The 461,373-nt window shown below is 71.7% G+C and carries 359 protein-coding genes and 13 pseudogenes (2 of these 372 running past the window's edge); 162 read left to right on the top strand and 210 right to left on the bottom strand.

Going from position 1 to position 461,373, the window contains the following annotated elements; all coding sequences use genetic code 11:
• From OG776_RS41630 to OG776_RS41605, 5 genes and pseudogenes are all read right to left on the bottom strand, one after another.
• On the bottom strand, positions 1 to 5,338 hold the 5' end (the start) of the coding sequence (locus OG776_RS41630) for a type I polyketide synthase (RefSeq protein WP_329326298.1). It extends 18,857 nt beyond the left edge of the window; 5,338 of the gene's 24,195 nt are visible here — the first part of the coding sequence; the start codon lies at positions 5,336 to 5,338; its stop codon lies off the left edge, out of view.
• Between the two features lie 220 nt (positions 5,339 to 5,558).
• Positions 5,559 to 6,305 carry a futalosine hydrolase gene (locus tag OG776_RS41625; protein WP_329323606.1) on the bottom strand — a complete coding sequence of 249 codons (747 nt, stop codon included), beginning with the start codon at positions 6,303 to 6,305 and terminating at the stop codon, positions 5,559 to 5,561.
• On the bottom strand, positions 6,302 to 7,369 hold the full coding sequence (locus OG776_RS41620; RefSeq protein WP_148009563.1) for a glucose-1-phosphate thymidylyltransferase: 1,068 nt from the start codon (positions 7,367 to 7,369) through the stop codon (positions 6,302 to 6,304). Before OG776_RS41620 ends, OG776_RS41625 begins: the two co-directional genes overlap by 4 nt.
• A gap of 106 nt (positions 7,370 to 7,475) precedes the next feature.
• Positions 7,476 to 22,627, bottom strand: a pseudogene (locus tag OG776_RS42560) (type I polyketide synthase).
• A 48-nt stretch (positions 22,628 to 22,675) separates the two neighbouring features.
• On the bottom strand, positions 22,676 to 35,221 hold the full coding sequence (locus OG776_RS41605; RefSeq protein ID WP_329318056.1) for a type I polyketide synthase: 12,546 nt from the start codon (positions 35,219 to 35,221) through the stop codon (positions 22,676 to 22,678).
• Positions 35,222 to 35,552: 331 nt separating this feature from the next.
• Between OG776_RS41605 and OG776_RS41600 the strand changes: the two genes are divergently transcribed.
• From OG776_RS41600 to OG776_RS41585, 4 genes are all read left to right on the top strand, one after another.
• Positions 35,553 to 36,944, top strand: a complete 1,392-nt coding sequence (locus OG776_RS41600; RefSeq protein WP_148015043.1) for an NDP-hexose 2,3-dehydratase family protein — start codon at positions 35,553 to 35,555, stop codon at positions 36,942 to 36,944.
• Positions 36,941 to 37,984, top strand: coding sequence for a Gfo/Idh/MocA family protein (locus OG776_RS41595; protein ID WP_261995130.1), 1,044 nt, complete (start codon positions 36,941 to 36,943; stop codon positions 37,982 to 37,984). Before OG776_RS41600 ends, OG776_RS41595 begins: the two co-directional genes overlap by 4 nt.
• Positions 37,985 to 38,188: 204 nt before the next feature.
• A complete protein-coding gene (locus OG776_RS41590; protein ID WP_187286143.1) occupies positions 38,189 to 38,896 on the top strand; it encodes a VC0807 family protein in 708 nt (235 codons plus the stop codon).
• A gap of 1,153 nt (positions 38,897 to 40,049) precedes the next feature.
• On the top strand, positions 40,050 to 42,446 hold the full coding sequence (locus tag OG776_RS41585) for a helix-turn-helix transcriptional regulator (protein WP_329318061.1): 2,397 nt from the start codon (positions 40,050 to 40,052) through the stop codon (positions 42,444 to 42,446).
• A 1,013-nt stretch (positions 42,447 to 43,459) separates the two neighbouring features.
• On the opposite strand, the gene OG776_RS41580 is transcribed toward OG776_RS41585, so the two are convergent.
• Positions 43,460 to 43,636, bottom strand: coding sequence for a hypothetical protein (locus OG776_RS41580; protein ID WP_187286144.1), 177 nt, complete (start codon positions 43,634 to 43,636; stop codon positions 43,460 to 43,462).
• A gap of 167 nt (positions 43,637 to 43,803) precedes the next feature.
• Between OG776_RS41580 and OG776_RS41575 the strand changes: the two genes are divergently transcribed.
• The gene (locus OG776_RS41575) at positions 43,804 to 44,787 is read left to right on the top strand and encodes a hypothetical protein (RefSeq protein WP_148015045.1); all 984 of its coding nucleotides are present in this window, start codon (positions 43,804 to 43,806) and stop codon (positions 44,785 to 44,787) included.
• Between the two features lie 126 nt (positions 44,788 to 44,913).
• Entirely contained in the window at positions 44,914 to 45,915 is a 1,002-nt protein-coding gene (locus OG776_RS41570) for an AfsA-related hotdog domain-containing protein (RefSeq protein ID WP_148015046.1), read from the top strand.
• Here the strand turns inward: OG776_RS41570 and OG776_RS41565 are convergent.
• The 8 genes from OG776_RS41565 to OG776_RS41530 are packed head-to-tail and all read right to left on the bottom strand — an operon-like array spanning position 45,895 to position 56,776.
• Positions 45,895 to 46,755, bottom strand: coding sequence for a 4'-phosphopantetheinyl transferase family protein (locus tag OG776_RS41565; protein ID WP_148015047.1), 861 nt, complete (start codon positions 46,753 to 46,755; stop codon positions 45,895 to 45,897). The genes OG776_RS41570 and OG776_RS41565 overlap by 21 nt on opposite strands.
• Positions 46,752 to 47,009 carry an acyl carrier protein gene (locus tag OG776_RS41560; protein WP_148015048.1) on the bottom strand — a complete coding sequence of 86 codons (258 nt, stop codon included), beginning with the start codon at positions 47,007 to 47,009 and terminating at the stop codon, positions 46,752 to 46,754. Before OG776_RS41560 ends, OG776_RS41565 begins: the two co-directional genes overlap by 4 nt.
• Positions 46,999 to 48,900, bottom strand: a complete 1,902-nt coding sequence (locus tag OG776_RS41555) for an HAD-IIIC family phosphatase (protein ID WP_148015049.1) — start codon at positions 48,898 to 48,900, stop codon at positions 46,999 to 47,001. Before OG776_RS41555 ends, OG776_RS41560 begins: the two co-directional genes overlap by 11 nt.
• Complete coding sequence (locus OG776_RS41550; RefSeq protein WP_148015050.1) at positions 48,897 to 49,958, bottom strand: 3-oxoacyl-[acyl-carrier-protein] synthase III C-terminal domain-containing protein; 1,062 nt, start codon at positions 49,956 to 49,958, stop codon at positions 48,897 to 48,899. The genes OG776_RS41555 and OG776_RS41550 overlap by 4 nt, the downstream gene beginning before the upstream one ends.
• Positions 49,955 to 52,909 (bottom strand): type I polyketide synthase, encoded by a 2,955-nt coding sequence (locus OG776_RS41545; protein ID WP_329318068.1) that lies wholly within the window; start codon positions 52,907 to 52,909, stop codon positions 49,955 to 49,957. The genes OG776_RS41550 and OG776_RS41545 overlap by 4 nt, the downstream gene beginning before the upstream one ends.
• The gene (locus OG776_RS41540) at positions 52,897 to 53,178 is read right to left on the bottom strand and encodes an acyl carrier protein (protein WP_148014244.1); all 282 of its coding nucleotides are present in this window, start codon (positions 53,176 to 53,178) and stop codon (positions 52,897 to 52,899) included. Before OG776_RS41540 ends, OG776_RS41545 begins: the two co-directional genes overlap by 13 nt.
• 35 nt (positions 53,179 to 53,213) lie before the next feature.
• Positions 53,214 to 54,977 carry an acyl-CoA dehydrogenase gene (locus OG776_RS41535; RefSeq protein ID WP_329318070.1) on the bottom strand — a complete coding sequence of 588 codons (1,764 nt, stop codon included), beginning with the start codon at positions 54,975 to 54,977 and terminating at the stop codon, positions 53,214 to 53,216.
• Between the two features lie 2 nt (positions 54,978 to 54,979).
• Positions 54,980 to 56,776 (bottom strand): fatty acyl-AMP ligase, encoded by a 1,797-nt coding sequence (locus tag OG776_RS41530; protein WP_329318072.1) that lies wholly within the window; start codon positions 56,774 to 56,776, stop codon positions 54,980 to 54,982.
• A gap of 283 nt (positions 56,777 to 57,059) precedes the next feature.
• Here OG776_RS41530 and OG776_RS41525 point away from each other — a divergent pair, with 283 nt between their 5' ends.
• The 3 genes from OG776_RS41525 to OG776_RS41515 all read left to right on the top strand — a co-directional run bounded on the left by OG776_RS41525 (position 57,060) and on the right by OG776_RS41515 (position 60,583).
• On the top strand, positions 57,060 to 59,681 hold the full coding sequence (locus OG776_RS41525; protein WP_148014246.1) for an AfsR/SARP family transcriptional regulator: 2,622 nt from the start codon (positions 57,060 to 57,062) through the stop codon (positions 59,679 to 59,681).
• A gap of 93 nt (positions 59,682 to 59,774) precedes the next feature.
• Positions 59,775 to 60,353, top strand: coding sequence for a Uma2 family endonuclease (locus OG776_RS41520; protein ID WP_148014247.1), 579 nt, complete (start codon positions 59,775 to 59,777; stop codon positions 60,351 to 60,353).
• The gene (locus OG776_RS41515) at positions 60,350 to 60,583 is read left to right on the top strand and encodes a helix-turn-helix domain-containing protein (RefSeq protein ID WP_148014248.1); all 234 of its coding nucleotides are present in this window, start codon (positions 60,350 to 60,352) and stop codon (positions 60,581 to 60,583) included. Before OG776_RS41520 ends, OG776_RS41515 begins: the two co-directional genes overlap by 4 nt.
• A gap of 137 nt (positions 60,584 to 60,720) precedes the next feature.
• Here OG776_RS41515 and OG776_RS41510 read toward each other — a convergent pair whose 3' ends face one another.
• The 3 genes from OG776_RS41510 to OG776_RS41500 all read right to left on the bottom strand — a co-directional run bounded on the left by OG776_RS41510 (position 60,721) and on the right by OG776_RS41500 (position 63,506).
• Positions 60,721 to 61,809, bottom strand: coding sequence for an alkene reductase (locus OG776_RS41510; protein WP_148014249.1), 1,089 nt, complete (start codon positions 61,807 to 61,809; stop codon positions 60,721 to 60,723).
• Positions 61,810 to 61,872: 63 nt separating this feature from the next.
• Positions 61,873 to 62,475: an NADPH-dependent F420 reductase gene (locus OG776_RS41505; protein WP_148014250.1), complete on the bottom strand. Its 603-nt coding sequence runs from the start codon at positions 62,473 to 62,475 to the stop codon at positions 61,873 to 61,875.
• A 20-nt stretch (positions 62,476 to 62,495) separates the two neighbouring features.
• Positions 62,496 to 63,506: an alcohol dehydrogenase catalytic domain-containing protein gene (locus OG776_RS41500; protein ID WP_148014251.1), complete on the bottom strand. Its 1,011-nt coding sequence runs from the start codon at positions 63,504 to 63,506 to the stop codon at positions 62,496 to 62,498.
• A 106-nt stretch (positions 63,507 to 63,612) separates the two neighbouring features.
• Here OG776_RS41500 and OG776_RS41495 point away from each other — a divergent pair, with 106 nt between their 5' ends.
• Entirely contained in the window at positions 63,613 to 64,221 is a 609-nt protein-coding gene (locus tag OG776_RS41495) for a TetR/AcrR family transcriptional regulator (protein WP_148014278.1), read from the top strand.
• 750 nt (positions 64,222 to 64,971) lie between these two features.
• On the top strand, positions 64,972 to 65,676 hold the full coding sequence (locus OG776_RS41490; protein WP_148014252.1) for a helix-turn-helix transcriptional regulator: 705 nt from the start codon (positions 64,972 to 64,974) through the stop codon (positions 65,674 to 65,676).
• A 699-nt stretch (positions 65,677 to 66,375) separates the two neighbouring features.
• Here the strand turns inward: OG776_RS41490 and OG776_RS41485 are convergent.
• Positions 66,376 to 69,006, bottom strand: coding sequence for a helix-turn-helix transcriptional regulator (locus OG776_RS41485; protein ID WP_329318079.1), 2,631 nt, complete (start codon positions 69,004 to 69,006; stop codon positions 66,376 to 66,378).
• A gap of 90 nt (positions 69,007 to 69,096) precedes the next feature.
• Between OG776_RS41485 and OG776_RS41480 the strand changes: the two genes are divergently transcribed.
• A complete protein-coding gene (locus OG776_RS41480) occupies positions 69,097 to 70,509 on the top strand; it encodes a methylmalonyl-CoA mutase family protein (RefSeq protein ID WP_443077342.1) in 1,413 nt (470 codons plus the stop codon).
• 486 nt (positions 70,510 to 70,995) lie between these two features.
• Positions 70,996 to 71,781: a hypothetical protein gene (locus OG776_RS41475; protein ID WP_329318081.1), complete on the top strand. Its 786-nt coding sequence runs from the start codon at positions 70,996 to 70,998 to the stop codon at positions 71,779 to 71,781.
• A 135-nt stretch (positions 71,782 to 71,916) separates the two neighbouring features.
• Here the strand turns inward: OG776_RS41475 and OG776_RS41470 are convergent, their stop codons facing one another.
• Complete coding sequence (locus OG776_RS41470; RefSeq protein WP_329323618.1) at positions 71,917 to 72,444, bottom strand: DUF5990 family protein; 528 nt, start codon at positions 72,442 to 72,444, stop codon at positions 71,917 to 71,919.
• Positions 72,445 to 72,696: 252 nt separating this feature from the next.
• Here OG776_RS41470 and OG776_RS41465 point away from each other — a divergent pair, with 252 nt between their 5' ends.
• Positions 72,697 to 73,182, top strand: coding sequence for a hypothetical protein (locus OG776_RS41465; RefSeq protein WP_148014256.1), 486 nt, complete (start codon positions 72,697 to 72,699; stop codon positions 73,180 to 73,182).
• 148 nt (positions 73,183 to 73,330) lie between these two features.
• A complete protein-coding gene (locus OG776_RS41460; protein ID WP_329318083.1) occupies positions 73,331 to 74,155 on the top strand; it encodes a maleylpyruvate isomerase family mycothiol-dependent enzyme in 825 nt (274 codons plus the stop codon).
• 25 nt (positions 74,156 to 74,180) lie between these two features.
• Here the strand turns inward: OG776_RS41460 and OG776_RS41455 are convergent, their stop codons facing one another.
• Together OG776_RS41455 and OG776_RS41450 are read right to left on the bottom strand one after the other, a co-directional pair.
• Positions 74,181 to 74,717, bottom strand: a complete 537-nt coding sequence (locus tag OG776_RS41455) for a hypothetical protein (RefSeq protein WP_329318085.1) — start codon at positions 74,715 to 74,717, stop codon at positions 74,181 to 74,183.
• 355 nt (positions 74,718 to 75,072) lie between these two features.
• Entirely contained in the window at positions 75,073 to 76,515 is a 1,443-nt protein-coding gene (locus OG776_RS41450) for a DHA2 family efflux MFS transporter permease subunit (RefSeq protein ID WP_261995029.1), read from the bottom strand.
• Positions 76,516 to 76,611: 96 nt separating this feature from the next.
• Here OG776_RS41450 and OG776_RS41445 point away from each other — a divergent pair, with 96 nt between their 5' ends.
• Positions 76,612 to 77,352, top strand: coding sequence for a TetR/AcrR family transcriptional regulator (locus OG776_RS41445; protein ID WP_329318088.1), 741 nt, complete (start codon positions 76,612 to 76,614; stop codon positions 77,350 to 77,352).
• A gap of 84 nt (positions 77,353 to 77,436) precedes the next feature.
• On the opposite strand, the gene OG776_RS41440 is transcribed toward OG776_RS41445, so the two are convergent.
• The 5 genes from OG776_RS41440 to OG776_RS41420 form a co-directional block, all read right to left on the bottom strand.
• Complete coding sequence (locus tag OG776_RS41440) at positions 77,437 to 79,326, bottom strand: glycoside hydrolase family 15 protein (RefSeq protein ID WP_443077155.1); 1,890 nt, start codon at positions 79,324 to 79,326, stop codon at positions 77,437 to 77,439.
• 111 nt (positions 79,327 to 79,437) lie between these two features.
• Entirely contained in the window at positions 79,438 to 80,325 is an 888-nt protein-coding gene (locus OG776_RS41435) for a DMT family transporter (protein WP_329323619.1), read from the bottom strand.
• Positions 80,326 to 80,461: 136 nt separating this feature from the next.
• Positions 80,462 to 81,736, bottom strand: a complete 1,275-nt coding sequence (locus OG776_RS41430; RefSeq protein WP_329318090.1) for a serine hydrolase domain-containing protein — start codon at positions 81,734 to 81,736, stop codon at positions 80,462 to 80,464.
• Positions 81,737 to 82,121: 385 nt separating this feature from the next.
• On the bottom strand, positions 82,122 to 83,129 hold the full coding sequence (locus tag OG776_RS41425) for a LysR family transcriptional regulator (RefSeq protein WP_148014629.1): 1,008 nt from the start codon (positions 83,127 to 83,129) through the stop codon (positions 82,122 to 82,124).
• Between the two features lie 87 nt (positions 83,130 to 83,216).
• On the bottom strand, positions 83,217 to 84,344 hold the full coding sequence (locus OG776_RS41420) for an aminotransferase class V-fold PLP-dependent enzyme (RefSeq protein WP_329318094.1): 1,128 nt from the start codon (positions 84,342 to 84,344) through the stop codon (positions 83,217 to 83,219).
• 557 nt (positions 84,345 to 84,901) lie between these two features.
• Here OG776_RS41420 and OG776_RS41415 point away from each other — a divergent pair.
• The gene (locus tag OG776_RS41415; RefSeq protein ID WP_329318097.1) at positions 84,902 to 85,336 is read left to right on the top strand and encodes a hypothetical protein; all 435 of its coding nucleotides are present in this window, start codon (positions 84,902 to 84,904) and stop codon (positions 85,334 to 85,336) included.
• Positions 85,337 to 85,577: 241 nt separating this feature from the next.
• Positions 85,578 to 85,901: an acyl carrier protein gene (locus OG776_RS41410; RefSeq protein WP_329318099.1), complete on the top strand. Its 324-nt coding sequence runs from the start codon at positions 85,578 to 85,580 to the stop codon at positions 85,899 to 85,901.
• Positions 85,902 to 86,075: 174 nt separating this feature from the next.
• Here the strand turns inward: OG776_RS41410 and OG776_RS41405 are convergent, their stop codons facing one another.
• The 7 genes from OG776_RS41405 to OG776_RS41375 form a co-directional block, all read right to left on the bottom strand.
• Positions 86,076 to 86,957 carry an aminoglycoside N(3)-acetyltransferase gene (locus OG776_RS41405; protein WP_329318101.1) on the bottom strand — a complete coding sequence of 294 codons (882 nt, stop codon included), beginning with the start codon at positions 86,955 to 86,957 and terminating at the stop codon, positions 86,076 to 86,078.
• A gap of 144 nt (positions 86,958 to 87,101) precedes the next feature.
• Positions 87,102 to 88,376 carry an MFS transporter gene (locus tag OG776_RS41400; protein ID WP_148014769.1) on the bottom strand — a complete coding sequence of 425 codons (1,275 nt, stop codon included), beginning with the start codon at positions 88,374 to 88,376 and terminating at the stop codon, positions 87,102 to 87,104.
• 135 nt (positions 88,377 to 88,511) lie between these two features.
• Positions 88,512 to 89,051 carry a GNAT family N-acetyltransferase gene (locus OG776_RS41395; RefSeq protein ID WP_329318105.1) on the bottom strand — a complete coding sequence of 180 codons (540 nt, stop codon included), beginning with the start codon at positions 89,049 to 89,051 and terminating at the stop codon, positions 88,512 to 88,514.
• A complete protein-coding gene (locus tag OG776_RS41390; RefSeq protein ID WP_329318107.1) occupies positions 89,048 to 90,049 on the bottom strand; it encodes a JmjC domain-containing protein in 1,002 nt (333 codons plus the stop codon). The genes OG776_RS41395 and OG776_RS41390 overlap by 4 nt, the downstream gene beginning before the upstream one ends.
• Positions 90,046 to 90,891: a JmjC domain-containing protein gene (locus OG776_RS41385; RefSeq protein ID WP_329318109.1), complete on the bottom strand. Its 846-nt coding sequence runs from the start codon at positions 90,889 to 90,891 to the stop codon at positions 90,046 to 90,048. Before OG776_RS41385 ends, OG776_RS41390 begins: the two co-directional genes overlap by 4 nt.
• A 112-nt stretch (positions 90,892 to 91,003) precedes the next feature.
• The gene (locus OG776_RS41380) at positions 91,004 to 91,141 is read right to left on the bottom strand and encodes a hypothetical protein (protein ID WP_187286077.1); all 138 of its coding nucleotides are present in this window, start codon (positions 91,139 to 91,141) and stop codon (positions 91,004 to 91,006) included.
• Between the two features lie 508 nt (positions 91,142 to 91,649).
• On the bottom strand, positions 91,650 to 92,258 hold the full coding sequence (locus OG776_RS41375; RefSeq protein ID WP_329318112.1) for an ATP-binding protein: 609 nt from the start codon (positions 92,256 to 92,258) through the stop codon (positions 91,650 to 91,652).
• A gap of 222 nt (positions 92,259 to 92,480) precedes the next feature.
• Between OG776_RS41375 and OG776_RS41370 the strand changes: the two genes are divergently transcribed.
• From OG776_RS41370 to rfbD, 7 genes are all read left to right on the top strand, one after another.
• Positions 92,481 to 93,077 carry a TetR/AcrR family transcriptional regulator gene (locus OG776_RS41370; protein WP_329318114.1) on the top strand — a complete coding sequence of 199 codons (597 nt, stop codon included), beginning with the start codon at positions 92,481 to 92,483 and terminating at the stop codon, positions 93,075 to 93,077.
• 244 nt (positions 93,078 to 93,321) lie between these two features.
• Positions 93,322 to 98,718, top strand: a complete 5,397-nt coding sequence (locus tag OG776_RS41365; RefSeq protein WP_329318116.1) for a non-ribosomal peptide synthetase — start codon at positions 93,322 to 93,324, stop codon at positions 98,716 to 98,718.
• A gap of 59 nt (positions 98,719 to 98,777) precedes the next feature.
• Positions 98,778 to 99,842, top strand: a complete 1,065-nt coding sequence (gene gntD / locus OG776_RS41360) for a guanitoxin biosynthesis L-enduracididine beta-hydroxylase GntD (RefSeq protein WP_329318118.1) — start codon at positions 98,778 to 98,780, stop codon at positions 99,840 to 99,842.
• 60 nt (positions 99,843 to 99,902) lie between these two features.
• Entirely contained in the window at positions 99,903 to 101,135 is a 1,233-nt protein-coding gene (locus tag OG776_RS41355; RefSeq protein ID WP_329318120.1) for an ATP-grasp domain-containing protein, read from the top strand.
• Complete coding sequence (locus OG776_RS41350) at positions 101,132 to 103,264, top strand: hypothetical protein (protein ID WP_329318122.1); 2,133 nt, start codon at positions 101,132 to 101,134, stop codon at positions 103,262 to 103,264. Before OG776_RS41355 ends, OG776_RS41350 begins: the two co-directional genes overlap by 4 nt.
• 12 nt (positions 103,265 to 103,276) lie before the next feature.
• Positions 103,277 to 104,563 carry an MFS transporter gene (locus tag OG776_RS41345; protein ID WP_148014850.1) on the top strand — a complete coding sequence of 429 codons (1,287 nt, stop codon included), beginning with the start codon at positions 103,277 to 103,279 and terminating at the stop codon, positions 104,561 to 104,563.
• Between the two features lie 116 nt (positions 104,564 to 104,679).
• Complete coding sequence (gene rfbD, locus OG776_RS41340; protein ID WP_329318125.1) at positions 104,680 to 105,570, top strand: dTDP-4-dehydrorhamnose reductase; 891 nt, start codon at positions 104,680 to 104,682, stop codon at positions 105,568 to 105,570.
• Between the two features lie 498 nt (positions 105,571 to 106,068).
• On the opposite strand, the gene OG776_RS41335 is transcribed toward rfbD, so the two are convergent.
• The 3 genes from OG776_RS41335 to OG776_RS41325 are packed head-to-tail and all read right to left on the bottom strand — an operon-like array spanning position 106,069 to position 106,972.
• A complete protein-coding gene (locus OG776_RS41335; protein ID WP_261995108.1) occupies positions 106,069 to 106,602 on the bottom strand; it encodes a hypothetical protein in 534 nt (177 codons plus the stop codon).
• A complete protein-coding gene (locus tag OG776_RS41330; protein ID WP_148014846.1) occupies positions 106,596 to 106,838 on the bottom strand; it encodes a hypothetical protein in 243 nt (80 codons plus the stop codon). Before OG776_RS41330 ends, OG776_RS41335 begins: the two co-directional genes overlap by 7 nt.
• Positions 106,835 to 106,972, bottom strand: coding sequence for a hypothetical protein (locus tag OG776_RS41325; protein WP_187286124.1), 138 nt, complete (start codon positions 106,970 to 106,972; stop codon positions 106,835 to 106,837). The genes OG776_RS41330 and OG776_RS41325 overlap by 4 nt, the downstream gene beginning before the upstream one ends.
• A 198-nt stretch (positions 106,973 to 107,170) precedes the next feature.
• Between OG776_RS41325 and OG776_RS41320 the strand changes: the two genes are divergently transcribed.
• Positions 107,171 to 107,632, top strand: a complete 462-nt coding sequence (locus OG776_RS41320) for a DUF2871 domain-containing protein (protein ID WP_148014847.1) — start codon at positions 107,171 to 107,173, stop codon at positions 107,630 to 107,632.
• A 239-nt stretch (positions 107,633 to 107,871) separates the two neighbouring features.
• Here the strand turns inward: OG776_RS41320 and OG776_RS41315 are convergent, their stop codons facing one another.
• Positions 107,872 to 108,480, bottom strand: a complete 609-nt coding sequence (locus tag OG776_RS41315; protein WP_148014848.1) for a TetR/AcrR family transcriptional regulator — start codon at positions 108,478 to 108,480, stop codon at positions 107,872 to 107,874.
• A 184-nt stretch (positions 108,481 to 108,664) separates the two neighbouring features.
• On the opposite strand from OG776_RS41315, the gene OG776_RS41310 reads away from it, so the two are divergent.
• The gene (locus OG776_RS41310; protein WP_329318129.1) at positions 108,665 to 110,410 is read left to right on the top strand and encodes a hypothetical protein; all 1,746 of its coding nucleotides are present in this window, start codon (positions 108,665 to 108,667) and stop codon (positions 110,408 to 110,410) included.
• A gap of 654 nt (positions 110,411 to 111,064) precedes the next feature.
• On the opposite strand, the gene OG776_RS41305 is transcribed toward OG776_RS41310, so the two are convergent.
• The gene (locus OG776_RS41305) at positions 111,065 to 112,252 is read right to left on the bottom strand and encodes a glycosyltransferase (RefSeq protein WP_148014957.1); all 1,188 of its coding nucleotides are present in this window, start codon (positions 112,250 to 112,252) and stop codon (positions 111,065 to 111,067) included.
• A 264-nt stretch (positions 112,253 to 112,516) separates the two neighbouring features.
• Here OG776_RS41305 and OG776_RS41300 point away from each other — a divergent pair, with 264 nt between their 5' ends.
• Both OG776_RS41300 and OG776_RS41295 read left to right on the top strand, forming a co-directional pair.
• Positions 112,517 to 113,917 (top strand): NDP-hexose 2,3-dehydratase family protein, encoded by a 1,401-nt coding sequence (locus OG776_RS41300; protein ID WP_148014956.1) that lies wholly within the window; start codon positions 112,517 to 112,519, stop codon positions 113,915 to 113,917.
• A gap of 26 nt (positions 113,918 to 113,943) precedes the next feature.
• A complete protein-coding gene (locus OG776_RS41295; RefSeq protein WP_329318132.1) occupies positions 113,944 to 114,909 on the top strand; it encodes a Gfo/Idh/MocA family protein in 966 nt (321 codons plus the stop codon).
• 172 nt (positions 114,910 to 115,081) lie between these two features.
• On the opposite strand, the gene OG776_RS41290 is transcribed toward OG776_RS41295, so the two are convergent.
• On the bottom strand, positions 115,082 to 115,501 hold the full coding sequence (locus OG776_RS41290; protein ID WP_148009551.1) for an ester cyclase: 420 nt from the start codon (positions 115,499 to 115,501) through the stop codon (positions 115,082 to 115,084).
• Between the two features lie 189 nt (positions 115,502 to 115,690).
• Between OG776_RS41290 and OG776_RS41285 the strand changes: the two genes are divergently transcribed.
• Together OG776_RS41285 and rfbB are read left to right on the top strand one after the other, a co-directional pair.
• The gene (locus OG776_RS41285; RefSeq protein ID WP_329323603.1) at positions 115,691 to 116,758 is read left to right on the top strand and encodes a glucose-1-phosphate thymidylyltransferase; all 1,068 of its coding nucleotides are present in this window, start codon (positions 115,691 to 115,693) and stop codon (positions 116,756 to 116,758) included.
• Positions 116,755 to 117,747 carry a dTDP-glucose 4,6-dehydratase gene (gene rfbB / locus OG776_RS41280; protein ID WP_148009549.1) on the top strand — a complete coding sequence of 331 codons (993 nt, stop codon included), beginning with the start codon at positions 116,755 to 116,757 and terminating at the stop codon, positions 117,745 to 117,747. The genes OG776_RS41285 and rfbB overlap by 4 nt, the downstream gene beginning before the upstream one ends.
• 1,109 nt (positions 117,748 to 118,856) lie before the next feature.
• Here the strand turns inward: rfbB and OG776_RS41275 are convergent.
• The 20 genes from OG776_RS41275 to fabD all read right to left on the bottom strand — a co-directional run bounded on the left by OG776_RS41275 (position 118,857) and on the right by fabD (position 141,227).
• Entirely contained in the window at positions 118,857 to 119,483 is a 627-nt protein-coding gene (locus OG776_RS41275; protein ID WP_329318135.1) for a dTDP-4-dehydrorhamnose 3,5-epimerase family protein, read from the bottom strand.
• Positions 119,484 to 119,555: 72 nt separating this feature from the next.
• The gene (locus OG776_RS41270; RefSeq protein WP_148014790.1) at positions 119,556 to 121,058 is read right to left on the bottom strand and encodes a DHA2 family efflux MFS transporter permease subunit; all 1,503 of its coding nucleotides are present in this window, start codon (positions 121,056 to 121,058) and stop codon (positions 119,556 to 119,558) included.
• A gap of 242 nt (positions 121,059 to 121,300) precedes the next feature.
• Positions 121,301 to 121,771 carry an ester cyclase gene (locus OG776_RS41265; RefSeq protein ID WP_148014789.1) on the bottom strand — a complete coding sequence of 157 codons (471 nt, stop codon included), beginning with the start codon at positions 121,769 to 121,771 and terminating at the stop codon, positions 121,301 to 121,303.
• Between the two features lie 133 nt (positions 121,772 to 121,904).
• Positions 121,905 to 122,474, bottom strand: a complete 570-nt coding sequence (locus OG776_RS41260) for a cupin domain-containing protein (RefSeq protein ID WP_329318139.1) — start codon at positions 122,472 to 122,474, stop codon at positions 121,905 to 121,907.
• Between the two features lie 42 nt (positions 122,475 to 122,516).
• Positions 122,517 to 123,995, bottom strand: a complete 1,479-nt coding sequence (locus OG776_RS41255) for an MFS transporter (protein ID WP_329318141.1) — start codon at positions 123,993 to 123,995, stop codon at positions 122,517 to 122,519.
• Between the two features lie 82 nt (positions 123,996 to 124,077).
• Positions 124,078 to 124,986: a TauD/TfdA family dioxygenase gene (locus OG776_RS41250; RefSeq protein WP_329318143.1), complete on the bottom strand. Its 909-nt coding sequence runs from the start codon at positions 124,984 to 124,986 to the stop codon at positions 124,078 to 124,080.
• Complete coding sequence (locus tag OG776_RS41245; RefSeq protein WP_329318145.1) at positions 124,983 to 126,608, bottom strand: AMP-binding protein; 1,626 nt, start codon at positions 126,606 to 126,608, stop codon at positions 124,983 to 124,985. The genes OG776_RS41250 and OG776_RS41245 overlap by 4 nt, the downstream gene beginning before the upstream one ends.
• A complete protein-coding gene (locus OG776_RS41240) occupies positions 126,598 to 127,254 on the bottom strand; it encodes a thermostable hemolysin (protein ID WP_148014878.1) in 657 nt (218 codons plus the stop codon). Before OG776_RS41240 ends, OG776_RS41245 begins: the two co-directional genes overlap by 11 nt.
• Positions 127,255 to 127,297: 43 nt before the next feature.
• Positions 127,298 to 128,494 (bottom strand): phytoene desaturase family protein, encoded by a 1,197-nt coding sequence (locus tag OG776_RS41235; RefSeq protein ID WP_329318148.1) that lies wholly within the window; start codon positions 128,492 to 128,494, stop codon positions 127,298 to 127,300.
• A gap of 31 nt (positions 128,495 to 128,525) precedes the next feature.
• The gene (locus tag OG776_RS41230; protein WP_148014876.1) at positions 128,526 to 129,518 is read right to left on the bottom strand and encodes an aldo/keto reductase; all 993 of its coding nucleotides are present in this window, start codon (positions 129,516 to 129,518) and stop codon (positions 128,526 to 128,528) included.
• 855 nt (positions 129,519 to 130,373) lie between these two features.
• A complete protein-coding gene (locus tag OG776_RS41225; RefSeq protein WP_329318151.1) occupies positions 130,374 to 131,243 on the bottom strand; it encodes an ester cyclase in 870 nt (289 codons plus the stop codon).
• A gap of 68 nt (positions 131,244 to 131,311) precedes the next feature.
• Positions 131,312 to 132,436, bottom strand: coding sequence for a 3-oxoacyl-ACP synthase III family protein (locus OG776_RS41220; RefSeq protein WP_329318153.1), 1,125 nt, complete (start codon positions 132,434 to 132,436; stop codon positions 131,312 to 131,314).
• Positions 132,437 to 132,438: 2 nt separating this feature from the next.
• Positions 132,439 to 134,799, bottom strand: coding sequence for a beta-ketoacyl-[acyl-carrier-protein] synthase family protein (locus OG776_RS41215; RefSeq protein ID WP_148014764.1), 2,361 nt, complete (start codon positions 134,797 to 134,799; stop codon positions 132,439 to 132,441).
• Between the two features lie 314 nt (positions 134,800 to 135,113).
• A complete protein-coding gene (locus tag OG776_RS41210) occupies positions 135,114 to 136,403 on the bottom strand; it encodes a beta-ketoacyl-[acyl-carrier-protein] synthase family protein (RefSeq protein ID WP_329318156.1) in 1,290 nt (429 codons plus the stop codon).
• Positions 136,400 to 136,918, bottom strand: a complete 519-nt coding sequence (locus tag OG776_RS41205; RefSeq protein WP_329318158.1) for a hydroxymyristoyl-ACP dehydratase — start codon at positions 136,916 to 136,918, stop codon at positions 136,400 to 136,402. Before OG776_RS41205 ends, OG776_RS41210 begins: the two co-directional genes overlap by 4 nt.
• Entirely contained in the window at positions 136,915 to 138,192 is a 1,278-nt protein-coding gene (locus OG776_RS41200; protein WP_148015009.1) for a beta-ketoacyl-[acyl-carrier-protein] synthase family protein, read from the bottom strand. Before OG776_RS41200 ends, OG776_RS41205 begins: the two co-directional genes overlap by 4 nt.
• On the bottom strand, positions 138,189 to 138,641 hold the full coding sequence (locus OG776_RS41195; protein WP_148015008.1) for a 3-hydroxylacyl-ACP dehydratase: 453 nt from the start codon (positions 138,639 to 138,641) through the stop codon (positions 138,189 to 138,191). Before OG776_RS41195 ends, OG776_RS41200 begins: the two co-directional genes overlap by 4 nt.
• A gap of 32 nt (positions 138,642 to 138,673) precedes the next feature.
• Complete coding sequence (locus OG776_RS41190) at positions 138,674 to 139,441, bottom strand: SDR family NAD(P)-dependent oxidoreductase (RefSeq protein WP_148015007.1); 768 nt, start codon at positions 139,439 to 139,441, stop codon at positions 138,674 to 138,676.
• Positions 139,442 to 139,608: 167 nt separating this feature from the next.
• Complete coding sequence (locus OG776_RS41185) at positions 139,609 to 140,031, bottom strand: acyl carrier protein (RefSeq protein ID WP_261995124.1); 423 nt, start codon at positions 140,029 to 140,031, stop codon at positions 139,609 to 139,611.
• Between the two features lie 227 nt (positions 140,032 to 140,258).
• On the bottom strand, positions 140,259 to 141,227 hold the full coding sequence (gene fabD / locus OG776_RS41180; protein WP_148014844.1) for an ACP S-malonyltransferase: 969 nt from the start codon (positions 141,225 to 141,227) through the stop codon (positions 140,259 to 140,261).
• Positions 141,228 to 141,543: 316 nt separating this feature from the next.
• Between fabD and OG776_RS41175 the strand changes: the two genes are divergently transcribed.
• The gene (locus OG776_RS41175) at positions 141,544 to 142,122 is read left to right on the top strand and encodes a TetR/AcrR family transcriptional regulator (protein WP_148014843.1); all 579 of its coding nucleotides are present in this window, start codon (positions 141,544 to 141,546) and stop codon (positions 142,120 to 142,122) included.
• Between the two features lie 558 nt (positions 142,123 to 142,680).
• Here the strand turns inward: OG776_RS41175 and OG776_RS41170 are convergent.
• The gene (locus OG776_RS41170; RefSeq protein WP_329318164.1) at positions 142,681 to 143,904 is read right to left on the bottom strand and encodes an FAD-dependent monooxygenase; all 1,224 of its coding nucleotides are present in this window, start codon (positions 143,902 to 143,904) and stop codon (positions 142,681 to 142,683) included.
• A 233-nt stretch (positions 143,905 to 144,137) separates the two neighbouring features.
• On the opposite strand from OG776_RS41170, the gene OG776_RS41165 reads away from it, so the two are divergent.
• The gene (locus OG776_RS41165) at positions 144,138 to 144,611 is read left to right on the top strand and encodes a DUF1772 domain-containing protein (RefSeq protein WP_148014604.1); all 474 of its coding nucleotides are present in this window, start codon (positions 144,138 to 144,140) and stop codon (positions 144,609 to 144,611) included.
• A gap of 122 nt (positions 144,612 to 144,733) precedes the next feature.
• On the opposite strand, the gene OG776_RS41160 is transcribed toward OG776_RS41165, so the two are convergent.
• From OG776_RS41160 to OG776_RS41150, 3 genes are all read right to left on the bottom strand, one after another.
• Positions 144,734 to 144,910: a hypothetical protein gene (locus tag OG776_RS41160; RefSeq protein ID WP_187286092.1), complete on the bottom strand. Its 177-nt coding sequence runs from the start codon at positions 144,908 to 144,910 to the stop codon at positions 144,734 to 144,736.
• Between the two features lie 336 nt (positions 144,911 to 145,246).
• Positions 145,247 to 146,470 (bottom strand): helix-turn-helix domain-containing protein, encoded by a 1,224-nt coding sequence (locus OG776_RS41155; RefSeq protein WP_329318170.1) that lies wholly within the window; start codon positions 146,468 to 146,470, stop codon positions 145,247 to 145,249.
• 557 nt (positions 146,471 to 147,027) lie between these two features.
• The gene (locus OG776_RS41150; protein ID WP_329318171.1) at positions 147,028 to 148,242 is read right to left on the bottom strand and encodes an RNA-guided endonuclease InsQ/TnpB family protein; all 1,215 of its coding nucleotides are present in this window, start codon (positions 148,240 to 148,242) and stop codon (positions 147,028 to 147,030) included.
• Between the two features lie 52 nt (positions 148,243 to 148,294).
• Between OG776_RS41150 and tnpA the strand changes: the two genes are divergently transcribed.
• Complete coding sequence (tnpA, locus tag OG776_RS41145; RefSeq protein ID WP_148009707.1) at positions 148,295 to 148,723, top strand: IS200/IS605 family transposase; 429 nt, start codon at positions 148,295 to 148,297, stop codon at positions 148,721 to 148,723.
• A gap of 102 nt (positions 148,724 to 148,825) precedes the next feature.
• Positions 148,826 to 149,761, top strand: a complete 936-nt coding sequence (locus OG776_RS41140) for a DUF817 domain-containing protein (protein ID WP_329323602.1) — start codon at positions 148,826 to 148,828, stop codon at positions 149,759 to 149,761.
• Here OG776_RS41140 and OG776_RS41135 read toward each other — a convergent pair.
• The 8 genes from OG776_RS41135 to OG776_RS41100 form a co-directional block, all read right to left on the bottom strand.
• Positions 149,716 to 150,447, bottom strand: coding sequence for a response regulator transcription factor (locus tag OG776_RS41135; protein WP_148014528.1), 732 nt, complete (start codon positions 150,445 to 150,447; stop codon positions 149,716 to 149,718). The two genes, OG776_RS41140 and OG776_RS41135, sit on opposite strands and share 46 nt — an antisense overlap.
• 554 nt (positions 150,448 to 151,001) lie before the next feature.
• Positions 151,002 to 152,729: a class I adenylate-forming enzyme family protein gene (locus tag OG776_RS41130; protein WP_329326300.1), complete on the bottom strand. Its 1,728-nt coding sequence runs from the start codon at positions 152,727 to 152,729 to the stop codon at positions 151,002 to 151,004.
• A gap of 60 nt (positions 152,730 to 152,789) precedes the next feature.
• Positions 152,790 to 153,794, bottom strand: a complete 1,005-nt coding sequence (locus tag OG776_RS41125) for a 4'-phosphopantetheinyl transferase family protein (RefSeq protein ID WP_329326626.1) — start codon at positions 153,792 to 153,794, stop codon at positions 152,790 to 152,792.
• Positions 153,791 to 156,256, bottom strand: coding sequence for a beta-ketoacyl synthase N-terminal-like domain-containing protein (locus OG776_RS41120; RefSeq protein WP_329318182.1), 2,466 nt, complete (start codon positions 156,254 to 156,256; stop codon positions 153,791 to 153,793). Before OG776_RS41120 ends, OG776_RS41125 begins: the two co-directional genes overlap by 4 nt.
• A gap of 18 nt (positions 156,257 to 156,274) precedes the next feature.
• Positions 156,275 to 157,021 (bottom strand): acyl carrier protein, encoded by a 747-nt coding sequence (locus tag OG776_RS41115; protein WP_329318185.1) that lies wholly within the window; start codon positions 157,019 to 157,021, stop codon positions 156,275 to 156,277.
• Positions 157,022 to 157,726: 705 nt separating this feature from the next.
• Positions 157,727 to 158,551 (bottom strand): AfsR/SARP family transcriptional regulator, encoded by an 825-nt coding sequence (locus OG776_RS41110; protein WP_329318187.1) that lies wholly within the window; start codon positions 158,549 to 158,551, stop codon positions 157,727 to 157,729.
• 331 nt (positions 158,552 to 158,882) lie between these two features.
• Positions 158,883 to 160,475, bottom strand: a complete 1,593-nt coding sequence (locus tag OG776_RS41105) for an acyl-CoA carboxylase subunit beta (RefSeq protein WP_329323620.1) — start codon at positions 160,473 to 160,475, stop codon at positions 158,883 to 158,885.
• Positions 160,476 to 160,509: 34 nt separating this feature from the next.
• Positions 160,510 to 160,707, bottom strand: coding sequence for an acyl-CoA carboxylase subunit epsilon (locus OG776_RS41100; protein WP_148010623.1), 198 nt, complete (start codon positions 160,705 to 160,707; stop codon positions 160,510 to 160,512).
• Positions 160,708 to 161,431: 724 nt separating this feature from the next.
• Between OG776_RS41100 and OG776_RS41095 the strand changes: the two genes are divergently transcribed.
• Entirely contained in the window at positions 161,432 to 162,253 is an 822-nt protein-coding gene (locus tag OG776_RS41095; RefSeq protein WP_148009709.1) for an AfsR/SARP family transcriptional regulator, read from the top strand.
• A 963-nt stretch (positions 162,254 to 163,216) separates the two neighbouring features.
• On the opposite strand, the gene OG776_RS41090 is transcribed toward OG776_RS41095, so the two are convergent.
• The 8 genes from OG776_RS41090 to OG776_RS41055 form a co-directional block, all read right to left on the bottom strand.
• Positions 163,217 to 165,607 (bottom strand): condensation domain-containing protein, encoded by a 2,391-nt coding sequence (locus tag OG776_RS41090; protein WP_329318191.1) that lies wholly within the window; start codon positions 165,605 to 165,607, stop codon positions 163,217 to 163,219.
• A 414-nt stretch (positions 165,608 to 166,021) separates the two neighbouring features.
• Positions 166,022 to 167,164: a 4'-phosphopantetheinyl transferase family protein gene (locus OG776_RS41085; protein ID WP_329326301.1), complete on the bottom strand. Its 1,143-nt coding sequence runs from the start codon at positions 167,162 to 167,164 to the stop codon at positions 166,022 to 166,024.
• Positions 167,161 to 168,750 carry a hypothetical protein gene (locus tag OG776_RS41080; RefSeq protein ID WP_329318195.1) on the bottom strand — a complete coding sequence of 530 codons (1,590 nt, stop codon included), beginning with the start codon at positions 168,748 to 168,750 and terminating at the stop codon, positions 167,161 to 167,163. Before OG776_RS41080 ends, OG776_RS41085 begins: the two co-directional genes overlap by 4 nt.
• Before the next feature lie 22 nt (positions 168,751 to 168,772).
• Complete coding sequence (locus tag OG776_RS41075; RefSeq protein WP_329318197.1) at positions 168,773 to 169,750, bottom strand: SRPBCC family protein; 978 nt, start codon at positions 169,748 to 169,750, stop codon at positions 168,773 to 168,775.
• A gap of 825 nt (positions 169,751 to 170,575) precedes the next feature.
• Positions 170,576 to 171,448: an AfsR/SARP family transcriptional regulator gene (locus OG776_RS41070; protein ID WP_329318198.1), complete on the bottom strand. Its 873-nt coding sequence runs from the start codon at positions 171,446 to 171,448 to the stop codon at positions 170,576 to 170,578.
• A 1,250-nt stretch (positions 171,449 to 172,698) separates the two neighbouring features.
• Positions 172,699 to 173,454: a helix-turn-helix domain-containing protein gene (locus tag OG776_RS41065; protein ID WP_329318200.1), complete on the bottom strand. Its 756-nt coding sequence runs from the start codon at positions 173,452 to 173,454 to the stop codon at positions 172,699 to 172,701.
• A gap of 706 nt (positions 173,455 to 174,160) precedes the next feature.
• Positions 174,161 to 174,847: a ScbR family autoregulator-binding transcription factor gene (locus tag OG776_RS41060; protein ID WP_329323822.1), complete on the bottom strand. Its 687-nt coding sequence runs from the start codon at positions 174,845 to 174,847 to the stop codon at positions 174,161 to 174,163.
• Between the two features lie 1,288 nt (positions 174,848 to 176,135).
• Positions 176,136 to 177,581, bottom strand: coding sequence for a cytochrome P450 family protein (locus OG776_RS41055; protein WP_329323600.1), 1,446 nt, complete (start codon positions 177,579 to 177,581; stop codon positions 176,136 to 176,138).
• A 2,073-nt stretch (positions 177,582 to 179,654) separates the two neighbouring features.
• Between OG776_RS41055 and OG776_RS41050 the strand changes: the two genes are divergently transcribed.
• The gene (locus OG776_RS41050; RefSeq protein ID WP_329326623.1) at positions 179,655 to 180,623 is read left to right on the top strand and encodes a ScbA/BarX family gamma-butyrolactone biosynthesis protein; all 969 of its coding nucleotides are present in this window, start codon (positions 179,655 to 179,657) and stop codon (positions 180,621 to 180,623) included.
• Between the two features lie 983 nt (positions 180,624 to 181,606).
• Here the strand turns inward: OG776_RS41050 and OG776_RS41045 are convergent.
• The gene (locus tag OG776_RS41045) at positions 181,607 to 181,822 is read right to left on the bottom strand and encodes a DUF6221 family protein (protein ID WP_261995118.1); all 216 of its coding nucleotides are present in this window, start codon (positions 181,820 to 181,822) and stop codon (positions 181,607 to 181,609) included.
• A 1,099-nt stretch (positions 181,823 to 182,921) separates the two neighbouring features.
• On the opposite strand from OG776_RS41045, the gene OG776_RS41035 reads away from it, so the two are divergent.
• Complete coding sequence (locus OG776_RS41035; protein WP_148014927.1) at positions 182,922 to 183,263, top strand: hypothetical protein; 342 nt, start codon at positions 182,922 to 182,924, stop codon at positions 183,261 to 183,263.
• Between the two features lie 278 nt (positions 183,264 to 183,541).
• On the opposite strand, the gene OG776_RS41030 is transcribed toward OG776_RS41035, so the two are convergent.
• From OG776_RS41030 to OG776_RS41015, 4 genes are all read right to left on the bottom strand, one after another.
• A complete protein-coding gene (locus tag OG776_RS41030) occupies positions 183,542 to 184,336 on the bottom strand; it encodes a hypothetical protein (RefSeq protein WP_148014928.1) in 795 nt (264 codons plus the stop codon).
• 516 nt (positions 184,337 to 184,852) lie between these two features.
• Positions 184,853 to 185,296: a pyridoxamine 5'-phosphate oxidase family protein gene (locus OG776_RS41025; RefSeq protein WP_329323598.1), complete on the bottom strand. Its 444-nt coding sequence runs from the start codon at positions 185,294 to 185,296 to the stop codon at positions 184,853 to 184,855.
• Positions 185,271 to 185,744, bottom strand: a complete 474-nt coding sequence (locus OG776_RS41020; RefSeq protein ID WP_148014744.1) for a helix-turn-helix domain-containing protein — start codon at positions 185,742 to 185,744, stop codon at positions 185,271 to 185,273. Before OG776_RS41020 ends, OG776_RS41025 begins: the two co-directional genes overlap by 26 nt.
• A 19-nt stretch (positions 185,745 to 185,763) precedes the next feature.
• A complete protein-coding gene (locus OG776_RS41015) occupies positions 185,764 to 186,834 on the bottom strand; it encodes a zinc-dependent alcohol dehydrogenase family protein (RefSeq protein ID WP_148008253.1) in 1,071 nt (356 codons plus the stop codon).
• Between the two features lie 422 nt (positions 186,835 to 187,256).
• Here OG776_RS41015 and OG776_RS41010 point away from each other — a divergent pair, with 422 nt between their 5' ends.
• Positions 187,257 to 187,841: an Rv1733c family protein gene (locus OG776_RS41010; protein ID WP_148008254.1), complete on the top strand. Its 585-nt coding sequence runs from the start codon at positions 187,257 to 187,259 to the stop codon at positions 187,839 to 187,841.
• A gap of 226 nt (positions 187,842 to 188,067) precedes the next feature.
• Positions 188,068 to 188,265: pseudogene (locus OG776_RS41005) on the top strand (DUF4389 domain-containing protein); the annotation flags it as partial.
• 70 nt (positions 188,266 to 188,335) lie between these two features.
• On the opposite strand, the gene OG776_RS41000 reads toward OG776_RS41005, so the two are convergent.
• From OG776_RS41000 to OG776_RS40985, 4 genes and pseudogenes are all read right to left on the bottom strand, one after another.
• The gene (locus OG776_RS41000) at positions 188,336 to 189,220 is read right to left on the bottom strand and encodes a universal stress protein (RefSeq protein ID WP_148008255.1); all 885 of its coding nucleotides are present in this window, start codon (positions 189,218 to 189,220) and stop codon (positions 188,336 to 188,338) included.
• Between the two features lie 200 nt (positions 189,221 to 189,420).
• Positions 189,421 to 190,239, bottom strand: a complete 819-nt coding sequence (locus OG776_RS40995) for a universal stress protein (RefSeq protein WP_329326621.1) — start codon at positions 190,237 to 190,239, stop codon at positions 189,421 to 189,423.
• Between the two features lie 28 nt (positions 190,240 to 190,267).
• A pseudogene (locus OG776_RS40990) lies at positions 190,268 to 192,255 on the bottom strand (putative PEP-binding protein).
• Positions 192,256 to 192,277: 22 nt separating this feature from the next.
• Positions 192,278 to 193,186: a universal stress protein gene (locus OG776_RS40985; RefSeq protein ID WP_148008256.1), complete on the bottom strand. Its 909-nt coding sequence runs from the start codon at positions 193,184 to 193,186 to the stop codon at positions 192,278 to 192,280.
• Positions 193,187 to 193,487: 301 nt separating this feature from the next.
• On the opposite strand from OG776_RS40985, the gene OG776_RS40980 reads away from it, so the two are divergent.
• The 3 genes from OG776_RS40980 (at position 193,488) to OG776_RS40970 (ending at position 195,479) form a co-directional block, all read left to right on the top strand.
• Positions 193,488 to 193,952, top strand: a complete 465-nt coding sequence (locus tag OG776_RS40980) for a cyclic nucleotide-binding domain-containing protein (protein WP_148008257.1) — start codon at positions 193,488 to 193,490, stop codon at positions 193,950 to 193,952.
• 28 nt (positions 193,953 to 193,980) lie between these two features.
• Positions 193,981 to 194,643, top strand: a complete 663-nt coding sequence (locus tag OG776_RS40975; protein WP_148008258.1) for a CBS domain-containing protein — start codon at positions 193,981 to 193,983, stop codon at positions 194,641 to 194,643.
• A 134-nt stretch (positions 194,644 to 194,777) separates the two neighbouring features.
• Positions 194,778 to 195,479 carry a response regulator gene (locus OG776_RS40970; protein ID WP_148008259.1) on the top strand — a complete coding sequence of 234 codons (702 nt, stop codon included), beginning with the start codon at positions 194,778 to 194,780 and terminating at the stop codon, positions 195,477 to 195,479.
• Positions 195,480 to 195,579: 100 nt separating this feature from the next.
• On the opposite strand, the gene OG776_RS40965 is transcribed toward OG776_RS40970, so the two are convergent.
• From OG776_RS40965 to OG776_RS40950, 4 genes and pseudogenes are all read right to left on the bottom strand, one after another.
• Positions 195,580 to 197,349, bottom strand: coding sequence for a sensor histidine kinase (locus OG776_RS40965; protein ID WP_187285540.1), 1,770 nt, complete (start codon positions 197,347 to 197,349; stop codon positions 195,580 to 195,582).
• Between the two features lie 240 nt (positions 197,350 to 197,589).
• Positions 197,590 to 198,097: pseudogene (locus tag OG776_RS40960) on the bottom strand (flavodoxin domain-containing protein).
• A 28-nt stretch (positions 198,098 to 198,125) separates the two neighbouring features.
• Positions 198,126 to 198,857, bottom strand: coding sequence for a CBS domain-containing protein (locus tag OG776_RS40955; RefSeq protein WP_329323596.1), 732 nt, complete (start codon positions 198,855 to 198,857; stop codon positions 198,126 to 198,128).
• Between the two features lie 12 nt (positions 198,858 to 198,869).
• Entirely contained in the window at positions 198,870 to 201,563 is a 2,694-nt protein-coding gene (locus OG776_RS40950; protein WP_329323595.1) for a bifunctional acetate--CoA ligase family protein/GNAT family N-acetyltransferase, read from the bottom strand.
• 171 nt (positions 201,564 to 201,734) lie between these two features.
• Between OG776_RS40950 and OG776_RS40945 the strand changes: the two genes are divergently transcribed.
• Positions 201,735 to 202,448 (top strand): universal stress protein, encoded by a 714-nt coding sequence (locus tag OG776_RS40945; protein WP_148008262.1) that lies wholly within the window; start codon positions 201,735 to 201,737, stop codon positions 202,446 to 202,448.
• A 15-nt stretch (positions 202,449 to 202,463) separates the two neighbouring features.
• Here OG776_RS40945 and OG776_RS40940 read toward each other — a convergent pair whose 3' ends face one another.
• From OG776_RS40940 to OG776_RS42555, 8 genes and pseudogenes are all read right to left on the bottom strand, one after another.
• On the bottom strand, positions 202,464 to 204,851 hold the full coding sequence (locus tag OG776_RS40940; protein WP_329323594.1) for a glycoside hydrolase family 65 protein: 2,388 nt from the start codon (positions 204,849 to 204,851) through the stop codon (positions 202,464 to 202,466).
• A 2-nt stretch (positions 204,852 to 204,853) separates the two neighbouring features.
• Positions 204,854 to 205,597 carry an HAD family hydrolase gene (locus OG776_RS40935; protein WP_329323593.1) on the bottom strand — a complete coding sequence of 248 codons (744 nt, stop codon included), beginning with the start codon at positions 205,595 to 205,597 and terminating at the stop codon, positions 204,854 to 204,856.
• Positions 205,597 to 206,610 (bottom strand): type I glyceraldehyde-3-phosphate dehydrogenase, encoded by a 1,014-nt coding sequence (gap, locus tag OG776_RS40930; protein WP_329323592.1) that lies wholly within the window; start codon positions 206,608 to 206,610, stop codon positions 205,597 to 205,599. The genes OG776_RS40935 and gap overlap by 1 nt, the downstream gene beginning before the upstream one ends.
• 147 nt (positions 206,611 to 206,757) lie before the next feature.
• A complete protein-coding gene (locus tag OG776_RS40925) occupies positions 206,758 to 207,639 on the bottom strand; it encodes a universal stress protein (RefSeq protein WP_329323591.1) in 882 nt (293 codons plus the stop codon).
• Between the two features lie 5 nt (positions 207,640 to 207,644).
• On the bottom strand, positions 207,645 to 208,667 hold the full coding sequence (locus OG776_RS40920; protein ID WP_148008267.1) for a zinc-dependent alcohol dehydrogenase: 1,023 nt from the start codon (positions 208,665 to 208,667) through the stop codon (positions 207,645 to 207,647).
• 52 nt (positions 208,668 to 208,719) lie between these two features.
• Positions 208,720 to 209,634 carry a universal stress protein gene (locus OG776_RS40915; protein ID WP_148008268.1) on the bottom strand — a complete coding sequence of 305 codons (915 nt, stop codon included), beginning with the start codon at positions 209,632 to 209,634 and terminating at the stop codon, positions 208,720 to 208,722.
• A gap of 168 nt (positions 209,635 to 209,802) precedes the next feature.
• Positions 209,803 to 210,432, bottom strand: a complete 630-nt coding sequence (locus OG776_RS40910) for a DoxX family membrane protein (RefSeq protein ID WP_148008269.1) — start codon at positions 210,430 to 210,432, stop codon at positions 209,803 to 209,805.
• Between the two features lie 598 nt (positions 210,433 to 211,030).
• Positions 211,031 to 212,765: pseudogene (locus tag OG776_RS42555) on the bottom strand (SulP family inorganic anion transporter).
• Between the two features lie 340 nt (positions 212,766 to 213,105).
• Here OG776_RS42555 and OG776_RS40895 point away from each other — a divergent pair.
• The 3 genes from OG776_RS40895 to OG776_RS40885 all read left to right on the top strand — a co-directional run bounded on the left by OG776_RS40895 (position 213,106) and on the right by OG776_RS40885 (position 215,525).
• The gene (locus OG776_RS40895; protein ID WP_148008271.1) at positions 213,106 to 213,378 is read left to right on the top strand and encodes a DUF1876 domain-containing protein; all 273 of its coding nucleotides are present in this window, start codon (positions 213,106 to 213,108) and stop codon (positions 213,376 to 213,378) included.
• Between the two features lie 138 nt (positions 213,379 to 213,516).
• Positions 213,517 to 214,233, top strand: a complete 717-nt coding sequence (locus OG776_RS40890) for a CBS domain-containing protein (RefSeq protein WP_329323588.1) — start codon at positions 213,517 to 213,519, stop codon at positions 214,231 to 214,233.
• A gap of 608 nt (positions 214,234 to 214,841) precedes the next feature.
• Positions 214,842 to 215,525, top strand: coding sequence for a CBS domain-containing protein (locus tag OG776_RS40885; protein ID WP_148007356.1), 684 nt, complete (start codon positions 214,842 to 214,844; stop codon positions 215,523 to 215,525).
• Positions 215,526 to 215,901: 376 nt separating this feature from the next.
• Here the strand turns inward: OG776_RS40885 and OG776_RS40880 are convergent, their stop codons facing one another.
• From OG776_RS40880 to OG776_RS40870, 3 genes are all read right to left on the bottom strand, one after another.
• Positions 215,902 to 216,642, bottom strand: a complete 741-nt coding sequence (locus OG776_RS40880) for a hypothetical protein (RefSeq protein ID WP_148007355.1) — start codon at positions 216,640 to 216,642, stop codon at positions 215,902 to 215,904.
• Between the two features lie 126 nt (positions 216,643 to 216,768).
• Entirely contained in the window at positions 216,769 to 218,193 is a 1,425-nt protein-coding gene (locus tag OG776_RS40875; RefSeq protein ID WP_148007354.1) for a sensor histidine kinase, read from the bottom strand.
• Positions 218,190 to 218,924 (bottom strand): response regulator transcription factor, encoded by a 735-nt coding sequence (locus tag OG776_RS40870; protein WP_148007353.1) that lies wholly within the window; start codon positions 218,922 to 218,924, stop codon positions 218,190 to 218,192. Before OG776_RS40870 ends, OG776_RS40875 begins: the two co-directional genes overlap by 4 nt.
• A gap of 155 nt (positions 218,925 to 219,079) precedes the next feature.
• On the opposite strand from OG776_RS40870, the gene OG776_RS40865 reads away from it, so the two are divergent.
• From OG776_RS40865 to OG776_RS40845, 5 genes and pseudogenes are all read left to right on the top strand, one after another.
• Positions 219,080 to 220,450: a ferredoxin reductase family protein gene (locus OG776_RS40865; RefSeq protein ID WP_329323587.1), complete on the top strand. Its 1,371-nt coding sequence runs from the start codon at positions 219,080 to 219,082 to the stop codon at positions 220,448 to 220,450.
• Between the two features lie 12 nt (positions 220,451 to 220,462).
• Positions 220,463 to 220,909 (top strand): FMN-binding protein, encoded by a 447-nt coding sequence (locus tag OG776_RS40860; RefSeq protein ID WP_148014600.1) that lies wholly within the window; start codon positions 220,463 to 220,465, stop codon positions 220,907 to 220,909.
• 43 nt (positions 220,910 to 220,952) lie between these two features.
• A pseudogene (locus OG776_RS40855) lies at positions 220,953 to 221,678 on the top strand (FAD:protein FMN transferase).
• A gap of 73 nt (positions 221,679 to 221,751) precedes the next feature.
• Complete coding sequence (locus OG776_RS40850) at positions 221,752 to 222,264, top strand: DUF2231 domain-containing protein (protein ID WP_329323585.1); 513 nt, start codon at positions 221,752 to 221,754, stop codon at positions 222,262 to 222,264.
• A 530-nt stretch (positions 222,265 to 222,794) separates the two neighbouring features.
• Positions 222,795 to 223,064 (top strand): hypothetical protein, encoded by a 270-nt coding sequence (locus OG776_RS40845; protein WP_148011131.1) that lies wholly within the window; start codon positions 222,795 to 222,797, stop codon positions 223,062 to 223,064.
• 137 nt (positions 223,065 to 223,201) lie between these two features.
• Here the strand turns inward: OG776_RS40845 and OG776_RS40840 are convergent, their stop codons facing one another.
• Entirely contained in the window at positions 223,202 to 224,212 is a 1,011-nt protein-coding gene (locus OG776_RS40840) for a YdcF family protein (protein ID WP_329323584.1), read from the bottom strand.
• Between the two features lie 515 nt (positions 224,213 to 224,727).
• On the opposite strand from OG776_RS40840, the gene OG776_RS40835 reads away from it, so the two are divergent.
• Positions 224,728 to 226,428: a fibronectin type III domain-containing protein gene (locus tag OG776_RS40835; protein WP_315986917.1), complete on the top strand. Its 1,701-nt coding sequence runs from the start codon at positions 224,728 to 224,730 to the stop codon at positions 226,426 to 226,428.
• A gap of 1,018 nt (positions 226,429 to 227,446) precedes the next feature.
• On the opposite strand, the gene OG776_RS40830 is transcribed toward OG776_RS40835, so the two are convergent.
• Both OG776_RS40830 and OG776_RS40825 read right to left on the bottom strand, forming a co-directional pair.
• Positions 227,447 to 227,860 carry a cytidine deaminase family protein gene (locus OG776_RS40830; RefSeq protein ID WP_148011128.1) on the bottom strand — a complete coding sequence of 138 codons (414 nt, stop codon included), beginning with the start codon at positions 227,858 to 227,860 and terminating at the stop codon, positions 227,447 to 227,449.
• Positions 227,861 to 228,058: 198 nt separating this feature from the next.
• Positions 228,059 to 228,244: a hypothetical protein gene (locus tag OG776_RS40825; RefSeq protein WP_148011127.1), complete on the bottom strand. Its 186-nt coding sequence runs from the start codon at positions 228,242 to 228,244 to the stop codon at positions 228,059 to 228,061.
• Between the two features lie 253 nt (positions 228,245 to 228,497).
• On the opposite strand from OG776_RS40825, the gene OG776_RS40820 reads away from it, so the two are divergent.
• Complete coding sequence (locus tag OG776_RS40820; RefSeq protein WP_148011126.1) at positions 228,498 to 228,908, top strand: hypothetical protein; 411 nt, start codon at positions 228,498 to 228,500, stop codon at positions 228,906 to 228,908.
• Here OG776_RS40820 and OG776_RS40815 read toward each other — a convergent pair.
• The gene (locus OG776_RS40815; RefSeq protein WP_329323582.1) at positions 228,895 to 230,013 is read right to left on the bottom strand and encodes an FAD-dependent oxidoreductase; all 1,119 of its coding nucleotides are present in this window, start codon (positions 230,011 to 230,013) and stop codon (positions 228,895 to 228,897) included. The genes OG776_RS40820 and OG776_RS40815 overlap by 14 nt on opposite strands.
• 957 nt (positions 230,014 to 230,970) lie before the next feature.
• On the opposite strand from OG776_RS40815, the gene OG776_RS40805 reads away from it, so the two are divergent.
• From OG776_RS40805 to OG776_RS40790, 4 genes and pseudogenes are all read left to right on the top strand, one after another.
• Positions 230,971 to 231,876 (top strand): S41 family peptidase, encoded by a 906-nt coding sequence (locus OG776_RS40805; RefSeq protein ID WP_329323581.1) that lies wholly within the window; start codon positions 230,971 to 230,973, stop codon positions 231,874 to 231,876.
• A gap of 549 nt (positions 231,877 to 232,425) precedes the next feature.
• Positions 232,426 to 233,100 carry a phosphate signaling complex protein PhoU gene (gene phoU, locus OG776_RS40800; protein WP_148011123.1) on the top strand — a complete coding sequence of 225 codons (675 nt, stop codon included), beginning with the start codon at positions 232,426 to 232,428 and terminating at the stop codon, positions 233,098 to 233,100.
• 318 nt (positions 233,101 to 233,418) lie between these two features.
• A complete protein-coding gene (locus OG776_RS40795) occupies positions 233,419 to 235,098 on the top strand; it encodes an ISAzo13 family transposase (RefSeq protein WP_187285749.1) in 1,680 nt (559 codons plus the stop codon).
• 105 nt (positions 235,099 to 235,203) lie between these two features.
• Positions 235,204 to 235,347, top strand: a pseudogene (locus OG776_RS40790) (transposase); the annotation flags it as partial.
• Positions 235,348 to 235,656: 309 nt separating this feature from the next.
• Here the strand turns inward: OG776_RS40790 and OG776_RS40785 are convergent.
• Positions 235,657 to 236,064 (bottom strand): hypothetical protein, encoded by a 408-nt coding sequence (locus tag OG776_RS40785; RefSeq protein WP_329323580.1) that lies wholly within the window; start codon positions 236,062 to 236,064, stop codon positions 235,657 to 235,659.
• An 837-nt stretch (positions 236,065 to 236,901) separates the two neighbouring features.
• Here OG776_RS40785 and OG776_RS40780 point away from each other — a divergent pair.
• The gene (locus tag OG776_RS40780) at positions 236,902 to 239,070 is read left to right on the top strand and encodes an ATP-binding SpoIIE family protein phosphatase (RefSeq protein ID WP_329326618.1); all 2,169 of its coding nucleotides are present in this window, start codon (positions 236,902 to 236,904) and stop codon (positions 239,068 to 239,070) included.
• 1,003 nt (positions 239,071 to 240,073) lie between these two features.
• Positions 240,074 to 241,267, top strand: coding sequence for an MFS transporter (locus tag OG776_RS40775; protein ID WP_329323576.1), 1,194 nt, complete (start codon positions 240,074 to 240,076; stop codon positions 241,265 to 241,267).
• A 58-nt stretch (positions 241,268 to 241,325) separates the two neighbouring features.
• On the opposite strand, the gene OG776_RS40770 is transcribed toward OG776_RS40775, so the two are convergent.
• Positions 241,326 to 241,553: a hypothetical protein gene (locus tag OG776_RS40770; protein WP_329323575.1), complete on the bottom strand. Its 228-nt coding sequence runs from the start codon at positions 241,551 to 241,553 to the stop codon at positions 241,326 to 241,328.
• Positions 241,554 to 241,652: 99 nt separating this feature from the next.
• Here OG776_RS40770 and OG776_RS40765 point away from each other — a divergent pair, with 99 nt between their 5' ends.
• On the top strand, positions 241,653 to 242,288 hold the full coding sequence (locus OG776_RS40765) for a DUF7019 family protein (protein ID WP_148011119.1): 636 nt from the start codon (positions 241,653 to 241,655) through the stop codon (positions 242,286 to 242,288).
• Between the two features lie 41 nt (positions 242,289 to 242,329).
• On the top strand, positions 242,330 to 243,034 hold the full coding sequence (locus OG776_RS40760; protein ID WP_329323574.1) for a hypothetical protein: 705 nt from the start codon (positions 242,330 to 242,332) through the stop codon (positions 243,032 to 243,034).
• 54 nt (positions 243,035 to 243,088) lie between these two features.
• On the opposite strand, the gene OG776_RS40755 is transcribed toward OG776_RS40760, so the two are convergent.
• Both OG776_RS40755 and OG776_RS40750 read right to left on the bottom strand, forming a co-directional pair.
• Complete coding sequence (locus tag OG776_RS40755) at positions 243,089 to 244,339, bottom strand: protein kinase domain-containing protein (protein WP_148011117.1); 1,251 nt, start codon at positions 244,337 to 244,339, stop codon at positions 243,089 to 243,091.
• The gene (locus OG776_RS40750; protein ID WP_329323573.1) at positions 244,336 to 247,929 is read right to left on the bottom strand and encodes a WD40 repeat domain-containing serine/threonine protein kinase; all 3,594 of its coding nucleotides are present in this window, start codon (positions 247,927 to 247,929) and stop codon (positions 244,336 to 244,338) included. The genes OG776_RS40755 and OG776_RS40750 overlap by 4 nt, the downstream gene beginning before the upstream one ends.
• Before the next feature lie 885 nt (positions 247,930 to 248,814).
• On the opposite strand from OG776_RS40750, the gene OG776_RS40745 reads away from it, so the two are divergent.
• From OG776_RS40745 to OG776_RS40735, 3 genes and pseudogenes are all read left to right on the top strand, one after another.
• A complete protein-coding gene (locus tag OG776_RS40745) occupies positions 248,815 to 249,732 on the top strand; it encodes an endo-beta-N-acetylglucosaminidase H (RefSeq protein WP_148011115.1) in 918 nt (305 codons plus the stop codon).
• A gap of 637 nt (positions 249,733 to 250,369) precedes the next feature.
• The gene (locus tag OG776_RS40740; RefSeq protein ID WP_329323572.1) at positions 250,370 to 252,310 is read left to right on the top strand and encodes an NPCBM/NEW2 domain-containing protein; all 1,941 of its coding nucleotides are present in this window, start codon (positions 250,370 to 250,372) and stop codon (positions 252,308 to 252,310) included.
• A gap of 70 nt (positions 252,311 to 252,380) precedes the next feature.
• A pseudogene (locus OG776_RS40735) lies at positions 252,381 to 252,578 on the top strand (hypothetical protein); the annotation flags it as partial.
• A 927-nt stretch (positions 252,579 to 253,505) separates the two neighbouring features.
• On the opposite strand, the gene OG776_RS40730 reads toward OG776_RS40735, so the two are convergent.
• Complete coding sequence (locus OG776_RS40730) at positions 253,506 to 254,150, bottom strand: TetR/AcrR family transcriptional regulator (protein WP_148011113.1); 645 nt, start codon at positions 254,148 to 254,150, stop codon at positions 253,506 to 253,508.
• Positions 254,151 to 254,223: 73 nt separating this feature from the next.
• Between OG776_RS40730 and OG776_RS40725 the strand changes: the two genes are divergently transcribed.
• Together OG776_RS40725 and OG776_RS40720 are read left to right on the top strand one after the other, a co-directional pair.
• Positions 254,224 to 254,931 (top strand): hemerythrin domain-containing protein, encoded by a 708-nt coding sequence (locus OG776_RS40725; protein WP_329323571.1) that lies wholly within the window; start codon positions 254,224 to 254,226, stop codon positions 254,929 to 254,931.
• Positions 254,928 to 255,905 carry a hypothetical protein gene (locus OG776_RS40720; protein ID WP_329323570.1) on the top strand — a complete coding sequence of 326 codons (978 nt, stop codon included), beginning with the start codon at positions 254,928 to 254,930 and terminating at the stop codon, positions 255,903 to 255,905. Before OG776_RS40725 ends, OG776_RS40720 begins: the two co-directional genes overlap by 4 nt.
• Before the next feature lie 357 nt (positions 255,906 to 256,262).
• On the opposite strand, the gene OG776_RS40715 is transcribed toward OG776_RS40720, so the two are convergent.
• The 4 genes from OG776_RS40715 to OG776_RS40700 form a co-directional block, all read right to left on the bottom strand.
• Positions 256,263 to 257,465 (bottom strand): WD40 repeat domain-containing protein, encoded by a 1,203-nt coding sequence (locus OG776_RS40715; RefSeq protein WP_329323569.1) that lies wholly within the window; start codon positions 257,463 to 257,465, stop codon positions 256,263 to 256,265.
• Entirely contained in the window at positions 257,462 to 258,022 is a 561-nt protein-coding gene (locus OG776_RS40710; protein WP_329323568.1) for a SigE family RNA polymerase sigma factor, read from the bottom strand. The genes OG776_RS40715 and OG776_RS40710 overlap by 4 nt, the downstream gene beginning before the upstream one ends.
• 638 nt (positions 258,023 to 258,660) lie before the next feature.
• Complete coding sequence (locus tag OG776_RS40705) at positions 258,661 to 261,483, bottom strand: FtsX-like permease family protein (RefSeq protein WP_148011109.1); 2,823 nt, start codon at positions 261,481 to 261,483, stop codon at positions 258,661 to 258,663.
• A gap of 5 nt (positions 261,484 to 261,488) precedes the next feature.
• On the bottom strand, positions 261,489 to 262,193 hold the full coding sequence (locus OG776_RS40700; protein ID WP_329323565.1) for an ABC transporter ATP-binding protein: 705 nt from the start codon (positions 262,191 to 262,193) through the stop codon (positions 261,489 to 261,491).
• Between the two features lie 67 nt (positions 262,194 to 262,260).
• Between OG776_RS40700 and OG776_RS40695 the strand changes: the two genes are divergently transcribed.
• Positions 262,261 to 262,878 (top strand): PadR family transcriptional regulator, encoded by a 618-nt coding sequence (locus tag OG776_RS40695; protein WP_148011107.1) that lies wholly within the window; start codon positions 262,261 to 262,263, stop codon positions 262,876 to 262,878.
• A gap of 160 nt (positions 262,879 to 263,038) precedes the next feature.
• On the opposite strand, the gene OG776_RS40690 is transcribed toward OG776_RS40695, so the two are convergent.
• The 4 genes from OG776_RS40690 to OG776_RS40675 form a co-directional block, all read right to left on the bottom strand.
• Positions 263,039 to 264,499 (bottom strand): GH1 family beta-glucosidase, encoded by a 1,461-nt coding sequence (locus tag OG776_RS40690; protein ID WP_329323564.1) that lies wholly within the window; start codon positions 264,497 to 264,499, stop codon positions 263,039 to 263,041.
• Between the two features lie 86 nt (positions 264,500 to 264,585).
• Positions 264,586 to 265,527 carry a carbohydrate ABC transporter permease gene (locus OG776_RS40685; RefSeq protein ID WP_148011105.1) on the bottom strand — a complete coding sequence of 314 codons (942 nt, stop codon included), beginning with the start codon at positions 265,525 to 265,527 and terminating at the stop codon, positions 264,586 to 264,588.
• A 13-nt stretch (positions 265,528 to 265,540) separates the two neighbouring features.
• Positions 265,541 to 266,539 carry a carbohydrate ABC transporter permease gene (locus OG776_RS40680; protein WP_148011104.1) on the bottom strand — a complete coding sequence of 333 codons (999 nt, stop codon included), beginning with the start codon at positions 266,537 to 266,539 and terminating at the stop codon, positions 265,541 to 265,543.
• Between the two features lie 111 nt (positions 266,540 to 266,650).
• Complete coding sequence (locus tag OG776_RS40675) at positions 266,651 to 267,964, bottom strand: extracellular solute-binding protein (RefSeq protein ID WP_148011103.1); 1,314 nt, start codon at positions 267,962 to 267,964, stop codon at positions 266,651 to 266,653.
• Between the two features lie 289 nt (positions 267,965 to 268,253).
• Here OG776_RS40675 and OG776_RS40670 point away from each other — a divergent pair, with 289 nt between their 5' ends.
• A complete protein-coding gene (locus tag OG776_RS40670; RefSeq protein ID WP_148011102.1) occupies positions 268,254 to 269,270 on the top strand; it encodes a LacI family DNA-binding transcriptional regulator in 1,017 nt (338 codons plus the stop codon).
• 77 nt (positions 269,271 to 269,347) lie between these two features.
• Here the strand turns inward: OG776_RS40670 and OG776_RS40665 are convergent, their stop codons facing one another.
• The 4 genes from OG776_RS40665 to OG776_RS40650 all read right to left on the bottom strand — a co-directional run bounded on the left by OG776_RS40665 (position 269,348) and on the right by OG776_RS40650 (position 273,830).
• Positions 269,348 to 270,553: an ROK family protein gene (locus tag OG776_RS40665; RefSeq protein WP_148011101.1), complete on the bottom strand. Its 1,206-nt coding sequence runs from the start codon at positions 270,551 to 270,553 to the stop codon at positions 269,348 to 269,350.
• A 13-nt stretch (positions 270,554 to 270,566) separates the two neighbouring features.
• Positions 270,567 to 271,847 carry a sugar ABC transporter permease gene (locus OG776_RS40660; protein WP_148011100.1) on the bottom strand — a complete coding sequence of 427 codons (1,281 nt, stop codon included), beginning with the start codon at positions 271,845 to 271,847 and terminating at the stop codon, positions 270,567 to 270,569.
• Positions 271,844 to 272,620 (bottom strand): ATP-binding cassette domain-containing protein, encoded by a 777-nt coding sequence (locus tag OG776_RS40655; RefSeq protein ID WP_148011099.1) that lies wholly within the window; start codon positions 272,618 to 272,620, stop codon positions 271,844 to 271,846. The genes OG776_RS40660 and OG776_RS40655 overlap by 4 nt, the downstream gene beginning before the upstream one ends.
• A 118-nt stretch (positions 272,621 to 272,738) precedes the next feature.
• Entirely contained in the window at positions 272,739 to 273,830 is a 1,092-nt protein-coding gene (locus OG776_RS40650) for a sugar ABC transporter substrate-binding protein (RefSeq protein WP_148011098.1), read from the bottom strand.
• 799 nt (positions 273,831 to 274,629) lie between these two features.
• Between OG776_RS40650 and OG776_RS40645 the strand changes: the two genes are divergently transcribed.
• The 3 genes from OG776_RS40645 (at position 274,630) to OG776_RS40635 (ending at position 277,694) form a co-directional block, all read left to right on the top strand.
• Entirely contained in the window at positions 274,630 to 275,001 is a 372-nt protein-coding gene (locus OG776_RS40645; protein ID WP_148011097.1) for a hypothetical protein, read from the top strand.
• A gap of 267 nt (positions 275,002 to 275,268) precedes the next feature.
• Positions 275,269 to 276,135, top strand: coding sequence for a tetratricopeptide repeat protein (locus OG776_RS40640; protein ID WP_148011096.1), 867 nt, complete (start codon positions 275,269 to 275,271; stop codon positions 276,133 to 276,135).
• A gap of 839 nt (positions 276,136 to 276,974) precedes the next feature.
• On the top strand, positions 276,975 to 277,694 hold the full coding sequence (locus OG776_RS40635) for an SDR family oxidoreductase (RefSeq protein ID WP_329323563.1): 720 nt from the start codon (positions 276,975 to 276,977) through the stop codon (positions 277,692 to 277,694).
• A 94-nt stretch (positions 277,695 to 277,788) separates the two neighbouring features.
• Here the strand turns inward: OG776_RS40635 and OG776_RS40630 are convergent, their stop codons facing one another.
• Positions 277,789 to 278,796, bottom strand: a complete 1,008-nt coding sequence (locus OG776_RS40630) for a helix-turn-helix transcriptional regulator (protein ID WP_329323562.1) — start codon at positions 278,794 to 278,796, stop codon at positions 277,789 to 277,791.
• A 91-nt stretch (positions 278,797 to 278,887) separates the two neighbouring features.
• Here OG776_RS40630 and OG776_RS40625 point away from each other — a divergent pair, with 91 nt between their 5' ends.
• Positions 278,888 to 279,286 carry a VOC family protein gene (locus tag OG776_RS40625; protein WP_148007317.1) on the top strand — a complete coding sequence of 133 codons (399 nt, stop codon included), beginning with the start codon at positions 278,888 to 278,890 and terminating at the stop codon, positions 279,284 to 279,286.
• Between the two features lie 172 nt (positions 279,287 to 279,458).
• Here OG776_RS40625 and OG776_RS40620 read toward each other — a convergent pair whose 3' ends face one another.
• Complete coding sequence (locus OG776_RS40620) at positions 279,459 to 281,696, bottom strand: MMPL family transporter (RefSeq protein ID WP_329326616.1); 2,238 nt, start codon at positions 281,694 to 281,696, stop codon at positions 279,459 to 279,461.
• A gap of 68 nt (positions 281,697 to 281,764) precedes the next feature.
• Here OG776_RS40620 and OG776_RS40615 point away from each other — a divergent pair, with 68 nt between their 5' ends.
• Both OG776_RS40615 and OG776_RS40610 read left to right on the top strand, forming a co-directional pair.
• Positions 281,765 to 283,435 (top strand): ISAzo13 family transposase, encoded by a 1,671-nt coding sequence (locus OG776_RS40615; RefSeq protein WP_329323561.1) that lies wholly within the window; start codon positions 281,765 to 281,767, stop codon positions 283,433 to 283,435.
• A gap of 235 nt (positions 283,436 to 283,670) precedes the next feature.
• Positions 283,671 to 284,462: a TetR/AcrR family transcriptional regulator gene (locus tag OG776_RS40610; protein WP_329323560.1), complete on the top strand. Its 792-nt coding sequence runs from the start codon at positions 283,671 to 283,673 to the stop codon at positions 284,460 to 284,462.
• Between the two features lie 83 nt (positions 284,463 to 284,545).
• Here the strand turns inward: OG776_RS40610 and OG776_RS40605 are convergent, their stop codons facing one another.
• Positions 284,546 to 285,721 (bottom strand): epoxide hydrolase family protein, encoded by a 1,176-nt coding sequence (locus tag OG776_RS40605; RefSeq protein WP_148007320.1) that lies wholly within the window; start codon positions 285,719 to 285,721, stop codon positions 284,546 to 284,548.
• Between the two features lie 293 nt (positions 285,722 to 286,014).
• Here OG776_RS40605 and OG776_RS40600 point away from each other — a divergent pair, with 293 nt between their 5' ends.
• Complete coding sequence (locus OG776_RS40600; RefSeq protein WP_148007321.1) at positions 286,015 to 286,470, top strand: phospholipase; 456 nt, start codon at positions 286,015 to 286,017, stop codon at positions 286,468 to 286,470.
• 167 nt (positions 286,471 to 286,637) lie between these two features.
• Here OG776_RS40600 and OG776_RS40595 read toward each other — a convergent pair whose 3' ends face one another.
• Positions 286,638 to 287,516, bottom strand: coding sequence for a helix-turn-helix domain-containing protein (locus OG776_RS40595; protein WP_329326614.1), 879 nt, complete (start codon positions 287,514 to 287,516; stop codon positions 286,638 to 286,640).
• 105 nt (positions 287,517 to 287,621) lie between these two features.
• On the opposite strand from OG776_RS40595, the gene OG776_RS40590 reads away from it, so the two are divergent.
• Positions 287,622 to 288,626, top strand: a complete 1,005-nt coding sequence (locus OG776_RS40590) for an alpha/beta hydrolase (RefSeq protein WP_443077337.1) — start codon at positions 287,622 to 287,624, stop codon at positions 288,624 to 288,626.
• A gap of 112 nt (positions 288,627 to 288,738) precedes the next feature.
• Here the strand turns inward: OG776_RS40590 and OG776_RS40585 are convergent, their stop codons facing one another.
• Positions 288,739 to 289,584: an MOSC domain-containing protein gene (locus OG776_RS40585; RefSeq protein WP_148007324.1), complete on the bottom strand. Its 846-nt coding sequence runs from the start codon at positions 289,582 to 289,584 to the stop codon at positions 288,739 to 288,741.
• Between the two features lie 215 nt (positions 289,585 to 289,799).
• Entirely contained in the window at positions 289,800 to 290,645 is an 846-nt protein-coding gene (locus tag OG776_RS40580; RefSeq protein ID WP_148007325.1) for an inositol monophosphatase family protein, read from the bottom strand.
• A gap of 153 nt (positions 290,646 to 290,798) precedes the next feature.
• On the opposite strand from OG776_RS40580, the gene OG776_RS40575 reads away from it, so the two are divergent.
• The 4 genes from OG776_RS40575 to OG776_RS40560 all read left to right on the top strand — a co-directional run bounded on the left by OG776_RS40575 (position 290,799) and on the right by OG776_RS40560 (position 293,955).
• Positions 290,799 to 291,335: a 2'-5' RNA ligase family protein gene (locus OG776_RS40575; protein WP_148007326.1), complete on the top strand. Its 537-nt coding sequence runs from the start codon at positions 290,799 to 290,801 to the stop codon at positions 291,333 to 291,335.
• A gap of 177 nt (positions 291,336 to 291,512) precedes the next feature.
• Complete coding sequence (locus OG776_RS40570) at positions 291,513 to 292,019, top strand: DUF6584 family protein (RefSeq protein ID WP_148007327.1); 507 nt, start codon at positions 291,513 to 291,515, stop codon at positions 292,017 to 292,019.
• Between the two features lie 151 nt (positions 292,020 to 292,170).
• Positions 292,171 to 292,896: a class I SAM-dependent methyltransferase gene (locus OG776_RS40565; protein WP_148007328.1), complete on the top strand. Its 726-nt coding sequence runs from the start codon at positions 292,171 to 292,173 to the stop codon at positions 292,894 to 292,896.
• 183 nt (positions 292,897 to 293,079) lie between these two features.
• Positions 293,080 to 293,955: a PhzF family phenazine biosynthesis protein gene (locus OG776_RS40560; protein ID WP_148007329.1), complete on the top strand. Its 876-nt coding sequence runs from the start codon at positions 293,080 to 293,082 to the stop codon at positions 293,953 to 293,955.
• A gap of 125 nt (positions 293,956 to 294,080) precedes the next feature.
• Here the strand turns inward: OG776_RS40560 and OG776_RS40555 are convergent, their stop codons facing one another.
• The 8 genes and pseudogenes from OG776_RS40555 to OG776_RS40525 all read right to left on the bottom strand — a co-directional run.
• Complete coding sequence (locus tag OG776_RS40555) at positions 294,081 to 294,233, bottom strand: hypothetical protein (RefSeq protein ID WP_222723764.1); 153 nt, start codon at positions 294,231 to 294,233, stop codon at positions 294,081 to 294,083.
• Positions 294,234 to 294,375: 142 nt separating this feature from the next.
• A pseudogene (locus OG776_RS42550) lies at positions 294,376 to 294,573 on the bottom strand (CoA transferase); the annotation flags it as partial.
• Positions 294,574 to 294,669: 96 nt separating this feature from the next.
• The gene (locus OG776_RS40550) at positions 294,670 to 295,623 is read right to left on the bottom strand and encodes a 3-hydroxyacyl-CoA dehydrogenase NAD-binding domain-containing protein (RefSeq protein ID WP_148007330.1); all 954 of its coding nucleotides are present in this window, start codon (positions 295,621 to 295,623) and stop codon (positions 294,670 to 294,672) included.
• Between the two features lie 140 nt (positions 295,624 to 295,763).
• Positions 295,764 to 296,498, bottom strand: a complete 735-nt coding sequence (locus tag OG776_RS40545; RefSeq protein ID WP_148007331.1) for an acetoacetate decarboxylase — start codon at positions 296,496 to 296,498, stop codon at positions 295,764 to 295,766.
• 733 nt (positions 296,499 to 297,231) lie between these two features.
• The gene (locus tag OG776_RS40540) at positions 297,232 to 298,029 is read right to left on the bottom strand and encodes a hypothetical protein (RefSeq protein ID WP_329326612.1); all 798 of its coding nucleotides are present in this window, start codon (positions 298,027 to 298,029) and stop codon (positions 297,232 to 297,234) included.
• A 658-nt stretch (positions 298,030 to 298,687) separates the two neighbouring features.
• Positions 298,688 to 298,963 carry a hypothetical protein gene (locus OG776_RS40535; RefSeq protein WP_148007257.1) on the bottom strand — a complete coding sequence of 92 codons (276 nt, stop codon included), beginning with the start codon at positions 298,961 to 298,963 and terminating at the stop codon, positions 298,688 to 298,690.
• Positions 298,964 to 299,292: 329 nt separating this feature from the next.
• Positions 299,293 to 300,039, bottom strand: a complete 747-nt coding sequence (locus OG776_RS40530; RefSeq protein WP_148007258.1) for a phosphotransferase family protein — start codon at positions 300,037 to 300,039, stop codon at positions 299,293 to 299,295.
• A 64-nt stretch (positions 300,040 to 300,103) separates the two neighbouring features.
• Positions 300,104 to 300,325, bottom strand: a pseudogene (locus OG776_RS40525) (RpiB/LacA/LacB family sugar-phosphate isomerase); the annotation flags it as partial.
• 431 nt (positions 300,326 to 300,756) lie between these two features.
• On the opposite strand from OG776_RS40525, the gene OG776_RS40520 reads away from it, so the two are divergent.
• Positions 300,757 to 301,086 carry a histone-like nucleoid-structuring protein Lsr2 gene (locus OG776_RS40520; protein ID WP_148007260.1) on the top strand — a complete coding sequence of 110 codons (330 nt, stop codon included), beginning with the start codon at positions 300,757 to 300,759 and terminating at the stop codon, positions 301,084 to 301,086.
• 132 nt (positions 301,087 to 301,218) lie between these two features.
• Here the strand turns inward: OG776_RS40520 and OG776_RS40515 are convergent, their stop codons facing one another.
• Together OG776_RS40515 and OG776_RS40510 are read right to left on the bottom strand one after the other, a co-directional pair.
• Positions 301,219 to 302,010 (bottom strand): class I SAM-dependent methyltransferase, encoded by a 792-nt coding sequence (locus OG776_RS40515; RefSeq protein WP_148007261.1) that lies wholly within the window; start codon positions 302,008 to 302,010, stop codon positions 301,219 to 301,221.
• 175 nt (positions 302,011 to 302,185) lie between these two features.
• Positions 302,186 to 302,464 (bottom strand): annotated as a pseudogene (locus OG776_RS40510) (GNAT family N-acetyltransferase); the annotation flags it as partial.
• Between the two features lie 858 nt (positions 302,465 to 303,322).
• Between OG776_RS40510 and OG776_RS40505 the strand changes: the two are divergent.
• Positions 303,323 to 304,729 carry an amidase gene (locus tag OG776_RS40505; RefSeq protein ID WP_148007262.1) on the top strand — a complete coding sequence of 469 codons (1,407 nt, stop codon included), beginning with the start codon at positions 303,323 to 303,325 and terminating at the stop codon, positions 304,727 to 304,729.
• Positions 304,730 to 305,411: 682 nt separating this feature from the next.
• Here the strand turns inward: OG776_RS40505 and OG776_RS40500 are convergent.
• Positions 305,412 to 306,649, bottom strand: a protein-coding gene (locus tag OG776_RS40500; protein ID WP_443077368.1) for an IS3 family transposase whose coding sequence is annotated in 2 segments (ribosomal slippage) — positions 305,412 to 306,319 and positions 306,319 to 306,649 — 1,239 coding nt in all. Because the reading frame shifts where the segments join, the coding sequence is not laid out codon by codon here.
• Positions 306,650 to 306,920: 271 nt separating this feature from the next.
• Here OG776_RS40500 and OG776_RS40495 point away from each other — a divergent pair.
• Together OG776_RS40495 and OG776_RS40490 are read left to right on the top strand one after the other, a co-directional pair.
• Complete coding sequence (locus tag OG776_RS40495; RefSeq protein ID WP_329326611.1) at positions 306,921 to 308,288, top strand: HEAT repeat domain-containing protein; 1,368 nt, start codon at positions 306,921 to 306,923, stop codon at positions 308,286 to 308,288.
• Positions 308,289 to 308,544: 256 nt separating this feature from the next.
• Positions 308,545 to 309,372, top strand: coding sequence for an SAM-dependent methyltransferase (locus OG776_RS40490; protein ID WP_329323821.1), 828 nt, complete (start codon positions 308,545 to 308,547; stop codon positions 309,370 to 309,372).
• 444 nt (positions 309,373 to 309,816) lie between these two features.
• Here OG776_RS40490 and OG776_RS40485 read toward each other — a convergent pair whose 3' ends face one another.
• The gene (locus tag OG776_RS40485; protein WP_329323556.1) at positions 309,817 to 310,275 is read right to left on the bottom strand and encodes a helix-turn-helix domain-containing protein; all 459 of its coding nucleotides are present in this window, start codon (positions 310,273 to 310,275) and stop codon (positions 309,817 to 309,819) included.
• Between the two features lie 388 nt (positions 310,276 to 310,663).
• Between OG776_RS40485 and OG776_RS40480 the strand changes: the two genes are divergently transcribed.
• Positions 310,664 to 312,001, top strand: a complete 1,338-nt coding sequence (locus OG776_RS40480; protein WP_329323555.1) for a helix-turn-helix domain-containing protein — start codon at positions 310,664 to 310,666, stop codon at positions 311,999 to 312,001.
• A gap of 83 nt (positions 312,002 to 312,084) precedes the next feature.
• On the opposite strand, the gene OG776_RS40475 is transcribed toward OG776_RS40480, so the two are convergent.
• The gene (locus tag OG776_RS40475) at positions 312,085 to 312,270 is read right to left on the bottom strand and encodes a hypothetical protein (RefSeq protein ID WP_329326609.1); all 186 of its coding nucleotides are present in this window, start codon (positions 312,268 to 312,270) and stop codon (positions 312,085 to 312,087) included.
• Positions 312,271 to 312,592: 322 nt separating this feature from the next.
• Here OG776_RS40475 and OG776_RS40470 point away from each other — a divergent pair, with 322 nt between their 5' ends.
• Positions 312,593 to 313,921, top strand: a complete 1,329-nt coding sequence (locus tag OG776_RS40470; protein WP_148014553.1) for a hypothetical protein — start codon at positions 312,593 to 312,595, stop codon at positions 313,919 to 313,921.
• 186 nt (positions 313,922 to 314,107) lie between these two features.
• Here the strand turns inward: OG776_RS40470 and OG776_RS40465 are convergent, their stop codons facing one another.
• The 4 genes from OG776_RS40465 to OG776_RS40450 are packed head-to-tail and all read right to left on the bottom strand — an operon-like array spanning position 314,108 to position 318,327.
• Positions 314,108 to 315,106 (bottom strand): aldo/keto reductase family protein, encoded by a 999-nt coding sequence (locus OG776_RS40465; RefSeq protein WP_148014552.1) that lies wholly within the window; start codon positions 315,104 to 315,106, stop codon positions 314,108 to 314,110.
• 13 nt (positions 315,107 to 315,119) lie between these two features.
• Positions 315,120 to 315,761 (bottom strand): 2OG-Fe(II) oxygenase, encoded by a 642-nt coding sequence (locus OG776_RS40460; RefSeq protein WP_329323554.1) that lies wholly within the window; start codon positions 315,759 to 315,761, stop codon positions 315,120 to 315,122.
• Positions 315,758 to 317,368 carry an MBL fold metallo-hydrolase gene (locus OG776_RS40455; RefSeq protein WP_329323553.1) on the bottom strand — a complete coding sequence of 537 codons (1,611 nt, stop codon included), beginning with the start codon at positions 317,366 to 317,368 and terminating at the stop codon, positions 315,758 to 315,760. The genes OG776_RS40460 and OG776_RS40455 overlap by 4 nt, the downstream gene beginning before the upstream one ends.
• On the bottom strand, positions 317,365 to 318,327 hold the full coding sequence (locus OG776_RS40450) for a class I SAM-dependent methyltransferase (protein WP_329323552.1): 963 nt from the start codon (positions 318,325 to 318,327) through the stop codon (positions 317,365 to 317,367). Before OG776_RS40450 ends, OG776_RS40455 begins: the two co-directional genes overlap by 4 nt.
• Here OG776_RS40450 and OG776_RS40445 point away from each other — a divergent pair.
• A complete protein-coding gene (locus tag OG776_RS40445; protein ID WP_148014548.1) occupies positions 318,215 to 319,033 on the top strand; it encodes a histidine phosphatase family protein in 819 nt (272 codons plus the stop codon). The two genes, OG776_RS40450 and OG776_RS40445, sit on opposite strands and share 113 nt — an antisense overlap.
• Before the next feature lie 72 nt (positions 319,034 to 319,105).
• On the opposite strand, the gene OG776_RS40440 is transcribed toward OG776_RS40445, so the two are convergent.
• The 12 genes from OG776_RS40440 to OG776_RS40385 all read right to left on the bottom strand — a co-directional run bounded on the left by OG776_RS40440 (position 319,106) and on the right by OG776_RS40385 (position 331,578).
• Complete coding sequence (locus tag OG776_RS40440; protein WP_329323551.1) at positions 319,106 to 320,290, bottom strand: hypothetical protein; 1,185 nt, start codon at positions 320,288 to 320,290, stop codon at positions 319,106 to 319,108.
• Between the two features lie 12 nt (positions 320,291 to 320,302).
• Entirely contained in the window at positions 320,303 to 321,307 is a 1,005-nt protein-coding gene (locus OG776_RS40435; protein WP_329323550.1) for an aKG-HExxH-type peptide beta-hydroxylase, read from the bottom strand.
• A gap of 32 nt (positions 321,308 to 321,339) precedes the next feature.
• Entirely contained in the window at positions 321,340 to 322,317 is a 978-nt protein-coding gene (locus tag OG776_RS40430) for a hypothetical protein (protein ID WP_329323549.1), read from the bottom strand.
• 13 nt (positions 322,318 to 322,330) lie between these two features.
• Positions 322,331 to 323,422, bottom strand: coding sequence for a radical SAM protein (locus OG776_RS40425; protein ID WP_329323820.1), 1,092 nt, complete (start codon positions 323,420 to 323,422; stop codon positions 322,331 to 322,333).
• A 159-nt stretch (positions 323,423 to 323,581) separates the two neighbouring features.
• Positions 323,582 to 324,583, bottom strand: coding sequence for an NAD-dependent epimerase/dehydratase family protein (locus tag OG776_RS40420; RefSeq protein ID WP_329323548.1), 1,002 nt, complete (start codon positions 324,581 to 324,583; stop codon positions 323,582 to 323,584).
• A gap of 166 nt (positions 324,584 to 324,749) precedes the next feature.
• Positions 324,750 to 325,790 (bottom strand): phosphotransferase family protein, encoded by a 1,041-nt coding sequence (locus tag OG776_RS40415; RefSeq protein WP_148011379.1) that lies wholly within the window; start codon positions 325,788 to 325,790, stop codon positions 324,750 to 324,752.
• Positions 325,768 to 326,919, bottom strand: coding sequence for a hypothetical protein (locus OG776_RS40410; protein ID WP_187285773.1), 1,152 nt, complete (start codon positions 326,917 to 326,919; stop codon positions 325,768 to 325,770). The genes OG776_RS40415 and OG776_RS40410 overlap by 23 nt, the downstream gene beginning before the upstream one ends.
• Entirely contained in the window at positions 326,916 to 327,800 is an 885-nt protein-coding gene (locus OG776_RS40405) for a glycosyltransferase family 2 protein (RefSeq protein WP_148011380.1), read from the bottom strand. Before OG776_RS40405 ends, OG776_RS40410 begins: the two co-directional genes overlap by 4 nt.
• On the bottom strand, positions 327,797 to 328,495 hold the full coding sequence (locus tag OG776_RS40400; RefSeq protein ID WP_187285774.1) for an AAA family ATPase: 699 nt from the start codon (positions 328,493 to 328,495) through the stop codon (positions 327,797 to 327,799). Before OG776_RS40400 ends, OG776_RS40405 begins: the two co-directional genes overlap by 4 nt.
• On the bottom strand, positions 328,492 to 329,853 hold the full coding sequence (locus tag OG776_RS40395; protein WP_148011382.1) for a protoporphyrinogen/coproporphyrinogen oxidase: 1,362 nt from the start codon (positions 329,851 to 329,853) through the stop codon (positions 328,492 to 328,494). Before OG776_RS40395 ends, OG776_RS40400 begins: the two co-directional genes overlap by 4 nt.
• 112 nt (positions 329,854 to 329,965) lie before the next feature.
• Positions 329,966 to 330,121, bottom strand: a complete 156-nt coding sequence (locus OG776_RS40390; protein ID WP_159765597.1) for a hypothetical protein — start codon at positions 330,119 to 330,121, stop codon at positions 329,966 to 329,968.
• Positions 330,122 to 330,318: 197 nt separating this feature from the next.
• Positions 330,319 to 331,578, bottom strand: coding sequence for a nucleotide sugar dehydrogenase (locus OG776_RS40385; RefSeq protein WP_148011383.1), 1,260 nt, complete (start codon positions 331,576 to 331,578; stop codon positions 330,319 to 330,321).
• A gap of 257 nt (positions 331,579 to 331,835) precedes the next feature.
• On the opposite strand from OG776_RS40385, the gene OG776_RS40380 reads away from it, so the two are divergent.
• The gene (locus tag OG776_RS40380; RefSeq protein WP_148011384.1) at positions 331,836 to 332,537 is read left to right on the top strand and encodes a hypothetical protein; all 702 of its coding nucleotides are present in this window, start codon (positions 331,836 to 331,838) and stop codon (positions 332,535 to 332,537) included.
• 14 nt (positions 332,538 to 332,551) lie between these two features.
• Here OG776_RS40380 and OG776_RS40375 read toward each other — a convergent pair whose 3' ends face one another.
• The 5 genes from OG776_RS40375 to OG776_RS40355 are packed head-to-tail and all read right to left on the bottom strand — an operon-like array spanning position 332,552 to position 337,146.
• Positions 332,552 to 333,364, bottom strand: a complete 813-nt coding sequence (locus OG776_RS40375) for an ABC transporter permease (RefSeq protein ID WP_148011385.1) — start codon at positions 333,362 to 333,364, stop codon at positions 332,552 to 332,554.
• A complete protein-coding gene (locus OG776_RS40370) occupies positions 333,361 to 334,128 on the bottom strand; it encodes an ABC transporter permease (RefSeq protein ID WP_148011386.1) in 768 nt (255 codons plus the stop codon). Before OG776_RS40370 ends, OG776_RS40375 begins: the two co-directional genes overlap by 4 nt.
• The gene (locus OG776_RS40365) at positions 334,128 to 335,153 is read right to left on the bottom strand and encodes an ABC transporter ATP-binding protein (protein WP_329323547.1); all 1,026 of its coding nucleotides are present in this window, start codon (positions 335,151 to 335,153) and stop codon (positions 334,128 to 334,130) included. Before OG776_RS40365 ends, OG776_RS40370 begins: the two co-directional genes overlap by 1 nt.
• On the bottom strand, positions 335,147 to 335,932 hold the full coding sequence (locus OG776_RS40360) for a hypothetical protein (protein WP_329323546.1): 786 nt from the start codon (positions 335,930 to 335,932) through the stop codon (positions 335,147 to 335,149). The genes OG776_RS40365 and OG776_RS40360 overlap by 7 nt, the downstream gene beginning before the upstream one ends.
• Positions 335,929 to 337,146, bottom strand: a complete 1,218-nt coding sequence (locus OG776_RS40355; protein ID WP_148011388.1) for a M16 family metallopeptidase — start codon at positions 337,144 to 337,146, stop codon at positions 335,929 to 335,931. The genes OG776_RS40360 and OG776_RS40355 overlap by 4 nt, the downstream gene beginning before the upstream one ends.
• A gap of 433 nt (positions 337,147 to 337,579) precedes the next feature.
• Here OG776_RS40355 and OG776_RS40350 point away from each other — a divergent pair, with 433 nt between their 5' ends.
• The 3 genes from OG776_RS40350 (at position 337,580) to OG776_RS40340 (ending at position 340,638) form a co-directional block, all read left to right on the top strand.
• Positions 337,580 to 338,623, top strand: coding sequence for a hypothetical protein (locus tag OG776_RS40350; protein WP_329323545.1), 1,044 nt, complete (start codon positions 337,580 to 337,582; stop codon positions 338,621 to 338,623).
• A 93-nt stretch (positions 338,624 to 338,716) separates the two neighbouring features.
• Positions 338,717 to 339,700, top strand: coding sequence for a JmjC domain-containing protein (locus tag OG776_RS40345; RefSeq protein WP_148011390.1), 984 nt, complete (start codon positions 338,717 to 338,719; stop codon positions 339,698 to 339,700).
• A 494-nt stretch (positions 339,701 to 340,194) separates the two neighbouring features.
• Positions 340,195 to 340,638 carry a hypothetical protein gene (locus OG776_RS40340; RefSeq protein ID WP_148011391.1) on the top strand — a complete coding sequence of 148 codons (444 nt, stop codon included), beginning with the start codon at positions 340,195 to 340,197 and terminating at the stop codon, positions 340,636 to 340,638.
• 167 nt (positions 340,639 to 340,805) lie between these two features.
• Here OG776_RS40340 and OG776_RS40335 read toward each other — a convergent pair whose 3' ends face one another.
• Positions 340,806 to 341,381, bottom strand: coding sequence for a TetR/AcrR family transcriptional regulator (locus OG776_RS40335; protein WP_148011392.1), 576 nt, complete (start codon positions 341,379 to 341,381; stop codon positions 340,806 to 340,808).
• Positions 341,382 to 341,516: 135 nt separating this feature from the next.
• Here OG776_RS40335 and OG776_RS40330 point away from each other — a divergent pair, with 135 nt between their 5' ends.
• Complete coding sequence (locus OG776_RS40330; protein WP_148011393.1) at positions 341,517 to 342,371, top strand: SDR family NAD(P)-dependent oxidoreductase; 855 nt, start codon at positions 341,517 to 341,519, stop codon at positions 342,369 to 342,371.
• 366 nt (positions 342,372 to 342,737) lie between these two features.
• Positions 342,738 to 343,169, top strand: a complete 432-nt coding sequence (locus OG776_RS40325; RefSeq protein WP_148011394.1) for a VOC family protein — start codon at positions 342,738 to 342,740, stop codon at positions 343,167 to 343,169.
• 47 nt (positions 343,170 to 343,216) lie between these two features.
• Here OG776_RS40325 and OG776_RS40320 read toward each other — a convergent pair whose 3' ends face one another.
• Positions 343,217 to 343,849 (bottom strand): class I SAM-dependent methyltransferase, encoded by a 633-nt coding sequence (locus OG776_RS40320; RefSeq protein ID WP_148011395.1) that lies wholly within the window; start codon positions 343,847 to 343,849, stop codon positions 343,217 to 343,219.
• A gap of 265 nt (positions 343,850 to 344,114) precedes the next feature.
• Between OG776_RS40320 and OG776_RS40315 the strand changes: the two genes are divergently transcribed.
• Positions 344,115 to 344,696 carry a helix-turn-helix domain-containing protein gene (locus OG776_RS40315; protein ID WP_261994719.1) on the top strand — a complete coding sequence of 194 codons (582 nt, stop codon included), beginning with the start codon at positions 344,115 to 344,117 and terminating at the stop codon, positions 344,694 to 344,696.
• Between the two features lie 185 nt (positions 344,697 to 344,881).
• On the opposite strand, the gene OG776_RS40310 is transcribed toward OG776_RS40315, so the two are convergent.
• From OG776_RS40310 to OG776_RS40300, 3 genes are all read right to left on the bottom strand, one after another.
• Positions 344,882 to 345,163 carry a hypothetical protein gene (locus OG776_RS40310; protein WP_148011397.1) on the bottom strand — a complete coding sequence of 94 codons (282 nt, stop codon included), beginning with the start codon at positions 345,161 to 345,163 and terminating at the stop codon, positions 344,882 to 344,884.
• A 28-nt stretch (positions 345,164 to 345,191) separates the two neighbouring features.
• Entirely contained in the window at positions 345,192 to 345,695 is a 504-nt protein-coding gene (locus OG776_RS40305; RefSeq protein WP_148011398.1) for a GNAT family N-acetyltransferase, read from the bottom strand.
• Positions 345,696 to 345,851: 156 nt separating this feature from the next.
• Positions 345,852 to 346,490, bottom strand: coding sequence for a TetR/AcrR family transcriptional regulator (locus OG776_RS40300; RefSeq protein WP_187285775.1), 639 nt, complete (start codon positions 346,488 to 346,490; stop codon positions 345,852 to 345,854).
• A gap of 136 nt (positions 346,491 to 346,626) precedes the next feature.
• Here OG776_RS40300 and OG776_RS40295 point away from each other — a divergent pair, with 136 nt between their 5' ends.
• Positions 346,627 to 347,100: a cupin domain-containing protein gene (locus OG776_RS40295; protein ID WP_148011400.1), complete on the top strand. Its 474-nt coding sequence runs from the start codon at positions 346,627 to 346,629 to the stop codon at positions 347,098 to 347,100.
• A gap of 104 nt (positions 347,101 to 347,204) precedes the next feature.
• Positions 347,205 to 347,789 (top strand): GNAT family N-acetyltransferase, encoded by a 585-nt coding sequence (locus OG776_RS40290; protein ID WP_410093243.1) that lies wholly within the window; start codon positions 347,205 to 347,207, stop codon positions 347,787 to 347,789.
• A 53-nt stretch (positions 347,790 to 347,842) separates the two neighbouring features.
• Here OG776_RS40290 and OG776_RS40285 read toward each other — a convergent pair whose 3' ends face one another.
• Positions 347,843 to 348,772 carry a LysR family transcriptional regulator gene (locus OG776_RS40285; protein ID WP_329323544.1) on the bottom strand — a complete coding sequence of 310 codons (930 nt, stop codon included), beginning with the start codon at positions 348,770 to 348,772 and terminating at the stop codon, positions 347,843 to 347,845.
• A 71-nt stretch (positions 348,773 to 348,843) separates the two neighbouring features.
• Here OG776_RS40285 and OG776_RS40280 point away from each other — a divergent pair, with 71 nt between their 5' ends.
• The 4 genes from OG776_RS40280 to OG776_RS40265 all read left to right on the top strand — a co-directional run bounded on the left by OG776_RS40280 (position 348,844) and on the right by OG776_RS40265 (position 352,272).
• Entirely contained in the window at positions 348,844 to 349,731 is an 888-nt protein-coding gene (locus OG776_RS40280) for an SDR family NAD(P)-dependent oxidoreductase (RefSeq protein ID WP_148011402.1), read from the top strand.
• A gap of 61 nt (positions 349,732 to 349,792) precedes the next feature.
• The gene (locus OG776_RS40275; protein WP_148011403.1) at positions 349,793 to 350,728 is read left to right on the top strand and encodes an SDR family NAD(P)-dependent oxidoreductase; all 936 of its coding nucleotides are present in this window, start codon (positions 349,793 to 349,795) and stop codon (positions 350,726 to 350,728) included.
• A gap of 316 nt (positions 350,729 to 351,044) precedes the next feature.
• Positions 351,045 to 351,425: a ribosomal protein L7/L12 gene (locus tag OG776_RS40270; protein WP_148011404.1), complete on the top strand. Its 381-nt coding sequence runs from the start codon at positions 351,045 to 351,047 to the stop codon at positions 351,423 to 351,425.
• 442 nt (positions 351,426 to 351,867) lie between these two features.
• Positions 351,868 to 352,272 carry an FKBP-type peptidyl-prolyl cis-trans isomerase gene (locus tag OG776_RS40265; protein WP_148011405.1) on the top strand — a complete coding sequence of 135 codons (405 nt, stop codon included), beginning with the start codon at positions 351,868 to 351,870 and terminating at the stop codon, positions 352,270 to 352,272.
• 325 nt (positions 352,273 to 352,597) lie between these two features.
• Here OG776_RS40265 and OG776_RS40260 read toward each other — a convergent pair whose 3' ends face one another.
• A complete protein-coding gene (locus OG776_RS40260; RefSeq protein ID WP_187285776.1) occupies positions 352,598 to 353,206 on the bottom strand; it encodes an ABATE domain-containing protein in 609 nt (202 codons plus the stop codon).
• Positions 353,207 to 353,301: 95 nt separating this feature from the next.
• On the opposite strand from OG776_RS40260, the gene OG776_RS40255 reads away from it, so the two are divergent.
• Positions 353,302 to 354,090, top strand: coding sequence for an MBL fold metallo-hydrolase (locus tag OG776_RS40255; RefSeq protein WP_148011420.1), 789 nt, complete (start codon positions 353,302 to 353,304; stop codon positions 354,088 to 354,090).
• 387 nt (positions 354,091 to 354,477) lie between these two features.
• Here OG776_RS40255 and OG776_RS40250 read toward each other — a convergent pair whose 3' ends face one another.
• Positions 354,478 to 354,765 (bottom strand): hypothetical protein, encoded by a 288-nt coding sequence (locus OG776_RS40250; protein ID WP_329323543.1) that lies wholly within the window; start codon positions 354,763 to 354,765, stop codon positions 354,478 to 354,480.
• Positions 354,766 to 354,831: 66 nt separating this feature from the next.
• Positions 354,832 to 355,077: a hypothetical protein gene (locus OG776_RS40245; protein ID WP_148011407.1), complete on the bottom strand. Its 246-nt coding sequence runs from the start codon at positions 355,075 to 355,077 to the stop codon at positions 354,832 to 354,834.
• Positions 355,078 to 355,371: 294 nt separating this feature from the next.
• Between OG776_RS40245 and OG776_RS40240 the strand changes: the two genes are divergently transcribed.
• From OG776_RS40240 to OG776_RS40195, 10 genes are all read left to right on the top strand, one after another.
• Positions 355,372 to 355,917, top strand: a complete 546-nt coding sequence (locus OG776_RS40240) for a hypothetical protein (RefSeq protein ID WP_148011408.1) — start codon at positions 355,372 to 355,374, stop codon at positions 355,915 to 355,917.
• A 471-nt stretch (positions 355,918 to 356,388) separates the two neighbouring features.
• Positions 356,389 to 357,267, top strand: a complete 879-nt coding sequence (locus tag OG776_RS40235; RefSeq protein ID WP_329323542.1) for an AfsA-related hotdog domain-containing protein — start codon at positions 356,389 to 356,391, stop codon at positions 357,265 to 357,267.
• Positions 357,264 to 359,993 (top strand): PEP/pyruvate-binding domain-containing protein, encoded by a 2,730-nt coding sequence (locus OG776_RS40230; protein WP_329323541.1) that lies wholly within the window; start codon positions 357,264 to 357,266, stop codon positions 359,991 to 359,993. The genes OG776_RS40235 and OG776_RS40230 overlap by 4 nt, the downstream gene beginning before the upstream one ends.
• Complete coding sequence (locus OG776_RS40225; protein ID WP_148011865.1) at positions 359,990 to 360,871, top strand: hypothetical protein; 882 nt, start codon at positions 359,990 to 359,992, stop codon at positions 360,869 to 360,871. The genes OG776_RS40230 and OG776_RS40225 overlap by 4 nt, the downstream gene beginning before the upstream one ends.
• A gap of 41 nt (positions 360,872 to 360,912) precedes the next feature.
• A complete protein-coding gene (locus OG776_RS40220) occupies positions 360,913 to 361,542 on the top strand; it encodes a dTMP kinase (protein WP_148011864.1) in 630 nt (209 codons plus the stop codon).
• Positions 361,539 to 362,270: a DUF6182 family protein gene (locus OG776_RS40215; protein WP_148011863.1), complete on the top strand. Its 732-nt coding sequence runs from the start codon at positions 361,539 to 361,541 to the stop codon at positions 362,268 to 362,270. Before OG776_RS40220 ends, OG776_RS40215 begins: the two co-directional genes overlap by 4 nt.
• Complete coding sequence (locus tag OG776_RS40210; RefSeq protein ID WP_148011862.1) at positions 362,210 to 363,100, top strand: hypothetical protein; 891 nt, start codon at positions 362,210 to 362,212, stop codon at positions 363,098 to 363,100. Before OG776_RS40215 ends, OG776_RS40210 begins: the two co-directional genes overlap by 61 nt.
• Positions 363,097 to 364,272, top strand: coding sequence for a cytochrome P450 (locus OG776_RS40205; protein WP_329323540.1), 1,176 nt, complete (start codon positions 363,097 to 363,099; stop codon positions 364,270 to 364,272). Before OG776_RS40210 ends, OG776_RS40205 begins: the two co-directional genes overlap by 4 nt.
• A 35-nt stretch (positions 364,273 to 364,307) precedes the next feature.
• Positions 364,308 to 365,411 carry a hypothetical protein gene (locus tag OG776_RS40200; protein ID WP_148011860.1) on the top strand — a complete coding sequence of 368 codons (1,104 nt, stop codon included), beginning with the start codon at positions 364,308 to 364,310 and terminating at the stop codon, positions 365,409 to 365,411.
• Positions 365,408 to 366,343: an NAD-dependent epimerase/dehydratase family protein gene (locus tag OG776_RS40195; RefSeq protein ID WP_148011859.1), complete on the top strand. Its 936-nt coding sequence runs from the start codon at positions 365,408 to 365,410 to the stop codon at positions 366,341 to 366,343. Before OG776_RS40200 ends, OG776_RS40195 begins: the two co-directional genes overlap by 4 nt.
• A gap of 50 nt (positions 366,344 to 366,393) precedes the next feature.
• On the opposite strand, the gene OG776_RS40190 is transcribed toward OG776_RS40195, so the two are convergent.
• Positions 366,394 to 366,882 (bottom strand): GNAT family N-acetyltransferase, encoded by a 489-nt coding sequence (locus OG776_RS40190; RefSeq protein WP_148011858.1) that lies wholly within the window; start codon positions 366,880 to 366,882, stop codon positions 366,394 to 366,396.
• A 496-nt stretch (positions 366,883 to 367,378) separates the two neighbouring features.
• Between OG776_RS40190 and OG776_RS40185 the strand changes: the two genes are divergently transcribed.
• Positions 367,379 to 368,005: a hypothetical protein gene (locus OG776_RS40185; RefSeq protein ID WP_315986937.1), complete on the top strand. Its 627-nt coding sequence runs from the start codon at positions 367,379 to 367,381 to the stop codon at positions 368,003 to 368,005.
• A gap of 567 nt (positions 368,006 to 368,572) precedes the next feature.
• Here OG776_RS40185 and OG776_RS40180 read toward each other — a convergent pair.
• The 3 genes from OG776_RS40180 to OG776_RS40170 form a co-directional block, all read right to left on the bottom strand.
• Positions 368,573 to 368,953: a hypothetical protein gene (locus OG776_RS40180; protein ID WP_187285827.1), complete on the bottom strand. Its 381-nt coding sequence runs from the start codon at positions 368,951 to 368,953 to the stop codon at positions 368,573 to 368,575.
• Between the two features lie 216 nt (positions 368,954 to 369,169).
• Positions 369,170 to 369,613 (bottom strand): hypothetical protein, encoded by a 444-nt coding sequence (locus OG776_RS40175; RefSeq protein ID WP_148011857.1) that lies wholly within the window; start codon positions 369,611 to 369,613, stop codon positions 369,170 to 369,172.
• A 656-nt stretch (positions 369,614 to 370,269) separates the two neighbouring features.
• On the bottom strand, positions 370,270 to 370,971 hold the full coding sequence (locus OG776_RS40170; RefSeq protein WP_148011856.1) for a class I SAM-dependent DNA methyltransferase: 702 nt from the start codon (positions 370,969 to 370,971) through the stop codon (positions 370,270 to 370,272).
• A gap of 240 nt (positions 370,972 to 371,211) precedes the next feature.
• Here OG776_RS40170 and OG776_RS40165 point away from each other — a divergent pair, with 240 nt between their 5' ends.
• From OG776_RS40165 to OG776_RS40150, 4 genes are all read left to right on the top strand, one after another.
• Positions 371,212 to 371,859, top strand: coding sequence for an RNA polymerase sigma factor (locus OG776_RS40165; RefSeq protein ID WP_148011855.1), 648 nt, complete (start codon positions 371,212 to 371,214; stop codon positions 371,857 to 371,859).
• Between the two features lie 77 nt (positions 371,860 to 371,936).
• Complete coding sequence (locus tag OG776_RS40160) at positions 371,937 to 372,773, top strand: hypothetical protein (protein WP_187285826.1); 837 nt, start codon at positions 371,937 to 371,939, stop codon at positions 372,771 to 372,773.
• Between the two features lie 178 nt (positions 372,774 to 372,951).
• Positions 372,952 to 373,764: a class I SAM-dependent methyltransferase gene (locus OG776_RS40155; RefSeq protein WP_187285833.1), complete on the top strand. Its 813-nt coding sequence runs from the start codon at positions 372,952 to 372,954 to the stop codon at positions 373,762 to 373,764.
• A 183-nt stretch (positions 373,765 to 373,947) separates the two neighbouring features.
• Positions 373,948 to 374,616, top strand: a complete 669-nt coding sequence (locus OG776_RS40150) for a Type 1 glutamine amidotransferase-like domain-containing protein (RefSeq protein WP_148011852.1) — start codon at positions 373,948 to 373,950, stop codon at positions 374,614 to 374,616.
• Positions 374,617 to 374,715: 99 nt separating this feature from the next.
• On the opposite strand, the gene OG776_RS40145 is transcribed toward OG776_RS40150, so the two are convergent.
• Positions 374,716 to 375,072, bottom strand: coding sequence for an STAS domain-containing protein (locus OG776_RS40145; RefSeq protein WP_187285825.1), 357 nt, complete (start codon positions 375,070 to 375,072; stop codon positions 374,716 to 374,718).
• A 225-nt stretch (positions 375,073 to 375,297) separates the two neighbouring features.
• Between OG776_RS40145 and OG776_RS40140 the strand changes: the two genes are divergently transcribed.
• Both OG776_RS40140 and OG776_RS40135 read left to right on the top strand, forming a co-directional pair.
• Entirely contained in the window at positions 375,298 to 375,774 is a 477-nt protein-coding gene (locus OG776_RS40140; protein WP_187285824.1) for a hypothetical protein, read from the top strand.
• Between the two features lie 354 nt (positions 375,775 to 376,128).
• On the top strand, positions 376,129 to 378,246 hold the full coding sequence (locus tag OG776_RS40135; protein ID WP_329323539.1) for a SpoIIE family protein phosphatase: 2,118 nt from the start codon (positions 376,129 to 376,131) through the stop codon (positions 378,244 to 378,246).
• Between the two features lie 161 nt (positions 378,247 to 378,407).
• On the opposite strand, the gene OG776_RS40130 is transcribed toward OG776_RS40135, so the two are convergent.
• Positions 378,408 to 379,865 (bottom strand): hypothetical protein, encoded by a 1,458-nt coding sequence (locus OG776_RS40130; RefSeq protein ID WP_329326608.1) that lies wholly within the window; start codon positions 379,863 to 379,865, stop codon positions 378,408 to 378,410.
• Positions 379,866 to 380,315: 450 nt separating this feature from the next.
• On the opposite strand from OG776_RS40130, the gene OG776_RS40125 reads away from it, so the two are divergent.
• Complete coding sequence (locus OG776_RS40125) at positions 380,316 to 381,230, top strand: ion transporter (protein ID WP_329323536.1); 915 nt, start codon at positions 380,316 to 380,318, stop codon at positions 381,228 to 381,230.
• A gap of 140 nt (positions 381,231 to 381,370) precedes the next feature.
• Here the strand turns inward: OG776_RS40125 and OG776_RS40120 are convergent, their stop codons facing one another.
• The 3 genes from OG776_RS40120 to OG776_RS40110 all read right to left on the bottom strand — a co-directional run bounded on the left by OG776_RS40120 (position 381,371) and on the right by OG776_RS40110 (position 384,896).
• On the bottom strand, positions 381,371 to 382,468 hold the full coding sequence (locus OG776_RS40120) for an NADH:flavin oxidoreductase/NADH oxidase (protein ID WP_329323535.1): 1,098 nt from the start codon (positions 382,466 to 382,468) through the stop codon (positions 381,371 to 381,373).
• A 221-nt stretch (positions 382,469 to 382,689) separates the two neighbouring features.
• A complete protein-coding gene (locus OG776_RS40115) occupies positions 382,690 to 383,196 on the bottom strand; it encodes a peptidase dimerization domain-containing protein (RefSeq protein WP_329323534.1) in 507 nt (168 codons plus the stop codon).
• A gap of 275 nt (positions 383,197 to 383,471) precedes the next feature.
• Complete coding sequence (locus OG776_RS40110; RefSeq protein WP_329323533.1) at positions 383,472 to 384,896, bottom strand: serine/threonine-protein kinase; 1,425 nt, start codon at positions 384,894 to 384,896, stop codon at positions 383,472 to 383,474.
• A 979-nt stretch (positions 384,897 to 385,875) separates the two neighbouring features.
• On the opposite strand from OG776_RS40110, the gene OG776_RS40105 reads away from it, so the two are divergent.
• Positions 385,876 to 386,919, top strand: a complete 1,044-nt coding sequence (locus OG776_RS40105; protein WP_329323532.1) for a helix-turn-helix domain-containing protein — start codon at positions 385,876 to 385,878, stop codon at positions 386,917 to 386,919.
• A 392-nt stretch (positions 386,920 to 387,311) separates the two neighbouring features.
• Positions 387,312 to 387,695 (top strand): annotated as a pseudogene (locus OG776_RS40100) (transposase); the annotation flags it as partial.
• On the opposite strand, the gene OG776_RS40095 reads toward OG776_RS40100, so the two are convergent.
• Complete coding sequence (locus OG776_RS40095; protein WP_329323531.1) at positions 387,658 to 388,113, bottom strand: hypothetical protein; 456 nt, start codon at positions 388,111 to 388,113, stop codon at positions 387,658 to 387,660. The pseudogene OG776_RS40100 and the gene OG776_RS40095 overlap by 38 nt on opposite strands.
• A gap of 224 nt (positions 388,114 to 388,337) precedes the next feature.
• Between OG776_RS40095 and OG776_RS40090 the strand changes: the two genes are divergently transcribed.
• Positions 388,338 to 389,681 carry a HEAT repeat domain-containing protein gene (locus OG776_RS40090; protein WP_329323530.1) on the top strand — a complete coding sequence of 448 codons (1,344 nt, stop codon included), beginning with the start codon at positions 388,338 to 388,340 and terminating at the stop codon, positions 389,679 to 389,681.
• An 89-nt stretch (positions 389,682 to 389,770) separates the two neighbouring features.
• On the opposite strand, the gene OG776_RS40085 is transcribed toward OG776_RS40090, so the two are convergent.
• On the bottom strand, positions 389,771 to 390,211 hold the full coding sequence (locus OG776_RS40085) for a hypothetical protein (RefSeq protein ID WP_329323529.1): 441 nt from the start codon (positions 390,209 to 390,211) through the stop codon (positions 389,771 to 389,773).
• 502 nt (positions 390,212 to 390,713) lie between these two features.
• Here OG776_RS40085 and OG776_RS40080 point away from each other — a divergent pair.
• The 3 genes from OG776_RS40080 (at position 390,714) to OG776_RS40070 (ending at position 393,088) form a co-directional block, all read left to right on the top strand.
• Positions 390,714 to 391,109, top strand: coding sequence for a hypothetical protein (locus tag OG776_RS40080; RefSeq protein WP_329323528.1), 396 nt, complete (start codon positions 390,714 to 390,716; stop codon positions 391,107 to 391,109).
• A 280-nt stretch (positions 391,110 to 391,389) separates the two neighbouring features.
• Positions 391,390 to 392,247: a helix-turn-helix transcriptional regulator gene (locus OG776_RS40075; protein WP_148011849.1), complete on the top strand. Its 858-nt coding sequence runs from the start codon at positions 391,390 to 391,392 to the stop codon at positions 392,245 to 392,247.
• A gap of 85 nt (positions 392,248 to 392,332) precedes the next feature.
• Positions 392,333 to 393,088, top strand: coding sequence for an SDR family oxidoreductase (locus OG776_RS40070; RefSeq protein ID WP_329323527.1), 756 nt, complete (start codon positions 392,333 to 392,335; stop codon positions 393,086 to 393,088).
• Positions 393,089 to 393,221: 133 nt separating this feature from the next.
• On the opposite strand, the gene OG776_RS40065 is transcribed toward OG776_RS40070, so the two are convergent.
• Entirely contained in the window at positions 393,222 to 393,467 is a 246-nt protein-coding gene (locus OG776_RS40065; protein WP_187285822.1) for a hypothetical protein, read from the bottom strand.
• A gap of 215 nt (positions 393,468 to 393,682) precedes the next feature.
• Here OG776_RS40065 and OG776_RS40060 point away from each other — a divergent pair, with 215 nt between their 5' ends.
• The 4 genes from OG776_RS40060 to OG776_RS40045 all read left to right on the top strand — a co-directional run bounded on the left by OG776_RS40060 (position 393,683) and on the right by OG776_RS40045 (position 396,057).
• Positions 393,683 to 394,267: a TetR/AcrR family transcriptional regulator gene (locus OG776_RS40060; RefSeq protein ID WP_329323526.1), complete on the top strand. Its 585-nt coding sequence runs from the start codon at positions 393,683 to 393,685 to the stop codon at positions 394,265 to 394,267.
• A 212-nt stretch (positions 394,268 to 394,479) separates the two neighbouring features.
• Positions 394,480 to 395,112: a hypothetical protein gene (locus tag OG776_RS40055; RefSeq protein ID WP_329323525.1), complete on the top strand. Its 633-nt coding sequence runs from the start codon at positions 394,480 to 394,482 to the stop codon at positions 395,110 to 395,112.
• Positions 395,106 to 395,246: a hypothetical protein gene (locus OG776_RS40050; protein WP_261994799.1), complete on the top strand. Its 141-nt coding sequence runs from the start codon at positions 395,106 to 395,108 to the stop codon at positions 395,244 to 395,246. The genes OG776_RS40055 and OG776_RS40050 overlap by 7 nt, the downstream gene beginning before the upstream one ends.
• Before the next feature lie 52 nt (positions 395,247 to 395,298).
• Complete coding sequence (locus OG776_RS40045; RefSeq protein WP_329323524.1) at positions 395,299 to 396,057, top strand: SDR family NAD(P)-dependent oxidoreductase; 759 nt, start codon at positions 395,299 to 395,301, stop codon at positions 396,055 to 396,057.
• Positions 396,058 to 396,193: 136 nt separating this feature from the next.
• Here OG776_RS40045 and OG776_RS40040 read toward each other — a convergent pair whose 3' ends face one another.
• The gene (locus OG776_RS40040) at positions 396,194 to 396,589 is read right to left on the bottom strand and encodes a hypothetical protein (RefSeq protein WP_148011845.1); all 396 of its coding nucleotides are present in this window, start codon (positions 396,587 to 396,589) and stop codon (positions 396,194 to 396,196) included.
• Between the two features lie 366 nt (positions 396,590 to 396,955).
• On the opposite strand from OG776_RS40040, the gene OG776_RS40035 reads away from it, so the two are divergent.
• Positions 396,956 to 397,816, top strand: coding sequence for an aldo/keto reductase (locus OG776_RS40035; RefSeq protein WP_148011844.1), 861 nt, complete (start codon positions 396,956 to 396,958; stop codon positions 397,814 to 397,816).
• Positions 397,817 to 397,870: 54 nt separating this feature from the next.
• The gene (locus tag OG776_RS40030) at positions 397,871 to 398,803 is read left to right on the top strand and encodes an aldo/keto reductase (RefSeq protein ID WP_148011843.1); all 933 of its coding nucleotides are present in this window, start codon (positions 397,871 to 397,873) and stop codon (positions 398,801 to 398,803) included.
• A 203-nt stretch (positions 398,804 to 399,006) separates the two neighbouring features.
• Here the strand turns inward: OG776_RS40030 and OG776_RS40025 are convergent, their stop codons facing one another.
• Together OG776_RS40025 and OG776_RS40020 are read right to left on the bottom strand one after the other, a co-directional pair.
• Complete coding sequence (locus tag OG776_RS40025) at positions 399,007 to 399,309, bottom strand: antibiotic biosynthesis monooxygenase (protein WP_148011842.1); 303 nt, start codon at positions 399,307 to 399,309, stop codon at positions 399,007 to 399,009.
• Positions 399,310 to 399,436: 127 nt separating this feature from the next.
• Positions 399,437 to 400,330, bottom strand: a complete 894-nt coding sequence (locus OG776_RS40020) for an NmrA family NAD(P)-binding protein (protein ID WP_329323523.1) — start codon at positions 400,328 to 400,330, stop codon at positions 399,437 to 399,439.
• A gap of 101 nt (positions 400,331 to 400,431) precedes the next feature.
• Here OG776_RS40020 and OG776_RS40015 point away from each other — a divergent pair, with 101 nt between their 5' ends.
• Entirely contained in the window at positions 400,432 to 400,869 is a 438-nt protein-coding gene (locus OG776_RS40015) for a MarR family winged helix-turn-helix transcriptional regulator (RefSeq protein ID WP_148011840.1), read from the top strand.
• A gap of 232 nt (positions 400,870 to 401,101) precedes the next feature.
• Here OG776_RS40015 and OG776_RS40010 read toward each other — a convergent pair whose 3' ends face one another.
• Positions 401,102 to 402,991: an RICIN domain-containing protein gene (locus OG776_RS40010; protein ID WP_329323522.1), complete on the bottom strand. Its 1,890-nt coding sequence runs from the start codon at positions 402,989 to 402,991 to the stop codon at positions 401,102 to 401,104.
• A 346-nt stretch (positions 402,992 to 403,337) separates the two neighbouring features.
• Here OG776_RS40010 and OG776_RS40005 point away from each other — a divergent pair, with 346 nt between their 5' ends.
• Positions 403,338 to 403,934, top strand: coding sequence for a TetR/AcrR family transcriptional regulator (locus OG776_RS40005; RefSeq protein WP_329323819.1), 597 nt, complete (start codon positions 403,338 to 403,340; stop codon positions 403,932 to 403,934).
• Positions 403,935 to 404,162: 228 nt separating this feature from the next.
• Here the strand turns inward: OG776_RS40005 and OG776_RS40000 are convergent, their stop codons facing one another.
• Positions 404,163 to 404,843 carry a TetR family transcriptional regulator gene (locus tag OG776_RS40000; protein ID WP_187285821.1) on the bottom strand — a complete coding sequence of 227 codons (681 nt, stop codon included), beginning with the start codon at positions 404,841 to 404,843 and terminating at the stop codon, positions 404,163 to 404,165.
• 118 nt (positions 404,844 to 404,961) lie between these two features.
• Between OG776_RS40000 and OG776_RS39995 the strand changes: the two genes are divergently transcribed.
• Positions 404,962 to 405,954, top strand: a complete 993-nt coding sequence (locus OG776_RS39995) for a quinone oxidoreductase family protein (protein ID WP_329323521.1) — start codon at positions 404,962 to 404,964, stop codon at positions 405,952 to 405,954.
• A gap of 201 nt (positions 405,955 to 406,155) precedes the next feature.
• Complete coding sequence (locus OG776_RS39990) at positions 406,156 to 406,818, top strand: hypothetical protein (RefSeq protein ID WP_329323520.1); 663 nt, start codon at positions 406,156 to 406,158, stop codon at positions 406,816 to 406,818.
• 190 nt (positions 406,819 to 407,008) lie between these two features.
• On the opposite strand, the gene OG776_RS39985 is transcribed toward OG776_RS39990, so the two are convergent.
• A complete protein-coding gene (locus OG776_RS39985; RefSeq protein WP_148011837.1) occupies positions 407,009 to 407,467 on the bottom strand; it encodes an SRPBCC family protein in 459 nt (152 codons plus the stop codon).
• A 49-nt stretch (positions 407,468 to 407,516) separates the two neighbouring features.
• Between OG776_RS39985 and OG776_RS39980 the strand changes: the two genes are divergently transcribed.
• Positions 407,517 to 408,125 (top strand): TetR/AcrR family transcriptional regulator, encoded by a 609-nt coding sequence (locus OG776_RS39980; RefSeq protein WP_261994805.1) that lies wholly within the window; start codon positions 407,517 to 407,519, stop codon positions 408,123 to 408,125.
• A gap of 272 nt (positions 408,126 to 408,397) precedes the next feature.
• Here OG776_RS39980 and OG776_RS39975 read toward each other — a convergent pair whose 3' ends face one another.
• Positions 408,398 to 409,279, bottom strand: a complete 882-nt coding sequence (locus OG776_RS39975) for an alpha/beta fold hydrolase (protein WP_329323518.1) — start codon at positions 409,277 to 409,279, stop codon at positions 408,398 to 408,400.
• 168 nt (positions 409,280 to 409,447) lie between these two features.
• Positions 409,448 to 410,535, bottom strand: a pseudogene (locus tag OG776_RS39970) (hypothetical protein).
• Between the two features lie 174 nt (positions 410,536 to 410,709).
• Between OG776_RS39970 and OG776_RS39965 the strand changes: the two are divergent.
• Entirely contained in the window at positions 410,710 to 411,234 is a 525-nt protein-coding gene (locus OG776_RS39965; protein ID WP_148011835.1) for an ATP-binding protein, read from the top strand.
• 123 nt (positions 411,235 to 411,357) lie between these two features.
• Here OG776_RS39965 and OG776_RS39960 read toward each other — a convergent pair whose 3' ends face one another.
• Positions 411,358 to 412,377 (bottom strand): DUF6215 domain-containing protein, encoded by a 1,020-nt coding sequence (locus OG776_RS39960; protein WP_329323517.1) that lies wholly within the window; start codon positions 412,375 to 412,377, stop codon positions 411,358 to 411,360.
• Between the two features lie 214 nt (positions 412,378 to 412,591).
• On the bottom strand, positions 412,592 to 413,470 hold the full coding sequence (locus OG776_RS39955) for an alpha/beta fold hydrolase (protein ID WP_329323516.1): 879 nt from the start codon (positions 413,468 to 413,470) through the stop codon (positions 412,592 to 412,594).
• Positions 413,471 to 413,581: 111 nt separating this feature from the next.
• On the opposite strand from OG776_RS39955, the gene OG776_RS39950 reads away from it, so the two are divergent.
• On the top strand, positions 413,582 to 415,519 hold the full coding sequence (locus OG776_RS39950) for an AfsR/SARP family transcriptional regulator (protein WP_329323515.1): 1,938 nt from the start codon (positions 413,582 to 413,584) through the stop codon (positions 415,517 to 415,519).
• 348 nt (positions 415,520 to 415,867) lie between these two features.
• Positions 415,868 to 416,587 (top strand): alpha/beta fold hydrolase, encoded by a 720-nt coding sequence (locus OG776_RS39945; RefSeq protein ID WP_329323514.1) that lies wholly within the window; start codon positions 415,868 to 415,870, stop codon positions 416,585 to 416,587.
• 346 nt (positions 416,588 to 416,933) lie between these two features.
• Here the strand turns inward: OG776_RS39945 and OG776_RS39940 are convergent, their stop codons facing one another.
• Complete coding sequence (locus OG776_RS39940) at positions 416,934 to 418,181, bottom strand: copper resistance D family protein (RefSeq protein WP_329323513.1); 1,248 nt, start codon at positions 418,179 to 418,181, stop codon at positions 416,934 to 416,936.
• A gap of 219 nt (positions 418,182 to 418,400) precedes the next feature.
• A complete protein-coding gene (locus OG776_RS39935; RefSeq protein ID WP_329323512.1) occupies positions 418,401 to 419,714 on the bottom strand; it encodes an MFS transporter in 1,314 nt (437 codons plus the stop codon).
• A gap of 269 nt (positions 419,715 to 419,983) precedes the next feature.
• On the opposite strand from OG776_RS39935, the gene OG776_RS39930 reads away from it, so the two are divergent.
• Positions 419,984 to 421,441 carry an MFS transporter gene (locus OG776_RS39930; protein ID WP_329323511.1) on the top strand — a complete coding sequence of 486 codons (1,458 nt, stop codon included), beginning with the start codon at positions 419,984 to 419,986 and terminating at the stop codon, positions 421,439 to 421,441.
• 241 nt (positions 421,442 to 421,682) lie between these two features.
• The gene (locus OG776_RS39925; RefSeq protein WP_329323510.1) at positions 421,683 to 422,450 is read left to right on the top strand and encodes a MerR family transcriptional regulator; all 768 of its coding nucleotides are present in this window, start codon (positions 421,683 to 421,685) and stop codon (positions 422,448 to 422,450) included.
• A gap of 197 nt (positions 422,451 to 422,647) precedes the next feature.
• Here OG776_RS39925 and OG776_RS39920 read toward each other — a convergent pair whose 3' ends face one another.
• Together OG776_RS39920 and OG776_RS39915 are read right to left on the bottom strand one after the other, a co-directional pair.
• Positions 422,648 to 423,226, bottom strand: coding sequence for a hypothetical protein (locus OG776_RS39920; protein WP_329323509.1), 579 nt, complete (start codon positions 423,224 to 423,226; stop codon positions 422,648 to 422,650).
• Positions 423,227 to 423,600: 374 nt separating this feature from the next.
• The gene (locus OG776_RS39915; RefSeq protein WP_329323508.1) at positions 423,601 to 423,834 is read right to left on the bottom strand and encodes a hypothetical protein; all 234 of its coding nucleotides are present in this window, start codon (positions 423,832 to 423,834) and stop codon (positions 423,601 to 423,603) included.
• Between the two features lie 39 nt (positions 423,835 to 423,873).
• Between OG776_RS39915 and OG776_RS39910 the strand changes: the two genes are divergently transcribed.
• Positions 423,874 to 424,215 carry a DUF5713 family protein gene (locus tag OG776_RS39910; RefSeq protein ID WP_148011827.1) on the top strand — a complete coding sequence of 114 codons (342 nt, stop codon included), beginning with the start codon at positions 423,874 to 423,876 and terminating at the stop codon, positions 424,213 to 424,215.
• Between the two features lie 40 nt (positions 424,216 to 424,255).
• Here the strand turns inward: OG776_RS39910 and OG776_RS39905 are convergent, their stop codons facing one another.
• Positions 424,256 to 424,861 (bottom strand): cytochrome b/b6 domain-containing protein, encoded by a 606-nt coding sequence (locus OG776_RS39905; RefSeq protein WP_443077332.1) that lies wholly within the window; start codon positions 424,859 to 424,861, stop codon positions 424,256 to 424,258.
• Between the two features lie 166 nt (positions 424,862 to 425,027).
• Complete coding sequence (locus tag OG776_RS39900; RefSeq protein WP_329323507.1) at positions 425,028 to 425,750, bottom strand: molybdopterin-dependent oxidoreductase; 723 nt, start codon at positions 425,748 to 425,750, stop codon at positions 425,028 to 425,030.
• A 566-nt stretch (positions 425,751 to 426,316) separates the two neighbouring features.
• Between OG776_RS39900 and OG776_RS39895 the strand changes: the two genes are divergently transcribed.
• The 3 genes from OG776_RS39895 to OG776_RS39885 all read left to right on the top strand — a co-directional run bounded on the left by OG776_RS39895 (position 426,317) and on the right by OG776_RS39885 (position 430,938).
• Complete coding sequence (locus tag OG776_RS39895; RefSeq protein WP_443077398.1) at positions 426,317 to 427,279, top strand: 2-hydroxyacid dehydrogenase; 963 nt, start codon at positions 426,317 to 426,319, stop codon at positions 427,277 to 427,279.
• 318 nt (positions 427,280 to 427,597) lie between these two features.
• Positions 427,598 to 428,416: an MBL fold metallo-hydrolase gene (locus OG776_RS39890; protein ID WP_148011824.1), complete on the top strand. Its 819-nt coding sequence runs from the start codon at positions 427,598 to 427,600 to the stop codon at positions 428,414 to 428,416.
• Positions 428,417 to 428,832: 416 nt separating this feature from the next.
• The gene (locus OG776_RS39885; protein WP_329323506.1) at positions 428,833 to 430,938 is read left to right on the top strand and encodes an AfsR/SARP family transcriptional regulator; all 2,106 of its coding nucleotides are present in this window, start codon (positions 428,833 to 428,835) and stop codon (positions 430,936 to 430,938) included.
• Between the two features lie 115 nt (positions 430,939 to 431,053).
• Here the strand turns inward: OG776_RS39885 and OG776_RS39880 are convergent, their stop codons facing one another.
• On the bottom strand, positions 431,054 to 431,575 hold the full coding sequence (locus OG776_RS39880) for a sigma-70 family RNA polymerase sigma factor (protein WP_261994793.1): 522 nt from the start codon (positions 431,573 to 431,575) through the stop codon (positions 431,054 to 431,056).
• Between the two features lie 144 nt (positions 431,576 to 431,719).
• Positions 431,720 to 432,118 carry a 6-pyruvoyl trahydropterin synthase family protein gene (locus tag OG776_RS39875; protein ID WP_329323505.1) on the bottom strand — a complete coding sequence of 133 codons (399 nt, stop codon included), beginning with the start codon at positions 432,116 to 432,118 and terminating at the stop codon, positions 431,720 to 431,722.
• Positions 432,119 to 432,307: 189 nt separating this feature from the next.
• On the opposite strand from OG776_RS39875, the gene OG776_RS39870 reads away from it, so the two are divergent.
• From OG776_RS39870 to OG776_RS39835, 8 genes are all read left to right on the top strand, one after another.
• Positions 432,308 to 432,763 carry a MarR family winged helix-turn-helix transcriptional regulator gene (locus OG776_RS39870; RefSeq protein WP_148011822.1) on the top strand — a complete coding sequence of 152 codons (456 nt, stop codon included), beginning with the start codon at positions 432,308 to 432,310 and terminating at the stop codon, positions 432,761 to 432,763.
• Positions 432,764 to 433,135: 372 nt separating this feature from the next.
• The gene (locus tag OG776_RS39865; RefSeq protein ID WP_187285818.1) at positions 433,136 to 434,056 is read left to right on the top strand and encodes an SGNH/GDSL hydrolase family protein; all 921 of its coding nucleotides are present in this window, start codon (positions 433,136 to 433,138) and stop codon (positions 434,054 to 434,056) included.
• A 244-nt stretch (positions 434,057 to 434,300) separates the two neighbouring features.
• On the top strand, positions 434,301 to 435,275 hold the full coding sequence (locus tag OG776_RS39860; protein WP_329323502.1) for a zinc-dependent alcohol dehydrogenase: 975 nt from the start codon (positions 434,301 to 434,303) through the stop codon (positions 435,273 to 435,275).
• A gap of 340 nt (positions 435,276 to 435,615) precedes the next feature.
• Positions 435,616 to 436,488 carry a Bax inhibitor-1/YccA family protein gene (locus OG776_RS39855; protein ID WP_329323501.1) on the top strand — a complete coding sequence of 291 codons (873 nt, stop codon included), beginning with the start codon at positions 435,616 to 435,618 and terminating at the stop codon, positions 436,486 to 436,488.
• A gap of 474 nt (positions 436,489 to 436,962) precedes the next feature.
• The gene (locus tag OG776_RS39850; RefSeq protein ID WP_187285817.1) at positions 436,963 to 437,130 is read left to right on the top strand and encodes a hypothetical protein; all 168 of its coding nucleotides are present in this window, start codon (positions 436,963 to 436,965) and stop codon (positions 437,128 to 437,130) included.
• A gap of 1,308 nt (positions 437,131 to 438,438) precedes the next feature.
• Entirely contained in the window at positions 438,439 to 439,284 is an 846-nt protein-coding gene (locus OG776_RS39845) for a serine hydrolase (protein WP_329323816.1), read from the top strand.
• A 158-nt stretch (positions 439,285 to 439,442) separates the two neighbouring features.
• Positions 439,443 to 439,991, top strand: a complete 549-nt coding sequence (locus OG776_RS39840) for a GNAT family N-acetyltransferase (RefSeq protein WP_148011819.1) — start codon at positions 439,443 to 439,445, stop codon at positions 439,989 to 439,991.
• A 141-nt stretch (positions 439,992 to 440,132) separates the two neighbouring features.
• On the top strand, positions 440,133 to 440,894 hold the full coding sequence (locus OG776_RS39835; RefSeq protein ID WP_329323499.1) for a hypothetical protein: 762 nt from the start codon (positions 440,133 to 440,135) through the stop codon (positions 440,892 to 440,894).
• A gap of 142 nt (positions 440,895 to 441,036) precedes the next feature.
• Here the strand turns inward: OG776_RS39835 and OG776_RS39830 are convergent, their stop codons facing one another.
• Positions 441,037 to 442,266, bottom strand: a complete 1,230-nt coding sequence (locus OG776_RS39830) for a CaiB/BaiF CoA transferase family protein (protein ID WP_148008458.1) — start codon at positions 442,264 to 442,266, stop codon at positions 441,037 to 441,039.
• Between the two features lie 5 nt (positions 442,267 to 442,271).
• Positions 442,272 to 443,498 carry an acyl-CoA dehydrogenase family protein gene (locus OG776_RS39825; protein ID WP_329323498.1) on the bottom strand — a complete coding sequence of 409 codons (1,227 nt, stop codon included), beginning with the start codon at positions 443,496 to 443,498 and terminating at the stop codon, positions 442,272 to 442,274.
• Between the two features lie 544 nt (positions 443,499 to 444,042).
• Here OG776_RS39825 and OG776_RS39820 point away from each other — a divergent pair.
• Together OG776_RS39820 and OG776_RS39815 are read left to right on the top strand one after the other, a co-directional pair.
• Entirely contained in the window at positions 444,043 to 446,673 is a 2,631-nt protein-coding gene (locus tag OG776_RS39820; RefSeq protein ID WP_261994464.1) for a carboxypeptidase regulatory-like domain-containing protein, read from the top strand.
• A 220-nt stretch (positions 446,674 to 446,893) separates the two neighbouring features.
• A complete protein-coding gene (locus OG776_RS39815; protein ID WP_329323497.1) occupies positions 446,894 to 447,280 on the top strand; it encodes a nuclear transport factor 2 family protein in 387 nt (128 codons plus the stop codon).
• Between the two features lie 71 nt (positions 447,281 to 447,351).
• Here the strand turns inward: OG776_RS39815 and OG776_RS39810 are convergent, their stop codons facing one another.
• Both OG776_RS39810 and OG776_RS39805 read right to left on the bottom strand, forming a co-directional pair.
• Positions 447,352 to 449,880, bottom strand: coding sequence for an MGH1-like glycoside hydrolase domain-containing protein (locus OG776_RS39810; protein ID WP_329323496.1), 2,529 nt, complete (start codon positions 449,878 to 449,880; stop codon positions 447,352 to 447,354).
• A gap of 249 nt (positions 449,881 to 450,129) precedes the next feature.
• On the bottom strand, positions 450,130 to 452,508 hold the full coding sequence (locus tag OG776_RS39805) for a SpoIIE family protein phosphatase (protein WP_148008452.1): 2,379 nt from the start codon (positions 452,506 to 452,508) through the stop codon (positions 450,130 to 450,132).
• 497 nt (positions 452,509 to 453,005) lie between these two features.
• Here OG776_RS39805 and OG776_RS39800 point away from each other — a divergent pair, with 497 nt between their 5' ends.
• The 6 genes from OG776_RS39800 to OG776_RS39775 all read left to right on the top strand — a co-directional run bounded on the left by OG776_RS39800 (position 453,006) and on the right by OG776_RS39775 (position 459,163).
• A complete protein-coding gene (locus OG776_RS39800) occupies positions 453,006 to 453,449 on the top strand; it encodes a VOC family protein (RefSeq protein WP_148008451.1) in 444 nt (147 codons plus the stop codon).
• 796 nt (positions 453,450 to 454,245) lie between these two features.
• A complete protein-coding gene (locus tag OG776_RS39795; protein WP_148008450.1) occupies positions 454,246 to 455,295 on the top strand; it encodes an LLM class flavin-dependent oxidoreductase in 1,050 nt (349 codons plus the stop codon).
• A complete protein-coding gene (locus OG776_RS39790) occupies positions 455,288 to 456,319 on the top strand; it encodes an LLM class flavin-dependent oxidoreductase (RefSeq protein WP_148008449.1) in 1,032 nt (343 codons plus the stop codon). Before OG776_RS39795 ends, OG776_RS39790 begins: the two co-directional genes overlap by 8 nt.
• A 19-nt stretch (positions 456,320 to 456,338) precedes the next feature.
• Entirely contained in the window at positions 456,339 to 457,055 is a 717-nt protein-coding gene (locus tag OG776_RS39785; RefSeq protein WP_148008448.1) for an NADPH-dependent F420 reductase, read from the top strand.
• A gap of 466 nt (positions 457,056 to 457,521) precedes the next feature.
• Positions 457,522 to 458,094, top strand: a complete 573-nt coding sequence (locus tag OG776_RS39780) for a dihydrofolate reductase family protein (RefSeq protein WP_148008447.1) — start codon at positions 457,522 to 457,524, stop codon at positions 458,092 to 458,094.
• Between the two features lie 124 nt (positions 458,095 to 458,218).
• Positions 458,219 to 459,163 (top strand): NAD(P)-dependent oxidoreductase, encoded by a 945-nt coding sequence (locus OG776_RS39775; RefSeq protein WP_329323494.1) that lies wholly within the window; start codon positions 458,219 to 458,221, stop codon positions 459,161 to 459,163.
• Positions 459,164 to 459,170: 7 nt separating this feature from the next.
• Here the strand turns inward: OG776_RS39775 and OG776_RS39770 are convergent, their stop codons facing one another.
• The 3 genes in view from OG776_RS39770 to OG776_RS39760 are tightly spaced (at most 34 nt apart) and all read right to left on the bottom strand, a layout consistent with a single transcriptional unit that may run on beyond the window.
• On the bottom strand, positions 459,171 to 459,413 hold the full coding sequence (locus tag OG776_RS39770; protein WP_148008445.1) for a non-oxidative hydroxyarylic acid decarboxylases subunit D: 243 nt from the start codon (positions 459,411 to 459,413) through the stop codon (positions 459,171 to 459,173).
• Positions 459,414 to 459,447: 34 nt separating this feature from the next.
• Positions 459,448 to 460,872 (bottom strand): non-oxidative hydroxyarylic acid decarboxylases subunit C, encoded by a 1,425-nt coding sequence (locus OG776_RS39765; protein ID WP_148008444.1) that lies wholly within the window; start codon positions 460,870 to 460,872, stop codon positions 459,448 to 459,450.
• Positions 460,873 to 460,904: 32 nt separating this feature from the next.
• Positions 460,905 to 461,373: the 3' portion of a non-oxidative hydroxyarylic acid decarboxylases subunit B gene (locus OG776_RS39760; protein WP_148008443.1), read on the bottom strand. It continues 128 nt past the right edge of the window; 469 of the gene's 597 nt are visible here — the last part of the coding sequence; its start codon lies beyond the right edge, outside the window; it ends in the stop codon at positions 460,905 to 460,907.

Below are 461,373 nucleotides of genomic sequence, written 5' to 3'. Positions count from 1 at the left end.
GCTGTTGGGACGGACCGTTCGGTGCGGTCAGGCCGTTCGAAGCGCCGTCCTGGTTCACCGCCGAACCACGCACCACCGCCAACACCGGGTGGCCGTTCGCGCGGGCGTCCGAGAGCCGTTCCACGAGCAGGACGCCGACGCCCTCACCCCAGCCCGTACCGTCCGCACCCTCCGCGAACGCCTTGCACAGGCCGTCGCCCGCGAGGCCGCCTTGGCGGCTGAACTCGATGAAGGCACCGGGGGTGGACATGACGGTGACGCCGCCGGCCAGCGCGAGGTCGCACTCCCCCGAGCGCAGGGCCTGCGCGGCCAGGTGCAGGGCGACGAGTGAGGAGGAGCAGGCGGTGTCGACGGTGACCGCAGGGCCTTCGAGGCCCAGGACGTAGGAGACCCGGCCGGAGAAGACGCTCGCGGCGTTGCCGGTGCCCACATAGCCGCCGAAGTCGCCGCCCGAGGAGGCGAGCAGGGCCGGGTAGTCCTGGCCGTTCGTCCCGGCGAACACGCCGGTCCGCGAACCGCGCAGGGTACGGGGGTCGATGCCGGCCCGCTCGACGGCCTCCCACGACGTCTCCAGCAGCAGACGCTGCTGCGGATCCATCGCCAGGGCCTCACGCGGCGAGATCCCGAAGAAACCCGCGTCGAACGAACCCACACCCGACAGGAAGCCGCCGCGGTGGGTGTGGCTGGTGTAGGGGCCGTCGGGTGTGTGGAGGGCGTCGAGGTCCCAGCCGCGGTCGCGGGGGAAGTCGACGATGCCGTCGCGTTCCTCGGACAGCAGGTTCCACAGTGTTTCGGGGGAGTCGACTCCGCCGGGGAAGCGGCAGGCCATCGCGACGATCACGACGGGGTCGGCGGACAGGTCGGCCCCGGTCGCGGTGGGGGCGCCCGGTGTCTCCGCGACGGCGCCGCCCAGTTCGCCGTGGAGGAAGTCCGCCAGGGCCGAGGGGGTCGGGTAGTCGAAGACCACCGTGGCGGGCAGCCGTACCCCGCACTCCGCGCCCAGGACGTTGCGCAGTTCCACCGCGATGAGCGAGTCCACGCCCAGTTCGCGGAAGGCACGGTCCGCCGGGACCGCTTCCGGGCCGGAGTGGCCGAGTACGGCGGCCGCGCGGGTGCGGACCGTGTCGAGGAGTTCGGCGCGCCGGGCCGGTGCGGTCAGGCCGGTGAGGCGTTCGCGCAGGGCGGTGGCGGGGGCGGACGGTCCGGCCGTGTGCTTGGGGGCGGCATACAGTTCGGCGAGGAGCGGGCTGGTGCGGACGGCGGTGAAGGCGGGGCCGAACAGGGTCCAGTCGAGGTCGGCGACGAAGGTGACCGGGGCCGGTGCGGCGGCGCAGACGGCGAGGGCGTCGAGTCCGGTGGCCGGGTCCAGGAGGTTGACGCCTCCGCGGCGCTGCCGGTCCTCGGCGGAGGCGTCGGCGGCCATGCCGCCGCCGGCCCAGGGGCCCCAGGCGATGGACGTGGCGGAGAGGCCCTGCGCGCGGCGGCGTTCGGCGAGCGCGTCCAGCATGGCGTTGGCCGCGGCGTAGTTGGCCTGGCCCGCGGAGCCGACGGTGCCGGCGAAGGAGGAGAAGAGGACGAACGCCGAGAGGTCGCGCTCGCGGGTCAGTTCGTCCAGGTGGAGGGCGGCGGCGACCTTGGAGCGTACGACCGTGTCGAACTGCTCGGAAGTAAGCCGGTCGAGGACCCCGTCGTCGAGGACTCCGGCGGTGTGCACGACGGCGTCCACGGGGTGGTCGTCCAGCAGCTGCCGTACGGCGTCACGGTCCGTCATGTCGCAGGCGAGGAGGGAGACTTCGGCGCCCAGGGCGGAGAGTTCGGCCTCCAGTTCGGCGGCACCGGGTGCCTGGGCTCCGCGCCTGCTCGTGAGGACGAGACGGGTGGCGCCGTGTTCGGCGGCCCAGCGGGCCACCCGGGCGCCGAGCGCGCCGGTGCCGCCGGTGACCAGGACCGTACCGGCGGGGGTCCAGGTGGCGGGTTCGTCCAGGGCCGGGGCCGGGACCAGGCGGCGGGCGAGGACGCCCGCGGCGCGGACGGCGACCTGGTCCTCGTCGGCGCCGCCGCCGGAGAGCAGGGCGGCCAGTCGGGAGGCCGCGCGGCGGTCGAGTTCCTGCGGGAGGTCGATGAGACCGCCCCAGCGGTCGGGGTGTTCGAGCGCGGCCACACGGCCCAGTCCCCAGACGGCGGCCTGGTCGAGGCGCGGGGGCGTGTCGCCGCGGCCGGTGGTGACCGCTTCCCGGGTGAGGGTCCACAGGGGGGCGGTGATGTCGGTGTCGCCGAGTGCCTGGACGAGGAGGGTGGTGGCCAGGACGGCGTCCGGTGTTCCGGTGCGCTCGGCCGGGGTGAGGGCCAGGGCCGACACGACGCCGTCGACCGGGGTGCCGTCGGCTGCCGAGGTCAGCAGGCCGGCGAGCGTCGCGCGGTCGGCGTCGGCGGGGCAGGGCACGGTGACGAGGTCGGCGGCGCGTGCGGCCAGGGCCTCGGTGAGGGGGTCGTGCCGGCCGTCGTCGCCGGGGGTGGCCGGGGTGACGAGCAGCCAGCGGCCGGTCAGGCGTGCTTCGGTGGGCAGGCCGGTGACGGGGCGCCAGGTCACCTGGTGGCGGTGGTCGCCTTCGGCGGTGGGCGCGGCGGCGCCGTCGGGCCGGTAGGAGCGTTCGAGCCAGTAGCGGTCGCGGCGGAAGGCGTAGGTGGGCAGGTCGACGTGTCCGGCGCCGGGCAGGAGGGAGGTCCACTCGGGGGTGCGGCCGTGTACGTGGAGGAGGCTGACGGCGGACGTCAGGGTCTCGGCCTCGTCGCGTTCCTTGCGGAGGGTGGGGACGAAGAGCGTGTCCTGGCTGTCGGGCAGGATGGACTGGGCGAGGGCGGTGAGGGTGCCGTCCGGGCCGAGCTCCACGAACCGGGTCACCCCGTTCGCGGCCAGCCAGGAGATCCCGTCGGCGAACCGCACCGCCTCGCGGACGTGCCGCACCCAGTACTCGGGTGACTCCAACTCCCCTGTTCCGGCGACCTGTCCGGTCAGGTTCGACACGACCGCCAGACGCGGCTCTTCGTAGGTCACGCTCTCGGCGACCGCACGGAACTCCACCAGCATCGGCTCCATCAACGGCGAGTGGAAAGCGTGCGAGACCCGCAGCCGCGAGGTGCGGCGGCCCAGCGCGGCGATCTGCTGCGCGACGGCCTCCGCGACCGCCTCGACACCCGAGATCACCACCGACCGCGGGCCGTTCACGGCCGCGACCGACACCCCCTCCGTCAGCAGCGGGAGGACCTCGTCCTCCGCCGCCTCCAGCGCGAACATCGCACCACCGGCCGGGAGTTCCTGCATCAGCCGGCCGCGCGCCGACACCAGACGGCACGCATCCTCCAGGGAGAACACCCCCGCCACGTGCGCGGCCGCCAGCTCACCCACCGAATGGCCGACCAGGAAGTCCGGGCTCATCCCCCACGACTCCACCAACCGGAACAACGCCACCTCGACCGCGAACAGCGCGGGCTGCGTCCAGGCGGTCTGATTCAGGAGATCGGCGTCCTCACCGAACACCACCCCCCGCAGCCCCTCGTCGAGGTGCGCGCACACCGCATCGAAGGCCTCCGCGAACACCGGATACGCGTCGTACAACTCCCGGCCCATACCCAGCCGTTGCGCGCCCTGGCCGGAGAAGAGGAAGGCGAGTTTGCCCTCGCCCTTCGTCGAACCGGTGAGGACGCGGTCGGTGCTGCGGTCCTCGGCGAGGGCGGCGAGGCCGGTGAGCAGGTCGGTGAGGCCGGTGCCCAGGAGCGCGGCGCGTTCGGGGAGTGCGGCGCGGGTGGCGGCGAGGGACCAGGCGAGGTCGTAGGGGTCGGTGTCGGGGTGCTCGGTGAGGTGGGCGCTCAGGCGGGCGGCCTGTTCGCGCAGGGTGTGCGGGTCGCGGGCCGAGAGGACCCAGGGCAGCAGGGGCAGGGCGGCGCGGGCGGGAGGCTCGGTGGCCGGTTCGCCGGCGGGGGCCTGCTCGATGACGGCGTGGGCGTTGGTGCCGGAGACGCCGAAGGCGGAGACGGCGCCGCGGCGGGGCCGGTCGGCGTGCGGCCAGTCGACGGATTCGGCCAGGAGCCTGACGTTGCCGGCGTTCCAGTCGACGTGGGAGGAGGGGTTGTCGACGTGGAGGGTGGGCGGGAGGACGCCGTGGCGGATCGACAGGACCGTCTTGATGACGCCGACGACGCCCGCGGCGGCCTGGGTGTGGCCGATGTTGGACTTCACCGAGCCGAGCCACAGGGGGTGGTCGGCGTCGCGGCCCTGGCCGTAGGTGGCGAGCAGCGCCTGGGCCTCGATGGGGTCGCCGAGCGCGGTGCCGGTGCCGTGGGCCTCGACGGCGTCGATCTCGGTGGCGGGTATGCCCGCGTTGGCGAGGGCGGCGAGGATGACGCGCTGCTGGGAGGGGCCGTTGGGGGCGGTCAGTCCGTTGGAGGCGCCGTCCTGGTTGACGGCGGAGCCGCGGACGACGGCGAGGATCCGGTGGCCGTTGCGGCGGGCGTCCGACAGCCGCTCGACGACGACGACGCCGACGCCCTCGGCCCAGCCGGTGCCGTCCGCGTCCTCGGAGAACGCCTTGCAGCGGCCGTCGGAGGCGAGGCCTCCCTGCTGGCCGAACTCGATGAAGGCGCCGGGGCTCGACATGACGGTGACGCCGCCGACGGCGGCGAGGGAGCACTCGCCGGAGCGCAGGGACTGGGCGGCCAGGTGGAGGGCGACCAGGGAGGAGGAGCAGGCGGTGTCGACGGTGATCGCGGGGCCTTCGAGGCCGAGGGTGTAGGCGACGCGGCCGGAGACGACGGACATGGAGGTGCCGGTCAGCAGGTGGCCGCGGACGTCGTCGGGGACTTCCCGCAGTCCGCTGCTGTAGCCCTGGTCGCTGCATCCGACGAAGACTCCGCAGCGGCTGCCGCGCAGCCCGGCGGGGTCGATGCCCGCGCGTTCGAAGGCCTCCCAGGTCGCTTCCAGGAGCACGCGCTGCTGGGGGTCCATGGCGAGGGCTTCGCGGGGCGAGATGCCGAAGAAGGCGGGGTCGAAGCGGTCGGCGTCGAAGACGAAGCCGCCCTGGCGGCGGGCGCCGCCGGTGGCGTCGGTGTCGAGGTCCCAGCCGCGGTCGGCGGGCCAGTCGGTCACCGCGTCCGTCCCGGACACGAGCAGGTCCCAGAAGTCCTCGGGCGACCGGACACCGCCGGGCAGACGGCAGCTCATGCCGACGATGGCGACGGGTTCGTCGTCCTTGGTCTCCAACTGGCGGAGCTTGAGCCGGGTCTCATGAAGATCGACGGTGAGTCGTTTGAGGTAGTCCCGAAGCCGCGCTTCAGTTGTCATGGACTGCCCCCATGCTGTTGTGGTGAGAAAGGGTCGCGCCTGGTGCGGCTTGGACAGCATGTCCCGGGGGTGGACGGTTTCCGTGGCCCCGGCCGGGTTGTCTGGGGAAACCCTTGGAAATCATCACCGCAGGCCGGGGACGTGGCGGTGGACACGGCGAAGCGGCGGGGCCGGGCGACGTGGTCGCCCGGCCCCGCCGCTTCGCGCCGGCCGTGTCCGCTCAGGTGTACGGGGGTGGGGGGCCCTTCTCCAGGACGGTGCGCAGGGCGGCGAAGGCCTCCTGGAGGGCGGCGAGGGCCTCGCCGATGCGCCAGGCCGCACGGTCGCGGGGGCCGACGGCGTTGGAGACGGTGCGGATCTCCAGTACGGGGATGCCGTGCGCGGCGGCCGCTTCGGCGACGCCGAATCCCTCCATGGCCTCGGCGCCCGCGTCGGGGTGGGCGTGTGCGAGGGCGCGGGCGCGGGCGGCGGTGCCGGTGGCGGTGGAGACGGTCAGGACGGGGGCGTGGGCGGCGCCGAGGGCGCGGGCCGCGGCGGCGGCGAGACGGGGCGGGCAGGTGTGGGTGGTCCTGCCGAAACCGAGGGTGTCGACGGGGAGGAAGCCGTCCGGGGAGTCGGCGCCGAGGTCGGCGGCGACGATGCGGTCGGCGACGACGGCGGCGCCGACCGGTGCGTGGGGGGCGAAGCCTCCGCCGATGCCGGCCGCGACGACGAGGTGGTAGGGCTCGTCGCGCAGGGCCGCCGCGGTGAGGGCGGCGCCGGTGGCGGCCGCGGCGGCGGCCGGCCCGACGCCCCCGGCGAGCAGGTCGGCGCGGAGCGGGCCGGGGGCGGTGCCGTCGCCGGTGCGTCGCAGGACGTGGCCGGGCAGGGCGTGTTCGGCGGGGGGTGCGGCGGGTTCCAGGCCCCGGGCGGCGGCTTCGCGTTCCGCGGTGACGGCGGTCACCACGAGCAGCCGTACGGGGGTCATGACGGGATCTGCACGCGGCCGTGGTCGCCGATCACGAACCGGTGGGCGGCGGGCAGGCGTGGGGCGAGGGTGACTTGGACGTTGCGGCCGATGAGGGAGGCCTCGACGCGGCGGATGCGGTCGAAGGAGGAGTCGCGCAGCACGATGGAGAACTCGATCTCGCTGGCGGTGATGCGGCAGTTCTCGGCGACGGAGGTGGAGGGGCCGATGTAGGAGTCGGTGATGACGCTGCCGGCGCCGATGACGGCGGGGCCGACGATGCGTGAGTTGCGCACCACGGTGCCGGCCTCGATGCGGACGCGTCCGATGATCTCGCTGGCCTCGTCGACGTGACCGTCGATGCGGGTCTCCAGGCGTTCCAGGAGGGTGCGGTTGACCTCCAGCATGTCGTTGACGTTGCCGGTGTCCTTCCAGTACCCGGTGATCACGGTGGAGCGCACGGCGAACCGCTGCTCGACCAGCCAGCGCAGGGCGTCGGTGATCTCCAGTTCGCCGCGCGGGGAGGGGGAGATGGCGCGGACGGCGTCGTGGATGTGGGGGGTGAAGAGGTAGACGCCGGCGACGGCGAGGTCGCTCCTGGGGTGCTTGGGCTTCTCCTCCAGGTCGATGACGTTGCCGCTGTCGTCGATGACGGCGACGCCGAAGGCGGTGGGGTCGGGGACGCGGGTGAGGAGGATCTGCGCGTCGCAGCGGTCCTTGCGGAACTCGTCGACGACGTCGGTGATGCCGTCGAGGACGAAGTTGTCGCCGAGGTACATGACGAAGTCGTCGTCGCCGAGGAAGGGGCGGGCGATGAGGACGGCGTGGGCGAGTCCGAGGGGGTCGCCCTGCGGTATGTAGGTGATGTCCAGGCCGAAGGCGGAGCCGTCGCCGACGGCGGCCTCGATCTCCTCGGCGGTGTTCCCGACGATGATGCCGACTTCGGTGATGCCTGCTTCGGCGATGGCTTCGAGGCCGTAGAAGAGGATCGGTTTGTTGGCGACCGGCACCAGTTGCTTGCTGGACGTGTGGGTGATCGGCCGCAGTCGCGTACCGGATCCCCCCGCGAGCACGAGAGCCTTCACAGTTCCATCCAGGTGACGAGTGGCTGATCGGCCGGTGGTCGCCGGGGCGTCCACGCGGCCGGGTGGGGTGGGGCGGCCGTCCTTGCCGGACGGCCGCCTCCGTGGTTCATGCGCCGCCGAGTTCGGTCTCCAGGAACCGGCGCAGTTCGTCGTCCGACACCTCGTCCGGGTGGCCGGTGCCGGCCGCCTGGTGCGCCGCGGGTGCGGCGGCGTCGAGTTGGGCGAGCAGCCGCTGGAGCCGGCTGCGGAGTCCGTCGTGGAGTTCGTCGTAGGGTCCGGCCTCGGCCAGTACCTGCTGGAACTCTCCTTCCATGTGGTCGAGTCGGGCCAGCACGGAGTCGCCGGTGGCGGGGGCCGTGCCGTTCGCCGCGGGGGCGGGTGCGGGGGCCATCCGGGTCAGCAGGTGCTCGGCGAGTCCCGCGGGGGTGGGGTAGTCGAACAGCAGGGTGGCGGGGAGGCGGACGCCGGTGACGGCGCCGAGCCGGTTGCGCAGTTCGACGGCGGTCAGGGAGTCGAAACCGACCTGCAGGAAGCCCCGTTCGGGGTCGATGGGGTCGGCCGAGTCGTAGCCCAGGACGAGGGCCGCCTGGGCGAGTACCGCCTGCAGCAGGGCGCCGTGGCGCTCGGCGGCGGGCAGGGCCGCGAGGCGTTCTTGCAGACCGTCGGCGCTCTCCGGGGCCCGGGTGTCGGCGGCCGTGCCGCTCGCGCGGGCCGGGCGTGGGGTGCGGGCCCGGACGAGGTCGCGCAGCAGGTGCGGTACGGATCCGTCGGAGGCGCGCAGGGCGGCCGGGTCGAGGGCGGCGGGCGCGAGGAAGACGTCCGGTGCGTCGAGGGCGGTGTCGAGCAGGGCGAGGGCTTCGGCGGTGTCCATGGGCTGGACGCCTCCGCGTCGCACCCGGCGCAGGTCGGCCTCGCCGAGTTTGCCGGTCATGCCGCTGCGTTCGGCCCACAGTCCCCAGGCCAGGGAGAGCGCCGGGTGTCCCTCGGCGGCGCGCCGGGCGGCGAGGGCGTCGAGGAAGGCGTTGGCGGCCGAGTAGTTGCCCTGGCCGACGCCGCCGAAGGTGCCGGCGAGCGAGGAGAACAGGACGAGGGTGACCGGCCGGGCGTGGCGGGTGAGGCCGTCGAGGTGTGCCGCGGCGTCGGCCTTGGCCCGCAGGACGGTGTCCATCCGCTGGGGGGTGAGTGCTTCGACCACGCCGTCGTCGAGGACTCCGGCGGTGTGGACGACGGCGGTCAGCGGGCGGTCGGCGGGGAGGCCGGCCAGGAGTGCGGCGAGGGCGTCGCGGTCGGCGACGTCGCAGGCGGCGACGGTCACCCGGGCGCCGTGGCCGCGCAGTTCCTCGGCGAGTGCGTCCATGCCCTCGGCCTCGGCGCCTCGCCGGCTGGCCAGGACGAGGGAGGTGACGGCGTGGGTGGTGGCGAGGTGGCGGGCGACCTGCCGGGCGAGCACTCCGGACGCCCCGGTGACCAGGACCGTGCCGGACGGGTCGATGCCGGTGAGCGGCCCGGTGCCGGTAGTGGCGCCGGGGTCCGTGAGGTCCTGGGCGCGGGTCAGGCGCGGGGCGAGCGCGATGCCGTCGCGCAGGGCCGTCTCCGCTTCGCCGCCGGCCAGGACCGCGGGCAGCAGGTCCAGGGAGGCGGGGGTGCCGTCGTGGTCGAGGAGGCCGAAGCGGCCCGGGTTCTCGGCCTTGGCGGCGCGGATCAGGCCCCATACGGCGGCCTGCGCCGGGTCGGTGGCCGCGGCGTCGCCGGTGTCGGTCGTCACGGCGTGGCGGGTGGTGAACACCAGCCGTGCCGGGGCGAACGTCTCCTCCCGCAGCCAGGCGCCGGCCAGTTCGAGGGCTCGGTGCGTGGTCTCGCGGACGGCGTCGGCGAGGTCCGGGGCGCCGGTGGTCGTGGGCAGGGCGACCAGGACCGCCGGGGGCAGCGGGGCGCCGGCGGCGATCTCGGCGCGCAGGGCGTCGAGGCTGTCGTGGCGGCTGACCGGGCCGGTGTGGCGGGCGGCCCAGTCGTTCAGGTCGGTGTCGGCGTCGACCAGGGCCGGTGCCGGGGCGGTGCCGGTGTCCGTGCCGGCGGGTGTCCACCGCACCCGGTAGAGGCCGGCGGTCCCGGCGGGCCGGGCCGGGCGGGTGCTGTCGACGGGGCGCAGCACGAGTCCGGTGATGCCGGCGACGGGTGCGCCGGTGGCGTCGGCGACGTGGACGGCGTACTGGTGGTCTCCGCGCGGGGTGAGGCGTACGCGCAGCGCGGCGGGTCCGGCGGCGGTCACCGACACGCCGGTGAAGGTGAACGGGACGACGGTGGGTCCGTCGGCGTCGGCGACGAGTGCCACGGTGTGCAGGGCGGCGTCCAGGAGCGCGGGGTGGACGGTGAAGTCCCCGGCGCGTTCGGGGGCGGTGCCGTCCTGCGGGGCGATCTCCGCGTACACCTCGTCGCCCAGGCGCCAGGCGGCGCGCAGGCCGCGGAAGGCGGGGCCGTAGTGGAAGCCGTTCTCGGCGATGCGGGTGTACAGGCCGGACACGTCGAGGGGTTCGGCGCCGGCGGGCGGCCAGGGGGCGGTGCCGGGGTGCTCGGGCGGGCCGGCCGGTTCGTCGCCGAGGGTGCCTCCGGCGTGCCGGACCCAGGGCAGGTCGGTGTCGCCGCGGGTGTCCAGGGGCCGGGCGTGGACGGTCAGGGCGCGGGTTCCGGAGCCGTCGGAGGGGGCGACGGTGACCTGGAGCTGGAGGGCGCCGGTGCGGGGCAGGACGAGGGGGGTCTCCAGGGTGAGGTCGGTGACCTGGGCTGCTCCGGCCCGTTCGCAGGCCTGCAGGGCGAGTTCGAGGAACGCGGTGCCCGGGAAGAGGACGCTGTCGCCGAGTGCGTGGTCGCGCAGCCAGGGCTGGCGTTCCACGGACACGGTGCCGGTGAGCAGGACGCCGTCCGAGCCGGCCAGCGGTACGGCGATGTCGAGCAGCGGGTGTCCGGCGGCCTCCAGTCCGGTGTGGGCGACGTCGCGGGTGCTGGGGGTGGCCTGGAGCCAGTACCGGCCGCGCTGGAAGGGGTAGGTCGGCAGGTCGACCCGGTGTGCGCCCAGCGGGGCGAGCAGGGTGGACCAGTCGGGTGCGTGGCCGCGGACGTGCAGGCGGGCGAGCGCGGTGGTGAAGGACTCGTTCTCGTCGGTGTCGCGGCGCAGCAGCGGGACGAGGGTGGCGTCGCCGGTGACGCAGTCGCCGGCCAGGGCGGTCAGTACGGCGCCGGGGCCGATCTCGACGTAGGTGGTGATGCCCTGTTCCTCCAGGGTGCGTATGCCGTCGCTGAACCGGACGGCCTCGCGGACCTGGCGTCCCCAGTGGGCGGGGTCGGCGATCTCCTGTGCTCCGTAGGGGGCGCCGGTGACGGCGGAGATCACGGGCAGGTCCGGTGCGCGGTGCGGGAGGTGGGCGGTGAGGGCGGTGAACTCGTCGAGCATGGCGTCCATGCGGGGCGAGTGGAAGGCGTGGCTGACGTTCAGGCGCCGGGTCTTGCGGCCCTGGGCGGCGAGTGCGTCGGCGACGGCGCGCACCGCGTCCTCGTCCCCGGAGACGACGGTGGCCAGGGGGCTGTTGAGGGCGGCGATCGCGGCCCGGCCCTCGTGGCCGGTGAGCAGGTCCCGTACCTCCTGCTCGGATGCCTGTACGGAGATCATGGCGCCGCCCTCCGGGAGGGCCTGCATGAGCCGGCCGCGGGTGGCGACCAGCAGGCAGGCGTCCTCCAGGGTGAGGACTCCGGCGACGTGCGCGGCGGCGATCTCGCCGACGGAGTGGCCGAGTACGGCGTCGGGCCTGAGGCCGGTGCTCTCCACGAGCCGGAACAGGGCGACCTCGACGGCGAACAGGCCTGCCTGGGTGTAGGCGGTCCGGTCGAGGAGTGCGGCCTCGGGGGTACCGGCCGGTGCGAACAGGATGTCGCGCAGGGGGTGTTCGAGGTGGCGGTCCATGTGGGCGCAGACCGCGTCCAGGGCGTCGGCGAAGGCGTCGTGGCGGGCGTAGAGCTCGCGTCCGGTGCCGGGCTGCTGCGCGCCCTGTCCGGAGAAGAGGAACGCCACCTTGCCGGTGCGGGCCCGGTCCACGCTCAGGAGCGGGTGTTCGCGGCCCTCGGCGAGTGCGGTCAGGGCCTCGGTGAAGGACGCCGGATCGTCGGTGACGACCGCGGCGCGGTCCTCGAAGGCGGTCCGTCCGCGGGCCAGGGACAGCGCGATGTCGGCCGGGCGTGCGTCGTGGGGCGGGGCGAGGTGGTCGAGCAGGCGGCGGGCCTGCTCGCGCAGGGCGGCGGTGCCGCGGGCCGACAGCAGCCACGGCACGACGGGCGCCGCGGACGTTGATGTCACCGTCGCCGTCGTGGTGGAGGCCGGTGCGGGTGTGCCGTTCGCCGGGCCGCCGTCGCTGCCGGTGGCTGCGGTGCGGTCGGTGTGGTCGGCGGTGGTCCGGGCGGCCGCGGGGAGGGCCTGGTCGGTGGGCTCGGGTTCCTGGAGGATGACGTGGGCGTTGGTTCCGCTGACGCCGAAGGAGGAGACACCGGCGCGCCGCGGGGCGTCGCCCCGGTCCCAGTCGCGTTCCCGGTCGAGCAGGCGGACCGCGCCCGAGGCCCAGTCGATGTGCGGGGAGGGGGTCTCGGCGTGCAGGGTGCGGGGCAGGATGCCGTGCCGCATCGCCATCACCATCTTGATGATGCCGGCGACACCCGAAGCGGCCTGGGTGTGGCCGATGTTGGACTTCAGCGCGCCGAGCCACAGCGGCCGGTCGGCGGGCCGGTCCTGCCCGTACGCCGCGAGCAGGGCCTGGGCCTCGATGGGGTCGCCGAGTTTGGTGCCGGTGCCGTGCGCCTCGACGGCGTCGACGTCGGCCGGGGTGAGTCCGGCGGAGGCGAGGGCCTGGCGGATGACGCGCTGCTGCGCGGGGCCGTTGGGGGCGGTGAGCCCGTTGGAGGCGCCGTCCTGGTTGACGGCGGTGCCGGCCACGGTCGCGAGGACGGTGTGGCCGTTGCGGCGGGCGTCGGAGAGCCGCTCCAGGAGCAGCAGGCCGACGCCCTCGGCCCAGCCCGCGCCGTCGGCGTCGGCGGAGAAGGCCTTGCAGCGGCCGTCGGGCGACAGGGCGCGCTGCCGGCTGAACTCGATGAAGGTGTCCGGTGTGGAGATCACGGTGACACCGCCGGCGAGGGCGAGGCCGCACTCCCCCGACTTCAGGGCCTGCACGGCGAGGTGCAGGGCCACCAGGGAGGAGGAGCAGGCGGTGTCGACGGTGACCGCCGGGCCTTCCAGGCCGAAGGTGTAGGCGATGCGGCCGGAGGCGACGCTGCTCGCGCTGCCGGTGGCCAGGTAGCCCTCCAGGCCCTCGGGTGCCTGGCGGGCCCGGGTGCCGTAGTCGTTGTAGTTGGAGCCGATGAACACGCCGGTCTGGGTGCCGCGGACGAGTTCGGGGTCGATCCCGGCCCGCTCCAGCGCTTCCCAGGAGGTCTCCAGCAGCAGCCGGTGCTGCGGGTCGACGGCCACCGCCTCACGGGGTGAGATCCCGAAGAAGGCGGGGTCGAACCGGTCGGCGTCGTAGAGGAATCCGCCGTGCCGGGCGTAGGAGTGGCCGGGCTTGTCGGGGTCGGGGTCGTAGAGGTTGTCGACGTCCCAGCCGCGGTTGTCGGGGAACTCGCCGATGGCGTCGGTGCCGTCGGTGACGAGGTTCCACAGTTCCTCGGGCGTGGTGACGCCGCCGGGGAAGCGGCAGCCCATGCCGACAATGACGATCGGGTCGTCGGCCGGTGCCGGGAGCCGGTCCGTCGTGGTGGTGTCCACGGCGGTGCCGTGGTCGTCGGTGAACAGTTCGGTGTCGAGGTGGGCGGCGAGCGCCGCGGCCGAGGGGTGGTCGAAGGCCATGGTGACGGGCAGCCGCAGCCCGGTCGCCTCGGCGAGCCGGTTGCGCAGTTCGACGGCGGTCAGCGAGTCGAAGCCGAGGTCGCGGAAGGCCCGGCCCTCGGGCACGGAGTCGATGTCGGTGTGTCCGAGGACGGCCGCGGCCTGGCGGCGGATCTCGGTGAGGAGCGCGGCGCGCCGCTCGGCGGGGGTGAGGCCGCGCAGCCGGGCCGGCAGCGGCGGGCCGTCCTGTGCGGCGGTGTCCTTCTCGGTGTGTTCGCCGTCGGTGGCGGCGGCGCGGGCCTCGGGGAAGTCGCGCAGTGCGGCGAAGGCGCGGGCGGTGACCAGTTTCCAGTCGACGTCGGCGACGACGAGGAACTCCTCGTCCTGGTCGAGTGCCTGCTGCAGGGCGGACACGGCGAGTTCGGGTTCCATGGGCGGCACGCCGTCGCGGCGCAGTCGCTGGGCGACCTCGTCGCTGACCATGCCGCCGCCGGCCCAGGTGCCCCAGGCCATGGACGTCGCGGGCAGGCCCTCGGCGCGCCGCTGGGCGGCGAACGCGTCGAGGAAGGCGTTGGCGGCGGCGTAGCTGCCCTGCCCGGCGCGTCCGAGGGTGCCGGCCATGGAGGAGAACAGGACGAACGCGGTCAGGTCGAGGTGGCGGGTCGCCTCGTGCAGGGCCAGCGCGGCGTCCACCTTCGGCCGCAGGACGCCGTGGGCGCGCTGCGGGGTGAGGCCGTCGATGACACCGTCGTCGATGATCCCGGCGGTGTGCACGACAGCGGTCAGGGGGCCGCCGCCGGGCAGGTCGTCGATCAGCCGGCGGACGGCGTCACGGTCGGCGACATCGCAGGCGACGACGGTGGCCGGGGTGCCCGACTGGGCGAGTTCGGCGACGAGTTCGGCGGCGCCGGGGGCCTCGGGCCCGTGCCGGCTGACCAGGACCAGGTGTTCCGCGCCGCCGCGGGCCAGCCAGTGGGCGACGTGGCGGCCGAGGCCGCCGGTGCCGCCGGTGACCAGGACGGTGCCGCTGGGCGACCAGGCGGGTCCGGCCGGGCGGGGGCCGTCGCCGGCGCGCACGAGGCGGCGGGCGAACAGGCCGGAGGGGCGCAGGGCGACGTGGTCCTCGTCGAGGGATCCGGACAGGGCGGCGGCGAGCCGCCGGCCGGCCCGGTCGTCCAGGGTCTGCGGCAGGTCGATCAGGCCGCCCCAGCGCTGCGGGTACTCCATGGAGGCGATCCGGCCGAGGCCCCAGGCCATGGCCTGCAGCGGGTGGTCCAGGGTGTCGTTGCGGTGCACGGAGACCGCGCCGCTGGTGGCGCACCACAGGGGTGCGTCGAAGGACGCGTCGCCGAGCGCCTGGACGAGGGTGGTCATCAGGACGAGCCCGGTGGTCAGGGCGCATTCGTCGGCCCAGGGACGTTCGTCGAGGGCCAGCAGGGACAGGATGCCGTGCACGGGGCCGTGGGCCGCCTCCTGCTTCAGCAGGTCGGCGAGCCGGTCGCGTTCGGCCTCCCGGGCTCCGATGACGAGGGTGCGCAGGCCGCCGTCCGCCCGCTCGGCCACCGACGAGGTCACACCGCGTACGAAGTCGCTGTTCTCCTGTCCCTCGGGGACGACGAGGAGCCAGGTGCCGTCGAGGGTGAGGGGCGTGTTCTGTTCGGGCTTGGGCCGCCAGGCGATGCGGTAGCGCCAGCTGTCGAGGGTGGAACGCTCGCGGTGGCCGCGGCGCCAGGAGGACAGGGCGGGCACGACCGCGCCCAGGGACTCCTGGTCCTCGATGCCGAGGGTGCGGGCGAGGCTTTCGACGTCGCCGTCCTCGACCGACGCCCAGAACCCGTCGTCGGCCAGGTCGACCCCGCCGAACATGACGGGGCCGGCGAAGGGTCCGGCCGGCTCGGGCGCGTCCAGCCAGTAGTGCTGGCGCTGGAAGGCGTAGGTGGGCAACTCGACGCGCTGCGGACGCTGTTCGGCGAACGCCTGGGTCCAGTCGACGGTGACGCCGCGTGTCCAGGCCTCGCCGAGGGAGGTGTAGAAGCGGGCGAGTCCGCCCTGACCGCGGCGCAGGGTGCCGGTGACCACGGCCTCGGCACCGGCCGCCTCCACCGTCTCCGCGACGGGAACGGTCAGCACCGGGTGCGGGCTCATCTCCAGGAACGCACCATGACCCGACGCGACCAGCGCCCGCACAGCGGGCTCCAGCTGGACGGTCTGACGCAGGTTCGTGTACCAGTAGTCGGCATCCGTCTGCGCGGACTCGATCCACTCCCCCGTCACCGTCGAGAAGAACGGCACCCCCGGCTCACGCGGAACGACCGGAGCAAGAACCTCCAGGAGTTCGTCCCTGATCCGCTCGACGTGCGCGGAATGCGAGGCGTAATCGACCTCGACCCGACGCACCCGCACCTCCTGCCCGCCCGCCCGCTCGACCAGCTCATACAGGGCGTCCGCGTCGCCGGAGACCACGACCGAGGTCGGGCCGTTGACCGCCGCGACCGAGATACGGCCCTCCCAGGCCGCGATGAACTCCTCGGCCCGCTCCCGCGAGAGCGCGACCGACACCATCCCGCCCTGACCGGCCAGCGCGGTGATCGCACGAGAGCGCAACGCCGCCACCCGCGCACCGTCCTGCAACGACAACGCACCCGCAACGACCGCGGCCGCGATCTCACCCTGCGAATGACCCACCACCGCGGACGGACGCACACCGAACGACTCCCACAACGCCGCCAGCGACACCATCACCGCCCACAGCACGGGCTGCACCACATCCACCCGGTCCAGCCCGGGAGCGCCTTCCGCGCCCCGGACCACATCCATCAACGACCACTCCACCAACCCGTCCAGCGCCGCCGCGCACTCACCGAAGCGAGCCGCGAACACCGTGGAGGAATGCAGGAGTTCCACCGCCATCCCCACCCACTGCGCACCCTGACCCGGGAACACGAAGACGGTGTCGATGTCCTCGCCGACGCGTTGGGTGGTGCCGCGGACGAGGGCGGGGGTCGCCTCGCCGTCGGTGAACGAGGTGAGGGAGGTCAGCAGTTCGGCGCGGTCGGCGCCGACGACGACGACCCGCTCCTCCAGCGCGGCGCGGCCGGTGGCCAGGGAGTGGGCGATGTCGACGGCGGCGGCGTCACCGGCTCCGACGGCGGCCACGAGGCGTTCGGCCTGGGCCTTGAGGGCCTTCTCGGAGCGGGCCGTGACGAGCCACGGGACGACGGGGCCGTCCGTCCGGGGAGCGGGCTCGGTGGCTGCCGCCCCGGGCCGCCCGGACGTGGCCGGTTCGGGCAGGGACGGTTCGAGTCCGGGCCGCTCGGTCGCGGACGGTTCGAGCTCGGGCCGTTCGGGTGCGGGCTGTTCGATGATGATGTGCGCGTTGGTGCCGCTCACGCCGAACGAGGAGATGCCGGCCCGTCGGGGTGGCCGTTCTCCGTCCAGGGCCGGGCCTCGGAGAGGACCTCGACCGCGCCGGCCGACCAGTCCACGAACGACGACACCTCGTCTGCGTGCAGGGATTTGGGCAGCACACCGTGCCGCATCGCCTGCACCATCTTGATGACCCCGGCCATGCCGGAGGCGGCCTGGGTGTGGCCGATGTTGGACTTCACCGAGCCGAGCCACAGCGGCTGGTCGGCGGGCCGGTCCTTGCCGTAGGTGGCCAGCAGCGCCTGGGCCTCGATCGGGTCGCCGAGCTTGGTGCCCGTGCCGTGCGCCTCCACCGCGTCGACGTCGACGGCCGACAGGCCCGCGTTGGCGAGGGCGGCGCGGATGACACGCTGCTGGGAGAGGCCGTTGGGGGCGGTCAGACCGTTGGACGCACCGTCCTGGTTGATCGCCGAGCCACGGACGACCGCGAGGACCTCGTGGCCGTTGCGGCGGGCGTCCGAGAGCCGCTCCAGGAGCACCATGCCGACGCCCTCGGCCATGCCCATGCCGTCGGCCTCGGAGGAGAAGGGCTTGCAGCGGCCGTCCACCGCGAGCCCGCGCTGCCGGCTGAAGCCGACGAGGCCGATGGGCTCGCCCATGACGGCGGCGCCACCGGTGAGCGCGAGGGAGCACTCTCCGGAGCGCAGCGCCTGCAGGGCGAGGTGCAGGGCGACCAGGGCGGAGGAGCAGCCGGTGTCCATGGTGACGGCCGGGCCCTCCAGGCCCAGGGTGTAGGAGATGCGGCCGGAGGCGATGCTGGTGACGGTCCCGGTGATGAGGTGGCCCTCGAGGCCTTCCGGTACCTCGGAGCGTGACCCGTATCCCTGGTGGGAGGCGCCGACGAAGACGCCGGTGGGGCTGCCGTGGAGGCTGTCGGGGGCGATACCGGCCCGCTCCAGTGCCTCCCAGGCGGTCTCCAGCAGGAGGCGCTGCTGCGGGTCCATGGCGGTCGCCTCGCGAGGCGAGATCCCGAAGAACGCGGCGTCGAACTCGGCGGCGTCGTGCAGGAATCCGCCCTCACGGGCGTAGGTCGTACCGGCCCGGTCCGGGTCGGGGTCGTAGAGGTTCTCGACGTCCCAGCCGCGGTCGGTGGGCAGGGTGGACACCGCGTCGGTCTCGTCCAGGACGAGGTTCCACAGTTCGTCGGGGGTGGTGACGCCGCCGGGGAAGCGGCAGCTCATGGAGACGATGGCGATGGGCTCGTCGTCGGGGGCGGCGGCCACGGAGGTGGCGGCGGCCGCCGGCGCGGTGTCCTCGGCGAGGGTGTCGGGGACGAGGTTCGTGCGCAGGAAGCGGACGAGGTCGCGGACGTTGGGGTGGTCGAAGACGATCGTCGCCGGGAGGCCGAGGCCGGTGGCGGCGTTGAGGCGGTTGCGGAGTTCGACCGCGGTGAGGGAGTCGAAGCCCATCTCGCGGAAGGCGCGGGTGACGGCGACCTCGGCGCTGTCCGCGTGGCCGAGGACTCCGGCGACCTCGGTGCGGACCAGTTCGAACAGCACGCGGTCGCGTTCGGATCCGGACATCTGGGCCAGTTCCGCGCGGAGCGTGTCGGCGCGGCTGACCGCGCCGGCGACGACGGCCTCGTCGGCCTTCATCGCCTCGGCGACCTCGGGCACCTCGTGCAGGAGCGGTCGCGGGTGCGCGGCGGTGAAGACCGGGACGAAGCGCTCCCAGTCGATGTCGGCGACGGCGAGGAAGGTGTCGTCGTGGTCGAGTGCCTGTTGCAGTCCCTGGACGGCGAGTTGGGCGTCCATGAAGGGGATGCCGCGCCAACGCAGCTGTTCGCGGACGATGTTGACGGCCATGCCGCCGCCTTCGGGGCTCCAGATGCCCCATGCCAGGGACGTGCCGGTCAGGCCGCGGGCGCGGCGGTGGTCCGCGAGGGCGTCGACGTAGGCGTTGCCGGCGGAGTAGGCGCCGTGGTCGCCGCTGCCCCAGGTGCCCGCGACGGAGGAGTACAGCACGAACGCGTCGAGCCGGTCGTGGTCGAAGACGGCGTCGAGGTTGGCCGCTCCGAGGACCTTGGCGCGCAGGCCTTCGGCGAAGAAGTCGAGGTCCGTCTCGGCGAGCGGTGCCAGCAGGCCGACGCCCGCGGTGTGGACGACGGTGCGGATGGCGGGGCCTTCGGCCTCGACCTGTGCCACGAGCCGGGTCAGTGCCTCGCGGTCGGCGACGTCGCAGGCGGCGATGGTCACGCGGCAGCCGAGGGCGGTGAGTTCGTCGGACAGTTCGCTTGCGCCGGGGGCGTCGAGGCCGTGCCGGCTGGTGAGGACCAGGTGCTCGGCGCCGCTGCGGGCGAGGAGGCGCGCGGCGTGGCCGCCGAGGCCTCCGGTGCCGCCGGTGACCAGGGCGCTGCCGCTGGTGGTCCACGTCCGGGCGGCCCGGCGGCCGGAGAGCGGTGCGCGGACCAGGCGGCGGATGTAGGTGCCGGAGGGACGCAGGGCGATCTGGTCCTCGTCGCCGGCGGCGGCGAGGGTCTCCACGAGTGCCGCTCCGGTGCGCGCGTCGAGTTCGGCGGGCAGGTCGAGGAGGGCGCCCCACAGTTTGGGCTGTTCGAGGGCGGTGACCCGGCCGAGGCCCCAGACGGCTGCCTGGAGCGGGTGTGTCACGGTGTCGCCGGCGATGCCGGTGGTGGCGGACTCGGTGGTCAGCAGCCACAGCCGGGTGTCGGTCCCGGCGTCGAGGAGGCCCTGGAGGAGGGCGACCGACTGGGTGAGGCCGACGGTGGGTCCGGCGTGTCCGGGGGCGGGGCGCTCGTCGAGGGCGAGCAGGGAGACCACGCCGCGTACGGGGGTGGTGGCGTCGGCGGCGACGATGTCGGTGAGCTGTTCGGCGACGGCGGTCCGGTCGAGGTCCGTCTCGTGCATCACCAGGGGGACGGTCGCGGCGCCGGCCTCGACGAGGAGGCGGGTGACGGTCTGGACGATCGCGGCGTCCTGGTGGGTCTCGGGGACGACGACGAGCCAGGTGCCGTCGAGGGCCGGGGCGGGCGTGTCGGATTCGGGCCGGGGCCGCCAGACGATGCGGTAGCGCCAGCTGTCGAGGGTGGAACGGGCCTGCCGCCCCTTGCGCCACGACGACAGAGCCGGCACGACCGACCCCAACGACTCCCGGTCCTCGATCCCGAGCGTACGGGCGAACCCTTCCAGGTCACCGTCCTCGACACTCTTCCAGAACGCCTCGTCCACCGGATCCGCCGCGGCTGACGCCTTCGGCAACTCCAGCCAGAACCGCTGACGCTGGAAAGCGTAGGTCGGCAACTCGACGCGCTGCGGCCGCTGTTCGGCGAACGCCTGGGTCCAGTCGACGGTGACGCCGCGTGTCCAGGCCTCGCCGAGGGAGGTGTAGAAACGGGCCAGACCGCCCTGACCGCGGCGCAGGGTGCCGGTGACCACGGCCTCGCTCCCGGCCGCCTCCACCGTCTCCCCCACCGGAACAGTCAGGACAGGGTGCGGGCTCATCTCCAGGAACGCACCATGACCCGACGCGACCAGCGCCCGCACAGCGGGCTCCAGCTGGACGGTCTGACGCAGGTTCGTGTACCAGTAGTCGGCATCCGTCTGCGCGGACTCGATCCACTCCCCCGTCACCGTCGAGAAGAACGGCACCCCCGGCTCACGCGGAACGACCGGAGCAAGAACCTCCAACAGCTCATCCCTGATCCGCTCGACGTGCGCGGAATGCGAGGCGTAATCGACCTCGACCCGACGCACCCGCACCTCCTGCCCGCCCGCCCGCTCCACGAGCTCATCCAGGGCGTCCGCGTCACCGGAAACCACGACCGAGGTCGGGCCGTTGACCGCCGCGACGGAGATACGGCCCTCCCAGGCGGAGATCAGCTCCTCGGCCCGCTCCCGTGAGAGCGCGACCGACACCATCCCGCCCTGACCGGCCAGCGCGGTGATCGCACGAGAGCGCAACGCCGCCACCCGCGCACCGTCCTGCAGGCTCAACGCACCCGCAACCACCGCCGCGGCGATCTCACCCTGCGAATGACCCACCACCGCGGACGGACGCACACCGAACGACTCCCACAACGCCGCCAGCGACACCATCACCGCCCACAGCACAGGCTGCACCACATCCACCCGGTCCAGCGGACGGCCCTCACGCACCACCTCGAGCAGATCGAAGTCCACGAACTCGCCCAACGCCGCCGCGCACTCACCGAAACGAGCCGCGAACACCGGCGAAGAGTCCAGGAGTTCCACCGCCATCCCCACCCACTGCGCACCCTGACCCGGGAACACGAAGACGGTGTCGATGTCCTCGCCGGGGTTGTCGGCGAGGCCGCGCGCCACGGTGGGGGGCTGTTCGCCGCGTGCGACGGCGCGCAGTGCGGTGAGGAGTTCGGCGCGGTCGGCGCCGACGACGGTGGCGCGTTCCTCCAGCGCGGCGCGGCCGGTGGCCAGGGAGTGGGCGATGTCGACGGCGTCGGTGCCGCCGTTTTCGACGGCGGCCACGAGTCGTTCGGCCTGGGCCTTGAGGGCCTTCTCGGAGCGGGCGGACAGCAGCCAGGGAAGGGCGGTGGGGGTGGTGAGGGGGGCGGGTCCGGCGGTGTCGGTCTCCTCCGGTTCCTCGTCCTGGGGTGCCTGTTCGAGGAGGACGTGGGCGTTGGTGCCGCTGCCGCCGAAGGAGGAGACACCGGCGCGGCGGGGCCGGCCGGTCTCGGGCCAGTCGACCGCCTCCGTCAGGAGTTTCAGCGTCTCGGCGGACCAGTCGACGTGGGAGGTGGGCTCGTCGACGTGCAGGCTCTTGGGGAGGATGCCGCGGCGGAGGGACTCGACCGTCTTGATCACGGCGGCGACGCCGGAGGCGGCCTGGGTGTGGCCGATGTTGGACTTCACCGAGCCGAGCCACAGTGGCTGGTCGGCGGGCCGGTCCTTGCCGTAGGTGGCGAGGAGTGCCTGGGCCTCGATGGGGTCGCCGAGTTTGGTGCCGGTGCCGTGGGCCTCGATGGCGTCGACGTCCTGCGGGGTGAGGTCGGCGTTGGCGAGGGCGGCGCGGATGACGCGCTGCTGGGAGGGGCCGTTGGGGGCGGTGAGGCCGTTGGAGGCGCCGTCCTGGTTGATGGCCGAGCCGCGGACGACGGCGAGGATCTGGTGGCCGTTGCGGCGGGCGTCGGAGAGCCGCTCCAGGAGCAGGACGCCCACGCCCTCGCCCCAGCCCGTGCCGTCGGCGCCTTCCGCGAACGGCTTGCACCGGCCGTCCGTGGCCAGGCCGCGCTGGCGGCTGAACTCCACGAAGTTGCGGGTGGTGGCCATGACGGTGGCGCCGCCGGTGACGGCCATGGAGCACTCGCCGGTGCGCAGGGCCTGCATGGCGAGGTGGAGGGCCACGAGGGACGACGAGCACATGGTGTCCAGGCTGACCGCGGGTCCCTCGAAGCCGAAGCTGTAGGAGAGGCGGCCGGAGAGGACGGCCGCGGAGCCGCCGGTCAGCAGGTGGCCCTCGACGTCGTCGGGGGCGTTGCTGCCGTCGACGGCGTAGCCCTGGTTGCTGGAGCCGATGAAGACGCCGGTGCTGCTGCCGCGCAGGGTGTTGGGGTCGATGCCGGCCCGTTCGAACAGCTCCCAGGTGGTCTCCAGCAGGAGGCGCTGCTGCGGGTCCATGGCCAGGGCCTCGCGCGGGGAGATCCCGAAGAACCCGGCGTCGAACTCGGCGGCGTCGTAGAGGAAGGCGCCCTCACGGACGTAGCTGGTGCCGGTCCGGTCGGGGTCCGGGTCGTAGAGCGCGTCGAGGTCCCAGCCGCGGTCGGTGGGCATGGCGGCGACGGTGTCGGTGCCCTCGCTCACCACCGTCCAGAGGTCCTCCGGGGTGCGGACTCCGCCTGGCAGGCGGCAGGCGGTCGCCACGATGGCAACGGGCTCGTGCTCGCGGGTCTCGAACTCGGCGAGCCTGCGGCGCGTCTGCCGCAGGTCCGTGGTGACCCGCTTGAGGTAGTCGCGGAGCTTGTCCTCGTTGTTGTCCATGGCAAAAAGTCAGCCCTTCGAGAATCGGGAGCCATGACGGGGTTCCGCTCAGGAGATCCCGAGTTCCCTGTCGATCAGGTCGAACATGTCCTCGTCGGAGGCGGCGAGCAGTTCCTCGTCGACCGTCGCCTCTTCCGGCTCTTCGGATGCGGCCCAGGTGTCCAGCAGTGTGCGCAGTGATGCGGTGAGTGCCTGTCGTGCGGCGGGGTCGGACGCCTGCCGGTAGGCGGCTTCGAGCTGTTGCAGACCGGCGGGCAGATCGGTGGCCGGTCCGCTCGCCTCCGGCAGCAGTTCCGCTTCCAGGTGGTCGGCGAGGGCGTTCGGCGTCGGGTGGTCGAAGACGATGGTCGCCGAGAGGCGGGTGCCGAAGACCCCGCTGAGCCGGTTGCGCAGTTCCACCGCGGTCAGGGAGTCGAATCCCATGTCGCGGAAGGCGCGTCCGGGTTTGACGGTGCCGGACGGGCCGTGTCCCAGGACCGCGCCCACGTGGGTACGGATCAGGTCGACGAGCCGGCGTCGGCGTTTGGCCTCGGGCAGCGCGGCCAGTTCGGCCAGCAGGGCGGTGGCCGCGTCGGCTCCGTCGTCCTGGGTGTCGGGGCGTGCGGCGTCGCGTGCGGCGAGGAGTTCGCGTACCTCGGGCACCTCGTCGATGAGCGGCCGGTGTCCGTGGGCGCAGTAGGCGGGCAGGAAGCGGTCCCAGCGAATGTCGGCGACCACGAGGGTGCTCTCCCGGCCGGTGGCCGCCCCGGCCAGGGCGCGGACCGCGAGTTCGGGGGCCATCGCCGGGACGCCGCGGCGCAGCAGTTGCTCCCCGACCTCTTCGTCGACCATGCCGCCGCCCGCCCAGGCTCCCCAGGCGATCGAGGTGGCGGGCAGTCCTCGGGCGCGGCGCTGTTCGGCGAGGGCGTCGAGGTGGGCGTTGGCGGCGGCGTAGGGGGCCTGTCCTCCGTTGCCCCAGACGCCGGCGCCGGAGGAGAACAGGACGAAGGCGTCCAGGGGGTGGCCGCTCAGCAGTTCGTGGAGGTTCTGCGCGCCGAGGACCTTGGCGTGCATCACGGCGACGGCGTCCTCGGGTGCGAGGTCGCCCAGCGGCCGTGCCGTCTCGACCGCGCCCGCCGTGTGGACGACCGCGGTGAGGGGCGCGGTGTCGGGCACCTGGGCGAGCAGGGCGGCGAGTGCCTCGCGGTCGGCGACGTCGCAGGCGGCGACGGTCACGCGGCAGCCGAGGGCGGTGAGTTCGTCGCACAGTTCGCTTGCGCCGGGGGCATCGGGGCCGCGCCGGCTGGTCAGGATGAGGTGTTCGGCGCCGCCCTCGGCCAGGGACCGGGCGACCTGGGAGCCGAGGGCTCCCGTTCCACCGGTGACGAGGACCGTGCCGCGCGGTCGCCAGGTGTCGTCGTCGCGCGCGGACGTGGGGAGCGGTGTGCGGATCATACGGCGGACGCTGACCCCTCCCCCGCGCACCGCGAACTCGGTCTCTCGGCCGCCGTCCTCCCCGGTCTGCGGGGTGAGCAGGGCGAGCGCGAGGTGTACGGCGGACTCCGTGTCACCGGCGGGCAGGTCGACGAGGCCGCCGCAGCGATCGGGGGCGTCGAGGCCGATCACCCGGGCGAGTCCCCATACGGCCGCTTGTGCCGGATCGGGGGCGTGGTCGCCTTCGCCGGTCGAGACCGCGCCGCGGGTGAGGCACCACAGCCGGCCGGGTATCGCGGCGTCGTCGAGGGCCTGGACGAGTGCCATCGATCCGAGCAGTCCGTACGAGACGCCCGGACTGTGGTCGCTCGCACGGGTGTTGACGGCGAGCAGGGACAGGACGCCGTCCGGTGTCACGTCCGCGGGCAGGTCCGCGAGCAGTCGTCCGGCCAGTTCGCCGCGCTGGGCGGAGTCGGGCACGGTCAGCCGGACGGTCCGGGCGCCGGCGGTGTGCAGGGCGTCGAGGGCGGCCGTGACGAGAGTGTCGTCCTGGTGGCTCTCGGGGACGGCGACGAGCCAGGTGCCGTCGAGGGCCGGGGCGGGTGCCCCCGGTGCGGGTGCGGCCTGCGCGGGCCTGGGCCGCCAGGCGATGCGGTAGCGCCAGCTGTCGAGGGTGGAACGCTCGCGGCGGCCGCGGCGCCAGGAGGACAGGGCGGGCACGACCGCGCCCAGCGACTCCTGGTCCTCTATGCCGAGCGTACGGGCGAACCCTTCCAGGTCACCGTCCTCGACACTCTTCCAGAACGCCTCGTCCACCGGATCCGCCGCGGCTGACGCTTTCGGCAACTCCAGCCAGTAGCGGTCGCGTTGGAAGGCGTAGGTGGGCAGTTCGACCCGGCGGGGCGTGTAGGGGGTGAAGGCCGGTGCCCAGTCGACGGCGACGCCGCGTGTCCACGCCTCGCCGAGGGAGGTGTAGAAACGGGCGAGTCCGCCCTGACCGCGGCGCAGAGTACCGGTGACCACGGCCTCGCTCCCGGCCGCCTCCACCGTCTCCCCCACCGGAACAGTCAGCACCGGATGCGGGCTCATCTCCAAGAACGCACCATGACCCGACGCGACCAGCGCCCGGACAGCGGGCTCCAGCTGGACGGTCTGACGCAGGTTCGTGTACCAGTAGTCGGCATCCGTCTGCGCGGACTCGATCCACTCCCCCGTCACCGTCGAGAAGAACGGCACCCCCGGCTCACGCGGAACGACCGGAGCAAGAACCTCCAACAGCTCATCCCTGATCCGCTCGACGTGCGCGGAGTGCGAGGCGTAGTCGACCTCGACCCGACGCACCCGCACCTCCTGCCCGCCCGCCTGCTCCACGAGCTCATCCAGGGCGTCCGCGTCACCGGAAACCACCACCGAGGTCGGCCCGTTGACCGCCGCGACCGAGATACGGCCCTCCCAGGCCGCGATGAACTCCTCGGCCCGCTCCCGCGAGAGCGCGACCGACACCATCCCGCCCTGACCCGCCAGCGCGGTGATCGCACGAGAGCGCAACGCCGCCACCCGCGCACCGTCCTGCAGGCTCAACGCACCCGCAACGACCGCGGCCGCGATCTCACCCTGCGAATGACCCACCACCGCGGACGGACGCACACCGAACGACTCCCACAACGCCGCCAGCGACACCATCACCGCCCACAGCACAGGCTGCACCACATCCACCCGGTCCAGCCCGGGAGCGCCTTCCGCACCCCGGACCACATCCATCAACGACCACTCCACCAACCCGTCCAGCGCCGCCGCGCACTCACCGAAACGAGCCGCGAACACCGGTGAAGAGTCCAGGAGTTCCACGGCCATCCCCACCCACTGCGCACCCTGACCCGGGAACACGAAGACGGCGGACGGCGGTGTGGCGGCGGACCCTGCGGCACCGGAGGCGACGACGTCCTCGCCGATCAGCACCGCCCGGTTCTCGAACATGGAACGGTGGTTGAACAGGGTCCAGGCCACGTCGACGGGGCGTGTGCCCGTCTCGCCCGGGTCGGTGTCGCGCAGATGGGCCAGGAGTCGCTTCGTCTGCTGGTCGAGCGCCTTCTCGGAGCGGGTCGAGACCAGCAGGGGGACGGTCACGCCCGTGGGGTCGGGAAGGTCGGTGGGGGCGGGCTCGGCGGGTACGGGTGCGGGCTGTTCGATGATGACGTGGGCGTTGGTGCCGCTGATGCCGAAGGAGGAGACGCCGGCCCGTCGGGGGTGCTCGTCGCCGGTCCAGGGCCGGGCCTGGGAAAGGACTTCCACCGCGCCGGCGGACCAGTCCACGAACGGTGACACCTCGTCGGCGTGCAGGGACCTGGGCAGCACACCGTGCCGCATCGCCTGCACCATCTTGATGACCCCGGCCACACCCGAAGCCGCCTGACTGTGACCGATGTTGGACTTCACGGAGCCCAGCCACAGCGGCCGGTCCGCGTCCCGGTCCTGCCCGTAGGTGGCCAGCAGCGCCTGCGCCTCGATCGGGTCACCGAGCTTCGTGCCCGTACCGTGCGCCTCGACGACGTCGATGTCCTGGGCGGCGAGGCCCGCGTTGGCCAGGGCCGCCTGGATCACTCGTTGCTGGGAGGGGCCGTTGGGGGCGGTCAGACCGTTGGACGCACCGTCCTGGTTGATCGCCGAGCCGCGGACGACCGCGAGGACCTCGTGGCCGTTGCGGCGGGCGTCGGACAGGCGCTCCAGGAGCAGGACGCCCGCGCCCTCGGACAGGGCGAAGCCGTCCGCCTCGGCGGAGAAGGGCTTGCAGCGACCGTCCGGGGACAGGGCCCGCTGCCTGCTGAAGGCGACGAAGGGGCCGGGCCCGGACATCACGGTGACGGCTCCCGCGAGGGCGAGGGAGCACTCTCCGGAGCGCAGGGACTGGACGGCCATGTGGAGGGCGACCAGGGAGGAGGAGCAGGCGGTGTCGACCGTGACGGCGGGGCCTTCCAGGCCCAGGGTGTAGGCGACGCGGCCGGAGGCGACGCTCGCCGCCGCTCCGGTGGCCAGGTATCCCTCGGCCTCCCCCGCGGCCGCGCGCAGTTGGGCGGCGTACTCCTGGTCGGTCAGGCCCAGGTAGACGCCGGTGCTGCTGCCGCGCAGTGCCCGCGGGTCGATGCCGGCGCGTTCCAGCGTCTCCCAGGTGGTCTCCAGCAGGAGGCGCTGCTGCGGGTCCATCGCGAGGGCTTCACGCGGGGAGATCCCGAAGAATCCGGCGTCGAACTCGGCGGCGTCGTGCAGGAATCCGCTCTCACGGACGTAGCTGGTGCCGCTGCGGTCGGGATCCGGGTCGTAGAGCGCGTCGAGGTCCCAGCCACGGTCCGTGGGGAACCCCGAGATGACGTCGGCCTCCTCACGCACCACTCGCCACAGGTCCTCGGGCGAACGCACCCCGCCGGGATACCGGCACCCCATCGACACGATCGCGATCGGGTCGCCGTCCACCGCGCCCCGCGCCACCGGTGCGGCCGCCTCGGCGGGGTCCTGCCGGGAGCCGAAGGCCTGTGCGTCGATGAGGTCGGCCAGTGCCGAGATGCTGGGGTGGTCGAAGACGACGGTGGTGGGCAGCCGCAGTCCGGTGGTCCGGCCGAGGCGGTTGCGCAGTTCGACGGCGGTGAGCGAGTCGAAGCCGAGGTCCTTGAAGGCGAGTTCGGTGTCGATGTCCTCCGCGCTGTCGTGGCCGAGGACGGTGGCGACCTGTCGGCTGACCAGGTCCAGCAGGGCCGTGCGGCGGCGGGCCGGGTCGAGCGGCGCCAGGTGCTGGAGCGGCGTGGGGTCGGTTCCGGGTGCCGGGTTCTCGTCGTCGGCGGCCTGTGCCTCGGGCAGTTCGGCGAGGAGGTCACTGCGCCGGACCGAGGTGAACACCCCGGCGAAGCGGCGCCAGTCCACGTCGGCGAGCGCGATGAGTGTCTCGTCGTGGTCCAGGGCCTGCTGGAGACCGGTGACGGCGGTGTCCGGATCGATGACGGGCACACCGCGGCGGCGGAGGGTGTCCTGAAGGTTCTCGGCGATCATGCCGCCGCCCGCCCAGGGGCCCCAGGCGACCGAGAGGACGGGCACGCCGTCCGCGCGGCGCTGCTCGGCGCGTGCGTCGAGGATGGCGTTGGCGGCGGCGTAGGCGCCGTGGTCGGCGACGCCCCATGTGCCGGAGATGGAGGAGAAGTAGACGACGGCGTCGAGTGCGGCCGGGTCGAGTGCGGCGTCGAGGTGGTCGGCGCCGAGGACCTTGCCGGACAGGGTCGACACCAGGTCGGTGATCCCCGCGTCGTCGAGGGATCCCAGGGCACTGATGCCCGCGGCGTGCACGACCGTGCGGACGGGCGGTACGTCCTCCTGCTCCAGGTGCCGGACCAGCGCGGTGACGGAGCCGGGGTCGGCCATGTCGCAGGCGACGACGCTGACCGAGGTGCCCTGTTCCTCGAGTTCCCGGCGGACCTCGTCCATGCCCGGTGTGTCGGCGCCGCGGCGTCCGGTCAGGACGAGACGGGCGGCGCCCTGGCCGGCGAGCCAGCGCGCCATACGGACACCGAGGGCGCCGGTGCCGCCCGTGACGAGGACGGTGTCGCTCGGCTTCCAGGACCGGGTGGCGGGTGCCTGGCCGTACGGGGCGCGGATGAGCCGACGGCCGTAGGCCTTGCTGGCGCGGACGGCGATCTGGTCCTCGGTGCCCTGTCCGGCGAGGAGGTGGACGAGCAGCTTCAGGGTGGACTCGTCGGCCGCCTCGGGGAGGTCGATCAGACCGCCCCAGCGCTTGGGGTGTTCGAGGGCGGCGACGCGGCCGAGTCCCCAGACACCTGCCTGTACGGGTGCGGCGGGTGCCCGGTCGTCGGCGGTGGCGACGGCACCGCGGGTGAGGCACCACAGGGGTGCCTGGATCTCCGCGTCGCCGAGCGCCTGCACGAGGGTCAGGCTCACGGCCAGGCCACGGGGTACGGACGCGTGCTCGGGGTGCGGCAGTTCGTCGAGGCCGGTCAGGGAGAGGACGCCGCCGAAGGTACGGTTCTCGGCCTCGGCCCGCAGGCGTTCCGCCAGTCGCTGCCGCTCGGAGTCCGCGGTACCGACGGTCAAAACGCTGACGCCGTCCGTCCGTTCGGTGAGGGCGCCGAGGACGGCCCGGAAGAGCGGGGCGTCGTCGAACGTCTCCGGGACGACGAGCAGCCAACTGCCGTCGGCGTGCGCGCCGGTGGGCGCCTGGATGGACAGCGGCCGCCAGACGATGCGGTAGCGCCAGCTGTCGAGGGTGGAACGCTCGCGGCGGCCGCGGCGCCAGGAGGACAGGGCGGGCACGACCGCGCCCAGCGACTCCTGGTCCTCTATGCCGAGCGTACGGGCGAACCCTTCCAGGTCACCGTCCTCGACACTCTTCCAGAACGCCTCGTCCACCGGATCCGCCGCGGCTGACGCCTTCGGCAACTCCAGCCAGAACCGCTGGCGCTGGAAGGCGTAGGTGGGCAACTCGACGCGCTGCGGACGCTGTTCGGCGAACGCCTGGGCCCAGTCGACGGTGACACCGCGTGTCCAGGCCTCACCGAGGGAGGTGTAGAAACGGGCCAGACCGCCCTGACCGCGGCGCAAAGTACCGGTGACCACGGCCTCGACACCGGCCGCCTCCACCGTCTCCCCCACCGGAACGGTCAGCACCGGGTGCGGGCTCATCTCCAGGAACGCACCATGACCCGACGCGACCAGCGCCCGGACAGCGGGCTCCAGCTGGACGGTCTGACGCAGGTTCGTGTACCAGTAGTCGGCATCCGTCTGCGCGGACTCGATCCACTCCCCCGTCACCGTCGAGAAGAACGGCACCCCCGGCTCACGCGGAACGACCGGAGCAAGAACCTCCAACAGCTCATCCCTGATCCGCTCGACGTGCGCGGAGTGCGAGGCGTAGTCCACCTCGACCCGACGCACCCGCACCTCCTGAACACCGGCCTGCTCCACGAGCTCATCCAGGGCGTCCGCGTCGCCGGAAACCACCACCGAGGTCGGCCCGTTGACCGCCGCGACCGAGATACGGCCCTCCCAGGCCGCGATCAGTTCCTCGGCCCGCTCCCGCGAGAGCGCCACCGACACCATCCCGCCCTCACCCGCCAGCGCGGTGATCGCACGAGAGCGCAACGCCGCCACCCGCGCACCGTCCTGCAGGCTCAACGCACCCGCAACGACCGCGGCCGCGATCTCACCCTGCGAATGACCCACCACCGCGGACGGACGCACACCGAACGACTCCCACAACGCCGCCAGCGACACCATCACCGCCCACAGCACAGGCTGCACCACATCCACCCGGTCCAGCCCGGGAGCGCCTTCCGCGCCCCGGACCACATCCATCAACGACCACTCCACCAACCCGTCCAGCGCCGCCGCGCACTCACCGAAACGAGCCGCGAACACCGGTGAAGAGTCCAGGAGTTCCACCGCCATCCCCACCCACTGCGCACCCTGACCCGGGAACACGAAGACGGCGGACGGCGGTGTGGCGGCGGACCCAGCGGCACCGGAGGCGACGACCTCCTCGCCGATCAGCACCGCCCGGTTCTCGAACACGGAACGGTGATTGAACAGGGTCCAGGCCACATCGACGGGGTGCGCGTCCGTCTCCCGGAGGTGGGAGACAAGGCGCTCGGTCTGGTCGTCGAGCGCCTTCTCAGAGCGGGCCGAGACCAGCAGGGGGACCACGACGTCGGCGGGCTCGGCAGCGGGCTCGGCGGCCGCCGGGCCGGACGCCTCGGACGCGGGCTCGTCGGGGACGGTCGACTCGGACGCGGACGGGTCGGGTTCGGGGCGCCCGGACTCGTGCTGCCCGGGTGCGGGCTGTTCGATGATGACGTGGGCGTTGGTGCCGCTCACGCCGAACGAGGAGACGCCGGCCCGTCGGGGGCGGTCGTCCCCCGCCCAGGGCCGGGCCTCGGAGAGGACCTCGACCGCGCCGGCCGACCAGTCCACGAACGACGACACCTCGTCTGCGTGCAGGGACCTGGGCAGCACACCGTGCCGCATCGCCTGCACCATCTTGATGACCCCGGCCACACCCGAAGCCGCCTGACTGTGACCGATGTTGGACTTCACCGAGCCCAGCCACAGCGGCCGGTCCGCGTCCCGGTCCTGCCCGTAGGTGGCCAGCAGCGCCTGCGCCTCGATCGGGTCACCGAGCTTGGTGCCCGTACCGTGCGCCTCCACCGCGTCGACGTCGACGGCCGACAGGCCCGCGTTGGCGAGGGCGGCGCGGATGACACGCTGCTGGGAGAGGCCGTTGGGGGCGGTCAGACCGTTGGACGCACCGTCCTGGTTGATCGCCGAGCCACGGACGACCGCGAGGACCTCGTGGCCGTTGCGGCGGGCGTCCGAGAGCCGCTCCAGGAGCAGGACCCCCACGCCTTCGGCCCAGGCCGTGCCGTCGGCGCCTTCCGCGAACGGCTTGCAGCGTCCGTCGGCCGCGAGGCCGCGCTGGCGGCTGAACTCCACGAACATGCCCGGGGCGCCCATGACGGTGGCGCCGCCGGCGAAGGCGAGGGAGCACTCTCCGGAGCGCAGGGACTGGACGGCCATGTGGAGGGCGACCAGGGAGGAGGAGCAGGCGGTGTCGACGGTGACGGCGGGGCCTTCGAGGCCCAGGGTGTAGGCGATGCGGCCGGAGGCGACGCTCGCCGTGGTGCCGGTCAGGACGTGGCCCTCGACCGCTTCGAGCGCTTCGTGCAGGCGTGGGCCGTACTCGGGGGCGGTGGCTCCGATGAAGACGCCGGTGGGGGTGGACTGCAGTCGGTGCGGGTCGATGCCGGCGCGCTCCAGTGCCTCCCAGGTGGTCTCCAGCAGGAGGCGCTGCTGCGGGTCCATCGCGAGGGCTTCACGCGGGGAGATCCCGAAGAATCCGGCGTCGAACTCGGCGGCGTCGTGCAGGAATCCGCCTTCGCGGACGTAGCTGGTGCCGCTGCGGTCGGGATCCGGGTCGTAGAGCGCGTCGAGGTCCCAGCCACGGTCCGTGGGGAACCCCGAGATGACGTCGGCCTCCTCACGCACCAGCCGCCACAGGTCCTCGGGCGAGCGCACCCCGCCGGGATACCGGCAGCCGATCGACACGATCGCGATGGGTTCGTCGTTCGCCGCGCCCCGCGCCACGGGCGCGGCCGCCTCGGTCGCGGTGGTGTCGTGTGCGGTGTCGAGGTGGCGGGCGAGGCGGGCGGGGGTGGGGTGTTCGTAGACGACGGTGGCGGGCAGGCGCAGGCCGGCGGCGCGGTTGAGGCGGTCGCACAGTTCGACGACGGTGACCGAGTCGAAGCCGAGGTCCTTGAACGAGCGTGCGGGGTCGATGGCGTCGGCGTCGGTGTGGCCGAGGATGAGGGCCGCGCTCTCCCGGACGAGTCGGAGGCTGTCGCCGGTGCCGGTGCCGGTGGGGGTGGCGGGTGCCGGGGGGCGGTGCGCGGGGGCGGCGGGGACGGTGTGGGGGTGTGCGGGGGTGCCGGGGGTGGTGTCGATCCAGTGGCGGCGGCGCTGGAAGGCGTAGGTGGGCAGGTCGACCGTGCGGGGCCGGTGGGCGGCGAAGGCCGGGGTCCAGTCGACGTCGGCGCCGCGTGTCCAGAGTTCTCCGAGCGAGGTGTAGAAGCGGGTGAGGCCGCCGTCGTTGCGCCGCAGGGTGCCGGTGACGACGGTGTGTTCGGGGTGGGCGGCCGCGGCCTCGGCGGTCTCGCGGACCGGGGTGGTCAGCACGGGGTGCGGGCTGACCTCGACGAAGACGGTGTGTCCGGCGGCGGCCAGGGCCCGTACGGCGGGTTCCAGGAGGACGGGCCGGCGCAGGTTGGCGTACCAGTAGGCGGCGTCGGTGCGGGCGTCGCGCAGCCAGTCGCCGGTGACCGTGGACAGGAAGGGGATCTCGGGCGTGCGGGGGGTGAGCGGGGCGAGGAGGCGCAGGACCTCGTCCTGGACGGCTTCGACGTGCGCGGAGTGGGAGGCGTAGTCGACGTCGATGCGGCGTACGCGTACGCCTTGGTGTTCGGCCTCGGCGGTCAGTTCGTCGAGGGCGGTGGTGTCGCCGGAGACGACGACCGAGGAGGGGCCGTTGACGGCGGCGACGGCGACGCGGCCGTCCCAGGCGGCGATGAGGGTGCGTGCCTGGGGCTCGGGGAGGGCCACGGACATCATGCCGCTGAGGCCTTTGAGCGCGATGAGTGCCTTGCTGCGCTGGGCGACGGCCAGGGCGCCGTCCTCCAGGCTCAGCGCGCCGGCGACGCAGGCGGCGGCGATCTCGCCCTGGGAGTGTCCGACGACCGCCGCAGGTCGTACGCCGTGGGCCTGCCACAGGGCGGCCAGGGACACCATGACGGCCCACAGGACGGGCTGGACGACTTCGACGTCGGAGCGGTCCAGCGAGGGTGCGCTGGGGTCGCCGCGCAGGACGGCGGAGAGTGACCAGTCGACGTGCGGGGCGAGGGCGGCCTCGCACTCGGCGATCCGGTCGGCGAAGGCGGGTGCGGTGGTCATGAGTTCGTCCGCCATGGCGGCCCACTGGCTGCCCTGGCCGGGGAAGACGAAGACGGGCCGGTCGATGTGTCCGCCCGCGGGGCCCGGGGGGATGGCGGCGGTGAGGTGGCGCAGGATGCCGGCGGAGTCGGTGGCGGCGCCGACGGCCCGGTACGCGAGGGGGGTGCGGGTGGTGAGCAGGGACCAGCCGGTGTCGACGGGGTCGGCCTGGGCGGCGGGGTGGGCGGCGAGTCGTGCGGTCTGGGCGTGCAGGGCCTCGGGGCTGCGGGCGGACAGCAGCCAGGGCACCACGGGGGGTTCGGCGCCGGCGGGCCGTGCGGTGTCGGCTGGCCGGGGTGCGGGCGGGGTGGTCGGGGGTGCCTGTTCGAGGACGAGGTGGGCGTTGGTGCCGCCCATGCCGAAGGAGGAGACGCCCGCGCGCAGCGGCCGGCCGGGGTCCGGTGTGGTCCACTCGGTGGTTTCCAGCTGGACGCGCAGGCCGAGTCCGTCGAGGTCGATGGCCGGGTTGGGCGTGGTGTGGTTGAGGCTCGGGACGAGCCGGCCGTGGGCGAGGCAGAGGACCGTCTTGAGCAGTCCCGCGATGCCGGCGGCGCCTTCCAGGTGGCCGATGTTGGTCTTGACGGAGCCGACGGCCAGGGGGGTGCGGCGGTCGGGGTCGGTGCCGATGGCGGCGCCGAGCGCGGCGGCTTCCACGGGGTCGCCGACCCGGGTGCCGGTGCCGTGCAGTTCGACGTAGTCGATGCCGGCCGGGGCGACGCCGGCGCGGGCGCAGGCGCTGCGGATGGCGGCTTCCTGGGCGGCGGCGTCGGGGGTGGTGAGGGTGGCGCCGGTGCCGTCGTTGTTGACGGCTCCGCCGCGGATGACTGCGTGGACGCGGTCGCCGTCGGCCAGGGCCCGGGCGAGGGGCTTGAGGACGACGAAGGCGGCGCCCTCGCCGCGGACGAATCCGTTGGCGCGGGCGTCGAAGGTGTGGCACAGGCCGTCCGGGCTGAGGCCGCCGAACTCGGCGAGGGTCAGGGTGCTGTCGGGGGTGAGGTTGAGGTGGACGCCGCCGGCGAGGGCGAGTTCGCAGTCGCCGGAGCGGAGGCTGTCGCAGGCGAGCTGGACGGCGACGAGGGAGGACGACTGGGCGCTGTCGACGGTGAGGCTGGGGCCGCTGACGCCGAGGGCGTAGGAGAGGCGGCCCGCGATGAGGCCGCGGTTGAGGCCGGTGGCGGTGTGGTGGCCGACGGCTTCGGGGCCCTGCCGGTGGACGAGGGCGGCGTAGTCGGAGACGTCGGCGCCGACGAAGACGCCGGTGGCGTGCGGCAGGCCGGTCACCGGGAGCGCGGCGTGTTCCAGTGCCTCCCAGCCCAGTTCGAGGACGAGCCGGGCCTGCGGGTCCATGGCTTCGGCCTCACGGGGTGAGATGCCGAAGAAGTCCGCGTCGAAGTCGGCGGGGGCGTCGATGAAGCCGCCGCGGTAGGGGATCGTGGTGCCCCGGCCGGTGGTGAAGGCGTCGTCGTGCGGTGCGCCGGTGCGACGGTCCGCGGGGGCGTCGGTGATGGCGCTGCGGCCCTCCGTGAGCAGCCTCCAGTAGGCGTCCGGTCCGTTCGCGCCGGGCAGCCGGCACGCAAGGCCGACCACGGCCACGGGTTCGTGGGCCGAAACGGTGGTCCGGGCGTCCGCGGGTACCGGCTCGTTCATGGATGGCACTCCAAACACCAAGGCGACGGGGTCGGGGCAGCCCTCACGGTTGCACGGTGTCCGGCGCGCTCGACGCTCCTGCCAGGTGCTCTAGGGGAATTCCTAAGCGGTGCCCGGGTGCCCGGGACGTGCCGTTCGCGGGCTCTGGGACCTGTCCCCATAGCGAGGGAGGGAGGGTCCGGGCAAGGGGTCAAGTCTAGGCGTCTGCCCGAACTGCGGACGGCACGCTCAAGGGGCGGCAGCCGACTGCCGCGAGGCCTGTGCCCGGGTGCCGACCGCGTCGTGCGCGCGGGCCGATCGCTGTACCCCTTGAAGGAGAAGAGGCGCATCCATGACCGCGATGAACCTGGTGTTGCCGTCACGTGCCGTGGACCCTCCCCTCGTGTCCCGGCTGGCGGCGTCGGCGGCGGTGGTCGAGGGCGGGGTGATGAGCAATGCGGAGGTGTTCGCCTGGATCGACGAGCGGCAGCGTGCGCAGCAGCAGCATGTCGAGCGGGTGCCGTTCGCGGCTCTGCGCGGCTGGCGTTTCGACCAGCGGACCGGCGATCTGCGTCATGACAGCGGGCGGTTCTTCTCGGTGCTGGGGCTCGCGGTGCGCTCGGACTTCGGGCCGGTGCGGACGTGGTCGCAGCCGATCATCCACCAGCCGGAGATCGGGATCCTGGGCATCGCGCTGCGGGACTTCGACGGCATTCCGCATCTGCTGATGCAGGCGAAGTCGGAGCCGGGCAACGTGAACGGCGTGCAGTTGTCGCCGACCGTGCAGGCGACGAAGAGCAACTACACAGGTGTGCACGGTGGTTCGGCGGTGCCGTACATGGATGTCTTCCGCAGGCCCGGGCCGGGGCAGGTGGTCGCAGACGTCCTGCAGTCGGAGCAGGGGTCGTGGTTCCTGCACAAGCGCAACCGGAACATGGTCGTGGAGGTGGGCCCGGAGGTGGAGGCCGGCGAGGACTTCGCCTGGCTGACGCTGGGTCAGGTCAACCTGCTGCTGGGCCACGACAACCTGGTGAACATGGACGCCCGTACGGTGCTGTCCTGCCTGCCGGACTGGCGTGGCGGCGAGGAGAACCTGGTCGAGGACGCCGGCTGGTCGCTGCACACCGGCCGGGAGGTCCGGACCTGGATCACCCGGCGGCGTGCGGAGCACGAGGTGAGCGCGGCGCCGATCCCGCTGGCGCAGGCGCAGGGCTGGCTGCGGACGCAGCACGCGGTGACGCACTGCAACGGCCTGTACTTCGATGTCGTCGCGGTGGACGTGTCCTCCCGCGGGCGTGAGGTGCCCGCCTGGTCGCAGCCGCTGCTGGAGCCCCGGGGCATGGGGGTGGCGGCGCTGTTCGTGAAGCGGATCGACGGGGTGCTGCACGCCCTGCTGCGGGCCCGTGCCGAACCGGGTTTCCTCGATGTGGTGGAGCTGGGTCCGACCGTGCAGTGCGTGCCGGAGAACTACGAGCATCTGCCCGAGTCGGACCGGCCGCCGTATCTCGCGCAGGCGCTGGCGCGCCGCGACCGTGCCCGTTACGACGTGGTGCTGTCCGAGGAGGGCGGCCGGTTCCGGAACGCGCAGAGCCACTACATGATCATCGAGACGGAGAGCGACTTCCCCGCCGTGTCGGACGAGTTCCGCTGGCTGACGCCTGGTCAGCTGGATGAACTGCTGCGGTACAGCCATCACTTGAACGTGCAGGCGAGGACGCTGGTCGCGGCGCTGAGGTCGCTGTGAGCGGCGGTACGGACCGGCCGCTGCGGCTGGGCGCGCTGGGGACCTCGTCGATCGCGCGCCGTCGCGCGCTGCCGAGCGCGGTGGCCGCGCCGGAGGTGGAACTCGTCGCCGTCGCGGGCCGGTCGGCGCAGAAGACGGCGGTGTTCGCGGAGCAGTTCGGCTGTGCGGCGGAGGCGGATCCCGCGTCGCTGCTGGAGCGTCCGGACGTGGAGGCGGTGTACATCTCCACGCCGACCGCGCTGCACCACACCTGGGCGGCGCGGGCCCTGCGGGCGGGCAAGCACGTGCTGGTCGAGAAGCCGGTCGGGGTCAACGCCCACGAGGCCCGCGAGCTGGCCGACCTGGCGCGGGAGCGCGGGCTGGTCCTGCGTGAGAACTTCATGTTCCTGCACCACCCGCAGCACGACTTCGCCGCGGATCTGGTGCGCCGTGGCCGGCTGGGCCGGCTGAGCGCGATGCACGCGGCCTTCTGCATTCCTCCGCTGCCCGCCGACGACATCCGCTACGTGCCCGACATGGGGGGCGGGGCGCTGCTGGACGTGGGGGTGTATCCGCTGCGCGCCGCCCAACTGCTGCTGGGCAAGGGGCTCCAGGTGGCCGGGGCGGTGCTGCGTACCCGGCCGGACGGGCTGGACCTGTCGGGTCAGGCGCTGCTGGTGTCGCCGTCCGGTGTCCTCGCGGACGTGACGTTCGGTTTCGAGCACGCGTACACGTCGACGTACTCGCTGTGGGGTGACGCGGCGCGTCTGTCGGTGACGCGGGCCTTCACGCCGCCGCCCGCGCACCAGCCGGTGCTCGTGCTGGAGGAGCAGGACCACGAGGAGCGGTTCACGCTGCCGGCCGCCGACCAACTGCACCGCTGTCTCGCGGAGTTCGCGGCGGCGGTCCGGCGGGGCGAGGCGGGCGGCGCGGAGGAGGCCGAGTGGCGCCGGGCCGTGGTGGCGGGCATGGATCTGGTCGACCTGGTGAACAAGGTGGCCGTGCGGGTGCCCGTGGGTGACGGCCGGGAGGACCGGGACAGACCCTCCGGCGGCAGGTGAGCGCCGCTGCCCGGTCCTGACGTCCCGCCGTGCACGACGACCGGAAATCGCCCTCCCCCCGCGCGCACCCGTGGTCCACTGCCGGGCAGACCATCACAGGGGGGAGGGCCCGGAAGCCGACGAGCGTGGCATGCCACCCCGAAGACCGTCCTGCCCAGCCCAATGGCCGGCCCGGAAGCCGGCCGCACCAGAGGAGTGTCCGTCATGGCTCCCCCCACCTCTCCCGGTCCCGCCTACGACAGTCCGCCGCCCCCGCCCGCCGGGGACGCGCCGGAGACCGCCGCGTCCCCCCGGTCCCCGGCCGGGGCGTGGGGCTTCCTCGCGACCGTGGTCTGCGACATCGTCCTGCCGGCCGGCCTCTACTACGTGCTGCGCGACCTGGGCGCCGACGAGATCACCTCGCTGCTGGTGAGCGGATCGGCGCCCGCCCTGCACACGCTGTACCTTGCGGTGCGGCACCGCAAGGTCGACGCCCTCGGTGTCTTCACCCTCACGCTGCTCGCCGTGAGTGCCCTCGCTTCGGTGGCGACCGCCAGTCCGCGCATCGTGCTCGCCCGCAACAGTCTGTTCACGGCGCTGGCCGGGGTGTGGCTGCTGGTCACCCTCTTCACCGCCCGGCCCTTCACGTACCAGGCCCTCAAGGCGCTGCTGCCCGGCCGGACCGAACGGCTGGAGAGCCTGTGGGAGCGGGATGTCGCGTTCCGCCGTGTGTGGCGTGCCGTGACCGTCCTGTGGGGTCTGGGGCTGCTCGTGGACGCCCTGGCGCGCCTGATCATGGCTTACACCCTGCCGGTCGACAGCGTGCCCGCGCTGGACGCGGCCCTGTACGCGGTGACCTGGATCGTGCTCCAGATCGTCACGCAGATCTCGCTGTACCGCTCGGGCACCTTCCGGAAGATCTTCTCGCGCTGATCACCCGGCCGGAGCCGGTCCGAGGCACGACAGACTTAACGGTCGTTTAATTCGGATCTTTCGCGCCACATATGTAACTTCGAGATGATTATTCGGTTACGTGTGATCGGTGTCGGGTTCGCCTGCGGGGCGTCCGGCCGCCGGGCCGGGCGCCCGTCGGGGGCCGTCGGGCACCGGCGCGCGTACGGGCGGCCGCAAACGGGCGCCCGCGGGCGCGGGCGGCATCCGCCCCCCGCCCGGCGTCACCTCCGCAAACCTCCCGCGCCCGGGGCGCGGAGGGTGTCCCGGCCCCCTTCGGGGCCGCCCCTCACGGACCTCACCTCGGTATCCGCTCTCCCGGCCGGCGGCCCGTGCCCGGCGCGGGCCGCCCAGGTGTTCCTGGGCGCCACGCCGTCGAGCAAACTCCCGGCCCGCGGCCCCGCCGCCCGGCGCGGGCACGGCGGCCGGCGCGGGCACGGCGGCCGGGCCGGCGACGGCCGGCCGGTGCCCCGCGCACCGGCCGGGTGCGCCCCCGCGAGCCCCTCCGCGCCGGGCGCGAGGACGGCCGCACCCGTCCGGTCACCTCACGGACGGGAGGAAGGGTGAAGGTGACGTGAAGGTGTCACCGGGGTGCGGTGCGCGCGGTCCGGGCGAGGTTGTGAAGTCGGCGGCCACAGCGGGCCCGTAGGCATAACCCGACCGAATACGGCGCACGCGCCACGGGCCGCCGCCGCTTCTCCCGGCGCACGTCGAATGGGCGAGAACGCGTCCGGCCGCCGACGCCGCGGGCCGGACACGGCCGGTGTTTGGCCCCCGCGGGGGGCCAACGTTGTCACGGGCCTCCGCACGGCCCCCAACGTCCATGTGTGAAAGCCTGGTTCGCGCATATCCGGGGAAGAGCCGCGCAAACTTGAGACGCGCTGGAGACTCGCTCGAAAGACAGTTGAATCCTGCAACGCGAACGTCAATTTGTGACCGCTTTCCTCTCTTCTTGTCACCGCACCGCGCATTCGACCGCTTGGCCACCTGTCAGGGAATTCCCTGACACCGTCCCCGCCCGCACCCAGCCCCACCTGCACTTCCTGCCATGCAGGCACCGGCCAGCAGCAACCCCTGGGAACGGGCCTGACGTTGCGCCAGCCTGCCCCTCAGCCGCAGCGACGAGGGAGGCCCTGTGCCGCACGGGCGGGCCGGTGCGCCCGGGCAGGGTGTCCACGCACATGAACTGGCCCTTCTGACGGAGGAGTTGGATCATGCTCACGGGTCGGCCGGGTTCGTCCGGCTGAGCGGCGAACCATGGGTCGGCAAGACCCGTCTGGCGCTCCGCCTGGCCCGGGCCGCCGCACACCGGGGGTGGGCCGTGGCGTGCGGCCGGGCCGCCAGGGACGGGACCGGACGTCCCTTCCACGCGCTGGTGGACGCGCTCGACGACCAGCTCGCCGCGGCGGACCCCGCCGTCCTGGAACGGCTGGGTCCGGCCCGGCTGCGCGTGCTGGCCCAGGTCTTCCCCGCCCTGGGCGGCTCCGTCCCGCACGGCCCGCCGGAGGCCGATGTCCACGCGGTCGCGCGGGCGTTGCGTGCCGTGCTGGAGGAACTGGCCGGCCGGCGCGGGCTCCTGCTGGTGCTGGACGACGCGCACCGCGCGGGGTGGGAGGTGGCGGAGTTCGCCGAACACCTGCTGCGCCACCCGCCCGACGCACCCGTGCTGACGGTGCTCGTGCACCGCGGCAGCGGGCCGGGCGCCGGACGGCTGGCCTCGCTCGCCCACCCCGACGGCGCGGTGCGCCACATCCCGCTGCGGCCGCTGGCGCGCGAGGCGGCCGCGGCGCTGCTGCCCGAGGGGCTCGCCCCGCTCCACCGGGAGCTGGTCCTGCGGGACGCGGAGGGGGTGCCGGGGCTGCTGCGGGCGCTGTCCGACGGTGAGCCGCCCGACGCCGCGGGAGTCCCCCACAGCAGTCTCGAACTGGCCTGCGGGCCCTCCCCCTTGGCGCCGTCCGCCCCGGCGCTGGACCTGGGCGCGCTGTCCCCGCTCGCCCGGCTGGCCGCGGACGCGGCCGCCGCCGCGGGCGACCCCTTCACCGTGGAGACGGTGGCGCACACGGCGCCGCTGCCCCTCGGCCTGGCCCTGCGCGCGGTGGACGAACTGCACAGCGAGGGCATCCTCGTGCCGGACCCGCGGGCGGGGTGGTCCCGCTTCCGCCGGCCCGCGGCCCGGGCCCTGGTGCACCAGGCCGCGGGGGCCGCGCAGCGGCGCGCGGCCCGGGAGCGGGCGCTCGCCGCACCGGACGCCGGAGACGACACCGGCGGCGCGGTCCTCGCGCTGCTGGAGACCGCCGGGCCGCCCACGGCCGCGCAGGCGGCCCTGCTGGAGAGCTGCGCGCGCACCACGGTGTTCACCCAGCCGGCCCGCGCGGAGCGGGCCGCCCGCCGGGCGGCGGAACGGCCCGGCGCCCCGCCCGGCCCGCATCTGCTGCGCTGCCAGGCCCTGGTGCTGTGCGGGCGGCCGGCCCAGGCGCTGACCGAGTACGCGCGGCTGTGGCCACGGCGGGAGGCCGCCCCGCCTCCCGCCACCACCGAACGCACCGAACGCACCGAACGCACCGAACGCACCGACACCACGGTGTGGACCGAGGCCGCGGTGTGGCGGGCCCGGGCGCTGCGGCTGCTGGGGGCCCGCCCGCAGGCGAGACGGGTGCTGCGCGCGGTGTCCGCCGGTGACCGGGCCGCCGTTCCGGCGGCGCAGGCCGAACTGGCCGCGCTGCTGCTGGAGTCGGGGCGGCCGGCCCGGGGGGCCGCGCTCGGCGCCGCCCGCCGCGCGGTGCGCTGCGCGCCGCAGAGCGACGTGGCCGCGTACAGCCACGCGCTGGCGCTGCTGGCCGCCGCGCACGCGGCGCAGGGGGCGCGGGAGGCGGCTCTGGAGGCGGCCGGGGAGGCCGGACCGCTGCTGTCCGGGCTCGGACCGGAGGAGGCCGCTCCGGTCGTGGAGGCGTGGCGCTGGCTGGGCGAGGCCGTGGCGGACGGCGACGCCCGGCGGGCCCGGCAGTTCTTCCGGCACGGTTTCGACCTCGCCCTGCACCACGGGCAGGGGCATTTGCTCGGCCCCTTCGCGCTGGGGCTGGCACTGGCCTGCCTGCATTCCGGTGAACCGGCCGCCGCCGCCCGGCACGCCCGTTTCGCCGCCGCGGAATTCGACCGGCTCACCGCCTACGATTCCGCGGCCACCGCTCAAGATCTCCTCGAATTCATCGAAAGAGGACCCGAACGCAATCCGGAGAACGATTTCGGAATTCCGCTCAGCACGCGCGAGAAGGAAATCGCGATGCTGATAGGCCCGGGTCTCACGAATAAACAGATCGCGGCCCGCATGAACATCAGCATCAAGACCGTGGAAACTCATCTCGGCCGCATATTCAAGAAGCTCGGGGTGAGATCACGGGCCGAGGTCGTCTTCCGGCTCAGTATTCCGGCGGCCGGGTTTCCGCCACCGGACGAGGAATGCGGGCCCGCCGCGCGGCGGCCGGCCACCGTCCGTTCACCCGCACCCGGAGGGCACCCTCCCGGTTCCGGGTGAACGGACGGTGGCACGGGGGTCCGTCCGCGCGGACGGTTCTGCCGTTGGCCGGTGCCTGAGGCAAAACCGCCGGGAAGCGGACCCGGTACGCCCGCTACGGGCACCTTTGCGGCCACAAAGACCCGGCCGGGGCCGGCGCCCGGACACCGCTCCCGGGGCGAACGCGCAGGTCCGGAGCGGTGTCAGAGGGTCCTTCTCCCCCGACGCCGGGCGGCGCCGGACCCGGCGGGGCCCCGCCGGGCGGGCCGGTGCCGGCCGCGCCGCGCACAAGGCCACCCTGCACGCACCCCGCCGCCCCAGACCGACCGACCGCCCGGTACGGACCTTTCCGCCAGGTCCGCGGGCCGCCGTCATGCACAGGAGCGGGCGCCGCGTCCAGGCCCTTACGGGCAGAGTGTCGGCCACGAAGAGGACGCGCCCCGGGGCCCCGGCCGCCGCGCCCCACGGGCCCGCGGCCGGGTGCGGCAGGCCCCTGATCCGGCCAGGCGCCGCCGGGACCCCGCGGCCCCCTCGCGCCGGGCCCCGCCGGACCGGCGCCGACCGCTGTCCGTGCCACCGAACAGGCCTTACGCCGTCCCGGACCGTATACCCCGGGCCGCACACCCCCGCCGGGCGGCCGCGACGCGCCCGGGCGCCCCGCGGGAGCCCGGCCGTCCGGCGGGAGCGGCCCGGCTCCCCCGGGCCGCGCCGCGAGGAGTCCCGCCACGGCGGCCGCCGCCCGTCATCGCACCCGCTCCCGCGCCGCGCCCCACGGGGCCGGGGCGCGGGGGCGCGCGGGCCGCCGCGGCCGCCCGGGATCCGTCCGCCGGCCCGGCGGACCCCGTACAGCAGGACGGCCCGCCGGTTTCCGCGGCGGGCCGTCCGACCGGTCGGGCCGACCGGCCGGCTGCCGGTTCGACGGGCCGGCTGGTCAGGTCGGGCCCGTCGGGTGGAAACATGAGCAAAGCCCGCTTTGCGGACATGCCGACGGGCGGCCCGGGAAGCACCGGCCCGCCCGCGTCACAGCTGGTCCATCAGCCCCACTGGTCGTCCCCGAGCGGCGCCGCGTGCACGGAATGCGACGAAGGTGTCGACACGGCCACCTGGCCGTGCGCAATCGCGGGAACCGTAATGTTGGCGCCGAGTGCGCCGATGAATCCGGCAGTGGCCAGAAGTCCAGCGGTCGTGATTCGCAGTACAAGCTTGCTCATAGCTACCCCCAAGTTCGACAGTTGGCCGTGCAGCAGCAAGACTCGCCGACCCGGGTTCTCCGCCCAACCCATTCCTGGTGTCGTAAAGTTGCCTGACAAGAAGTTCCGTCGCGCGGGAATGCGAGCCTCCAGTGCCTGAAAGCTCTCTCCCTGCAGGCGCTTTCGCCATGCTGGATGACGCAGAAGCGAAGGCGTACCGCAATGCAGTCCTGCTGGGCCGCTTTGTCCGTGAGGAGATGGCGACCGCCCTCGGCGTCTCCCTGGAAAAGGTGGCACAAGTCGAGGAGCGCCTGACGGCGCTCAGCCTGCTGCGCCCGCTGCCCGGCGAGCCGGACCTGCTGGTCCCGGTGAGCCCCGACACTGCGGTGGCCGACCTCGTGGGGCCGGCCGAGGGCCGCATACGCGACCTGCAGCGGGAGGTCACCGAGATACGTGACCAGATGGGCGCGCTGCGCGCGACCTACTTCGAGAGCCGCCAGCAGCGCAACCAGGCCGAGGCCTTCGACGTGATCAGCGACATCAACGCGCTGCAGGCCGTGCTGGACGAGCAGGGCGAGCGCTGCCGCACCGAGATGCTCAGCGCCCAGCCCGGCGGTGCCCGCCCCTCCAGCCTGCTGGCCAACGCCCGGCCCAGAACCCTGGAACGGCTCAGACGCGGGGTGCAGATACGTCACCTCTACCAGCACACCGCGCGCAGCGACCTGGCCACCGCCTCCTATGTGCGGGCGATCACCGAGCACGGCGCCGAGGTGCGCACCACCGACGAGCTGATCGACCGGATCGTCATCTACGACCGGGAGGTGGCCTTCCTTCCCGAGCAGCACGTGGGCGGCCGGGCCCCCGGGGCGGTGGTGGTGCGCGAGCCGACCCTGGTGGCCTTCATCTGCCGGGTCTACGAGCATCTGTGGTCCGGGGCCACCCAGTTCGTGCCCGGGGCCGAGGACAGCAGCGAGATCACCGACGACCTGAAGCGGTCGATCATCCGGCTCATGGCGCAGGGCTACAAGGACGAGCTGGTGGCCCGCAGGCTGGGCATGTCGGTGCGCACCTGCCGCCGCTACATCTCCCAGATCATGCTGAGCGTCGACGCCAACAGCCGCTTCCAGGCCGGGGTGCACATCGCGCTGACGGGACTGCCCGACCTCCAGTAGACCGGCCGGCACTGCCTGCCAGGCCACAACCTGTCACCGGACGCAAGTGGCCTTACCGCCCCGCTCCCCGGCAGGCTGGTACGACCAGTCACATCGAGCCAGGACACCGCCGAGGAGTGTGAGGCGTTGGAGACTTCCCGGCCCGCGCCGCCGGGGTACGGACACGGCAGCCGCCATCTGGTGCACCGGCCGCAGTGCTTCGGCCCCCAGACGCCCGACAGCCCCGACGACCGGTCGCAGGAGTTCGTCCTGACCGGTGAACTGCCCACCTCGCACCCGCTGTTCAACGACGGGCACGACCGCTTCCACGACCTGCAGGCGGCCATGGCGATGGTCCGCCAGGTCAGCGGCGGGATCGGCCAGGCCCACTTCGGGGTCGCGGCCGACCGGGTGCCGATCTTCTACCGGTTCGGCCTGGAGATGGACGAGGTCAGCGCCTGGCGCCGGCACGCGGGACCCGGCACACTGACGACGACCATGCGGGTGCGGCCGGACAAGGTGATCTCCGGCGTCCCGCGGGCCCTGGAGTTCGACGCGCGCCTGGAGATCGACGGGGTCGCGGCGGGCACCGGGTCGGCCAATCTGCTCTTCCTCGCCCCGATGGCGCACCGCAGCCATCGCGAGCACTCCCGTCACACCGTCCTCGCCACGGCCGGGCAGCAGCATCCCGGGCACGACGACACCACCGACACCACCAGCAGGTCACCGGGGCCCGCTCCCGCGGACGTGGGGCGCGCCAGCGCCGCCAACGTCCTGCTGCGCCCCCCGGTGACCGTCAACGGGCAGCGGCTGTCGGCCGCGGTGCTCGCGCCCGACACCTGGCGGGCCGGCGCGGTCCGCCCGGACCGGGTGACCTCATCCGCGCTGCTGCTCGAAGTGCTGCGCCAGACGGCGCTGTTGACCGCGCACCGGCTGCACGGCCTGGACCCGCGGCACTGTGCGCCCGTGGCCATGCACACGCATTTCCGGGGCCACGCGGAGCCCGATCTGCCGCTGCGGTGCGTGGCGGTGGCGCAGTCGGTCCGGCAGGACGCGCTGGGGCGGCCGCTGGTGGCGATGACGCTCGCCCTGACCCAGGCGGGGAGGGCGGTGACGGAGGCGGCGGTGTCAGTCGTCGAGGATCTGTGACCACTCCTCCTGCTCGGCGTCCAGTGCCTCCTGGATCGCCGCGACGGCCTCGGCGTCGAGCATCGTGGTGATCTCCGTGTCCAGGGTGCGGCCCATGCCGGCATCGTAGACCGCGATGCTCACCACGAACTCGGTGCCGCCGCTGTTGAGGACGAGGGTGCGCAGGGTCCACTCGTCACCCGCTCCGGCCGTGCCGTCGGGCCGGTTCAGCTGCACGGGCCTACTCTGCGGGCCGAAGCCGAACTCGTTGAAGCGGAACTGCATGCCCTGGCCGATCGCCTTGCTGTAGGCCTCCTTGAGCGTCCACAGCCGGACCAGGCTCGGGTTGCGTTCCGGCTCCGGCAGCCTCGACAGCATGCGCTGCTCGTCGGGGGTGCAGATGAGCCGGGCCAGGCCGCGGGCGTAGATGCTGCGGTCGGCGCGTTCCGCGTCCACCCCGATCAGGCCGCTGCTGGTCAGGCCGACCAGCAGCAGGTCGTCGGTGTGGCTGAGGCTGATGTCGATCTGGTCGCAGCCGCGCAGGTAGGGGCGTCCGGTCGGCCCGTAGGCCAGTTCCAGGTCGATCGCCTCGGCCCGCAGGGCGGCCGCGGCGGCGTGTTTGAGCAGCCGCCGTGACGCCGCGTACCGGCTCTGGATGTCCGGGTGTCCGATGTCGCGGTAGCGCGACCAGTCGCGGCCCAGCACCGCGCGCAGGGCGGGGCCGTCCGGTGCCCGCGGCCGCCAGTCGGCGAGCCGGCCGTGGACCACCGCCGTGCCGTAGCGCCGCAGGTCCTCGCGGACCGCCGCCCAGTCGCTGTCCTCGGCTGTCACACCGATCAGGCCCCCGCCGACGGCGTTCATCGGGTGTCCCTCCCCTCGGTGGTGACCAGTGAGTGGATCTCGCGCATGCTACGGGCTTCGAGCAGGCGGCTGACCGGGACGCTGCGGCCCGTCTCGCGTTCCAGGAGCATCAGCAGGCGCAGCAGGTGGACCGAGTCCCAGTCGGGCAGCTGGTCGAAGTCGGCCGCGGCCTGTTCCTCGGTCAGGTCCAGGCCCAGGCCGTCGCGCACCGCTTCGAGGAAGCCGGCGAGGCCGGCCGTGCTGTCACGACTCATCGGCGTCTCCTTCGAAGTCGGCCCGCACACTCAGGTGGCCGGGCGGGGCGGGGATGTCCTTCAGGTCGTGCCGGAACAGTGTCTCCGCGCTGTCGCCGGGGGTGTCGGGCACGAAGCCGAGTGAGGGGTAGAAGCCGCTCGCCCGTCCGTTGCCGCGGGTGGCGCGGTAGCGGGCGCGGACCGCGGGCAGGCCCAGGTCGCGGGCGTGGGCGAGGACCGCGGCCAGGCAGCCGTGTTCGATGTCGCGGGCCAGTACCCGGCAGCTGAGCAGCATGTTGTCGATCGTCAGGCCGTCCGGGGCGCGGCGGGTGAAGATCGCGCCGACCAGGCCGCTGTCGCCGTACCGGTCGCTCACGCGCACCGTCAGCGGGCGGCGGCCCCCGGTGCACAGCTGCTCGGGCGGGAGGCGTTCGCCGGTGAGGTTGAACTGGTTGGTGCGCAGCGAGAGTTGGGACAGCCGCGGTAGTTCGTGGGGGCGGGGCGGGGCGATGCTGACGACGATGCCCAGTTCGCGCAGGTACTCCTCGTGCGAGCCGGTCGCGCCGCGCAGCCGGGCCCGGGCGTCGGCGCCCCGGTACTGGGCGGCCCGGCCGCGGTCCTCGTCGGTCACGTGCGGGGTGTCGAACCAGCCGTCGGCCAGCAGCCGGGTGACGTGCCAGGCCGGTTCGGTGCCCAGCGGGACGACGGGGGTGTCGGGCAGGCGGTGGCGGACCAGGGCGCGTTCGGCGGGGTTGTCGTCGGCGAACACCAGGGCGTCGGTGGCGATGCCCAGCCGGCCGGCGATGGTGCGCAGGGCGGTGTCCTTGGGGTCCCAGCCGGCCTGCACGCTGACGAAGTCCTCGGCGCGCAGGGTCATCTCGGGGTGGTGGGCGAGGACGTCCCGGACCGGGCCTGGGTCGTTCTTGCTGCTGACGGCGAGCAGGACGCCCTGGGCGGCGAGTTGCTTGACGACCCGTTGGAGCGCGGCGTACGGCTCGCCCCGGGGGGTGGGCCCGCAGGTGATGCCGTCCGGTCCGTCCTCGCTCAGCACCCCGTCCCACAGGGTGTGGTCGAGGTCGAGGACCAGGCATTTCTTCGTCATGCCGCGCCGGGCGCGCAGCACGTGCACGGCCTCGCGGGCCAGGGCGGCGAAGAGGGCGGCGCTGAAGGCGCTGCGGGTGTAGAGGGCTAGCCGGGCGTCGGTGGCCGGTCCGGTGGCGGCGATGAGCGGGTCGAGGTCGACGACGGCCAGGGCGGGGTGGTCGCCGGGCAGCCGCAGCAGGCGGGCGTTGAACTCCCGCCACACCGCGCCGAGCAGGGCGCGCTGTCGCTGGTCGATGATCTGGTGGGTGGCGGCGCGGGGCAGCGGGAGGGTGTTGAGGACCAGGGCTCCGGTGCCGTGTGCGGTGTGGGCGTCGGCGACGGCGCGCAGCTGGTCCAGGAGCCGGGCGCAGGCCTGTTCGGCGTCGTCGACGCTCCAGGGCGTCACGAGCTGTTCCAGGACGGCTTCGGGTCCCAGTACACAGATCGTCAGTTCCGGTCTGTGGGAGCGCAGTTCGCTGTGTTCGTCGGTGAGGTCGCGCAGGTAGGCGCCGTGGTCGCCGGTGACGAGGCGGCCGAGCAGGCCGTGCCGGGCGAGTTCGGCCGTCAGCGGGTCGGTGAGCTGGGCGGTGGCGGAGTGCCCGGTGACGGCCACGGTCGGCACGGGGGTGTGCGGATGGTGGGCGAGGACGTCGTCGGGGCTCAGCCGGGTCAGCAGGCTTCCGCAGCGGGTCAGTTCGTCGGCGGTCTGTTCCTCGGTGCGGTCCGCGGCGTCGGTGACGGCGGTCAGCAGGGGGGCGACGTCGGGGTAGGCCGCGGCCAGCCGGCCGGTGCGGTGCAGGGTGCGCAGTTCGTCCAGGGCGGTGGTCATCGGGCGGGCCCTTCTTCCCCGGGGCCGGCGGCGGGCCGTCGCAGTGCCAGCCCCGCCTTGATCCATTTGCTGGACTCGACGACCACGGACAGGGCGCGTTCCCCGGGGGCCAGCCGGTCCATGAGCCGGTCGAGCTGGAGCAGGGGCAGGGCGTTGCCGGTGTTGCCGGTGTCGCGTACGCAGGAGACCTCGCGGCAGCCGGGCGGCAGGCCGAGGCCGGCGACGATCCGGTCGGTCATGTGTCCCGACAGCTGGGGCGGCAGGACGGCGTCGACCTGCTGCGGGGTCCAGCCCGCGGTGCTGAGCAGTTCCCACACGATCTCGCCGGCGAGGGCGGGTACCTCCTCCTCGATGGTCTTGTAGTCCTCGAAGAGCATCTGGCGGTCGGGGTCGGGTTCGGTGATCCCGCGCCAGCCCACGACCTGTCCCGGCGGGCGTCCCTGTCCCGCGAAGCGGTGCAGCAGGCCGTGTACGGCCAGGGCGTCGCCGTGCGGGTGCGTGGTGACGACCGCGGCGGCGGCTCCGTCGCCGAACAGGACGTAGTTGACGAGTTCCTGGCCGGCGAGGGTGGTGGCGTCCCGGCCGGCCTGGAGGAAGCGGGCGGTGACGTCGCCGGAGACGACGAGGCCGGTGCGGTGGCCGCCGGCGAGCAGGGCGCGGGCGACGTCGAGGGCCTGGACGGCGCCCGAGCAGCCGGCCTGGAGCTGGTAGGTGGGCAGGTGGTTGAGGCCGAGCCGGTCGGCGGTCTCGTTGGCGGTGGTGGGCAGCAGGGTGTCGGGGGTGGCGGTGGACAGCACCAGGAAGTCGAGGTCGGCGGCGGCCAGTCCGGCGGCGGCCAGGGCCCGGGCCGCGGACTCGGCGCACAGGTCGCCGAGGGTGTGGGTGATCTTTCCGGTCGCCAGGTCCCAGCCGAAGTGGCGGGTGCCGGTGCCGACGAAGAGGTCGATCCACTCCTCGCTGATCCCGAAGGCGCGGCTCAGTGCCGCGTTGTCGACGGGTTCGGCGGGCAGTGCGCTGCCCGTGCCGGCGATGTGCATGAGTGCGGTGCGCGCTGTCATGGCGTGGCCCCCGTGCTGGTCAGTTCGCGTACGAAGGCGGCGAGGGTGCCCACGGACTTCAGCGCGGGCAGCAGTTGCGGCACGGTGATGTCGGCGCCCCGCGGGAGTTGTTGTTCGATGCGGTTCTTCAACTGCATGATCATCACCGAGTCGAAGCCGAGGTCCTCGTAGAGCCGGGCCTCGGCGTTGACCTGTTCGGGTGCGTAGGCGCCGACCTCGACGACGGCGTCGATGACCGCGCTGAGCGCGGAATCGGGCCGGGTGCCCGGCGGGGTGCCGGGGTCCTCGGGGTGCGGTGGGCGGTCCGGGCCGTGGGCCGCCGGCCGGTGGGTGGTGTCCGGGGCGGTGGGCGGCGGGGCGGGGTGGGCGGTGGTCTGTCCGAAGCGGTGTGCGGCGGAGAAGACGTAGGGGGCGAGGCGTTCGGTGCGGCGGTGGGCGGGCTCGTAGAGGGCGTCCCAGCAGGGTTCGACGCCGCTGAGGTAGAGGCCGCCCACGGTCTCGGCCAGGTCGGTGAAGGTGGCGGCCCGGCCGGGGGCGGGGTGCAGCAGCCGGATGCCGGTGGGCAGGTCGCCCTGCCGGACGAGGTTCAGCAGGTGGGCGGCCGGGCCGAGTTCGACCAGGCAGGTCGGGGCGGCCTCGGTCATCAGGGCGGACAGTGCGTCGGCGAAGCGGACCGGTGTCACGGCCAGGTCCGCCCAGTACGCGGTGTCCGGGATCTCGTCGCGCAGCATCCGGCCGTGGCGGGCCGAGGCCAGGGCGATTCTGGCGGGGCCGGCCGTGACCGGGCCGGCCAGGGCGGCGATCCGGGCCTGCAGGTCGGTGTCCGCGGAGCCCTGGGCGGCGTGCGGGACCGGGAGGCGGCGGGTGTTCAGGCCGCGGGCGGCCAGGTCGGCGGCGGCCTGCCGCAGGACGTCGGCGGTGCCGGAGACGACGGTGTCGTGCGGGCCGTTGACGGCGGCGAGGAACAGGCCGGGGCGGGCGGCGAGGAGGTCGGCGAGTTCCTCCGGGGTGGCGCGCACGCTCAGCATGCCGCCGTCGGGCAGGTCGTGGGCGGCGGTGGCGTGGGCGGCGACCAGGCGTGCGGCGTCCGGCAGGGTGAGCATGCCCGCGGCCACCGCGGCGGCGATTTCGCCGGTGCCGTGGCCGAGGACGGCGTCGGGCACCACGCCCAGCTCGGCCAGGGTCCGGGTGAGGGCGTGGGCGACCGCGAACAGGGCGGGCTGGGCCCAGCGGGCGTGGTGGATCGCGGGGTCGTCGGCGAGGATCAGGTCCCGTACCGAGCCGCCGGTGTGGGGGCGCAGCGCGTCGTCGGCCTCGTCGAGATGGCGCCGGTAGAGGACGGATTCGCGGTAGAGGGCGGCCGTCATGCCGGGCTCCTGGCAGCCCTGTCCGGGGTAGAGGAAGGCGACGGCGGGCGGGCGCAGGGCGCGGTCGGTGACGCGGGCCAGGGTGTGTTCGTCGGCGGCGGCCGCACGGAGGGAGTCGGCGAGTTCGGCCGTGTCGCGGGCGGTGAACACGGCCCGGTAGGGCAGGCCGGTCTTGACCTGGTTGCTGGTCCAGCACACCGAGGCGGCGTCGCCGCGCGGACGGCGGGCGAGCGCTTCGGCCTGGGCGGTGAGGTTGCGGCGCAGGGCCTCGGGGGTGTCGGCGGAGAGGGTGAACGCCCCGGCGGTGGCCGGTCCGCGCACGGCGGTGACGGGGGTGCGGGGTGCGGAGGCCAGGACGGCGTGGGCGTTGGTGCCGCCCATGCCGAAGCTGCTGACGGCGGCGACCACTTCTTCGGCCGGCAGCCGCAAGGGGGCCTTGAGCAGGCTCAGTCCCCGTTCGGCGAGGCGCAGTTGGGGGTTCTCGCGGGTGGCGAAGCGGCTGGCGGGCACGATGCGGTGGTGCAGGGCGAGGGCGGTCTTGATGAGGCCGGCGATGCCGGCGGCTCCTTCGGTGTGCCCGATGTTGCCCTTGACCGAGCCGATCGCGCAGGGTTCGTCGCGGGGCACCGCGTGCACCTCGCCGAGGGCCGCGCACTCGATGATGTCGCCGAGCGAGGTGCCGGTGCCGTGTGCCTCGATGAAGCGGACCTGGTCGGCGTCGACGCCGGCCCTGCGGTAGGCGGCGGCCACCACGGCCTGCTGGGACCAGCGGCTGGGTGCGCTGACGCCGTTGCTGCGGCCGTCCTGGTTGACGGCGGTGCCGCGGATGACGGCGTAGACGCGCTGGTGGTCGTCGAGGGCGTCCTGGAGGCGGCGCAGGACCACCACGCCGACGCCGTCGCTGCGGCCGATGCCGTCGGAGTCGAGGCTGAAGGGCTTGCAGCGTCCGTCGGGCGCCTTGAGTCCCATCTGCTGGTAGACCATGCCCAGTGCGGGGGTGAGCACGATGTTGACGCCGGCGGCGAGCGCGGTGGAGCACTCCCCGGACAGCAGTGAGTTGACGGCGAGGTGCACGGCGACCAGGGACGAGGAGCAGGCGGTGTCGACCGCGAGGCTGGGGCCCTTGAGGTCGAGGTGGTAGGAGATCCGGTTGGCCGTCATGCCCGCGCTGCTGCCGGCGCCCAGTTGCGGGGTGACCCGCGCGTAGTCGCCCATGTGGAGCTGGGCCCACTCGCTGCCCATCACCCCGACGAAGACACCGGCGTCGCTGCCGGCGAGTGCGGACGGGGCGCGGCCGGAGTCCTCCAGGGCCCGCCAGGCGCACTGCAGCAGGAGCCGCTGCTGCGGGTCCATGGCGGCCGCCTCGCGGGGCGCGATGGTGAAGAAGTCGTTGTCGAAGGTGGTGACGGTGTCGACGAAGCCGCCCTGGACGGTGTCGTCGAAGCCGGGGCCGCGGCGGTCCTCGGGCAGCGGGCCGATCGCGTCGCCGCCGCGCATCAGCAGGTCCCAGTAGGCCTCGACGCCGTGGGCGGCGGGAAAGACGCAGTCCAGACCGACCACGGCGACGGCGTTCACCGTTGCCACCGGTCGGGGTCCGCGCCGCGCGCCGTCAGATGGGCCGTCAGGTGGGCGACGGTCGGATGGTCCCAGACGAGCGAGGGTTCGACGACGATGCCGAAGTCGTCCTCGATGTCGCCGCACAGGCTGAGCGCGCACACGGAGTCCATGCCGTACTCGGCCAGGGGCACCGTCGCCTCGATGTTCTCGGGCAGCCGGTCCAGGTAGACCGCCAGGTGCGTGATCAGCCACTCGTGGAGCGGGGCCTCGGTGTGCCACGGCGGGGAGGGAGTCATCCCTGAAGGCTCCTTGTCCTGATACGGGCCCGTGCTCAGCCCGGAATCGGTGTGTTGTGCAGGTCGAAGCCGCGCCGGTCGCCGTAGCGGGCCAGGACCTCCCGGTGGACCCGGGCGGTGCACTCGGCGGGCAGGTCGGAGGCGGGGATGCCCAGCCGCCGGGCGATGCGGTGCAGGGCGGCGGCGGCCCACGCCGGGTCGGCGAGGAAGGGGTCGGGGCCGCCCCGGTTGTGGTGCCACACGCCCAGGACGCAGGCGGCGGCGAGCACCAGCACGTAGCGGTCGGTCAGGGCGAACCAGGCCGGGCCCACCGGGTGGGCGGCGTCGGGGGGCGGCAGCGCCAGGACCCGGCTGCGCAGTTCGTGCAGTTCGGCGCTCATCTGGCCGGCCAGATGGCGCAGCGTGCGCTCGACGGCGGTGGAGCCGGGCACGGACGCGGCGGTGGCCAGCAGGGAGGCGCTGACGCTGTCGCGGCCGCAGGCCAGCGACAGTTGCCCGTAGTCGAAGGGCGGCAGCGGGGCGCCGGGGTGGAACAGGGAGGCGGGTGCCTCGGCGCTGGTGAACCAGGACTTCTCGGCGAGGGATCTGAGCTGCGGGATGATCGTGGCCTGGCAGGCGGCGGTGCCGGCGTGTCCGAGGCTGACCACCGGCACGTCGCGGATGTGTTTCTGGAAGATGCCGACGGTGCCCTCGCGGGTGTAGATCTGCGAGCCGAGCACGGTCGCCAGGTCGTACATGGTGTCGCTGAGCACCTGGGGCAGCAGCAGTTTGACCGCCGCGGAGTAGATGCTGGTCTCGGCGGGCAGCAGGTGCAGCGCCCGGGTGGCGACCACGGCCAGGCAGTCGTAGAGCAGCAGGTTGACGAAGGCCCCGGCGAGGGTGCCGGCGGTGTGCTGGGGGTCGGTGGGGTCGAGTCCGGTGCGGCCGGGCCGCTGGCTGCGGTCGACCAGGACGGCGGTGCGCAGGCCGGTCTCCACCGCCGCGGACACCATGGAGGCCATGAGGGTGCGGCTGACCTGGAAGGAGCGCAGGGCGGTCACCACTCCCCCGCCCAGGGGTCCCAGCAGGCTGTCGTGGGGGACGGCGCAGTCGTCGAGTTCGACCCCGGCGAAGAAGCAGCCGCGCAGGCCCAGGGTGGCGGGGCGGCGGGTGACGCGGTAGCGGTCGGCGGGCAGGGTGTGCGGGTCGAGCAGGAGCACCGAGTGGGCGCCCGTGGTGCCCGGCTGCGGTTCGGTGCGGCAGAACAGCACCAGGGCGTCGGCGCGGTGCAGGTTGTTGATGACCGGTTTGACGCCGGTGACCGACAGGCCGTCGGCGTGCACCTCGGCGCGTACCCCGCTGCGGACGAAGTCGTTGGTGTGGGCGGTCTCGTGCTGGGCGATGGCCGCCTTGGAGCCGGACAGCAGCAGGTCCGCCAGCCAGGTCCGCTGGGCGGCGCTGCCCTGCATCCACACGTCGGACGCGGCCATGAAGGTGGTCATGCCGTAGCCGGCGCCGAGGGCGACGTCGCGGCGGAAGACCGCGCGCATCACCCGCAGCAGGGTCTCGGCGGAGTCGAAGCGGCCGCCCAGTTCGGTCGGCACGAACTCGTGGCTCATGCCGAAGTCGTCGAGCAGCCCCTCGGCGTCGGCGGACAGCGCGGCCCGCCGGTCGGCGTGCAGCAGGGCCCGGTAGCCGACCGGGTTGGCCGGGTCGGCGGGGTCGCCCAGCAGCGCTTCCAGCCGGGCGACACGGGCCGGGGCCCCGCTCGGGGGCAGGCCCTCGTGCAGCGGCGGCTGGGTCAGCAGCGCGGAGGTCACCACTAGCTGCTCCGCACCATGGTGGGGGCGCTCTCGCCGCTGGGCACCTCGGAGGGTGTGATCAGGGCGCGGACGGCCGGGTCGAGGACGTCGTGGAGCGGGGTGATCTCGCCGCGCAGGAACAGGGAGCGCATCAGGGTGCGCTGGATCTTGCCGCTGGTGGTGCGGCGCACGGTGCCGGGGCGTACCAGGACGACGTTGCCGGCGGGGACGTCGAAGTCCTGTCCGACGAGTGTCTGGATGCCGCAGGCCAGTTCCCGCAGGCGGTCGGTGTCCGCCCGGGGAAGGCGTGCCTCGTGGATCACTACGAGCTGCTCCCGGTCCGCTCCGACGGTGAAGACCGCGCCGTGACCGGCCGCGAGGGCGGGGCCGGTCTCCCGGATCGCCCACTCCACGTCCTGAGGGTAGATGTTGCGCCCGTTGAGGATGATGACTTCCTTCAAACGCCCGGTGATGTAGAGCTCGCCGTCGTGGACGGCGCCCAGGTCACCGGTGCGCAGGAAGTCGCCGGGACTGTCCTCGGGGGCGCCTTCCAGTGTGGCGTGGAAGGTCTCGTCGGTCTCCAGGGGCTGGCGCCAGTAGCCCTGGGCGACGCTGTCGCCGCGCAGCCAGATCTCCCCGACGCGTCCGGGGGGCAGTTCCACGCCCGCCAGCGGGTCGACGACCCGCAGGTCGAAGTCGTGGGCCTTGCCCGAGCCGACCAGGGTGCGGGTGGGCGCGCCCTCGGCCGGGGCCCGCAGTTCGTCCTGTTCCAGGGCGGTCGCGTCCACGGTCAGCCGGCGGGCCGGGACGCCCGGCCGGCCGCCGGAGACCACCAGGGTGGTCTCGGCGAGCCCGTAGCCGGGGTAGAGACTCGCGGCGCGCAGGCCGGCGGAGGCGAAGCGGCGGGCGAAGGCGTCCAGGGTCTGCGCGCGGACGGGTTCGGCGCCGCACAGGGCCAGGCGCCAGCTGGACAGGTCGAGTTCGGCGAGGTGGGCGTCGGTGACCCGGCGGGTGCACAGGTCGTAGCAGAAGTTCGGGCCGCCGCTCACGGTCAGACCGTACTCGCCGATCGCGCGCAGCCAGCTGACGGGCCGTTTGATGAAGGAGACCGGGGAGAGCTGGACGCTCAGGGTGCCCAGCCACAGGGGGTGCAGCACATGGGCGATGAGGCCCATGTCGTGGTAGTGCGGCAGCCAGTTGGCGAAGCGGTCGTCGGCGGTGGTGCCCAGCAGGTGCTGCAGCGCCTGCTGGTTGGCCATCAGGTTGCGGTGGCTGACCATGACGCCGCGCGGTTTGCTGGTGGAGCCGGAGGTGTACTGCAGGAAGGCGATGTCGTCGGGGCCGACGCGGGGGGCGCGCCAGGCGTCGGCGGACGTGGTGTCGTCGAGGTCGGTGGCCAGGCAAACCGTTTCTCCTCGGCCGGTCACGGCCAGCCACAAGGAGGTGTCCGCCGCGTGCTCGGAGTCGGTCAGCACCAGCGTGGCCGCGGTGTCCCGCAGGATGCCGGAGACCCGCTGCAGCCGTTCGCCCCGGTCGCCGGGGAGCGGGGCGGGCACGGCGATCGCGCCGGCGTACAGGCAGCCCGTGAACGCGACGAGGAATTCCGGGCCGGGTGGGTACAGGAGCAGCACGGGCCGGCCCTGGGAGCCGAGTTCGTGCAGCCGTACCGCCAGGGCGCGGGCGCGGCGGTCGAGAGTGGAGTAGGTGAGGTGTTCGGCTTCGCTGACGTCCCGCAGGAACACCTGGGCGTCCGCGTCGCCGAGCGCGGCGACCCGTTCCCGCATCAGCTGGGTGAAGGTGGTGAATGCAGCGGTCAACGTCAGCCCCCTCATGGCGCATACGAAGCGGGGCACAGGACGCCCCTCTGCCGCCGAGCAAGCTCATCGTGAGATCACGGGCTAAAGCGCCGCTTGCGATACACCGCCCCCTCACGGAATTCAGGGGTACGCCTGTCCGATTCTGGGGTGTGGCCGACGCCTACATTGGGGCAGCACGGTCTGTCGTCGGAGTTCCGCGGAGCGCGGGGACGACGAGCGGCTCCGGCGCGCGTCGGCCGTCCGGTCCCGCCGGCCCGTGCGACGGGGAGAAGAGGGTGGGAACATGCGTTTTCGGATTCTGGGTCCGCTGGAGATCACCTCGTCCGCGGCGGCCGAACCGGTCCGGCCCCGGGCGGCCAAGATCCGTGCGGTGCTCGCGACGTTGCTGGTCAGGGCGAACGAGATCGTCTCGGTGGACAGTCTCATCGACGAGTTGTGGGGCGAGCACCCGCCGCGCACCGCGACGACCACCCTGCAGGTCTACGTCTCGCAGCTGCGCAAGCTGCTGCACACCGCCGACCCGGAGTACGGGCGGGACGCGCTGGTCACCCGTCCGCCCGGGTACGCGCTGCACCTGGATCCCGCGCAGCTGGATCTGACGGTGTTCGAGGAACTGCACCACAACGGCCAGAAGGCACTGCAGCGCGGCGACCACGCCGCCGCCGCGGACCTGCAGCGCCGCGCGCTGCAGCTGTGGCGTGCCCCGCTGGCCTCCGACACCCCGCACGGCGCGCTGCTGGCGCGGACCGCGGTGCGGCTGGCCGAGGTCCGCGCCGCCGCCCTGGAGCAGCGCATGCGTGCCGAGCTGCGGCTCGGTCACCATCAGCGGCTGATCGGTGAACTCCACTCCGCCGTGGCCGAGATGCCGATGCGCGAGGAGTTCCACATGCTGCTGATGACGGCCCTGTACCGGGCCGGGCGGCAGGCGGAGGCGTTAAGGATCTTCGCGCAGCTGCGCCAGACTCTCGTCGCGGAACTCGCCATCGAACCGGGTCAGCCGCTGCAACTGCTCCACCAGCGGATCCTGTCGGGCGACACGGAACTGCTGCACCCCGCGCCGCTGCCCCGGGCCGCCGAGGAGAGCGCGCCGCAGGACACCGGGCCCGCGACCCCGCCGGAGACCCACCTCGGGCAGGTCCCGCTGCCCGGCCGGACACCGGACCGGCTGCCCCCGCGCGACCCGGTGTTCGTCGGCCGCTCCGACGAACTGGACCGGCTGGGCGCCCTGTTGCGCGACATCCCGGCCGGCGGCTGCGCGGCCGTCGCCGGCGCGGCCGGGGTCGGCAAGACGGCGCTGGCCGTCGCGGCCGGCCACGAGCTGGGCGACCTCTTCCCCGACGGCCGGGTCTTCCTCGAACTGGGCGGTCCGCGCCCGGCCGACCCGGCCGAACTGCTGACCCGCCTGCTGCAGCGGCTCGGGGTGGACAAGCCGCTGCCCGCCGACGTCGCCGGACTGCGCCGCGTCCTGGACCGGCTGACCGCCGACCGGCGGATCCTGCTCATCCTGGACGGCGCCGAATCCCTCGACCGCATACGGGCGTTGCTGCCGGCCACGGCGGGCAGCACCGCGCTGGTCACCTGCCGGCGGGTGCCGGAGGGGGTGACCGACCGGGTGCTGGAACTGGACGTCCTGCCCCAGGACGAGGCCCGCCGGCTGTTCACCGCGGCGGCCGGCCGGCTGATCCCGCAGCACGGCGGCGAGACACCGGTCCGGGAGATCGCCGCACTGTGCGAGGGACTGCCGCTGGCCCTGCGGGCCGCCGCGGCACGGCTGGCCTCCCGCCCCAACTGGGGCCCGGAGATGCTGGCCGCCCGGCTGCGCGGCGAACAGCGGCGGCTGGCCGAACTGAGCGCCGCCGCACCGGGTTTCCACGACCGGCTGCGCTCCTGCTACGAGGAGACGGAACCGGTGCTGCGGCGCGCCTTCCGCCTGCTGGGGCTCGTGCCCGTGGGCCCCTTCGACACCCGCACGGCCGCCGCGGTCCTCGGGGAGGACGTGGCCAAGACCGGTGAGCTGCTGAACGCCCTGGTCGCCGCGCAGCTGCTGCGCCGGGTGGCGGGCGGCCCGGAACACGGCACGCACCACCGGATGCATCCGCTGTGGCGGCTGCTGGCCCTGGAGTGCCTGGCCTCGGAGAGCCCGGCCGCGGAGGCGCGGGCGGCCACCGCCAGACTGGCGAAGGAGTTCACCGGACAGCTGCGCGACGCCGACGGCCGCACCGAGAAGTGCGGGATCCATCCGCTGGAGCTGTTCAGCCGCCGGCAGGACGGACTGGTGGACGTCGTACGACGGTGTCACGCGGCGGGCCTGTGGGCGCAGACGGTGGAACTCGCCGACGCCATGACCGGTTTCCTGGAGGCCCGGGCGGCCTGGGACACCTGGGAGACCTGCCACGCCCTGGCGCTGGAGGCGGCGCGCCACCAGGAGGACCTCGGCGCCGAGGCCCGGCTGCTGCGCTCGCTGGGCGACCTGGCCTGGCAGCGGCGGCAGCTCACCGAAGCCGGCGAGTTCTACGAGCGGGCACTGCTGACGGCCGACGCGGCCGCGGCCGCCACCGAACGCGGCCGGGCCCTGGTCGGCCTGGCCGACCTGCAGCTCGACGCGGGCGGCCTGGAGGAGGCCGCGGCCCTGCTGTCCCCCGCGCTCGACGCGGTGGCCGACGACCCCCGGGGCCGCTACGAGGCCCACCGGGTACTGGGCCTGCTGGCCCTGGAGAACGTCGGGGCGCACGCGGCCGAGGCGCACTTCGCCGACTGCCTGGGCCTTGCGACGACCCTGCGCGACCCGCGCCTGGAGTCCTACGCGCGGCGCTGGCTCGACCGTGTCCAGGGCCAGGGCCACCGCCCCGCCGGCTGGTCGGAGGTACGCCCCGGAGTGTGGCGCCTGGCCCCCTGCGCCAACTGAGCGCACCCGCCACCCCGCACGCGCCGGTCCGGGACGGGACCGGCGGCCTGGAGTCACGCCGTACATGACGATTTCATCATGTACGGTTGATGGATGACGGAACAGAGCATCTACCACCACCTGCGAGAGTTCCGTGAGGCCTTCGACAAGCCCGAGCCACTGGCCTGGCCGGAGATCAGTCACGGCCAGCTGCTCATGATGATGAGTCCCAAGAAGCAGCATCAGCTGGTCGCTCACCGTTTGCGTGTCCAATTGGACCCACAGCTGGACCCGGACCTGGTCCTCATGCTCGAAACCGACATGGAGGACGCCGCACTCGGCATCCTGCGCGTCCCGGACCTTGTCGTGGTCGACGAGGAAGAGGCCACCGCCGACAGCGACGCGATCGATCCCCGCCGCTGCCACCTGGTGATCGAGATCGTCTCCCGTTCCAACCCCAGCAATGACTATGAGGGCAAACTGCGCGACTATCCGGCCATGGGGGTGCCGCACTACCTCATCGTCGACCCTCGGGACGGAAGCGCTGTCCACCACTGGGCGCCCGTGCGGCGGGCCGGCGTGGCCTCCTACGACAACAGGCAGCACTACACGTTCCCGGAGGCGATCACGGTCGGCGCCTGGAAGATCGACACGGCAGTTCTGCCGCGCTACAGCCCGGACACCGGACGATGAGCGACGCCGCGGACCTGGTGCGCTTCTGGCGCCGGCAGCGAAGCATGTCCCAGGCACGCCTGGCCGAGCTCGCCGGCACCGGCCAAGCGGCGATCTCCCGTATCGAATCCGGGCGGGACCAGCCCACTCTGGCGCTGCTGGAGCGCATCGCCTCCGCGCTGGACTGCCGGCTCGGCATCACGTTCACGTCCGACGCGGAAGCCGCGCCGCGGTCGGACCCGGCCGTCTGATCCCTGCCGGTCAGGACCGACGGCCCGGAGTCCACGGTTGACGCATGACGGCACAGAGCGTCCACCGCCGGCTGCGCGAGTTCCGTGAGGCCGGTCCTCATGCCCGGACGTTGCCGCTCACGGAGGTCTTCTTTCGCTCAGTTGGCGGTGAAGGCGGGGTAGTCGGTGTAGCCCTCGGCCTGACCGGCGTAGTAGGTGTCCCGGTCGCTGTCGGCCAGCGGGTGGCCCTGCGCGAAGCGCTCGACCAGGTCGGGGTTGGCGATGAAGGGTTCGGCGAAGGAGACCGCGTTGACGATCCCGTGGTCGAGGATCTCGTTGCCGAGGGCCTGGGTGAAGCCGAGGTTGGCGACGATGTTGCCCTGGTAGTGGGCGCGGTAGCGGGAGAAGAGGGCGACGCGCTCCTCGATGGTGCCGGGGGTGCCCAGGAGGTGCAGGTAGGCCAGGTTGCTGTCGTTGAGCTTCTTGAGCAGCTGGTCGTAGTCGGCGAGTGCCTCCTCGTCCGCGATGAACGTGCCTCCGTTGTCCCAGGTCGGGGACATCTTCACACTGACGCGGTCGCTGCCCCACACGTCACCGACGGCGTCGAGGATGTCGAGGAGGAACTGGGCCCGCTTCTCGCTGCTGCCTCCGTAGGCGTCGGTGCGCTGGTTGAGACGCGGGTTGAGAAACTGCGGGATCAGGTGGGACTGCTGGGCGTGGATTTCCACGCCGTCGAAGCCGGCGCGGCGGGCGTTCTCGGCCGCGCGGCGGTAGTCGGCGACGGTGGCGGCGATCTCGGCGGCGGTGTAGGCGCGCGGGGTGACGGTGTCCTTCGGGCCGGAGGGGGTGAAGGACTTCTCGCCGGGGTTGACGGCCGAGGGTCCGGCGGGCACGCGGCCGCCGAGGTGGTCGGGGTGGGAGGCCGCGCCGAGGTGGCCGAACTGGGAGACGATCCGCCCGCCGGCCTCGTGGACGGCTTCGGTGACCTTCGCCCAGCCGGCGGTCTGCGTGTCGGTGTAGATGCCGGGCACGTGGATCATACCGACCCCGTCGGCGTTGACCCAGGTTCCCTCGGTGACGATCAGGCCGGCGCCGGCGCGCTGCGCGTAGTAGGTCGCGTGCAGGTCTGTGGGTGCCAGCTCGGCGTTCTGGGCTCGGGCGCGGGTCATGGGGGCCATGACGACGCTGTTGGCGAGTTCCAGAGCGCCGAGACGGACGGGCTGCAGCAGGGGCTGGGTGGTGGTCATGAGCAACTTCCTTGAGCTGGGGGGTGGATGAGGAGGAGAGCGAGGAACGGGCGAGGGCCCGGCTCAGTCCTGTTTGAGGGCGTGGAGGCCGGAGAGCGGGCCGCCGAGTTGCATGAGACGTCCGCCCTCGCGCAGGGAGCCGAGGTCCACGGGGGCGAAACCGAAGGCGGCGGTGAGGTCCTTGACGGTGGTCTTGGCGCCGGCGTCGTCACCGGCGAGGAACAGCACCTGGCGTCCGGCCCGGTGGCGCGGGTCGGCGGCGATGTACTGGCCGTAGAGGGTGTTGAACGCCTTGACGACGCGGGCTCCGGGCAGCAGTGAGGCGACGTGTTCGCTGCCGGTCAGCTCGCCCAGGTCGGCGATCTTCATGGGCGGCGGCGGGGAGGCGAACTGGTTGGTGGTGTCGATGACGACGCGCCCGTCGAAGGGTGGCAGGCCGGTTACCGCGTCCGGGATCTGGGGCCAGCCGACCGCGAGCACGACGAGTTCCGCCGCGGCGGCTTCCTCCGTGGTGCCGGCGTGGGCGAGCGGTCCGAGTTCGTCGGCGAGGCCGGCCAGGGAGGCGGGGCCGCGGCTGTTGCTCAGTACGACCTGGTGGCCGTGGGCCACGGCGTGGCGGGCGATGGCCCGGGCGACGGTTCCGGCGCCGAGGGTTCCGATCTTCATGGCGGTGTCCTTCGTGGGGTTCAGGGTGCGGGGCTGGTGAGCAGGACGGTTCCGCTCTTGCCGGGGCGGCGGGCATGGTCGACGGCCTGCGCGAAGTCGGCGAGGTCGTAGCCGGCGGCGACCTCGAAGAGTTCCGGGGCGGTCGCGGCCAGAAGGGCGGCGAAGGCGACGTCCTCGGCCCGTTCCTCGGGCGTGCGGGTGGTCATCCACTGGAGGACGGACGTGCCCCGTACGGTCAGGGCCCGCGGGGTCAGCGCGAGCGACTCCAGCGGCGTGCTGCCGGAACCGAGGCCTCCATAGGCGATCAGTGTTCCGCCGTCGGTGAGCAGTCCGGCCAGCTCACCGGTCAGGGATCCGCCCACCGCGTCCAGTACGACCTGGGCGCCCCGGCCGCCGGTCGCGTCCTTGACCTGAGTGCGCCAGTCCGCGTCTGCCGTGGAGATGGTCGGCAGTCCGGGGAAGCGCTGCCGCAGGGCCTGCGCCCCCGTGGCGCTGCGTACCAGGTTGACCAGCGGGATGCCGTGCCTGAGTGCCGCGGCGCCGACCAGCTTTCCCACCGACGAACCGGCGGCCGTCTGCACCACCGGACCGGCCTGGCCGTGCTGGGCGTCCTCGACCGCCCGCAGCAAGGAGAGCAGGGTCAGCGGGTTGACCAGCATCAAAGCCGCGGTCTCGTCGCCGACGCCCTCGGGAACCGGCACCACGAGATCGGCCGGCGCCGTGACGAGTTCGCTCCACGCGCCCGGCACCGGGAAGAACGCCACCCGCTGACCGGCGCGCAGCTCCCGCACACCGTCGCCGACGGTCTCGATGACGCCCATTCCCTCCAAGCCGGGAATCCGTGGCGTGGCGAACCGCTGCCGCGGCGCGCCCGGAAAGCCCTCCACTCCCGCCAGGTCGCCGGGGTGGACCGGCCGGGACAGCACCCGCACCCGCACCTGCCCGGCCGCGGGCCCCGCCGGGGCCGGCTGCTCGCTCAGGCGCAGTACCTGCCCGGCTCGGCCGTGCCGGTCGTAGGCGATGGCGCGCATGGCGCTCCCCTTCCGCGAAGTATTAATGATGGGCGTCATTAGAACTCTTGCTATGATGATAGACATCCTTAAAAAGGTCAAATCGAGAGCGTGCGAGAGGACGGCCATGCCGCGGATCACCAAGCAGGACAAGGCCCGCAACCGGCAGAACATCCTCGAAGCGGCGAGCCGCATGTTCCGCTCACAGGGCATCGACGCGGTCGGCATCGCCGAGCTGATGAAGGAAGCCGGACTCACCCACGGCGGCTTCTACAACCACTTCGCCTCCAAGAACGACCTGGCCGTGGAGGTGTGCAGCGCCTCCTACGCCATCTCGCTCGGGGTCCTGGCCCAGGCGATCGAGGACGGTCCGGGCCAGGCCGGCTCTCCGCTGGAGCGGGTCGTGGCCGACTATCTGTCCGCCGCGCACCGCGACGACCCGGACGGCGGCTGCCCCTCCGTCTCCCTGGCCACCGACGCCGGACGGCACAGCGAAGCCGTGCAGAGCGCGTACGCCGAAGGCGTCGAGGGATACCTCACCGGCTTCACCTCCGAGCTCCTGCGCGAAGCCGAGGACAAAGGCCACGAGCCCGACCCGGCCGAGGCCCGCCTCAGAGCCATCCGCCTGCTCAGCGAAATGGTCGGCGCGCTGATGCTCGCCCGCGCCGTACACCACGTCGAACCCGAGCTCTCCGACGAAATCCTGCAGACCGGCCGCAGCCACGCCCTCGACTGATACGAATCGGAACCCCCGCGGGACCGGCGGCCGGGGCGTTCGCGACACACGACCCGGTCCCGACAAGCGCGGGAAGCGGCACAATCGGTCTTGAGGTCCGGGTGCCGCCGGGCCGGCGTGCTGCCGGTGTGCCGGCTTCCCCGGCCAGGGCGACGTCCGACGCGGAAGCCGCGCCGCGGTCGGACCCGGCCAGCTGATCCCTGCCGGTCAGGAACGACGGCCTTCCCCGTGACGCGGGCGCGCGCCGCTTCGCGGGACTTCGCGGGACTTCGCGGCCCTTTGATGTTCCCTCTGCTCCGCCCCGCCCGGGGTGACGGCCGGCGACGCACCCCGGGACACGGCGCCCGGCGCCCCGGCCCGCCGAGCGCACGGCCGAGCGCACAGAACCGGCCTCGCGAGCCCTCCTCCGCGGCCTCCGGCGGGCCCCCGCCGGGCTGCCACAGAGATCCCCCATGCCGCACACAACACAGGCGCAAGCGGCCGGTGGTGCAGTAGGACAGGTCACTTCCCGTTCAGGAGGAAACGAAGAGATCCAGCCGATCGAGGAGATCGCGGAGCTCACGGGGATCGCGGCACGACCGCCCGCACGCCGAGGGGATCACGAGCACGTCGGCGGCGGCGCGGACGGGATCCCCACGCCCCAACCGCCGCGCACGGATTCCCGGCGATCGCCCGGCGTTGTGTGAAAGCCGGCCGTGCAACGAGGCATGCGCTGTCCCGCACTTGGATACAGAAAGCCGGTATCTCGTCATGACCACTAGCATCACGGATGTCCAGCTCACCAACGACCGGTCGACCACCTCGCACCCCGCGGCCGGACACCGGTACGCCTACGCCGCCCGTTCGGCGTCCGCGGCCGGCCGGCGCACCTACACCGCCCACCTCAATCCCGAACGGCGCATCGTCGCGGCCGAGCCCGACTTCTCCCGCCGGTTCGGACGTACCTCGGCCGACACCTGCGGCCGCAGCCTGTACGAACTGCTCCACCCGAGCTCCCCGTCCTATCTCGACCGGCACTTCACGCGCCTGTCGGAAGGCCGGTGCAACCGCTTCGACGAGCGGATGATCGGACTCGGTGACTCGGGACGTGTGTTCTCCGCCGGTCTCACCGGAATCGCGGTCCACGACACCACCGGCGGGCTCGCCGGCATCGTTGTCCAAGTACGCCCGGACCAGGAGGGCGCGGCCGCCGAGGAGCCGGCCGTCCACTCCCCCGAGCGGCTGCTGAGCAAGCTGGACGCGCAGGTCCTGGAGGGTGTCGCCGCCGGAGCCTCCACCGTGCAGCTCGCCGCGCGCCTCTACCTCAGCCGGCAGGGCGTCGAGTACCACGTCGGTCTCATGCTGCGGAAGCTCAAGGCTCCCAACCGGGCCGCCCTCGTCGCCCGCGCCCACTCCCTGGGCATGCTGACGGTGGGACACTGGCCGCCGCGTGTGCCGCCGGAGTTCATCAAGTAGCCCGACCGAACAGCCGTAGCGCGACCGAACCGCCTGGTCCAGCCTGCCCCCCCCCATGAGCTGGATGCTCCCGCCGGGTTCCTGGCCGTCACCGGCCAGGAACCCGGGAACATCGCACCCCCGCGGCGGTACCGTGCCGTGCCGGAGGCGGTGGACACGCGGCCACGGTGTGCGGCGGACCGTCGAGGATCTCCTGCCCCAGGATGAGCCCGGTCCGCTCTCCTACGGTGTCCACTCCCCTGTGTCCGTTCCTCCTGTGTCCTCTCCCCCCGTGCCCATGTCCCCGTGTGTCCGCCCCCCATATGTCCGCTCCCGCACGGCCGTTCCGTCCCGCCCCGGGTTCCTCCTCCGGGGTGCGCGGGTGTTCCGCCGCGGGTACCTCGAACTGCGCTTCACCGGAGGCGAGTTCGGGTCGTCGGCGTGCCGCCCGCTGGCCTGTGACCCTGCGGCCATGTGACCCGCGGCCGTGTGGCCGTGTGGCCCGGTGAGTGTGCGGCCCGCGGATGGGTGCCGGTCGGGTGCGCCCCCGCGATGTGTGCCCGGATGCCATGTGTCCGGGAGCCATGTGCCCGGGCAACGTGTCCGCAGGCCGTGTGCCCGGGCAACGTGTCCGCAGGCCGTGTGCCCGGTCGATGTGTGTCCGGCGGGCGGATGCGTGTGCCCGGCGGCCGTGCCGTCACCGGGCCCGTGCGGGCCTCTTCAGTGACCGGCCTGTTCGAACGTCCGGGTGCGCAGGTCCGAGGGCAGGTCCTGGCGGCGGGAGATGCCGAGCTTGCGGTAGACGCAGGTGAGGTGGCGCTCGACCGTGCTGGGGCTGACGAAGAGCTTGACCGCGATCTCCCGGTTGGTGTGCCCCTGGGCGGCGAGGGCGGCCACCCGTTCCTCCGAACCGCTCAGCCGGGCGGCGTCCCGGCTGCGGACGGGACGCTCGGCACGCTCCGGTCCGTCGACGGGCCGTATCCGCTCGCGCAGCGGCACCGCGCCGCAGTCACCCGCCAGTTGCCAGGCCCGCCGGGTGATCGTCCCCGCCCGGGCCCCCTCGCCGTTGAGCCGCAGCGCGCTGCCCAGGTCGGCCAGGGCGCGGGCGAGTTCGAGGCGGTCCCCGTAGTCGCGGAGTTCGTCGACCGCGTTGCCCAGCAGTTCGACACGGCGCCGGGGCTCGGCGGTGGCCGCGCTGAGGCGCAGGGTCACCCCGCGCACCCGCGCCCCGGTGGCCGCGGGCAGGGCGAGCTGGTCGGCGACCAGGGCCTGTGCCTCGCCGAGGCGCCCGAGCAGGAGCAGGGCCTCCGCCGCGTCGGTGCGCCAGGGCAGCAGTTCGGGCTGGTCGGTCGCCCAGCGGCCGGCGGCGCGGCCCGCTTCCAGGAACTCCTCCAGGGCCGCCTGGGGGCGTCCGGTGGCCAGGTGGTGGCGCCCGCGGGCGCGCAGGAAGGCGAGGGCGTGCACGGTGGAGTACGGCTCGCCGGGCAGGGTGGGGTGCAGGTGCAGGGCGGCCGTGGCGTACTCGCCCTGCTCGGTGAGGGCCTGAACCAGCAGGGCGAGCGGGGCGAGGAGGAAGGGGCCGCCGCGGCCGGCGAGGTGTTCGAGGGCGCCTGTCGCCTCCCGCCGGGCACCGGCGAGGTCGCCGAGCCGCAGCAAGGACTCGGCGTGCGCGGTGGCGAAGGCGGCCTGCCAGCCGGGCGCGTTGCGGGCGGAGATCTCCTCGCCGAGCCGGCCGCACCAGGTCACGGCCCGCTGCGGCCGGTGCTGGACCAGGGTGCGCAGGGCCCGCGCCAGGGACTCGTAGGTGGCCGGGGTCAGGGGGGTGTCGCTCAGCAGCCGTTCGGCGGCCGGTACGTCCTCGCGGGCGCCCACGCTCAGCCACAGTGCGGCGGCGCGGGTGACCGGTGCGGTGGGGCGTTCGTGGGTGACCGGGCACTGGGCGTGGGGCCGGCTGGGCACGCTGTCGCGCGGCGGGCGGACGTCCCCGGCCGCCCGGGCCAGGACCTCGTCGGCCTCCTCGATGCGGCCCTGGGCCGCCAGCAGCCGGGCCAGCCATCCCGCGTCGGCGCAGGACAGCTGTCCTGCGCGCAGGGCGGTCTGCGGTTCGTCGAGGAGGTGGTGGGCCGCGGCCGGGTGCAGGCGCCAGGTGTGCGCCGCGAGTTGCAGGGTGATGCGCAGGCGGGTGGGTTCGTCGGGGCAGCCGGAGCGGGCCAGGCGCAGGAAGGTCGGTGCGCCGTCCGGGTCGGCGGGCGAGAAGGGCTCCTGGCGGGCCGCGTCCCGCAGGGCCTGGATCTCCCAGGTGTGCGTGGCGGTGCCGGCGGCGAGTAACTGGCCTGCCACCAGGACGGGTTCGGCCAGGGCGTGGTGCAGGACGCGGGCGGCGTTGCGGTGCATCGACCGGCGTTGTTCGGAGGAGAGCATGCCCAGGACCGCGGACTCGGCCGCGGGGTGGCGCAGCCGGGCGCCGGTGACGAGTCCGGCGGCGTCCAGGGCGTTGCCCGCGCGGGCGGCGGCGTCGGTGCCGAGCCGGGCGAGCCGGGCCGCGCGCTGCGCGTCGGCCTGCGGGCCCAGCACGGCGAGGGCGGCGGCCAGCCGGCGGGCGGCGGGGCCGCAGCGCTGCACGCAGGTCGCGAACGCCTCGGTGAAGGGGCCGCCGGGTTCGGGCTCCGGCCAGCCGGGCCGGCCGGCGGGGGTGTCCGTCTCGGCCAGCAGGGCGCGGATCAGCAGGGGGTTGCCGCCGCTGAGCGCGTGCAGGGAGGTGATGGCGTCGTCGGGTACCGGGGTGCCCCAGAAGCGGGCCAGTTCGGCGGTGCCCGCGGCGTCCAGGCGGCCCAGCGGGATGCGGACGAAGCCCTGGTGGCGCAGGAGTTCGGTGTGCAGGCCGAATCCGTCCGTGCGGTGGTACGGGGACTGGGCGAGCACCGTCAGCAGGGGCGCCTCGTGCAGGGTGTGGGTGAGGCGCAGCAGTTCGGCGAGCGAGGCGCGGTCGGCGTGTTGCAGGTCGTCGACGCACAGGAGGACCGGGCCGTTCGCGCAGGCGGTACGCAGCAGGGCGGCGAAGCCGGCCGCCGTCTCGTCCGGTGCGGGCGGGGTCCGGGGCAGGTCCCCGGTGAGGCAGGCGGCGAGGCGGCGCAGCAGGGCGTGGTCCTCGCGGCGGGCGCCGGGGTCGGCGGCGGCGCGCAGCACGGTGAGTCCGCGGCCGGCGGCGAGGTCGGCGGCGTACTGCAGGAACCGTGTCTTGCCGCAGCCGGGCGCCCCCTCCACCAGCACCAGCTGGGCGGTGCCGTCGCTGCAGGCGCGCAGTGCCTTGTCGAGTCGTGCGCGTTCGTCGTCGCGGTGCAGGAGCATCATGGGCCCGCCCTCCCGGTCGCATTCCCTCCACGTTCCCGCAGTCTAGGAACGCATATGCCCCGCACGAGTCCGGCGCGCGATGGCCAGTGACTGCACGGCAGGAAGTACCGGGATGCCGTCCCTGTCACGCCGTCGGCGGGTTTCGGCAGGTCCTCGCGGTGGCGGGCGCCCTGCCCCGGCTTTAGCCGCTGCCCCCACCATGACGACCCGCGGCGCTCCCGCGGTACGACGGGCCTTTCGGAGGGACGCACATCGATGTTCACCGTCTGCCCCTGGACGACGCAGCGGTCCGCCGGTCTGCGTGGCGCGGGTGAGTCCAACGCCTACTTCCGGCGGCTGGTCGCGCACGGCACGACGGAGCTGTCGGTCGTCTTCGACGTACCCACGCGGCTGGGGCTGGACTCGGACTCCCCGCTCGCGAGCGGGGAGGTCGGCCGGGCGGGCGTGGCGGTCGACTCCCTCGACGACATGCGGGTGCTGTTCACCGGGGTCCCCCTGGAGCGGGTGTCGACGTCGATGGCGGCCGGCGCGCCGGCCGCCGTGCTCCTGCTGCTGTACCAGCTGGTCGCCGAGGAACAGGGCCTGCGCGCCGACCGGTTGACCGGCACACTCCACCACGACGTGGTGACGGAGTACGCCGTGCGGGACCGGCATGTCTTCCCGCCGGAGGCCTCACTGCGGCTGGCCGGGGACCTTTTCGCCTACTGCCGTGCGCAGTTGCCCGGGTGGCACACGCTCTCCGTCTCGGGGCGCGCGCTGGCGGAGGCGGGAGCCACGCCCGCCCAGGAGGTCGCCTTCACTCTCGCCGAGGGTGTCGAGTACGTGCGGACGGCGGTCGCGTACGGGATGGACGTGGACGACTTCGCGCCGCGGCTGTCGTTCCTCTTCGGCGCGCGGGCCACGCTCCTGGAGGAGCTCGCCGTCCTGCGTGCGGCCCGGCGCCTCTGGTCGCGGGTGCTGGGTGAGCGGTTCGGGGCGCGCGGTCCCTCGTCGCGCATGCCGGTGCGCAGGGCCGTGCGGGGTCTGGCCGCGGTGCTCGGCGGCGGACTCGGGTACGGGCCCGCTCCCGGCGTGCGCGCGATCGCGGGCGGCCGGGCCGGGGCGAGGACCGTCGAGGCCGTGGAGGCCGCGGCGCTGGAACTGATGCTGCGGGTGGAGGAGCTGGGCGGTGCGGTCGCCGCCCTCGGCCAGGGCTTCCAGAAGGACGAGATCGAGCGCGTCGCCCACCATGGCCGGCGCCGCCTCGAGGGGGACGGGCCGTACGAGACGGTCCGGCTCGACCCGGTCGCCGAACAGCGGCAGACCGAGCGGCTGGCCAAACTGCGCGCATGGCGGTGCGCGGACCGGGTCGACGACGCGCTCATCGCGGTGCGCAAGGCGGCGGAGGGCGGTGACAACGTCCTGCACCCGATGAAGCGGGCGCTGGCGTGCGGAGCCTCCGTGGGTGAGGTCTGCGACACACTGCGGCAGGTGTGGGGCGCCGGTTTTCAGTCCGCCGTGTGACGGGCGCGGCCGGGACGGTGGTGGGTCGCGGCGGGGACGGTGGTGGGTCGCGGCGGCGGGTGACCTCGGCGGGCCGGTCCACGGGCGGGGTGCCGTTCGGGTGAGTTCCGCTGTTCTCCCCGTTGTCGTGCCCTGTTGTCTGGGACTGTGCCTCCTACGACGTGGCCGATCTCAGCGGCCCCGGAACGGAGGGGAATTGGTGTGTCCGCCTGCCGCACATCGCTGCGGCCGGTATCGGCCATGGTCCGCGCGGGGCTGGTTCCGCGGGGGATGTCTCGTACTGATGAGGGGAATGAGACACCTTCGATGTGGGCCGGTGGTGCCACTCACATGTGGTCGTCCTTGATGTCATGTGGGCCCCGAGCAGGCATCCTTGGAAGGCGGCCGGTGCGTGGGAGCCCGAACACGCACAGGATCATGGCCAGATGATGCAGGTACCATCCGCCCTCAGGACCGATTCAGACATCACGGAAAGAAGGAACTGTCATGGCCCAAGTCCACTCGGAGACCACCGGACTTCAGTCGCAGTACTCGGCCCAGCTCACCGCGGACCTCGAGCGCAACACCAAGGAACAGGAACGTATCAGCGCCGAGGTGACGTCTTTGCAGGAGCTGTTGGAGGCGCTGCGGCGCGACCAGGCCCTGCTGGTCAACCTGCAGCGGACCCTGGGTGACGACGCGCCCGGCGCCGGGGAGAAGGCGGCCGGGCCCGCCGCGGCGGTGCCCTCGGTGCCGCGGCAGACCACCGCCGGGCCCAAGTCCAAGGCCAAGCCCGCCAAGCAGCAGGCCGCACCGGCCAAGGCCGCCCCCGCCAAGGCGGCGTCCACCAAGACCGCCCCGGCCAAGACCGTCTCGGCCAAGGCCACCCCGGTCAAGGACGCCCCGGCCAAGGCGGCTTCGTCCAAGGCGACCCCGGTGAAGGCCGCCTCGTCCAAGGCCACCCCGGCCAAGGCCGCGACACCGAAGGCCGCCGCGAAGGCGCCGGAAGCCGCGGGCAAGCCCACCCTGGTCGAGCTCATCCACGACCACCTGAGCCGGCAGTCCGAGCCGCGGTCCGCCGCGGAGATCACCACCACGCTCTCCGAGTCCCACCCCGAGCGCGGCATCAAGGCCACGGTCGTGCGCACCACGGTGGAGGGGCTGGTCGCCAAGGGCCGCGCCCAGCGCAGCAAGCAGGGCACGTCGGTGTACTACACGGCGGCCGGGACCGGTGCGGTCGACGGCTCCGCGAAGCAGCCCGCCGCGGAGCAGAAGACCCCGGCCACCGACTGACACGAAGGCATGCGCAGCCCTGCCCGCGCGGCCGGTCCGCGCCGGTCGGCATCGTCCTGCCCGCGCCGGGCCCGGACCCGTCGACACCCATGTCATGAGCGGGCCGCTGCCTCCGGTGCCGCCGCGGCGGCGCCGTCACCCGGTCGTGGCGCCCGGGGCCCTCATGTGCCGCTCTTCTTCCGCGGGTTGGGCGGGGCCGGCGGTCCAGGTGATGTGCGGAGGTTCGACACGTGCGCACAAGGGGTGGCCGTGCGCGTCGCTGAGGCCGAGGCGTCCGACGAGGAGGCCTTCGCGCGCGGCGGCCGCGAGCACCTCCGGGGGTACGGCGTCGAGCATCAGCTTGGCGCGGCGGAACATCGTGAAGACGCCCGGCTCGTCGACGGTGCCCCACGACAGGTAGACGAACCGGCGGCCCAGGCGGTCCTGGACGTAGGGGCCTTGGACATGGGTGCCGGCCGGCGAGGCGGTCGCCGTGCACGGCAGGGTCCAGGTCGCGGACGGGGCGTCACCGGGCTGCGGGTCGAGGAGTTCGGCGGGCCGGTCACGGCGTTGCACGGCGACATGGATGTTGCGGTACGCGGGGAACGCGGCGTCTGCGGGTGCCGGGCAGGTGCGGCCCGGCAGGTCGACGGCGTCGATACGGATGTGCATGCCGGCCATCATCCCCGCCGTGGCCGTCGCGGGGTGTCCCGCGGCGCCGTGGCGGGGGCCGGTGCGCGGGGCGAACCGTTCCACGCCTGGTGGTGGTCCGTGCGAGTGGTGGATCTCCCGGTGGGGTCGTAGCGTCGGTGGGAGGAGCCAACCTCCGTGTGGGAAGGCAGTCGGCCGTCGTCCGCCGTCAGGCGGGGCCCCGGCGGACCGGCCGGACCAGTGCGGGGGCCAGTGAATCCAAGGAGAACGCGGCCGGGAGCGGACATGCGAAAACTCACCGTCAGGGCGGCAGTCACGTTCTGTGCCGCGGTATCGCTGGCCACGGTCATGGGAACGGCGGACGCCGCTCCCGTGGCGTCGCCGCGGTCCGCGCACACCGTCGCGCAGGAGTCGGCGCCCCGCCAGGTGCCGACGCGGACTGTCGTCCTCGACTGCTTCTCGCAGCCGCAGGTCGAGCCCGGCGACTTCGTGCTCGCCTGCGGTGACGGCAACAGCCGTCTCACCTCGCTGCAGTGGTCGCGCTGGGGCGCCAACTCCGCGGTGGCCACCGGCATCAACATGGTCAACGACTGCAAGCCGTACTGCGCCGCGGGAACCTTCCGTGACTACCCCGTCACCGTGCGGCTCGACCGCCCGCAAGCCTCGAAGAACAACCCCCAGTCCACGCACTACACCCGGCTGACGCTCCTGTACACCGACACCGAGCCCGCCGGATACGGACAGACGGCCACCTACCCCTTGTCGAACTGACGGCGGCGGTGGCCGCGCCCGGGAGGGGTTGTCGCGGGCCGCTTCACCTGGTCTTCTGTACCCCGGTCGTCCGGCAGGCATCCCGCCCGCCGGACCACCGGGCCGTCCTGTGTCCGGTGTGGGACACGGGATCTGGGGTGGGCGAGGCGTGGAATCGGTGGCCGGGCAGGACGTACGGGGCGCTCTGCCCGAGGGGCTGGAGGCGGCCGTCCGTGAAACCGCCCGGGAGATCGCCGCGCTGCTGAGCCGGGACGCGGACATGGAGCGCGCGGTACCCGGGTCGCGGTGGAGCGTCGGGGAGGCGGCCGCGCATCTGGCACAGGCCAACGAACTGATGGCCCAGCTCGCGGCGGGACAGCCGCGCGCTTACGGGGACGGGACACCGCAGAGCCTGGCCGCGGCCAACGAGCGGGCACTCGCCGCGTTCGGCGAGCGCCGGGCACAGCCGCTGGCCGAGATGATCGAGACACAGGCCGAGGCGTACCTGAAGGCGTGGGACACGGGTGCCGCCGCGCGGGGAACGCTCCTCACTCCGCTGGGCCCGATGACCGCCGACGTGCTGGGCTCCTATCTGCTGACCCACATGCTGGGCCACGGGTACGACCTGGCCCGCGCGCTGGGCCGGCCGCACATGATCGACCGTGCCCGGGTCGGACTGACCGTGCCGTTCCTGCTCACGGCCATGCCGCGGGTGACCGACCCGGCCCGGGCCGCCGGGCTGAGCGCGCGCTACACGATCCGGCTGCGGGGCGGCGGCCGGTTCGGGGTGACGGTGGCCGACGGTGCCGTGCGGGTCGACCCGCGGCCGCCGGCCCGGCCGGACTGCACCATCCTGACCGAACCGGTCACCTTCCTGCTGATGGCGCTCGGCCGGCGGGGCCAGTGGAACGCCCTGGGGCGGGGCGGCATCACCGTCTGGGGCCGCAGGCCCTGGCTCGCGCCCCGCTTCCCCGGCCTGTTCAAGGCGCCCTGACCGCGGCGGGTGCGGCCGGGACGGTCTACCTCGGGCCGGGCGCGCCGGCCGCGGGAGTGGTGACCAGCAGGCCGAGCAGGGTCCCGCGGTGCAGGTCGGCGATCGGGTCCAGGAGGTCCGGGTGCCGCAGCAGGGGTGCCGCCCGGTGGTCGCGGGGGCTGGGCACGGTGAGACGGCGTGCGCTGCCGATGCCGCGGGTGCCGTGGTGGGTGGCGGCCAGGCAGGCCGTCGCGACGGCGGCGAGATCGGCGTCGGCCAGCAGGCAGGCCGCCCAGCTGACGACGGTCTCGTCGACCCAGGTGCGCCAGAGGTGGTCGGCTCCGGCCGGCGGGGGCGCGTCGGCGCCGGTCACGTAGTCCAGGCGGCCCGAACCGCCGGGGCCGAGCAGGCCGAGCAGTTCGGCGTCCAGCGGGGTGGGGTAGCGCAGCGCGGCGGCGATGGTGACCGCGTGCTGCGCCTGGGCCTCGGCCAGGGCATGGTTCAGCGAGCCGGCCGCCGGCGGGAACGCCGACAGCAGCCAGCGCGCGGAGGCGCTGATGACGGGTGAGAGTTCGCTGGGCATGGTGACCGTCCTTCGCAGGTACCCGCCGTGGCCGTGCCCGGCCAGGTCACGGGCGCTCGCGCACCGGAGGAGCAGGCGCGTGGCGGTCAAACGTAAGGGCCGCCGTCGCGACGGCGACAGGACGTGGGTCACAGACCGGGGTGTGAGGTTGCCCGCCGCGCCCCGGGCACGGTCCGGGACGGTCCGCCGCCCGGGGCTGCCCCCTGCCCGGCGCCGAGCGTGACGGTCGCCGCCCGGGGGCTGCCCCCCCGGACCCGGACGCGAGGGGCGCCGCCCGGGGCAGGAGCGGGCGCGCGGAAGCAGGATGGGGCGCCCCGGAGTCAGGGGCGTGGGCGGCCCTGGGTCAGGATGGGGCTCAATGGGCCTGTTGGGCGCGCCTGGGCAGCAGGCCCACCAGCAGCAGTGTCAGGAGGTTCAGGCCCGCGGCGACGGCGAGGACGAGTTCGGCGGCGGCGAGGCAGGAGGACGGGGACGGGTGCCCGGCCCGGGCGAAGAAGACCGTGCCGAGGGCGGCGACGCCGAGGGCGCCGGCGAACTGCTGGACGGCGTTGAGCAGGCCCGCGCCGGTGCCGACCTCCTCGGCGGTGGCGTCGCCGATGATGAAGTCGACCAGCGGGACGAACACCAGGCCGGAGCCGAAACCGGTGCACAGCAGCGCGGGCGCCAGCTTCCAGACGGTGATGCCGGTCCCGAAGCGGTCGAGGGACCAGCACAGGGCCAGCAGGCCCACGACGGCGACGGCCAGCCCCAGGTGCAGGGTCGCGCGTCCCAGCTTCTCGGTGAGCACGGCGCCCGCGAGCAGGACGGCGACGGCCGTGCCGAGGGCCCAGGGGATCAGGGTCAGGCCGGTGTGCAGCGGCGTCCAGTGCAGGCCCTGCTGCAGCAGCAGGTTGATGACGAGGACGAACGCGCTCAGTGACGCGTAGAACCCGGCCACGATCACCAGGCCGACGACGAAGCTGCGCCTGCGGAACAGCGAGGGCGCGATGACAGGGTGGCGGCTGCGCCGCTGGGAGAGAACGAACAGGGCGAGCAGGACGACGGAGGCGGCCGTCATGACGTAGGTCCAGACGGGCCAGCCGAGGTCGCGTCCCTGGATGAGCGGGACGATCAGCAGGGCCGAGGCCGCGGTGAGCAGGCCGACGCCGGTGAGGTCGAGGCGGGCGGTGGGGTCCTCGCCGCCGTGGTGCGGCAGGACCCGCCGGGCGAGGGCGCCGGCCACGACACCGAGCGGCACGTTGATCAGGAAGATGGAGCGCCACTGGCTGCCGAAGAGGTCCAGGTGGAGCAGCCAGCCCGCCAGGACGGGCCCGCCGACCATGGTCAGACCCATCAGCGGGCCGACCGGGGTCAGCGCCCTGCGCAGGTGCTGGGGCGGGAAGACGACCTTCACCAGGGCCAGGCCCTGCGGGATCATCACCGACCCGCACAGGCCCTGCAGGGTGCGGGCGACTATCAGGAAGAGCGGGTCGGGGGCGAGACCGCAGGCCAGTGAGGTCAGGGTGAAGCCGGCCATGCCGAGCAGGAAGAGCCGGCGCCGCCCGAGCAGGTCCCCGAGCCGTCCCGAGGTGACGAGACCGAGCGCGAAGGCGGCGGTGTAGGCGCTCACCACCCACTGGACGGTGACCTGGCCGCCGCCGAGGTCGGCGTGGATGGACGGGCCGGCGAGGCTCGCGATGCTGGAGTCGATCAGATCCATGACGTCGGCCATGACCACGACGGTCAGGACGAGCCACGCGGTCCGCGACGGCGGTGTGCTGGTGGGAGGCGCTTGGGAGGAGCGCTGGTCGATGGACACGAACACCGTTCTACATTAGATCGCCGTTCTGAACAATACGAACACTGTTCGGAGTTGCGTGGAACACTGTTCGCCGATTGTGGTTAGACTGCCCGTATGTCACCGACCCCGGAACAGCGGCGCGCGGCGCGGCACCAGCTCGGCACCGGTTCGAGCGCACCCGCGGCCCGGCGCGGACCGTCCGGCGGGCGCAAGAAGCCGATCACGGTCGACGCCATCATCAGCACCGCGTTCGCCATCGTGGAGGCGGAGGGGTACGACGCCCTGACGATGCGGCGGGTGGCCACCGCGCTGGAGACGGGACCGTCCTCGCTCTACGCCCACGTGGTCAACAAGGAGGACCTGGACGAGCTGCTCATCGGCCGGCTGTGCGCCGAGATCGAGCTGCCCGAGCCGGACCCCGCGCTGTGGCGGCAGCAGCTCACCGATGTCTGCACCCAGCTGCGCGACCAGTACCTGCGCTTCCCGGGCATCTCCCGGGCGGCCATCGCGGCGGCCCCCTCCCATCTGGAGACGCTGCGGGTCGCCGAGGGCATGCTCGCCCTCCTGCTCGCCGGGGGCATCGCCCCGCAGGTCGCGGCCTGGGCGCTCGACTCGCTGTCGCTGTACGTCAACGCCTACAGCCTGGAGGTCTCCCTGGTGAACAGCCGGCTGGGGCGCGGCGACGACGAGTGGGTCGTCAGCCGCGACGAACTGCTGCGCCGGTTCGCCGCCCTGCCGGACGACACCTTCCCGCGGACCAAGCGCTACGCCGCCGAGCTCACCGCCGGGAGCGTGCACGACCGCTTCGACTTCACCATCGGCCTGATGATCGACGGGCTGCCGGGCGCACGCTGAGATCCCGCCCGGCCCGCGCCCCGGCCCAAGGGCGTGGCGGTCGTGGCGGCGGACCGGGAGAGGGCCGGGAGAGGGGACCGGCTGCTAGCCGAGTCTGCGGTCGAGGTTGAAGGCCGCGCTGATCAGGGCGAGGTGGGTGAACGCCTGGGGGAAGTTCCCCTGCTGTTCGCCCGTGTGGCCGATCTCCTCCGCGTACAGGCCGAGGTGGTTGGCGTAGGTGAGCATCTTCTCGAACGCGAGCCGGGCCTCGTCCAGCCGGCCCGCGCGGGTGAGCGCCTCGACGTACCAGAACGAGCAGATCGAGAACGTGCCCTCCTCGCCCTGGAGGCCGTCGGGGCTGGCCTGGGGGTCGTAGCGGTAGACCAGCGAGTCGGACACCAGGTCCTCGCCCAGCGCGTCCAAGGTGGCGAGCCACTTCGGGTCGGTCGGGGAGATGAACTTCGCCAGCGGCATCATCAGCAGCGACGCGTCGAGGATGGAGCTGTTCTCGTACTGGACGAAGGCGTGACGTTCGGCGGACCAGCCGTGGCTCATGATCCGCCGGTAGATCGCGTCCCGCGCCCTGCCCCAGCGCACCATGTCGCTGGGCAGGCCGCGGTGCTGGGCCAGCCGCATCGCCCGTTCGATCGCCACCCAGCACATCAGCCGCGAGTACAGGAACGGTTTGCGTCCGCCGCGGGTCTCCCACACCCCCTCGTCGGGCTGGTCCCAGTGGTCGCACACCCAGTCCACGAGTTCGCAGATGCTGTCCCAGTGCCCGCTGGAGATGGGCTTGCCCCACTTGTCGTAGAGGTAGAACGAGTCGAGCAGTGCCCCGTAGATGTCCAGTTGCAACTGGCCGACGGCGGCGTTGCCGACGCGTACGGGGGCCGATCCGCGGTAGCCCTCCAGGTGGGGCAGTTCACGTTCGGACAGGTCGAGGCGGCCGTCGATGCCGTACATGATCTGCAGGGGGCCCTCGGCCTGGGAGGCCCGCACCGATTCGAGGCCGACGTTCTCGGTGAGGAAGCCCATGAAGGACTCGGCCTCGTCGATGAACCCGAGCCTGAGCAGCGCGTAGACGCAGAACGCGGCGTCGCGGACCCACACGTAGCGGTAGTCCCAGTTGCGTTCGCCGCCGATCTGCTCGGGCAGGCTGGTGGTCGGCGCGGCGATGATGGCGCCGGTCGGGGCGTAGGTGAGCAGTTTCAGGGTCAGGGCGGAGCGGTGCACCATCTCCCGCCAGCGGCCGCGGTAGCGCGACTGGGACAACCAGTGCCGCCAGTAGCGCACGGTCGCGTTGAACTCGCGCTCCGCCTCGGCCACGGCGCAGAACCGGGGGCCCACGTCGCCGCCGATCCGGTCGATGGTGAAGACGGCGGCCTCGCCCTCGTGAAGTTTGAACAGGGACCACACGTCGGGGCCCGCGACCTCGAAGGGCACCGTGGAGGTCAGCGCGAGGTGGAGGGAGGCCGACTCGAAGACCGCCTGGCCGTCGTAGGCGTGCACGGTGTGCGGCACGCTGCCGTACTCGAAGCGGGGGGCGACGCGCGCGCGGAAGGGCAGTGTTCCGCGTACGCACACCACCCGGCGGATCAGCCGGTGCCGGTCGGCCTCGCGCGAGTCGTCGACGACCGGCATGAAGTCCTGGATCTCACCGACCCCGTCCTCCGCGAAGAAGCGGGTGATGAGCACATTGGTGTCGGGGAAGTAGAACTGCTTCGTGCGGGTGGGGACGTCCGCGGCCAGTTCGAAGCACCCGCCGCGGTCCGCGTCGAGGATCGAGGCGAAGACGCTGGGCGCGTCGAAGCGTGCGCAGCAGTACCAGTCGATGGTGCCGTTAGTGCCGACCAGGGCCGCGCTGCGCAGGTCGCCGATCAGGCCGTGTTCGGCGATCGGCAGATAGCGGGGGGTGGGGGTGCCGCGGGGGCCGGGGGCACCGGGACCGCGGCGCGGCCCCTTCGCCGCTCCGGTGTCGGTCGTCGCTTCAGCCACGTCAGCCTCCTCGGGCTGTCGGCCTGGCCACCCCCCTGTGCCCCTCCAGGCTAGCGAGTCCCCGGGGCCGGGGCTTGGGGAGGAAGCGGGACCCCGGGACGGCGGGGCGGATCAGGTCCGGCCGCGGCGGTGGGCCGGAGGTACGGCGACCAGGGTCTGGGCGAGGGGGATGCGGGCCAGCAGGACCGCCCCGTACAGGATCAGGCCGGCCCCGGCGATCTCGGGGACCAGCCACCAGCCGGTGCGGATCTGCTCCGCGTACAGGGTGACGCCCAGGGTGAGGCTGACCAGCGCGTCGCCGAGGGTGAGGGCGGGCTGGGAGGCGACCAGGGGGCCGGACTGGACGGCGTTCTGCAGCAGGAACAGCGCGCAGACCCCGGCGGCGGCGAAGGCGTAGGTCTGCCAGGCGAGGAAGAAGCCGGTGACTCCGCCGGTCTGCCAGGCGTGGGTGGCGTCCTTGATCAGGGCCGCGGTGAGCGCGTAGCCGATGGCCGCGGCGCTGCCGAAGCAGGCCGCGCGGGCCCGTCCGGCGGGCCAGCGCAGCGCGATCCGGACGGCGACCGCCATGACGCCGACGCAGCCGGCGACGGCCATCGCCCAGCCGCCCGCGGAGGGCTGGTCGGTGCCGGGCGAGGGGGCCGCCGCGCCCAGGGCGACGCCCAGCCCGGCGGCGATGCACGCCACCGCCGTCCAGCCGCGCCGGGTCACCCGCCGGCGCAGCACCAGGCCGCCGATCAGCAGGGCGAAGGGAAGCTCCAGGACGAAGATCGGCTGTACGACGGCGAGGGCGCCGTTGACCAGTGCCAGTGCCTGGAAGCAGGCCGCCGCCATGACCGCGGCCATGCCGCCGAGCCAGGCCGGCCGGCGCAGCAGGTCGACGAAGAGCCGGGCGCGGAAGCCTTCGGAGAGGGGGACGTCCTGTGCGGCACGGCGCTGGAGGACGGTGGCGGTCGCGTTGCTGGCGGCGGCCAGCAGGGCGAAGACGACGGAGACCACCATGCCCACCGGCCTGTCCCTCCTCGTCTCCCGTACCCGGGTCCCGGCGCGTGGGCCGGTTCATGCCCATGCTCCCGCGCGGCCCCGGCGCCCGCCCCCCGACCGGCCCGGCCCGGGGTGTCGGACCCGTGGGGCGCCGTCAGCGGGCGGCGGGCTGCGCGGGGAGGTCGAAGACGTGTCCGGGTGAGACGATCTTCGTGACCACTTCGCCGAGGAGGGTGCTGGGCTCGGTGCCGTCGTGGCTGATGTCGGTGTTCACGAGCACGACCAGGGTGGCCTGGGCCGAGGGCAGGTAGACGGTCAGCGACTCGTAGCCCGGCAGGGAGCCGTTGTGGCCGATCCAGCCCTGCACGTCGAAGATGCCCAGGCCGTAGCCGGCGCCCGGGATCGTGGTGGGGGGTGTGGTCAGCCGCTGCTTCTGGAGGGCGGGGCTGATCAGCTCCGTACCGTCGGGCAGGACGCCCGTGGCGACGGTACGGGCCCAGATGTGCAGGTCGTCCAGGTTCGAGATCATCGCGCCGGCCGTCCAGGCCCAGGAGGGGTTCCAGCCGGCGGTCTCCTCGATCTCGCCGCTCGCGGTCTGGTCGGTGTAGCCCTGGGCGTGCGGGGCGGGGAAGGCCGCGTCGGACGGGAAGAACGTGTGGTCCATGCCCGCCGGGGCGAGGACGTTCTCGCGGATGTAGTCCCCGGCGGGCACGCCGGTCGCCTTCTCCAGGACCAGTCCGAGCAGGATGAGGTTGGTGTTGCAGTAGGAGAACTCCCCGCCGGGCGGCGCCAGCGGCGGGTGCCTGAAGGCGTAGCCGAGCAACTCCCGTGGGGTGAAGGATCGTTGGGGGTGGGACAGGAAGGTCCTGAAGAAGTCCGGGTCCTCGGTGTAGTTGAACAGGCCGCTGCGCATCCCGGCGAGCTCCCGCAGGGTGATCCTGTTCCCGCCGGGCACGCCGTCGACGTATCTGCCGATCGGGTCGTCCAGCCCCACCTTGCCCTCGTCGACCAGTTTGAGCAGTGCCGTCACGGTGAAGGTCTTGGTCTCGCTGCCGATCCGCATGTACAGGTCCGGCGCCATCCCGCGCCCGTCGCTGCGGTCGGCGACACCGAACGACCGTACGTAGGTGCCCTGACCGTGCGTCCACAGCCCCACGGTCACCCCGGGTATACCGGCGTCGTCCATGACCTTCCGTACGGTCGCGTCGAGTTGACGGGTCACGGCGGGGGTGAGCGTGCGTACGTCGCCCGTCGCCGGGCCGGACGGTGACGGGGACCCGGGGACCTTCGCGGCGGCAGCGGTCGTGACGGCGGGGCCGGCCGCGTGCGCGGTGGCGGCGGGGGCGCCGCCCGCGGCCGCGGTCATGAGCGCTCCCACCGCCGTGGCGGTGACGGCTCCTCTGCGCAGTCGGGTGCACGAGTGGGTCATGGGCCGGCTCCAGGCGCGTGAGGACCGGGCCCGCGGGCGTCGCGGGCACGGCCGCGGGGCGTCCGGGTCGGGCGGACGCCGTGTACGGGGCGTGTCACGTGTCCGCCCCCGTCGCCCGTGCCGGGGGGGGGCCGGGCGCGAGGCCGCGCGCCGGGCCGCGGGGTCCGCGGCGCTCGCGCGGGACACGGGACCCTGGGCCCCGTCCTCCTCAAGGATAGGAGGGGCGGGATGCCGTCGCCTGTCGGGCGGTGGCATCGACGGCGCGGGCCGCGGACCGGGTCAGGGAGGAGCCGCGGACCGGGCGGGGAAAGGTTTCGAGGACGGGCTCGGAGACTGATCCGACGCTCCGGGCAAGCCCTGGTGGGGGCCGGCCGCGGGGCGGGGCTCAGGTCCGTACGCCGGGTGCGGGTGCCCGCGCGGGTGGTGCGGCGAGGGTGCGGTCGGCGTCGGGGAGCCAGGAGCCCGGCGGCTGTTCGAGCCAGTCCTCGGCCGCGCCGAGTATCCGCGCGGCCTCGGCCAGCGCCCGCACCCCCGGGTGACGAAGACCGCGGCGCCAGACCAGGGAGACGGGCGAAAGAGGCACCGGGTCGGTCAGCGGACGCAGGGCCATCTCCGGCACGTCCGAGAAGTCGACGTTGGCCAGGACCGACCAGCCCCGCTTGCGCATGACCCGCCGGAACTCGGCCTCGCCCTCGATCTTCGGGAAGGGCGGTGCCAGGTCGATGCCGCGGCCCGCGAACAGGGCGCGCGCGTAGTCCGTCCACTCGGTGGTGTCCTCGTTGCCCGCGGCCGCGTACACGGTCTCCCCGGCGAGCGCGGCCAGCGGCACCCGGGGCAGGGCGGCCAGCCGGTGGCCGGGGGGCAGGTGCACCGCCAGCCGGTCGTAGCGGATCAGCCGGTGTTCCAGGCCGGCCCGGACCGCCCTCGGCAGCCCGGCGACACGGCCGAAGGAGACGTCGAGCCGGCCGGCCGCCATCTCGGCCGCCGCCCGCGTCAGGCCGCTGTGGAACCGGGGGACGAACTCCACGCCGGGGGCGGCCTCCCGGGCCGCCGCCAGCACGCGCGGGCCGGTGGCGCCGTGCAGCGCGACGTCGACGATCAGCGGGCGGACGTCCTCCTCGGGCGGGGCATGTTCCAGTTCCCGGCCCAGCTGTTCCTGGGCGGCCAGCACGTGCCGCACGACGGGCAGCAGCCGGTGCCCCTCACGGGTCAGGGCCACATGCCGGGTGTCCCGCTCGAACAGGGCCCTGCCCCACACCCGTTCCAGCTGCCGGATGTCCCGGCTGAGCGCCTGCTGCGCGACGAACAGCCGGGCGGCGGCGCGGGTGAAGTGCAGCTCCTCGGCGACGGCCACGAAGGCACGCAGCAGTCTGGGGTTGATGTCATGACGCACGCCCCCATTCTCACCAACCGGGCCCGGACCCTCACGCGACGGTCCCGCGGCGCGGGCCGCCCCGGTCCCCGCACGGGCGTCGCGGGGTCAGGGCGCGGGGCACAGGGTCAGATGGCGGCGGGCGGCGGGGCGGGGAGCGGCCTTCCCGGCGGGGGTGCCGGTGCGGGCGGCCGGGCGGGGAGCAGCGGGGTGCGGGCGTTCCTCGCGGACGACGGCCCGCAGGGCGTGGCCGAAGCGGGTGATGTCGTCGGGGGTGGTGCCGCGGTGCAGGGACGCGCGCAGGGAGGTGCCCGCGGGGTGGTCCAGGAGCGGGATCTCCTGGGCGACGGTCTTCCACAGGAGGACGCCGCGGGCCGCGAGTTGTCTGCGGACCAGTGCGGCGGGCAGTTCCCGGTGGCGGAAGGCGAGGATGCCGGACTGGACCCGGCCGGGTGTGATCAGTTCGGTGCCGGGGGTCTCCTCGACCGCGGCGCGCAGCGCGGGCAGCAGGCGCAGCCCGCCGGGTCCCGGGGGCCCGGTGAGGGCGGCCGCGTGGTGGGCCAGGGCGGCTTCGAGGCCCGCGACGGCCGCGTTCTGCGGCGGCGGACGGTGGGCGAGGCTCTCCTCGAACGTCTCCCTCAACGAGGCTGCCAGGTAGGCGAATCCGACGTCGTGGGGGCCGCGCAGGAACCTCCAGCCGTCGCCGGTCAGCAGATGGCATCCGATACGGGCGGCGTCCACGGGGAGCTGGCCGGCCGAGTAGGAGGCGTCGACGGCGTACAGGCACCGGTACGGGGCGAGGATCCGCCCCACGGCTTCGACCGGGTTGACGATGCCGCGGCCGGAGGGGACGTGGACGACCGAGACGAGGGCGACGTCGTCGTCGATGTTGCGGGCCATCCAGTCCAGGTCCAGGTCGCCGTCCTCGCGCAGCGGTACGACCTCCAGCCGGCAGCGCGTGCGGTCGCGCAGGGCGTACAGGGCCGTCAGGTTGGCCACCCCCTCGTAGGGGGTCGTCCAGATCCGGTCGCCACGGCCGGGACCCAGGCCGCGGACCAGCGCGTCGAAGGCGGTGGCCGCGTCCGTGACCACGGCGGTGTCGGCCGCCGGGACACCGAGCAGGGCGCCGAGACGGTCGTGGACCGCGGTACGCAGGACGTGTTCGAGGTGTTCCTCGAGTTCGTGCGGTCCATGACGGTCCTCACGGGCCGCGCAGTCGACGACGAGCTCGCGCACGGCGGCCGGCATACGGCCCCAGCCCGCGGTGTCCAGGTGGACCGTCCGGCCACCCGCGCCGCCCGGGCCACCCGCGCCGCCCGGGCCACCCGCGCCGCCCGGGCCGCCCGGGCCGCTCCGGTCGTCCTGTCGGTCCTTCTCATCCTGATCCGTCGATGACGGCGTCGCGTTCATTTCCGGGGCCTCCCCCCGCTGTCGGGGCCATCGGCCGCCAGGGCGCGGGGGCCGCTGTGCACGACCCGTCACGACCAAGCATTGCCAACGTGCTTGGCAATATGTTGCCTAGCGCGAGGGTGCGGTGGCAACACCGGCTCCGGCGACGCTCTAGCGAACGGGCCGCGGAGGCGCCGCCCACCCCCTTCGGAACAGCGCGGATCGGGCTTCGAAGAGGCCCTGTTGACAAACTTTGCCAGGCGTTCGCGCAGATGGTGGGGTGTCTCTCGCGGGTCTCCAGTCCATCTCCAGCGGATGCCGAGCAGATCCCTAGTTCGCGTTGCCAAGCTTCTTGGCAAGAAGTTACCAACACAGATTCGCTTCATTGCCACGGAGGAGCCGTCATGAGGAACATCGCCCGCATCGCCGTCACCACCGCCGCCGTCGCCTCCGCCGTCCTCACCGTCGGCGGTGTCAGCGTCGCCGCGCAGAACGTCGTCCGCCCGCAGCAGTCGGCGGCCACCACGGCCTCCTCCGCCATCGGATGGCCGGCCGCGGCCGACTCCTCCTCCGACGAGAGCAACATCGGCTGGCCGAAGGCCACTTACGCCGGTGTCACCGGCGACATCGGCTGGCCCAAGGCGGCCACCGTCGCGGCCGACGACACCAACATCGGCTGGCCCAAGGCGACCTACGCCGACGCCACCGGCGACATCGGCTGGCCCAAGGCGGCCACCGTCGCGGCCGACAACACCAACATCGGCTGGCCCAAGGCCACCACCCAGATCGACGACACCAACATCGGCTGGCCCAAGGCGGCCGGCAGCGCGGCTGTCTGACGGGCACGGGCGCCGCAGCGGACCACCGGGCCGCCGCGCCCGCCGGGTTCACCCGGCCCACCACCGGATCCACCGAATCTTGAGGCCCCCGCCGGCAGTGCCGTGGCGGGGGCTTCGGTCGTGTGCGGGGCCCGCGCGGCGACCGGCCTGAGCACGCGTCCACGGCGGCTCGAGCGGCGTCCGGCACGGTGCTGCTCGGAGCACCGCTTCACCTCTCCCGTGTCCGGAAGGAAGTCGCCCGATGGCCCACGTACCGTGGAACGCGAAATTCGAGGACGTACTGCGCCAGGGCCTGACGGGGCTCGGCAAGGACAAGGCGCCCGCGGCCGACGTCCCGATGGAGGCCTACGGGCTGGACTCGATGGCACTCATCGGCATCGTCGGCGCACTGGAGTCGGCGTTCCGGGTCAGCCTGGCCGGCCAGGTCGTCATCCCCGTCCACACGCTGACCGCCGGTCAGCTGTGGGGCATCCTCTCGGCCGCGCTGCAGCCGGCCTGGGACGAGAGCCGCCCCTCGGCAGCCGGCCGGCGCACACGCGACCTGGGCCCCTGGGCCGTCGCCTGACCGCTGCCGGACACCGCGGCGTCGACCACCGCGCTCCTCCCCCGCGCACTCCCCGCCGACGTACGACGACGCTCCCGGCAGCGCCCGGGACACCACCTCCGCGAAACCTCCGGCGCCCGGCGCCGCCGCGGGGGCGGCCGCCCCTGAACCACCGCCGGCAAAGGCCCCCGCCGGTCACAGCGCCGTGACGGGGGCCTCCCGTACGCCGGTCATGTTCGGTGCCACACCCCAGGCGCTCAGGTCCCGGTGCCGCTCCAGCCAGCCGCAGGCCAGGTCCACGAGTCCGGCGACCGGGCACAGCAGGGCACGGGCCGCACCGAGAGGACCCTCCCGGACCAGACCGGCGCGGACGGCGCGGTCGCCGATGCGCGCGTAGTCACCCTCGTACATGACGAGTTGGTCGCTGTCCTGCCAGACGGTGGTCCCGTCGTCGCCCGCGCGGGGCACCCGCATGCGGTGGACGCGGCGCCCCGGGTAGGGGGTGAGGTGTTCGGCCAGGTGCAGGACGGTGCACTTGTCCCAGCCCACCCCGATCATCAGGACCTTCGCGGCCGCACCGCCCAGCGCGGTCAGCGGGCTGCGCGCACCCAGGCCGTAGGGCAGCGGGTGGGCGGCGAGCAGGGCGGGGGCGGCCGGGCCGGAGGCGGCCAGCGAGTAGAGCGGGTGCGGGGAGCGGCGGGCGCCGGGCAGGGTCCGTACGAACTCGGGGAAGCGGCCCAGCCGGGGCTGGACGGGGTGCACGTCCGGGTCGAACGGGGGCAGGGACGCCCTGACGCGGGGCCACCACGTGGGCGGCACGGGCCGCTGGACCCAGGTCGCCGGGTCGGTCAGGTAGGTGGTGAAGGCGGGTACGACGAGGGTTCCCGGCGCCCCGACGGCCTCCCGCAGCGCCGACAGCAGGGCGACGGGACCGCCCACCGTCCAGCCCAGGGCGCTCAGGGAGGTGTGGACCATGACGACGTCGCCGCGTCCGACGCCCAGGGCCCGCAGGTCCCGGGCCAGTTCGCGGCCGCTGTAGGGGCCGGGGGTGCGGGCGTCCGCGGCGGGGTGCAGCATCCGTGCCTCCGGTCTCTGCCGTGTCCGCGGTCCGCCGTGTCCGCGGTGCCCGTGACGGCTGGGGTCCGTGTCCCTGCGTCTCTATGGCTCTATGTCTGTATGTCTCTATGTGTCCGTGCCGCTGTGTGTCCGTGTGTCTTGGGGTCAGTTGTGTGTCCGTGTGTCTTGGGGCCGGTCCAGGGCGGGCTGGTCCGCGGCGGGCCGGGGTGACGGCACCTCCGCGGTGGAGGCCGCGGCGGCCGCGCGTACCGCCGGCTGGACGAGGAGGGCCGCGGCGGCGAACAGGACCGCGGCCGCCGCCCAGCCGAGGCCGGAGCCGTGCCCGATGAACGCGGTCAGGACCAGCGGGCCGATGATCGACTGCAGGCCGTGGTGGAGCTGGAAGGCGCCGAGGTACTCGCCGCGCCGGTCCTCGGGGGCCAGGCCGATGCCGATGCCGAAGGACCCGGCCGCGTGCCACAGTTCGGCGCCGGTCATCACCACGAACGCGGCGCACACCAGGAACCCGGCCGTGAGGGCGTCCAGTTGACCGGTGGGGATCAGGAGCAGGCAGGACGCCGCGCCGGCCAGGCCCGCACGGCGGGCGAGGCGGGCGGCGCCGGGCAGGTCGTCGCTGCCCCTGGCCGCCCGGACCTGGAGCAGCACGCACAGCACGGTGTTGAGCCCGATGAGCAGGGGGGTGAGCACGGTGGGCAGACCGGTGCCGACGACGATCCACAGCGGGATGGCCACCGCCAGCACGGAGTCGTGCAGCGACAGCGCCGCGTTGACCGCGACGACCCGCAGGAACGGCTTGTCGCGCAGCGCGGTGAAGCGGCCCGAGGCGGGCGGGGCCGGGCGGGCGGCGGCCGCGGGCAGCCGGTGCACCAGCAGGCCCGCCACCAGGAACGTGACGCCGTTGGCGAGCGGGATGACCTGGAGGGCGCCGCGGGTGCCGACGGCGAGCAGGACCGCGGCGGCGAGCGTGCCCAGGCCCATGCTGGCGTTGCCGACGGAGCGGATCGCGGCGCGCGCGTTCACCCGGTCCTGGCCGGGGACGAGTTCGGCGATCAGGGACATGAAGGAGGGGCCGGTGCCGAACTGCAGGGCGCCCACCGCCACCGCCAGGACGACGAACTGCCAGGCGGTGTGCACGGCGGGCAGCGCGAGGTAGCCGCAGCCCAGCCCGATCAGCAGCCAGGTCAGCAGCGGGCGGGCCCCGGTGCGGTCGGCGACCATGCCGAACAGCACCGAGGCGAGCAGGCCGGTCAGTCCGGCGGCGGACAGCGCCAGCCCGATCTGGGCCGGGCTCAGGCCCGTGACCTGGGTGAGGTAGACCGCGGAGCCGGACATGTACAGGCCCACGCCGATGCCGTCGATGCCGTGCAGGACGGCGAGCTGCCGTGCGGGGCCCTTCAGGCTGGCCGGGAACAGGGGCATGCGCGCTCTCCGTTCGGTCGTACGGCATGACTACGGCTGTGAACTCGGGCTCGGGCCTTGGGGCTTGGGGCCTGGGGCCTGGGGCTTGGTGCTTGGTGCTTGGTGCTTGGGGTTGTCACCGGGTCGGTGTCCGGGTCAGGGGGCGGGCGGGCCGGGGCGCAGGGCGGAGTAGAGGAGTTGGTCGTGCCAGGCGCCGGCGCGCCACTGGGCGCGGCGGATCCGGCCCTCCCGCACGAAGCCGGCCTTCTCCGCGGCGCGTTGCTCGGCGAGGTTGTCGGCGTCGGTGCACACCTGGACGCGTTCGGCCCGGGTGTGGGTGAAGAGGTAGTCGACGAGCAGGCGCTGCGCCTGGGTTCCGATGCCCTGGCCGCGGTGGGCGGCGAACAGGCCGATAGCGATCTCCCAGCAGGCGGAGGTCTCCACGCGTCCCCACGCGCGGCGGAACCACTCGACGCGTCCGGCGAGGGTGTCGTCGACGGTGACGGACAGCATGTTCTCGTCACCGCCGAGCAGGCCTCGCTCGTCGAGCAGTCCCCGCAGCCGCAGGGTGGGCGTGTGCCCGAACCACTGGTAGGGGCCCGGTCCGTCGGGCCCGGCGAACTCCGTGTCGAACCGGTCGAGGTCCGCGGAGGTCACCGGGCGCAGGACGGTCGCCGGGCGCAGCACCGGTCTCATCCGAGGTGCCTGGCCTTGAGCCGTACGGCCTGTTCGAGCACCTGGGTCTCGTCCGCCGCGCCGAGGGTGCGGGTGAGCAGGGCGCGCAGCCGGGTGAGGCGTTCGGCCAGGGACAGTTCGTGGTGGCCGCGGGTGAGGGCCTCGAACTCGGGCAGGCCGAGGAGTTCGGCGAGGAAGACGTCGGCGAGGTCCCGGGGGGTGGGTTCCTCGATGGTGACGGCGATGTGGAGTGAGGTGCCGATGCGGGCGGTGGCGGAGTGCGGGGTGCCGTGCGGCATGTAGAGCACGTCGCCGGGGCGCAGGGTGACCTCCATGCGCCGGTCGTAGGGGATGACGCCGCCGGTGTAGCGGTCGGAGTCGCTGGTGGAGGTCTCGTCGAGTCTGCCCACCACCCAGTCCTTGACGCCGGCGATCTGAAGGACGAGGACGTGGGAGCCGTCCATGTGGGCGGCGATGGCGGTCTTGCCGGGCGGGCTGAGGAAGACGAACGACTCGAGTTCGGCGCGGAATTCGGGTGCCAGGGCCTGTACGAGGGCGCGCAGGCGGGGGTGCCAGTGTTCGGGCTGGCTGAACTTGAAGGTGCCGCCGGCCGCGAAGTCCGCCTTGATCTGGGCGGGGTTGATGTAGCCGGGGACGTGGTGGCCGACGACGGTGCGCGAGCGGGTCATCTCGGAGACGGCGGTGCGCACGCCTTCGTCGAAGGCGGTGAAGTAGGGGCGGATCAGCAGCCCGCAGTCCACCTCCTCCCACATCTCCTGCTCGGTGATCAGGCCGGTCAGGTCGGCCGAGGCGCGGAAGACGGCGGGCTGGGCGGCCCAGTGGTCGCGGAAGAACGCGTCGGTGTCGCCGACCAGGTCCTTCAGGGTGATCCGGGGGGCCGGGACGGCGTCGTCCGATGCGGCCCCGGTGGTCTGCGCGGCCGAAGTGGGCTGTGCGGAGCGGGCGTTGACGGTTCCTGCGGTGTCCGGGGTGGGCCGGCGCTCCTGGGCGGTGGTCATCCCGTCACCTCCCGCATGGCGGTGAGGGCGGCCTGCGCCCAGGTGTCGTCGCCGAGGCGGCGGGTGTGGGCGAGCAGGGCGGTGCGGACACGCTCGGTGCGCTGTTCGAGGGTGGTGGTGTGGAAGCGGTGGGCGAGGTCGGGGTCCGCGTCCAGGAGGTGGCGGCCGAGCGCCTCGAGGAGGTCGTCGGGGGTGGGTTCGGTGAGGGTGAAGGTGAGGTGGAGGGAGTCGCCGTCGCGGGCGACGGCGTCGTGGGGCCAGCCGTGCGGGAGGTAGAGCACGTCACCGGGTTCCAGGACGAAGGTGTGGGTGGGGTGGGCGGTGTCGACGTCGAGGCCGGCGTCCGCGCGGACCTGCTGCGAACCCGCGTACAGCTGCCATTCCTTGCGGCCTTCGAGCTGGAGGGCCACGACGTGGGAGGCGTCTCGGTGCGGGAGCATGCCGCGGCTCTCGGGCGGGGTCCAGAAGACGTAGGAGGCCACCGCGACCGCGGCGGCGGCCTGCAGCTGTTCGACGACGGTGCGGGTGGGGCGGTGCCAGTCGGAGAGCTGGTTGAGCTTGAGGGTGCCGCCGGCCGACATCAGCCGGCGGACCGCCGCGGCGTCGGGGAAGCCGGGGCGCTGGTGCCCGATGACGTCCCGGGAGCGGGTGTAGGCGCTTTCCGGCGGTACGGCTCCGTGGCGCAGCACCGAGAAGTAGGGCCAGCGCAGCAGGCTGGCGTCCAGCTTCTGTTCGATGAAGGCGGAGGAGAGGTGGCCGGCGGGATCGACCGCGCCGCGGAGGATCCTGAATTCCTTGTTCCATGCGTCGGCGAAGATTCCCTCGCCGCGCAGAGTGTCCACGAGCGACGTGTTCAACCCGACCCCCAGGGCTCTGGTTTCTTCGGTGTCCGGGCGCCGGCCGGAGCGCTCGGCTGAGTGCGGGCGTTCCGGCCGGGCGGAGCCGTCTGGCGTGTCAGGCGTTGGAAATCTGGTTCATGATCGTCTTCGGGGAGTCGAAGGCGTCCTCCTCCTCGACGCTGATGTTCGTCTGCGCCAGCTCCTCCGGGTTGTCGGAGTTGTCGATCGCGTTCTTCGTGTCGCGGATACCCATGTCAGCCTCCACAGGCGGCGGGGTTCTCACCGCGGTGGTGCGGTGAGCTGCCCTGGAGCATGCCAGCGGGGCCTCGCGCGGTCCTCGACCACACTCGGGTGCGACGGTCGAGCCCCGCCGGGGCGGACGGGCCGGACCTTGCGGCCCGCCGGCGCGGGCGAGGCGGGTGGAGCGAGGCAGGGCGAAGCGGTGAGGGCGCGTGGGCCGGGGTGCCGGCGAAGGCCGGGAGACGGCGGGTCGGGCACGTCGGACACGCCGCGGGACTACAGGGCCCCGGGACCACAGGACCGCGGGAGCGGGTCGTGGCGCCCCGGCCCGCTGGAGGCACCGTGCCGGGGCCCGCCGCAGAATCGCACGAGAACGGCTGGAGACGGGGCCCGGACCCGGGGGCGCCGCCGAGGCCCGCCCCCGGGGAGCACCCGCCGCACCCGGGCCGGGAGCACCCCGGCGCTCCCTCTCCCCTTGCCCCTGCCCCCTCCCCTGGCCCGCTCCTCGGCCCCCGGGTCGGTCAGGACGTCGGTGCGGGTATCTCGAACCACATGGTCTTGCCGGTGGCCGTGCGGGTGCTGCCCCAGGTCTCGGTGAGCAGGTCGAGCAGTTCCGTGCCGCGCCCGCTCTCCGCGTCGGCGTCGACGAAGCGGCGTACGGGGCCGGTGGACTCGGTGTCCTCGACCTCGCACCGCAGGTGGGAGCCGCGCGCGTACAGGTTGAGCCGCAGCGGGCCGCGGGTGTGGCGCAGGGCGTTGGTGACCAGTTCGCTGACCAGGAGCTCGGTGGTGTCGGCCAGCTCCTCCAGGTCCCACTCGCTCAGCTGGGCGGTCGCCATCCGCCGGGCCCGGCGGACCGAGGTCAGCTCCCGCGACAGGGGCCAGGAGGCGTCCCGGGCGGTGGCCCGGGCGCGCGGCGCGTCGAGCGGCCGCAGGGGCTCCAGGGAGCGCGACCACAGGGCCTGGCTCCGGGCGAGCCATGAGGTGGGCGCGGCCTCCGGCGCCGGATCGACGTCCTGGGCGCGGTCCGTGGCGGCTTTCCGCGCGGGCCCCTCGGTCCGATTCCGGGAGAACCGGGCGAAGAACCCCAGGTACGAGATCGAGGCGAGGTCGACGGCCCAGGCGGCCATGGGAATCAGTCCCTTCCGTACGGCTGGCGGTGATCGCTGCCGGGCGGCCGAGGCCTGTCGACGACCGGGGTGGGCAGCTGCCAGATCCCACATTCACGTAGCGCACGCTACATCCATAAATATACATGTAGCGTGCGCTACGGTAAATACCTGGACATAAGTTGATCAAACGGACGAGCGGGGTGTGTCCGGACCCCGCACGACCGCAGGTGGGAGCCCCTCATGTCACGGCCGCCCGACCCGGCCAAACGACGCGACCTCCTGGACCGGGTCCGCGCCTACATCGTCCGCAACGGCCTGGCCGACCTGTCCCTGCGCCCGCTCGCCCGGGACCTGGGGACCAGCGACCGCATGCTGCTGTACTACTTCGGCAGCAAGGAACGCATGGTCGCCGAGGCACTCGCCGTGTACGAGAGGCGGCCGCTGCTGCGCGCCCACCGGCTGCTCCGCTCCGCCACCTCGCCCCGGGACGCGGCGGGGATGCGCCGCTTCATGGAGGAGACCTGGCGGCAGTTCAGCTCTCCCGAGCTGCGCGCCACGCTCCCCCTCTATCTCGAGATCATGGCCGTCAGCCTGCTCCACCCCGACCGGTACGGGCCGGTCATGCGCAACGCGATGAGCGAGTGGATGCGCCTGCTCACCGCCGCCTTCCGCGATCTGGGCATGACCGAGGCCCGGGCCCGCACGGAGGCCACCCTCCTGCTCGACGCGACCTTCGGCTTGCTCATGGCCCCCCTGACCACCGGCGACTGGGACCGGGCCGGCGCGGCCTTCCACGCCCTCCTCGACCGCCTCGAACCCGGCTGGCGGGACGTCTAGCGGGGGATGCCGGCTCGGGCCCGCCGGACCCGCCCGCCCGGACGTCCCTCCCGCCCCGGCATTCCCGCGCGTCCCGGCGGCCGGCGGCCCCGGCGGCCGTCCCTGACGGCCCCCGGCAGGGGCTCCAGCGGTGCTCCAGCAGTGCGAGACACGCTCTCAAGATCTTGTTGCCAACCTCTTGGCAAGGTTTTGCCAAGGCGGAGCCGTCCGTCCTTCCGAGCCGCTGTCGAAGGAGCGAGCCCGTATGTCACTCTCCGGCCTGATCGAGCAGCACGTCCGTACGCGGCCCGAGGCGACCGCCGTCACCTACCCCTCGGCCGACGGCCGCGGCGTCTCGCTCACCTACCGGGAGCTGAGCGCGGCGGCCAACCGTCTCGCCGCTCATCTGGGGGCGCTGGGGGTCGCTCCCGGGGACCGGGTGGTGACCGCGCTCGGGCCGGGCCCGCACCTGGTGACCGCGTTCCTCGCCGTGGTGCGGGCGGGCGCGGCGTACGTGCCGGTGGACCCGGACCATCCGGAGCTGCGCCGCCGGCTGATCGTGCGGGACAGCGCGGCCCGCGCCGTGCTGACCGAGGGCGGCGGGGCCGGTGGGTACGCGGGGCTGGACGCGGTCGCCGTCGACCTGGACGCGGACGCGGGCCCGATCGCGGCCCGGCCCGCGGACCTGCCGGCCGTGCGGCCGGCGCCCGGGGACGCGGCCTACGTCTGCTACACCTCCGGGACCACCGGCACCCCCAAGGGCGTCGTCGTCCCGCACCGCGCCGTCCTCGACCTGGTGGCCTCCACCGACTACGTGCGTCTGACGCCGGACGACGTGGTCGCCCAGGCCGCCAACCCCGCCTTCGACGCGGTCACCTTCGAGATCTGGTCCACTCTCGCCGCCGGTGCCCGGCTGGTCGGGCTGGCCAAGGCCACCGTCGTCGACCCGGCCCGTTTCGCCGCCGCGGTCCGCGAGCACGAGGTGAGCACCGTCTTCCTGACCACCGCGCTGTTCCACCAGATCGCCCGCGAGCGGCCCGGCGCCTTCGCCCCGCTGCGCACCGTCCTGTTCGGCGGCGAGGCCTGCGACCCGCGCCGGGTGCGGCAGGTCCTGGCGGCCGGCGGGCCGGGGCGGCTGCTGCACGTGTACGGGCCGACCGAGACCACCACGTTCGCCACCTGGCACGAGGTGACCGGCGTCGCGCCGGACGCGCGGACCGTGCCGATCGGGCGGCCGCTGGGTGCCACCGTCGCCGTCGTGGTGAGCGCGGACGGCAGCCCGGCCGCGCCGGGCGGTGTCGGTGAACTCCTGCTGGGCGGGCCGGGCCTGGCCACCGGCTACCTGGACCGGCCCGAGCTGACCGCGCAGCGGTTCGTCGAGGACCGTTTCACCCCCGGCGGCGGACTGCTGTACCGCACGGGCGATCTGGTGCGGCTGCGCGAGGACGGGGCGATGGAGTTCACCGGCCGGGTCGACAACCAGGTCAAGCTGCGCGGTTTCCGTATCGAGCTGGGTGAGATCGAGTCCGTGCTGACCGCGCACCCGGCAGTGTCCGAGGCGGTCGTGTCGGTGCACACCACCGCCGAGCCCGGCGAGGACACCGGGCGCGGCAGGGGCGGCGGGTACGACGGGAGTGCCGGGGGCGGCGGGGGCGGGGAGCGGCGTCTGGTGGCGCATGTGGTGCCGGCCGTGCGGCGGGTGGCGGCACGCGAGAGCGAGCAGCTCACCGAGTGGAAGGAGATCTACGAGACGCTCTACGACGACGCCGGCGAGGCCGCGTACGGGGAGAACTTCGCGGGCTGGAACAGCAGTTACGACGCCCGTCCCATTGCGCTGGAGGAGATGCGGCAGTGGCGGGCGGCGACGGTGGAGCGGGTCCGTGAGCTCGGCGGGCGGCGCGTCCTGGAGATCGGTGTCGGCACCGGTCTGCTGATGGCGCGGCTGGCCGGTGAGCCGGAGTGCGAGGAGTACTGGGCGACCGACTTCTCCGCCTCGGTCATCGAGGCACTGCGGGCGCAGACCGGGGCGGACGAGCGGCTGCGCGGCAAGGTGCGGCTGAGCTGCCGCGGCGCCGACGACCTGGAGGGGCTGCCCGTCGGGTACTTCGACACCGTCGTCGTCAACTCGGTCCTGCAGTACTTCCCCCGGCTGGCGTATCTGCGCACCGTCGTGGAGGGGGTGCTGCCGCTGCTCGCGCCCGGCGGTTCGGTGCTCCTGGGCGATGTGCGCAACCTCGACCTGGCGTCCTGTCTGCAGACCGGGGTCGAACTCGCCACGCGGGCCGGGCGGCCGGAGCCGGCCGACGGCGCGGACGTGTGGCGTGCGGTGGAGCAGCGGGTGGCGCTGGAGACCGAACTGCTGCTCTCCCCGGCCCTGTTCGCGGCGTGGGCGCGTGAACTGCCCGCGGTGCGCGCGGTGGACGTACGGGTCAAGCGCGGCGGTGCGCACAACGAGCTGACCCGCTACCGCTACGAGGCGGTCCTGTCGACCGCCGCCCCGGTGGCGGACCTCTCCGGTGCTCCCCGTCTGGTGTGGGGGCGTGAGGCCGTCTCGGCGGCGGATGTGGAGGCGTGTCTGCGGGCGCGGCGGCCGGCCGCCGTGCGGCTGGCCGGGGTGCCCAACCGGCGGGTGCACGGCGAGTGGGCGGCGATGCGCGCGCTGCGCGAGGGTGCGGCGGGGGCGGCCGGTGCGGCGGCGCTGCTGGCCGACGGCGGCGGCGCGCCCGACCCGGAGGAGCTGTGCGCGGCCGGGGAGCGGGCCGGCTACCGGGCCCTGCCGACCTGGTCGGCCGAGGAGGGCCGGCTCCTGGACGTCGTCTTCGTCGACCCGGGCCAGGTGCCGGCCGGTCCGCTGACCGGTGTGTACGCGGCGCCCGTGGTGGCGGCCGGGGACTGTGCGAACACTCCGACCGCCTTCCGCGGCACCGTCGACACCGAGGTCGTCCTGCGTGCCCATCTGCAGGAGCGGTTGCCGGACTACATGATCCCGTCGGCGCTGATGACGCTGGCGGCGCTGCCGCTGAACGCCAACAGCAAGGTGGACCGGGCCGCGCTGCCGGCGCCCGCGTTCAGTGCCGACCGGCCCGGTACGCCGCCGGGCACCCCGCTGCAGGAGATCGTGCGGGATCTGTTCGCCGAGGTGATCGGGGTGCCGCGGCGCACGGTCCACGCCGACTCCGACTTCTTCCGGATCGGCGGGCATTCGCTGGCCGCGGCCCGGCTGCTGGCCCGGGCGCGGGCGGTGCTGGGTGCCGACCCGGGCAGCCGTGCCCTGTACGAGGCACCCACGCCCGCGCTGTTCGCCGCTCTCGTGGGTGACGGGCCGGCCGACGCCACCGGGCCCGGCCGGGCCGGTGCCGGGGAGGGCTGCGCGGTGCTGCCGCTGCGGCTGCGCGGCGCTTTGAGCGTTCGGGCGCTGGAGGAGGCGCTGGGCGATCTGGGGCGCCGTCACGAGGCGCTGCGCAACAGCCGGCTGGGGTCGGCGGGCACCCGGCTGCGCACGCCGGCCGCCGACGACCATCTGCTGGAGCTCACGCTGCCGGCCGGTCTGGTCGACCTGTGGTCGCACACCCCGCTGGCCGCCGAACTGGCCCTGGCCTACGGGGCGCGGGCCACCGGCGGCGCCCCGCACCGGGACGGCGGCGCGCCGGAGGCGGCTCCGCGGGCGCTGGCCGGTGATCTCGCGCCCACCGTGGTTCCGGGCAGCGGGCCCACTCCGGCCGGCGGGCGGGACGGCGGCCGTCTCGGCCTGGACTGGGACGCGGGCCTGCACGAGCGGCTGGTCCGGCTGGCCGCCGAGCAGGGCGTCACCCTGTTCATGGTGGTGCACGCCGCGCTCGCGGCCCTGCTCGCCCGGCTCGGCGCGGGGGACGTCGTCACCCTGGCCGCGCCGGTACCGGCCCGCGACAGCGCCGCTCTGCGCCGCGCGGTGGGCCCCTACGGGCGGGTGCTGGCCCTGTCGGTGGACACCTCGGGCGACCCGGCCTTCACCGAACTGCTGCGGCGGGTGCGCGCCGCCGACCTCGCCGCCTACCGCGACGGCGGTGCGGCGCTGGCCCGGCCCGGCGGGATCGCGCTGAGTGTCCTGGCGGAGAGCTGCGCCGAGTACGAGGCGGCCGGGCTGACCGTGCAGGCGGTGCCGCCGCAACTCCCCGCGCAGGACGCCGGTCTCGATCTGACCCTGACCGAGCGGCAGACCCCGGCCGGTGCGCCGGCCGGCATCACCGTCAGCGCCGCCTTCGACCACGGCAGTGTCGGGGAGGCGGCCGCCGCCCGTCTGACCGGTCTGCTGACCGCGTTGCTCGAAGCCGCCGCGGACGCTCCCGCCACCGTGCTGAGCAGGCTGCGCACCGCGCCCGGTTCACCGTCCGACGGTGTGCGGCGGTGGGCGGGGCCGGCCCTGGACCTGCCGGAGGCCGGCGTCGCCGACCTGTTCGCCGCCCAGGCCGCCCGTACCCCCGGCGCGCCGGCCCTGGCGGGCATGGACTACGCCGAACTGGACGCCCGTTCCGACCTGCTCGCCCACGCGCTGCTCGCGCACCGGGCCGGCCCCGGCACCGCGGTGGCGACCGCGGTCGCCTCCCCGACCGGCTTCGCGGTCGCCGTCCTCGCCATCGCCAAGACCGGCGCCGCCTGCCTGCCCCTCGACCCGGCCCGCGCCCTGCCCGCCCTCGCCCGGCCGGCCGTCCTGCTCCTCGACGAGGCCGCCGACCGGGCCCTGCCGCCCGTGCCCGGCGCCGCCCGGCTGGTCCGCGACCCGGCCGCGGACCTGCTGCCCGCCACCCCGGCCCGGCCCGTGCGCCCCCCGCACACCGCGCACCCCGCGCACCCGGTGGTGCTGGCCCCCGCCACCCGCGACGCCACCGGCACGGCGGGGGCGGGCGGTCCGGCGGGCGCGCTGGTGGAGATCGGTCCCGAGAGCGTCGTCGCCGCCACTCTCGCCCCGGCCGCCGACGCGGCCTGGCTGACGGCCGGTTACCCGGACGCGGACACCGCGCTCGGCCTGCTCGCGGCCCTGGTCGGCGGCGCCCGTGTCCACCTGCCCGCCGCCCCGCCGGACGGCGCCGCGCCCGACGCCGTCCTGGAGCGGCTGCGCGGCTGCGGAGCGAGCGTGCTGCTCGGCGGTGACGCCGCCACTGCCGCTGCCGCTGCCGCTGCCGACGCCGGGGACCTCGCGCTGAGCGTGCCCGGCGGCTGGCCGGAGGGCCGGCTGCGCGTCGAGCACACCCCCGCCGGACCCCGGCCCGCCCCCGGCCACCGCGCCTACGTCCTGGACGCGCACCTGCGGCCCGCCGGGGACGGCCGCACCGGGAGCCTGTACATCGCGGGCGTCGGGGTCGCCCGCGGCTACACCGGGGACCCCGCGGCCACCGGTGAGCGTTTCCTGCCCGACCCGCTGGCCGGCCCCGGCGCGGGGACCGCCCTGATGTGGCGCACCGGCCGTGCCGCCCGCATCGACGCCGACGGCCGGCTGACCGTCCTCGGCGGGCCGCCCGCCGACGATCCCTTCGCCGACGAGTACGCCACCTTCGTCGTCCTGTCCGACGACCGCGACCGGCACGCCCTGTGGCCGGCCTGCGTGCCCGCTCCCGAGGGCTGGCACGAGACCCACGCCGAGGACCTGTACGAACTGTGCCTGGACCATCTGCAGACCACCCGCTGAACCGGCCCCGCCCCGCAAGCGCCCACCCCACCCGCGCCCGTAGCCGTAAGGGACCCGCCATGACCGTCAACGCCCCCGCCCGTTCCGTCCGTTCCGTCTCCTCCGCCCGCCCGGCCGCCGCCCGCCCGGGGCCCCTGCCCGTCCCGGAGCAGGCCGGCGACCCCCGCCACCACGTGCTCGACCTGACCGCCCGCGAGGCCCGCGCGGCCCACGTGCTGGCCGCGGCCTGCGCCGAGACGTTCAAGGCCGCCGACGACCCCCGGTTCCTCGACGAGGCCCCGGTGATCGCCCACGAGCTGCCGCTCGCGGTGCGCCGCCACCTCAACTCCGCGCGCCGCGACGAGAACACCCACGCCACCCTGGTCCGCGGCCACCTCGTCGACCAGGCGGCCCTGGGCCCCACCCCCCACCACTGGAGCACGGCCGACACCGGGGCGAGCCAGGTCCACGGCTGCCTGCTGGTGCTGTACGCGGCGCTGCTCGGCGACATCACCGGCTGGGCCACCCAGCAGGCCGGCCGGCTGGTGACCGACATCCTGCCCAGCCGGGGCTACGAGCACAGCCTCGTCTCCGCCTCCAGCGCACGGGAACTGGCCTGGCACACCGAGGACGCCTTCTCCCCCCACCGGGCGGACTGGGTCGGCCTGTTCGCGCTGCGCAACCCGGGCCGGGTGCCCACCACCGTCGCGCACATCGACGCGCGCCGGGTGCCCGCCGCGGTGCGCGCGGTGCTGGCCCAGCCGAGGTTCGCCGCCCGGCCCGACACCTCCCACGAGTTCAGCGCCGACACTCCCGCGGCCGAGCCGGTCGCCGTCCTGTCGGGCCACCGCGACCGGCCGGTGCTCCGCATCGACCGGGACTTCTTCACCGCGCTGCCCGGCGACGAGGAGGCCGGACGGGCCCTGGCCTGGCTGGTGGCGCACCTGGACGCCAACCTCACCGACGTGCTGGTGCCCACCGGCGCCGTCTGCTTCCTCGACAACCGCAACGTGGTGCACGGGCGGCGCCCCTTCAGCGCCGGCTTCGACGGGTCCGACCGCTGGCTCAAGCGCGTCAACCTCGTCCGCGACCTGCGGCGCACCCGCCCCGGCCGCCTCGACGGCGCCACCCGGGTCATCGGCTGACGCCCCCGCCCGCACCGCCCCGCCGGCCCGCGACCGTCCGCCCCAACCCAGGAGACCGCCATGCCCAGCACACCCGCCCGCCCCGCCGTCCTGCTCGTCGAGAGCCGCCGGGCCACCTTCACCGACAGCGTCCTCGCCCGCGACGACGTGGACGTCGTCCTGCTGCGCTTCGACTCCGTGCCGCTGGACGAGGACCACCTGCGGCGCACCGCGCACCTGCCCACCTTCACCCTGCGCACCGCCGCTCCCCCGCACGAGGAGGCCGCCCGCTACCTGCGCTGGATGAAGGGCACCCGGGGCCTGCCCCGGCCGCGGTTCTTCTGCAACCCCAACGAGGCCCTGCAGGACCGCGCCCAGCGGTTCGCCGCCCTCGTCGACCTGCCACACCTGACGCCCCGTCAAGTAGCGTGGGTGCGCAACAAGAAGACCATGAAGGACCGCTATGCCGAGCTCGGCATCCCGCACGCCGCCTACCGCGCCGTGGAGAGCCTCGACGACGTCGCCGCGTTCGGCGACACACACGGCTGGCCGGTCGTCCTCAAGCCCGTCGACTCCGACTCCTGCCTGCACACCTACCGGGTGGACTCCCGCGCCGCGCTCGCCGCGATCCCGCCGCTCGACCCCCGACTCGACTGGATGGCCGAGGAGTTCGTCCACGGCCGCGAGTTCCAGCTGTGCGCCGTCGTCGCCCGCGGCCGGGTCGTGGACGCCTACCTGTCGAAGAACCCCCGCCCCATCCTGGAGGTCCTCGACGGCGCGATCAACGCCAACATCACCTACGCGCCCGGCGAACCGCTCCCCGTCGACGCGCGGGCCCTGGCCCAGCGGCTCACCGACGGCCTGGAACTGCCCTTCGGCTATCTGCACGGCGAGTTCTTCCTCACCGACGACGGCTCCTTCCGCATGAGCGAGGTCGCCGCCCGCCTCAGCGGCTGCGAAGTCCCCGTGAACCACTCCCTCGCCTACGGGTTCGACTTCCTGCACGTCATCCTCGACACCTACCTCGACCGCGTCCCGCAACCCGTCTACACCCGCGACCGGGCGGTCGGCGACCTGCTCCTGCCCACCCGGCCCGGCCGCGTGGTCCACATCAGCTCCGAGGAGGAACTGCTGCGGCTGCCCGGTGTCATCGGCGCCCACCTGGACGCCGCTCCCGGCGACGTCCTCGACCCGCCCCGCGCCTCCCACGCCTCCACCGGCTACGTCCATGTCGAGGGCGCCACCGCCGAGCAGGTCGAACAGCGCATGCGGGCCGTCCTCGACCACTTCGAGCTGAAGGTGGACCACCCGTGAACACCGCCCCCGCCCTCACCGCACCGGCCCGCCCCGGCACTTCGGCCCCCGCCGACGCCCCCGCCGGCCCCGGCTCCGGCCCCGCGAACACCCGTACCCTCAGCGGCGGTCGGGCCCCCGCCAACGCCCCCGCCGCCCCCGGACCCGCCCGCTCGGCCGCCCCCGGCGGCACTTCGGACGCCGTGAACACCCCGGCCGCCGCGCACGCCGGGCCCGCGGCCGGGACCGGGCAGGGCCCGCTGTTCGCGGCGTACACCTCGCTCGACGACTACACCCGGGCCGTGGCCCGCGGCCGGGGCCCCCTGCCGGTGTTCACCGGCCCCCGCACCGACCTGCTGGACGGCATCGCCCTGGCCGAGGACGTCTACAGCGGCCTGCGCACCCCCGAGCCCCGCGACACCGGCGTCATGACCGGCGGCCCGCTGCCCGCCGCGCTGAACGCGCTGATCCGCCCGCTGGCCCGGCACTGGGTGAACAGCCCGGACGACCTGCCCGGCACCGGATCGGTGCTGCTGGTCGGCGAGTACGCCCACCTGCGCGCCGACGCCGTGCAGCACGTCCTCGACGCCGCCCACGCCACCGGCCGCCCTCTGTCCCTGCTGACCGGACGCGACCTGCACAGCCTCAGCTGGACGGCGGCCAAGCAGTACGCCCGCGTCGTCCCGCACGCCCCCGTCGGTGTCCTGTCCGAACTCGACACCGCCGCCCCCGCACCGCAGGCCGACGTGTGGCTCGGCGCCGACGACGTCCACCGCCTCGACGTCCAGCAGATCGCGCTCGGCCGCGTGTGGCGGCGGGTCCTCTTCCACGGCAACGGCAAGGACGACCAGCTCAACCTCGGCCGGTTCACCCTGTGCGGAGCCAGCCCCGCCGCGCCCGCGCCCGGCATGCCCGGCCCCCGCTGCGCCTACGGCCTGGGCTGCACCAAACCGCAGGACAAACTCATCCCCGCCCGCGGCATCCGCACCGCCGAACTGGTCCTGGCCAACTGCTTCAGCGGCGCCCTCGCCGGCCACGCGATGTACGACCCGAAGTACCTCATCCTCCTCGACGCGCTCGACGGGCCCGCGCAGACCGTCATCGCCACCCTCACCGCCTGCGACGGACAACGCCCCGAGAACCTGGCCTGGCTCACCGCCGCCGAGGCCGCCGGCAGCGCCGCGCTCGCCATGAACCACCGCCTGCACGACATCAACCCCTACCCGGCGTTCGTCCAGACCGGCCTGCAGTCCTCCGCCCTCGACCCCGCCCGCCCCCACTCCCCCGCCGGCACCGGCACCGCGGCCGGCACCCGCACAGCCACCGCCGCCGACCGTGCCCGGGAGGCAACCCCGGAGGCGCCCGCGGACACCGCCGGAACCGGCACCGAGCCCGGCACGGCCGCCCCCCACCCGCCACTGCACCGGCTCGGCGCCCGCCTCTCGGGCCTGCTCGACAGCGGACTGCTGGGCCCCGACTACCCGCTGCGCCCCCGGCTGCGGGCCCTGGCGGACACCGTGCTGCGCGACGCGGTGCGCACCGTGGCCCGCTCCGCGCCCGACGCCGGCCCGGCCCTGGCCGCGATCGCCGCCGAGACCAAGTCCCTCGACCTCGCGCTGGCCCACCGCTTCGCCAAGCACCACGACGACCCCGCCCTCGCCTTCCCCACCTACTTCGGCGAACGCAGCACCGCCGGGACCCCCCGCGCGCTCGACACCCCGTGCGCCTGCGGCCGGCCGCTGCGCTCCTACCGCCGCCAGGGCCGGGTCCCGGCGATCGCCGACACCGTCCAGACGGTGTGCGCGCGCTGCGGCGACGTCGCCAACGCCCACACCGGCGCCGTCGAACTGCACGTGAAGGCACCCGCCGAGGCGGCCGCCGGCAGCACCTTGCACGTGGTCGTGGAGGCGGTGGCCCCCCGCGACGGCACCCTCAACCTGGGCATCGTGCTGCCGCTCTACCTCGACGCCCGGGTGGGCCCCGTACTGCGCCGCGTCGACGCCGTCGCCGGACGCCGCGCCCACGCCGAGTTCACCCTCGACCTCGCCCCCCAGGCCACCCCGCAGGCCTACTACTTCTGCCCCTTCGCCGTACAGGACCTGGGCATGAGCGTCTCCCGGGTGCACTTCACCGTCCTGCCCCGCCGCTAGGGAGAACCCGCCATGGAACCCGCCACCGCCGCGCCCGGCCACGCCCCGCGTCCGCGCGGTCCGCTCGGCCACCGCCCCTTCCGCCGGCTGGCCGCCGGACGGGCACTGGTGTACTGCGCCAACGCGATGGCCCCCGTCGTCCTGGCCTTCGCCGTCCTGGACACCTCCGGCTCGGCCACCGCGCTGGGCCTGGTCGTCGGAGCCCGCTCGGTGGCCAACGTGGCACTGCTGCCGGCCGGCGGGGTCGTCGCCGACCGCATCCGGCGCACCCTGGTCGTACGGGGCTCCGCGCTGGCCGCGTGCGGGACGCAGACGGCGGTCGCGGTGAGCGTGCTGCTGGGCCTCACCTCCCTTCCGCTGCTGACCGTGCTCAGCGTCCTCAACGGCGCGCTGGCGGCACTGTCGCTGCCCGCCTCCGCCGCGCTGACCCCGCAGACCGTGCCGGCCGGCCTGATCCGCCCGGCGGGTGCGCTGATGCGGATGGGCACCAACCTCGGCATGATCGCGGGAGTGTCGCTGGGCGGCGCGGTCGCCGCCGGGTGGGGAGCCGGCTGGGGACTGGCCTGCAGCGCGGCCGCGTTCGGCGCGGCGGCCTGGTGCTTCCTGGGCGTACGCACCGCGGACCCCGGCACGCCCGCGCCGGGCCGCACCCGCCCGCTGCGGGAACTGCGGGCGGGCTGGCGGGAGTTCACCGCGCGCCGCTGGGTGTGGATCGTGGTGGCACAGTTCATGGTCGTCAACGCCGTGGTCGCGGGCGGTGTGCAGGTGCTGGGACCGGCCGTCGCCGACGCCACGTTCGGGCGCGGTGCGTGGGGCGCGGTGCTGGCCGCGCAGATGGCCGGGGCCCTGCTGGGCGGGGTGTTCGCGGCGCGGTCCCGGGCCCGGCGGATGCTGCTGGTGGGGGTGGCGGCGGTGGCGGTGGAGGCGCTGCCGCTGGTGGTACTGGCCCAGGGCGGCGGGGCGCTGCTGCTGGGCGCGGCGATGTTCGCCAACGGCGTCGCGCTGGAACAGTTCGGGGTGGCCTGGGACGTGTCCCTGCAGGAGAACATCCCCGCCGACCGGCTGGCCCGCGTGTACTCCTACGACGCGCTGGGCTCGTTCGTGGCCCTGCCGGTGGGCGAGATGGCCGCGGGTCCCGTCGCCGCGCACGCCGGGACCGGCGGCGCGCTGCTGGGCGGGGCCGCGCTGGTGGTGTGCGCGACCGCGGCGGCGCTGTGCAGCACCCAGGTGCGCTCGCTGACCGCCGCCCCGCACCGGCCCTCCGCCGCCCGGCCGGCCCAGCCCCTCCCCGCCACCTGAACCACGCCGGCGCCCAGCAGCGTGCCACCGGGCGGTGCGGTGCGGTGTGCCGCCGGGCGGTGCGGTGCGGTGCGGTGTGGTCCGGTGGAGGGTGGTGTGGACGCGAGGAGGGGTGGATGACGCGGTGGCTGGTCACCGGGGGCGGCGGGGCGCTGGGCCGCGAGGTGCGGGCGCGGCTGGCCGGCGGCCGGGTCACCGCGCTCGACCGGGCCCGCCTCGACATCACCGATCCGCGGGCCGTCCGTGCCGCGGTCACCGGCCACGACGTGGTGGTCAACTGCGCCGCCTGGACGGACGTCGACGGCGCCGAGCGGGCCGAGGCCGCCGCGACCGCCGTCAACGGCACGGGCGTACGTCACCTGGCCCTCGCCTGCCGCCGCACCGGCGCCCGGCTGCTGCACGTCTCCAGCGACTACGTGCTGCCCGGAACCGGCACCGAACCCTGTCCCGAGTCGGCCCCGACCGGCCCGGTCAACGCCTACGGCCGCAGCAAACTGGCGGGCGAACGCGCGGTCGCCGAACTCCTTCCGGACACCGGCTACATCGTGCGCACCGCCTGGCTGTACGGCGAACACGGACCGAACTTCGTCTCCACCGTCCTTGCTCTCGCCGCCCGCAGGGACACCGTCGACGTCGTCGACGACCAGTACGGGCAGCCCACCTGGACCCACGACCTGGCCGGGCTGCTGGTCGCGCTCGGCCGCGCGGGCGGGGCCGAGCCGGGCGTCTACCACGCCACCGCCGCCGGCCGCACGACCTGGTACGGCCTGGCCCGGGCCGCGTACGAACTCAGCGGGCTGGATCCCGACCGGGTGCGCCCGACCACGTCGGCGGCCTTCGCCCGTCCGGCGCGCCGCCCCGCGTCCAGCGTTCTGGGCCACGCCCGCCGGGCCGCGGCCGGCCTGCCCGGGCTCCCCCACTGGCGCACGTCGCTCGCCGAGGCACTGCGCCGCCCCGCCTTCACCGCGCTCGTCTCCCGCGACACCGTCCCCCGACCCGTACCGTGAGGAGGCCGCGACCGCGGCCGACCGCCCCGTGTGCCGCGCCGGTGCGACACGGACACCAACGCCCTTTCCAGGAAGCGGTGTTGGGGCAGAGTGGCGAGACACCGGACCGGGCGGGAGACCGACGGCGTGCACACCCGACGTCCGCCGGACGGCCGTCCGACTGTCCGGCCGCGCCGCGCGTCGCGCCTGCGCCGCGCGCGGGTGTCGCCCGCAGGGCCCGCGAAGCCGCGTCGTGGTCCGTGGAAGCTGGTCGGTCTCCCGGGCCGTGGCGGGGCCACGCGGCGGCGCCGGGGCCGACCACCGTACGGACCGCACCGGACCGGTCCGCCACGTGTCGTCAACGCGCTTCCTGCGAGGCCGTGTTGTGTCCCGGTCGGGCGGAGCCGGGCACCGGTCCGGCTCCGACGCGGGCGCCCGTCGCGGTCCCGGGCGGCGGTGTCCGTCGTACCGCCCGCCGCCCGCGGTGTCCCCGCGGCCGTGGGCGGGCCGGGGCGGGTGTCAGGCCGGGCGGGCGGCGGTCCAGGCGGCGAGTTGTTCGGGGGTGACGTCCGGGTCGGCGACCAGGGAGGCCAGTTCGTCGTCGGTGTGGTGGCGGGTGGCCAGTGCCGGGCAGCGGCGGCAGCCGTCGACACCGGCCTGCGCCCACCACTGGCAGCCGGCCCGCAGATGGCAGCGCGGCACCGCACCGCCCGCCGGCGCCGGGTAGGCCGCCACCACCCGTTCCACCAGGGTGCAGTCGCCGCCCCGGCGGTTGGCGCAGCCGGCGACGCAGTGCGAGGCGAACCGCAGGATCCGGCGCGGTTCGATGTCCTCGGGGATCTGGTCGAGCACCGCGGCGGCCGGGACCGCCTCGGCGAGGTAGGTCACCTCTCCGTCGAGGCCGGAACGCACGCCCAGGACCAGCGACTCCGGCGCGTGCGCCGCACCGCTGGGACACCAGCTGACGCGGGGGTCCGTCCCGGCGGGGGCCGGGAGCGCGGGCTGCCGCCCGGCGGCGGCCGCGTCCGGGCGGGCGGGGCCCCGCGTCAGCACGGCAGCACGGCCGGGACGTCGACGCTCAGTCCCCGCGCCGCCGGGGACAACGGCGAGCTCGCGGCGGCCTGTTCCCGGGCCACCGCGCCGGCGATGTCGCGGGCCAGCTGTGCGCGTGAGGTGATGCGCTCCGGGCCGGTGCGCGGCTGCGCGGGTGCCGCGCCCGCGGCGGCCAGGACGAGCCCGGTGGCCGCGACGGCGGCGGCGACGCCCGTGGCGCCGCGGGGGTGCTTCATACCGCCTCCTCCGGGTCGCGCGGCGACGGCGGGGTGACGGGCCCGGGCGTGACCTGGGCGCTCGCCGCGCCCGCGGCGGCCAGGACCAGTCCGGTGACCGCGGCGACGGCCGCGACCGTACGGGAGTGCCTCATGCGGATGCCTCTCGTTCTGCGGGGGACGAACCTCGACGCCCCAGCGTGGCCCGGGACTTCGCAGAGGCCCTCGAGACCCGCTGGAGGCGGGCTCGAACGATCTCCGAAAACGGGCGAAGGGCTCACGCCGGAGTGCTTCAATGGCCCCCGTGAAGGCCTGAATTGACCGGCAATGACCAGCAGGGAGCGAGCACGGGGATGCGGAAGTCGTATTACGCGGCACACGTCTACATGATCCTGGGAGTGATCTCCGGTCTGTACTACCGGGAGTTCACCAAAGCCAAAGACTTCGACGGTGACACCCAGCTGGCGCTCATGCACACCCACCTCCTCGCGCTGGGCATGATGGGGTTCCTCATCGTCCTCGCCCTGGACAAGCAGTTCGGGCTGTCCGGGACGAAACTGTTCACGTACTTCTTCTGGTTCTACAACGCGGGCATCGCGATCACCGTCGCCATGATGTTCGTGCACGGCACCGAGACCGTGCTCGGCGACCACGTGCCCGAGGCGGTCCCGCTCACCGCGGGCCTGGGGCACACCCTGCTCACGGTCGGCCTCATCCTGCTGTTCGTACTGCTCGGCAAGCGGCTGAACGAGCCCGCCGGAGCCGGACCCGCCGAGCCGGAGCAGCAGGCCGAGACGGCCAGGACCCCGGTCTGAACCACCACGCCCCGGCCCGGGAATGCCCCCGAACCGGCAGGCCCCGAACGGGCGCGCTCCTCGACCGGCGTACGGCCGGGCGGGGCTGACGGCGAGCCTGCCCGGCTCCGGGCCCACCAGGCATGCGGGACCGGGGCGCGCGGGGCCGGGGCGCGCCCGCGGTCGGGGCCCGTGGGCGTGTGCCGGTCGCGTCCGTCGGGTCAGGCGTGTCCGTCCCGCCCGCCCGTCCTGTCCGTCCGTCAGGCGGGCTGGGCGGCGGGGCCGAGGAGAACCTCGGTGAGCGCGGCCAGCCGCCGGCCGGTGAGGCCCGGGCGCAGCCGGCCTCCCCCGGTCAGGACGGCCAGACCGTGCCAGGCGCTCCACAGGACCTCGGCCAGCAGATCGCCGTCGCGGCCGGCGGCGACGGGTGCGACGGCGAGGCCGATCTCGGCGAGGACGTCCGCGAGCGGCGCCGGTGCGTCCCCGGTGCCGGGGGTCTCCTCGGGGGTGCCGTCGTCTCCCGGGTCGAGGGTGAGCATGGCCTGGTAGAGGACGGGTCCGCGCGCGGCGAAGTCGACGTAGGCGCGGGCCACCGCGTCCAGGGCGCCGCGCGGGTCCGGCGTGCCCAGGCGGGCGGCGCGCAGCTCGGCCGCGAGTTCGGCGAGACCCTCCAGCGCGACCGCGTGGACGATGGCGTCCTTGTTCTTGAAGTGCTGGTACAGCACGGGCTGGCTGTATTCGATACGGTCCGCGAGACGCCGCGTGGTGACGTAGTCCCAGCCTTCGGCCTCGGCCATCTCGCGGGCCGTGGTGAGGATCAGGCGGTGGCGCTGGGCCTGCTCGCGCAGGCGTCGTTCTCGGAGCGTCATGGCCCGACTTTAGCACTTTCAGCGATAATCGAGCTGTCAGTGATAGGGTTTCTGCCTTTGAAATCGGCGGGGTCGGGGGCGCTCCGTGCGGCGGGGCGGAGTGCCCGCGTGCGGCCGCGTTCGAGCGGCCTTCGAGGCAGGGGCGCCAGCATCGGGGCACGACTGCCCACAGAGAGGGCCACCCATGCTGACGCCGACTCCCCTGGAGGAGCTGCTCGATCTGGCCGCGGACGTCATCGGCGGCGACCGGCGCGTCCTGCCGGCCGGGGCGGCGGGGTCCCCCTTCATCACGCTGGGCGGCGGCCTCGGACAGGCCGTACGGCTGCAGGCGCGCGCCGAGCGGCAGTTGGGCCTGGCCGTGGACCTGGCGCAGCTGCTGGGTCCCGCCCCCCTCGCTGACGTACTGGCCCGGGCGCGGCCCGCCCCGGTGCGGGCCGCGGGCGGCGTGGAGCGGGGAGCGGCCGTACGGGCGCTGCTGCCGGGGCAGTCGGCGGCGCTGGCCGCCGAACGGGAGGCCGGGGCCGGGGCGGTGACCCGGATCCTGAGCGCCGAACTGTCCGGCCCGCTGGACACGGACGCGCTGCGCCGCGCGCTGGCCGCCCTCAGCGCTCGGCACGAGGGCCTGCGGACCGCGTTCGCCGCCACCACGCGCGGGCCCGTGCGGCGGGTGCTCGCCGTCTGCCCCCCGTCGCTGGTCACGCTGGAGGCGGTGGCCGGGGGCCCGGGCGAGGACCTGGTGGCGGCGGCGCACGCGCGGCTGGCCGTGCGGGCCGGGCGGCTGGTCACCCGGCCCGGCCTGCCGCCGCTGGCCTTCGCGCTGACCCCGCTGGCCACCGGTCGCCATCTGCTGTCGTTCGTCCACCACGACGCCGTGGCCGACAGCCGCTCGGCCGCCCTGGTGTGGCAGGAACTGCTCGCCGACTACGACCGCGCCGTGCGCCGCCGCCCGCTGGACCGTGCGCCGCGGCCCGGCCCGGACACACCCGGCCGCGGCGGGGCGGCTCCGGGCGGCCCCGTACGGATGCTGCCGCCCGGAGCCGCCCCGCACCCCGAACACCCCCAGCGCGCCCCGCACCCCGAACACCCCCGACACGCCGAGTCTGCCGACCGCACCGACCACACCGAGTCTGCCGGGCTGCGGCGCGCTGTGGCCGCCGCCCGCGCCGGAATGCCCGGGTCAGCACCGGCGGCCGCCCGCGACGTCCGTGGCGAGCGGCTGCTGCTGGGACTCGGCACGAGGCTGCGGGACGCGGCCGACGCGACGGCCCGGCGGGCCGGCGTGCCGCACAGCACGGTGCTGCTGGCGGCCTGGGCGCTGGCCGTGGGCCGGCGCACGGGCCGTGAACGGCTGCTGGTGGATGCCGAGATGCCGGGCCGGCCCACCGCGGAACTCCTCGGCACCGTCGTGCCGTGCGCGGCGACCGCCCCGGTGGTCTGTGAACTGGAGGGCGGCGTCGACTACTTCCTGCGCGGTGTCGCCTGCGCGTTCAGCGAGGCGCTGCAGTACGCGGATCCGGACGACGGCGCGGCGGTGCGCGGTGCGGCAGCACCCTCGGGCCCTCTCCCTCCCGCCCCGGCGCGGGTGACGTTCGCGGCCCGCGACGAGTTGCTGCCCGCGAGCCTGCGGACGGGCGCCCTGACCGCGCGCTTCCATCACGGACACTCCGGCGCCGTCACCGCGGACGCCGCCCTGACGGTGCTGCGCTGGCACGAACACCCGCTGCTGAGCCTGGAGTTCGCCTCCGCGCGACTCCCCCGGGCACAGGCCGCACAGCTCGCCCGCGCGCTGCGCGCCGCACTGACGGCACTGGTGACCTCGCCCCCGCACACCCCGGTCGACGACCTGGCACTCGCTCCGGCCGACGACCTGCCGAAGAGCCCGGCCGCCCGCGCGGGCACACCCGCCGCCCGCCCTCTCGCCCTGCCCTGACCCACACCCCCGGTCCCCAACTGCGCCGCCCGGCCAGTTGGGTTGCGGGGCCCGGGGCCACCGGGCACGCCGGCCGCCCGCACCGTACGGCGAAAGGACGCCACACGCGGCGGGGGGACGCGCCCTACGGCGACTCCCGGCGACCTCGGCACCTCGGCCCGGCGCCCGCCGTACCACGTCACCGGACACCCGCACCCCCAGCGCCCCCCCAACTCCGCCATCCCGTCACCGGGTTGCGGGCCCGGCGCCGCGGGGTGCTCCGGCCGCCCGCGCGTACCGCGAAAGGACGCGGCGCGCGGCGGAGGACCCGCCGTACGGCGGACGACGGCGGACGACGGCGGACGACGGTGGCCTCGGGGGCACGGCGGCTCGGCGCGTGCCGTGCACGTCGCCGGACACCCGCATCCCCGTCCGGGCGGACGCCGCCGTACGGGCACCCGGGGGCCGGGCGGTGCGGGCCGGCGCCGTACGGCCGGGAGCCGGAGGGCACCGGCGCCGTGCCCCGCGGCGGGCGGGGGGGCATCCGGTGCGCGCGTACCGGGGGAGTGCACGCGCGCACCGGAGCCGTGGACCGGGCGGCCGGCGGATCGGCACCCGGAGGCGGACGGGCCCAACGGGCCCAGGGGTTCGGGCCGTTCGGGCGATCGAGGCGGGTCAGGCGGGCCGGGTGGTGAACTGCGGCAGGCGGGCGGCGGTCTCGGCGGGGTCGGGCATCGCGGCGATCTCGGCGGCGACCTTGCGGGCCGCGTCCCGGTAGCTCTCGTCGCCCAGGATGCGGCGGGCCTGTTCGGTGACCGCGTCGGCCGTCAGATCACCGGCGAAGATCACTTCGCCGGCGCCGGCGTCGCGTACGGCGGTGCCGTTGGCGGGGCCGTCGGCGCCCTGCGGCAGGATCAGCTGGGGCAGGGCGGCCGCCAGCGCGGCGAGTGTGGTGCCCGCGCCGCCGTGCTGGACCACCAGGGCCGCCCGCCGCAGCGCCTCGGGCTGGGCCACCCACTCCACCGCCACCACGCGCTCGGGCAGTTCGCCCAGGTCGGCGACGGCGACCACGGGGCCGGTCGCCACCAGGACCGGCACCTGCAGCGGCAGCAGCCCGTCGATGACCGTGCGCAGCACGTCGACCGAGCCCAGCGCGGTGCCCAGGGTCAGGTAGACGAACGGGCCGTCCGCGTCGCGGATGCCGGCCGGCAGTTCGCCCGGCTCGCCGTAGGCGACGGGGCGCTGCTCGATGCGGGGCAGCGGGGCGGCCAGGAAGCCGGGGTCCTGCAGGCTGGGCGGGCAGATGTCGATGTAGGTGGCGGCCAGTGCCAGCAGCCGGCCGTACGGCACGTCCACGCCCAGGTCGGCGGCGGTGGCCAGCAACTCCTCCTGGATGCGGGCCTCTTCGGCGCCCATCGCCATCACCCCGACGCCGTGCGCGACGGCGGGCACGCCCGCCAGCCGGGCGGCGAAGGCGGCGCCCGGGTTCATCGCCTCGTAGACGACGAGGTCGGGGCGCAGGCCGGTGAGGACGGGGGCGAGGTCGGCGGCCACCCAGCGGGGCAGCACCGAACCGAACACCTTCACATGCAGGTCCGCCAGCACCTCGGGCGGCACGTCCTGGGCGCCCAGGTCGGCGCCCTCGTGCTCCAGGGAGTCACTACCGCGCACTGCTTCCATGAACGCCTCGGGGACCGAGCGGCCCGCCGCCACCGGCTCCAGGCCGGCGGCCCGCAGGGCCGGGTGGAGCTGCTCGCCGGTGGCGAACACCACCTCGTGGCCCGCGGCGCGCGCGGCCTTCGCCAAGGGAAGCAGGGGATACACGTGCCCGAAGTTGCCCGCGCTGGCAAAGAGGATTCTCATACCGCCTCAGCGTAAGGACGCCCACCCCCGTTGTCTACCACTGACAATAATTCTAGCGCTGACAACACCCGAGTCTTGGACGGCAGGTCGGCCCTGGTGGGCGGGCCCGGGGCCCGCTCCCCCGGCCCCGGCGGCGGGGGCGGCTCCAGCCGCCGTGCGGGACGTTTCGAGGCGCCCTCCAGCAACGGCCGATCCCCCTGGCGGATCGTCAGGGGCGGCGGCCCGGCCCCGGTCGCACGGGACACGGCGAAGGAGTCATGTTCGATGACCATCACCCACGCGGTGCCCCCGGGCGCCCTCACCGGCCTCGGGCGGCGCTTCACACTGTCGGCCCAGACCCTGGACAGCCCGGTGACACCCAATCCGGTCTTCCGCGAATGGTTCGCCGAGCAGCGCCGCGCCAACCGCTACGAGGTGCGGCGCATCCCCTTCCGCGAACTGGTCGGCTGGCGCTTCCAGGGCGCCACCGGGAACCTGGTGCACGACAGCGGCCGGTTCTTCTCCGTCGAGGGCCTGCATGTGCGCGCCGAGTGGAACGGGCACGCCGCGTCCTGGTCGCAGCCCATCATCAACCAGCCGGAGATCGGCATCCTGGGCATCGTCGTCAAGGAGTTCGACGGCGTCCTGCACTGCCTGATGCAGGCCAAGATGGAACCCGGCAACATCGAGACCGTCCAGCTGTCCCCCACCGTGCAGGCCACCCGCAGCAACTACACCGGTGTGCACCGCGGCGCCCCCGTCACGCACATCGAGTACTTCGCGCCGCCGCGGACCGCCTCACGGGTGCTGTTCGACTCCCTGCAGTCCGAACAGGGCTCCTGGTTCCTGCGCAAGCGCAACCGGAACATGGTGGTGGAGGCGCTCGGCCCGGTGCCCGCGCACGAGGACTTCGTATGGCTGACGCTCGGTCAGATCCATCAGCTGCTGCACGAGTCGAACGTCGTCAACATGGACGCCCGGACCGTGCTGTCGCTGATCCCGTCCTTCGCCGACGAGGGGCCCCCGCTGCACTCCATGGAACACCTCCTCAACCGCCTCACCGAGATCAAGGCGCACCGGGAGCTGGTGCAGACCAGCATGCCGCTGTCGGCCGTCCGGCGCTGGCGGCGCACCGAGGACGGGATCTCCCACGACAGCGGCCACCACTTCACCGTCATCGCCGCGTCCGTGGCCGCCGCCAACCGCGAGGTCACCCGCTGGACCCAGCCGCTGCTCGCACCGGCCGAACAGGGCCTGTCCGCGTTCCTGGTGCGCCGCATCGGCGGTGTGCCGCACCTGCTGGCGCACGCCCGCTCCGAGGCGGGCGTGCTGGACGTCGCGGAGCTCGGCCCCACCGTGCAGTGCCAGCCGGGCCGCGCGCTGACCCTGCCCGCGCCGAGCCGGCCGCAGTTCCTGGACCTGGTCCTGCGGGCCGCTCCGGGCTCCCTGCTCTACGACACCGTGCAGTCCGAGGAGGGCGGCCGCTTCCACCACGCCGGCAACCGCTACGTCCTGATGGAGGTCGGCGACGACTTCCCCGTCGACGTGCCCGAGGACTTCCTGTGGGTGACCGCCGACCAGATGTCGGCGCTGCTGCGGCACAGCAACTACCTCAACATCGAGGCCCGTACGCTGCTGACCGGACTGCGCGCGGCGTGGGCGCGCGGCGGGACGTACGCCCGGTGAGCGGGCCGGGAGGACCGAGGGGCCCGGTGCTGCGGATCGGCGTGCTGGGCTGCGCGGACATCGCCGGGCGGCGCATGCTGCCCTCGATGGCCCGCCAGCCGCTCGTCGAGGTGACCGCCGTGGCCAGCCGCACCCCCGCCAGGGCGCGCGCGTTCACCGACCGGTTCGGCGGCACGCCGGTGACCGGCTACGCACGGCTGCTGGAACGCGAGGACGTGGACGCGGTGTACCTGCCGCTGCCGCCCGAGCTGCACGCGCAGTGGACGCTGCGGGCGCTGGCGGCCGGCAAGCACGTGCTGTGCGAGAAGCCGTTCGCCCTGCGGTACGCCGACGCGGACAAGGCGGTCTGTCTCGCCCGCGAGCGCGGCCTGCTGCTGATGGAGAGCTTCATGTTCCTGCACCACTCCCAGCACGCCCGGGTCCGCCGGCTCCTCGACGACGGGCTGATCGGCGAACTGCAGCTGTTCGGCTCCGAGTTCGGCATCCCGCTGCGCCGCGAGAGCGACGGCACCCATCGGCGCGCCAGCACCCTGCCCGAGGTCGCCGCCTACCCGCTGCGCGCCGCCCGGCTCTTCCTGGGCCCCGGCCTGCGGGTGGCCGGCGCCCATGTCCGCGCGGCCGGCCCGCACGGACCCGCCCCCGCCGGCGGCGCCCTGCTGACGGCGCCCTCCGGGGCGGCGGCCCAGCTCGCCTACGGCGTCGAGCACGCCTACCGCAGCGGATACGACCTGTGGGGCAGCCGGGGACGGCTGCGCCTGGAACGCGCCTTCAGCACCCCCGACGAGCATGTGCCCGTCCTGCACGTCGAACGCGGCGCCGGCGTCGAGGAGATCCGCCTCGCGCCCGACGCCCACTTCACCAACATCGCGGGCGTCTTCGCCCGCGCCGTCCTCGACGGCGAGGACTTCACCCCGCACACCGAGGCCGTCCTGGACCACGCCCGGCTCGTGGACGAGGTCGAACAGGCCGCCGCCCGCCCGGCAGCCCCCTGACCGCCCCCTCCCCTCCCCCGGCACCCTCCTTGCGGTCCCTTCCTCCGGCCGGCCGCCACCTGACCGGCGGCCGTCACCGCGCGGCGGGGCCGGGGGCAGGAAAGCGGCCCGGCACGCACCGAGTGCGTGCCGGGCCGCCCGCGTCCGCAGGGAACGCCCGCCAGGGATGCGCTCACGCCTCCTGGCCGGCGTGGATGTCGACGCCGAGCTGGCGGAAGAGACCGGCCATGTCCAGCTGGTCCCAGTGCTCGGCCAGCAGCCCGTCCTCGACCCGCCAGAAGTCGATCGACTGGAAGCTGAGCGGACGCCCGGTCGCCTCGACCCCGAAGAACGTGCCCCGGTGGGTGCCGGAGTACTCGAAGCGGCCCGCGATCCGGTCCCCCTCCACGACGAGGTCGTGGGTGACGACCTTCACGTCGGGGAACGCGGCGAAGATCTGCTCCCAGAACGCCGTGTTGGCCTCGATGCCGTCCTCGACGACCGGGTTGTGGTCGATGTGCCCGGGCGCGGTGTGCGCGCTCATGGTGCTCACGTCATGACTGTTGATCATGTCGACGAAGCGCTGGACGAGTTCACGGTGGTTGGCTGCCATGCCTGTGCCTCTCTGGGCTCGCGTCACTGGACGGGCGGGCGAGGACGCCCCCACGGGTCACCCCGGGCACACGCCGCCGGCCGCCGCCCACCGAGGATCCCCATCGCGTCTCGAGCCGCCCTGGAGGCCGCCTGTGGGCCCGGCCCATCCCCGATCCCGGCTCAAGTGCCCGCTCCTAGCGTCACCTTCATGAAGGCTCTCGTACTCTCCGGCGGGGCCGGAACCCGCCTGCGCCCCCTCACCCACACATCCGCCAAGCAGCTGGTGCCCGTGGCCAACAAGCCGGTGCTCTTCTACGGCCTGGAAGCGATCGCGGACGCGGGCATCACCGAGGTCGGGATCATCGTCGGGGACACCGCCGACGAGATCACGCAAGCCGTCGGCGACGGCTCCAAGTTCGGCCTCGCCGTCACCTACATCCCCCAGTCCGCGCCCCTCGGGCTGGCCCACGCCGTCCTCATCGCCCGCGAGTTCCTCGCCGACGACGACTTCGTCATGTACCTCGGCGACAACTTCATCGTGGGCGGCATCTCCGACCTGGTCGACGCCTTCCGCGCGCAGCGGCCCGCCGCCCAGATCCTGCTCACCCAGGTCTCCGACCCGACGCAGTTCGGGGTCGCCGAATTCGGCCCCGACGGACGGATCGTGGGCCTGGAGGAGAAACCGGAGCACCCCAGGAGCGACCTCGCGCTCGTCGGCGTCTACCTGTTCACCGACGCCGTGCACGAGGCCGTCCGCGCCATCAAGCCGTCCTGGCGCGGCGAACTGGAGATCACCCACGCGCTGCAGTGGCTGATCGACCACGACCGCGACGTCCGCTCCACGACGATCTCCGGATACTGGAAGGACACCGGGAACGTCGGCGACATGCTGGAGGTCAACCGGTCCGTCCTGGAACACGCCGAACCCCGCATCGAGGGCGACGTCGACGACACCAGCGAGATCATCGGCCGGGTACGGATCGACGAGGGCGCCCGCGTCACCGGCTCCCGCATCGTGGGCCCCGCCGTCATCGGCACCGGCAGCGTGATCACCGGCTCCTACGTCGGCCCGTTCACCTCCATCGCCCCCGACTGCCGCATCACCGACAGCGAGATCGAGTTCTCCATCGTCCTGGACGGCTCCTCGGTGCACGGCGCCCGCCGCGTGGAGGCCTCCATCATCGGCCGCAACGTGGAGGTGACCCCCGCCCCCCGGATCCCCGCCGCCCACCGCCTCATCCTCGGCGACCACAGCAAGGTGCAGATTTCCTCATGACCACCACACGCATCCTCGTCACCGGCGGCGCGGGGTTCATCGGCTCGCACTACGTGCGCACCCTGCTCGGCCCGGCCGGCCCCGGCGACGTCCACGTCACCGTCCTCGACAAACTCACCTACGCCGGCAACCCCGCCAACCTCGACCCGGTCCGCGGCCACCCCGGCTTCCGCTTCGTCCAGGGCGACATCTGCGACACCCGCCTGGTCGCCGAACTCGTCGCCGGACACGAGCAGATCGTGCACTTCGCCGCCGAGTCCCACGTCGACCGCTCCATCCTCGGCGCCGCCGAGTTCATCACCACCAACGTGCTCGGCACCCAGACCCTCCTGGACGCGGCGCTGCGCCGGCCCGGCGGCCGCGCCCGCTTCCTGCACGTGTCCACCGACGAGGTCTACGGCTCCGTGGCCGAGGGATCCTGGCCGGAGAGCGACCCGCTGCGGCCCAACTCCCCCTACGCCGCCTCCAAGGCCTCCTCCGACCTGGTGGCCCTGTCCTACCACCGCACCCACGGCCTCGACGTACGGGTGACCCGCTGCTCCAACAACTACGGCCACCACCACTTCCCCGAGAAGGTCATCCCGCTGTTCGTCACCAACCTCCTCGACGGACACCGCGTCCCGCTGTACGGGGAAGGACTGAACGTACGGGACTGGCTGCACATCGACGACCACGTCCAGGGCCTGGAACTGGTCCGCACCGGCGGCCGGCCCGGCGAGGTCTACAACATCGGCGGCGGCACCGAACTGAGCAACAAGGAACTGACCACGCTGCTGCTGGATCTGGCCGGAGCGGGCTGGGACAGCGTCGAGCACGTGCCCGACCGGCTCGGCCACGACCTGCGCTACTCGGTGGACTGCGGCAAGATCTCCCGCGAGCTGGGCTACCGGCCCCGCAAGGACTTCACCCAGGGCCTGGCGGAGACCTTCGCCTGGTACCGCGACAACCGTTCCTGGTGGGAACCGCTCAAACACAGGGCCGCCCTGTGACCGCGTGAGCCCCCGGCGGCCCCGCGGCCGCGCACCGACCGGTGCCCCGAAAACCCCTGCGGGTCTTCGGGACACCGGCATGCCTGCGGCGGCGGACCAGGAGCCGGGTTCGGCCCGGGCCTGGGCCGGGTCCGGACCGTCCGGGTCCGGGCCGCCGTGGCGCCGGCGGCCTCCCCCGTCGGGTGAGGCACCCCTGCGACAGCACGCGCCGCACCATGGGCCAAGAGAGCGTGGGGCGGAGCCGGAACACCGGGCCGCCCGAGGGCCAGCCGGGAACGGGCGCGGGTCCTGTCGGGGTCGGGAGAGAGGGCAGCCAGGGCCGGACCAGGGGTTCACCAGGACCGGGTGAGGGGTCCGCCGGACCGGGCAGGAGCCCGCCGGAACGGGCCAGGGCCTGCCGGGACGCCGGGACCAGGGTTGTCTGGCGACGGGCCACCGCGCCCGGGGCCCAACGGCACCCGGACGGTGGGCCGTCGAACCGGGGCCCCGGCTGCGGCCCGCGGCGAGCGCGCATCGGCGTCCCAAGTGCCGGAGCGTGCGTCCGGTGACGAGCCCGGCGGCGCGCCGCGCGGGGCGCGGGGCCCGCTCCCCCGTTGGCGGCGGCCCGCCATCGCCAGGGCCCAACGGACCGCTGTCGGTGAGCCGTTACGGCTGCGACTCGCGGTGAGCGCGCACCTCGGCATCCCGGGCGCCTGGGCGGTGCGTCCGGTGACGAGCCCGGTGGTGCACCGTGCGGGGCCGCGGGGCCCGCTCCCCCGGGTGCCGGGGGTCGGCGCGACGGGCTCGGCCGTGGCCGGGGCGGGGCGGAACGTGGGCCCGCCCCTCCTGCGTTCCCGGGCGCCGTGGTGACGGGCCCGGCCGGCCGTGGACGTGCGGGCGCGGGAAGGAACTCGCCCTCCTGGGCGCCGGGTTCGGGCGCGTGCTGTCCCGCGTGCGCGGGTGCGGCGTTCGCCGTGGGCCGGGGCGCGGTGCCATTCGGTCCGGTGCCGGCGCGCGGTGCCGTTCCGCCCGGTGCCGGCGCGCGGTGCCGTTCCGCCCGGTGCCGGCGCGGGGTGCCGTTCCGCCCGGTGTCGGGGCGGGGTGGCGGCTGCGGGCGTCCCGGGGCGGGGTCAGCGGGTGAGGTGTTGGGGGTGCGGGAGTTGCCAGGAGGGGCCGTAGGAGGTGAGGGCCTCTTCGTAGGTGGGCAGCAGGCCGCGTTCGACGGCCTCGGACAGGCTCGGGGCGGTGGCGTCCTTCTCGGAGCGGATCAGGCCCGTGGTGGTGGGCCAGGGGATGCCGATGGCCGGGTCGAGGGCCTGGATGTCGACCATGGTGCCGGGCACGTACTCCTCGGAGCACAGATAGTTCATGCAGGTGTCGTCGGTCAGGGCGAGGAAGGCGTGGCCGAGGCCGTCGGCGAGGTAGACGCCGATGCCGGAGCCGGCCTCCTGCAGGGTGGTGTCGAACATGCCGAACGTCGGGGAGCCGACGCGCAGGTCGACCACCACGTCCAGGGCGGCGCCGCGGACGCAGGTCACCAGTTTCGCCTGGCCGGGCGGGAGGGTGGTGCCGTGGATGCCGCGCAGCGTGTCACGGTGGGAGACCGAGAAGTTGACCTGGCGGACGGTGAACGGCTGGCCGCTGCTTCCGGTCAGTTCGCCCATGCGCCAGGCCTCGAAGAACCGGCCCCGGTTGTCCGGGAGTTGCGACGGCGTGATCCGGAAGGCGTCGCGGACCTTCATCTCCTCAATGGCCATGCTTCCTCGGTTCGGGTCGACGGAACGGGGTCCGCGGCCGGTGGGGCCCCGGACCCCGGGTGGGTGTGCGGGTCAGTGCAGCGGTGCCGGGGTGTTCTCCCCCGCCGGGGCGTGCTGGTCGGCGGCCGGGGTGTGGTGCCGGCCGGGCGGCGCGGCCGGGGCGGCGGCGGGCGCGGCGGCCGGCCGGCGGGAGGGGGCGAGCAGCATGGAGAAGGTCGCCAGGGCCACCGCGACGGCGCCCACCCACATGGCGGGGACGAGGCCGTCGACGAAGTCGCGCGGGGAGGCGTAGCCGCCGTTGGCGCTGAAGATGGAGGCGAGCAGGGCGACGCCGAGGGCTGCGCCGACCTCGCGGGTGGCGGCGGTGACGCCGGAGGCGATGCCCTGTTCGTGTTCGGCGACCGAGCCCATGGTGAGGTTCATCAGCGGGGCGTAGAACAGGGCCATGCCGGCGCCGCAGATCATCAGGGAGGGCAGCTGGGCGGCGTAGGAGACGTCCGGTTCGAGGACGAAGGCCCAATAGACCATGCCGGCGGTCATCATGGCGAGGCCGAGGGTGACCACGGGTTTGCCGCCGATGCGGTCGGAGACCATGCCGCCGATGGGGGCGACGACCATCGGCATGGCGGTCCAGGCCAGCAGGCGGACGCCGGCCTGCATGGCGGTGTAGCCCTGGATGTTCTGCAGGAACTGGGTCATCAGGAAGATCGCGCCGAACATGCCGACGGACATCAGGGCGCCGGCCAGGTTGATCGCGGTGAAGGCGCGGTTGCGGAACATGCGCATCGGCACCATGGGGTGTTCGGTGTGGTTCTCCCAGGCGACGAAGACGGCCATCACGGCGGTGCCGCCGATGAGGGCGCCCAGGACCTGCGGGGACGTCCAGCCGTCGCCGTGGCCCTTGATGAGGCCCAGCACGATGCCGAACAGGCCGAGGCTGGCCAGGGCGGTGCCGACGGCGTCGAGGCGGGAGTGGGCGATGCGGCTCTCGGCGAGTTTGCGGAAGGACAGCGGGGCCAGGGCGAGGCCGATGGGTACGTTCAGCCAGAAGATCCACTGCCAGGACAGGTGTTCGACGATGGCGCCGCCCACCAGCGGGCCGGCGGCGATGGACAGTCCGTTGACGGCGCCCCAGATGCCCAGGGCCGCGCCGCGTTTCTCGGCGGGCACGGCGGCGGTCAGCAGGGTCACCGACAGCGGCATGATGATGGCGGCGCCGACGCCCTGGACGGCGCGGGCGGCGACGAGTTCGTTGATGCCGGGGGCGAGGGCGGCGGCCGCGGAGGCGGCGGTGAACAGCAGCAGGCCCAGGCTGAAGACCTTGCGGCGGCCGAAGCGGTCGCCGAGGGCGGCGCCGAACATCATCAGGACCGCGAAGGACAGGGTGTAGGCGTTGACCGTCCATTCCAGGTCGGTGAGGCTGCCGCCGAGTTTCTCCCGGATGGTGGGCAGCGCCGTGATGATGACGAGGTTGTCCAGTCCCGCCATGAAGGAGGCGAGGCTGGTGGTGAGGATGGCCCAGAAGACCACCCTCTTGGTTTCACCGCCCGGGGATGGGGGGTTGACGGTGCTCATCGAGCATCCTTTCTGGAGGCTGGTCAGTGCGAGATGCTCCTCGCCGTGACCTGTCCGGCCTGCGCCGGCGCACCCGGCGCCACCGGGCCGGTCCGGCGCCGACGACGCTACGGACGCGTACTCGACTCCTCCTCGAGCGCCGGTGGGCGCGGGCCCCGCGGCGGGCACGGCGGCGCCGCGGGGCCCGCGTACCGGTGTGGGTGCGCGGGCTCCGCGGCGGGGGCGGCCGGGCCGGGGGCCGGTCAGGCGAGCTGGCGCTGGAAGGTGGCGATGTCGAAGTAGAGGGTCTCGTCGACGAGGACGTCGCCGTCGAAGTGGAAGAAGACGGCGACGGGGGCGTCGATGGACTTGCCCCGGTTGGGTATGCCGCGCCAGTCGGCGTGCTGCTTGCCGCGTGCCTGGGCCTCCAGGATCACCGCGGTGGGGGTGTGGTGGACGTGGTGCAGGTCGTGCTCCAGGTCGGGGAAGGCGGCCTTGAGTTCGGCGAAGTAGCCCTTCTTGATGGCTTCTTCACCGATCAGCGGTCCTTCTTCGAAGGCCTGGATGCGGTAGACGCCGCCGCGCGGGAAGGTGGCCAGCACGCCGTCGATGTCCCAGGCGATCTCGGCGACCGTGTGCTGCAGGACGACCGCCTCGCGCTTCTTGCGCAGTTCGGCGTCGGGCTGCGGGAGATCCGCGCCGGGCAGGGTGAATTCGTGTGCTTCGGTGGCCATGACCATTCCTCCACGCATCGGCCTGTTCGGTTGCCGCCGACGCTAGGGCGGCGCGCTCGCTCGGGCCTCGTTTCCGGCTCGAACCGCCTGGTGCGGGGCCTCTTGGTGCGGGGCCTCTTGGTGCGGGGCCGGTTCAGGCGGTGGGCTGGAGGCGGGGGGTGTCCTGGGGCGGGCGGTAGGTGGGGCGGTAGCCGCAGGCCAGGCCGAGCGGGGCGAGGAGCAGGCACAGGCCCATGTCGAGGGGGAAGGGGCGGCCGGTGACGACGCGGTACTCGTCGCGGAAGGCGAGGGCGAGCAGCGGCATCTGCAGGCGGGGGGTGCCGTCGGGGCGCAGCCGGCCTTCGTTGGTCAGTCCCCACAGGGTCTCGAAGACGGTTTCGGTCTGGTAGGCGGGGGTGGTGCGCCAGATGACGCGGGTGGTGTCGGGTCCGGGGTTCCACATGGAGTGGACGGCGCCCGGGGGGATGTGGAAGTCGGCGCCGGGCTCGTACTCGTGGAGGGTGCCGTCGAGTTGGAGGCTCAGGCGGCCGCTTTCCAGGCGCATGTGTTCGGTCTGGCGGGGGTGGTAGTGCTGGGGCGGTTTGATGACGGCGGGCGCGTATTCGACGGCGACCTCGACGTAGGCGCCGCCGGTCTCGGCGGCGGTGGTCAGGAAGGTGAGGGTGTCCTTGCCGAGGCGCAGGGTGTCTCCGGGGCGGGCCATCGGGTGCCTCTTCTCGTCCGGTGAGGGGGGTGGCGGGGTGGGTCAGGCGGTGCGGGTGGTGGGGTGGCGGGGCAGTCCGAAGCAGGCGGTGAGGAGGTTGAGGACGCCGATGCCGGCGGCGATCCAGAAGCCGAGGTGGAGGCCGTCCAGCCAGGCCAGGGCGGGGGTGGTGTGGGCGGTGAGTTCGCTGGTGGTGCGGGTCAGGGCGCTGGTGGCGACGGTGGCGACGCCGAGGGAGGCGCCGACCTGGAAGGCGGCGACCAGGACGCCGGAGGCGATGCCCTGCTGGTGGGGCGGGATGTCGGAGACGCCGTGCACGTTGACGGGGATGCCGCAGCACTGCATGGAGGCGCCCAGGATGAGCAGGGCGGGCAGCAGGTGCAGGAGGTAGTTGCCGTGGGCGGGGGCCTGGGTGAGCAGGAGCAGGCCGAGCAGGGAGCCGGCGGCGCCGGCGAGGTAGACGGGGCGGGGGCCGGCGCGGTGCATGACGCGGGTGGCGGGGGCGGTGACCAGGATGGCGACGATGCCCAGGGGCAGGAACGCGAAGCCGGAGGCGAGGGTGGAGTAGCCGAGGGTGCGTTGCAGGTAGTAGCTGCACAGGAAGAGCACGGAGGCCTGGACGGCGCTGGTCAGGACGCGGCCGAGGCCGGCGGTGGCCAGGGAGCGGGTGGCGAACAGTTGCAGGGGCAGCAGGGGGTCGGCGGCGCGGCGTTCGATGAGGAGGAACGCGGCGAGCAGGGTGAGGGCGGCGGCGGCCGGGGCGAGGACGTAGGGCGGGGAGGCGGCGCCGTGGTCCTGGATGTTGACGATGGCGTAGACGAGGGCGGCCAGGCCCGCGGTGACGGTGGCGGCGCCGGCCAGGTCGGGGCGGGAGCCGCGGACGGCGGTGTCGGGGCGGCCGCGGGAGAGCAGCAGGACGCCGGCGACGGCGACGGCGCCGAAGGGGAGGTTGATGTAGAAGATCCAGCGCCAGCTGAGGCTGTCGGTGATCAGGCCGCCGGCGATGACGCCGAGGGTGCCGCCGAGGCCGGCGAGTGCGGCCCAGACGGCGAGTGCGGTGGTGCGTTCGCGGCCGCGCGGGAAGGTGGTGGTGACCAGGGACATCGCGGCGGGTGAGAGGAAGGCTGCGCCGCAGCCCTGCAGGGCGCGGGCGGCGATGAGCAGGCCGGCGTCGCGGGAGAGGCCGCACAGCAGGGAGGCGGCGGTGAACAGCAGGGCGCCGAGGAGGAAGGTGCGGCGTCTGCCCCAGCGGTCGGCGGTGCGGCCGCCGAGCAGCATGAGGCCGCCGAAGCACAGGATGTAGGAGGTCAGGACCCATTCGATGGCGGTGGGGCCGGCGCCGAGGTCGCTCTGGACGGCGGGCAGGGCGAGGTTCACCACGGTGGTGTCCAGCAGGACCATGAACTGGGCGAGGGCGACGAAGACGAGCAGGCGCCAGCGGCGCGGGTCGGCCGCGGCGGCGTCGGTGTCGGTGTCGGGGGTGCGGTCCTGGGTGCGGGCGGCGGGGTGGTCGGTGGTCATGGCTCCCTCTCGGACGGGTCTGTCTCCCGCCCCGCCCCGGCGCCGCCCCTGGGGGCTGGTGTGCGGGGCGGGGGCGGCCCGGTCAGGCGGCGGGTGCCTCGATGTAGCTGAGGGCGTTGTAGATGGTGCGGTCGGGGTCGGTGATGGCGCGCCGGCCGTGCATGACGCGGGTGTTGTCGATGACGGCGGCGTCGCCGTCCTGCCAGTCGAGGTTCTCGGTGAGGCGGGCGGTGACCTCTTCGACCTCGGCGAGCAGGGGGGCGGGCAGTTCGGTGGTGTCGGCGAAGGTGATGGTGGGCTTCTCGTAGTTGAAGGAGGGGCCCAGGATGCTGTTGGCGAAGGAGGGGCGGGGGCCGAAGACGGTGGGGCCGGCGGCGGGGGTGCGGAAGGAGTAGCGCACGCCGCCGTCGTCCTGGGGGGTGATCTCGGTGCCGGGCAGCTGTCCGGCCAGGGCGAGGAGTTCGCTCACCTGGATCCGGTCGGCGGGCTTGGTGCGGCCCAGCAGGTGGTGGGCCATGGCCCGCCACTGGGGTTCGCCGACGTAGCGGCTGTAGACGATGTCCTGGGCGGCGAAGGCGGTGCGGGCCTGCTCGCTGAGGGCGTCCCAGACGCGGTAGCCGTCGCAGACGGTGGTCTGGGAGCCGGTGGAGGCGGCCTTCTCGCAGAAGAACCAGGCGAGGTGGGAGCGGAAGGGGCTGTTGCCGTTCTCGGTGTGCAGGCCGACCTCGTCGAAGCCCGCGTCGACCTTCTGGGCGACCTCGGAGTAGAAGTCGCGGGCGGGGTCGAGGGTGGTGGAGGTGGAGGTGTTCTGGACCAGGGCGGTGAAGGCGTCCATGTCGGCGCCGAAACCGCGCAGCAGCAGGAACCCGGCCTGGGCGAGGAGGTCGCGCAGTTCCTTGGGGTCGATGGCGTCGAGGCCGCCGGGGCCCGCGGGCTGGACCAGCAGGCCGCTGCCGGTGCCGTAGGGCGTGGTCTGCACAGCCGTACTCATGCCTTCTCCTTGTTCTGGTTGCTCGGGGACGCCGCGGCCGTGGCGGGGGCCGGGCCGAGGACGTGGTGGCGGATGACGTCGCGGCGGGGGCGTCCGGTGACGGTGAAGCAGGTGGCGTAGGCGGGGTCGTCCTCGGACATGAGGTGGACGACGGCGGCGCGTTCGATGCCGGAGAGCCTGCGCCGGCCGAATTCGGTGATGCGGCCGCGGGCGGTGTCGGGGTCGAGGGCGGCGTCGATGACGAACAGGCCGTGCACGTCGTCGAGGCCGTCGGCGATGACGGCGGCCTCGCGGACGAAGCCGAGTTCGCGGTAGCGGGCCTCGACCCATTCGGGGGCGACGTTGCGGCCGCCCGCGGTGATGACGAGGTTCTTCTTGCGTCCGGTGATGCGCAGGTAGCCGTCGTCGTCGATCTCGGCGAGGTCGCCGGTGTGCAGGCGGCCCTGGTCGTCGACGACGACGCTGGAGGGGTCCTCGCGGGTGTAGCCGGCGAACAGGGAGGTGCTGCGGATGAGGAGTTCACCGTCGTCGGCGAGTTCGGCGTGGACGTGGTCCAGGGGGCGGCCGACGGTGCCGAAGCGGACTTCGCCGGGGAAGTTCCAGGACACCACGGAGGAGTTCTCGCTCAGTCCGTAGCCCTCGTGGACGGTCAGTCCGTGGGCGTGCAGGCGCTGGAGGATCTCGGGCGGGACGGGGGCGCCGCCGCAGGCGATGAAGACCGGGCCGTCGTGGCCGAAGATCCGCCGGTGGCGTTCGGTGACGCTCTCGGCGGGCTGCTGGTCGCACACGGCGAGGAAGAGGCCGGCGACGGTGGGCGGGACGACCAGGGCGGTGGGGCGGGCCGCTCGCAGCAGGGTGAGCATGCGCGGTGCGGCGTCGGCGGCGGTGCCGACCAGGGCGGTGCCGGGGGGCAGGAAGGAGACCGAACCGCCTGCCAGGAAGGGCATGTAGAGGCCGGCGACCTGTTCGATGAGCAGGCTGAGGGGGACGATGGACAGGTACCGCTCGAAGATCGCCGGGCGGGTGCGGGTGCGCAGCGAGGTGAGCAGTGCGTCCAGGCCGTGCCGGCGGATCTGTACGCCTTTGGGGGCGGAGGTGGTGCCGGAGGTGTGGATGACCTTGACGACCGCGTCGTGGTCGGGGACGGGCGGGTGCGGGACGGGGGGCCGGGCGAGCAGGGCGGGCAGGTCGAGGGCGGTGGTGGGGCAGCCGGCGGGCAGGACGGGGTCGGGGGTGTCGGTGCTCCAGCGGGCCAGGGCCGCGCTGCCCGCGGTGTCGGTCAGGCACAGGTCGGCGCTCTCCAGGAGGGAGGCGGCCTGCTGGGCGGTGAAGGCGGTGGGTACGGGGATCTCCACGGCGCCGGCGAACAGGGCGGCGAGGTCGGCGACGACCCATTCCGGGGAGTTCTCGGCGAGCAGTCCCACCCGGGCGGGGCGGCCCAGGGTGCGGGCCAGGCCGGTGAGGTCGGCGGCCAGGGCCAGGGCGGTGCGCAGGAGGTCGCGGTAGCTGTGGGTGGTGCCCTCGCCGCCGTCGGCGGCCAGGACGCGCACCATGACGGCGTCGCTGTCGGCCTGCCGCAGCAGTCCGCGGGCCAGGGACAGGGGTGCGGTCTCAGGCGGCACGGGTCAGCACCCCCTGCTGTGCCGGGCGGTTGCTCAGCAGCCGCATGTCGACCGAGGTGAAGCAGTAGCGGCCGATGGCGGCCAGCAGCAGGGTGGACTGTTCGGCGGCCTCGGCGTAGCCGACGACGGGCCGGGTGTCGTAGTAGGTGCCCCAGGAGGCGCGTTCGTCGGCGGGCAGCCGCTCCAGGGAGGCGTCGGCGAGGGGGTGGAAGACGCAGCCGAGGCGCTGCATGAGCGCGGCGAGCCGGCCGGTCATCGTCATGACGGCGTACGGGCGGCCCAGGCAGGCCATGATCAGCGGGATCGCTTTGATGATCTCGGCGCCGGCGGCGGCCCGTACGGAGGCGATGGAGCCGATCTGCAGGACCTGGGAGCGTTTGACGGGGGCGCCGACGGCCTGGGTGATGACGTCTTCGACGGGCGCGTCGAGATAGCGCTCCAGCAGGATGGTCTCTTCCTCGGGGAAGGACAGGCCGGCGCAGGCGAGGACTTCCTCCTGGCCGTCGGCGGCGGTCTCGAAGAAGGCGAGGAAGCCGTCCGGGTCGGGGGTGATGCTGGCCCGGTACTGCTTGGCGAAGACCAGCCGGGCCAGGTCCGCGGCGGTCTGCCAGTCCGGGGTGCCGCGCTCGGACAGGGTGATTCTCATGTGCTGCGCTCCCTAACGGGGTGGGGTGGGACGCGAGGCTCACTCATCGCCCGAGCACCGCGGAGTGGTGCGCGGCCGGCCGGGCGCTGAGGGCGAGTTCCGCGGCCCGCAGGGCGCTGTTGATGGAGGTCTCGGCGAGGATGCCGGGGGCGGCGACGCTGTCGCCGGCCAGGAACACCCCGTCCCCGCGGTCGACGGCGGGCCGGTCGCGCCAGCTGAGGCCGGGCAGGTCGAGGGCGCCGGTGCGGCCCCGGGAGACGCCTTCGCGGCGCCACAGGATGCGCTGCTGCCAGCCGGGGGTGGTCAGGTCGAAGAGTTTCTCCAGCCGGGCCAGCGCGTCGGCCTTCGACTCGCCGGGCCTGATCGGCATCTGTCCCTGGAACAGGGCCTGGCCCTCGGGGGCGAGGGAGGGGTCGTGGTCGGAGTACTGGGAGGTGAAGCCGCCCTCGTCCATGTCGAAGGAGACGTTGCCGTCCTTCTTGGAGTGGGTGACGGCCATGTCGAGCAGGGCGGCGGTGCCGCTGGGCCACTGCAGGGAGTCGTCGCCGAGCAGGCTGCGGGCGGCGGCGAGGGAGGTGGCGACGATGACCGGTCCGCCGGTGGGCAGTTCGGTCAGCCGGGAGCCGGTCTCGATGACGACGCCGCGGGCGCGGGCGACGCGTTCCATGCGGGCGATCAGCGCGCCCCAGCCGCCCATGAAGTAGCGGCTGGGCAGCGGGAAGCGGGGGGTGCCCACGCGCAGCAGGCGTTCCCACACGAAGGCCGCGGAGAGGCGTCCGGGGTCGCCGTCGAAGAGGATCGGGCCGAGGAAGCCGAGGGCTTCGTCGACGGTCTGCTGGGCGAAGCGTTCGCTCGCCCAGTCCTGGAAGGAGCGGTCGACGGGGACGTCGATGCCGCGGTGCATCCAGGTCATCCGCATGTAGCCGCCGGGCAGGGTCATCCGCAGCCGGCCCTGGTGGCGGAAGCGCATCCGGGTCCACTCGTGGAAGGACAGCCGTACGTAGCGGCCGGCCAGTCCGCGCTGCAGCAGCCAGTGCCAGGCGTCGCCGTTGTCGAAGAAGGTGTGCGGCCCGTCGTTGGTGACGTAGGGGCCGGAGGCGGAGCGGGCGCGGCCGCCCGCGTGGGAGTGGGCCTCGTGGACGGTGACGTGGGCGCCCTGTTCGGCGGCGGAGATCGCCGCGGTCAGGCCGGCCAGTCCGCCGCCGATGATCGTGATGTTCGCCATGGTTGTCGCTCTCACTCGTCTTCGAAGGTCCGCGGCCGGTCGGGGTTCAGCCGTCGAGCGTGGCCATGGCGCCGACGGGATAGCGGTCCCCCACCGTGGAGCCGTGGGGGGCGATCTCGTCGAGCGCCCTGAGGTCGTCCGCACTCAGGGTCACGTCGCTCGCGGCGAGGTTCTCCTGCAGGTACGGGACGCGCTTGGTGCCGGGGATGGCGATGACGTCGTCGCCCTGGGCGAGCACCCAGGCCAGGGCGAGCTGCCCGGCGGTGATGCCCTTGGACGCGGCCAGGTGCTGCAGCCGTTCGACGACGTGCAGGTTCTGGTCGAGGTTGCCCTGCTGGAAGCGGGGCGCGATACGGCGGAAGTCGTGTTCGGCCAGCCCGTCGAGGCTGCGGATGCGGCCGGTGAGCAGGCCGCGGCCCAGCGGGCTGTAGCCGACGAAGCCGATGCCCAGTTCGCGGACGGTGGCCAGGACTCCGTTGGCCTCGACGTCGCGGGTGGACAGGGAGTACTCGGTCTGTACGGCGGCCAGCGGGTGCACGGCGTGGGCGCGGCGGATGGTGGCGGCGGACGCCTCGCACACGCCGAGGTGGCGGACCTTGCCGGCCTGGACCAGTTCGGCCAGCGCGCCGACGGACTCCTCGACGGGCACGGCGGGGTCGACGCGGTGCAGGTAGTACAGGTCGAGGTGGTCGGTGCCCAGCCGGCGCAGGGTGCCCTCGACGGCGGTACGGATGTAGTCGGGGCGGTTGTTGAGGCGGCCGGTGATGGTGCCGTCCTCGGTGACCTCGTTGCCGACCTTGGAACAGACGACGACGCCGTCGCGGCGGCCGGCGATGACCCGGGCGACGAACTCCTCGTTGCTGTGCGGGCCGTAGAAGTCGGCGGTGTCGAGGAGGGTGACGCCCAGTTCCAGTGCCCGGTGCGCGGTGCGCAGGGCCTCCTGCTCGTCGGCGGGGCCGTAGGCGAAGGTCATGCCCATGCAGCCGAGTCCCTGTTCGGAGACCGCCGGCCCCTGGCTGCCGAGTGTTCGTTGCCGCATCATCGGTTCCTTCCTGAGCCGTGCGGGCGGGTGCCGTCCCGGGTACGGCCGGTTCCGGCACCACCCGGGAATTAGCAGTGACAGTATTGATGCCCTTGCTAGAGAAGTACTGGGGCCGGGTGGCCTGCGGCCGGCTCACCAGGTCCGGGACTCCTGGAGCCGGGGGCGCCGACTGCCCCCGGCAGGGGGGCTGTTGACCGGCACCGGTTTCCTTGAGCCCCGGGGGCGCCTGCGGGCGTCGGCTCCGCGATCCGGGAAACCGCCCGCCGGGGGCCGGTCTTTATGCGCCGGGGCGCCGACTCCCCTCGGGCGGGGGGCCGTTGACCGGCACCGGTTCCCTTGAGCCCGGGGGGGCGCCTGCGGGCGTCGGCTCCGCGATCCGGGAAACCGCCCGCCGGGGGCCGGTCTCCATGCGCCGGGGGCGCCGACTGCCTCCGGGCCAGGGGCCGTTCAGGTGCACCGGGTCGGGTGCCGCGCCGGTTGCCGGGCGCGCCCCGGACCGCCCTGGCCGTGGCATCCCGGCCGGGACAGGGAGCCGACTCCGCCGAGCCGAGGCCTGTTCACCCCTGCGGGCCCTCGCGCAGGAGTCGATCCCCCGTGGTCCGGGGCCCGTTCACCGGGTTCAGCTCCCGGTCCGGAGGCGTTCGAGGAGAGGTGTCCCTCGGGCGGAGGCCGTTCACCGCATCACTCCCCTGGCCCCCGGGCCCGTCCACCGCGTCACCGGTCGGCCCGGGCGGGGACCGGTCCGGGCGTACCGGCCCCCGAGGTTCGGGCTCCGGCGGCCCGTCCGCCGGGGGCGGGCCGCCGGGGGGGCGGCCGGTTGCCGGTCGGTCGGCTGGGGCCGCCCGTCGGCGGTCAGTCGGCGGTGGTCAGCTCGGTGGTGACGGAGGTCCAGGTGTGGGCCGTGCCGGTGGTGGTGCTGTCGGCGAGGCGGGACCAGGGGTCGGTGCCGAGGATCTCGGTGGCCTGTTCGCGCAGCCACTGGTCGAAGGGGTCGGTGGAGGTGAGCAGGCGGCGGGCGGCGGCCTGCGGGTCGCGGGCTTCGATCTGGTGGACGAGGACGTCGTGGCCGTCGAGCGGGCGCAGGTCGAAGGACTCCTGGAGGATGCCGGCGCGGCGCCGGGAGGTCTCGTAGGCGTGCAGCCGGGGTCCGGCGAGCTCGGTCTGCAGGCGGCGCCAGCCTTCGGCGGCGCCGCCGGTCAGGGTGAGCAGGGTGCAGGCGCCGGTGACGGCGCGGCGGGCGGCGGCGCGGGCCGCGGTGCGGGCGGCGGGGGCCAGCCGGCGCATGCCGAGCACGGCGAGCATGTTGGACTCCACGCCGATGCCCCAGCGTTCGGCGATCAGGCCGTTGTCGAGCAGCCGCCACACCACGACGCCGTTGAACTCGATGACCTGTCCGGTGGGGGCGGCGCCGAGGAAGTCGCCGAGGTGGGTGCCGCGCCAGGTGTTGTGGATGACGACGTGGTCGCCGTGGGCGCTCATGTCCTGGATGGTCACGTGCAGGTCGGGGAAGCCCTCGCGCAGGCCGGCGATGGTGTAGCGGACTCCTTCGAGTCCTTCGGGGGCTCCGGGCAGCGGCTGGTGGTCGACCATGTCGGGGCTGTAGATCTCGTCCACGACCGAGAAGTCGCCCTGGTTGACGAAGGCGTCGAAGACCCGGCGGATGGTCTTCTTGTTGCGCTCCTCCACGCTCTGTGCGGTGCGCACCGTCTCTTGTATCGACACGTTCCATCCTTGTGGTGTCGGCGCCCGCGGGGGGCGGGTCGGGGCGGGCGGGGGCGGGCCGGGGCCCGTCACCGGCCGGGGAAGGGGGCGTCCCAGGTGAGGGTGAGGCCCGCGTACACGTAGCGGCTGGCCTCGATGGCGAGGAGCAGGACGGTGTCGCCGGGGGTGATGCGGCCCTGGCTCCAGCCGGCGTCCAGGGCCAGCGGGACGGCGGCGGAGCCGGTGGCGCCGACGTCGGTGAGGTTCTCCACGATGGTCTTGCTCAGGGTGGTCCGGTCGGCGTCGGACAGTCCGGCGGTGCCGTACTCGCTGGCGAAGTACTCGGCGTTTCCCTCGGGCAGGACGCAGGCGTCGATGTCGTCGAGGGTGAGGCGGGAGCGGTGGAGCATGTCGTGGATGCCCTCGACGAAGACGCGGGGGCCGAAGCGGGCGGTGCCGGGGATGTCGAGGCGGATGTCCATGAGGCGGGGGCGGCGCTGCTGTTCGGCGAGGGGGGCGTCGGTGCCGCCGCCGATGATGTGCATGCCGGGTTTGCGGGTGCCGCCCAGGGAGCGGGTGGCGAAGACGGGGCGCGGGCGGCCGGCGGCGGAGCCTTCCTCGCCGGCGCGCAGCACCATGGCGCCGGCGCCGTCGCCGAAGGTGTAGACGGTCAGGCGGTCGCGCATCCGTACGCGTTCGGGTTCGCGGCCCAGGAAGACGGGGGCCAGCAGCGGGGAGACGGCTTCGGCGCCGATGACCAGGGCGGTGGCGTAGGTGCCGTCGGCGAGCAGGCGGCGGGCGATGTCGAGGGCTTGGACGGCGCCGACGCAGCCGGCCCTGACCTCGATGACGGCGCAGCGTTCCAGGCCGAGTTGTTCCTGGACGTAGGTGGCGGCGACGGGCAGCAGGTAGTCGGGGCTGGCGGTGGAGACGACGATGAGGTCGATCTCGTCGGCGCCGACGCCGGCCCGGTCGAGGGCCTGGCGGGCGGCGGCGGTCGCCATGGCGGAGGTGCTGGTGGTGTGGGCGCCGGTGCGGGGGTCGGTCATCCAGTGCCGGCGCTGGACCTGGATGCCGTCCAGGACGTCGTCGGGCAGCGGTCCGCAGACGCGGGCCAGGGCGTCGTTGTCGAGGGCCTCGCCGGGCAGGTGGGCGCCGGTGGCCAGGACGGACACGTGGCGTTCGGCGGGGGGCGGGGCGGGGGTGTGGGGCATGGTCAGTTCTCCGTTGCGGGACGCAGGACGAGGCTGATGTGGGTGCCGCCGAGGGAGGAGCTGTTGATGAGGACCGGGCCGGCGGTGGTGTGGTGCTGCCAGCCGGTGACGGCGAGGAGGGCGGCGAGCTGGGCGCCCGCGCCGACGGGTTCACCGAGGGTCTGCTTGGGGGTGTGCACGGGGCAGCCGGACGCGGCGGCGAGCCGGCCGGTGGCCCGTGCCTCGGGGGCGTCGGCGCGGGTGAGGCCGGCGGCGTTGGCCCAGATCGCGGTGATGTCGCGGGGGTGGACCCCGGCGTGGCCGAGGGCCGCGTGCATGGCGCGTTCGACGCCGTCGCCGTCCTCGTCCCAGCGTCCGACGCCGGCCGCGTCGCCGGCGGTGCCGTGGCCGGCGAACTCGGCCAGGATGCGGGCGCCGCGGGCACGGGCGCTGGACTCGCGTTCCAGGACCAGGGTGATGCCGGCCTCGGCGAGGGTGTAGCCGGTGTCGGTGAACAGCGGCAGGCCGCGGTAGGCGGTCAGGACGCCCGGGGAGAGGTCCTCGACGGCGGGGCACAGGACGGCGTCGGCGCGGTGCTGCAGCAGCAGGTCGTGGGCGACGGTCAGGGCGGAGGCGCCGGCCGCGTGGCCGGTGGTCACGGTGGAGGTGGGGCCCTTGGCGCCGACGTGCATGGCGACCTGGCCGGCGGCGGCGTTGAAGACGGTGTTGGGGAAGACGGCCGGGCTGCCCTCGGCGGGGCAGCCGTCCAGGACGGGCAGCAGGAAGTCCTCGATGCTGCGCATCGGGCCGAGCCCGGTGCCCAGGACGACGCCGGTGTGTTCGTCGGCGTCCAGTCCCGCGTGGGCGAGGGCGGCGCGGCAGGAGGCGACGGCGAGCTGGGAGAGGCGGTCCATGCGGCGGCGGTCGCGGGCGCCGATGTGGGCGGCGGGGTCGAAGTCGGCGCGGGCGACGTGCAGTCCGTCCTCTTCGCCGCCCAGCCGTGTGCCGCGCTGCCAGGCCTCCCACAGGGCGTCCGGGCCTTCGCCGGCGGCGGTGATGGCGGCGCCGCCGGTGATGACGACCTTCTCCGCGGCGGGCGGGGCCGGTACGGAGAAGCGGCGGCCCGACGGCCAGCCGAAGGCGACGCAGGCGTTGGCGCCGGCGAAGGCGAAGTTGTTGGACAGGGCGGCGTTCATGGCCAGTTCGCGGCCGGTGTCGGGGACGGCGTCGAGTCCGCATTTGGGGTCGGTGCCGGTGAAGTTGGCGGTCGGCGGGGCGGTCTGTTCGACGAGGGCCTGGACGGTGACGATGGCCTCGACCGCGCCGGCCGCGCCGAGCAGGTGGCCGATCATCGACTTGGAGCTGCTGAGCGCGGTCTTGTCGGCGGCCTCGCCGAACGCGGCGCGCACGGCGTTGGACTCGGCGGAGTCGTTCTTGGGGGTACCGGTGCCGTGGCCGTTGATGTAGCCGACGTCCTGCGGGGTGATGCCGGCGGCCTTCAGGGCGCCGCGGATGGCGCGGGCGGCGCCTTCGCCCTCGGGGTGCGGGGCGGTGGCGTGGTAGCCGTCGGCGGACAGGCCGTAGCCCAGGACCTCGGCGAGGATGGGGGCGCCGGCGGCGCGTGCCACGGACTCCTCGGCGAGGACCAGCATGCCGGCGCCCTCGCCGAGGGAGAGGCCGTCGCGGTCCTTGGAGTAGGGGGCGGCGGGCTTGGTGGACAGGGACTGCAGGCTGGTGAAGCCGGCGAAGGCGGTCTCGGTGAAGGCGTCGCTGCCGCCGGCGAGCATCGCGTCCGCGCGGCCGGCGGAGATCGCCTCGGCGGCGTGGGCGATGGCGTGGGCGCCGGAGGCGCAGGCGGTGTTGACGCTCAGTGCGGGGCCCTTGAGGGAAAAGGCGCTGCTGAGTGCCTCGGCGATGGCCTGCGGGGGCACCAGCAGGTAGTGCCGGCCGTCGTCGGGGGGCGCGGTGCCCTCGCGGCTGCGGCGGGCGAGTTTCTCGGCGGTGCGCAGGCCTCCGTTGCAGGAGCCGAAGGCGACGCCCCAGCGTTCGGCGGGCAGCGAGGCGAGGCCGGCGCCGGCCATCGCCTCCTGGGCGGCGGTCAGCGCGAAGTCCATCGCCGGTTCGCGTTCGCGGCCGCCGAAGGAGGCGAGGTAGTCGTAGGCGGGCCGGGAGGGGTTGCGCACCTCGCCGCCGATGGCCGTGCCGTAGCCGTCCATCGGCATGCCGCGTACCGGGCCGATGGCGGAATGCCCGGCCCGGATGCCCTCCCACAGCGCCGTGGCGCCCTCGCCCTGGGCGGTCACGGCGCCGATGCCGCAGACCACCACGGTCCGGGGCCGGGCCGCGGCGTCCGGCCGGGTGTCGTGGTCGTAGACGTCGGTCATGGCCGCACTCCTTTCGGGGATGCCGTGTGGTGCGGGCATTCCAGCTGTTGCGGGTATCGCGGGTGTCACGGGCGTGCCAGGCATGCCCGGCGCGGCGGGTGCGACAGGCACGGCGGGCGGGGCAGGCACGGCGGATGTCGCGGACGGACCGGCCGCACCGGCTGTGCGGGCTGTGTCGGTGGTGTCGGGGGCCGCGGGTGAGGCGGGTGCGGCGGGGGTCCGTGTGGTGTGGGGTGTGCCGGGTGCCGGTGCGGTGTGGGGTGTGGCGGGTGCCGGTGCGGTGCGGGGTGTGGCGGGGGTGTCGGGTTGCCGGGTCACGAGGGCCGTCCCAGGGCGACGGCGACGGCCTGCCCTTCCAGGCCGCGGGCCAGGGCGAGGGCGCTGTCGGGGCGGGTGTGGCGGGGGCTGAGCGGGACGTAGTCGAGGTCGCACTCGGGGGCGGGGCGGTGCAGGTTGAGGGTGGCGGGCACGGTGCCGCTGTCCAGGGCGAGCGCGGCGACGGCCGCGTTGAGTGCGCCGGCGCCGCCGACCAGGTGGCCGGTCTGCGGTTTGACGCTGCTGATCTGGGCGGACTTGGCGGCGGTGCCGAGGGCGTCGTGCAGGGCGACGGTCTCGCTGGCGTCGCCCTGCAGGGTGGCGCAGCCGTGTGCGGCGATGTATCCGCCGTCGGGGAAGGGGCGTTCGGCGTCGCGCAGGGCGCGGCCGATCGCGCGGGCCAGGCCGCGGGCGCGGGGCTGGGGGCTGGGCGGGCGGACGCAGTCGTTGCCGGCGCCGAATCCGGTGACCTCGGCGTAGCAGTGGGCGCCGCGGGCCAGGGCGTGTCCGCGTTCCTCCAGGACGAGGAGGGCGGCGCCCTCGCCGAACACGGAGCCGGAGCGGTCGCGGTCGAAGGGGCGGAAGGCTTCCTGGCCGAGGTCGGTGCGGGTGCTCAGGACGCCGAGGCCGTCCATCTTGGACATCGCCCACCAGCCGGTGGCGTCGTCGTAGCCGCCGGCGAGGACGACGTCGGCCTCGCCGCGGCGTACGGTGCGCATGGCGCGGCCGATGGCCATCGCGCCGGAGTCGGCGGTGCCGGCGAAGTAGGCGTTGGCGCCGCGGATGCCGTACTTCTCGGAGATGTGGAAGGCGGCGGCGGGCTGCAGTCCCTCGACGAAGAACAGCGGGGCGACCACCGAGGAGGCGGTGCGGCCCAGCAGGTGCAGGTCGGGGGTGCCGTCGTCGGCGCGGACGGCCTGGAGCTGGGTGATGAGTTCGTCCATGCGGGGCATTTCCTTGTTGCTGCCGAGGAAGAGCCCGGTGCGCTGTCCCAGGTCGCTCTCGCCGTCCAGGCCCGCGTCGCGCAGGGCGAGGGTGGCGCCGGCCAGGGCCAGCTGGTCGCCGCGGCACAGCATGCGCAGGGTGCGCCGGCCGGCCCACTGGGCGGGGTCGAAGCCGTGGATCTCGGCGCCGATGCCGGTGCGCAGCGGGGCCGGGTCGTAGGCGCGCAGCGGGCCGATGCCGCAGCGGCCCTCCAGCAGGCTGTCCCAGGTCTCGGCGGCGCTCTGGCCGATCGCGGTCATCAGGCCGATGCCGGTGACCATCACGCGGCGGCGCTGCTCGCTCATGCTGTGCCCTCCCGGGTCGTGGTGGCGCCGGCCAGGGTCAGGGCGCGGACGGTGGCGACCACCCGGTCCCCGACCCGGGCGGTGGCCCGGCATTCGGTCTGCCGGGGGCTGTGCCGGCTCACCTCGACGGTGAGGTGCACCTGGTCGCCGGGGCCGACGAAGTGCTTGAAGCGCACCCCGCGCACGGCGGCCAGGTGCCAGGAGCCGGGGCCGGCGGCGGCGCGGGCCAGTGCGGTGAGGCTCTCCAGCAGCAGGACGCCGGGCAGGACGGGGTGGCGGGGGAAGTGGGCGGTGAAGCAGGCCAGGGTGGCGGGCACGTTGCGGACGGCCACGGCCCGTTCGCCCTCCACGAGTTCCAGCAGCCGGTCGAAGGCCGGCACCGCCTGGGCGCCGGCGGCCCGCGCCTGTGCCCGGGTGAGGGCGGCGGCCCGCACGGCAGCGGCGTCGTCGGCGGTGGTCTGCCCGGGGGCCGTGCGCGCGGGGGCGGCGCCGGTCCGGGGGGCGGTGGTGGTCATGTGTCCTCCCGCGGGGCGCCGATGACGAGGCTGGTGTTGCTGCCGCCGAACGCGAACGCGTTGATGAGGGCCGCGTCCACCGGCATCGGGCGGGCGGTGTGCGGTACGTAGTCGAGGTCGAGGCCGCGGTCGGGCTGGTCGAGGTTGACGGTGGGCGGGACCAGGCGGTGGCGGATCGCGCCGAGCGCGGCCAGTACGCCCAGGCCCAGGCTGGCGGAGGTGAGGTGGCCGGCCATCGACTTGGGGGCGCTGACGACCAGGCGGTGGGCGTCGTCGGCGAAGACCTTCTTGATGGCGACGGTCTCGGACTGGTCGTTGCCGTGGGTGCTGGTGCCGTGCGCGACGACGTAGTCGATGCCGCCGGTGCCCACGCCGGACTCGGCCAGTGCGGCCTGCATGGCCTGGATCGCGCCGGAGCCGTCGGGCGGTGAGTCGGTGATGCGCCAGGCGTTGAGGGTGGAGCCGTAGCCGAGGACCTCGCCGAGGACGGGTGCGCCGCGCTCGCGGGCGGCGTCCAGGTCCTCCAGGACCACGGCGACGGCGCCCTCGCCGACCACGAAGCCGGAGCGGTCGGCGTCGAAGGGCCGTGAGGCGTGCTCGGGGTCGTCGTTGTGGCGGTCGGTCAGGGCGCCCAGCAGGCTGAAGCCGAGCAGGTCGAGCCAGGTGGTCAGGGAGTCGTAGCCGCCGGCGACCATCAGCTGGGCGTCGCCCTCCTGGATGGCGCGGAAGGCCTCGCCGATGGCGTGCCCGGAGCCGGAGCAGGCGGTGGAGATGCCGATCATCGGCCCGGTCGCGGACATCATCCGGGCCATGGCGCTCAGCGGCACGTTCTGGTCGTCGGTCAGGGTGACGGCCGGCGGGTGGCACAGGAAGGCGTCGGGGCGGCCGGTGGTGGCGCGCAGGTGGCCGACGTCGAGGAGGGCCTGCAGTTCGGGCCGGCCGACGCTGGCGCCCATGGCGACGCCGCGCTCGTCGAAGGGGTACACGTCCTCGCCGAGTTCGTCGGCGCCCGCGTTGCGCAGCGCCTCCCAGGCGGCCGCGACGCCGAACTGGCCGACGCGGGAAAGGTGTTTGCGTCCCACCCGGGCGGGGATCGCCGTGGCCGCGTCGAAGTCCTTGACCTGGGCGGCGATGCGCACCGGGAAGCCGGAGGCGTCGAAGGTGGTGAGTCTGCCGACGCCGCTGCGGCCGGCGGCCAGTGCCTGCCAGGTGCTCTCGGCGTCGTTGCCGAGCGGGGTGACGGCCCCCACTCCGGTGATGGCTACACGGGTCATCCCACCGGCCCTCCGCCCTGCAGCTGGTGCGCCATGCGCCGGGTGTCGGCGGGGTCGTCGAGGCGTTCGGCGTCGATGAGCGCGCACAGGATGCCGCCGGCGCTCAGGACGTCCTCGCCGTCCGCGGTCACGGTGCCGTCCAGGAGGGCGGCCTCCTCGGTCATCGACTCGATGGTGGCCCGCATGCGCAGCACCTCTCCGGGGCGGACGGCGCGGTGCGCGGTGGCCTCGCCGACGGCGAGGAGCGCGGCACGCAGCCGGTGGTCGGTGGAGAGCATGATCAGCCAGGTCGCCGACTGGCACAGCGCCTCCAGGGCCAGTCCGAAGGGCATGGCCGGTCCGCTCCCGGTGTCCTGCCAGTAGCTCTCGTCGACGGAGGTGACCTTGCGCGCGGTGATGTGCTCCCGCGGCGTGAAGGTCTCGATCCGGTCGATCAGATGGAATCGCATCGTCGTCTCTTCTTCCGTTCCCTCACGGTCCGTCACGGACGGCCGGTGCCCAGCTGGGCGGAGAACCCGCCGTCGACGCTGAGCAGTTCGCCGGTGGTGTAGCCGGAGTCGGGTCCGGCCAGGAACACCGCCGCCGCCGCGACCTGCTCGACGGTGGCGAAACGGCGCAGCGGTATCTGCCGCTTGATGCTGCGGCCGCCGTCGCGCTGCATCACCCCCTCCACCAGGTCGGTCGGGGTGAAGCCGGCCAGGACCGCGTTGACGCGCACGCCGAAGCGGGCGAGCTCGATCGCCGCGCAGCGGGTGAAGGAGTTCAACGCTCCTTTGGAGGCGGAGTAGTTGGCCTGGCCGATCCAGCCGCGTTCGCCCATCGCCGAGGAGATGTTGACGATCGTGGCGTCGCCGTGGGCCATGAACTGCTCCAGGACGGCGTGTGTGCAGTGGTAGGCGCCGCCGAAGTTGACCTTCATGACGTTCAGCCAGGCGTCCGGCGGCGCGTCGTAGATGAGACCGTCGTCGCTGGTGCCCGCGTTGTTGACGAGGATGTCGAGGGAGCCGAGGTGGCGGGTGGCCTCCTGGACCAGGCGGGCGGCCTGCTGCGGGTCGGCGACGTCGGCGCCGACGGCCACGGCCCGGCCGCCGGCGGTCTCGATCTCCTTGACGACCGCGGCGGCGTCCTCCTGCCGGGAGCGGTAGTTGACGGCGACGGCCGCGCCCTGCTCGGCCAGGGCCAGGGCGATGGCCCGGCCGATGCCGCGTGAGGCACCGGTGACCAGGGCGGTGCGGTCCTTCAGCTTCATCTGTCTCTTCCCGTTTCTGCTACGAGGTGGGCGGCGGCGCCGGGGCCCGCGCGGACCGGGGCCGTGTCCCGGCCGGGCGGCCGCCCGGGACGCGACGGGCGGCCGGCCGGGGTGCGGGTGGTGCGCGGGACGCCTTCGGCCCGCGCGCCACCGGCCGGACGGAGCGGTCAGGCGGCGTTCTGCGCCGCGGCCCGCTCGGTCAGCAGGTCGGTGAGGTTCTGCACGGTGAACAGGCCCAGCACGCCCTCGGCGGTCAGCGGCTCGGCGAGCTGGCTGCGGTCGAACTGCGGCAGGACCTTCTCCAGGTGGGTGAGGCCCGTGTCGTTGACGACCTCGTTCTCGTCACCGAACTCCTCGTCGGGGATGCCGCCCTGGAGCAGGGCGGCGATGTCGGCCACGGTGATCTTCACCTTGGTGGCGCGCTCGATGCGGAAGAGGATGTCGAGCAGGTCGATCGACTCGGCGCCGAGCTGCCCGAGCAGGGTGGCCTCGGCAACCGCCTCGGACTCGTCGATGCCCAGGGCGTCGGCGATGGCGGCCTGGACCGCGGAGAAGTAGTCGGTCGAGGTGGGAGTCAGGGTTTCGGACACCGTTGGCTGCCTTTCGGATGGGTCGCTCCGCGGCGCCGGCACCGAAGGCCGGCACCGGAGGGACGGGAACGGGATGAAGAAGAAGGACCGGATGACGACGAAGGACGACAGGGACAGGAGGACGGAAGGGACGGGACGGAGAGGGCCGGGCGGATCGGAGGGGTCGGAAGGGTCGGAGGGGTCGGAAGGGGCGGAGGCCGGGGAGCGGGAGGGAGGCGGGCGGGGTGTCAGGCGGCGGCGCCGGGCGCGGACTCCTGTCCCAGCTCGCGCAGCAGCGCGGCGACACGGCGTGCGTCGTGGGTGCTGCGCACCAGGGAGTGGACGCCGGTGCGGTTGGCGAAGCCGCTCAGCACCCGGCCGGGGCCGACCTCCAGGCAGCCGCCCGTCCCCAGCGCGGCCGCCGCGCCCAGCACGTCCACCCAGCGCACCGGACCGGCCAGCTGACGGCGCAGCAGATCGCGGGCGTGGGCGCCGTCACGCACCCGGGTGCCGGTGACCGAGCTGATCACGGGCAGCCGGGGCGCGGCGAAGGCGACGTGCTCCAGTTCGGCGGCGAACTCGTCCTCGATCGCCCGCATCAGCGAGCAGTGGAAGGGGGCCGACACCTTCAGCGCGACCACCCGTTCGGCGCCCGCCGCCAGCGCCCGGCGGCCGGCCTCCTCGACCGCGGCGTGCTGCCCGGAGACGACCGTCTGGCCCGGCTCGTTGTAGTTGGCGATCTCCACCACGCCCAGCGGGGCGCAGCCGGCGCAGATCTCCTCGATCCGGCCGGGGTCCAGGCCCAGCACGGCCGTCATCGACCCGCCGTCACGGCGCGCGACCCCGGCCATCAGCTCGCCGCGGCGGCGCACCAGGCGCAGCGCGTCGTCGGCGCCCAGCACCCCGGCGGCGACCAGTGCCGTGTACTCGCCCAGGCTGTGCCCGGCGACCACGGCCGGCACGAACCCGGCCTCCTCGCGCAGCACTTCGAGGACCGCGAGGCTGGTGGCGACGATGGCGGGCTGCGCGATCTCGGTCGGGGCGAGCTCCTCCTCCCCCGCCGTGCTGCACAGCGCGGTCAGCGGCAGGCCGGTGGCGTCCTGCGCGCGCGCCAGGACGCGTCCGGCGGTGCGGGGGTGCTCACGCAGCAGATGCCCGGCCATGCCCGCGCGCTGCGAGCCCTGCCCGGGAAACATCGTGAAGAAATTGTCGATCATCCCCGTTCCTGCCTCACTGAGTCGAAGAAGACGCCGGAGAAAGGTCATCGAGCCGTCGGCGACCGGATCTCGATTCTGTGAATCTGGCACGGAGTTCTGGCGCATTCCTCGAATGCGTCTGGACCGGCGGTACCGCGCCGGATTCCCGCCGCCGCATTCCGCACCGGACGGCGCGCCCTTTCCCGCCCGCGATCCGCCGGAAAACCACCCGGAACCCACCCTGAACCCACCCGTATTCCAGCCGCGTTCCACCGCTCCGGGTATTACCCGGGCCGACCCCTTGACCCAGTTAGTGATCAAACACTAACTTGTGGTCATGGTGAGGATGAGCGCAGACGAGCGGCGCGAGAGCGTCATCCGCGCGGCGATGAGCGAGTTCGCCCGGGGCGGGTACGACGGGACCTCCACCGAGGCCGTCGCCCGGCGCGCGGGGGTGTCGCAGCCGTACCTCTTCCGTCTCTTCGCGGGCAAGCGGGCCCTGTTCCTGGCGGCGGCGCGGCGCTGTCTGGCCGACACCGCGCGGCTGTTCGCCGAGGCGACCAAGGGCCTGGCGGGCGAGGAGGCACTGCGCGCGATGGCCGACGCGTACACCCGCGTCATCCTCAAGGAGCCGGAACGGCTGCTGATGCAGATGCAGGTGTACGTCGCGGTCGCGGCCTGCGAGGCGCGGGGGGACGCCGGGTTCGGCGAGGCGGTCCGGGCCGAGTGGCAGCGGCTGTGGGACACCGTCCACCGCCCGCTCGGCGCGGACACCGGCCAGACCACCACGTTCATGGCGTACGGGATGCTGGTCAACGTCCTGGTCTCCCTCGGGTTCCCGCCCGACCACCCGCTCTGGAACGGCCTGTACCCGGCGGTCCGGGCCGGGGCACGCCCGATGGCTCCGCCGGCGTGACAGGCCCCGCGGGGCTCGGCCGGGGTGCCTGCTGCGGGTGGAGGCGGTGGAACGGATGGAGTTGGCGGAGCGTCGACGTCGCTGTCGGCACGGGCGGTTGCGGTGCGGGGGGGCTGTGGTGCGGGGAGTTGCGGTGCGCGCGGTTGCGGTGCGGGTGCGGGTGGGGTGAACCGGCGCCGGACGCGGGTGCCGTGGCCCGGCCTCGGCGCTCCGGCCCGGCGCGGAGGTGAGGCCGGGTCCCGGATCGGGGGCGCTCCTGTGCGAGGTGGGTCCCGAGCCCAGGCGCTGTCCAAGCTCCTTTCCGTGCCGTGGAGTTGGTCTGCGGAGGGGGTGGGCCGGGGCCGGCCGGCGGCGGTGCGCCCGCGGCCGGCGCGGGATGGCGCGCGCCCGGAAGCCGGCCACGGCGTGGGGCCCCGGGGGTGCCGGGGGCGGGCGCACGATGCCGTACGGCCGGTGACTCCCGCCGCGGTGGCAGGGCCGGCAGGGCCCGAGGTCCCGCGCGCGGTGGCGCAACGGCCCCGGACCGGTCCGTGGCGGTGGCGGGGACGGGGGCCGGGGTCAGTCCACGGTGGTGCGGGGGGCGGGGACCGGGCTGCCCGGGCGGGTTTCGCGCGCCCAGCGGGTGCCGTAGGCGACCTGGCCCTTCTCGGCCGCGGCGAAGGCCTTGGTGTTCCAGTTCTTGCGCATGAACGCCTCGCGCGCCCGGATCAGCAGCGGATGCTCCACCGCGCCCATCCGCCCGATCCGCCAGGCGATCCGCTGCAGCGGTGCGGTACGGGCGCGGCGCTCCTGTTCGTAGCGGCGCAGCGCGGCGACCGGGTCGCTGCCGGCGTGCTCGAGGTGCTCGGCGAGCACGAGGGCGTCCTCCAGTGCCTGGCAGGCGCCCTGGCCGATGTTGAAGGTGATGGGGTGCGCGGCGTCCCCGAGGAGGGTGACGCGGCCGCGGCCCCAGCGGCGTTCGGGGCGCCGGCCCTCGACGTCGCCCCGGATGATCCCCTCCTCCGGTGTGGCGGCGAGGATGTCGGCGACCGGTCCGCCCCAGCCGCGGTGCCGGCGCAGCAGCATCTCGCGCACGCCGGGTTCGTCGCGTCCGCCGGCCGGCCCGTTGGCCACGCTCATCCAGTGCACCAGGCCGGGCGCGACGTCGTAGTAGGTGAAGCGGACACCGGGCCCGAACATCGCGTTGAACGTCCCCGGCGGGATGTCGGGGTGCTTCAGGGGCGAGCGGCCGCGCCAGGCGATGTAGCCGCTGTAGCGGTTGTCGGCGGGCCCGAACAGGCAGTCACGGACGGCGCCGTGGATGCCGTCGGCGCCGATGAGCAGGTCGCCCCGCTCGCTGCCGCCGTCCGCGAAGCGCACGGTGACCCCGTCCTCGTCCTGGTCGAAGCCGACCACGTGCGCGCCGGTGCGCACCGGGGAGCCCTGCAGCGCGTCCCGCAGCACACCGTGCAGGACGGAGCGCTCGACGGCGATCGTGGGCGCCCCGTAGCGCTCGACGAAGTCCCCCACCGGCCAGGCGCCCAGCACCTCGCCGCGGTGGGTGCTGAAGTGCGCGACGTGCTGCGCCGGGGCGGTCTCCAGGACCCGGCCGGCCACGCCCAGGAAGTCGAGGGCGAGCACACCGTTGGTCCAGATGTGCAGACCCGCGCCGCCGTCGCGCAGTTCCTCGGCCCGTTCGAAGACCGCGCACTCCACACCGCTGCGCTGCAGCGCGAGGGCCGCGGCCAGGCCGCCGATCCCTCCGCCGGCGATGAGTACGCGACGGGCACGTCCATGGGCCATCTGGGTGTCTCCTCGTAGCGGTGCGGGCGGATGTCCTCGCAAGGCGCGGCACGGCGGACCGCCCCGGCCGGGCCGCCCCACGTCCTCGCCGAATTCCTTGCGGACTAATGGAGTTGTCAACGCTAGCATTCAAAGCACTGAACTTGATAGTGTCGACAGAACATCTAGCGTTGATAAATCCACGGGGCGGCACGGCCCTTGTGGCAACCGGCAGACGGACAAGGGTGGTTGTGATGGAAGCGCTCGTACAAACCCTGGCCGTGGTGGCCACGATGGCCAACGCGGTGGTCTACGGCACCGACGTCTTCTCCGCGATCGTCCAGCGGCCCGCCCTCGCGCACGTCGACGACGCGGTGCTGACCAGCACCATGGGGCAGATCCACCGCTTCGGGGACCGGCGGATGCCCGTCCCGGGCGTCTTCGGCCTGGTCGCCACCGTGGCCACCGCGGTCGCGGCCGGCGTCGACGGCAAGACCGCGCCGGCCGTCGCCGCGGCGGTGGCGGCCCTGGCCCTGGTGGTGTGGCTGGCCGTCTACAACAAGGTCAGCGCGCCGGTGAACAAGGAGCTCACCGGCGCCGCCCTGGACTGCCGCACCGCACCCGACGCGCGGGGCCTGCAGCGCACCTGGGACAGCGTCATCAACGCCCGGGTCGTGCTGCAGGCGGTGGCACTGGGCGCGATGTGCGTGGCGCTCGTGACGTCCTGACCGCACGGGCGGGAGAACGGACGGACAGGGGAGGGGACCCGCCGGCGGGTCCCCTCCCCCACGTCCGCCGCCGTCCGCGCCGCGGGCCGTGAGGTGAAGTGCGGTGCGGGACGGCGGGGTTGCTACTGCAGGGCGATGCTGCCCAGGACGTCCGCCTCCGTGTCCTCGTCCAGACCGTCGGTGACCTCACTGCCGAAGGCGGGGATGAGCTCCGGCTCGGGTCCTGCGGGATTCCTCTTCTTGCTGACCACGATGGTGTCCCTTCGGGCGTGAACGGCCAGTACCGTTCCGAGATTCACGAACCGCCACTCCACCCGTCAAGGCATGTCCCGCCCCGTCCACCGGAATTCGAGGCACCATCGAGAAAAACCCGCGGAACCACGGAATCGCGAAACGGAGGAACGGAAGAACGGAAGAACGGAGAACCGGAGAAGCGGAGAAGCGGGGGAACGGTGATCCGAAATCCGCTCCGCCGCCGGGAGATCCGCCCGGGCCCGCCACCCGGATTCGCCCGCCCCGCCACCCGATCTCCCCCGTCCACGCCACCTCGCGGGCCCGCGGCTTTCCGGCCGCGGCTTGTGGGCGCGGGGCGAACCGGCATCCGGTGGCGGGCACTTGGCGGCCGGCGGGGCCGGTCACACGGGCGGGGCGGCGGGGCGGGCCGGGGCGAGGGCGTCCGCGAGGGTGCGCCAGATCTCCGCCGCGAGGTCGATGTTGGCGTCGGCCTGGGCCTGCTGGGCCAGGGCGCGCAGCCCCTCCACGCCGGAGGCGTCGCCGCCCAGGATCAGCAGTTGCTGGCGCAGGATCTCCAGCCGGACCCGGTCGCGGTAGGTCATCCTCGGCTCGTCGCCGGCCAGGCCGCCCAGCAGGGCGCGGGCGTCGTCGTAGCGGCCGGTGGCGAAGGCCAGGTCGGCTTCGAGGGCGGTCAGGTCCTGGCGCAGGGCGGGGGTGCCGACGAACACGAGGGCGGCCTCGGCCTGTTCGGCGCAGCGCTGGGCCCGGACGGGGTCGGCGGGCAGTTTCTGCAGGTGCAGCCGGCCCGCGGCGAGCCGCAGCCGGAGCCACAGCACCAGGTCCTCCTGGCTGCTGAAGCGTTCCAGGGCCTGGTCGAGACAGTGCTGCGCGCCGGTGTGGTCGCCCTGGCGCACCCGTACGGCGGCGGCCGTCCACATCGCCTCCGCCCACAGCGCGTCGCTGCGCCCCTCGACCAGGGCGGTGAGTTCGTCGGCGTGCACCCGCGCCTCGGGCACCTGTCCGGCCTCCGCCTGGACCGACACCAGGGCCAGCAGCGCGGCGGCGCGGTCCTCGACGCCCAGGTCCTCGCCCAGGGCCAGCCGGTGGGCGTCGACGGCCGCGTCCAGGGCGGGGGTGATCTCGCCGAGCGAACGCAGGCAGCGTGCCAGCCGGGTCAGGCCGCGCACCCGCAGCTCGGCCAGGTCCACCTCGTCGCCGAGCGCGACCAGCCGGTCCAGGTCGGCGCGTTCGGCCGCGTGGTCGCCCTGCAGGCGGGCGGAGCGGGCCAGCAGCCACAGCGCCTGCCAGCGCAGCACCGCGCTCTCGTGGCCCTCGGCGGCCAGTGCCGCGCGCAGCGACTCGATGGCGTCCGCGGAACCGGTGGAGGAGGCCAGGGTCAGCGCGTGGGCCAGTGAGCCGGTGACCGGTTCCTCGAAGTCGGCGGCCTTGAGACCCAGCCGGTCGGCGAGGTAGGCGACGGCCCGGTCGGTGGGCTGGCGCGCCCCGGACTCCAGACGCGAGAGGTAGCCGGTGGACATGCCCTCACCCGCCAGCGCCGTCTGCGACAACCCCTGGGCCGTCCGGAGCTTCTTCAGGCGGTTTCCGAACGCGGGCTGTCGCAGCATGATTCGAATCCCCTGGGGTGAGCGGGCAAGAAAGTTTCGCCGGGAGCCGTCCCGAGCGTAGGGCTGCGGGCAACACGCGGGCAAACCTTTGCCAGGCCCGGGGCGGAAATCTCGTGCGTCCCTCACGCCCGCCTCACGCGTGTCTCGCGTCCGCCTCACGCATCTCTCACGTCCGCCTCACGTGTGTCTCACGCCCGTCTCGTGCGCTTCTCCAGCGTTCCTCCAGCACGGCCGGGCAGGCTCGGCATCATCCGGCCGGCGCACCCCGGCCGGCGCGGAGTCCTTGCGCATGTCAAACGTCCGGGAGTCGACGATGAGGCCATCGGTGTGCGCGCACCGGGCGGCACGGCCGGCCGCCGCGAAACCCGGCGGCCGGGCCCGCACACCGGGCACCGGCCGGCCGGCCGGACCGGCACCCGCCCCCTCCGACGAGGACATCGGCTGGCCCCGGCGCTGTGCCCCGGTCGCCTCCTGACACCGGAAGATCGCAACCATCCGTGGCCCGCGGCGGTCTTCGGGACGTGACTCCTCCCCGGCGTGAACGCCGGGGCTTCTCGCTATGCCGGTTGGGCGTCGCGACGGACCAGCCCGGCCCGTAGAACGTTCAGGGCGCCCACCGTGTCCGCGTGCGCGCTGTGGCCGCACGAGACGCAGTGGAACTTCTCCTGGGTGGGCCGGTTCTCCGCTGAGACGTGCCCGCAGGTGGGGCAGGTCCTGGAGGTGTTGCGGGGATCCACGGCGATCAATTCTCGTCCGGCGCTTTCAGCCTTGGCGTGCAGGATCGTCAGGAACACCCCCCATCCGGCATCCGAGATCGAGCGGTTCAGCCCTGTCTTCGCGGCGGCCCCGTTAGGCAGAAAGCCGCCGGGCCGGCCGGGGTCCGGCTTCGGCGCGGGGGCCTTGACCACGCTGCGGATCTTGAGGTCTTCGTGTGCGATGACGTCGTGCTTGCGGACCAGATCGAGGGCTGTCTTGTGCGCGTGGTCGAGCCGCTGGAGGCGTACCTTGCGGTGAAGTCCGGCGACCTTGTCCACGGCACGCCGGTGGTTGGCGGTGCGCTTGTCCCGGCGAACCCGGGGGAAGCGGGACAGTGCCTGCTGTGCGGCTTCGAGCTTCGCGGCGGCGCGCCGTCCGTGCCGGGGACCGGGCACGAACTCGCCGCCCGAGCCGGCGAGGAAGTTGGCTATGCCCATGTCGATGCCGACCATGCTGCCGGTCGGCGGCAGCGGCTGCGGCTTTGTCTGTTCGGCGGTCAGCACGACGTACCAGCGCCTGCCCTCGCGCTTGACGCTGACGGTCTTGACCGTGCCGGCCACCGGGCGGTGCTGATTGACCTTGATGTGCCCGACGCCCTGGAAACGGACGCGGGTCACAGGGTCGTGCGGGGTGGAGTTCCAGCGGCAGCCGTCGCCGTCCTTGGGGAAGTCCACCGTGTCGAACCAGTTCACCCCGCGAAAGCGCGGATGGCCGGGGGTCTGACCGGACTTGACCCGGCGGAAGAACGCGGCGAACGCCTTCTCCAGACGGCGGAGTGTGGCCTGCTGTGAGCTGAACGACCAGCGGCCCTGCCGCTCCGGGTCGAATGCCCGGATCTCCCTGAGCTGCGCGGACTGCTGCCCGTACGTGATGCTCGTCTTCGAGGCGTGCCGGTAGGCATCGCGGCGTTCCTGCAAGGCCCCGTTGTAGAGGGAGCAGTGGTCCCGCAGCATCTCGCCGAGCGCGGCCTGCTGGCCCACGGTGGGCCGCATGAGGAACTTGTACGCACGGATCATCCGGCCCGCCCCCCTTCGGCTGGGGTTCGCCTGCCCACAATACGCTTGGCGGATGTCGCCGCGCTGGGAACCGAACCCCGATGTCCGCCGGGGAAATCACGTCGTCCACCACCTGCATGCCCACTTGGTGTTCGTCACCAAGTACCGGCGTGAGGTCTTCAACGACGAGATGCTGACGCGCTGCGAGGCGATCATGCGGGACGTCTGCGAGAGCTTCGGCGCGGAGCTGGTCGAATTCAACGGCGAAGGCGATCACACCCACCTGCTGGTGCACTACCCGCCGAAGATCGCCCTGTCCAAGCTGGTCAACAGCCTCAAAGGTGTCAGCTCCCGCTACCTGCGCGCCGAATACACCGGGCGGGTCAACCGCATCGGCATGGGCCCGGTGTTCTGGGCGCCCTCGTACTTCGTGGGGTCATGCGGCGGCGCACCACTGAGCATCGTCAGGGACTACATCGAGAACCAGAAACGGCCTGCCTGACCGCCACCCCGAGACGCAGGGAACTCCGGCGCTGCGCGCCTCCGGGCCGAGGATCGCATTCCCGCCCGGCCTGAAGGCCGGGATTCCCTGCAAAGATCAAGGATGGACAGGATCGGGTACCCCGGCGGGACACTCCTGTGGCAGCCGGCACGGTTCGCGTGGGTGCAGGCGCGCTGCTGCGCGTTCTCCTGCGCGCTGCTGGGCGGTCTGGCGCTCTCGGTGCTGCTCCCGCCGCTGCCGGTGGCACGCTACGACCTGCTGCTGGTCTACGGGATGCTGCTGACCGGCGCGGGTTTCGCACTGGGGTGGGAGACCCCCCGGGAGGTGGCGGTCGTGGCCGTGTGCCATGTCCTGGGACTCGTCTTCGAGCTGGTGAAAGTGCGGACCGGTTCGTGGAGTTACCCCGAACCGGCGCTGACCAAGGTCGCCGGTGTGCCGCTGTACGGGGGATTCATGTACGCCGCGGTGGGCAGTTACGTCTGCCGGTCCTGGCGGCTGCTGGACCTGGCCCTGACCGGCTACCGGGCCCATGTCACCGCCGTCCTGTCCGGCGCCTTGTATCTCAACTTCCTGACCCGTCACTGGCTGCCGGACCTGCGCTGGCCGCTGGGCGCCGTGCTGCTGGCCGCGACCGCCGGGGTACGGGTCCACTTCACCGTCGGCGGGCGCCGCCACCGGATGCCGCTGGCACTGTCGTTCGTCCTGATCGGGTTCTTCCTGTGGCTGGCCGAGAACATCGCCACCTACTTCGGGGCCTGGCGATACCCCTACCAACTCCACGGCTGGGAGCCCGTGTCCGCGTCCAAATGGATCTCCTGGGCCCTGCTGATCAGCGTCACCTTCGTCGTCTGCCGGGCCTGCCGCCCCGCCCGTCCCGGCGATCCCGCGGCCGTGACCCCCCGGTTCCCGGTGCCCGAAGTCCCCTCCCGGGAGCCGGAGTCGGGAACGCGCACCCGCACGCAGACACGCGTACGCACGGGGACGGGGACGGGTCAGGGGGCGGGCGGCCGGGGGCGCAGGCCGGACTCGAAGGCGTAGATGGCCGCGTGGACGCGGTTGCGCAGGCGCAGCTTGTGCAGCATGTTCTGCACGTGGGTCTTGACGGTGTGCTCGGACACCGTCAGGGCCTGGGCTATCTCGCCGTTGGACAGGCCGCGGGCCAGCAGGCCGAGGACCTGGCACTCACGGTCGGTGAGCCGGTCGGGACTGACCGGTGAGATCGGCGGGACGGGCGGCGCGGCAAAGCGGCGTCCGGCCTCCGCCGGGGCCGGACCGTGCACCAGGGTGTAGCCGGCCGCGGCCAGCACCACCGCGGAGGCGAGCTGGCCGGCGGTGGCGGTGGCCGGCAGCCGGCCGGCGCGGTCGGTGCGGTCGGTGGTGGCCGGGCCGCCCAGGACCAGCACCGGCAGCCGGGCGCCGCCGGGGACCGGGACCTCCCAGCCGTCGCCCGCGAACGCGCCGTGGGCGATGAGGACATGCGGCGGCCGGGCGGCCAGCGCGCGGAGCAGGTCCGGCCCCGGTTCGCTCTCGCCGGTGACACGGATACCGGGATGGCCCTCGAGCAGCGCCGTAATGCCGCGCCGGGCGAGCGGGTCGTCACCGACCACGTGCACCCGCACGGCGGCCGGCGCGCCGGGCCGGGGAGCCGGGCCGTGTCCGGCGTGTCCCTCGTGCGCGGGGGCCGGCACGGGGAGCACCCGGAGTGTGGCGTGCCGCTCGTCCATGACGGCCTCCTCGCTGCTGTCCGGGGATGCCCCGCCGGATCCCGGGATGTCCCGCCGGCTCACCGTAGGCGGCGCGCGCCGCCGTGTCCGGCGCGCTCCAGCGGACCGCGACCGGACCGCTACCACGTCTCGCGCCATCCCGGCGCGCCCCCGCCGCCCGGCTGACCCGCCGTCCCGGCGCGCCTCACTGTTTCGGCGCGCCCTGTTGTCCCGGCGTGTCGCCGTCCGGCTGACCCGCTGTCCCGGCGCGTCGCCTCCCTGGCGTCTCGCCGTCCGGCCGCCTCGCTGTCCCGGGGCCCTGTTGTCCCAGGGCGGGCCTCGCTGTCCCGGGGCCTCTGCCGACGGGCCCTGGGCCCTGGGCCCGGGGCCCTGGTGCTGGACCGGCTGTACGCCAACGGAGTTCACCCCGCCGGAATGCTCACCACGGCGGCACACACCCGCAGTTCGGCGAATCACCGCGCCTGACCTGACCTGGCCCGGCGCCGGGTCGGGGGCAGGCCGGGCCGGGTCAGGTCGGGCCGAGGTCAGGTCAGGTCAGGTCAGGTCAGGTCAGGTCAGGCGGCGGCTTCCCCGGCGGCCAGGGCGTGCAGCCGCAGGCGCAGTTCGCGGCGGGCGGGGCGGCCGCCCGGCCGGCGGGGGACGGCGTCCAGTGCCTCCAGGCGGCGGATCTGCTCGCCGGGGCCGAGGCGGGCGTTGGCCTGTTCGGCGACGGAGTCGAGGACGTCGAGGAGTGCGGGGGCGTCGGCGTCGAACTCCTCGCGCAGCACCACTCCGGCCCAGACCAGGGCGCCGCGCGCCGGGTCGGGCCAGTCCGCGACGATGCACTCGGCCACCCGCGGGTCCTGGCCGATGACCCGCTCCACCACGCTGGGCGCGACCAGCGCGTCGTCGCAGGTGAACACCGAGCGGTGGGCGTCCACGAGGTGCAGTCCGCCGTCCGCGTCGAGGTAGCCCGTGTCGCCGGTGGACAGCCAGCCGTCCGTGTCCCGCGGCGCCGGGCCAATCCCCTCCACGGGGCCGGGACTCAGCTGCGGTCCGCGGATCTGCACCTCGCCGGTCGACCACACCGGGGCGGGCCGGGTGCCGCCGGGCAGGACCACCCGGCACTCGGTGCCCGGCAGCGGCACCCCGACCGCGCCGAGACCGGGCCGCGAGCCGGGCGGCTGGTGGTGGGAGAGGGTGAACACCTCGGTCAGGCCGTAGCCCTGCAGTACGGACACCCGCAGGGCGTCGCGCAGCGTACGGGCCCGTTCCGGCGCCAGGACTCCGCCGCTGACATGGATGGCGCCCAGGTGCCGCAGGTGCCGGCCGGGCAGGTCCGCGCCGTGCGCGGCCAGCCGGGGATCGTCCGCCAGCCGGTCCAGCCGGGCGGGCAGCCCGTAGTAGTGGGTGGCCTCCGCCCGCGCGGCCTCCGCCAGCGCCCCGAAGGGGTCCGCGTCCGTGCACAGCACCTGCCGCGCCCCCGCGTGCACGGCCGAGTTGAGGTGCACGGCGTGGTACTGCGGGAGATGGTTGAAGGCGACGGAGGCGGCACCGAGCCGGTGCGCCAGCGCGGTCTGGGCGGCGCCCGCGACCAGGTTGCGGTGGGTCAGCCGTACACCCTTCAGCCGCCCTGCGCCGTCCGGCGCGAACTGCAGGCACGCCACCGCGTCCGCACCCGGCCGCGCCCTGCGCACCGGCCCGCCGGCCGCCTCCCCCGCCACGGCCGCGGACAGCGCCACCACCGCACAGGCCCCCCGGCCGCCGGACACCGCTCCACCGGCCGGCGGCCGCACCGGCACCGGCACCGGCACCGGCACCGGCACCGGCACCGGCAGGCCCGATGCCGAACGGGCGGATCCCAAACGGGCGGACGCGGGGCGGGGGGCGGGGTCCGTGACCACGACGGTGTGCAGCCGGGGCAGCCGGTCCGCGAGCGCGGCCAGCAGCGCGGCCAGCGGGCCGGGTACGAAGGCGATCTCGACCCCGGCCGCCGTGCACACCTCGTGCAGCGCGGCCGGTCCCATCTGCGGGTCGAGCAGGGCCAGCAACTGTCCGCTGCGCACGGTGCCGTAGTACACGGCGGGGAAGACGGCGTCGAGGGTGGTCGCCGCGGCGACGACGGCGTCGGCCCGGCGGACGGTGCGCCGTACGTAGCCGGCGATGCGGTCCGCCTCCCGGTCCAGCGCGGCGAAGGTCACCGCGGCGCCGGCCGTGACCGCGGCCGGGGCGTCGGCGTCACGGTCGGCGGCCCGGCGCAGCAGGTCGTCCAGCGGGCTCTCCAGATACCGGAGGATGGGCACGGTGGCCTCCTGGCTGCCGACAGCGGGAACAGCGGATCGCCTCACGGTAGGTGTGCCGGCTCAAGAGGTCTTCGAAGCCTGCTGGAGATGGTCCCGGTGCTCACACGAGGGCCGCGGCCGGCCGGCCGCCCACCGGCCGGGGCAGCGGGAAGCTGCGGAGTTCCGCGCGGCTCCAGGGAAGCCGTAGCCGAGGTGGAGCACCGGGTCCTGGGCCGCGTCGGCGGGCACCGCGACGGCGGCCAGCACACCGGGCACCGGCTCCAGTTCGACGAACCGCCACGGGCGGGCCGTATCGTCGGCGGGCGGGGTGAAGGCGCGTACGCCGCGCTCGTCGTCCAGCGTGAACACGAACGCGTCGAAGGGCAGTCCGAGGCCGATCCCGCGGGCCTTGGAGTAGGCCTCCTTCAACGTCCACACCCGCAGCGCCCGCCGGTCGCGGTCCGGGCCGGGCGCCGCCCGCTCCACCCACTCCCGCTCCGGGGCGGCGAAGGTGCGCACGATGGTGGTGATGGCCCGCTCGTCCCGGTCCTCCAGGCGTTCCACGTCCACACCGATGCGGTGGCGGCGCACGATGCCCAGCAGGCTGTAGCCGCCCGCGTGGGAGAGGTTGAAGTCCAGCTGGGCCCCGCCGCGCGGCAGTTCACCCGCGGCGGGCCGCAGGAAGGGACGCCCCCGCGCGGAACGCCAGATGACCAGCTCGGCCTCGGCCAGGCCCGCCTCCAGCGCCAGCGCGCGCCGCACCAGGGTGTGCGCGAGCAGGTACTGCCTCCGGTCACGTTCGAACAGGAAACGGCTCGCGGTCCTCTGCTCCTGCGCGTCCAGCCAGTGCGCGGCGAGCAGACCGGCGACCGCCGGGGGCAGGCCGTCGTTGGGACACAGCCACAGCTTGACCGGCTCGTCCCGGCCCGCGTCCGCACCGGCCACCGGCCCCGGAACGGACACCGGAACCCCGGCCGGGACCTGGACGTGGGCCGGGGCCTGGGCGGTTGGGGTCTCGGGCACGACCGCGGACGGCGACCGGGCCGGGGCCGAGGGCGGGAGTGGGGAGGTCAGGGGTGCGGTCACCGCTGCACTCCGTCCGTACCGGCGTCGGACACCACGCGCGCACCCGCGCCGGGCCCCGTCACACCAGGCCCCGCTGCGCCGGGAGCGGACTCCACCGGCCCTTCCTGCGGCCCATGTCGAGACCGCGACCGGGATACCGAGCGGACCGCGGAGTCCGCCCCTGACCGCGATCGGGGCCGCGGACCGGGCCAGGGCCGGGGCGCCGGCCGGGCCCCCGGCCCGGACTCCGCCTCGGGTCCGGACTCCGGCTCCGGCCCAGGCCCTGACTCCAGCTCGGACTCGGACTCGGACTCGGACTCGGACTCTAGCTCGGGCCCGGGTTCGGGCTCGGGCTCCGGCTCGGGCCCGGGTTCGGGCTCGGGTTCGGGCTCGGGCTCCGGCTCGGGTTGCAGCACGGTGGGGGGCAGTTCGATGTCCGCGGGGCCGGGGTGCGCGGGCAGTACGGCGCAGATGTCGGCCCCGGCCAGCCACAGCCGCGTCAGCTGTTCGAGGTGGCCGCCCTGCCACAGGGCGGCCAGGTAGGCGCGGGTCTCCGCGAGCCCGTCGAGCAGCAGCGGCTCGCCCGCGTCGCGCAGGTCGGCACTGTGTACGCCCGCCGGATGGCGGCCCGGCCCGGCGGACTCGGCGAAGGCGGCCAGGTGCGCGGCCAGGCCGGGGACCGTGTGGGCGACCACCGCCAGGCGGCAGCGCAGGGCGGCCCGGCCCAGGCGCAGTTCGTGTGCGACCGCGGCGAGGTCCGCTCCGCCCGGCCCGCCGTGGTGTGCCGTGCCGCTCAGCCACCGCGCCAACCGCGCCGCGGTGTCCGCCAGTTGGCGGGGCGTGGCGGCGGACAGCAGCACCAGTTCCGCGGAGACGGGCCGATGGGCGGACGCGGGCGGCCGCGCCGGTGCGGGAGGACGGTGTGCGCGGGGCGCCTCCTCCACGACCAGCACGGCGTCCGCGGCCGGCGGCGCGGACACACCGACCAGAGCTCTGCGGGGCACCGTGGTGCCGTCGTCGCGGCGGACCTGCTCCCAGACGGCGGGCGCCGTCCGGCCCGGCCCGGGCAACAGCGTGGCATGGCGCACCTGCCCCACGGCACGCGCCAGGGCGACCGCCGCCGCCAGCACCCCCGTCCCGCCCGCCAAGTCCACCGACTCCGCCGGGCTCACCGGTTCTGCCAGGTTCACCGGTTCTGCCAGGTTCACCGGTTCTGCCGGGTCCGCCGCCGTCCGGACGGTCTCCCGCACCGCGATGCCCAGCGCCTGCCACGCGTCTCGGGATGCCGCCGGATCGCCGCCCGCACCACCGGGAACGGCAGGGAGGCCGGGCGGCGCGGCAGACTCCGGGGGCCACGGGTCGCCGTCCGGTCCGTGCGGGGCGGCGGCCGGGACCGGCAGGCCCGCCGCGGCCAGTGCCCGGCCGACCAGCCGGGCATGATGCGCCACGGCTCCGAGTCGGCCCGGGTGACCGGCCGCACCGGCCCGGATCACCGCGTACACACGGTCCCCGGCCGCACGGGCCGCGGCCAGCGGCTTGAGCAGCACGACCACAACTCCCCCGCCTCCCACGCCTTCCCCGCCCGCACCGGCGCCGGCCGGGTCGCGGGGATGGGTGTGGGGCGGGTGGGGTTGCGGACGGGGCGGCAGTTCGACGGCACCGGCCAGCGCCGCCTCGCACTCCCCCGCCCGCAGCCCGGCGAGTGCCAGGTGCAGCGCGGTCAGGAAGGAGGACGCGCCCGTGTCGACGCTCAGACTGGGCCCGCGCAGGTCGAGCAGCCGCGACAGCCGCCCGGCCGCTCCGGCCCCGCCCGGCAGGTGCACGCCCGGGACGGACCCGCCCGGTGTGCCGGCCGGGCCGGCGGCGACGTAGACCCCGATACCGCGCCCCGTGCTGTCGGGCCCGGTCAGCCGGTCGGTCCGTGCCCCGGCGTACCCGGCGCTCTCCAGCAACTGCCACACGCTGCGGGCCAACAGGCGTTCCCGGCCGTCCAGAGGGGCCGCGCCGGCCGCGTCGAGGCCGAACAGGGCGAGCAGTCCCTCGCCGAACTCCCCCGCGCCGTCAGCGAACCGGTCCTCTTCCCACGGCGGCGCGTCCGTACGGGTGTGCTGTCCCAGCGCCTGGCGCCACAACGCGTCCAGGTCCCCCGCCCCCGGGAAGCAGCCCTGCATCCCCACGACGGCGCACGGCTCGACACCCCCGCCGCCACCCGCCCCACCACCGAAGCCGGGACCGGGACCGGGATCGGGAGCGGGACCGGGACCGGGACCAAGGCTGGGGCTGGGGCCGGTCGCGGTGGTGGGGGCGGGTGCGGGGCTGCTGCCCGTCGCGGGCCGCATCCCGTCGCCGGGGCGTACCGCGGGGCCGGGCTGCGCAGGTGTTCCGGCCGCCGCCGGCAGGGGGGTGCCGCCCAGCAGCGCGACGGCGTGCTCGCGCCGCAGGGTGCCTCCTTTGAACCGCGTGAGGATCTCGCGGGTGTCCATCACCGTGTGCCCTTCGTGTCAGGCGGAACGGGCCGCCAGCAGGGCAGCCGCCTCATCGATGCTGAGCACCTCGTCACGCACCGCGTCCAGCAGCGCGTTCAGGTCGATCTCCACGGCCCGGGGCGGCTGCGCGGGGTCCGGCGCCCGGTCCGCCCGCCCGGCCGCGGGAACGGGGGTGTCCGTCACCCGCGCGGTGACGTACGCGGCCATGGCCGCGAGGTCGGGGTGGTCGTAGAGCAGGTCGGTCTGCTCGCTGAGACCGTAGGTGCGGTTGATGCCCGCCAGGAACTCCGCCGCCAGGATGGAGTCCAGGCCCAGCGCGTCGAACGGCGCGCTCACGTCGATGTCCCGCACGGCGCAGTGCAGGATCCCGGCGAGCTGCGTGCGCAGGGTGTCGGTGACCGTGTCCGCACCCGGCACGGACGAGCCCGCGGACACGGGTGCGGACACGGGTGCGGTTGCGGGCGCGGATGCGGATGCCGGTGCGGGTGCGGCGAGTTCGGCCGCGAGGTGCCGGGCCAGTGCCGCCGGGGTGGGGTGCTCGTACAGCGCGGTGGCCGCGATCCGGGTGCCGTAACGCGCGTTGAGCGCCGCGACGAACTCGACGGACAGCATCGAGTCCAGGCCCAGCAGCCGGAAGGAGTCCTGCGCGTCCAGGCGCTGCGGCTCGACGCCCATCATGCCCGCCAGTACCGCGGTCAGCTCGGCGAGCACGTCGGCCGCCGGCGTCGGACAGGCCGTGCGCGGGTCGGGGGCGGAGGTCATGGTGGGCGTCTCCCAGGGGTCGGATCCCGGCTGGCCGTCCTGGCATTGTGGGCGCCGACGCCACCGCGCCACATCCCCGGCCGTGGTGATCCCCGGCCCCGGCGACTGGCTCCCCGGAACCAGCCGGCCCCCGCCCCCTCCGCCCAAAGAATGAGCCGCCGCACCGGCACGACGCCCGCACCCACGCGGTACGCAGGCGCGGACACGGACACGGACACGGATGCGGGCGCGGGCGCGCGGACACGGGCGCAGGCGTGGGCGCGCGGACACGGGCGCAGGCGTGGGCGCGCGGACACGGGCGCAGGCGTGGGCGGGGGCGCTCAAGTGCCGTACGGAGGAGGCGTGTCCGGGCGGTCCACGCATCCGATGCGGGGGCCGCCCGAATGCGGGGGCCGCCCGATGCGGGCAAGCGGGGCGCGGACCGTCCCGTGCGGGCAGGTCCGGTACACCGGCCCCGGCCCGTGCACCACCCGCACGCCGGGCCACCTCATCCGGGCCGCACGACCCAAGCCACGCGTCAGGCCACCGGGCCGCCGGGCCGCGGGGCCGGCGGGCCACCCTGGTCGCCAAGTCGCCAAGTCGCCGGGCCGACGGGCGACTTGCCGGTGCCCGGCGAGTCTCGCCGTCCCCGGGCCGGCCGCCCGCGGCACCGGTGTGCGGGCGGGCGGGACGGTGCGGGGGCGGTGCCGGCGGGCGGTGCGGGTCCTAACGGGCCCGTGCGGGCGCGGGCGGTCCCGCGCCGTCGAACGGCGCGGGTACCGCGGCCGGCTCCGACGCCGCCGTCTGGATGGAGTGCTGCAGCCGCCGCAGCCGTGGCGAGGGCTCCAGGCCCAGGTCGTTGACGAGGGTGGCCCGCAACTGGTGGTAGACGCTGAGCGACTCGCTGCGCCGCCCGGAGCGGTGCAGGGCCAGCATGAACTGCGCGTGCAGGTTCTCGTGGGTACGGTAACGGCTCGTCAGCACCGTGAGTTCGGGCAGCAGTTCACGGTGGCGGCCCAGCCGCAGATCGGCCTCGATGCGCTGGTCCAGCGCGCACAGCCGGCTCTCCTCCAGGCGCCGGATCTCCATCGCCAGCTGCGCCCCGGCCGTCACGTCCGCGAACGCCGGCCCCGTCCACAGCTCCAGCGCCCCGGCCAGGGTGCGGGCCGCCTCCGTGAAGGCCCCCTGGTCCATGGCCCGGTAGCCCTCCCCCGCGAGCCGCTCGAACTCGCGCACGTCACTGCGGCCGCCGCCGGAGACGAGCAGATAGCCGCCCGGCAGGGTCATCAGGACGTCCTTGGCACCGCTGCGGCCGCCTTCGAGCGCCTGCGCGAGGAGTTCGCGCAGCTGCAGCACGTACGTCTGCAGGGTGGTACGGGCGCTGCGCGGCGGGGAGTTGCCCCACAGTTCCTCGACCAGGGCAGCGACGGGCACCACCTGGTCGGCGCGGAGCGCGAGCAGTGCCAGGACCTGCCGCGGTTTCGGCGCCGTGGGGGTGATGGACACCCCGTTCTCCCGCACTGCCAGTGCGCCCAGTACGTCGATGTCCACGCCGTCTCCCCTGCTCGGTGTCCCCTGCCGCACCCCCGATTACAAAACAGCGCATCCGGTCTGTCAATACCCGACCGTTCGTGCGGTTTTTGTGGGGGTGAGGGACGGGCGTCTTCCTGCGGTCCGCGTACCACCGGGGCGGGGCCGCTGCCAGGGCTTCCGGGCAACTCCGTTCCTTTTCCGCTGCGTTGCGTCCTGTTCTCCGGTGCCAGGGGGCGGCGGGGGCGGCACCGGCCGGCGCTCCGCAAAGCAGACCGTCAGGTCTGCTCCTGGTGCGGAGGGCCGGCGGGAAACGGAGCGGGGGTGGCGGTACGGGGGCGGGGCGGGGTGGTCACTGCGGGGGGTTGCCGTGTTTGCGGGAGGGCAGGTCGGCGTGTTTGGCGTGCAGCATGGCCAGCGAGCGGATGAGGACCTCGCGGGTCTCGGCGGGGTCGATGACGTCGTCGACCAGGCCGCGTTCGGCCGCGTAGTAGGGGTGCATGAGTTCGGCCCTGTACTCCTTGACCATGCGGGCGCGCATGGCCTCGGGGTCGGCGGCGTCGGCGATCTGGCGGCGGAAGATGACGTTGGCGGCGCCCTCGGCGCCCATCACGGCGATCTCGTTGGTGGGCCAGGCGTAGGTGAGGTCGGCGCCGATGGACTGGGAGTCCATGACGATGTAGGCGCCGCCGTAGGCCTTGCGCAGGATCAGCGAGATCCTCGGCACCGTCGCGTTGCAGTACGCGTACAGGAGCTTCGCGCCGTGCCGGATGATCCCACCGTGCTCCTGGTCGACGCCGGGCAGGAAGCCGGGCACGTCCAGGAGGGTGAGGATGGGGATGTTGAAGGCGTCGCACATCTGCACGAACCGGGCGGCTTTTTCGGAGGCTTCGATGTCCAGGACGCCGGCGAGGGTCTGCGGCTGGTTGGCGACGATGCCGACGACCTGGCCGTCGAGGCGGGCCAGCGCGCAGATGATGTTGCGGGCCCAGCGTTCGTGGACCTCCAGGTAGTCGCCGTCGTCGACGAGTTCCTCGATGACCTTGGTCATGTCGTAGGGCCGGTTGCCGTCCGCGGGCACCAGGTCCAGGAGGATCTCGCCGCGCCGGCCGGCCGGGTCGTGGGGGGTGGTGTGCGGGGGGTTCTCGCGGTTGTTCTGCGGCAGCATCGACAGGAGGTAGCGGACCTCGGCGAGGCAGGTCTCCTCGTCGTCGTACGCGAAGTGACAGACACCGCTGGTCTCGGCGTGCACGTCGGCGCCGCCCAGCCCGTTCTGGCTGATCTCCTCACCGGTGACGGCCTTGACCACGTCCGGGCCGGTGATGAACATCTGCGAGGTCTCACGGACCATGAACACGAAGTCGGTCAGCGCCGGCGAGTACGCCGCGCCGCCCGCGCACGGGCCGAGCATCACCGAGATCTGCGGGATGACACCCGAGGCCTTCGTGTTGCGCTGGAAGATGCCGCCGTAGCCGGCCAGCGCCGAGACACCCTCCTGGATCCGGGCACCCGCACCGTCGTTGAGGGAGACCAGCGGCGCACCCGCCGCGATGGCCATGTCCATGATCTTGTGGATCTTCGTGGCGTGCGCCTCGCCCAGCGCCCCGCCGAAGATACGGAAGTCGTGCGCGTAGACGAAGACCGTGCGGCCCTCCACCGTGCCCCAGCCGGTGATCACACCGTCCGTGTACGGCTTCTTGGCCTCCAGGCCGAACCCGGTCGCCCGGTGCCGCCGCAACTGCTCGACCTCCTGGAAGCTGTTCTCGTCCAGCAGCAGGGCGATGCGTTCACGGGCGGTCAGTTTGCCCTTGGCGTGCTGGGCGGCGGTCGCCCTCTCGCTGGGGCCCAGCCGGGCCGCCTCACGGATCGCGTGCAGTTCCGCCACGCGTCCGCGGATGTCGGTCGGCCCCGGCTCGGCGGAGGCGGGGGCGGGGGCAGTGGTCATTGCCATGTCAGATCCCTTTCTGGGGCGAGGTCCGTCACTGCCAGCCGCGCGGGCCGCGGTGGGCCCGGGGCCTCCTCCACCAGCGGGAGCCGTTGACCGGCCTGCCCCGGCGGGCGGGTGCGCCGCCCGCGCCGAGCGCGAGCAGCACCACGGTGAGTGCGGCCAGTTCCTCTTCGCCGGCCCGCCCGCGTTCCACGCGCAGGACGGGCTCGTACTGGTCCGGCGTGCCCATACCTCCTCCCTCCTCCTTCTGCACCTTCGGGGACACCATCGGTCACCCCGCTCAAGAACCGCTCTCACTGCGCTCGAAGAGCACTCCACGCCACGGACGGTGACACCACGGCGGCCAGGCACGCGGCACCGGATCCGGTACGGGAGCGGCCCCCTGGGCGAGACGGGACGGTCTCCCGCCCCGGTACCGGGGCGGGAGACCGCCGGCCGCGGACGCGGCACAGGGCGTGCTCCGGGCCGGGTCCGGGTGGGGTGGGGGTGCGGGGCGGGGTGACCGGGGTGAGGTGGGCGGGGGGAAACGCTTCGGCCAGTCGCCGTGCGGGCGGGCGGGGCCGCGGGGGCCGGCGGGGTGGGCCGGCAGAGCGGGCGGCGGGGTGCGCGGGCCGGCACGCGGCGGGGGCGCGGCGGGGCGGGCACGGGGTGTCTTGACGGCGCCCGCGACGGTGATTACGGCTGTCGCCGGCAGCCGCGCGGGCGCGCGGAAATGGACGACGGTAACCGTCTGGAGTGCGGTGACGGCGGAATCAGGAGTTCGATTCGAGCCGTGCTGCAAGCGTCCTCCAGCGCCCCCGGCAGCGTGCGTGGCAGCGGACTTGGAAGTCCGCTCGAGAACGGCTCCAGGAAATCGCTGGGGAGGGACGGCCGCGGCTAGCGTGAGCGGCGGCGCGGATTTCTGGCCACAAAAGGAACGGGACAAGGAGCTCGACGACATACGGAGGAGACCGGTGAGGATTCAGGTTCTGGGTCCGTTGAGTGCCGAGGTCAACGGGGGATCCATCGTTCCGAGCGCGGGCAAGCCGCGACAGATCCTGTCGCTGCTGGCGTTGTATCCCGGACGGGTGATGCCCGTCCCGACCCTCATGGAGGAGATCTGGGCGACGCAGCCCCCGCAGAGCGCACTGACGACCCTGCAGACCTACATCCTGCAACTGCGCCGGCGGCTGGGCACCGCGATGGGTCCCGGCGCGCCGGGCGGCGCCAAGGAGGTACTGGCCACCCGGCACGGCGGTTATCTGCTGCAGATCCCGCCCGACAGCGTCGACGTCCACCAGTACGACCGGCTGACGCGGGAGGGACAGACCGCGTTCGAGCACGGCGACGACGAGGTCTCCGCCGCCCGCTTCCGCGAGGCCCTGGGCCTGTGGCAGGGGCCCGCCCTGGTCGACGTACGGCTGGGCCCGGTCCTGGAGATCGAGGTGGTACGGCTGGAGGAGAGCCGGCTGGTCACCGTGGAACGGCGTATCGACGCCGACCTGCGACTGGGCCGGCACGCCGAACTCATCGCCGAACTCATCGAACTGACCGCCCGTCACCCGCAGCACGAGGGACTGCACTCACAGGCCATGGTGGCGCTCTACCGCTCGGGCCGGCAGGCCTCCGCCCTGGAGGTCTACCGCCGACTGCGGGTCCGGCTGATCGAGGACCTGGGCGTGGAACCCTCCCCCCAGCTGCAGCGGCTGCACCAGGCCGTCCTCACCGTCGACCCCCAGCTGGACGTACTGGCCGGACCGCGCCACAGCTCCACCTACGACCTGTTCACCGCCTGAGCACGTTCCCCCACCGGGCACGGCGGACAGGCCGCCCGGCCACCACCGGCCCGCGAAACCACGGCAGGTGACAGGCCGTCAGGAAATGGGTCCCGGCCCGGGTGCCGTAACAAGCGGCGTCTCCCCGCCCCGGCACACCCCCGGCCCCGGGGCCGGGGGTGTGCCGGGGCGGCTCGCTGTGCGGATCGCGCGCCGCGTCAGCGCCGGGGGCGCCAGGTCGCACAGGCCCCGGAGGACCGGCCCGCACCCGGGCCGGGACGACGCGGGGCCGGCCCTGCGCAGTCCGCCCGGCCCCGGAGCTGAACAGCGGGGCGCGGGAGGGCTGTCCGCTGTCCCGCACCGCCTCCCGGCCCGCCCCGGTCCGGCTCGTCTCCCGCCCTGCCGGCCGGCGGCCGCAGCCCGGCGTGTTCGTCCCCGGTGTGTCCGTCGCCTCTGCGTCCCCGCCCTGCCGGGCGTGGCTCACGTCCGTTCCGGGGCCCCCGTGTTCACCCGCGGCCTCCCCGGCCAGGGCCGGGCCGAAGCCGGGGCGCACGCTGTTCACCCCGCCGCACCCCTCCCTCCCTCTGCGCTGGCTCACCTCCGATCTGCGCTGGCTCACCTCCGAGCCGGAACGGGTCCGCCGGCCACCCCTCCCCCTCCCCCTCCCCTCTCTCCGTCTGGCGCGCCGTCTGGCGCGCCGTGGTCGAAGTCGGCGCCGGGGCCGCCCCGTTCATCCCGCCTCTCCCCCGTGCTCCCCTGCGTGCTTCGTGCTCCGCCGTGCCATGGACCAAGTCGGTTCCCGGGCAGGCCCGTTCGTCTCCTGCCCGGGGGCGGCTCCGGGCCGGTGCCGGGCAGGTGCCGGGCCGCCGCCGCGTTCGTCGCACGGGCGGCCGGGGGCCTGTCGGTGTGCCCGGCCGGACCGCGGCTGCGGGCGGCGGACCCGTGGCGGTGCCGGGCACACCGTGGGTGCGGGCGGGGCGGGGTTCAGGGCGGCGGCGGGGTCAGGACGGAGCGGACGCCGCGGGCGAGGGCGGAGGCGCCGGCGGCGGCGTCACCGATGCCGGTCATGACCACGGCCGGAGCGGGACCGGTGCCGTACGGCAGGCGCTGGGCGAGCTCGTAGGCCGCCCGCCCGCCGGGCCCGCACCCGCACAGCACCAGCCGCCGGCCCGGCCCCCGGGCCTGGTGCGCGACGGCCTGCGGCGCGCCGGGGGCACCGTCGACGTGGACGGCCACGATCCGCTCCGGACCCCGGTGGCCGCGCACGAACAGGTCGTAACTGCCCTGGGGCACACCGGGGACGACGACCAGACAGATCACGTCCGCGTGGGGGTGTCCGGGACGCAGCACGCTCAGCGCGGGACGCGGCGGGGGCGAGGCGGGGCGGGCCATCCGCGGGACCGCGGCCCGCTCCAGCACGTCCAGCAGCTGCCCGGCGGTGGCGTCGGCGGCCCGGTGTCCGGGCAGCGCGCGCAGCAGGCGCAGGCACTGGGCGTGCAGGGCGGCCGCGTCCTCGTCGGCCAGGCGGGCCCGGTCGTGGACGGCGCTGAGGGACAGACCGCCCCGGGCGTCATGGCGGGCGGTGAGGGTCAGCGGCCGGCCGGTGGCACCGGCCGCGGTCCGCGGGCTCGGGACGCCGATGCCCTGGGCGGCGAGTTCCCCGCGCAGCGCCTGCGGCAGCGGCAGCGGGCCCTGGAACCGCACCAGGGTGTCGGTGCACGGATCGACGAACGGGCCGGGCACCACGCCGGCGGACGGGCCGGTGGGAGCAGTGCCCGCCGACGGGGGCGGGGCCGGGGGCCGGCCGCTCCACGCGCGGATCGACTCGCCGGCCGCCCACGGATAGACCGCCAGGTCCAGCAGCGTGTCACGGACCTGGTGGAGCAGGCCGGTGAGGGGTTCACCGGGGTCGACGGTCACGGTCATCGGCAGCGGGCCGTCCAGCGGCCCGGGGATGCCCGCCGCGCCCGGCAGGGCGATGTCCCGGCCCGACAGCTGCACCCCGAAACTCACCGGCAGCGGCCCGCGGGCGTCCGCCGCCCGGTACAGCAGCAGCGCCCACACCAGGTGCAGGGCGCTGCTCTCCGCGGCACCGCGCAGCGCCGCCCAGGACCGCAGCCGGAAGGTCTGGGCCGCCCGCAGCCGGGTGTCCAGCAGCCCGGGCCCGTGCTGCCCGGTGGCGCCGCCCGCCCGGCCCGGCCGGGTCGCGGCGTGCCGCGGCGGCGCGGCCCGCGCCCAGAACTGCCGTGCGGCGTCGGTGTTCTGGCCCGCCAGCCAGCGGGCGTGATCACGCAGGTCGGGGCGGCGTTCCCCGCCGGGCAGCACACCGCCCGCGGCGTAGGCGCGGTAGAACTCCCGCAGCAGCAGGTGCACGCCCCGCTCGTCCAGCAGCGCCGGATGGTACGTCAGCAGCACCCGCGGGGGCGGCGCCGGCACACCGGCCGAAACAGCCCCCCGCAGCAGGGTCAGACGCAGCAGGCCCGGCCGGTGCAGCGCGAAGCCCCGCGCCCGGTCGCGCCGCAGCATCTGCGCCCAGCCGACCTCACTGCGGGAGTGGACGGCGATGTCGGCGTCGGCGCGCGCGTGCAGCACCAGACGGGGCGAGGCGACCCAGTCGAAACAGGCCCGCAGCACCGACTCCCGGTCGACGACCGACTGCCAGGCCGCGGCGAACCGGGCCACCTCCAGCGGCCCGGACCAGTCCCAGTACAACTGCTCCAGCTGACCGCCCCCGCCCACACCCCCGTCTGCGCCCGCGCCGCCGGCGGCGTCCGGGCCGCCGAGGTCCGTACCGGCGGTGCCGCCCACGCCGTCGACACCGTGCGCGGAGGACATGTCCCGCAGGCCCTGCGTGCCGTGCGTGCCGTGCGCGTGGCGGATGTCGTACGTGTCATGGGCGCCGTACGTGTCGTACGTGTCGTGGGTGTCGTGGGCGCCGTACGTGTCGTGGGTGTCGTGGGTGTCGTGGGCGCCGTACGTGTCGTGGGTGTCGTGGGTGTCGTGGGTGTGGTGGGGGCTGTCGGCGGGGGCGAGGGCCGCGCGCAGCAGGCTCTGCTGGTGTCCGGTGACCGGGAGGACCTCGCCGCCCGGCGGGGGCGGGGACAGTACGTCGGCGAGCAGTTCCGCGGGCAGCGGGACGGGGCCCGGCGCGGCGGCGGGCGGGGTCAGGCGCAGGAGGTGACGGCCGGGCAGGTGACTGTCCAGCGCGACGTCGAAGGCACGGTGGCGCTGCGCGAGGCGGGCGGCGACGGTCTCGGCGTCCGCCGGGCCCAGCGGGCCGCACAGCTCCAGCACCAGCGGGCTGCCCGGCGACGGCGTACCCGGCTCGTGGACCACGGCGAGGACGGCGTCCCGCGGCGCGTACCGGCTGTTCATCCGCCCTCCCGCAACCCGCGGACCGTGTCCGCGGCACACCGGCCGAAACGCTCCCCGCTCCTTGCGCCCCCCACCAGCACCCGCACCGTCATCCGGCCCGCTCCCGGAGCCGGGCGCCTCACACCCGGCAGACCCGGCAGACCCGGCAGGCCTGTTCGGGCCGGCAGGGCAGACGGGCCCGTCCGGGCGGAGAAGAGGCAGTGCCGGGCGGGCTGAGGGGGGTCAGCGGGCCGGAGGGGCCGAGAGGGGTGCCCGGCGACGCGGGATCGTGGTGCCCGGCCCGGATCCGGCCGGGCGGCGGCGAAAGCTGCCGCCCGGCCTGCCGCCGGCACAGGCCCGCGCGGGGGCGGGCGGGGCGGTGCGCGGTGGAACGGCTGCGGTGGCTGCACGGTGGTTCACGACGCCCGCCTCTCGTCATGTCGGCTGTGCGCCGGAGCTGCCCGGCAGCCGCCAGCCTAGCGTCGCCGCAGGTGGGAGGCGTGTTCCCTCGAGCGGGTGTGGAGCGGGCCGCGAAGCGGTCTCGACCGGGTGCGACGGCCGGTGCGCGGCACTGACCAGATAACGGTCATGGACGAGATGGGTGGCGAGAATCCACCGCGCCGTGCCCGCCGGCCCGGCGCCCTCAGATGCGGCACCCTCAGATGCGGCGCCCTCGGGTCCGGGACCATCGGGTCCGGGGCGGGCGGGTCCGGGGCGGGCGGGTCCGGGGTCATCTACGGGTTCGGGGGTGGCCGGTTCGCCGGCCAGGACGGTACGGCCCTGCGCGTCCCGGCTGAAACCGAACGCGGCGAAACGGCGCCGCATGCCGTGCCCGAGGGCCTTGGTGTAGGCCTCCTTGAGGGTCCACAGGTGCAGCAGCCGCACCGTGCGCTCGTCCTCGGGTAGCGCGGCGAGTTCGGCGGCCTCGGCGGGTGTGCACACGTAAGGGTGCAGCAGGTCGAAGGACGGGCGGCGGGTGAGGGGCTCGGCGTCCACCCCGATCGGCCCGCTGCGGCTGACCGCGACCACGATCAGCTCGTCGGTGTGGGCCAGGCTCACCTCGGTGCCGGCCAGACCGCGCAGATGGGGACGGCCGCCGGGCCGGTAGGCCAGGTCCAGGGCGTCCGCGGGCAGTTGCAGGGCGGCGGCCGCGGTGTGCTTGAGGACCATCCGCGAGGCCGCGAACCGCAGCCGGCCCGCCGGCGCGGCCGTCTGCCGGTAGCGCGGCCAGTCACGGCCGAGCAGCCCCCGCAGTCCCGGGTCCAGCAGCGCGGCCGCCAGCCACTGTCCCCAGGTGGTGTGCACCAGGACCTGGCCGCGGTCGGTGAGCTGGTCGTGGACCTCCTCCCAGGGCCCCTCCGGACCGGCCACGTGCAACGGCGGCCCGAGCAGCACCCCACCGCTCCCCGCCACCGCACCCGCCCCGTCCGGCACCTCCATCCGGCGGCCCCGCGGACCCGGCAGGCCCGGGCCGTCCTCGTCCGGCGGGCCGAACCCGGCCGGCAGGCGCGGCAGTTCCGGCAGGCGCGGCGGCCCGGGCCGGCCCGGAGCGGGACCCGGCCCGCCGGGTGCGCTCACCACAGCAGCCGGGTGGCGTAGATGTCGCAGTCCACGCCGTGCCGGACCCGGTCGGCGAGTTCCGCCCAGACCTGCTCGCGCGGGTCGGCGGCCGGTCCGGGCAGCGGCACCCCGAGCCGTTCGGTGATGCCCGACAGGGCCAGCAGCGTCCAGTGCGGGCCGCCCAGGAACAGTCCGCGCCCGTCGTCCGCGGCCTCCTGGACCCCGAGCACGGCGGCCGCCAGCCACAACAGTGCCTGACGGTCCGCCAGCGCCCGTGCGGCCGCGCCCTCGGAACCGTCCCGGCCCGCCGTGCGGCACACACGGCGCAGCGCGCGGTGTTCGCTCAGCAGCCGCCGGGCCACCGCGGCCAGCGCCGCCCGCACCGTGTCCCCCGCACCGTCCACCGGCCGGGCGGCCCCCCGCACCAGCCCGGCCAGCACCACCCCGTCCCCCTCCTCGTCAGGCCCGTCCCGCCCGTCTGGGCCCTGCCCGTCGTATCCGTCGGGCCCGTCCGGGGTCTGCTCGTTCTGCCCGTTCCGGTGCTGCGGGTCCTGCTGATCGGTGCCGGGTGCGGGTGCGGGGTGGGGGTCGGCGAGCCGGAACAGGGCGGGCAGGGCGGGCGGGGCGGCAGGGTGCCGGAGGTACGGAGTGCGGGGGCTTTGGGCCAGCGTGGGCAGAGCCCGTACCAGGTGGGTCTGCCAGGCTGTGGCACCCGCCGCGTCCACCCCGGCCGCGGGCAGGTCGCGGGCGAGTTTCGCCAGCATGCGGCCCTCGGGGCCGGCCGGTCCGTGGCCGCATTCGGTCAGGACCAGTTCGAGCCGGGCCAGTACGTCGGCCGCCACCGTGGGCACCACGTAGCCGGCGACCGCGGGCAGCAGGCCGCCGGGCACCGGGCGCGCCGCCGGGCGGCGCAGTGCCACGCTGGTCAGGCTCTCGCAGGCCAGCAGGTCGGCGAAGGCGGCGGCGAGCACGGGCCGCCACTGCCGCAGGGCCGGCTCGCTGCGGCAGCGGCCGTCGACGATCCGCGCGGCCTGGCGCAGGAGGCTGCCGGTGACGGCCAGCAGCGCGACCGGGCCCCGCAGCGCGGCGGGCACCGGGCAGGGTCCGGCGGCCGTGGCGCAGGCGTGTCCCAGCGCCACGTCCCGGCGCAGGACCGGCCGCAGGGCACGCGCCAGCTGGTCGGCCGCCGGTATCCGGCCGAGGCCCGCCGCGGCCAGCAGCCCGGCCCGCTCCTCCCCACCGCCGCCGTCCGCCCTGCCACTGTCCGGCCCGCGGCCGGTGATACGGGCGGTGGGGGCGGTGCGGGTGGTCAGGGCGGCCAGGCCGTAGGGGTTGGCGGCATCCCGGGGGTCACCGAGCAGGGCCTCCAGACGCAGCGCGGCGAGTGCCACCTCCAGGGGCGGGGGCAGCGCGGCATAACGGTGCGCCAGAGCCCCGCCGGCCCCGGGCACCGCCGCACCACCGCCCCCGCGGCTGTCTCTGCCCCTGCCGCCGCTGGTGCGGCTGTCGGCGCGGCGATTACCGCCGCCGCTGCTGTGGTCGGGGGGCGGGGCGGGCGGGAGCACGGCGGGAACGGGGCGGGGGGCGGGACGGGTGACGGCCATCGACGGCCTCCTGTTCATCTGTTCATCGCAGACGGCGCACGGTGCTCTCCGCGTGCCACTTGGCCAGGCCCAGGGCCTGCCGGTCGGCCCGGGACAGCCGGCCGTGCACCTGCCGGCGGGCCTCCAGCAGGCTGGTGCCGGCGCCGAGTTCACGGGCGACGGCGTCCGGCCGGAGCATCACCCGGTGGGCGGCGACGACCGTCACCCCCACGGCGTCCGGCAGCAGGGACCACTCGCCGCTGTGCGCGGCGAGCAGCGGGGGCAGCAGCGTCTCCTTGTAGACGATCCGCCCGGCGTGCGGGAAACACAGCCGTACCGCCCCGGTGGTGAGGCCCGCGCCGCCCTCCGGGGCGCAGGTGTCCACCAGCACCACCTGGACACCGGGCGAGTCCTCACGCACCCGGGCCCCCTCGACGTGCGGCAGCCGTTCCTCCCAGTCCTCGACCCGGTAGAGGAAGTCGTAGACCAGCTCGGCGGGGCCCTCGACACGGATCCGGTCCTCGAAGGACAGCAGCAGTCCGTCGAGTTCCTCCCACCGCTCGGCCGCCGCACGGACCTCCCCGAGCCGGCGCCGTACGCCGCCGGTGTCCTCGTCCCGCACGCGGCTGTCACCGGCGGCCGGCAGCAGGGGCAGCACCCGTTCCTCGCACAGGCCCAGCACGCACCGGTCCTCTCCCGCCGGGCGCACCGTCCACACCCCCGAGGTGACCAGGCCAGGGCGGGCCTGGTCCTCCTCCTCGAAGACGACACTGCGCTCGTGCGGCCGCAGCACCCGCCGGGTGTGCCGGGAACGGACGTGACCGCCCGGCGCGCCAGGCTGCGCGGCCGCCTCCCACACCAGCAGCCGTTCCCGCGTCCCGTCGAAGTCCAGCCGCTCGACATGCACGAGGGACGGCAGGAACACCGGCCAGCGCACGGCATCGGCCAGCAGCCCGTAGACCACACCGGCCGGAGCGGCCACCTCCACGGCGTCCTCACCGGCGTGCACGCGCGACGACATCCCTGCGCCTCCTCCCGCGGACACCCCCACCCTGCCCCGCCCCACTCGAGCCCGCCTCGCGCCCGCCCCGACTCCCCCACACCCAACTCCCCCGCCCCACCCCGCCCACCACCGGCCTGATGCCACCGCCTACCGCCCGGCTCCCGGCTCCCGGCTCCCGGCTCCCGGCTCCCGGCCGGTCCGTACGGGGGTACGCGGCCCGTCGGCCCGTACGGGGGTACGCGGGCCTGTACCGGCAACCGGTACGGCGTGCACGGCAGGTACCAGGCGCACGGCATGCACGAGGTGCGGCGGGAGCAGGGGCGGCGGGGCCAACCCGCTTGCCCGGGACTGGATTTCACCCAGCACACCCGGCACGGCCCGGTGTGACCGACCCCGGGAAGACGGCCTTCACCTCGCCCCGCGCCGCACACCCCCTCACGCCTCCCGCCTGACCCCTGACCCCTGACGCCGTGTCGGGTCCTCCGGCGTGGTGCCCCGGCCAGGTCCTGCTGGGACCGGGCCCCGCCCTCCGTACCCCCGAAGGCCGAGCCCCGGAGGGCCGGAGGCCGAAGCCCTGAGGTCGGGGCCTGAAGGTCGTGCCCGCGGAGGTCGGATCCCGGGTGCCGGACGGCCCGGACCGCCGACGCGAGGTGACGCGTGGGCGGTCCGGGCCGTCCGGGCGGTCCGGTCCGTACCCCCGAGCCCGGGGCCCGCGCGGGGAGGAAGCGGCGGGTCCGGAACGGGCGCCGGGGAACGGGCCGAAGACCGGAAGGCCGTGGGAGGCGGGGCCTGTTGAATCTGTTGGGCGCCTGCTGGGCCTCGCGGGGCGTGGGGGCGGGGTGGTCAGCCGACGGGGGCGGCGAGCCGCCCGCTGCCGGCCGCACCGGGACTTGTCCCCGGCCCCGCAGCGGGTGCGGTGGTGGCCGCTGCCGCGGCGGGTGAGCCGTCGGGCCGGGCCATCAGGATGGAACGCTGCAGCTTGCCCAGTGCCGCCGACGGCTCCAGGCCCAGACCGCGGACCAGGGTCGCGCGCAGCCGCTGGTAGGCGTCCAGGGCCTCGCCCCGGCGCCCCGAGCGGTACAGGGCCAGCATGTACTGCCCGCACAGACTCTCGTGGGTGGGATACCGGCTGACCAGCACGGTCAGTTCGGCGAGCAGTTCACGGTGGCGGCCCAGGCGCAGATCGGCCTCGATGCGCTGGTCCAGCGCGCACAGCCGGCTCTCCTCCAGCCGTTTGACCTGGGTGGCCAGGTGCGGGCCTGCCTGCACGTCGGCCAGCGGCGGCCCGCTCCACAGTGCGAGCGCGGCCCGCAGGTGCCGGGCCGCCTCGGGGAAGTCCGCCGTGTCCATCGCCCGGTAGCCCAGCCCCGCCAGCCGTTCGAACTCCCGCACGTCGCTGCTGCCCTCACCGCTCTTGAGGAGATACCCCCCGGGCACGGTCAGCAGCACGTCCTTGGCCGTACGGTGCCCGCCGGGATCCTTCTCCAGCGCCGCGGTGATCAGCTCACGCAGCTGCAGGATGTACGTCTGCAGGGTGGGCCGCGCACTGCGCGGCGGCCGCGCGCCCCACAGTTCCTCGCTCAGCATCCCCACCGGCACCATCTGGTCGGCGTGCAGGACCAGCAGGGCCAGCACCTGACGCGGCTTGGGAGCGGTCGGGGTGATCGAGATGCCCTTCTCCCGCACAGCAAGTGTGCCGAGTATGTCGGTGTCCACGCCGTCTCCCCTGTCCGTCCGCTGCCATCTGCCAGACCCCGGGAACCACGCACCAGCCACCGCGTCCCCGTCGCCCTGCCGCACCACCCGGCCCGCAGGCCGGCCCATCACACCAGCCGGCCCGCCCGAACCCGCCAGGCCCCGAACCCGCCAAGCCACCGGGCCACCGGGCCACCGGGCACGAACCCGCCGGGCCGGCGTCGCGTCTCCACACCGGCCGCCAGGCCCGCGCACCCGCCGGCTCCAGACCCCGGACCCCCGGACCCCCGGACCCCCGGGCCCTCGGACCCCCAGGCCCTCGGACCCCCAGGCCCTCGGACCCCCAGGCCCTCGGGCCCCGGGATACCGCCGGCCCGCAGACCGGCCGCCGACCGGCCGCACGGCAGCCGGCCCGCCCGTCTCCAGGTGTGCCGGCCGGCCGTGCTGCCGGCCCGTCAGCCGGCCCTGTCCGGCCGGGACTTGCTGTCCGGGAGGCGGTCCGGCCGCCGTCGCACTTCCCCGGCACACCCGAGTAAAAAACAGCATGGACGGTATGTCAATCTCAAACCGGTCGTCGTGTTTTCTCTCCGTCGGCACTCGAGATCCCCTCCAGGGAACCCGACTTTTGCCGCACAACGCCCCGGCCAGGCCGAACACCGGTCCTCCGGGACCATTCCCCATCCGACTTGACCTCTCCATTGCCGAACCATGCGGTCTGTTTACCCGGGTGCGGGTGCACTCCCCCGCCGGGAGCAGCACCGAGACCCCGCCCAGCAGCAGGCCCGGTCCGCTCCCGCAAGACCCGCCCCGGCCGGCGAAGGGGACTTCCCGCCCCTCCTCCGGGGAAAGGGGCGCACCCACCGAAGGACGCACCCGGTCCGCCGCCAGGGGCCCCGCCCCGCCGTCAGGACAGACACGCCGGCTCACCACAGGGCCGGACAGGGCAGGGCGGGCGGGGCGGGTCCGCCGCCGAGAGGAAGACCCGCCAGGTGAAGGACACCCCCTCCCGGCCCCACCGCCGGAGGGGCCGGGGCCGCCACCGGGAGACCGGCCCGCCACCCGAGCGGACACGGCCCAGCCCCGGGACGCCGGGCCGGTCCCGCGGTCTCCAGGTCGGCGGGACCGGCCCGGCACCGGTGCCGGCGAAGGCGCGGCGCCGGGACCGGTCCGCCTCCGTCGGCGGCGGGACGCGGGTGCCGGGCGCGGCGCCGGCAAAGGCGGGACGCCGGGGCGGCCCTGGGGGCGGCAGCCCGGCGTCGGGGGCGGCCTGGTCAGCGGGGGGCGGGGCCGCTCTCGGCGGCGGATATGCCCGGCCGGGCCGGGCGCCGGGGCGGACGCGCGGCGAGGCCGGGCAGCAGCAGGGCCCAGAACTGTTCGACCAGGTGCGGGGAGAAGTGGAGACGGTGGCGGGAGGCGAGGCCGGCCAGTCCCAGGGTCGCGGCGACCACGGCCACCGCGGCCGCCTCCGGGGAGACCCCCTCGGCCAGTTCGCCCGCACCGTGGGCCTCGCGCAGCAGGGCGTGCACCCACTCGTTCCACCACCGGCCCGGCCCCTCACCGCCCTTGCGCGAGGGATCACCGCCCAGTCCGAACCCGGCCCGCAGGACCGGATCCGCCGACAGTGCCAGCACCAGATCCCGGCTGACGTCCACCAGCAACCGCAGCGCCGCACCCCCCGACGGAGGCCCGGCGGGAGGTGCGGCCGGGCCGGGCCGGGCGGATCCGCCGGGAGCACCCGGCGCACGCGCCGCCGACACGTCCTGCCGCGCCGCCGACACGTCCTGCCGCGCCGCCGGCACGTCCTGCCGCGCGGCCAGCCTCTGCAGCGAGACCGTGGCCGCCGCCTCCACCTCACGGGCCAGCAGATCCTTGCTCGGGAAATGGAAATGCAGCGCCCCGGTACTCACCCCGGCCCGCCGGCTGATCGCCGGCAGCGAGGCGAGGGCGTACCCGTCATCGGCGAACACCTCGGCCGCCGCCCGGACCAGGGCCTGACGCGTACGTGCCGCCCGAACCTGCTTGACCATCCCGCCTCCTCCCGGGCCCGCACCGGCCGCCGCCACGACGGACACCCCCGGGCACTCCGAGGCCACACCCTATCAAACCGCATGCGCGGTATGTTTCACTGTCCGGGTGTCCCTCCAGCACCCGGCCGCACCGCACAGACCACCCGCCACCAGCACCACCACCCGAGGACCCCCGGCCACGCCCCACCCTCAGGCCACCGCCCGGCCGACCCGGAAACCGCCCGCGACCCGACGCCCCGCGACAAGCCGCCCGCACCGGCCACCAGAAAAGACCCCGAGGAGACCACCGGCACGGACAGAACCGTCAGGCCGGCAGTCCGCTCAGGCCGCCCGAAGCCGCACCCCGCCCCGACCTGGTCCGGACCCTGCCCCTGACCTGGCCGGGGCTCCGGTCCCGGTCCGGACCACGGCCTGCCGACACACTCCACAGCGGCACCCGACACCCGCTCGCGCCCGCCCGGAGCCGCCCGCCACCGCGCGGACCCGCCGGCCTGCACACCCACAACGCCCGCGACGCCGGCGGATCCGCACAACGCCCCGTCCACGGACGGGCGAAGCCCGCACGCCGGGCCGGCCCGGACAGCACCGCCCGGACAGATCCGCGCCCGGGTCCACGGTCCCGCCCAGGTCCAGGGGGTTCCGCCCGGGTCCGGGGGCCGCCCTGCCGGTGCGGGGCCGCCCGGGTCCAGGCGGGTGCGGGGTGGTGTCAGGCGGGAGCGGCGACCTCGTCGAGGTCGCCCAGCTCTCCCGCCTCGGCGGCCAGCCGTTCGCCCTCGGCGGCGACCTCGGCGGCCCGGGCCGGGTCGATGACCAGCTTTCCGAGCACCGCCGGCACCGCGATGCTCGGCAGCAGATGCTCGAACAGCGAGGAGACCCGCCGCTCCAGATCCTCCCGGCCCGCCAGCGTGTGGGAGTAGACCTGCACACCCGTCCACGCCGCCGAGAACAGCCACGCACTCTCCGCCGGATCCACATGCGGCAGCAGCTCACCCTGCTCCCGCGCCTCGCGCAGCACCTTCTCCGTCGCATCCAGCCAGGTCGTGATCGTCCAGGTGCCGAAGATCGCACCCATCTCCTGGCCCAGCGAAAGTCTCGCCGACGCGCTGACCACCGGGTTACGGCGCATCCGGTACGCCAGCGCCAGCCCCATGTCCACCAGCTCCTGCAGCTTGCTCGCCCGGGGCGCCAGCACGAACCCCGAGAACTGCTCGGCCAGCACCCCCTCCGCCAGCGCCTGCTTCGAGGGGAAATGGAAGTACAGGGCCCCCTTGGTCACACCCGCCCGGGTCAGCACCTCACCGATCGTGGCGGCCTCATACCCGCGCTCGTCGAAAACCGACGCCGCCGCATTCAAAATCGCCCGCCGGGTGCGAATCGCACGCTCCTGCCGCACCACGAACCCTCCAGTGATCGTTCCTCACTCCATCGCAAGATGTTTTCCTTGCAACCACTCCAAACCAAACCAGGTAGTCCGTATTTTCACAAGGGCGGCGCCCCCGCCACCATCCCGCCCCGGCTCAAAACCCCGCCCCCGCACACCCCCGCACCACCCCGCCCCGACCACCCCCTCACCGGGACGGACAACCCCTCCGCCCCCCGCCCACCACCCCGCACACCCACCCAACCGGAAGTCCGGATTCAACCGGTCCCCGCCCCCGGCCCCGAACCACCACACCCGCACACCCCCCAGCACACCCACCCCCTCCAGCCACCCACCACCCCACACCAGCACCCACCCCCGGACACGGCGGCACGCCACACCCCCCGGCAGCCCGGCCCGCCGCAGCACCCACACACCCGCCGCCCGCCCCGCCAACCACCCCGCCACCCTCGCCACCCCCACGACGAACCCACCCACGACCGGCCCATGCCACCCCCACCCCGGCCACCGCCTCACCGGCCGGCCTGTCCAGGGTCGTTCCGCGGGCGCACCGCGGGGCCGGGCAGAGGCCTCACGAGCACGCCGGGAAGGCGGCTCCATGCCGGATTCACGCAGGGGGCGGTGGAAGGGGGCGCCGAAGCATCCGGCCGCCCGGTACCGCCGCCGGGCCACAGCCGGCGGTACCGGGGCCGGCAGGCTTCTGCGTCCCGGCCCGCGCGGCACGCCTCCCAGTCCGGCACCCGGCCGTCCGGTGCACGACGGTGCAGTGCACGACGGTCCGGTACACGACGGTGCAGTGCACGACGGTCCGGTGCACGACGGTCCGGTGCACGACGGTCCGGTGCACGGGGACGGCCAGGACCACGCCCTTGCCGCGGCCAGCCCCACCCCGGCTCTCCCCAACGGCCCGCACCACAAAGCCCCGTACGACCGCCCACTCCTCCGCGACCGGCCACCACCGGCCCACCCCGGCACCCCGGCACCCCTGCCCCCGGCACTCCGCGCTGCCGGTCACCCAGCCGGAGCGGACACACCGGCCCCACCACACGCCGACAGGCCGGCGCCGCCCACCACGACACCGGCCACCGCCCCAGCCCCCGCACACCCCCCACCCGCAGGCCCCGCCTCAGCCCGCCGCGCGACCCGCCGCGCCGCCCGGACCCGACCCACCCACCCGGCGGCCCGGACGGGCCGGGCCGGGACGGGACGGGGGCGGGACGGGACGGGGGCGGGCCGGGGCGGGGGCGGGCCGGGGCGGGGGCGGGCCGGGGCGGGGGCGGGGCAGGTCGGGGCGGGCCGCTCACACCACCGCGGCCGCCGGCCCCGGTATCACCGGCAGCACCCGCGGCCCGTTCGAGATGAACGACTCCGTCCGCGGCAACTCCCCCGGCCCGAACGCCGCCCGCATCCGCGGGAACCGCCCGAACAACGCCCGCAACGCGATCTCCGCCTCCAGCCGCGCCAACGGCGCCCCCAGGCAGTAATGCACCCCGTACCCGAACGACAGATGCTCACGCCGCGTCCCACGCGTCACATCGAACACATCCGCATCCGCCCCGTGCACCCCCGGATCCCGCCCCGCCGCCGCGAACGACATCACCAGCGCATCCCCCGCGGGAATCACCGTCTCCCCCACCCGCACATCCTCCACCGCATACCGCAAAATCGCATTCGCCCCCGGCGCCTCCACCCGCACCGCCTCCTCCACCACATCCCCCCACGACACCCGGCCCGACCGCACCAGCTCCAACTGCCCCCGGTCCCCCAGCAACAACGCCACCGCATTCCCCAGCAGATTCACCGTCGGCTCACACCCCGCACTCAACAACATGATCAAATTGTCGACAATCTCCTTCTCACTCAACCCCCCACCCCCCGAACCACCCTCAGCACCCGACACACCCGCAACACCCGCCCCGCCCACACCACTTGGGGAACCCGCAACACCCGAGGCACCCACAACCCCCTGAGCCCCGGAAAAGCCCACACCACCCGCACCACCCGCAGGGCCCGCACCACCCGCCCCGCCCGTGCCGCCCGCACCACCCGCCCCGCCCGCGCCGCCCGCGCCGTCCGTACGGTCCGTACGGTCCGTGCCGCCGGCGGCGATCAGCGCACTCGTCAGATCCTCACCCGGACACCGCCGCTTGAACGCGACCAGCTCCCCCATCGTCGAGTACAACGCCCGGTAATTCGCCTGCGCCCGCTCCGACGACACCCCCGTGTCGAAGAACCCGTCGATGATCTCCCGCAACGGCCCCCGGAACTCCTCCGGAATCCCGAACAGCTCCAGCATCACCCGCCCCGGCAACGGCAACGCGAACAGCTCCCGCACATCCACCACCCCACCCCCGCCACGCCCCGCCGCCGCCTCGACCTCCTCCAGCAGACCCGCCGCGATCTCCTCCACCCGCGGCGCCAGCAACGCCACCCGCCGCGCCGTGAACGCCGACGCCATCAACCCCCGCAACCGCCGGTGCTCCGCCCCGTACGACGTCACCAGATTCTGCACCGACACCCACACCGCCAACGGCCAGCTCCCCGACACCTCACCCCGCCGCCACGCCGGCCAATGCCGATACGCATCCTTCGACACCCGCCCATCCGCCAGCAAACCCCGCATCACCCCCGCATCCGTCACCACCCACGCCCCCACCCCACCCGGCAACACCACCCGCGACACCGCACCCCGCCCCCGCAACAACGCCGCCTCCCCCTGCACATCCCGCCCCAACACATCCAACACAAACGGACACCCCCCACCCCCACCCGCCGACCCGCCCGCAGACCCCCCACCACCAACCCCAGCCCGCACAACCGCAGACCCCCCACCACCACCCGGCCCAGCCAGCCCCACCACCACCGCCGCACCCTCCACCACACCCGGCACAGCCACCCCACCCCCGGCCGCTCCCCCCACAACCGGCATCCCGCCCCCGGCCGCTCCCCCCACAACCGGCATCCCGCCCCCGGCCGCTCCCCCCACAACCGGCATCCCGCCCCCGGCCGGCCCCTCCGCATTCCCGGCCCCCGCCACGCCCGCCACACCGGCCACACCCCCCACATCTGCCGCGCCCGCGACCACGGGCACTCCGCCCCCCGCACACGCCCGGCTCCCGGCCGGCCCCGCCACCCCGCCCACGACCGCCCCGCTCCCACCCGGCCCGGCCGCTGCGTCCAGCTCACCGCGACCCTGCTCACGCCCATCCATCCGACGCACCATCAGACCCTCCCCGCAGACACCGAAAACACCGGAAAAACACAACGACACGAACCAACACAGCAATACGAACAAACACCAACAACAAACCATGACAAAACGCCGGCCCATGACCCACCCCCGCCCACCACCGAGCTCCCCCCACCCCCCGGCACACCCCACCCCCCGCAGCCCCCCGACACCCCACCCTCAGGAACCAACCCCCCACAAACCCCCGGACGCCCGCCCTCTCGGACACCGCCCCACCGGCAAACCGCCCACGTCCGGGAACCACCCGACACCCGACACTCGCCCCAACACCCCGACAACCTCACCACCGGGAACCACCCGGACCCGAGACCCGCACCACCCAGAAACCACGACCCCCGACCCCCGACCTCCGACCCCCGGGAACCGGCCCCCGGGAACCGCACCCCCTGCACGAGGCCCAGGACCACCCAGCCGGAAACGCTCCAGGCCCCGCATCACACCACCGTCATCACCTCACACAGCAGCCGGGGCCACCACACCCCCACACCCCGCACCACCCACGAACCAGAACGCAGCAACCACGCCAACCCCCAACCCACAGCCCACAGCCCACAAGCGTCCAAGCCCACAAGCACCCAAGCCCCAGCACCCCCAAGCCCCAAGACTCCACGGACCGGCCCCTGCACCCGAGCCCCTCAACTCATCGACTCCTGCGCCCCTGCGCCCCTGCGCCCCTGGACTCCTGCGCTCCTGCGCTCCTGCGCTCCTGCGCCGACAGCCTCCACGGCCACCCGCACGCCCCAGCCCGCCGGCCCCGCGCCCCGCCGCGGCCACCCCCGAATCCGCACCACCCACCCCCACACCTCCCCCGCGACCAGCCCCCCACCCCGGCACCCCCGCACGAGACCCCCAACCCCGCCAGGCCCGCACCCCCGCCCCACACCCCCCGCACGAGACCCCCAACCCCGCCAGGCCCGCACCCCCGCCCCACACCCCCCGCACCCCGACCCGGCACCACCCGCACCCGCCGCCCCGGACACCCGCACCCGCCACCACACCGCACCGCACCGCACCTGCACCAAACCCGCCCCGGCACACGGCCCGCACCCCACCACCACACCCCCCGCCGCCCGGACCAGCCCCACCCGGACCCCCACCCAGGCCCCCGCCCAGGCCCCCGCCCAGGCCCGCACCCGCGCCCGCGCCCGGCGCCCGGCGCCCGGTCCCGGCCCGCTCACGGCAGAGACCGGCACCCACCCAAAACAGCACCCGAACCAAACCGCTCAGCCGGTTTCACCATAGCCCCCGACACCCGCCCACCGCGAGAGCCCCACCCCCGCCGAGCCACCGCCCCCGAGCCTCGCACAGCACCCCGCACCCACGGAAGACACCACCAGAACGGAATACAACCCCCCGTTTACCCCGAAGATCCCCACCCCCGCCCCACCCCCGCCCCCTACCGCCGGCCCGGCACCCCCCACCCCCCGCACCCCCGCACCACCCGGCCCCCACACCCGACCACCGCCCGCGAAATTCCCCGCCCACCCTTGAAAAGAAAACCGGTAGGTTCGTATCTTATGACCCTGCACGGTCGATCCCAGCCCACCCAACGGCGCAACGGAGACCCCCATGACCCTGCTCACCGTCCACCCGGACAACCACCCCACCCCCCACACCCCCACACCCCCACCCCCCGCACCCCCCACCCCCATGCCCCGCCTCACCACCACCGTCCCCCGCGAATACGTCCACCGCAAAAGCCTCGCCGAGGTCTTCCTCACCGGCAGCGAGAAAACCGGCGACAACCACTACACCCTCACCGCCCAATGGCCCCGGACCCACACCTTCTACACCACCCCCCACGCCACCCACCACGACCCCCTCCAAGCCGCAGAAACCATCCGCCAGACCGGCCTCTACCTCGCCCACGCCGAACTCGGCGTCCCCCTCGACCACCACTTCCTCATGTGGAACATCCACCTCACCACCCACCCCCAACACCTCACCATCGGCCCCACCCCCACCGACCTCACCCTCACCACCACCTGCACCACCCTCCGCTACAAAGGCAAACGCCTCGCCGACTTCACCATGCACATCAACATCACCCGAAACGGCCACACCACCGCCACCGGCGGCGGCCAATTCACCTGCCTCACCCCCACCACCTACCACCGCCTCCGCCAACCCCACACCCACCAACCCACCCCCACACCACCCACCACCCCCACCACCACCGACCCCACCCCCTACGGACGCCACCTCCCCCTCGACCTCGTCCTCACCCCCACCCCCACCCCCCACACCTGGCAACTCACCCCCAACCCCCACCACCCCATCCTCTTCGACCACACCACCGACCACATCCCCGGCATGGTCCTCCTCGAAGCCGCCCGCCAAGCCACCCACACCCACACCCACCCCACCCCCACCCACCTCACCACCCTCCACGCCACCTTCCACCGCTACACCGAACACCACACCCCCACCTACATCACCACCACCCACACCCCCACCACCCACACCACCCACGTCACCGCCACCCAAAACAACACCACCACCTTCACCGCCCACCTCACCACCACCCCCCACACCTAACCCACCCACCACCCACCACCACCCACCAACCCAACCCCACCACCCGCCCAGCGATCGGCGAACGAAGCCCCTCACACACCCCAACCGACACAACCCATGAGCTCGACACTCTCCGAGCTCCAAAGCACACCAACGTCGAGGCAGGCCCCAGCCGGGCCACCAGGCCCGCACATCATGACCCCAAAGACAGGAATCAAGCCGGCCAGGCGAAGAACACACAGTCCCGGACTGGACCAACTCTCACCGGGCATCGGACAAAACACCGGTCCGGAACGCGCAGCGGCGAACGCCATGAATTCCTCATCCTCCCGGTCCCTCAACCGAGATCCCGTCCGCAGTCCACACCTGAAGTCACTGTGGCCAGTGAAATACGTCCCACCCCGAGAAACAGAAATCCGGCCACCTCAGGCGAACCGCCCCCGGCAATGCTCACGCCCGGCATCCACCAGGGCCACGACTCCCACGATGACCCGTCCGCCACCCGGACGACATCCGATGAAACGACGGTGCCGAACGCGCGGTGGACAACAACTCGGCACCACTGCCAGCCCCACCAGCAGAGCAGCACCCGGCCCACCGCCCCAGGAAAAAGGAAAGCCCCGGAAGAAGGTCCAGCAGCGTCAAGAACTGCTCCGGCACATCGCCGGACATCTCCGCTCACGCGAAGAAAACCAAGGCCACAGACCATCCACCACGGAAGGTGCTACAAGCAACCGACACCCCGCACAAAAAGCAGTGTTGGACGGCCAAATACGGAGATACCTGGGCCTGCCCCCGATCCACACCGAGCAGACAAACATGTTCACAAACGCCCACACCGAAGCCAAGAGCACGGAACCCGCGACGACACTCCCACAGTCCTCCCAGACGTCCATCTGCTGCCGAAAAACGGTGCCCCAACGACACCACGAAAGAGACGCCCGGTCACGCCACTGACCACCGCACCGACAGTCAAAAACCCACAGGCACACACTCCAAAGAATTCAGGGTGAGCGGAGTAAGGTAACGCCGTCGTACCGGCAGTCATCGCGGTTGTCCCACGGTAGTTCGGAGTCGCCCGCGGCAGAACTGAGTACATGACGGGCGAGCACACGTCGCTTGGCCTCGACCTCCCGCCGAACGCGAGCGGGGTCGTGCAGCGCGATGTACAGGGCGATCGTCGGACGGACGCCGGAGAGTTCCGCTTGGCAGAAGTTCACCGTGTACCCGTGAGCAGTCCACTCTCCGCGACCGTCACCGTCGCAGCGTCAGGCCAGGTCGGCCTCCTCATCCAGCCGTGCGTGAAAGAACGTCACAAGGTCATGGCTCATGGGGTCATGGGGTCATGGGGTCATGGGGTCATGGGGTCATGGGGTCATGGGGTCATGGGGTCATGGGGTCATGGGGTCATGGGGTCATGGGGTCATGGGGTCATGGGGTCATGGGGTCATCCTGGATCATGTGCCAGGCCCAAACGCCTGAATTCCATGCGAGGCCGCCCGCAACGATGTTCGACCACGCGCGGCGGGTTCCTGGCGCGGGGCGGTGGCGAGGGCCTCTCGGGTCATGGCACGGTTCGGGGCGTCCGGCCGGGACCGGGGCCGGAGTCTGGCCCTGCTTGCACAAAAGCCTCCTCGCGGAACTCCATAAGGCCGGGCTCCCGGACCTGGAGGACGCCGCGGCCGACGGCTCGCACGACCGGACCCTCAAACGGGGGCTCACACAGGACCTTAACCGGTCGACCGCGCCCGGCCCGGCAGCAAGCACCACGTGATCACCGACCGGCACAGAACGCCTCCACCTGTATCTTTGACCAGCGGAAACCGACACCACGTCACCCAGGTCACGCCCCTGGCGGACGCGACACCCCGCATCCGCAGCCTGGCGGCCCAGCCACGCCACCGATCCCGGCCGGCCACACCACCGGCCTCAGCGGCCGTCCACAGCATCATCGTGACACCTACGCGCAAGGCGGCGTGCTGCCCGACGTCGGAAGAGCCGCGCGGAAGCTGGCTCGACTCCACGCCCTGGAACGCTTCGAGTGCGGCCAGGGGAACCGAAAGATCACTGCCATGCTGAGGTCAACGAGCGATCTTTGCAGCGTGATGCCCGTGCCCGCGTACAACCACAACTCCAACAACAGGACGGTGAACAGTTCTCCCTCGTCGACGGTCCAGCAGGAAATGCCTGGCGGCCACCTCCGCCAGCCACGGCTGCACCCGTGGCCCTGACAGGATGGCCGAAGTCACCACCTCTCCACACGAACAGCCCCTGCGAACCTGCATCATGGCTACGCACAGGAACCGTAGGCTGCCGCGCATGGAACAGCGCGAGGTACTACAGGGAGTCGTTGCCGTACTCACCGAAGCCCTCGAGAAGCGGCGACTGGCCCGCGAAAGCCCAGACCGGGACAACGAACCGGCATCCACGATGATCCCGTCGCTCCTGACAGACCTGATGCCGAAGCTGGCGTTCGCTCCCGACGCGACCGCCCGCGACGTGACTGTGGCCGTCAAACGCGAATGGTCACCGGCCATCGAACAGATGGCAGCCGCATTCACCCTGGCATTCGTCACCCTCGCCGAGGCACACGACGACGGCGTCGCAGACGTATCGACCGCTGACATCCTCCGCGCACTGGCACTGCACTTCGAGGAGTAATACACAAAACTCAGATCCACCCCACCTCGAGGACCACCGCGCCCCGACAAAAAGCCCAGGACGCCCCCCGGCACCGGACAATCCAGACCGGAACCGCTCCGCGCTCATGCACCTCCTCACCGACGCCGCGCCGGAGACCACCAACGGTGTTCAGAGCCGGTTGACGCTCCCAGGCCGTCCCCTGCATGCTCTCGGCGGGCCAAGGTCCGATAACCAGCTGCGCGTACGGGGACTTCAGTCGTCAACCACGGAAACCGGCGCACGCGGGAGGCCAGGCGCTACCGCTGATGGCCGCCGGTTTCCAGGACCTTCATCTGGGCGGTGACGAGGGCGGCGGGAATCTTCTTGAGCCTGTAGACATCCACATCGACCGCATCAAAGACCGCCACGGTGGAACCGGAGCGGATGACCTGGTAACTCTGGAGCCTCCGGTAGGGATCGCTGTCCCCGCCGGGAGAGCGATCCACGACGTCGAGCCGGAAGGAGACACCCTCCTCGCCCTGGTGAGGATCACCGGTGGGCGCCAACTTCTCGAAGGTCGTATCCGCCGGAAACGTCATCGTGTAGCTGGTGCACGTCGCCAGGGCCGACCGCAATTCGTCCATCACCCGCACGGCGTCGGCCGCACGATAGGACACGAGGTGCATGGTGGATATGACGCCCTCGTTCTGGACCATGCGCGTCACACTGCCGAGCGGGGTGTACTTGCTGGCCCCCGACAAGGCTGATCCGACCGGCGCGCAGGACGCCGGATGCGTGCCCTCCTCGCGCAGGGCACTGACGGTGCCATCGCCGAAGCCGTCCGTGCCGGCGCCCAGCCTGGAGATGGTCCACCCCGGCAAGTCCCGCTTGTCGACCACCGCCCGTTCGAGCTGATCCTGCGTCAGCGGGCGCCGTGCCGGACTTTGCGGTGTCGGCGTCCCGGCGGAAGCCGTTCGTGCGGCGTTCTCCGCGCCCGGCGCATGGCCTGCGGTGGAATCCCCACCTTTCTGGCCACCGCAGCCGACCGCTCCGAGGCCCAGGACCACGCTTGCGGCGCCGACGGACCATCTTCGTATGACGACGTTCTTCACTGCCCACCCCTTGATCACATCTGTGAAAGGGGATAGTACGGCCATGACCTCGGATGTTGCCCCAGGACCCGGCACTCGGCGTCGGGCACGCGTAGCGTGCGGGCACGCGCCGTCGCCGGGATGGAATCGAACACGTGATGCCTGAGCAGTACGTGCCGACCCTCGGTCCAGCCCAACCGGACGGCCCGCACCCTCCCACCGACCTGGGCCGGCACCTTCCCGTCGGGCATCTCGGGCCGCGAGCTCGTCGAACGCGCGGTCCTTCAGGGCCACAAGTTCGGTGCCCGTCTTGGCGTACGGGGCATAGTTGCGCTCCTTGCGCGGACCACCGTGGACAGGCTGCGAAGGACGCGATCCGCGAACGATCCTGCTCGGCGGACGCCGTCGCAGTCGGTGGCCACGTGTCCCCCGCCGGGGCCATGGGTCCCGTTCGGCAGCGTCCCGGACGGCTCGGCTCCGTGGTCCCCCCGGATAGCCCGGGGGGACCACGGAGCCGTTCGCGTGCCGAAGCGATGATCAGGACGAGGACAGCCCCAGCCCGTGGACGGAGCGGCCCCCTACGAGCTGACGGCCGGTCACCAGTTCGGGCTCGACCCGGATGAACACCTCCTCGGGCGAGGCCACCCAGGAGCGCGGCCCGGTACGGGTGAGCCGGCCATGCTCGGCTGGATCAGTCACCATCGCGGCGCGTCCGGTGACCACGACGCTCCAGCCGGAACGGGCTGCCGCATCCACCTCGTCCGCTTCGAAAGCGATCACCGCACCGTCGATCGCGGCGACCAGTTCCGAGTCGGCCGAAGTCCGCATCACCACAGCGGAATCGGTGTCCAGGCTGAAGTTGACCGGCAGAACGGCGGGCAGGGCATGGCGCGTGTGGACGACGCGGCCTATCGGGACCCGCGACAACAGACGCAGGCACTCCTCGCGGTCGAGTTCACGGAAGCCGTCGTGGGGATTCATCGCGGGGTCCAACTCTCAAGGCGTGCGGTGGCATGCGTTGCCGCCTGTGGAACGGCACGCCGCGGGGCCGACCGGTCCCCGCCGGACGACGGAGCGGCGGCCGCCGGTACCGACACTCAGGGCACGGCGATCCGACGCCCGGTGACGGCGGCCGGATCGACGCAGCGGCCTTGCCGATCCCTGGTGTCAGGTCGGCTTCACCGCCACGCAGGGCCGCCACACTGGTCTCGAGGACGTCGGCGAGGCGGATGAGTACGCTCATGCCTGGCATGGCGGTGCACTGTTCCTCCAGGTACCTGATGTATCCGGGAGCAGTACCCGCGCGGGAGGCGGTCTCTTCCTGGGTCAGGCCGAGTTCCTCGCGTCGTCGGGCGATACGGTGCCCGATGTCGCCCGACGCGTGGTCCACGGTGGCGGACGACGCGGGCGTCGATGTCTGTTCCGGCATGGCCGTTCACTTCCTCGTCTCAGGATGTCGTGACCGTCAGGGCGTCGTGCTGCGGCCCGCCGAGGACGATCTTCAGGGCGCCGGTGTCCGCGGCCCCCGAGAAGACGTCATAGGCCTCCTCCATCGCCTCCAACGGGAAGGTATGGGTCACCAGGGACGACGTGGGCAGGTGCCCCGCGGCCATCATGCGCAGCAGGGTGGGCGTGGAGTACGTGTCCACGAGTCCGGTGGTGATGGTCACGTTCTTGGCCCACAGGTCTTCGAGGTGAAGTGTCGCGGGCTTGCCGTGCACGCCGACGTTGGCCACGTGCCCACCGGGCCGCACCATCCGTGTACATCCTTCGAAACTCGCCGGCACCCCCACCGCCTCGATGACGACATCCGCCCCCAGCCCTTCGGTGAGGTCGGCGACCAGCTGCTCGGCTTCCTCCCCCGCGACGGCCACGGCGTCAGCGCCGAGGTGCTTGGCGGCGTCCAGCCGTGCTGGGGCCAGGTCCACGGCAATGATCTTCTCGGGGGTGAAGAGCCGTGCCGTGGTGACAGCAGCGAGCCCGATGGGTCCCGCTCCGACCACGACCACGGTGTCCGCGGGCCGTACCCGCCCGTTCAGCACACCCACCTCGTAAGCGGTGGGCAAGATGTCGGCCAGCAGCACGGCGTCCCTGCTGTCCACCGCGCCGGGCAGCGGATGGGTGGACAGGTCCGCGTGCGGTACACGGACGTACTCGGCCTGCGTGCCATTGATCAGGTGGCCGAGGATCCAGCCGCCGTCCGCGCGGCACTGTCCGTACATTCCCTCCCGGCAGAAGCGGCAGCGGCCGCACGCCGTGATGCACGACACCAGCACCCGGTCACCGGGGCGGACCGTGCTGACGTCGGTGCCCACCTCCACGATCTCTCCGACAGCCTCGTGTCCGAGCACCGTGCCGGGACGGACCTCCGGTACGTCACCCTTGAGGATGTGCAGGTCAGTCCCGCAGATGGTGACCGCGTCGACGCGGACGATCGCATCGGTGGCGTTCTGGATTGCGGGATCCGCGACATCCTCCCACGCGGACTTTCCCGAACCATGGAACACAAGTGCTCTCATGACACCCCTTCTCTGTGCTCGGCCCTCGCCGGTCGTGGAGGAGGACGGCATGGAGCTTCACCGCTGCCTGCGACTACCGTGGCCCGTGTCCTGCCGTGTCGGCTCCGACACGGGTGGAAAGCCCTTCGGCGATCGCCCCACGCGTGGATTGAACTTGTATGTCCAGCCTGAGCGTGACAGCTGCTGTCCGCTTGGGCCGGTCGGTCCCCATCGGGGGACCGGGCGGGCGGTACGGGTCGGCTGACGGTCTCGCGTACGTGGACGGTGGCGCCGCACTTCGCGTACGAGGGCCGAACGGGCCGACCGCCGGACCTCGCTGGGGCCCGGACGGCCCGTGATACCGCCTGGACGGCCCCTGCCCGCCATGCAGTCCCCGCTGCCACCGTCCTGTCTGTGACGGGACGACAAGGAGGTGCGGTCCGATGCGCGGGACCAAGCGTGTGAGTCGACTGCTGTGGCGGTGGCGGACCAATCCTCTGCGACGACACGAGGACGTCGTCGGGGCCTGGATCGTGCTGGCGGTCTGGATGGTCATCGCGACCGGCGGCACCGTGATCGGCGTGCTGACGGCCCACGCCGCCGACGAGTCCTTCGCGCAGCTTCGCCGCGAGCGGCACCCGGTCCAGGCCGTTCTCGCCGAGAGCACGGCTCCGACCGTGACCAGGGGAGCGGGCACGCCCTACGACCAGGTCCGGGCCACCGTCCGCTGGACGGCGAAGGACGGCGCCACACGTACCGGCCAGGCCTTGCTGGATCCCGGGCAGCGAGCCGGATCGGAAGTTGTGGTCTGGCTGAACGGCAGCGGGCGGCTCACCACCGAACCGACCTCCGCCTCGACGGCCGCTGTGGAGGCGGACGTGTTCGGAGCCGCAGCCGCGCTCGCCTTCGCCAGCCTGGCTCTCGCCGCCGGACGCGTCGTCCGATGGCGGTTCGATCAGCGGCTCCACGACCGATGGGGCCGCGAGTGGGAGCAGCTCGGACCGCAGTGGCGGCGCAGGACCAACTGACGCGGAAACCGGCAGGGGGATCCGGCCCACGGGCGGAGGACATCCGACGGCGGGGCGACCGTTCCTGGTCGCCCCGCCGTCACATGAGCCGTCGCGGACTGTGCCGAGGCTCTGGGCCGACCGGCGTCCCGCCGGGCCCAAACAGCGCTCGCAGGGGGCGCGGGCGGCCACGCCGGCCCATGAGACCAACTCGGCGCCTCGCACGCCGGACTGAAGGAGAGGCACCATGTCGAGCCTGGTGAAGGTCCCGGACAACCCGGTCCGGGTGAACGCACGTCTGGACGATCCGCTGTCCCGGTGGCTGTGGCTGGCGAAGTGGACCCTCGCCGTCCCCCAATACGTGCTCCTGTTCTTCCTGTGGATCACGTTCCCCGTGGTGAGCGTGATCGCGTTCTTCGCCATCCTGTTCACCGAGCGCTGTCCAACCCCACAAAGCCCACGGGCCCGGAACCTTGGTGCCGGGCCCGTGCGCTTGCCGCGCGTCAGGTGGCTGGTCAGTCGTGCGGGACCACCACGACCGGGGCCATGGCATGGTGCAGGACCGGCTGCGTGACCGGTCCCACGTGCAGGCCCGCGGGTGAACGACGCCTGCGGCGCCCGACGACGACCAGGGCCGCGTCCCGCGAGGCTTCCACCAGGTGAGGCGCCGCGCTGCCGACGACCACCTGCCCGTGTGTTTCGACGCCGGGGAACTTCTCCTGCCACGGCCGCAGCACCTCGGCCAGCTCACGCTGCGCGGGCGCATCAAACTCGAAGTCGAGTCCGGCGTCCAGGGCGCCACCGTATCCGTCATAGGGCGGCAGGCTCCCACCGTGGACGACGCGAAGGCCTGCCCCTCGGCGGGCAGCTGCGTCGAACGCGAACCCGATCACGGTGGCGTCCGGATGCTCCAGGTCGAGCCCGAGCACGATATCGCCCGTCGGGGACTGTTCCCCGGCACGCTCGCCGGCTCGTACGAGGGCGAGCGGAGCCTTGGCACGGGCCACCACGGCGAGTGCGACCGAGCCGACCAGAAATCCCCTCACGCCGCCCAGGCCCCGGGATCCGAGCACCAGGAGATCGGTGTCCTCAGCGGCGGCCAGGAGGCCCGTGACGGGCGGCTCCGCGATCAGGTCGGCACTGACGCGCAGACCGGGGTGGCGTTCGGCGATCCGTGCCGCGGTCTGCCGCAGCAGGCGCGGGCCCCACTCTTCCTGCTGATCGTCCACGGGCGGCACAGCAGCACCCGCCCGAGGCAAGTACGCATAGGGCTGCTGCCACAGCCAGGCATGCACGAGGCGCAGGGGCGCGGCGCGCAGCAGCGCCTCGTCGGCGGCCCAGTCGGCGGCTGCGGTGCTTTCGGGCGAGCCGTCCAGGCCGACGGTGACGTCGCGGGACATGTGCGGACCTCCTCAGGGGGACGCCTCTCAGTCTCCGCGTGCCACGACTGTGTCAGGAGGGGCCGCTGGTCCCACGGTCAGGGACCGACCGGTCCCCGCGTCACTCGTCCATGGACGCACGGGCAGCGCCAGTAGCGGCGCGCCGGCCCTCCCTGTGCACGCGGGACCGAACGACCCGGACATCGTTCTCCGAGGCTCGTTCAGACCACCGTGACCGGACAGTGGGAGTGATGCAGCAGGAAGGCGGCGAGGGGCCCCGGCCATGGGCCGATGCGGTGCGAGTGGCTGCCAGAACCGACCACCACGACGGCGGCATCACGCGTCGCCTCCAGCAGTGCACGCATCCGGTTGGAGCCGACCGTGCGGGCCTGCACCGCCACCCCGGGACACTGCTCCCGTGACCCGGTCACAGCACGGCACGGTGGAGACGGTTCGGTCTGTGCCTGTGGGCCCGCACCGTCGCGGACCCGATCCGCGGTAACCGGTGCAGGAAGGGAGGGCGCCGGGCGGTACCGGGGACCGGCGTGCACCACACGCAGCCGGAGCCCGCGACGCTGCGCCTCGGCGAAGGCGAAAGCCGCGGCATCCATGTCGGCCTCGTCCTCCAGGCCGAGCAGCACCTCGCTACGGCCGGCTGCCCTGTAGTTCCCCCGTACGACGAGCAGTGGACCTCGCGTACGCGCGGCCAGCCGCAGGCTCACCGAGCCGAACAATAAGCCCGCGAGACCGCCGAGGCCCCGTGTGCCGATGACGGTGAGCGCCGCATCTTGGCCGTGCCGGGCCAGCGCCTGGACCGGTCCGCCCTGGAAGGCCGAGGCCGTGACGGGTAGTCCTGGGTGCCGCTCGCGCACCCGCGCTGCCGCGGACGCCAGGACCGGACCGGCTTCGTCGGGGTCGGACACGGCGTACACGATGTCCAGCGGGGCGCCGCGCAGCAGCGCTTCCTCGGCGGCCCGGTCCAGCGCTCGTACGGCGATGAGCGAGCCGTCCACTCCGACGATCACATGACGGGTGGTCATGTCGTTCCCTCCCCTTGGTCGATGCTGTCTAGGTGGCGGCTGTCGTGCCGTCGGCCCGGTTCTCGAGTGCAGCTCGCCCCGCTTCGAGGCGGGCCGACGGGACGCGGAACGACGAGCAGGAGACGTAGTCGATGCCGGTGTCGTGGAAGAAGTGGATGGAGTCCGGGTCCCCACCGTGTTCGCCGCAGACGCCGGTCTTCAGGGCGGGGCTGGTCGCACGGCCCTCTTCGACGGCGATCCGGACCAGACGGCCGACGCCGTCCCGGTCGAGGGTCTCGAAAGGCGAGGTGGCGATGATCCCCCGGTCGAGATACGCAGGGAAGAAGGATGCCTCGGCGTCGTCGCGGGACCGTCCCCACGTGGTCTGCGTCAGGTCGTTGGTGCCGAGGGAGAAGAAGTCGGCGGCTTCGGCGATCCGCCCCGCGGTCAGGGCGGCACGGGGCAGTTCGATCATCGTGCCGAGGGGGCAGCCGACGGGGTGCCCGGCGGCGTCCGACACCTGGGCGAGCACACGCTCCGCCGTCGCCCGCACGATCCTGAGTTCTTCGACCGTCCCCACCAGCGGAACCATGATCTCGGCCCGTGGATCTCCCCCGGCCCGCCGGCGTTCCACGGCGGCCTCGGCGATCGCCCGTACCTGCATCTCGACCAGTCCCGGGACGACCAGTCCCAGGCGCACGCCGCGCAGCCCCGGCATCGGGTTGCTCTCGTGCATGCGCTCCACAGCGGCCGGCAGACGCCGGTCGTGCGCGGTGGGTCGGGTGGCGACGCGGACGGCGAGTTCGGTGCGGTCGGGCAGGAACGCGTGCAGCGGTGGATCGACCAGCCGGATCGTCACCGGCAGCCCGTCCATAGCTGCCAGGATGCCGACGAAGTCCGCCCGTTGCAGCGGCAGCAGCGCGTCCAGCGCGGTGCGGCGCCCTGCCTCGTCCTCGGCGAGGATCATCGCCTCGACCAGGCTCCGCCGCTCGCCGAGGAACATGTGCTCGGTGCGGCACGGTCCGATGCATTCGGCTCCGGAGCGGCGGGCACGTGCCGCGTCCTTCGGGCTGTCGTCGTTGGCACGCACCCCCAAGCGCCGCAGGCTGTCGGGGTGTTCGAGGGTACGGGCCACAGCTGCGGTCAGCGCTCCGTCGTGTTCCCCGGTGTCCAGGAAGTGGCTCACCGGCGAGTCGGTGAGCGGCAGAGCGCCGAGGTGGACCGTGCCCGCCGTGCCGTCCACGGAGATCACCGTGCCTTCGGCGAGCACGGTCCGGTCGGGTGCGGTGAGCGTCCGTGTCTCCGCGTCCACCGTCAGTTCCTCGGCAGCGCACACGCACACCTTGCCCATACCGCGCGCCACGACCGCTGCGTGACCGGTCTTGCCACCAGGTCGTCGGGGATGTGTTGGCAACGGCGGTGCAGGCGGGCTCGTTCGCTGTTCCAGGAGCGGAAGACCGCATGGATCGCCCGGTGCAGTTGCTCGCCCGGGTCCTGCGGGAACTCCTCGCCCGTCGCGTTCCGGATCATCGTTGTGAAGTCCTCGACGGGCCCGGCGGGGTCGCCGGTGGTCCCGCGCCGGTCGAACAGTGCCGGGTCGATATCGAGGACCGTGCGGCCGTACATCTGCAGGAGGCGGCGGTAGGAGTCCCGTGCGAACTGCTCGCAGCCTGTGGCCTCGGCGAGCCCGAGGACGGACGCGTCATCGAGACCGACGTCGAGGATCGTCTCCATCATGCCGGGCATGGAGAACTCGCCGCCCGAACGCACGGACAGCAACAGCGGGTTTTCCCGCCCACCGAGTCCACGACCGGCGCCACGTTCCAACTCGCCGTTTGCTGCCGCGACCCGAGCGGCCAGCGCCGCCGGCTCCTTGCCCGTGGCGAGGTGTTCCCGGCAGGCGTCGGTGGTGACGGTGGAGCCGGGCGGTACCGGCAGTCCCAGCCGGGTCATCTCCGCGAGGTTGGCTCCCTTGCCGCCGAGCAGGTCCGCCATGTCACGGCCGCCCTCGGCACACCCGTACACGTACCGGGTCATCTCTCTCGTCCTCCGGTGCTGCTCAGACGTGCGGGACGACGGCGACGGGACCGGGGGCGTGATGCAGCACAGCGTGCGCGACGGATCCGATGTGGGTGCCGAACCTGGCTTCCCGCATCCGCCGTCCCACGACCACGAGACCCGCGTCGGCCGAAGCCCGGATCAGCGAACTGGCAGCCCTCCCTCTCGCGACGGTCCCGGTCACGGCGACCTCAGGGAACTTCTCGCACCAGGGACGCAGCGTCCCGACCACGAAGCGCTCCTGTTCAGCGAGTAGTCGCGGGCCGTCAACGGGAGTGAGCCGGCCGGCCGCGGCGTAGGCGGACGGGCCGCCGAAGGCGTGGATCACGCGGAGCGGGGCCGCACGGCGCCGGGCGGCGTCGAAGGCGAACTCGATCAATTCGTCGCACGGCTGCTCGGTGTCGAGGCCCAGCACGACGTCGCGGTACGGGGTCTCGGGTATCTCCTCCGGGGATATCCCGTCCGTCGCGCACAAGTGCTCGTCGGTGCCGCTCCGTCCCGCCCGCACCAGCACCACGGTGCGCATCGACCTGGCGACCACCCGCTGTGACACCGATCCGGTCAGGAACCCGGCTGCTCCGCTGATCCCAGGGGAACCGAGAACCAGCAGGTCGGCCTGCCCGGCCGCGGCCAGAAGAGCCGTGACCGGCGTGTCCTCCAGCACGTCGTCGATGATCAGCAGGTCGCTGTGGCCGGCGTGTACCGTGTCCGACACTCGTGACAGCGTCTCCTCGGCCCAGGCCCTCTGCGGCAGGTCCGCCGGTACGGACGCGGTTGGGCGCGGCTGCCACTTCCAGGCGTGCACAAGGCGCAGCGCCGTGCCTCGGCGTACAGCCTCCCGGGCCGCCCAGTGAGCGGCGGCCAGGCTTTCGGGAGAACCGTCGATCCCCGCGGCGACGTGTCGAAGCATGATCCGCACCTCCAGCGTGCATGCCCGTGGATTTCCTCTTCTCCCGACGAGCCTCGTCTCAGGGCCGGCATGGGTGCAGAGGCCGTGCAGACCCTCCCGAGGGGCCCTTCGGCCCAAGTGCTGTCCGCCCTTCCACGCCCGGAACGGCGGCCCTTCGCACACGCTGGGGGGAAGTGTCGGCCTCGTGTCCAGGCCCGGTGCCGTGCGGCCCGGCCTCGGGGCCGGTCGGCCCATGGTGAATACGGGGCTTCACAGAGAAGTTGGAGAGAGCAGTCTCGCGCTCCGGGAAGAGGCCAGGATCATGAACGCTCCCCCCACTTCCAGCATGCTGCGGGCGTTGCCGGCCGAGTGCGCCGAGCGGCTCATGGAGATCGCCCGGGAAGTGTCCTTCCCTCAGGGAACCCGCCTGTTCGAGGAGGGACATCGCGCGGACCGGTTCTGGATCATCCGTAGCGGCACGGTGGCCCTCGACATGCGTGTGCCAGGTCGCCGAGCCGCGACCATCGAGACTCTCGGCCACAACGAACTCGTGGGCTGGTCCTGGTTGTACGCACCGCACACCTGGCATATGGGCGCCGAGGCCACGAGCCCGGTGCGCGCCTACGAGTTCAGCGCCGACGTGGTACAGGCCATGTGCCAGGCCGATCCCGCCCTGGGCATGGCAGTGGGTCTGTGGGTGGGGAACACCGTCGGACGCCGTCTGCGTGCGGCCAGAACACGACTCCTTGACCTGTACGCGCCCTACGGCAGCGGAGTCGATCGTTGACCGCGTCGGAATCCACCGAGGAGTCACCGTGCACGGTACCCCGCACATCGTCAGCGACGTGATGACCCACACCGTCGCCTCCATCGGCCGCAGGGCCGACTTCAAAGAGATCGTGGAGATGATGGAGCAGTGGAGGGTCAGCGCCCTGCCCGTCCTGGAGGGCGAGGGCCGGGTGATCGGTGTGGTCTCAGAGGCCGATCTCCTCCCCAAGGAGGAGTTCCGCGACAGCGATCCTGACCGGTACACGCAGCTGCGACGGCTCTCTGATCTCGCCAAGGCCGGCGCCGTGACGGCGGAGGAACTCATGACGGCCCCGGCCCTCACCGTCCGGGCGGGCGCGACCCTCGCGCAAGCCGCCCGGATCATGGCGCACGCCAAGGTCAAGCGGCTGCCCGTCGTCGACGACGTGGGCCTGCTGGAGGGCGTCGTCAGTCGCGGCGATCTCCTCAAGGTATTCCTCCGCGACGATGAGGAGATCGCCGAGGAGGTCCGCCGCGAAGTGGTGTCGTATCTGTTCCGTGCGCCGTTGTCACCGGTGCGGGTGAACGTCCACGACGGGATCGTCACCCTCGCCGGGCGCGTCCGGGACACCTCCTTGGTGCCCGTGGCCGCGCGCCTGGTGCGGGCCGTTGAGGGTGTGGTGGACGTCGAGTTCGAGCTCACGGGCCCGTCGGCCCAGCAGGTGCGGTGACCGGCGGTCGATTCCAGGCCCGCGAGGGAATTGGGCCGGTCGGCCCTAGTGTGTTCGGGCCCGGAGGGTGATGATCGTCGTCATAACCAGCTGGTGGTCCGCAGTCCACTACGGAAACTCGACTAGGGGTCTTCATGGCCGAGGCGCGTGCCTTCACGGAACAGAACCCGATCCGGGTCTTTCTGCTGGACGACCACGAGGTCGTACGCCGCGGCCTGACCGATCTCCTGGACGCCGAGCCGGACATCTCGGTGGTCGGCGACGCGGGCAGCGTCGAACACGCACTGGTGCGGGGGCCGGCGCTGCGTCCGCACGTCGCCGTGCTCGACGTACGCCTGCCGGACGGCGACGGGATCGGCGTCTGCCGCGAGCTGCGCAGCCAGATGCCGGAACTGGCCTGTCTGATGCTGACGTCCTTCGACGACGAGGAAGCACTGCTCGACGCGATCATGGCCGGAGCCTCGGGATACGTGCTCAAACAGATCAAGGGCTCCGACCTGGTCTCCGCAGTCCGCACCGTGGCTTCGGGCCAGTCGATGCTGGATCCGACCACGACCGCCCGGCTGATGCGGTCGCTGCGCGCCGACCCGGCCGGGGAGCCGGCCGTCGCTCCCGAACTCGCCGCACTCTCGCCCCGCGAGCGGGACATCCTCGCGCTCATCGGGGACGGGCTCACCAACCGGGAGATCGGCAAGAAGCTGTACCTGTCCGAGAAGACGGTGAAGAACCACATCTCCCGGCTGCTGGCCAAACTCGGTGTCCAGCGCCGCGTCCAGGCGGCGGTCCTGGCCACCCACCTGGAGAACCCCGACACCGCCGACCGTAAGAGTCGCTGACCCCGGGGAGTGCCCTGTGACGGGCGTGCCGGCCCACGCGACCGGCCCTGGTCACCCGCAGCCGCCGGACACCGTACGCACAGGCAGGTCGCCGGCTGTCTCAGTCATTCGCCGGACCGGGTCCCGGCCCAGCGCTGGGTGCGCCCACCGGTACCCGCCACACCAGCCGCGTGCCACCGCCCTCGGGCCGCTCGCCGAGCGTCAATGCGCCCCTGAGTGCGGTGGCCCGCTCCTCCATGTTCTTCAACCCGCTGCGCCGTACGTCACTTGGCACCCCGCGGCCGTCGTCCGTCACGGTGAGCGTCAGCTCTCCCCCGGCGCAGTGAAGCCGGACGTCCACGGCTCGCGCCCCGGAGTGCCGGGCCGCGTTGCTCAGCGCCTCGCCGAGCACCGCAACGGCGTGGTCGGCGATGTCGCCGGGGACGTCGGTCTCCACGAGCCCCTCGATCCGCAGCGCCGGCGGGAACCCGAACGACGTGGTCGACGCCGTGACGGCCTCGGAGACCCGGCCGCGCAGACCATTGCCCTCTCGGCCGGACCCACCGTGTGTCCGCAAGCCGAAGATCGTCGATCTGATGATCTTGATGGTCTCGTCGAGATCGTCGACGGTGCGCGTCAGTCGTTCCATGCCTTCGGGATGCTCCATGAAGCGCTGTGCGCTCTGCAGGGTCATCCCGGCCGCGAAGAGTCTCTGGATGGCGAGGTCGTGCAGGTCACGGGCGATGCGGTCACGGTCCTCGAGCAGTGCGATCTGTTCCGCGTCCCGGCGCCGTTCGGCCAGTTCCAGGGCGAGGGCGGCCTGGTCGGCGAAGCCGAGCAGCGGACCGGTAACCGCGTCGCCGAAGGGTGCGCCGCCCTGGACCCGCCCGAGCAGCAGCACTCCCCGAGCCTTCCCGTTGATGCCGAGCGGCACAGCCACGACGGGTCCGAGCCCGCCCCACTGGGCTTCGCCCTCGCTCGCGCGCCCATCGTGTGCGATGTCGGTGCTGACCACGGGCTCCGCGGAGCTGAGCGCGGCTCCGACGAAGCCGTCCCGCGTCGACATCACCAGGCCCCCGCGCTGCTCCGCGCCGAGCCCGACGGCCAGCGCGGGACGCAGCGCCTCCTCGCCCGGAACGCCTTCCGCGATCATCCCCATGTCGGCGGAGACGATCTTCCGGGCCTCGTCGATGATCAGTTCCAGCACGTCCGCACTCGACGCACCGGTCAGGAGCATGCTGGTGACCTTCCCGCTGGCCCGCTGCCACCGCTCCCGCAGCCGCGTCTCCTCGTACAGCCGCGCGTTCTCGATGGCGACGCCGGCCGCGACCGCGAGGGTCGACAGGACCGACTCGTCCTCGGCGTCGAACTGCGTGCCGTTGCGTTTCTCGGTGAGGTACAGGTTCCCGAACACCTCGTCGCGCACCCGGATCGGCACCCCGAGGAACGAGTGCATCGGCGGATGATGGGCCGGGAAGCCGTACGACTCCGGGTGGTGCGCGAGCTCCGGCAGCCGCAGCGGCACCGGATGCCGGATCAGCTCACCGAGGAGCCCGTGCCCGCTGGGCAGCGCCCCGATCCGGGCCCGCCGCTCCTCGTCGATCCCGACGGTCAGGAACTCGGACAGTTTCCGGTCGCCGCCGATCACGCCGAGCGCCCCGTACTCGGCGTCCACGAGCACCACCGCGGCCTCCACGATGCTGCGCAGCACCTGCGGCAGATCGAGCTCCCGCCCCACCGACAGGACGGCCTCCAGCAGGCTGTGCAGACGGTCCCTGGTACCGCGCACCGCGTCGATACGCACCTGCAGCTCGCCCAACAACTCGTCGAGCCGCAGCCTGGGCAGATGCTGCCCGGGTTCCCCGCGCAAGCCCGCGTCCTCCGCGCCCATCGCTTCCTCCAGCCGATTCAGCGATCAAGACCGCGCACCGGTTCGCCTGCGCTCACCGTACTGCTTGGGCGGCCTGGGCATCACCGCGCACTGCCCGATGACCTGACTCCTGAAGGAAGTTCAGCGGGGCAGGCGTCGCTGGGGCCGCTTCCGGTCACCCCGCGCTCCGGGAGCGGAACGGGGGTGCAACGAAGGGTTCCGGTTGCACCCCATTCCATCGCGGCACGGGCTGCCGCTGCTTCACCCCGTATGTGCCACGGACGACAGCTCGGCACCCACGCGTGTCGCCCACGTCTCGATCCGCTCGTGGTCGCGGAAGTCCCCCCTTCCCCGAGGAAACGATCTTCCGGGCGACGAATCCTTTGGCCCCCTCCTCCAGACAGCCCCCGAACGTGACGTGTTCACGGGCATCCAGCCGGGTCACGACCCGCCGCACGCCGAGCACAGGCGGGATGTCCTTTTACGTGGCCGATAGGCCGAGTGGACCGCTGCTGAACAACCACAGCGGGCGTCCGGCGAGCGCACGGCCGTGCCGGCGGACGAAGCGGCGGGCGTCCTTGTGCCAGCGCCCGCCATACAGGCCGCCGCCCACGACGACGGCGTCGTACGAGTCGACGTTCTTCACCGACCGCGCGGGCACCGCCTCGGTGGACAGGCCTTTCTTCCGCAGGACTTCGGCGATCGTCTCGGCTATCCACGCGGTCGATCCGTTCGTCGTCCCGTAGGCGACGAGCACCTTGCTCACCACGTCGGTACCCCTCTTCCCGCCGCGGGCTTCACAGCTTGCGCAGCCATGTCTCGGTGACACCCTGCAGGGCCGGCTCGTCCGGTCGCACGTGCGAGTCGTCCATCCGGTAGGTGAGCTTGTCGAGCACCGCGACCACGCCGTCGATCCGGTCGGTCATGGAGACGGCGATCTCTGCCTCGCTCCGGCGCTCCACATGGCCGACGAGCGTGACGACGCCCTCGTGCACACCGACCTCGACGGTCGAGGGAGTCATCCACAGCGCGCGGACCAGTACCTCGTCGATCACCTCGCGGCGGATCACGTCGTCCGGCTGCAGGAAGACCTGGATCAGGTCGCGGCGGGTGACGATGCCGACCATTCGGTCCTCGTCGTCCACCACCGGGAGCCGCTCCACACGGCTGCGCGCCATGGTCCGGGCGGCTTCGGCGATGGTGCCGTCGGCGTGCACGGTGACCGGTGGAACCGACATCAGCTGTTCGGCCGTGCGTGCGTGCCCCTTGGCGGCCTGTCGTCGGGCGCCGCGGGTCAGCCCGGGGAACCGGAACCGGCGGGGTGTCTCGTAGGGGTCCGGAATGGCCGCCTGCCGGACCATGAGGTCGGTCTCCGAGATCACGCCGAGGACCTTGTCGTCCTCGTCGATCACCGGCAGTCCGCTGATGCGGTGCTCATGGAGCAGCCGGGCCACTTCCTTGAAGGGTGTGCCGTACCGGGCCGTGACGACCTCCGTGGCCATCACCGATCCGACCTTGTCCTGCCTCATCTCTGTTCCTCCTCAGCGCAGTCGGCGCAGGTAGGGGTCCTGGGCGCGGCGCGGCAGCAGGCGGACGCGTGCGTCGAGCACGGTGACCTCGGCGGGTGTCGCCAGGACGGGGTTGAAGTCGGCCTCGGCGAGCTGCGGCAGGTCGCCCGCCATGCGGGACAGTCGCAGCAGAAGCTGTTCGAGGCCTTGGAGATCAGCCGGCCGGCTGCCGTGCGTGCCCAGCAGCAGGGGCGCACAGCGCGGCGCGGTGATCAGGTCGTGTACGTCGTGGTCGGTCAGCGGTGCGAGGCGGGCGGCGTGGTCGGCCAGCACCTCGGTCGCCGTGCCGCCGAGCCCGAACAGCACCAGCGGGCCGAAGACGTCGTCCTGCGTCACGCCCGCGAACAGTTCGGTGCCGCGCGCGGCGAGCGGCTGGACCACGACTCCGGTCATGAGTCCGGCGAACCGGGTCTCGAAGTCCCGGAAGGCGGCGCGTACTTGGGCGTCGCCCTCGAGGTCGAGATGGATCGCGTGCTGTTCGGTCTTGTGGACCAGGCCGGGCCAGTGGGCCTTCATGACCACGCGGCCGTCGGCACCACGGAGCCGTTCGGCGGCGATGACGGCGTCGTCCTCGGTCTCGGCCCAGGCCCACGGAAGTTGCGGAATGCCGTAGCAGGCGAGGAGTTCGGCGCAGGTGCGCGGGTCGAGCCGGCCGCCGTCCGGATGGGTGGCGAGGTAGGTCTCTGCGACCGCGTGCGCCCGGGCCGGGTCCACCTCGACGAGCTCGGGGATCGAGCCCGCGGGCCGCTGCAGCCAGGCCGTGCGGCGGGCGGCGTGCGCCAGGGCCCGGGCCGCCGCGACCGGTTCGGCGTACGAGGGGACGGCGCCGCCCTCCCGCGCGGGCAGCAGCGTGACCGGCAGGTCCTGCTCAAGGCGTACGACGACGGCGGGCCGTTCCCGCCGTCCGGGGCCGTCGGTGAGGGCTCGGACGAGGTCGTCGCCGGTCGCCACGGCGACCGCGGTGGGGACGAGGGCCATGAGCACGGCGTCGATGCCCGGGGACCGCAGAAGCCGGTCCACACAGTCCCTGAGCTGGTCCTCCGTGACGGCCGCCGTGGCGTCGACGGGATTGCCCGCGGCCGCCCCTTCGGGCAGCACGGCGAGCAGGTCGTCGATCAGCTCGGGAGTGGGGGCGGCCAGGGACAGTCCTGCTTCGGCGCAGGCATCCGCCGCAAGGACACCCGCGCCGCCCGCGTTGGTGACGATCGCCACGCGGGTCCCGGCCGGAAGCGGCTGGGCGTGCAACAGCGCGGCGGTTTCGAGGAGTTCGCCCACCGAGCGGGTTGCGGTGATGCCTGCCTGGGCGAACAGTGCCTGTCGGGTCATGGTCCGGGTCGCGGCGGCCGCGGTGTGCGAGGCGGCGGCACGGCGACCGGCCTCGGTACGGCCCGCGTCGACCGTCAGGACGGGCATCCGGCGGGTCACGCGCCGGGCGGTGCGGGAGAAGGCCCGCGGGTTGCCGAAGGACTCCAGGTGCAGCAGGGCCAGGTCGGTGCGGCCGTCGCTCTCCCACCACTGGAGCATGTCGTTGCCGCTGACGTCGTACTTGTCGCCGAGCGACACGAAGGACGAGACGCCGATGCCGAGCCGGGACAGCCCGTCGAGCAGGGCGATGCCCACGCCGCCCGACTGTACGGCTATGCCCGCGGTGCCGGGGCGGGGATGTTCGGCCGCGAAGGTGGCGTCGAGGCGGATCTTCGGGTCGGTGTTGGAGATGCCCAGGCAGTTGGGGCCGACGAGACGCATGCCGTAGGTGCGGCACGCGGTCATGAGCGCTTCCGCCTGGAGGGGGCTGAGTCCGGCCGTCACCACGAGCAGTGCCCGTACCCCGGCCTTGCCGCACTCTTCGGCCATGGCGGGCAGGGCGTCCGCCGGTATCGCGAGGACCGCGAGATCGGGGGCCTTGGGCAGCGCGCCGACCGACGAGTAGGAGGGCACGCCGAGAATCGAGGAGACGTGGGGGTTCACCGCGAAGAGCCGTCGGGTGAAGCCCCCCGCGTGCAGATGGTGCAGGAGAGCCCGCCCCACCGATCCGGGCCTGCGTCCGGCGCCGACCACGGCGACCGCTTCGGGTCGCAGCAGCGGTTCCAGGCTGACGACGTCGGCGGCCCGGCCACGGGCCTCGACGGCCGCGAGGTAGGTGTCGTCCTCGTCGAGCGCGATGGTGCAGCGCACCTCGGGACCCTCGAACCGGCGTCCGGCGCGCAGGCCCAGGTCGGTGAAGAGCCGCAGCACCTCGTGGTTCTCGCTGAGCGCGTCGGCGGTGAACGTGGTGACGCCGTCCGCACGCGCGGCGGAGACGAGGTGTTCCACCAGGAGGGTGCCGACACCCCGGTGATGCAGCCCGTCGGCCACGGCGATCGACATCTCGGCCGTCTCGGGGTCGTCGACGGTCTCGTACTCGGCCAGGCCGATCACCCGGCCGTGCGTCTCGGCGAGCAGCGCCCGGTACCCGGGGCGGGCCGGCGCCGCGGCCCGGTCCGCGGCCAGGTCGGCGGAGCGGCGGCTGGCGGCGAAGAACCGCAACCGGAGGTTCTCCGGGGACATCTCCTCGTAGAGCCCTCGCAGCTGCTCGTGGTCGCCGGGCCGTGCGGACCGTATGCACACGGTGGTGCCGTCCGCGAGCAAAGCGTGCACGGTGGGGCGATCGCGCTCGCCGTCCGTCATCTCGGACCTCCTCGGAACTTCTCGACTCTTCGAGCATCCAGCGGTGCGCGGCCCCGCCCCAGGGGCTGATCGGGTGCTCCACATGGGTCGGTCGGCCCCTGTCTCGTGGGACGGGCCACGGCGGAAGGTGGACACCCTTGGAATCCCGTACGCGTGGAGGGAACTGCTGCCATGACCGAGCCGATCGTTGTCGGGGTCGACGCATCCGCGCCCAGCAGGGCGGCGGCCGAATGGGCGGCGGGGGACGCGCGGCTGCGCGGGCTGCCGTTGCGGGTCGTGCGCATCGAGGGAGCCGGAGCGATCGCCGCGGTGCTGGCTTCGCGGGCCTCGATCATTGTTCTCGGGCTGCGCGGCGAGGACGGCGTCCCGGTGCCGGCCGTGGGTTCCGTCATCCATGAGGTGGCGGCCCGCTCGGACCTGCCCGTGGTCCTGGTACCAGCCGGCGGCCATGGCCCTGTGGGCGGCGAGTGGCGTACGGTCCAGGTGGTTCTGAGCCTGGACGCCCGCAACCCGGTGAGCCCTGTCGTGGACTTCGCGTTCGACGCCGCCCGGCGCCGCGGTGCCCGGCTGCACGCCATCCATACCTGGCGGCTGCCACCCTTCGCCGAGCGGTGGATGCCGTACGCGCTGCCGGAGGAGGACCGGGGCGCGTGGGAGGACCAGGAGGTGCAGCTGCTGTCGGACGCACTGCGGCCGTGGCGGGAGAAGTACCCGCACGTGGACGTCTACGAAGACGTCCGTCTCCAGATCCCATCGGCCGCCCTCGTCCGGGCGTCAGCCTCGGCGGAGCTCTTGGTGGTCGGCCGCCCGGGCCGGACGCTCGGCCCCACTCTGCGGGCCGTGCTGGAGCACACCGCCTGCCCGGTGGCTGTGGTTCCGGACTGACACGGGACCGTCCGGTCACGGTTCCGGCAGGAGGAGGGTGCGCGATTCCCCGGGCCCCACGGACACGATGCGGTCCGCGAGGGCGATGTCGATCGGATCCTGGTCGGAAGCAGGCACCGCAATCCCCAGCTCGGCTGCCCGCAAGCGCAGTTGCACACCGCGATGGCCGCGGTAGCGAATCGCGAAGCCGTACTCGGACAACTCCGGCAGCGGCACCGGATCGAGCCGCAGCACACCGCCCCGGGTCTCCAGACCGGTCAGGCAACGCTGGACGAGATCAAGCGTGCCGGCCATGGCACCGAGGTGGATGCCCTCCCCCGTGGTGCCGCCCTGCAGATCGGCGATGTCCCCGGCCAGGGCCTCGTGTACGAACGCCCACGCCTCCGCGCGCCGCGCCCTGGCCAGCACCCACCCGTGCACCACGCTGCTCAGCGTCGAGCCGTGACTCGTGCGGCGCAGGTAGTGGTCGACGGTGCGCCGCCAGACAGTGTCGTCCACCTCATGTCCCAGCCTGCGGAACAGCCCGCCGAGTTCGGCGGGCGAGAAGAGGTAGCCCAGCATCAGGACGTCCGCCTGCTTCGACGCCTGGTAGCGGTTGACGCTGTCACCCTCGGCCTCCAGGATCCGGTCGAGCCGCCGGATGTCGCCGTACCGTGCCCGGTAGCTGTCCCAGTCCAGCTCCTGGAGTGTGCCGTAGCCCTCGAACTGGCTGACCACCCCGGCGTGGAAGGGCACGTACAGCTTCCGGGAGACCTCATGCCAGCGGTCGAGTTCCGCCGCGTCGAGACCGGTGCGCTCGCACAGGTCCCGGCGCGGCAGTTCGGGCAGGTCGTAGAGGACGTCGAGGGTGCGGGCGATCACCCAGGCGGCGGTGACGTTGGTGTACGCGTTGTCGTCGAGTCCGGCCCGCTCCGCGCCCGGGTAGGCGTCGTGATACTCGTCGGGGCCGACGACGCCACGGATCCGGTACCTGCCGAGCGTCCTGTCGTACACCGCGAGGCCGCTCCAGAAGCGGGCGATCTGCACGAGCATCTCGACGCCCTTGGTGTGCAGGAACTCGGTGTCTCCGCTCGCCTCGCAGTACTGCCACACGTTGTACGCGATCGCCGAACCGACGTGGTGCTGCAGCCGCGAGTGGTCGGGGAGCCAGCGGCCGGAGCGGGGGTTGAGGTGCAGTTGCTGAGTCTCCTCCCGGCCGTCGCTGCCGCTCTGCCACGGGTACATCGCACCGGCGTGACCGGCGTCGGCCGCGGCCCGGCAGGCCTGCTCGAGGCGACGGTGGCGGTAGGTGAGCAGGGCGCGGGAGACCTCGGGGAAGTGCAGGTTGAGGTACGGCAGGACGAACAGCTCGTCCCAGAAGACGTGTCCGCGGTAGGCCTCGCCGTGAAGTCCGCGGGCCGGCACGCCGACGTCCAGCTCCGCGGTGTGCGGGGAGAGTGTCTGGAGCAGGTGGAAGAGGTGGAGCCGCAGTACCGGGCCCGCACTGTTCGGCACGTCCAACTCGACGTTGCGCCAGAGCTGTTGCCAGGCCGTGCGATGGGAGTCCAACAGTGTTTCGAAGTCCGGAGCGCGGCCGACCCGGTCGAGGGCGGCGTGCGCGGGGTCCTGGATGGCCGGGTCGTGGGAGGTGTGCAGGGCGACCGTCTTGTCCACGGTCACCGTCCGGCCGTCGGTCAGGGAGAGCCGCAGCAGCTGGGCCGCCCGCGCGTCTCCGTGTGCGTCCAAGGTCCGGACGGGTGCGTCGGTGGTCGTGCGCGCCGCCAGGCCGATCCTGATGTCGGACGTGTTGGTCCGGCAGTCCAGCCAGATCGTGTCCGGCGCCGCGGTGCCGGTCCGGAGGTCTGTGAGGTGTCGGGAGGCGAGGGAGCGGTACCTCTCCACTCCGGTGTTGGCGACTCTCCCGTCGAGCGCCGTCTCGACCTCGATCTCCCCGGACCAACCCTGAGCCGTCAACTCCATGCGCAGGACGGCCAGATGCGGGTCGGCCATATGAACCAGCCGTACCTGCCGTACGGCGAGGTACCGGCCCACACCGTCCTCGACGTACTCGTAGCGCAGGGTGCGTTCCAGCGTGCCCGCGCGCAGGTCCAGGGTCTGACGGTGGTCGAGAACCTTGTGGGTCTCCGGCGTGAGCCAGTTCCCTGAGGCGGTGCGCACTCGAAGTGGCAGCCAGTTGGGGAGATTGACCATGTCCTCGTTCTCGACCCGGTGGCCGGCCACGTCCGACGTGAGGCGGTTGTAACAGCCTGCCACGTACGTCCCCGGGTAGTGGACCGGGTCCGCCTCGCATTCGGGAGCCGCGCCCCTGGTGGCGAAGTAGCCGTTGCCGAGGGTGCACAGCGCCTCGCGCAGCCGTTCCTGCGCGGGCTCGTAGCCTTCGTACACCCACACCCAGTCGGGCATCCTCAGTCCTCCTTCTCTGTGAGCAGCTCCGCGAGGTCCTCTACCACCAGGTCCGCACCGTGCTTCAGAAGGGCGGTTCGGGTGGCTGGGGTGCGGGCGCGGTCGACGCCCACGACGACACCGAATCCGCCGCGTCGCCCGGCCTCGACTCCGGCGAGTGCGTCCTCGACGACGGCGGCGTGTCCGGCGGGAACCCCGAGGCGACGGGTCGCCTCCAGGAAGAGAGCGGGGTCGGGCTTCCCGGGGAGCCCCAGCCGAGCGGCCTCCCCGCCGTCCACCAGGGTGTCGAACAGACCGCGTACGCCGGCGTGTTCGAGGAGTTCGCCCGCGTGGCGGGAGGCGGATGCCGCGGCCGCCGGGATCCCGGCGGACCGCAGGACGCGCAGCAGACGGACCGTGCCCGGGTAGGCGTCGACGCTCCCGGCGCGCAGCTGCTCGGTGAACAGCAGTTCCTTGTGTGCGGCCACGGCCCTGACCTCGTCCTCGGAAGGTCGCAGGCCACGCGCTTCGAGGAAGGCCGCGGCGCCGTCGAGGCGCGACTTCCCGTCGACGTGGCGCAGATAATCATCGCGCGGGTCGAAGGGGCGCTCACCGCGTGGGCCCAGAAAGGCGTCGAAGGCGGTCTTCCACGCCGCGGCGTGCACCCGCGCGGAGTCGGTGATGACCCCATCGGTGTCGAGGACCACGGCCCGCGTCCCCTGTAGCGCACGGGGTACGCCGGTCGTGCCGCTCCGCTCCGCGCTCATCAGACGTCGGCCACCGGTGCGGTGTGGTCGAGGAGCCGGTTGGTGCAGCCCCACTCGTTGTCGTACCAGCCGAAGACCTTCACCAGGGAGCCGTTCGCCTGGGTCAGGGCCGGGTCGAAGACGCAGGAGGCGGGGTCGCCGATGACGTCCCGGGAGACGATCGGTGCCTTCGAGACACGGACGATGCCGTTCAGAGGTCCCTGCGATGCCTCGGCGAAGGCGGTGTTGATCTCCTCTGCCGTCGCGACCGTCCGCAGAACCACCGCGAGGTCGGTGAGCGAGCCGTCCTCGACGGGCACGCGCACCACGATGCCGTCCAGGGCACCGGCCGGTTCCGGTACCACCAGCCCGACGGCGCGGGCGGCTCCCGTGCTGGCCGGAATGATGCTCAGGGCCGCCGACCGGGCCCGGCGCGGGTCCTTGTGCGGGCCGTCCAGCAAGGACTGGTCGTTGGTGTGGCCGTGGACGGTGGTCATCACGCCGCGATCGATACCGAAGGCCTCGTGGAGCACCTTGACCACGGGCTCGACGCAGTTGGTGGTGCAGGAGGCGGCGGACACGATCCGGTCGTTGTGCCGGTCGTAGGTCCCGTCGTTGACGCCCATGGCGATGGTGGCGTCCGCGTTCTCGCCAGGCGCCGACAGCAACACCGTGGGGGCGCCGCCCTTCAGGTGCAGGGCCGCGGCGTCACGGTCCCGGAAGCGGCCGGTGGATTCGATGACGATGTCGGCGCCGTGGTCCGGCCAGTGAAGGGCCGCCGGGTCGCGCTCGGCGGAGACCGCGATACGCCCGCCGTCGACGGTGATCGAGTTGTCGTCGTGACTGACCTCGCGTCCGATGTGACCGCACGTGGAGTCGTACTCCAGCAGGTGGGCCAGGGTCGCGGGCGGGGCGATCTCGTTGACGGCGACCACTCCTACGTCCTGGGGGCCCGCCTCCGCCCCGTCGAGTGCCGCGCGCAGATACGTGCGGCCCATGCGACCGAAGCCGTCGATGCCGACCCGTACGGTCATGGTGATGTCTCCTCGTGGCCGCGCACGTGCAGTTCGGAATGGCCGGAGCGGCGGTAGGCGAGCCGGTGGATGAGCCAGGGGTGGCATGCCCGCGCTGCGCGACCTGCGGACCTGCGTCCGCGACGGCCCAGCGCCCTTCTGGCCCGCTCATCCGCGCTGCGGTACCACGGCGACCGGGCAAGCGGAGTGGTGCAGGACCGCGTGGGCGACCAGACCCAGCTGGAGCCCGGCGTGTCCGTCGCGCTTCCTGGCGCCGACGACGAGCAGGTCGGCGTGGGCCGAGGCGTCCAGCAGAACTCGTCGGGCCGTCCCTTCGACGGTGCTGCGCCGCAGGTCGACATCCGGGTGCTCGGCTGCGGCCGTGCTCAGCGCCGACGCCAGGATCTCCGCGGCGCGATCCTCGTGCGAACGGGCCGGTTCACCCGCGTACAGCGGATGGTCGGTGCTTTCCCGCGCCGGCCATCGCCAGGCCCGCACGGCCTCCAAGGCGGCGCCGCGGATCTCGGCCTCCTCGAAGGCGAAACGCGTCGCCGCCGTGTCGTGCGGTGCCTCCCCGACTCCGAGCAGTACGCGCCGGTGTTTCCCGGCCCTGGCCTGGTTGTCGTGGTTGCCCCGCAGCACGATCACGGGGCAGGCGGCACGGCCGGCTACCGCGAGACTCACCGAGCCCAGCAGAAGTGCGGCCAGGCCGCCGCGGCCGCGCGACCCGACGACCAGTGCGGAAGCGGTGTGTGCCTCGTTCAGCAGGACGCTCACCGCGTCGTCGGGCAGGACATCGGTACTGACCTTCAGGTCGGGGTCACGGCGCTGGGCGCGCCGCGCGGCGACCTCCGCGATGTCGTCCGCCAACACCTGCTCCGAGGGCCTGCCGAGGCCTTCGGCCGGCGCGGCGCCCTCGTAGCGCTCCCACAGCGAGGCGTACACCAGGCGCAGCGGTACACCGCGCAGCGCAGCCTCCTCCGTCGCCCAGTCAACGGCGCGCAGGCTGGACTCCGAGCCGTCGACGCCCACGACCAGGGGCAGCTCCACCGTCCTCACCGTCCTTCATTGAAGTCGAAGACGATCCGGGCCTTGACGTGACCGCGCAGCACCTCGTCGATGGACTCGTTGACGGAGACGAGGGGCCGGGATTCCCGGATGACCCGGGTACGGCCCGCCGCGTGCAGTTCGAAGACCTCGGTGAGATCTTGCCGTGTTCCGACGATCGAGCCGATCACCGACGTGCCGTTCAGGACGGTGTCGAAGATCGGAACCTGGATCGTTCCATGAGCCGGGAGGGCCACCATCACGAGCTTCCCGCCGCGCCGCAGCCCTCCGTACACAGCGGAGAACGCGGCCTCGTCCACCGCGAGCGCGATCGCGGCGTGCGCGCCACCGAACCGCTTGAGCACCTCGGCCGGGTCGTGGGCGCGGGCGTCGATGACGAGGTCGGCACCCAGTTCCGAGGCGAGTTCGAGCTTCTCGTCAGTGACATCGACGGCCGCCACCGTCGCCCCGGCGATCTTCGCGTACTGCACTGCCAGATGGCCCAGTCCCCCGACTCCCGAAATGGCAACAACCTGGGCGGGCCTGACTCCGGCGACCTTGAGCGCCTTGTACGTGGTGACGCCGGCGCAGGTGAGCGGTGCAGCGTCGAGCGGGGAGATTCCGTCGGGCACCGGCTGGGCGAAGTCGGCCCGGGCGAGCATCTTCTCGGCGTATGCGCCGTCGCACCCGTACCCGGTGTTGACCTGCTCCTCGCAGAGCGTCTCCCAGCCGGACAGGCAGTGCTCGCAGCGGCCGCAGGCGGAGCCGAGCCAGGGCACCGCGACGCGCTGACCGAGCGCGAGGTGCGTGACACCGGCCCCCATGGCCTCGATCAGCCCCACGCCCTCGTGACCGGGAACGAAGGGCGGATTCGGCTTCACCGGCCAGTCGCCGTGCGCGGCGTGGATGTCGGTGTGACAGAGCCCGGAAGCCTCCACCCGGATGCGGACCTGGCCGGGGCCCGGCTCGGGATCGGGACGCTCCTCGATGACCAGGGGCTCACCGAACGCTCGTACGACTGCTGCCTTCACGGGGTCTCTCCTCGGATGGTCGTTCGCGTCAGGTGATCGTCGTGCTAGCTGGTCAGTCGTGAGGGACGACAGCGACGGGGGCCGTGGCGTGGTGCAGCACCCCGTGCGTGACCGGCCCGATGTGCGCGCCGAACGGGGAGCGGCGGATCCGGCGGCCGACAACCACCAGGGACGCCTCGCGTGAGGCGTCGACCAAAAGGTTGGCCGCCTTCCCGGACAGCGAGTCCTCGACGACGTCCACCGTCGGGAACTTCTGTCGCCACGGCCGGAGCACTCCGGCCACGGCCGCCGCTTCCTCCACTCCGAGCTGAGCATTCAGCTCCAGGTCCGGAGGCATCCCGTACGCGATGTAGGGCGGCTCGTTCCAGGCGTGGACGACCCGCAGCGAGGTGTTGCGCAAGTGTGCGGCCTCGAAGGCGAAGCCGATCAGCGTGTCGTCGGGGCCTGTGGTGTCGAGCCCGAGCACGACGGGCCGGGAGGGCGCGGCGCCGGATCCGGTGTCCGAGGTGCCCGGCGGCTCGGTCGCGTGCTCGCCGACGCCCCGGCCCTCGCCCCGTACGAGGACGACGGGGCGCTCTGCGTGCGCCACCACGGCCAGGCCGACGGAGCCGACCGCGAAGCCGCCCACCCCGCTCAGGCCGCGGGATCCCAGCACCAGCAGCTCGGTGTCCTTCGCGGCATCGATCAGCAGGTCGGCGGGCCGGCCCGTGACCTGTTCCACGTGCAGGTCGACCTCCAGGTGGGCCGCCCGCAGACCAGCGGCCACCTCACGCGGTACGCGCTCGGTCCAGTGCTTGTGGGTCTCAGGGCCGAACAGAGGAGCCAGTGCCATGGGCTCCGGGACCGGCTCCCAGACGTGCACCAGCTTCAGCGGCAGCTCACGAAGCTGCGCCTCGCGGGCCGCCCACTCAGCGGCGGCACGGCTCTCGGACGAGCCGTCGATGCCTACCGTGACAGTGCGGGCCATGCTGTTCACCTCCTGAACCGGGATCGCTCGATCCCGGTTCCAGCGTCGGGTCGTGGTGGGTGGCGGTGCAGGGGCCGCAGGTCCCCGGAAGAGGCCGTTCGGCCCTGAGGGCCCGAGTTCGGTGAGGGCGGGCGCCCCCTTGTCGGGGGCGGCCGTCCCTTCCCGCGGTCAGCGCAACCAGCCGTTGTTGCGGACGACGGGCAGCTTGGCCCAGAGCTTGCCGACGCCCAGGGTGTCGCCCGCCGCCACCAGCGCCAAGGCGATGAGGACTACGGCGTAGACGAGGTGGTAGTCCGCGAACGGGTTGCTGGACATGCTGGCCGAGCCATCGGAGAGGTGCTTGGCGGGCGGCCACTCGGCAACCCACATCAGCGCCATCATCGCCGTGCCCGCGACGGCGGCGAGCCGCAGCGCGAAGCCGCCGACGAGGGCCAGTCCGATGCCGAGCAGACCGGCCATGAACAGCCAGTCCGCCCAGGTGGCACCGGCCCAGGAGTGGAAAGTGGACTCCATCGGTCCGGCGGCGACGCCGCTGAGGAAGCCCTTGGTCGGCGAACCGCCGTCGATCCAGCCCTTGCCGGCGGACGTGGCGTAGCCGAACCCGAAGGTCTTGTCGAGGAAGGCCCACAGGAAGACGAACCCGGTCAGCAGCCGGAGGGAAGCGAAGACGTAGGCCCGTGCGATGGCCGTGTCGCCGCGCGCCGATTCGACGGCCTCGGACGTCGACGATGCCCGGTCCCTGCGGAACGACGACAGACGGAATCCCGCACTCCGATGAGGGTGCTCGTGCATGGCCATGATGGTGGTCCCTTCAGGGGAATCGGAGAGTGTCGGATCCGTGCCCGACAGCGACCACTCTGGTGGCGGCAGTCCGGTCCCACCGGATGCCGAAAGGCCGTGCCTGTAGGGCTGAACGGCCCCATCTGGCAGTCTCGTTGGGCTCGTCGCACAACGGGTTCGCGGCAAAATGCACCGAAGGCCTCGCCAGGGGCGCCGGCCTCCGACCACAGGGTTCACCGCTTCCTTCAGTTCCGGCGGCAGGGGTCCTTCGTCCCCTGCCCCGCGTGCTGCTCCCAGGTGTGACGAGAGGGAAGTTTGCCGGTCCATTCCCGCCACCGCCGGATTCGGGGGCCTGCCATGAACCGGCGCCTCCCGGGGGAGCTCTTCCGCCGCGCACGCACCTTGCAACCCTGTCCGCGCGGGAGTGTCGGCCCGCAGCGCTGGTCGCGGTCAATGCCGGCTTCCGGACGGACACGGGAGGCGGCAGCCCATCGGCGCGCCTCGCACGACCCGTGCGCGCTGCTGGAGTACGCGCCGCGCGCATCCGGACGGGCGACCGCGTCCGGGAGGTATCGCTGGGCGACATCGCGATCGTGCGCTTCGCACAGGAGGAGGACTATTTCCCCCTGGCTACTTGACCGCCCCCGTGTCCCAGCCACTCCTGGTAGGCGGATACGGCCGTGGGCAGCGTCGGGAAGATCCGCTCAACACCGATGGCCCCGGTCAGCCCGTAGGCATCGAGGTCATCGCGCAGGTCCTGTTTGACGCGGGCGAGCGCGAAGACGATGCGGCGCCTCTCGAACTCCTGACGCAGGGCGTCGACTGCGTCGAGTGCGGTGATGTCCACCTCGACGATGGCCTCGGTGTTGAGGACGAACCAGTCGACAGGACCGTCGTGACGGTCGGCTGCGGTGAGCGCTCGCCGCTTGAAGTCCTCGGCGTTGGCGAAGAACAGCGGCGAATCGTACCGATAGACAAGCAGGCCGGGGATCATGTGGGCCTGCGGATAATCGTCCACGTCGTGCATCCCGGCCAGGCCCGGGACCAGTCCTTCGATTGCGTCGTGCGGCCGGGCCACCCGGGTGAGCAGCTCCGCGACGGAGAGCCCGACCGCCACAAGCACGCCGTACAGGATGTCCAGGGCGAGTACCCCGATCAGACATCCCAGGGCCAACAGCAGCTCCCGGCGTCGGAAAGCGGCCAGCCGTCGGAACCCCGCCAGATCCATCATGCGGACGGCGGCATAGACGACCAGGGCGCCCAGGACGGTCGTAGGCGTGTGCGCGAGGAGAGGGCTGAGGAACAGCAGTACGGCCAGGACCGCGGCACCGGCGACAAGGGAGTACGCCTGGGTGCGGCCCCCGGCCGCGTCCGCGAGAGCGGTGCGACTGGCGCTGCTGCTCACCGGAAGGCCGTGCAGCACGCCCGCACCCAGGTTCGCGGCCCCCAGGGCCAACAGCTCCTGGTTGGGATCAAGTTCGTCGCGATGCGAGAAGGCGCGCGCTGAGGATGACATCGGTGTAGCCGACGAGGAGCACGCCAAGAGCGGGCAGTACCAGGCGTGGCAGGTCACCCGGCGTCGGCAGCCCTGCGACAGGCAGCCCGGCCGGTACCGTGCCGATGACGGCGATGCCGTGATCTCCCAGTCCGAAGACCGCGACGGCCGCCGTCCCGAGAATCAAGGCCAGCAGTGGCCCAGGGACACGGGGGCAGAACCGCGCGACCGCGAAAAGGAGCATGATCGCGCCCACAGAGAAGATCATCGTGGCAGGACGAGCCGTTCCCAGGTTCCTCGCGAAGGACATCAGTTGCGGAAAGAACCGGGAACCTGAGGTGCCGACACCGGTCAGTTCGGGCAGCTGGTCGACGATCATGATGAGTGCCACGCCCGTCATGTAGCCGATCAGAATCGGCCGCGACAGGAGGTCGGCGAGGAAGCCCAGTCGGGCCACCCATGCCACCAGCAACATCACCCCGACCACGAACGCGAGTGCGGAGGCCAGGGCCGCGTACCGGTCGGGGTCGCCGGCGGCGAGTGGTCCCACCACCGTGGCCGTCATCAGTGCGGTGGTCGACTCGGGCCCGACCGACAGCAGCCGCGACGATCCCAGCAGCGCGTACACCAGCAGGGCGGGGAGGATCGCCCACAGTCCCACGACCGGCGGCAGCCCCGCGAGGCCCGCGTAGGCCATGACCTGCGGAACGAGATACGCCGCGACGGTCACTCCTGCCAGCAGGTCGCCGCGTAGCCACGGCCGGTGGTAGCCGGCCAGCACACCCAGCCCGGGAGCAAGCCGCCGCACGAGTCCGCCGCGCCGTTCCCCGGCGGACACACCCGGGTGCTCGGACATGGGGCTCCCTTCGCCCTTTTCAGCATCGCCCCGCGTACCTTCCGCGGCGAGGGCCTGCCCGACCTCGCCGCGGAACGCTCAGGACCGATGCCCTTCGTCAACACGAACGTCAGATCTTAGGTCGTAGAGTTCCCGGGCTCGGATGACGCGTCGTCTCGTGGCAAGGCCATCGACTGCAGCGCATGACACCCCCGTGGCCTGGACCGGCGGCGCGATCCGGCGCAGGCTGGAGAGGAGCGGGGGACACACCCCTGCCGCCCTCTCGGACTGCGCAGCGGGGCGGCGCCCGCGTGCGAGGCGTATCCGCCCCGTCCCTCCCCTCGGAGCAGGAGTGATCACGATGGAAGCCAAACAGTGGTCGGTTCAGATCTACATATCCGAGGACGGCGACGCCACCCACGCCCGTGCCGTCCTCACCACCCGGGACACGGCGGCCCTCACTGGAAGGGGCGTGGCCCAGCGCAACCCGGGCGACCGCCCCATACCGGAGATCGGCGACGAGCTCGCCGCCAGCCGCGCCCTCGATGATCTGGCCGTCCGGCTGCGCGACCTCGCCTCCGCCGACATCGTGCAGCCGGCAGGACCGGCCGAACCGTCCAGGGCCGGCTGGTGAGGGAGTCGGAACGAACAGAGATTCGGCATGCCTGCCATACGCCATGCCGACGCCACCATCCGCTCACGCGCCTCGCCCCTGCTCCGCCCACTTCCTCGACCCGCCATCGTCTCCGCACGACGTCCTGAGGAGGGGACCATGCACGCCAGCCGCTACACCGTGAGCGACGTGATGACCCATACCGTCGTCGCCGTCAGCCGCGACGCCACCTTCAAGAAAATCGTCGAGGCCATGGACGAGTGGAAGGTCAGCGCCGTGCCGGTCCTGGAGGCGGACGGCCGAGTCATCGGTGTCGTCTCGGAGGCCGATCTTCTGCCGAAGGAAGAGTTCCGTGACACCGTCCCCACCCTGACTCAGTCCCCGCCCGCCCCGAACGAGGCGACCCCTTCCACCCGGCTGAGTGCCCTCACCGACCTCGCAAAGGCGGGAGCCGTGACCGCCACCGAGCTGATGGCCACCCCTGCTCTCACCATCCACGCCGACGCCACTCTCCCCGAGGCTGCCCGCATCATGGCCCGGCGCAGGGTGAAGCGACTACCGGTCACCGACAGTGAGGGCATGCTCAAAGGCATCGTCAGCCGGGGTGACCTTCTGAAGGTCTTCCTTCGCTCGGATGACGATATCGCCGAGGAAGTCCGGCACCAGGTGATCCCCTACGTCTTCGCCCATCCGGCCGAACCGGTGCGGGTGCATGTGAGGGACGGCGTCGTGACACTCACCGGGGAAGCCGACGATCCCTCGCTGACAGCCGTGGCCGCCCGCCTGATTCAGGCCGTCGAAGGCGTGGTGGATGTCGAATGCGACCTCTCCGGCCGCTCGGTGGCGCACCCCTCGCCACCAAGCGACCCACGGTGAGTTCCCGAACCCCTCTCCATGAGACTTGCCGAATCCTCCCCTTCCGAAGGTGCGTGCGACCCTTTCCGTCGCCGGGCCCAACGAGACGGCACGACTGCTGGGCATCACCACGTCTCCCTCGGTGCCGGCCACGACCGGCACACCGATCGGCTCCGGGCAGGGCAGGCGCTGGAGCGTGTCCTGCTCGTCACGACAGCCCACGGGCTGCGCACCTCGCTGCTGCGCCAGGCACTCGTGTGGGCCGACCTCCGCGGCAAACTGTGTTCCGCAACAGCTCCGTTCGACCAGGATCAGAGGCTCTTTCGACTCGGATATGGACCGGAGGACCCCCCACCCCGCGCCGCGCCGCGCACCTCTCCCTCGGCCTCTACGACCGTCCCGCCCAGGCGGATCGCCCCTGACCCAGGGGGCGAGCGTGCTACTGAACCTCGCCCAGCCTTCGGAGCCTGTCGGACCCAGCGGTTCCACAGCGACGGCGTCACTCCACGGCCCCCACCCCTGTCGCTCACCGGGCCGGTCGGCTGAAGCCGGGGCCGACCGGCCCATGGAGCCGCAGCGCAGACCATCGCAGAGTGGAGGGGAAGACATCGGACGAAGGAAGTGGAGTCATGCAGCATCGGATGGTGAGCGATCTGATGACGACTTCAGTCGTGCGGGTACGACAGAACACCGGCTTCAAGGAGATCGCCAAGCTGCTCGCCGAGTACGACATCACGGCGGTGCCTGTCGTGGACGACGACGACCGGCCCGTCGGCATGGTTTCCGAAGCGGATCTCCTACGCAAAGAGGCGGGACAGCTGGACCCCGAGGGGCTGCTGCCAGTCCTTCGTCCACACCCCGCCGACCAGGCCAAGCAGGCGGCGACCACCGCCGGAGGCCTGATGAGCAGTCCGTCCGTCACGGCACGGCCGCAATGGACGGTCGTGGAAGCCGCCCAGGTGATGGAGCGCTGTCGCGTCAAGCGGCTCCCGGTGGTGGACGAGGCCGACCGTCTCGTCGGGCTGATCAGCCGCGCAGACCTGCTGCGGGTGTTCCTGCGCAGTGATCATGCCATCCGGGAGGAGATCTCCAGAGATGTCCTGGTCCGCACGCTGGGCATCGCCCCAGACTCGGTGACCGTTCATGTCGTGGATGGCAGGGTCGTCCTGAGCGGAACAGTCGAACGGAAATCGCTCATCCCCGTCGCCATGCGGTTGTGCCAGGGCGTGGACGGGGTGGTGGACGTCACCGAACAGCTGAGCCACCGGACGGACGACACCGCGGAAGCCTTGAGCGCCGGCTCACCACGGTGAGCACAACTCGCGCCCTGAGGTGCGCATTGGCCCGGCGACACGGCTCGCGCAGCCTTCCGCACACGTGAGCTTGTGCACGGCGCCGATCTCCGGGGCCTCGCGTTGTGCGCCTGTGAGAGCGACAGGAACCTGTCTTTCCATCGAGGGCCTCAAGGGTCGTCCGTAAGAACACCGCCGAGCGAACGCACCGTCACCAGTGTCCGAGCCAGGAATTCGTTTCAGATGGCCGGCCAGACATCAGAGGGTCTCGTCGGCGATCTTCGTGGCGCCGACGGGTGGTCCATTTCTCTCACAAACCTCCATGCCGATCCTGCGCACCGAACCATGGCCGTGATCAATGCAGGAGTTCGGCTCCACCCCCGCCTTCGCCCGGACATCAGTAGTGACAGAGCAGGTCGACGACAACGGCTTCGGCATGGAGGCTGTCGAGATAACTGTTGGCGTTCTCCCAGTACCCGTCACGCTCCGCATCCATCCACACACCGTCGAGGGTGACCAGGGCAAAGCCGGGCACAGCGCACTGAACCGACGACCGTCGAGCTTCCTCATGTTCCTGCGCGAAGTACGCGACCGGGTCATTGAACAGGAACGATGTGTCGAAGTGCGGGTCGCCCGAAACGGCCCGCTGCACCACGTCCTGCACCAGCGGCTGGACCAGGTGCTCTCTCTTGGCGTCCGCCAAAGAGTAGTCACCGGGATCGGACTCGTGGCGGGCGACGAAGTCGGACAGCGGACGGGCCGGCGGATACAAGGCGGTTAGTTCCTTCCAGGCGGCGAGCCTGGCATCATGCCTTGTCGCCGCACGCCGCCGCATGGCGCCGAAATCGAGCAGGCCCCGAGGTCCGCCGTAGCACTCCAGCGGCCCGAGGGCATCGAGCTCGGCCTTCCTGCGCGGGACAGTGGAGATTGTGACAAGCCTGTCGTCGCCGTCATGCTCGGGCCGGGTGAGATAGGAGCTCTCCGCATCGGAGTAGATGACCCACCAGTCCCACTGCCCGACCGGGTTCCAGTCGTCGGTGAGGTTGGCGTCATACGGCGCCATGACGGCTGCTATCGCTTCCGGAAGCATTGATGGCCTGGTCGGCGGCAGGCACACTGTGACGAGGAACTTGGTCATACGCCGGATCGTATGAACCGGGGCGCTGTTCGAGCGAATAGCGTCATCAATCCGCTGGACGCCTGTTCGGCGGACAATCCACAAGATCAGTACGACAACAGTCACTCAACGCTGTTCCTGCGGGTTTCACCGTGGAAGCGAGAGGCGGAACGTCGTGCGTCCGGGGCGGCTGGTAAGGGTGACGGCTCCGCCGTGTGCCGTGGTGATGGCATGGACGATGGCGAGGCCGAGGCCGGTGCTCCCGGTGGTGCGGGCGCGCGCACGGTCCGCGCGGACGAAGCGGCCGAAGACCTCCCGTTCGAGATCCTGGGGAATGCCAGGCCCGTTGTCGCTCACGCTGAGGGAGACCTCGGCCCCGTCGCTGACGAGGGTGATGGTGACGTCAGTTCCGGGGGGTGTGTGCGTGCGGGCGTTGGCGAGAAGGTTGCCGATGGCCTGCTGAAGGCGGTGGGCGTCACCGAAGACGGTGACGGGTTGTTCGGGCAGGTCGAGAAGCCAGTGGTGGGTCGGGCCCGCGGCGCGAGCGTCGTCCGTGGCGTTGAGGACCAGCAGGGTCAGGTCGACCTGTTCGTTTTCGAGAGGGCGGCCGGCATCTAGGCGGGCGAGGAGGAGGAGGTCGTCGACGAGGCGGGTCATGCGCTGGGACTCGCCGTCGATGCGGTGCAGGGCATGGCGCACTTCGTCGGGGACGGGGCCTGGGTGGCGCAGCGCAAGTTCGGCGTGGCCGCGGATGTTGGCGACGGGGGTACGCAGTTCGTGACTGGCATCGGCGGCGAAGTGACGCAGTCTCTTCTCGCTTGCTTGGCGGCGGGTGAGGGCGTCTTCGACGTGCCCGATCATGTGATTGAGTGCGGTGCCAACCTGCCCGACCTCGGTGCGCGGGTCGGTGTCGCCGAGCGGTCCTGGCATGGCGATCTCGCCGCTGGCGAGCGGCAGCCCAGCCACCTCCGCGGCTCGCGCGGTGACCCGCTGCAAGGGCCGCAGGGAGATCCGTACCCATACAGCTCCGGCGATGCCGGTCATCACGAGGGCGGCACCGAACACCACGGCCTCGACTGCCTCGAGTCGGTGGACCGTCTCCTCCACCGGGTGCAGGGGCAGACCCGTGACCAGGACGTCCTGGTCGTCGCCGTCGAACGCCATGACGCGGTACCCGCCGAGCGAGGAAAGACGAATGCTGTGCCCCTGGCCGTCGGTCGGAAGTGCAGCCAGGACGCGCCGGTCCTGGCTGGTGAGGTCGACAGGGCGGTCGGTGGCTTCATCGACGGCGGCGGCCTGGGTGACGGTGCCGTCCAAGAGGCGGGCACCGAATGTGTGATCTGACTGGCCTCGGGTGTCGGGACGGTTGTCGGCGTCGGGAGCCGCCTCGTGTTCCAGACTGGCAGGGAAACGGCCACCGGACGTGGTGAGCTGCTCATCCAAGCGCCCCATGAGAAACCCGCGCAGCGCGAGGGCAGTGGTGACGCCGACGGCGAGGCAGGCCAGGGCGAGCAGGGCGACAAGCCCCGCCGTGAGCTGGCCGCGCAGGCTGCGGAGTGGTGGACGCCTCATGTGGATTCCGGCTTGAGGACGTAGCCGACGCCACGCACTGTATGGATCATCGGAGCGCGTCCGGCGTCGATCTTCTTGCGCAGATAACTGATGTAGAGCTCGACAACGTGCGCGCGGCCGCCGAAGTCGTAGGCCCAGACCCGGTCGAGAATCTGGGCTTTGGACAGGACCCGGCGCGGATTGCGCATAAGAAACCGCAGAAGCTCGAACTCCGTGCGGGACAGTTCCACCACAGCTCCCGCACGTCGCACTTCTCTGGCTTCCTCATCCATCGTGAGGTCGCCGACGGTGAGGCGGTTCGCGCCCGGCTCGGCGGTCATGCCGGCCCGTCGCAGCAGCCCGCGCAGCCGCGCCAGGACTTCTTCCAGGCTGTAGGGCTTGGTGACGTAGTCGTCGCCGCCGGCCGTGATGCCCGCGATGCGGTCCTCCACCGCGTCCCGGGCGGTGAGGAACAGCACGCACATGCGGGGTGCCTCGCGTCGCAGGGCACGCAGGACCTGCAGCCCGTCGATATCGGGGAGCATCCAGTCCAGGACGACCGCGTCCGGCTGGAAGTCGTGCGCGACCGTCAAGGCGCTCGCGCCGTCAGCAGCGGTGCGGACCTGCATACCCTCGCTGGTCATCACGGCGGCCAGGATCTCTGTGACGTCGGGTTCGTCGTCGACAACGAGGATCCGTACCGGGTCTCCGTCGGGGCGATGCAAGAGGGATGTGGTGTGCGACTCGTCCATGGTTCATCCAGCATCCCTCAGGGGGCACGCCATTCCTCTGCGTTCTCTCTGAATCACCGCTGAGTAGTGCCGGCGGGCCGGTTTCAGAAGGTTCACAGAGGTTGAGCTGTGAGTCTGACCGCTCGTCGCCGGATCGAGTCCCTTTGGGGGTGTCCATGACCACCACGTCCAGCAGCCCGCTCTATGCAGGCCAGGACACACGCCGCCGTCGCCGCCGTCCACACCGCAGCGCGGTGCCTTTCCTGGCGCAGCTGGCCATCTGGGCCGGTGCCGCCGCAGTGCTGGCACTGTGGTGGAGCGACACTACGTCGGTAGTGGGCCCGGCGGGCTGGTTCACCGGCGCTGGGCGTATCACCGGGCTGCTGGAAGGGTACGCGTGCGCAGTGCTCCTGGCTCTGATGGCCCGCGTTCCCTTCCTGGATCACAGCATCGGCAGCGACCGGCTCGCCCGCTGGCATGCTCTGGGAGGACGCTGCACCATCTCGCTCGCGCTGGCCCACACCCTCCTCATCATCTGGGGCTATTCGCTGACCTCTCACGCAGGCGTGATCAGCCAAACCTCAACGCTCGTCTTCCACTACCCAGACCTGCTCAAGGGCACGATCGGTTTCCTCCTGTTTCTTGCAACCGGAGTCATCTCGGCACGCGCGGCACGCCGCAGGATGAGCTACGAGACCTGGCACTATCTGCATTTCGCCACCTACCTAGCCATTTTTCTCTCTTTCGGACACCAGCTTTCCAACGGCGCCGACTTCGTCGGCAACCGGCTTGCCCAGGTCGCCTGGTATGCGCTGTTCCTCGGTATCGCCGCCCTGGTGGCCTGGTTCCGCTTCGTCGTTCCGGTACGGCGCGGACTCCGCCACCGGATGCGGGTCACCGCGGTACGCCCCGAAACCCCCGGCGTGGTCTCCGTCCACCTCACCGGCAACCGCCTGGACGAACTGGGCGGCGAGCCCGGCCAGTTCCTACGCTGGCGCTTCATCACCCCCGGACTGTGGTGGACGGCCAACCCCTACTCACTGTCCGCCCCCGCCCACCCCCGTCACCTGCGCATCGCAGTGAAGGCCGCCGGCGGCCACAGTGCCTCCCTCGCCCGGCTGAAACCCAGCACCCGGGTATGGGCCGAAGGGCCCTACGGCAGCTTCACGGCCAACCGACGCACCTCCCCCAAGGTGCTCCTCCTGGCCGGCGGCGTCGGCATCACCCCCCTGCGCACGCTCTTCGAGACGCTGCCCGGACAGGTCACCCTCGTCTACCGGGCACGCACCGTCCAAGATCTCGCCCTTCGTGGCGAGATCGACGCCATCGCCGCTCACCGACGAGCCGGCGTCCACTACGTCGTCGACGAGCCCGCGGGCTACTCGTCACCTCTGACTGCCCAGAGCCTGCGCTCCCTGATCCCCGATCTGGCGGTACACGACGTCTACCTGTGCGGTCCACCCGGCATGACGCAGGCCGCCACCGAAGCCCTCCGGGACGCCGGCGTCCCATCCCGCCGCATCCACCACGAGTCGTTCGCGTTCTGAGGAGATCCTGACATGCGCCCAGCCGTCAACGTCGCCACAGGGATCAGCGCCGTGATCATTACTCTGCTCGCCCTCAAACCTCATCAACTCCCCGCCCTGGACGGCGTATCACGCGCACCCTCCGCCTCTTCCAGTCTGCGCAGCACGCCCTCGGCGGCGCCGTCGGGTGGCGTGTCGACGGGAACCGGCAAGTTCACCGGGGACCCCATCGACACCCCGTACGGGACCGTGCAGGTCGCCGCCACTCTGGCCAAGGGAAAACTCACCGCCGTCAAAGTCCTCAAGGCCCCAGACCAGAACGGCCGCGACCAGCAGATAGCCAACTACGCATTGCCCCGCCTCACCCAGGAGGCGCTCGGCGCCCAGAGCGCGCACATCGACGTGGTCTCCGGCGCCAGCTACACCAGCCAGGGTTACATCCAGTCCCTGCAGAGCGCTCTGGACCAGGCAGGTGCCTGACGCCGCGCACCCTGCCAGCGTGCTACGGCACGTCGAGTACGTGATGGGTACAGTCTTCTCCTTCGACATCCGCGACGAACCCACCCCCGCCATCCGTCGCGCTCTGGCCCAGGCGGTACGCCAACTCCACCACGTCGATGCCGTGTTCTCCACCTACCGGCCAGACAGCCACATCAGCCGCCTCAACCACGGAGAGATCCGTCTCGCGGAGTGCCCTCCCGAAGTCCACGAAGTCATGTCACTCTGCGCACGCGCCGCCCACGACAGCGACGGCTACTTCAGCATCAACCTCGCCGGCACCCTCGACCCGTCCGGTCTCGTCAAAGGGTGGGCAGCCGAAGCCGACTCCCACATCCTCTACGACGCCGGCGCCCACCACACGTGCGTCAACGGCGGCGGTGACCTCCAACTCCGCACGCCAGCCCACCACTCCACTCCGTAGCGCATCGGAATCGCCCACCCCCTGCATCCCGGCAAACTCGCCACCGTGATCACCACCCGCCGCGACCTGGCTGTCGCCACCTCCGGCACAGCCGAACGCGGCGCCCACATCCTCGACCCACGCGACGGCACCCCCGTCACCGCCATCGCCTCGCGCACCGTTGTCGGCCCACGTCTGACCATGATCGACGTCTATGCCACGGCAGCTTTCGCCCGCGGTGACGGCGCCCGCGCCTGGCTGGAGACCCTCCCCGATCATGAAGCCCTCGCGATCCTTCCCGATGGCCATCGATGGCGGACCTCAGGCTTCGGTCAGTACGAGTCCTGACACACCAGACTGCGACCCTCACTGCCCCCACGCCCCTTCACCCACTGCCCACCACCCCCTCAAGGAGCCCTTTTTGGGACTCGATCTGATCGACAACGTTCCCGCGCATGTCCTGCTCGTGCATGTCGTCGTCGTCCTGGTACCGCTGACAGCACTGTCACTCGTTCTGTGCGCCGTCCTACCCTCCGTCATGAGGCGATTCGGCTTCGCCCTTCCCGCACTCGCCCTCGTCACGCTGATCAGCGTCCCTCTCACCACTCATGCGGGCGAATGGTTGAAGAGCCACGTGGACGGCAACGCCCTGGTCCGCCGACATGCCGAACTCGGCGACGAACTGCTGCCCTGGACGCTCGCACTAGCCCTGATCGCGACAGGTGTGTGGTGGGCCTACGGCCGCGCCGCACGCCTAGTGCCCGGTTCGACCGCAAGGTCAACGGTGGCGATGCCACTGCGCATCGCGGCCGCGGTATTCTCCGTCGTCATCGGCGTCGGTGCGGGCGTGCAGGTCTACCGCATCGGCGACTCCGGGGCCAAAGCAGCATGGCACGACGGCTACTCCGCCGGCGCCCACCGCGTTCAGGGGTGACTTCCCTCGGACGCTGCCCCCTCTGATCAATTCCATTGCAGTTTCGAGTCTCTTGGGGCGCGCGAATTCAGGATGCCGCCGATGAAATGCGCGGCGGCATCCTGTGGCACGGATTGGCCCGGCTGTCGGTGGGCTGTCGGCAGTGCTCCGGGGCGGGCATGCGCTCCAGCGGTGTCGTGTCGTGTCGGCCGGTCCAGCGGTCGATGACTTCGACGCGGCCGTCGGTCTGCTGCGGGGAGAGGACGACAGCGCGGGGAGTCCGATGAGCTGGGCGCAGGCGAACTTCTCGCCGGCCGCTTCGTGCCGGTCGTCGACGAGGAGCGGATGCCGTGGTGCTGGAGCTGCCTGACGGCCTGGGCGATGCGCCGGCGCATCTCCGGCAGGTCGGCGCGCAGCAACGATGAGGTGGAGGTCGGCCGGCCCGGTTCCCGGCTTCCAGCGCAGTCCGTGGCGGTGGCGGTGGGGGTCGGCGAAGGTCTGCGGGCAGCGGGTGAGGCCGATGCCGGAGCACGCCATGTGAACGGGGCGCCGTGCGGGTCGGGAACGGTGAGGTTCAGCAGGGCGGAGTACTGGGTGCCGAGTTCGAAGACGTGGGCGTCTTCGACCGCGCGGACTGCCTGGTATCGGCCTTCGTCGCAGCGGCCGCACCCCATGTCCTCGGCGGCCCGGTGCAGTTCGGCGGTCTGCGGGTCCAGCGCGGGCAGACATGGTGCGCGGACCAGGACATGTGCGGGCGCAGTCCGTCGCTCCGGTCGGAGACGGAGAAGTCGTCCAGGCGGGCCGCGGAGGTGTCGCGGTAGAGGGTGACGTGTGCGCAGTCCCAGGGCGTGAGGGTTCCGGCCTGTTCGCCGAACAGGGCGGGAAGGGTGTCGGCGTCCAGGAGCTCGACGTGGGGGGCTCCGGTCGCGGCCTCGAGTTGCGCGGGCTGACGTGGAGGTCAGCGCTGGAAGACCGCTGTCGCCACGGGCACCGCCAGCAGCAGGCTGAGCCCGATCAGGGGCAGCCGGTCCAGCCACAGGACGGCGGCGAACTCACGCAGGGTCGCGGAGAGCCAGTACGCGGGAGAGGTCGGCGCCCCCACGACGTGGGCAGGGACGCCGGCGCGACGGGCCAGCAGGGCCGTGCGGTAGACGTGGAAGCCGCTGGTGACCACCGTGGCACGGTGCCCGGAAGCGATGCGGTCCATCAGAGCCGCGCTGAAGCGGAGGTTCTGCCCGGTGTTCACGGAGCGGTCCTCCCGTACGATCCGGTCGGCAGCCACCCCGCGTGCGCGCAAGTAGTCGGCCATGGCGTCCGCCTCGGAGCGCACCTCGTCGTCGCCCTGGCCTCCGGAGACGACGAACACCACACCGTCTGCGTCCGGTGCGCCGGCGTCGTCGACCCCGAGGGCCCGCTCCAGCCTGCGGCGCAGCAGCGGACCGGGCCGGTCGCCATTGAGCCCGGCGCCCAGGACGACGACATGAGTGGTCTCCGGCGGCGGGGTCCTGCGGCCCCAGACGAACACGTAGACGGTGAAGACGAGGAAGAGCAGGCTGAGGTATCCGGCGGCCGCGTTCACCGCCACCATGAGGGCACCCGCCACCTCGCCCCCACCAGTCTGGACGACCACGTCGAGGCCGAGCACCGCCAGCAGGGCGCAGCCGGCGGCGCCGGTGGCCAGCAGGGACGCCTGCGGTCCGTAGCGCCGGACCAGGACGATGCTGTCGACCACCAGGAGCAGGCCCAGCGCGAGGGTCATGAGCAGGGCGGCGACGGCGAGCACGGTCACGACGGCGGGGTGAGTCTCCGCACCGCGGGCGGCCTCGCCGAGCCCGGCCGACGTCACCGCGAGACAGAACAGGACAGCGGTGGAGAACCGGTGCGGCGCCAGCACGGCATGGACGACGCCGCCCACGGCGAACACCGCCGCGGCAACGTACTCCGGGTACTCCGGCACATCCACCACCATCCGCTCTCCCGCCCGCCGGGCCCGACCCCGTCCGCCTTTCGCCGCCTGCGCATTTTCGGCCCCGCGCAGCGCTGCGGGGCCCGGTGCGGACGCCGCCGGACATCCTCGCAGACCCGTCGGGGCGCGCCGTGCGCGGGCGGGCGCCGGCACGATCAGCCGGGACCGGCGTACGCCCGTCGCCCAGGTCAGATGCATGAGGAGCGGAGGACCTCGGCGACGGCGTAGCTGCTCAGCCGGGTGGACAGGTCCACAAGGGGCCGAGGCGGGCGGGGCCAAGTTGGCCGGTCGTGCAAGGGCGAGGCACAGGGGCGGATGCGGTTGCTGATGGGGTGCCGTGGTCTCTATGTGCGCTCGTTCGGGGTTGCAGACTCGTCATCCAAGCGCACCCCATGCACGGGTAAAGATCCATACAACTAAGCCCACTCCTCGTGAGTCTTGATCATCACGGGCCGGAACTCCCGTCCCGCTCAAGACCTGAGGGCCGAATGAACTCAACTCGACGATGCACGTCCACGGTGTCCGCAACCGCCGTCGTGCTCGCCACCGCCGGCGGTCTGCTCACCGTCGTCGCCGTTCCCGCTTCCGCCGCGACGACCTGCACCTCCCCGGTGTACAAACGGCAGTTCTACGCGAACACCACCTTCTCGGGAACTCCGAAGCGGACCGACTGCGACAGCGCGGTCGACGAGAACTGGGGCGCCAAGGCCCCCGCCTCCGGCCTGCCGACAAACAACTTCGCGGTCCGTTGGAGCGTCACCCGCGACTTCGGCTCCGGCGGCCCCTTCACCTTCTCGGCCGCCGTCCAGGACGGCATCCGCGTCTACGTCGACAGCTCCCGCAAGGTCGACCTGTGGAAGAACGGCTCGACGACGACGAAGAAGACCGTCAACGTCACGATCCCCGCGGGCCGCCACACCCTGCGCGTGGACTACGTCAACTGGACGGGCTCGGCGAACGTCAAGTTCGGCTACGCACCCTCCACTTCGGCGACCGCCGACAAGGTCAAGCCGCTCCCCCCGGTGGGCGCGTCGGCTTCGTACGACAAGACCACGGGCAAGGCGAAGCTCGGCTGGACGAAGAACAACGAGATGGATCTCGCCGGCTACCGCGTCTATCGCCGTCTCAAGGGCGCGGCCTTCGGTAGCACTCCTCTGGCCACCACCACCTCCACCTCGTACACCGACACCCCGCCGGCCAGCGGCGAGGTGTACTACTACGAGGTTCGCGCCCACGACAAGGCGGGCAACCTCTCCGCGGGCTCCGCCGACCAGGCTGTGGTGAGCGCGGACCGCACCCCACCCGCCGTCCCCACCGGACTGAGTTCGGCCACCGAGTCCAATGGTCTGCGGGTCAGGTGGAGCGCGGCCGAGGGGGCGGCGTCGTACCGGGTCTACCGGGCGGCGACCGCCCAGGGGACGTACACCCTGGTCGGCAGTACCGGCCAGGTGTCGTACACGGATACCTCGGCCGCCGAGGACGTGAGCTACTCCTACCGCGTGACCGCCCTCGACACGGCGGGCAACGAGTCGGCGCGGTCCGCCGCCGTCACCGGCACACGCAGGGACCGCACCCCGCCCTCCGCCGTCACCGGAGTCACCGTCGTCCCGACCGAATACGGTTTCGCGGTGAGCTGGGACGCGAACTTCACCCCGGACCTGGCGAGTTACGTGGTCCGCCGCGGCGAACTCTGGGGAGACGACGACGAGAAGATGTGCTCCCTCTACCCGGGCTACTACGTGTCGGCCGACACCACCTCCTACGCGTACACCACCGTCCCCGACGGCGAAGAGAGCTGCTTCATCGTCGACGCCGTCGACGATGCCGGGAACTCCGCCTTCCAGTCGACCGGCGAGGCACAGATCGTGACCGCGACCGAGTTCGACATGACGCCGAACGTCGCAACGCCCGAAGGCTCGCCCCTGCACCTGGAGGCTTCCGCCGCAGCGGGCGCCGAAGGGAACCGCCTGACGTGGTCCGGGCTCGGTGCGGGCGAGGAAGGCTCCTCCCCACCCGCGCTGGGCTTCCGCATCTACCGATGGAACCCCGCCACCGCCGCCTACGAGAAGATCCACGAGGCGCCCGCCGGAGCCTTCGAGTACTACGACACCGGCGCCCGGCGTGGCACGACCAGCTACTACTGGGTGACGGGCGTGAAAGCTGACGGCACCGAAACTCTGCCCGCCGGCGACTGGGCCGTCACCGCACCCGCGGCGTGACCTGACCCGACGCTCAGGCTCGGCCAAAGGCTCCCCCTGTATCCGAGCCATGCATGATCGCTTCGGAGATCGCCGCCCACCCGGCCAGTCAGCGAGGGCGACCGCCCTGGTCGCGTCGGCCACAGCAGAGCCCGCCGGGCCCACGGTTTCCGGCGGGCTTCGCTGCATGGCTGCCTACCGGAGGCCCCTGATCGGCGCCCGACCGTCCCGGCACGTTCGAGAGATCCGGCTGCCGGACCGTCGTGGACGGCAGAGTCCAGCGCCGCACACCGCTCCCCCCTATTTCCTGGCGGGGCTGTCGGCCGGGTCGGGAGCGACGATCTCCGGCCGCCCAGAGGGGAGGGCGCGGTGTGTCTGCCCGCAACGGCTGTCGTCGAACGGGCACCGCACACGGTTCTCCCACAGCCCGTGGACGGGGGCCCGGGGCTGTTCGCTGGCTCCGGGCCCCCTCAGCTCACCCCAGGCGGCGAAATACCACCCGGTCGCGAGCAGCCGCGCCCGAGCGGGCGATGTTCCCGGCGCCGTCGCCGACCTCAGCCGCTTCATGGGCGAGCAGAAAAGATCGTTGCCCGGGACCTACCCGTCCCTGCTCGAGACGCGGCACGACCTCGCCGTGTTCCAGGGCCTGAGCGGAGACCCCGCCACGGCCGCGGCCGCCCTTGCCCGGCTCGTTCCCGCCACGGTGTCCTCCCCGGGAGCGGAAGACCCCTTCCCCTCGCGCGTACGCGTGCGCGCCGCCGTGTGGCGCAGTGGGGCCCGTGACCCGGATGGAGCCGCCGCAGACCTCGAACCCCTGGTTGCCGTTGTCTCCCGCGTCCTCGGACCAGAGAGCGAGCAGACCGTCTCCGCCCGCACATAGCTGGTGCACATGCGAGAGCGCGCCATCCGGTTGTCGGCCGCCGACACCGGGGAGCCGGGGCAGGGGCATCAACAATTTGACGTGCAGTAACTTGCCTCTCATCAGAAGCGTTCGTCCTATTGCCGGCCGACGGTGTGAGCTCGTACTGAGTGGCGACATCTACTCGGCGTCGGGCTGATGATCGGCCCAGACGTAGCTTTCGGGCAGCAAATCGGTGACAAGGACGGTTCGGACGCGGTCGCCTTCGCCGACGATGACCTTGAGGGTGGGAAAGTGGTCGAGAAGGACCTGACGGCATCGGCCGCACGGGGGAACAACCCCCCGCCCGCGGTCGCCCACTGCGACAATCGTGTCCAGCTCGTAGGCGCCCTGGGCGGCTGCCGCACCAATGACGACCAGCTCGGCGCAGGGGCCGCCCGTGAAGTGGTACACGTTCACCGCCGTGACGATCCGGCCGTCCCGGGCGCGAGCCGCGGCCGCCATGGTGTGGTTGTCTCCGCAGCAGCGGGTGCGAGCTACGTGTGCCGCGGCCTCGATGAGTTCGTGGTCGACGGGGTGATTTTGCATGATCATCTTCTCCTTCGTCAGGTGTCAGGCGACGTTGACCCGAGAGACGATGGCGTGCAAGCGAATATCGGTGGTGTGCCTGTTCCGCTCGCGCGGGAGCGGCGGACGGCCTCAGGCGCTGGTGGTGGAACGTGGAGGACCTGGTCGAGTCGAGGACGGCGTCTTCGAGATCGGCGAGCAGATGCAGATCGCGGCGGCGTACAGTCAGGAGTACGCCGACAACTTCAGATCGGCGCCGCGGGCGTCGGCGCCGGACCTCCCGTGGGCCTGGAAGCGGCCCTCCTTGTCCAGGTTGATCAGCATGACGATCCACACGGCGGCGGCCCGCACCACGCCCAGCGCCTCGATCCGGGTCAGCTGCACGTCCTTCTGGCCGCCGCCGTGGCGCACCCGCGGTATCGCGGACCCGTAGCCGTGCAGCTGGCTGATCGCCTGGCACAGCGGCCGGGAGCGCAGGAGTTGCCGGAGGATCTGCTCGACCTGTGGCAGCGCAACGCACGCCGCGGCGCCCCCTCGTCGTCCTCCAGGAACGAGCCGTCGCCCATAAGGAGAGCGATGTCGGCCTCCTTCAGGGTCACCCCCTCGCCGCCCAACCGCCCGACCACGTCGAAGAAGACGGTCGCTCGTACACAGGTGGACGGCCGTGCCGTCGTACACGGGCCGGATCCCGTTGTGCTCGAGGTCCCACTGCCGGCACGGACGCTGCCGGGGGCGCGCTCGCCAGTGTTACGCGCACAGCGGTGTCTCCCCGCGGACGGCGCGAACCCTCCTCTGCCTGGGACAGTCGGAGCTGCTGATCCAGGCGGCGCGAGAGCGCGGGGACTGGAACTGCGCGCAGGCGCCGGCGCGTGAGTTGTGCCCGGCCGCGGAGTTCGAGCGGGCGCGGGCGCTGTTGATCCCCCTCACCGATGTCGGCTGGCGGGCCGCCGAGTGGACCACCGCCGAGATCGTGATCCAGCAAGGCGAAGGCGATGAGGCCCTCGCGATGGTCGGCCTGGCCGCGGCCGAGAGGGACGAGGCGAACCTACCCGGTCACAGCACTAGCTCCCGGTGAAGGCGTTGATCAGGTTGTGGGGCGGGCCGGCGCCCAGCATGTCATGAAGATCGGGGGCCTCGGCGTTGGCCGCGGCACTGCGCACGAACATGGCATGCTCGTACTCGGTGAGTGCGGTCTCGATGTCGTCGGGGTGCGCGGCGATGGCCTTGCCCAGTTCGGCCCCGTCGTACATGGCCAGGTTGGCGCCTTCGCCGTTGGGGGCCGTCAGATGTGCGGCGTCGCCGAGCAGAGTCACCCCGGGCGTGCGGTCCCACCGGTGCTCGACGGGCAGGGAGTAGATGTGACGCAGGACCGGCGGGGTCTCGCCGTCGGTGACCAGAGCGGTGAGTTCTGGCGCCCAACCGGCGAATTCCTGGACGATCCGTGCGGTGGCCGCGGCGGGATCGGTGAAATCGATATCGGCGAACCAGTCCTGCGGCCTGGCGAGCATCACCCAGGTGTGAAGGTTCCCGCCGCGCTCCCGGTGAGCGAAGATCCCCTTGCCCGGTTCGAGCACCATCATCGCTCCGCCTCCGACGTTTTTCGCGCTGGTCTGGTGCCGGGTGTCGCCATCGAACAGGTGGGTCTCGATGAAGGAGAAACCGGTGTACTCGGGGACCGCGCCGGAAAGCAGTGATCGGACCCGGGACCATGCGCCATCCGCGCCGACCAGCAGGCTCGTGGTGGCGGTGGTGCCGTTGGCGAAGGCCACCTCGTGGCGGCCGTCGCCGACGGCACGGATGCTGCTGGCTTTGTGACCCCACCGGACGGTGCCGTCCGGGAGTGAGTCGAGCAGCATCTGGCGCAGTTCGCCGCGCTGTACTTCGGGGTTGCCGCCCGTACCGTCGTCGGGCACGTCGAGCAGAACCTTTCCGCCCCGGTCCAGGAGACGCAGCGCCTGGCGCCCCTCCAGGATGAGCCTGCGGAACTCTTCGGTCAGCCCCGCGGTCTCCAGCGCAGGCTGGCCGTTGTAGTCCCGGATGTCGAGCAGTCCCCCCTGGGTGCGGGCCGTCGCGGAAGTCTCCCCCTCATGAACCGTGGACGGAATCCCGTGGACATACAGCACACGGGCGAGCGTGAGACCGCCGAGTCCTGCGCCGATGATCGTGACGTGACTGCTCATGCTCATAGTGATTCCTCACATGTTCACGCCTGCCGGATGAACGCCCAGCAGGATCTCCGCAAAACGTTCCAGCCCTCGCCGACAGAGCGCCGACACCTCAGGTACACCCTTCCCGACAACCGACAGCGCACCGACAAGCGCACCGACACCCCGCGGGGCAGACGAGTCGGGGCGGCATACAGAGACGCACATCCGTACACGCACCGTCGAGCCGGGGACAGCAAAAGGTGCCCCGACCTGAGGTCGGAGCACCGCATTGTCTTTCGGGAAGAGGCCGGGGTGGGCCCGTACCTCCGGAAGGTCAGGCCGCGCGCAGGGTCTTCGCGGAAGCGGTGGCTTCCGCGTCGGCCGCCGCGGGCCGGCAGAGTCTGACCGAGCGTGAGTCAGCACGCCACACTATTCGTAGGCTGTATACATGCGGTGGCGCGCAGAGGCCAGAGCACAAGCCACCGCGCGCCGCCGAACAGAACTCACCCGGTAACCGACTCCACGGTCATCCTGGACACGGGATCCGTGGCGACCACCCTGACCCGCCCGACCGGCCTGGCCCTGCCCTGCCTGGTGCTGACCACCCTGACCGGTCCAGGTTCACGCTGCTCCGCGGGGTGTTGGTGACGTCGATCCACTCCCGGTTCCGGTACAGGGAACGATTGCTTCGGTCGTCGAAGCCTGGGGAGTCGGCCTGCACACCGCTGATGACCACGCTCGACCGGTACGCGGCGCCCTGGTGGGGGCCGACTGGGCGGAGGCCGGCAGCACGGCCGCCCCAAGAACCGCTCCGGCCGCGAGAGTCGCGGCGGCGAGACGGCGGATCGAAGGAGACATGAGCACTCCCCTGAAGGGCAAGCCCACAGCCTGCCGGGGTTGGCCGGCGGTCGATGAAGGGAGGCTGACCAGGCACACCGAAAGTGTGCAACCCCTTTGAGCTTTCGCAACGCGAATGCTCTACTCCCTGCCATGACGACTTCGACGAAGCTTGCGACGGCCCCTGTCATCGACGAGACGGCTCGGCTGCTGACCGAGCACTACGTTTTCCCCGAGATAGCCGGACAACTGGCCGACCTGCTGCAACGACGCCTCGCCGAGGGAGCATACGACGTCGCCGAGGCCGAGGAGCTCGCCCGCCTGGTCACCGTGGACCTGCAGTCCGTCAACAGCGACCGGCACCTGAGACTGAAGCACCACGCCACCCCCATTCCCCCGAAGCAGGGAGCGGCCACCCTGGACGCCATGCGCCGGGACTTCGACTCCTCTCTGGGCGGTGCGCCCCGGGTGCAGTTGCTCGACGGAGGGGTCGCCGTGGTGGAGCTGGCACCGATGCTGTTCCCGCTGGAGTGGGCCGCCGAACCGCTGAGCGCCGCGCTCACCCTGGCCTCCCGTGCCCAGGCGCTGATCGTGGACCTGCGTACCAACCGGGGCGGAGACCCGGACACGGTCGCCTTCGTCTGCAGCTACCTGCTCGACGAGCGCACCCACCTGAACACCGTGTACTGGCGCGACGGCGAACGCAGCGAGCAGTCCTGGAGCCTGCCGCACGTACCCGGGGCGCGGTTCGGCGGCACCAAGCCGTTGTATGTGCTGTCCAGTCACAGCACCTTCTCCGCCGCCGAGGAGCTGGCGTACGACCTCCAGCAGCTCGGCCGCGCCGTAGTCGTCGGAGAGCCCACCCGCGGCGGCGCACACCCGTGCCAGGGCTGGACCCTCCACCCCCATCTGGAAGCCACCGTCCCCGTCGGCCGCGCCATCAACCCCGTCTCGAGCACCAACTGGGAGGGCATCGGTGTGCAGCCGGACATCCCGTGTCCCGCTACCGACTCCCTCGACCGCGCTCACGCCCTGGCGCTCGCCCGACTGGCAGGCTGACCCGGTCCAACTCGCGCAACGGCACTGCGCGCGACGCCTCCCCCACCAGGAGCTCCAAGAGCAGCCGGAGCCGAGGGAGCCTGCTGGTTCATTGTCTGTGGACAACAAACCGGACGACCTGACACCTTGTCCGTCACAGGCAGCGGACGTTCGGTGAAGGCCGTGCGCGGCCTACTCGGGGGGTGCCGCGCACGGCGTCGGGTGCCTGGTGCGGTGCGTACCGGGACACCCAGCCACGGCGTGACACCGCCCGCGGAGCGTGCGGTGTCGGGCGAGGCAACTGGATGAGCATGGCCTCAATCCGGAGCCGTGCACAGCGCTCAGAGCGGACACCGACGCAGAGGCCTGCGCGTCGTACGTCTCACTCGTCTGAGCCCTCCCAGGGACCAGGAGGGACGTCGTCGGGGATTGGTCAGGTCTGGGACCTTGAAGCGCTCGCCCTGCGTCCTGCAGGGCCAAAAAGCCCGACGAACCGGGTGCGGAGCGGGTGTGGGAGTCTGACGGTCGTTCGAGGCTGACGAGCGAGACGACAAGGGCGGTGGAGGGGCTATGCGCGATGCGTATCAGCAGGAACTGGGTTCGATCGGCGACACTCTGGTGGAGATGGCGAACCTGGTCGGATCGGCCATCGGTCTGGCCACCACCGCACTTCTGGACGCCGACCTCAATCTCGCCGAGAACGTGATCTCTGCCGAGAGCAAGGTCGACGACCTTCAGCGCGATCTGGAAAACCGCGCGATCGCGATCCTCGCCAGACAGCAGCCCGTCGCCACAGACCTGAGGATCGTGGTCACGTCACTGCGCATGAGCGCGGACCTGGAACGCAGCGGCGACCTCGCCGAGCACGTGGCGAAACTGGCCCGGATGCGCTTCCCCGAGAAAGCCGTGCCACGGGACCTGCGCCGCACCATCCTGGAGATGGGCCAACTCGCCCAGCGCCTGATGGCACAGGCCGCCGAAGTCATCATCACCCAGGACGTCGAGGCAGCCCTTCAGCTGGAGAAGGACGACGATCGCATGGACGAACTGCACCGCATGGTCTTCCAGCACCTGATGGACAAGCAGTGGCACCACGGAGTGGAAACAGCCGTCGACGTCACCCTGGTCGGACGCTACTACGAACGGTTCGCCGACCACGCCGTGTCCGTCGCCCGACGCGTCATCTACCTCGTCACCGGCGAACACGCCGACGAGCCCACCCCGGAGCAGCCCGCGACCGCGTAACCCGACAGCCGGCGCGATGAAGACAAGGCCAGGCCGCCGGCCCGCGGGCACACCTTCACAACGCCGTTTTCACACCGGGCCGTTGCCCCGGATATGGTGCTGTCGCTGCAGAGTGCGGCAGGCCGTGTACGGCGGTACACGGCCTGCCGCCCTTCCGCCTCGGTCCCCGGCTTCGATCGCCTCGAATGTCGGGGCGAGGGCGCCCGAGCAAGGAGCTCAAGACCCAGCGGGCTCCCCTGAGCCAGGCACCCTGAACCACGCTAAGGGCTTGCCGGGAAATAAGTCGTGGCTTCCAGTTCTGAGGATCGTTGTAGTGGTATGGGGAGTCCGGAGGGGATCGAGGCCGTACTGGCCGCGAAGTTCGAGACGTTGTTGCCACATCTCGATGAGCGTCAGCGTCGGCTGGCCATAGGGGCGGAGGCGCGGTCGCTGGGACACGGCGGGATCAGACTTGTCGCCCGTGCGGCCGGAGTGGGGGAGGGCACGGTCTCACGCGGCGTTGCTGAACTGGAGTCCGGTCAGGGCCCGTTGGGCCGGATCCGTCGTACGGGCGGAGGCCGGAAGAAGGCGAGTGAACTGGATGCGGGACTGCGGCCCGCGCTGCTGGCACTGGTCGAGCCCGACGAGCGAGGCGATCCGATGTCGCCGCTGCGCTGGACGACGAAGTCGACCCGGAACCTGGCGGCGGAGCTGACCCGGCAGGGCCATCGTGTCTCCGCCGACACAGTCGCCGGCCTGCTGCGGGAGGAAGGCTTCAGCCTGCAGGCCAATGCCAAGACCGTCGAAGGCACCCAGCACCCGGACAGGGACGGCCAGTTCCGCTACCTCAACGAGCAGGCACGAGAGCACCGGGACGCCGGAGATGCCGTGATCAGCGTGGACACCAAGAAGAAGGAACTGATCGGCAACTACAAGAACGCCGGGCGGGGGTGGCGGCCCGCAGGGCAGCCCGTTCAGGTCAAGACACATGACTTCCCCAGCCAGGCCGAGAAGGCGATCCCCTACGGGATCTACGACACCAAGGCGAACACCGGGTGGGTCTCCATCGGCACCGATCACGACACCGCGGCATTCGCCGTCGCCTCGATCCGCCGCCGGTGGCGGGCCCGCGGCCGGCACGACTACCCCCACGCTCGCAGGCTGCTGATCACTGCCGATGCCGGGGGCTCAAACGGCTACCGCACCCGCGGCTGGAAGACCCACCTGGCCGACCTCGCCGACGAAACGGGCCTGGAGATCACCGTGTGTCACCTGCCGCCCGGCACATCGAAGTGGAACAAGATCGAGCACCGACTGTTCTCCCACATCACCATGAACTGGCGCGGCAGGCCCCTGACCAGCCACGAAGTCATGCTCCGCACCATCGCCGCGACCACCAGCCGCACCGGCCTGACAGTGCACGCCGAACTCGACAGCGGTCGCTACCCCACCGGCATCCAGATCAGCGACGAAGCCATCGCCGCTCTGCCGATCATCCGGCACCGCTTCCATGGAGACTGGAACTACACCCTGCACCCCGCAGACCAGCAGCAGCGTCTGGACCGTCCCCGGCGCAATCGGCTGCCGGCCAGCGGCTCTCACACGCTCATGCCCGAAGAACTGCACCACCCTGATCTGACCGGCATGCCCCGCTCACAGCTCAGCGGCCTGATCAATACCTTGATCCCGAGGCTGGAAGAGTCCCGCGAGCAAGCCCGCCACGCAGCCCGCGGCGGAGCACGCCGGGTCGCCCGGGGCACAGGCCGCAAACCCAGCCTCACACCCGCCGAGCAGATCCTGGTCACCATCCTCTACCTGCGAAAGCACTCTCTTCAGGAGCTTCTCGGGCAACTCTTCAACACCACAGCCATGACCATCAGCCGTGCCGTCAAAGACGTCCGCCCACTCCTCGATGCGCACGACGTCCACATCCCCGCGTCGACAGCCCGGTTCCGCACCTCAGACGACATCACCAGATTCCTCGACCCGGACAACCCCAAGATCAAACCAGCGTGTTGATTCCCGGCAAGCCCTAACTGGCTCTAACAAAAGCTGCTGATCATGTGACCGTGGGCGTGTCTGCTTGTTGGTCTGGTCGTGGGGAAACGACAGTCGCGGCCGTGGATCGTGTCGGATGAACTGTGGTCGCTCATCGAACCGTTGCTGCCCGTACCTGCGGCGAAGCTGGTCGAGGGCAGACCTCGAGTGCCGGACCGACAGGCACTGTGCGGGATCCTCTTCGTCCTGCGCACCGGCATCCTGGCGAATCGAGACAGTCAGGTTCCCCGAGGAGCATTTCCATGTTCTGGGGGAACCCGGAGTCCAGTGGGCGTGACGCTTCGGGCCGACAGGTCGTTGAACCGGCCGGAGATCCCCACAGAGCGCAGAGAGACCCCGGGCCGAAGAGGTCTGGGGTCTCGTACTGTCGCGCCGCGTAAGGTGAAGCCGATGTACGAAGGGCGCACCGGCTCTGAGGCACTGCCCCGAACAGGGCATCTGTGTGACGCCGGGGTTTTCAGGAAGTCTGGTCGTCGTAGAGGTGGATGAAGCCGGGGCGGCAGCCACGGACCGCTTCGTTCAAGGTCCACACCGCTGCCTGTGCCTGCTTCGCGTACTGGCTTTGCTCGATGGTTCCCAGTGCTTCGGCCGCCGCACTCGCACCCGCTGCGGCAGGCCCTCACGGGCCGCGAACCGGTACGCGATGAGGCGCCGAAGCTCCCGCTCGTCCGCGCTCACTCCACCGGGCCGCAGCGGGAACACCGCAGCCTCATACAGGGCGACCGCGTGCAGGACCATGTGCGCGGCCGCCTCCCCCTGCGGATCGCCCTGGGTGAGACTGCGCAGAGTCTCCCGCGTCCGCAGGCTGCACAGCAGGACCATCGTCTTCACGATCACCAGGAACAGACCCACGCCCAGGACCGGCCCAGCGCCCAGACCCCACCACGCATCCACCAGGAACCCCACACCGGCACCCAACACCATCACGCACAGTGAACCTTAGCGCGCAGAGCGAAAGACACGTGGAACGCTTTGCGGGCCCGGGGGGTGACCCTGCCGCTGCCCTGCGCGGTAGGGCGGCCGACAGCGCAGGCTGCTTCCCTAGGAGCTCGCCAAAAAATCTTGGGCGGGTGAGCTTGTCGAGCGTGTCCGATGTGATGATCCGACCATTGATGGGCGTGTGAGTAGTCGGCCGCGGATCGTGGGCGATGACCTGTGGGAGCTGATCGAGCCGTTGGTGCCGCCTTGGCCCGAGCAGTCGCCGGAGCCACAGCCGGTGGACGACCGGCTGTGTCTGCATCCTGTGCGACAACAGCGTCCCGCAGCGGCCGGACCGATTCTCCCCACGTCGCGTTCGGCCTCTACTGTCGAGGAGCTGTCCCACCGTACGCATCCGACCGTTGATTCTTCCGGTGCGTTTGCCGAGTGGATGCGGTGTCGCAGTGGCCGGCCAGGGGCCGGTTACCGGCGGTTCGGAGGGGTGACCCAGACTGCCGCCAGCGCCCTGCCTGTCGCCGGGGCCTCAGTCGGCGCGTCCCACCCGTGCCGCACCCGGCAGGCACCGACCGCCACTGCCGTATCGACCGTTCCGTCCGGGTCCGCCGCGGCGGGCCCGGCACGCTCGCTGTGGAAGCGCCTCACCAACACGGCGTAGATTTCTACTGACAGGTGACATATCGAGAATTATCGCCCGCTTCCGACTATCGGGCTGGTCACCTGCCTGTGACCAGCACTCACACCGCTCACCGGTAGCCCCGCGTGGATGCCACTGCCCGCCCGTTTCCCGGTCGCTTGCTGTGTGGCAGCCATCCCGAGGAGGACATCATGCACCGCACCCCGCTGGTCCCCCATCGGGCCGGGAGCGCTGCGCCGTCCGTCCGGCCCGCCTTCATCACCCTACTGATCGCCGTGGTGGTGATTGCGGGCGCGCGACTGGTCCTCGCCGCCGCGGGAATGCAGGTCATGGGGATGGCCGAGTACTCGACGCTGATCCCGGTCGTGGCAGCCGCTCTGCTGCCGCTGCGGCAGACCCTGATCGTGGGCCTGGCGAACCTGGCCGTCGGCATCCTTGCCTACGGCATTCTGCTGCCGTCCATGTCCCACGCCAGCCGGATCACCGTCATCACCGCGCTGGGCGCCTCGATCCTGGTCAGTCTGGCCGTCTGCCGCGCCCGTATCGCCGCGGAGAGAAGCCTGAAAGGCCTGATGGTCGCCCGGGAGCGGCTCACGCTGCTCAGCGAGGCCAGCACCCGGGTCGGCGGCACCCTGGACGTTGCCCGCACCGCTGAGGAACTCGCCGAGGTCGCCGTGCGCCGCTTCGCGGACCACGCCGCGGTCGACCTCTTCGATCCCGTCCTCAAAGGCGAGGAGCCCGCGCCAGGGCCGCTCGCGGGCCCGGTCACCCTGCGTCGCGTCGCCCATCGGTCGGTACCGGCCGCGCTCACCGCCGCCGAGCCGCCCGACAGCAGTACCGTCACCTACCCCGGAGGCTCGATGCCGGCCATGAGCCTGCTGCGAGGCGTCCCCGTGCACGGGCAGTTCACCGACGCAGCTGAGAGCGAGGAGTGCTGGCCCACTGATCCGAACGGCCCCGCCACGCAGGCGCCTCACTCCGCGCTGGCGATCCCGCTGCGTGCCCGCGGGGTGACCCTCGGTGCGGCGCTGTTCACCCGCTCCCGGCACCGCGACCCCTTCGACACCGACGATGCGCTGCTCGCGCAGGAGATCGCGGCGCGGGCCGCGGTATGCGTGGACAACGCCCGCCGCTACACCCACGAGCGCGCCACCTCGGTAGCACTCCAGCGCAGCCTGCTGCCCCAGATGGTCCCGCCGCAGCCGGCCGTGCAAGCGGCCGCCCGCTATCTGCCCGCGGACATCGAGGTGGGCGTGGGGGGCGACTGGTACGACGTGATCCCGCTGTCCGGGGCCCGGGTCGCCCTGGTCGTGGGCGACGTGGTCGGACACGGCATCCGCGCCTCGGCGGCGATGGGACGACTGCGTGCCGCGGTGCGCACCCTCGCCGACATCGACCTGCCGCCCGACGAGCTGCTCACCCACCTCGACGACATCGTCATCCGGCTCCAGAACGAGACTGCCCCCTCCCCGGGGGGCTTGGACGAGGACGCGGTCGCCGGCGCGGATGTCGGCGAGTTCCTCGCGACCTGCCTCTACATGGTCTACGACCCGATCTCGCGGCGGTGCACCGCCGCCCGGGCCGGCCACCCCTCGCCGGCCGTCGTGCGCCCCGGCGAGGACGCCCGCTTCCTCGACATCCCGGCAGGCCCCCCGCTGGGCGTGGGCGGCCTGCCCTTCGAGACCGCCGAGATCCACCTGCCGGAGGGCAGTCTGCTCGCTCTGTACACCGACGGCCTCGTTGAATCTCCCCGCCACTGCCTGGACGAACGTCTCGAGCGCCTGCTCGAGGTCCTGTCCGAGCGGAAGCCCACGCTGCAGGAGGCCTGCGACCACGTACTGGACCTCCTGGTCGACGACCGCACCCGCGACGACATAGCCCTCGTCGTCGCTCGCACCCAGGCCCTGGACCACGGGCACACCGTCGCCTGGGAGCTGCTGGAGGACCTCTCCGAGGTAGCCCGCGCCCGCGATCTGGCCTCGCTGCAACTGGCTCGCTGGGGGCTGCCGGAGACGGCGTTCCTCGCGGAACTCGTAGTGAGCGAGTTGGTCACCAACGCCATCCGATACGGCGGAAGCCCCGTGCAGCTGCGCCTGATCCGGCAGGACACCCTGATCTGCGAGGTGTCCGACAGCTCCAACACCGCCCCTCACCTGCGCCGGGCCCGCACCTTCGACGAGGGCGGACGCGGACTGTTCATCGTGGCGCAGCTCGCTGAGCGCTGGGGCACCCGACAGCACTCTGACGGGAAGACCATCTGGGCCGAACTCGCCGTGCCACCAGCCACCGTTCAAGCCCCCGCACCCAAGGAGATGAGTAGAGCAGCCGCAGCGGGGATGTCGGCAAGCCGACCACGGTAAACAGCTTGGTGACCTTCACGGACACAGGAACGGTCCTGCGGTCCCCTCAGCAGCAGGCGCGCCCCCCAGAGGCTGTCCCGTACGGGGCGTGAGTGATCCAGCGAGGGTCAGGTTGTGGAGTCGGACGATGCCGAGCATCGCCTGCTCCCGGGTGCATGTGGGACTGCGCTCGCGCAAGAGCGCCCCGCGGCGCGTGGCTGCGGGGGCGCCTTGTGAGGCTTCAGTCGATCGCCTCTCCATTGCGCGTACCGCCGTTGCAGGTGTTGCTGACGAGATCGGGCGTTCCTCCGCCATGCTTGCATTCAGAGGGGGTCGCATAGGACCGCGCACCCTGTGCGGTGGCTGTGGCGGCGCCTGCGAGCCCGAGTCCAGCGAGGGCTGCTGTGGCGATGACGGCGGCGAGAGTTCGCCGAATGCGCATTCGGTTTCTCTTTCGCGGATTACCTAGATCGGTGCACTTGCCATCTTGATCTTCACCCATGCGGGTGGCGCGTCATGTTGAGCCATTCGGGTGACTGCACCGTCGGGAACCTATGAATGGAACCCCGACCGCAAGCGACGACCAGCCGATCACAGCTGCCGACATCACGCTCTCAAGTTCGAAGCGGCACGCTGATTCGCACCGAGCGCCTGGGCGGCCGCCCTGAAGTGGCCCCGCCTCCCGATCCGCTCTGGCCCCAGCGACTATCACCACTTCAACAGAACAACGGCTCCGTCGTTCGCTTCTGGGCGCCTTTCCTCTACGCTCAAGACAGTCATCAACTACCGCATGACATCTGCCCGGTGACGGAGTCGGCGTGGGGTGCGCGTCCCCGCCCCCGCCACCACTGGACGGCTTCAGGCGCAGCCACGGGTCGGCACATCCGGACGCCGACGACCCCGTGTGGCGCGTCCCGCCGGGCGGCGAAAGGGATGCGTCGTGCCATCGGCGTCGGCGAACTACAACTCTCTGCTGCGCACGTCGGGTGCCGCGGCCTTCTTCCTTCCCGCTGCTCTCGGCCGTGTGGGCATCGCCATGACGGGGATCGGCATCGTCTGGCTGGTGCATGCACGCACCGGGTCGTATGCCGCCGCAGGTCTCGTTACCGGCGGATTCGCTGTCGCGGATGCCGTCGCGGGACCCCAGATCGGGCGCCTTGCCGACCGGTTCGGGCAGGCGCGGGTGCTTCCCGGCGTGCTGGGCGCACATGCCGGGGCCGTGGTGCTGCTGCTCGTCGGCGCCGTTCCAGACATCGTCGCCGGAGTGCTCGTGGGGGCGACCCTGCCCCAGCTCGCTGCCCTGTCCGCCGCTCGCTGGACCGCCTTGCTGTCTGGCGAACGGGCTGCCGCGCTGTCCACCGCATTCGCCTTGGAGGCCCTTGCCAACGGCGTCTCCTACCTGGCCGGCCCAGCCCTGGTCAGCCTCCTCGGCGCGGCGGGGCACCCGGGCGCCGGGGTGTTGCTCGCTGCCGCACTCGTCGTCGGAGGCGGGCTCGCCCTCGCTGCTCAGCGCCGCACCATGCCTCCCCTCACCGGCCACGCCGAACGCCGGCACGCCGGACGCGCCTTGCTGCGTTCCGCATTCCTGCGTCAGATCGCGCTCGGCCTCGCGCTCGGAGTGTTCTTCGGCGCGATACAGGTGTCCGTCGCCGCGTACGCAGTCGAACGAGGCACTCCGGACGCGGCAGCACTGCTCTACTTCGCCTCCAACTGCACCAATCTGGTGGGGGGTTGGGCTTATGGAGTATGGCGCCGCGGCTACTCACCTCGACGCCACCAGGCCGCAGCCGCCGCCTGCCTCACCCTCACGAGCCTGCCGCTGACCATCCTCAGCGCGCCCTTCGCGGTCGGCGCCACCCTCGCCCTGACCGGCCTCGCCGTTCCGGTCCTGCTGATCCTCACCTCCCTCCTCACCGAGTCGTCGGTCCCGCGCGCTGTCCTCACCCAGGCGTTCACGTGGGGCAACTCCGCAAGTGCGGCAGGAACAGCGGGCGCGGCGGCGGTCGCGGGGCGGGTGGTGGACACGGGCGGTGCGCACGGTGGTTTCGACGTGGCGGTCGGGGCCGCGACGGTGATGACGGTCCTGGCCTTCAGCGGCCTGCGCGGCTCATCACCGGAGGTGCCGAAGTTGTCCGCTCCCGCGGAAACCACGGCGCCGAACCCGCCGACCACACGGCGGGATTCGTCCACGAACGGCAAGGCACCCGGAACTCCATGACGGAGTGGTATGCCAGTTCGGCCCGTGAGACTTCCGCACCCGCCGCGGCGGGGCACTTTCAGTGCCGGAGCCGGGTGGCGGTCACAGTCGCGGCCATGCCTGCCGTTCCGTACAGCGCGTACAGCGCGTACAGCAGACCCTCGCCCAAGGGGACGCGGCGCTTCACCTTCTGACCGTACGTGAGTTGATCGTCGCGGCCCTGCCGCTCGCGTTCCAGGCGTCGCAGCCGCCGGCAGAGCTCGCGCACGTAGCCGTGGCGGCACCGGCGCCGGAAGAGGTCGTACACCACCCACCACCGGAGGAAGTGTGTCTCGATGCTCCCCTACTCCCGTGCCGATGCCGGGGAGTAGAGTCGGCGGCCTGTGACGTGGGGGAAGGGGCGCGGGTGCCGTTCCGCTATTACCTGTACATCAGTGACGCCAAGGTCGACATGATGCTGGCCCAGATCGACCCGGGGTGGGGGCGCAAGCGGGTCACCGAGTTCAGTTTCGGGCTGAAGATGCTGGGCGCCCGGCACAGTGTCGAGAGCGCAGGCACGGAGCGCGTCGCCCGTCTCGAGCGGGTGGTTCGCCATCTGGAGGACCACGGCGGTCTGGGGGACGTGGACGAAGCCGGGCAGTATGTGTACGGGGTACTACCGATGCAGTGGGGCCCCGTCGGCAACAGCGGCACCGTGTACTTCGGCGGGCGCAGCGACCGGACGATCGTGGGCCTCGGCGGCTCGACGGGGCACGTGCTGGGCGCCCAGCAGGCCGAGAACCCCGCGCCGCACCAGATGAGCGGTTCCATGACGCCGATGATGCTGGCCCAGCTGGCATCCCTGGCAGTCGGGGACACGGTGCTGCCCGAAGCCCTGACCACCGTCGTGCAAGCCAATGCCGTCCTCCGCGGGCCCGTCCAGAACATCGAGTTCGTGGCCAAGCGGCTGGTGAGCGGGCCCTGCCCCTACCCGGAGCTGTACCCGGCGGGGGACATGACGGTCCTGCTCGGCAGCCCCCTGTACGTGGCACTGGCCGAATGAGGAGGCGGAGCGCGCACGCACCGGATCCCTGGAGGCCGGCCGTGTCGTCGCGGATCGATGCGGCACAGGGCATCATGCTCACGTTCGGTATCCACCCGCTGGCCCTCGACATCGGCGCCGACGGTGCGCGGATGACGGCCACGATGAACGACAGCGCCCTGCGGACCCGCAGCCGGGGGCCGTACAGCCCGGACAAGCTGCCGCCCGAGGCCCTGGAGATGGTGGATCTCGTACTGCTGCGCTGGTCGCCCCGGCCGCAGCCCGAGTTCACCGTCGAGGGCGGTGGAAAATGGCCGGGCCTGCTGGTGCAGTTCCATGCCGAGCACGTCGCCGTGCGCTATGTGGTGCCGGAGGCCGTGCCACCGGATCTGTTCGTGCCACCGCGCGGCCATGTGACGCTCAGCAGCGACATCCGCATGGCCCTGCAGCAGCTGGCGGAGTCGCTGCGCACCGCGGGGCGGCGCCTCGGCGCGGAGCCGCCCGTCACCCTGTCGCTGAGCTACCCCGACGACCCGGACTACGACGAGGCACGCGCGGATTCCCTTCCCGAGGAGTTCCGGGGCGCCGTCCCGCCGGTCGTCGCCGCGCTCGACATCGACCGGAGCGGCTGCACCCGTAAGCAACGGGCGGCGCACGACGATGCTCTGCGCCAGGCCCTGTACGGCGGACAGCACTGGGAGCGGACGGGCCGGACAGGGTTTCACGTCCGCACCGGGTATGTCTGTATGCGTGACGGCGGAACGTGAGCAGACCGTTCTCCCGTCCGACAGGGACGACCACCGGCGCGGTCTGCGCGACCGTCAGAAGTCCGCCAGCGTCGCGGTCAGTTCGTCCGCCGTACGGACCGTGATGGCCGGGTTGTCGTTCAGCGCCTCGTCGATGACCTTCGCCAGCCGGGGAGGCAGGGACGGATCGCGGTCCCTGACCGGCACCACGGGCTCGCGCAGCGCCACCGCGACGGGGTCCTTGTGCTGGGGGAAGTCGCGTGGCGTGGCGCCGGTGAGCATCCAGTACAGGCAGGCAGCGCTCGCCCACACGTCCACCTCCGGCCCGGCGTACTTGTAGCCGATCAGCTGGGTGCGCGCCATGAACGGGATCGTGCCGCCCATCGCCCCCGTCCTGGTGTGGCCGGACAGACCCGCCCGCTCGAAGGCCTTGGCCAGACCGAAGTCGGCGAGCTTGACCACGGGCCGGCCGTCCGATCCGGAGCCGGACAGCAGGATGTTGGCGGGCTTCACGTCGCGGTGGACCAGACCGCGCACCGAGGTGGCCGCACCGTCCTGCTGCCGCAGCGCGGGCAGCTCCGCCCGGTGGGCATGGGACAGCCCCGCCAGCACCTGCCGGACGACGCACAGTGCCTCGGCCACCGGCACCCTCCCGCCGTGCCGCTCGGAGAACTCTTCGAGGCTGCCGCCGGGGCAGTACTCGCCGGCGAAGTAGAAGGCGCGGTGGTCGTCGCCGCTGTCGCGGAACTCCACGATGTTCCGATGACGCAGCGCGCGGACGCTCTCCAGCTCGCGTCGCAGGGCGAAGCGGGCATGGTCGTCGGCGTGGCGGGTGACCGGCACCTGTTTGAGCGCGACGAGATCGCCCGTCGCCAGACTGCGGGCCAGCTGGACGACGCCCTGGGATCCGCGGCCCAGTTCGCGTACCAGGCGGTAGCCGGGCACCTCAGGAGGCACGAAGGAGGCGAGGGGGTCGAACTGCGCGCGGCCCTCGTCCGGTTCACGATCGGGCGACAGGGTCACCCTGATCCGTAGCCGTACGTCGCCGATGCGGATCTCGTCACCGTCGGCCAGAGGTTTCTCGGTGAGCCGGCCGAGACGGCTGTCGTTGACGAAAGTGCCATAACTGCTGCCCAGGTCCCGCACCCGCAGCCGCGGCGGGTCGATGTCCAGCCGGCAGTGCCGCCTGGACACGCTGCGGTGCCGTTCGGGGATGCGGATACGGCAGGCGTCCGACCGGCCCACCTCGCAAGTGACGGGTGTCTCGAAAACGTGGTCGCCGGCCTCGTCAGCGGTGTGCACCGAAACGGTCACCCGGGCCGTCATGTGCCGTCCGTCCTCTCGGCGGTGAAGTCGTAGTCGTAGTCGAGCTCCCACAGCCGCAGGCCGGGCCGGTGGTCGGCCGAGAGAAGGTACCGGCCGTCGGCCGCGAACATCACCAGGCAGACCGCCTCGGGGTGGCCCTCCAGCGTGTGCACACGCTGCCCCGTGCGCACATCCCACACGTGGAGCACCCGGTCGGAAGCCGAGACCACGTGGCGCCCGTCGGGGCTCACCTCGAACAGATGGCTGTACCAGGGCACCTCGCACAGCGTCCGGCCACTGCTCGTCTCCCACACCTCGAGTGTGCCGTCAGCGCCCTCGGTCGCCGCCGTGCCGCCGTCGGCGCTCAGCGCGAAGGACTCGGAGTGCCCGTCCCGCTCGTACAGCAGGCGGCGCCCGCGCACGTCCCACACGGACATCCGGAAGCCGGTGTAGACGAAGAGGCGCCTACTGTCCGGTGTGAACCGCAGATCGGGATTGCCGAACGCGACGGGGAAGTCGAGCAACGGGCGGCCGGTGCCGGTGTCCCACAGCCTGCCCGTGCCGTCCTCCCGGCCGACCGACGCGGCATAACGCGCGTCGGGCGACAAGCGCACCAGGCGCGCGGCGCCGTCGTGGCCCACCATCGTGCGCTGCAAGAAGGCCGGGCGCAGCCGCCACAGGCACAGGGCCCCGTCCTCGTCGCCGACCAGCGCGTACCGGCCGGCCCGGTCCATGGCGAGCGCCCTCACCAGGCCGTGGTCGCCGTGCAGCTCGCAGCTCCTGGTGCCGGCGTCGAGGTCCCACAGGTGTGCGGTGCCGGCCCAGTCGGCGGTGACGGCAAGGAGGCCGTCGTCGGCGACCGCGACGGTGTGCGTGTTGCCCTGAAGAAGTTCGGGAAAGGTGTACTGGACCCGGCCCGTCGCCAGGTCGCACACATGGACTCGGCCGAAGGCGCCGGGGATCACCATCCGTGCGCCGTCGGGCGTTGGGGCCACCAGGACGTTCTGGCCGAGCACCGTGCCGCTGAAGCTGTAACAGTCCCAGATGCCGAGCAGACCGGTACGTCGGCCCGCGGCCCTGCCCAGCTCCTCCCACTGCCGCCGCAGTTCAGGATGGCGCTCGAAACCGGGGACGGCGCGGGCTGCCCGGAGCTGTTCCGCAGCCGCCTCCGGATCGCCCTGCGCCGCCAGTGCCGTGGCCCGCGCGACGAAGCGTGCCCGGTCCACCTCGCGCCGGGCCAGCGCGAGCGCGGCGGCCGGCCGCCCATAGAGCCACCCGGCGCGGAACCCGGCCTGGGCCAAACGGTGGATCTGGATGCCGCCCTCCCCGTCGCCGAGGACGGCGAGCCGGCCGTCGCCGCTGAGGGCCAGAGAGGTGAGACCCAGCCGAACGGGCAGATCGGGCCGGGTACTCGGGACGATCTGCGTACTGATCGTATGGAGACAGCGGCCGGAGGACAGTTCCCAGATCCGCAACGGCTCCGTTCCGCTCAGGGAAGCCGAAGCCGCGATCGTGGCGTCCTCGCTGAGCACGACCTGATCGTGGCGGCCGATCTGGTCGGGCACGGTGGCGCGGACCCGGTCGGTGGCGCACTCCCATATACGGGCCGTGGTCGACCGGTGGCCCAACAGCAGAGCTGCCGTGCCACCGGGGCTCAACGCCACCTCGTCGATGCCGGTGAGGTGCCGGTCCGCGGACGTGACCAACTGGTGCAGCGGACGGCCCTGCGCGATGTCCCAGGTCACCACGCTGCCGCTGCGCGGGGCCGCGGACACCGCCGTGCTGCCGTCCTCGGCGAGGGCGACGAGGGCGACCAGGGCCGGCTCGTAGTGGATCCGAGGCAGTACCCGCCAGCTGTCGGGGTCCATCTTCTGGTGCGATGCGGGCGGGTGCTCCAGCGTCCGCCGCAGCCACCCGGCCCGCGCGTCCCACACCTCCACCTGCCCCGTGCGGTAGGCCACCGCGGCGCCGCCCGAACCGTTCAGCGCCAGCGCGACGACCTCCGGGCCCCGCCGACCGATGGTGCCCAGCAGGGTGCCCGCGGTCAGGTCCCACAGCTCGACCGGCCCGTAGCGGTGGCCCACCAGACCGGCCCTGCCGTCGGGGGCGACGGCGACGGCGGTCACCGGAACCGGATGGTCATGGAGGGTGCCGGCCGCCCCGGGCGGCAGTTCGTACCGGCAGCGGCTGGTGGCAGTGTCCCACACCCGGGCCCGGCCGTCCGCACCGCCGGTGAGCACCACCGTTCCCGTCGCGTCCACCGCGACAGCACCTACCTCGCCCTGATGGCCGGTGAGCCGTTCGGGTCCGCGTGCGGGGCCGCGGCGACTCAACTCCGCCCGGGCGGCCCGCACCTCGGGACCATCCGGCGCGTCCGCGAGGAGCGCGAGGGCAGCGGTGTCGTCCCCCCGTTCCACCTGCACGAGGCCCAGCAGCCGGTCGGCCTCCTGGCCGGACCCGCCCAGGGCCTTCGCCGTCCGCAGGCCGGACAGCACGTCCTCGTCCGAGAACGAGGCTCGCCGCCACCGGTAGAGGGACTGGTTGTAGACGGTGGGCAGGTGGTGCGGGTCGATGTCCCTGGCCTCGCCCCAGAGGCCCTCCGCCTCCTGAGCGCGGTCCAGGTCGAGCAGCGACAGCGCCTGGTTGGAGAGCGAGTCGGCGAGCAGTCGCACGGCCTGTGCGGGCACCCGCGGATACGGCCTGCCGACGGCGTCCTGGTAGATCTCCGACACGGCCGCGGCGATCTCGTCCATCCGGCGCGGGCGCCGGTCCCGGTCGACCTCGAAGCACCGCATCAGCAGATCGGCCAGGGCCGTCGGCATGGCGGGTGCGCCCGGTGCCGGGCGCCCCGAAGCCACAAAGGCGGCCAACACCTCGGGAGCCGACTGCCCGTATTCGCAGGGCGGCCCGCCGGTGAACATCTCCAGCACGCTCAGCGCCCAGGACCAGATGTCCGTGGCACGAGTGAGCGTGACGGGGGCGCCGTACACCGCGTCCGCCTGCTCCGGGGAGCAGTACGCGGGCGTCATCCCGCCGTAACTGGCCAGCAGGCTGGCCTGAGGCGATGCCAGTACGCTCTCCCCGGCTGCGGCGCGGGCACCGGCAAGACCGAAATCGGTCACCTTGGCTGTCCAGCCGTCGGCCGGGTCGACCATGATGTTCGCAGGCTTGACGTCCTGGTGGATCAGCCCCTGCTCGTGTGCATGGCCGATGCCCCAGGCCATCTGCACAGCCAGGTCGAGCAGCCGTGCGAGCAGGTCGTCGCCGCCCCGGGTGTACAGCCGCCTGTCCCTCACCAGTTCGGCGAGCGAGCCCCCCGGCACCCACTCGGCGAACACGCACGGGACGGCGTCCACTTGACGAACGTACAGACAGGCGACAACGTGCGGGTGCAGGCCCAGGCCGACCCAAGTGCCCGCCTCCCGCTCGAACCCGCCTCGCCCCGCGGCCGTGGCGACCAGTTCGGGCCGGGGCACCTTGGCGGCGAGGTCCGTGTTCCAGGAACGGTGGCGGACCTTGTACACCAGGCCCATACCTCCGCCTTCCAGCACCTCGCGCACCTCGTACAGACCGAGGACGAGGTCCCCGCGCCGCCATCTCCCCGTCGCCATACCCATCAACCTTTCGCAGAACGAGGCAGGTTGGCAACGCGCACCTGCCCACTTCACGCACCCTGGTGCGGAACGCCCGCCCGCACGAGCCTCCCGAGGGACGGCGCGCAACCTCGGCCCTCGTACCACGGCCTCGACAGTGGCCAAGCCAACGCCGCGACCACACGGATCCACCGAAGGGCTTCCTCCGGCGCGACTTCCGAAACCCGATCTACGGCGCCCCACCAGCTCGGCCGCTCGATGCAGTTCGACTGGGAAGAGCACCTCCCTCACCTGACGGTGGGGAATGCGCCCGGCCATTGCGGCTCCGTCGACGCCGAGGCGGATCTTGCTGTAGGCCCAGGGTCAACGGCGTCCACGTCGGAGGAGGAATCGGCAGGACGGACGAAGACGTGCCGTCATGCCGCGGCATCACAGGCCTGCCCATCGTCCGGGCCGTCAAGTTGTTCGTGTTCCGTCCTGACAGCCTCGTGCAGGCGTCGCCACGAGGTGACCAGCGGACGCCGTCGCAGGACGAGCGGCGCCGGTGGTCTCTTCCGGGAGTTGGCGTCCGACGCTCGCTGCCGGTGGTTCACCGCGCCCGCGGAACTTGGGCCGGTCTCCGTTCGAAGACGGATGGTTGACAAGGTCGGACGTCCGATCCACCGGTCGGCGCGGCGATGGGCAGGCTGGGCGCCCACAGGTCGCAGGCCCGGGACAGTGCGCATCCGTAGTGCCCCAGTAACTCCCCTACGGATTGAGAATTACTCCGTGATGTGCGTGGCCATCGTAAAAAAGTGTTGCGTGACTCTGGGGATTCGGTCGCGGGGACGGAAAGATCGGAAGGCTCACACGGCGCTCGCGAACAGGTTGGGCGCCGCCCATACGACAGGAGACCGATCAACGATGTTCACTCCGGTACGGAGCAGAGTACGAACGGTCGCGCTCGCGCTCTCGGCCATTGCGGCCCTCGCTTTAGGCGCGACCGCCACGACCGGCGCGGCAGCGGCCCCATCTGCCGCGAAACAGGGACCGACCACGGTGGCGTACGTCGAGGTGAACAACAACAGCATGCTGAACGTCGGTAAGTACACCCTGGCCAACGGCGGCGGCAACGTCTTCGACGTCGCCGTGATCTTCGCGGCGAACATCAACTACGACACGGGCAGGAAGGCGGCAACTCTGTACTTCAACGAGAACGTGCAACACGTTCTCGACAACGCCGCCACGCAGATACGGCCGTTGCAGCAAAAGGGCATCAAGGTCGTCCTCTCGGTGCTCGGCAATCACCAGGGCGCGGGCTTCGCCAACTTCCCGTCCCAGCAGGCGGCTTCGACGTTCGCGAAACAACTGTCGGACACCGTGGCCAAGTACGGTCTCGACGGCATCGACTTCGACGACGAGTACGCCGAGTACGGCAACAACGGCACCGGCCAGCCCAACGCCAGTTCGTTCGTGTACCTGGTGTCGGCATTGCGCACCAACATGCCCGACAAGATCATCAGCCTCTACAACATCGGCCCCGCCGCGTCGCGTCTGTCCTACGGCGGTGTCGACATCTCGTCCAAGTTCAACTACGCCTGGAATCCGTACTACGGCTCCTGGCAGGTCCCCGGCATCGCACTGCCCAAGTCGAAGCTGTCGCCGGCGGCCGTCGAGATCGGCGGCACGTCGCAGAGCACGGCCGCCAGTCTCGCCCGACGCACGGTCAGTGAGGGCTACGGCGTCTATCTGACGTACAACCTTGACGGCGCCAATCGCAGTGCCGACGTCTCCGCCTTCACCAAGGAGCTGTACGGCAGTGACGCCCGCTACACGCCGTAGACCCACCGCGCTTCCCGGCGTCCAGCGCCCCCTCGGGGCCCGCTGCATCCCGTAGGGCCGCGCCTCGGACAGGCCGTGCCTTCGACAACGATGTCGAAGGCACGGCCGCCGGGTGGGCCAGCACTACGCGACCAGGTATCGCGCAGTCCGCTTCGCGTACGGCTGGGCCCGCCAGCTGAGTGACGCGCTGACGGCTGGCGCGCACGCGGCTGCACACGTCACCCCCCCACCCTCCGGCCACATCCCGCCTCACAGACGACTGTTGGGCACCGAACGACCTCCGCCCATCTAACTCCTAATTTAGGAATTAATATTGACGCGCGTCGGCGACCGCTGCAAGATCCTGGGCACCAACCCGTAGACGATCGGGCGCTGACTGGTTCCAACAACTGCCGCCGCACGTTCCGTTGGGCGGCGGTACCTCGGGCACACGACCGGGACGGGCCTGCACGCGTGATCGGACAGTGAAGGATCCGATGTGAAACGACATCTCACCGTCCTGTTTGCCCTCCTGATGTCCTTGCTGGTCGCACAAGCACCCGCCCACGCAGCCCCTGCGGCCGGTAGTGCCCGCACTGCCGACGGCGCCGGCACTACGACAGCCGCATCGAAGCAAGTGCTGGGCCAGACCCCATACATGGGGTGGAACACCTACTACGCTCTGGGTGGCGATCCGACCGAGTCGGAGATCAGATCGGTGGCGGACTTCCTGGTCAGCAGCGGTCTGCGCGACTCCGGCTACCAGTACGTCTGGATCGACGGCAACTGGGCGGCACCGACCCCGCGCAGCGCGGCCGGTGACCTGGTGCCCAACCCGGACCAGTTCCCGAACGGGCTGAGGCCACTGGTCGACTACATCCACAGCAAGGGCCTCAAAGCGGGCATCTACACCGACGCCGGCCCCTACATCCCGGGCAAGTGCGGGCTCGGCAGCCACGGTTACTACCAGCGCGACGCGAACCAGTTCGCGGCCTGGAAGTTCGACGCCGTGAAGGTGGACTACCTCTGCGGGATCGCCGCCGACCTCGACCCCAAGACCGTCTACACCGAGTTCGCGAAGGCGCTGCGGAACAACTCCAGCGGGCGCCCGATACTCTTCAACCTCTGCAACCCGGTGACCTCTCCGGACTGGGGCAACTACCCGGAGACGCAGCAGTCCACGTACTCCTGGTCCTACGCGCCCGCGATCGCGCAGTCCTGGCGGACGTACACGGATGTCGGCTTCGTCGGCGAGATCAAGTTCAAGGACGTGCTGCGGAACTACGACGCGAACGCGCGGCATCCCGAGGCCGCCGGACCGGGGCACTTCAACGACCCGGACTACCTCGGACCCGAACTGGGGATGAGCGACGAGGAGTTCCGTACGCAGATGACGCTCTGGTCGGTGGCGGCCGCGCCGCTGGTGATCGGCAGCGACGTCCGTAAGCTCAGCAAGACCTCGCTCGGCATCCTCGAGGACCGCGATGTCCTCGCCATCAACCAGGATTCCGCGGGCGTCCAGGCCGTCCGTGTGGGCCCTGCCGGCATGACGGAGACCTGGGTGAAGCGACTGGCCGACGGGGACCGTGCCGTGATGCTGCTGAACCGGGGTGACACTCCGGCGACGCTGGCCACGACCGCCAGGTCGGTCGGCCTGTCCGGAGGACGGTTCACCGTGAAGAACGCCTGGTCCAACCAGGTCACCGAGAGCGGTGGAACCATCAGTGCGGCCGTCCCGGCGCACGGCGCGGCCCTGCTCCGGGTCGGCCGGGCAACGGGCAAGCCCGGGGTTCCGCACGTCGTCGCCGGCCTGCCGCGGGTGACGAAGGTCGGCAGCGACGCGGTCGCGACGGGCGTGGCTCCGGTCGCCGCGGGTGGCGACCAGGTCCGGGTCGAGGTCACCGTTCGCAACGACGGTACGAAGCCGGTCTACGCACCGCGGGTCGGACTTGCGGCGCCCGCCGGGTGGACGGTTCGCACGGCCGGCGAGGCACCGAAGATGCTGACGCCCAACCGCTCCGTGAACCTCGCCTTCACCGTGACCCTGCCGGCCAGCGCCGCACCTGGTAGCGCCGATCTGACCGCCACCACCTCGTACGAAGTGGCCGGAAAGGGGCAGCTGCGGCAACAGACGACCACGGCGATGGTCGTGGCACCGGCGGCACCGAACGGCGAAGCCGTCCTGTCCCACCACGACTGGATCAGCGCCACCAGTGGATGGATGAGCCCGACGGTCGACCGGAGCGTCGGGGGCTGGACGCCCATCAGCATGCTCGGCCAGGAGTACCCGACCGGCATCGGAGTCGCCTCGCCCTCCACGATCCGCTACTACCTCGGCGACCGGTGCACCCGGCTGACCACGACCGTCGGCATCGACGACGCGGTGCGCAACGTCGGCCCGGAGGGCGGCACCTCGACCTTCCAGGTCATCGGTGACGGCCGGGTGCTGTACGACAGCGGTGTGCTCGGCCGCGACGACGTCCGCCAGGCCGACATCGACCTGACCGGCGTCCGGGTGCTCGACCTGGTGGTCGGCGACGCCGGCGACGGCGGCTACAACGACCGCGCCAACTGGGCGGGCTTGAACGCCAGTTGCTGACTCGGCTCCGCCGTACCCAGGTGACAGCTCACCCGGGTGCGGCGGTCTCGCCGAGAGGTCGCCGGGACACGAGAAGGTGCTGGTCGCCAGGGTGCGGGCCTCCACGCAGAATCCGCCGATCCCGTCCGGGAAGCGGGTCATTTTCCGTGACGGTGCCGGCCTGATCGAGCTGGCGTTCTTCGAGGACTCCCACGATTCCTCCGCGCACACCGTCTTCCATTCCAGGCCGCTGGTGGTCCGCGGCACCGTCGAGCCGTCTACCCCGCGACTCTCGCGACCGGAGGCGGCAGGTACAGGCACCGGCTGCATGATCGACCGATCCTCGGCAACCCGCAGTTCGATCGAGAACTCATGAGGAGGTTGCTGTGCCGAACAATGAGCAAGCGTGGGGCCGACCGGCAGACGGGCCATGGTGGCGATTCGTGCCGCGGAACCGCTGGGCTGGTGCACTCGGAGTCCTTGCGGGAGTACTGCTCCTCGTGCAGGCCGTCGCAGTCCTCTTCGATGATCCTTCGGGGACCCGGATCGTGCTCGAGACCGTGTGCGCGCTGCTGGGCTGCGCCCTCCTGGTACAGAGCGTCGACGGACTCCGAATCCTCAGCCGGAACGCCAGGCATCGCTGAACGGTCATCGCGTACGGTGCTCTTCATGCGCGAGGGGCGCACTCTGGTCGTATCGCCCAGATGACCTGCGAGGCGAAGGACCCGGCGCTCAGGCTCCGCTCCGCACGCGCCGATACGTTCGGCACCCTTGGCTGGTCGAATCCGCCGGTTCGGTCGCCGGTGTGGGCGGTCCCGCGCGGCATGCGAACGAAGCGCGGGACCGCATGCCCTGTCGTCCTGTCAGCGAGCCGGACTCAGGGCACTACGAATGCCTGACTTCGGGCAGGAGTGCACCGGGCCGGGTGCGCCTGTGGAACTCGGCGGCTGGACCCGACGTGAAGAGGCCTGGTCCGCCACCACCGGGACTGCAGCCACGGACGAAGTCTCGAGGAGGTTCGGGGTCTCGAACTGCCCCATCGGCAGGACCGCATCGTCAGCAGCAGAGCCGTGGGGACCGGGCGCACGACGACAGCTACGGCACCTCGCCGCGTTGTCGGATCGCCCGAACACACCCTGATGAGAACGAGCCTCCGCCTTGCGACGCACCGCGTCCGACGCCGCGCGCTGATCCACGGGGGATCACGGGACAGCCCTCAGCTGGAAGGCGCTACGGAACGATCAGGCAGCAGTGCGTGACGGGCCGAGCGGGCAATCCAGTCCTGCGCCCGCCCGAAGGGCCATCCGCGTTCGCCGACGAGCGTGATCCAGGCGTGCGGCCCCAGATAGAACCAGAGCAGGTCGATGGCCTCGGCGCGGTCCACCCCGGCGCGCAGCGCATCGAGCTCGGCCAGGCGATCAGCGACCAGGGTCAGAGCTTGGACGTAGTCGTCCGCCCCTTTGTCCAGAACGGCCTTGACGGCGGGCTCGCCGGGCGGGTTCCGGTAGAAGACCTCGTACACCAGGTCCCAGTGACGCTCATGCGTGAGCCGAGTACCCGCTGCCGTCAGGTCGATCACGGCGCGCGGATCGTCGGTGGCCTCGACTGCCGCGAGGGTCGTGGCGATGGCGGGGTCCGTGAGTGCAGGCTCCAAAAGCGCCGTCAGGATGCCGGGCTTGTTGCCCACGCTGCTGTACACGGTCGGTACGGCGACCTTTGCCGCGTCCGCGATCTCCGCGACGGTCACACCGGCGTACCCACGTGCGAGAAAGAGCGCGTGCGCGCTGCTCAGGATGGCTTCGCGGGTGGCGGCCGCCGAGCTGACGCGTCGGGTCGAGGTGTACTTCCGGGTCGTCGTCACGGACGCAGTGTACCGCGCGTACGATAGGTGACCATATTGACAATAGGTTCCTATAATGAATAGGTTGCGTTACATGACATCGACACCCCCCACGGACGTACCCGCAGTCGTCGAGACCCGGCTGGCCCACGACGTCCACCGCGTGGCCACCACGCTGCTGGCCGATGCAGCCCTCGACGGCTCGGTCCCCCTCGACGCGACCGCACAGCTGCGCGACTTCCTCGTCGCCAACCTCCGGCACCACCACCAGACCGAGGACGACGACCTGTGGCCCCGGATCACCGCGAAAGCGCCGGCCGCCGCACAGGATCTGGACTCACTGACCGACGAGCATGACCAACTGGACGCGGCGCTCGACCGGCTGGCCGGAGTCGCCGTCCACGCCGGCGAAAACGGCGACGGCGTCCCGTTGGCGACGGCCGACACCGGCGACGGTGCGGCGTCCACGGACGAGTCGGCGGTTCGCGCCGCGTTGTACGACGCCGCGGTGACGGTCCGAGACGTCGTGCACGACCACCTGACCCATGAAGAGCCCGTCCTCTTCCCTGCGCTCCGCGCGCATGTCAGCCCCGCGGAGTGGCAGGACTTCGCACAGCGCGTGATCGCGACCACTCCCCCTGTGGCCGGGCACCTCATGGTCGGCTTCCTCGACGAGGTGGGCACCCCCGCGGAGGTCGAGCTGGTCCTCTCGGGCCTGCCCGAGCCGGTGCGCCCGCTGGTCCCCGCGATGCGTCTCCAGGCAGCGGCCGATCTCGGTGTCCTCCGCGGGACCGGCGCATGACGTCCGCACCGCTCCGGTGGCCCGACGCCGCGGACCCCGTGATCAAGGGCGACCTCACCGTGGCGGTCGCCTATGTCACTCCGGCAGGCGGCGCCGTGGTCACCAGCGTCTCACCGCTGGGCCTCGGGAACCGTGACGCCGGGCGGGTCGGGTTCACCACCTCGCTCGGCTTCCCGAAGAAGCTCGAACGGATCCTGCGCGACCCGAACGTCGCCGTCGCCTATCACACCCGGGAGCACGGCTTCGCCGCCGGTGACGCGTACGTACTGGCCCAGGGCGCCGCGTCGGTGGACATGCGCCCGTCGCCGGAGCGTCTGGCAGAACTGATGCGTGCCTCCGAGCCGTTCCTCGGAGAAGTGAGGCACGGGCCTTTGTGGGACTGGCTCTTGCGCGAGTACCACCAGGAACGCGTCTTCGTGGAGGTCGAGTTGAAGCGTGTCGCGGTGTGGGAGAACCTCGCGGCCCTCGGCGCGGGAGCGGTCACAGGAACCGCCTGGCCTCAGTTCCCGGCGGAGCAGGACGCACCCAAGAACGGTACCGGCCCGCGCGTCGACGTCGCCGCGGTCGCCCGTCAGGTTCACCGGCTGCCGCACCGGCTTCTTGCCTACCGCGGCGCGGACGGTCTACCCGTCATCGTCCCCGTGAGAGTCACCGGTCACGACGAGGCCGGACTGCACCTGGACATCCCCGCAGGACTGCTTCCGCCCGGCGGCCGTAGAGCGGGCTTCCTTGCGCACGCCTTCCAACCGCAGTGTGTGGGGCTGGGCATGCGGACGCTCACCGGCTGGCTCACGGTCACCGAGAAGGATGCGGTCTACGCACCGCACACGTCCAAGGGCCTGGCCGCTCCCCCGTACCGGACACTGCTGACCGTCTCCAACGGGCTACTGGCCAAATACGGGTTGTGGCGCGCGCAGCGTGACGGCACCTCCGCCCGCCTGAACGCCCTCGCCGCCCAGCGCCCGACGGACTGACATACCCTTTTGTCCAGGACCTGCTGGCGAGAACGCCCCACCCCTGGACGCGATTCCCCGCGTATGCGCCCGTCATCGCGGATGCGCCACGATCAGCCCTGCGACCCGGGACCCTGGAGCGCCAGCCGGCGGACGCGCGTACGGCAGCCCCGCACGGCCGGCCTGCGGTACGAAGGCCGGGAAACCCGATAGTTCCCGGCCTTGGTCTCGGCGCGTCCGCGTGCGAACGCACCCCCGTCAGCGCCACGGCTGGACCAGAGCATGCCGGTGGGCCCGGTCGACGTGCCTCTGCGTTCCGCCGGCCGGGGGGCGGCCGACGGACTGCTGGCGGCGTACGAAGTGCTGGTGGCCGGCTGATCAGCGCTCGGCGAAGACAGGCGTCCAGCGTCCGGCGGCGCGGTCGTCACCTCCGCGGAAGCCGCTCAGCGGCACCTCCTTGTCGCTGCCCAGGGCGACGACCACGAGCCGGTTGCGGAACTCGTTCGAGCCGGGCGTGATGTCCCAGGCGATCAGCCGCTCGTCGTCGATCCAGGCGAGCAGCTGCTCTCCGCGCACCATGGTCGAACGACTGCCGGTGGTGGGGTTCAGGATCTCGGAAGACGTGTACTTCGTCCCGTCACTGGCGGCGCCCGCGGCGAGTCGGCCGTTCGGGGACAGCCGCGCGTCGACGTACCACTGCAGGTGCCTCTCCAGCGCGGGCGTCGGGACCGGGCGGCCCCGGAAGTCGTAGAACCGCTGGCCCGGTTCCTCGGTGAGCCCGGTGTAGACGAGCTTCCCGTCACGGCTGAAACCGAAATCCTGTCGGTCGTTGAGGCCGGTGCCGTCACCCGACGGGACCTTGCTCCACGACTCCGTACCGGAGGCGACGTCGATGATGGAGAAGCCTGTCCGGCCTGGCTCCTGGTAGTTCGGCCAGCGGCTGGACTGATTGCCGGACAGGGTGACGTGCACGTCGGGGTTCTTCTTGTAGGTCGTCGCGAGGAGTGTGCGGCCGTCGGGCGAGAACGAGAGGGCTCCCACGGTGTGTTCGACCGGGATCCAGCGTTCCACCTTGCCGGTGAGCAGGTCGAGCAGGCCGATCCGCCCGGCCGGCAGGTCGCGTTCCAGAACGGCGGCGGTCCGCAGGCCCGGGGCGACCGCGACGAAGGACCACTTCTCCGCCTTCTCGTACGTGTGCGTCCGCGGGTTGAGGAGCCAGTAGGTACGGACGTCGGTGTGCCGGCCGCCCGACTGTTTGACGCTCGTCGAGGTGCAGTAGGCGGCCAGTACGACGCGCCCGGCCGCGATCATCTCGCGCGGTGGCGACTGGTCGGGGTGGGCAATGAGGTCGCCGTGGTCGAGGACGTTCGCGGGGCGCACGTCATTCTTGCCGCCGCCCAGCCCCGGCACCGTCACGGCGACCGCGACCGCCGCGGCAGTGGCCACGGCAACGGACACGACCGCTCGGGTCCGGCGACGCCGCCGGACCGCCAGTACCCGCTCGGCGAGGTCCACCGGCGGTGGGGCCGACTCCGCGTGCTGCTCGCGGAAGGAGTCGCGGATGAGGTCGTCGACGTTCACGGGCGCGCCTCCAGGGCCGAGAAGTCACGGGTCGGGGGTTGTTCGTCGGCGCCCCGGCCGAGCGCGGCCAGTTCGGGGGCGAGGGTGCGCAGCCGGGCCAGTGAGCGGTGGGTCGTGGACCGCACCGTCCCGACCGAACAGCCCAGGAGCCGGGCGACGTCCGCCTCGGGCAGGTCCTCGTAGTAGCGCAGCACGAGCACGCTGCGCTGGCGTGCGGTGAGCCGGGCGAGCGCGCCGCGCATCACGACGCGCAGTTCGGCCGCGGCCGCGGAGTCCGTGACGTGGCGGGTGCCTTCCGGCGGCTCGCCGACGCTCGTCTCCTGCCGGGGCCACTTCAGCCGCCAGCGGCTCACCTGCTGCCGGTAGAGGATCTGCCGTACGTACGCCTCGGGTTCGTCGATGCGGTGCCAGCGCCCGGCCGCCTTGATCAGCGCGTTCTGCAGCAGGTCCTCGGCGGCGTGCCGGTCCCCGCCGCTGAGCAGGACGGCCGTCCTCAGCAGCGCGTACGACCGGTTCGCCACGAACTCCCGGAAGTTCTCCTGAGCTTCGGCATCCATCGTCACCTTCGTCCGTCCCGGGGCCTTCTCCGACGGCCCTCGCCGCCACCCCCTGTGCCCCGGGTGACGCGTGCGACGGGCCGCCGCTATGCCCCAGGTGGCAGCAAAATTATCCGTGTTCCCCAACCCTGTGTCCCGGCCGGATGGCGACACGCGGCACGAGCCGTCGATGCACGAGGCGTCGCCGGACGCCGCTGCGCGCGATCCTTTGCCGCTTGGCCGGTCGGGCTGGACAGCACCCGGACGAGTCCAGACGGTGTCACACCGCAGCGACGCCCGACGGTCAGGCTCTGATGCGCAGGCCTGTGTCGGCAGTGCCCCGTCGGAAGATCCCTCGGCACCCTCGACAAGGCTGGCACCCAGCTCCTCGAAGCGCCGGACGAAGTACCCCACGGCACCAGGATCGTCGCCCGCCACCCGGACACTTCCGTGTTCGAGTACATGCGGCTTCGCGTCTGCCCCTCCGCACCTGGCACCACTGCGGTGCTCCGGGGCCGGCATCTGGCCGGCCCCGGAGCACCGTCACCGCATGTGGCCCTGAACCGCCTGCGCCCCAATCGCCTATCGGCACCGATATCGCCTGAACGGGTCCGACGCGCCCTCTGACCGGCGAACACACGTTCCGCTTCAGCGCTGCTTCATTCCACGGCCAGCAGGTGAACGGGAGCGATCCGGGACAGGGCCCGGATCGGCACCATCAGCGCCGCGCTCACCAGGGCGGTCGCCGTCAACGTGGCCAGGAGTGCGGCGCCGGTCACCGCGAGAAGGTGTCCGTGCAGGACGCCTTGCCCCAGCGAAACCACCCCGGTGAGGCCGGCCACGGCCCCGGCCAGTCCGCCCGTCAGAGCCAGGCCGATTCCTTCATAGAGGGTGAGCATCGCCAGTTCGCGGTTGGTCCAGCCGGTTGCCCGCAGCACCGCGAGGTCGGCGGCTCGCTCGCGCTGTGAAATGACCAGGACGTCAATGGCGCCGGCCGCGCCCAGCACCAAGGACAGGGCGACGCTGAGGTAGTCGGCCTCGCGCGCCTGTGCCACCACGGCGTTGCCGAGCAGGGATCCGGCCACCTCGCCCCGGAAGGCGAGCGTCATGGCGAGAAGCATCGTGAAGCCCGCAACTCCCAGCGCCAGCCCGGCCGCGCCGAGTACCGTGCGGCCCTTCACCCGCAGGAGGTTGAGCAAGGCCAGTCCGGCAACCGAACGCACCGAGTAGGTGTGACCGACCGCGGTCACCGCGGGTCGGACTGCTTCCATCGGCCCCAGCCTGGTGGCGCGCCAGGCGGGAACGAGGCCCGCTGCCACGGCGAGGAGAAGTGCCACCGGCAATACAAGCAATGCCTTGACCGCCGTGTGGGGCTGCCCCAGCACTTGGCCCAGAACGTAGGCCACCGCCGTGCCTGCAGTCCCCGCGACGAGGCCGATCACCGCCAGTTCGCCGAGGATGAGGCGAAGTATCTCTCCGCTGCTCCAGCCCAGACAGCGCAAAGTGCCGATCTCCGTGCGGCGCGAGCGTACCGAGGCGAGTGCCGCCTGCCCGAGGAAGAGCGCGCACACGACGAGAACGAGGACGAAGAGCACGGCGCTCTTGGTGTCCACCGCTTTGAGGATGCGCAGTGCCACACCCTTGGCGACCCAGCGCTCCGTCACCTGCGCCGAGGCGCTCAGCGCCACCGTCTGAGGGGCAGGCGAACTGCCGACGGTGACGTCGACCTGGAGGCCGGGGTAGGCGGCCTGGATCCTGCCGGCCACCGCGTTCACCCGTGCGCGGGACGCGGTGTCGACGCCGCTGACTCCGGCCACGCGGATCCTGATCGCGCTGACCGGCGCCTTGTCCTGCTGGCTCGGGATCCGGCGGCTCTTGGTGAGCGCGGTGATGGAGTCCATCGTCGTCAGCATGGTGGGCGGCGGGCTGAGGTAGCCGCCCAAGTTCCGGTCCGGCTTGAGGGGTTGATTCTCAAGTGCTGTGCGGGTGGCTGCGTCCGCTCCGGTGACCTGGGGTGGTTGATAGGTCTCCAAGGGTGCGTCGGAGAGCGGTGCGAAGCCGGACAGCTTCCCGGTGTCGTAGCGGCCGACCAGGTGGACGAAGGGATTGGGCAGGCGCCCCGAGTCCACGCCGTCGCAGATGCCCCGTCCGATGCACTCCGTGGCGGCGTGTTTGGTCACTTTCCGGTACTGTTCGCCCTGGTTTTCCTCGGGGACGTAGGGAAACGGCTGCTCGGAGGAGTTGGTCACCCACAGACTGGGCTTTTGCGGCGGCTGGGCCTCGACGGCCAGTTCGCCGCCCGAGGTCGTGTGGTAGGTGACAGGGCCGACCGTCCAGTAGGCGTCGGTGTTGAACGAGTTCTCGCCCAGCGTCTTCCGGTAGCCCTTGCTCAGGTCGGCGCGGACTTGACCCACAGGGGTGCCGTGCAGGCCGTGCACGAAACTGTGAGCGGTCGGATTGCCAAGCTCGGAGGGGAGTTTGTCCGGGTCACCGATATCGAGACGCTCGACAGTCGCCTTGAGCGTCCCGGCGGTCAGCGGGGTGCTGCTGAGCATTGCCGGGATGTAGGCGTCGCGCTGCCCGTGGACGCTCTTCTTGGAGGACAGTACCCACGGTCTGTCCTTCTCGGTGAGCATCCTGCCCGAGGTGACCGCGTCACCCAGACCCACCAGACGGTCCTCTGCGACCGGATCGACGGCGGACAGCAGCACGGGGTAGCCCGTCCAGACGTCGATGGTGGCCTTGTCCCGGCCGGACTGGCAGTTCATCGTCGAGTGCAGATCCCGGTCGAACGCGGACTTGCCACTGAGGTCTTCGGCAATGGGGTTCGGCTTCATGGGCAGTTCTGTATTGAAGCGCGTTCGCTCAGTCTTGTCCCAGTTGAAGTAGAAGCAGACGTCGTACTTTCCCTTCAACTGGTACTGCCGCGTGCTCCTCTGTGTCCTGCCCTCTTCCAGAGTGTCGGAACTGAAGAGGCCGTCGGAACTCTCCGCCGACGTCAACGCTCTGCGAGTGAGGTACACGTATTGATCGGACATGCGCTGAGTACCCAGCCCAGCAGTGAGCGTGGGGCTGAGCCGCAAGATCTGCCGGGAGGCGCCACTGTCCAGGAAACGGGACACATCCACGGTGACGGAGCTTCCCACCACGAGATAGCCGATGTTGGCGACCGGCGCGGCCACATCCACTCCAGTCATGTCGCGGATATGCCGGAACTGGTCCATGGTGATGCCGCCGAACGTACCGGACAGAAAGTTCGGCGCGACCCGCCCGCTCTGCTCCTCCACGGCTGTCTGGGAGCCGGGCGGGCGCACCAGGACGTCGTAGGCGGACCGTGCGTTGCGGCGCACCTCACCCACCGTCGTCGCCTTGCTCGTGCTCACCGTGGCGGTCAGCAGAGTGAAGCTGGTCGCCGCCACCAGGATTCCGGCCGCCAGAGCCAGCGCGCGCCCGCGTCGCCGCCGGAGCTGATCGAGAATCATCGTTATCACGGGCGCAGGCCCCCCAGCCTGTCCAGCACGTCAACCGAGGGCGTGAGCCGTTGGTCGGAGGTGACCCTGCCGTCCTGCAACCGCACCACCCGGTCGCCGTTGGAGGCAACTTCCGCATCATGGGTGGCGATCAGCATCGTCATCCCGTACCGCTCACGCAGCGACATCAGCAGGTCGATGATCTCTCGCCCGATGACGCTGTCCAGGTTGCCCGTCGGCTCGTCGGCCAGCAGCAGTCCCGGCCTGTTGACCAACGCCCGGGCGATAGCGATGCGTTGTTGCTGGCCACCTGACAGCTGCGAGGGAAGAGCGTCGGCCCGCTGCCCCAGACCGACCGCTTCGAGCAGCTCCATGCCCCGCGCTCGCCGGTCGAAGTCCACCCTGCGCGGCAGCACAGGTGCGAGCACGTTGTCCAGCGCGGTCAGCGCGGGCAGCAGGTGGAAGCGCTGGAAGACGAAGCCGATGCGGCGCCGGTGACCGTCCAGGTCACGGGGCACCAGCTTCCTCCCGTCGATCTCGACATAGCCCTCGTCGGGCTTGTCCATACCACCCGTTACGTGCAGCACGGTGGACTTGCCGGCACCGGAAGGCCCCGTCAGCATCACCACTTCACCAGCGGGAACCTCCAGCTCCACCCCGTCCAGGGCGACGAGCTTCGGATACCGGCGGCTCACCCCGCGCAATGCCACGCTCACAGCCATCGATGCAGCCCCCCTCATACATTGTTGCAATGTAGGGGTATCGTGTCACACCACGGAAGGGAGGTATATGCCACTCCACCACGCCGTCCTCGCGCTGCTGACCCAGCGGCCGAACCACGGATACGAACTCAAGGCCCGTTTCGAGGAGACCATCGGCCCGCAGTGGGGCGGCCTGAACATCGGTCACCTGTACCAGATCCTCGAACGGCTGGTCCGTGACGGCTATGTCGCCAGGTCACAGGTCGTACAGACCGACCGGCCCGACAAGAATCTGTACACCCTCACCGAAGCCGGCGAGAGCGAGTTGCGTGGCTGGGCCACCACCGCCTGGGTCCGAGTCGGCGGGTTCCGCGACGAGCTGTTCCTCAAGCTCCTCGGTGCCGTGGCCCTGGGTCCGCAGACCCTCGACAAGCTGATCGAGTCTCAGCGGCAGACCTACCTCTCCGAACTCGCCGGGCTGGCTCAGCAGCGCCGGGCCCATACCGGCGAGCCACTGGTTGCGGTCCTGATCGACGCCGCCATCGCGCACACCAAGGCCGATCTCGCGCTGCTGGACAGCGCGGCACAGCATCTGGGACCGCTCGCCGCAGCCCACGGCGCGCAGGCGTCGGAGCGCTCACGGCAGCAGGCGCCCGAGCCCGTCGAGGCCGCTGACGGCAACGACGGAGCGGAAAGGTCGGCGTAGCCGCCACTGCGCGCTCGGGCATCCGGGAAAGCGCACGCGGTACGGCATGAACGTCCGCGTCTCGCCGGGTTCCGGAAGCCGGCCACGACCCGCGCCCGCTCCAACCGGTGCCCGGCCCGCGTGCGAGGGAGCCGGCCGGGCACCGGGAGCCCGTCGGTATTCATCCTGTCTCGCCGCTCCTCTCCGGCAGGGTGCCTGTGCGCGCCACGTCGGCGTACCACCGCGCGCTCGCCTTCGGAATGCGCCGGCCGGTCGGGTAGTCGACGTAGACAGCACCGAAGCGCTTGCTGTAGCCGTAGCCCCACTCGAAGTTGTCCAGCAGAGACCACAGGAAGTAGCCCCGGACATCGACTCCCCCGGCGATCGCCCGCCGCACAGCCGACAGGTGGCTGCGGAGGTAGGCGATCCGTTCCGGATCCGTCACCTCGCCTTCCGGACTGGCGTAGTCGTCGAACGCGGCACCGTTCTCGGTGATCATCAACGGCGTGGTGGGGAAGTCCGCCTTGAGCCGCAGCAACAGGTCGTACAGGCCGGTGGGATCGACCGCCCAGCCCATCGCGGTGGTACTGCCCGGGGATCGGTGGAAGGCGACGTGGTCGGCGCCCGGCCAGGGACTGTGGTCGCTCACCCCGTGGCCGTCCGCGTGGTGACCGGCCCCACCGGTCGCCCCGGAGACGAGGGTCGGTGTGTAGTAGTTGACGCCCAGGAAGTCGAGCGGTTGGTGGATCGTGGCCGTGTCTCCGTTTCGCAGGAAGGACCAGTCGGTCAGGGCGGCGGTGTCGTCGAGAAGGTCCTGGGGGTAGCGGCCCCCCAGGATCGGGCCGGTGAAGATGCGGTTGGCCAGTGCGTCGATCCGGCGCGCCGCGTCGACGTCCTCGGCGGACTCGGTGAGCGTGCGCACGTGATGGATGTTGAGTGTGATGGATGTTCTGGCGGAGGACGGCAGTTCGGCACGCAAGGCCTGAACGGCCTTGCCGTGGCCGAGATTGAGATGGTGTGCAGCGCGCAGGGCCGCGACCGGGTCGGTCCGTCCGGGGGCGTGGACACCGGAGCCGTATCCGAGGAAGGCGCTGCACCAGGGTTCGTTGAGCGTGGTCCAGGTCTTCACCCGATCCCCGAGCGCCTTGACGGCCAGGGTCGCATAGTCGGCGAAACGATCGCTGGTGACGCGCTCCGGCCAGCCGCCCGCGTCCTCCAGCTCCTGTGGCAGGTCCCAGTGGTAGAGCGTGACGACCGGTTCGATGCCGTTCTCCAGCAGGGCGTCGGTCAAAGCCCGGTAGAAGTCGAGGCCTTTCTGGGCGGCCGGGCCGCGGCCAGTGGGCTGGACACGGGGCCACGACAGGGAGAACCGGTAGGCGCTCACGCCGAGATCGGCCATGATCGCGACGTCTTCCCGCCAGCGGTGGTAGTGGTCGGTGGCCACGTCACCGGTGTCACCGTTGCGCACCCTGCCGGGGGTGTGCGAGTAGGTGTCCCAGATGGAGGGCGTGCGGCCGTCGGCAGTAGCGGCACCCTCGATCTGGTAGGCGGCGGTCGCCGTGCCCCAGGTGAACCCTTGTGGAAATCGATTGGTGTCGGTGGTGTCCGGAGCGGGAGCGGCACGGCGGGTAACGGTGGTCACGTGGGTCCTTCCAGAGGTTCTGCGGGGCGGAAGCGGTGAAAGACCGGTCTGGTGAAGGGCGTGCGAGGAGGAGAACGGCCAGCTGCTCATCCCTTGACGGCGCCCTGCATGATTCCGCCGACGATCTGCCGGCCGAAGACGACGAACATCGCGAGCAGGGGCAGCGTGCCGAGCAGCGCTCCGGCCATGATCAGGGACTGGTCGCGAACATATCCGGCACTCAGCTGGGTGAGGGCGACGGGCACCGTCGGGTTGGTCATGTCGAGGACGATGAACGGCCAGAAGAAATCGTTCCAGGCGTGCACGAATGTGATCATGAAGAGTACGGCCATGGGAGCTCGGGCGATCGGCAGCACAATGCTCCAGAAGATGCGCAGGGAGTGCGCACCGTCCACGCGGCCCGCTTCGACGAGTTCGTCGGGTAGCGCCTCGGTCAGGTACTGCCGCATGAAGAACACGCCGACGGCGCTGACGAGAGTGGGAAAGATGACGGCGGGCAGGGTCTGGCCCCAGCCCAGTTCCGACATCATCATGAACAGGGGGACGACGCCGAGTTGGGGCGGGACCAGCATGGTGCCGATCACAAGCATGAGCAGGATGTTGCGGCCCTTGAAGCGGAGTTTCGCGAAGGCGAAACCCGCCAGTGTGGCGAAGAGCACCGTGGACAGGGCGATCGCCCCGGCCACGATCATGCTGTTGAGCATGGCCTTGCCCAGCGCGGCGTCCCGCCAGGCCTTGCCCAGGTTGTCCAGCAGGTGGGGTCCGGGCAGGAACGGCGGAGGTGTCTGGGTGACGCGGGTGTTGTCGGTCGAGGCTGCCACCAGCGTCCAGTAGAGCGGGAAGAGGGAGAAGAGAGCTGCGATCCCCAGGAGGATGTAGGCGACGGGTCCCGCGTGATGCTGGCGTCCCGCGCCCGGGTGCCGGAACAGCGGCCGCCTTCGCCCTCCGGGCGCGGTGTTCCTCCGAGCTTTGGGTGCGGCCTCGGGGCAGGTGTCCGCCGTCCGGACCGGGATGCTGTCTGTGGTCATGAGGTTCTCCCGGTCACGTCCTGCGCGCGAGGACGCGCCTGACGACTTGTTGGACGACGAACACCACGATGAGCAGGAGGAACATTGCCCAGGCGACCGTGGCCGCCCGGCCCATCTGGTAGTTCTTCCAGCCCTCCTCGTACAGCAGCAGTCCCAGCGTCTGGTACTGGTTGTCCGCTCCCCCGGTGATGCCGTTCGGGCCCTGGCCGAAGATCAGGGGCTCACCGAAGAGCTGTGTGGCGCCGATGGTGGACAGCACGATGGTGAACACGATGGTGGAGCGGATACCGGGGACGGTCACCTTGAGGAACTGCTGCCAGCGGGAGGCGCCGTCGATCGCCGCGGCCTCGTAGCGGTCGCGAGGAATCGCTTGCATTGCCGCCAGGTACAGCAGTGCGTTGTAGCCGGTCCAGCGCCAGATCACGATCGTGGAAATCGCCGTCTGAGCAGCCCATTTGTTGTTCTCCCAGTCGATATTGTCGACGCCGACCAGGTTCAGCATCCAGTTGATCATGCCGAAGTCTCGTTCGAAGAGCATCGTGAACACGAGGGCAGCGGCCCCCACCGACGTGGCGTAGGGCGTCAGCGCGGCGACGCGGAAGAACGTGGAGCCACGCAATTGGTAGTTGAGCAGGTGGGCGAGCCCCAGGGCCATCATCAGTTGCGGCACGGTCGACAGCACGCCGATGGTGAATGTGTTGAGCAGCGCGTTCCAGAAGCGCTCGTCGTTCCACAGGGCCGTGTAGTTGTCGAAACCGACCCATTCCATGAGGTTCAAGGTCGACAACTCGACGCGGTGCAAGGAGATCCACCAGGTGTAGATCAGTGGATAGAGGCTGAAGGCGGCGAAGACGACGAAGAACGGCGCGATGAAGGCGTAGGGGGCTCCACCCACGTCGAGGCGGTGCAACAGCGTACGGCGCCGGAGCAGGTCCCCGTCGGGGTCGGGGTCGGTGCCGGTCGGCATGGTGCCAGAGGGTCCGTCAGGGGGTGTCGAGGTGGAGATGGCCACCGCGAGGCGTCCTTCCTGGAGGGTGACAGGAGCGGGCGGAGGCGGGCCCGGCGGCCCGGACAGGCCGTGCGTGGGGCGCCGGGCGGCTCCGTTGACGGGCGGTGCCCGAGATCAGCCGGCGGCCTTCTTGATGCGCTGGTCGGTGGTCTTCCACGCATCGTCCGGACTCTTGTTCTGGGACTCGATCAAGCTCAGTCCCTGCGAGAAGATGTCCTTGATGGTGCCGTCCTTGCGGCCCAGCACCTGCTCGTCGGGGATCTCCTTGGCAGCGGCGCCGAAGATCTGGCCGATGGGCGCGCCGCTGAAGTAGTCCGACTTGGCGTCGACGACGTCCGGCATCGCCAGTGCGGTCTTCGACGAGGGGAAGTTGCCGATCTTCTTGAAGAGGTACGCCTGCTGTTCAGGGGAGGTGAGCCAGGCCACCAGCTCCTGCGCCTCCTTCTTCACGGGGCTCTTCTCCATCACGCCGAGGAAAGATCCGCCCCAGTTGGCGCCCTGAGGCGCCTTGGCGACGTCCCACTTGCCCTTGTTCGCCGGTCCCGCCTTCTCACTGATGTGCGCGAGCATCCATGCCGGACAGACGGTGGTGGCGAAAGTGCTGTTGGCCAGACCGGGGTCCCAACCGGGCTGGAACTGGCGGAGCTTCGCGGTGAGACCGGAAGTGGCCGCCTTCGATGCCAGCTTCCAGGCGTCCTTCACGACAGGGTTGGAGGCATAGATCAACTCCCCCCTCTTGTCGTAGAACTGCTGGGAGTGGCCGTAGATCATGGCGTTGAACAGTCCGCTGGAGCTGTCCATGAACGCGACCTTGTCACCCTTGGACTTCTGCTTGAACTCCACGCCCGCATCGACGTATTTGGTCCAGTCCCCCTCCCACAGCTTGGCCACCTCCTCGCGGTCGGTCGGCAGGCCTGCCTGCTCGAAGAGGTCCTTGCGGTAACAGACCGCCATCGGGCCGATGTCGGTGCCGAGGCCGATGACCTTCTTGTCCGTGGTGGTGACCTGGCTCTGCTTCCACGGCAGGAAGTGGTCCGTGCCGGCCACACCGGCCAGATCGACGAAGTTGTCCTTCTGGGTGTCGGACAATTCCTTGGCCCGGCCGATCTCTATGCCCTGGATGTCCTTCAGCCCGCTGCCCGCGGCCAAGTGAGTCTGCAATGCGGTGTAGTAGGTCTGCTCGTCACCGGCGACGTCGGCCTTGATGACGACGTCCGGATGCTCCTTCATGTACTTGTCGAGCAGACCGGTCTCCTTGAAGCCCATGACGCCGAACAGCCCCATGGTGATGGTGACCTTGCCGTCCTTCTTCCCTCCCCCCGTCCCACCGCTGCCGCCGCTCCCGCAGCCGACGACCAGGCCGAGAGCCGACACGACCGATACGGCGGCTACCGCTCGTGTGCGTATACGTAACTTCTGTCGCACCATGCCCATTTCATCCTTCTCGTGATGGCGCTGACGCACCGGACTTCGAGCTCACGGTCACTCCGAGAGCCCCGATTTGCCCTAGTGGGTACGTTCCCAATGAAGAATGGGAACGTTCCCACCCGAGGGCCCGAAGCGTGGCGGCCCTCAACACCCCCTGTCAAGAAGTTGAATCCAGTTCGTTGCGGAGAGATGTCGCGCCTCCCCACCGGCATCCTCCGGAAGCACTTCCGGTATCTGGCACAATGCGCAGGTGAAAGCCGTTGGAACAGCAAGCGAGCGAGGAGACGGCATGGAGGGCAGGCGACGCCCGACCATCAAGAGCGTGGCCGCGCGTGCCGGCGTCGGACGCACCACGGTTTCACGAGTCATCAACGGTTCCGAACTCGTCAGCGAGAAGGCCAGGACCGCCGTACTCGCCGCCATCGCCGAACTGAACTACGTCCCGAACTCCGTCGCCCGGGGTCTCGTGACGAGCCGCACGAACTCCGTGGCCCTGGTCATACCCGAGTCGGAGAGCCGACTGGGCTCCGAGCCGTACTTCTCGGCAGTCATCCGCGGGGTCAGCACCGCCTTGGCGGAGACCCGGACACAACTGCAACTCATCCTTGTACGCGATCAGTCCGAACGAGACCAGCTCACCGAGTCGGTGGCGGAGCGGCGGGTGGACGGAGTCCTCCTCGTCTCAGTGCACGAACACGACCCGCTGCCGGGGCTTCTGGAGGACATGGGTCTGCCCACCGTGCTCGCCGGGCGCCGCTCGGCCGACGAGTCACTCAGCCACGTGCACTCCGACAACGCCGGCGGAGCCGCGGCGGCAGTCGAGCACCTGCTCGCTCGGGGGCGCCGGACGATCGGCACCATCAGCGGGCCGTTGGACATGGACGTGGCCCGCAGCAGGCTCCAGGGGTGGCGCGAGACCCTCGGAAAGGCGGGCCATGACGCCCCCGACCGGCTCGTGGCCTCGGCCGACTTCACCGAGGAGGGCGGCGAGGCCGCCATGCGTGCACTCCTTCGACAAGTTCCCTCGCTCGACGCCGTCTTCGTCGCCTCGGACGTCATGGCAGCGGGGGCGCTCGCGGAATTGCGCCGACAGGGGCGTCGCGTTCCCGATGACGTGGCGGTGATCGGGTTCGACGACTCCATCATCGCCCGCCACAGCACCCCGCCGCTCACCAGCGTGCGCCAGCCGGTCGAGGAGATCGGCACTGCGATCGCCCGGATTCTGCTGGCTGAGATCGATGATCCCGAGGAGCCTCGCAGGCACATCGTCCTTCCCACCGAACTGGTGGTGCGGGACTCGTCGTGACGGGGTCGCGTCCGTCACGGGCGTGGAACGGGCAGCGGCCACGGACCGACCTACTGCCCGTTCCACGGCCGTTCCGGTCATCCACCGGCGCGAGCCAGCGTCTCCAGTGGGCCGACCAGGATCTCGGAGAAGGCTAGTTCGGCGGCTCCGATGAGCACCGCGTCGTCGCCGAGTTCTCCCACGCGCAGCCTGAGGTTCTCGCGGGAGGCGGTGAGGGCGATGCGGTTGATACGGCTGCGGATCTGGGCGGCCGAGGCGAGAAACACCTCGCGGAGCGTCCCGCCGAAGACGACCGTGCGCGGGTTGAGCACATTGACCAGGTTGGCGACGCCGATGCCGAGCCAGTCGCCGACGTCGTGGAGGGCGGCGCGGGCGACGATGTCTCCTCGGTCAGCCGCTTCGACGACGGCGTGCACGGCTTCCCGGCCGGTGGCCGACGGATCGCGCCGCGCGGCCTCCAGCAGGGCCCGCTCTCCCGCCTCGGCTTCCAGGCAGCCGCGCGCCCCGCAGGCGCAGGGCCTGCCATCGCGCGGGTTGACGACCATGTGCCCGATCTCGCCGCCGTATCCGCCGTCGCCGTGCAGCAGTTGGCCACCGGTGATGACACCGCCGCCGATGCCGATGTCGCCATGCAGGTACAAGAGGTCCTGGCAGCCCGTTCCGGCGCCGCGCAGGTGCTCCGCGAGCGCCCCGAGACTGGCCTCGTTGCCCACGGAGACGGGAAGGCCGAGGCCCAGCCTGCGCGTGAGGTCCGTGCCGAACTCCTCGTCCTTCCAGCCGAGGTAGGGGACGGCTCGGACGAGGCCGTCGGGTCGGCGAACCATCCCGCGGACGGCGGCGGCCACCCCGACGCAGTGAGTACCGTGCGGTGCTGTGCTGTGCATGTCCAGCGCGGAGCCGGCGAGGGCCTCGGCCACCTGGTCGACGCTGCGAGGGTCTGGGGGTATGGGGATCTCCCTGCGGTCGAGGAAGATGCCACCCAGGCCGATGCGGGCGACGGCCAGCCGATCGACACCCACATCGAACGCGAGGACGTACACGCGGTCGGACTCCGGCCGTACCACCAGAGACGGCCGGCCGGCCCTGCCGGTCTCACGCGGCAGTTCCTCACGGACCAGACCGGCCGAGCCCAGCTCGCTCACCAGCCCCAGAATGGTGCTGCGGTTGAGCCCCATGCGCTCCGCCAGCACGGCCCGCGACATGGATCCACCGATGTGTACATGACGGAGCAGGGTGCCGAGGTTGTGCCGGCGAATCTCCTCCTGCGAGGGACCGGCTTTCATCGAACCCCAGACGTCAACGTTGTACGGCCCGGCGACGGGACAGCGCATCCACGCCTGCGGCCACCAGCAGAACCGAACCCGTGACAGCGTACTTGACTCCTGAGCTGTACCCCATCAGGCCCATGCCGTTCTGTATGACCGCGACCACCATGCCGCCGAGCACGGCATCCCGCGCTCTGCCGCGCCCGCCGAACAGGCTCGTCCCGCCGATCACGGCGGCGCCGACCGCCAGCAGCAGCACATTGCTGCCACCGGTGTTGGGGTCGACCGAGTTGCCCCGGGACGCGGCGATGATGCCGCCGACCGCGGCCAGGGAGGAGCAGATCACGAACGCGGTGACACGGATGGCCGCCACGTTGATGCCGGCCCGGCGGGCCGCCTCGGCGTTGCCGCCCACCGCGTAGATGTGCAGCCCGAACGAGGTGCGCTGGAGCAGGAAGGTACCGGCGATGAGCAGGACGGCGATGACCGGCACCACGATCGGCACGCCCTTGAGCGAGTCGACGACGATGTTGCGGCTGCGCTCCTGGTTGAGCAGGTGGACGGCGATCGCACCGAGCACCGCCAGGCCGCCGATCCTGACCGCGAGCAGGGTGAGCGGATCTGGGGCGAGCCCGCGCCGGCGGCGGTTGCGGCTCTGCCGGAACTGGATCGCCGCGTACGCCCCGACACTGACGGCGAGCAGGACCCAGCCCAGCGCGGGGGAAAGGTTGTTGTTCGCGACGGCCAGGATCGTCTCGTCCCGGATCGAGATGTTGGTGCCTTCCTTCAACAGCATCAGCACGATGCCCTGGAAGCCGAGGAAGGCTGCCAGCGTGACCACGAATGAGGGGATGCCGACCTTCGCCACCAGCAGGCCGAGTACCAGGCCTATGACCGTGCCGGTGAGGATCGCCGCACCGACCGCGCCGTACCAGGGCCATCCGTGCTCGGTGAGCAGAATGGCGAGGACGGCGGCGCAGACGCCGCTGGCGTAACCGGCGGACAGGTCGATCTCGCCGAGGAGGAGGACGAAGACCAGACCCATGGCGATGGCGATGCTGCCCGCGCCCTGGGTCAGCAGGTTGGCGAAGTTCAGCTCGGACAGGAAGACCGGACGCAGGACGGCGAAGAACACGCACAGGACGATCAGGCCGAGTACGGCGGGGACGGCGCCCAGCTCGCCTCCCCTCACCCGATCGACATAGTTCCGGGCGACCGAGCGCAGACTCGCGGCTTTGCCCGCTCCGTTCTTCTTCGGCTGACCGGGACCACGCGGCATTTCCGGCTTCTCGGGGGCGACTGCGGCAGTCATGTGGTGACTCCGTTGCTGTGGGCGAGGCCGAGGTCTCCGCTGCGGCCCGAGGTGATGAGTTCGACGACCTGGGAGTGCGTCACGTCCGACGTGCTGACCTGAGCGGCCATCCGGCCCAGGTAGAGGGTGGCGATCCGGTCGGACACCGCGAAGACGTCGTTCATGTTGTGGGAGATCAGGACGACGGCGAGACCGTTGTCGGCCAGGCGCCGGACCAGTTCGAGGACCTGTGCCGTCTGAGCGACACCGAGTGCGGCGGTCGGTTCGTCCAGGATGACGACCTTGCTGTTCCACAGCACGGCCTTGGCGATGGCCACGGTCTGCCGCTGTCCGCCGGAGAGACTGGAGACCTGTTGGCGGATGGACTTGACGGTGCGGACCGACAGTCCCTCGAGGGTCCGGGTGGCCATCTCCTCCATCGTGGTGTTGTCCAGGACGAGCCCGCGGCGCTTTTCGCGGCCGAGGAACATGTTCTGCACGATGTCGAGGTTGTCGCAGAGCGCGAGGTCCTGGTACACGATCTCGACGCCGAGGGCCGCCGCATCACGGGGGCCGTGCACCTGGACCTGCTGACCTTCGAACCAGTACGCGCCGCCGTCGATCGCGTGGATCCCGCCGATGCACTTGACCAGCGTGGACTTGCCCGCGCCGTTGTCTCCGACGAGAGCGGTCACCTCTCCCGGATGGACGTCGAAGGACACGTCGTGCAGCACCTGCACGGCGCCGAAGCTCTTGTCGATCCCGCGCAGTTGGAGGATCGGGGTCGCTGTCATGGAAGACGGCTCCTTGTGATCGGGAGGTCGCGGGTCCCGGGTCCGGGCCGGGCGGAGCCCCGGGAACCGCGGTCGGGTCGGCCGGACCAGGGGCAGCGGTCCGAGCAGCCGGGCTGGGCTACTTGATGCCGGCCTTGGTGCACAGGGCGGCGTACTTGCCCGTGCACAGCTGCGCTTTGGTGACATAGCCGTCGTCCACGACGTCCTGGACGTTGTCCTTGTAGATGGCCACGGGTGTCTCCAGCACGGACGGGACCTTGCGCTTGCCCTCGGGGTCCTCGACCGTCGCGTTCGTCTCGCCCTTCTCGGCCTTGGCCAGGGAGACGGCGAGCTTGACCGTGGCGTCCGCCTCTTTCTTGACCGCCTTGTAGACGGTCATGCACTGATCGCCCGCCAGGATGTTCTGCAAGGCCTGCACCGTGGCGTCCTGGCCGGTGACCGGGACCTCGCCGTTGCGGTGCTGCTTGCGCAGGATGGCGATGGCCGCGTTGCCGAGAGTGTCGTTGGCGGCGAGCACACCGCCGATCTTGGGCTCGCTGGTGAGCATCTGCTCGAAGATGGTGCTGGCCTCAGCACTGTCCCAGTCCGGGACGGACTGGTCCGGGCCCTTGACGTAGTCGCCCGACTTGTACTTCGGGTCGAGGACGCCGTTGTAACCGTCGGCGAGGAGGGTGGCGTTGTTGTCCGTCGGCGAGCCGTTGAGTGTCGCGACGATGGGCTTCTTGGCCTTCATGTCGCTCAGGCACTTGCTGAGGCCCTCGCCTTGAAGCTTGCCGACCTCGGTGTTGTCGAAGCTCACGTAGTACTGGGCGGAGCCGCCGAGGGTGAGCCGGTCGTAGTCGATCGTGGCGACGCCCTGCGCCTTGGCCTTGTCCAGAACTGCCTTGCCCGTGCCGCTGTCCAGGTTCACGATCACCAGGACGTTCACACCGCTGGTGATCATCTGGTCCGCGATGGTCTGGAACTGCTGCTTGTCGTTCTGGGCGTTCTGGATGTCGAAGTCGACGCCCGCCGCCTTGAACGCCTCGGAGAGGTACTTGCGGTCCGCGGTCTCCCAGCGGGCGGAGGACTTGCTGTCCGGGAGGATCACGCCGATCTTCGGCTTGACGTGGGAGCCGGAGCCGGTGCCGCCCGACGAGGAGTCGTCACAGGCAGCGAGCGAACTGACCAGTACCACTGAGGCGGCGGTGAGCAGGAGTCCCTTGCGCATGGCAGGGTCCTTTCTGATGTGACGGCCGGAGACCGGACGTACGAGCGCGGTCGGGAAGCCGAGGAGCGCGCTCTCGGGGAATTGGCGGGTGTCGGGCGGCCCGGATCGAATGTTGTGAGCGGGAACTTACGGCGCTCCGGACCCTCTGCCCAGAGCGCGGGAGGCGCTATTTGTCATCCGCCATAACAATTAGGTGACGCCCGTCACAACGCGCCGGCCTCGCAGCCCCCTGCGCCCCATGAACCCGGCGAGGCACGCGAGTCCCTGCTGCGGGCAGATCGGCAGGTCCCTGGAACGCGCGGCACGAGGTGTCCGAACTGAGGCCCGCGCTGAGACCCCTGCATGACCACCACCACGCTCGAGGCCGCAAGACCCAGGCACCGATCAGGCCGGCCCCAGACCTCCGGGGAATGCCTGCGGAGTCAGCCGCCGATCGGGAGGCCCGGTACTCGTTGTCGTGGATACCGGTTGCCCGGTCGGTGAGCGCGCTTCCTCACCCCCGCACCGTTTCCGTCCAGTGACGGTCGGCCGCGAGGGTGAGGGCCGTTGCCCCGGCTGGCAAAGCAGCCGGTTCACCGGGTGAGCACGGCCACGTCGGCAGGCTGCTCGGCCAACCGCCCGTCATCGGAGACATCCGCCGACTTGTTCGCGCAATGGCCCGACCGCTGGGACACAGTCTCGAGCTCTTTCACGGTCTGAGCTTCCTGGTCGTCGACGGCGACGCAATGCTGCCGGCGGCGCCCCGCGTGTGCCAGTCGTTTACGGCACGCACGTAGCGGCGGACGGGCAGGATGGGAACATGAGGAATAGATTCTCCGCCGGATCGCAGCCGGCCTCACAGGGCTCCGTACTGTCCCTGTGGTCGAAGGACTCCATCCTGTCCATCGGTTCAGTGGGATCCGTGCTGTCCATCGGCTCCGTCGGTTCCGCCCTTTCAGTCGGGTCGATCGGAAGCTCGCTGTCCGTCGGCTCGATCGGATCCTCACTGTCTCTGCTCTCGGCCGGATCTTGGCTGAGTACGGGATCGGTGCTCTCAGCTCAGTCGACGTGGTCCGTTCTGTCCTGGCGCTCCAACCGGGCGTTCCTGTCCGCGGGGGCCGCTGCCTGCCTCGTCGGAGCGACCCTTCTACACATCAGGCAATCCAAGGGAGTTCGCGATTTCGCCGCGTGAGCCTAGCTGTTGGGAGGTTGCCTGACCTGCCGGCGGACGGCACAACCTTCGTGGGTCCGGCTCAAGGTGTAGCGGGCCGCACGAGTCGGGGCAGCGCGGGGGCCTGTACACCCATCGGTAACGGATCTCTACAGAGCCACGGTTCAGAAGGCGGGTCAGGTCGAACCTGTACAACACCCCCTGGACGCAACCTTTTGGGCACCCCCTCCCAGCACGCTTCAGTCGTCGTGCGAGACTCCTGCCCTGGTCAGAGGGAGGGGCAGGGGCATGGAGAAGTCCGAGGCCAAGCAGGTGCTGGAACGGGCTCGTGAGATGTGGGATGCGCAGGAGTGGCTGCGTTCCGCCGAGCTGTACGAGCAGGTCCTTGCCCACTATCCGGACGAGGACCTCAGCGCGATGTGGTGGTACGACGCTGCGCTGGCGCACAAGTTTCTGCGCAACTGGGCGAAGGCCCATGAACTCGGCCGTGAGGCTGCCGCCCGCTCACCCCGCGGTGAGCAGGACCCGGCGTTCTGGAACCTGGGGGTCGCTGCCACGATCCAGCGTGACTGGGCGACCGCCCGTGACGCCTGGGAGGGTTTCGGGATCCCGATGCCCGAGGGCGAGGGGGAGATCAACGGTGCCTTCGGCCCCGCGTGCGTGCGGCTGGACACGGGTGGTGAGCGCGAGGTCGTCTGGATCCAGCGGCTCTGTCCCACCCGAGGCCGAGTGATGAACGTACCCGCCACGAAAGGCCGTCGCTTCGGTGAGATCGTCGTGCACGATGGGGAGCCGACGGGCGAGCGGACGTACAACGGCCAGAGCGTCACAGTCTTCGATGAATTGCTGCTTTTTGAAAGCTCTTCGCTGCCGACGCTGCATGTGACCGTAAGCGCGGCGGATGCATCCGACATCGACGCCCTGGTGGCTTCATTCTTCGCGCAGGATTTCGGTGCCGAGCCGGCGAGCAGCTTCCACACGCTCTGCGCGTGCTGCAGCGGGGGCCGGGTCGACTGGGACGAGGCCAACGTGCCGACACACGGCGGCTCCCAGAGTGTCTGGCTGGCCGCCCCTGAGACCGAGGCCCGGCAGCTACTGGAGGCGTGGGCGACGGGCGACGGGCGCGGTTGGAACGGGCTGGAGCTGTTTGGTTGAGCTCCTGGGGGTGAGCCAGGAGGGGATAGAGAATCGTGCAGCGCAGTGGCCACCTGGACCAACGCAACCAAGTCCTTAACGAAGTCGCCGTCCGAGGGCACCGGGCCGCAGGCTGCCGGCTGCCGGTCCGACGGGCGTCGCCACTGAGGTGAAGAGGGTCTCGGCCGTGACGGGACTGTCGAGCAGTGCCAACAGCGGCTTGGTGGTGGGGCGTTTGCTTGGCGTGGAAGATCACGTTCTTGGCGGCGGGGTCGGAGGCGTGGGCACAGCGACCAGTTGCCCAGCGGCAAGGAGCCGGGCAGCATCGGGGTCAGATGAGGGTCTGTCCTGCGGGCCGGGCCCTCGGTGAACTCGTGCCGATGCCCGCGGGTCAGTCGTCGCCCCACCTCGACTGCGCCACTTCACCTCCGGTCGCAGGATGAGTGCAGGTGGAGGACGACGGCTGCCGTTCCGAGCACTGGAACGCCGACCGCCCTCGGCCTCGCCACGTGCCTGGTCACCCGCAGACACGTCCGGCGCCCTTGTCAGGACCTCTCACACCCACACCACCCCAGCCAACCCACCCGCGGCCCGGCACCCGGCACCGGCGGCAGCCGCCCCGCAGCCAGCACCCGGCCCGCGCTACATGCTCACTGATCACCCGACGCCCACCCCGACAAGATCTAACCTCTCATCTCATCGCGACAGGTTATATACTGGACAGCCAACTCCACGGGGACGTAGCAGCGAACACCACGCGGCCGGGCAGGCCCCCACACCCTCACCAGCCCCCAGGCACTCCCCCTAGTACGCCCCTCAACCACCACCCATCACCCGCCCCCGCCCGAAAGGACCGCGCCATGACCGGACCCCTGGAAGGCAAGACCGTCCTGGTCATCGGGCGAGGCGCAGGAATCGCCAACGCCATCGCCGTCACCGCCCGAGACGCAGGAGCTGACGTCACAGCCGCCGGCCGTAACCACGATGCTCTGGCCGACGCCTACGCACACGAGCCCGGGATCACCGCCGAGACCGTCGACCTCACCGACGAAACCTCCATCGCCGCGCTCGGCGAAAGACTCGGCACGGTCGACCACGTGGTCTCCACCGCGTCGGCCCGCGCACGCGGTCGCATCGCCGACCTGGACCGCGACGCAGTCAGACTCTCCCTCGACATCAAGGTCATCGGCCCGCTGATGCTGGCCAAACACCTGGCCCCCCGCATCCCCGATTCCGGGTCGCTCACGCTCTTCTCCGGTGTCGCCGCTGCGAAGATCGCGGTCGGCACCCTGGCCGTGGCCATCACCAACGCCGCGGCCGAAACCCTCACCCGCTCCCTCGCCCTGGAACTCGCCCCCACCCGCGTCAACGCCATCTCACCGGGGGTGATCGACACCGGAGCCTGGGACGCCTTCGGAGAAGACGGCAAGGCCGAGTATTTCGCCGATATCCGTACCCGTAACCCGGTCCGGCGGATCGGCACCACGCACGACATCGCCCACGCGGTGCTGTTCGCCATGACCAGCACGTTCCTCACCGGAGAAACCATCCACGTCGACGGCGGGGAACCACTCACCTGACCCGAGCCGCGCGGCACGCCCGACCCGCCTACGGACAACCACTCACGCGCGCCACCGAACTCCTGTCGCCGGTCTCCCCGTCTCTCCTCACCAGTCACCCGCCACCCGTCGAAGCGCGCCGTGCCGACCGTGCGAGATGTTCCGCCAACTCCACCACCAGGACCCGGAGTTCGTCCGGCCGCTCGATGAGGAACGGCATGTCCAGAGACGCGAGTACCGCGGGGAGCCAGTCGAGCCGTTCCACCCGCAGGTCGACCAGACACCACCGCTCGGATTCAAGATTCGCGTCGCCCGGGTCCGACGACAGTTCCCGCACGACCGCGACCCCGGCGGGAAGTCGGGCGTCGATCTCCTCGGCGTTCCCCTGGACCCGCAGCGTCACCTCGTACCGGTACGGAGCCGTGGCGAGCGCCGTCAGGACACGTTTCGCCGGGTCGAGTCCGGCGGGTGGTTCGAACGAGCCGGGCAGAGTCCTGATCTCGGTGATGCGATCCAGTCGGAACGTCCGGTCGTCGTCGGCCGTGAGGTCCGCGGCGGTCAGGTACCACTTGCCCGCGTGGGCGACAACTCCGTAGGGATGCACGGTGCGTTCGCTGTGCCGGCCGTCGGCCGCGGTGTACCGGATCGCGATCGGCCGTCGGTGACGGACCGCGTCAGTGATCGAGAGAAGCACCGTCGAATCCGAGGGGACCGCCTCGCCGGGCCGGGCGGTGAAGGTGAGGGAGTCGGACATGGAGTCGAGTCTTCCCGCCAGCCGCTTCGGAAGGACGCGCCGGATCTTGGCGGCCGCCGTCTCGCTCGCGGTGCCCATGGCGGTCGTCAGGCCGGCTCGCCGGGCCGCCAGCAGCCCCAGCAGCACGGCCAGCGCTTCGTCGTCGGTCAGCATGAGCGGAGGCATGCGGTACCCGGGGGCGAGCCGGTATCCGCCGTGGCGGCCACGCACCGACTCGACGGGTACGTCGAGGTCGAGCAGGTGGTCGATGTAGCGCCGCACGGTCCGCTCGTCGACGCCCAGTCGCTCGGCGAGACCGGCCGTGGTGCGGATGCCGCCCGACTGCAGAAGCTCCAAGAGGGTGAGGACGCGAGCAATGGGTCGAGGCATGTTCGAAAGTATCCTCCCTATACCGGGCGGATTCTGCCCGGTATAGGTGGCAGCCTGCGATCAGCAACACCGATCGACCAGGAGAACTCCCATGAACTTCGTCTCTGTCCGCGTCATCACGGGCGACGTCGCCCGTCTCGTCGACTTCTACGAGCGTGCCACCGGGGTGGCCGCCGACTGGGCCAACGAGGACTTCGCCGAGATCAGGACGGCCTCGGCCACGCTCGCGATCGGGAGCACCCGCACCGTCCCCCTGTTCGCACCCGGTTCGGCCCGGCCGGCCGACAACCACAGCGTCATCATCGAGTTCCTCGTGGACGACGTGGACCGCACGTACAAGAACCTGACCGGCTTCGTCGAGGACTTCGTCAACGAGCCGACCACGATGCCCTGGGGAAACCGCGCGCTCCTGTTCCGCGACCCCGACGGCAATCTGGTCAACTTCTTCACCCCCGTGACACCGGACGCCGTCGAGAAGTTCGCTCGCTGAGCACACCGGCGAGAGACGGCAGGACAAGGGGCGGCAGCGCAACCGACCACCCCTTGGTCGGGACGAGTTGCCGCCGGGACTCTCCTCACGACGGTGCCCGCCTCCCTACGCCGATGCCCGCCTCCACTCGAGGAGGCGGGCATGCGCGCGCGGTCCGGCCCAACCGGCCCGATCAGACCTCCGTCGTCCTCTTCGCGTACGAGGCTTCAGCCGCGGGCTCGTTCAGAGCCGTGTGCCCGGGTCCGCCTTCGCTGAGGCCGTACCGTGCGTGGAACCTCCGCAGGAAGGTGGGCGCGTACCAGGCCGAGCGCCCGAGGACGCGCATCGCGGCGGGTACGAGGATGCCGCGTACGGCCACGGCGTCGATGAGGACGGCGAGTCCGCTGCCCAGTCCGAACATCTGCATGAAGCTGAGCTTGGCCGTCCCGAAGGCGAAGAAGCTCACCGCGAGCAGACAGGCGGCCGCGCTGACGATGCGTCCTGTGTGCCCGAGTCCGTTGGCCACGGCCGACTCGTTGTCCTCGCCGGACTCGTGGAGTTCCTTGATCCGGCTGGTGACGAAGACCTCGTAGTCCATCGAGAGGCCGAAGGCGATGCAGAACATCAGGACCGTCATCGACACCTCCATCGGCTGCGCGGTGAAGCCGAGCAGGGAGGAGAGGTGGCCGTCCTGGAAGATCCAGGTCATGACGCCGAGGGTGGCTCCGAGGCTGATCAGGTTGAGGACCAGCGCGCGCAGCGGCTGCACGACGCTGCCGGTGAACAGGAAGAGCAGGAGAAAGGTGGTGAGGGCGACCAGAGCGACCGCGAGCGGGAGTCTCCCCGCGATGGAGTCCTTGGCGTCGACCAGTACCGCGTCGGTTCCGCCCACCAAGGGCCGCGTTCCGGCGGGCGGGGTGACCGCCCTCACCTGGTCGACCAGGCGCTGCGCTTGCGTCGACTTCGGCGGCAGGCCGCTCACCACGTTGATCTGCTGTGCGCCGGGGCGGCCGAGCGCGGCACTGCCGGGGCCCGTCGCCGTGGACCGTCCCTCGGCGTAGGTGCCCGTGCTCGTCTCGACGTGGACGACGCCTTCGAGTTCGGACAGTGCGACCGCGTAGGACGCCAACGGGGTGTCGCCGACCGGCTTGTCGATGACGATGTGGAGGGCGGCGTCGTCGCTGCCGTTGAAGTTCTTCCTCAGTGCCGAGGCGACCTGGCGGCTGTGGGCGTCCTCGGGCAGCACGCGTTCGTCGGGTGTGCCGAAGGAGATTCCGAGCAATGGGCTCGCCGCCAGCAGCAGGACCGCGAGCACGGGGAGCGCGGTGAGTGCCGGGCGCCTCATGACGGTGCGGGCGAGCCGTCCCCACGCCGGCAGGCGGGTGTCGGTGCGCCGGGGCTTCGCCCACGGCAGCCGACCGCTGTTGACGCGGTGGCCGAGGACCACGAACAGGGCGGGCATGACGAACAGAGTGCTGACGGCGGCGATGGCGACGACACCGACGCCGGCGTAGCCGAAGGAGCGCAGGAAGTACTGCGGGAACACCAGGAGGGCTCCGAGCGCCGCGGCGACCGTCGCCGCGGAGAACGCGATGGTGCGGCCCGCGGTGCTCACCGTGCGCCGGACCGCGTCGTCCACGCTCGCCCCCGAGGCGAGTTGTTCCCGGAAGCGGCTCACCATCAGCAGGGCGTAGTCGATGCCGAGACCCAGGCCGAGTGCCGTGGTGAGGTTGACCGCGAAGACGGAGACATCGGTGACGCTGCCGAGCACGAAGAGTTCCGCGAACGTGCCCGTGATGGCGATGGCTCCGATCGCCAGGGGCAGCAGCGCCGCGACGGCGCTCCCGAAGACCAGCAGGAGCAGGACCAGCGTGAGCGGTACGGCGATGGACTCGGCCAGCACGAGATCCTCACCCGACTGCTTCCCCATCTCGCTGGTCACGGCGGCGCCGCCACCGGCCCGGACCGCGAGTGTGCCCTCGTACGATCCGGCGTAGGCGTCGATGACGGCCTTGGCGTTCTCGTCCCGTTCGGTGCCGTCGCCCTTCACATGGGCGAGCACCAGTGCCTCACGACTGTCCTGGGAACGGAGATCGGCGCTGGACGTGTCCCAGTACGAGACCACGTTCCCCAGGTTTCGCTCCTTCTTGAGCTCGGCCACCAGGGCGAGGCCGGTGTGCCGGGCCGCCGGTGCGTCGACGCGGCCCTCCGACGGACGCACCAGCAGGACGAGGTTCGTCTCCCCGCCGAACTTCTTGTCGATGACTTCCAAGGCGCGGCTGGACGAGGAGGCCGGATCGTCGTAGCCGCCCCCGAGCAACTTGCCGAACGCGCCGGCGCCCACGGCTCCCATGAGGGCCATGGCCGCTGCGGCGACGACCAGTACCAGCCGGGACCGGCGGATCACCAGTTCGGCTATGCGTTCAAACACGCACGATCTCCTTCGGGCTCGCAGAGAATCAAGGTGTTGCTTCCCGTGATGCGGCTCGTTGTTGTGGTATGAGCGTCTCCGATGAGGTCCGAAGTCAACTCGCTGTGAAGTTCGGGGTGTTGTTCCCGCACCTTGATGAGCGGCAGCGGCGGCTGCTGATGGGGGCCGAGGCCCGGGTCCTGGGGCACGGTGGTATCCGGGCGGTTGCCCGGGCGGCCGAGGTCAGTGAGACGACGGTCCGCAAGGGCGTGAGCGAGCTGGAGGCCGGCGACGAACCTCTGGGCCGGGTACGCAGGCCCGGTGGTGGCCGCAAGAAGGCCGTGGACCTTGATCCGGGGCTGCGGCTCGCACTGCTGGCACTGGTGGAACCCGATGAACGAGGCGATCCGATGTCGCCGTTGCGTTGGACGGTGAAGTCGACCAGGAATCTCGCGGCTGAGCTCTCCCGCCAGGGGCACAGGGTGAGTGCGGACACGGTCGGGGACCTGCTGCGTGAGGAGGGCTTCAGCCTGCAGGCTGGTGCCAAGACCATCGAGGGCAAGCAACACCCGGACCGGGACGCCCAGTTCCGCTACATCAACGAGCGGGCCAGCCAGCACATCGACGGCGGACAGCCGGTGATCAGCGTGGACACCAAGAAGAAGGAGCTGGTAGGCGACTACAAGAACGCGGGCCACCAATGGCGGCCTGCCGGTGAGCCGGTGCTGGTCAAGACGCACGATTTCCTGGACCGGCAGGGACCGGGAAAGGCGATCCCGTACGGGATCTACGACATCGCCGCGAACACCGGCTGGGTCAGTGTCGGCACCGATCATGACACCGCAGCGTTCGCTGTTGCCTCCATCCGCCGTTGGTGGCAGGCCCGCGGTCGGCACGACTACCCTGCCGCCACCCGTTTGCTGATCACCGCGGACGCCGGCGGGTCCAACGGATACCGCACCCGCGCTTGGAAGACCGAACTCTCAGCCCTTGCCGCCGAGACGGGCCTGGACATCACGGTCTGCCACATGCCGCCGGGCACCTCGAAGTGGAACAAGATCGAACACCGGCTGTTCTCCCACATCAGCATGAACTGGCGAGGCCGCCCGCTGACCAGCCACGACGTCATCGTGAACAGCATCGCGGCGACCACCACCCGCACCGGGCTGAGAGTCCACGCCGAACTCGACCCGGGCACCTACGACACTGGCATCAAGGTCACCGACAGCGATATCGATGCTCTGCCCTTGCACCGGCATCGCTTCCACGGCGACTGGAATTACACCCTCCACCCACAGCCTCGCGACAACGCCAACGCATCAGCCGGATGCTCGCCCCCGGGGCCCTGCAGGGGATGTCTGCGCAACCCGGAGCTGACCGGCATGCCCGAACCAGCGCTGGACGAGCTCGTCAACCAACTAGCCGAGAAGCTGGAGGAGTTACGTGAGCAGGCACGGCTCCAGCAAAGAGGAGGCGAACGCATCCGCGCTCGCGGTGCGGGGGCCCAGGACAGGCTGACCACCGCCGACAGGGTGCTGGCCACCGTGCTCTACCTGCGCAAACTTGGCACCCGAGACCTGCTCGCCCAGCTTTTCGGAGTCAACGGCAGCACCCTTACCAGGGCCGTGCGCCAAGTCCAGCCCCTCCTCTCCGAGCACGGTTACACCGTTCCATCCTCGACAGCCAGGTTCCGGACACCCGCTGACGTCACCGCGTTCCTCGCAAACAGCAGCCCCACGGAGACCAAATCAGCATGTTGATTCTCTGCGGGCCCTTCGCGTCCTTGCGTGGAACAAGATCAGGCAACCGGCGCCCGGAGCGGGCCCGATGCGGGCCCGCACGGCGCCTGTTCGTCCCGGCCGGGGCGGATGCGATGGCGCATCCCGTCGCCGACACGACGCTAGTGAGACGGAGGAAGATTTGGCAGTGTCAGATTTTTCTCACAGTCTACAACTTCGGCCGCCGCGCATGGAGTTGCTGCCGTACGGTCGTCGCATGTCCACTGAGGAAGTCATGGCCGCCCCGATGTCACTGCGCGACCGGCGGCGGGCGGCGGCAACGCGGGAGATCCTGGAGGCGGCTGAGCACCAGATCGCCGAACACGGGCCCGCCGCCCTGTCGTTGCGCGCCGTCGCGCGGAGCCTGGGCATGACCGTGCAGGCGCTCTATCACTACTTCCCGAGCCGGGACGAGCTCGTCACGGCGCTCATCGTCAAGGCTTACGACGCCTTGGCCGAAGCCGTGCAGGCCGCTGTCGACGCCGTCCCCGACGGCTCGCCCGGGGAGCGTGTGCTCGTCGCGGCCGAGGGGTACCGCCAGTGGGCCGTCGCTCATCCCGAGCGTTTCCAGCTTCTCTACGGGACCCCGCTGCGGTACTACGCGGCTCCCGTCGAGGGCCCGACCACCCAGGCCGTGCGGCGGATGAGCGCGATCTTCGAGCGCGAGATGTTCGCGGGGTTCACCACCGCCCAGCTCGCGGCTGCGGAAGCCCCTGGTCTCTCGGCCGAACTTCTCTCCTATCTGGACCAGTTGCCACCGACCGGCGTGCGGGAACTGCCTCCGGCCGCGACCGCTCTCGTGATGAGCGCCTGGGGACACATGCACGGCATGGTCGTCCTGGAGGTGTTCGGACACACCTCGTTCCTCGGTGACCACCAGGCGGAGATCTTCCGTATGGCGATGCGGAACCTGTTCCAGGACATCCACAGCAGGATTCCCGCCGCCGGCACGGGCACGGCAACGGCGAACCCGCCAGAGACAGGAGAAGCCCCCGCCACCCGTCCGTGATTCGCCCGGCAGGAAGACGATCCCCCTGGGCCTTCCCTCCCGTCCGTTCATCGGTCACCAGGGAGAGGGGGGAGGCGGCGCGCTCAGTCCATCGCGGGCGCTCGGTACGGGCGGAAGAACGCCCGCAGTTCCTCCGCGTACAGCTCAGGTTCCTCGAACGGCGCGAAGTGACCGCCGCGTGCGGGCTCATTGAGATACACGACGTTCGCCGTGCGCTCGAGCCAGGCCCTCGGCGGGCGGACGATGTCGCCGCGGAACAGCGAGAAGCCGGACGGCACCTCGACCCGGCGGGCCAGTTGCCCAGGCGGGATCGCGGCGTTCGCGTGGTACATCCGCATCGACGAACCGATCGTGCCCGTCAGCCAGTAGAGGGTGATGTTCGTCAGGATCTCGTCCTTCGTGAAGCTCCGCTCGACGTGTCCGTCGCAGTCGCTCCACGCCCGGAGCTTCTCGACGATCCATGCGGCAAGACCGGCCGGCGAGTCGGTGAGTCCGACGGCGGCGGTCTGCGGCTTCGTACGGTGGATGGCACCGTAGGCTCCCTCGCTCCCGCCCCAGGCCGCGACCTCGTCGAACCATTCGCGCTCCTCGGGGGCGAGTTCGGCGTGATCGACCGTGCGGACGGGCAGCCCTCCGTCCATCCGGTGGACGGCCACGACCCGGTCGGGGTGGTCGAGGGCGAGGTAGCGACTCACGTGGCTGCCGACGTCCCCGCCCGCCGCGCCGAATCTGTCGTAGCCGAGCGCACTCATGAGTTCGGCCCACAGACCGGCGACCGCGATCGAGTCGAGCGGCGGACCGGTGGGCCGGTCGGAATACCCGTAGCCGGGCATGTCCGGCACGACCACGTCGAACGCGTCGGCCGGGTCGCCCCCGTGCGCGCCGGGGTCGGTCAGGAGCGGGACGACCTTCGAGTAGCGCCAGAACGAGTCGGGCCAGCCGTGGCTGAGGACCAGAGGCAGGACGGAACCGGTCGGGGCGACGGCCCGCGCGTGCACGAAATGGATCCCCAGGCCGCCGAGCCGGGTGCGGAAGCGGGGCAGCCGGGCGAGCGCCGCCTCCTGCGCGGCCCAGTCGAATCCGTCCGCCCAGTGTGCGACGAGCTCACGGAGATAGGTGATGTCGGTGCCGAGGGCCCACCCCGCGTCCTCGGGCGCGTCCGGCCAGCGTGTCGCGCGCAGCCGTGTCCGGAGATCCTCGAGCGCCGCGCGCTCGGCCTGCGGGGTGTATGACTCGAGGTGAGGCGATACGTCCGACATGCCACGCATGCTAACGCGTCGGAGACGATCACCGTAGCGGACCCGCCTGCCACACACGCCTCGGCAGCCACGTGCGTCACCGCGTGGCAGGAGGCTCGACACACTCTGCCGTCCTGTCGAGTCGGTCCCGCGCCACCTCGCCGGACGGCGCCACCCGCAACTCCCCTGTGTACACATCAGAATTCATTCCACGTTGAACCACCAAGATCTATGCAAGCGCGCCCGCCCGACCGATCCTGATTGTCATGCACCTGCGGCCCGACTGGCGGGCCGCAGCTTCGTGGAGGTGTGGAATGCGCCGAAGACTCGCCACCGCTCTCACCGCGTCCAGCCTGTCCCTCGTCGCCCTCGTCGGTGCCGCGAGCACCGCTCAGGCCGCCGCCCCCGCCGACAAGGCACAGGTCCTGTCGAACTGGACGCAGACCAGCGCGTCCAGCTACAACACCTGGGTGGCCGCCCGCTCGAACCAAGCCGCCTACGCGGCCTACCAGTTCGACTGGTCCACGGACTACTGCTCCTCCTCCCCCGACAACCCCTTCGGCTTCCCCTTCGCCACCTCCTGCGCACGGCACGACTTCGGCTACCGCAACTACAAGGCCGCGGGCACCTTCTCCACCAACAAGTCCCGCCTCGACAGCGCCCTCTACGAGGACCTCAAGCGCGTGTGCCTGAACTACACCGGCGCGACGAAGACCGCGTGCGACGGCACCGCGTGGACCTACTACCAGGCGGTCAAGGCCTTCGGCTGACCGGCCCGTCCGGGGCGCGGCGGGTCGCGAGGCAGGCCGGACCTCTCGTGACCCGCTCCGCCCGGTCCGCTCCCCGGCGGAAAGCGCGTCCTACGTTCAACCGCGGTGCCCGGTGGGGAAGATGGGGTCCTCTCCCTGAGGTCGAGTTCCCGAGATCCAGGTCCCGTTCACGAGGTGCGGTCCTTCACCCCGTGGGTGTCCGGTCGTCCGGCCGTCCATGACGCGAGGATCCGCAGTGCGTCGTACGACGGGCTGCCCACCTCGGCGGTCAGGACCATGAGTCGTTGTCCCGACCCGTCGGGGCTGTTCCACGTGTCGCAGTCCAGTCGGAGATCTCCCACCAGCCCATGCCGGTAGTGCTTGGTGCCGTATCCGGAGCTGATCACCCGGTGTTCCGCCCACCAGGAGCGGAAGTCGGGATCCTGTGCAGACAACTTGCCTACGAGGCGCGTGAGTTCGGGGTCGTCGGGATCGGTCGCGGCCTCCATGCGCAGCGCGGCCACGGCGTCTCGGGCGTCGTGCTCCCACTCCAGGTGCATGCCACGGATGACCGGGTCCGTGAACAACGGATTCACGTAGTTGCGTCGGGCGGCCGGCAGCGACGAGAAGTCCGTGTACAAGGCCGCCGCCGCGGGGTTCCAGGCCAGGATGTCCAGGCGTCTGCCGAGGACGACGGCCGGGGTTCCGGTGAGCTGGTCGAGCAGGCGTCGCATGGCGGGCCGTACGGTCTGGGCGGGGCGCCGTCGGCGGGGCCGTGCGTCGGTCCTCCCGGCGAGTTCGTACAGATACCTCTGCTGATCGTCGTCGAGGCGCAGCGCGCGGGTCAGGGTGACGAGCACCGACGCGGACGCCCGGACACGGCCCTGCTCCAGTCGTGTGTAGTAGTCGACGCTGATCGCCGCGAGCCGCGCGACCTCCTCACGGCGCAGACCCGCGACCTTGCGGGGCGAGTCCGTCGCGGGCAGCCCGTACATCTCGGGTGTCAGCTGTGCTCGGCGGGCTCTCAGGAAGGCGCCGAGTCCGCGGGAATCAGATGCCGACGTCATGCTCTCCATTGTCACGCGTGCGCAGCCCTGGGTGAGGGGGCAGGTTCCTTCCCGGGCAAGGACCTGCCTCTTTCGCGCGTCCGCGGCAGCGCCGAACGTGGGGACGTGCCCGGGTCGAGACCGGGCGCGGAGCCTTGCAGGAACACGCGGGGCTCCGCTGAGACAGTGAGAACGGAGCATCCCGTGACCAAGACCACCGTTGTCTTCGACAGCGCCGGCATTCCGCTCGTCGGCGATCTCTACACCCCCGACACACCGGCGACGGGTCCCCGTCCGGCCGTCGTCGTCGGCCACCCCGGCAGCGGGGTGAAGGAGCAGGCCGCCGGCCTGTACGCGCGGCGCCTGGCGGAGCAGGGGTTCGTCACGATCGCGTTCGACGCCGCCCATCAAGGCGAGAGCGGGGGCGAGCCCCGCGGTCTGGAGGACCCGGCCCAGCGCGTCGAGGACCTCAAGGCCGCCGTCTCCTTCCTCACCACACGCAGTGAGGTCGACACGGAACGCATCGGCGCTCTGGGGATCTGCGCCTCCGGTGGCTACGCGCTCGCCGCCACCGCGGGCGGTCACCGCATCAGGGCTGTCGCAACGGTCAGTGCCGTCGACGTGGCCCGTCAGTTCCGTCTGGGGGCGGACGGAACACAGGATCCGGCCGTGTTCCAGGGGATGCTGGACGCCGCCGCGCGGGCGCGCACCGTAGAGGCCCGAGGTGAGGAGCCACCAATCCTGGTGCTGTTCCCCGACACCGCCGACGAAGCCCGCGTCCTCGGCGGGGACCACGGCGCCGAGGGCTTCGAGTACTACCGCACCCCGAGGGGCCGGCATGATCGCTCCGCGAGCTTCTTCACCTGGCCGAGCATCGACAGGATGGCGACGTTCGACGCCTTCGCCTCGGTGCCCCTGATCGGCGGACGGCCGCTGCTCATGATCGCGGGATCGCGCGCCGTCACCGCGTGGATGAGTGTCGAGGCCTTCCAGCGGGCCACCGGACCCAAGGAGCTGTACTGGATCGACGGCGCGAGTCACGTGGATCTCTACGACAGGAAGCAGTACGTGGACCCTGCCGTAGAGAAGCTCGCCACCTTCTTCACCGAGTCCCTGGACCAGCGGGCCTGAACGCACCCTGCTGGAAGGTGAGTCGGGCGGTCGACGCCGTCGTCGGACGGCACCGCCACGAACCCGGGCGTTCTGTGGGGTGACGGTCCCCCGTCCCCCGTCTGTCACCCGATCACGACGGGGCCTGCCGGGTGATCGGGTCACCCAGCCGTACCGTCCCTGGCTCCAGTACGTCCAGGTACACCCCGAGGCAGGCCAGCCGCCCCAGGTCGAAGACGGGTACGCGGTGTGCGTGGGCGATCGCACGCATGATGGCGGTATCGGCTCCCAGCTCGTCATGGCCGAGGGTGGGCACCACACAGCGGGGTGTGGGCACCACCACGAGAAACAGTGCCTCTCCCACACGGACCCGGCAGTTCACCCAGGTGTCCTCCACGAACCCGTGCCCACTGCCGGTGTCGACGACCAGGTTCGGCCGGAAACGGCGGGGATCGAAGTCGATGTCGGGAAACCGGGCGCGGAGACCCGCCAGGGAGGACGTCGTGACGAGGTGGACTCTGCCGAAGTCGAAGAACGTGCCCGCGGCGACCTTGCCGACGGTGATCGCCTCACCCGTACCGTCCACGGAGGCCGTCGCCCGCACGACGTCCGGGACACCGCCCTCGTACCCGGGCACGGCGCGCTCCAGTGTGCTGTCCGGCGGGGCACTGTCCGAGACGAACACCTGCCGGCCCAGCAGCTTGGACAGCCGCGCGTCCAGATCGGGGTCTCCCGCCGGGAGGTTCACCCCGTCGGGCAGTTCGACCCGGACCTCACCACTGTCGGTCAACCGGCTTCGGCAGCGCAGCAGTTCTCCCCACTTGCGCGGATGCTTGGCGCTCCCGATCGCGCCCCCGTCATCCATGACGGCGAAGCTCCGGTCCCCGGTGAGCCCCGCGGGCGTCACGGTCACGGAGAGCAATGACTCCCCCAGCGTGGACTTCACCGGATACCGGTACAACGCGGCTACGGTCCCCATGGAGATCAATCATGGCACCGTCCACGACATCGCGACCAGATCATCGACGGGGCTCTCATCCTCTGGGGAACGGGCAGACCGGCTCCGAACGGCGATCTTGGATGCCCAACTGCCAACGCATCGACTGAACTCGTCCGAACGAGGGCCGCGCCGGCACGTCGAGCGCGACTCGCTGACCATTGCGGAGTGAACTTCAGCGTCGGCACCCTGTCGTGTTACACGCCGTCGTCGAGGGCATACAGGTCTCGGCTTCGTGGCACGCCTTCCACCAGGTTCAGGATCGCATCGTGGAGGAGACCGTTGGTGGCCAGTACCGTCATGTCGCCCTCCAATACGGGGCCGCCGCCAAGGTCCGTCACCTGGCCGCCGGCCTCCGAAACAATGACGGGCATAGGGGCCACGTCCTCGTAGCCCATGGGTGGTCCGGCGATCACGACGGCGTCCGCGCGACCGGTGACGAGGTCGACGATGCAGCCCATCGACGCCATCAGGAACACCTGACGATGGAGAGCCGTCAGGAGCTCCTCGGGCCAGCCGGCCGGATTGAGTGCCTGAGTCCTCGCTCCACGGGCGCTGGTTCGCCGGGTGACTCGGGCGAGGTGGCCCGACTTCAGGTCGGGGCTCTCCCCGGTCATCACCCAGCAGCCCAGCCCCCGTCCGGCTGCGACCATCTGTCGGCTCATGGGCATGTTGATCACCCCGACAGCGGGACCGTACTCGTCCTCGTAGGCGATGTCGTTCGAGAACAGCGGCCACCGGCGAGTGAACGACGTGGTGCCGTTGATGGGATCGATGATCCATCGTCGACCTGACACCCCGGCGGTCGAGCCCTTCTCCTCTCCGAAAATGCCGTCCTCCGGCACACGGCGGGCCAGCTCGTCCCTGACCAGCTCTTCGACTGCGAGGTCGATCTCGGTGACCTCGCTGCCGTCCTCCTTGCGGCGACTTCCCCACTCTCCGAAGAAGCCCTGGGCGGACACCTGACCGGCCCGCGCGGCCAAGCCGACGGCGAAGTCGAGGAGTTCTCCATCCGCGGGCGGAACGTCGAATGCGTGATCCATCCGGTGAGCCTGTCACGAAACACCGGTCCGCAGTACAACATGACTCCGCGAGTGCCGTAAGGTCGGGAACGCGCAGTCTGCCGGGGTAGCGGCGGCGCTGTTCAGGAGAGAGTGACGGGAGCGGAGCCACGCGCTCCCTGATGGATGCCGACGATGACGGACGACAACTCGGTGGCGTTTCCGGCAGGGCAGTCGGGGCTCATCGTGAGGATCCCCGAGGCGGAACTCGCTGTTCGAGCATGGCGCGAGCGTCTGGACCCTTCGGCCCGTGCGGGTGTTCCGGCCCATGTCACGGTCCTCTTCCCGTTTCTCGACGCGAGCCGTATCGACGAGGCTGCCTGCGCTGCCATCGGAGAAGTGATCGGGCGTCACCGGCCCTTCGAGACCCGGTTCGGGCACTGCGGTCGATTCCCAGGCATCTTGTACGCCGTCCCCGAACCCGCCGCTCCGTTCCGCCGACTCACCGAAGCGATCGCGGACCGGTGGCCGGAGACCCCACCGTTCGGCGGCCGGTTCGATGAACTCGTCCCGCATCTGACGGTAGCTCAGGGCCAGGAGGACGCCGTGCTGGCACAGGCCGAGGCCGACCTTCAGAGCCGACTGCCCGTAACTGCCCATGTCTCCACGGTCGACCTCATGGTCCATGACGGAACACGGTGGCAACGGAAGGCGTCGTTCTCGCTCCGGTGAGCATGCTCCGCGCCTGCAAGGTTCTTACGCTGCTGAGGAGTTCCGGCCCAGGACCGCCGGCCCACGGCTGTTGGTGTCCCGTCCTGTCAGACGCTCAGTCGATGCCGTCGGCGCGGAGCGGGTGCCGAGTGACAAATGAGGTCGACGTGGATCAGTGCGGTAACCGATCATGCGTGCATGCCCCTGAGAGACACCCTCGCCCGAGTCGATGCGGACCTGGCCGCCGGTCGGATTCCTGTCGCGCGTCAGCGCCTGCGCGGACTGGTCTCCTCCTTTCCGAACGATCTGGCGCTCCGCCGACGTCTGGCCGAGGTGTACCGCCTGTACGGAGAGCCCGCGGAAGCGGGACGCTGGATGTACCTCGAACAGGACCGGGACACAGACGAGACCATCGCCTTCGAGCGGAGGTACCCCACGGCTCAGCGGCGTATGCGGGCCCTTGCGTGGCGGGGCCCGGAGGCGCCCGCCCCATCTGCCTTTGCCAGAGAGCAACTTGTCGCCGTCAGGGAAGACTGCTCCCATGTCACGGGACGTGCCGTCGCACGGGAGAGCGTGCCAACTGTCGAAGTGGGCGACGGCAGGGGATCCGCCGTTGCCGGCTTCCTGGCGGGGGCTGGATGCCTCGTGGCGACCCTCGCGTTCCTCGCGATCTGGGTGAACGGACTCGTCGCTCTCTTCGACTGATTCAGGGCGTCGGAAGCCGTGGAGGTGCGCTCGGGGCGTCGTGACGCTCCGGAAACGGACGCCTTGGCATCCGTCAACTTCCGCACCCAAAAGCGCGGTTCGGGCAGAACTCGCCTGGCTCCCGGGCCCGGCTCCCCCTACGTTCAGCGGCATGGTAGACGACTGCTTCGCGCATCCACGGCTCGCCGCGATCTACGATCCGCTCGAACCGGACCGCGGCGATCTCGATGCGTATGTTCGGATGGCTGAGGAGTTCAGGGCGCGTCAGGTGCTGGACATCGGTTGCGGGACGGGAGTGTTCGCGCTCCTCCTGGCCGCCCGCGGGATCGAGGTCGTCGGGATCGATCCCGCCCCGGCCTCCATTGCTGTGGCTCGCGGCAAGGCGGGCGGTGAACGCGTCCGCTGGATCTGTGGTGAGGCGGCGGACCTCCCGCCGCTGCAGGTCGACCTGACGACGATGACGGCGAACGTGGCGCAGGCCATCGTCGATCCGCGCGGGTGGCAGGAGACGCTGCGCGGAGCCCGTCAGGCACTGCGGCCCGGCGGCGGGCTGGCCTTCGAGACCCGTGATCCGGCCGCGCGCGCCTGGGAGGAGTGGACCCGCGAGTACTCGTACCGCGTCTCGGAGATCCCCGGCGCCGGATCGGTCGAGTACTGGGTCGAGTTGCTCGATGTCAGTGCGCCGCTCGTGACGTTCCGCCAGGTCTATGTGTTCGCGTCGGACGGACAGGTGCTGACCTCGGACTCGACACTGCGATTCCGAGAGCGGAATGAGGTGGAACGGGATCTGATCACACACGGCTTTGTGCTGGATGACGTGCGCGAAGCTCCTGACCGGCCCGGAAGGGAATTCGTCTTCCTGGCACGACGGCCCTGATCGTCGGGGAGCCGACACCCCGGGACGCGATCCCATGGCCACCGCCCCGCCCCGCCCCGCTGGATCTCCATTCTCACCGGCCAACTCCTGAAGTCGGCCGACAGAGAGGCCCGTTGTGACAGATGCCGCCCTCCGCCTCCCTGCCCGGGAACAGCCACGCCCCCGCCAGACGTTGCCACCAGCATGACGACGAATACGCCCAGGCCAGAGGTGCTGCGATACACCGCTTTCTCCAGCGCCCCCGACGGAGGAAACCCCGCCGGTGTCGTTCTGGACGCCACCGGGCTGGACGACGGCGACATGCTCGCGATCGCCGCCGACCTCGGATACTCGGAATCCGCGTTCCTGACCGCGCCCCCGGAGGGCCTCGGTGGTGTGAAGGACCGGGCGTACGGCATTCGCTACTTCAGCCCCAAGGCCGAGGTGCCGTTCTGCGGGCACGCCACCGTCGCCACAGCCGTCGCCCTCGCCGAGCGGATCGGTCCCGGGGAACTGGTCTTCGCGACGCGCGCCGGGACCGTTCCGGTGGAGGTGTCCGAGAAGGACGGGGTGCTCCGGGCCACGCTCACCAGCGTCGAGCCGCACATGGAGGAGATCGCCGGGGTCGACCTCGTCGAGGCAATCGCCGCGCTCGACTGGGCGGCCGCCGATCTCGACCCTGCCTTCCCGCCCCGCATCGCCTTCGCCGGTGCGCGCCATCTCGTTCTCGCGGCGGCGACGCGCGGCCGCCTCGCGGATCTCGCCTACGATTTCGCGCGCCTCGAAGCCCTCATGCACCGCCTGGACCTGACCACGGTCCAGTTGGTGTGGCGGGAGTCGGCCACCGTGTTCCACGTCCGTGACCCCTTCCCCGTCGGCGGGGTCGTCGAGGACCCGGCCACCGGCGCGGCAGCCGCGGCGTTCGGCGCCTACGTCCGTGATCTCGGCCTGGTCCCGGCGGACGCCGTCCTCACCCTGCACCAGGGCGCTGACCTGGGCCGCCCCGGCGAACTCACGGTGACGCTGCGCGCCGACGACACACGCGTGCGAGTGGGCGGCGCGGGAGCTCGCATCGGCTGAACCGCGGGCATGACGGTGGCACGGGCATGACGGCAGCGGCGGCGTCACGGCAGCGTCGGCACACGTCGTCGCGCCGCGCGGACCGGCCGCTCGTCCCGGCACGTGAACGCGCGGGCGTCGCATACTCAGTTGGGCTGGGGAAGCCACAGCGGGGCGCTGCTGCCGCGCGGGAGAAGGATGTCGCGGAAGTGTCCGGGGGTGCCCGGCATGACGATCTGGTCGGTGACGCCCTGGTAGTGGCCGCAGGGCGTTTCCGCGGTGAAGGTGTCGGGGTCCAAGTAGGCGTGCGCGGAGGCGGGGTCGGGGTCGAGGACGATCGCGTGGGCGTGGTCGCGGTCGAAGAGGCCGAGGCTCTGCTGTGCTGATGTACGGCAGGGCGGGTGTGCTGGTCGGGCCTGCCGCGATGGCGTCCTCGCCCTCCATGAGCATGATGCCGGTGAGCGCGCCGGCGGTCTGGTCGAAGCCGACGCGATGAGCCCAGGGTCCGGTCTCGCCGGCGAGGTGGATGCTGACGTGGATGATGCCGGGTCGGACGGCCGCGGCCTCCTCGGCGCTGAGCCCGATCTCCGCCAGGTAGCAGGGGCGGCGGTTGGCGTAGAAGATGTCGGCGCCGCGCAGGAGTTCGCGGGATGCGGGCGGTGAGTTCGTCGGTGCTCATGGGTTCCGCGATCTCCGTGGTGGCGTGGGGAGGGATCTGTCCGGGTGGCGCGCGGGTCAGGGGGTGAAGGTCTCGCCCAGGGCCCGCATCACGGCGATCTGTTTGCGGTCGCGTTCGGCGGCGAGTTCGTCGACCGTGCCGCCGAAGTCCTCGGCCTGCTCGGTGAGCAGTCGCCTGGTGGGTTCGTCGAAGGCGACCTTCTCCTGGGTCATTCCGGCCCAGCGCCGCTCCATGCCGACGCCGAGGTGGCTCATGAAGTGGGGCAGGCCGCCCTCACCGCCACCGAGGTGGAAGGAGCGGAAGGGCCCGGCGACGGCCCACCGTTGGCCGATGGAGGAGGTGACGACGTCGTCGAGCTCCTGCATGGTGACGACGCCCTCGCTCACCAGGTACACGCACTCGCGGAAGATCGCCGCCTGCAGCCGGTTGGCGACGAAGCCGGGGACCTCCTTGCGCAGCACCTGCGGGCGCTTGCCGAGGTCGCGGTAGAAGGAGCGGGCCCGTTCGACCGTCTCCTCGGAGGTCCGCTCGCCCGGCACGACCTCCACCAGCGGCACCAGGTGCGGTGGGTTGAAGGGGTGCCCGACGACGAGCCGTGCCGGGTCCTTGAGGACGGTGGCGATCTCGGTGGCGGGGATGCCCGAGGTCGACGTGGCGAGCAGGGCGCCGGCCGGAGCGGCGCCCTCGATGGTCTGCCACATCTCGTGCTTGATCTCCAGCCGCTCGGGGCCGTTCTCCTGCACGAGGTCCGCCTCGCGGACCGCGGTCGCCAGGTCCGGCTCGAAGGCCGGCCGCGCAGTGAGCGACGTGGTGTCCAGCCCGAGTGCCTTCAGCGCGGGCGTGGCCTGTGCGACGTACGTGCGTACGGCCTCGTCGACGCCCGGCTGCGGGTCGCTGACGGTGACGGACAGGCCGCGGGCCAGGAAGAGCGCGGCCCAGGAGGCACCGATGACGCCTCCTCCGACCACGGTGACCTTGCTGATTCCGGCGATGCTGCCGTTCTGGGACATGCGGGACACCTGCTTTTCTTCTTCCGGCGCGTCTACGTGACGGGGAGGTGGGGCGGAGGTGCGGTTCCCGAGGCCGCGGGGCGCTGCGAGGACGTGGGAGGCGCGGCGATCGGTGAGGACGTGGGAGACGCGACCGACGATCAGGCCAGGTAGTCGTGGACGACCCGGGCGCGGCCCAGGGTCAGGTCGGTGAGGATGTGCGAGGCGGAGACGACCTCCAGGACCGGCAGGTCGGCCAGCGGGGCCAGTGCGTGGGCCATCAACTGCAGCCGGGCGGGCCCGCTCCAGGCGCCCTTGACCGCGAGATCGCTGATCCGGGTCCGGACGAGTTCACAGATGCGCGGGGTGCCGTCGTAGTGCGGGAGCTTCTTGAGCATGAACGTCGGCAGCGTCAGCTCCTCGCGCGCCTTCTCGATGGCCAGCTGCCGGTGCTTGTAGCCCATGGTCGCGCGGGCGACCGGCAGTGAGCCGTAGTCCAGCGTGCCGACGAGCGTGTCCTGGTCGACGTGGAGCCGGGGCCGGCCGAGCTTCTTCGGGAAGGCGCCGATCTCCCGGCCGCTGGCGATCGCGGGGAAGTTGTCGACGTACATGGACAGGTTGTACTCGCCCGTCTCGCCTTCGTACTCGACGAGGGCGAGTTGGCCCGACTCCGTGTAGTCACCCAGCCCGGTGACGTCAGGCATCCGCATGACCTCGAAGCGGACCAGTGGCTCCGCGACCCGCAGCGGCTCCGGCACGACCCGTTCCAGGGCGCCGGGGTCCGTCCGATAGGTGATGTTCAGGTACTCGCGGTCGGTGAAGCGGTACGGCCCCGCCGGAAAGGCCGGGGCGTCCAGTGGTGTGCTCGGTGCGTGGACGACGTCCTCGAAGCGCATGACACTCGCCTGCCTCTCACGTCCCGTTGATTGACATAACGACATTAAGCGGATGAACCGTCATACACACGTCCTTGGGCGAGTGTCCCGGGGTGTTCGGCGGGAGCCGGGCGGTCCGGATGTCCATGCACCCGCGGTGCGCGGCCGCCACCGGCACCTCTGCCGCTGTCGCTGACGCTGTGGCCACGGGCTCGCGGGCCGAGCCGTTGGTCCCGCCAGAAGGGTCTGGCGCCCCGCCCATTTCCATTCGACCTGTCCCGAGGGCGCCACCGCGCCGGGTGGGCCGGCGCCGCAAGGGGACCTGGCCCGGCGACGGCCGGTGCGACCGAACCACCAACCGTGGCAGGGTGGTCCGCGCCCGTGAGCCCGCCGGAACGCTGCGCCGAGTGGTCCTATGCGGCCTTCACAGCGTGCCCGGCGCGATGCGAACGGATGCCCGTGTCGCCGCCAGTACAAGCGCCGCGGTCAGCCCCGGAGGGATGTGCCGGCGGGTAGTGGGCGCGGGCTCGTCGCCAGTACCCAGGGCTCGCGGGGAGGGCGTCCCCACGAGGGGGGGCCGACCGTTGCGGTGTTCCCCGTAGATGATCACCACGGTCTTGCGGAACCAGCCGGCACCCGGCAGTGAGGGAATGCCTCACAGCCAGGACGCCCACCCACAGCCCCCCGCACGCGAGGTGCACCTCGGACAAATGATCACGGCCCTATCGGCTGGCGCGGTGTCTGTCGACCGGACCTAGCTCGCGGCCGCGGTAGTTTCGGCGTGCCGCGTCTCCATCGCGGCGATCACCCGCTGCCGGGCAAGCCGCCGGGCCTGGCGGAGCTTCGCGTCGGCCAGCAGGAGGGGCACGTACCAGATCCATCCCCACACGCTGTACGAGACCGTCCCGCTCAGCACCAGCGCCTTGTTGGTGACGAAGACCAGCACGAAGGTGGCGACGTACGCGGCCGCCCGATGGCGGATCATGAACCGCAGCGGGGCTCGCCACGGCCCGGCCAGCAGTTCCAGTGCGGCCGCGACCTCGGCGGCCCGCAGGTCCTCGGGATGCGCGGGCGCCTGACCTCCTTGGTCCAGGGCCTGTGCGACCTCGGCGCTGTGCGACGTCAGAGCCGCCCGCTCGGCGCGCGCGGTCGCCGTCTTCTCGCGTACGTCCTGCCAGTACCCCCGCCCCGCCCAGCTGAGCGCCTCTTCCACCCGTACCGCCTCGGGCGAACCCTCAGGAGCCAGTACGGCGATCCGGTCCTTGAGCGAGGCCGCACGACGGCTGCGCCCGGGATACGTCCACGCGTCCGCCCGCAGGCACAACTCCAGGTAGGAAACGAGGAGTCCCAGGTCGTCGGGGCTCCGTACGAGCCCGGCCTCGTAGGCCTTCTCCGCCTCGGCGTCGTGGTCGTCCTCGTCCTCCGCCGCGTGTGCGAGACCGAGCCATCGGTAGAGCACGGGATCGGGCCCGAGTTCGTCCAGGCCCGCTTCCGCCACCTTGCGGACCTGCGCGAATCCGCCCACTGCGAAGAGCTCCTCACAGCGGCTCACATATGCGTCCTGCGTCAAACTTCCCACCCCAGTCGATCAACACGGCCACTTTCAACCACGAGAACCCCCTGGTCAAGACATGTCGACGTCGAAGTGACCGCGGGACTCACACCTGGTCGTCGCCGCCGTACGAGGAGTTCGGCGCCCGTGACGGACTCGCTCTCCACGAACTCCACAAACCGGAGGACGCGGCCGTCGCAGCCGTCGCCTCGGCACGGTCGGGTCGCGCCCCCGCCACCCCCCGACCCCGATCCACGGTGCCTGCGGGCCCAGCGCAGACGCACGAAGCAACCGCCTGGGCCCCACTGACGCACCGGAACGCTCTCAGCCACCCTTGCGTTCGATGACGGTCGCCAGGCGCGGGCGGTCCTCCTTGCAGCGTGGCGCCACCGCGTCGAAAACTACATGGCGGCGGGCCGGCCCAGCCCGTCGAGGTCGGCCAACTTCTGCGCCGGACCGGGTGCGTTGCCCGTCGAGGGCGTCGACGCGGGCCTGCTGCGGCTCGTTCCAGGTGTGGCGGCTGCTGCCGAAGTGCGGTGCCCCCCGGCATCGTCGACCCCGGCGGCGCACCCCCACGTACTGGATGGCGTACGGCACGGTGGGGATCACGCGCTCGGTCGGGAGGGGGCGGCGCCCGCAAGCACGGCTCCGGACGGGTTCAGCGGGGCTCGTGGGCCGCCAGTCTGCAGGCTCCGTTCGCGGCCCCGCCTGGTACTCCGGCCGCGGTGAGTCCGTTCACGCAGCCCTGGAGGTCGCCGCTCACACCGAGGTGGCACGCCGACGTGATGCTGCCGCTGTCGCCGGCACCAGCCTGGCCAGCCATCCGGGTACAGGCGGGAATGTCCGCGTGGGCGGCGGGGACGACGAGAGCCGCGGTGCCGAATGCGAGGGTCAGGCCGGTAAGGGCAGCGGCGACGTGGGTCGACATGGACATGGGCCTACCTGCCTTCGGAGATTCTCAGGCGTCTGAGGTGTCGCGCCGGAAACCGTCCGGGAACGGCGCCGAGCCGCTCTCACACTCGTGCTCGGCAGACGCGGGGTGGCCGCGGGGTGGCCCTTCACAGTCACGTGAGGCGGACATCACCCCAGGGTGCTGGGGGCGCGGGTGCTGCGTAGGCGCGCCACCTGATGCCTCTACCGTACGACGCGGGGCTCCTTGCCACGAGCCGACCAGAGCGGCCCAGACACCCGATTCCCGTCACGAATGGCGGCGCCCACGTGGGCCCCCCTCCGCCACCGGCATCGCGTCGAGTTCGCGCCGCCTCACATCCGGGACCTCAGCACGTCGACCTCACAGCCCGGCGCGAAGGGGTCGAAGCCGTGCTCCGTCAGCCAGCGAACAATCAGAAGGCTTCGCAACGACCACCACGCCTGGATCACGTCGAGGTCGACGTCGGTGCCATAACCGGCGATGACGTCGTCGAGGTGCTCCTCGTGCCCGAGGGTGAAGGTGGCGAGGTCGTACAGGGCGTCGCCCTGGCCCGCCTCGGACCAGTCGATGATGCCGGTGACCTCACCGCCGTCGACGAAGACGTGCGCGATCTGCAGGTCGCCGTGCGTGAACGCGGGAATCCACGTCCGGAGCGCGGCTTCGGCGACCTGGCGGTTGCGGGTGACCAGGTCGACGGGCAGGACACCGTTCGCCACGAGGCGCTCGCACTCGTCGTCGAGTTCCGCCGTCAGCGCGACGATGTCCCGCCCGGCCCCGCCGACCCGGGCCGGCAGCGGCGCGTCGTGCAGCTTGCGGATGGCGGCGCCCGCCGCGGCCCATGCCGCCGGCGACCCGGTCGACGGTCCGCCGAGGCGCCCGAGCGTCGTCCCCGGGACCGCGGCGAGCGCGAGCACGGGCGGCTTGCGCCACAGCACCTCCGGGGTCGGGACCGGCGCGAGGGACATCACCTCGACCTCGACGTCGATGCGCGACTGATCGGCGTCCACCTTCAGGAACACGTCGCCGACCCGCAACGTGGCGCGCTCGGAATGGGCGACCACGACCTCGACCTCGTCCATGGGCGTCCAGTATCCCGGGGACATCCGCCGACGTCGACGGGATTGTCGTGCGCGACCGAGCGGCTCAATGGAGTTCGGGGAGTTCGCCCGTCGTCCCGTACCGGTCGAGCATCGCGATGCTCCGCGCGTGGCGGTCGTCCCCGGAATACAGGGTCTTCAGGAGGATCTCGACGAACTTCGTCGCCTCCTCCCGGGTGTGCATGCGCGCACCGATGCCGATCACGTTGGCGTCGACGTGTTCCCGTCCACGGGCGGCCGTCTGTTCGTTCCAGGCCGGCACGGCCCGTTCGTCGGCAGGGTCGGACCAGCCCGCTTCCCCAGGGGAACGGCTGCGAGCTCCGGCGAATCGGCAGGCCAACGCCCAGGACATCGGTCAATCCCTCACCGCCCCCGTCGCCCCCGGCCTCACCGGCACCACACACCAGTGCACCGCACTCCCGTCAAGCGATCACCACTGCCTGAGGGCTCCTGGCAGCCTGTCGCTCACGGACGCGGCGCCGGAGACGAGCGGACCGCTGCATTCCGAGGCGACTCGGACACGGACGCCCGATCTGCGGGGAACGGACCAGGCCGGCGAATTCCGCCGCTCCACCTGAGAGGTCCGCTATGAGAGGTCCGCTATGAGAGGTCCGCTCCACCTCCATGAGGAAAGAGCGGAACCATTGCGATTCGAAACATCGGGATCGAATGGGTGAGCATTTGGAGTACCATCCAACTATGGTTCAGAAGACAATTACGGTCTACACCGACGACCTCACGGGTAAAGAGCACCCGGAGATCTCCACTCACGAGTTTTCACTGAATGGTGTAAAGTACGAAATCGATCTGTCACCGGACAGTTACGACGAGCTCGCCGATGCCCTTGCCCGCTTCATTCAGGCAGGCCGGAAGACCGGTCGCACGAAGGTGAGCAAAGGCCGCAGGGCCGACGCCGACGGCCCCAGCGCCGTTGAGATGCGCACCTGGGCGCGGAGCAACGGGTACGAGGTCAACGACCGCGGACGGGTCCCGGCCAACGTCCGTGAGGCCTTTGAACAGGCCAATTGACAGACCACCGGCCCCCGGCGCGGAGCTGGGGGCCGACAGGACTTCATACGTCAATGGCGGGTCGGTCCGGCACAGCGCTCCCCTTGGCCCTACTAGTAGAACGCGGCCGACTCGGTCGGCCCGACGGTTGGATCAGCCCGGCTTGACCGCCCGCGTCGCAAAGTAGTTCGACATGTAGGGAGCGGACGCGTTGGACTGGTGCGGCGCTTCCGCGAAGCCGGTGAGGACGAAACCCGCGGCGAGTTGCCCGCCGATCTGGTCGGTGAGGGTGTGGCTGTATTCCAGAGCGGCATCCGCACCGAACTTCGTGGCGCGTTCTTCGGCGGAGTACTGCGTGACATCGCTGTAGGGCAGCTTGTGCACGACGATCAGCTCGCCGCGCTCGTCGAGCGCCTCGTGGTCGAACAAGTACGCATCAGGGTTGAGGAAGCCCGCGAGCAGAGTTCCGCCGGGTCGCAGGACGCGGAAGCACTCACGCCACACCGGTGCCACGTCCGGTACGAACAAGTTGGAGACCGGATGGAACACGACGTCGAACGTTGCGTCGCCGAAGGCGCTGAGGTCGCGCATGTCGCCCAGGACGGTGCGGAGTTCGAGTCCGTCACGCGCCGCCACCATCTGGTCCTGGCCGAGTTGGCGGGGTGAGTTGTCGAATACGGTGACCCGCGCGCCCGCGGCGGCGAGGATCGGACCCTGCTGGCCACCGCCGGAGGCGAGGCACAACACGTCCTTGCCGGTCAGGTCCGTCGGCAGCCAGGAGCGGTCGACCGGCTCACGCCCGATGAGAACGATCGACCAGTCGCCCGCGCGAGCGCGCTCGACCTCCTCGGAACTCACCGGCGTCGACCACTCGTTGCCCTCTTGGACATACTTGTCCCAGGCTGCCCGATTGTGGGCGACCGGGTCGACAACAATGTCCTGCACGTTGAACCCCCTGCTCCAGTCGAGCGGACACCTGCGGTACTGACAATTCGGTGCCGCCAGCCAACACCATGGCAGGGTGTGGGCTCAACGAAATTGGCGGGCATCGAGGTGTCCGAGAGCTCGACGGAGGGTCGCTCAACGCGTGCGTGAGCGCTGGGGCGGCAGTTCCTCGGGGTCAGTTCAGTGCCAGCACGCCCACCGTCTGGTCTCCGCTGGTCTCTCCTGTCGGCTGGAAGCCGAGTGCCAGACAGAAGCCTGCTGGGCCGTCTGCTCCGGGATGCCACGTGGTCGTCAGCCGGGTGCCGCCTCGTCGCCGGATCTCGCCGGCTACGGACTGCACTGCGAAGCGTCCGTAACCTCGGCCCTGCTGCCCGTCCGCGATGTCGAGCCGCCAGAGTCCGGAGCGGAAGTCGGTGCCTTCGCCGGTCCAGTCGATGGCGAAGAATCCCATGAGTGATCTCCTGCAGCGAGGCTGTCATGTCTGCACTCCAGGCAGGCGCTGCAAGCAATTTTCGGAACGTATGGCCGATGATGTGCCGACTGACGTGTGCTTCATGGCGACCGCCCGACGGACGTCGTCCCCCGGCCCTTCGAGGGCGAAGAAACGGGGACTCATGGAAACGATGGGGCCGCCCTGCTTCGCCTTGCTCGACCCTGGTGGCTCACTGAATCGAGGGCGACGGCCTATAGCAGCAGACCAGGGCGCGGACTCCCCGCGGCGCCCATCACCCCTGGCATCGATGCCACGGTCGTGTTCGCGACCTCGATCGGCGTGCCGTTCGTCGCTGCTGGACCTCGGTGAACGGGGTGCCGTGCGCAGCCGCCGACGGGGGCGGAGCAGCTGCGCACGGCCGAGAGCTCCCCGTGCTGTGCAGTGCGTGGCGGGGCGCTCGCCAGCATCGTGACATGCGGAGGGACGCGGTGGCGCGTGGGGCGTGGCAGCTGTGTGACAGCGGCCCGATCGAGGCTGGTCGTCAGGCGTGCGGACGCGGCCTGTGCCACGAGGGAAGGGCGCGGCCGGTCGCGCAAGAGGAAGTAGGACGCCGGCCTGCTTTGGTGCCGACCATACGTCGCACAGTTCCGCCGCCTTGGCCGTAGGGCTGGGGCCCCGCCCCCTGGAATCGTGTCATGTACGGCAAGAGTGCGGGTCCGACGTCTGCCGACTGCGGCCGACGTCGTTTCGAAGTCGGCCTCCCGACTTCGAGGGGCCGGAGCGGGTCCGCTCCACAGCACGGCGGCGCGTCGCGCCGTCCGAAGCGGAAATTCGACTGGATAGTGATGCGGTATATGTAGATATGAAGGGAACTGCATCATGGCGACCGCCCTCATCCACTCCGACGCGACCGAACTCGCCGAGCTGATCCGCACGAGGAAGGTCTCCTCCGTCGAGGTGGTCCAGGCGCACCTCGACCGGATCGAGGCGACCAATCCTCGCGTGAACGCGATCGTGACGCTCGCCGACGGTGCGCTCGACGCTGCAAAGGATGCGGACGCGGACCTCGCGGCAGGTGTACCGGTGGGTCCGCTCCATGGCGTGCCCTTCACCGTCAAGGACGGCTTCGACACCGCAGGCGTGCTCACCCAGCGCGGTTCGCCGGTCTTCGCGGGGCGTATCCCCAGCACGGACGCCACCGCCGTGGCGCGCTTGAAGCGGGCGGGCGCGATCCTGCTGGCGAAGACGAATCTCCCGGAGTTCTCGTACTGGGTCGAGTCCGACAACCTCCTGACGGGCAGGACGAACAATCCCTGGGACCTCAACCGCTCGTCCGGAGGTTCGAGCGGCGGGGAGTCCGCGGCCATCGCCGCCGGGATGTCGCCGCTCGGTCTCGGCAGCGACCTGTCCATCTCGGTGCGCGGGCCCGCTGCCGACACCGGTATCGCAGCGCTCAAGCCGACGCACGGGCGCATCCCGATGACGGGATTCTGGCCGCGGGCACCGCGCCGTGACTGGCACGCCGGCCCCATGGCCCGCACCGTCCGCGATGTGGCGCTGGCGTATTCGCTGGTGGCGGGCCCTGACGGTATCGACGGGTTCTCCGTGCTCCCGCCCGAGTACGACACCGGGCCGGGCGTTTCACCGGACCGGAGCGTCCGTGTCGGCTGGCTGGTCGATTCCGGGCTCGGCCCGGTCGACCCGGAGGTCGCGGCCACCGTGCGGAACGCGGCCGACGCATTGCGGGGGTCGGGATTCGGGGTCGAGTCCGTCGACATCCCGGCTCTCGAACGGGACAACCCCCTCGACCTCTTCTCCCGGCAGCACATCATGGAGATGAAGCCGGCCGTCCAGGAGATCACCGCAGGTCACGAGGACGAGATGTTCACCTACTCCAAGACCCTGCTCGCCACACCCGACAGGTCCGTGGAGGACTACGTCCTGGCCGAGCAGGGTGTCGAGCGGCTCCGGGACGGCTTCGCGGAGTACTTCCACGAGCACGACGTCCTGCTGCTTCCCGTCACGACGATCCCCGCACACGAGCACGCGCTCGGAGAGTTCGTCCTCGATGGCCAGACGGTCGGCCCCTTCCACGTCAGTTCGACGACCGTCCCGTTCAGCCTGACCGGACTTCCGGCCCTGTCCATGCGGTTCGGCACGACCAGCGACGGCATGCCCATCGGCGTGCAACTGGTCGGCGCCTGGTACGCCGAGTCGACCATCCTGCACATCGCCTCACTGCTGGAGACACTCAGCCCGGTCCGAAACCAGCACCCCGCCCTCTGACGGCCGGGACCGGGCGCGCGGGTGGGGCCTCGGCATCCGCGTCCCGTTCCGCATTCGACGGCCCCGGCATCTGCTGGTCGGCACCGGAACACCCGCAAAGATGCGCCGCGTTGGAAGCGGGTCATCCGCGCTCGCGCCTCCGCTGGTCAACGGCCGCGCCTCGCCCGATCGACCCAGCGTCCGAGACCGCGTCGTGATCGGCGAAGGCGCGGCCGACGGGACCTGCGGACCTCTGCCCCCGCGCGAGCGGTTTCGCCAGGGCTTCGCCTCCAGTGACCGTCAGGCGACAGGACCGGCGCCTTTCGCTCCGCTTGAGCTCGGATCTCCACGTGGGAATCGTGGGCCGTGACACGGAACGCCTCCTCGTACGAGGCCAAGGCCGCACTCATCGCCCCGCCTGCGAGGCCACGGCGACGCACACGGGATGCCAGCCATACGAAGAAGCCCAGGACGACGGCGAGGATCGCGACGAAGATCAGGAATGGCAGGAGTGCGCCCACAGGAACGAGTCTGCTTCCCGGCTGTGCTGGAGTCTTCGCGAGGGAGGGTACCGCTGCACCCCCCTGACCGGACGGTCGGCCGACCGAGCGTCCGACCTGGCGGTTTCGCCGTGCGGAGCGCTCGCGGGATGGTTGGTCGGCTCCGGGGCCTTCCCCCGTGAAGGTGGGCACGCGGTTATTGATCACGCGGCGAGCGTGAGCTTAGCGGTGTGGTGTCGGTGTTCGTATTCGTTGGGGCTGAGGTGGCCGTTGGCGGAGTGCCGGCGGCGGGTGTTGTAGCGGGTCAGCCAGGCGAAGACGGTCCGGCGGCAGGTGGCGGCGTCACCATAGTCGTGGGCGCCCTGGAGGGTCTCGCGTTTCAGGGAGGCGTGGAAGCTTTCGCAGGCCGCGTTGTCGGCGCTGGTGCCGACCGCGCCCATCGAGCGGGTGACCCCGAGCTGGTCGCAGAGGCCGGCGAAGGCCCGGGATCCGTATTGGGCCCCGTGGTCGGAATGGAACACGGCGCCGTCGAGGCGGCCGCGGGTCGAGGCTGCCATCCGTAGCGCGTCGGCGACCAGGCCGGTGCGCATGTGGTCGGCGATGGACCAGCCGACGACCTTGCGGCTGAAGCAGTCCAGTACGGTCGCGAGATAGAGGAACTCCCCGCCGGCGAGCGGGAGATACGTGATGTCGCCCATGTACTTCCGTCCCGGATCGGCGGCGGTGAAGTCCCGCTGGAAGAGGTCCGCAACCGGTGAGGCTGCCGGGTCCGGGACAGTGGTGCGCACGCGTCTGCGCAGGCGGATGCCGGTGATCGAGAACGTCCGCATGATCTGGGCGACCCGCTTTTCGTTGACCCGCCGTCCTTTCTCGCGGAGCTCGGCGGTCACTCGCGGGGAGCCGTAGGCGCCGCCGGACTCGCCGTGGATCTCGCGGATCTCCTCGGCCAGGATCCGGTCCTTGTGCTGCCGGGCGGCCCGGGCCTCGGCGCCGGCGAGCCACTTGTAGTAGCTGGACCGGTTCACGTCCAGGACGTGGCAGAGCCGCTTCACCTCGTAGGTGTCCCGGTGGTCGTCGACGAACTGGAAGCGGCTGATCACCAGTTCGTCTCTCCGGCGAAATACTTGGCCGCCTTGCGGAGGATGTCCCGCTCGGTCGCGAGCTTCCGCTCACTCGCCTCGAGCTCGGCCACCCGGGCCTCCAACTGCCGGATCCGCTCGTCCGGAGCGTCGGAGGGCACCGCCGCCCCCGGTTGGACGGCCGGCTTTGCAGCCGTGGCGGTGACACCGCGGCGTTCGCGGTCCCGCAGCACCCACTCGCGCAGGGTGGCCCGGTTGATGCCCAGGTCGGCAGCGATGCTCTTGTAGGTGGCCCCGGGTGTGGACTCGTACAGGGCCACGGCATCGGCCTTGAACTCGTCTGAGTAGTCCTTCATCGCCATCGGCGGTGTTCTCGCTTCCTCCGGATCAAGCAGATCCAGTATCAGCGTGTCCACCACTCAGGGGGAGGCCCCCCGTACCACGGCCCGGACTTCGAGCACCGGCCCCGACCTCATGCACAGACCTCGGCGTCATCCCGCCGACTATCGTGGCACGCGTCGGGTTGCCGCCGCCATGCGGTGCGCGGGGTGACGGAACAAGGCAGGCATCAGCCGGCACCCCGGGGCGGGTTCATCGGCCGGCGGTTCTTGGGAGAGGGGGGCGCGGCGGACCATGGGCGGCAGACCACTCGTAGTGGCAGTGCGACGGGGAGACACGGAGTCCGTGGTCGCGTTGCTGGAGTCGGGGGCGGTCCCGGACACGGTCACGGACGACGGCCTGCCGGTGTTGTGCCTGGCGGTCACCGCCTACGACGCCGCCGTCGCGAAGGCGCTCGTCGAGGGCGGCGCTGATCCGGACCGGCGACTGCCGGACGGAACGACTCCGCTGAGGCGGGCGGTCGACGGCGGCTCTCCGGCGATGGTGGAAGCCGTGCTGGGCCGAGAGCCCCGGCTACGCCTCCCTGAGGCGGAGAGGGCGTATCTGCTCGCCCTGGCCCGGCACTGGTACGAGATGGGCGCGGAGAACGAACTCAGGCGCAGGACACGTGGGTTGGGCCCCACGTGCCGCGCATGGGTGATGGACGACGAGTACGCTCGCGCGTCGCAGGTGACGCTCGACGGCCTCACGGTCCGCGACGGGCACGGTGCGATCCTCACCGCCCTGGAATGGGCCTTCCGTTTCCTGACACCCGTCGACGAGTTGGTGGCCAGGGCCATGGCACGGGGTGACCGGGACCATGTCGACCGGTCGGCCGCCCTGTGGGTCCTCAACGAACGCCGCAGCAAGCAGACCTGGTCGGCTCTCACGGCACACCGCCACAGCCCGGATCCCGAGCATCGCCGATTCGTCCTCGACGTCCTGCACGGTCACCTCCTGTCGCCGACGAGTGGGCGGAACTCCCACGAGAAGGAGACCGCCGAACTGCTCGTCGCCTGGGCCACGGAGGGGGAAGCCGACTCTCGCGTCCTCGCCGACGTGCTGCGCGTCCTGAGCGAGACGGAGCACCGGGAATCGCCGTCCGTGGGACTGCGGTACGCCGGTCACCCGTCCCCGCAGGTCCGCGCCCAGGTCCCCGACCTCCTGCTCGGCCTCGGCGAGGGCACACCCCTCCGTCCACTCGGCGCGGCGGCCCGAGCAGCGCTGCTGGTGCTCGCCCGGGACAAGGACCGGACCGTCCGTGCCCGGGCCGCCCGGACACTGGTCGTTGCCGACGACGTCAGCCCCGGCCTGACCGACGCAATCGTCGAGTTGCTCCGGGACCCGGAAGCCGAGGTGCGGGCCCGCACGGCCGAGGCCCTCGCGAACAGCACGAACCGTGGCACGGTGGTCGCCGACGCCCTCGCGGCCCTGCTCGACGAGGAGGACTTCACGATGCGGCTCGACGCCGCCTACGGTCTCCTTCGGCGAGACGATCCGCGCACCGGGAAGGCGATCGAACGGCTCGCACCGCTCTCCCACCCAGGCTTCGAACACGACCCCCGGCTCTCGGCGCTCTGGAGGTGGAAGTGGAACCGTGACAAGCGCGCCGCCTCCGGATGACACCGGGGCCTGGACGATCCCTGCGGCGTCGCTGCCGTCACGCCCGCGCCCTGACCCTCAGCGCCGTGAACTCGCAGTGTTCTGATGCTGGTTGCGGCCACAATCCACCAAATCCGCATACCGCACGGTGAAGCCGGTCACCCCGTCGTCCGGTCGCGGCCTGGACACCGGGCCCGGGCATCCAGGTCCTCCTGCCGCACCCCGGTCGGCCGGAAGATCCCAAAGCCCTGGTCCGCGGGCGACGTTGCGGGAGAGAATAGCCGCCATGACCTCCGAAGGCTCCTCCATCGACCCGGCCAAGCCGAGCATCGCCCGCGTCTACGACTACCTGCTCGGCGGCAAGGACAACTACGCCGTGGACCGTGAGATCGGCGACGTGTTCAAACGCGACCTGCCCGGATCGGTGGCCATCGCCTTCGCCAACCGCGCGGCCCTGACCCGGGCGGTCAGGGAGATCGCGAAGACCACCGGCATCCGACAGTTCATCGACCTGGGCAGTGGCCTGCCGACCGCGGACAACGTCCACCAGGTCGCGCAACGGCACGCCCCCGAATCCCGGGTCGTCTACGTCGACATCGACCGCCAGGTACTGGTCCACGGCAGGGCCCTGCTGGAGAACAACGACCGGACCCGCGTCGTCGCGGTCGATGTGCGCGACCCGGAAGCCATCCGCACTCACCCCGACACCCGGGAACTCATCGATTTCACCCGTCCCGTCGCCGTCATCCTCAGCGCCATCCTCCACCACGTCAACGACGACGAGGACCCGGCCGGCATCGTGCGCTACTGGCGGGACCACGTCCCCTCCGGAAGCTACTTCTTCGTCAGCCACTTCCGCTCCGGCAACAACCCGGAGACCGAGGAGGCCGAGAAGGTCCTCCAGCAGACCTTCGGCCGCGGCCGGTGGCGCACCGACGCGGAGATCGCCGCCCTGCTGGACGGCCTGGAGATCCTCGACCCCGGGATCGTGCCCGCGTCACTGTGGCGTCCCGACGAGACCGACAACCCGTGGAACAGCGGCGAAGCACGAGAACTCACGGTCTGGGAACACCTCATCGCGGCCGGTCTGGCCCGGAAGGCCTAGACCTGATTATTGGCTGAGGATCGCCGGTCAGCTGCGCCCATGACCGGCTTCGCCCAGCCAGGTGTCCGCCGCCGGGCGCGGCGCCGGTGCGTGGAGGGAGCGGGGCGTCCTCGATCACCGCCCGCCGCGCGGCTGGTCCTCGTGGACCCCCGAGACGGGGATGCGGAAGCCCGTGAACGACACGCCGCCTTGCGCCGTCCGGTCTGCCGCTGGTCGGCGGCTGTCGCCAGTTCCCTTCCGCCCCTCCCCCTTCTTCCGTCCCTTCTCAATCGTCTCCTCTTGTCCCTCCCCTTCCGTCCCTCCCCTTCCGTCCCTCCCCTTTCCGTCCGGCGCCTGCCGCCGACGACCTGCGATGGCACGGAGACCGCTGAGGGATTCCCTGGTCCGGCCCAGGGTTCGTCCGGCTCCCGGCTCTCCGGCATCCGAGCAGGGCCACGGCGTCTTTCACGGCCCGGCATCGATCGACGGCCTTGAGGGACGTCGGGAGGAAGTCGCCCCAGCAGATGCGGGGCCGACCGGCGCAGGTGGATTGGGCCCCGTACCGGGTCCTCCGTCGCAGGGGGACGAGGCGGCGTAGGACACGCGGCTCGACCGGTCGGGGACGCGAATGCGGCTGCCGAGAGCCACGCCCAGCTGGAAGCGGTTGTCGACGCCGAGACGGTCCATGAGCGAGCGCAGGATGTTGGTCACCGTACGCGGACTGACACCGAGCCGGCTCGCGGCACTGGCGTCGGTGTGTCCGGCGAGAAGCAGGGCTACGAGCTTGCGCTGACGCTCGTCCAGCGGCATGACGGCCGCCAGCCGGTCCTCGGCGGTCGGTCGGAGGTGGACGCCCCGCTGTTCGCTCCCGGGCATCCGAAGGCCGCTGCGGCGCAGGGGTGTGGGGTTCGCTGACGTACGCACAGGTCTCCCTTGGTCGGCGTGATCAAGAGTGGCGAGGTGGCTGGGGGATGAGCGGGGCTGCGGGGGCGCGGGCCCGGGGGAATGCCCGGCGGTCCTGATCAGAGGACATTTTTGGAAACGGCATCGCGACCGGCAGTCAATAAACCTTCACGACAGTCGAAAAGTGCCGAAAACGGAACCGACGGCTGCGCGAAATCCTCTCCCTGGGGTCTCCTTCGGTCACAGAAAGGTCTTCTCACCTGCACAGATACACCGGTGGGTCGCGTCCAGAAAAGAGGATCCCCGTTTGCCCTGTTCGCTGGTATCGTACGGGCGGCCCAGTTCCCTGAGCTAAACTTGACTGGCTCACAATGACGGAAACGTCTGTCAAGTTGACCGAGGAGTAGGTGTGAAGATCTCGGATGGAGTAGGTGCCCGCATCCGACGCCTGCGCCGAGCCGCAGGAATGTCCCAGGCCGACCTCGCCGGCGAGGACCTGTCCGCGAGCTATGTCTCGCTGCTGGAGGCCGGCAAGCGCACTCCCTCCCCCGAGGTGCTGGAGCAACTGGCCCGGCGTCTGGGCTGCGAGCTCTCCGAGCTGACCGACGATCCGGCGAAGGTCTCGGCCGGTGAGCTCGAAGTGGAGCTCAGCTACGCCGAGTTGGCCCTCAACAACGGGGACCCGCAGGCGGCGTTCGAGGCGTACCGCTCCGTTCAGGAAAAGGCGAGCGCCTCCTCCCAGCCGGAGATCCATTACAAGGCGGAGCTCGGGATGGCTCGCGCCCTGGAGCATCTGGGCCGGCTGGAGGAGGCGGTGGTCCGCCTCGATGCCCTGCACTCCGTCTCCCTGGAACACCCCGAACTGGTTCCGCGGCTCACCACGGTGATCGCGCTGTGCCGGTGCTACCGAGAGCTCGGCGACCTCTCCCACGCCATCGAAGTGGCCGAGGCCACCCTCACCGAGCTGGAGAAGCTGCATCTCGGGCCGACGGTCATCGGCGTCGAGCTGCTGTCCACCCTGGTGGGCGTCTACATGGAGCGTGGCGACATGCACCGCGCCTCGTACCTCGCCACCAAGGCGATCGAACAGGCGGGCTCGATCACCGACTCCCGGGCGCTGGGCGCCGCGTACTGGAACGCCAGCGTGGTCATGCACCGCAACGGAAAGACCGCGGACGCCCTCATGCTGATCGAGAAGGCGCTGGCCATCTACGCGGAGGGCGAGGACCAGCGCGCCCTGGCCAGGCTCCGCAACGCCTATGCCGTGGTGCTCCTCCAGTCGGACACTCCGCAGCCGGAAGCGGCACGCGACGTCCTCAGCCAGAGCCTCACCAGCCTGCGCGAGGTCGGCAGCAGTGTCGACATCGCGTACTGCCTCTCCGCCCTCGCCCGGGCGGAGTTGCGCCTCGGAAACGCGGCGGTCGCCATCGACCACGCCGAGCGCGCGCTGGAACTGCTCGGACCCGATCACCGTCTCCAGAACGCCCGCAACCACTTGGTGCTCGCCGCGGCCCGGCTGTGCCAGGGCGACCGCGAAGCCGCCCAGGTCGCCTACGAGCGGGGTGCGCTGATGCTGGAGGCGTCCGAAGCCAACCGCCAGGCCGCCTTCGCCTGGGCCGAGTTGGCCGAGATCCTGCGACTCTGCGGGGAGGACGAACGCGCCGTGTGGGCGTACCGGCAGAGCATGCGGTGCATGGGACACCGGGAGACGTTCCTGACGACACAGCCGGCGACGTCGCACCCTTGAGGACACCGCGGATCCGATGACGGATTCCACCCGGGGCGGCAGTGCGAGGCCACTGCCGCCCTCACTCGTTCCCGCGTGAACCATCAGCAGCAGAGCGGGATGTCGTCGCTGCCCGGAAGGTCGGTGGGCGAAGCAGCGGGGGCCGGGACAACGATGTCGGCGGAGGAGTCCAGGCTCCCTGCCAGTCCTCCCTGAGCCGCGGCCGTTCCCAGGGCAGCGGAACATCCCAGGATCACGGCGGCGACGAGCAGGCGAGTTGATCGCATCATTCGCTTCTCTCCCAGACGGTTTCTCATGAGCGGCTGAAGCACGTCGCTCGGCAATGACTCAGTTTTGTGACTGACTTGACTGCCTGACGACAGCCCGATGTTGGCATGACGTGACTCGGGCAGTCAATGCGTGCACCAGGTGGAGCGACTCGCGCATTACGGCCCAGTACGCGCGGCTTTTTTGAGGTTTCCCTGCCCGATATATACGCATCATTCAGACATACGGGAATGAGAAAAAAGTCTGGCGAGCAACCGCTTGACATGACTATGTTTTGTGACTGCTAGTGAAGTTCTGTCATCATGCGGACGGGAAGTGATGTGAGTGCTCGAGAGTGACGCGCACCGGTGGGCGGGCGAACCGGACGTCCGGGCCGCCGCGGCGTTCGCCGAATGCCTGGTCCGACGGGGCTACCGCCGTCGGCCACCGCGGCCGCTGCTCGCCGAGACCGGCGGAACGACACTCTTCACGTCCGTCGCCTCGCCGGACTGGCGACGGTCCCTGACCGGCTACCCCCGGCCCGAACCGGGTGGCGCCGCCGTCCTTCAGTGGATTCTCAACACGAGCCGGCTGATGACGCCGCCCTCCGCCTCACCACCGAGTGCCGGCCGTGCGGTGGGTGCCGTCTGGACAGGTTTACGCCCGTACGACGCGGCCCTGCGCGACTCCTGGGAGGCCTTGCGTCAGGCCGGCATCGCACCGGCCGAACTGAGGTTCCTTCTCAGCTCGGAACCCCAGGACTCCTCCCGGGTCGTGAACGCGCTTCTGGACCTCGGCGTCGACCACGGGCGCATCACGCTCGGGACCCGTCTGCCGGAGACCCCGCCGCGCATGGACCCTGAGCTGGGGCCGTGCCTGACGCTCCGCCGCACCGTACGGAGCTCCCTGTTCGCGCACTGCGACGCCAGATGCACCTGCGGCTGTCACGTCTCCGTCGCGCACATCCAGTTCGTGGAGCGCCGCCGGACCTCGGGACGGCTGGCAGCCGTCACACAGCCGCTGTTCGAGATGATCGTCTTCGAGCACACGCTCACCTACGTCGCCCGCCCTCCGTCATCGGAGCCGGACGGGACGGGGTCGGCCGTCCCTCTGCTGCTCGCACCGTTGAGCACGGCCATCTCCGACTTGCTGGCCGGGAGGACCGCCCCGCCCGGACCGAACCCCGTCCTCCTGGCCGACGTGTCGAGCAGCGCCTCTCTGCTGCTCGGTGAGGGGGTGGCTCCAGGACCGCGTGGGGGGCCGTACGTGCTGCGGCGGCTCATCCGCATGATCGGCACCGAACTGGCCCTGCACGGCCTGCCGCCGACGTTGCTCACGTCGGTGCTCGCCACCGCGGAGACCGCCTATCGGTCTCCTCACGGCTTTCCTCGGTTGCCCGCGCGGTCCTGGGAGCATGTGGCCGACGAGCTGAAGGCCTTCAGCAGGGTGCTCAGCAAGGGACGCAGCCATGTGAGGCGGCCCGGGGTTCTTTCGGACCAGCCCTATGAAATGGCTCGGCAGCTGATACGGCTGCGGTCCGAAAAGGGGGTGCCGCTCGGCCTGTCGCTGCGCTGGTGCCGGGAGGAGGGCATGGAACTGGCACACGTCCACCTGGCGCTGGCGGATCTCTCGCGGACCGAGTCGCCCGTGCCGCGGCCCGGCACCTCCGGATGACCTTCCTATGGGTTCCGCCCGTCCAGCGGAAGGCGTGCCGGTCGTTCCCGCCCGGACGGTGGGCCGGCAGCAGCGGACCGGCCCACCGATCCAGGACGAGCGACCGGGCGAACACCGACGACACCGCCCACACCGGCAACTCCGAGAACACCGACAACACCGCCGAGCGAACGCGGCGAAGCCCGCTCAGGTGCGGCCCGGACTGGTCGTGAGCTCCGGGTCCTTGAGCGCGACCGGGTCGAGGACGGCATCCACCGCCTCCTTGAGGCCCGCGTCCAGGGTGACCTCACAGGCCGCGGTGTTGGCGGCGATCTGCTCGGGTCTCGCGGCGCCGATGATCGCACTCGCCACGTTCGGCTCGTGCAGGACCCAGGCGAGTGCGAGGACCGGCAGCGGGACGCCCGCTTCACGGGCCAGCGGCAGCAGTCGCTGCACGCGTCCGAGGATGTCCTCGCGCAGCACCTTCTCCATGAAGTGCCGGCCGAAGCCCTTGGAGTCGGTGGCCCGTGACCCGGGCGGCGGCGGCCGTCCGGGCACGTACTTTCCCGTGAGAACACCTTGTGCCAGGGGGGAGAAGGCCAGTTGTCCCAACCCCTCGTCCAGGCAGGCCGGTATCACCTCGGCCTCGATGACGCGGTGCAGGGCGGAGTACCGGCACTGGTTGGAGACCAGCGGGACGTGCAGTTCCCTGGCGAGGGACTGCGCGGCGCGGATCTCCTCCGCCCGCCACTCGGAGACACCGATGTAGAGCGCCTTGCCCGAGCGGACGACATCGGCGAAGGCGGTCATCGTCTCCTCCAGCGGTGTCCCGTGATCGAAGCGATGGGCCTGATAGAGGTCCACGTAGTCGGTGCCGAGCCGGCGCAGCGACACCTCGATGGTCTCCATGATGTGTTTGCGCGAGAGACCCCGGTCGTTCGGCCCCGGGCCGACGGGCCAGTACACCTTGGTGAAGATCTCGACGCTGGAGCGGCGCTCCCCCGCCAGGGCGCGGCCCAGGATCTCCTCCCCGGCGCCGAACGCGTACCCGTCGGCCGTGTCGAAGCTGGTGATGCCGCGGTCCAGCGCGGTCCGTACGCACGCGAGCGCCATGTCGGTGTCGATCTGGCCCCCGTGGGTGATCCAGTTGCCGTAGGCGATCTCACTCACGTGCAGGCCGCTGCGGCCCAGCCGTCGGTGCTTCACGGCGTGTGTCCCGTCATGCGCCGTCCTCCGGTTCCGTCCAGAAGTGGACCGTGACGGTCTTGCGGGTGGCGGGCGGCGCCACCCGCACGGCCGAGATGCCGTGCAGTGACCGCGCCGTCGTCTCGATGAGGACGCTGCGGCCGAACACGGGCAGGATCCTGGCGGTCGGCACCTCCCCTGCGGGCTCGCCCAGTTCGAGCCATCCGCCGTCCTGCGGCTGCCAGCCCTCGCTGAGGTACGTGAACAACGAGTACCGGCGAAGACGGCCGGTCTCAGGGTGCCGGTTGGAGCCGACGTGAGCGTGGTGGACGGCGCCGTGGCCGGCGAGACGGTAGCTGCCCCAGTCGCCGTCCGGCTCGGTGCGCAGGCCCTCGACCCCGGTCACCTTCGCGAGGAACGCGGCGAGGTCGTCGCCGAGCAGAGCCGTGCACACGTCGCGCAGCTCCGGCCCGGCCAGGCCGAGGTTCTGGGAGTGCCATCGGGGGATGCCGGGTTTCGCGGTCATGAGGGAGGTGTCCGGATAGGCGTCCGCGGCGGCCCGCAGTACTTCCCGGGGAAGGATTCCCTCCCAGACGTAGTGGGGGAAGGGGTCGGCGCGGAAGCAGGACGGGGACGCCTCGTCCAGTTGCCGTTCCATGGCCGCAAAGTCGATCACTGCTGTTCCTGCCTCTCTCGGGGACGCCGGGTGGCGTCCGAAGGGGTGTCGCGGTCGGCGGACTGTGGGGTGACGCCGAGCCGTGCCCGGCCGTTGGAACAGGCGCCGTCCGGAAGGGCGAAACGCCAGCCGTGCTGGGGGCAGACCACCGATTCCAGTTCCGGGTCGTAGTCCTGTGGTCCGAGTCGCGCGCCGAGGTGCGGGCAGGTGTCGGAGACCAGGTAGGTCCCGCTCGCGGCCTCCAGCCGGAACTCGCCCGGTTCCCGGTCCTGCGCCGTCCGGTCGAGGTACTCGGCCAGGTCGTCGGGTGCGCTGCAGCGCAGCACCGACATCAGTTCCTCGTTGTAGGCGCCGATACCGGGACGCCAGGCGGTGAAGCGGAAGGAGAAGAAGAACTCCTCCCAGCTCATGCCGCCGTCCAGGATGTCCGGCACGAACCGTGAGGGAAGCGTGAACCGGTAGTCGTGCGGGTCTGTCGTGGGTCCGCTTCCCTCACTGACCCTCAGGCTACGGAAGTCGACGAGCCAGAACCCGCCGCCCGGCCCCTGGACGTCGAAGGCGACGACGGCGTCGACGGCCCTGCACAGTCTCTCGCCCGCCTGGAACAGAGCGGTGAAGTGGGCGGTGAACTCCTCGTAGAGGCTGCTCCGCGGTGCGGGGTGGCGGGCGAGCACCTCGGCGATGGCGGGTGCCCGCCGGCGGGCGTAGGCCTCCGTGTACGCCGGCAGGTCGTCCCAGTCGAACTCCTCCCGGATCTTCGGGTCGGCGGTCAACTCGCCGGAAGCCACGTCGAGTTCGTCGCCCGGCAGCGGGGCCGTGGTGCGCTCCGCCAGGCCGGGGTGTTCTTCCCGCAGCCAGGCGAGCAGTTCGGGGGGTGTGGTGAAGACGGACGACTCCGCGAAGAAGTGCGGGGAGAGTTCGGGATCGAGCAGAGCGGGCGGCCCGGCGAACGCGACGGCGTGGCGCGGGTCGAGCGCCTGCATGTAACGGGTCCAGCGGCGCATGGAGTTGACCTTCTTGCGCGCCGCGGCCTCCACCTGGTCCCGCTCGGGGAAGGAGTAGGCGAACGGGAACCACGTGGCACCCGAGAACTGGGCCATCACGACGTCGACGCGCGGATGAAGCCGCCGGATGGCGCGGAGCTGGTCCCGGTCGACCTGGCAGTCGTTGAGGTTGACGACGACCTGACCGGTGTCGGTGTCCTCGATGACGAGGGCCGAGTCCTGGTGCCGGGGCGTCGGGGAGTGGATCAGGCGCAGGCGCAGCGGCCCCGCCCGCCACACCTCCTGGTCGCGCAGGAGCACGGGTGCCGGGCCGCGCAGTGTGGTGACGAGCCGTTTCCAGCTCGGCAGGGGGTAGTCGGGCATCAGCAGGGTGACCGACGGGTCGAGTGCGTTGAGCACCTCGGCGTCGAAGTGGTCCTGGTGATCGTGCGAGACGTACACATGGGTCGCGTCGTACGTCAGGGGGAGGCAGTGGCTGTTGTCGGGCAGTTGGTGCCAGCCGGAGAGGAAGGCGCCGCCGGCGGAGAACCACGGGTCGCAGACCAGTCTGACGTCGCCGGCCTCCACGAGGGCGCCCGCGTGCCCCAGGAACGTGATCTTCATGACTGCCTCCACGGAGGTGAGTGGGGTGTGGGGGTCGGCCGGTGGGCCGCGACGAGGTGCCGGGCGAGGTTCGGGTCCGACGAGTCGGCGAAGGGCCGCCCGATCACGGATACTTCGAGCCCCGCCGAACGGAGGTGACCGGCGAGCTGTTCGGCGGTCGGCACGTGCAGGACCGAGTGGAAGACCTCGGGCTCGCGGGGTTCCGTGCCCTCGCCCACGGCGATGATCCGGTGGCCGAGCAGGGCTCCGCCGGCGGCGACGAAGCCCTCGCTGAGCAGCAGGTGGGGGCCGTCCCGGAAGACCGATCCGTGTCGGCGGCGGTGGACTTGACGTCCCTCGTCGAATCCGCGGATGCCGTCCTCGGCGAGCCGCAGGTCGAGGACGACGGTGCCTCCTCCGCGCAACCGTTCCACGAGCGCCCGGAGAAAGGGCCTCAGCGTGTGCGGGGCGAAGAAGTTGGCGGCGTCGTAGGTGAGAAGCAGGGTGTCGTACGCGTTGTCGGGCGCCGACAGTGCCGGGTCAAGGGCGTCGCCGAGCAGGAAGCGGACGTCGTCCTGCCCGGCGAATCGGCGGCGGGCGTGGTCGACGACGGCGGGGCCCGCGTCGATGCCGACGTAGGAGGTCATGCCGTGGTCGTGCAGGGCGGTCGCGTAGTTTCCCGGCCCGCACAGCGGGTGGTGGACCTGGCCCGCCCGCCAGGTGGGCAGCGCGGCACGCAGCCAGGCGAGTTGGCGTTCGACGAGGTCCGGAGGGCGGGAGGAGTCCGTCGTCGTGGTGTCGGTCTGCTCGCGCAGCAGGCGGCCGCTGAACGCCGGGTCGCCGTAGGGCAGGGAGGGAAGCGCGGTGATGCGGTCCGGTGACATGCCGTCGAGGTGCGGGAGGTCCGGCCAGAGAGACGGCGCACCGTTCGCCAGGAACTCTCCGGCCATTTCCTGCGGTGTTCTGTCGACCAATTCCATACCGACTCCGTGGTTCGCGGCGCCGCCGCTCTTCGCTGGTATTTCCGTTCAGGCTTGTGCGGGTGGAATGGCGTGGTCAACGTTTTTGCGGATACCCGCTAATTCTTGGACTCCGCCTGCGGGCCCCGGCATGATGCGCCGTATGTTCGACAATGCGTGCACGGTTGTGCTGGATCTGGTCCCCCATTGCTCGTCCTCCCCGCGCGAGACGTGGAGAGGCCACGACGATCTGCGTCCGTTGAGCGAGGAGGGGATGCGACAGGCCGACGTCCTGGCCGAGGTGTTCGGAGCGGGCGTCGACGCCGTGTACAGCAGCCCCTCGCTGCGCTGCCGCCAGTCGGTCGTCCCACTGGCGAAGGCCTCAGGTCTGGCGGTGGTGGACGAGGACCGGCTGCGGGAGGCCCGGGGGTTCGGCGAGCCGGCCGCGTGGACGGAGGGCGTCTTCCGGCCGATCGGCCCGTCCCTCGGTGGTGCGTGGGCGGCCGGCCGCGCCCTGGGCGCCCTGGTGGAGATCGCCGCCCGTCATCGGGGCGGTCACGCGGTCGCCTGTTCGCACGGAGACACCCTCCCCGCCGTCCTGACGTATCTGGCGGCGGCCCACGGCTGTGCGCTGCCGCCGGTCGTGGGGCGGGGCAGCTGGTACAGGCTGCGGCTGGAGGGCGGGCGCCTGTCCATGACGGCGCTGCGTCCCACGGACACCCTCTGAGGTCCATGACGGCGCTGCGACCCACGGACACCGTCTGAGGTCCTGGCGGACCCCCGGCGGGACCCGCGGGCCTCACCGGCGCGTGAGGTCCCGCAGGTCCGGCTGTGCCGCCTCCAGCAGCGTCGTCATGACGTCGGCGCGACGTCGCGTGTCGGCGTCCTCCGCCGCCTGCCGCCGGGACGCGCCGTCCCGGGCGAGCAGTCGCTCGGCGAGCCGGACCAGCGGCAGTCCGAAGTGGTAGGCAGCCACGAGCCTGAACGCGAGCGCGACGGAGTCCGGGTCGTACGGGCCGCCGGCCGCTTCCGCCCCCGCGCGATGACGCGCGGCGGCCGCTCCGGCGAGGGCGAGCGTGTCCTCGGGCCCCAGACGCGCGGCGGCCGCCGACGACAGGACGAGGGTGGCCAGGTCCTCACCGGCCGGTCCCTGCCCCACCTGGCCCCAGTCGACCGCCACCGTGCGCCCGCCGGACCGGAACAGGTTCCGGGGGGTCAGGTCCCGGTGCACCAGACCGGCCGGCAGGGACCGCAGCGTGCGTACGGCCCGATCGTGGCCGCGCGCGAGAGACTGCAGGGCGGTGACGGTCGTCCGCGGGAACAGCCTGCGCAGCGCCGGGTCGGCGCAGGTCGCGGCGGACGCGGCCCGCTCGATCAGGGTGAACCGGGCCTGGAGTGCGGCCTGTTCCACGAAGGGCCTGCACCACCAGGTCCGGTCGGCGGACCGTTGCCGCTGTGAGCGGGCGTGGAAGCCTCCCAGGGCCTCGGCGCTGTCGAGGAGTTCACCGGCCGCCCAGTCGTCGCCGGGCCTTCCGTCCACCTTCTCCAGCCACAGGCGGATCCGGTCTCCCGGCAGCGGCACGATGCCGAGGCACCGGACCGCCGCGAAGCGGCCGGCCGCGGTGCCGGGCACCGGCGAGGCGAGGGCCAGAGCCTCGCGCCGCCAGTACGCCCAGTCCCCCGGGCCGTCGCCCCCGTCGTCGATCTGACGGGCCAGGTCATGGCGGCTCGGCTGCCAGCGGCGGTGCCGGATCTGTTTGAGCACGGCCTCCCAGGTGTGGTCACCCTGGTCGGACGAGGCCGTTCCGCGCACCACGTACAGGCCGTCGCTCGCTCTGCTCCAGCTCTCGTAGCCGATCGGTTCGCAGGCGAAGTCGCGTACGCGCGCCGTGGGTTCGGCGAGCAGGGTCCGCACCGGGTCACGCAGATCCTCGGCGGTGAGGCCGGGTGGTGTGCCCGGGTTGCGGTACGGCGGGCCCGTCACGGGTCGCCGCCCTCAGACCGCGCGCCGCGCGTCGGCGACCGCGGAGCGCAGGTAGGCACGGAGGCGGTCGCTGTCCACCTGGTCGAAGCATTCCGAGGCTGCCGCGTGGCCGATCTCCAGCGATTCCAGTTCGACCTCGAGGCGTCGGCGCAGGACGGCGGCCAACTGGGAGCCGTCGTCGCTCGCCGGCTGGATGCGGGAGAGGTAGTGGATGACGTTCGCGAAGGCGAGGGCCGCGTGCACGATGCCGAACACCGGGCGGTCCTCGTTCTTCCACGGTGAGTGGAACCGGGGTCCGCCGTCCTCGAAGACCACCCCTTCGGACGCGAGGGATTCGTTGAGCCACGAGTGCGTGGCTTCGTGGACGAGGGTCTCGCCCAGGCGCAGCGGTTCGTCGGTCCAGTTCAGGACGACGGTGCTCGGCAGGAAGTCGAACGTGTAGCTGCGGCAGGTCGCGCCCAGCGGGACGGTCCCGGTCCGGATGACGACGGCCGTGGAGGAGCGCAGCACGTCGCTGCCGACCGCGAGTGCGGCGTCCACGGCCCGGTTGAGGGTGCGTGCGATCTGTTCCCGCTCCCCCGCGTCCTGCTCGGGCAGGTTCTCGAGCAGGTACATCTGGCTGCCGAGGCGGTCGTCGTCGACGGCGGCGCAGTCCTCGGCCCGTACCACCAGGACGGGGCCGACCGCCGTGGGCACGGCCCGGGCACGCAGCGCCGCGCGGTTCTGCCACAGGCGTACGGCCCGCATCGCGCGGTCGGCGTCGCGGGTCCGTGCGGCGATCCGTGCCTGCTGGAAGGCGTGGTGCAGAACGGCGTTGTCGAAGGCGTCCGGGGCCGCGTCGGGGCCGGTGAGGTCTGTCGCCGGCACCAGTTCGCGGAGGCTGGCCACGAGGGTGCGGGCGCGGTCCGTACGGTGTTCCACGAGTCGTTCGGTGAGAGCGGCTCGCAGCAGCGCGGTGGACGTGCCGTCCTCGGCGGTGTCGGGTCCGGCGGTCTCGGAGGTCTCGGTCTGGATCATGGTGGTTCCCGGTCCTTCCAGGGCGGGTGCGGTCAGCGTACGGCGGTGGGGGCGGCCCACCGGCTCAGGTGCTCCGCCTTCTCGGCGTCCGTCAGCGGCCTGATCTCGCGGATGTAGTCGAAGGGGGATTTGACGGCGAACTGCCGCCGGTTCCAGCAGGGGTAGGTCGTTCCGATCAGTTCGGCGACGATGCCCATGCCGACCGTCCGGCCCACCCGGTCGGGCAGTTCGGCCCGCAGGGCGCGCAGTGCGTCGTAGATCTCCTGCCGGCGCCGGGCCACCGGCGACGCCGGGTCCCGGGGCTCCCGCGCCGCGAGCCGGTCGTACAGCTGGAAGGCGAAGGAGTCGGCGAGGACGTCGGCGAGCCAGGTCCGGTCCGCCGCCGGGAGGTGTTCGCGGCGCGTGCCCACCGCCTCCTCGGTGCGCAGCCACTGCCTCGTCCACGACCGGGCGCCTTCGCGGAGCAGCGCCTCCGCGAAGGCGCCCGGGTCCGCACCCGGCCGGCCGGGCCACGCCACGTCACACAGCTCCGTGGTCCCGGCGGAGGGGAGGCCGTCCCCGTCGTCGCCGAGGACGACGGCCCCTATGCCGAGGTCCAGGACATATCCGAGGCCGGCCCCGTCGAGGATCCGGCGGGCGGCGGCGGTGGCCTCGCGGTCCCGCTGCCCGGCCGGCCGGAGCCGGAGGGCGCCGTCCTCGGCCGTGCCTGTCATGACCGCGATCCGTGGGCCGTCCGCCGGGCTGCCCGTCGCGGCGCTCGCCTCCGCGAGGTCGACGGTCACCGTCGGGCTCACGGCGAGTCCGACGAGGGCACGGCCGAGTGCGTGGGGGGTCTCGTCGAGGGTGACCGCCGACGCCGCTCCCCCGGCGCCCTCCGCGGCGCGCCGGGCCCAGGCGTTGCTGTGCGGCTCGACCCACAGCAGGAAGGAGTGGATGGCCCGGCCGTCCAGGGAGGCGTTCCAGAAGCGGTTCTGGGTCTCGTCGTCGTCGATGACGGGAAGCAGGAACATGGGTTCCGCCCTCTCAGGCCGCGGCCGGCAGGGCCGCGGCGACATGGTCGATGACCTTGCGCCGGTAGTCGCAGTAGTCCTCCTCGAAGCCCGTCCCTTCGAACCGGAGCCGGTCGGGAAGGGCGCCTCCACGGCACGACGCCTCGTGCGAGCAGCCCGCGCACTTGTTCAGCAGGGCGGACAGGTCGGTGCGGAGCCGGGGGTTGCTGTCCAGCGTGAGCAGGTCGTCCATCCCGGTGGCGGTGTCCACCGAGCCGAGCAGCGCCCCCGGCATGCTCAGTTCGTCGGAGCTGCCGATGCGTCCGTCGGGGTAGAGCGTGACGACGAAGGGTTCCTTGCGGTCGCTGAAGCTCGTGTAGCTGGTCGGCAGTCCGGACAGGGACCGGATGACGCTGAAGAAGGGTTCCAGTACGTACGAGCCGTAGGAGCGGGTCGCCGACCAGTGTTCGAACGACTCGATGAGGAAGTCGGCGTACTCGTCGGGGGTGGTCGCCCAGCCGGGCATGCCCACACCGTCGGGGTTGAGGATCTGGAGCGACTGCCGGTTGGGGGTCCGGTACTCCTTCGTCTTCACGTTGAAGTCCAGGCAGCCCGAGAGCTTGATGACCTTGACCGCCTCGAACTTGCTCAGCGAGTCCAGCACGTCCGGGGCGCGGCCGAGGATACGGCGGGTGACCACGACGATGACGCCGACGTTGCGCCCCCGGGAGGCCATCAGCTCGAGCGCCTTGGTGACCTTGCGGTAGGTGGGGCGGTCGCGGAAGTCGACCCGGTGGGCGTTGCCCTGTTCGTCGCCGTCGAGGCTGATGCCGATCTCGATGTCCGGCCATTCGGTGTCGAAGAAGTCGAGCCACGCCTTGTCGAGGAGGATGCCGTTGGTCTGCATGGAGACCGTCACGGCGCCCTCGTAGCGGCGCAGCTCCGCGAAGAGCTCGCCCATCTTGCGGCGGCCGATGAGCAGGGGTTCACCGCCGTGGAGTTCGACCGCCAGTGGCCGTCCTTCGCACAGACCGAGGAATTTCCGCAGTACTTCCGGCTTCAGCATGAGGGCATTGGGATAGGGCTTGCGGCGCTCATAGCAGTAATGGCAGTTGATATTGCACATTTCCCCTGGGAGTTTGAGCATCGCCAAGATGGTTTCCCCGGGCGCCGGCAGCTGCAGTTCCATCGTGCGACTCCTCCGCATCGAATGTCTTCGGGAAGATTCTCGTGCTCGCGCATATGCGGTCAACGAATTGGGGTTCTTCTTGCGCGAACCCGCATGTCACCTCGTGGCGGACATCGAGCCGGCTCGCCGGGCCTGTGCCGTCTTCCGCACGAGGGAGGCGGCGGACAGCCACTCGGTCTCGCCGACCGCGGCCGTCAGCCGGTCCAGGCGGGGCACCCGGCCGGTCACGTCCGTGCGTCCGGGGAAGACGGACTCGTAGGGCACGTGTACGACGTCGGCGGTGCTGCCGGTGGCGTCGAGGACCAGGCGGGCCAGGTCGCCGATGGACGTCTCGGTGGTGGAACCGATGTTGACGACGTTCGCGTCCGGCTGCCACGCGGCGTCGGTGTCGGTGAGCTCCAGCAGCCGGCGCGTGAACTGGTCGACGTCCGTGAAGCAGCGGCGCTGCGTACCGTCGCCGTGTACGGTCAACGGCCCTCCGGTCGTCGCCTGGCGGAGGAAGGTCGGCAGCACCATCCCGTAGCGGCCCCGCTGTCCCGGCCCGACGACGTTGAAGGGACGTACCACGAGCACGGGCCGGTGGCGGGAGGCTTCCCGGCCGAGCCGTTCCATCTCCCACTTGCCGGTCGCGTAGCCCGGGGTCCCGCTGTCGTAGGCCAGGGGGACGGACCGGTCCACGGGCACGTCGTCGCGCAGGGCGGCGGTGCTGTCGCTGAGTCCGTAGACGGCCGAACTGGACACCAGGACGACGGGTGTATCGCCGGAGTGCGCGAGGACGTTCGCGGTTCCGTGGTGTCCGACGGCGTAGGCGTGCTCGGCCTGCCCCGTGGCGAGCCGCATGCCGACGATCCCGGCGAGGTGCAGGACGAGCCGGGTGCCGTGCGCGCTCCGCGCCACCGCGTCCGGATCCAGCACACTGCCTCGGTCCAGGGTGACTCCCGGCAGGGATGCGACCGACTCCGCCCGGCCTGTCGTCAGGTCGTCCAGGACCCGTACCCGGTGCCCCGCCGTCGCGAGGAGGCGTACCAGGCGGCTGCCGATGAACCCGGCGCCTCCGGTGACCAGGACGGGCTGCGCCTTGGAAGTGTCGGACCACATACGTGTGTCTCCTTCGGGGTGGGACGGGAAAGGGCTCTCGGGGGGCTGGGATTGACGGTGCGTCACCTGGGATCCGAAGTCGTGCCGGGGGGAGCGCCGTTCGGGGACGGAGGATGCGGAAGGCGGCGACCAGTGCTCGATCGGGAGTCGTTGGGCCTGCCGCGCTTCACCGATGGCGGGCTCGGCGGACTGTCCGGGGCACCCTCCGCGCCCACCACAGCAGGCGCGGCGCCCAGTCCGCCCGCTCGTGCGGCTCCGCCTCGTCGAGCAGGCGCGTGTAGGTGACGAGCTGGTTGAAGGCGGCCACCGGCTCGGCGAGGCGCCACACCGCCCGGCACTCCTCGCGCGACATCAGGGGTGCCCAGTGCGTGAAGTACCGGTCGAGAGCGCGGGCGTGGGCGCCGGCGTCGGAACAGCTCCGCAAGGCGGCCGCGATGTCCAGGAAGGGGTGGCCCACACTGGCTTCCGCCCAGTCCAGGAGCACGATCCGGCCCGTGTCCCGCGCGATGCCCCAGTTCCCCGGGTGGAGGTCGCCGTGCACGAGGGTGACGCCGGGTGGTGCCGCCGCCAGCTCGGCGCAGAGCTCCGGCAGTCGGGCGCACGCCTCGGAGAACCGCTTCCACTCCCGTGCGGACAGCGCGCCGGGCAGGAGGGAGGCCGGTCCGAACAAGTCGTGCCGTGCGGCCGTCGGGACCAGGTCGGCCAGCGCCCGCGGGGCGCGCGACCAGCAGCCCAGGGCCGTGAGTTCGGCCGATCGCCCCAGCCAGTCGCGCTGCAGGCCGGAGAGCACGGCGAGGGCGCGGCCCCGGGCGTCCTGCGGGAAATCCGTGCCCGGGCTCAGCCGCACCTCCCGCGTGCACCAGCCGTCGTACGGTGCTCCCTGAGCGACGACGGCGGGTACCCGTACGGGGTCGCGGGCACCCAGCGCGGCCAGCACCCGGCCCTCATGTGCCAGGGACGGGTGGGACCGCTTGTGGAAGACGACTCCGCCGCTGGTCGCACAGCGCAGCACGACCGAGAGGGTCCAGCGTTTGACGACCTCGGCCGGGCCGGTGCGTCGCAGCCCGGCCGAGGCCAGTTGGGTGTCGAGAGCGGCGACCGTCCGGTCCTTCCAGCCGGGCAGCCGCCACGGCCGGGCCACGGGGCCGCTGTCGGCGCCGGCGCCGTGGATGCCCTCGCCGGTTTCAGTGCCGGAAGAATCGTTCACCGGTCACGACCCAGCTCATACCGTGCTCGGCACAGGCGTCACGCAGGGCGCCCGCGTCCGTCGAACCCTCCGGCGTGACCAGCTGGGTGACGCCCAGACGGGCTGCCAGCTCGACCACCTCGACGAACGGGAAATGGTTGTCGGCCGCCAGGGTGACTCCGGACAGTGGTGGGGTCCTGCTCCAGTCCGGTTCCGTCTCGGCGTCGATCGGATGAAGCAGCACGTCGGCGAGCTCGGCGCGGACCGAGGCCGTCAGGTCCCCCTCGGCGAGGCGTGCCCGCCACACGGCACGCTCCGCCGGGCCGATGCCCTCCCGGAAACGCAGGCCCAGGACGTCCGGGTGGTGGCGGCGCTGCCAGGTACGGGCCCGTGCGGCGGCGAGGCGGGTGCAGTCCAGGCGGTTCTGCTGGCCCATGCCGATACCGATGGTGGCGCCGTCCACGACGAACGCCATGGCGTTGGACTGCGCGTGCCGGACCGCCGTCACCGCGACGGCCAGGTCCTCCGGTCGGCCGGGCGTGCCGGTCTCGGTCCGCACGCCGCCCGCGAACCCGGAGAGGGGTGCCGCCGAGCGCGTCAGCCGAAGTCCCGCCGTCTCCAGGGTCTCGGGCACCGGCGTGCTCCCGGCGGACCGGGGGCCGGCGGGGTTCCCGCGCAGCACGATGAACCGGCCGCCGTTGAAACGGGACAGCGCCGCCAGCGCTCCGGGGGTGAAGTCGGGGGCGATGACCCCGATGGCGTGGGCGAAGAGGGGTGCTTCCGTCGTCACCGGTCCGGACACCGCGACGAAATCGCCGTAGGAGCACTTCGGCGCGGTGCTCCGGGCTCGTACGACGGCTCGTCCGAGCTGTCCCGACGGCAGCCGGCCGGAGTCGAGGAACTCCTCGTCGCCCGGTACGGAGGGAAGGCCCAGCGCGATGCCGGCGGGGGACGTGTGCTTGAAGGAGGCGCAGGCCTCGGTGCCGGTGTGGTCCCGCAGGGCTCGGACCGCCTCCCAGGCGCCGAGCGCGTCCAGCACGTTGATGTAGGACGGACTGCCGTGCAGCAGCTCGAATGGAGGCTCGCCCGGGTCGAGGGGTTCCGCCAGGGCGGTCTCGTGCGGGTTCAGTCCTCGGGACAGTGGGATCACGGCGTCTCCGGCGTCGGAAGCGGGGTGGGGGACGGCAGTGGGGTGCGGAGTGCGCCCAGGACCCCCGCCTGCCAGCCGAGTTCCCACACCAGTGCGGAGGGGGCGGCCCGCACTCCCGCGCGCGCCACTGCCGCGGGCAGCGCCAGCCAGTCCTTCAGGTGCGTGCGCCAGGTCGTCGGCGCGATCCCGTGCGGGGCGTATTTCGCGCGCAGGGCGACGATGTCGCGGCCCTGGAACCTGCCGCGGCGGAATCTGCCCCGGTGGGTGCTCCGGACGCTGACGGACACGACGGTGTCGGCGACGCCGATGGTGCGGCCGGCCAACTGCGCCCGCCAGGAGATGTCCACGTCGGCGAGGGCGGGCAGCCTCTCGTCGAAGCCGTCGAGTTCGTCGAACAGGTCGCGGGAGATGCCCATGAGGCCTCCCAGGACATGCGGTCGGAAGAGGCTGGGGGTCAGGATGTCGCAGAGTTGGTCGGGTGGTGTGGAGCGCAGGACCCCGGGCGGATTGAGGCGGCGGTAGTCGATGCCGGCGGTGACCAGTTCGGCCTGTTCCAGCGCCGTCGCCATCGCGTCGATGTGGTCGTCGGCGATCTCGTCGTCCGCGTCCAGGAACAGCAGGCGGTCGCCGCGGGCGGCGCGGGCGCCGGTGTTGCGTGCGGCGCCGGTGCCCCCGCGCCGGGGGCGGGTGACGATGCGAAGGTCGTCGGGCAGCACGGACCGGTGGCTGTCGACGACACCGGCCAGGTCGTCGGTGGAGCCGTCGTCGACGACCACCAGTCCCCAGTCGGTGCCGGTGCGCTGGCGGCCGAGGGCGGCGAGCTGCCGCCCGACGCAGTGCGCGGCGTTGTGGCAGGGCAGGACGACGTCGACGCGGCTCACGACGTCTCCAGCAACTGGCGGCGGGGCGCCGGAGGGGCGTCCACCGCGCGGAACAGGTCCAGGAGCCGGCTGTCCTCGTGCGCACCGGTGGTGTTGCGGAAGACGTGGACCGGGGGGAGGTAGGGCGGCGGGTCGTCCAGCAGCAGGGAACGGTAGACGGTGCTGACCTTGTCGAGGGTGTAGCTGTTCTCGTAGTGCCGCATGCTCTTGCCGCGGGCGACGACACGGTCCGCGGCCAGATTGACGGGGACGTCGAGGTAGACGATGAGGTCGGGCAGGAGTGTGCCGTGCGCGTGGTGGCGGTCCAGGGTCTCGCGGGCCGGGATGCCGTAGAGAACCTCCAGGTACGCCGCGTCGCTGAAGATGTACCGGTCCGACAGCACGCTGCGGTCGCGCAGGAGTTGACCGATGGCGCCGGCCTGGAGCTGCTTGTCGCGGAAGTACGCCCGCGTGATGTCCTGGTGGCTGTGGCGGTGGGGCCGGTCCTCGCGTACGTCGATGATGACGCGGGCCGCCTGCGGGTCGAGCCAGGAGTGCTGTCCGATGCGGGACAGGGGGCGCCCTTGGGCCCGTACGTGTTCGGCGATCAGGCGTGCGGTCGTGGTCTTCCCGGATCCGTCGACGCCCTCCAGCGCGAGGAAGCCGTGGTTCGTGGTGCTGGGCAAGGAGATCTCCCTGTCTGCTGTCTGGGTCATGCCGTCAGTGCCGGGCTCTCGGCCGCCCATGCGAACGCCTCCTCCATGACCTGGGACATGGAGGAGTAGGTCCACGTGCCGTAGCGGCCCAGCGGGGTGATGCCGCGGGAGGTGAGGAACCGGGTGGCTTCGGCGGTGGTCTCCCGGGTGGCATCGGTGAAGACGACGTAGCCCGGGTCGGAGGTGTACACGCTCGATCCGACGATCCGGCTGCCGGGAGCCAGCAGTCCGACCTCCGCGACGCCTCGCCGGACGTCGGCCACCAGGGACTCGTCCGAGGCGCGGGGCCCCTCGGAGGGTTCGAGCACTTCGGCGAGGACGCCCCAGCCGTCGGCGGGCGCCATGTCCGGGTCGAACTCCGTCATGAAGACGAGGCGGGTGAAGGGGACGTCCTCGCGGGTGTAGTACCGCCAGTGCCCGGTGTCCCGGGGGCGTGGCCCGCGCACGGCGAGGGCCACCGAACGGACCCGGTTGCGCGGGAGGTCGCCGCACTCCTCGACCAGGGCGGCGGGTGCCCGCGCGCACAGCGACACGATGGTGGGCAGTGGCAGCGTGGACAGGCAGTCGCGCGTGTAGTGGAAGTCGGTGACGCCTTCGGGCGAGCGCGTCCGTACCGTGCGGGAGTCCGGGTCGACGGCGGTGACGACGTGCCGCAGCCGCAGGTCGCCGACGCGGCCGGCCAGGGCACGGGACAGCACCTCCATACCGCGCCAGTCGCCTCGTGCGGGCCTGGGGTACCAGCCCCGTGCGTTGTAACCACCCGTCGGCCGGGGGGCGTTGGCGCCGCGCTCGATCTCCGCGACGCTCGGCCGGGTCAGGTTCCAGTGGAATCCGGAGGCCGAGAGACCGCTGAGCGGACGCCGCCAGAGCTTGCGGTTGTACGGGAAGAAGAACAGCTCGCACAGAGTGCGGCCGAAGGAGCTCAGCAGCAGTTCCTCGTAGTTGTCCGGCGCCGCCGGCCGCTCTTGCGCGCTCCGCAGGTCCTCGAGGCACGCGGTGCGCACCTCGGCGGGCAGACCGTTCAGGTTCAGCTGGACGGGGAATCGGGTCGCACCTCGCGCGGTCTCGACCCGGGCGTCGGGCGGACAGGGTTGCAGCACGTCGCCCAGCAGTGCGCGCACCCGGTTCTCGACATCAGGGTGGCTGAAGTAGAGAAGGTGGATGACGCGATCGAACCAGTAGTCCCCGATGCGTTCGGTGCGCACCAGACCTCCGGGACGCTCCTGCGCCTCGACGACGGTGGCGCGGTGGCCGAGGAGGGACCCGGCGGCGAGCCCGGCCAGTCCTCCCCCGAGGATCAGGACCTCGGACTCCACCTCGCGGTCCGCACGGGCCGCCCACGGGGACGTGTTGAGCATGACGAGCCACCTCGCAGTGCGGGCGCCGCCCCGGGTGGGGACCGACGCGGGGGGGGAAGAGAGCCGGCGGGCGGCCGCTGAGCAACCGCCCGCCGGTGTGGGACGACGCAGGTCAGACGGCGTCCGAGGTCTGCTCGGTGACGTGCTCCCACGGCTTCACCGAGACCGCGGACGAGTGGGCCGTGTCCTTGGCGCTGACGGATTCCAGGTCGTACGACTTCACGGCGTCGACGAACGCGTCGAAGGAGATCTCGTTCTTCTCGGACATGGTGTACCTCTTCCTTTTCCACAGGGGAAGCGGTTGATTCCCCGGAATGAAATTACCAGCGTCTTCGCCGCGGAATCAACGAAATGAAGGTCTCGCAATTTCCGAAATACGCACCACCGTTTCCGGCAATGCGAATGGCCCGGCGGGCTTCCGAATTTCTCAGCCGGAGCCGACCGGGTCATTCCGTGTGCGGGTGCTCAGAGATGCACGACGCGCGCGCCCACGGTCCGGCCGCTGGTGTCGAAGAGCAGCGGCGCGGTGTCCGCGATCACGGGGAGGTCGTAGTCGAGGTGCGGCTGGAGCAGCACGACGAGATCGGCGTCGGCGACCGCCGCGTCGAGCGAGGTCTCCGTGGGCAGACTGCGCCCGTTCAGCCGCAGTGTCCTGAGATAGGGGTCGTGGAACCGGACTTCGGCACCGAGGTCGAGCAGCAGTTCGGCCACGGGGACCGCGGGGGAACCGCGGCCGTCGGCGATGTCCGGTTTGTAGGTCACGCCGAGCAGCAGGACCTTGGTGCCGCGGACGCTGCGTCCACGGTCGTTGAGCAGACGCGCGATGCGGTCCACGACATAGGCGGGCATCCCGTCGTTCACCTCCTGTGCCAGTTCCGTCAGCCGCAGCGGGCGGCCGGCGGAGCGTCCGCTGAAGGCCAGATATCCCGGGTCGACGGGAATGCAGTGGCCGCCGACGCCGGGGCCGGGCCAGAAGGACTGGAAGCCGAACGGTTTGGTGCCGGCCGCGGCGACGACCTCCCACACGTCCACGCCGAGCCCGTCGCAGTACACCGCCAACTCGTTGACGAGCGCGATGTTGACCTGGCGGTAGGTGTTCTCCAGCAGCTTCGTGAGCTCGGCCGCCGCGGGAGTGCTGACGGCCACCACCTTCTGCACCATGCGTTCGTACAGGGTGGTCGCGGCCTCCGCGCACCGGGCGGTGACTCCCCCGACCACTTTCGGGGTGTTGTGCAGGCCGAAGGCGGGGTTCCCCGGGTCGACGCGCTCCGGGGAGAACGCCAGATGGAAGTCTTCGCCGACCACCCGGCCGGGCCGCGCCAGTACGGGCAGCAGCACGTCGGTGGTGGTGCCCGGGTAGGTGGTCGACTCCAGGACCACGAGTGCTCCCGCGCGCAGTCTCGGTGCCACCAGGTGGGCGGCGTCCAGGACGGCGGTCAGGTCCGGGACCGAGCCGCGCAGCGGTGTGGGGACGCAGATGGTGACGGCGGCCGCCCCGGCGATGACGTCCGGATCGGTGGTCGGGGTGAAGCCCGTGGCCAGTGCCTCGGCGACCTCCTCGTCGGAGATGTCGTCCACGTGGCTGAGCCCTCGGGCCAGGGTGCTGACTCGCGTGGCGTCGAGATCGAAACCGGCGACCCGCATGCCGTTGCGGGCAGCCGCGACGACCAGGGGCAGCCCGGCGTAACCGAGTCCGACGACAGCGAGGTCGTACTGTTCCGCCACGGCCCCGACTCCTTCCGTCCGGAGGAAGAGGATTCTGCGATCCCACCGCGGATGCGGCACGTTCTGCAGGATGACCGAAGCGCCTGTCCCACTACAAAGGAATTGCGGAAATACGAACCCGGAATGGGAATGTACGGTCTTCGGCGCTGCGTGAATACGCACTCTCGGCCCGCCGGGGACGAAAGGCTCGCCGCTTCTGGTTCTCCCGCCGTTAGGATCGCCCGGTCACCGCAGACCACCGGAAAGGGGAGGACGTTTTGACACGTACCGAAGAGGAGACCGCGGCCTGGCCCTACGGGGATTTCTCGCACTGCCGCACGCTCGGCCGGAGGTCCCGTTTCCCGAATGTCATGCCCGATGTCGCGGAATTCCTCGGCAGGTGGAACGCGCCCGACGTGCCGCGCCGCGATGCCCGGTTGCGCAGGAGCGCGGACGGCAACATCAACACTGTCGGGCTGCCGGGGATCCACGAGGCGGATGATCTGGACCCCGCCCACCCCCAGTGGCGTGCCGCCATCGAGGAAGGCGTGTGGCCGCTGGTCGACACGCTGACCACGGGCGCCTGGCGACTCGCCACGTACGACAGCTGCCAGGGGCACGCGTACAGCTCCCCGTCGCTCGTGCCCGGCCGGCGCCGGGTCGGTGTACTGCCGCGCACCCGGGGCGAGTTCGAGGCGGCCGCGGCCGCTCTGTGCCGGTCCGTGCGCGCGGCGGCGCCGGACGTTCCGGCGCCGGTGCGGGTCGTGCTGAGTTCCTGCGACCTGAGCTGCGGGCGGAGCGGGCACACCTACCCCGTGCTCGATCTGGGCCTGGACCCCGCGCCCGGCGTCTCCACCGAGGACTACTTCGCGTCGGTCGACGCCGCGACCGAGGTTCTCACCGCGCGGCTGCGCGAGCAGTGGCCGGCGACGGACACTCCGTGCGGCTGCGTCGGCGGCGGGCGTCCGGCCCGCCGCTGACCGCTGTCGTCCGCTCAGCCGGACAGGTCCAGGGTGCCCGCCCGGCGGGCGGGCACCGCGACCAGCCACCTGAACGTGACGACCGCCGCGGCCAGCCACAGCGCGCCGGTCAGCACCGCGGGCAGGACGGGCGTGAGGACCTGCGCGGTGGACCGGTGGTCGCCGAGGGCTCTGAGGGCCTTCAGGGTGTGGGTCAGGGGCACCGCCTGGACCGCCGCCCCGACGCCTCGCGGCCAGAAGCCGACCGGCACCTGCACACCTGAGAACGCCATCATCCCCAGGTAGGCCCAGTTGGAGACCACGTTGCGCAGCCGGGGCACGTTGACCACCAGTACGGCCAGAAAGAGACCGACGCAGTAGGTGCCCAGTGCGGTGAGGACGGTCAGGAACACCACGAGCGGCACCTGCGCCGGGCTCCACGTGACGCCGAAGAACGGGCCGAGGCCGAACAGGGCCACGAGCGCGGTGGCCACTCCGCTGACCGGCCAGTGCACGCTGCGTCCGACAAACACCCACACCGGGTCGGCAGGGCTGGCCACCAGGAGCGAGAGCGTGCCGGCCCTGCGTTCCCCGCTCGTCGTCGCGACGACGGCCATGGTGTCGACGACACAGGTCATCAGCGCGTTGCCGAGCGCCAGGTACCGCGCCGCGCCCGGCTGGTCCACGACCCGGCCCAGCCCGGTGAAGAACAGCACCTGGGCGAGCATCCGGCCGAGCCAGCCGAACAGCCAGCTCCGCCAGGTGTAGGTGGCCCTGAAGTCGGCCGCGGCGTTGAGGAATCCGTAACGTACGAGGTGGAGTGCGGAGGGATACACGTCTGCTCTCATGTGTGCGTGAGGGTCCCCAGCCGGCGGACGCGGCGCAGCACGCGGTCCAGCAGGAACGCTCCGATGGCATAACCGGACAGCCCGAGCACCAGGACGACGGCGATCCGCTCGGCCGGCCGGGAGACCGCGGCACCGTCGAGCGCGGACCGGAACAGGTCGGCGCTCCAGCTCAGGAACACGACGCGGCCGAAGGGCCTGAGCCACTCCGGGAGCGTCGACAGCGGTACGAGCACCCCGCTGAGCAGGTACAGCGGGTAGTTCAGCGTGTTCTGCACGATGCGCGCGGACGGCATCAGCACGAAGAGCGACGACAGGATGCTCGCGGTCCCTGCCATGGCGGCCGCGTTGGCAAGGAGCGCGACGCCCAGGACGAGGGGGTGCGGCACGGCGATCCATCGGCCGAAGCCGAGACCCGCGACCAGCCAGGCCTCCACCATCGCGGAGATCCCGAGCAGGCTGACGGCGCAGATCCGGCCCACGACGACCACCGACAGCCGGCAGGGTGTCGCGATCACCGCCTCCAGGGTGCCTTGGCTGCGCTCCTCGGTGATGAGTTCACCAGCGATGCCGAGGGCCAGCGCCCACTGGCCCATGAGCGTCGGCGCGACGATCGCGTAGGACGTGAGGTCCGTGCGTCCCGCGTGCTCGGCGATCGACAGGAAGACCGCGGTGAACAACGGTGCGGTGGCCCAGACCTGCAGGGTGCCGGGTGAGCTGGGGGCGAGGCGCAGTTGGAACCGCAGGGATGCCAGGAAGAGGGACATCAGCTCACCGCCATGCCCCGTCGGCCCACGAGGTGGAGATACACCTCACCGAGATCCGGCCGCGTGGCGCTGACCCGGTGGACGCCCGCCGCCGCGAGGACCCCGAGGACCGATGAGGTGGCGGACGGCTGCTCCGTCTCGACCTCGACCCGGCCGGCGTCGTGCCGTACGGCGACGACGCCCGGGAGGGTCTCCAGCCGCGGCATCAAGTCGAGGGGCACCTCCTCGGCGACGACCCGCTCGTAGCGGGACAGCAGCCGGCCGACGGCGTCGGTGCTCTCGGTCATGATCAGTCGGCCCCGGTCGATCAAGGAGACGCGGTCGCAGACCGCCGCGGCCTCCACCATGTCGTGCGTGGTCAACAGGACGGTCCTACCCTCGCGTTGGAGGTCACCGATGAGGGTGCGGAAGTCCAGTGCCGCCACCGGGTCCATGCCCACGGTGGGTTCGTCGAGGATCAGGACGCGGGGGTCGCCGACCAGTCCGCGCGCCAGGTGCAGCCGTTGTTTCATTCCCCGTGAGAACGTGTCGACGCGGGACCCGGCGCGATCCGCCAGGCCCACCCGGTCCAGCAACGCCGCCGCGTGCGACCGCAGTTCGGTGCGCCGCAGTCCGTACATCGCCCCCCAGAACCACAGGTTCTCCTGTGCGCTGAGCCGCCCGTACAGACCTCGGTCGCCGCCGAAGACGAGCCCGATCGACCGTCTGACGGCACGCGAATCGCGCACCACGTCCAGCCCCAGCACCCGTGCCGAGCCGGTCGTGGGTACCAGGGTCGTGGTGAGGATCTTGCACAGCGTGGTCTTGCCCGCGCCGTTCGGGCCGAGCAGGCCGTGCACCTCGCCGGACGCGACCCGCAGGCTGACACCGTCCAGCGCGACCACCTCACGGGCCGGGCGGCCTCGCCGGTCGCCGTAGGTGCGGCGGACGTCCTCGACCACGATGGCGTCGGCCCGACCGCCGCGGCTCACTGCGGTCGACCCCGGTCCTCCGTGCACCGGGGTGTTCTCCTCGTTGCTCACCACGGGCTCTCCCAGAAGCAGTGATCGACGGACCAGTCTCCGGCCACGAGCGCCCGCAGCACGGCGTCGGCGGCCTCCGCGGCCTCGGCCCCGTAGGGATGTACGACGTGACCGCACAGGGGACGCCCCTCGGTGGCCCGTACGGCTGCTGTCACGAGCGCGGCGACCGCGGCTCCGCGACGGCCCGCGTCGTCCACCAGGGTGTCCACCAGCTCGGCGAACTCCTCCCCGGTCACACTGTCCTGCTCGGACGTCAGCACGGTGCCGTGGCCGATCGGTTCGCCGTGGAGCTCGGCGATGAACGACATGCGCCCCGGGTCCTCCATGACGCCCGCGATGCCGGGATGCCCGGGGTCGACCTCCTGGTCGGGGTAGGCGTTGCGGAACGCCTGCGCGAGCCAGTCCCGTACGCGGGGGTCGTCGGCGGGGGTCGCCGCACGGACGGCCAGGCCGGCCGGGGGCTGCGCGGAGCGTCCTTCCCGGGTGACCCCGTCGTGCCGCACATAGGTCAGCCGGGGGCGCCACGGAGCCGGCAGCCTGGTGTCGCCGACGACGCGCATCAGTATCGTGTCGGCGTCCTGGCCACTGGTGCGCACCTTGTTCCGCAGCTCCTCAAGTGCGGCCCGGGAGGCGGGGATCCGGGGGTCGCAGTACTCGACCAGGACCTGTCGTCGCCCGGTGAACGGATCGTCGCACCGGTCGGCGACGAAGGTGAGGCCGCCCACCTCCCCCGTCAGTCCGGCCGCCGCGGCCTGCCGCAGGTAGCTCTGCGTGGCGGTCACGACGCCTCCGGCCTGACCACGGCCCGCCAGCCGCCGAGCAGCTGCGCGGCCGCGTCACGCAGGTCGGCGGCGCTCACCGCGGCGATGCTCTCCACCTCGGTGGTCGGTGACCAGTCGGCCGGACCGCCGCTGCGGAGCGCGAGGAAGCGCGCGCATTCCAGGGGGGCGTCGACGGATGTGAGGATCCGCATCCGCGCCTGGCGTCGGGCGGCTTCCAGATCGTCGGGTTTCGGACCGTCGGTGGCGATCTCCTCGAGTGCCCCGTGGATGACGGCAAGAGCGGCGTCGCCGTTGCCGGGTGCGACGCCGGCGAGGACCCGCCACGCGCCCGTCTCGCCGTAACCCCGGTTCCACGACTGGAAGGCGTAGGCGAGGCCGGCCTCTCCGCGCAGCCGCCGGTACAGCACCGACGACGGACTCGAACCCAGCAGCTGGGCGAGGACGTTGTAGTGCGGGCGGCGCGGATCGTGGTTGCCGACCGACCGCGCTCCCGCGCAGACCCAGGCGAATTCCTCGGGCCAGCGCACCGGTCCGTCCGCTTCGGGCTCGGGCAGACCGCTCAAATCCCGTCCGGCGGTGCCGAGATGCGCCAGTGTCTCCGGGGGGACGCCGGCGACGAGCGGGTCGGCACTGGCGGGGACGGCCGGGCCGACCACGATGAGCGACAGGGGGGCGGTGAGCAGCCGTTCTCCGTGCCCGGCCGCCATCGCGGACACGTCGAAACGCTCGACGCTCTCCCGGGTGCCGCCCACGGGACGGCCCAGCGCGTGGCCGGGGAACTGGTGGGCGAGAAAGGCGTCCTGCACCACATCGCTCGGATCGGCGGCAGCCGCTGCCAGTTCCTGGAAGACGGCCTGCTTCTCCTGGGGCAGGGTCTTCTCGTTCCAGCGGGGTCGCAGCACCGCCTGCTGCAACAGGCCGGTGATCTCCTCCGCGTCGTCCGCGTGGACCTGGGCGTAGAACAGCATGCGGTCGAGACCGGTCTCGGCGTTGGCGTGCCCGCCCAGCCGCTCGACGTATTCGCTGAAAGAGGGAACGGAACCCACGGGCGCGGACATCAGCACATGTTCGAGGACATGGGCGAGTCCGCACTCCTCTCGCGGGTCGTCCCGTGATCCGTACTTGGAGGCGAGGCAGACGGTCGTCGTGCTCAGCCGTTCGTCGATGACCGCCATGACCGGCAACGGTCCGTCGGTGGTGCGGAATTCGTACAAGGAAAGCACTCTCCCTCAGTGATCCGTACAAGCGAATGCCGCCACACGAGGGTGGCGGCATTCCACTTCACGTGTCGGTTCAGCGGCCCTGCGGCTTCACCTTGTCGAGGCGCGGACGCAGGATGGAAGCGTGCTTCATCATGACTTTCTCCCTGGTTGGAGTTGATCGAACGAAAGGGACTCTAGGTCGCACCGGTTACCTCGGCAACAGCCTCTTCCGTAATCCGCACCTAGTGCTCTCCGTTGCTCCGGAGAAGCTCTCTCCATGCGTGACGCCGAAGGTTTTCCGGATTCCGCATCCGGCCGTATCGACGGCACTCCGTACGGCTACTCTGCTCGCAATTCCCCTGCGGTCCACGCGCCGTGGCGGGCGGGCGACGGGACACCCGTCCCCGCCGCGCCGCCCGCCCGGCCGATTCCCTGGAGGTACACCGTGGAGCTGTCGCTGCGAACCGTGCGGGAGGTCATGGACGTACCCGCGGACCTGCGGCTGGGACTGGTCCTGGAACGGGCCGCCCGGCGCGACCAGCGGCTGGCGGGCACCGTGTGCTCGCTGGCCTCGGCCGAGGGCCACCGACTCGGCCGGCTCGGCGAGACGTTGCTGGACGTGGAGCGGGCACGGCAGGCGGAGCACGACTCGATCATCGAGCTCGTCCGCCGGGCGGGGCGCGCGGACGTCCTCAAAGGGGCGGCACTCCAGCGCTATTACCCGTCCGGCGTGCTGCGCACCAGCCGGGATGTCGACGTACTGATGCCGGACGAGGGAGAGTTGTGGGCGGCGGTGGCGACCGTCACGCACGCGCGGCCGGTCGACGAGGCCCGGGTGAGCATGATCGTGAGCGGCGGTCGGCGCCACTGGGGGGTGGCCCTGAACTGGGCCTCGCCGGAGTCGGACCTCGACTACGTGTACGCGGTGGAGTTCCTGACCGCGGCCTTCGTCGGGAACTCCACGACCGTACCGCTTCGGGCGGAGCGTCCGGACAACGAGAAGGCCGCCCACCTGCTCCTCATCGCGGAGGAACTGTTCCAACAGCCCCTGCGTGGACGGGATGTCGTCGATGCCGCGGTCCTCCTCGACGCGATGTCGGCCCAGGACGTGCGCGACCTGCACCGGGCCGCGGAGCGATGGCGGCTGGCGCCCGAGGTGTACGAGGTGGTGCTGCGGGTGAACAGCGTTCCCGGGCTGGTGACGAAGACCTCGCGCCTGTTGGCGGAGGAACTCGCCGACGCCGCCGAAGGAGAACGGCGGCGGAGGTCGGCGGTGAGCCCCGGGGGCGGTGCGGTGGCCACCGTTCACTACGGCCTGCCCCTCGGCCCGGCCCTGAGCAGTGACCGCCTCGCCGTCGAGGAGGACGCCGACATGACCGTCGTACGCTGCCCGGTGGGCGGATTCCTGATGGTCGACACCCTCACCGTTCCCACCGAACTGGCGCACGCGGCGCTGGAACGCTACCCCGACGCGGTTCTTCCCGTATGACCACGAAAGAGCGGCGATCCTTTACGGGGCGGTAACGCACCCGCATTGCGGGACCATCCGTTCTCTAGCTCAACTCGAAACGAAGGGACGCCCATGCACGCGCCGACACTCGCCCAATGGGTCGGAGACACGGACGAATTCCTCACCTCCTACTGGAACAAGCGCCCGGGAGTTTTCCACCCGGCCGGGGGCGGGTACAGCTCCTTCACTCTGGACGACCTGGACGCGGCGATATCCACGGGATTCTTCCGGGAGCCCTATGTGGAGATGTGGGACGGGGACAAACTCCCCGGCAGAAAGTTCACCTCGGTTCGAAACGTCGCCCGCACCACCCCGAGCGGTTTCGCGGACCCGCGCAAGATCCACGACCTTCTCGACAAGGGCGCGACGCTGCTCCTGCGCTGCGTCGACCAGTGGCACGCACCCACACGCAGCCTGCTGGCCGCCCTCGCCACCGAACTCGGCCGCCACATCGAGGCGTTCTTCTTCGTCACCCCGGCGGGCCGCCAGGGTCTCCCCCTGCATCGCGATGACGCGGACGTCCTGGTGGTCCAGGTGGCCGGCAGCAAGAGCTGGCACCTCCATGAAGGCCCCGCCGACGACAGCTGGCACGCGGGCCGGGTCACCGACGAGGACGGCCCGCGCCCGGCCGAGCTTCTCCGCACGACGCTCCACCCCGGCGACGTCCTCTACGTCCCCCGCGGCTTCGCGCACTGGGCATCCGGCGACGAAGGACTCTCCGCGCACCTCTCCCTGACCGTTCGCGAGGTCGGCTCCCGGGATCTGATCGAGACGCTGCACGCCTGCCTCGCCGAGGAACTCTCGCTCAGCGACCGCCCGTTGGGCCAAGAGGCTCTGGCGCGCACGGCGGCCCAGCTCCTCGCGCACGCCACGGGCCGCCTCGCGGAGCTCACTCCGGACGAACTGGTGAACCGCGCACGCGCCCGTGGAGTCGCGGGCATGCCGACGGCATCGCACGCCGGCTCGTTCACGGAGAGGGCGGCCCGGCCGATCGCTCCGGCGACGACCGAGGTCACGCGTGGGGACGCCGTCGCGGTGCCGTCCCCGGCCGGCTGACGACGACGTTCCGCGCAGGGGAACGCGTCGAGACGCCTCCACTCGGGTGAAGGTGACCCGCCGCCGGTCACGACGGCGTGCGCGGTGACGTCGGTTCCGTGCGGGCTGCGGCGTCCTGGTGAACCGGCACGGCACCCCGTCGCCGACTCCGTCGGACAACAGCGGCCCCCGGCCAGGGACCGCCAGAGATCGTCCGGCAAGACGCTCGGCCGCCGGCGAAGTGAGCGCTCCTCCGGCCTCGGCGGCTCCCGAGGCTTCGCCGACCCAGGAACCGGAGACATCGGGTATGACCAGCCGCACCGCCCTGCCGCGAGCGCCGAGCGGCACGAATCCGTGACCGGGCCACTTCGCACGCCGACTGCCTGGACCGGTCACCCGGCGCGGGTGCATGCCGGCCCTTCTCAACGCGACGAACCGTCGTACTCTGACCCATACAGGGGACTTCCGATCCCCGTCGCGCCCCGGATCTTGTCGGGATGGTTACGGTGTGCCGTATGCCACCAGAGCTGACTCCGGATCAGGTCATGCGCGCGGTCGCCGCACTCGAAGCGGCGTGGGCCCGTGACGATGACGCACTGGCCGCTCTGGTGCAGAGCGGGCACGGCGAGCGGCCGCTCGCGGAGCTCGTCGCCCAGTACGGCGCCAGCCGGCTGCAGACCGTGGTGCTCGTCGCCACCGGTATCGCCCACCTGGACGGTGCGGAGCAGCAAGAGGCGCTGACGCAGTGGCGGGAAGGCCCCCTCTCGCACGTGACCACGGTCGCGATGAGCACGATGTCCGGCTGGGCCCGGGCAGCCGGTGAAGACGTCGGGGCGACCGGCGACCTCGCCCGGCACGCCCTGCAGTCCATCCTCTCCTTCACGACGATCGGCGACGACCCACAGGACCTGCGCACGCTGTTCGCCTACCTCCGCGAAGACGCCGTGGCCCAGTCGTGAAGGAAGCCCACCGGGACCCCTCCGCTCCACGGCGTCCGGGGCGGTGAACGGGAGTCGCCCTGTAGCGGTGTCGAACGCCGCCAACCGGCACGGATGGGGCGAGCAGGCAATCTGCCCGCCGGGATTCGACACCGGGCGCACGCGATTCGGCTGCTGGTCGCCCGCGTTCACTCCCCCCTAGATGCCAAGGCTTCCACGCCCGCGCGCAGGAAGGCCATGACGGCGACGATGTCGTCGCGCGTCGGTTGAGGGCCCAGGGACGAGCACAGTGCGGCTGCGGCGGCGGCCGTCATGCGGGCGTCCCTGTCGTCGGGGGACGTGCCCGTCTCCTCGACCAGGCGACGCGCGCCCGCTTCGACGATCTCAGCCATGCGCGCCTTGTGGGAGGCCTGCAGTTCCGGGTTCAGCACGAGCATCCGCTCGGTGGGAGCGCTCAGTTCCGCGGGTCGGTCCAGTTCGCTGTACAGCCAGCGTTCGACCGCGTCGATGACGCTCCAGCCCGGTTCACGCCCCCTGATGGCTGTGTCGAGTCGCGTTTCCAGCGCGTCGAGGGGCGCCAGCGCGAGGCTCAGTTTGGTCGGGAAGTACAGGGTGACCGTGCGCCGCGAGACCTCGGCACGCTCGGCGACGTCGGCGATCGTGGTCGCCTCGTAGCCGCGCTCGATGAAGAGCTGGTGCGCGGCCCGCAGGATCGCCTCCCGCTTCTTGTACTTGTTGCGTTCCCTCAGCCCGTCCGCCGTCATGGCGCGAACTCTACCACCCGCGCAATTTTACACTCGATGCAATCGTGCCTAGAGTGCAACCGATCGTACGGTCCGTCCCGGATCCGCGGCCGTCTTCACGGGCGGCATCAACTGTGGGTTCCCGTAGGAGTGAGCATGAATCGACCGCTGTTCGGCAGGGTCGCCGTCGTCACCGGCGCGAGTCGCGGGGTGGGCAAGGGCATTGCCCTGGAGCTCGGGGCCGCGGGTGCGACGGTCTATGTGACCGGCCGCAGCATCACGGCAGGTCCACTGCCCGGCACCGTGAGCGAGACCGCCGACCAGGTGACCGCGCTGGGCGGCAGGGGAATCCCCCTCGTGTGCGATCACCACAGTGACGAGCAGGTGGCAGGGGTGTTTGAACGCGTGCGCGCCGACACCGGGCGACTGGACCTGCTGGTGAACAACGTCTTCTCGTCCCCGGACCTCGGGGCGTGGCTCGGCAAACCGTTCTGGGAGCTGCCGCTCGCCGCGTGGGACCAGGTCATGGACATCGGCACGCGCTCGCACTACGTCGCCGCCGTCCACGCCGCCCCGCTGTTCTTCGCCGGCGGCGGGGGGCTGATCGTCAACATCTCCTCGGCCGGGGCACGCCAGTACTCCCACAACACTCCGTACGGCGTGGGCAAGGCAGCACTCGACAAGATGACGGCGGACATGGCCGTGGAACTGCGCCCGCGCGACGTGGCCGTGGTGTCTCTCTGGCCGGGCCTGGTCCGGACCGAGCTGGTCGACGCCGCCGCCCGCAGGACCGGGCGCAGCGGCTCCGAGATCGAGCTCCCCGGCGAGGGCAGGTTCGACGTCGATGCCGCGGAGTCACCGCGTTTCGTCGGGCGTGCCGTGGCCGCGCTGGCGGCCGACCCGAAGGGAGGAGCCCGCTCGGGAACCGCGGTGTCCACGAGGGATCTGGCACACCACTACGGCTTCGCGGATGTCGACGGTGCGGCGCCGACCGGCACCGACGAGAACTGACACGAACGAGAACCGCGTCGAGAGCGTTCCGGAGAACGTGAAGCCAGGCTTGACTCACATGTCCCGGATGCCCCCACGAGGGTCATGTCCTTTCGGGGAGCACCTCGCGGAGACCGTTCCGCGTGCGCGGACCGGGCTTGCCGCCGGGCTTCGGCCCAGGGGCACCGGCACGCGCTCCGGAACACGGCCGGGGCATGCGATCCGGCGGTCGGCGGCCGCGAACGCCCTGGGGACACCAGGGGACTCGCCTCGCCCATTCCCTCGCACCGCGTCCGCGACGGACACGGGCCGACCCCGCTTTCGCCGACCTTCCCTCAACGGAGCCAGACCAGCGGGAAACAGGCAATCCGCCAACGGAGGTACGTCATGACTGTCACCCCCGGCCCCAGGATCACCGGAGTCCACCACCTGTCCTTCACCGTCTCCAACCTGGAGGACAGTCTGGACTGGTACCAGCGGCTGTTCGGCGCCGAGCGCGTGGACTACAGGTTCAACCACCTCTACCGTGAATCGACGGGGTACGGAGTCCTGCTCATCACGCCCGATTCCGGTGTCGTGATCGGCTTGCACAAGAACACGGGCAACCAGCACGAGGGTTTCCTCGAGTCCCGGACAGGGCTGGACCACATGTCGTTCCAGGTCGGCCCCCGTGCCGAACTGGAGTCCTGGATGTCCTGGCTCGACGAGTTGGGCATCCCGCATACACCGATCAGGGACGAGACCGAACCGTTCGCCTACTCGACGGTCGTGTTCCGGGACCCCGACAACCTGCAGCTCGAGTTCCTCGCACTCCCCTGAACCCCGCTGTGGTCGGGGGTGGTCCTCGGTTCCGTCACGCCGGTGGATCAGCTGGTGCGCTGGACGGCGATGACGTTGTCGGTGACGGTCGCGGTTCGTCCTCCAGGACCGGTGGCGGTGCGCCGGGGCGCTTCGCTCCGGGCGACGTGCCAAGCGTCGTCGAGCCGGAGCCAGGCGATGACGTCGTCGGGGGTGGGGTGCCGGATGTCCTGACCGGCCTGCCAGGACCAGGGGGCGGTGGAGGCGTGTTCGATCACGATCAGCAGTCCTCCGGGGGCTACGGCTTGGGCGGCCCGGCGCAGGACCTGCTCGCGGGCGAGGGCAACCGGGGTGTGGAAGTAGGTGGCGGTGACCAGGTCGTAGGTGCCGTCGGGGAAGGTTTCGCCGAGGTCGTGTCGTCTCGCGTGCACCCGGTCGGTGACACCGGTGGCCGCGGCGCCCGCCGCGACGCGGTCGAGGGCGGTCCGTGCCACGTCCACAGCGGTGACGTCCCAGCCCTGGGCGGCGAGCCAGAGGGCGTCGCCGCCGTGCCCGCACCCCAGATCCAGAGCGGTCCCGGGGAGGGGGGCCAGGTCGGCGAGCAGGGTGGTCAGGACGGCGTTGGGCCTGGTGCCCCACTGCTCGTCCATGCCCGCGTAGTGCTTCTCCCAGAACGCGGCGGACTCGTTGGCGGTGTTCATGTACGGGGCCTTTCGGTGCGGGTGGTCGCGAGGCTGATGTGGTGCGGCGACCGTTGACGATGAAGCCGGTGGCCGCGAGGGCGAGGGTGAACAGGGCCGTGCCGGCGCGGAAGTTGGTCATCACCGGGGGTCCGACCTCAGCAGGTTCGGGGAAGGCGGCAGGTCACGGGCGGCTCACCGGGTCCACGGCGGACCGCTGGTACGACACTGCGGCGGCCACCGCCGAACTTGCAAAGCCTCATGCCGTTTCAGCATGCTCGTAGGCATGAGCGCCGCACATGACATCCGGAAGGAGCGGCTGGCCGCCGTCGGGCCGCGGCTGCGGGACCTGCGCCTGCGGCACGGACTGACGCTCGCCGGCCTCGCCGAGCAGACCGGGATCAACGAGAGCACGCTCTCGCGCCTCGAAGGCGGTACCCGCAAACCGACCCTCGAGATGCTCCTGCCGCTCGCGGAGGTCTACGCCGTTCCCCTGGACGAGCTGGTCGGGGCGCCGCGTACCGGCGATCCGCGCATCCACCTCAAACCGGTCACCCGCAACGGCATGACCTTCGTGCCGCTGAGCCGGCCCGGCGGCGTCCAGGCCCACAAACTCCTCATCCCGCCCCGCCCCGACGCCGAACCGCGGCTCAACACCCACGAGGGCTTCGAATGGGTCTACGTCCTCGCGGGCCGCCTGCGCCTGCTTCTCGGCGACCAGACCGTGATCCTCAAGCCCGGCGAGGCCGCCGAGTTCGACACCCACGTGCCGCACTGGCTCGGCCCCGACGACGACCGCACCGTGGAACTCCTGATCCTCTTCGGCGCCCAGGGAGAACGGACCCACCTCAGGGCCCGCACCACCTGACCCCCGCCCGCGCCCGGCGGGCGGCGCAAGCCGCACTGCCCGGACCCCGTGCCCGTCCACGAGATCCAGGGCCGGTGGATCCGGACGGTCGAGGAGCCGCGGCCGGCCGCCGTCGACACGATCGGACAACGCGGCGAGGTGCCGTAGCCGTCGCCGTGCGCCCGCCGGGGATCACGGGACGGACCTCAGCGTCCTCGTCGCCGGCCCTTGGCGCGGCGCGAGTAGGGGAAGAGCCGCGGGCGGCGCCGGGCCGCGACGTCCTCGATCCAGCCGAAGAGCAGGATCGCCAGACAGATGAGCGGAACGGCGATCACGAGCGGGGTCCACTGGCTCGCCAGCAGCCACTGCAGGTGGTCGTAGAAGAAGCTGTTGCTCCACAGCGGGTCGATCAACGGCTCGGTCAGCACCAGCGCGAAGGAGTGCCACAGGTAGACGGTGACCGCGCGGGAGTTGAGCAGGCTGATCACCCCGGGCCCCGTGGAGTGCGCTCTCGCGTCACGGGATCGAACGTGTCAGCCAGACCACTTCGCCGTTGTCCTCGGTGGAGACGTGATCCCGGTCGAACTCCAGCTTCTCGAGGACGCGGAGTGAGGGTGTGTTCCACGCGCCTACGGTCGCCCAGAGCCGCTTTCGCCCGGTCGCGGCAGCCGCATCGAGCACCACGCCGGCTGCCTCGGTGGCGTAGCCACGGCCATGCGCGTGCTGGAACAGCTCATACGCGATTTCGGGCTCGTCCAGGGTGGAGCGGCCGACGATCAGCCCGCAGTAGCCGATGAAGTCGCCCTCGTCACGGCGCTCGATGGGCAGCAGGGCGATCCCCGTGGTCGCTGTCGCGGTGAGCAGTTCCGCGATGGACGTGCGGATGTGCTCGACCGAGGGAGTCCCCTTGCCGCGTTCGGAGAGGAGGGCGCAGAAGTCGGTGGCGTCCGACTCGGCCCAGGGGCGCAGTATCAGCCGCTGGGTCCCAAGGTGGTACGGCATCGTCGCGTAGGGAGTCATGCCTCCACTCTGCCCCCGAATGATCACGAACTACCGGTGAGGCACGGGCACAGGCCCCTGTCGCGCTGGAAACCGTGCGCGGGCCCATGGCGGAAATCGCCACTGTCCTCCCCGCGTCGCGCCACGGACCATGGTCAGGGGGTGTCGGGGGGCCATCTACCAGACAGGGCCGGTGCAGAGGTGCTGGATGGTGGATGCCAGTGCCTGTTCGAGCAGGTCGGTGTCCGCGGCGGTGATGGCGCCGAATTCCAGCAGGTACCGTCCCACGTGCAGGCCGAGCAGGTGGCTGGCGACCAGGGACGCTCGTAGTTCGGCGCGTTCCGGGTCGATGGCCGTGACGATGGGGCCGATCACGCAGGTCGTGAACAACTCTCTTGCCAGCGTGGCTGCTTCAGGGCGTTCGCATGCCGCGTGCAGCAGGGTCAGGGCCGTGTTGGGCCGACCGTCCTCCTCCCAGGTGCCGAGGAACACGTGGGCCAGACGCTCGCCGATGTGAGCGGGGCCCCCGGCCAGCACCTCGCGGACGACCGTGTCGGGGTCGAAGGGCCATTCCACGGTGGCGGCCAGAAGGCCCGCCTTCGAGCCGTAGAAGTGAACGACGAGTGAGGGCTTGACCCCCGCGTTCCTGGCGATCTCGCGCAGCGACGTGCCCGCGTAGCCCTTCTCGTCGAAGGCCGCTCGGGCAGCCGTGATGATCGTGGCGCGTGTCGCCTCCCCGTCCCGCGTGCGGTTCGCGGCGGGCGGAGGCGCTCCGGGCAGCTCTACCTGCGAGGACGGGGGATTCACTGCTGCCATACGGGCAGTGTGACACCCGTCACCTGTACATGTACAGCGCGCGTACCGTACAACTGTACATGTACAGCTAAATGCGTAGGCAGGGACCCGACAGGAGGAGCGACGTGAGGAAATGTCCGCTCGAAGGAGCGACCGCATGAAGGCCATACCCTCCGCCCTGGTCGTACCCCCCGGCGAAGCGGCCGGGGCGGCACTCACGGACGGCGCGTTCGAGCTGCTCGCCGACGGAGGCGCCGTCAGCGCCAGCCGGCTCACCCTCACCACCGGAGCCGACGGGGCACCCCCGCACCACCACAAGCTCTCCCATGAACTCTTCTACGTCCTGGGCGGAACGATGCTCTTCCGCCTCGGCGAGACACTCACCACCGTGGGAAAGGGCGGCCTCGTCGTCGTACCGCCAGGGCTCCCCCACGTCTTCGGAGCGGCCGAGGGCGAGAGCGCCGATGTCTTCGTCGTCCTCAGCCCCGGTATCGAACGATTCGGCTACTTCGAACAGCTCGCCGCCATCAGCCGCGGCGAAGCGGAATTCACCTCCCTCCTGCCCGAGCAGAGCCGCTACGACGTCCACTTCGAAGACCTCCCCGACTGGCGCGCACTCCCCTCGCGGTAGACGCGTCCGAAGCAGGACCGGGCCTCGCGGTACGCCCGACCACCGCCGCGCGCGGGACGGAAATCCGCAGGACGGGAGGTCCGTCGGGCGGGCACACTGCGGGAGTGGCTGATGATGATCGAGGCGTTGCGATTCCCCGTTTCCGTTCCAAGCCCACACTGGACGGCGAGCTGGTCAGGCTGCGGCCGGTCACGGTGGACGACGCGGTCGCGTTGACGCCCATGCTCCGGGACGCGCAGGTGAAACGGCTCACCGGCTACCGTGACGACCCCGGTGAGGCGCAGCTAAGAGCCTGGTACGGAAGTCGTGGCGACCAGGAAGACCGGCTGGACCTTGCCGTGGTGGACAAGGCGACGGGCCGGGTCGTGGGGGAAGCCGTCCTCAACGAGTGGGACGCGGACAACGAGAGCTGCAATTTCCGTATCGCCTTCGTGCCCGACGCTCACGGACGTGGTCAGGGGACCGAGGCGACCAGACTGATCGTCGGATACGGCTTCACGCGGCTGGGTCTGCACCGCATCTCACTGGAGGTGTACGCGTTCAACCCACGGGCCCGCCGTGTCTACGAGAAGGTGGGCTTCGTCGCCGAGGGCGTCCTGCGGGACGCCCTGCTGTGGGAGGGCGAGCGAGTGGACGCCGTCGTGATGTCGATCCTCGCACCGGACTGGTTCAAGAACAGCGGGACCTGACGGACCGGCACGCGATCGAGGCGCACGGCGTCATCCACCGGGGCCGAAGTCAGTCAAGTGGCCGCGGAGCTGACGGAGTTGAGGGCCGTCGCCCGCAAGGCAGCCGCTACACGGGCCACCGCCTCGGTCGGCCTCTGGGGTGGGCGGGCGAGAAGGAGGCGTCGCTGCTCCTGCGGGCCACCCCGGACGGGCAGGATACGGACGCCCTGGGGTGCGGCGGCAGCCAAGGTCGCGGGCACCGTGGTCAATCCGCATCCCGCCGCGACGAGTTGGAGCTTGGCCAGCCAGTCGCGGGCCGTGTGGGTGATCTCCGGTCGTTCGTCCAGCCCTGGCCACACGCCCATCAGCCGGTCCTCTCCCGAGGCGGACCCCGCGATCCAGCGCTGCCCGCGCAGGTCGGCCACGTCGACGAAGTCGCCGCGGGCGAGTGGATGCGCTGCAGGCACGGCCAGACACAGGGCGCGTTCGGTGAGGGTCTCCAGGGCAAGCGGGGGCGACTCGGTGTCCGGGGGCCGGAAGGGTGGGGCCGAGGCGAGCAGTGCCAGGTCGAGAATCCCGGCGCGCAGGGCGCGAACCAGGGCCGGTGTGCCGCCCTCTCGGCCGACGACCCGGATGCCGGGGTCCGTGTGCTGCAAGGCGGCCAAGGTGCGGGGAACCAGGAAGGCGCCGGCGGTGGGCAGCCAGCCGAGGCGCACTGTGGCTGACTGCTCGGGCAGACCGTTCAGTTCGCGGGCGGCCGCGTCGATCTCGTCGAGCACGACCGTGGCACGGCGCATCACGAGGCGCCCGGCTGTGGTGAGCCGTACGCCCTCGCGGCGCCGTTCGAGGAGTTCCGTGCCCGCGGCCCGTTCGATCGCGGCGATCTGCCGGGACACGGCCGACTGCGTGTAGCCCAGGGACGCGGCGGCAGCCGTAAAGGTTCCCTGCTCGGTGACGGCGCGGAAGACGCGCAGCGCGGTGAGCGACACGTCGGTGAAGTCCATGACGTTTACGCATACCACATATGCGCGACTTTCGTTGGACTCATGGATGCGGCGTTCCTAGCCTGGCCTGCATGAACAACTCACGTGTCGCCCTGGTGACAGGCGCCAACCAAGGACTTGGCCGCGCCCTTGCCGAAGGGCTTGCGGCCCGTATGCGACGGGACGGCCTGGTCCTGCTCACCGGACGCGACGCCGAGCGGGTTTCGGACGCCGCCCGCGAGGTCGCCGGGCTTCCCCGTACGCGCGCCCGCGTCGAGGGCCGTGTCCTCGACGTCACCGATTCCGAGGCCGTCGCCCGCCTCGCCGATGACCTCCGCTCTCGGCTGGGAGGGGTCGACGTCGTCCTCTCGAATGCCGTCGCCCGCCTGCTGCCGGAGGAGTCGCAGGCCGAACGGGCCGACGAGTTCATCGATGTGTCCAACACCGCGACCCACACGATGCTGCGGGCCTTCGGCCCGGTTCTGCGACCGGGTGGCCGACTGCTCGTCGTGGCCAGCAGTCTGGGCACCCTCGGTCATCTCGATGCGCGCCTGCATCACTTGTTCGACGGAGCGAGCCTCGATCAGGTCGAGTACGCCGTCGAGTCGTGGCGCGGCGCCATCCACCACGGGACCGCGCGGGCGGCTGGCTGGCCCGTCTGGCTGAACGTGCCCTCGAAGGTGGCACAGGTCGCCGCCGTCCGTGCGTTCGCCGCCGAACGCCGCGGGCACGACCTCGCGACCGGCACGCTCGTCGCTTCCGTGTGCCCCGGCATGGTCGACACCGCCACCTCGCGCCCCTGGTTCAGCGACTACAGCCAGGCACAGTCGCCCGCCCAGGCAGCCGAAGCCGTACTCGACCTGGTCTTCTCCGACCACGTCGACCCTTCCCTCTACGGCGAACTCGTCCGGTTCGGCAAAGCTCTGGACTGGCACGACGGCACGCCACCGGTGGAGCAGGACCGTCTGGTCACGCCTTGAACGCCCGGAGCCGGCGGCCACACATCCCAGCAGGAAACCCAGTACCGCACGGAGGTTGTTCATGAGTACCGTCACCACCCCCTTCGGCTTCGAGAGCACGGCCGCGGAGGTGGCGGAAGGGGTGGTTCTTGCCGGCCGTCAGGCGGTGGTCACCGGCGCTTCGTCCGGCATCGGGGCCGAGACGGCGCGTGTCCTGGCCGCGACCGGCGCCGGCGTCACCCTCGCGGTGCGTGACACAGTGGCGGGCGAGCGCGCCGCCAGGGGCATCACCGCTTCGACCGGCAACCCGGACGTACGGGTCGCACCTCTCGACCTCGCCGATCCGGCGTCCGTCACCGCCTTCACCGGCGCCTGGCAGGGCCCTCTGCACATCCTGCTGAACAACGCGGGCGTCATGGCCTGTCCCGAGCAGTACACCGAACAAGGCTGGGAGCTGCAGTTCGCCACCAACCACTTGGGCCACTTCGCCCTGGCCACCGGACTGCGTGACGCGTTGGCCGCCGACGGCAACGCCCGTGTCGTCGTGGTGAGTTCCACCGGTCATCAACAGTCGCCCGTCGTATGGGACGACGTCAACTTCGCCTTCCGCCGGTACGATCCGTGGCTGGCTTACGGCCAGTCCAAGACGGCGAACATCCTCTTCGCGGTCGAGGCGACCCGGCGCTGGGCCGACGCCAACATCACGGCCAACGCCTTGATGCCGGGCGCGATTTACACGAACCTGCAGCGCCACACGGGCGGACGAGGCAGCGGCCGGGTTCCTCCCGAGCTGATCAAGAGCGTCGAGCAAGGCGCCGCGACCTCCGTCCTCCTGGCCACCTCGCCCCACCTTGAGGGCGTCGGCGGCCGGTACTTCGTGGACTGCAACGAGACGGAGGTCGTCGACCGGCGCTCCGGCACACTTCACGGCGTCGCCCGGTACGCCGTCGACCCCGAGAACGCCCGGCGTCTGTGGGACGTCTCGCAGGACCTGCTCACCCGGGCGAAGTCCTCGTAGAACGCCAGGGTACGCCGCGTAGGGAGCACGAGAGCGCCGCGGCCAACCTCAAGTCCGGGCCGCTGGGCCGTCACTGCTCCTTTTACTGATCGCCTCGGTCGCGGGCATCGCACTCCGGAGGAGACGAATGCTCCTCGCTCCCTGACCGTCGCCAACACGTGAAACGCTTTCGGCATCGATCAGCCCCATCGCAGAAGTCGCGTTCGTGAAGCCACCGTTGCTCGGGAGCTGACCGGTCACCTGAAAACCAAGGGCTGAGGACTCTCTCCGTCAGCATACTGAGGGCGACGGGCCCGTCGCCGGAGGAGGTGTGTCCATGGAGGAGCCGGGTTTCACCGTGCTGGTGACCGAATCCGGGGCCGGAGGCCACAGGGCCCTGCAGGCGGTCAAAGCGGTGACCGGACTGAGCCTCTGGCGAAGCAAGCTTCTTCTGGGCAGTACCCCTGCGGAGGTCGTGGAGGAAGTCCCGCTCGACACGGCCGTCGTCGCGGCCCGGCGGCTGCGGGAGGCCGGTGTGCCCGCGGCCGTCCGCTGCACCTGGTGCGACAGGATGTTGCCGCGCGACGAGACACCACTCGACGACCAGGGGCCTTGCGTATCCCGCTACTGGCCGACGGCCCACTGCCGGGCGAACTCCCTGAGCAGCTGTGATTGCGAGTTCTGCAGCACCTATGGCCCTGTCGGACTCACCCTCTGAAACCGATGGACGGACACACCGCGGCGTCCTCGTTCGCGCCGTCGAGACGGAGTTCACAGAAGTACAGGGCCTTGAGCTCGCTGCAGGTGCGCAGGATGGTCGGATCGCCCTGGCGATCGGCGAGGTCGAACCCATATCGACTCGCCGACGCAGAACAGAGCCCCGGTCTCACGGCTGGAACGTGTCCGCCGACGAAGAGGCCGAGAACCGGCGAGCGCAGTGTCGGCTATGAACGAGCGCGGTGTCGGCGATGAATGCGTGGCCCGAGCGTGCCGAGCGCGTGCATCAGCTGTATGAATGATCATCACGTGCTGCCACGGGATACGGTGCGCTCCAGAGACAAGGCCGGCGCTCGCGGCAGCGTGACCATCTGCCGCATCGAGTGCCCCATGTGCTCGACTGGTCCTTGCGACGGCTTCCGACGGAGAGTGATGAGGGTGCGATGAGTGAACCGACGAAGCCCGAGGTCGGCGTTCCGCAGGGGGACGCTCCTACCGAGCTGGCCATCCGGGACCTGGTCGTCGGAGACGGGGCCGAGGTGAAGCCGGGGATGGTGGTCAGGGTCCACTATGTCGGGGTGACTTTCGAGACCGGCAAGGAGTTCGACGCTTCCTGGGACCGGGGCGAGCCGTACAAGTTCGCTTTGGGCGGTGGAAAGGTCATCAAGGGCTGGGACCGAGGTGTGAGGGGGATGAAGGTCGGCGGTCGGCGCGAGATCATCGTTCCCCCGCGTCTCGGGTACGGCAATCAGTCGCCCTCGCCCTTGATTCCGCCCGGCTCGACCCTGGTCTTCGTGGTGGACCTGCTGGACTCGTATTCCGGCACGACCGGGTGGAGCAACTCCTGATCCCCCTGACCGCTCCTCCCCTACAACCTGCGGCGTCGCCCCTCAGGTCGGCGCCGCCGCACTCCTGGCCGGCGCGCCTGCTTCCGCCTGCGCAGCGTCCGAACGCCTCCGCCGCGACTCATTGACGGCCGAAGGCAGCAAGACGACCGACTTCGGCCACTCGGTCACCTCGATCGCCCAGAGGTCGTGAACAACTGGTTTACGGGGACAGGCGCGCAAGCCCGGACATCGTCACGACACTCCCGTCGGTGACCGGAGAACGGCCCGCTGAAACTGCTCACCACCTGGTGACCGGGCTGTCCGCAAAAGGGCCTTGGGCCGCGCCTCAGTCCGAGGCACCGCTGCGCCGGGCGTAGGCGCGGGCGGCGCGTGCGCGGTCGCCGCAGCGGGTGGAACACCACTGGCGGCGGCCGTGGGTGAGCAGAAGGAAACGGTCGCAGGGGGCGGAGCCACAGGCGGCGAGGATGTCGGCGTCGGGACCGGTGAGCAGGTCGGCGGCGTCGGCGGCGAGGGCCGCCAGTGCGTGATTGACGGCCCGGTCCGCGGGGTGCGCCTGGACGCGCCGCAATCCCTGGGTCCCGTCCCAGGTGAGGAGGGGTGCGGTGGGTACGGCCGTGAGCGCGTCGTTCACCGCGCGCAGGGAGTCCTCGGGCGGGGTGGTGCCGTCGACTCGGGTGGCGAACAGGGCACGTACGTGTGTACGCAGGGTACGCATCCGCTGTGCGCACACCTCGTACATCTGCACGTCCGGGGTGGCCAGGTCATGGGCGACGAGCCAGCGTATGGCGGATTCCGGAGCGGCGAGCAGGTCGTAGCTCTGTCCGCCGGGCAGGGTCGCGGCAGCGTCGGCGAAGTCCAGGGAGCGATACCGGTCGGCGCCCGGCGCTGGGGGCAGGGCGGCCCGCGCCATGCCGGTGGCCAGGGTGTCTTCCATGCCCTCATGTTAACGCTTGCGTTTTTCCGTGAAGGCTGCCTAGCCTGGCATCACGTTAAACGCAGATTTTTTTCGTGAGAAACAAGGGTGATGTCATGTCCCGGCTCAACCCCGGCCAGTTCCCGGTCCGCACCTTCGGTGGTCCCACCGCCCTGTTCGAGTACGGCGGCCTGCGCTTCCTGACCGACCCGACCTTCGACGGTCCCGGCGACTACCCCTCGGCCGGTCCGACCCTGACCAAGACGGCACCCTCCAGCGCCACCCCGGCCGACCTCGGCCCCATCGACGTGGTCCTGCTCTCCCACGACGAGCACGCCGACAACCTCGACGTCTCCGGCCGCGCCCTGCTCGCGGACGTCTCCCTCACCCTGACCACGCCCGGCGGCGGCGAGCGCCTCGGGGAAAGGGCCAAGGGCCTGGCCGACTGGGAGACGGTCGAACTGGAGCGTCCGGACGGTGGCACCCTCACCGTCACAGCCGTTCCCGCCATCCACGGCCCCGGCCCGCGCGAGGAGGTCGAGCCCCTCACCGGCCAGGTCGTCGGCTTCGTCCTGACCGGGGAAGGCCTGCCGACGGTCTACGTCAGCGGCGACAACGCCTCCCTAGACGCCGTCAAGGAGATCGCCGAGCGCTTCGCCCCGGTGGACACGGCGATCCTCTTCGCCGGCGCACCCCGCTTCCCGATGCTCTTCGACGGCAACCTGATCGTCCTGGACAGTGCGCAGGCCGCCGAGGCCGCCCGGATCCTCTCCGTCCGCCGCGTCGTCCCGGTCCACCACGACAGTTGGGCCCACTTCACCGAGGGCCGCGACGAACTGGAGGCGGCTTTCGCCGCCGCCGGCCTGGCCGACCGCCTGGACCTGGAATGGGCACAACGCGCTTGAGGAGTAGGACATTGCGCGGCGACGACACGGCGAGACCGCTGCCGTCGACGCCCAGAACCACGGCGCCACTCCGAGTCCCGAGACACTTCAGCGCTTCGACCACAGGCCAGATACTGGCCCCGTAGGCGGCGTGGGCCAGATCCCACACCCACGCGGAGCGCCAGACCGGGTTCGGACTCGCGCTCGAGGGCGGTGGGAGCTTGATGCACCAGACGCAGGGTCCAGTAAAGACATGTGCCTTCCTGACCCGCGAGCCAAGCTCCATGAGGTCACTGAGTGGAGTACGAGACGCGTAGGGATCGATGAAGTCGCCTCGGGCCACTGCCCCCTGCGTGGCCCTCAGCCGACGCAAGTCGACGAGCGACGATCAACCCAGGCTCCGCAGCCCTACTCCTCGGCCGAGCCGCGGCGCAACCGCCACTCGACCCAACCCTTGGCGACCACGAAAAACACACTGACCACAGCGAAGCAGACGGCATCGAAAGTGTGCGTCGCCGACCTGGGGTCCTGCTTACTGTTGCTGTACCCCCAGAACCCCAGGGCGAGCACCGCGAACACCAGCGGCATCAACCAGCCCTTGAGCGGGGTGGTGGGCAGGAGCGGCCGGAGAAATCGAGGGAGCTGAAGATCCCTCCGCGCGGGAACGGCGATCACGTGCAAGGGGTCATCGGACATGGGGAATCGGGGTCCTTCTCAGTGGAAATACGCGGTTCTTGGCCTGCCGAGAGGGCCGGTCCGGAACTACTGCCCGAGACTCCGGGTCCTCTTCGCCTCCGCCTTCGCCTGCAGCGCGAGCGCCTTGGAAGAGTCTCCGTGGAACCACCACGTGTACCAGGTGATCGCGGCGAAGAGCACGGCGAAACCGACCGCCCACGCCGCGACCCCAGCCGGCGAAGCACCCTGCATCATCCGCAACGCTGTGAGCGCGAGGACAACAGCGGCCCCTCTGACCGCAGCAACCAAGGTGCGCTTCGAACGACTCGACATGCTGCGCACTGTAGGGCCCTGTTGATCATCCGGTAAAGCCACCCGACGTCGTAACGCCGATGCCCCTTGCCGCTTCCGTCAGCGACAAGGCCTCCGACCGAGTGCTGAACGGCAGCGAGGAGACGCTGCAAGGCGTGCGCACAGCGCTCGCTCGGGGCGGCTAGCAATGCCTTCGCATTCGCCGCCGCGAGCACACTGCCGGGAGTCACGCCCTCCGACACCACCCCACCCAGTCACATGTAAAGTTTCGGCAATCTGATCGAACTGAAGTGCGCACGACATGGGGTGGGATTCATGAGCGGAGACGCTCTCAACGCAGAGGGCATCTGGCAACTGACGCCGCAGGAGGGCGGAAAGCTCGCAGCCAGATGGTGGAAGTGGGCGCTGTCGGCTCCTGACGACCGGAGCCCGGTCACGGACCAGACCGGTGAATTCGCCGACTGGAAGCAACCGCGAGACCTGTGGTTCCTCGCGGGCACCTACGGCGGACGCGTGGTGCGCCGGTGTCAGGTCCCCGCACAGCGGCGCCTCTTCTTCCCGGTCTTCAACACCCAGCGCAGGAGCCGTTTCGCGCCCACACCCATGCTCGTCGACGTCGCGAGCGCCGAAGCAGCCGTGAACGGCCTGCCCCTACCCCTGCAGGAGTTCACATCGAAGCCCTTTCGAACAGGTCTGTACCGACGCGTGGCCTGGGGACTGTGGTGCGGACTTGAGCCGCTTCCGGCGGGCCAGTACGTGCTCGACATCAAGGCCCGCACCACAGGCGGCTTTTGGGTCGACACCACCTACCACCTGACCGTGGTCGGCGACCCTCACGCCTCCGGCGCGCAAGTCCTGTGATGTAGCACCGATCCCCGCTCGGCCGGAAGGCGCTCCACAGCGGTCACAACGGTCAGGTGACCGGCCGCGCGTGCCGCTGACACCGTCCGGCACCTGAACCATCTGCGGGCCCCTGTCCAGGGGCCCGCAGTCGTCGTACGGGCCCACGCGCGGGCGTCATCGATGAACTCGGTGGTCCGAACCGGCGCCGACGTGCCCCGTCCGTTCCCCGCCACACCTCGCGGATCCCGATGTGCCCGGCGACCGCCCCGCGTGTCAGCCGCACTCCCCTTGCCCCCCACTCGCCGCTCACCGCTCCTCCCCCGGGCGGTGGCGGATCCTCTCCAGGGTCAAACTCCAAGGGAAATACCAGAAAGCGTCTGCGAAAATACTTGGGAACCCGTCATCTGCGTAAAGTCCGTCAGATCCTGTCGCAAGTTGAAGCACCTTGAATGCCGTCCGCGCGACAGAAGATCGGAAAGGAGATGATGCATGGAAAAGAAGGAGATCCTTACAGGACACAATCCCTCCTTCGGAGGGAGCACGGCACATCTGGTGATCGACCGGGAGGACTCGTTCTTCTTCGACCACGCCCTCGATCACGTACCTGGAATTCTCGTCGTCACCGGATTGCTGGAGCTGATCCGCAGCGCGCACGGTGAATTACCACCTGACCACCGGATACAGATTTCCCTGAAATTCCACAGATTCTGCGAACTCGACGACGACATCACCCTTTCCGTTTCTCCGCTCACCGCCGACGGACAGAACGACGGCGGCGGCGACGACGAACCGGGCTGGAACCTACGCGCGCAGGTCGGCGCCGAACCGGCCGTCAGCGGAACGGCCGTCCTGCGCCAGAAGCCATCGGCCCCCCTCGTACCCGCCGCCCCGCGCCGCACCGGCTCGTCCCTCCCCGCGGCCGAGCTCTCCCACCGCTCCCGCCAGGAGAACTGCCTGCTCGACGACGTGTGGTGGGCCGACGCACGGCTGCTCGCGAGCGCCACGCAGCCACCTGCCGGCCACTTCCTCCGGGACTACCCGCTGGAGCAGCTCATCGAGACGTCACGGCAGTTCGCCACGCTGATCGGGCACGCCTGCTACGAGCGGCCGATGGACTCCAAATTCATTCTGCGGACCCTGGAGGCGGACCTACCGCTGACGCCCCCGGCCGACGGCGTCCGGCTGGAATGGGTGCCGCGCCCCGGCAAGGGCCGTGCGTTCGATCTCGCGATGCGGCTCTACCACCCCTCGGGCGACGGTCTCGACACGGAGATCGGAAATGCCCACCTGGACACGCTCATCGTGGACGAACGGCAGTACGAGACCATCCGATTCCGTCAGCGACGCACAGAGGACCGCGCACGATGACCCACGGGACAGTCTTCGCCGACACCGCGTCCGAATCCTCGGACCCGACGCTCGTGGGCCACAAGTTCGCACGCCAGGCCCAGCTTCGGGCGGCCGGGTACAACGTCCCGGAGTTCGTCTGCGTCCCCGTCGACGCGTTCGACCGCGCGATGGAGACCGCCCGACCGGACATCCCCGAGGCACCCGTCGGGGGCAGCCCCGACGAACTCGCCGAATGGGCGGAGAAGGCCGCCGCGGCCGTACTGCGCGTCGGCGTACCGGAGTCGCTCACGAACGCCCTGCTGAGCCGTTTCGACCATCTGGCAGGTGATGCCGGTGTCGTCGCGGTCCGCTCCTGTGCCGTCCCGCTGACGAGCGACACCGAGCAGGACGGGGAGGACTCCGCCGCTGATCCGTTCGCCGGGCTGGGACGCAGCTTCCTCTCGGTCGGCCGTGCCGAGCTCCCCGACGCCCTCGCCGCCTGCTGGGCCTCGGCCTTCACTCCGGAAGGCGTGCTGTACCGCGCCCGGCGCGGCGCGGACCCCACCGCCACGCGGATGGCCGTGGGTGTACAGCGCCTCGTCCCCGCCACCGCTTCCTTCGTGGCCTTCAGCCGTGACCCGCGCGGCGGCCGGAACGCCGAGGAGAGCCTCATCGCGGCGGCCTACGGACTCGGCGAGGGAGTCGCCCAGGAACAGGCCGACGTCGATCATTTCACCGTGCACGTCGCCACCGGCGCCGTCGTGCCGCAACTCGTGCGCAAGGAACGTCAGGTCGTAGCGGGACCGACGGGCGGCACCGTCCTCGCCGACGTCCCCGGGGAACTCGCCGACCGCCCCGTGCTCGACGACCGCACCGCGCGCGCCGTGGCGGATCTGGCACTCGCCCTGGAGCGCCACTTCGACATGCCCCAGGACATCGAGGGCGCGGTCACGGAAGACGGCGAGATCCACCTCGTCCAGGCCCGCCCGGCCGTCGTCGCCGCGGCGCCCCGGGACAGGCGCGAGCTGCACTGGAGCAACGGGAACATCTCCGAGAGCTACGCCGGACACACTTCGATGCTCACCTTCTCCGTCGCCTCCGAGCTGTACGCCGTGGGATTCGAGGAGTTCTACCGCAGCATGGGGGTGCCCGAACGGACCCTCCGTGCTCGGCGTTACGAACTGCGGCGGATGCTCGGCTATGTGGACGGCCGCGTGTACATGCGGCTGGAGTCCTGGTACCGGCTGCACAGCGGGATGCGGGCGTTCATCGGGCTCAAGCACAAGTGGGAGAAGGCCGTCGTCACGGTCGACTCCTCCGTGACCGTCCCCGCCCCCTCCGGACCGCGGCGCATGGCCGTACGGGCACGCGAAATCCCGGCGGCCGGCGTGCGCCGTCTGCTCAACCCCCGGCGTATGCGCGCGTTCTTCGCGTGGTGGGACGACCGCCGGGACGGTCTGCCCGACCCTGAGACCCGTTCACCCGGCCAACTCGTGCAGGACTACCGGGAGCTGTGGGCGGACGTCGCGCTGTACTGGGGTCGAACCCTCGTGGCCAACACCCATGTGATCGCCGAACTCGACCTGGCCGAGCGGCTGATGCGCCGCTGGGCTCCGGACGCGAACCGAGGTGTGCTCAACGGCATGCTGTGCGACGGGCCGGTCAACCGCTCGGTCCTGGCCCTGCGCTCACTCCTGACACTCGCCGATACGGTCGGCGGCCACGCCGAGGCACTGGCGGCCGTGTTCGGAGACGATCGGACCCATGAGGAACACGACGACACCGACGTCTGGCGACGGCTCGCGGGCGGCGCGTTCGGCGACGACCTCGCGGCCATGGCGACCGCCCATGTGAAGCGGTACGGCGACCGGGGTCTGCACGACCTCAAGCTGGAGACGACGGTGGTCTCCCAGCGTCCCCAGATGCTCCTGCCCCAGCTGCGGCCGGTCATCACGAGCGGCCGCTCCACCGAGGACAGCGCGAGGGAAGAGCGCAGGGCACGGCGCGAGGCGGAGAGCGAACTGCGTACCCACTGCGCGGGCCCGCTGCGCCTCGCCCTGCTGCGCCTGCTGTTCTGGTCGCTCCGCCGCAACCTGTTCATCCGCGAGAACGCCCGCTTCTGCCGCACCGAACTCTTCGGCGCGTCCCGCAGGATGATCCGTTCCCTCGGGCGGCACCTGGTCGACGCGGGCCGGCTGGACTCGGTCGACGACGTCAACGACCTCACCGTCGAGGAGATCCTCGGCGCGTACGAGGGCGGCGCGGCGACCGTCGGGCTGCGTGAACTCGCGGCGGTCCGTGCGAAGGCCCGTGCCGCGAGCCTGCGGCGTGCGGATCCCCCGAACATCTTCGCCACCGACGCCGACCTGCCCCTGGACGTGGCACTGGAGTCGTCCGGCTCCACCCGCGGCACCCCCGGATCCACACTCACCGGTCTCGCCTCCAGCGGAGGAGTCGTGCGCGGGCGGGCCCGTGTGGTCACCGAACCCGATGTCGACCCGGAGTCGTGCCGCGACCGAATCCTCATCGCCCGGGAGACCGACCCCGGTTGGATGTTCCTCATGCTGGTGGCCAAGGGCCTGGTCGCCGAGCGGGGGACCGTGCTGTCGCACATGGCCATCACCGGCCGGATCTTCGGCGTCCCCACGGTGGTCGCGGTGCACGGCGTGGTGGACCGCGTCCCCGACGGGGCCCTGATCGAGGTGGACGGCGACCGGGGCACGATCACCGTGCTCGACGAGACCACGGCCGAGGACGCCTCATGATCACCCGGCTCACCAGATACGCCCTCGCCTACCCGCTCTGGTTCTACGCCGCCGTCGGCCTCGGCTGGTCCTACGGCCTGACCTCCGCCTACCAGGCCGCCCACCGGACCGGCACGGCGCCCGCCTCCGGGCTCGCGGTGACCGCGGCCACCATCGCGGTCACGTTCCTGCTCTTCCGCGCCGTGGACGACGTACGCGATCTCGCATACGACCGGGTCCAGAACCCGCGCCGGCCGCTGGTCACCGGGGCGGTGCGGGTACGGGATCTCAAAACGCTGTTCGTTCTGGGCGTAGGTGTCCTGCTGCTGTTCAACGCACCGCGCGGCCTGCCCGTGGCCGGTTACGCCGCGGTCCTCGGGTACCTGTGCCTGACACTCCTCGTCGAGTGGCGCTGGAAGTGGCCCGACGCCGACCGGCCGTTGCTGCACCTGCCGGTCAACCTTCCGCTGCAGACGCTGATCTGCCTCTACGTCTACCTCGGTTCGACCCGCGGGCAGAGCGAGCCGCCCTCCGGACGGGACGTCGCCGCCGCCCTGGGCTTCGTACTGGCGCTGACCCACCTCGAGTTCGCCCGCAGGCTCGTCCGCGACCCCGCGCCCCACACCCGCACCTACGTCCACCAGTTGGGCGTGCGGGACACGGCGCGGGTGACCCTCGCCCTCCCGTTCGCGGCGGCGACGCTCGAACTCGCCGCCGTTCGGCCCTGGTTCACGGGGCAGGCGGCCGGCTGGCTGGTGCTGCTCTCCCTGCCCCTGCCCCTGGTCGCCGCCGCCCGCTTCCGCCGAGGGGCGGCACGCTGGTCCGTGGGCCTCGCCGTGCTGTACCTGCTGGTCTCCTTCGCGTCGTTCGCGGCCATCGGCCTGTTCGACGGCCGGTGAGCGCACCCCCATCCACCCTCTGTGGGAAAGGAGCACGTCCCTTGACCGGATTCTGGACGCTACTCGGACCAGACTTCTCCGGAAAGTCCACGGTCCTGAACCGGCTGCACACCGAACACGACTGGCACGTGGTCTCCTACGACGACCGCTACCTGGAGTCGGCCCCTCTGATCCGTCGGCTGCGAGAGATGTGGATCGCCGACGCGTTCGCCTGGAGCGGCAGACGGTACACACCTGAGCTGGTCCTCGCGGTGCTGCACCCCATCGTGCTGCACCTGCGCGACGAACTGGCCCGGGCCGCGGACCTGGAGCGGGTCGTCGTCGACTCCTACTACTACAAGCTGCTCTCCAAGTGTGCCCTGCTCGGCCTCGAGGACAGCGAGATGTTCGCCGCCTGGCGGTCCTTCCCGCAGCCCGAGGGCGTCATCTACCTCGACGTGTCCCCCGAGACGGCGTGGCAGCGCAGCGAAGGCGGACTGCGGATCAACCCATTCGAACACTTCGGCGCCCGACCCACCAGAGACGGGTTCCTCCGCCTCCAGGGCGAACTGCGCGGTGCGCTGCTCAAGGAGGCGTCCGAGCTACCGCTGACCGTCCTCGACGCCGACGCCCCGCCCCGGACGGTACTGGACCAGGTGCTCGCCGCACTCGGCACCCGGGCGGAGCGATGACACCCCCGCCCGCCGCCATCCTCACCCAGGACCGGCTGACCGCCCTCTTCGACGAGCGGACCCGTCTGGTGACCGGTGCCACCCAGGACGCCACCTCCGTCACCACCTTCGTGGTTCTGCGCGCCTTCGACGTCGTCGACCTCGTACGGGGCGCACGCGCGTTCGCAGCCGACCTGAGCGAGACGGAAGGACGCAGCTGGCTGGGCTCCTGGACCCGGACCCGCTTCCTGTTCGGTGATCCGCGGAACCTGACGGACCGCGCCCGGGCCGTGGCACCGGTCGGCACGGCCGCCTGGCTCGGCCCGCACCCCACGGAGCACCCACCGGGGGTGAGCCGCCTGCTCAAACCACTCACCGGCTCCCTGCCGAGGCTGCCGCGCACCCTCGACGTCCCGGGCCGCACGAGTGGTCCGCCCCGTGAACTCCGCCTGGCCACGCGGGAGGTGACCCTCGTCAACTACCTCGTTCATCTGCACCACACCGTCGCCGAGGCCGTGCTGCTCGGCCGGCTCACGGCCGACGAGCCCCTGCGCCTGGTCCACCAGGCCGACCTCGACCCGATGCACGCGCACGCCGACCCCGGATACGCCCGGGTGCACTACGCCGCCGACGACCCGTCGGAACTCCGTCTCTACGCCTGGCTCACCCCCGCGGAAAGGAGAGAACCGTGCGTCCCGCCCACTTCTCCGAGCAGGACCTGGCCCGTCTCGCCCTCTCGGCACAACTGAAGTACCTCTCCGAGGAGTTGCGCCTGGCGGTCGCCGAACCCGACGGTCCCACCGCGGACGGTTCCGGCAGCGTACTGGCCGAGCGCGTCCTCAGGGTGCTCGACGACGGCGTACCCGCTCTCCAAGACGCTCTGGTGGCCCATCTGCGCGCCCGCGACATACCCTGGGCCTGGATCGGCCCCCGCACCGGGCTGGGCCAGGACGATGCCCGGGCCCGCTGGGGCCGCACCGAACCCGTCCGCCTGGCCGATGCCCGTGCCACGGCCGCCGCACTCGACGAGTGGTACGTCCGTCATGCCCAGCTGGAACCCCTGGCCCATGTGAGCAACCCCGTCAGCCGGTTGCTCGGCGACGTCGAGGGCGATCCGCAGCGCTGCCTGATCTGCGCCAAATACGCGGGGGAAGCGGTACCCGCCTGGGCCGGCCGGCCTCAGCCTCCCGGCGGCCATCTGATCGACGACGGCACCTGGCGAGTCGGGCACGGCCCCGCGGGCTTCTGGCCACGCGGCACCCTCCTCATCGAGTCCCACCGCCACTTCCTCGGCCACGCCGAGATAGCGCCCGACGAGGCCACCTCACTGGCCCTGCTGATCCGCCGGCTGACCGATCCGCTCAAGGAGGCCACCGGCGCGCCCCGCGTCCACGTGTGGTCGAACATGGAAGGCACCCCGCACTTCCACACGTGGATGGTGCCACGCGTCACCGAGGTGCCGAGCGGACGGCACTTCATCGCGAATCCGGGCTACTGCACCGCGGTCGAGGCAGAAGAGGCGGTGCACGCCATCCGCAAGGCCCTCGAGAGCCACGCCCGGACGGAGGCCGACACGTGAACCAGACCCTGCGGTTCCCCTTCCCGGACCATCCGAGTGCCGAACCCGCCCCCGAGTTCGCCGTGTTGGCTCAGCTGGGTCGACTGGTGCCGGCCACGCTGCGCAGCGGTACGTCCGCGCTTCTCGTCCACCGGCACGAGGACATGTGCAAGGTGCTCACCGACCCCGCCTTCGCCCGGTTGCCGGCCGCGCGGTTCGGCCTCAGCGCCCGGTCCGCCGAGTCGCTCGCCCTCAACTCCGTCGACGCGCCCGACCACACGCGCCGCAGGCGCCTGGTCGCGCACGCTTTCACGGGCCGGCAGGCCGAACAACTGCGGCCCGAGGTGGAGCGCCTCACGAAGGAGCTGGTCTCGGCCATGCTCGAACGTGGCGCCCCCGCCGACCTGTTGGCCGACTACGCCGTCCCTCTCACGGTCGGCGTCATCAGCAGCGTCTTCGGTCTCCCCGAGTCCGAGGTACGACGGCTGCTGCCGCTGGTGGAGCGGATGATGTCCACCACGGCGTTCGACCGGTCCGAGACCCAGTCCGCACACCACGCCATGTTCGCCGCCTTCGAGAAGTATCTCGCGGGCCCGCACGAGGAACCCGACGGCCTTTTCGGCACGCTCGCCGCGGCACGTGACGCGGGGGATCTGATGCCCGACGAGGCCGTGCACCTGGCGTACGGGCTGCTGGTGGCCGCCCACGAGACGACCGCCAACCAACTCGGCATGTGTTTCCTGGTGCTGCAACGCGACCGGGAGAACGTCGAGCACCTGCGGGCCCGGCCCGAGCTGCTCCCCGCCGCTGTGTCGGAGCTGCTCAGATACACGTCGCTCAACGCCGTGGGCGGGGTTCCTCACATGGTCCAACGGCCGGTCGTCCTCGGCGGCGTGCGCCTCGAACCCGGCACGGTCGTCCTGCCGGTGGCCGACGCGGCCAATCGCGACCCCGACGTGTTCGCCGAGCCGGACGCCCTGCGCCTGGACCGGGCCGCCAATCCGCACCTCGCCTTCGGGCACGGCCGACACCGCTGCCTCGGTGCGCCGATGGCGCAGATGGAGCTGGAGGTCGCCCTGCACACCCTGCTCGGCCTGCTCCCGGAACTCCGCCTGGCCATACCGGAGGACGGACTCGAATGGCGTACCGGAATGTACATCCGGGGCGTCCGACGGCTACCGGTCACATGGTAGCCGCGGTGGCGCGGACGGCGACACACCGTGAGCGCGTGCTGCTCGCCCCGGTCACGGTGAGCCCCACCAAGCCCCTGACACCGACCCACCTGAAGTACCTGCTGTCCCTCGACATGATCCGCCGCGCCACCGGCGCCTTCGCGGACGTCGACGTCGCCTACCATCACGCGGTGTACGCGGGCAGCCGTCAAGTGGCGGGCTTCTGGGACTACCTCGAGCGCCACCATCCCGGGCTCGACGCCGACGCGCTCAGCGAGGAGGACATCGGCCACCTCTATGTCGCCCACCACCGCGACGCGTCAGCCCCCTTCGCGTCGATCCGGCCCATGGTGCGCCGCGCCGAGAACGGCTGGACCCACCCCGTCACCGCCCGGCTCCTCGACCTGTGGGAACAGCACTACCGTCGCCTCGGCATGGCCGACCCGCACCTCGGCCGCGGACGCCCCGAACTGGCCTCGACGGACGAGGTCATCGACCTGATGAGCCGTCATGCCGTATGTCTGGACGGGCGTCCGCTCAGCGCTCCCGTCCACCTGGACGCCACCTGCAGAGGGCTGCCCCTGCGGGCCGTCCTGAACGAGGAGGGCCAGGCCAATTACCTGCTCTACCTCCTGCGCGAGCTGATCCCGCTGCTGCCCCGCTACGACCTGGTGGTCCTGGCCCACGACGTCGAACTGCGCCACGACTACCGGACCGTGGCACACGTGCTGGAGACCCTGGGCTCACGCGTGGTCAGGTTCGAGGTGCCGCGCGTGCCCCTCGAAGGCGTCACCCGCTCGGCGCGGGCCGGCGGCTGGGAAGGCTACACGCTCGACGCGTACCAGGGGCCCCTCGTCGAAGAGCACGGACTGGCCGCCTTCCGCCTCGGCCTCCGTCTCTACCTGGTCGCGGGCCTCGGCCGGACCGCCGCGCAGTCCTTCGCCCTGCGACCACTGGAGCGCTGGATCCGCCGGGCCGCGCGCCTGCTGAGGGACCACGCGGGCGCCGCGGCCGAACCAGTCCCCTACCTGACCGGCATCACCGGCCGCCTGGGGTACGCGGATCCTTACCGTGTGGCGACGGCGTTGCTGAGCAAGAACGGTGACGTGCCGGTCGCGGGCCTGATCCAAGTAGTGACCGGCGGAAGCGGGGCCAGGTGAACCGGCTCGCCTCCGGCCCCGTCCTTCTGACAGGCGGCTCCGGCTTCATCGGATCGCACGTGCGCCGACTGCTGCGTTCACGCGGCACGCCCGTCAGGGTCCTCGCACGTCACACCGACACGGACGCCGACGACCTGGTCCGGGGCGACCTGAACGATCCGGCCTCACTGCGAGGCGTCTGCGAGGGGATCACCACGCTGGTGCATGCCGCGTCCGTGATCAACGGCAGCGAGGACGAGTGCCAGGCCGTCAACGAACGCGGTACCGCCGCCCTCGTCGCCGAGGCACGGCGCTCAGGGGTACGGCGCGTCGTCTACGTCAGCACCGCCGCCGTGTACGGGCACGGCGTTCACCGCGGCATCGACGAGGACGCCGTCGCGCCGGCCCCCGTGTCGCCGACCAGCCGCTCCCGCCTCAAGGCGGAGAGCAGTGTCCTGGCGGCGGGCGGGACGGTGCTGCGGCCCTTGTTCGTGTACGGCGAGGGCGACCGCTGGTTCATCCAGACGGTCGTGCGGCTGGCGAGGCTCCTGGGCGCACGGCCGTCGGGAGGCAGGGCGAGGCTGTCCGTCATCTCCGTCGACGCCCTGGCCGAAGCGGTGTGCGCCGTGGCCCAGTCGCCGACCCACGACCTGGACGGGGCCGTCCTGCACGTGACGCCCCCGGCCGCGACCACTCTCGGTGAGATCCTCGACGCGCTCACCGAGAACGGACTCCTGCCGGAGCTCACCGAGGAGATCGACCACGACACAGCCCTGACCCGCCTGGGCGACGCCACGGCCCGCACGCTGAGCCTCCTCGACTCCGACCACTTCTACGACAGCGGCCGCCTGCGCCGAGCCGTCCACCTCCCACCGGACGCACCCTTCAAGGACACCTTTCCGCGCTACGCACACTGGTACGCGCAGGCCATCACGGGCACGGCGCCGGAATGAAGGCGCCGCCTCCCCCACACCACAGATGCGCAATAACCCGGCATTTCGCATCATTCGGCACAAATACGAAATTCGAATTCAGGGCGGTCCCAGGACACAGCGGGCGGGTTCGCAACCACGGTCCCGGTCCGGACCGCACCGATGCGGTGGTAGAAGTCCTCGGCGGGAACATGCGAAACGACCTTGACACGGTCGAGCCCGGCGGCGGCCGCCTCGGACCGCATGTGCGCGACGAGCAGTCGCCCGATACCCCGCCCCTGCGCTTCGTCGGCGACGAAAAGCAGGTCGAGCTCCGGTGGGGTGAGGACGAGTGAATAGAACCCGAGGACCCGGCCTCCCTGCTCGTCGGCGTCGACGGCCACGAAGGCGCGGTGGGCCTCGATGTAATCAGGCCCCACCCGATAGCCCGCGACCGCGGCCGCGTACTGCCCCTCGTAGGCGCCCGAGCCACGCACGAGCCGCGTGAGCCGTTTGGCATCCCGCGCGACGGCCCTCCGAATCGTGACCGCCCGGCCGGTGCTGGAAGTGCGTGAACTCATCACCGGAGTATTTCGCACAGGCGAGAGCCTCCGCACAACGGGTCGGCTGCACGGGCAGGCCTTTCTGCGCCAGTCCAGAGAACGCCCGCCCGGCTCGCCGGCGGATTTCGGCGAGGGATGCGGGTCGTGATCCGGGCGAACGAAATACCGATCCCCCCCAGGTCGACAAAGGACCAGCGCCCTCGAACCGACACCGACGAGGAGCAATCGGCCGCTTTCGAATCGATCGATCAAGATCGCTCAACCGGGAGACTCGAAGAACAAAAGGGAAATTCAACCGTGGCCCATGTCACACTCAAAGAGTGCTTCGACTTCACTCTTACCTCCCACTGGGCCCCCGGGAAGGCCACGCCGGGCGGGATGGTCGCCAAGCCGGTCGGCCAGTCAGGCACGATCTCGCGAGCCCGTAGAGGGCGCGGGAGGCTAGCAGGCGGAAACCCGGGAGGGACAAAATCCCTTGTCGGTGGTGCACCGGGTCCGACATCATCCCCGCGTGATGGTGATGCACCCCGTTCTGGAGATCTTCGCTGCGGACGACTTCACGCTCTGGCCGGTTGGCGAGCAACAGCCCCATGGATACCTGGTCCTGAACGGAGACATGACTCCGGCAGAGGTCGGCAGGGCGGTCATGCGGATCGCCGACTGCAACGATTTCGACCCGGACGAGGAACACGGTCCGTGCCCGACCGACCCGCTCGGAGCGTTTCTGCACGGACTGCTCACCATGCCCGACCTGATCGCCACCGGTGGGTTCCGGGTGACTGACAGCGCCACCGGGTCCGTCTTCGTCGGGCCGGGCTGCTGCGGCGGCCTGGAGGCCTGGCGGGAGTGGCTGGAGGTGCTCGACGGCACTGGCTGCTCCTCCTTCGGCCACGACCCGTCCTCCATGGCCGAACGTGTCGGCGACTACGTCCGGTTGACACTCGACGCCGACGCGAAGGACTGCAGTCCAATGATCGAGCTACCGGTGGACGAGGTGCGCGCCCTTGTCACCGGCGCCCAGCAAGACTTGCGGAACTTCTCCAGCCTCGCCGGAAATTGGGCTACGGACCACCTGCCGGCCCACGCCATCGCCGTCACCGCCGCCCTGGCCCGGGCACTGGACCTCGAGCTCACAAGTTGACCAGCTTCCTGACCCATCGTGAGCGCGTGCACGACGCCCGCCTCCCTCTCCATCAGCACAGAGCGCTGCGCACCTGCCTCACCCTGTTCGCGCCCTACGGCTTCCGGGCGACCTACCACCACCTGACGCTCAGCGCCTCGATCCCCGACGGCTCGAGGCCGATCCGGAAGCGTTGGTGCGGGCAGTGGAGGAACTGCAGGAGGCACGGATGCTGTGGCTCGTTCATGTGGAGGAGTACGCCGCGCAACGCCGAGCGGAGAAGCTGGCCGGGCGGCGAACTCTGGCGAACTCGCGACCGTGGTGGCTGCGGAACAGGTGGGACGGCCCGAGCCGTGCCTGGTACGAAGACCCGATGCGGCACCCGTCCCTTCGCCTGTCCGAGTCGGTCCGGCGCCAGAACGCCATTCAGGACGGGGCCGATCTCCCAGGCTGCCCAGCCTGCGGGGACGAGAGGCCCCTGGAGTCGAAGTCGACCGGGCACAGCTGGGTCGAGCTGTGCCGTGGGTGCGCGTGGGCGCCGGTGCCGTGCCCGTGCGGCCAGCCGCACGGGCTCAGGCCGCAGACCCCCTACCGATGGAACGAGATCTGGCAACGGGCGCACATGAACAACGACGGCACGCCGAACCCACACCGGCCCGCTCCCTGAACAGTCGGACGGGACGAGCGCTCCGGAGATTGGATCACGTCAACTGCGGTGGGGCCGTGAGCGGACGAATGCCTCCGCGCGGCGAGCTGCGAGTGGTCGCAGTAGCTGACGCGGTACGCGAACTGCCGCATGACCCTGGCGCCGCGCTCGGGAGGAAGGAGCTCCGTCCGCACCGGGTGTCCTGCGACGACGAAAAGGTCGGCGGCCGGTAGGTCGAGTTCGGCAGCAAGTTCGGTGAGGCGCTGCGGGGTGGCGTCAGCTCCGCTCGCGGCGAGGCTGCTCAGGATGGTGGCCCGTTCCATGTGCGGAAGATAGCCGGTGGGCTACGAGGAACAGTCGGGGGTTGCATACCTTGGGTGGCGCGGTGGTCGCCTGTCCTGGACCGAGTGGGCGGCGCACGATACGACTGCGCGGATCGGATCGACCAGTTGGTGTCGGCCACGCGGTGCGCGGCGTTCGTGGTCGCGGGGCTGCGGGCGTGGCCGACTCGGTGGTCGGCCACGCCCTCAGCTGGTGGATCAGGTGCAGAGGCCGTTGTCGGAGTTGTAGTAGATGTCGATCGAGCCGCTCCACGTCAGGCACTGGCCGTCGTCGGGTGCGTCCTTGTACACCGGCCCCGCGTAGCTGGTGTAGCTGCCGGAGTCCCTCGCCTCGCCGCTGCTGTACGGCCAGGTGTCCAGCGTGACCTCCATGAAGACACGGGAGCCCGGGCTGGTGCGCACGGTGACCGCGCACACCTTGCCGGCGGTGCTGCTGTAGGTCACGAACGTCGTGGCGGGGATGGTGGTCTGGGAGGTCGAGCGGATCGGTGTCGCCCGGATGACGTCGTAGCCCTTGCCACAGGCGCCGTTGTAAGCCGTGGGCGTGGCGGCCGCGGCCGGACTGGTCGCGGCGAGCGTGCCGCCCAGGGCGACGACGGCGAGTGCGCCGGCGGTGGCGGCCTTGCGACGTATCGACTTCATGGTGTTCCCCCTGTTGATGTTCTTGGTCAATGTGCTGCGGACGGACGGTCGTTGCCATCCACGCATCATCAGACCAGGGAGCCCCCACGACAGTTGTGGGCCGTTCTGTCGCGGTTACGTCACCCGTGTCACAAAGGCCGTTACATCACCTGTGCCACTCAGACGGCTCGCCGGCGGGCGCAGCCTCGCACGTAGCGGCTTCCTCGCCGACGAGCAGCAGCTCGACGTCGTTTGGCGGGGTGCTCCGTCACGGCGCCAATCCGTAACGGGAGTTCAAGACCCTTGGCCGCCCCTGGACGACGGAGCAACGGCCCAGCCCGGAAGAGGCTGTCTGCGGGCGCGGTAGGCGCGTGCGAGAGCGAGCCGTGCCTCTTCGGCTCCGGCCTCGCATCACTCCAGGGTATCGAGAACCTCGGGCGGTTGGGCCTTGCTCCGCTGTGGCTCCCCGCGCTCACGCGCCGTGCCGAGAACCGCGCGCTTCGACCGCCAATGGCGCTGACCCGCTGCCGCCACGCCCCATTTGCCTCCTTGGGGTGATACGCGCATCCCGGAGTCGACATGGTCGCCCGGTACGCCGCCGAGCGCAGCCCCGCCGCGCCCGCCGCCACCATCGATGAACCTCCAGAACGCGCCGCCCGCTCACCACACCTGGAGCACTACTGGACCGTGTCGCGCGTGCTGTCGGCAGCCCGCGTTCCCGGTCTCACCGGCCTTCGGGCCAGGAGGTACGCCTGCTGACCCTGTCGGGGCTTCTCCTGTTCGTTCGGTTCGCGGATCAGCCGGGCGTCCACCGTGAATCCGGCCTGGCTCAGCAGCTCGGCGATGCGGTCAGGAGAGACCCAGTAGACGTCGAGCGACAACTCGTGCCCATACGCGTGTTCCAGGCGTCGAAGCCTGTCACCGGCTTTGAAGGCGATCAGCAGATGGCCGCCCGGAACGAGCACGCGGTGGAACTCCGCGAACACGACCGGCAGCAGCTCCGGAGGGGTGTGCACGATCGAGTACCAGGCGATGACTCCGCCAAGACTGCCGTCCGCCAGATCCAGGCCGGTCATCGACCCTTCGTCGAACTGCAGGTCCGGATGCCTGCGACGGGCCACCGCGACCGTCTCCGGGGACAGATCGACGCCGAACGCGGTCACCCCGAGGGACTGCAGGTGTGCCGTCACGTGGCCGGGCCCACAGCCGAGGTCGGCGACCGGCCCGGCGTCCAGGGCCCGCGTGAGTTCGGCGAAAGCGCCTATCATCGCGCGGCCGTACAGATCGGCCTCGAAGACGGGGGGTACGAGCTCGGCGTAGTCGACGGCAACGGTGTCGTAAGCCACCCGGGTGGCGTGCAGGTAGGTCGGTTCCGTCATGACCGAGGACACTACTGCCGTCCTTCGCGGTCTCAACTCCACTGTCCCCGGCGCTGTTTCGGGTTGCGTCCGACGGGCCGCGGAAACGAGCACCATGCCCCGGTCAAGGGGCTTTTGGTGGACAGTTCGAGAATGATGCCCGGGTTGCTGAGGGGTGTCCCCGCGGCAGGCCCGAATCGCCGGTGAGAAAGAGATCGGATCAGCGGGAACCTTCGACTGGATGCCGGACACGTACAGAGCATGGAACTGAACGACGCCGGACCGGTCGGACCGCTCGGACCGATATCCGACCGAGAGCTGTGGGCGAGGGCCGTTGACGGCGACAGGCAGGCGTTCGGCCAGATCTTCGACCGTCATGGGAAGGCCGTCTACAACTATCTGTTCCGGCGGACGGCCGACTGGTCCGAGGCGGAAGACCTCACGTCGACTGTCTTCTTGCACGCCTGGAGACGGCGATCGGAGACCGTGCTCGACCGCGACTCGGCTCTGCCCTGGCTGCTCGGCATCGCCGACCGCCTGGTGTCGAACACCAGGCGTCGGCTGAGGCGGGCCGAGGCGTTGCTGCACCGCCTCACCTCGCACAGCGAGCCCGAGGGCGACCACGCGGACCGCGTGGCCGTCCTGGTCGACGACGAGCGTCGCATGTCGGAGATCCACCGGGCGCTGGCCCGGCTGCCGCGCCATGAACGCGAGGTCGTCGAGCTCTGCGTCTGGTCGGGGCTCGACCAGCAAGCTGCCGCGGTGGCGTTGAAGGTGGCGGTGGGGACGGTCAAGTCCCGACTGCACCGGGCGCGGCGGAGGCTCGGGGCGGATCTCGTGGCCGGAGCCACGGTTCCGGCGCCGTTCAGTTCAGGTCATCCCGTCAACACGAAGGAAGTCGCACGATGAGTGACGAGCAGGGCATTCCCGCGGCTCCTTCCGATCGCGATCTGCCCGATCACCGGCGGATCCGAGAGGAGCTACTGATGAAGATCGGTCCTGAGACCGACCGCGCCACGCTGCGACACAGGTGGGGTGTGCCGCTCGGCGTGGCCGCCGGGGTCACGGCGGTGAGCACCGCGGCCGTGGTCATCCTGGGTGGAACAGGGGAAGCCAAGCCGAAGGTCGCCGATCGCGCTCTCAGCGACGGAGGCACGACGAGCGCCGCGGCAGCCGCGGAGCCGGGCGCGCCAGGTGGTTCCACGTCGAGCGGAGCCGGATCCACGCCGTCCCCGGCTCAGCCGAGTGCGGACCCGGACGCGTTCAGCATCACCGACCCGGCGACAACGCCGATCCAAGCGGGTTCCGTCGCCAGGATCCTCTCCTCCTGTCTGGGACCCGACGCGTCGCGGTACCACGCGGTCGTCGCGGTCCGTACGCCCATTGCGTCGAAGTCCACGGACGGCGTGGTCGTCGCCGTCGACTCGGCCCACCAGTACGTGCAGTGCCAGACGAAGGGCGACAAGGGCAGCAGCCTGGACTCCCCGCCCACCTTCATCAACAACCGTCTGTGGGGCTCCGGTGAGGTGATCGAGTATTTCGATTCCACTTTCGAACCCGCCGGCAAGAGGAAGTACCTCACCCTGGGTGCTGGTCACTACAGTTCCGATGTCACCAAGATCACCGTCAGCTATGGCGGGCACTCCACGGAGTACCCGGTGTTCATGGCGGGCGGCGCGTTCGTCTACGCGGCGGCCGTCTCCCCCGACAAGCCTCCCGTCAAGCACTACAGCGGCCCGATTCCGTACATCCATGCCTACAACGCGTCGGGCAAGGAGATCTACAACCAGACGAAGGACCCGAAGTTCGCGAGCAAGCAATAGGCCGGCCTGGCCAGGCTCTCTCCAACACCGGAGGGAGGGTGCCCGGCGGGGGTGCTCACGGTCACTGAGCGATGTACTGACCGCCCATGAACCCGGCTCAACGCCTCGGTTCTCATGGAGCTCGATCGCCTAGGCTGGCGGTGTGACTGACGAGCAGAGGCGGGTGCGGCCGTCGGGAGTGTGGGCCACGGCTGTGGGGGTGGCCAGGGTACGGGCACTGGAGAGCGAGCGGGAGAACGCGCTGTTCCGCGACCCACTGGCCCAGGCCTTCGCCGCCGCCGGTGGCTTGTGGCCCTCCTCGCCGCCGCCCGGTGACGAGGCCGCGCGACGCCGTCGGCTGGCCGTGGCCTTCTCCATCGTCATCAGGACGAAGTTCCTCGACGACCTGTTGCGGCAGGCCTCCACGTCCGGCATCCGGCAGGTCGTCCTGCTCGGCGCCGGCATGGACAGCCGGGCCTTCCGGATGGACTGGCCCGAGGGCACCCGGCTGTTCGAGGTCGACACGCCCGCGCCACTCGATTTCAAGGCTTCGGTGCTGCGGCAGGAGCGGGCCACCCCACGCTGCGAGCGGATCACCGTCGCGGTGGACCTGCGTGACGACTGGCCGGGCGCCCTTGCCGCCGCTGGGCACGATCCGACGGCTCCGACCGTGTGGATCGCCGAGGGACTGCTGATCTATCTGCCCGAGGACGCGGTGGAGCTGCTGCTGGCCCGGATCAGCGCGCAGTCGGCGGCAGGCAGCCGGATGGGGCTGACGCTGGGCTCGCGCGGCGTGATCGAGCGCTTCGGGGCGGACGCCGTGCCGGGATCGGCGGCGTCCCTGTGGGTCTCGGAGATGCCCGACGACCCGGTGGAGTGGCTGGCCGGGCACGGTTGGGAGGCCGGCAGTCACACCCTGCGTGAGCGCGCCGCCGCCTACGGCCGCCCGATCAGCAGCCCGCCGCAGGGCGAGGAGCAGCCTGGCGGGCTGATCTCAGCGGTCCGCCGGTAGCGCGTGATGCCCTGGCGGCCGTCAGGCAGCTCCCTGAATGACCAGCCGTTGCCCGTGCCACCGTTCAGCCCTTCGTGACCAGGTCGCGGAACCGCTGTCGGTGCCTGGAAGACGGACAGCGGTGACACCCCCTTCGATCCGCCGTTCGTTGCGCGCGCCCGTCAGCCGTGCTTGGCTCGCCCGATGAACCTTCTGCTGACGGCGAGCGGCCTGCGCAACGACACACTGCGGGATGCCCTGCGGGACATGCTGGGAAAGCCGTTCGGATCGGCGAACGTTGTGTTCGTTCCTACGGCGTCGGTCGCGGAGCCCGGTGACCACGGGTGGGTCGTCGAGGACATGAACCGGCTGCACGGCCTCGGCTGGCGGGAGTTCGACGTCCTCGAACTGAACGGTCTGCCCCGGCAGATGGTGCTCGACCGGCTCTTCCACGCCGACGTCATCTATGTCGAGGGCGGCAATCACTACCACCTCGCACGCAGCATCACCGGCAACGGCCTGGCCGACGGCATCCTGCGGGCGCTGGAGAGCCGGGTCTACGTAGGGGTCAGCGCCGGATCGATGATCTTCAGCCGCCATCTGACCGAGCACTCCGCCGACGTCATCGGGGACACAAAGGACCTCTCCGTACTCGGCGCGACGACCGTGAAGCCGCCCTTCGGCCTTTTCGACTGGTACCTCAAGCCCCACCTGTACTCGCCGGACTTCCCCGAGCGGGACGACGCCTGGGCCGACCGCATCGCCGCGCGGGCGGACTTCCCCCTCTACTTCATCGACGACGAGACGGCCATCCGCGTCCGGGACGACAAGGTGGATGTCCTCACCGAGGGCCGGTGGCGGTTCCATCCCTGAGCCGGCGTGTGTGTACGACAGCCTCGCCGCCGGGCGCAAGGAAAGCTGCGCAGTCCTGGGGGCCCTGGTCTCTCTCGGGCTTCGGGCCCTCGGCCCGCTTCAGTCCGCGAGGGCCTGGTCGCGTGTGGGGTAGCAGGCCAGGACCGTGTCGAGGCCGACGATCTCCACGACCCGCTGGACCGGCTCGGTCAGGGCTGCCAGCCGGATCCAGCCGCCTGCCGCCTCAGCGGTGTTGAAGGCGACGACCAGGACGTTGATGGCGCTGGAGTCCATGAAGGTGACGCCGCCGAGGTCGAGGACTGCCCGCGGGTCTCCGCCGACGCCGACGCGCAGGGCCTGGCGAAGCTGGTCGACGTTGTCGTGGTCGATCTCGCCGCTCACGACCAGGACGCGGATGCCCCCGGCGGCGGTCTGGGTGATCGACAGCGGGATGGGCTGCTCGGTTGTGTCCTGCATGTCTGCCACGTGCCCTTCAACACTCCTCCGTATTCGGCACAACTCCTTTGAAGGGAGCCCCTGAAGCGCACGATTCTATGGGCTCGACCTGTGAGTGGAGGTGGCACGGGCGGGGTGCTCGGCAGACGAACGCGGCCACGTTTTTGTCCCGCCGTCGCCACCCGGTATCGTGCGCGCATTCGAGGCCCCTCCGCACGACACAGGGGTGTGAAGGGAGAAGCCGGCATGCGTCTGGGCATCACGGGCCACCGAGGACTGTCCGCGGAGGTCGAGGCCCGAGTCCGTTCCGGGCTGGCCAAGGCCGTCGCCGCCTACGCCGCCGAGGACCTGGTGGCCGTCAGCTGCATCGCCGACGGACCCGACTCCTGGTTCGCGGAGGTCGTCCTCGATCACGGAGGACGCCTTGAGGCCGTCATCCCGGCGGACGAGTACCGTGCGAGCCTCCCCGACTGGCACCGCCCGGTCTACGACGGACTGATGGCGCGGGCCACCGACGTTCACCACACCGGCATGAAGGAGTCGACCTCACGCGCCCACCAGGCGGGCAGCGAGATCGTGGTGAGCCTCGCCGACCAGCTGATCGCCGTATGGGACGGGCAGCCTGCCCGCGGCCACGGCGGCACCGCCGACGCCGTCGCCTACGCCCACAGCGTCGGCCTCCCCATACGCGTCCTCTGGCCCGACGGTGCCGCACGGGACTGACTCACTCGGCGAAGGACCCCGGGCGGATCGGCATTCCCGTCGGCAACCGCTCCAGCCATCGACCTGACCGGTCCCGCACCGCGATGCGCCGGGACGGATGACACGCGCGCATCGCCCTTCTCCGGACGGGCTGTCGCCTTGTCGTGGGCCGGTCCCCGCCCCTGCGGCTGTCTTCAGAGGCCATCAGATCGATCATTTCCGCATCGCGGCTGCAATTATTTGCGCGACTTTCATTCATTTTCAACGCTATTGTCGTGATATGTCGTGCGTGCGAGTGGCGCTCGCGCCACGGAATGAGGCTGGAACGGTTCGACGCACGGTGACCGGCTGTGTGGGCGGTCGCCAGGGAGGTCGGTGACGGTCGTGGTGACTGCCGCGTCGGGCTCCGCACAGGACTGGAAGGAGATGGGCCGCCACTTCCATCGTCTGGTCACGGACGCCGACGCATCGAGCGCCATGCTGTTCCTCCTGCCGCTCAAGGAGCCGGTCCTGCAGCTGTCGATGCTGTACGGCACGTCGTGGAGCGTCCTTTCCTCCTGGGCACGGATCCACGTGCAGGAGGCGCTTCCGGCCGCCGAGGCGGCGCGGGAGAAACGCACGGTCTGGGTCGGTGATCCCCAGGAGCTCGCACTCCACTATCCCCGGCTCGCCCTCATGGTTCCTGACCACGCCCTGGCCGCTGCCCCCGTCCTCGCCGATGACGTCGTGCGGGGTGTCGCCTGTCTCCTGTGGCCGTCGTCGCACCCGAGGCACCTGGGCCGGGCAGAAGCGGCGGCCATCGATACCTTCTGCCACCGGGCCGGCCCGTTGCTGGCGCGCGCGGCGCGGCGCGGGCGTCCGTTGCTGCCCGGCACGCGTCCGATGACCCTGCCGGCGGAACGCTCCAGCCCTCCCGACCCGGCCGAAGCGCTGGCGGCTCATGACTATGTCGTACGCCTGCCAGGGGCCATGTCCCTGGACCTGGAAGGCCGGATCACCTTTGCCGGCGAGGCCGCGAGCGACCTGCTCGGAGTGCGGGTGGCCGACCTGCTGGGCGCGCGCCCCTGGGAGCTTCTGCCGTGGCTCACCGGCCCCGACTTCGAGGACAGGTTCCGTGCGGCGGTCATCGGCCACCGCCCCGCTCGCTTCACGGTCGCACACACCGCCGATACATGTCTGTCCTTCGAGCTCTACCCGGATGCTTCCGGCATCAGCGTCCACATGGCGGCGCTCCCCCGAGCATCATCGACCGGCCGGCGTCAGCACGCCGCGCCCCTCGTGGAGCCGACCGAGATCAAGCCGTTCCAGCAGTTGATGCATCTGGCCGCAGGTCTCACGGAGACGGTGCGGATGAGTGATGTCGCCGATGCCGTCGCCCACCAGTTCCTCCCCTCCTTCGGCGCCGCGGGGCTGATCCTGATGACCGCGTCCGAGGGACGGCTGCGGGTGGTCGGTCACCGCGGCTACGACACCGCCTTCCTGTCTCTCTTCGACGGTCACCCGCTGGACTCCGACAATCCGCCCGCGAAGGCCCTGACCGCGCGCAGACCCCTGTTCTTCACCAGCTTCGCCGAGTTCCGGCGGATGTACCCGGACGCCGTGCAATACGGCACCAGGAACGCCTGGGCGTTCCTGCCGCTGGTCATCCGCGGGCGGGCGGTGGGCATTCTCGTCCTGTCCTTCGACCGGACCCGGCAGTTCCCGCCGACGGAGCGCAATCTCCTGATCTCGGTGGCCGGACTGGTCGCACAGGCCCTGGACAGGGCCTGTCTGCACGAAGCCAGGGACGATCTCGCCCGCACCCTGCAGACCGGTCTGCTGCCTCAGCAGCTCCCCGCCGTCCCCGGGTTGCGGGCAGCCGCCCGCTACCTGCCCGCGGCTCACGGCATGGACGTCGGAGGCGACTTCTACGACCTCATCCGTAGCGGCCCCGCGAGCGCCACGGCGGTCATCGGCGACGTCCAGGGGCACAACGTCGGCGCCGCGGCCCTGATGGGCCAGCTCCGTACCGCCGTTCACACCCACGCGGCCGTAGGCATGCGCCCGGACGTTCTCCTCCGCCGCACCAACCAGGTGATGTTCGACCTCAACGCCGAACTCTTCGCCAGCTGCCTCTGCATCCGGCTCGACCTGGTCCGGCGCCGAGCCCTCCTGGCCACGGCCGGACACCCGCCGCCGCTCCTCCGCCATCCCGACGGCCGGACGGAGGTCCTCACGCTGGCTCCGGGACCCCTGCTCGGCGTCGTCGCGGACGCCGACTACCCGGCGGCGGAGTTCCCCCTGTCCTCAGGCCTCACTCTGGCGCTCTACACCGACGGACTCGTCGAAGCACCGGGCATCGACATCGACGACGCCATCGCCACCCTCGCCGGCCGGCTCGCCCGGGCGCCGCGCGACGACGTCGAGAGCCTCACCGAGACCCTCCTCGACCACGCCTCGCTCAGGCCGCGTACCGACGACATCGCCATGCTGCTGGTCCAGGTCACGCGGTGACGTCGGCATCGCAGTCGAGCGTGCGCCTCCACCTCACCCTGCTGCGGCCATGCGGGCCTGCGGCCGTCCCGTCGCGGGAACCGGGCCGCGCAGGAGGGGCCCGCGAGCCCGGAACGCTTCCCGCACGGCCCGGCATGACACGGTGCGGCGGCCGATCACCTTCAGTGGACCGATGGAGCCGACCCTTGGCACCGTCCCTGTCGGTGGGTCAACCCTTGGTCCATACGGTGTTGTTGGACCAGACGATCCTGTTGGGAGCCTGAAGTACTCCGGTGAAGGTGTTGTCGTCGGGGAAGGTCACCCGGATCGTCGAGGTGCTGGTGACCGTTCCGGTGGCCCGTCGGACGTCCGTTGGCCGACATGTCGACCGAGATGGACGCCTCGTTCACACTGATCACGGGTCCGCCGCCCAGCCATCGGCCGTTCAGGTCGAAGATCGTCGGGTCCGGTGGACTTGCGTCGTAGAACTGGAGCGAACCGACCTGGCCGTCGCCGGCCGGCCGTTTCAGGGGCGCGTAGTACGCCGGGTTGCCGCCGGCGGTGCCGTCCGAGCAGACGGTGTTGAGCTCCGGCGCGCCGACGATCGTGCCGCGGGCGAGTACGTTGCCTCCCTGGCCCACCGGCGAGTACACCGGGCCGCCGCTGTCCCCGGGGCTCGCGACACAGCCGACGTCATCCTGTGCGACCTCCGTGAGCGGGCCCTCGGTGGCGCAGGAACCGCCTTCGAACGAGGCGAACACGTCGACCGCGACCACCGTGACTCCGAGGTGCTCACCGGAGTCCGCGCCACTTGTCTCCACCAGATTTCCGACGAAGTCGGCCCTCGCGCCCAGGACTTGGACGCTGGTCTCCGACTCCGACGGTCCGATGTAGGTGCGCGGCTGCACGGCTCCGTAGGTGATGACCGCGGTGTCACGGCACGGGGACAGACGGGAGGCGACCCCCGCGAGCGCGCCCGAGACGGTCACCGTCGCACCGTCTCCGCCGAGGCAGTGGGCGGCCGTGAGCATGACGTAGTCGGTACTCATGCTGCCGTTCAGACGCACGGGGACGCCGTTGGTGCAGGCGCTGTCGCCCGCCCGGTTGAACGAGCCACCGGAGTAGGGAGCCGTGTCGCGCAGGCGACCGGACGGGTGTGTCGCGCGGGGTCCTTCGGTGACCGACACCGGTACGGCCGACCTCGAGGTCAGTGCCGCACGGTCGGTCGCTCCGGTGCTCTCGTCCACCGTGACGGCCAGTCCGCTGCCGTCGGCCTTCGGTGCCGCCTTGGCCACCCGCGGGTCGGCCGCCATCGCCCGTGCCTGTGTCACCAGTGTGCTGTGCGGGAACTTCGCGGGTGAGAAGACGACCGGAACATCCAGTCGCGCGGCCGCCGTTCGGACCGCGGCCGGTATGTCCCCGTTCCAGTAGACGTGCAGCTCATGGGCGGTCGGCGATGCCACGACGCTCGCGTTGCCCGAGCTCCCGGCCGCGAGGATCTTCTCCGCACCGGCGTTCAGCCGTGTCTGGTAGGCATACAGGTCACCCCGGTCGGCGAAGCCGCCCGGCACGGCCCCGGCCTTCGAGGGCGATGCCGAAGACGCTGCCGCCGAGCCGAATCCCGTCATGAGCGCCATCACGCTCAGGACCGTCCCGAACCGCCTGATGCGCCTCGCTCGTCGTCGGCGCCCACTCGTCGACTCCGGTCTCGTCCCCACGTACCTCATCACGGCTCCCCTCCGGCCGAACCAACGGGCCGGGCACCGATCCGACTCCGGACGAAGGGAGCGGTACCCGCGTCAGCACCCTCGCGACGGCGTCGCGAGCGACCTCTCACACTGCGGCCGGGATATTCGTCTGTCATGTGGTGTGCCACTCAGTGGAACCGGAGGTGGGGCACCGGCTTGATTCCCCGGCCGGACATCACGTCCACTCCCCCACGGGGCGGCCCCATGGCCGAAACGGCGCACCGGCCACCCATCACTCTCTACATTGCTGTAGAAGTCTCTCGTGGAGCATGATCGCTCCGAAAGCCCGCCCTCCGGACCGGTCGGCCGGGGACAGAGCGCAGCACGGAGGAACAGGGCGGAATGACGGATGTGACCACCGGGAGGCAGCCGGCCCGGCAGACGTTGGCACGGCGTTGTCGCGCCGTCACGGAGTCCCGTGGGTTCGCCGTCACCGTGTTCGCCCTGATCCTCACCAACGCGGCACTGCTCGGCGTCGAGACCTACAGCGGACTGGCGAGCGACTGGAGCCGGTGGTTACGCCTCGCCGAGCACGCCTGCGTAGCCGCCTTCACCGTGGAGATCGTGCTCCGCCTGGCCGCCCACGCCGACCGCCCCCGGGACTTCTTCCGGGACCCGTGGAACCTCTTCGACCTCGCCGTCGTCCTCAGCGCCTTCCTTCCCGTCGTCCGCGAGAACACCACCGTGCTACGGCTGTTGCGCCTCGCCCGGGTCCTGCGCACCGCACGCTTCCTGCCGCAGTTGCGCGTCTTCCTCGTCGCGGTCGCCCGAAGCCTCCCGGGCACCCTCAGCTTCCTGGTGGTCGGTGCGCTGCTGCTGTACGTCTACGCCATGGTCGGCTGGGTCTTCTTCGCCCGCCACGACCCCGAGCACTACGGCTCCATCGGCCGCGCCGTCCTGACCCTCTTCCTGCTGATGACCCTCGACGGCATCGGCGACGCGGTCCACGCCGGTCTGGAGATCTCCCACTGGAGCATCGTCTACTACGCGTCCTACGTGCTGCTCGCCTCTTTCGTCCTGGTCAACGTGCTCATCGGAGTGGTCATCACCTCGCTCGACGAGGCACGCGCCATGGAGGACAGCGAGGGTCCGGACCGACGTCCTCCGACTACCCCGGAGGACCCCCATGTGCTGCTCGAACGCATCGCCACCGCGCGGCGCGCCCTCGACGATCTGGAGCGCGGCCTGACCTGGACACCACCGCCCCGGCCCCGAGAGACGGAGGCGACCACCTCCACCGCCGGAGCGGGTTCGTAGTCACCGCGGCGCCAGGGCGGTGCCGCCGAGCCGGGTCGGCCGGAGAGGGTTGCCGCGGGCCGGCCGGAGACGGTTGCCCGCCCACGACGGGCGAGCCCGGCGGAGGCTCGCCCGTCGTTCGACCGACCGGGCGTTCCCTCTCAGGCCCGGTGGTACTGCTCGGGCGTGGCGATCTCGCCGCCGAGTTCCTTGGCCGCGTGCCGGGCCCAGTACGGGTTGCGCAGGAGTTCGCGGCCGAGCAGCACCGCATCGGCCTTGCCCGTGGCTACGACGGCCTGTGCGCGGGCGGGTTCGGTGATCAGGCCGACGGTCGCCACCGGCATGTCGGCCTCCTCACGGATGCGCTCGGCGAACGGCAGCTGGTAGTCCGGGGCGACCGGGATCACTGCGTCGGGGACATTGCCGCCGGTCGAGACGTCGAAGAGGTCGACGCCGAGGGCGCGCAGTTCCTTGGCCAGGCGTACGGCCTCGTCGGCGCACCAGCCGTCCCGGGGGTCGCCGTTCTCGGCGAGCCAGTCGGTGGCCGAGACCCGGAAGAAGACGGGCAGATGCTCGGGCCAGACCGCGCGCACGGCCTCGACGACCTCGAGGGCGAAACGGCTTCGGCCCTCGAAGGACCCGCCGTACGCGTCGGTGCGGTGGTTGCTGAACGGGGAGAGGAACTGGTGGATCAGATAGCCGTGCGCACCGTGGATCTCGACGACCTGGAACCCCGCCCGCAAGGCGCGGCGGGCTGCGTCGGCGAACTGCTCGACCAGCTCCCGGATCTGCTCGACCGTCAGCTCCGTCGGCGTCGTCGAACCCTCCGTGAAGGGGATGGCGCTGGGTGCCACAGGCTGCCAACCATGCTCCTGGTCCGGGGCGATGGGCGCGCCGCGGTCGACCCAGGTGCGCTCGGTCGACGCCTTGCGTCCGGCGTGCGCGAGCTGGATGCCGGGCACCGTGCCCTGTGAGACGAGGAAGTCGGTGATCCGGCGGAACGCCTCGACCTGCGTGTCGTTCCAGATGCCGAGGTCGTAGGGGCTGATCCGTCCCTCCGGGGTGACGGCGGTGGCCTCGGTGATGATCAGGCCGGTGCCCCCGGTCGCCCGGGCCGCGAGGTGGGTCAGGTGCCAGTCGTTCGGCGCTCCCGCGAGGTCGCCGTCGGGCGCGGCGCTGTACTGGCACATCGCGGCCATCCACACACGGTTCGGAATGGTCAGCGAGCGAGCGGTGTAGGGGGTGAAGAGCGTGGTCACGAAGGGTTCTCCTGTGGTGCGGGGAGGGCATCCTGGACGGTATGTGCAAACGCCGACTATGCGCGTACGCATTCCGATGTCGGCCGGATTTCGGTCATCGGTTTCTTTTGACCTCGCTCAGTGACGCCTGGCGACACTCGGTGACGAGTCGCGAGGGCTGTCGGCCGGATGGGCAGGCGTCAGGCGTCAGGCGTCAGGCGTCAGGCGTCAGGCGTCAGGCGTCAGGCGAGCGAGGTGATGACGAGCGCCGCGAGTCCGGCGCGTCGGACGAGTCCGGAGGCCAGGGCGTACTCGGAGGCCGCGTGGGCTCCGTCACCGACGGCACCCAGTCCGTCGAGGACCGGGCTGCCGGCGGCGGCCGCGAAGTTTCCGTCGCTGGCGCCGCCGACGCTAGCTTCGCCTAGCTTCTCGCCGAGCAGGCTCGCGCAGCCCCGGGCGAGGTCCGCGAGCGCTGCCACACCGGGGCCGCGGTCGAAGACGGGACGGTTCCAGCCACCGGTCACGGTGACGGTGGTCCGGGGGTCGTGGGGCGTCAAGGCGTTCAGGGCACCGCTGACGCGTTCTTCCTCGCCGCGCGAGGCGACCCGGACGTCCAGTTCGGCGACCGCGCGGCCCGCGGTCACGTTGGGCCGTGTCCCGCCGCTGACGACCCCGACGTTGACGGTGGTGCCCGCGGCCGGATCCCGCAGGTCGGCCAGGCGCACGATCTGGCGGGCCAGTTCGTCCACGGTTTTTCTTTCATCGCCGACGGCAGAGAGCCGCATGCGCCAGGACTGCACGCACCGGGAACGGAATACGTCGAAATCCTCGGGGCCGACGAATACATCGACGCGAAGAGAATGAAGAATCACCCGGAATCGGAAGGGTGAAATGCGGGGCGGACCCCGAGGTCAAATGTCGCACCGGGCATGCAGGACTTGCGCGGGTGGGACTCCGCGTCGAACGCGACGGGAGGCGGGCAGCACCGCCTCAGCCCCAAGGGCCTGGTGATCCAAGAGGTTTGCTAGGTGATCCGGCAGGACAAGGCGACCGGAACGAGGTTCGATGTGGCTGCCTTCGGCTTGCGGATTTCTATACTGATCTGAGCACCGATCGGCAGGCTTCTCTGGTACGCGGTGAAATCCATGGTCACTCGGCGAGCGTGGTCACCCTCCTTGAATGACAAGGTCTTCCACTCCGAGTCCACGAGGGGGGTACCCTCCGCCACCCAGTGGTACTCAACCGTCATCGGCGTCCGCGTACTGGTGAACGTCGCGGTGAGCGTGGGCGATTCCTTCGGATCCGGCGGGCAGTCCCCTGAATAGGCGGTGTGTGTGCCGGCCACGGTGACCGACACCGCGGCCGGCACAGACTTCCGCTCCCCCGGCGGGCTGGCATCCTTCTCGGCATCCGCACCCCACAGCGAACGGGTCAGCCCGGCGGCCAGCAGGACGACCACCGCCCCCACGCTCAGGAAGACGATCCGCCGATGACGGCGGGCGGGCGTCAGGGCGGACGCGAGTCCGACCTCCCTCACCGTCCGCTCGGCGCGCGATCCCGCGGAAGAGCTTCGCGTGACGATGTGAGCCCCGGTGACACTCGTATCCTCGGAGTTGCCGATGGCCCGCAGCGCCCGTTCCGCCTCGTCCGCCGTCAGGCGTTCGCCTGGATTCTTCCGCAGCAGTCCGTCGATCACGGGCGCCAGTGGCCCAGCCGCATGGGCCGGAGGCACCACCTCGTCCACGATCGCCCGAGGTGTCATCAGCGGCGTGTCCTGCCGGAAGGGAGAGCGCCCCTCAACCACACGATAGAGCAGGATCCCAAGTGCCCACAGGTCGGAGGCCGGTCCCGACTCCTGCCCCAACGCCCTCTCCGGCGAGAGGAATTCCGGAGAGCCCACCATCTCTCCGGTCAGCGTCAGGGACGAACTCCCTTCGACCATGGCAATGCCGAAGTCGCTGAGCACCACTCGGCCGCTCTGCGACACGAGCACATTGGCCGGCTTCACGTCACGGTGCAGGACTCCCGCCCGGTGGGCGGCACCGAGCGCGGCAGCCACTTCGGCACCGAGGTGAGCGGTGCGTCGCAACCCGAAAGGCCCATGCGCTTCCAGCAGGTCCGCCATTGATGAACCGTGGATGAGTTCCATGACGATCCATGGGCGGTCATCCTGTGTGACGACATCGAAGACCGTCACCACGTTGGGGTGCTGGACCCTGGCGGCCGCCCAGGCCTCGCGCTCGAGTCGGGCATTCATCCGCTCGAGTTGCGACGCCGTCATGTCGAAGGGAGCCCGAACCTCCTTGACGGCCACCTCACGCTGAAGCACTTCGTCGTAGGCGCGCCAAACGGTCCCCATGCCGCCTCTGCCCAGGGCTGACAACAAGCGGTAACGCCCAGAAATGAGCCGGCCGTCCGCTCGTCCTGTGGCCGTGGCGTCGTCGTGCATCGGGGCAGGCCCCTCTCCCTCAGGTTATTCGCGCGCAATCTTCTCCGGCCATACAGGCCGGGCAACGATGTGCCCCAATCCGCCGATAATGAAGTAGCGCGCGCTTCGGGAGTCATACGCAGGACAAGTCACGGCCCATGTCCACCGCCGTCAGGGATCTTAGACGGCTTCGCGGCTGGAAAACACGGGCTCCACCGGCGCTGCCGCGCATATCCGATCCTTCTGGCACGGACATACCATCGGTGGCGCGCGACATATCCCGGTGAGTCCCTCGGAGAGTGTTTCCGTCCGGTTTCCGGACCATTCGCACGCGGCCGCGACTCTCCGTCAGGTCTCCTTGGAAGACCGCTGGACGGTGTTCCAGAACGACCTGCACACTGTCGACCCAAATCTCCTCGCCCCCGTACAGAATCCGATGAGCCGCGAGTCCCGGAACGGGGCCTGGCCGTGTGCAGGGATCGGGCCGAGCCGACTGTCCGGCGGCGATGCCTGGCCGTCACCTCCCGAAGACACGGATGCCTAGGACTGGGAGACCCAGTTTCCGAGGGGTGACCGGGATGCGGGTCGAGAGAGAATGAGGGGGCGTCGTCCGAGCGCATCGAGCGGTGGCGTGAGCACACGGGGAGGCACACGAGCAGAGGCGAGGGGGCAGTCGAACGAGAGACTTTCCGTCCGCCCGTCGGAGCGGATCACCGGACGTGACATCCGGCCCTCTCGCGGGATCGGATCGGTGCTTGCCACCGCGGACTCGGGCCGACCGGAGAGACGCGCACGCACGAGGCCCACCGGCGCGAACATGCGGTCTCCCAGCGCCACGTCCTCGCATCACAGTGCCACCGGGACTCGCCTGCTCGACAGGCCTCGGGGCGAGTTCGTACGCTTCCGATCTTGACCAGCACATAGATGCCATCTACACGTTATCGATCGATTTCCCATTCACCACCTTTGCGATATTGCTGATCGTCGGCGCAGGAGAAACATGACAGCCAGTGGCAACCCCTCGGCCGATCGGACGTCCCCTCCGCCAGTCGTCGAGCGCGCGACGGATTTCGCCAACGCGCTGCATCTCACCGCCCGTCAGATCGAGCGTTCGATACGCCCCTTCGAAGAGTGGGAAGACAGTCCGTTCGCCCACCTGAAGAGCCTGGCCATCCCTCGACCCGATGCCGTGAGAGGATTCAGGTTCGCGGCCAAGGGACATCTTTTCAAGAGTCTCCTCTCGGTCAAAGTCTACTGCGACTCATTGACCGGCATCTCGGGCAGCGGCCAAGAGAAAGATCCCATCGTGGCCGACTTGGTCGCATCGGGCTCTTTGCGGTTCGAGGGCAAGCACGGTGAGAACGTGGTGGGGCCGGGCCAGCTGTGCATCAGAGACACCAAAGCGTCTTGGCAGTTCGCCTGCGCGCCAGGAACACGCATACGCGTGGTCACGATCCCCAGGCAGCTGGTCCCCTTTCCACACGGCTCCTTCAAGGCCTTTGACCGGGCATTCGTGGCAGACGTGGCATCGCCCCACGTCCGTTTCCTGACACATTTCCTCGAGGCCATCGAGAAGAGCAGCGGGGATCTGGATCAGTCACCGTTCACGCAGGACCTCGCGCTGAACACTTGCGCCACCCTGCTCTCGGGACTCCTCCACGAACAGGGCGAGAAGCCCTTCGGCGAAGATCCGCCGGCAACGCTGGAAGCGGCAAGAAGCGCGATCGAGAAGCACTTGGACCGGCGCGATCTGTCCCCTGCCGTGATTGCCGGTCTCGTGGGCGTGTCCGTTCGGACGTTGCACAGGTCCTTCGCTGCCGCCGATGACACTGTCATGGCTTTCACCCGCCGGAGACGTCTGGAAAGGGCTCATGATGAACTGATGACGAAGGGCGCGGCGGTCAACGTCTCGGAACTGGCGACGCGTTGGCACTTCGCGGACGCCAGCCACTTCATCAAACACTTCAGATCCTCTTACGGGGCGAGCCCGACCGCATACCTGAGGAGTCGCACAACCTCGACGGGAGATCTCGACCGCCCCTGAGAGCTGTCCCGCGGGCGCATCGACCGGCTCACGGACAAATTCGAGGTGGTCGGCCAGGAACATCTCGACGAGTCGTGGGTACTCGGTAGGAAGTGGGCGTGACACTCCCGTCGGCAGGTCGTGGGACCGGACGGAGACCCCAGAGCGCAGAGAGACCCCGGGCCGCGGAGGTCCGGGGTTTCGTATGGTCCCGTCACCAGGGCCGCGTTCGCGGCTCGGGGCGGTCCCCGATCCCGGTCTGCATACGGTGCACGGGACGCCGTTCACGGCTGTCACGGAGCGCTGCGAGGCCGCCCGCGCAGGGGCGACACCTACCTAATCCGTGGTTAGGGGCGTTCCGATGGGGCGGAAGCTTCTCGGGATGTTCGAGTAGGGGGCTGCGATGCCTGCGGCGAAGCGGGTTCGCCGACGGCCGAGGCCTGAAGGCGTACGCCGGCGCCTCACCCATCACCCGGGCCTCCGGCAAGAAGTCGAGCATCACCCGCCGATGGGTGAAGAACGACCGTCTCAACCACGCCGGCTACCTCTGGGCCTCTTCCGCCATCACCGCCTCACCAGGTGTCAAAGCCCATTACCGCAGGCGCCGCGAGGGTCACGGAGACTGGCACGCTGCCGCACAGAGGAACCCCTTCAACCGCATGCTCGGCCAGCTCTACCACTGCCTTCAGCACGGACACCTTTTCGAGGAGGCCGTTCCCTTCCCCCCTCGCAACCGAGACTCTCGCAGCATGAGATACCTCAGCCACCGGTCGCGAGGGACCAGCGCTCTTGGATGACGGCCTGCTTCCGCTCAAGTTCCGCATCCATCACGCGATTGGTGAGTGTCCCCGGAATCGTGAGCGAGCGCCCATGGATCCTGATGACACGAAGGTCCGACCAGGTTCCGCTCCGTGACACCCGCTGCCGCTCCTCGATGCGCACGACCTCGCTCCAGGGAACCACACGACTGCTGACGAAGGTGCGGAATTCCAACTCCGTGGTGGTCAGGAGGACCTGGCCGTAGATCGAGTTGATCGCGCTCAAGAACACAGCTACGGAGAAGGCCCCTACGCCACCGGCCCACCATTTGCCCGGTTCATGCGTGGTCAAGCTGATCGCCACCATCACACCAGCGAGCGCCAGCGTCAGGATGCCGGTCCGCCACCAGTATCGCTGCCGATCAAGAGAGTTGAAGCCGATCCACGCCTCGGGCATGTCCATAACACTACCGACGCGCACTCGAACAACGACCACCCTGGCTTGACGAGTTACATGCCTGAGGTGTCTCTACCTCGCTCAAACCGTCACACCCTGTCCAGCCGGCCGTCCGGACGCCTTGCCCGGCCGGCTGTGCGGTGTGGAATGATCGGCCGCATGATCGAAGCCCCGGCACGGAAGGGCGGCCGCCGCCCCGTCCGATGACATGGCCGGACGATGCCGTGACCGACGGCACCGCCGCGACACCCGCCCACCCTTCCCGTGTCGCACTCTTCAAGGCGATACGCACGGACCGCACCGGCCCCGTCGCGACCCGGCTGCTCCAACTCGCCCACGCCGACTCCCCCTTCGTGCGTCGCGGAGCATTGAACCTCCTCCATGACCTCGCCGGCGAACGGCACTGGCCGGAGGCCGTCGACGCCGCGGTGGCGGGGCTCAGCGACCCCGACGAGGCGCTACGGCGTCAAGCCGCGTACTTCTTCGGCCACCATGGAGAGCCCGCCGTGGTTCTCGCCGCGCTCGGCGAACTCACCGACCCCGTCGTGCGCACCCTCCTGGCCAGGGCGCTCGGCCCGACCGTCGCCCAGCTGACGGACGATGACCTCGCGTCCGTCCGCTTCCTGGCCCACCTGGAGACGCTGCGGGCCGGGCCGGCCACGCGATGGCACCGCCTGGACACCGCGCTCCTCGACGACGTCCGGGAGGCCGCGCACCACCTGGACGACCTCGGGCGCAGCTGGGGCCAGGCCCTGTACGGACTGGGGCGTGAGCACGAGACGTACACCCTCGTGGCCCGCCTCCTCGCCGACCCCGCCACCCGCGACATCGGCGCCGACCTGGCCCGCGAGGCGTGCCACGACTGGCGGGCGGCCCCGGTCAGGCTGCTGCCCCTGCTCGTTCGGCACCGCGGCCAGAGGGCCACCCCGGCTCTCGACGCGGCCCTCGCGACAGCCTCGATCTCCCGGGCGGCGAGCCGGAGACATGGACGTCTCCTCGCCGAAGTCCCCTTCGCGCCGTCCCGGAGGGCCAGTCAGACCGAGTCTGCCTCGACGGCGTACGACAGCACAGCCGCCGCCGCGCTCCTTGCCACCAAGCCCGTGGGCGTCGTCCGGCTCGCTCACGCCCGCGAGATCTTCGCGGCCGTGCTGGATGCCGGCCCGTTGACCTTCCGACAGGCGGCCCAGTTGTACAACCTGACCTTCCGTCGTCCCGGTCGCTCGCAGGCGGAGTGCGTTCCGCTGTGGTTGCGGCACGCCGGTCCCTCCGTACTGCCCCGGCTGCTCGCCCTCATGACATCCCACCTGGCCGACTACGCGATCGGCGAGTACTACCTGGCGGGCCTCGCCCGGATGGGCGGCCACGCGCGCCCCGCCCTGCCGGCCGTGACAGCGTTGATCGACCGGCGCACCCGCATCCCGGTCAACGACTCCACTCGCGACGCCGAGATGAGGCTGGACGAGAGCCTTCTGGCCGCCGCGCTCAACACCCGCCATGCGATCCTCGCGGACGAGGTTCCGCAGCCTCACGCCCAGCCGTCTCCTCCCGCCCAGCCGTCTCCCCGATAGCCGTCTCCTCCCAGCCGCCGGACAACAGGCCATGGCGACGCGGGCACATGGCACGGTCGTCGCCGCGAAGGTGCCCGTGTGCCTGAGAGTCACACGATGCAGAAGCCGGTGTCCTTGAGAGCCTGGTTGATCTGCTTGGCCTCGGCCTCGGTGGTGGTGGCGTCCTTGTAGGTGAAGCGCTGCGAGGCGAGGTGGTCGAGGCGCTGCGCACCGCCGTTGATGGCGCTGCACTGGTTCCGGGCGGCGTCGATGGCCTTGTCCTCGTAGCGGGCGGCAGCCGGAGCGGCGGCCGCCAACGCGCGGAGCAGCCGGGCCCTGGCGGCGCCGGTCGGCTTCGGCGGAATGCCGGTCGCCTTCGCGAGCGCGGCCGCGTCGCTCGGTGTCGCCGCTGCGGTGGTGACCGGCTTGCCGGGTGCCGAACTGGCCTTGTCGGGCTTGCTGTCGGCCTTGCTGGTGCCGTCGTCGCAGGCGGTGAGCGCGGCGGCCGTCGCGAGCAGGATGACGGCAGGCAGGGTGGCGCGGGTCTTCAAGGTCCCCCCATGGGATCCGAGTTGAGCGGGCATCCTGCCGCCACCGTGGTGTCGGTGTCGCAAGCTACGGCAGATGCGAGGCAGACGGTCGTACGCTACAGGGCCACAGCATCCCCTGGACGGGCCGGTGTGCCCAGTCCGGGCGGCGAGGAAGTGCTGGTCGAAGGCGCGCGTGCGTGGACGGGGCGTGGCCGGTGCCGGGGTGGGTGAAGCGGCTGGCGGTGACGGTTTCGGCGGCCCGGGCGCCGTGGACCGTTCGGCCGGTTCCGGACGCCCCGAGCCGTACGCCCGCCCCAGCGGGACACCACCGCCTGACGAGCACTCCGCGGGCGCCGATCTGGTGGCCGACCGTCATTCCCGCCACCATCCCACGGTCACCCCCCACCACCCCCTGGCCACTCGCCACCATCCAATGGTCACTCACCGTTCGGCCCAGCACGGATGCCGGGCTTTCCCGGCCGTGGCAGTCTGGGGCGACCCGAGCCCGAAGGACTCGATCGACGTGACGGACACTCTTGAACCCACGCAGTCCAAAACTCCACAGGTCTGGCGGGTCGAGTGCGCGCTCGTGGAGGAGCCGGCCCCAGGACATGGCGTCTTCCGGTTGACGGTGACCAACGACTCGGACGTACTGGTGCACCGGTGGGCGGTGTCGTTCAGCGTGCCCGTCGGTACCCACGCCCATGCGGAGGGCACCGAATTCGACTTCGAACCCGATACGTCCGGGGCGCGCGGCCTGCCGGATCTGTTCGAGGTGGACTGCCTCGGCGAGGCCTATCTGTGTTCGGCCGTCTGGAGCCTCCCCGCCGGTGAGCAGGCCGCGGTCCTGGTCACGGTCCACGGCGGGAATCCGCTCCGCCCGTCGGGCGGACCTCAAGGATTCAAAGTGTTCGCCTGAGCCTCCAGGACCGCTCGCGCCCGGCGCCTCACGCCCGCCGCCCCGCGCCCGGCGCCTCGCCGCCGACGCCTGTCTCGGAGGACGAAGCTTCGAGCCTCGGCCTTCACCTGACCGGGGACGCCCGGTGGAGCGGATCGTCGTAGGACTCAGTCGTGTCACGCGGTCCGGCTCCCCGGTACGACGAGACCGCGCGCCGCCTCGTCGCTCGCAGGGCTGTCCTCCTCTCCGCGGTTTCCTGTGGTCTCCGACAGGGTCTGGAGGCCACGCCTAGGATGCCGGTATGGAGACGAGCCGCCTTCCCGCCGAGGCGCGGGCCCGACGCACCGCCGAGATACGGGAGTTCCTGCGCTCACGGCGGGCCCGGGTGTCACCGGCCGACGCCGGAGTGGCCGTCGGCGACCTCCGTGCCCGCCGCACCCCCGGGCTGCGCCGCGAGGAGGTCGCGGTGCTAGCCGGCGTCGGGGTGTCCTGGTACACGTGGCTTGAGCAGGGGCGCGAGATCAATGTGTCCGCGGACGTCCTCGACGCGATCGCGCGCGTGCTCCGCCTGGACGCCGCCGAGCGCGAGCACCTGTATCTGCTGGCCGGACTGAATCCGCCGCAGGCCGATCCCGCGACCACCCGCGCCGTCCCGGACGAGCTGCGCCGACTGATCGACTCCTGGCTGCCGCGTCCCGCCTACCTGATCGACCGGCACTGGAATCTGGTGGCCGTCAACCGCGCCGCCGCGGCGGTCTTCGGCTATCGCGAGCACGACCACAACTGCCTGGTCACCTTCTTCACCGGATCCCGCTACCGGTCGTCGCTCTGTCACTGGCGGGATGCCGCGCAGGCCATCGTCGGCCAGTTCCGCGCGGACGCCGCCCGCTACCAGGACGACGTGGAGTTCGGCCGGATCGCCGCCGACATGTGCGCCGTCAGCCCGGAGTTCGCGGAGATCTGGGCCGAGCACTCCGTACGTGACGCCACCAACGGAACCAAGGTGGTCGACCATCCGGACCTGGGCGAACTCACCTTCGCCTACACGACCTTGACGCTCCCCGAGCTGCCCGGGCACCGTCTGATGCTCCACCACCCGGTCCCCGGCACGGAGACCGAGGAACGGCTCGGCGCCCTGCCAGGCAACGCGGTCCCGTAGCACGGGCCGACACGAAGGTGGTGGTGACAGACCCAGGTTCGTCCCGCACAGCCGGACCGGGGACGGGCCGCGCAGGATCGTCGGCATGGAGCGATTCACCAACCACACAGTCCTGATCACCGGCGGCACCTCGGGCATGGGCCTGGCGACCGCCCGCCGCCTTCTCGACGAGGGTGCCTACGTCGTCATCACCGGCCGCGACGAGGCTCGACTCGCCAAGGCGGCCACCGAACTCGACGCCGGTACACGTCTGTTGACCGTGCGCGCGGACGCGGCGAGCCTGCCCGACCTGGACGCCCTGATGCGCCGTGTCGAGACCTGGCGCGGCAGCCTGGACGCGGTCTTCGCCAACGCCGGCACCGGCGTCTTCAAGCGCGGCACCGATCTGACCGAGGCCGACTTCGACCACTCGACGGACGTCAATTTCAAGGGCGTCTTCTTCACGGTCCAGAAGGCGCTCCCGCTGATGAGGGACGGTGGCGCGATCGTCCTCAACGCCTCCTGGACCCTGCACCGCGGCATGGCGGTCGCCTCGGTCTACTCCGCGACCAAGGCCGCGGTGCACAACCTGGCCCGCACTCTCGGATCCGATCTGGCCCCGCGTGGCATCCGCGTCAACTCGGTCAGCCCCGGATACATCGACACCGAGATGTACCGCGGCGCCAACACCACGCCCGAGGCCGACGAGCGCAACGCCGCGCAGGTGCCGCTCGGCACCATCGGCCACGCCGCCGACGTCGCCGCAGCCGTCGCCTTCCTGGCCTCCGCCGACGCCGCCTACATCACCGGCCAGGACCTGGTGATCGACGGCGGCCTGGTCGGCTCCCTTCCCAACCACTGAGCCGCCCTCGACCGGGAGTCGGCCAGAACCCGGAACAAGGAGACCCGCCGCGACGGACATCGCGCCCAGTCACAGCCGACCCCCACAACTGACCCACGAAGGAATCCCGGCGGGCGGACCGCCGGCCGGGGGCTCACACTCCGTCCGTCTTGCCCTGGGCGAGACGGGAGAGGTGGTCCCACTCTCCGAGGGCGGCGAGCCGACCGCCGAATTCGGTGCGCAGAGCGTCCAAGCCACCCGTGCCGAACAGGACGCGCAGCGGCGGGTTGGGCGCGTCGGCGAGTGCGAGGACGGCGTCCGCGGTCGCGGCGGGGTCTCCGGGCACGAAACCGCCGGTCTGTGCTGCGGCGTACAGCGCCTCGCGCGCGTGCCGGCACATCCTCCGCGGAACGTCTCACCCTCCTGGGTGCCATCGGGTCCCTCCAGGACCCAACTCCCTTGCAGGGCGGTGCCATCGATCGCGTCCGGCGGGAGGTGCGGCGGGCCCCGCCGGCCGCGGAAACCGACTGGGGCACGGACGCCCCACGGTGGGGATCAGCGCGGCACAGCCTCCATTATTTGACCGAACGTTCTGTAAAGTCCTAAGGTCATCGCATGGCCAGGACCAAGGAGTTCGATCCGGACGCCGTGCTGCAGTCGGCCCTCGAGCTGTTCTGGCGCCGCGGCTACGAAGCGACGTCGATGGCGGATCTCGTCGAGCGTCTCGGGATCGGTCGCGCCAGTATCTACGCGACCTTCGGCAGTAAGCACGAGCTGTACCTGAAGGCCCTCGACCGGTACGCCGAGACGCGCGACCCACTCGTCCTGGAGGAACTGTCCCAGCCGGGGCCGGCCATGCCCGCGATCCGGTCGGTGGTGCGCCGCTTCGCCGCCGAAGCCACCTCACCGGAGGTGCGCCAGGCGGGGTGCTTCATCACCAATACGGCGGCGGAGCTGGCCCCGCACGATCCCGCGGCGGCCCGTCGGGTGGAGACCAGCTGGGATCACGTCGAGACCCCGCTGTACTCAGCGCTCGTACGCGCCCAGGCCCAGGGCGAGCTTCCCGAGGACCGCGATCCGCGTGCGCTGGCCCGCATGCTGCTCGTCCTGCTGCAGGGCGTACGGATCGTGGGCAAGGCGTCGCACGATCCCGAGCGGGTACGGAGCGCCGCCGAGCAGGCATTGGCGCTACTGGACTAGATCAGGGCCCCGGAGACACAGGGCCCACATGGCCGTCTCGGCCCACGGCTGCCCTTTCCCTGCACCTGCCCACATATTGAACCGTTCGGTCTAATATCGAGGAGGAGTCATGGCTGTCACGAGCAGCGCATGCGTCTCCGTCTCGCGGAACCGGCGTGCGTTCGTCCTCCTCGGCAGCGTCCGGACCATGCTGGTCTGCACACTCTCCGCCATTGCTCCTTCCGGGCACCCCGCCCCACCGCGGCAGGGCACTGGACCTGCCGGGCGCGGTGCTCGCCACCGCCGGGATCACCCTGGCCAGCTACGGGTTCGTCGTCACCGACGGCCGGCCCTGGTCGTCGGCGGGCGTCCTCGCTCCGCTGCGCGGTGGGGCCGCGCTGGTGGTCGCGTTCTGGTGCGTCGAGCGCCGAGCCCGCGATCCGCTGCCGCCCCCCGGCTTTCTGGTCGACCGGCGGCGGGCCCTGGCCCTGACCGCCACCGCGCTGGGCGCCTGTGGGACCGGGATGACGTTCGTGGTTCTCTCCCTCCATCTCCAGCAGGATCGGGCCTGGTCACCGTTGCAGACCTCGGTCGCGTTCGTACCGTTCGCCGTGACGCTGGTCGTCTCGGGACGAACGGCCGGGCCGCTCATCGGGCGGTACGAGGCCAGGGCCGTAGCGGCCGCCGGTCTCGGCACGGCCCCGCCCTCGGGCTCGCCCTCCTCGCGTTCACCGGATTCGACGCGCACACGCCGTACGCGTACGGACTGCTGCCCGGCCTCGTCCTGCTGCCGGCTGGAGCCGCCGCCTCCTTCGCGACGGCCGATGTGTCCCACTGACAGAGCGGACTCTCGGGCGGCGTGCTGAACACCGCGATGGAGCTGGGCCCGACCGTCCTGTTCGCCGTCCTGCTCACACTCGGCAGCGACGCCGCGTCCCTGGCCGCGACCGGAGCCGCCCTGGCGGTCGTGGCCCTCCTGCACCACCACCGCACCAAGTGATCCACGGCCCGCCGACGGGCCATCCCCTCCCCGTCCTGAAGGAGACACCGACATGAACCGCTTCACCGGAAAGACCGTCCTCGTCACTGGCGCGGGCTCCGGCCTGGGCCGCGCCATCGCGATCGCCTTCGCCTCCGAAGGCGCGTCCGTGGCCGCCGCGGGACGCACCGCGGCCTCCTTGGACGAAACGGTCGCACTCATCCATGCCGACGGCGGCACCGCCGCCGCTTTCACCGCCGACGTCACCGACTCCGCACAGCTCCACGACCTCGTGCTCACGACCGTCGCCCGTTTCGGCGCGCTGGACATCGCGGTCAACAACGCCGGCATCTTCCGCGGCGGCGTACCCGCGGGCGAGGTCGAGGAGCAGGACTGGGACGCGGTGATCCGGACCAATGTCACCGGCGTGTGGCTGGCCATGAAGCACGAGATCGCCCACATGAAGGAGCACGGCGGTGGCACCATCGTCAACATCTCCGCCAACCTCGGCGCACACCGGCGCATCCCGAACGCCGCCCCCTACATCACCTCGAAGGCCGCGGTCTCCGCGCTCACCCGCGCCGCCGCCCTCGACCACATCCACCAGAACATCCGCATCAACGCGGTCAGCCCCGGCGCGTCCGACGCACCCATGTCCCTGCGGCCCGGCGAGACCGAGGCCGACCGCGCCGAGCGGATGAAGTCGGAGAACCCGCTGGGCCGCGTAGCCGAAGCGGACGAAGTGGCGGCCGCGGTGCTCTACCTCGCCTCCCCCGCCGCCGGCTCGGTCGTCGGCGCCGACCTGGTCATCGACAGCGGCGCCTCCGCCTGACGGACGTCCCTCCGGCCGGGGCAACGCGCGAGCGTGAGCCCCCGGCGACCAACTCGACACGGACAGGCGACCTCGGCGGCGCCGGACCGCCGAGGAGCCGGTGCCGCCGCGGGCACTCCCGTCCGCCTCCCGAAGGTCAGGCAGTGGTGAAGGCCTCCTCGGGGGCGTCGTCGACGACAAACCCGTTGTCGAGCCTGACGCGCACGGTGACGCGCAGCATCCGGTGCTGGTAGGCGAGCCACTCTTCTTCCAAGGCCCCTACCTGCTCGCCCAGTTGCTTCCTGCTCCCTGACGGCATCTGGTGACCGAAGTCGTCGAGGAGTGACTTGAGGCGCAGGTACTCACGGACCTTGTGGCTCTGTTCCCGGTGATGCTCGTCCACCCGCTCGACGGTGCCCTCGATGCCCGCTGCAAGGGCCAGAGAGGCGGCGAAGACACCCGTCTCGTCCGGAAGCTCCCCGGCCGGTGTCGCCGACCCGGCCAACCGCAGTTCCGCCGCCAGCCGCACCCGTTGGCCCACGTTCAACGTCATCGTTCCTTCGTCTTCCTCGTCGGTCACCGGCGATCCGCCACGCGTGGTGTCGCCAGGCCCACCGGTGGGGACAGGATCATCCCACCCCTGCCGGCCGATGGACGACGCGATCATCGAGACCGTCCGGCGTCGGCCGTCTCCGGTCCATCCGGTGGACGACCGTTTCGACAGCGCCGACCGGGATCCGCACCCGAGCCGTCACCCTTCGTGGAGTGCGCCTTCGGATCCATTCATCCATTTCATTTCTCAATGCCATGCCCAGCAACTGTTGGACTTACGAATCATTGATTCCTAGGCTCGGCCGGGCAGGCCTTCCGTGCGAGAGGACCTCGCCCCCTTGTCTTCCACATCCCGAGGAGACGTTCGATGAAGCAGCGCGCTATCGGCGGACAAACGGTGTCGGCGATCGGGCTCGGCGGCATGCCGATGTCCATCGAGGGCCGCCCCGACACTCACAGGTCGATCGCGACGATCCACGCCGCGCTCGACGCCGGTGTCACGCTCATCGACACCGCGGACGCGTATCACCGCGATGCCGGCGAGGTAGGACACAACGAGGAGCTCATCGCCCGGGCTCTGCAGGAGTACGGCCAGGGAGCGGACGGCGTTCTCGTCGCGACGAAGGGCGGTCACCTGCGGCCCGGCGACGGCAGCTGGACGGTGAACGGCAGTCCGGCCCACCTCAAGCAGGCCGCCAAGGAGTCGGCCAAGCGTCTGGGTGTCGAGGCGATCGGCCTCTACCAGTTCCACCGGCCCGACCCGCGCGTCCCGTACGCCGATTCGGTCGGTGCGATCCGCGACCTGCTCGACGAGGGCGTGATCGTCATGGCGGGCATCTCGAACGCGAGCGTGGACCAGATCGACGAGGCGAACGAGATCCTGGGCGGACGGCTCGCCTCGGTCCAGAACCAGTTCTCCCCCAGGTTCCGTTCGAGCCTGCCCGAGCTGGAACGCTGCGACGAACTGGGGATCGCGTTCCTGCCCTGGAGCCCGCTGGGCGGAATCGCGAACGCGCCCGAACTCTCGGCGCAGCAGGCCGTCTTCCAGGAGGTCGCGGACGAGGTGGGCGTCAGCGTCTACCGCGTGACCCTGGCCTGGGAACTCGCCCTCGCTCCCGTGGTGGTCCCGATTCCCGGCGCCTCTCGCCCCGAAAGCATCCGTGACTCGGCGACCGCGACCGACGTCGAGCTGACCGCCGAGCAGATTTCCCGCCTCTCAGCGGCCTGAGGTGCCCGGTGCCGACACCGGCATCGACTCTTTCTTACGGACAAGGACCTCATCGTGAAGACTTTCAAGCTGCCCGGCACCGACATGGTCGTCCCGAACATCGTGCTCGGCCTCATGCGCATCCAGGAGAAGAGCGACGCGGAGGTACGGGAACTCCTCGCCACCGCGATGGACGCGGGCATCACCTTCCTCGATCACGCCGACGTGTACGGCAGCGAGCTGCATGGCTGTGAGCGCCGATTCGCCGAAGCGATGGGACTGAGCCCCTCACAGCGCGAGAAGCTGATCATCCAGTCGAAGGCGGGCATCGTCCGCGAAGGTCCGTACTTCGACTTCTCCTACGAACACATCGTCGAGTCGGTGGAAGGGTCGCTCAAGGCACTCGGTACCGACTACCTCGACATCTTGCTGCTGCACCGGCCCGACGCCCTGGTCGAACCCGAAGAAGTCGCGCGTGCGTTCGATGAACTCGCCACGGCAGGCAAGGTACGGGCCTTCGGTGTCTCGAACCACACTCCCCGCCAGATCGACCTGCTGAAGCGCCACGTCAGTCAGCCGTTGGTGGCGAACCAGCTCCAGTTGTCGATCACGCACGCCCCGCTCATCGCGCAGGGCGTCGCAGCCAACATGCAGGGCTTGGAACAGTCGGTCAGCCGCGACGACGGGCTCCTGGACTACTGCCGCCTGCACGACATCACTGTGCAGGCCTGGTCACCGTTCCAGGCCGGTTTCTTCGACGGACCGTTCCTCGGCTCGGAGCGCCACCCCGAACTCAACGCCGTCATCGACGGCCTCGCGGCGAAGTACGGGGTGCCGCCTCTGGCCATCGCGACGGCCTGGATCACCCGGCACCCGGCGCGGATGCAGGTGGTCATCGGCACCACCACACCGCAGCGGGTGGCGGACGCCGCTCTCGGATCGGACGTACCCCTGACCCGCGCCGAATGGTACGAACTGTTCCGCGCGGCGAACTACATCGTGCCCTGACCGTCGATTCGGCCGGCCCGCTCCGAGAACCCGCCTTTGAACCCGGGGCCGAAGGGGGCCGGCCTGTCGGTTGTCGAGGTGTTCCTTGGTTCTGTACTGCGCCAGTGGACGAGTTCTGCCGTGGAGAACGAAGCCGACGCGCAGCGGTGGGCGCGGGATCAGGAACGAACGGGAATCGGTCCTGCGAACAGATCTCGAACGCCCTACCCGGCGTCTCCCGTCAAGGCCTCGGTGCCCTCCTCCGCGCTGACCAGCGAGGCGATCGCCGCGAAGAACGCCGCGATGCCGGGCAGGTTGGCACCTTTGGCGCGAGAGGCCGCGAAATCCTCCGGACTCCGCCAGGTCACGATGTCGAGCCACTCGTCGCCCGGTAGCTGAACCAGACGAGCCCCGAGGAAACCGGCGCGGTCGGCACGGAAGTCGGCGAGCATCCCTTCCCTGCTGCCCAGCAGATCGGCAACCCGCTCGGGCTCGACACGGAACCGTGTGAGTTCGATGGTCGGCACAACACCCTCCAGCCTCGGAAATCCTGTGCAGCTGTAAGACATCGCGATCACCACGGAGCTGAATACCCGTGCCGTTCAGAACCCTTCCGAAAGGGGACCCGAAGGGCCGAGAGCGCTCAGGCGCGCCCTAACCGCCCACCCCGGCAACGCTGATCACGGACGCGAGAGCCGCGTCGAGCGCGGTGCGGCCGCGGCGGATGTCCGCTCCGGCGGGAGGTTCGATCAGTCCCTTGTTGTGCGCGGCGCAGAAGTCCGCGTGCAGCTCGGCGAACGCCGGTGACGCCCCGGCGGCGGTGAGCGTGGGCTCCCATTCCTCGCGGGGCAGCTCGCGTGCGGTGATGACACCGCCGGTGACCGCGGCCAATGCGGCGGCGACCTCCCGTGCGGTGTAGCGGCGTGGCCCCTCCACATGGACGACTCGCGGCGATGCGCTGTGCGGCGGTGGCGAGAGCAGGAGATCGGCGGTGATCGTGCCGACATCCGCGGCATGGATCATCGGCAGCGGCCTGGTCAGAGGCTGGTGCCGGCTCGCGAATGTCCCCGTTCTCAGTGCCGTCGGCAGCTGAGGTGCCCAGTTGTGCATGTGCTCGGCCGAGCGCACCAGCGTCAGCGGGTTCGGCAGTTCCCCCAGGCGCTCTTCGATCTGGTGGAAGAGGATGGGGATGCCGGTCCCGGCGGGGATCTGGGCGCCGTAGTCGGAGATGACCAGGACCGGGAGGGACGCGAAGTCCCGCAGTCCCTCGGCCAGCGACTCGGCCAGGGCCCCCATCTCCGCCGCCGGGTCCGGCGCAACCGGCGACACCGGGCAGATGACCTGGACACCGTCGCACCCTTCAACGGCGGCCGCGACCGCTTGCGGGTCGAGCAGATCGGCCTGAACCACGGCGTCCGCCCCTTCGACCCGGCCGGCGGTGGAGGTCCGACGAACCACCGCCCGTACCGACGCGCCGGACTGGCCGAGGCGACGGACGGTGGCGGTCCCGACGTGTCCCGTGGATCCGAAAACCGCGATGGTATTCATACGTAGACCATAAGCAGATGCACATCATCCGTCAACGGGATCACATGCGGGCGCGGATCGTCCCCAGAGTGGATCATCGGTGGCGGCGATAGACTCCGCGCATGTCGGATTCAGATCGCGCAGATTTGGGAGCGTTGTTCGCATGGGTCACCGACCGGCTCGTCGACGCTGAGGCGCCGCTGCTGGCCGCCAGCGGCCTGACGATGTGGGAGTACATCGTGCTCGACCGACTGTCCCGGCGCCCCGCGCCGAATCAGCTGACGCTGGCGCGGGAGATCAAGCATGACAAGACGAGACTCATCAAACTGCTCGACCGGCTCCAGCAGCGCGCGCTGATCGACCGGCAGCGGGACGCGAGCGACCGTCGGTCCCAGACGGTCTCGATCACGAGCGAGGGTCGCGCGCTCCACGCGACCGCCCGGGCGGCGATCCGCGAGATGGAGGACGAGTTCCTGGCCGTCCTCGCACCGGACGAACGCCGGTCGCTGCTCGCGATACTGCCCCGGCTCGCTCCCCAGAACCAGCACTCTTCGAGCTAGACCACCACACACGAAGTCCGGCCTGCTGATGGTGCCCGGCGCAGCGCGGAGAGGGCGTCGGTTTCGCGGGCCGTGGGTGCCGGGACACGCTCGCGAACCTCGCCCGGCCGCGGGCGTGCGCCTCGCCGCCCGGCCGCGGCAAGCGAGCCACGGCACAACAGACGTGCGGCACGGCCCGGCCGTTGAGCCGGACCCCGCCATCAGCCCCGTGGTGCTCCGCCCGAGCGCACGGTCAGGACGTCAGCCGGAAGGACTGAGCCGGCGAACCGGAGCAGGTCTGCTGGGAGAGCTTCGCCCCGTTGGCGGTTGAAGTGCCGTCCACCGCAAGGCACTTGTTGCTGTGCCGGGCCACGAAACGGTACTGCCCCGAGGCGATCGTCTCGGCCCGCCACTGCTGGTTGGTGCCGCCCACGTAGTCCCACAGATGGACCTTGGTCCCGTCGGCCGTCGCGCCGGAGCCGCCGTCCACGTCCCAGGACTTGTTGTTGAACTGGTTGACGACCTGGTAGTAGCCGTCACCTGTCGAGCGGAACTGCCACTTCTCGTTGGCGCCGTCGCCGCAGGCCCACTGCTGGAGGGCCGTGCCGTTGACGGTGCCCCAGTCGGTGGCGTCCAGGCAGGTGCCGCTGTTGGTGTTGGCCACCCGGTACCAGGTGGAGGAGTCGATGGGGCCGGTGGGACCGCTGTCTCCGCTGGGGTTCCACACGAAGGTGGCCACCGCGCCGGCCGGCAGGGTGTAGGTCAGTGAGCGGCCGTTGTCGGTGAGAGAGATGCGCTGCGAGCCGCCGGAGGTGTTCACCACGTAGGCGACGCGGGTGCCGTCCGGGTTCTGGAAGGCCACGTCCTGCACTCCCCCGCCGCCCTGGCTCGTGGAGCCGATCCGGGTGGCGCCGACCTTGACGAACTTGCTGATGTGGCCGAGCGAGTAGTACTCGGCACCCCGGTTGACGTTGCCGTTCGCGATCTCCACGACGCCGTTGCAACGGGTACCGCACAGGCCCTGATGCGGGCCGCCGTTCTGGTCGAGAGCGAGGTTCCAGGTGACGACGGTCTCGCCTCCGTTGCGCATGTTCTGCACGACCAGGTTCTCGGCCTGCCAACGCAGGCTGTCGCCGAAGGTGTTGGCGGTGTTGTCGCTGTCCGTGCCGGAGCATTCCGTGAAGAAGACGCGCTTGCCCGTGCTGTAGACCTGCTGCTCGGCGGACGGGTTTCCGAGATAGCAGTGGAAGGCGGCACCGATCACACGGCTGATCCCGTTCGTGCGGGAGAACACGTCGAGCGGATAGTTGGGGTGATCCCAGTTGTGGTCGAAGGCGAGGATGTTCGTGGGCAGACCGGCCGCCGTCAGCTTCGGGTCGAGGACCTTGACGAAGTCGGCCTGCTGGGCCGACGTCATCGACATCGAGGGGTAACTCGTCGGATTCTCGGGCTCGTTCTGCACGGTGAGGTCGGTGAGGGTGATGCCTTCCTGCCCGTACGCCTTGATGGCCTTGACCAGGTAGTCGGCGAAGTCTCCGTAGTTCTCCGGCCGGAGGCTGCCGCCGTTGAGCGAGTTGTTCGTCTTCATCCACGCGGGCGGCGACCAGGGCGTACCCATGAGGCGGATCGAAGGATTGACACCGAGGGCCTGTTTGACGACGGGGATGATCTCCTGCTTGTCACGGTCGATGGAGAACTGCCCGCGCGTGTCCTCGTAGGAGTGCGGGCTGTTGGAGGCGTCGAAGTCCGTGCTGCCGAGCGGCTGGCGCAGGTAGGACAGGCCGATGCCGTCGCCGGAGGTGGAGAAGAGTGACCGCATCAGGTCGTTGCGCCGGTCCTGTGCGAGCCCCTGCATGAGGTGCGCGGAGGCGCCGGTGACCGAGGCACCGGCGCCGGTGTACCGCTGCCCCTTCTGGTTGCCGTCGATGCGCAGGTCGATGCTCTGCGGGGAGCCGTTGAAGGTCAGGGTCCCGTCGGGGCTCAGTTTGCGGGAGCCGTCCGGAGTAGTCACCCACACCTGGGCGACGGGGTCGGCCGCCTGCGCGGTTCCGCCACCCGTCAGGCCGATCCCGGTGACGGCCAGAGCGAGGGCCAGGGCTGCGGCCCCAGGCCGTGGCAGACGAATTCTGCTGCGGTAGGACACGGTGCGGGTCTCCTTCGGTCGGTGGCACGTGGGGGAGGCCACGGCCGGCTCGCCGTGGTGCACGGGGAGGACGGCGGGCCGGCCGAGAGCCGAAGGCGTGGTGCATTCGGGCCGCCCGGCCAGAACGGCAGGGCGGTACGACGGCGCCACACTTACTAAACACTTAGTAAGTGGTCTGCATCACATCCATGGAGATACCGGCAAGATCATCCGGCGGCGCGACAAGGCACCGTAGAGTGAGCGGGTGACTGAGCAGTCAGTAGGCCGAAACGGCCGGGGCGCCCGCGGCGGCCCCCGCGTCCCCCGCAGCCCCGAAGCCCAGCGACGCCAGCAGGACATCCTGCGCATGGCCATGGACACCTTCGCGGCCCGCGGCTACAACAACGCCTCGCTGGCCGAGATCGCCGACCGTGCGGGACTGACACAGGCCGGCGTCCTGCACTACTTCCGCTCCAAGTCTCTGCTGCTCACCAGCGTGCTCGAACTCCGCGACGAGACGGACATCGAGCAGCTCGGCACCGAGCGGCCGCGCGGCCTGGAGTTTCTGCACCACCTCATCGACACCGCGGGCCGCAACGCCGAGCGCGAGGGCATCGTCCGGCTCTACGCCGTCCTGTCAGCCGAGTCCGTCACCGACGACCACCCGGCACAGGGGTACTTCCGCGACCGTTACACCGGCCTGCGCACGTTCGTCACCGACGCGATCACCGAGGCGTGCGGGCTCGACGAGGCGGACGCGGAGCGTGCGCGACACGCAGCCAACGCGATCATCGCGGTCATGGACGGCCTCCAGGTCCAGTGGCTCCTCGATCCCGGCGCCGTCGACATGGCGGCCTCGACGGAGTTGGTCATCGACTCGATCCTCGCCGGGCTGATGCCGGCCGCTCGACCGCACGGCGATGCCCCTCCGCGGGATCATCGCCTCCGCCGACAGGGGTCGTAGCCGCGCGAGGTGTGTCGCCGAGTCCGCCATGGGCGGGCTGTCCGGCACCGGTCGGGATCCGATCCGCCGCGAGCGCGCGTTCCCGGCCGGTCCATCCGTCCTCGCCGCGCTCCGGCCCACCCGCCTCCTCTCCCCCGGCGGCTCACCCGACGAAGCCCCGGCCTGCCGGACGCCGTCGCCACCGATGGCAAGTCCCCTTCCGGGGAGGGGCGAAGGGGGCGCCGCGCGTCATGCCCCTTCGCCGCCGGACTCGGGCCGCGGCGGGACCACGGAGTGCAGACCGATCGCCAGAGCGGTCAGCTGCTGCTTCAAGCGCGGGGTGAAATCGAAGGCGACGTGACCCCACTCGGGCACCTGCTCATAGAGAGCCGCCAGTGTGGGTGTCGGGTGCGACACCTGCCACCCGTTCGACGCGAGCGCGAGAGTCGCGGCGATGAGCACCCGCAACTGGTCGGGGGACATCGCACTCGTCGCGTCGAGGAGGTCCACGATCGCGTCGTAGGCGACGAACGAGCGGGTCTTGTACCGGCGCGCGCGCTCCATGTCCACGTCACCCTCGAGTGTCAGCGGTACATGCGTGAGCAGGTCGCAGAACACCGGCAGGGCGGTGATCGTGTCCGCGACGATGTCGGCGACGTCAGCCGGTTGCAGCTCCGTGCGCCGGGCCACCGCGTCGGCGATCGCCCCCCGCCACCGCTCCCAGCCGCGTTCCGTGAGCTCCAACAGCAGCTCTTCCCTGCTCGCGTAGTACCGGCGCACGCCGGTCCGGTGCAGGCCAGCACGTTCGGTGACTGCCTGCATGGTGATGAACCGGACCCCGCCCAGCTCCGTCGCCAGCGCCTCCGCGGCACGCAGCAGCTCCTCCGACCGGCGAGCCTTGTCCTGCGCGGACCGCGCTCGTTCTTTCACTCACCCACCGTAACGCACCTGCTGATGCGTTACGCGGATCGCCGTGCTACGTTCTCGATAACGCATCACGACGTGCGTTAACTCGGACACGCAAACTTCCCCATCCAAGGACAGACTCATGCAGGCAGTGCATACCCTCCGATTCGGGGACCCGACGGTCCTCGACGTCGTCACCGGCCTCCCGGACCCTGAGCCGGGCCCGGGCGAGGTCACCATCGACGTCTCACACTCCGCGGTCGGTCTGATCGACCTGCTCCTTCGCGAGGGCCGGTTCAAGGACCACCCCGGTATGCCGCAGCCGCCCTTCGTACCCGGCCTCGAAGTGGCCGGCACCATCCGCGCACTGGGCCCGGGCGTGTCCGGGCTGAGCACCGGCGAGCAGGTGGTCGCGCTGTCCGCGGGATCCGGAACCGGCGGGTACGCCTCCGTCTACCGCGCGCAGGCCCCGCTGACCGTGTCGATCGAGGGACGCGGCATCGACGCGGCGCTCGCGGTGTCGGTCATCCCGAACGCCGCGATGGCGCATGCGGCGCTGACGCAGGTCGCGCACCTGGCCGAGGGCGAGAGCGTCCTCGTGCACGGCGCGCTCGGCGGCCTGTCCGCCGCCTTTCCGGGCATCGCCAAACAGCTCGGCGCGGCCCGCGTCGTCGGCACGGTCCGGCCCGGCAGGCTCGCCGTCGCCGAGGCGACGAGGCTGCCGTACGACCGGATCGTGGACTCCACGGACCTCCACAACGCCTTGGGCGACGAGAAGTTCGACGTGGTCATCGACCCCGTCGGTGGGACGCTCCGCACGCTGAGCCTCGACCTGATGACTCCGGGCAGCCGCCTGATCGCCGCGGGCAACGCCTCCGACGACTGGGGTCACCAGGTGGACACCAACCAGCTCTGGCTCCGCAGCGTCACCGTCAGCGGCTTCAACGCCGGCGCGTTCCTGCCGACCCATCCGCGGTTCGTCCCCGCCGCCCTCGCCGCGGCGATCGAGGCCACCGCGGCCGGCCTCATGGAGACGGACGTCGACGTGCTGCCGTTCAGCCAGGTCGTCACCGCCCACCGCCGCATGGAGAGCCGCGACCTCCACGGCCGCATCGCCCTCACCCCTGAGCCCTGACCACAACCACCGGCGGACGGCCCACAGAATGCACGGCTCGGCTCCCTCCCGGCGCTCCTGGGAAAATCCCACCACCTGCGACGACCCGCGTGGCGCGCCGGCGTTCGCCACCGAACGACGTCACGCAGACCCCCCTGCTGGGGTCCCGACCCGTGCGGCATCATTGCCGTCGACCGGGCCGGCAGCAGTGGGGGTAAGAACGTGGGACTTTTTGGCTCGCGAGGCCGACGTCGCGACATACCGAACAACCCGGCGCTCCTCGCCACCGCCGCGGAGAATCCCGGTGGCAGCGTCGCCGAGATCGACCCGACGTACATCGGTGACCCGAACGGCTACGTACCTCAAGAAGCGGTCCGTGGCTCGTGGTTGGTCGACAGCGGCGGGAAGCTGACGGGCGAGTACGAGGAGAATCCCCGGTACGGCGTGCCACAGGACGACTTCAGCCGGCTCACTGATCCCGATCACTGGCTCGGCTGGCTCGGCGACGATCCCGCGGCCGCCGTCCGGAAGGGCATCGAGGAGTCCCTGCGGGCCCAAGTGGCGAACGCTGTGGTCGAGTGGGTCAAGATCCTCGATGCACCACGGTTCCTCACGGGTGGACGTCGTCATACCGAGGACGAACAGGTCATGCTCGTGACGCGGGCGGGACTCGCCGCGCCGTTCGCGTTGTCCGTACGCTCGACGCAGCACGGGCGCTCCACCCTGCTGGGGGTGTTTTCGTGGGTGGCGGCACACCTCTCAGAGCCCCAAGGCCGCAAGGATCGCACCTGGTTCGACCTGGGCGTGGGGCTGGACTGGGCCGGCGAACGGCTTGGTGAGCGGATCTACGAGCTCGACGGTACGGGCGGCACCGTCGAGCGGTAGGACGGCCTCACCCTGCCGGGAGTTCTCGCCCACCCGGGAGGAACCGTCATCAGCGGGAGCTCCGGGGGCCTTCGCCGAGGTACGCCAAGTGGCCCCGCGGTGGCGTTCGTTGTCCGGCTGAGCCACGCCGCACGGGACACCTGTGCGCGGTGTCATCGGGCACGCTCCCCGACCTGTGTCGACGCCGAGGTCAGGCAGCGGACACATGGCGGGCCAACTCGGTGGCCATGCGTCGCATGACCGTCCGGTTGGCGCGTCGTATCGTGGCCCGGACGACGGGTGCCAGCAGGCGGTCGGCGAGCGGGGCGCGCGTCCAGGCGTACGTGAACGACACGTGACTCCCGCCGGTCGGCAGGGGCTCGATGATGTAGGTGCCCTGGGCCAGACGTCGGCCGGCCGCGCTGACGTTCCGCTCGACGATGCTCCGCGGCGGGTCCGCCTCGACGACCTCGATGGCGACGTCGGTCTTCGTGCCGCCCAGCGCGGCGGTGACCGTGGCACACGATCCGATGCCGCGGTCGGGGCCGCTGTGGCGCCAGTTGGTCAGATAGTGGTCGGTGAACCGTTCGTGGTGAGCGATGACATCGAGAAAGCCGTAGACCTGCTCGGGCGTCTGCGGTACGTCGATCGACACGGTGACAGACTTCATGTACCACACGGTACACACGACATGTACCAATCGGTACACTCGCGAGGTGATGAAAATGGTCGGCTCGGCTCCCGAGAGCGCGCCCGCGCCCGGCAAGGACGCGGACCGACGCGCCCAGTTGGTGAACGCCGCGGTCGACCACGTCGCGGCACACGGCATCACGGACCTGAGCCTGCGCGGCCTGGGCTCCGCGATCGGCGTCAGCCACCGCATGCTGATCCACCATTTCGGTTCCAAGGAACAGCTGTTCGTCGAGATCGTCCGGACGTCGGAGCAGCGCCAACGTGATCTGTTGTCACAGCTGCGACGCGATCCCGGTCTCTCGCCCGTCGATGCCGCGCGTCTGCTCTGGCGGCACCTGACGGACCCTCGACTGGCCGGTCAGGAGCGGCTCTTCTTCGAGATCTACGGGCAGGCGCTGCGAGGCCGCCCCGAGGCCGCCCCGGTCCTGGAGGGGCTCGTGAACGACTGGCTGGAGCCGCTCGTGGCCGCCGAGGTCGCCATGGGAACGGCTCCCGCCGTGGCCCGGAGCCGCGCCCGGCTGGGACTTGCCACCGTGCGCGGTCTGCTGCTCGACCTGCTCGCCACCGGTGACCGCGATGGCGTCAACGCGGCGATGGAGGACTTCCTCCAGTTGTACTACGGCGATTCGAAGTGACGGTGCCGGCCGGCCCGCGGCCGGCCGGCCCGGGATCCGACGGACGGCACAGGATCCGACGGACGGTGCGGGAGCCGACGGACGGTGCGGGAGCCCGTTCACCGGGAGTCCCGGCCTGCCTCACCTCACGAGTCCCTGTCCGTCCGCGCCATGTTCCGGTCGTTCGCTTACGACTCCAACTGTCCTGTACAGAGGCGGACTTGGCATCTCTCCACGAGCCACCATGTCCTCTGTTCCGCGCCCTCCCCCGCACCCTCTCCGCGGGACGGCCGTCAGGCCAGCACTCTTCCGAGGAAGTCGTGGATCAGGGCCGCGATCTCGGGTCCGTGCGACTCGAGGGCGAAGTGCCCCGCGTCCAGGAGGTGGATCTCGGCGTCCGGCAGGTCACGGGCGTAGGCGCGTGCGCCGTCCACGCCGAAGATCTCGTCGTGTTCTCCCCAGGTGATCAGCGTCGGTGGCTGGTGCCGGCGGAAGTACTCCTGGAAGTCGGGGTAGGCGGGGAGGTTGAACTGGTAGTCCCAGAAGAGCTGGAGCTGCACTTCCTTGTTGCCGGGCCGGTCCAGCAGTGCCTGGTCGAGCGTCCAAGTGTCCGGAGTGAGCCGGTCGAGCCGGTCCTGGGGAACACCGTGGGTGTATTGCCAGCGGGTCTTGTCCGCCTCCAGGTAGGTCCGAACCTCCTCCTCGTTGCCCGGGCGGTCCTTCGCGTGGGCGAAGAGCACGTCCCAGAAGGGGGTGAAGCCCTCCATGTACGCGTTGCCCGACTGGACGAGGAGAGCAGTCACGCGCTCGGGGTTGCGACTGGCGATCCGCAGCCCGATGGGTGCCCCGTAATCCTGGATGTAGAGGGCGAACGACTGGAGGCCGATGTGGTCGAGGAGTTCCAGGGTGATGGCGGTGAGGTTCTCGAAGGAGTACTCGAACTCGTCGACGGGCGGCGCGTCGGAGAAGCCGTAGCCGATGTGGTCGGGAGCGACGACGTGGTAGCGGTCCGCGAGTGCCGGGATGAGATTGCGGAACATGTGGGACGAGGCAGGGAATCCGTGCAGAAGGACCACGGCGGGGGCGGCCGGGTCGCCGGCCTCGCGATAGAACATGGTTCGGCCGCCCACGGTGGCGGTGCGGTGGTGGACAACGGCTCTGTCGACGTCGGTCATGTCCGCCGACAGTAGCCCGGCCCTGACCGGTATGCCCGGGAACGACACAGGCGGAGGAGGCTCAGGAGGGTGCACAAACGTACCGCCGACGCGGTGTCCCTGGTCGGCCTTCCATTCGGCGCCCGCGCGAAACAGGCCGCCCCGCGGGTCAGTCGATCGGGCCGGGCCTCACCGCCGGTGCACCAGATCCGCCGCCACGGCGGACGGCAGGGACGGGTTGGCCGCGGCCGCCTCCACCACCCGCCAGTCCGCGTCGGCGAGCAGCTCCTCGATGACCGGTGCCGGAAGTGCGGGGTGGCCGGCGGCTACGGGTCTCGCTCGTCCGTCCGTCAGACAGACGAGCAGCGCCGTGTCCGTCGCCCTGCGATGCCGGGCGACCCCACGGAAGACCTTCCGCACCGTGGGTTCGTGCCGGACCAGGTCCTCGAGCAGGGCCGGAGACGCGTCCGGGTTGGCCGCCACTCAAGGTCTGCCGGGGCAGGTCCGGGCGGGCGGCGAGCGTCCAGCGCACCAGCATCGACGGATGGTCCACGAACCGACCACGGCTTCGACGGGGGTGGCGGGGTTGCGGAGTGCCGCCTCCACCACGGCGTGGACGGTGGACTCGTGGGAACCGTCGCAGGAGGCACCCGGCGGCAGGTCGCAGTTGAGCCGTGGGCACTGCCGATCGTGCACGAAGGGGATCTGTTCGCGGTCACAGACCGCGCAGTGTCGCGCCGCGGGCAGTCCTTCCCCTTTCAGCAGAACCGCAAGAATGCCGGGGGCGTGGACTCGTTGCCCGCCACCGCACGGCGGACCTCGGCGTGCGGGTGTGCCGCGAGCCTCGCGGCCATCGCCGGGACGGTCCGCGACGCGAGCTCGGCGACGACCCTCACGTCCGGGTCCGCCGCGAGCCTGTCCACCACGTCGGCCGGGAGGCCCGGGCAGGCTGCGAGCTTCTCGCGGCGTTCACGGACCGGGTCCGCCGCGAGGAGACGCGCCCACTCCGGGCGGCCGACACCCTGGTCGAGCAGGGCGAGGGCGGCATCCGGCCGGACGGAGGGATCGATGTCCACCGCGGTCAGCCGAGCCTCGTACGCGAGCCGTACCGCGCTCCGTTCGACGCGCTCGGCCAACGCGACCGCCTGCGTGCGGCTGAGATCCGCCCGACAGGCGAGGCTCGCTGCGATGTCGTCGTCCGCGACGGATATCAGCCGGTCGACCAGTTCGGACGACAGGGCCGGATTCGCCGCGAGCCCGCACAGGAGGTGATCCACGGAGGCATCCTGTCTGAGGCCCGACCGACGAGCGTAGGATTTTCGACGCCGCCAGATGGCCGACGGGGCCCCGATCCAGCGAGGTTGCCGTGTCGGCCCGGTCCACCCGCAGGGCGCGCCGACCCCGGGTGGGCGAGTGTTCCCGCGGCCCGCACCACGATAGCGTCGCGTCACATGATCGTATGGCTCAACGGCACCCACGGTGCCGGCAAGACGACGACCAGCGCGTTCGTTCAGCGGTTGATCCCGGATTCCCGGGTGTTCGACGCCGAGAAGGTCGGGGAGACACTCATGGACATCACTCCGGCGCTGCCGGCGACCGACAACTTCCAGCACTGGCCGCCGTGGCGACCGCTCGTGGTCGAGACCGCCCGCCGCGTCCTCGGCTACACCGGCGGCACGCTGGTGATGCCCATGACCGTCCTGGTCGAGCCGTACTGGCGCGAGATCAGCTCGGGCCTTGCCCGGCATGCCATTCCGGTACGGCACTTCGTCCTCCATGCCGACCAGGACACCCTCCGTGCGCGCATCGCGGGCGACACGGTGGTCGGCCCCGACTCCCCGTTCCGGCTCCACCACCTGGAGCCCTATGCCGAGGCCGCCCGTACCTGGCTGCACGCCGAGGCGGAGGTCGTCGACACCACGCACCTCACCCCCGCCCAGGCCGCGCAGCGGATCGCGGAGCTGGTCAAGGGCTGAGGTCTTCGGACATCAAGTCCTCTTCGCGGCTGTCCGGTTGCCTGTCGACCACCCGTCGACTGGTCGTCGGCGACGCGGCCGGAACCGTATCCGTTCGTCCGGCCGGGACGTCCGGCGCCTTATTCAAGCGGCTCGTCCGTGGATCGCGGGGAGAACCTTCTCGGCGATGTCGAGGAGAGCGCTGTCGTCCGGGAGCGCTCCGGTCGAGCTCCACACGGTGATGTCGTAGTAGCCACCCCGGTCCTCACGCTCGAGGGCCACGGACAACGTCCGGGCCAGGGGGCCTTCTTCGACCGGTCCGCCGGATCCTCCGTCGCCGCCGAGACTGATCTCGAACTTCATGGTGTGATCCGAGGAGAAGACCGCGGGCCGGCCGAGAACCGTGAGGGTCCTGACGTCCCTCTCGTTCCCGTACTTCATCAGCTTCACGTACTGCTCGGTCGACAGCTTGTTGTAGGTGGCCGAGACGTTCACGGTGTACGTGTCGAACGCGACCTCGGCCTCCGGCTCGGCGACCTTCCCGCCGGTCAGCAGAGCGGTGTTGTTGCTGCCGGAAGCGGTGGTCGCCGTCTCTCCGGGCGTTCCGAGCAGCTCGGCCAGGTCGGACCGGTTGAGCGCCTCGCACAGCTCCTCACCGGTCACCGGTCGGGGCTCCGCCTTGTAGGCCTTCGGCAGCTCCTCACGCTCTCCGTCCGAACACGACGCGGGCTGACGCGTGTTGTTGTCGGACGTCATGTCCGGGGCCCACCACAGCACGGCCGCGAGCACCCCGAACAGACCCACCGCCGCGAAGGCCTGCCGCCACGCGTGGTGCTCCTTCTCCTCGGGTTCCGGACGACGAGGCGGCACGGCTCCCGCGTGGACGGCGGGATCGACCGCCGTGGTGACCTCCGCCGAGCCGTCGACCGCGGCGCCGCCTCCGGAGGCCTCGGGACGCGCGGTCCGGCGCGCACGCAGGGCCCGGTTGACCGAGTAGCCGCTCATCGCGGCGACGGCGAGGAACACGGCGCCGATACCGGCCCCGGCCCAGTTGTGCTCGCGGACGGCGAGATACATGAGGCGTACGCCGAAAACGGACCCGACGATGATGAGCAGAGGCTCGCGGACCCAGAACGGGAGGCGACGGAGAAGGAAACCAACCATCCGGGGATCTCACCACAGCAAGATCACATCCACCGTGGTGGAAGCCACAGTTCCGGACATGTGCGAAACCGTTACTCCCCGCATGACCGGTGCTCTTCACCGGGCCGGTTCGAAGCGCCGGTTCTCGTCGAAAAGCCGGTTGCCGCCGACGGGACCGTGACCCGGTTGCCGCCGACCGGACCTGGCCCGGCCGGCGAACCGAGTGCGGGGAGGCTCAGCGCGCCAGCAGGTCCTGGATCGCCGCCGCGATCTCGTCGGGTGCCTCCTCGGCCATGAAGTGCCCCGCTCCGGTCAGCCGGTGGTCCAGGTCCGGCGCCCACGCCGCCCAGACGGCGGCGGCGTCGTAGCCCAGCCGCGCGCCCCAGTCCTGCTGGACGACCGTGACGGGCATGGCCAGTTGGGACCCCGCGTCCAGGTCCGCCTGGTCGTGGGTGACGTCGACGCCCGCCGAGGCACGGTAGTCCGCGACGATCGATGTCACGGCCCCGGCGCAGGCGCGCAGATACGCGGTACGCACGTCCTGCGGCATGGCGGCCGGGTCGTCCGCCCAGGCGTCGAGGAACGAGCCGAAGAACGCGTCCGCGCTGTTGCCGATCATCTCCTCCGGCAGACCTGGCGGCTGTGCCATCAGGAAGAGGTGGTAGCCGACGGCCGCCGAGACGCCGTGGAGGACGTTCCACATGTCGAGCGTCGGCACGATGTCGAGGATGCCGAGGTGCGTGATGGTCTCCGGGTGGTCCAGTCCCGCCCGGAAGGCGACCAGGGCACCCCGGTCGTGACCGACGAGGGCGAAACGCTCATGGCCCAGGGCCCTCGCCAGGGTCACGATGTCGGCGGCCATGGTCCGCTTGGCGTACACGTCTGGGGCGGTGGCCGCGGGCTTGTCGCTGGCACCGTAACCCCGCAGGTCGGGGCAGATCACCGTGTGCTCGTCGGAGAGCCGTTCGGCGACGTGCCGCCACATCAGGTGGGTCTGGGGGAAGCCGTGCAGCAGCACGACCGGGCTGCCGCTGCCGCCGACGGCGGCGGCCAGCCGTACACCGTCCGCGCCGGGCAGGCGGATGTGGTCGAAGCCGGGAATGGTGGGTGTCATCGAAGACCGTCCTCTCGGGTCTGGAACCGACCGGGTCAGATTGGGCGACCTCGATCAGCAGCCGATCAGTACGGTTGCGTGAGGCCCGTCCCCGACGCGGAGGATGGGGGCATGCGAATCGACGTGCTCGGTGCCGTGCGGGCCCTCCGCGACGACGGCAGCCCGATCGACCTGGGCGGGCCCCGCCATCGTGAGGTACTCGCGCGGCTCGTCGCCGCCGAGGGACGGATGGTCACCACCGACACCCTCGTGGACGACCTGTGGACCGATCCGCCGACCCGGGCCGTGGGCGCCCTGCGCACGTTCGTCGCGGCGCTGCGCCGCGCCCTGGAACCCGACCGGCCGCCCCGCGGCCCGTCGCGCGTCCTGGTCACCGAGGGTCCCGGCTACGCGCTGCGCCTGCCGCGTGAGGACGTGGACGTCCACCGGTTCCAGGACACCCTGGCCCGGGCCCGGCACACCCCCGACGCGGTGACCGCTCTCGGCGCGGCACTCGCGGACTGGCGCGGACCCGCCTACGCCGATGTGCCCGGCGCCGCGTGGGCACAGCGCGAGCGGACCCGGCTGGAGGAACTGAGGCTGGAAGGGGTGGAGCTGCGCGCCGGCATCCTGCTCGACCGTGGGGAAGGGGGTGATCTCGTCGCCGAACTGGGTGCCCACGTCACCGAGCATCCGTGGCGCGAGCCGGCCTGGGGGCTCCTCGCCCGTGCGCTGCACCGCGCGGGCCGTCAGGCCGACGCGCTGGCCGCTCTCCGCCGCGCCCGCGCGATGCTCGTCGATCAACTGGGACTGGACCCCGGCGCCGACCTCCAGCGCTTGGAGACGGACATCCTCAACGCTTCCGGGCCCGTCGAGGGCGCACGTATCCCGTGGACCGGCGGGGGTGTCCGGCTCGGCCCGCGCACCACCGTGGATGTGGCCCGCGCCCTCGCACTGGCGGGCGGCGACGCGCTCGTCCACTCCCGGCGCGACCGCCTCGCGGCCGTCCGGGCGGCGGAACGCACGGGAGACCTCGCCCTGACCGCCCGGATCATCGGCGCCTACGACGTACCCGCCCTTTGGAGCCGCGCCGACGACCCCGAGCAGTCCCGCGCCGTCGTCGCCGCTGCCGAGCGCACCCTCACCGCGCTCGGGCCCGCCATCCCCGCCGATCTGTCCGCCCGCCTGCTGGCGACGATCGCCGTCGAGAGCCGCAGTGCCGATCTGTCGGGCAGCGAGCTGAGCCGTGCGCAGCAGGCGGCGGAACGGGCCGAGTCACTGGCCCGGGGCCTGGCCGATCCCGCTCTGCTGGCCTTCGCCCTGAACGGGGTGTTCCTGCAGTCCTTCGCCCGCCCGGGCCTTGCGGCGGTACGGGACGGGATCGGCGTCGAGATCCTCGACCTGGCCGGCCGGCACGGGCTGCCGAGCTTCGCCGTGCTCGGCCGGCTCGTCCGTCTCCAGTCCGCGTCGGCGCTCGGCGATCTCGACGCCGCGACCGGGCATGCCGAGGCGGCCGAGCAACTCGCCGCCGGTGTCGAGTCTCCCCTCGTCCCCGTCCTGACCGGATGGTTCCGGGCCCGGGTCGCGGCGGCTCGCAGCACGGAACCCGGCGGACCGAGCGCCGCCACGGCCGCGGCGTACTACCGCACCGCCGAGGAGGCCCTCCGGACGGCCGGGATGCCGGGACTGCACCGCGGCCTGTTCCCGCTCGCCCTGCTGGGACTTCGTCTGCTGCACGACCGGCCCGCGCCCACGGACCCCCACCTCGACTGGGGCCCGTACCGGCCTTGGGCGCGACCTCTCGTGCTGCTGGCCCAGGACCGGGGTGAGGCTGCTCGTACCGCTCTCGCGGCGGCGCCCGAGCCGCCGCGGGACCATCTGCAGGAGGCCATGTGGTGCCTGACCGCCCGCGCCGCCGCACGCCTCGGCGAACGCGCAATCGCCGCGCGTGCCGAGGTCTTCCTGCGTGACGCCCGCACGGAGCACGCCGGGGCGGCGAGCGGAATGCTGACACTGGGACCGGTGGCGCGGTACTTGGCGGAGGCGGAAGCCTGCACCGGGGCGAGGTGAGTCGCGGCAACCCCCGACCGCGAGGCCGTACGGGATCACCTCAAGGTCCCGCCGGGGGAAGGGAGTTCATTACGGCGAGCCACACCGGTGGCCTTCCGTCAGGCCTCGTGATCGGTACCTGTCCGAGACCTGTCGCTGCCGCCCCGCCCATCGCCGGATTTCATGATCCTGCGGAACACAAGGTTCGCGTCGCTCATGCGCCCTCTTTGCCCACCCGGCCGGTCCCCCGAGCACGGTCGGCGGCGTTCTCAGGCGAGGGAGAAGCATGCGGGCGGCCGCCGTTCGATCTTGACAAGGGGCTTCCCCGCACTGAAGGCTGACCAACCAGTCGGTATGGAGGGTTTGATCGTGGACAAGCTGAGCATCTCCACCCCCGCGGGTGTGTTCGACGCACTCGCGGAGGGACCGTCGGAGGGCCGCCCGGTCCTCCTGCTGCACGGTTTCCCCCAGGCCGGGCGGGCGTGGCAGCGGCAGATCGCGGCGCTCTCCGCGGAGGGATGTCGGGTCGTGGCGCCCGACCAGCGCGGCTACTCCCCCGGGGTCCGTCCCGAACGACCCGAGGACTACCGCATGGGCGCCTTGGTCGGCGATGTCCTCGCGATCACCGAGGAGTTGGGCTGGGCGACGTTCGATCTCGTCGGTCACGACTGGGGAGGTGCGGTGGCCTGGTGGACCGCGGACTCCCATCCCGGTCGCCTGCGTACCCTGACCGTCGTCTCCACCCCGCACCCCGGCGCCCTGGCCGGGGCCCTGCGCAGCGACGAGGACCAGCGCGCACGCTCCCGGTACATGCTCGACTGGCGTGAGACGCCGTCGACCGAGGAGCGCATGCTCGCCGACGACGCCTGGCAGCTCCGCACCGTGTTCGCCGGCAAGGTCCCGCCGGCCAGTGCCGACGACTACGTACGGCGGCTGTCGCAGCCGGGCGCGCTCACCGCGGCTCTGAACTGGTACCGGTCCGGCCGTCCCGACGGCACGATCGGACGCATCGGCGTACCCACGCTGTACGTCTGGAGCACGCGGGACACCGCGTTCGGTCCGGCACCGGCGAGGGCGACCGGGGAGTAGGTCGGCGGGCCGTACCGGTTCGAGACACTCGACGGCGTCAGCCACTGGATCCCCGAAGAGGCTCCGGAGGCGCTCAACGAGTTGCTCCTCGAACACCTGAGGACGTACGGCAAGTAGGGCCGCCGCCGGGTTCCGTGGCCTCACCTGTCCGCCGATAGCACGTACATGGGAACTCCCCTTTTCAGCGTGACAGTTGGCGCGCGGACACACGTGCCCCGGGGCCCCGGCCGGCGGCGCACTCCGCTCGGGTGCACCGCCGGCCGGACGGACCGGGTGGGCGGGGACGGGTGTCGGCAGGTCGGTACGGGAGCCGTGGTGGCGACCGCCGTACCGGGAACGGTGGTGGTCAGGCCTCCACGAGATCCCCCGTCGCGGGCTGCTGTCCGGGAACAGCGGCGGTGCGACGGCGGGCCAGCACTCCGGAGTACCAGTATCCGCCGATCATCAGGGCGATGAGGACGAGGGTCTCGGTACTGCCGAGCACCCAGGTGGAGGCACTGACCACCTTGTCGGGGAGCCGCGGCAGGTCCTCGGGGGAGATGGCCTTCGCGGAGTGCTTCGCCGTCTCGGACTGGAAGGCCTGGTTACGGGCGGAGCCGTGCAGGAAGGGCGCGACGAAGAGCAGTGACATGCCGAGCAGGGTCTCGACGGTGACCACCGCGGGGAACTGACGCACCAGGATGGTGCGCAGCGGGCGCTCGTCACCGGCGGCCCGCAGGGCGTCGATCCGCGGGTGCAGCCAGAACTGGTTGAAAACACCGAGCAGGAGCAGCGTTCCGAAGATCAGGATCTTCACGCCGAGCACACGGCCGTACATCGTCGTGAACAGCTGCGACGGGCCGTCGACATGCTCCCAGTACAGGAACAGCCCGGACAGGGTGATGGCGGTGACGCATCCCATGGCGGCGGCGGAGAAGCGGCGGATCGCGGGGGACCAGAAGGCGGCGCGTTCGGCGGGAGGGACGGCGCCGGGCACGGCGAGCAGCGCCAGCCCGGCCAAGCCGCCCAACCAGACCGCCCCGCCGAAGAGATGGAGCATCCACATCGCCGTCTCGAAGATGGTGTGGCCCCACTCCTCGGGCATCGCGTCCGGGAACCTGGTGGTGCCCAGCGCGATCATCCCCGCGCCGAGGCCCGCCGCGAGCGGTCCGGTGCGCGCTCGGCCGTTCGCGGCCGCACGGAAAGCGAGTGGGGCGATCACCGCCGCGCCGACCAGCAGCATCGTCACCTCGATGCCGGACAGCCGTCCGGCGTTGGTGCCGTCGTGAAGGGTGTTCCAGGCGTCCTGGTAGTGGTAGCCGCCGCTGTCCCCGGAGTGGGCGAGCTCAGTGAGCACCGCGGCGACGGCCAGCACCGCCAGGACGACGGCCGTGCGGGAGAGCCGGGCCGTCACCGCGGCGAGGGTGTCGGCGCCGATCCGGCGTGCCGCGGGCCCCGCCGCCGTCAGGGCCAGGGCCGTCACTCCGACGAAGCCCATCAGGGTCACCCAGGTCGCCCAGGCGACCGCGCTGTCCTCGAACGGGCCGAGAGGGGTCGACGGGGCCGGTGCCGCGGTGAACTGGAGCAGACCGGACGACGGATCGGACAGGGGCATGACTGACCACCCTCTTGGGAACGGGGGAAGAATGCGAAAGCGATTTAGGTTAGGCAATCCTTACTTGAAACGTCAACAGGTGGCGATCCGCCCGCTCCGAGGGCTCCGGTGCGACGGGACGGCCGCCTTTCAACTGCCGGACGGCCGGGGTCGGGCGCCCGGTGTCGGAGGGCGGGCGCCACGTGTGATGACGCGTGCCGGAACCGGATGAGGCCGTGGTCAGTGCCCCGGCAGCACCGGCTCGCCGTCGATGTCCGGTGCGGGCCGGGAATCGTCCGGCGGTCGCCGGGTGGTCGGCAGGTCGCGGGTCCGCCGGACGGGCGAGAAGAAGAGGATCAGTGCGGCGAGCGGGACCCCCGCGGTCGTGATCGCGATCGCGGCGCGGATGCCGAGTACGGTTGCGAGCGCGCCGCCCGACAGGGCTCCGAGAGGGATGGTCCCGTAACTGAGGAACGCGGTGCTCGCCGTGAGGCGGCCGAGCAGTTCCGGCGGACAATAGCGTTGCTGGAAGCTCGCCTTGACGATGTTCCCGCCGACGACACCCGCGGAGACGCAGAATCCGCCGGCCACGAAGAGCAGCACGCCGGCTCCCGGAACCGTCAGCGGGATGAGCAGGGCGAAGAGACCAAGTCCCAGTTCGAACATCAGGGTTGCGCGGCCCGTGCCGATGCGGTCGGCGACCCGACGGGCCGTCAGCGCTCCGGCCACGCCTCCCGCGCTGGTGGCCGCGATGAGCGCACCGACCGGCCCCGGATCCAGGCCCACGCAGCGGACCAGGAAAACCACCTGGATCGACTGGTATCCCATCAACGCCAGGTTGGAGGCGGCTCCGAAGAGGGTCAGCGCGCGGAACCAGGGGTCGTACGCGATCAGCCGCAGGCCTTCGCGCACCTCACCCACCAGTGAGGCGTGACGGTCCCCGGTGCCGGGGACCCGTGGCTCGCGGTACCGAATGCCCGCGAGACAGAGCAGGGAGACGACGAAGGTGGCGGCATTGGCGTACATCGCCGTCACGGCACCGGTGAGTTGTGCGATCAGGCCGCCGGAGCCGAGTCCCGCGATCTGCGCGGCGGACGCACTGCCGTGCAGCTTGGCGTTGCCCTCGGGCTGGTCGTCGGGTTCGAGGATGCTGGGGAGATAGGCGCTGTAGGCGGTCTGGAAGAACACCGCCGCCGTCCCCGTCAGGAGCGCGACGGTCACCAGCAGTCCCGTGCTCAACCAGCCGAACCTTCCGGCCACCGGGACGGCGGCGAAGAGCAGGAGGGAGACCGCGGCGGCGGCCAGCATGATCGGTCTGCGCGGCGACCGGTCCACCCATACGCCGACCGGGAGGCCGAGGAGCAGCCACGGGGCCCAGGCCGCCGCGCTCAGCAGGCCGACTTCGAAGGGACCGGCGTCCAGGGCGGAGACCGCGATCAGTGGCATGGCCACTCCCGTGACGGACGCTCCGAACCTCCCGGCGGTCTCGCCGCACCAGAGCAGTCGGAAGTCGCGGTGCCGGCGCAGCAGACCACCGCGCGTGCTCGAACTCATGAGGTACCACGCTCCTGGCGGGTGAGGAACTCGGGCCGCGCGCGGGCGCCGAACCTGTCGGGGCGGGGCTCGATGTCCCGGGCGGGGACGTGACGGACGATGACGGCGAACCCCGGAGCGCCGACGACGCCGCCGCGAGCGTAGGCGCACACGCCGTGCCCAGCGACGGAATTACCGGAGCCGGCTCATCGCTCCCGCACCGACGACGCCGCCCGGGGTGTGGCGTGGCTGGTTGATCGCGGTCGGACGGTCGCGTTCACTCGGTGCATGTGGTGACCAACGGTGCCTCCCGCACGCCGCTGCCCCTGGGCGTAGTCCTCGATCAGGCCTCCATCGCGCCGCTGCACCGGCGATTCTGGCTGGTGGCGGCCCTGGGGGTGATACTGGACGGATTCGATTTCTTCATCATCGGCGTCGCCAACCCGCTCATCGCCAAGGACTTGGGCGGCAGCGCGGCGGACCGGGGTCTGCTCTCGGCCGCGGCCATCGTCGGCGCCATGTTCGGAGCGGCTCTGCTCGGTCCGCTGGGCGACCGCGTGGGACGCAGCAAGATCTTCCGGATCGACCTGTGGCTGTTCGTGGTCTTCTCCGTGGCCTGTACGTTCGCCTGGAACCTGTGGGCGCTGATCGCCTTCCGCTTCCTGTTGGGGATCGCCGTCGGACTCGACTACCCCATCGCGGCGAGCTATCTGGCGGAGATCCTGCCCGCACGTCAACGGGGCAGGTGGCTGGTGGGCGCCTTCAGTCTCCAGGCGGCGGGCATCATCGTCGGCGCGGTCGTCGGCGTCGTCGTCCTCACCGTGTGGCCCGCCGTCGGCGCCTGGCGGATCATGCTCGGCTTCGGTGCCCTGCTGGCGCTTCTCATCATCTGGCTGCGCCGCAACGTCCCCGAGAGCCCGCGCTGGCTGGCACAGAACGGCCGGGAGGCTGAGGCCACGGCGATCGCCGAGCGGATGACCGGCGTCGCCTGCCGCGTCACCGACAAAGACCGGGCACGCCCGCAGATGCCGCGGGAGGGGTGGAACGCCCTCGTTCAACCACAGTTGTTCAGACGCCCGTTGCTGCGGCTGACCGTGTTCACCTCGGTTCCCTGGTTCCTGATGGACATCGCCACGTACGGGGTGGGGATCTTCACGCCGACGCTGCTCGCCGGCCTGGCTCTGGCGGGCCCGAACGCGACGTTCCTGGCGGACGACATCTCCTCGACCGAGGGGACCGCGTTCCTGGACGTGTTCCTCGTCGTCGGCTTCGCCCTGGCCATCGTGCTCGTGGACCGGGTCGGGCGGATCCGGCTGCAACTCGTGGGCTTCGCCGTGATGACCGTGGCACTGTGCCTGCTGGCGTTCGCCGATCAGCTTCCCGGCGGCGGCAACACCCATCTGCCCCTGGCCTTCGTCGGGTTCGCGCTGTTCAACACCTTCATGAACCTCGGGCCGAACGCCACCACGTTCACCCTGCCCGCCGAGGTCTTTCCCGCCGACGTCCGGGCCGCCGGACACGGCTTCGCCGCCGGCTTCGGCAAACTGGGAGCGGCCGTCGGCACCTTCCTCTTCCCGGTCCTGCTCGCCTCCGCAGGCACCACACCGCTGCTCTACGGAGCGGCGACGACCAGCGCCCTCGCCTTCCTCGTCACCTGGACCCTGCGCGTCGAGACCCGGGGCCGTTCCTTGGACGAGCTCTCCGGCCTCGAAGCGGCCTCGGTCTCGCCGCGCATCACCCCTCCGTAGTCCCCGCCCTGGAGCCGGACCGAACGCCGACCCGGTGATCTCCGCCATGGACTCCGGCGACTTCGCGGAGGCGGCGAAGGGCGATCCCGACGGGGTCTTCCGAGGTTCCGAGGCCGTCTCCCCCGACGGGGTCTTCCGAGACCTTCTCGCCCGACGCGCTCGGCCTCGGCTCGCGCGACGGTTCGTGCCGGTCGTCGGCACGGCTTGAACCCCACGCGAGGTGAGGATGCATCGTTGTCCCATGACGACTTCCGGCACGTGGAAGGTGGGGCGGCTCGCCGAGACCGCCGGGCTGACCGTGCGTACGCTGCACCACTGGGACACCATCGGCCTGCTCGTCCCGTCACGGCGCACCCCGGGCGGGCACCGGGAGTACGCCGAGCAGGACCTCGTCCGCCTGTATCAGATACTGGCGCTCCGCGGTCTGGGCCTGCCGCTGGAGTCCGTCGCGTTCTGTCTCGATGCCGGCGTCGACCCCGCTCGGGTGCTGGGCGACCACCTGGCCGGCGTGGAGGCCTCCATCGCCGCACTCGGTGCCCTTCGTGAACGGCTCGTCCGGCTCCGTGAGGAGCTGTCCGCCGACCGGGCCTCGACGACCACGGCCCTGCTCGACGCCGTGCGGGCCGCGACCGGAGCCGGGCCCGCGAGCGAACGCACGCTGAGCCGTCATCTGGACGACGGCCGGATACAGGTGTTCCGCGACCGGGCCGCCGCCCTGGGGCCGGCCGCGCACTACCTGCTGAAGGTCGAGTGGCCCGAGCTGTATCGACGGGCCGAGCGGCTCCGGGCGGCCGGAACTCCCCCCACTCACCCGGAGGTTCGCCGACTGGTGGATCGCCTGGACGAGCTCGGCGCGCTGTTCTCCGGTGGTGACGCCAAGGTCTCCGCCGGTGTCAGGGCCGCCTGGCGCGACGATCCCGCCGCCATGTCAGAGGACCCCGACGCCTCGGTCGACGACTGGCGCGAGCTCGCCGACTACCTGGACCGGGCTCGCGGCGGCACATGCTGACCGGTGCGCCCGGTCCGCCACAACTCCCGTGGTCGGTCGGCGCGGTGGAGCCCGGCGCGCACGACACCCCTCGCTCGCCCGGCTGCCGAACCACGGCGGGGCAAGGGGGTTCTCCTTCCGTTGGCCGCCGGATCGGCCTCCCGCCGACAGGTCCCGTTCAGCCACGGCCGTCCTCCAATGGGCCCTCTCTCAGGGCGTCAGTCGGGAAGGCCGAGGTCGTCCAGGGACGCGCCGCTCGCCCAGCGGCGTAGTTGCCGGCCGTCGACCAGGTGGACGCTGTCGTGGCGGGACGCCCACAGCACGTCGGCGTGACTGAACTCACCCACACTGACCAGGACTCGGAACAGCCTGTCGATCCCCGCCAGCCCCGTCTCCCGCACGGTGGGCACCGGGTCGGTCGACGCGTCCCCGTCCGACGCCGACTCCTCCGTCGGACGGAACCCGACATCGAGTCGGCGACCGCCGCGGTCCCGTGCGTAGAGCCTCGGACGCCCCTGCCTCGGCATCGGGATCACGTTCCACCCGTCCCGGTTCAGCATCCGCTCGACGGCCTCCGCCAAGCCCTGGTCGTCGAGGCGTGCGAGTTCGGCCGGGGTGTAGATCCCGGCTCGCCGTCGGGTCGTCGCGCGCGAGAAGCGGAGCACCACCACCGCGATTCCAGCGAGCAGCACGAAGGCCAGGACCAGACCCCCGGGCCCGTACACCCGGTACTGCCAGGTGAGCGCGGCAGCCGACACCGCCGCCGCGAGGCCCAGTCCGGCGAACGCGGGCAGCACGTCCCGCAGTCTCGGCCCGTACCCGTCCTGGGCCCGCGGATCGGAATCCGCGCGCGGTCGTCGGGATGCCCGGTCCTCGGATCCAGGACCACGTCCTGGGCGGACCTCCGTCCGCGGCCGTCGCCTGCGTACCACCACCACGCGGTTCAACTCCCCCCTCGGTCACCGCCGTCCGTACTCAGGAATACCTCTTCTTCCCAGCGTTCCGCCAGGCGACGCCCGGGTCGGACAGAACACGACTGCCCGCAACTTGACGTGACGAGGTTTCAGGCCGAGGTCAGACGCCCGTACTTGACGGTCGGCAGGGCCGAAGACACCTCTGGGAAAGGTCTTCGACACCAGCCATGTGGGGAGGTCCACGGTCTCGTTGATCTTCAGGTCGCCGGCCACGTGCAAAGCGCGTAGGCCTCGTGGAGGCTCAACCGCTGGTCGGTCACCAGCCAGTCGACCATCTCCCGCACGGCCGCCTTGGCGTTCTCCATGAGATCCGGCCCGGTCCCGACCGTCTGGTAGTAGCCGCCCTGCTCCAACATCTCCGCGGGCATCGAGAGTTGGGTGGGGTCCGCGGCGGGGACGATCGCCCTCGCGATGTCAGTGGCGTGGTGCATGATCGGCGCATCGTTCCATGGGGAAGAGGGTGAGGCACCGTGTCGATCACCACACCGCAGGTGGCGGAGCACGCGTTTCTGAGGCGCCTGTACGCCGACGGGTACTTCCCCGATGACGTCGTCGACAAGGGCACGGCGATCCTGCTGCGACTGTGCGAGCGGATCGAGGCCGAGCGGCCGGCGGACCTGGCGGCCCTGTACGTGCTCACCCAGGCCGCGACGGACGAATTCAACCTGCTCCAGGAGGAGTTCGAGGCAGCCGAGAGCGAGATCGAGACCGTGGCGCGGGAGGAGATCGCGGAGGACTTCTGGTTCATCGCGTCCACCTACGGTTTCACGGACGCCGACGTGGAGGAACTGATCGCCACCCGGGACTGGTGAGCGCCCGCCGGGGGACTCCTGGCCGAGTCGCGACGGCCTCTCACCGCTCCTTCGTGCGCTGGGGCCCCGCACCCTCATCTCCAAGGCACTCCTCCAGCCACCGGGGATGGTGTCGCGCGGCCCAGGACCTGCTCACCCGTCCCGTGCGCATCCCGCGTCTGGCCTCCGGGTCCTGGTACGCCTTGCGCATGTGCCCGATCACCACGACGGTGATCGCCCAGGCGAGCACGTCGTGCACGAAGATGGCGCTGGTGCGGGAGATGTCCGGCAGGAAGCCGGTCCGCCACATGAGCAGGCCCGTGAACATCATCACCAGCACCGCGCCCGCGATCCATCCGGCGTAGACCTTCTGCCCCGCGTTGAACTTGCCCGCGGGCCGCGCCTCGGGCCCTGACCGTCGTCTGCGGACCGCGTTCAGCCACTGCCGGTCGTACGCGGCGAAGCGGTTCAGTCTGCGGAGATCGGCCCGGAATTCCCGGGAAAGGAGACCCGACAGCAGCGGGACCGGCAGGCAGATGCCGGACCATTCGTGGACCATGGCCACCAGGTGGCGGCGGCCGACGAGTTGGGCCAGCGGACCGAGGTAGAGGCAGGCAGCACTGCCGAGACACACCAGCATGAGCCAGCCCGTCGCGCGGTGCACCATGCGCTCGGCCGGGCTGAACCGACGGATCCGTCCGCGTTCACCGGGCCCACCGGACCGACCGGCCCGGCCACTCCGGCCGGACGGGCCGAACCGCGCGGACCGACCCGGCTGACCGGTCTGACCGGTCTGACCGGTCGACAACGACCGCACCGGCCGTCCCGGACGTTCAGGCCGCTTCGTCGCCGCGGTCGGCGTCGTCGAGCCATCCGTCGACCTCATAGCCGCGCTCCTCCCAGAAACCGGGTACGACCTTGTCGGTGACCGTGATTCCGGCCAGCCACTTGGCCGACTTGTAGAAGTACATGGGAGCCACGTAGAGGCGCACCGGCCCTCCGTGCTCATGGGTGATGGGCTTGTCCTGCATGTTCAGCGCCACCAGGACGTCCGGCCGGCGAGCCTGGTCGAGAGTGAGGCTCTCGGTGTACGCGCCGTCGAAGCAGGTGAACCGGATGGCCTTGCCCTCGGCACGCACGCCGGCGGCATCGAGGATGTCCGCGAGCCGCACGCCTTCGAAGGGGGTGTCGTCCACCCGCCATCCGTCCGTGCAGAGCACGTCGTGCACGACCCGTGTCTGGCGCAGGGCACGGAGCTCGGGCAACGTATAGGTCCTCGGCCGATCGACCAGACCGTCGATCGTGAGTTCGTAGTCGTTCTCGTGCTTGCGCGGCACGGAGCCGACGACGCTGTAGTACCGGAAGCCGCCGGGGTTGGGAAGGACGCCGGACAGCCCCGTCGGGTCGACCTGCGAGGCAGCTCCCAGGACCCCCTCCCAGCCGCGCTGCAGATAGGGCGCGGTGGCGAGGCCGGCGGCACCCGCGGCGAGCATGCCCAGGAGTGCGCGCCGTCCCACCGGTGCGCCTTCGGCTTTTTTCCCCGAACGTCCTGCCATGGTCCGCCCTTCCTCTGGGTGACGGCTGCTCCGGCACCGGCCGGAGTGCTCCTGCCATGGGCGCCGAGAGGCGCCCGTCCGGCGCGGTTCCGGACCCGAACAGCACCGACCGTCGTCACCTGTTTAAGTGGTGACGACACTGACATGCCCTCCCGTCGGCTGTCAACGGCGAACGGGCGGCAGGCAGGTGGCCGGAGCGGGCGAGGTGGCCCGGCCGACCCGGGCCAGAGGCCGGAAGGAACGGGGCTGCGGCCGTGCGGGCACCGACCGGCATGCCCTCTCGGTCGGGTCGGCACAGCACGACGTACTTGAGTCGTCGACCGACACGTTGTGACAAGGCACACGTGTGCCCGCGTGGGCCTCCGTACGGCCCCCATACGTGTCAGCCGTGGACGTCCGAGCGCTTCGGGAACCCCTCACCGCCCGGCGACGTATCAGCCGTGGAGACGCCCCACCGGGGTGCCGTCGAGCCGCGTACCGGCCGGGCGGACCCCACGAGGTGCACCAGGACACCCCGTGCACCAGCCGACCAAGGAGTGAAGACAACCGTGAGTCGAGTGACGCCCATGATCCCCGCGCGGCGCGGTGCCGACGAGCGGATGCTCGCGTGGCTGCCCGTGCCCGTCGAGGAGATCGAGGACGCCCCGGACTGCCTGGACTACGCCCACTGGGACGGACGGGGCCGCTATCCCACCGACCCGGACCGCGTCGATTTCTACGCTCCCCCGCTCACCAAGGACATCTCCACGATCGTCCGGCCGCTGGCCCGCATGTCCCGGCTGCGCGTGTTCCAGGCACTCAGCGCCGGAGTGGACCACCTCCTGCCGCACCTCCGACCGGAGATCACGCTCTGCAACGCCCGGGGTGTCCACGACGCCGGTACCGCCGAATTGGCACTGACGCTCACCCTGGCCGCGCTGCGCGGCATCCCCGACTTCGTCCGCAACCAGGCCACGGGCCGCTGGCAGGAGGGAGTCCGGCCCTCACTGTTCGGCGCCACGGTGCTCATCGTCGGGTACGGCTCGATCGGTGCCGCGATCGAAGAGCGTCTCCACCCCTTCGGATGCGAGGTGAAACGGGTTGCCAGCAGGCCGCGTTGGGTGGCGAGGGGAGCGGTTCACTCTCCGTCCGCCCTGGGCAAGCTGCTGCCGCAGGCGGACGTGGTGATCCTCTCGGTGTCACTGACCGAGCGGACGCGCCACCTGGCGGACGCGGAGTTCCTCGGGACGATGAAGGACGGCGCCCTGCTGGTCAACGTGGCCCGTGGCGCGGTGGTGGACACCGACGCACTGCTCGCGGAGCTGGGGGAAGGGCGGCTGCAGGCGGCCCTGGACGTGACGGACCCCGAACCGCTGCCCGCGGGACATCCACTGTGGTCCGCACCCGGCGTACTGATCAGTCCGCACTCCGGCGCCTTCACCTCGGCCGTGTCGTCGCACGTGAACGATCTGCTCGCCGACCAGTTGCGCCGCTTCGCCCAGGGGCACGAACTGGCGAACACGGTCGCGACGGTCGCCGCCGCGGGCTGAGGCTCCCGGCCGCGGCCCTCGCCGCGCGCCGGGGCGCCCTCGGCACGGCCGCGCGCACCCGTTCCGTGGGGCCCCGAAAACCGGTCCCGTCCACGAGATCTCTGCGACGTGTTTCCTCCCCTTCGGGAGGTGCGGGCTACCACCGCAGCTCACAGCCCCGCGCACCTGCGATCACCTGCCGAGACTCATTGGCGGTACGGCGACCGGTCGTCTATTCCTGAAGGGGTCGGCGGGAAGGTCGCACGGAAGCCCACCCCTCTGGAGAATCATCATGAGCACACCTCGGCGGAAGTTCACCGAACGGTTCTGGGAGGTCGCATGACAGGCAGCGTTCCGAACGAGGGACTGTCCCGCCAGGATTGCGCCGTCACGGTGCTGGGCGGCCCCACCGCGGTGATCGACATGGGCGGACTGCGCCTCGTCAGCGACCCCACGTTCGACGGGCCCGGCCCGCACGGATATCTCACGAAGACGGCCGGACCGGCTGCCGAGGAGAGCGCACTGGGCCCCGTCGACGTGGTGCTGGTCAGCCACGACCAGCACCCGGACAACCTCGACGAGCGGGGCCGGGCGTTCGCCGAGGCCGCTCCCCTGGTCGTCAGCGGCGCCCTCTCCGCCGCGCGTCTCGGTGAACGGGCCGTCGGGCTGGCGCCGTGGAGCAGCCACTCCGTACCGCGTCCCGACGGTGAAGGCGACCTCACCATCCTCGCCGTCCCGGCGGTCCACGGCCCCGAGGACGGGCAGCGTGACGCCGACGGCAACGTCAACTGCGAGGTCACCGGCTTCGTGCTGACGGGCCAGGGGCTTCCCACGGTCTATCTCAGCGGTGACAACGCGTCCATCCGTACGGTGGCCGAGGTGTCCCGTCGCGTACCCGGCATCAGTGCGGCGGTGCTGCACGCCGGAGCGGCCCGCGTGGCGGCGAAGTTCGACGGGCGGCCGTTGTCCATGGACAGCCGGCGGACCGCGGCCGCGGCGGCCGTGCTGGGCACGGAGGTCGTCGTACCCGCGCACTACGACGGGTGGACCCACTTCTCCGAGGGGCTGGAGGACCTCGAGTCGGCCTTCCACGAAGCCGGTCTGTCGCGGGTCCTGCGCGTGGCACCGCACGGATCCTGGGTGTCTCTGCGTCCGTGAACGAGGACCGGTCCCGCCCCGCGCCCCGGAACCCGCGAACCGTGCGCACTCGCAGAGCGCGGTGGGAGACCGCAGGTCCCGGGCGCACCCCCTGACGACGTGTCGCGACCTTCCGCCTTGACAACCAAACTCACACCCTAATTTACTTGACTCGACAACTATGGCGTGGACGGTATCGGACGGCATGCGTCTGCCTTGGTGCGCGTCCGGCCGGCGGATCACCCGGCGCCGATCCGCCGGTGCGGGGCATGTCCTGATCGTCGACCAGCTTTTCGTGTGCGGTCGGGGCAGGGTGCCGACCGACCGTCGGCCCGTCGGCACGAACGGCCCCGCTCGGGCTCTCGTGGGCCGTGGGACGGACGCCCACGGCCCACCCGGATGACAGCACAGTGATACGTGAGGAACGAAGCGGCACCATGGACGGAACAGTGCGGTACTCCATCCTCGGCACCGTGCGCGCGACGCGGGGCGACACCGAGCTCGACCTGGGTCCTCCGAAGAGGCTGGCACTGCTCTCCCTGCTGTTGCTGCGCGCGCCGGGGCCCGTCTCGCTGGACGACGCCGTGGACGTCCTGTGGGACGCCGAGCCGCCGGCCAGCGCTGTCAACGTGGTGCACCGGCACATAGGCGCGCTGCGGCGCCTGCTCGAACCCGGACTGCGCAGCCGGACCAACGCGGAACACCTCTCCCGGGCCGCGGACGGATACCGCCTCCTCGTCGACACCTCGACCTCCGATCTCCTGCGGTTCCGCGACCTCCGCGCCCAGGCCCACCTCGCACTCAAGGACGGGGACCGCGCCCAGGCCGCCCAGGACTTCGTCGAGGCGCTTAGGCTGTGGCGAAGTCCTGTCGTCGCGGACGGCACCTCCGTCGCCCGGCATCCGGTCTTCACCTCGGTCGGACACGACTTCGTGGCGACCGTCAAGGAAGCCACCGACGCCGTACTCGCCTCCGCACCGGCGCTCACGGAGGAGGTACTGGCCGCCCTGCGCGGTGCCGTGGACCGCCACCCCTTCGACGAGGCCCTGCACTCCCGGATCATCGCGGCCCTCGCCGCCGGCGGACGGCGGGCGGAAGCCCTGCAGCAGTTCGACACGATCCGCCGCACCCTCGCCGACGAGCTCGGTGTCGAACCCGGACCCGGCCTGCGCGCGGCCCGCCAGGACCTCCTGCGCTGCCCCCTCGCCCCGGTCACCGACCGGCCGACGGTACGGACCGCCGCGGACAGGACCCCTCACCTGCCGCCGGACTGCTCGTCCTACACGGACCGGCACGAGACACTGCTCCGCTACCGGGAACTCCTGCCGCCGGGCGGCGACTCCCCCGCGGCGACCGTCGCCCTGTGCGGCATGGCCGGAGTCGGCAAGTCGACCCTGGCCGTGCACTGGGCGCACCGGGCCGCCGAGCACTTCCCCGACGGCCGGATCCATGTGGACCTCCAGGGCTACCACGCTTCCCGGACTCCCCTCGGCACGGCCGAGGCCATGAACGCGGTGCTCGACACCCTGGGTGTCCCGCGGAACGGGAGCACCGACCCCGCCGGTCTCGATGTCGCCTACCGCGGCGCGCTGGCCGGACGGCGGCTGCTGCTCGTCCTCGACGACGCGCGGGACAGCGAACAGGTACGCCCGCTGCTGCCCACCGCTCCCGGTTCCCTCGCGATCGTCACCAGCCGCCGACGGCTGGAGGGCCTGACCGTGACCCACAACGCGCGGATGATCACACTGAACCCGATGACCCGGCAGGAGAGCCTCCACCTCCTCGAACGCCGGCTGGGCCCGGACCGGGTCAGGGCGGAGCGGGGGTCCGCCGAGGAGATCGTCGAACGGTGCGGAGGACTGCCCCTGGCGCTGGCCGTGACGGGAGCGCGCGCGTCGTCCCGACCGCGGTTCCCCCTGGCCTCACTCGCGGCCGAACTGCGGGACAGTCTGTTGCCGGCCCTGTCGAGTCAGGACGTCCGCACGGACACCCAGAGCGTCTTCCACCGTTCCTACGTGTCCCTGAGCGCCGGCGCGGCAAGGCTGTTCAGGCTGCTCGGCCTTCACCCGTCACGCGACATCACCCCGAGGGCGGCGGCCAGCCTGGCCGGCGCGGACCTGCGGACGACGCTGGAGCACCTGGCCGAACTGGCCGACCATCACCTGCTCGGCCAGCTGGTCCCGGGCCGGTACATCTGTCACGACCTGCTGCGCGCCTACGCCGCCGAGCTCTGTTCGGTGCTGGACGCGGCGGGTGTCCAGGCCCAGGCGCGCGCCCGGATGTTCGAGCACTACCTCTACAGCGCGGAGGCCGCCACCGCGCTGCTGGCTCCGCACCGCAGTGAGGTCATCCTGCCGCCGCCGCGCCCGGGTGTCCGCCCGCACGAGTTCGACGGGAGCGCCGAGGCCGCCGAGTGGATCATCGCCGAGCGCTTCCTGCTGCCGGCGCTGGCCCAGGACGTACGTCACCATCCCCACGGTGAGACCCTGCGGCAGAAGCTGACCGCGACGCTGGAGATCTCCCTGCGGCCGGACACCGTGTGAGGCGTCGCGTCACGCCAGGGACCGGGCGGCCCGAAGCCGAGCAAGGGGTTCCGTGGCTCGGCCGTGCCACGGAACCCCCTGCCCGCGGAGTTCGTCCCCGGGTCGGACCACCGCGTCAGGCGACCGCTTCGGCCGGGAACGCCATCCGCAGTTTGCGCAGGGCGTTGTGCTGACGGGACTTCACCGTCCCCGCCGGTATCCCGAGGATGTCGGCGGTCTCCTTGATCGTGCGGTCACAGAGATAGATGTGGACGAGCACCGCCCGGTGCTCGGGGGACAGCCGGCGCAGCGTGGGCTTGGCCACCATGGCGTGGTGCACCGCGTCCGTGTGATCCGCCCCCGACGACGGATCGTTGTACGTGCCGCCCAGAACCTCCCTGCGCCGGTGGGGCTTTCGCACCCAGTCCACGACGAGGTGCCGGGTGACGGTGAAGAGCCAGCCCTTCACCGACCCTTCCATCCCGAGCAGCCGGTCCATGTTCCGCCATGCCCGGATGATGGTCTCCTGCACGATGTCCTCGGCGAGCCCGCGGTCGCCCAGCATCTTCTCGGCGTACGAGACGAGTCCTTCCCGGTACTCGCTCATGATGGTCCCGAGCAGGTCCGAACAGGTCATCCGCGGAGGGGGCGTAGCCATCGTCGTGAGCCGTCCTGGTTCTCTGTCATAGCGATCGGAGGCCGGGTGCTGCCTCCGTCCGCGCACTCTAGGCAGAGAGGGGTGTCCGAAAACTGCCGCTCTTGTGACGTCGGCGTGGTGCCGGTGACCGCCCGGGACCGGCGGTCACACCGCGCGCTCGTAACTCGCCCAGGCGATGTGCGACTCGTGCAGGGTCACCGCTATCTGGGCGATACCGCGCGCGTTCTCCCCGAGGGCACCGGCGTGGATCCGGTCGGCGAGACAATCGGCGATCAGCGCGGCCAGGAACTCCGTGGACGTGTTGGTCCCCTTGAACTCCTCGTGATCGTCGAGGTTACGGTAGTTGAGGTCGCCGATCACGGAACGCAGCTCCGTGGAGGCGAGGCCCATGTCGACGACGATGTTGTCGTCGTCCAGTGCGGTCCGGCGGAAGGTCGCGTCCACGACGAACGTCGCCCCGTGCAGACGCTGGGCCGGTCCGAAGACATCGCCTTGGAAGCTGTGCGCGATCATGATGTGGTCACGTACGGTGATGCTGAACAACAGACCTCTCCTCATACTCCGTGGTGCGGGCATTCTCGTGCGCGCGCGGCGACTTCGGTCAGGACCGGCGCAACCGTCGTCCGGGCGTCACAAGGGGAACGGATCGACGACGTCCACGGTTCACCCTGGCTCGGCGGACCGCGCCGCGATCCCGGGCCTGCCTCGGACTCCGCCCTCTAGACTGGGCCCATGGCAGACGTGACGACCCTTGAGCCCCTCACCCCCGACGAGGAGGCCTTCCTCCGGGCCCTCGGCCGGGTGATGTCGCTCCTGCCCCGGGTCGTCGACGCGGACATGCTCGAAGAACAGCCGATCTCCGCCACCGAGTACACGGTGTTGATGCACCTCTCCGAGGCGCCGCGGAACCAGATGCGCATGAGTGAACTCGCCAACACCTGCGGGCTGTCGCTGAGCGGCATGACCCGGGTGGTGAACCGTCTGGAGTCACAGTCACTGGTCGTCCGGCAGAAGGCACCGGACGACGGAAGGGCGTCGCTCGCCCTCCTCACCAGCTCCGGATGGACCCTGCTGAAGCAGGCCTGGCCCACCAACCTCGCGAGTGTGCGGCGTCATGTCTTCTCGCGTCTGGAGGGCTGCGACATCGCCGCGGCCGCGAAGGCGCTGGAGCGCATAGCGCCCAGCTGACACCCGGCGTCCCCCGGTCCCGGGCGCGGCAGAGATACGCGGAGATACGTCATCCTGCGCGCGCCACCGGACGCCGCACGGCCATCACCGCGAGGAAGCACGCCACTTCGTGTGCGCTCACGGCTGCCCAGGCCCGCTCGGTCCGTACCCACGTCGACGCTTACCAAGTCGTTATGAAAAAACGTGACACCCGATCAGGCCGTCCATACGTGTGAGAAGTGAGCGCCTCGATCGCACGCCGTGCCGGGCACATGTCCCGGTGGTCGAGCGGGCCCGTCGAGGCCGTACATCAACTCGGGCTCCGGCGCCGGCGTCGGCGCGGCAGAACCATTCTGCCGAGCTGTCTCCTCCGCACCGCCGGACAGCCCGACCATGAGAGGACGCGTTGTGCGAAGACTGTTTCCCGCTCCCGGCGCAACCCGCGTCGTGGCCGTGGCCGCCGCACTGATCACGGCAGGAGCTGTGGCGGTGGCCGCCCCGGCCGAGGCGACCACCGCCACCGATGGCAGGCACCGGGTGGACTACGTCGCCCTCGGCGACTCCTACGCCTCGGCGCCCCTGGTCCCGGACCAGGTCGACCCGACCTGTCTGCGGTCCAGCCACAACTACCCGTCCCTGGTGGCCGGGTGGACGGCCGCGACGCTCACGGACGTCAGCTGCTCCGGCGCCACCACCGCCGACATGACCGCCGCCCAGGGCACGGCACCGGCCCAGTTCGCCGCCCTCGGCCGGGACACCGACCTCGTCACCGTCACCATCGGCGGCAACGACATCGGGTTCTCGACCGTCCTCGGAACCTGCGCCCAGGTCACCGCCACCGACCCGGCCGGAGCCCCGTGCCGGACCCACTTCACCAGCACCGGTTCCGACACGGTCACGGATTCCATCGCCCGGACCGCGCCGAAGGTCGCACAGGTGCTGCGCGGCATCCACCACCGCGCCCCGCACGCCCGGGTCGTGGTCGTCGGATACCCCGACCTCTTCCCGGACGACGGCGTGGGCTGCACGAGCGCCAAGGTGCCCCTGGCGGCAGGGGACTTCTCCTATCTGCGGGACAAGGAGAAGGAGCTCAACGCGATGCTCGCCCGGCAGGCCCGTCGCAACGGGGCCCGGTACGTGGACACGTACGCGCCCACGGTCGGGCACGACCTCTGCCGACCCGCCGCGAACCGGTGGATCGAGACGTTCGCTCCCGACAGCCCCGCCGCCCCCGTGCACCCCAACGCCGCGGGCGAGAGCGCCATGGCCGGGGCGGTCGAGCGCGGCCTGTCCCGACCCACCTGGCATCGGTGAGAGTCCTGGGCATAGGGCGGTGACACCCGTCCACCGTCCCTGAGAGGCACGTCCTGAGGGCGTGCCGGGGGCCCGGCGCTCACGCCGGGCCCCGCTCCCGTCAGGCCAGCCCCAAGGCAGGCCGCCCGCGGTCCCGAAGAGGTCCGCGTCGGCCGCGGCCGACGACCGTACGGCGGACGACGCCCTCCCCAGGGCGGTCCGCGACCATGCCCGCACACCCACACCCTCGTTCAGGAGGACGACCATGGACCGTTCCGCACGTGCTTTCTGGCTCCACGCGCCGGGCCGCGGGGAAATGCGCGACGTAAGCCTGCCGGAGCCCGCCGAGGGCGAGGTCCTGGTGAAGGCGCTGTGGTCGGGGGTCAGCCGGGGCACCGAGACGCTGGTCTTCCGCGGCGGAGTGCCCCACAGCCAGTACGAGACCATGCGTGCCCCCTTCCAGGAGGGCGACTTCCCCGGCCCGGTGAAGTACGGCTACCTCAGCGTCGGGGTCGTGGAGGAGGGGCCCAAGCACCTCCTCGGCCGCACCGTCTTCTGCCTGTACCCGCACCAGACCCGCTACGTGGTGCCGGCGAGCGCGGTCACTCCGCTGCCCGCCGGAGTGCCGGCCGAGCGAGCGGTCCTCGCGGGCACCGTGGAGACCGCCGTCAACGCGCTGTGGGACGCCGCGCCGCTGATCGGCGACCGGATCGCCGTGATCGGCGGGGGCATGGTCGGCTGCTCGGTGGCCGCGCTGCTGGCCCGCTTCCCCGGCGTACGGCTGCAGCTGGTGGACGCCGATCCGGCGCGGGCCGAGGTCGCCGCGGCGCTCGGTGCCGAGTTCGCGTCCCCGGCCGAGGCACGGGGCGAGTGCGACCTCGTGGTGCACGCCAGCGCCACCGAGCAGGGCCTCGCTCGCGCACTGGAGCTGCTGCGGCCCGAGGGGACGGTCCTGGAACTGAGCTGGTACGGCGACCGGCGCGTGACGCTGCCGCTCGGCGAGGCCTTCCACTCCCGTCGGCTCTCCGTCCGCAGCAGCCAGGTCGGTACGGTCTCGCCCGCCCGGGCCTCCCGTACGTACGCGGAGCGGCTCGCCCTCGCGCTCGAACTGCTCGCCGATCCGGCTCTGGACGCCTTGATCACCGGCGAAAGCGCCTTCGAGGAGCTGCCGGAGATCATGCCGCGCCTCGCCTCGGGAGAGATCCCGGCCCTGTGTCACCGCATCCGGTACTCCGGCTGACCCGGGCGACCCATCGGCGCGGCCGTCCTGGCCTCGCGGGCCGCACCAACGGTCCGAGAGCGGCTTCCCGGATCCGACGTGAACCTCCCGGCCCCGAGGAGACGTTCTCACCGTGCGGGGCCTCTCGCCGCCACGGTCCGTGAGGCGGCAAGGCCAGGGACACTCGGTCGCCCCCGCACGCCGCTCCGGCGACAAGCTCCCGCCGCGTCACCCCTTGCGGCGGGACGCGGGCGGCCGGCTCCTGTGTGCGCACTCGGGCGGCCGACGGATCCCCGGGGTCTCGCGCCACGGATCGCCGGACATGTGTCGATCTTGAAGTTCCGCAGTCGAAAGGCCCGCGTTGAAGAGCAGTAACCCCGTCCTTCTGAGCCGCCGGGGGTTCAGACGTCAGGAGGGCCGCAAGACGACGGCCAGGGGCCCGGCACCCCTGATCGAAGCCGTCGTCGCACGCGACCCGATCGGTTCGCCCCGGGACGCCTCCCCGGCGCAGGGGGACGAGTCCGCGCATCTGCTCCTCCTCGTCGCCGATCTGATGACGATGAGGGGCGTCCTCGTCCGCACCGCCCTGGCGTTCGCCCTGACGGTGCTCACGGCTGTCGTGTCCTGGACGGCCCCGCCGGTGCCTCCCACCCGCACGGGCTGGTCCTACGATCTCGTCGGCGGGGCGGGCACCACCGCGGCCGTCCTGACCCTGATCCGGTGCCGGAGCGACCGTCCGTCGCCCGGCCTGGCTCTCGCTCACGCGGTGTGCGAGGGCTTGTTCCTCGGGGTCCTTTCCAACACGGCGTCGACACAGACCTCTCCCGGAGTGTTCGTCCAGCTCGTCCTCGGGACCATGGCGGGCTTCGCCGGTGTCCTGGCGGCGTACGCACTGCGATGGATACGTGTCGGCGAGCGGTGGTACGGCTTCCTCTGCGCGGCGACGACGGGGCTGGTCCTGCTGATGGTGGGCGACGTGCTGCTGTTCCCGGTCCTCGGCGCCGCGGGCCTGGGATTCCGCCAGGTCCCTCTCGGCGTTCTCTGCGGGGTCACCGGCATCGGGGCGGCGGTGCCCGTCCTCGCCCTGCACTTCCGGCAGGTCGAGGACGGCCTCACGCACGGTGCTCTGCGCCAGGATTCCTGGGCGGCGGCGTACGGGCTGACACTGTCGCTGACGTGGCTCTACGTGGAGGCACTGCGACCGGCCGCGCTGATCCCGGTGGAGGACGACTGACGTGGCCACCGGTGTTCCGTGACCCCGGCCGGTCGCCGCTCACGCTTCCGCCTCACTCGCCCCGACCATCGGTGGGAATCCCTCTTCGTCATGCGCGTTCTTTCGCGATCGGTCCATCGCCGGCGCAACCCGACCGCTCGGCCCCTGGCCGCCACCGGGAAATCCTGGGGCGCACGAGGTGCGACACGGTTCTTGGTGCGGGTCTCCCTCACCGCCGTCGTGTTCGCGTGCGTTCTCTGCGCCGTCACGGTGCATTCACCGACGGACGCGGCACACCGGGACCGAGGTCCCGCGGTCATCGTGAGAGGCGCGGTGTGCAAGTCGCTGTCCGACCCTCGTTACGACGTGTCGTGCGGCACGACCGCTTTCGGCGACGTGCGTTACCGCTGTGCGTCGGACCATCGCGGGCACTGCCCCCGGACCACGTCCGTGACCCTGCGCAATGTCGGCCGTACACCGGTGACGGTGACCTCGGTGAGCGGAAAGCATGAGGGCGACCGGCGTATCGCACCGGCTCCCGAGCTCGCCCCGGGCGGCACCGTGACCCTGCGTCCGCGCCAGGACGAGAGATACCTCTTCGACATTCTCGTGCGCTCGCTGAGGCGCGGGGTGGGTGCCGTCGAAGTCGTCGCGCTGCACTGACGTTGGACGGCACCCGTCGACGCGCCGCCCGTCGGCCGACGGCCCTTCGAGGGAATCCCCTTCCGGGAGGCCGGGGCGGTCCTTCTCTCCGGGCGTGCGCGAAGGACCCCGAGCGATGTCCCGAGGCGCGGGAAGTCGTGTGAACCCCGCCGTGGGCGCGTTCCGTGTTCTGGGTGAAGGGACTCACCGCCGGTGGCACCCGGGAGGCGACGGGCGTCGCCGCCGGGGATTCCGGCGGGTGGCGGCGCCGCCCGAACGGGCCGCGCCGAGGACTCCCGTTCTGCCCTGACCCGTGGGGGGCGAGGGTACGAGCGGGACAGGGGCCCGGCGCGGGTGAACAACTCGCGCCGGGCCCCGACTCGGGGATTCCGAAGGCCCCACCACGCGGAGCGCGTTGCGCGCAGTCCTTTCAACGGCCGTTCCGCGCAGCCCTTTCGGTGACCGGTTTCACACCGCGCCCCCGGACACGGCTTCCTGGTCTCCCCGTCGAGGAGAACGTCCCTCCGGCCGCGTTCACCGGTTGTTCCTCCGGTGAACGGGCGGGCATCGGTGCGGTGAACCTTCGACCGGGTCCGGCACGTACTGTCGGTGGAGGGCCCACCCGGACCCGGCCCGGCCGGCGGCTCGGCATGAACAGCAGACGCGGCACGCGGGGTGCCGACTCGCCGCCGCGGTCACGGTCGGCCCCGGCTGCCCCTTGAAGCACACCGGCCACCACGGGATGATCGTCACTTCTCCGGTGTGGTCGATCTCGCGGGGCCGTCCGCTCGAACCGGTGCCGCTTCCGGCGCGTACCGCAGAACTGAACGGATTTCCATGAGTGTCGCAGTCACCCGTCCGAGCCTCACCGGCTCGCGCGGGAGCGGACGCGCCAGGCCCCCCGCACCGCGGGGTGGGGCCTCATGGTGCGGACGGCCGCGAAATCCGCCATGCCCAGGAGCCTCGGGAACCCGGCCCGCGTCCCGCCGACGCCGTCAGCCGCACGTTCCGGCTTAGGCCCGGAGCTGGAGTCCGAGGCGCCACCGGATTCCGGTCCCGCTTCTGTTCACCGTTCTGCCACGCGGCAGACCACCGGAGAGGGTGTCCACCGGCGCGCGTGCCGCCCGGTCCGCCCTTCCGCGGTGCCGACGCGCCGCGAACCATTCGTCCACCACCGCAGGCGCCGCCCCAGGCGTGAGGAGAGACACAGGCATGGCGGGTTCCCACCGGAACAACCCCGAACGCGGACGCGACATACCCATGGGTCGCAGCCGAAAACGCGCCGCGGAACGCCGCCGCCGCGCGAGGAGAAGGCGTCGGTTGACCGTCGTGGTGGCCACCGGTGCCCTGCTCCTCGGGGCCGCCACCGCGTTCGCGGCCCATCGGCTGGGCGGCTCGGAGGAGAAGGCCGCGGCCGGGCCGCCCAAGCCGTCCCCCTCGGCTCCCGCCGGGGCCCTGGACCTCACTTCACGGCTCACCGAGGTCACCTCGCTCGCCGGTTCCGACCAGATGTCGGTCGCGGTGCTGGACACGGAGTCCGGGAAGTGGGCGACCTACGGCACGGATGTCTTCGACACGGCCAGCATCGTCAAGGTGGACATACTCTCCACCCTCCTGCTCCAGGCGCAGGACGCCGGACGGAAGTTGACCGCCAAGGAGCGTGACCTCTCGACCGACATGATCGAGAACAGCGACAACGACTCCACGAGCACCCTGTGGGCGGGCATCGGAGGGGCGCGGGGCCTGGACAAGGCCAACGAGCGTCTCGGCCTGAAGGAGACCCGAGGCGCCGAGGGCACCGCCTGGGGCCTGACCCAGACCACGGCGGTGGACCAGGTCCGTCTCCTGTCCAGCGTGTTCGGCAAGAAGTCGGCGCTCGCCGCGGAGTCCCAGGCCTACATCCAGGACCTCATGTACCACATCGCGCCGGACCAGGACTGGGGCGTGTCCGCGGCAGCGGACCCCGGCCGGCCCACCGCACTCAAGAACGGCTGGCTCCAGAGGAGCCAGACCAAGTTGTGGGACATCAACAGCGTCGGCCGGATCGAGAAGGGCGGCCGGATCCTCTACGCGGCCGTTTTGATGAACGGCTGCAGCACGGAGGAGGCCGGCATCGGACTCGTGGAGCAGGCCGCGCGCGCCGCGGCGACGGAGTTCGTCCGCACACTGACCTGACGCACGGTGCCCCGGTCCCCCCTCGGGCGATCGTGTGCACGGTTCCCGCGGATCGCCGATCTCCCTCAGACCTGGTCGGCGCGAGGCGCGCACGCGGTCGCGACGCGGCGTTCGATACCCGGATGCGGAAAGATCCGTGACTCCGTCAGGATGGCCGGATGCAGCAGCCTCTCGACGTACCCGTACTCGCCGCGGACGGTGGACTCACCCTTCGGCCGTGGCGCCTCGCGGACCTGCCGTTGGTCCATGAGGCGGCACAGGACGAGTACATCCCGTCGATCACGACCGTCCCCTCGCCCTATACCGAGCCGGCCGGGGTCGCGTTCGTCGAGCGGCAGTGGACCCGCGCGACCACGAGGGCCGGGTACCCGTTCGTCGTCGTGACCGCCGACGACCGCCCTGTCGGACAGGTGGGGTTGTGGCTGAGGGACCTGGAACAGGGCCGTGCCTCCTTGGGTTACTGGGTCGTGAAGTCGGCGCGCGGTCACGGCACGGCGCTGGCCGCCGTCGACGCGGTGGTGGGCTGGGCCCTGCGCGATCTGCGGATTCCCCGGCTCGAACTGTGGGTGGAGCCCTGGAACCTGGCCTCCGTACGCACCGCCGAACGAGCCGGTTTCCAGCGGGAGGGGCTCCTGCGGAAGTGGCAGCGGGTGGGCGACGAACGCCGGGACATGTTCATGTACGCGCTGGTGTCGGGCGATCGGTGACCCCGCTCTGCGACATCTCCGGCCGCCGCGGACATCTGTAGAGGTTTTGTGAACCTTCTCCCGCGGGCTCGCGTGTTCTGCATGAAGAGCACATAGGAAAGCGGCCGGCCCGTGGAAGGACCGCCCTGGCAGGGGAGACCTGTGGACACGTCAGAGGGAACCCGTCTGGAGGCGCTTCTCGCCGACTTCGCCGGCCGGTACGTGGCCGTGGCGCGCGCCAGGCTGCAGCTGCGCACGCTGTCGGTGACCGCGCAGTCCAGGGACGGAGTCGTGGAGGCGACGGTGGGCGCCGGGGGCGGGGCACCGAGGATCCGGTTCACCGGCAAGCGGTGCGGGGAGATGCCCGCCGCCGATCTCGCCCAGGACATCCTGGACGCGCTGGCGACCGCCCGGGCCGAGGCGGCCACCCGCGTCGACACGCTGACGAGGGACGCGCATGCCTGGTCTCCGGTGCGTACGGCGTCCGCGGCGGGGAGCGTTCCGGGCACGCGTGGCACGTCGACGCCTTCCGCTCCCCCGGACGCGGGCCACCGGCCGGGAACGGTCGGCCCACCGGCCGAGGAACGGCCGGTGACCTGCTGGGGCCGGATGGTGCGGGAGGCCCGGACGGTGGTGGCCGGTCATGGCTCCGGCCCGGACGGCGGGGCCGCGGGGAGCGCCGCCGGGTCCGGAGGACGGACGCCGACGAGGGCGCCGGCCCCGCCGAGGAGGACGGGCCCGCCCGCCCCGGGCCCGCTCTGGGGCAGGCAGCACGGACTCCTCCCCGGTCCCGGGTCCGCACCCCTCCCCGAGGACCTGCGCCTCGCCGTCATCGCGCTGGGAGACGCCGTCTGCGCTTCCGCGGGATGCTCCTGCCTGGCCACGGAGACCCGACCGGGCGGGCGAGGTCCTCAGCGCACGTGAGGCCCGGTGGCCTCCGCCGCGTTCCGGTCGTCGGCCGTACCCGGGGCGTCCCCCGTCCCGGAACCCGGCCGCCGCCGACGGGACGTTCAGTCCCACGGGGTGGACCGACGAACCACCGGCCGGGAAACGACGGCCCCCGGGCTCACGGCGACGGCGCCTCGGAGGTGCCGGGGATCGCTCCCTGCGTGCGCAGCCCGGCGATCTCGGAGGCGCCGAAGCCCAGTTGGGTGAGGATCTCGTCGGTGTGCTCGCCCAGATCCGGTGCGCGTCGCGCCGGGACCTTCGGTACGCCACGCAGGTTGACGGGGCTGCTGATGGTCTCCGTCAGACCCTCGACCCCTTCCAGGGGCACGACGATGTCGTTGGCCCGCAGCTGCGGGTCCTGGACGGTCTCCTCCGGCGTCTGGATGAGACTGTAGGTGATCCGTTCCCGGCCCAGGACGTCCTTCCAGTGCGCGAAGGGCCGCGAGCGGAACTCGGTGTCGAGCAGCTCGCTCAGCGCGGCCGCGTTCCGTACGAAACCCTCCAGGTCCGCGAACCGGGGGTCCTCCAGCAGCTCGGGGTGTCCCACGGCCCGCGTCAGCCCCGGCCAGTGCGGGGGTGAGGCGACCAGCATGAACCACTCGCCGTCCGCGGTCCGGTACGGGTTGATCAGCGGGTTGGCCGGTGCCTTCCGGTCGTGCAGTTCGAACGGCGTGCCGCCGGCGAGCGCTCCCGCCACGAGTGTCCCGGTGGCCCACACGCCCTCGGCGAGCAGCGAGGTGCCGACGCTGGTGCCCTGTCCCGTCCGCTCCCGCCGGTAGAGGGCCGTCACGATCGCCGCGTAGATGCCGATCGCCGACATGTAGTCGCCGCTTCCCCAGACCGGGACGGTCGGTGGGGCGCCCGCGTCGCGGGTGGAGGCGAGCAGGCCGCTGCGGGACCAGTAGGCGGTGAGGTCGAAGCCCGGCTGCCGGGCGTCGGGTCCCGCGTCGCCGAAGCCGGTGATGTCGGCGTAGACGACCCTCGGGTTCCAGCCGGAGACCTCCTCGTAGCCGAGGTGGAGCTTCTCGCGGGTGCCGTGCGGGAAGTTGGTGATCACCACGTCGGCCCATTCCACGAGCCGCTTGAGGACCTCGACGGCGGCCGGTGCCTTCAGGTCGAGCACCATGCCCCGCTTGTTCCGGTTGGTGAGGTGCCATCCATAGTTGGCCCGCGCGCGGGGACTGGGCGGCACGGAACTCAGCCGCCGCTGGGGATCGCCCATGCCCGGCGGTTCGATCTTGATGACGTCCGCTCCGAAGTCGGAGAGCACGGTGGCCGCCGCCGGTCCCGCGATGAACGAGGACGCGTCGAGGACCTTCAGGCCGGTGAAGACGGATTCGGTGGTCATCGCCGTCACCGCACGAACGCGCTGAGGCCACCGGTGACGGCACGTCCGACGATCAGGGTCTGGATCTCCCGCGTGCCCTCGTACGAGTACAGGGCCTCCGCGTCGGCGACGAACCGGCCGACCTTGTAGTCGAGGACGATTCCGTTGCCGGCCAGGAGCTCCCGGGCCCATCCCACGTTCTCGCGCATCCGGACCGTGCAGTAGGCCTTCGCCAGGGCCGACTGCTCGTCCCGGAAGATGCCCGCGTCCTGCAACTGCGCGAGGCGCGTCACCATCCCGCAGGAGGCCGTGGCGTTGCCGAGCATCTTCACCAGCAGGTCCTGCACGAGCTGGAAACCTCCGATCGGGCGCCCGAACTGCTCGCGCTCCTTCGCATACTTCAGGGCGATCTCGTAGGCGCCGAACATCACCCCCACCGCCTGCCAGGCCACACCGCTGCGCGTCTGGCGCAGGATGCCCGCGGTGTCCTTGAAGGAGTTCGCGTTCTGCAGCCGGTTTGCCTCCGGAACGCGGCAGCCCTCGAGGACGATGTCGGCGTTCTGCACGATGCGCAGGGCCATCTTGTTCTCGATCTTCGTCGCGGTGAATCCGGGGGTGTCCTTCTCCACGACGAAGCCCAGGACGTGCTGGGTGTCGACGTCACGGGCCCAGACGACCACCACGTCGGCGAACGTGGCGTTCCCGATCCACCGCTTGGCGCCGTCGAGGACCCATTCGTCACCGTCCCTGCGCGCGGTCGTCCGCAGACCGCCCGCGACATCGGACCCTCCATGCGGCTCCGTCAACGCGAAAGCGCCGATCCTCTCGAAGCGGCTCATGGCCGGCAGCCAGCGTCTGCGCTGTTCCTCGGAGCCGCAGGCCAGGATGGTGCCCATCGCCAGGCCCGTGTGCACGCCGGAGAACGTCGCCAGAGACGCGTCGGCGTGCGCGAACTCCAGCGCCAGGAAGCCCGAGAAGAGGTTCGTCGGCCTGGGTTGCGTGGAGTCCGGGTCGGCCCAGTCCACCAGACCGAGGCGCCCGATGCCCTCGATCAGCTGAAACGGGAACTCGGCCCGGGCCCAGTAGTCGTCGACGATCGGTGCGGCCTGGGTACGGAGGAACTCCCGGACGGCCCCGATCCTCTCGCGTTCACCGTCCGTCAGCAGTTCCTCGAAGGCGTAGAAGTCGGCGGGCAGCGGTCCTTCGTCCAGGTAGGGACCCGACGGTGTCGGCAGGTGCGGTGTGCCGCTCATGGCTGTCTCCCTCAAGCGCCGTGGGACATGGGTCGGAGGACCGGGCCCGTCAGTGCTCCGGGCGTCCGGCGTTCCGGTTCTCCGGCGCGATTCAACGTGGATCGCGGACCGATTCCCCGGACCCGCGCCGCGCGGGGGCGCCGTTCCCCGCCCAGACCACTCCAGTGGCCCGCCGGGGTCCGGTAGGGCAGCTGCCGGGAGAGTCACCGAGGACCACGAAGGGGCGACGGACAGGCGACGGAGGGCCCGCCGAGCGTCGCCGGGCCGCCGTCGGACCCCCGTCGAACCGCCGTCAGCGGGAAGCGCTTGCCGCGCTCAGCGGTGCTCGATGTCCGCTGAGCGGAGCCTGCTTGTAGGGGTTGCTGCCGAAATGGGTTTCTGTGAAACGCAGCTCTAACAGCCGACGCATTGACACACCCTCGCCCCGGACCGGTAATTGATCATCGACGGATGCGAATCCGCCTTCCCCGGACCCGAGTTGGGCCCTTTCACGGATGGGTGAACAGTGTCGACATCACCACCCTCGAGAAGTGCCGCCAGGCGCTTGCGCATACTCGGCCGAGGCGTCGTGGCCCTGGGTGCCGCCGCGGCCCTCGCACTGCTGGGCGGCCTCCCGTCCGCGCAGACGGCTCGGGCGTCCGACTCCCCGGCCGTCCACGCGGGCGCGCGGGCGGCCGTACGGACGGCCACCGTGCCGGACGGGACCGATCCCACCGGGCAGAAGCCCCCGACCCGGCTCGAACCCGTCTGCGGCAAGCCCGCGAAGAACCGGGCGACCTGCTTCGCGATGCGCGCCGACGACGAGACTCCACTCCTGCGGCTCAGCGCCACGGCCACCCCCGCGGGGCTGGGTCCCCAGGACATCCAGAGCGCCTACAGCCTGCCCGCGAACGGCGGCGCCGGTCAGACGATCGCGATCGTCGACGCGTACGACAACCCCCACGCCGAGGCCGATCTGGCCGTCTACCGCGCGCAGTACGGGCTTCCCGCCTGTACGACCGCGAACGGCTGCTTCACCAAGGTCGACCAGCGCGGGGGCACTTCCTATCCGCAGCCCAGTGAGTCGTGGGCCGGAGAGATCGCCCTCGACCTGGACATGGTCTCAGCGTCGGCCCCGGGTGCGCACATCCTCCTGGTCGAGACGGACAACGACGGTCTGGAGAACCTCGCCGCGGGCGTCGACCGCGCGGTCGCCCTCGGTGCCAAGTACGTGTCCAACTCCTATGGGAGGCCGGGCGACTTCGCCGCCGATCTGTCCACCTACGGTGCCTCCTACGACCACCCCGGCGTGGCCGTGGTCGCGGCGAGCGGCGACAACCGGTACGGGGTTTCGTTCCCCTCGACGCTGCCCTTCGTGACCGCCGTCGGCGGAACCGCGCTCACTCCCGCGCCGGACACCGCCCGCGGCTGGACCGAGACGGTCTGGGCCCGTGACCCCTACGGCCCCGGCTCCGGGTGCGCCCAGTACCAGGCCAAGCCCGACTACCAGAAGGACACCGGATGCACCGGCCGCAGCGTGTCGGACGTCTCCGCCGTCGCTGACAACGTTGCCGTCTACCACACGTACGGGTCCGGCGGCGTCGGGTGGCAGCGCTACGGAGGCACGAGTGCCGCCACCCCGCTGATCGCCTCGGTGTACGCGCTCGCGGGCGCCCCCCGCCCCGGCACCACCCCGGCCGCCTACCCGTACGCGACCGGCGGCGCCGGGCTGAACGACGTCACCACCGGCGCCAACGGCACCTGCGCGAGCGCCTATCTGTGCACCGCGGGCCCCGGCTACGACGGCCCGACGGGTCTCGGGACCCCCGCGGGACTGGCCGCGTTCCGCAGCGGGCCGCACGGCACGCTGTCGGGCACGGTCAGGGACGCGGCGTCCGGCAAGCCGGTCGCCCACGCGACCGTGGGCTCGGGACTGGACGTCGCGACGACCGACAGCCAGGGCGCCTACCAGCTGGATCTGCCCGCGGGCACCGTCAAGGACCTCACGGTCCGCGCCTTCGGCTACACGACGTCGGCCCCCGCCGCCGTCACCGTCTCCGACGGCCAGTCCCTGACCCGCGACTTCCACCTCGCCGCGATCCCGCGCGAGAAGGTCCGCGGCACCGTCAAGGACGGCTCCGGGCACGGGTGGCCGCTCTACGCGAAGGTCACGGTGGCCGGTTCTCCCGAAGCGCCGGTCTGGACCGACCCCGCCACCGGCGCCTACGAACTCTCGCTCCCCAAGGGGGCGGACTACGGCCTCGACGTCACGGCCGCGCTGCCCGGCTACGAACCCTCCGAACGGACCGTCACCGTCGGCAGGAGGCCGGTCGCCGAGAACTTCACCCTGGGCGCGGACCCCGACTCCGCCACGGCCGTCGGCTACACCCTCGAACGGGAGGGCACGACGGAGACGTTCGACTCCACCACCTCGGCCCCGCCGGGGTGGACGGTGACCAACGCGGCCGGGACCGACAACGGCTGGGAGTTCGACGACCCGATCCAGCGCGGCAACGCCACCGGCGGCAGCGGCTCCTTCGCCGTCGTCGAGAGCGACAACTGGCCGATCGGCCCGCACCAGGACAGCATGCTGATCAGTCCGGTCTACGACTTCTCGGGCAGCGATTCGGCCGAACTCGAGTTCAAGACGGCCTACTTGTACAACCCGAACAACCAGCGGATGAGCGTGGACGTCACCACCGACGGCGGCACCACCTGGCAGTCGGCCTGGGCCACCTCCACCACGAGCGGCGACGGCAGAGACCACCGGACCGTGCACGTCCCGCTGCGGGCGTACGCGGGTGAGAAGGCGGTCCAGCTGCGCTTCCACTTCGTGGCCGACTGGGGTTACTACTGGTCCGTCGACGACGTGTACGTCGGAACACGCGACCTGGTGCCGGTCTCCGGCGGCCTGGCCGTCGGCACCGTCCGTGACAGCCGCGGCGGCGCGGGTCTGGTCGGCGCCACCGTGGCCGACGTCCGGCACCCGGACGCCACGACGGTGACCGTCGCGACGCCGGACGACGCGGCCGTCGGCGACGGCTTCTACACCCTGTTCCTCGCGGGTCCGGGCCGGCACGTGCTGCGCGCGAGCACGTCCGGTCACGTCACCGCGGACCGGGCGACCGGAGTGCGACGGGACCACACGGTCCGCGCCGATCTCCGGCTGAAGCCCACCTCGGTGAAGTCAGGCTGATCCCCGGCCTTCCTGGGTGTCCCCGGCACAGGCCCGCAGCGGCCGCGGCCGGGGACACCCGTCCGCCGGATCCGGCCATCGCCTCCGCGCCTCCCGCTTCGTCGCCGGACCGCCGATCGGCGCACGTGTCGGCCTTCGCCGCCGGGGTTAGGCTGTTTCCGGGGGCTGGGCTGCGGAGACGGATCTCGTCCGCAGACGTTCTGTGGCCGGAGGCGACACGATGGGCGACCAGGAGATTCGGGCGGCGCTGGACCGGCACTGGGCGGCGTCCGCCGCCGGGGACCAGGACACCGAGCACGAGATCTACCACGACGACGTCATCACCGATTACCCGCAGTCCGGTGAGCGCATCCACGGTCGCCGCAACCTCCAGGCGCTGCGCTCGCACCACCCGGCCAGGCTCGACTTCATCCTCCGCCGGATTCTCGGCGGCGGCGACCTCTGGATCACCGAATACGTGATCGAGTACGACGGGCAACCGGCGTCCACCATCAGCATCATGGAGTTCCGGGACGGCAAGGTCGCGCACGAGACCCAGTACTTCGCCGATCCGTTCGCCCCGCCCGCCTGGCGTGCGCGGTGGGTGGACCCGATGCCCCGCACCTGACCCCTTCGATGCGGGACACCGCTGCCGGCCAACTCCTCGTACCGCGCGTCCCCGGAGCAGGGGGCGGCGGTCTACGGGGACGCCGCCGGACGCAGGGTCCACAGGTGGTCCGCGGTGCCGTTGTCGGAGTACTGGACCACGTCCGCGCTGTCGCCGGTGGACATGCCCGCGACGCCCAGCACCAGCCCGCTGTTCCGGTTGACGATCTTGTACTGGCCGCCGCCCGCGTCCACCAGCCGCCACAGATGATCGCTGGTGCCGCTGTCGTGGTACTGCTGGATCTGGGCGCTCAGGGCGGTCGAGGCCCCCTCGACGGCGAGGAGCAGGCCGCTGTGGACATTGACGATCTTGTACCAGCCGCTCCCGGCCTTGACGAGCCTCCAGAGGTGGTCCGGGGTGCCGTTGTCCGTGTACTGCTGCACGTCCGCGCTGTCGGAGAGCGAGGCGTTCTCGACGGCGAGGAGCTTGCCGCTGTTGACGTTGGCGATCTGGAAGACCGGTGCGGCCCGGACCTCGAACTCCGACAGGCCCCACCCGGTTCCGCCGCCGGCGTTGGGGGCCACGACGCGCAGCCGACTGGTCGTCAGGGCCGGGAAGGTGATCCTGTTCTCGCCGTTCGCGAGGGGGGCGGCGGGCGAGCGGCTCTGGCCGGGCACGGTGGCCCAGGCCGTGCCGGTCCAGTACTGCAGGTCGTAGTCGGCCGGGGTGCGCACCCCGCCTCCGTCGTCGTAGAAGTGCAGCCGTACGTCGGCGGTCCGCTGGTTCCGGCCGAAGTCGACTCCGTAGGAGTCACTGGCGTGCGGGGTGGCGTACGACGTCCAGCGGCTGTTCTCGGGGATGCCCTCGCGGTAGACGATCCCGTCGACGGCGTTCCAGACGTTGTCGTAGGGGGAGGTGTAGGAGGCGAAGGGCTGCGGACCGGAGGCGTGGCGCTGCCCGTTGGCGGCGATGTCCACCGTCGGGTCCGCGTCCGGGCGGACGTCCGGCGCGCCGACGTCGACGGTGACCGCGCCGAGCCCCGTCCTGGCGGCGGCCTGGCGGCCGTCCACGTAGACGTGCAGGCCGGCCCCCTGGCCGTACCGGCTGCCGGTGCGGTCCCAGAGCACGGTCACGTCGTGCCCGTGGTACGGGGTGTTCTCCAGCGCGAAGTAGTCCCAGGAGGCCGGTGCGAGCGGCTTGACGACCAGGGTGTCGTCGCTCTGGCCGCGCAGACCGATGAGTCCCGAGATGACGTTGTCGTTGTAGGTGGAGTGGTTGTAGTCCTCGCTGTGGTTGTTCCCGTCGTACAGCCAGCTGTCGCGGTCCGGGTCGTGGGCCTCGGCGACGTAGGGCGCGCCGTCCCGGTACTGGGTGGCGGCGTAGGTGTGCAGCAACTGGACGTAGTCGGCGCCGGAGAAGACCGACTGGGCCGGATAGTCCTCCAGCAGGTTCGCCGCGGCCGTCAGTGTCTGGGAGGTGGCGAACGGCCAGGAGGGACCGTCCCACCGGCAGCAGGCGCCGGCCTGGTACATGAACCAGGGGCTGCGCCGTTCCACCGTGGTCGGTCCGTAGGGCGCGGCGAATCCGCCGGAATCCTTGAGCTGGGCGAAGGCTCCGGCGTTCGCGGCCGGCGCCATGTCGAACATCCAGGGCAGGTAGCCCATCAGTTCGCGGCTTCCGGTCTTGGCCAGTGACGGGTTGTCGTCCCGGGCCACTCCGTAGTAGAACTGCCGCCCCTCGTCCCACAGATGGGCCTGCACCGCGCCGCGCAGAGCGGTGGCGCGGGCCTGGAAGTCGTTCGCCGTACCGGTGTCGCCCGCCAGCGCGGCGATCGCTGCGATCGCGCGCGCGTCGCCGTACTGGTAGGCGTTGATCGTGGGCCGGTAGCCGTGGCCCCCGTGGTAGGGCTCGGAGGACTCGTACGACGAGGCGGAGTACTCCGTCGCGTCCCACACCGGCGCCTGCCAGTAGAGGCCCAGCGCCTGGTTGAAGTGGTTGTCCCAGCCGTCGTACTGCTGGACGAGCGAAGCCAGTTGGGACTTCGCGAAGCTCCGGTCGCCGGTGGCCAGCATCTGCTGCCACACCGCGTCGGCCGCCCAGAAGCTGTACTCGTGGGCCCAGTCCGAGGTGTCGGCGTTCACACCGTCGGTCCGCGGTTTGGGGAACTGTCCCGGTCCGCCGAGCCAGTAGTCGACGACGTCGTCGGCGTACCTCCGGTCGCGCAGCCACCGCCCTTCGGTGATCTGGTGCCCGGCCGCGGCCGAGATCCCGCCGTACGGAGCGCCGTAGCCGACGGGCTGGAGGAACTCGCTCGACAGCCAGCCGTACTCCGGGCCGGTGTAGACGAGATGTTCCTTGTAGGTCTGCCACCGGTAGTAGTAGACGTCCCGGATCTGCTGGTCGGGCACGTCCAGGAAGGGGATGTTGGCCTTGAACCAGGCCGGGTCCTGAACTCCCCGCAACAGCGCGTCGTGGTCGAGGAACGACGTGCCCGTCTGCGGGAGGGAGGGCGTCCCCCCAGGGGTTCCGGCCGCGGCGGGCGAGGCGCCCGGTCCGCCGAGGAGACCACCGAGCAGCGCCACGGCGGCGGCCGCGCCCCGCCATCTGCCGAACCTCACCATGACGTACCCCTCCGACCCTGAACGGCGGTCTGACACGGTCTGCCTGCCGGCGCCGCACGAGGACAGCCCGCCGCGGAAAGCGGTCGCCACCCCGCCCGGACTCCTCTTACAACGTTGTAAACCGGAAGCTTAATGAACATGACAACATAGGCGTTCCGGAGTGTCCAGAGGTCGCGGGACAACCCGCCCGGCCTCCGTCCGTGCCGGACCGGGCTGTCACTCAGGTGGTCGTGGCGACACCCCGACTGGTCATGCAGCGGGGGTGAGTTGCTGTTCGGCCCAGATCGTCTTGCCGCGGTCTTCGTAGCGGGTCCCCCACCGCTGGGCGAACTGGGAGACCAGCAGCAGACCCCGGCCGCCCTCGTCGGTGGTACGGGCGTGCCGCAGATGGGGGGCGGCACTGCTGCTGTCGGACACCTCACAGGTCAGCGTGCGGTCGTGGATCAGTCGCAGGCGCACGGGCGGTTCGGCGTACCGGATGGCGTTGGTGACCAGTTCGCTGACGATGAGTTCGGTCGCGAAGGCCTCGTCCTCCAGGGCCCAGGCGCTCAGTTGGCCCGCGGCGAGCGCGCGGGCGGTGGCGACGGCCGCGGGGACGGAGGGGAGGCTCCAGGTGGCGACATGGGTGGGGTCCAGCGCCCGGGTGCACGCCACCAGCACCGCCGCGTCCTGCGGGGGGTCCACGGGGATGAGGGTCTCGGCGAGGCTCAGACACAGGTCCTGCGGGGGCTGGCGCGACCCGGTCAGCATGCGCGTCACCTCGGCGTGTCCCCCGTCCGCACCGAATGCCTGCAGCAGCCCGGCCGTGTACAGCACCAGCCGGGTCTGGTCGGGCACCGTCAGTTCGAACTTGCTGAACGCCGGTCCGGACCGGCCCAGCGGTGACCCCGTGGGCAGGTCGGGGAAGGTGACGGTCCCGTCCGGGAGGGCCACGGCCAGCCCCGGCCGGCCGGCCGTGGTCATGACGCAGCGGCTGGTCACCGGGTTGTAGACCAGGTAGAGACAGGTGGCCCCGGCGGCCGGGCTGTCGGTCTCGGGGTCGCCGCTCTCCGCGTCCATCTGGTGGACGACGTCGTCGAGTCGGGCCATGACCTCGTCCGGCGCCAGATCCAGGGCCGCGAGGATGTGCAGGGCGGTCCGCAGCCTGCCCATGGTGGCCGCCGTCCGCATTCCGCGGCCGGGGGCGCTGCCGGTCACGAGTCCCACCCGTGCCCCGGGGAGAGCGATCACGTCCGCCCAGTCGCCGCCCGCACCGGAGTGGACCACATGGTGCGCCGTACGTACCGAGTGCGGCGCGGGCGGGTCCTGCGGCAGCATGCCGCGCTGCAGGGAGAGCACGGCGTTCCGTTCGCGGACGAAGCGGCGGCCGTTGTCCAGAGCGACGGCGGTACGGCCCGCGAGATCCTGCGCGAGGGTGAGGTCCTCGTCCTCGAACGGGCCCCGGGCGCTGCGGCGGTAGAAGGCGACCAGGCCCAGGACGCTCTCGTGCGCGACCAGGGGCACCATCATCAGCGAGTGGATCCGCTCCTCCAGCATCCGCCGGCCGCGGACCATGTCGTCGTGTATCCAGGCACTGTCCTCGTCGACCGTCCGCACGAGGCAGGGACTGCGCTCGGCCAGGACCCGCATGGCGGCCGCGGAATCGGGATATCCGCTCGGCTCACCGACCGCGTAGACCCCTGGCGCGGCGTCCGTGCGGGTCGACCGGCAGGCCGCCCGCTGGAGGGCCCACCCGGTCTCCCCCGGCCCCTGCGGCAACTCCTGTCCGGCGAGGACCGGTTCGAGGAGGTCCACGCTCACGCTGTCGGCGAGCCGTGGCACCGCGACCTCGGTCAGTTCCTGGGCTGTGCGCAGCACGTCGAGCGTGGTCCCGATGCGGGAGCCCGCCTCGGCGACCAGGGCGAGGCGCTCCTGTGCCCGGTGCCGGTCGCTGACGTCGACCACGGTGTCGGCGAGTCCGATCACGCATCCGTCGGGGTCCTGCAGGCGGAACACGGAGGCCGAGTAGACGTGTTCGTGCTCGGGGTCGCCCGGCGGTCGCCCGCGCTTCTCGAAGGCGATCGCCGGTTCGCCGGTCTTCAGCACCTCGGCCATCACCCGCTCCGCCATCTCGGAGCTGAAGTCCGGCCATGCCTCGGTGGGCCTGAGCCCGATCCCCTCGGTCACCCGCGTGCCCTGCATCCCCTGCGCCGCCGCGTTGTAGCGCGTCAGGCGCAGCTGCGGGTCCAGGACGAACAGGCCGATCGGGGAACGGGTGAACAGGGCCTCCAGCAGGGCCCGGTCGACGGCCGGAACCGCCTCGGACCCCGCCGGCCAGAGATCCATCCGCCAGCACGCCCCGAACAGCGGGTCCCGCTCGGCACACACCCGCATCCGGCAGCCGACGGCATGCCCGTCCCGGTGCCTGAGGACGGTGTCGGCAGCCCCGAGACCTCCCGTCGGGGCCTCGGCGAAGAGTTCCGTGACCGGCCGGCCGACGCCCCACCGCGCCGGACGGCCGAGCAGTTCCTCGGCTGCCCGGCTCCACCGGACGACCACGCCCGCGCCGTCCACCAGGAGCGATGCCTGGCCGCCCGCGTCGGGCAGGGATGTCGCCGCCTGCGTGCTGCCGACTTCCGATCCGTTCATGACCATCCGACCGTTCTGGGCTGCCTCGGCTCGGCCAGTGCCTCCAGTCTCCCGCAGCCTGAACCGCTTCGCGCGGCCTGAACAGGGTGCGGACCGGCAGGCGCCGCGCCCGGGCCGCCCGGGCCGCCCGGGCCGCCCGCACCGGTCACGCGGCCCTCCCGGTCCGCCGACCGCACGGGCCGCCTCGGTCCGCCGACCGCACGGGCGGCCTCGGATCGCCGGCCCACGGCTCGCCTCAGAGCGCCGGTCGGACTCCCTGCCCCGGGTCGCCGGCCGCGATCGCATGCCGCGTCCCGGGACGGTCGGGCTCGGCGGCGGGGCCGCCCCTCGCCCGGTCACCCGCCGGACCGCGACCGGCCGCGCCGCACCCCCCTCGCCACTCGTCACCTGCTTGACCGGTGACGCGAGGAAATGCCATGCTCTCACCTGTCAAACCGGTGACGGGTGGCGGCCGCCAGGCCTCCGCCCGCGAAAGAGCCCGTGAAAGAGAAGGAAAAATGGACCTGAAACTCGAAGTCGTCGTACTGCCCGTCTCCGATGTCGACCGGGCCAAGGCCTTCTACGAGCAGGCAGGCTTCCGGCTGGACGTCGACTACGTCGCCGACGACACGTACCGCGTGGTGCACCTCACACCCCCCGGATCGCAGGCCTCGATCCTCTTCGGCACCGGGGTCACCACGGCTGCGCCGGGTTCGACCCAGGGCCTGCATCTCGTGGTCGAGGACATCGTGGCCGCCCACGCCGAGCTCGCCGGCCGGGGCATCGAGATGAGCGAGATCTTCCATGACGCCGGCGGGGTCTTCCACCGCGGCACGGAGGAGGGCCGGGTCGGCGGCCCCGATCCCCAGCGCGCCAGCTACGGCTCCTTCGCCGCGTTCAGCGACCCGGACGGCAACGGGTGGGTGATGCAGGAAGTGACGACCCGGCTCCCCGGCCGGTGACGACACCCCTCCCTGTCGCACACCTCGCAACATCCGCGCCCGGACCACCGGGCCCCCGTCCGGAGCGGGACACGGCGACAAGCGACAGGGCCAGGGACGGACGAGTCCTCGCGCGACCAGGACGTGACCGTCGCGGGCACCGGACCGGTCGGCGAGAACGCGGCCGACCGAACCCGGGCGGCCGACCTCGGTACCGTGGTCATGGAACGCGAACCGCTGGGCAGAGACAGCCCGTTCTGGGCCCGCGAGCCCGGCAGGTCCCCGCCGCGGCCGGTGATGGCGCGCACCGACGCCCCCGCGCGACCGGACGGGGCCGGGCGGTCCAGGGAGCCCTGGACGCCTCGACCTGGTCCGCGCCCTTCCGGCGCGCGGTCATCCTGTCGCGCCGGTACGCGGTCACCCTGTCGCGGTGCGCGAGGGCCGCGTCGGCTCGGTCCGGCCTCCGCCGACCTCGTACGCGTTCACGGCGGGCCCACCGGCCCGCACCTCGCGTCGGTGCGGACTCCGCCCCGCGGGGCGAACAGGCCGCGCCCCCGTCGCGCCGCATGGAGTCCGCCGCACACGACACCACCCGACGTCGGAACCATGGCGGCGACCAGCTTTAGTTGACCAATAAACTAAATGTCTTACGATGGGCACGGCGGGCAGACGGAGATCCGCCGGAGCGAACGGGACGCCACACCCCCGGCACGCCTCCTTGATTGACAAGTCAAGCATGTATCCTGGATTTATACTTGACTCGTCAATCATTTACTTCTGAGCGGTCGCCTCGTGCGGGCCGTCGGAGGGGGAGACCATGACGCCGCTGACCTTCGAGATCGGCCTCGACTCGTTCGGTGAGGTCGCCACAGACGACGGCCGCACACTGAGCGACGCCGAGACCGTCCGCCTGCTCATCGACGAGGCACGCCTCGCCGAATCGTCGGGACTGGACGTGTTCAGCGTCGGCGAGCACTACCGGCCCGGACACGTCGACAGCGCCACTCCCGTCCTGCTCTCCGCCATCGCCGCCGTCACGGAACGCATCCGCCTCGGAACGTCGGTGACCGTCCTGAGCACCAATGATCCCGTGCGGCTCTACCACGATTTCGCCACCCTGGACGCCGTGTCGGACGGCCGGGCCCAGATCGTGCTGGGACGCGCGTCGGCCACCGAGTCGTTCCCGCTCTTCGGTTATGAACTCGCCGACTACGAGGACCTGTTCGAGGAGAAACTCGAACTCTTCATGCGCCTGCAGCGGGAGGAGACGGTGACGTGGTCCGGCGCGTTCCGGGCCCCTCTCGTCGAACAGCGGCCGCGTCCACGCATGCGCCCAGGAGGCATCCCCACCTGGATCGGCGTGGGCGGCAGCCCGCACTCCGTCCTGCGTGCCGCCCGATACGGACTGCCCTTGATGCTGGCCGTCATTGGCGGACGTCCACAGCGCTTCGCCGGCCACGTCGACCTCTTCCACCGGGCGCTGGGGCAGTCCGGACACGATCCCCAGCCCGTCGGCCAGCACTCGCTGGGCCTCGTGGCCGACACCGACGAGGAGGCGACCGAGACCTGGTGGCGGTACTGGAAGCCGGTCGTGGCCCAGGCGGCCGAGGAGCGTGGCTTCTACCGACCGACCCGTGAACGCTACCTGGCCGAGATCGACCAGGGCGCGCTCTTCGTCGGCTCCCCGGAAACGGTCGCGCGCAAGATCGCGCGTACGGCCCGCGACCTGGGACTGAGCCGCTTCGACCTCAAGTACGACATCATGCACCTGCCCCGCCGGGCCCGCGCCCGCACGATCGAGCTGCTGGGCCGCGAAGTCGCCCCGCTCGTCAGGGAACTACTCACCGAGGAGCCCACCCATGTCTGAACTCGTCTTCGGTCTCGACACGTTCGGGGACGTACCCGCGGACGACTCCGGTGCGCCGGTCTCCCACGCGCGGGCGATCCGGCAGGTCCTCGACGAAGCCGTCCTCGCGGACGACCTCGGCGTCGACGTCATCGCGCTCGGCGAACACCACCGGGAGGAGTACTCGATCTCGTCCCCGGAGACCGTGCTCGCGGGCATCGCCACGCGCACCACGCGCATCCGGCTCTCCTCCGGTGTGACGGTGCTGAGTTCCGACGACCCCGTCCGGGTGTTCCAGCGCTTCGCGACCGTGGACGCCCTCTCCGGCGGGAGGGCCGAGGTGATCCTCGGCCGCGGCTCCTTCACGGAGTCGTTCCCCCTCTTCGGCTACGACCTCGCCGACTACGACACGCTGTTCGAGGAGAAGATCGAGCTGTTCGCGCGGCTGCTCGACGAGAAGCCCGTCACCTGGAAGGGAACCGTGCGCGCTCCCCTGGAGAACGCCGAGGTCTATCCCCCCACCGAGTCCGGCCACCTGACCACCTGGGTCGGTGTCGGCGGCTCACCCCAGTCGGTCATCCGCACCGCCCACTACGGTCTTCCGCTCATGCTCGCCATCATCGGTGGCTCCCCCGACCGCTTCGCCGCCTACATCGACCTCTACCGGCGCGCCTCCGACCAGTTCGGCACCACCGCGCACCCGGTGGGGATGCACTCCCCCGGCTTCATCGCCGACACCGACGAGGAAGCCCGCGAGCTGCACTGGCCGAGCTACCGGGTCATCCGCGACCGTATCGGCGCCCTCCGCGGCTGGCCGCCGATACGCCGGGAGGAGTACGAGTCCGAGATCGAGCACGGCTCCCTCTACATCGGGGCGCCGGAGACGGTCGCCCGCAAGATCGCCGGCGCCGTCCGCCGGCTCGGTGTCGGCAGGTTCGACCTCATCTACACGGCGGGCGCGCAGCCGGTCAGCGCGCGTCTGCGGGCGGTCGAGCTGTACGGCACGAAGGTCATCCCCATGGTCCGCGACCTCCTCGCCGGCTGACGAGCGGAACGGAGACACGATGAACACCGAGGACGTCCGCACGGTCGGCATCCTGGGCGCCGGCAAAGTGGGAACCGTACTGGCACGCCTGGCGCTCGCGGCGGGGTTCCGCGTGCTGATCGCCGGCTCGGGCCCGACCGGGAAGATCGCGCTCACCATCGAGGTACTCACCCCCGGCGCGGTCGCCGTCACCGCGACCGAGGCGGCGGACGGAGCGGACGTCGTGATCCTCGCACTCCCGCTGGGCAAGCACCGGGGCGTCCCGGTCGACGCGCTGCGCGGAAAGCTGGTCATCGACGCGATGAACTACTGGTGGGAGGTCGACGGGGTGCGCGACGACTTCACCGACCCCCGTATCTCCACCAGCGAGATCGTCCAGGCCTTCCTGCCGGGCTCCCGCGTGGTCAAGGCCTTCAACCACATGGGCTACCACGACCTGGAGGACGAGGCCCGGCCCGTCGGCACGCCGGGCCGCAAGGCGATCGCCCTCGCCGGGGACAACCCCGCCGACCGGGCCGCGGCCGCCCACCTCGTCGACGCCCTCGGCTTCGATCCCGTCGACGTCGGCCCACTCGCCGACGGCGTGCGCCTGGAACCGGGGACCGAGCCCTTCGGGGCCGACGTGAGCGCCGACGAACTGCGTGCCATGATCGCGCGATTCCCCACCACGGACCGCGGCGAGGCGGTCGCCAGGGCCCGCGCCGCCGCCACACTCCCGCCCGCCGACGTGAGCTGAGGCTTACACTCCCACCGGCCGACCTGCGCTGAGACTGAAAAGCGGTCCGCGACGGGTCGGCACGCGAGGCCGGACGCGGTACGGCGCGAGGCGGAGGGGCGCCCTCACGGTGGAACGCGTTCGGGCGGACACGGCGCGATGGCGCGGTCGTGGTCGCCGCGCCGCCGCCGGCGGAGGGCAGTGCGCAGTCGTCGCCGTCCCGAGCCGCCACCCAGCTTCACCCGCGACCTGCGGAAGTTGACCGTCAGCGCCGTGCCACGTCGCGCCGGATGCGCCGTACGGCGACCGTCCCCGATGCACCTGCCGAGCCACGGCGGCTCCCGCATCACCACGATCGCCGGGGCGCACGCGAACCCCCTCCATCTTCCGAACATTCAAACTGTCTTGACAATTATTTTTGTCGGTCGCATCCTGGAGCGGCGGCGGACAGCCGAGACGCGCCCACCGGACACCGAAGGAATCCCGCATGCGTACCCTCATCAGCTCCGCGTTCATCTCGCTCGACGGCGTCATGGAGGCTCCGGGCGGCGAATCCGGCTACCGCAACGCCGGATGGACCTTCAAGGACGTCGAGTTCGTCCCGGAGGCCTTCGGCATCAAAGGGCAGGAGCAGGAGGAGGCCGCCGCGGTACTGCTGGGACGGGCCAGCTACCAGGCCTTCAGTCCGGTGTGGCCCGACATGGCCGAGTTCACCCGCTACAAGACTCTGCCGAAGTACGTCGTCTCCACCACCCTGACCGAGGACGACCTCGTGTCGGACTGGGGCGAGACCACCATCCTGCGCTCCCTCGACGAGGTCGCCGCCCTCAAGGAGACCGACGGGGGGCCGATCATCGTCCACGGCAGCGTCGCCCTGAACCACAGCCTCGCGGACGCCGGCCTGATCGACCGTTACCACCTCCTCGTCTTCCCGTTGCTGCTCGGCGCCGGCCGGCGTCTCTTCCCCGCCACGGACATGGACACGCGGCACTTGAAGCTGGTCGAGCACGCCGTGTACGCCAACGGCCTCCAGATGAACGTCCTCGACGTCGTCCGCTGACCGGTCCCCACGCCAGGCCCCCGCCGAGCCCGTCGGTCCCGCGGCCCCGGCCTGGGCCCCGCCCTCCGCCCCCGGCTTCGGCCCTCCGGCCGATGCCGCCGGGCAGCCCGGATATCATCCACCGATGTCGACGATCTGCCTGATCGGTGTGGGCCGCATGGGCGAACCGCTCTGCGCCGCGCTCGTCCGCGCGGGACACCGGGTGCGCGCCTACGACGTGCTGGCCGAGCGCAGGGAAGCGGCCCTGTCGCGAGGGGCTCGGACCGCCGATTCGGCGGCAGCCGCGGCTTCGGGTGCGGATGTGCTCCTGACCGTCCTCCCGGGCCCCGCCGAGGTGGTCGCGGCGGTCGACGACGCCGTCCTCGCGGTGCTGGCACCCGGCGCCACCTGGATCGACATGAGCAGCAACACGCCGACCGACGCCAAACCCTGCAGGCGGCTGGCCGCCGCTCACGGGGTCGGCGTGCTGGAGGCGCCCATCGGAGGTTCTCCCGCGGACGCCGCCGCGGCGCGGTTGCGACTGTTCGTCGGCGGGGACGGCGACCTCCTGGAGCGCCACCGCCCGCTGCTGTCCGCGGTGTCCGACCGCGTCACCCACGTCGGCGGACCCGGCACCGGCTACGTGGCCAAACTACTGGTCAACCTCCTCTGGTTCGGCCAGGCGGCGGCCACCGCCGAAGCCCTTCTGCTCGGCCGGCGTGCCGGTATCGACCTGGGCGTGCTCACCGAGACGCTGGCAGCCGGTCCCGCCTCGACCGCGTTCCTCCGCGACGACCTGCCCGCCCTGCTGGCCGGTGACTACCTCACCGACTTCGGCCTCGACCACATCCACGACCAGCTGACGGCGATCACCGCGCTGGCCGAGCGGCTCGGCACGCCCCACGACGTCGCCGACGCCGTCCGTCGTCTCCACGGGGAGGCACTCGCGCGGTACGGCCCCGCCGACGGCGAGCTGCTCGCCGTGGCCCTGCTGGAGGAGAGAGCCGGGATCCTCCTGCGCCACCCGGCCACGCCCGGCGCCCACAGCGGCATCGACGTCACCGACAGGCCTACCGGACAAGGTTCTTGATGGAGCGTCAGTCGCGAATCAGAAGAGGGGGAACGGGTGGCACCTCCGCGGCGTTCGCGATGTCGTCGGCGGTCATCCTGAAACTCTCGGGATAGGCGTCGCGTCGGGTGCGGCGGGCCGGTTCACTCGTGCGCCAGCAGTAGAGGCACTGCCGGCACTGCAGCACGACCCATACGCCGGGGACGGGTGACGCGAACAACTGGTCGATGGTCTCGTGGGCGCAGCGCGGGCAGATGCCGGTGCCATCCATGCCGGTGGTTCCTTTTCGCTCGGGAGACGTGGGTTCAGCGCTGGGCGGCGAGCCGGCGGAGCCGGGTGACCCACTCGCCCGTCTCGGGCAGGTCGCGGACGGGGTTGCCGTAGTTGCCGCGACGGTCGGGCCGGACGGGTGTGGTGGCGTCGATGATGAGCTTGTCGACGATGCCGGGGGTGTCCGCCTGCGGACCCAGCTCCATCACGGACAGGTTCGGAAGGGTGATCAGGTCACCGGCGGGATTCATCTTGGTCGACAGCGCCCACATCACCTGCGGCAGGTCGAAGGGGTCCACGTCCTCGTCCACCACGATCACGGTGGCGGCGTAACCCATTCCGTGCGGGGTGGTCAGGACCCGCAGGCCCACCGCCTTGGCGAAACCACCGTACCGCTTCTTGGTGGAGACGATGACGACCAGCCCGTGCGTGTAGGTGGCGTTGACCGCCTGGACCTCGGGGAAGTCCCTCTTCAGCTGCTCGTACAGCGGGGCACAGGTGTTGGCGGCCATCAGGTAGTCGATCTCGGTCCACGGCATGCCCAGGTAGAGATGCTCGAAGACCGGTTCGCTGCGGTAGGAGATCCTGTCGATCCGGATCACGGGCATGCTGCGACCGCCCGAGTAGTGGCCGGTGAATTCGCCGAACGGTCCCTCCACCTCCCGCTTGCGTCCTTCGATCACGCCCTCGATCACGACCTCGCTCCCCCACGGCACCGGGAGTCCGGTCAGGGGCGCCGGTGCGATCGGCGCCGGGGCACCGCGCAGGGCACCGGCCAGCTCGTACTCGTTCTCGTCGTACCTCATCGGTGTGGAGGCGACGATCGAGATCACCGGGTCGTTGCCCACGGCGATGGCGACCGGCAGGTCCTCGCCGAACTCCTCCGCCGTACGCAGGTGTTGGGCGATGTCGTGCACCGGCACCGGCTGGAGGGCGAGCCTGCGCCCGCCCTTCACCTCGATGCGGTAGATGCCGACGTTCTGCTTGCCGCTGTTCTCCGGGTCCGCCGGATCCTTGGACACGACCGCGGCCTTGTCGATGTAGAAGCCGCCGTCGCCGTCGTTCAGGCGGAACAGCGGGAGCACCTCGAAGATGTCGGCGTCGTCGCCCTCCAGCGTGTTCTCGGCCCACAAGGGGTGCTCGCGCCACTCGGGCCGGACGGGGAACCGCGACCAGCGGCGGCTGAACTCCGCCACCTGCTCCTTGGTCCCGGTGTCCTTCGGCAGCCCCAGGGCCAGTGCGTGGTTGGCCCAGGAACCGTGCACGTTCATGGCTATCCGGGCGTCGGTGAAACCGCTGACGTTGTCGAAGTAGAGGGCCGGTGCCGCATCCCCGAGACGCGGCGCCGCGTTGGCTGCCGCGGCGATGTCCGGCTCCGGCTTCACCTCCTCGGTGATCCGGAGCAACTGCCCCTCCCTGTCCAGGGTTTCGAGAAAGCTGCGCAGATCGTCGTAAGCCATGTGAGTCCTTCGGTGGAGGTCGTGACGGGGTGTCAGAACGCTGACCCCAGCGTTTCGGTGCGGGCGGCGCGCATGCCCTCCCAGCGCCTGGCGGCAGGCGCGGGAAGGTCGAACTGGTCGAGGATCCGGGCGGTGATGTGGTCGACGATGTCGTCGACGGACGCCGGGTGGTTGTAGAAGGCGGGCATGGGAGGCACCATTCGTACGCCCATGCGCGACAGCGCGAGCATGTTCTCCAGATGGACCTCGCTCAGCGGCGTCTCCCGCGGTACGAGCACCAGCGTGCGCCGCTCCTTCAGCACCACGTCCGCGGCCCGGCCGATCAGACCGTCCGCGTAGCCGGCGCGGATCCCGGCGAGTGTCTTCATCGAGCAGGGGACGATCACCATCCCGTCCGTCCGGAACGATCCGGAGGAGATCTTGGCGCCCTGGTCCTCGGGGGCGTGCACCTCGTCCGCGAGGGCACCGAGGTCACGGGTGGAGAGTCCGGTCTCCAGCTCG

The organism is Streptomyces sp. NBC_01689 (assembly GCF_036250675.1).
GTDB lineage: Bacteria > Actinomycetota > Actinomycetes > Streptomycetales > Streptomycetaceae > Streptomyces.
This window is presented reverse-complemented; position numbering and strand designations above follow the sequence as displayed.

Excerpts from the sequence above, each read along its gene's own strand:
- OG776_RS40750 (WP_329323573.1), bottom strand. The coding sequence starts at position 247,929 with ATGGCGACGGGGAGATGGCGGCGCGGGGACCTCGTCCTCGGTCTGTAC.
- OG776_RS40005 (WP_329323819.1), top strand. The coding sequence starts at position 403,338 with ATGGCCATGGACACCTTCGCGGCCCGCGGCTACAACAACGCCTCGCTG.
- OG776_RS41015 (WP_148008253.1), bottom strand. The coding sequence starts at position 186,834 with ATGAGAGCACTTGTGTTCCATGGTTCGGGAAAGTCCGCGTGGGAGGAT.
- OG776_RS41525 (WP_148014246.1), top strand. The coding sequence starts at position 57,060 with ATGCGTTTTCGGATTCTGGGTCCGCTGGAGATCACCTCGTCCGCGGCG.
- OG776_RS40285 (WP_329323544.1), bottom strand. The coding sequence starts at position 348,772 with ATGGACTTCACCGACGTGTCGCTCACCGCGCTGCGCGTCTTCCGCGCC.
- OG776_RS40160 (WP_187285826.1), top strand. The coding sequence starts at position 371,937 with ATGAAGATCGGTCCTGAGACCGACCGCGCCACGCTGCGACACAGGTGG.
- OG776_RS40720 (WP_329323570.1), top strand. The coding sequence starts at position 254,928 with ATGACGTCCGCACCGCTCCGGTGGCCCGACGCCGCGGACCCCGTGATC.
- OG776_RS39765 (WP_148008444.1), bottom strand. The coding sequence starts at position 460,872 with ATGGCTTACGACGATCTGCGCAGCTTTCTCGAAACCCTGGACAGGGAG.
- OG776_RS40280 (WP_148011402.1), top strand. The coding sequence starts at position 348,844 with ATGAACAACTCACGTGTCGCCCTGGTGACAGGCGCCAACCAAGGACTT.
- OG776_RS41220 (WP_329318153.1), bottom strand. The coding sequence starts at position 132,436 with ATGCCCCACACCCCCGCCCCGCCCCCCGCCGAACGCCACGTGTCCGTC.
- OG776_RS40830 (WP_148011128.1), bottom strand. The coding sequence starts at position 227,860 with ATGATCATGCAAAATCACCCCGTCGACCACGAACTCATCGAGGCCGCG.
- OG776_RS40260 (WP_187285776.1), bottom strand. The coding sequence starts at position 353,206 with ATGGAAGACACCCTGGCCACCGGCATGGCGCGGGCCGCCCTGCCCCCA.
- OG776_RS40630 (WP_329323562.1), bottom strand. The coding sequence starts at position 278,796 with ATGCCTCGACCCATTGCTCGCGTCCTCACCCTCTTGGAGCTTCTGCAG.
- OG776_RS40505 (WP_148007262.1), top strand. The coding sequence starts at position 303,323 with ATGGCGACCGCCCTCATCCACTCCGACGCGACCGAACTCGCCGAGCTG.
- OG776_RS41455 (WP_329318085.1), bottom strand. The coding sequence starts at position 74,717 with ATGCCCAGCGAACTCTCACCCGTCATCAGCGCCTCCGCGCGCTGGCTG.
- OG776_RS40320 (WP_148011395.1), bottom strand. The coding sequence starts at position 343,849 with ATGAACACCGCCAACGAGTCCGCCGCGTTCTGGGAGAAGCACTACGCG.
- OG776_RS40585 (WP_148007324.1), bottom strand. The coding sequence starts at position 289,584 with ATGGGGACCGTAGCCGCGTTGTACCGGTATCCGGTGAAGTCCACGCTG.
- OG776_RS40625 (WP_148007317.1), top strand. The coding sequence starts at position 278,888 with ATGAACTTCGTCTCTGTCCGCGTCATCACGGGCGACGTCGCCCGTCTC.
- OG776_RS41365 (WP_329318116.1), top strand. The coding sequence starts at position 93,322 with ATGTCACTCTCCGGCCTGATCGAGCAGCACGTCCGTACGCGGCCCGAG.
- OG776_RS41600 (WP_148015043.1), top strand. The coding sequence starts at position 35,553 with ATGACCGCGATGAACCTGGTGTTGCCGTCACGTGCCGTGGACCCTCCC.
- OG776_RS40185 (WP_315986937.1), top strand. The coding sequence starts at position 367,379 with ATGGTGATGCACCCCGTTCTGGAGATCTTCGCTGCGGACGACTTCACG.
- OG776_RS40215 (WP_148011863.1), top strand. The coding sequence starts at position 361,539 with ATGACACCCCCGCCCGCCGCCATCCTCACCCAGGACCGGCTGACCGCC.
- OG776_RS40530 (WP_148007258.1), bottom strand. The coding sequence starts at position 300,039 with ATGGACGAGGTCGAGGTCGTGGTCGCCCATTCCGAGCGCGCCACGTTG.
- OG776_RS40740 (WP_329323572.1), top strand. The coding sequence starts at position 250,370 with ATGGGGTGGAACACCTACTACGCTCTGGGTGGCGATCCGACCGAGTCG.
- OG776_RS41510 (WP_148014249.1), bottom strand. The coding sequence starts at position 61,809 with ATGACCACCACCCAGCCCCTGCTGCAGCCCGTCCGTCTCGGCGCTCTG.
- OG776_RS41305 (WP_148014957.1), bottom strand. The coding sequence starts at position 112,252 with ATGAGAATCCTCTTTGCCAGCGCGGGCAACTTCGGGCACGTGTATCCC.
- OG776_RS39985 (WP_148011837.1), bottom strand. The coding sequence starts at position 407,467 with ATGAAGTCTGTCACCGTGTCGATCGACGTACCGCAGACGCCCGAGCAG.
- OG776_RS40245 (WP_148011407.1), bottom strand. The coding sequence starts at position 355,077 with ATGTCGAGTCGTTCGAAGCGCACCTTGGTTGCTGCGGTCAGAGGGGCC.
- OG776_RS40695 (WP_148011107.1), top strand. The coding sequence starts at position 262,261 with ATGCCACTCCACCACGCCGTCCTCGCGCTGCTGACCCAGCGGCCGAAC.
- OG776_RS40315 (WP_261994719.1), top strand. The coding sequence starts at position 344,115 with ATGAGCGCCGCACATGACATCCGGAAGGAGCGGCTGGCCGCCGTCGGG.
- OG776_RS40180 (WP_187285827.1), bottom strand. The coding sequence starts at position 368,953 with ATGGAACGGGCCACCATCCTGAGCAGCCTCGCCGCGAGCGGAGCTGAC.
- OG776_RS41115 (WP_329318185.1), bottom strand. The coding sequence starts at position 157,021 with ATGACCTCCGCCCCCGACCCGCGCACGGCCTGTCCGACGCCGGCGGCC.
- OG776_RS41000 (WP_148008255.1), bottom strand. The coding sequence starts at position 189,220 with ATGTCCCGCGACGTCACCGTCGGCCTGGACGGCTCGCCCGAAAGCACC.
- OG776_RS41290 (WP_148009551.1), bottom strand. The coding sequence starts at position 115,501 with ATGGCAGCCAACCACCGTGAACTCGTCCAGCGCTTCGTCGACATGATC.
- OG776_RS40250 (WP_329323543.1), bottom strand. The coding sequence starts at position 354,765 with ATGTCCGATGACCCCTTGCACGTGATCGCCGTTCCCGCGCGGAGGGAT.
- OG776_RS40075 (WP_148011849.1), top strand. The coding sequence starts at position 391,390 with ATGGAGACGAGCCGCCTTCCCGCCGAGGCGCGGGCCCGACGCACCGCC.
- OG776_RS39975 (WP_329323518.1), bottom strand. The coding sequence starts at position 409,279 with ATGACCGACGTCGACAGAGCCGTTGTCCACCACCGCACCGCCACCGTG.
- OG776_RS39955 (WP_329323516.1), bottom strand. The coding sequence starts at position 413,470 with ATGACACCCACCATTCCCGGCTTCGACCACATCCGCCTGCCCGGCGCG.
- gap (WP_329323592.1), bottom strand. The coding sequence starts at position 206,610 with ATGACCGTACGGGTCGGCATCGACGGCTTCGGTCGCATGGGCCGCACG.
- OG776_RS41430 (WP_329318090.1), bottom strand. The coding sequence starts at position 81,736 with ATGACCCACTCGTGCACCCGACTGCGCAGAGGAGCCGTCACCGCCACG.
- OG776_RS40710 (WP_329323568.1), bottom strand. The coding sequence starts at position 258,022 with ATGGATGCCGAAGCTCAGGAGAACTTCCGGGAGTTCGTGGCGAACCGG.
- OG776_RS40520 (WP_148007260.1), top strand. The coding sequence starts at position 300,757 with ATGGTTCAGAAGACAATTACGGTCTACACCGACGACCTCACGGGTAAA.
- OG776_RS40635 (WP_329323563.1), top strand. The coding sequence starts at position 276,975 with ATGACCGGACCCCTGGAAGGCAAGACCGTCCTGGTCATCGGGCGAGGC.
- OG776_RS40015 (WP_148011840.1), top strand. The coding sequence starts at position 400,432 with ATGTCGGATTCAGATCGCGCAGATTTGGGAGCGTTGTTCGCATGGGTC.
- OG776_RS39805 (WP_148008452.1), bottom strand. The coding sequence starts at position 452,508 with ATGAACGGATCGGAAGTCGGCAGCACGCAGGCGGCGACATCCCTGCCC.
- OG776_RS41590 (WP_187286143.1), top strand. The coding sequence starts at position 38,189 with ATGGCTCCCCCCACCTCTCCCGGTCCCGCCTACGACAGTCCGCCGCCC.
- fabD (WP_148014844.1), bottom strand. The coding sequence starts at position 141,227 with ATGATCGACAATTTCTTCACGATGTTTCCCGGGCAGGGCTCGCAGCGC.
- OG776_RS41080 (WP_329318195.1), bottom strand. The coding sequence starts at position 168,750 with ATGGCCGTCACCCGTCCCGCCCCCCGCCCCGTTCCCGCCGTGCTCCCG.
- OG776_RS41470 (WP_329323618.1), bottom strand. The coding sequence starts at position 72,444 with ATGATGGCCGGCATGCACATCCGTATCGACGCCGTCGACCTGCCGGGC.
- OG776_RS40870 (WP_148007353.1), bottom strand. The coding sequence starts at position 218,924 with ATGGACGAGTCGCACACCACATCCCTCTTGCATCGCCCCGACGGAGAC.
- OG776_RS40065 (WP_187285822.1), bottom strand. The coding sequence starts at position 393,467 with ATGTGCCGGCACGCGCGCGAGGCGCTGTACGCCGCAGCACAGACCGGC.
- OG776_RS41505 (WP_148014250.1), bottom strand. The coding sequence starts at position 62,475 with ATGAAGATCGGAACCCTCGGCGCCGGAACCGTCGCCCGGGCCATCGCC.
- OG776_RS41475 (WP_329318081.1), top strand. The coding sequence starts at position 70,996 with ATGGCCCAAGTCCACTCGGAGACCACCGGACTTCAGTCGCAGTACTCG.
- OG776_RS40095 (WP_329323531.1), bottom strand. The coding sequence starts at position 388,113 with ATGCCCGAGGCGTGGATCGGCTTCAACTCTCTTGATCGGCAGCGATAC.
- OG776_RS41410 (WP_329318099.1), top strand. The coding sequence starts at position 85,578 with ATGGCCCACGTACCGTGGAACGCGAAATTCGAGGACGTACTGCGCCAG.
- OG776_RS40535 (WP_148007257.1), bottom strand. The coding sequence starts at position 298,963 with ATGTCCATGTCGACCCACGTCGCCGCTGCCCTTACCGGCCTGACCCTC.
- OG776_RS40165 (WP_148011855.1), top strand. The coding sequence starts at position 371,212 with ATGGAACTGAACGACGCCGGACCGGTCGGACCGCTCGGACCGATATCC.
- OG776_RS40070 (WP_329323527.1), top strand. The coding sequence starts at position 392,333 with ATGGAGCGATTCACCAACCACACAGTCCTGATCACCGGCGGCACCTCG.
- tnpA (WP_148009707.1), top strand. The coding sequence starts at position 148,295 with ATGTCGCCGCGCTGGGAACCGAACCCCGATGTCCGCCGGGGAAATCAC.
- OG776_RS41155 (WP_329318170.1), bottom strand. The coding sequence starts at position 146,470 with ATGCTGCGACAGCCCGCGTTCGGAAACCGCCTGAAGAAGCTCCGGACG.
- OG776_RS40815 (WP_329323582.1), bottom strand. The coding sequence starts at position 230,013 with ATGAGCAGTCACGTCACGATCATCGGCGCAGGACTCGGCGGTCTCACG.
- OG776_RS40295 (WP_148011400.1), top strand. The coding sequence starts at position 346,627 with ATGAAGGCCATACCCTCCGCCCTGGTCGTACCCCCCGGCGAAGCGGCC.
- OG776_RS41380 (WP_187286077.1), bottom strand. The coding sequence starts at position 91,141 with ATGGGTATCCGCGACACGAAGAACGCGATCGACAACTCCGACAACCCG.
- OG776_RS40565 (WP_148007328.1), top strand. The coding sequence starts at position 292,171 with ATGGTAGACGACTGCTTCGCGCATCCACGGCTCGCCGCGATCTACGAT.
- OG776_RS41135 (WP_148014528.1), bottom strand. The coding sequence starts at position 150,447 with ATGGACGAGCGGCACGCCACACTCCGGGTGCTCCCCGTGCCGGCCCCC.
- OG776_RS41190 (WP_148015007.1), bottom strand. The coding sequence starts at position 139,441 with ATGAAGCTGAAGGACCGCACCGCCCTGGTCACCGGTGCCTCACGCGGC.
- OG776_RS40700 (WP_329323565.1), bottom strand. The coding sequence starts at position 262,193 with ATGGCTGTGAGCGTGGCATTGCGCGGGGTGAGCCGCCGGTATCCGAAG.
- OG776_RS41515 (WP_148014248.1), top strand. The coding sequence starts at position 60,350 with ATGAGCGACGCCGCGGACCTGGTGCGCTTCTGGCGCCGGCAGCGAAGC.
- OG776_RS41260 (WP_329318139.1), bottom strand. The coding sequence starts at position 122,474 with ATGGCCCGCCCCGGAGACACCCTGCGCCTCGGCAAGGACACCCTCACC.
- OG776_RS40445 (WP_148014548.1), top strand. The coding sequence starts at position 318,215 with ATGCGGTCCGGTGACATGCCGTCGAGGTGCGGGAGGTCCGGCCAGAGA.
- OG776_RS40570 (WP_148007327.1), top strand. The coding sequence starts at position 291,513 with ATGCCCCTGAGAGACACCCTCGCCCGAGTCGATGCGGACCTGGCCGCC.
- OG776_RS41200 (WP_148015009.1), bottom strand. The coding sequence starts at position 138,192 with ATGACCCGTGTAGCCATCACCGGAGTGGGGGCCGTCACCCCGCTCGGC.
- OG776_RS40150 (WP_148011852.1), top strand. The coding sequence starts at position 373,948 with ATGAACCTTCTGCTGACGGCGAGCGGCCTGCGCAACGACACACTGCGG.
- OG776_RS41075 (WP_329318197.1), bottom strand. The coding sequence starts at position 169,750 with ATGTCGTCGCGCGTGCACGCCGGTGAGGACGCCGTGGAGGTGGCCGCT.
- OG776_RS40915 (WP_148008268.1), bottom strand. The coding sequence starts at position 209,634 with ATGGCCCGCACTGTCACGGTAGGCATCGACGGCTCGTCCGAGAGCCGT.
- OG776_RS41310 (WP_329318129.1), top strand. The coding sequence starts at position 108,665 with ATGCTGACGCCGACTCCCCTGGAGGAGCTGCTCGATCTGGCCGCGGAC.
- OG776_RS41175 (WP_148014843.1), top strand. The coding sequence starts at position 141,544 with ATGGTGAGGATGAGCGCAGACGAGCGGCGCGAGAGCGTCATCCGCGCG.
- OG776_RS40255 (WP_148011420.1), top strand. The coding sequence starts at position 353,302 with ATGTCCCGGCTCAACCCCGGCCAGTTCCCGGTCCGCACCTTCGGTGGT.
- OG776_RS41315 (WP_148014848.1), bottom strand. The coding sequence starts at position 108,480 with ATGACGCTCCGAGAACGACGCCTGCGCGAGCAGGCCCAGCGCCACCGC.
- OG776_RS41120 (WP_329318182.1), bottom strand. The coding sequence starts at position 156,256 with ATGGACACCCGCGAGATCCTCACGCGGTTCAAAGGAGGCACCCTGCGG.
- OG776_RS39865 (WP_187285818.1), top strand. The coding sequence starts at position 433,136 with ATGAGAGGACGCGTTGTGCGAAGACTGTTTCCCGCTCCCGGCGCAACC.
- OG776_RS40610 (WP_329323560.1), top strand. The coding sequence starts at position 283,671 with ATGTCCACTGAGGAAGTCATGGCCGCCCCGATGTCACTGCGCGACCGG.
- OG776_RS40890 (WP_329323588.1), top strand. The coding sequence starts at position 213,517 with ATGCACGCCAGCCGCTACACCGTGAGCGACGTGATGACCCATACCGTC.
- OG776_RS41150 (WP_329318171.1), bottom strand. The coding sequence starts at position 148,242 with ATGATCCGTGCGTACAAGTTCCTCATGCGGCCCACCGTGGGCCAGCAG.
- OG776_RS41445 (WP_329318088.1), top strand. The coding sequence starts at position 76,612 with ATGTCACCGACCCCGGAACAGCGGCGCGCGGCGCGGCACCAGCTCGGC.
- OG776_RS39895 (WP_443077398.1), top strand. The coding sequence starts at position 426,317 with ATGATCCCCGCGCGGCGCGGTGCCGACGAGCGGATGCTCGCGTGGCTG.
- OG776_RS40395 (WP_148011382.1), bottom strand. The coding sequence starts at position 329,853 with ATGCTCAACACGTCCCCGTGGGCGGCCCGTGCGGACCGCGAGGTGGAG.
- OG776_RS41435 (WP_329323619.1), bottom strand. The coding sequence starts at position 80,325 with ATGGTGGTCTCCGTCGTCTTCGCCCTGCTGGCCGCCGCCAGCAACGCG.
- OG776_RS39960 (WP_329323517.1), bottom strand. The coding sequence starts at position 412,377 with ATGGTTGGTTTCCTTCTCCGTCGCCTCCCGTTCTGGGTCCGCGAGCCT.
- OG776_RS41170 (WP_329318164.1), bottom strand. The coding sequence starts at position 143,904 with ATGGCCCATGGACGTGCCCGTCGCGTACTCATCGCCGGCGGAGGGATC.
- OG776_RS40305 (WP_148011398.1), bottom strand. The coding sequence starts at position 345,695 with ATGACTCCCTACGCGACGATGCCGTACCACCTTGGGACCCAGCGGCTG.
- OG776_RS39810 (WP_329323496.1), bottom strand. The coding sequence starts at position 449,880 with ATGGTGAGGTTCGGCAGATGGCGGGGCGCGGCCGCCGCCGTGGCGCTG.
- OG776_RS41105 (WP_329323620.1), bottom strand. The coding sequence starts at position 160,475 with ATGACCACTGCCCCCGCCCCCGCCTCCGCCGAGCCGGGGCCGACCGAC.
- OG776_RS40105 (WP_329323532.1), top strand. The coding sequence starts at position 385,876 with ATGACAGCCAGTGGCAACCCCTCGGCCGATCGGACGTCCCCTCCGCCA.
- OG776_RS40275 (WP_148011403.1), top strand. The coding sequence starts at position 349,793 with ATGAGTACCGTCACCACCCCCTTCGGCTTCGAGAGCACGGCCGCGGAG.
- OG776_RS40780 (WP_329326618.1), top strand. The coding sequence starts at position 236,902 with ATGCACCGCACCCCGCTGGTCCCCCATCGGGCCGGGAGCGCTGCGCCG.
- OG776_RS40420 (WP_329323548.1), bottom strand. The coding sequence starts at position 324,583 with ATGTGGTCCGACACTTCCAAGGCGCAGCCCGTCCTGGTCACCGGAGGC.
- OG776_RS40240 (WP_148011408.1), top strand. The coding sequence starts at position 355,372 with ATGAGCGGAGACGCTCTCAACGCAGAGGGCATCTGGCAACTGACGCCG.
- OG776_RS39800 (WP_148008451.1), top strand. The coding sequence starts at position 453,006 with ATGGACCTGAAACTCGAAGTCGTCGTACTGCCCGTCTCCGATGTCGAC.
- OG776_RS40035 (WP_148011844.1), top strand. The coding sequence starts at position 396,956 with ATGAAGCAGCGCGCTATCGGCGGACAAACGGTGTCGGCGATCGGGCTC.
- OG776_RS39925 (WP_329323510.1), top strand. The coding sequence starts at position 421,683 with ATGACGACTTCCGGCACGTGGAAGGTGGGGCGGCTCGCCGAGACCGCC.
- OG776_RS39940 (WP_329323513.1), bottom strand. The coding sequence starts at position 418,181 with ATGCCCCTGTCCGATCCGTCGTCCGGTCTGCTCCAGTTCACCGCGGCA.
- OG776_RS41255 (WP_329318141.1), bottom strand. The coding sequence starts at position 123,995 with ATGACCACCGACCACCCCGCCGCCCGCACCCAGGACCGCACCCCCGAC.
- OG776_RS40190 (WP_148011858.1), bottom strand. The coding sequence starts at position 366,882 with ATGAGTTCACGCACTTCCAGCACCGGCCGGGCGGTCACGATTCGGAGG.
- OG776_RS41555 (WP_148015049.1), bottom strand. The coding sequence starts at position 48,900 with ATGACCACCGCCCTGGACGAACTGCGCACCCTGCACCGCACCGGCCGG.
- OG776_RS41300 (WP_148014956.1), top strand. The coding sequence starts at position 112,517 with ATGACCATCACCCACGCGGTGCCCCCGGGCGCCCTCACCGGCCTCGGG.
- OG776_RS41465 (WP_148014256.1), top strand. The coding sequence starts at position 72,697 with ATGCGAAAACTCACCGTCAGGGCGGCAGTCACGTTCTGTGCCGCGGTA.
- OG776_RS40040 (WP_148011845.1), bottom strand. The coding sequence starts at position 396,589 with ATGACGTTGAACGTGGGCCAACGGGTGCGGCTGGCGGCGGAACTGCGG.
- OG776_RS41215 (WP_148014764.1), bottom strand. The coding sequence starts at position 134,799 with ATGACCGACGTCTACGACCACGACACCCGGCCGGACGCCGCGGCCCGG.
- OG776_RS40060 (WP_329323526.1), top strand. The coding sequence starts at position 393,683 with ATGGCCAGGACCAAGGAGTTCGATCCGGACGCCGTGCTGCAGTCGGCC.
- OG776_RS40940 (WP_329323594.1), bottom strand. The coding sequence starts at position 204,851 with ATGCCCGACTGGGTGTGGGTGTACGAAGGCTACGAGCCCGCGCAGGAA.
- OG776_RS40745 (WP_148011115.1), top strand. The coding sequence starts at position 248,815 with ATGTTCACTCCGGTACGGAGCAGAGTACGAACGGTCGCGCTCGCGCTC.
- OG776_RS40475 (WP_329326609.1), bottom strand. The coding sequence starts at position 312,270 with ATGATGCGATCAACTCGCCTGCTCGTCGCCGCCGTGATCCTGGGATGT.
- OG776_RS39790 (WP_148008449.1), top strand. The coding sequence starts at position 455,288 with ATGTCTGAACTCGTCTTCGGTCTCGACACGTTCGGGGACGTACCCGCG.
- OG776_RS40660 (WP_148011100.1), bottom strand. The coding sequence starts at position 271,847 with ATGACTGCCGCAGTCGCCCCCGAGAAGCCGGAAATGCCGCGTGGTCCC.
- OG776_RS40985 (WP_148008256.1), bottom strand. The coding sequence starts at position 193,186 with ATGCTTCGACACGTCGCCGCGGGGATCGACGGTTCTCCCGAAAGCCTG.
- OG776_RS41285 (WP_329323603.1), top strand. The coding sequence starts at position 115,691 with ATGAAGGCTCTCGTACTCTCCGGCGGGGCCGGAACCCGCCTGCGCCCC.
- OG776_RS41050 (WP_329326623.1), top strand. The coding sequence starts at position 179,655 with ATGACCCTGCTCACCGTCCACCCGGACAACCACCCCACCCCCCACACC.
- OG776_RS39900 (WP_329323507.1), bottom strand. The coding sequence starts at position 425,750 with ATGGCAGGACGTTCGGGGAAAAAAGCCGAAGGCGCACCGGTGGGACGG.
- OG776_RS41345 (WP_148014850.1), top strand. The coding sequence starts at position 103,277 with ATGGAACCCGCCACCGCCGCGCCCGGCCACGCCCCGCGTCCGCGCGGT.
- OG776_RS40910 (WP_148008269.1), bottom strand. The coding sequence starts at position 210,432 with ATGGCCATGCACGAGCACCCTCATCGGAGTGCGGGATTCCGTCTGTCG.
- OG776_RS41390 (WP_329318107.1), bottom strand. The coding sequence starts at position 90,049 with ATGACCACCGCCCAGGAGCGCCGGCCCACCCCGGACACCGCAGGAACC.
- OG776_RS41500 (WP_148014251.1), bottom strand. The coding sequence starts at position 63,506 with ATGCGCGCCATCGCCTACGACCGGCACGGCCGAGCCGGGCAGGTACTG.
- OG776_RS40235 (WP_329323542.1), top strand. The coding sequence starts at position 356,389 with ATGGAAAAGAAGGAGATCCTTACAGGACACAATCCCTCCTTCGGAGGG.
- OG776_RS40600 (WP_148007321.1), top strand. The coding sequence starts at position 286,015 with ATGCGCCGAAGACTCGCCACCGCTCTCACCGCGTCCAGCCTGTCCCTC.
- OG776_RS40330 (WP_148011393.1), top strand. The coding sequence starts at position 341,517 with ATGAATCGACCGCTGTTCGGCAGGGTCGCCGTCGTCACCGGCGCGAGT.
- OG776_RS39795 (WP_148008450.1), top strand. The coding sequence starts at position 454,246 with ATGACGCCGCTGACCTTCGAGATCGGCCTCGACTCGTTCGGTGAGGTC.
- OG776_RS40340 (WP_148011391.1), top strand. The coding sequence starts at position 340,195 with ATGCCACCAGAGCTGACTCCGGATCAGGTCATGCGCGCGGTCGCCGCA.
- OG776_RS40795 (WP_187285749.1), top strand. The coding sequence starts at position 233,419 with ATGGGGAGTCCGGAGGGGATCGAGGCCGTACTGGCCGCGAAGTTCGAG.
- OG776_RS41100 (WP_148010623.1), bottom strand. The coding sequence starts at position 160,707 with ATGGGCACGCCGGACCAGTACGAGCCCGTCCTGCGCGTGGAACGCGGG.
- OG776_RS40965 (WP_187285540.1), bottom strand. The coding sequence starts at position 197,349 with ATGGGCGCGGAGGACGCGGGCTTGCGCGGGGAACCCGGGCAGCATCTG.
- OG776_RS41550 (WP_148015050.1), bottom strand. The coding sequence starts at position 49,958 with ATGACAGCGCGCACCGCACTCATGCACATCGCCGGCACGGGCAGCGCA.
- OG776_RS41405 (WP_329318101.1), bottom strand. The coding sequence starts at position 86,957 with ATGCTGCACCCCGCCGCGGACGCCCGCACCCCCGGCCCCTACAGCGGC.
- OG776_RS39860 (WP_329323502.1), top strand. The coding sequence starts at position 434,301 with ATGGACCGTTCCGCACGTGCTTTCTGGCTCCACGCGCCGGGCCGCGGG.
- OG776_RS39995 (WP_329323521.1), top strand. The coding sequence starts at position 404,962 with ATGCAGGCAGTGCATACCCTCCGATTCGGGGACCCGACGGTCCTCGAC.
- OG776_RS40170 (WP_148011856.1), bottom strand. The coding sequence starts at position 370,971 with ATGACGGAACCGACCTACCTGCACGCCACCCGGGTGGCTTACGACACC.
- OG776_RS41195 (WP_148015008.1), bottom strand. The coding sequence starts at position 138,641 with ATGCGATTCCATCTGATCGACCGGATCGAGACCTTCACGCCGCGGGAG.
- OG776_RS41520 (WP_148014247.1), top strand. The coding sequence starts at position 59,775 with ATGACGGAACAGAGCATCTACCACCACCTGCGAGAGTTCCGTGAGGCC.
- OG776_RS40645 (WP_148011097.1), top strand. The coding sequence starts at position 274,630 with ATGAGGAATAGATTCTCCGCCGGATCGCAGCCGGCCTCACAGGGCTCC.
- OG776_RS40575 (WP_148007326.1), top strand. The coding sequence starts at position 290,799 with ATGACGGACGACAACTCGGTGGCGTTTCCGGCAGGGCAGTCGGGGCTC.
- OG776_RS40950 (WP_329323595.1), bottom strand. The coding sequence starts at position 201,563 with ATGACGGACGGCGAGCGCGATCGCCCCACCGTGCACGCTTTGCTCGCG.
- OG776_RS41320 (WP_148014847.1), top strand. The coding sequence starts at position 107,171 with ATGCGGAAGTCGTATTACGCGGCACACGTCTACATGATCCTGGGAGTG.
- OG776_RS41495 (WP_148014278.1), top strand. The coding sequence starts at position 63,613 with ATGCCGCGGATCACCAAGCAGGACAAGGCCCGCAACCGGCAGAACATC.
- OG776_RS40390 (WP_159765597.1), bottom strand. The coding sequence starts at position 330,121 with ATGTCCGAGAAGAACGAGATCTCCTTCGACGCGTTCGTCGACGCCGTG.
- OG776_RS39890 (WP_148011824.1), top strand. The coding sequence starts at position 427,598 with ATGACAGGCAGCGTTCCGAACGAGGGACTGTCCCGCCAGGATTGCGCC.
- phoU (WP_148011123.1), top strand. The coding sequence starts at position 232,426 with ATGCGCGATGCGTATCAGCAGGAACTGGGTTCGATCGGCGACACTCTG.
- OG776_RS39950 (WP_329323515.1), top strand. The coding sequence starts at position 413,582 with ATGCGAATCGACGTGCTCGGTGCCGTGCGGGCCCTCCGCGACGACGGC.
- OG776_RS40665 (WP_148011101.1), bottom strand. The coding sequence starts at position 270,553 with ATGAAAGCCGGTCCCTCGCAGGAGGAGATTCGCCGGCACAACCTCGGC.
- OG776_RS40560 (WP_148007329.1), top strand. The coding sequence starts at position 293,080 with ATGACGACGAATACGCCCAGGCCAGAGGTGCTGCGATACACCGCTTTC.
- OG776_RS40995 (WP_329326621.1), bottom strand. The coding sequence starts at position 190,239 with ATGACCACCCGTCATGTGATCGTCGGAGTGGACGGCTCGCTCATCGCC.
- OG776_RS41485 (WP_329318079.1), bottom strand. The coding sequence starts at position 69,006 with ATGATGCTCCTGCACCGCGACGACGAACGCGCACGACTCGACAAGGCA.
- OG776_RS40300 (WP_187285775.1), bottom strand. The coding sequence starts at position 346,490 with ATGGCAGCAGTGAATCCCCCGTCCTCGCAGGTAGAGCTGCCCGGAGCG.
- OG776_RS41250 (WP_329318143.1), bottom strand. The coding sequence starts at position 124,986 with ATGAGTACGGCTGTGCAGACCACGCCCTACGGCACCGGCAGCGGCCTG.
- OG776_RS41560 (WP_148015048.1), bottom strand. The coding sequence starts at position 47,009 with ATGAGTCGTGACAGCACGGCCGGCCTCGCCGGCTTCCTCGAAGCGGTG.
- OG776_RS40545 (WP_148007331.1), bottom strand. The coding sequence starts at position 296,498 with ATGCGCTTCGAGGACGTCGTCCACGCACCGAGCACACCACTGGACGCC.
- OG776_RS40955 (WP_329323596.1), bottom strand. The coding sequence starts at position 198,857 with ATGAGGCAGGACAAGGTCGGATCGGTGATGGCCACGGAGGTCGTCACG.
- OG776_RS40705 (WP_148011109.1), bottom strand. The coding sequence starts at position 261,483 with ATGATTCTCGATCAGCTCCGGCGGCGACGCGGGCGCGCGCTGGCTCTG.
- OG776_RS39770 (WP_148008445.1), bottom strand. The coding sequence starts at position 459,413 with ATGGATGGCACCGGCATCTGCCCGCGCTGCGCCCACGAGACCATCGAC.
- OG776_RS40430 (WP_329323549.1), bottom strand. The coding sequence starts at position 322,317 with ATGTTCCTGCTTCCCGTCATCGACGACGACGAGACCCAGAACCGCTTC.
- OG776_RS40225 (WP_148011865.1), top strand. The coding sequence starts at position 359,990 with ATGATCACCCGGCTCACCAGATACGCCCTCGCCTACCCGCTCTGGTTC.
- OG776_RS39775 (WP_329323494.1), top strand. The coding sequence starts at position 458,219 with ATGTCGACGATCTGCCTGATCGGTGTGGGCCGCATGGGCGAACCGCTC.
- OG776_RS41580 (WP_187286144.1), bottom strand. The coding sequence starts at position 43,636 with ATGAGCAAGCTTGTACTGCGAATCACGACCGCTGGACTTCTGGCCACT.
- OG776_RS41490 (WP_148014252.1), top strand. The coding sequence starts at position 64,972 with ATGACCACTAGCATCACGGATGTCCAGCTCACCAACGACCGGTCGACC.
- OG776_RS41605 (WP_329318056.1), bottom strand. The coding sequence starts at position 35,221 with ATGAACGAGCCGGTACCCGCGGACGCCCGGACCACCGTTTCGGCCCAC.
- OG776_RS39905 (WP_443077332.1), bottom strand. The coding sequence starts at position 424,861 with ATGGTGCACCGCGCGACGGGCTGGCTCATGCTGGTGTGTCTCGGCAGT.
- OG776_RS40140 (WP_187285824.1), top strand. The coding sequence starts at position 375,298 with ATGCGTCTGGGCATCACGGGCCACCGAGGACTGTCCGCGGAGGTCGAG.
- OG776_RS41165 (WP_148014604.1), top strand. The coding sequence starts at position 144,138 with ATGGAAGCGCTCGTACAAACCCTGGCCGTGGTGGCCACGATGGCCAAC.
- rfbD (WP_329318125.1), top strand. The coding sequence starts at position 104,680 with ATGACGCGGTGGCTGGTCACCGGGGGCGGCGGGGCGCTGGGCCGCGAG.
- OG776_RS40640 (WP_148011096.1), top strand. The coding sequence starts at position 275,269 with ATGGAGAAGTCCGAGGCCAAGCAGGTGCTGGAACGGGCTCGTGAGATG.
- OG776_RS41065 (WP_329318200.1), bottom strand. The coding sequence starts at position 173,454 with ATGGTCAAGCAGGTTCGGGCGGCACGTACGCGTCAGGCCCTGGTCCGG.
- OG776_RS40615 (WP_329323561.1), top strand. The coding sequence starts at position 281,765 with ATGAGCGTCTCCGATGAGGTCCGAAGTCAACTCGCTGTGAAGTTCGGG.
- OG776_RS40335 (WP_148011392.1), bottom strand. The coding sequence starts at position 341,381 with ATGACGGCGGACGGGCTGAGGGAACGCAACAAGTACAAGAAGCGGGAG.
- OG776_RS40935 (WP_329323593.1), bottom strand. The coding sequence starts at position 205,597 with ATGAGCGCGGAGCGGAGCGGCACGACCGGCGTACCCCGTGCGCTACAG.
- OG776_RS40580 (WP_148007325.1), bottom strand. The coding sequence starts at position 290,645 with ATGGATCACGCATTCGACGTTCCGCCCGCGGATGGAGAACTCCTCGAC.
- OG776_RS40495 (WP_329326611.1), top strand. The coding sequence starts at position 306,921 with ATGGGCGGCAGACCACTCGTAGTGGCAGTGCGACGGGGAGACACGGAG.
- OG776_RS41400 (WP_148014769.1), bottom strand. The coding sequence starts at position 88,376 with ATGCCCCTGTTCCCGGCCAGCCTGAAGGGCCCCGCACGGCAGCTCGCC.
- OG776_RS41230 (WP_148014876.1), bottom strand. The coding sequence starts at position 129,518 with ATGCGGCAACGAACACTCGGCAGCCAGGGGCCGGCGGTCTCCGAACAG.
- OG776_RS40110 (WP_329323533.1), bottom strand. The coding sequence starts at position 384,896 with ATGCACGACGACGCCACGGCCACAGGACGAGCGGACGGCCGGCTCATT.
- OG776_RS41240 (WP_148014878.1), bottom strand. The coding sequence starts at position 127,254 with ATGAGAATCACCCTGTCCGAGCGCGGCACCCCGGACTGGCAGACCGCC.
- OG776_RS41625 (WP_329323606.1), bottom strand. The coding sequence starts at position 6,305 with ATGACCCCCGTACGGCTGCTCGTGGTGACCGCCGTCACCGCGGAACGC.
- OG776_RS39830 (WP_148008458.1), bottom strand. The coding sequence starts at position 442,266 with ATGACCACCGAATCCGTCTTCACCGGCCTGAAGGTCCTCGACGCGTCC.
- OG776_RS41140 (WP_329323602.1), top strand. The coding sequence starts at position 148,826 with ATGGACAGGATCGGGTACCCCGGCGGGACACTCCTGTGGCAGCCGGCA.
- OG776_RS40265 (WP_148011405.1), top strand. The coding sequence starts at position 351,868 with ATGAGTGAACCGACGAAGCCCGAGGTCGGCGTTCCGCAGGGGGACGCT.
- OG776_RS40435 (WP_329323550.1), bottom strand. The coding sequence starts at position 321,307 with ATGATCCAGACCGAGACCTCCGAGACCGCCGGACCCGACACCGCCGAG.
- OG776_RS39780 (WP_148008447.1), top strand. The coding sequence starts at position 457,522 with ATGCGTACCCTCATCAGCTCCGCGTTCATCTCGCTCGACGGCGTCATG.
- OG776_RS41565 (WP_148015047.1), bottom strand. The coding sequence starts at position 46,755 with ATGAACGCCGTCGGCGGGGGCCTGATCGGTGTGACAGCCGAGGACAGC.
- OG776_RS40145 (WP_187285825.1), bottom strand. The coding sequence starts at position 375,072 with ATGCAGGACACAACCGAGCAGCCCATCCCGCTGTCGATCACCCAGACC.
- OG776_RS40370 (WP_148011386.1), bottom strand. The coding sequence starts at position 334,128 with ATGTCCCTCTTCCTGGCATCCCTGCGGTTCCAACTGCGCCTCGCCCCC.
- OG776_RS40375 (WP_148011385.1), bottom strand. The coding sequence starts at position 333,364 with ATGAGAGCAGACGTGTATCCCTCCGCACTCCACCTCGTACGTTACGGA.
- OG776_RS40125 (WP_329323536.1), top strand. The coding sequence starts at position 380,316 with ATGACGGATGTGACCACCGGGAGGCAGCCGGCCCGGCAGACGTTGGCA.
- OG776_RS41330 (WP_148014846.1), bottom strand. The coding sequence starts at position 106,838 with ATGAAGCACCCCCGCGGCGCCACGGGCGTCGCCGCCGCCGTCGCGGCC.
- OG776_RS39840 (WP_148011819.1), top strand. The coding sequence starts at position 439,443 with ATGCAGCAGCCTCTCGACGTACCCGTACTCGCCGCGGACGGTGGACTC.
- OG776_RS40840 (WP_329323584.1), bottom strand. The coding sequence starts at position 224,212 with ATGGTGGTGGATGTGCCGGAGTACCCGGAGTACGTTGCCGCGGCGGTG.
- OG776_RS40880 (WP_148007355.1), bottom strand. The coding sequence starts at position 216,642 with ATGACCAAGTTCCTCGTCACAGTGTGCCTGCCGCCGACCAGGCCATCA.
- OG776_RS40020 (WP_329323523.1), bottom strand. The coding sequence starts at position 400,330 with ATGAATACCATCGCGGTTTTCGGATCCACGGGACACGTCGGGACCGCC.
- OG776_RS41270 (WP_148014790.1), bottom strand. The coding sequence starts at position 121,058 with ATGAGCACCGTCAACCCCCCATCCCCGGGCGGTGAAACCAAGAGGGTG.
- OG776_RS40045 (WP_329323524.1), top strand. The coding sequence starts at position 395,299 with ATGAACCGCTTCACCGGAAAGACCGTCCTCGTCACTGGCGCGGGCTCC.
- OG776_RS40650 (WP_148011098.1), bottom strand. The coding sequence starts at position 273,830 with ATGCGCAAGGGACTCCTGCTCACCGCCGCCTCAGTGGTACTGGTCAGT.
- OG776_RS41415 (WP_329318097.1), top strand. The coding sequence starts at position 84,902 with ATGAGGAACATCGCCCGCATCGCCGTCACCACCGCCGCCGTCGCCTCC.
- OG776_RS41275 (WP_329318135.1), bottom strand. The coding sequence starts at position 119,483 with ATGGCCATTGAGGAGATGAAGGTCCGCGACGCCTTCCGGATCACGCCG.
- OG776_RS40605 (WP_148007320.1), bottom strand. The coding sequence starts at position 285,721 with ATGTCGGACGTATCGCCTCACCTCGAGTCATACACCCCGCAGGCCGAG.
- OG776_RS41575 (WP_148015045.1), top strand. The coding sequence starts at position 43,804 with ATGCTGGATGACGCAGAAGCGAAGGCGTACCGCAATGCAGTCCTGCTG.
- OG776_RS40885 (WP_148007356.1), top strand. The coding sequence starts at position 214,842 with ATGCAGCATCGGATGGTGAGCGATCTGATGACGACTTCAGTCGTGCGG.
- OG776_RS41035 (WP_148014927.1), top strand. The coding sequence starts at position 182,922 with ATGGAACAGCGCGAGGTACTACAGGGAGTCGTTGCCGTACTCACCGAA.
- OG776_RS40345 (WP_148011390.1), top strand. The coding sequence starts at position 338,717 with ATGCACGCGCCGACACTCGCCCAATGGGTCGGAGACACGGACGAATTC.
- OG776_RS39880 (WP_261994793.1), bottom strand. The coding sequence starts at position 431,575 with ATGGCTACGCCCCCTCCGCGGATGACCTGTTCGGACCTGCTCGGGACC.
- OG776_RS41010 (WP_148008254.1), top strand. The coding sequence starts at position 187,257 with ATGCGCGGGACCAAGCGTGTGAGTCGACTGCTGTGGCGGTGGCGGACC.
- OG776_RS40400 (WP_187285774.1), bottom strand. The coding sequence starts at position 328,495 with ATGACCCAGACAGCAGACAGGGAGATCTCCTTGCCCAGCACCACGAAC.
- OG776_RS39815 (WP_329323497.1), top strand. The coding sequence starts at position 446,894 with ATGGGCGACCAGGAGATTCGGGCGGCGCTGGACCGGCACTGGGCGGCG.
- OG776_RS39785 (WP_148008448.1), top strand. The coding sequence starts at position 456,339 with ATGAACACCGAGGACGTCCGCACGGTCGGCATCCTGGGCGCCGGCAAA.
- OG776_RS41205 (WP_329318158.1), bottom strand. The coding sequence starts at position 136,918 with ATGACCACCACCGCCCCCCGGACCGGCGCCGCCCCCGCGCGCACGGCC.
- OG776_RS41540 (WP_148014244.1), bottom strand. The coding sequence starts at position 53,178 with ATGACTCCCTCCCCGCCGTGGCACACCGAGGCCCCGCTCCACGAGTGG.
- OG776_RS40970 (WP_148008259.1), top strand. The coding sequence starts at position 194,778 with ATGGCCGAGGCGCGTGCCTTCACGGAACAGAACCCGATCCGGGTCTTT.
- OG776_RS40595 (WP_329326614.1), bottom strand. The coding sequence starts at position 287,516 with ATGACGTCGGCATCTGATTCCCGCGGACTCGGCGCCTTCCTGAGAGCC.
- gntD (WP_329318118.1), top strand. The coding sequence starts at position 98,778 with ATGACCGTCAACGCCCCCGCCCGTTCCGTCCGTTCCGTCTCCTCCGCC.
- OG776_RS40980 (WP_148008257.1), top strand. The coding sequence starts at position 193,488 with ATGAACGCTCCCCCCACTTCCAGCATGCTGCGGGCGTTGCCGGCCGAG.
- OG776_RS40670 (WP_148011102.1), top strand. The coding sequence starts at position 268,254 with ATGGAGGGCAGGCGACGCCCGACCATCAAGAGCGTGGCCGCGCGTGCC.
- OG776_RS40230 (WP_329323541.1), top strand. The coding sequence starts at position 357,264 with ATGACCCACGGGACAGTCTTCGCCGACACCGCGTCCGAATCCTCGGAC.
- OG776_RS40550 (WP_148007330.1), bottom strand. The coding sequence starts at position 295,623 with ATGTCCCAGAACGGCAGCATCGCCGGAATCAGCAAGGTCACCGTGGTC.
- OG776_RS40270 (WP_148011404.1), top strand. The coding sequence starts at position 351,045 with ATGGAGGAGCCGGGTTTCACCGTGCTGGTGACCGAATCCGGGGCCGGA.
- OG776_RS39935 (WP_329323512.1), bottom strand. The coding sequence starts at position 419,714 with ATGAGTTCGAGCACGCGCGGTGGTCTGCTGCGCCGGCACCGCGACTTC.
- OG776_RS40860 (WP_148014600.1), top strand. The coding sequence starts at position 220,463 with ATGCGCCCAGCCGTCAACGTCGCCACAGGGATCAGCGCCGTGATCATT.
- OG776_RS40175 (WP_148011857.1), bottom strand. The coding sequence starts at position 369,613 with ATGAAGTCGATACGTCGCAAGGCCGCCACCGCCGGCGCACTCGCCGTC.
- OG776_RS39980 (WP_261994805.1), top strand. The coding sequence starts at position 407,517 with ATGAAAATGGTCGGCTCGGCTCCCGAGAGCGCGCCCGCGCCCGGCAAG.
- rfbB (WP_148009549.1), top strand. The coding sequence starts at position 116,755 with ATGACCACCACACGCATCCTCGTCACCGGCGGCGCGGGGTTCATCGGC.
- OG776_RS41370 (WP_329318114.1), top strand. The coding sequence starts at position 92,481 with ATGTCACGGCCGCCCGACCCGGCCAAACGACGCGACCTCCTGGACCGG.
- OG776_RS41090 (WP_329318191.1), bottom strand. The coding sequence starts at position 165,607 with ATGAACAGCCGGTACGCGCCGCGGGACGCCGTCCTCGCCGTGGTCCAC.
- OG776_RS40655 (WP_148011099.1), bottom strand. The coding sequence starts at position 272,620 with ATGACAGCGACCCCGATCCTCCAACTGCGCGGGATCGACAAGAGCTTC.
- OG776_RS40450 (WP_329323552.1), bottom strand. The coding sequence starts at position 318,327 with ATGGAATTGGTCGACAGAACACCGCAGGAAATGGCCGGAGAGTTCCTG.
- OG776_RS41265 (WP_148014789.1), bottom strand. The coding sequence starts at position 121,771 with ATGGCCACCGAAGCACACGAATTCACCCTGCCCGGCGCGGATCTCCCG.
- OG776_RS41395 (WP_329318105.1), bottom strand. The coding sequence starts at position 89,051 with ATGAGACCGGTGCTGCGCCCGGCGACCGTCCTGCGCCCGGTGACCTCC.
- OG776_RS41325 (WP_187286124.1), bottom strand. The coding sequence starts at position 106,972 with ATGAGGCACTCCCGTACGGTCGCGGCCGTCGCCGCGGTCACCGGACTG.
- OG776_RS40805 (WP_329323581.1), top strand. The coding sequence starts at position 230,971 with ATGACGACTTCGACGAAGCTTGCGACGGCCCCTGTCATCGACGAGACG.
- OG776_RS39965 (WP_148011835.1), top strand. The coding sequence starts at position 410,710 with ATGATCGTATGGCTCAACGGCACCCACGGTGCCGGCAAGACGACGACC.
- OG776_RS41355 (WP_329318120.1), top strand. The coding sequence starts at position 99,903 with ATGCCCAGCACACCCGCCCGCCCCGCCGTCCTGCTCGTCGAGAGCCGC.
- OG776_RS41025 (WP_329323598.1), bottom strand. The coding sequence starts at position 185,296 with ATGAATCCCCACGACGGCTTCCGTGAACTCGACCGCGAGGAGTGCCTG.
- OG776_RS41375 (WP_329318112.1), bottom strand. The coding sequence starts at position 92,258 with ATGGCCGCCTGGGCCGTCGACCTCGCCTCGATCTCGTACCTGGGGTTC.
- OG776_RS40945 (WP_148008262.1), top strand. The coding sequence starts at position 201,735 with ATGACCGAGCCGATCGTTGTCGGGGTCGACGCATCCGCGCCCAGCAGG.
- OG776_RS41210 (WP_329318156.1), bottom strand. The coding sequence starts at position 136,403 with ATGAGCGAGCAGCGCCGCCGCGTGATGGTCACCGGCATCGGCCTGATG.
- OG776_RS40755 (WP_148011117.1), bottom strand. The coding sequence starts at position 244,339 with ATGACGGCCCGGGTGACCGTTTCGGTGCACACCGCTGACGAGGCCGGC.
- OG776_RS40675 (WP_148011103.1), bottom strand. The coding sequence starts at position 267,964 with ATGGTGCGACAGAAGTTACGTATACGCACACGAGCGGTAGCCGCCGTA.
- OG776_RS40875 (WP_148007354.1), bottom strand. The coding sequence starts at position 218,193 with ATGAGGCGTCCACCACTCCGCAGCCTGCGCGGCCAGCTCACGGCGGGG.
- OG776_RS40865 (WP_329323587.1), top strand. The coding sequence starts at position 219,080 with ATGACCACCACGTCCAGCAGCCCGCTCTATGCAGGCCAGGACACACGC.
- OG776_RS40325 (WP_148011394.1), top strand. The coding sequence starts at position 342,738 with ATGACTGTCACCCCCGGCCCCAGGATCACCGGAGTCCACCACCTGTCC.
- OG776_RS40725 (WP_329323571.1), top strand. The coding sequence starts at position 254,224 with ATGACATCGACACCCCCCACGGACGTACCCGCAGTCGTCGAGACCCGG.
- OG776_RS39870 (WP_148011822.1), top strand. The coding sequence starts at position 432,308 with ATGGCAGACGTGACGACCCTTGAGCCCCTCACCCCCGACGAGGAGGCC.
- OG776_RS40895 (WP_148008271.1), top strand. The coding sequence starts at position 213,106 with ATGGAAGCCAAACAGTGGTCGGTTCAGATCTACATATCCGAGGACGGC.
- OG776_RS39825 (WP_329323498.1), bottom strand. The coding sequence starts at position 443,498 with ATGAGCGGCACACCGCACCTGCCGACACCGTCGGGTCCCTACCTGGAC.
- OG776_RS39915 (WP_329323508.1), bottom strand. The coding sequence starts at position 423,834 with ATGCACCACGCCACTGACATCGCGAGGGCGATCGTCCCCGCCGCGGAC.
- OG776_RS40425 (WP_329323820.1), bottom strand. The coding sequence starts at position 323,422 with ATGTGCAATATCAACTGCCATTACTGCTATGAGCGCCGCAAGCCCTAT.
- OG776_RS40455 (WP_329323553.1), bottom strand. The coding sequence starts at position 317,368 with ATGAAGATCACGTTCCTGGGGCACGCGGGCGCCCTCGTGGAGGCCGGC.
- OG776_RS40685 (WP_148011105.1), bottom strand. The coding sequence starts at position 265,527 with ATGACCACAGACAGCATCCCGGTCCGGACGGCGGACACCTGCCCCGAG.
- OG776_RS39885 (WP_329323506.1), top strand. The coding sequence starts at position 428,833 with ATGGACGGAACAGTGCGGTACTCCATCCTCGGCACCGTGCGCGCGACG.
- OG776_RS41020 (WP_148014744.1), bottom strand. The coding sequence starts at position 185,744 with ATGCCGGAACAGACATCGACGCCCGCGTCGTCCGCCACCGTGGACCAC.